Annotated in this window: 373 protein-coding genes and 5 pseudogenes (2 of these 378 running past the window's edge); 212 read left to right on the top strand and 166 right to left on the bottom strand. The window is 67.7% G+C overall.

Annotated features, from left to right (window positions below):
* The 4 genes from ACORQU_RS07225 to ACORQU_RS07210 all read left to right on the top strand — a co-directional run.
* A protein-coding gene (locus ACORQU_RS07225) for a TonB-dependent receptor (protein WP_491644202.1) crosses the window boundary here: on the top strand, window positions 1–2673 show its 3' portion. 129 nt of this gene lie to the left of the window's left edge; only the last 2673 of its 2802 coding nucleotides appear in the window; its start codon lies off the left edge, out of view; the stop codon is at window positions 2671–2673.
* A 244-nt stretch (window positions 2674–2917) separates the two neighbouring features.
* Window positions 2918–3601: a heavy metal response regulator transcription factor gene (locus tag ACORQU_RS07220; RefSeq protein WP_271648566.1), complete on the top strand. Its 684-nt coding sequence runs from the start codon at window positions 2918–2920 to the stop codon at window positions 3599–3601.
* On the top strand, window positions 3598–5049 hold the full coding sequence (locus ACORQU_RS07215; RefSeq protein ID WP_271648025.1) for a heavy metal sensor histidine kinase: 1452 nt from the start codon (window positions 3598–3600) through the stop codon (window positions 5047–5049). The genes ACORQU_RS07220 and ACORQU_RS07215 overlap by 4 nt, the downstream gene beginning before the upstream one ends.
* A gap of 92 nt (window positions 5050–5141) precedes the next feature.
* The gene (locus ACORQU_RS07210) at window positions 5142–5639 is read left to right on the top strand and encodes a hypothetical protein (RefSeq protein WP_271648026.1); all 498 of its coding nucleotides are present in this window, start codon (window positions 5142–5144) and stop codon (window positions 5637–5639) included.
* 125 nt (window positions 5640–5764) lie between these two features.
* Here ACORQU_RS07210 and ACORQU_RS07205 read toward each other — a convergent pair whose 3' ends face one another.
* A complete protein-coding gene (locus tag ACORQU_RS07205) occupies window positions 5765–6667 on the bottom strand; it encodes a LysR family transcriptional regulator (protein ID WP_491644200.1) in 903 nt (300 codons plus the stop codon).
* A gap of 98 nt (window positions 6668–6765) precedes the next feature.
* Here ACORQU_RS07205 and ACORQU_RS07200 point away from each other — a divergent pair, with 98 nt between their 5' ends.
* Together ACORQU_RS07200 and ACORQU_RS07195 are read left to right on the top strand one after the other, a co-directional pair.
* Window positions 6766–7776, top strand: coding sequence for a zinc-binding alcohol dehydrogenase family protein (locus ACORQU_RS07200; RefSeq protein ID WP_491644198.1), 1011 nt, complete (start codon window positions 6766–6768; stop codon window positions 7774–7776).
* Between the two features lie 70 nt (window positions 7777–7846).
* On the top strand, window positions 7847–8344 hold the full coding sequence (locus ACORQU_RS07195) for a hypothetical protein (protein ID WP_491644196.1): 498 nt from the start codon (window positions 7847–7849) through the stop codon (window positions 8342–8344).
* A gap of 11 nt (window positions 8345–8355) precedes the next feature.
* Here ACORQU_RS07195 and ACORQU_RS07190 read toward each other — a convergent pair whose 3' ends face one another.
* Complete coding sequence (locus tag ACORQU_RS07190; RefSeq protein WP_491644194.1) at window positions 8356–8715, bottom strand: ribonuclease E inhibitor RraB; 360 nt, start codon at window positions 8713–8715, stop codon at window positions 8356–8358.
* A 166-nt stretch (window positions 8716–8881) separates the two neighbouring features.
* Here ACORQU_RS07190 and ACORQU_RS07185 point away from each other — a divergent pair, with 166 nt between their 5' ends.
* The 3 genes from ACORQU_RS07185 (at window position 8882) to ACORQU_RS07175 (ending at window position 12078) form a co-directional block, all read left to right on the top strand.
* Window positions 8882–10468, top strand: a complete 1587-nt coding sequence (locus ACORQU_RS07185) for a DNA recombination protein RmuC (RefSeq protein WP_491644192.1) — start codon at window positions 8882–8884, stop codon at window positions 10466–10468.
* 199 nt (window positions 10469–10667) lie between these two features.
* The gene (locus ACORQU_RS07180; RefSeq protein WP_491644190.1) at window positions 10668–11414 is read left to right on the top strand and encodes a class I SAM-dependent methyltransferase; all 747 of its coding nucleotides are present in this window, start codon (window positions 10668–10670) and stop codon (window positions 11412–11414) included.
* Between the two features lie 121 nt (window positions 11415–11535).
* Window positions 11536–12078 carry a glutathione peroxidase gene (locus tag ACORQU_RS07175; RefSeq protein ID WP_491644188.1) on the top strand — a complete coding sequence of 181 codons (543 nt, stop codon included), beginning with the start codon at window positions 11536–11538 and terminating at the stop codon, window positions 12076–12078.
* A gap of 86 nt (window positions 12079–12164) precedes the next feature.
* Here ACORQU_RS07175 and ACORQU_RS07170 read toward each other — a convergent pair whose 3' ends face one another.
* The 6 genes from ACORQU_RS07170 to ACORQU_RS07145 form a co-directional block, all read right to left on the bottom strand.
* Window positions 12165–13193, bottom strand: a complete 1029-nt coding sequence (locus tag ACORQU_RS07170) for an MlaA family lipoprotein (RefSeq protein WP_491644186.1) — start codon at window positions 13191–13193, stop codon at window positions 12165–12167.
* 52 nt (window positions 13194–13245) lie between these two features.
* The gene (locus ACORQU_RS07165) at window positions 13246–13557 is read right to left on the bottom strand and encodes an STAS domain-containing protein (protein WP_491644184.1); all 312 of its coding nucleotides are present in this window, start codon (window positions 13555–13557) and stop codon (window positions 13246–13248) included.
* A 7-nt stretch (window positions 13558–13564) separates the two neighbouring features.
* Complete coding sequence (locus tag ACORQU_RS07160) at window positions 13565–14224, bottom strand: MlaC/ttg2D family ABC transporter substrate-binding protein (protein WP_271648037.1); 660 nt, start codon at window positions 14222–14224, stop codon at window positions 13565–13567.
* Complete coding sequence (gene mlaD, locus ACORQU_RS07155; RefSeq protein WP_491644182.1) at window positions 14221–14751, bottom strand: outer membrane lipid asymmetry maintenance protein MlaD; 531 nt, start codon at window positions 14749–14751, stop codon at window positions 14221–14223. The genes ACORQU_RS07160 and mlaD overlap by 4 nt, the downstream gene beginning before the upstream one ends.
* A gap of 69 nt (window positions 14752–14820) precedes the next feature.
* Window positions 14821–15570: an MlaE family lipid ABC transporter permease subunit gene (locus tag ACORQU_RS07150; RefSeq protein WP_491644180.1), complete on the bottom strand. Its 750-nt coding sequence runs from the start codon at window positions 15568–15570 to the stop codon at window positions 14821–14823.
* 12 nt (window positions 15571–15582) lie between these two features.
* Window positions 15583–16371, bottom strand: coding sequence for an ABC transporter ATP-binding protein (locus tag ACORQU_RS07145; protein ID WP_491644179.1), 789 nt, complete (start codon window positions 16369–16371; stop codon window positions 15583–15585).
* A 205-nt stretch (window positions 16372–16576) separates the two neighbouring features.
* Between ACORQU_RS07145 and recC the strand changes: the two genes are divergently transcribed.
* From recC to ACORQU_RS07115, 6 genes are all read left to right on the top strand, one after another.
* A complete protein-coding gene (gene recC, locus ACORQU_RS07140; protein WP_491644177.1) occupies window positions 16577–19987 on the top strand; it encodes an exodeoxyribonuclease V subunit gamma in 3411 nt (1136 codons plus the stop codon).
* The gene (locus ACORQU_RS07135; RefSeq protein ID WP_491644175.1) at window positions 19984–23745 is read left to right on the top strand and encodes a UvrD-helicase domain-containing protein; all 3762 of its coding nucleotides are present in this window, start codon (window positions 19984–19986) and stop codon (window positions 23743–23745) included. The genes recC and ACORQU_RS07135 overlap by 4 nt, the downstream gene beginning before the upstream one ends.
* Window positions 23742–25712, top strand: a complete 1971-nt coding sequence (gene recD, locus ACORQU_RS07130) for an exodeoxyribonuclease V subunit alpha (protein ID WP_491644174.1) — start codon at window positions 23742–23744, stop codon at window positions 25710–25712. Before ACORQU_RS07135 ends, recD begins: the two co-directional genes overlap by 4 nt.
* 174 nt (window positions 25713–25886) lie before the next feature.
* A complete protein-coding gene (locus ACORQU_RS07125) occupies window positions 25887–27395 on the top strand; it encodes a tetratricopeptide repeat-containing sulfotransferase family protein (protein ID WP_491644172.1) in 1509 nt (502 codons plus the stop codon).
* A 146-nt stretch (window positions 27396–27541) separates the two neighbouring features.
* Window positions 27542–28606: a serine hydrolase domain-containing protein gene (locus tag ACORQU_RS07120; RefSeq protein WP_491644171.1), complete on the top strand. Its 1065-nt coding sequence runs from the start codon at window positions 27542–27544 to the stop codon at window positions 28604–28606.
* Between the two features lie 32 nt (window positions 28607–28638).
* Window positions 28639–29304 (top strand): nucleoside/nucleotide kinase family protein, encoded by a 666-nt coding sequence (locus ACORQU_RS07115; protein WP_491644169.1) that lies wholly within the window; start codon window positions 28639–28641, stop codon window positions 29302–29304.
* Between the two features lie 112 nt (window positions 29305–29416).
* Here ACORQU_RS07115 and ACORQU_RS07110 read toward each other — a convergent pair whose 3' ends face one another.
* The gene (locus ACORQU_RS07110; protein WP_491644167.1) at window positions 29417–29749 is read right to left on the bottom strand and encodes a hypothetical protein; all 333 of its coding nucleotides are present in this window, start codon (window positions 29747–29749) and stop codon (window positions 29417–29419) included.
* A gap of 226 nt (window positions 29750–29975) precedes the next feature.
* Between ACORQU_RS07110 and ACORQU_RS07105 the strand changes: the two genes are divergently transcribed.
* Complete coding sequence (locus ACORQU_RS07105) at window positions 29976–31046, top strand: alpha/beta fold hydrolase (protein ID WP_491644166.1); 1071 nt, start codon at window positions 29976–29978, stop codon at window positions 31044–31046.
* A 62-nt stretch (window positions 31047–31108) separates the two neighbouring features.
* Here ACORQU_RS07105 and ACORQU_RS07100 read toward each other — a convergent pair whose 3' ends face one another.
* Window positions 31109–31849 (bottom strand): SDR family oxidoreductase, encoded by a 741-nt coding sequence (locus ACORQU_RS07100; protein ID WP_491644165.1) that lies wholly within the window; start codon window positions 31847–31849, stop codon window positions 31109–31111.
* Between ACORQU_RS07100 and ACORQU_RS07095 the strand changes: the two genes are divergently transcribed.
* Window positions 31848–33011: an AraC family transcriptional regulator gene (locus tag ACORQU_RS07095; protein ID WP_491644164.1), complete on the top strand. Its 1164-nt coding sequence runs from the start codon at window positions 31848–31850 to the stop codon at window positions 33009–33011. The genes ACORQU_RS07100 and ACORQU_RS07095 overlap by 2 nt on opposite strands.
* A gap of 110 nt (window positions 33012–33121) precedes the next feature.
* Here ACORQU_RS07095 and ACORQU_RS07090 read toward each other — a convergent pair whose 3' ends face one another.
* From ACORQU_RS07090 to ACORQU_RS07055, 8 genes are all read right to left on the bottom strand, one after another.
* Window positions 33122–33523, bottom strand: a complete 402-nt coding sequence (locus tag ACORQU_RS07090; RefSeq protein WP_491644163.1) for a hypothetical protein — start codon at window positions 33521–33523, stop codon at window positions 33122–33124.
* A 306-nt stretch (window positions 33524–33829) separates the two neighbouring features.
* Window positions 33830–34267: a DUF6393 family protein gene (locus ACORQU_RS07085; protein ID WP_491644161.1), complete on the bottom strand. Its 438-nt coding sequence runs from the start codon at window positions 34265–34267 to the stop codon at window positions 33830–33832.
* A gap of 174 nt (window positions 34268–34441) precedes the next feature.
* Window positions 34442–35584 carry an XVIPCD domain-containing protein gene (locus tag ACORQU_RS07080; RefSeq protein WP_491644160.1) on the bottom strand — a complete coding sequence of 381 codons (1143 nt, stop codon included), beginning with the start codon at window positions 35582–35584 and terminating at the stop codon, window positions 34442–34444.
* On the bottom strand, window positions 35572–35724 hold the full coding sequence (locus ACORQU_RS07075) for a hypothetical protein (RefSeq protein ID WP_491644158.1): 153 nt from the start codon (window positions 35722–35724) through the stop codon (window positions 35572–35574). The genes ACORQU_RS07080 and ACORQU_RS07075 overlap by 13 nt, the downstream gene beginning before the upstream one ends.
* Window positions 35725–35836: 112 nt before the next feature.
* Window positions 35837–36688 carry a hypothetical protein gene (locus tag ACORQU_RS07070; protein ID WP_491644156.1) on the bottom strand — a complete coding sequence of 284 codons (852 nt, stop codon included), beginning with the start codon at window positions 36686–36688 and terminating at the stop codon, window positions 35837–35839.
* Between the two features lie 195 nt (window positions 36689–36883).
* Complete coding sequence (locus tag ACORQU_RS07065; protein ID WP_491644154.1) at window positions 36884–39196, bottom strand: ATP-binding protein; 2313 nt, start codon at window positions 39194–39196, stop codon at window positions 36884–36886.
* Window positions 39197–39290: 94 nt separating this feature from the next.
* Window positions 39291–40121 carry a restriction endonuclease gene (locus ACORQU_RS07060; RefSeq protein WP_491644152.1) on the bottom strand — a complete coding sequence of 277 codons (831 nt, stop codon included), beginning with the start codon at window positions 40119–40121 and terminating at the stop codon, window positions 39291–39293.
* 167 nt (window positions 40122–40288) lie between these two features.
* A complete protein-coding gene (locus ACORQU_RS07055) occupies window positions 40289–40537 on the bottom strand; it encodes a helix-turn-helix domain-containing protein (RefSeq protein ID WP_491644150.1) in 249 nt (82 codons plus the stop codon).
* Window positions 40538–40648: 111 nt separating this feature from the next.
* Between ACORQU_RS07055 and ACORQU_RS07050 the strand changes: the two genes are divergently transcribed.
* Window positions 40649–40954: a hypothetical protein gene (locus ACORQU_RS07050; RefSeq protein ID WP_491644149.1), complete on the top strand. Its 306-nt coding sequence runs from the start codon at window positions 40649–40651 to the stop codon at window positions 40952–40954.
* A gap of 297 nt (window positions 40955–41251) precedes the next feature.
* Here ACORQU_RS07050 and ACORQU_RS07045 read toward each other — a convergent pair whose 3' ends face one another.
* Window positions 41252–42184 carry a LysR family transcriptional regulator gene (locus ACORQU_RS07045; protein WP_491644147.1) on the bottom strand — a complete coding sequence of 311 codons (933 nt, stop codon included), beginning with the start codon at window positions 42182–42184 and terminating at the stop codon, window positions 41252–41254.
* A 118-nt stretch (window positions 42185–42302) separates the two neighbouring features.
* Between ACORQU_RS07045 and ACORQU_RS07040 the strand changes: the two genes are divergently transcribed.
* The 4 genes from ACORQU_RS07040 (at window position 42303) to ACORQU_RS07025 (ending at window position 46815) form a co-directional block, all read left to right on the top strand.
* Complete coding sequence (locus ACORQU_RS07040; RefSeq protein ID WP_491644146.1) at window positions 42303–43019, top strand: SDR family oxidoreductase; 717 nt, start codon at window positions 42303–42305, stop codon at window positions 43017–43019.
* A gap of 163 nt (window positions 43020–43182) precedes the next feature.
* On the top strand, window positions 43183–44154 hold the full coding sequence (locus ACORQU_RS07035; RefSeq protein ID WP_491644144.1) for an amidohydrolase family protein: 972 nt from the start codon (window positions 43183–43185) through the stop codon (window positions 44152–44154).
* 576 nt (window positions 44155–44730) lie between these two features.
* A complete protein-coding gene (locus ACORQU_RS07030; protein WP_491644142.1) occupies window positions 44731–45573 on the top strand; it encodes an endo alpha-1,4 polygalactosaminidase in 843 nt (280 codons plus the stop codon).
* 360 nt (window positions 45574–45933) lie between these two features.
* Complete coding sequence (locus tag ACORQU_RS07025) at window positions 45934–46815, top strand: MBL fold metallo-hydrolase (RefSeq protein ID WP_491644141.1); 882 nt, start codon at window positions 45934–45936, stop codon at window positions 46813–46815.
* Window positions 46816–46957: 142 nt separating this feature from the next.
* On the opposite strand, the gene ACORQU_RS07020 is transcribed toward ACORQU_RS07025, so the two are convergent.
* Window positions 46958–47761, bottom strand: a complete 804-nt coding sequence (locus tag ACORQU_RS07020) for a DUF1206 domain-containing protein (protein WP_491644139.1) — start codon at window positions 47759–47761, stop codon at window positions 46958–46960.
* A gap of 209 nt (window positions 47762–47970) precedes the next feature.
* Window positions 47971–48729: an SDR family oxidoreductase gene (locus ACORQU_RS07015; RefSeq protein WP_491644137.1), complete on the bottom strand. Its 759-nt coding sequence runs from the start codon at window positions 48727–48729 to the stop codon at window positions 47971–47973.
* Window positions 48730–48826: 97 nt separating this feature from the next.
* Between ACORQU_RS07015 and ACORQU_RS07010 the strand changes: the two genes are divergently transcribed.
* Together ACORQU_RS07010 and ACORQU_RS07005 are read left to right on the top strand one after the other, a co-directional pair.
* Window positions 48827–49735 carry a LysR family transcriptional regulator gene (locus ACORQU_RS07010; RefSeq protein WP_491644136.1) on the top strand — a complete coding sequence of 303 codons (909 nt, stop codon included), beginning with the start codon at window positions 48827–48829 and terminating at the stop codon, window positions 49733–49735.
* A gap of 377 nt (window positions 49736–50112) precedes the next feature.
* The gene (locus ACORQU_RS07005; RefSeq protein ID WP_491644134.1) at window positions 50113–51714 is read left to right on the top strand and encodes an MFS transporter; all 1602 of its coding nucleotides are present in this window, start codon (window positions 50113–50115) and stop codon (window positions 51712–51714) included.
* Between the two features lie 636 nt (window positions 51715–52350).
* On the opposite strand, the gene ACORQU_RS07000 is transcribed toward ACORQU_RS07005, so the two are convergent.
* Window positions 52351–53409, bottom strand: coding sequence for a LysR family transcriptional regulator (locus ACORQU_RS07000; protein ID WP_491644132.1), 1059 nt, complete (start codon window positions 53407–53409; stop codon window positions 52351–52353).
* Window positions 53410–53624: 215 nt separating this feature from the next.
* Between ACORQU_RS07000 and ACORQU_RS06995 the strand changes: the two genes are divergently transcribed.
* Together ACORQU_RS06995 and ACORQU_RS06990 are read left to right on the top strand one after the other, a co-directional pair.
* Window positions 53625–54314, top strand: a complete 690-nt coding sequence (locus tag ACORQU_RS06995; RefSeq protein WP_491644130.1) for an SDR family NAD(P)-dependent oxidoreductase — start codon at window positions 53625–53627, stop codon at window positions 54312–54314.
* A 726-nt stretch (window positions 54315–55040) separates the two neighbouring features.
* Window positions 55041–55718, top strand: coding sequence for a DUF2306 domain-containing protein (locus ACORQU_RS06990; RefSeq protein ID WP_491644128.1), 678 nt, complete (start codon window positions 55041–55043; stop codon window positions 55716–55718).
* Window positions 55719–55792: 74 nt separating this feature from the next.
* On the opposite strand, the gene ACORQU_RS06985 is transcribed toward ACORQU_RS06990, so the two are convergent.
* Window positions 55793–56728: a LysR family transcriptional regulator gene (locus ACORQU_RS06985; RefSeq protein WP_491644127.1), complete on the bottom strand. Its 936-nt coding sequence runs from the start codon at window positions 56726–56728 to the stop codon at window positions 55793–55795.
* 99 nt (window positions 56729–56827) lie between these two features.
* Here ACORQU_RS06985 and ACORQU_RS06980 point away from each other — a divergent pair, with 99 nt between their 5' ends.
* Together ACORQU_RS06980 and ACORQU_RS06975 are read left to right on the top strand one after the other, a co-directional pair.
* On the top strand, window positions 56828–57154 hold the full coding sequence (locus ACORQU_RS06980) for a nuclear transport factor 2 family protein (protein WP_491644125.1): 327 nt from the start codon (window positions 56828–56830) through the stop codon (window positions 57152–57154).
* Window positions 57154–57936, top strand: a complete 783-nt coding sequence (locus tag ACORQU_RS06975) for an SDR family oxidoreductase (RefSeq protein WP_491644999.1) — start codon at window positions 57154–57156, stop codon at window positions 57934–57936. Before ACORQU_RS06980 ends, ACORQU_RS06975 begins: the two co-directional genes overlap by 1 nt.
* A 113-nt stretch (window positions 57937–58049) precedes the next feature.
* Here the strand turns inward: ACORQU_RS06975 and ACORQU_RS06970 are convergent, their stop codons facing one another.
* Window positions 58050–58661 (bottom strand): TetR/AcrR family transcriptional regulator, encoded by a 612-nt coding sequence (locus ACORQU_RS06970; protein WP_491644123.1) that lies wholly within the window; start codon window positions 58659–58661, stop codon window positions 58050–58052.
* Between the two features lie 130 nt (window positions 58662–58791).
* Here ACORQU_RS06970 and ACORQU_RS06965 point away from each other — a divergent pair, with 130 nt between their 5' ends.
* Window positions 58792–59760, top strand: a complete 969-nt coding sequence (locus ACORQU_RS06965; RefSeq protein ID WP_491644121.1) for an SDR family NAD(P)-dependent oxidoreductase — start codon at window positions 58792–58794, stop codon at window positions 59758–59760.
* A gap of 417 nt (window positions 59761–60177) precedes the next feature.
* Window positions 60178–62043: a M61 family metallopeptidase gene (locus ACORQU_RS06960; protein ID WP_491644119.1), complete on the top strand. Its 1866-nt coding sequence runs from the start codon at window positions 60178–60180 to the stop codon at window positions 62041–62043.
* A 276-nt stretch (window positions 62044–62319) separates the two neighbouring features.
* On the opposite strand, the gene ACORQU_RS06955 is transcribed toward ACORQU_RS06960, so the two are convergent.
* The 7 genes from ACORQU_RS06955 to ACORQU_RS06925 form a co-directional block, all read right to left on the bottom strand.
* Window positions 62320–62994, bottom strand: a complete 675-nt coding sequence (locus ACORQU_RS06955) for an XAC0095 family protein (RefSeq protein WP_491644117.1) — start codon at window positions 62992–62994, stop codon at window positions 62320–62322.
* Between the two features lie 499 nt (window positions 62995–63493).
* Window positions 63494–63892, bottom strand: coding sequence for a GFA family protein (locus ACORQU_RS06950; protein WP_491644115.1), 399 nt, complete (start codon window positions 63890–63892; stop codon window positions 63494–63496).
* Window positions 63893–64236: 344 nt separating this feature from the next.
* Window positions 64237–64347: a hypothetical protein gene (locus ACORQU_RS06945; RefSeq protein ID WP_491644113.1), complete on the bottom strand. Its 111-nt coding sequence runs from the start codon at window positions 64345–64347 to the stop codon at window positions 64237–64239.
* A gap of 343 nt (window positions 64348–64690) precedes the next feature.
* Window positions 64691–66181, bottom strand: coding sequence for a hypothetical protein (locus ACORQU_RS06940; protein WP_491644112.1), 1491 nt, complete (start codon window positions 66179–66181; stop codon window positions 64691–64693).
* Entirely contained in the window at window positions 66178–67488 is a 1311-nt protein-coding gene (locus ACORQU_RS06935; protein ID WP_491644110.1) for a KGGVGR-motif variant AAA ATPase, read from the bottom strand. Before ACORQU_RS06935 ends, ACORQU_RS06940 begins: the two co-directional genes overlap by 4 nt.
* A gap of 210 nt (window positions 67489–67698) precedes the next feature.
* A complete protein-coding gene (locus tag ACORQU_RS06930) occupies window positions 67699–68523 on the bottom strand; it encodes a restriction endonuclease (protein ID WP_491644997.1) in 825 nt (274 codons plus the stop codon).
* A gap of 127 nt (window positions 68524–68650) precedes the next feature.
* The gene (locus ACORQU_RS06925; protein WP_491644108.1) at window positions 68651–69157 is read right to left on the bottom strand and encodes a hypothetical protein; all 507 of its coding nucleotides are present in this window, start codon (window positions 69155–69157) and stop codon (window positions 68651–68653) included.
* 478 nt (window positions 69158–69635) lie between these two features.
* Here ACORQU_RS06925 and proB point away from each other — a divergent pair, with 478 nt between their 5' ends.
* Both proB and ACORQU_RS06915 read left to right on the top strand, forming a co-directional pair.
* On the top strand, window positions 69636–70790 hold the full coding sequence (proB, locus tag ACORQU_RS06920) for a glutamate 5-kinase (RefSeq protein WP_491644106.1): 1155 nt from the start codon (window positions 69636–69638) through the stop codon (window positions 70788–70790).
* A gap of 13 nt (window positions 70791–70803) precedes the next feature.
* On the top strand, window positions 70804–72087 hold the full coding sequence (locus tag ACORQU_RS06915) for a glutamate-5-semialdehyde dehydrogenase (protein ID WP_491644105.1): 1284 nt from the start codon (window positions 70804–70806) through the stop codon (window positions 72085–72087).
* A 58-nt stretch (window positions 72088–72145) separates the two neighbouring features.
* Here the strand turns inward: ACORQU_RS06915 and ACORQU_RS06910 are convergent, their stop codons facing one another.
* The 5 genes from ACORQU_RS06910 to ACORQU_RS06890 all read right to left on the bottom strand — a co-directional run bounded on the left by ACORQU_RS06910 (window position 72146) and on the right by ACORQU_RS06890 (window position 78291).
* Entirely contained in the window at window positions 72146–73450 is a 1305-nt protein-coding gene (locus tag ACORQU_RS06910; protein ID WP_491644103.1) for an aminotransferase class V-fold PLP-dependent enzyme, read from the bottom strand.
* Window positions 73451–73784: 334 nt separating this feature from the next.
* Window positions 73785–74678 (bottom strand): type II toxin-antitoxin system RelE/ParE family toxin, encoded by an 894-nt coding sequence (locus ACORQU_RS06905; RefSeq protein ID WP_491644101.1) that lies wholly within the window; start codon window positions 74676–74678, stop codon window positions 73785–73787.
* 201 nt (window positions 74679–74879) lie between these two features.
* Window positions 74880–75827, bottom strand: coding sequence for an XVIPCD domain-containing protein (locus ACORQU_RS06900; protein ID WP_491644099.1), 948 nt, complete (start codon window positions 75825–75827; stop codon window positions 74880–74882).
* Window positions 75828–75863: 36 nt separating this feature from the next.
* The gene (locus ACORQU_RS06895) at window positions 75864–76271 is read right to left on the bottom strand and encodes a hypothetical protein (protein ID WP_271648087.1); all 408 of its coding nucleotides are present in this window, start codon (window positions 76269–76271) and stop codon (window positions 75864–75866) included.
* A gap of 613 nt (window positions 76272–76884) precedes the next feature.
* Window positions 76885–78291, bottom strand: coding sequence for a hypothetical protein (locus tag ACORQU_RS06890; RefSeq protein ID WP_491644097.1), 1407 nt, complete (start codon window positions 78289–78291; stop codon window positions 76885–76887).
* Window positions 78292–78433: 142 nt separating this feature from the next.
* Between ACORQU_RS06890 and ACORQU_RS06885 the strand changes: the two genes are divergently transcribed.
* Window positions 78434–78985: a YdeI/OmpD-associated family protein gene (locus tag ACORQU_RS06885; RefSeq protein ID WP_491644095.1), complete on the top strand. Its 552-nt coding sequence runs from the start codon at window positions 78434–78436 to the stop codon at window positions 78983–78985.
* Window positions 78986–79036: 51 nt separating this feature from the next.
* On the opposite strand, the gene ACORQU_RS06880 is transcribed toward ACORQU_RS06885, so the two are convergent.
* On the bottom strand, window positions 79037–79648 hold the full coding sequence (locus ACORQU_RS06880) for a TetR/AcrR family transcriptional regulator (RefSeq protein ID WP_491644093.1): 612 nt from the start codon (window positions 79646–79648) through the stop codon (window positions 79037–79039).
* Window positions 79649–79983: 335 nt separating this feature from the next.
* Between ACORQU_RS06880 and ACORQU_RS06875 the strand changes: the two genes are divergently transcribed.
* On the top strand, window positions 79984–81123 hold the full coding sequence (locus tag ACORQU_RS06875; protein WP_491644091.1) for an MFS transporter: 1140 nt from the start codon (window positions 79984–79986) through the stop codon (window positions 81121–81123).
* A gap of 104 nt (window positions 81124–81227) precedes the next feature.
* On the opposite strand, the gene ACORQU_RS06870 is transcribed toward ACORQU_RS06875, so the two are convergent.
* The 3 genes from ACORQU_RS06870 to ACORQU_RS06860 form a co-directional block, all read right to left on the bottom strand.
* Window positions 81228–83282, bottom strand: coding sequence for a glycoside hydrolase domain-containing protein (locus tag ACORQU_RS06870; RefSeq protein WP_491644089.1), 2055 nt, complete (start codon window positions 83280–83282; stop codon window positions 81228–81230).
* 93 nt (window positions 83283–83375) lie between these two features.
* Entirely contained in the window at window positions 83376–85514 is a 2139-nt protein-coding gene (locus ACORQU_RS06865; protein ID WP_491644087.1) for a penicillin acylase family protein, read from the bottom strand.
* A 461-nt stretch (window positions 85515–85975) separates the two neighbouring features.
* On the bottom strand, window positions 85976–86422 hold the full coding sequence (locus ACORQU_RS06860; RefSeq protein ID WP_491644085.1) for a MarR family winged helix-turn-helix transcriptional regulator: 447 nt from the start codon (window positions 86420–86422) through the stop codon (window positions 85976–85978).
* A 100-nt stretch (window positions 86423–86522) separates the two neighbouring features.
* Between ACORQU_RS06860 and ACORQU_RS06855 the strand changes: the two genes are divergently transcribed.
* The 10 genes from ACORQU_RS06855 (at window position 86523) to ACORQU_RS06810 (ending at window position 96619) form a co-directional block, all read left to right on the top strand.
* Window positions 86523–86606, top strand: coding sequence for a hypothetical protein (locus tag ACORQU_RS06855; protein WP_491644995.1), 84 nt, complete (start codon window positions 86523–86525; stop codon window positions 86604–86606).
* Between the two features lie 99 nt (window positions 86607–86705).
* The gene (locus tag ACORQU_RS06850) at window positions 86706–87227 is read left to right on the top strand and encodes an RNA polymerase sigma factor (RefSeq protein ID WP_491644084.1); all 522 of its coding nucleotides are present in this window, start codon (window positions 86706–86708) and stop codon (window positions 87225–87227) included.
* A 5-nt stretch (window positions 87228–87232) separates the two neighbouring features.
* Window positions 87233–88285: a FecR family protein gene (locus tag ACORQU_RS06845; protein WP_491644993.1), complete on the top strand. Its 1053-nt coding sequence runs from the start codon at window positions 87233–87235 to the stop codon at window positions 88283–88285.
* Window positions 88286–88433: 148 nt separating this feature from the next.
* Window positions 88434–91472: a TonB-dependent receptor gene (locus ACORQU_RS06840; RefSeq protein WP_491644082.1), complete on the top strand. Its 3039-nt coding sequence runs from the start codon at window positions 88434–88436 to the stop codon at window positions 91470–91472.
* 116 nt (window positions 91473–91588) lie between these two features.
* Window positions 91589–92986, top strand: a complete 1398-nt coding sequence (locus ACORQU_RS06835) for a CehA/McbA family metallohydrolase domain-containing protein (protein ID WP_491644081.1) — start codon at window positions 91589–91591, stop codon at window positions 92984–92986.
* Between the two features lie 98 nt (window positions 92987–93084).
* Entirely contained in the window at window positions 93085–93687 is a 603-nt protein-coding gene (gene folE / locus ACORQU_RS06830) for a GTP cyclohydrolase I FolE (protein ID WP_271648099.1), read from the top strand.
* Between the two features lie 58 nt (window positions 93688–93745).
* A complete protein-coding gene (locus tag ACORQU_RS06825; protein WP_491644079.1) occupies window positions 93746–94282 on the top strand; it encodes a cytochrome b in 537 nt (178 codons plus the stop codon).
* A 304-nt stretch (window positions 94283–94586) separates the two neighbouring features.
* A complete protein-coding gene (locus tag ACORQU_RS06820; RefSeq protein WP_271648101.1) occupies window positions 94587–95171 on the top strand; it encodes a manganese efflux pump MntP in 585 nt (194 codons plus the stop codon).
* Window positions 95172–95175: 4 nt separating this feature from the next.
* The gene (locus ACORQU_RS06815) at window positions 95176–95577 is read left to right on the top strand and encodes a YchJ family protein (RefSeq protein WP_491644077.1); all 402 of its coding nucleotides are present in this window, start codon (window positions 95176–95178) and stop codon (window positions 95575–95577) included.
* A gap of 184 nt (window positions 95578–95761) precedes the next feature.
* Entirely contained in the window at window positions 95762–96619 is an 858-nt protein-coding gene (locus tag ACORQU_RS06810) for a D-hexose-6-phosphate mutarotase (RefSeq protein ID WP_491644075.1), read from the top strand.
* A gap of 20 nt (window positions 96620–96639) precedes the next feature.
* On the opposite strand, the gene ACORQU_RS06805 is transcribed toward ACORQU_RS06810, so the two are convergent.
* Complete coding sequence (locus ACORQU_RS06805) at window positions 96640–97248, bottom strand: hypothetical protein (RefSeq protein WP_271648104.1); 609 nt, start codon at window positions 97246–97248, stop codon at window positions 96640–96642.
* Between the two features lie 199 nt (window positions 97249–97447).
* A complete protein-coding gene (locus tag ACORQU_RS06800) occupies window positions 97448–97885 on the bottom strand; it encodes a PepSY domain-containing protein (RefSeq protein ID WP_271648105.1) in 438 nt (145 codons plus the stop codon).
* A 310-nt stretch (window positions 97886–98195) separates the two neighbouring features.
* Between ACORQU_RS06800 and ACORQU_RS06795 the strand changes: the two genes are divergently transcribed.
* Together ACORQU_RS06795 and bphP are read left to right on the top strand one after the other, a co-directional pair.
* Complete coding sequence (locus ACORQU_RS06795; protein ID WP_491644073.1) at window positions 98196–98792, top strand: biliverdin-producing heme oxygenase; 597 nt, start codon at window positions 98196–98198, stop codon at window positions 98790–98792.
* Window positions 98789–100690, top strand: a complete 1902-nt coding sequence (gene bphP, locus ACORQU_RS06790) for a bacteriophytochrome BphP (protein ID WP_491644071.1) — start codon at window positions 98789–98791, stop codon at window positions 100688–100690. The genes ACORQU_RS06795 and bphP overlap by 4 nt, the downstream gene beginning before the upstream one ends.
* 296 nt (window positions 100691–100986) lie before the next feature.
* Here the strand turns inward: bphP and ACORQU_RS06785 are convergent.
* From ACORQU_RS06785 to ACORQU_RS06745, 9 genes and pseudogenes are all read right to left on the bottom strand, one after another.
* Window positions 100987–102012, bottom strand: a pseudogene (locus ACORQU_RS06785) (glycoside hydrolase family 5 protein); the annotation flags it as partial.
* A 556-nt stretch (window positions 102013–102568) separates the two neighbouring features.
* Window positions 102569–103633: a glycoside hydrolase family 5 protein gene (locus tag ACORQU_RS06780; protein WP_491644070.1), complete on the bottom strand. Its 1065-nt coding sequence runs from the start codon at window positions 103631–103633 to the stop codon at window positions 102569–102571.
* A gap of 448 nt (window positions 103634–104081) precedes the next feature.
* The gene (locus ACORQU_RS06775; RefSeq protein WP_491644068.1) at window positions 104082–105140 is read right to left on the bottom strand and encodes a glycoside hydrolase family 5 protein; all 1059 of its coding nucleotides are present in this window, start codon (window positions 105138–105140) and stop codon (window positions 104082–104084) included.
* 186 nt (window positions 105141–105326) lie between these two features.
* Window positions 105327–106511: a benzoate/H(+) symporter BenE family transporter gene (locus ACORQU_RS06770; protein ID WP_491644066.1), complete on the bottom strand. Its 1185-nt coding sequence runs from the start codon at window positions 106509–106511 to the stop codon at window positions 105327–105329.
* Window positions 106512–106596: 85 nt separating this feature from the next.
* Window positions 106597–107646: an acyltransferase family protein gene (locus ACORQU_RS06765; RefSeq protein ID WP_491644065.1), complete on the bottom strand. Its 1050-nt coding sequence runs from the start codon at window positions 107644–107646 to the stop codon at window positions 106597–106599.
* Between the two features lie 236 nt (window positions 107647–107882).
* Complete coding sequence (locus tag ACORQU_RS06760; RefSeq protein WP_491644063.1) at window positions 107883–108935, bottom strand: acyltransferase family protein; 1053 nt, start codon at window positions 108933–108935, stop codon at window positions 107883–107885.
* A 215-nt stretch (window positions 108936–109150) separates the two neighbouring features.
* Entirely contained in the window at window positions 109151–110602 is a 1452-nt protein-coding gene (locus ACORQU_RS06755; protein WP_271648113.1) for an FAD-dependent oxidoreductase, read from the bottom strand.
* 132 nt (window positions 110603–110734) lie between these two features.
* Complete coding sequence (gene gltB / locus ACORQU_RS06750; protein WP_491644061.1) at window positions 110735–115192, bottom strand: glutamate synthase large subunit; 4458 nt, start codon at window positions 115190–115192, stop codon at window positions 110735–110737.
* A gap of 221 nt (window positions 115193–115413) precedes the next feature.
* On the bottom strand, window positions 115414–115776 hold the full coding sequence (locus tag ACORQU_RS06745) for an I78 family peptidase inhibitor (RefSeq protein ID WP_491644059.1): 363 nt from the start codon (window positions 115774–115776) through the stop codon (window positions 115414–115416).
* 102 nt (window positions 115777–115878) lie between these two features.
* Between ACORQU_RS06745 and ACORQU_RS06740 the strand changes: the two genes are divergently transcribed.
* On the top strand, window positions 115879–116982 hold the full coding sequence (locus tag ACORQU_RS06740; RefSeq protein ID WP_491644057.1) for a DNA topoisomerase IB: 1104 nt from the start codon (window positions 115879–115881) through the stop codon (window positions 116980–116982).
* A 70-nt stretch (window positions 116983–117052) separates the two neighbouring features.
* Here the strand turns inward: ACORQU_RS06740 and ACORQU_RS06735 are convergent, their stop codons facing one another.
* Complete coding sequence (locus tag ACORQU_RS06735; protein ID WP_491644055.1) at window positions 117053–117367, bottom strand: hypothetical protein; 315 nt, start codon at window positions 117365–117367, stop codon at window positions 117053–117055.
* Window positions 117368–117668: 301 nt separating this feature from the next.
* Here ACORQU_RS06735 and ACORQU_RS06730 point away from each other — a divergent pair, with 301 nt between their 5' ends.
* From ACORQU_RS06730 to ACORQU_RS06700, 7 genes are all read left to right on the top strand, one after another.
* Window positions 117669–118370, top strand: a complete 702-nt coding sequence (locus tag ACORQU_RS06730) for a TorF family putative porin (RefSeq protein WP_491644054.1) — start codon at window positions 117669–117671, stop codon at window positions 118368–118370.
* Window positions 118371–118388: 18 nt separating this feature from the next.
* Entirely contained in the window at window positions 118389–118481 is a 93-nt protein-coding gene (locus ACORQU_RS06725) for a potassium-transporting ATPase subunit F (RefSeq protein WP_093141244.1), read from the top strand.
* Between the two features lie 10 nt (window positions 118482–118491).
* Window positions 118492–120192 (top strand): potassium-transporting ATPase subunit KdpA, encoded by a 1701-nt coding sequence (gene kdpA / locus ACORQU_RS06720; protein ID WP_491644051.1) that lies wholly within the window; start codon window positions 118492–118494, stop codon window positions 120190–120192.
* A gap of 11 nt (window positions 120193–120203) precedes the next feature.
* Window positions 120204–122246 carry a potassium-transporting ATPase subunit KdpB gene (gene kdpB, locus ACORQU_RS06715; protein ID WP_491644049.1) on the top strand — a complete coding sequence of 681 codons (2043 nt, stop codon included), beginning with the start codon at window positions 120204–120206 and terminating at the stop codon, window positions 122244–122246.
* 56 nt (window positions 122247–122302) lie between these two features.
* Window positions 122303–122896, top strand: coding sequence for a potassium-transporting ATPase subunit KdpC (gene kdpC / locus ACORQU_RS06710; protein ID WP_491644048.1), 594 nt, complete (start codon window positions 122303–122305; stop codon window positions 122894–122896).
* A 623-nt stretch (window positions 122897–123519) separates the two neighbouring features.
* Window positions 123520–126183: an ATP-binding protein gene (locus ACORQU_RS06705; protein WP_491644046.1), complete on the top strand. Its 2664-nt coding sequence runs from the start codon at window positions 123520–123522 to the stop codon at window positions 126181–126183.
* Window positions 126161–126880 carry a response regulator gene (locus tag ACORQU_RS06700; RefSeq protein ID WP_491644044.1) on the top strand — a complete coding sequence of 240 codons (720 nt, stop codon included), beginning with the start codon at window positions 126161–126163 and terminating at the stop codon, window positions 126878–126880. Before ACORQU_RS06705 ends, ACORQU_RS06700 begins: the two co-directional genes overlap by 23 nt.
* A 2-nt stretch (window positions 126881–126882) precedes the next feature.
* Here the strand turns inward: ACORQU_RS06700 and ACORQU_RS06695 are convergent, their stop codons facing one another.
* The 5 genes from ACORQU_RS06695 to ACORQU_RS06675 all read right to left on the bottom strand — a co-directional run bounded on the left by ACORQU_RS06695 (window position 126883) and on the right by ACORQU_RS06675 (window position 130841).
* A complete protein-coding gene (locus ACORQU_RS06695; RefSeq protein ID WP_491644042.1) occupies window positions 126883–127431 on the bottom strand; it encodes an SH3 domain-containing protein in 549 nt (182 codons plus the stop codon).
* Between the two features lie 59 nt (window positions 127432–127490).
* On the bottom strand, window positions 127491–128291 hold the full coding sequence (locus tag ACORQU_RS06690; RefSeq protein WP_271648125.1) for a MipA/OmpV family protein: 801 nt from the start codon (window positions 128289–128291) through the stop codon (window positions 127491–127493).
* Window positions 128292–128395: 104 nt separating this feature from the next.
* A complete protein-coding gene (locus ACORQU_RS06685; RefSeq protein ID WP_491644040.1) occupies window positions 128396–128671 on the bottom strand; it encodes an EF-hand domain-containing protein in 276 nt (91 codons plus the stop codon).
* 146 nt (window positions 128672–128817) lie between these two features.
* A complete protein-coding gene (locus tag ACORQU_RS06680; RefSeq protein WP_271648127.1) occupies window positions 128818–130125 on the bottom strand; it encodes an ATP-binding protein in 1308 nt (435 codons plus the stop codon).
* The gene (locus tag ACORQU_RS06675) at window positions 130122–130841 is read right to left on the bottom strand and encodes a response regulator (protein ID WP_491644038.1); all 720 of its coding nucleotides are present in this window, start codon (window positions 130839–130841) and stop codon (window positions 130122–130124) included. Before ACORQU_RS06675 ends, ACORQU_RS06680 begins: the two co-directional genes overlap by 4 nt.
* Window positions 130842–131131: 290 nt before the next feature.
* Here ACORQU_RS06675 and ACORQU_RS06670 point away from each other — a divergent pair, with 290 nt between their 5' ends.
* The 8 genes from ACORQU_RS06670 to ACORQU_RS06635 all read left to right on the top strand — a co-directional run bounded on the left by ACORQU_RS06670 (window position 131132) and on the right by ACORQU_RS06635 (window position 144555).
* Window positions 131132–132289: an efflux RND transporter periplasmic adaptor subunit gene (locus tag ACORQU_RS06670; protein ID WP_491644037.1), complete on the top strand. Its 1158-nt coding sequence runs from the start codon at window positions 131132–131134 to the stop codon at window positions 132287–132289.
* An 11-nt stretch (window positions 132290–132300) separates the two neighbouring features.
* Window positions 132301–135342, top strand: a complete 3042-nt coding sequence (locus ACORQU_RS06665; protein ID WP_491644035.1) for an efflux RND transporter permease subunit — start codon at window positions 132301–132303, stop codon at window positions 135340–135342.
* A gap of 4 nt (window positions 135343–135346) precedes the next feature.
* The gene (locus tag ACORQU_RS06660) at window positions 135347–138415 is read left to right on the top strand and encodes an efflux RND transporter permease subunit (RefSeq protein WP_491644033.1); all 3069 of its coding nucleotides are present in this window, start codon (window positions 135347–135349) and stop codon (window positions 138413–138415) included.
* Window positions 138412–139845, top strand: a complete 1434-nt coding sequence (locus ACORQU_RS06655; RefSeq protein WP_491644031.1) for an efflux transporter outer membrane subunit — start codon at window positions 138412–138414, stop codon at window positions 139843–139845. The genes ACORQU_RS06660 and ACORQU_RS06655 overlap by 4 nt, the downstream gene beginning before the upstream one ends.
* A gap of 397 nt (window positions 139846–140242) precedes the next feature.
* On the top strand, window positions 140243–140629 hold the full coding sequence (locus ACORQU_RS06650; RefSeq protein ID WP_491644030.1) for a BlaI/MecI/CopY family transcriptional regulator: 387 nt from the start codon (window positions 140243–140245) through the stop codon (window positions 140627–140629).
* 2 nt (window positions 140630–140631) lie between these two features.
* Window positions 140632–142344: a M56 family metallopeptidase gene (locus tag ACORQU_RS06645; protein WP_491644028.1), complete on the top strand. Its 1713-nt coding sequence runs from the start codon at window positions 140632–140634 to the stop codon at window positions 142342–142344.
* Window positions 142345–142579: 235 nt separating this feature from the next.
* Window positions 142580–143227, top strand: coding sequence for a hypothetical protein (locus tag ACORQU_RS06640; RefSeq protein ID WP_491644026.1), 648 nt, complete (start codon window positions 142580–142582; stop codon window positions 143225–143227).
* A gap of 8 nt (window positions 143228–143235) precedes the next feature.
* A complete protein-coding gene (locus ACORQU_RS06635) occupies window positions 143236–144555 on the top strand; it encodes an XVIPCD domain-containing protein (protein WP_491644024.1) in 1320 nt (439 codons plus the stop codon).
* 103 nt (window positions 144556–144658) lie between these two features.
* Here the strand turns inward: ACORQU_RS06635 and ACORQU_RS06630 are convergent, their stop codons facing one another.
* The 3 genes from ACORQU_RS06630 to ACORQU_RS06620 all read right to left on the bottom strand — a co-directional run bounded on the left by ACORQU_RS06630 (window position 144659) and on the right by ACORQU_RS06620 (window position 149370).
* On the bottom strand, window positions 144659–145849 hold the full coding sequence (locus ACORQU_RS06630; protein WP_491644022.1) for a ribonuclease H-like domain-containing protein: 1191 nt from the start codon (window positions 145847–145849) through the stop codon (window positions 144659–144661).
* A gap of 112 nt (window positions 145850–145961) precedes the next feature.
* Window positions 145962–148502, bottom strand: a complete 2541-nt coding sequence (locus ACORQU_RS06625) for a DEAD/DEAH box helicase (protein WP_491644021.1) — start codon at window positions 148500–148502, stop codon at window positions 145962–145964.
* A gap of 187 nt (window positions 148503–148689) precedes the next feature.
* Entirely contained in the window at window positions 148690–149370 is a 681-nt protein-coding gene (locus ACORQU_RS06620) for an outer membrane protein (protein WP_491644019.1), read from the bottom strand.
* Window positions 149371–150505: 1135 nt separating this feature from the next.
* Between ACORQU_RS06620 and ACORQU_RS06615 the strand changes: the two genes are divergently transcribed.
* From ACORQU_RS06615 to ACORQU_RS06605, 3 genes are all read left to right on the top strand, one after another.
* Entirely contained in the window at window positions 150506–151483 is a 978-nt protein-coding gene (locus tag ACORQU_RS06615) for an AI-2E family transporter (protein ID WP_491644991.1), read from the top strand.
* Between the two features lie 184 nt (window positions 151484–151667).
* Window positions 151668–152126 carry a hypothetical protein gene (locus ACORQU_RS06610; protein ID WP_491644017.1) on the top strand — a complete coding sequence of 153 codons (459 nt, stop codon included), beginning with the start codon at window positions 151668–151670 and terminating at the stop codon, window positions 152124–152126.
* Window positions 152123–152623: a hypothetical protein gene (locus tag ACORQU_RS06605; RefSeq protein ID WP_491644015.1), complete on the top strand. Its 501-nt coding sequence runs from the start codon at window positions 152123–152125 to the stop codon at window positions 152621–152623. Before ACORQU_RS06610 ends, ACORQU_RS06605 begins: the two co-directional genes overlap by 4 nt.
* Before the next feature lie 36 nt (window positions 152624–152659).
* Here ACORQU_RS06605 and ACORQU_RS06600 read toward each other — a convergent pair whose 3' ends face one another.
* From ACORQU_RS06600 to ACORQU_RS06580, 5 genes are all read right to left on the bottom strand, one after another.
* On the bottom strand, window positions 152660–153247 hold the full coding sequence (locus tag ACORQU_RS06600) for a hypothetical protein (RefSeq protein ID WP_491644013.1): 588 nt from the start codon (window positions 153245–153247) through the stop codon (window positions 152660–152662).
* Between the two features lie 84 nt (window positions 153248–153331).
* Window positions 153332–153913: a TetR/AcrR family transcriptional regulator gene (locus tag ACORQU_RS06595; protein WP_491644012.1), complete on the bottom strand. Its 582-nt coding sequence runs from the start codon at window positions 153911–153913 to the stop codon at window positions 153332–153334.
* Between the two features lie 266 nt (window positions 153914–154179).
* Entirely contained in the window at window positions 154180–155328 is a 1149-nt protein-coding gene (locus tag ACORQU_RS06590) for a DUF6973 domain-containing protein (RefSeq protein ID WP_491644010.1), read from the bottom strand.
* Window positions 155329–155362: 34 nt separating this feature from the next.
* Window positions 155363–155650: a hypothetical protein gene (locus ACORQU_RS06585; protein ID WP_491644008.1), complete on the bottom strand. Its 288-nt coding sequence runs from the start codon at window positions 155648–155650 to the stop codon at window positions 155363–155365.
* Window positions 155651–155964: 314 nt separating this feature from the next.
* Window positions 155965–156336 carry a YciI family protein gene (locus tag ACORQU_RS06580; protein ID WP_271648147.1) on the bottom strand — a complete coding sequence of 124 codons (372 nt, stop codon included), beginning with the start codon at window positions 156334–156336 and terminating at the stop codon, window positions 155965–155967.
* Between the two features lie 305 nt (window positions 156337–156641).
* Between ACORQU_RS06580 and ACORQU_RS06575 the strand changes: the two genes are divergently transcribed.
* From ACORQU_RS06575 to ACORQU_RS06560, 4 genes are all read left to right on the top strand, one after another.
* Window positions 156642–158456, top strand: coding sequence for an amidase (locus tag ACORQU_RS06575; protein WP_491644006.1), 1815 nt, complete (start codon window positions 156642–156644; stop codon window positions 158454–158456).
* A 748-nt stretch (window positions 158457–159204) separates the two neighbouring features.
* On the top strand, window positions 159205–159678 hold the full coding sequence (locus tag ACORQU_RS06570) for an AbiV family abortive infection protein (RefSeq protein ID WP_491644004.1): 474 nt from the start codon (window positions 159205–159207) through the stop codon (window positions 159676–159678).
* Between the two features lie 69 nt (window positions 159679–159747).
* On the top strand, window positions 159748–160272 hold the full coding sequence (locus ACORQU_RS06565) for a hypothetical protein (protein WP_491644003.1): 525 nt from the start codon (window positions 159748–159750) through the stop codon (window positions 160270–160272).
* 79 nt (window positions 160273–160351) lie between these two features.
* A complete protein-coding gene (locus tag ACORQU_RS06560) occupies window positions 160352–160858 on the top strand; it encodes a DUF2199 domain-containing protein (RefSeq protein ID WP_491644002.1) in 507 nt (168 codons plus the stop codon).
* Between the two features lie 189 nt (window positions 160859–161047).
* Here ACORQU_RS06560 and ACORQU_RS06555 read toward each other — a convergent pair whose 3' ends face one another.
* Window positions 161048–161491 (bottom strand): hypothetical protein, encoded by a 444-nt coding sequence (locus tag ACORQU_RS06555; RefSeq protein ID WP_491644001.1) that lies wholly within the window; start codon window positions 161489–161491, stop codon window positions 161048–161050.
* A 157-nt stretch (window positions 161492–161648) separates the two neighbouring features.
* On the opposite strand from ACORQU_RS06555, the gene ACORQU_RS06550 reads away from it, so the two are divergent.
* The 3 genes from ACORQU_RS06550 (at window position 161649) to ACORQU_RS06540 (ending at window position 167638) form a co-directional block, all read left to right on the top strand.
* Entirely contained in the window at window positions 161649–161972 is a 324-nt protein-coding gene (locus ACORQU_RS06550) for a YdcA family protein (protein ID WP_491644000.1), read from the top strand.
* A gap of 237 nt (window positions 161973–162209) precedes the next feature.
* Window positions 162210–166706, top strand: coding sequence for a PAS domain S-box protein (locus tag ACORQU_RS06545; RefSeq protein WP_491643999.1), 4497 nt, complete (start codon window positions 162210–162212; stop codon window positions 166704–166706).
* Entirely contained in the window at window positions 166703–167638 is a 936-nt protein-coding gene (locus tag ACORQU_RS06540; protein WP_491643998.1) for a diguanylate cyclase domain-containing protein, read from the top strand. Before ACORQU_RS06545 ends, ACORQU_RS06540 begins: the two co-directional genes overlap by 4 nt.
* A gap of 158 nt (window positions 167639–167796) precedes the next feature.
* On the opposite strand, the gene ACORQU_RS06535 is transcribed toward ACORQU_RS06540, so the two are convergent.
* Window positions 167797–168711 (bottom strand): LysR family transcriptional regulator, encoded by a 915-nt coding sequence (locus tag ACORQU_RS06535; protein WP_491643997.1) that lies wholly within the window; start codon window positions 168709–168711, stop codon window positions 167797–167799.
* Window positions 168712–168808: 97 nt separating this feature from the next.
* Between ACORQU_RS06535 and ACORQU_RS06530 the strand changes: the two genes are divergently transcribed.
* A complete protein-coding gene (locus tag ACORQU_RS06530; protein WP_491643996.1) occupies window positions 168809–169633 on the top strand; it encodes an SDR family oxidoreductase in 825 nt (274 codons plus the stop codon).
* Between the two features lie 24 nt (window positions 169634–169657).
* Here the strand turns inward: ACORQU_RS06530 and ACORQU_RS06525 are convergent, their stop codons facing one another.
* Window positions 169658–170620, bottom strand: coding sequence for an AraC family transcriptional regulator (locus ACORQU_RS06525; RefSeq protein WP_491643995.1), 963 nt, complete (start codon window positions 170618–170620; stop codon window positions 169658–169660).
* A 91-nt stretch (window positions 170621–170711) separates the two neighbouring features.
* Here ACORQU_RS06525 and ACORQU_RS06520 point away from each other — a divergent pair, with 91 nt between their 5' ends.
* A complete protein-coding gene (locus tag ACORQU_RS06520) occupies window positions 170712–171554 on the top strand; it encodes an oxidoreductase (protein ID WP_491643994.1) in 843 nt (280 codons plus the stop codon).
* Window positions 171555–171572: 18 nt separating this feature from the next.
* Here ACORQU_RS06520 and ACORQU_RS06515 read toward each other — a convergent pair whose 3' ends face one another.
* Both ACORQU_RS06515 and ACORQU_RS06510 read right to left on the bottom strand, forming a co-directional pair.
* Window positions 171573–172646: an ATP-grasp fold amidoligase family protein gene (locus ACORQU_RS06515; RefSeq protein WP_491644989.1), complete on the bottom strand. Its 1074-nt coding sequence runs from the start codon at window positions 172644–172646 to the stop codon at window positions 171573–171575.
* A gap of 413 nt (window positions 172647–173059) precedes the next feature.
* Window positions 173060–174160, bottom strand: a complete 1101-nt coding sequence (locus ACORQU_RS06510; RefSeq protein ID WP_491643993.1) for an HDOD domain-containing protein — start codon at window positions 174158–174160, stop codon at window positions 173060–173062.
* 477 nt (window positions 174161–174637) lie between these two features.
* Between ACORQU_RS06510 and ACORQU_RS06505 the strand changes: the two genes are divergently transcribed.
* Window positions 174638–176779: an ADP-ribosylglycohydrolase family protein gene (locus ACORQU_RS06505; RefSeq protein WP_491643992.1), complete on the top strand. Its 2142-nt coding sequence runs from the start codon at window positions 174638–174640 to the stop codon at window positions 176777–176779.
* 138 nt (window positions 176780–176917) lie between these two features.
* A complete protein-coding gene (locus tag ACORQU_RS06500) occupies window positions 176918–177298 on the top strand; it encodes a hypothetical protein (protein WP_491643991.1) in 381 nt (126 codons plus the stop codon).
* Between the two features lie 86 nt (window positions 177299–177384).
* Here the strand turns inward: ACORQU_RS06500 and ACORQU_RS06495 are convergent, their stop codons facing one another.
* Together ACORQU_RS06495 and ACORQU_RS06490 are read right to left on the bottom strand one after the other, a co-directional pair.
* Complete coding sequence (locus ACORQU_RS06495; protein WP_491643990.1) at window positions 177385–177984, bottom strand: nitroreductase family protein; 600 nt, start codon at window positions 177982–177984, stop codon at window positions 177385–177387.
* Between the two features lie 150 nt (window positions 177985–178134).
* A complete protein-coding gene (locus ACORQU_RS06490) occupies window positions 178135–179367 on the bottom strand; it encodes a serine hydrolase domain-containing protein (RefSeq protein ID WP_491643989.1) in 1233 nt (410 codons plus the stop codon).
* A 158-nt stretch (window positions 179368–179525) separates the two neighbouring features.
* Between ACORQU_RS06490 and ACORQU_RS06485 the strand changes: the two genes are divergently transcribed.
* Both ACORQU_RS06485 and ACORQU_RS06480 read left to right on the top strand, forming a co-directional pair.
* Window positions 179526–179894, top strand: a complete 369-nt coding sequence (locus tag ACORQU_RS06485) for a DUF427 domain-containing protein (protein WP_271648172.1) — start codon at window positions 179526–179528, stop codon at window positions 179892–179894.
* Window positions 179895–180295: 401 nt separating this feature from the next.
* On the top strand, window positions 180296–180478 hold the full coding sequence (locus ACORQU_RS06480) for a hypothetical protein (protein WP_271648173.1): 183 nt from the start codon (window positions 180296–180298) through the stop codon (window positions 180476–180478).
* Between the two features lie 221 nt (window positions 180479–180699).
* Here ACORQU_RS06480 and ACORQU_RS06475 read toward each other — a convergent pair whose 3' ends face one another.
* Entirely contained in the window at window positions 180700–182493 is a 1794-nt protein-coding gene (locus tag ACORQU_RS06475; RefSeq protein WP_491643988.1) for a GGDEF domain-containing protein, read from the bottom strand.
* 139 nt (window positions 182494–182632) lie between these two features.
* Complete coding sequence (locus ACORQU_RS06470) at window positions 182633–183064, bottom strand: VOC family protein (protein WP_491643987.1); 432 nt, start codon at window positions 183062–183064, stop codon at window positions 182633–182635.
* Window positions 183065–183168: 104 nt separating this feature from the next.
* On the opposite strand from ACORQU_RS06470, the gene ACORQU_RS06465 reads away from it, so the two are divergent.
* The 5 genes from ACORQU_RS06465 (at window position 183169) to ACORQU_RS06445 (ending at window position 191392) form a co-directional block, all read left to right on the top strand.
* Window positions 183169–184059: a LysR family transcriptional regulator gene (locus ACORQU_RS06465; protein WP_491643986.1), complete on the top strand. Its 891-nt coding sequence runs from the start codon at window positions 183169–183171 to the stop codon at window positions 184057–184059.
* A 285-nt stretch (window positions 184060–184344) separates the two neighbouring features.
* Window positions 184345–185493: an efflux RND transporter periplasmic adaptor subunit gene (locus tag ACORQU_RS06460; protein WP_491643985.1), complete on the top strand. Its 1149-nt coding sequence runs from the start codon at window positions 184345–184347 to the stop codon at window positions 185491–185493.
* Window positions 185494–185496: 3 nt separating this feature from the next.
* Window positions 185497–188598, top strand: a complete 3102-nt coding sequence (locus tag ACORQU_RS06455) for an efflux RND transporter permease subunit (RefSeq protein WP_491643984.1) — start codon at window positions 185497–185499, stop codon at window positions 188596–188598.
* Between the two features lie 213 nt (window positions 188599–188811).
* Complete coding sequence (locus ACORQU_RS06450; RefSeq protein WP_491643983.1) at window positions 188812–189648, top strand: alpha/beta fold hydrolase; 837 nt, start codon at window positions 188812–188814, stop codon at window positions 189646–189648.
* Window positions 189649–189967: 319 nt separating this feature from the next.
* Entirely contained in the window at window positions 189968–191392 is a 1425-nt protein-coding gene (locus tag ACORQU_RS06445) for a carboxylesterase/lipase family protein (protein WP_491643982.1), read from the top strand.
* Window positions 191393–191409: 17 nt separating this feature from the next.
* On the opposite strand, the pseudogene ACORQU_RS06440 reads toward ACORQU_RS06445, so the two are convergent.
* A pseudogene (locus tag ACORQU_RS06440) lies at window positions 191410–192722 on the bottom strand (Nramp family divalent metal transporter).
* A 211-nt stretch (window positions 192723–192933) separates the two neighbouring features.
* On the opposite strand from ACORQU_RS06440, the gene ACORQU_RS06435 reads away from it, so the two are divergent.
* From ACORQU_RS06435 to ACORQU_RS06420, 4 genes are all read left to right on the top strand, one after another.
* Window positions 192934–193290, top strand: coding sequence for a hypothetical protein (locus ACORQU_RS06435; protein WP_491643981.1), 357 nt, complete (start codon window positions 192934–192936; stop codon window positions 193288–193290).
* 84 nt (window positions 193291–193374) lie between these two features.
* Window positions 193375–193857 carry a flavin reductase gene (locus ACORQU_RS06430; protein ID WP_491643980.1) on the top strand — a complete coding sequence of 161 codons (483 nt, stop codon included), beginning with the start codon at window positions 193375–193377 and terminating at the stop codon, window positions 193855–193857.
* Window positions 193858–194003: 146 nt separating this feature from the next.
* Window positions 194004–194732, top strand: a complete 729-nt coding sequence (locus tag ACORQU_RS06425; RefSeq protein ID WP_491643979.1) for a haloacid dehalogenase type II — start codon at window positions 194004–194006, stop codon at window positions 194730–194732.
* Between the two features lie 25 nt (window positions 194733–194757).
* The gene (locus ACORQU_RS06420) at window positions 194758–195240 is read left to right on the top strand and encodes an Lrp/AsnC family transcriptional regulator (protein WP_271648185.1); all 483 of its coding nucleotides are present in this window, start codon (window positions 194758–194760) and stop codon (window positions 195238–195240) included.
* 18 nt (window positions 195241–195258) lie between these two features.
* On the opposite strand, the gene ACORQU_RS06415 is transcribed toward ACORQU_RS06420, so the two are convergent.
* On the bottom strand, window positions 195259–197106 hold the full coding sequence (locus tag ACORQU_RS06415; RefSeq protein ID WP_491643978.1) for a family 43 glycosylhydrolase: 1848 nt from the start codon (window positions 197104–197106) through the stop codon (window positions 195259–195261).
* Window positions 197107–197553: 447 nt separating this feature from the next.
* A complete protein-coding gene (gene fabV, locus ACORQU_RS06410) occupies window positions 197554–198759 on the bottom strand; it encodes an enoyl-ACP reductase FabV (protein WP_491643977.1) in 1206 nt (401 codons plus the stop codon).
* Window positions 198760–199303: 544 nt separating this feature from the next.
* On the opposite strand from fabV, the gene ACORQU_RS06405 reads away from it, so the two are divergent.
* The 3 genes from ACORQU_RS06405 to ACORQU_RS06395 are packed head-to-tail and all read left to right on the top strand — an operon-like array spanning window position 199304 to window position 202849.
* Window positions 199304–201298, top strand: coding sequence for a bifunctional 2',3'-cyclic-nucleotide 2'-phosphodiesterase/3'-nucleotidase (locus tag ACORQU_RS06405; protein WP_491643976.1), 1995 nt, complete (start codon window positions 199304–199306; stop codon window positions 201296–201298).
* 54 nt (window positions 201299–201352) lie between these two features.
* Window positions 201353–201697, top strand: coding sequence for an antibiotic biosynthesis monooxygenase family protein (locus ACORQU_RS06400; protein WP_491643975.1), 345 nt, complete (start codon window positions 201353–201355; stop codon window positions 201695–201697).
* A gap of 39 nt (window positions 201698–201736) precedes the next feature.
* Window positions 201737–202849, top strand: a complete 1113-nt coding sequence (locus ACORQU_RS06395) for an alpha/beta hydrolase fold domain-containing protein (RefSeq protein ID WP_491643974.1) — start codon at window positions 201737–201739, stop codon at window positions 202847–202849.
* Between the two features lie 3 nt (window positions 202850–202852).
* On the opposite strand, the gene ACORQU_RS06390 is transcribed toward ACORQU_RS06395, so the two are convergent.
* Entirely contained in the window at window positions 202853–204265 is a 1413-nt protein-coding gene (locus ACORQU_RS06390) for an amino acid permease (protein ID WP_491643973.1), read from the bottom strand.
* Window positions 204266–204487: 222 nt separating this feature from the next.
* Here ACORQU_RS06390 and ACORQU_RS06385 point away from each other — a divergent pair, with 222 nt between their 5' ends.
* The 3 genes from ACORQU_RS06385 (at window position 204488) to ACORQU_RS06375 (ending at window position 207411) form a co-directional block, all read left to right on the top strand.
* Window positions 204488–204700, top strand: coding sequence for a ParD-like family protein (locus ACORQU_RS06385; protein ID WP_491643972.1), 213 nt, complete (start codon window positions 204488–204490; stop codon window positions 204698–204700).
* Entirely contained in the window at window positions 204697–205473 is a 777-nt protein-coding gene (map, locus tag ACORQU_RS06380) for a type I methionyl aminopeptidase (RefSeq protein WP_491643971.1), read from the top strand. Before ACORQU_RS06385 ends, map begins: the two co-directional genes overlap by 4 nt.
* Before the next feature lie 363 nt (window positions 205474–205836).
* Complete coding sequence (locus tag ACORQU_RS06375; RefSeq protein WP_491643970.1) at window positions 205837–207411, top strand: FMN-binding glutamate synthase family protein; 1575 nt, start codon at window positions 205837–205839, stop codon at window positions 207409–207411.
* 94 nt (window positions 207412–207505) lie between these two features.
* Here the strand turns inward: ACORQU_RS06375 and ACORQU_RS06370 are convergent, their stop codons facing one another.
* Window positions 207506–208510 carry a LacI family DNA-binding transcriptional regulator gene (locus ACORQU_RS06370; protein WP_491643969.1) on the bottom strand — a complete coding sequence of 335 codons (1005 nt, stop codon included), beginning with the start codon at window positions 208508–208510 and terminating at the stop codon, window positions 207506–207508.
* A gap of 94 nt (window positions 208511–208604) precedes the next feature.
* On the opposite strand from ACORQU_RS06370, the gene ACORQU_RS06365 reads away from it, so the two are divergent.
* From ACORQU_RS06365 to ACORQU_RS06350, 4 genes are read left to right on the top strand one after another with little or no spacing between them, the layout of a single operon-like run.
* Window positions 208605–209657 (top strand): sugar phosphate isomerase/epimerase family protein, encoded by a 1053-nt coding sequence (locus ACORQU_RS06365; RefSeq protein WP_491643968.1) that lies wholly within the window; start codon window positions 208605–208607, stop codon window positions 209655–209657.
* Window positions 209658–209690: 33 nt separating this feature from the next.
* Complete coding sequence (locus ACORQU_RS06360) at window positions 209691–210902, top strand: nucleoside permease (RefSeq protein ID WP_491643967.1); 1212 nt, start codon at window positions 209691–209693, stop codon at window positions 210900–210902.
* A gap of 11 nt (window positions 210903–210913) precedes the next feature.
* Window positions 210914–212041, top strand: a complete 1128-nt coding sequence (locus tag ACORQU_RS06355) for a Gfo/Idh/MocA family protein (RefSeq protein ID WP_491644987.1) — start codon at window positions 210914–210916, stop codon at window positions 212039–212041.
* 34 nt (window positions 212042–212075) lie between these two features.
* Window positions 212076–212933: a sugar phosphate isomerase/epimerase family protein gene (locus ACORQU_RS06350; RefSeq protein WP_491643966.1), complete on the top strand. Its 858-nt coding sequence runs from the start codon at window positions 212076–212078 to the stop codon at window positions 212931–212933.
* Between the two features lie 184 nt (window positions 212934–213117).
* Here the strand turns inward: ACORQU_RS06350 and ACORQU_RS06345 are convergent, their stop codons facing one another.
* The 6 genes from ACORQU_RS06345 to ACORQU_RS06320 form a co-directional block, all read right to left on the bottom strand.
* Complete coding sequence (locus tag ACORQU_RS06345) at window positions 213118–213852, bottom strand: 3-keto-disaccharide hydrolase (protein WP_491643965.1); 735 nt, start codon at window positions 213850–213852, stop codon at window positions 213118–213120.
* A gap of 46 nt (window positions 213853–213898) precedes the next feature.
* Window positions 213899–214483, bottom strand: coding sequence for a gluconate 2-dehydrogenase subunit 3 family protein (locus ACORQU_RS06340; RefSeq protein WP_271648200.1), 585 nt, complete (start codon window positions 214481–214483; stop codon window positions 213899–213901).
* Window positions 214483–216168 carry a GMC oxidoreductase gene (locus ACORQU_RS06335; RefSeq protein WP_271648201.1) on the bottom strand — a complete coding sequence of 562 codons (1686 nt, stop codon included), beginning with the start codon at window positions 216166–216168 and terminating at the stop codon, window positions 214483–214485. The genes ACORQU_RS06340 and ACORQU_RS06335 overlap by 1 nt, the downstream gene beginning before the upstream one ends.
* 34 nt (window positions 216169–216202) lie before the next feature.
* Window positions 216203–217075: a hydroxypyruvate isomerase family protein gene (locus ACORQU_RS06330; protein WP_491643964.1), complete on the bottom strand. Its 873-nt coding sequence runs from the start codon at window positions 217073–217075 to the stop codon at window positions 216203–216205.
* A gap of 314 nt (window positions 217076–217389) precedes the next feature.
* Window positions 217390–218052, bottom strand: coding sequence for a glutathione S-transferase family protein (locus ACORQU_RS06325; RefSeq protein WP_491643963.1), 663 nt, complete (start codon window positions 218050–218052; stop codon window positions 217390–217392).
* A gap of 85 nt (window positions 218053–218137) precedes the next feature.
* Complete coding sequence (locus tag ACORQU_RS06320; protein ID WP_271648211.1) at window positions 218138–219100, bottom strand: LysR family transcriptional regulator; 963 nt, start codon at window positions 219098–219100, stop codon at window positions 218138–218140.
* Between the two features lie 77 nt (window positions 219101–219177).
* Between ACORQU_RS06320 and ACORQU_RS06315 the strand changes: the two genes are divergently transcribed.
* The 4 genes from ACORQU_RS06315 to ACORQU_RS06300 all read left to right on the top strand — a co-directional run bounded on the left by ACORQU_RS06315 (window position 219178) and on the right by ACORQU_RS06300 (window position 223502).
* A complete protein-coding gene (locus ACORQU_RS06315) occupies window positions 219178–219783 on the top strand; it encodes an FMN-dependent NADH-azoreductase (RefSeq protein ID WP_271648212.1) in 606 nt (201 codons plus the stop codon).
* Between the two features lie 132 nt (window positions 219784–219915).
* Window positions 219916–222003 carry a pyrroloquinoline quinone-dependent dehydrogenase gene (locus ACORQU_RS06310; RefSeq protein ID WP_491643962.1) on the top strand — a complete coding sequence of 696 codons (2088 nt, stop codon included), beginning with the start codon at window positions 219916–219918 and terminating at the stop codon, window positions 222001–222003.
* Between the two features lie 319 nt (window positions 222004–222322).
* Window positions 222323–223144 carry an NYN domain-containing protein gene (locus tag ACORQU_RS06305; RefSeq protein WP_491643961.1) on the top strand — a complete coding sequence of 274 codons (822 nt, stop codon included), beginning with the start codon at window positions 222323–222325 and terminating at the stop codon, window positions 223142–223144.
* Between the two features lie 22 nt (window positions 223145–223166).
* Complete coding sequence (locus ACORQU_RS06300; protein ID WP_271648215.1) at window positions 223167–223502, top strand: thioredoxin family protein; 336 nt, start codon at window positions 223167–223169, stop codon at window positions 223500–223502.
* A 132-nt stretch (window positions 223503–223634) separates the two neighbouring features.
* On the opposite strand, the gene stpA is transcribed toward ACORQU_RS06300, so the two are convergent.
* Together stpA and ACORQU_RS06290 are read right to left on the bottom strand one after the other, a co-directional pair.
* Window positions 223635–224918: a glucosylglycerol 3-phosphatase gene (gene stpA / locus ACORQU_RS06295; protein WP_491643960.1), complete on the bottom strand. Its 1284-nt coding sequence runs from the start codon at window positions 224916–224918 to the stop codon at window positions 223635–223637.
* 312 nt (window positions 224919–225230) lie between these two features.
* A complete protein-coding gene (locus ACORQU_RS06290) occupies window positions 225231–225611 on the bottom strand; it encodes a winged helix-turn-helix transcriptional regulator (protein ID WP_491643959.1) in 381 nt (126 codons plus the stop codon).
* Between the two features lie 129 nt (window positions 225612–225740).
* Here ACORQU_RS06290 and ACORQU_RS06285 point away from each other — a divergent pair, with 129 nt between their 5' ends.
* Window positions 225741–226355: an NAD(P)-dependent oxidoreductase gene (locus ACORQU_RS06285; protein ID WP_491643958.1), complete on the top strand. Its 615-nt coding sequence runs from the start codon at window positions 225741–225743 to the stop codon at window positions 226353–226355.
* Between the two features lie 22 nt (window positions 226356–226377).
* Here the strand turns inward: ACORQU_RS06285 and ACORQU_RS06280 are convergent, their stop codons facing one another.
* The 5 genes from ACORQU_RS06280 to hemB form a co-directional block, all read right to left on the bottom strand.
* Window positions 226378–226992 (bottom strand): TetR/AcrR family transcriptional regulator, encoded by a 615-nt coding sequence (locus tag ACORQU_RS06280; RefSeq protein ID WP_491643957.1) that lies wholly within the window; start codon window positions 226990–226992, stop codon window positions 226378–226380.
* Window positions 226993–227058: 66 nt separating this feature from the next.
* Window positions 227059–229194, bottom strand: a complete 2136-nt coding sequence (gene dinG / locus ACORQU_RS06275; protein ID WP_491643956.1) for an ATP-dependent DNA helicase DinG — start codon at window positions 229192–229194, stop codon at window positions 227059–227061.
* A gap of 220 nt (window positions 229195–229414) precedes the next feature.
* On the bottom strand, window positions 229415–230254 hold the full coding sequence (gene aroE / locus ACORQU_RS06270) for a shikimate dehydrogenase (RefSeq protein ID WP_491643955.1): 840 nt from the start codon (window positions 230252–230254) through the stop codon (window positions 229415–229417).
* 67 nt (window positions 230255–230321) lie between these two features.
* Window positions 230322–230672, bottom strand: a complete 351-nt coding sequence (locus ACORQU_RS06265; protein WP_491643954.1) for a hypothetical protein — start codon at window positions 230670–230672, stop codon at window positions 230322–230324.
* 13 nt (window positions 230673–230685) lie between these two features.
* Complete coding sequence (hemB, locus tag ACORQU_RS06260; protein ID WP_491643953.1) at window positions 230686–231675, bottom strand: porphobilinogen synthase; 990 nt, start codon at window positions 231673–231675, stop codon at window positions 230686–230688.
* Between the two features lie 243 nt (window positions 231676–231918).
* On the opposite strand from hemB, the gene ACORQU_RS06255 reads away from it, so the two are divergent.
* Complete coding sequence (locus ACORQU_RS06255) at window positions 231919–232386, top strand: hypothetical protein (protein WP_491643952.1); 468 nt, start codon at window positions 231919–231921, stop codon at window positions 232384–232386.
* A 67-nt stretch (window positions 232387–232453) separates the two neighbouring features.
* Here ACORQU_RS06255 and ACORQU_RS06250 read toward each other — a convergent pair whose 3' ends face one another.
* The 4 genes from ACORQU_RS06250 to ACORQU_RS06235 all read right to left on the bottom strand — a co-directional run bounded on the left by ACORQU_RS06250 (window position 232454) and on the right by ACORQU_RS06235 (window position 237820).
* Window positions 232454–234247 (bottom strand): DUF885 domain-containing protein, encoded by a 1794-nt coding sequence (locus tag ACORQU_RS06250; protein WP_491644985.1) that lies wholly within the window; start codon window positions 234245–234247, stop codon window positions 232454–232456.
* A 260-nt stretch (window positions 234248–234507) separates the two neighbouring features.
* Window positions 234508–234687: a hypothetical protein gene (locus ACORQU_RS06245; RefSeq protein ID WP_491643951.1), complete on the bottom strand. Its 180-nt coding sequence runs from the start codon at window positions 234685–234687 to the stop codon at window positions 234508–234510.
* An 83-nt stretch (window positions 234688–234770) separates the two neighbouring features.
* On the bottom strand, window positions 234771–236984 hold the full coding sequence (locus ACORQU_RS06240; RefSeq protein WP_491643950.1) for a S9 family peptidase: 2214 nt from the start codon (window positions 236982–236984) through the stop codon (window positions 234771–234773).
* A 140-nt stretch (window positions 236985–237124) separates the two neighbouring features.
* Window positions 237125–237820, bottom strand: a complete 696-nt coding sequence (locus tag ACORQU_RS06235; protein ID WP_491643949.1) for a glutathione binding-like protein — start codon at window positions 237818–237820, stop codon at window positions 237125–237127.
* 409 nt (window positions 237821–238229) lie between these two features.
* Here ACORQU_RS06235 and ACORQU_RS06230 point away from each other — a divergent pair, with 409 nt between their 5' ends.
* The 7 genes from ACORQU_RS06230 to ACORQU_RS06200 all read left to right on the top strand — a co-directional run bounded on the left by ACORQU_RS06230 (window position 238230) and on the right by ACORQU_RS06200 (window position 249131).
* Entirely contained in the window at window positions 238230–241322 is a 3093-nt protein-coding gene (locus tag ACORQU_RS06230; protein ID WP_491643948.1) for a TonB-dependent receptor, read from the top strand.
* A 104-nt stretch (window positions 241323–241426) separates the two neighbouring features.
* Window positions 241427–242983 (top strand): tryptophan halogenase family protein, encoded by a 1557-nt coding sequence (locus ACORQU_RS06225; protein WP_491643947.1) that lies wholly within the window; start codon window positions 241427–241429, stop codon window positions 242981–242983.
* Window positions 242984–242997: 14 nt separating this feature from the next.
* Window positions 242998–243705, top strand: coding sequence for a SapC family protein (locus tag ACORQU_RS06220; RefSeq protein WP_491643946.1), 708 nt, complete (start codon window positions 242998–243000; stop codon window positions 243703–243705).
* Window positions 243689–244702 carry a cupin-like domain-containing protein gene (locus tag ACORQU_RS06215; protein ID WP_491643945.1) on the top strand — a complete coding sequence of 338 codons (1014 nt, stop codon included), beginning with the start codon at window positions 243689–243691 and terminating at the stop codon, window positions 244700–244702. The genes ACORQU_RS06220 and ACORQU_RS06215 overlap by 17 nt, the downstream gene beginning before the upstream one ends.
* Before the next feature lie 20 nt (window positions 244703–244722).
* Entirely contained in the window at window positions 244723–246231 is a 1509-nt protein-coding gene (locus ACORQU_RS06210; protein WP_491643944.1) for a tryptophan halogenase family protein, read from the top strand.
* A 58-nt stretch (window positions 246232–246289) separates the two neighbouring features.
* A complete protein-coding gene (gene uvrD / locus ACORQU_RS06205; RefSeq protein ID WP_491643943.1) occupies window positions 246290–248500 on the top strand; it encodes a DNA helicase II in 2211 nt (736 codons plus the stop codon).
* A 184-nt stretch (window positions 248501–248684) separates the two neighbouring features.
* Complete coding sequence (locus ACORQU_RS06200; RefSeq protein WP_491643942.1) at window positions 248685–249131, top strand: universal stress protein; 447 nt, start codon at window positions 248685–248687, stop codon at window positions 249129–249131.
* 38 nt (window positions 249132–249169) lie between these two features.
* Here the strand turns inward: ACORQU_RS06200 and ACORQU_RS06195 are convergent, their stop codons facing one another.
* Both ACORQU_RS06195 and dctA read right to left on the bottom strand, forming a co-directional pair.
* Entirely contained in the window at window positions 249170–250333 is a 1164-nt protein-coding gene (locus ACORQU_RS06195; RefSeq protein WP_491643941.1) for a mandelate racemase/muconate lactonizing enzyme family protein, read from the bottom strand.
* A gap of 17 nt (window positions 250334–250350) precedes the next feature.
* The gene (dctA, locus tag ACORQU_RS06190) at window positions 250351–251706 is read right to left on the bottom strand and encodes a C4-dicarboxylate transporter DctA (RefSeq protein WP_491643940.1); all 1356 of its coding nucleotides are present in this window, start codon (window positions 251704–251706) and stop codon (window positions 250351–250353) included.
* Between the two features lie 160 nt (window positions 251707–251866).
* Between dctA and ACORQU_RS06185 the strand changes: the two genes are divergently transcribed.
* A complete protein-coding gene (locus ACORQU_RS06185; protein WP_491643939.1) occupies window positions 251867–252814 on the top strand; it encodes a LysR family transcriptional regulator in 948 nt (315 codons plus the stop codon).
* Here ACORQU_RS06185 and ACORQU_RS06180 read toward each other — a convergent pair.
* The 6 genes from ACORQU_RS06180 to ACORQU_RS06155 all read right to left on the bottom strand — a co-directional run bounded on the left by ACORQU_RS06180 (window position 252811) and on the right by ACORQU_RS06155 (window position 259794).
* Window positions 252811–254115, bottom strand: a complete 1305-nt coding sequence (locus ACORQU_RS06180; protein ID WP_491643938.1) for an NAD(P)H-dependent oxidoreductase — start codon at window positions 254113–254115, stop codon at window positions 252811–252813. The genes ACORQU_RS06185 and ACORQU_RS06180 overlap by 4 nt on opposite strands.
* A 31-nt stretch (window positions 254116–254146) precedes the next feature.
* Entirely contained in the window at window positions 254147–254710 is a 564-nt protein-coding gene (gene rfbC / locus ACORQU_RS06175) for a dTDP-4-dehydrorhamnose 3,5-epimerase (protein WP_491643937.1), read from the bottom strand.
* A complete protein-coding gene (locus ACORQU_RS06170) occupies window positions 254707–255753 on the bottom strand; it encodes an NAD-dependent epimerase/dehydratase family protein (RefSeq protein WP_491643936.1) in 1047 nt (348 codons plus the stop codon). The genes rfbC and ACORQU_RS06170 overlap by 4 nt, the downstream gene beginning before the upstream one ends.
* 5 nt (window positions 255754–255758) lie before the next feature.
* Window positions 255759–256532 (bottom strand): glucose-1-phosphate cytidylyltransferase, encoded by a 774-nt coding sequence (rfbF, locus tag ACORQU_RS06165; protein WP_491643935.1) that lies wholly within the window; start codon window positions 256530–256532, stop codon window positions 255759–255761.
* A 137-nt stretch (window positions 256533–256669) separates the two neighbouring features.
* The gene (locus ACORQU_RS06160; protein ID WP_491643934.1) at window positions 256670–257854 is read right to left on the bottom strand and encodes a CgeB family protein; all 1185 of its coding nucleotides are present in this window, start codon (window positions 257852–257854) and stop codon (window positions 256670–256672) included.
* Between the two features lie 332 nt (window positions 257855–258186).
* Entirely contained in the window at window positions 258187–259794 is a 1608-nt protein-coding gene (locus tag ACORQU_RS06155) for an OpgD/OpgG family glucan biosynthesis protein (protein WP_491643933.1), read from the bottom strand.
* 266 nt (window positions 259795–260060) lie between these two features.
* Here ACORQU_RS06155 and ACORQU_RS06150 point away from each other — a divergent pair, with 266 nt between their 5' ends.
* From ACORQU_RS06150 to ACORQU_RS06115, 8 genes and pseudogenes are all read left to right on the top strand, one after another.
* Window positions 260061–261890, top strand: a complete 1830-nt coding sequence (locus tag ACORQU_RS06150) for an ATP-binding protein (RefSeq protein WP_491643932.1) — start codon at window positions 260061–260063, stop codon at window positions 261888–261890.
* On the top strand, window positions 261890–262330 hold the full coding sequence (locus ACORQU_RS06145) for a response regulator (protein WP_271648577.1): 441 nt from the start codon (window positions 261890–261892) through the stop codon (window positions 262328–262330). Before ACORQU_RS06150 ends, ACORQU_RS06145 begins: the two co-directional genes overlap by 1 nt.
* Before the next feature lie 5 nt (window positions 262331–262335).
* Window positions 262336–263847, top strand: coding sequence for a response regulator (locus tag ACORQU_RS06140; RefSeq protein ID WP_491643931.1), 1512 nt, complete (start codon window positions 262336–262338; stop codon window positions 263845–263847).
* Between the two features lie 4 nt (window positions 263848–263851).
* Window positions 263852–264448, top strand: coding sequence for a DUF938 domain-containing protein (locus tag ACORQU_RS06135; protein WP_491643930.1), 597 nt, complete (start codon window positions 263852–263854; stop codon window positions 264446–264448).
* A 401-nt stretch (window positions 264449–264849) separates the two neighbouring features.
* Window positions 264850–266049, top strand: a pseudogene (locus ACORQU_RS06130) (lytic murein transglycosylase); the annotation flags it as partial.
* Between the two features lie 5 nt (window positions 266050–266054).
* Window positions 266055–267200, top strand: coding sequence for an acyltransferase family protein (locus tag ACORQU_RS06125; RefSeq protein ID WP_491643929.1), 1146 nt, complete (start codon window positions 266055–266057; stop codon window positions 267198–267200).
* Between the two features lie 49 nt (window positions 267201–267249).
* Window positions 267250–267993: an ATP-binding cassette domain-containing protein gene (locus tag ACORQU_RS06120; RefSeq protein WP_491643928.1), complete on the top strand. Its 744-nt coding sequence runs from the start codon at window positions 267250–267252 to the stop codon at window positions 267991–267993.
* On the top strand, window positions 267990–269465 hold the full coding sequence (locus ACORQU_RS06115; protein WP_491643927.1) for an ABC transporter permease/substrate-binding protein: 1476 nt from the start codon (window positions 267990–267992) through the stop codon (window positions 269463–269465). The genes ACORQU_RS06120 and ACORQU_RS06115 overlap by 4 nt, the downstream gene beginning before the upstream one ends.
* Before the next feature lie 610 nt (window positions 269466–270075).
* Here ACORQU_RS06115 and ACORQU_RS06110 read toward each other — a convergent pair.
* Complete coding sequence (locus tag ACORQU_RS06110; protein WP_491643926.1) at window positions 270076–271257, bottom strand: aminotransferase class V-fold PLP-dependent enzyme; 1182 nt, start codon at window positions 271255–271257, stop codon at window positions 270076–270078.
* A gap of 149 nt (window positions 271258–271406) precedes the next feature.
* Between ACORQU_RS06110 and egtB the strand changes: the two are divergent.
* The 3 genes and pseudogenes from egtB to ACORQU_RS06095 all read left to right on the top strand — a co-directional run.
* Window positions 271407–272621: pseudogene (gene egtB / locus ACORQU_RS06105) on the top strand (ergothioneine biosynthesis protein EgtB); the annotation flags it as partial.
* Between the two features lies 1 nt (window position 272622).
* On the top strand, window positions 272623–273609 hold the full coding sequence (egtD, locus tag ACORQU_RS06100; RefSeq protein WP_491643925.1) for an L-histidine N(alpha)-methyltransferase: 987 nt from the start codon (window positions 272623–272625) through the stop codon (window positions 273607–273609).
* A 3-nt stretch (window positions 273610–273612) separates the two neighbouring features.
* Complete coding sequence (locus ACORQU_RS06095; protein ID WP_491643924.1) at window positions 273613–273882, top strand: DUF3253 domain-containing protein; 270 nt, start codon at window positions 273613–273615, stop codon at window positions 273880–273882.
* A gap of 6 nt (window positions 273883–273888) precedes the next feature.
* On the opposite strand, the gene ilvA is transcribed toward ACORQU_RS06095, so the two are convergent.
* Window positions 273889–275433: a threonine ammonia-lyase, biosynthetic gene (gene ilvA / locus ACORQU_RS06090; protein WP_491643923.1), complete on the bottom strand. Its 1545-nt coding sequence runs from the start codon at window positions 275431–275433 to the stop codon at window positions 273889–273891.
* Window positions 275434–275874: 441 nt separating this feature from the next.
* Window positions 275875–279588 carry an indolepyruvate ferredoxin oxidoreductase family protein gene (locus ACORQU_RS06085; protein ID WP_491643922.1) on the bottom strand — a complete coding sequence of 1238 codons (3714 nt, stop codon included), beginning with the start codon at window positions 279586–279588 and terminating at the stop codon, window positions 275875–275877.
* Between the two features lie 163 nt (window positions 279589–279751).
* Here ACORQU_RS06085 and ACORQU_RS06080 point away from each other — a divergent pair, with 163 nt between their 5' ends.
* A complete protein-coding gene (locus tag ACORQU_RS06080) occupies window positions 279752–280669 on the top strand; it encodes an AEC family transporter (RefSeq protein ID WP_491643921.1) in 918 nt (305 codons plus the stop codon).
* A gap of 24 nt (window positions 280670–280693) precedes the next feature.
* Here ACORQU_RS06080 and ACORQU_RS06075 read toward each other — a convergent pair whose 3' ends face one another.
* The 7 genes from ACORQU_RS06075 to ACORQU_RS06045 form a co-directional block, all read right to left on the bottom strand.
* A complete protein-coding gene (locus ACORQU_RS06075) occupies window positions 280694–281518 on the bottom strand; it encodes a hypothetical protein (RefSeq protein WP_491643920.1) in 825 nt (274 codons plus the stop codon).
* A 161-nt stretch (window positions 281519–281679) separates the two neighbouring features.
* A complete protein-coding gene (locus tag ACORQU_RS06070; RefSeq protein WP_271648253.1) occupies window positions 281680–282930 on the bottom strand; it encodes an ABC transporter permease in 1251 nt (416 codons plus the stop codon).
* Entirely contained in the window at window positions 282927–284168 is a 1242-nt protein-coding gene (locus ACORQU_RS06065) for an efflux RND transporter periplasmic adaptor subunit (RefSeq protein WP_491643919.1), read from the bottom strand. Before ACORQU_RS06065 ends, ACORQU_RS06070 begins: the two co-directional genes overlap by 4 nt.
* Entirely contained in the window at window positions 284165–285121 is a 957-nt protein-coding gene (locus ACORQU_RS06060) for an HlyD family secretion protein (RefSeq protein ID WP_491643918.1), read from the bottom strand. The genes ACORQU_RS06065 and ACORQU_RS06060 overlap by 4 nt, the downstream gene beginning before the upstream one ends.
* Window positions 285118–286098: an HlyD family secretion protein gene (locus tag ACORQU_RS06055; protein WP_271648256.1), complete on the bottom strand. Its 981-nt coding sequence runs from the start codon at window positions 286096–286098 to the stop codon at window positions 285118–285120. Before ACORQU_RS06055 ends, ACORQU_RS06060 begins: the two co-directional genes overlap by 4 nt.
* The gene (locus tag ACORQU_RS06050) at window positions 286082–286756 is read right to left on the bottom strand and encodes an ABC transporter ATP-binding protein (protein ID WP_491643917.1); all 675 of its coding nucleotides are present in this window, start codon (window positions 286754–286756) and stop codon (window positions 286082–286084) included. The genes ACORQU_RS06055 and ACORQU_RS06050 overlap by 17 nt, the downstream gene beginning before the upstream one ends.
* Window positions 286757–287183: 427 nt before the next feature.
* Entirely contained in the window at window positions 287184–288668 is a 1485-nt protein-coding gene (locus ACORQU_RS06045) for an AAA family ATPase (RefSeq protein ID WP_491643916.1), read from the bottom strand.
* Between the two features lie 125 nt (window positions 288669–288793).
* Between ACORQU_RS06045 and ACORQU_RS06040 the strand changes: the two genes are divergently transcribed.
* The 8 genes from ACORQU_RS06040 to ACORQU_RS06005 all read left to right on the top strand — a co-directional run bounded on the left by ACORQU_RS06040 (window position 288794) and on the right by ACORQU_RS06005 (window position 295675).
* Entirely contained in the window at window positions 288794–289423 is a 630-nt protein-coding gene (locus tag ACORQU_RS06040; RefSeq protein ID WP_491643915.1) for a nucleotide-binding protein, read from the top strand.
* Between the two features lie 18 nt (window positions 289424–289441).
* On the top strand, window positions 289442–289918 hold the full coding sequence (locus ACORQU_RS06035) for a SixA phosphatase family protein (protein WP_271648260.1): 477 nt from the start codon (window positions 289442–289444) through the stop codon (window positions 289916–289918).
* Window positions 289919–289995: 77 nt separating this feature from the next.
* Window positions 289996–290496 carry a YceI family protein gene (locus tag ACORQU_RS06030; RefSeq protein WP_491643914.1) on the top strand — a complete coding sequence of 167 codons (501 nt, stop codon included), beginning with the start codon at window positions 289996–289998 and terminating at the stop codon, window positions 290494–290496.
* A complete protein-coding gene (locus ACORQU_RS06025) occupies window positions 290493–292499 on the top strand; it encodes a phospholipase D family protein (protein ID WP_491643913.1) in 2007 nt (668 codons plus the stop codon). Before ACORQU_RS06030 ends, ACORQU_RS06025 begins: the two co-directional genes overlap by 4 nt.
* Before the next feature lie 30 nt (window positions 292500–292529).
* Entirely contained in the window at window positions 292530–292961 is a 432-nt protein-coding gene (locus ACORQU_RS06020) for a hotdog fold thioesterase (RefSeq protein ID WP_491643912.1), read from the top strand.
* Window positions 292962–293054: 93 nt separating this feature from the next.
* Window positions 293055–293846, top strand: coding sequence for a lysophospholipid acyltransferase family protein (locus tag ACORQU_RS06015; protein ID WP_271648264.1), 792 nt, complete (start codon window positions 293055–293057; stop codon window positions 293844–293846).
* A gap of 86 nt (window positions 293847–293932) precedes the next feature.
* Window positions 293933–294913, top strand: coding sequence for a YheT family hydrolase (locus ACORQU_RS06010; protein ID WP_271648579.1), 981 nt, complete (start codon window positions 293933–293935; stop codon window positions 294911–294913).
* Between the two features lie 147 nt (window positions 294914–295060).
* Window positions 295061–295675: a YbhB/YbcL family Raf kinase inhibitor-like protein gene (locus ACORQU_RS06005; protein WP_491643911.1), complete on the top strand. Its 615-nt coding sequence runs from the start codon at window positions 295061–295063 to the stop codon at window positions 295673–295675.
* A 68-nt stretch (window positions 295676–295743) separates the two neighbouring features.
* Here the strand turns inward: ACORQU_RS06005 and ACORQU_RS06000 are convergent, their stop codons facing one another.
* Window positions 295744–296583 (bottom strand): undecaprenyl-diphosphate phosphatase, encoded by an 840-nt coding sequence (locus tag ACORQU_RS06000; protein ID WP_491643910.1) that lies wholly within the window; start codon window positions 296581–296583, stop codon window positions 295744–295746.
* A gap of 238 nt (window positions 296584–296821) precedes the next feature.
* On the opposite strand from ACORQU_RS06000, the gene glnA reads away from it, so the two are divergent.
* The 7 genes from glnA to ACORQU_RS05965 all read left to right on the top strand — a co-directional run bounded on the left by glnA (window position 296822) and on the right by ACORQU_RS05965 (window position 304301).
* Window positions 296822–298231: a type I glutamate--ammonia ligase gene (gene glnA, locus ACORQU_RS05995; RefSeq protein WP_271648267.1), complete on the top strand. Its 1410-nt coding sequence runs from the start codon at window positions 296822–296824 to the stop codon at window positions 298229–298231.
* Between the two features lie 335 nt (window positions 298232–298566).
* Window positions 298567–298905, top strand: coding sequence for a P-II family nitrogen regulator (locus tag ACORQU_RS05990; protein ID WP_271648268.1), 339 nt, complete (start codon window positions 298567–298569; stop codon window positions 298903–298905).
* A gap of 22 nt (window positions 298906–298927) precedes the next feature.
* The gene (locus ACORQU_RS05985) at window positions 298928–300391 is read left to right on the top strand and encodes an ammonium transporter (RefSeq protein ID WP_491643909.1); all 1464 of its coding nucleotides are present in this window, start codon (window positions 298928–298930) and stop codon (window positions 300389–300391) included.
* 90 nt (window positions 300392–300481) lie between these two features.
* Window positions 300482–301537: a two-component system sensor histidine kinase NtrB gene (locus ACORQU_RS05980; RefSeq protein WP_491643908.1), complete on the top strand. Its 1056-nt coding sequence runs from the start codon at window positions 300482–300484 to the stop codon at window positions 301535–301537.
* Window positions 301527–302951 carry a nitrogen regulation protein NR(I) gene (gene ntrC, locus ACORQU_RS05975; protein WP_491643907.1) on the top strand — a complete coding sequence of 475 codons (1425 nt, stop codon included), beginning with the start codon at window positions 301527–301529 and terminating at the stop codon, window positions 302949–302951. Before ACORQU_RS05980 ends, ntrC begins: the two co-directional genes overlap by 11 nt.
* 90 nt (window positions 302952–303041) lie before the next feature.
* A complete protein-coding gene (locus ACORQU_RS05970; protein WP_491643906.1) occupies window positions 303042–303629 on the top strand; it encodes a superoxide dismutase family protein in 588 nt (195 codons plus the stop codon).
* Window positions 303630–303680: 51 nt separating this feature from the next.
* Entirely contained in the window at window positions 303681–304301 is a 621-nt protein-coding gene (locus tag ACORQU_RS05965) for a superoxide dismutase family protein (RefSeq protein WP_271648272.1), read from the top strand.
* Window positions 304302–304382: 81 nt separating this feature from the next.
* Here ACORQU_RS05965 and ACORQU_RS05960 read toward each other — a convergent pair whose 3' ends face one another.
* A complete protein-coding gene (locus tag ACORQU_RS05960; RefSeq protein ID WP_491643905.1) occupies window positions 304383–305270 on the bottom strand; it encodes a hypothetical protein in 888 nt (295 codons plus the stop codon).
* A gap of 221 nt (window positions 305271–305491) precedes the next feature.
* Here ACORQU_RS05960 and ACORQU_RS05955 point away from each other — a divergent pair, with 221 nt between their 5' ends.
* The 3 genes from ACORQU_RS05955 (at window position 305492) to ACORQU_RS05945 (ending at window position 308741) form a co-directional block, all read left to right on the top strand.
* A complete protein-coding gene (locus ACORQU_RS05955; RefSeq protein WP_271648274.1) occupies window positions 305492–306781 on the top strand; it encodes an acetyl-CoA C-acetyltransferase in 1290 nt (429 codons plus the stop codon).
* Window positions 306782–306916: 135 nt separating this feature from the next.
* Window positions 306917–308116, top strand: a complete 1200-nt coding sequence (locus ACORQU_RS05950) for an MFS transporter (RefSeq protein ID WP_491643904.1) — start codon at window positions 306917–306919, stop codon at window positions 308114–308116.
* A gap of 115 nt (window positions 308117–308231) precedes the next feature.
* Window positions 308232–308741, top strand: a complete 510-nt coding sequence (locus ACORQU_RS05945; protein ID WP_491643903.1) for a hypothetical protein — start codon at window positions 308232–308234, stop codon at window positions 308739–308741.
* A gap of 50 nt (window positions 308742–308791) precedes the next feature.
* Here the strand turns inward: ACORQU_RS05945 and ACORQU_RS05940 are convergent, their stop codons facing one another.
* Genes ACORQU_RS05940 through ACORQU_RS05930 form a run of 3 tightly spaced genes read right to left on the bottom strand, consistent with a single transcriptional unit; the run spans window position 308792 to window position 311901 of the window.
* A complete protein-coding gene (locus ACORQU_RS05940; protein WP_491643902.1) occupies window positions 308792–310054 on the bottom strand; it encodes a heme biosynthesis HemY N-terminal domain-containing protein in 1263 nt (420 codons plus the stop codon).
* Window positions 310051–311094, bottom strand: a complete 1044-nt coding sequence (locus ACORQU_RS05935; RefSeq protein WP_491643901.1) for a uroporphyrinogen-III C-methyltransferase — start codon at window positions 311092–311094, stop codon at window positions 310051–310053. The genes ACORQU_RS05940 and ACORQU_RS05935 overlap by 4 nt, the downstream gene beginning before the upstream one ends.
* Before the next feature lie 45 nt (window positions 311095–311139).
* Window positions 311140–311901 carry a uroporphyrinogen-III synthase gene (locus tag ACORQU_RS05930; RefSeq protein ID WP_491643900.1) on the bottom strand — a complete coding sequence of 254 codons (762 nt, stop codon included), beginning with the start codon at window positions 311899–311901 and terminating at the stop codon, window positions 311140–311142.
* 20 nt (window positions 311902–311921) lie between these two features.
* On the opposite strand from ACORQU_RS05930, the gene ACORQU_RS05925 reads away from it, so the two are divergent.
* The 5 genes from ACORQU_RS05925 to ACORQU_RS05905 all read left to right on the top strand — a co-directional run bounded on the left by ACORQU_RS05925 (window position 311922) and on the right by ACORQU_RS05905 (window position 315122).
* Window positions 311922–312380 carry a YiiD C-terminal domain-containing protein gene (locus tag ACORQU_RS05925; RefSeq protein ID WP_491643899.1) on the top strand — a complete coding sequence of 153 codons (459 nt, stop codon included), beginning with the start codon at window positions 311922–311924 and terminating at the stop codon, window positions 312378–312380.
* A 58-nt stretch (window positions 312381–312438) separates the two neighbouring features.
* Window positions 312439–312840 (top strand): hypothetical protein, encoded by a 402-nt coding sequence (locus ACORQU_RS05920; RefSeq protein WP_491643898.1) that lies wholly within the window; start codon window positions 312439–312441, stop codon window positions 312838–312840.
* Between the two features lie 115 nt (window positions 312841–312955).
* A complete protein-coding gene (locus ACORQU_RS05915; RefSeq protein WP_491643897.1) occupies window positions 312956–313390 on the top strand; it encodes a rhodanese-like domain-containing protein in 435 nt (144 codons plus the stop codon).
* A 125-nt stretch (window positions 313391–313515) separates the two neighbouring features.
* The gene (gene secB / locus ACORQU_RS05910) at window positions 313516–314034 is read left to right on the top strand and encodes a protein-export chaperone SecB (RefSeq protein ID WP_271648281.1); all 519 of its coding nucleotides are present in this window, start codon (window positions 313516–313518) and stop codon (window positions 314032–314034) included.
* A gap of 56 nt (window positions 314035–314090) precedes the next feature.
* Window positions 314091–315122, top strand: coding sequence for an NAD(P)H-dependent glycerol-3-phosphate dehydrogenase (locus ACORQU_RS05905; RefSeq protein WP_491643896.1), 1032 nt, complete (start codon window positions 314091–314093; stop codon window positions 315120–315122).
* 195 nt (window positions 315123–315317) lie between these two features.
* Here the strand turns inward: ACORQU_RS05905 and ACORQU_RS05900 are convergent, their stop codons facing one another.
* Complete coding sequence (locus ACORQU_RS05900) at window positions 315318–315692, bottom strand: helix-turn-helix transcriptional regulator (RefSeq protein WP_271648283.1); 375 nt, start codon at window positions 315690–315692, stop codon at window positions 315318–315320.
* 532 nt (window positions 315693–316224) lie between these two features.
* Here ACORQU_RS05900 and ACORQU_RS05895 point away from each other — a divergent pair.
* From ACORQU_RS05895 to ACORQU_RS05880, 4 genes are all read left to right on the top strand, one after another.
* Window positions 316225–318198, top strand: a complete 1974-nt coding sequence (locus ACORQU_RS05895) for a hypothetical protein (protein ID WP_491643895.1) — start codon at window positions 316225–316227, stop codon at window positions 318196–318198.
* Window positions 318199–318278: 80 nt separating this feature from the next.
* Window positions 318279–327923 carry an Ig-like domain-containing protein gene (locus tag ACORQU_RS05890; RefSeq protein WP_491643894.1) on the top strand — a complete coding sequence of 3215 codons (9645 nt, stop codon included), beginning with the start codon at window positions 318279–318281 and terminating at the stop codon, window positions 327921–327923.
* Entirely contained in the window at window positions 327920–331579 is a 3660-nt protein-coding gene (locus ACORQU_RS05885; RefSeq protein ID WP_491643893.1) for a hypothetical protein, read from the top strand. Before ACORQU_RS05890 ends, ACORQU_RS05885 begins: the two co-directional genes overlap by 4 nt.
* An 86-nt stretch (window positions 331580–331665) precedes the next feature.
* Window positions 331666–332880 (top strand): ISL3 family transposase, encoded by a 1215-nt coding sequence (locus tag ACORQU_RS05880; protein ID WP_491641965.1) that lies wholly within the window; start codon window positions 331666–331668, stop codon window positions 332878–332880.
* 253 nt (window positions 332881–333133) lie between these two features.
* Here ACORQU_RS05880 and putA read toward each other — a convergent pair whose 3' ends face one another.
* Window positions 333134–336082 carry a bifunctional proline dehydrogenase/L-glutamate gamma-semialdehyde dehydrogenase PutA gene (gene putA, locus ACORQU_RS05875; protein ID WP_491643892.1) on the bottom strand — a complete coding sequence of 983 codons (2949 nt, stop codon included), beginning with the start codon at window positions 336080–336082 and terminating at the stop codon, window positions 333134–333136.
* A gap of 93 nt (window positions 336083–336175) precedes the next feature.
* Between putA and ACORQU_RS05870 the strand changes: the two genes are divergently transcribed.
* Window positions 336176–336655: an Lrp/AsnC ligand binding domain-containing protein gene (locus ACORQU_RS05870; RefSeq protein ID WP_271648288.1), complete on the top strand. Its 480-nt coding sequence runs from the start codon at window positions 336176–336178 to the stop codon at window positions 336653–336655.
* A gap of 140 nt (window positions 336656–336795) precedes the next feature.
* On the opposite strand, the gene ACORQU_RS05865 is transcribed toward ACORQU_RS05870, so the two are convergent.
* The 4 genes from ACORQU_RS05865 to ACORQU_RS05850 form a co-directional block, all read right to left on the bottom strand.
* Complete coding sequence (locus ACORQU_RS05865; RefSeq protein ID WP_271648289.1) at window positions 336796–337221, bottom strand: organic hydroperoxide resistance protein; 426 nt, start codon at window positions 337219–337221, stop codon at window positions 336796–336798.
* 76 nt (window positions 337222–337297) lie between these two features.
* Window positions 337298–337762: a MarR family winged helix-turn-helix transcriptional regulator gene (locus ACORQU_RS05860; protein ID WP_491643891.1), complete on the bottom strand. Its 465-nt coding sequence runs from the start codon at window positions 337760–337762 to the stop codon at window positions 337298–337300.
* A gap of 56 nt (window positions 337763–337818) precedes the next feature.
* On the bottom strand, window positions 337819–338298 hold the full coding sequence (locus tag ACORQU_RS05855; RefSeq protein WP_491643890.1) for a tRNA (cytidine(34)-2'-O)-methyltransferase: 480 nt from the start codon (window positions 338296–338298) through the stop codon (window positions 337819–337821).
* A gap of 165 nt (window positions 338299–338463) precedes the next feature.
* A complete protein-coding gene (locus ACORQU_RS05850) occupies window positions 338464–338946 on the bottom strand; it encodes a hypothetical protein (RefSeq protein WP_491643889.1) in 483 nt (160 codons plus the stop codon).
* A 445-nt stretch (window positions 338947–339391) separates the two neighbouring features.
* Here ACORQU_RS05850 and ACORQU_RS05845 point away from each other — a divergent pair, with 445 nt between their 5' ends.
* From ACORQU_RS05845 to ACORQU_RS05835, 3 genes are all read left to right on the top strand, one after another.
* Window positions 339392–342262: a M16 family metallopeptidase gene (locus ACORQU_RS05845; protein ID WP_491643888.1), complete on the top strand. Its 2871-nt coding sequence runs from the start codon at window positions 339392–339394 to the stop codon at window positions 342260–342262.
* 215 nt (window positions 342263–342477) lie between these two features.
* The gene (locus ACORQU_RS05840) at window positions 342478–342789 is read left to right on the top strand and encodes a DUF4156 domain-containing protein (RefSeq protein ID WP_271648294.1); all 312 of its coding nucleotides are present in this window, start codon (window positions 342478–342480) and stop codon (window positions 342787–342789) included.
* A gap of 152 nt (window positions 342790–342941) precedes the next feature.
* The gene (locus ACORQU_RS05835) at window positions 342942–343958 is read left to right on the top strand and encodes a 3-oxoacyl-ACP synthase III (protein ID WP_271648295.1); all 1017 of its coding nucleotides are present in this window, start codon (window positions 342942–342944) and stop codon (window positions 343956–343958) included.
* A 257-nt stretch (window positions 343959–344215) separates the two neighbouring features.
* Here ACORQU_RS05835 and ACORQU_RS05830 read toward each other — a convergent pair whose 3' ends face one another.
* Complete coding sequence (locus tag ACORQU_RS05830; protein WP_491643887.1) at window positions 344216–344956, bottom strand: UPF0149 family protein; 741 nt, start codon at window positions 344954–344956, stop codon at window positions 344216–344218.
* Window positions 344957–345112: 156 nt separating this feature from the next.
* Here ACORQU_RS05830 and ACORQU_RS05825 point away from each other — a divergent pair, with 156 nt between their 5' ends.
* On the top strand, window positions 345113–346042 hold the full coding sequence (locus ACORQU_RS05825; protein WP_491643886.1) for an alpha/beta fold hydrolase: 930 nt from the start codon (window positions 345113–345115) through the stop codon (window positions 346040–346042).
* Window positions 346043–346229: 187 nt separating this feature from the next.
* Here the strand turns inward: ACORQU_RS05825 and ACORQU_RS05820 are convergent, their stop codons facing one another.
* The gene (locus ACORQU_RS05820; RefSeq protein WP_491643885.1) at window positions 346230–346676 is read right to left on the bottom strand and encodes a YkgJ family cysteine cluster protein; all 447 of its coding nucleotides are present in this window, start codon (window positions 346674–346676) and stop codon (window positions 346230–346232) included.
* Window positions 346677–346800: 124 nt separating this feature from the next.
* Between ACORQU_RS05820 and oleC the strand changes: the two genes are divergently transcribed.
* The 3 genes from oleC to ACORQU_RS05805 all read left to right on the top strand — a co-directional run bounded on the left by oleC (window position 346801) and on the right by ACORQU_RS05805 (window position 349688).
* Window positions 346801–348462: an olefin beta-lactone synthetase gene (oleC, locus tag ACORQU_RS05815; protein ID WP_491643884.1), complete on the top strand. Its 1662-nt coding sequence runs from the start codon at window positions 346801–346803 to the stop codon at window positions 348460–348462.
* Window positions 348459–349457, top strand: a complete 999-nt coding sequence (oleD, locus tag ACORQU_RS05810; RefSeq protein WP_491643883.1) for a 2-alkyl-3-oxoalkanoate reductase — start codon at window positions 348459–348461, stop codon at window positions 349455–349457. Before oleC ends, oleD begins: the two co-directional genes overlap by 4 nt.
* A gap of 72 nt (window positions 349458–349529) precedes the next feature.
* Window positions 349530–349688, top strand: coding sequence for a DUF1328 domain-containing protein (locus ACORQU_RS05805; RefSeq protein WP_271648302.1), 159 nt, complete (start codon window positions 349530–349532; stop codon window positions 349686–349688).
* A 16-nt stretch (window positions 349689–349704) separates the two neighbouring features.
* Here ACORQU_RS05805 and ACORQU_RS05800 read toward each other — a convergent pair whose 3' ends face one another.
* Together ACORQU_RS05800 and ddlA are read right to left on the bottom strand one after the other, a co-directional pair.
* A complete protein-coding gene (locus tag ACORQU_RS05800; protein ID WP_491643882.1) occupies window positions 349705–350190 on the bottom strand; it encodes a GNAT family N-acetyltransferase in 486 nt (161 codons plus the stop codon).
* Complete coding sequence (gene ddlA, locus ACORQU_RS05795) at window positions 350187–351293, bottom strand: D-alanine--D-alanine ligase (protein WP_491643881.1); 1107 nt, start codon at window positions 351291–351293, stop codon at window positions 350187–350189. Before ddlA ends, ACORQU_RS05800 begins: the two co-directional genes overlap by 4 nt.
* A gap of 111 nt (window positions 351294–351404) precedes the next feature.
* On the opposite strand from ddlA, the gene ACORQU_RS05790 reads away from it, so the two are divergent.
* The 3 genes from ACORQU_RS05790 to ACORQU_RS05780 are packed head-to-tail and all read left to right on the top strand — an operon-like array spanning window position 351405 to window position 354323.
* Complete coding sequence (locus ACORQU_RS05790; RefSeq protein WP_491643880.1) at window positions 351405–352034, top strand: ubiquinone biosynthesis accessory factor UbiJ; 630 nt, start codon at window positions 351405–351407, stop codon at window positions 352032–352034.
* A gap of 11 nt (window positions 352035–352045) precedes the next feature.
* The gene (gene ubiB / locus ACORQU_RS05785) at window positions 352046–353713 is read left to right on the top strand and encodes a ubiquinone biosynthesis regulatory protein kinase UbiB (protein ID WP_491643879.1); all 1668 of its coding nucleotides are present in this window, start codon (window positions 352046–352048) and stop codon (window positions 353711–353713) included.
* A gap of 13 nt (window positions 353714–353726) precedes the next feature.
* Complete coding sequence (locus ACORQU_RS05780; protein WP_491644982.1) at window positions 353727–354323, top strand: O-methyltransferase; 597 nt, start codon at window positions 353727–353729, stop codon at window positions 354321–354323.
* A 6-nt stretch (window positions 354324–354329) separates the two neighbouring features.
* On the opposite strand, the gene ACORQU_RS05775 is transcribed toward ACORQU_RS05780, so the two are convergent.
* Window positions 354330–354782: a thioredoxin family protein gene (locus tag ACORQU_RS05775; protein WP_491643878.1), complete on the bottom strand. Its 453-nt coding sequence runs from the start codon at window positions 354780–354782 to the stop codon at window positions 354330–354332.
* 141 nt (window positions 354783–354923) lie between these two features.
* On the opposite strand from ACORQU_RS05775, the gene ACORQU_RS05770 reads away from it, so the two are divergent.
* Window positions 354924–355634 (top strand): pseudouridine synthase, encoded by a 711-nt coding sequence (locus ACORQU_RS05770; RefSeq protein WP_491643877.1) that lies wholly within the window; start codon window positions 354924–354926, stop codon window positions 355632–355634.
* 21 nt (window positions 355635–355655) lie between these two features.
* On the opposite strand, the gene ACORQU_RS05765 is transcribed toward ACORQU_RS05770, so the two are convergent.
* Window positions 355656–356054, bottom strand: coding sequence for an MAPEG family protein (locus tag ACORQU_RS05765; protein WP_491643876.1), 399 nt, complete (start codon window positions 356052–356054; stop codon window positions 355656–355658).
* A 12-nt stretch (window positions 356055–356066) separates the two neighbouring features.
* Between ACORQU_RS05765 and ACORQU_RS05760 the strand changes: the two genes are divergently transcribed.
* Entirely contained in the window at window positions 356067–356978 is a 912-nt protein-coding gene (locus ACORQU_RS05760) for a nuclear transport factor 2 family protein (RefSeq protein WP_491643875.1), read from the top strand.
* Between the two features lie 121 nt (window positions 356979–357099).
* On the opposite strand, the gene ACORQU_RS05755 is transcribed toward ACORQU_RS05760, so the two are convergent.
* Both ACORQU_RS05755 and ACORQU_RS05750 read right to left on the bottom strand, forming a co-directional pair.
* Window positions 357100–358809 (bottom strand): M28 family metallopeptidase, encoded by a 1710-nt coding sequence (locus ACORQU_RS05755; RefSeq protein ID WP_491643874.1) that lies wholly within the window; start codon window positions 358807–358809, stop codon window positions 357100–357102.
* 126 nt (window positions 358810–358935) lie between these two features.
* The gene (locus tag ACORQU_RS05750; RefSeq protein WP_271648311.1) at window positions 358936–359607 is read right to left on the bottom strand and encodes a DUF4097 family beta strand repeat-containing protein; all 672 of its coding nucleotides are present in this window, start codon (window positions 359605–359607) and stop codon (window positions 358936–358938) included.
* A 60-nt stretch (window positions 359608–359667) separates the two neighbouring features.
* Between ACORQU_RS05750 and ACORQU_RS05745 the strand changes: the two genes are divergently transcribed.
* Window positions 359668–361047: a murein hydrolase activator EnvC family protein gene (locus ACORQU_RS05745; protein WP_491643873.1), complete on the top strand. Its 1380-nt coding sequence runs from the start codon at window positions 359668–359670 to the stop codon at window positions 361045–361047.
* A gap of 177 nt (window positions 361048–361224) precedes the next feature.
* Window positions 361225–362775, top strand: coding sequence for a S41 family peptidase (locus ACORQU_RS05740; RefSeq protein WP_491643872.1), 1551 nt, complete (start codon window positions 361225–361227; stop codon window positions 362773–362775).
* Between the two features lie 75 nt (window positions 362776–362850).
* Here ACORQU_RS05740 and ACORQU_RS05735 read toward each other — a convergent pair whose 3' ends face one another.
* The 3 genes from ACORQU_RS05735 to ACORQU_RS05725 form a co-directional block, all read right to left on the bottom strand.
* Complete coding sequence (locus ACORQU_RS05735) at window positions 362851–363840, bottom strand: D-2-hydroxyacid dehydrogenase family protein (protein WP_491643871.1); 990 nt, start codon at window positions 363838–363840, stop codon at window positions 362851–362853.
* Between the two features lie 5 nt (window positions 363841–363845).
* Window positions 363846–364169 carry a DUF1820 family protein gene (locus ACORQU_RS05730; protein ID WP_271648313.1) on the bottom strand — a complete coding sequence of 108 codons (324 nt, stop codon included), beginning with the start codon at window positions 364167–364169 and terminating at the stop codon, window positions 363846–363848.
* 62 nt (window positions 364170–364231) lie between these two features.
* Window positions 364232–364924: a rhomboid family intramembrane serine protease gene (locus tag ACORQU_RS05725; protein ID WP_491643870.1), complete on the bottom strand. Its 693-nt coding sequence runs from the start codon at window positions 364922–364924 to the stop codon at window positions 364232–364234.
* A gap of 221 nt (window positions 364925–365145) precedes the next feature.
* Between ACORQU_RS05725 and ACORQU_RS05720 the strand changes: the two genes are divergently transcribed.
* Window positions 365146–366495: an outer membrane protein transport protein gene (locus tag ACORQU_RS05720; protein WP_491643869.1), complete on the top strand. Its 1350-nt coding sequence runs from the start codon at window positions 365146–365148 to the stop codon at window positions 366493–366495.
* A 75-nt stretch (window positions 366496–366570) separates the two neighbouring features.
* Here the strand turns inward: ACORQU_RS05720 and ACORQU_RS05715 are convergent, their stop codons facing one another.
* On the bottom strand, window positions 366571–367722 hold the full coding sequence (locus tag ACORQU_RS05715) for a GGDEF domain-containing protein (RefSeq protein ID WP_491643868.1): 1152 nt from the start codon (window positions 367720–367722) through the stop codon (window positions 366571–366573).
* A 99-nt stretch (window positions 367723–367821) separates the two neighbouring features.
* On the opposite strand from ACORQU_RS05715, the gene ACORQU_RS05710 reads away from it, so the two are divergent.
* Entirely contained in the window at window positions 367822–371379 is a 3558-nt protein-coding gene (locus ACORQU_RS05710; protein WP_491643867.1) for a PAS domain-containing hybrid sensor histidine kinase/response regulator, read from the top strand.
* Between the two features lie 9 nt (window positions 371380–371388).
* Here the strand turns inward: ACORQU_RS05710 and ACORQU_RS05705 are convergent, their stop codons facing one another.
* Window positions 371389–372075 carry a response regulator transcription factor gene (locus tag ACORQU_RS05705; RefSeq protein ID WP_271648317.1) on the bottom strand — a complete coding sequence of 229 codons (687 nt, stop codon included), beginning with the start codon at window positions 372073–372075 and terminating at the stop codon, window positions 371389–371391.
* A 158-nt stretch (window positions 372076–372233) separates the two neighbouring features.
* Between ACORQU_RS05705 and ACORQU_RS05700 the strand changes: the two genes are divergently transcribed.
* The 10 genes from ACORQU_RS05700 to ACORQU_RS05655 all read left to right on the top strand — a co-directional run bounded on the left by ACORQU_RS05700 (window position 372234) and on the right by ACORQU_RS05655 (window position 382036).
* The gene (locus ACORQU_RS05700; protein WP_491643866.1) at window positions 372234–373610 is read left to right on the top strand and encodes a DcaP family trimeric outer membrane transporter; all 1377 of its coding nucleotides are present in this window, start codon (window positions 372234–372236) and stop codon (window positions 373608–373610) included.
* 51 nt (window positions 373611–373661) lie between these two features.
* Window positions 373662–374621, top strand: coding sequence for a TAXI family TRAP transporter solute-binding subunit (locus tag ACORQU_RS05695; protein WP_491643865.1), 960 nt, complete (start codon window positions 373662–373664; stop codon window positions 374619–374621).
* A gap of 87 nt (window positions 374622–374708) precedes the next feature.
* Window positions 374709–376751: a TRAP transporter permease gene (locus ACORQU_RS05690; RefSeq protein WP_491643864.1), complete on the top strand. Its 2043-nt coding sequence runs from the start codon at window positions 374709–374711 to the stop codon at window positions 376749–376751.
* Window positions 376748–377191 carry a DUF1850 domain-containing protein gene (locus tag ACORQU_RS05685; protein ID WP_491643863.1) on the top strand — a complete coding sequence of 148 codons (444 nt, stop codon included), beginning with the start codon at window positions 376748–376750 and terminating at the stop codon, window positions 377189–377191. The genes ACORQU_RS05690 and ACORQU_RS05685 overlap by 4 nt, the downstream gene beginning before the upstream one ends.
* 117 nt (window positions 377192–377308) lie before the next feature.
* The gene (locus ACORQU_RS05680; protein ID WP_491643862.1) at window positions 377309–377782 is read left to right on the top strand and encodes a DUF2244 domain-containing protein; all 474 of its coding nucleotides are present in this window, start codon (window positions 377309–377311) and stop codon (window positions 377780–377782) included.
* Window positions 377783–377821: 39 nt separating this feature from the next.
* Window positions 377822–378748 carry a cytochrome c oxidase subunit II gene (gene coxB, locus ACORQU_RS05675; protein WP_491643861.1) on the top strand — a complete coding sequence of 309 codons (927 nt, stop codon included), beginning with the start codon at window positions 377822–377824 and terminating at the stop codon, window positions 378746–378748.
* A gap of 36 nt (window positions 378749–378784) precedes the next feature.
* Window positions 378785–380398 carry a cytochrome c oxidase subunit I gene (gene ctaD / locus ACORQU_RS05670; protein WP_491643860.1) on the top strand — a complete coding sequence of 538 codons (1614 nt, stop codon included), beginning with the start codon at window positions 378785–378787 and terminating at the stop codon, window positions 380396–380398.
* Window positions 380398–380532, top strand: a complete 135-nt coding sequence (locus ACORQU_RS05665) for a hypothetical protein (RefSeq protein ID WP_271648324.1) — start codon at window positions 380398–380400, stop codon at window positions 380530–380532. Before ctaD ends, ACORQU_RS05665 begins: the two co-directional genes overlap by 1 nt.
* Window positions 380529–381134 carry a cytochrome c oxidase assembly protein gene (locus ACORQU_RS05660; RefSeq protein WP_271648325.1) on the top strand — a complete coding sequence of 202 codons (606 nt, stop codon included), beginning with the start codon at window positions 380529–380531 and terminating at the stop codon, window positions 381132–381134. Before ACORQU_RS05665 ends, ACORQU_RS05660 begins: the two co-directional genes overlap by 4 nt.
* 23 nt (window positions 381135–381157) lie before the next feature.
* On the top strand, window positions 381158–382036 hold the full coding sequence (locus ACORQU_RS05655) for a cytochrome c oxidase subunit 3 (RefSeq protein ID WP_491643859.1): 879 nt from the start codon (window positions 381158–381160) through the stop codon (window positions 382034–382036).
* Between the two features lie 50 nt (window positions 382037–382086).
* On the opposite strand, the gene ACORQU_RS05650 is transcribed toward ACORQU_RS05655, so the two are convergent.
* Complete coding sequence (locus ACORQU_RS05650; protein ID WP_271648327.1) at window positions 382087–382305, bottom strand: twin transmembrane helix small protein; 219 nt, start codon at window positions 382303–382305, stop codon at window positions 382087–382089.
* A gap of 62 nt (window positions 382306–382367) precedes the next feature.
* On the opposite strand from ACORQU_RS05650, the gene ACORQU_RS05645 reads away from it, so the two are divergent.
* The 5 genes from ACORQU_RS05645 to ACORQU_RS05625 all read left to right on the top strand — a co-directional run bounded on the left by ACORQU_RS05645 (window position 382368) and on the right by ACORQU_RS05625 (window position 386953).
* Window positions 382368–383117, top strand: a complete 750-nt coding sequence (locus tag ACORQU_RS05645; protein WP_491643858.1) for an SURF1 family protein — start codon at window positions 382368–382370, stop codon at window positions 383115–383117.
* Window positions 383104–383673, top strand: coding sequence for a redox-active disulfide-containing membrane protein (locus ACORQU_RS05640; protein WP_491643857.1), 570 nt, complete (start codon window positions 383104–383106; stop codon window positions 383671–383673). The genes ACORQU_RS05645 and ACORQU_RS05640 overlap by 14 nt, the downstream gene beginning before the upstream one ends.
* Window positions 383674–383689: 16 nt before the next feature.
* Window positions 383690–384871 carry a COX15/CtaA family protein gene (locus tag ACORQU_RS05635; protein WP_491643856.1) on the top strand — a complete coding sequence of 394 codons (1182 nt, stop codon included), beginning with the start codon at window positions 383690–383692 and terminating at the stop codon, window positions 384869–384871.
* The gene (cyoE, locus tag ACORQU_RS05630; RefSeq protein ID WP_271648331.1) at window positions 384868–385797 is read left to right on the top strand and encodes a heme o synthase; all 930 of its coding nucleotides are present in this window, start codon (window positions 384868–384870) and stop codon (window positions 385795–385797) included. Before ACORQU_RS05635 ends, cyoE begins: the two co-directional genes overlap by 4 nt.
* 103 nt (window positions 385798–385900) lie before the next feature.
* Window positions 385901–386953 carry a LacI family DNA-binding transcriptional regulator gene (locus tag ACORQU_RS05625; protein ID WP_491643855.1) on the top strand — a complete coding sequence of 351 codons (1053 nt, stop codon included), beginning with the start codon at window positions 385901–385903 and terminating at the stop codon, window positions 386951–386953.
* Window positions 386954–386960: 7 nt separating this feature from the next.
* Here ACORQU_RS05625 and ACORQU_RS05620 read toward each other — a convergent pair whose 3' ends face one another.
* From ACORQU_RS05620 to rpsU, 8 genes are all read right to left on the bottom strand, one after another.
* A complete protein-coding gene (locus ACORQU_RS05620; protein WP_491643854.1) occupies window positions 386961–387980 on the bottom strand; it encodes a bile acid:sodium symporter family protein in 1020 nt (339 codons plus the stop codon).
* A gap of 219 nt (window positions 387981–388199) precedes the next feature.
* A complete protein-coding gene (gene dnaG / locus ACORQU_RS05615) occupies window positions 388200–389936 on the bottom strand; it encodes a DNA primase (RefSeq protein ID WP_491643853.1) in 1737 nt (578 codons plus the stop codon).
* A 66-nt stretch (window positions 389937–390002) separates the two neighbouring features.
* Window positions 390003–391010, bottom strand: a complete 1008-nt coding sequence (locus tag ACORQU_RS05610; RefSeq protein ID WP_491643852.1) for a YihY/virulence factor BrkB family protein — start codon at window positions 391008–391010, stop codon at window positions 390003–390005.
* Between the two features lie 37 nt (window positions 391011–391047).
* A complete protein-coding gene (locus ACORQU_RS05605) occupies window positions 391048–392613 on the bottom strand; it encodes a PepSY-associated TM helix domain-containing protein (RefSeq protein ID WP_491643851.1) in 1566 nt (521 codons plus the stop codon).
* Window positions 392610–392882, bottom strand: a complete 273-nt coding sequence (locus ACORQU_RS05600; protein ID WP_491643850.1) for a hypothetical protein — start codon at window positions 392880–392882, stop codon at window positions 392610–392612. Before ACORQU_RS05600 ends, ACORQU_RS05605 begins: the two co-directional genes overlap by 4 nt.
* Complete coding sequence (locus tag ACORQU_RS05595) at window positions 392872–393150, bottom strand: hypothetical protein (protein ID WP_271648337.1); 279 nt, start codon at window positions 393148–393150, stop codon at window positions 392872–392874. The genes ACORQU_RS05600 and ACORQU_RS05595 overlap by 11 nt, the downstream gene beginning before the upstream one ends.
* 509 nt (window positions 393151–393659) lie before the next feature.
* Window positions 393660–394106, bottom strand: a complete 447-nt coding sequence (locus ACORQU_RS05590) for a GatB/YqeY domain-containing protein (protein WP_271648338.1) — start codon at window positions 394104–394106, stop codon at window positions 393660–393662.
* A gap of 154 nt (window positions 394107–394260) precedes the next feature.
* Entirely contained in the window at window positions 394261–394476 is a 216-nt protein-coding gene (rpsU, locus tag ACORQU_RS05585; protein ID WP_002808376.1) for a 30S ribosomal protein S21, read from the bottom strand.
* Window positions 394477–394601: 125 nt separating this feature from the next.
* Between rpsU and tsaD the strand changes: the two genes are divergently transcribed.
* From tsaD to ung, 3 genes are read left to right on the top strand one after another with little or no spacing between them, the layout of a single operon-like run.
* Complete coding sequence (tsaD, locus tag ACORQU_RS05580) at window positions 394602–395630, top strand: tRNA (adenosine(37)-N6)-threonylcarbamoyltransferase complex transferase subunit TsaD (protein WP_491643849.1); 1029 nt, start codon at window positions 394602–394604, stop codon at window positions 395628–395630.
* A 45-nt stretch (window positions 395631–395675) separates the two neighbouring features.
* Window positions 395676–396155: a hypothetical protein gene (locus tag ACORQU_RS05575; RefSeq protein ID WP_491643848.1), complete on the top strand. Its 480-nt coding sequence runs from the start codon at window positions 395676–395678 to the stop codon at window positions 396153–396155.
* A 21-nt stretch (window positions 396156–396176) separates the two neighbouring features.
* A complete protein-coding gene (gene ung / locus ACORQU_RS05570) occupies window positions 396177–396896 on the top strand; it encodes a uracil-DNA glycosylase (RefSeq protein ID WP_491643847.1) in 720 nt (239 codons plus the stop codon).
* A gap of 13 nt (window positions 396897–396909) precedes the next feature.
* On the opposite strand, the gene ACORQU_RS05565 is transcribed toward ung, so the two are convergent.
* Window positions 396910–397521 (bottom strand): DUF2059 domain-containing protein, encoded by a 612-nt coding sequence (locus ACORQU_RS05565; RefSeq protein WP_491643846.1) that lies wholly within the window; start codon window positions 397519–397521, stop codon window positions 396910–396912.
* A 127-nt stretch (window positions 397522–397648) separates the two neighbouring features.
* Here ACORQU_RS05565 and arfB point away from each other — a divergent pair, with 127 nt between their 5' ends.
* The 3 genes from arfB to dcp all read left to right on the top strand — a co-directional run bounded on the left by arfB (window position 397649) and on the right by dcp (window position 400952).
* Complete coding sequence (arfB, locus tag ACORQU_RS05560) at window positions 397649–398080, top strand: alternative ribosome rescue aminoacyl-tRNA hydrolase ArfB (RefSeq protein ID WP_491643845.1); 432 nt, start codon at window positions 397649–397651, stop codon at window positions 398078–398080.
* Window position 398081: 1 nt separating this feature from the next.
* Window positions 398082–398690, top strand: a complete 609-nt coding sequence (locus ACORQU_RS05555) for a lysophospholipid acyltransferase family protein (RefSeq protein ID WP_491644980.1) — start codon at window positions 398082–398084, stop codon at window positions 398688–398690.
* A gap of 102 nt (window positions 398691–398792) precedes the next feature.
* A complete protein-coding gene (dcp, locus tag ACORQU_RS05550; RefSeq protein WP_491643844.1) occupies window positions 398793–400952 on the top strand; it encodes a peptidyl-dipeptidase Dcp in 2160 nt (719 codons plus the stop codon).
* Window positions 400953–401032: 80 nt separating this feature from the next.
* Here dcp and phbB read toward each other — a convergent pair whose 3' ends face one another.
* Genes phbB through ACORQU_RS05535 form a run of 3 tightly spaced genes read right to left on the bottom strand, consistent with a single transcriptional unit; the run spans window position 401033 to window position 404384 of the window.
* On the bottom strand, window positions 401033–401773 hold the full coding sequence (phbB, locus tag ACORQU_RS05545) for an acetoacetyl-CoA reductase (RefSeq protein ID WP_491643843.1): 741 nt from the start codon (window positions 401771–401773) through the stop codon (window positions 401033–401035).
* A gap of 25 nt (window positions 401774–401798) precedes the next feature.
* Complete coding sequence (locus tag ACORQU_RS05540) at window positions 401799–403133, bottom strand: CitMHS family transporter (protein WP_491643842.1); 1335 nt, start codon at window positions 403131–403133, stop codon at window positions 401799–401801.
* A 51-nt stretch (window positions 403134–403184) separates the two neighbouring features.
* A complete protein-coding gene (locus ACORQU_RS05535; protein WP_491643841.1) occupies window positions 403185–404384 on the bottom strand; it encodes an OprO/OprP family phosphate-selective porin in 1200 nt (399 codons plus the stop codon).
* Window positions 404385–404766: 382 nt separating this feature from the next.
* On the opposite strand from ACORQU_RS05535, the gene ACORQU_RS05530 reads away from it, so the two are divergent.
* The 4 genes from ACORQU_RS05530 to ACORQU_RS05515 all read left to right on the top strand — a co-directional run bounded on the left by ACORQU_RS05530 (window position 404767) and on the right by ACORQU_RS05515 (window position 408996).
* Window positions 404767–405765, top strand: coding sequence for a quinone oxidoreductase family protein (locus ACORQU_RS05530; RefSeq protein WP_491643840.1), 999 nt, complete (start codon window positions 404767–404769; stop codon window positions 405763–405765).
* 110 nt (window positions 405766–405875) lie between these two features.
* On the top strand, window positions 405876–406550 hold the full coding sequence (locus ACORQU_RS05525) for a response regulator (protein ID WP_491643839.1): 675 nt from the start codon (window positions 405876–405878) through the stop codon (window positions 406548–406550).
* Entirely contained in the window at window positions 406547–407932 is a 1386-nt protein-coding gene (locus ACORQU_RS05520) for a sensor histidine kinase (protein ID WP_491643838.1), read from the top strand. Before ACORQU_RS05525 ends, ACORQU_RS05520 begins: the two co-directional genes overlap by 4 nt.
* 8 nt (window positions 407933–407940) lie before the next feature.
* Window positions 407941–408996, top strand: coding sequence for an ABC transporter substrate-binding protein (locus tag ACORQU_RS05515; RefSeq protein ID WP_491644978.1), 1056 nt, complete (start codon window positions 407941–407943; stop codon window positions 408994–408996).
* Between the two features lie 7 nt (window positions 408997–409003).
* Here ACORQU_RS05515 and ACORQU_RS05510 read toward each other — a convergent pair whose 3' ends face one another.
* Window positions 409004–411115, bottom strand: coding sequence for a phosphoglycerol transferase I (locus ACORQU_RS05510; RefSeq protein ID WP_491643837.1), 2112 nt, complete (start codon window positions 411113–411115; stop codon window positions 409004–409006).
* Window positions 411116–411461: 346 nt separating this feature from the next.
* On the opposite strand from ACORQU_RS05510, the gene ACORQU_RS05505 reads away from it, so the two are divergent.
* Window positions 411462–412121, top strand: a complete 660-nt coding sequence (locus tag ACORQU_RS05505; RefSeq protein ID WP_491643836.1) for a LuxR C-terminal-related transcriptional regulator — start codon at window positions 411462–411464, stop codon at window positions 412119–412121.
* 99 nt (window positions 412122–412220) lie between these two features.
* Here ACORQU_RS05505 and ACORQU_RS05500 read toward each other — a convergent pair whose 3' ends face one another.
* The gene (locus ACORQU_RS05500) at window positions 412221–414848 is read right to left on the bottom strand and encodes a PAS-domain containing protein (RefSeq protein ID WP_491643835.1); all 2628 of its coding nucleotides are present in this window, start codon (window positions 414846–414848) and stop codon (window positions 412221–412223) included.
* 271 nt (window positions 414849–415119) lie between these two features.
* Here ACORQU_RS05500 and ACORQU_RS05495 point away from each other — a divergent pair, with 271 nt between their 5' ends.
* The 6 genes from ACORQU_RS05495 to ACORQU_RS05470 all read left to right on the top strand — a co-directional run bounded on the left by ACORQU_RS05495 (window position 415120) and on the right by ACORQU_RS05470 (window position 424776).
* Window positions 415120–416442, top strand: a complete 1323-nt coding sequence (locus tag ACORQU_RS05495; protein WP_491643834.1) for a dicarboxylate/amino acid:cation symporter — start codon at window positions 415120–415122, stop codon at window positions 416440–416442.
* Between the two features lie 95 nt (window positions 416443–416537).
* On the top strand, window positions 416538–417512 hold the full coding sequence (locus ACORQU_RS05490) for an alpha/beta hydrolase (protein ID WP_491643833.1): 975 nt from the start codon (window positions 416538–416540) through the stop codon (window positions 417510–417512).
* Window positions 417513–417553: 41 nt separating this feature from the next.
* Window positions 417554–419029 (top strand): OprO/OprP family phosphate-selective porin, encoded by a 1476-nt coding sequence (locus ACORQU_RS05485; protein ID WP_491643832.1) that lies wholly within the window; start codon window positions 417554–417556, stop codon window positions 419027–419029.
* A 117-nt stretch (window positions 419030–419146) separates the two neighbouring features.
* Entirely contained in the window at window positions 419147–421441 is a 2295-nt protein-coding gene (locus ACORQU_RS05480; protein WP_271648357.1) for an NADP-dependent malic enzyme, read from the top strand.
* Between the two features lie 153 nt (window positions 421442–421594).
* The gene (locus tag ACORQU_RS05475; RefSeq protein WP_491643831.1) at window positions 421595–422911 is read left to right on the top strand and encodes an FG-GAP repeat domain-containing protein; all 1317 of its coding nucleotides are present in this window, start codon (window positions 421595–421597) and stop codon (window positions 422909–422911) included.
* A 296-nt stretch (window positions 422912–423207) separates the two neighbouring features.
* On the top strand, window positions 423208–424776 hold the full coding sequence (locus tag ACORQU_RS05470; protein ID WP_491643830.1) for a MutS-related protein: 1569 nt from the start codon (window positions 423208–423210) through the stop codon (window positions 424774–424776).
* A 184-nt stretch (window positions 424777–424960) separates the two neighbouring features.
* Here the strand turns inward: ACORQU_RS05470 and ACORQU_RS05465 are convergent, their stop codons facing one another.
* From ACORQU_RS05465 to ACORQU_RS05455, 3 genes are read right to left on the bottom strand one after another with little or no spacing between them, the layout of a single operon-like run.
* Window positions 424961–426760, bottom strand: coding sequence for a hypothetical protein (locus ACORQU_RS05465; protein ID WP_491643829.1), 1800 nt, complete (start codon window positions 426758–426760; stop codon window positions 424961–424963).
* 21 nt (window positions 426761–426781) lie between these two features.
* Window positions 426782–427723 (bottom strand): ABC transporter ATP-binding protein, encoded by a 942-nt coding sequence (locus ACORQU_RS05460; RefSeq protein ID WP_491643828.1) that lies wholly within the window; start codon window positions 427721–427723, stop codon window positions 426782–426784.
* Window positions 427723–428133, bottom strand: coding sequence for a GntR family transcriptional regulator (locus ACORQU_RS05455; protein WP_491643827.1), 411 nt, complete (start codon window positions 428131–428133; stop codon window positions 427723–427725). The genes ACORQU_RS05460 and ACORQU_RS05455 overlap by 1 nt, the downstream gene beginning before the upstream one ends.
* A gap of 161 nt (window positions 428134–428294) precedes the next feature.
* Here ACORQU_RS05455 and ACORQU_RS05450 point away from each other — a divergent pair, with 161 nt between their 5' ends.
* Window positions 428295–429794 (top strand): serine hydrolase domain-containing protein, encoded by a 1500-nt coding sequence (locus ACORQU_RS05450; protein ID WP_491643826.1) that lies wholly within the window; start codon window positions 428295–428297, stop codon window positions 429792–429794.
* Window positions 429795–429982: 188 nt separating this feature from the next.
* Here ACORQU_RS05450 and ACORQU_RS05445 read toward each other — a convergent pair whose 3' ends face one another.
* Genes ACORQU_RS05445 through ACORQU_RS05435 form a run of 3 tightly spaced genes read right to left on the bottom strand, consistent with a single transcriptional unit; the run spans window position 429983 to window position 435179 of the window.
* Complete coding sequence (locus ACORQU_RS05445) at window positions 429983–430702, bottom strand: basic secretory protein-like protein (protein ID WP_491643825.1); 720 nt, start codon at window positions 430700–430702, stop codon at window positions 429983–429985.
* Complete coding sequence (locus ACORQU_RS05440) at window positions 430702–434073, bottom strand: GH92 family glycosyl hydrolase (protein WP_491643824.1); 3372 nt, start codon at window positions 434071–434073, stop codon at window positions 430702–430704. Before ACORQU_RS05440 ends, ACORQU_RS05445 begins: the two co-directional genes overlap by 1 nt.
* Window positions 434070–435179, bottom strand: a complete 1110-nt coding sequence (locus ACORQU_RS05435; protein ID WP_271648368.1) for a LacI family DNA-binding transcriptional regulator — start codon at window positions 435177–435179, stop codon at window positions 434070–434072. The genes ACORQU_RS05440 and ACORQU_RS05435 overlap by 4 nt, the downstream gene beginning before the upstream one ends.
* A gap of 401 nt (window positions 435180–435580) precedes the next feature.
* On the opposite strand from ACORQU_RS05435, the gene ACORQU_RS05430 reads away from it, so the two are divergent.
* The 4 genes from ACORQU_RS05430 to ACORQU_RS05415 all read left to right on the top strand — a co-directional run bounded on the left by ACORQU_RS05430 (window position 435581) and on the right by ACORQU_RS05415 (window position 442483).
* The gene (locus ACORQU_RS05430) at window positions 435581–438346 is read left to right on the top strand and encodes a TonB-dependent receptor plug domain-containing protein (protein WP_491643823.1); all 2766 of its coding nucleotides are present in this window, start codon (window positions 435581–435583) and stop codon (window positions 438344–438346) included.
* Between the two features lie 121 nt (window positions 438347–438467).
* Window positions 438468–440498: a glycoside hydrolase family protein gene (locus tag ACORQU_RS05425; protein WP_491643822.1), complete on the top strand. Its 2031-nt coding sequence runs from the start codon at window positions 438468–438470 to the stop codon at window positions 440496–440498.
* On the top strand, window positions 440495–441886 hold the full coding sequence (locus ACORQU_RS05420) for a GDSL-type esterase/lipase family protein (protein ID WP_491643821.1): 1392 nt from the start codon (window positions 440495–440497) through the stop codon (window positions 441884–441886). The genes ACORQU_RS05425 and ACORQU_RS05420 overlap by 4 nt, the downstream gene beginning before the upstream one ends.
* A 108-nt stretch (window positions 441887–441994) precedes the next feature.
* Window positions 441995–442483 carry a hypothetical protein gene (locus ACORQU_RS05415; protein WP_491643820.1) on the top strand — a complete coding sequence of 163 codons (489 nt, stop codon included), beginning with the start codon at window positions 441995–441997 and terminating at the stop codon, window positions 442481–442483.
* A 719-nt stretch (window positions 442484–443202) separates the two neighbouring features.
* Here the strand turns inward: ACORQU_RS05415 and ACORQU_RS05410 are convergent.
* The 3 genes from ACORQU_RS05410 to ACORQU_RS05400 are packed head-to-tail and all read right to left on the bottom strand — an operon-like array spanning window position 443203 to window position 445086.
* Window positions 443203–443997: a siderophore-interacting protein gene (locus ACORQU_RS05410; RefSeq protein WP_491643819.1), complete on the bottom strand. Its 795-nt coding sequence runs from the start codon at window positions 443995–443997 to the stop codon at window positions 443203–443205.
* Window positions 443998–444041: 44 nt separating this feature from the next.
* Window positions 444042–444392: a transcriptional repressor gene (locus ACORQU_RS05405; protein ID WP_491643818.1), complete on the bottom strand. Its 351-nt coding sequence runs from the start codon at window positions 444390–444392 to the stop codon at window positions 444042–444044.
* Window positions 444385–445086 carry a PadR family transcriptional regulator gene (locus ACORQU_RS05400; RefSeq protein WP_491643817.1) on the bottom strand — a complete coding sequence of 234 codons (702 nt, stop codon included), beginning with the start codon at window positions 445084–445086 and terminating at the stop codon, window positions 444385–444387. The genes ACORQU_RS05405 and ACORQU_RS05400 overlap by 8 nt, the downstream gene beginning before the upstream one ends.
* A gap of 415 nt (window positions 445087–445501) precedes the next feature.
* Here ACORQU_RS05400 and aceE point away from each other — a divergent pair, with 415 nt between their 5' ends.
* Both aceE and ACORQU_RS05390 read left to right on the top strand, forming a co-directional pair.
* Complete coding sequence (aceE, locus tag ACORQU_RS05395) at window positions 445502–448198, top strand: pyruvate dehydrogenase (acetyl-transferring), homodimeric type (protein ID WP_491643816.1); 2697 nt, start codon at window positions 445502–445504, stop codon at window positions 448196–448198.
* 111 nt (window positions 448199–448309) lie between these two features.
* Window positions 448310–449569 carry a hypothetical protein gene (locus ACORQU_RS05390; RefSeq protein ID WP_491643815.1) on the top strand — a complete coding sequence of 420 codons (1260 nt, stop codon included), beginning with the start codon at window positions 448310–448312 and terminating at the stop codon, window positions 449567–449569.
* 289 nt (window positions 449570–449858) lie between these two features.
* On the opposite strand, the pseudogene ACORQU_RS05385 reads toward ACORQU_RS05390, so the two are convergent.
* Window positions 449859–450192, bottom strand: a pseudogene (locus ACORQU_RS05385) (transposase); the annotation flags it as partial.
* A 20-nt stretch (window positions 450193–450212) separates the two neighbouring features.
* Here ACORQU_RS05385 and ACORQU_RS05380 point away from each other — a divergent pair.
* Entirely contained in the window at window positions 450213–450557 is a 345-nt protein-coding gene (locus ACORQU_RS05380; protein WP_491644976.1) for a TIGR02391 family protein, read from the top strand.
* A gap of 1270 nt (window positions 450558–451827) precedes the next feature.
* On the opposite strand, the gene ACORQU_RS05375 is transcribed toward ACORQU_RS05380, so the two are convergent.
* Window positions 451828–452187: a transposase gene (locus ACORQU_RS05375; RefSeq protein ID WP_491643814.1), complete on the bottom strand. Its 360-nt coding sequence runs from the start codon at window positions 452185–452187 to the stop codon at window positions 451828–451830.
* A gap of 417 nt (window positions 452188–452604) precedes the next feature.
* Here ACORQU_RS05375 and ACORQU_RS05370 point away from each other — a divergent pair, with 417 nt between their 5' ends.
* The 3 genes from ACORQU_RS05370 (at window position 452605) to ACORQU_RS05360 (ending at window position 456065) form a co-directional block, all read left to right on the top strand.
* The gene (locus tag ACORQU_RS05370) at window positions 452605–453525 is read left to right on the top strand and encodes a DNA-processing protein DprA (RefSeq protein ID WP_491643813.1); all 921 of its coding nucleotides are present in this window, start codon (window positions 452605–452607) and stop codon (window positions 453523–453525) included.
* A gap of 3 nt (window positions 453526–453528) precedes the next feature.
* On the top strand, window positions 453529–454746 hold the full coding sequence (locus tag ACORQU_RS05365; RefSeq protein ID WP_491643812.1) for a hypothetical protein: 1218 nt from the start codon (window positions 453529–453531) through the stop codon (window positions 454744–454746).
* A gap of 704 nt (window positions 454747–455450) precedes the next feature.
* The gene (locus ACORQU_RS05360; protein WP_491643811.1) at window positions 455451–456065 is read left to right on the top strand and encodes a hypothetical protein; all 615 of its coding nucleotides are present in this window, start codon (window positions 455451–455453) and stop codon (window positions 456063–456065) included.
* An 843-nt stretch (window positions 456066–456908) separates the two neighbouring features.
* Here ACORQU_RS05360 and ACORQU_RS05355 read toward each other — a convergent pair.
* Together ACORQU_RS05355 and ACORQU_RS05350 are read right to left on the bottom strand one after the other, a co-directional pair.
* Window positions 456909–458729 (bottom strand): hypothetical protein, encoded by a 1821-nt coding sequence (locus ACORQU_RS05355; protein WP_491643810.1) that lies wholly within the window; start codon window positions 458727–458729, stop codon window positions 456909–456911.
* Between the two features lie 1037 nt (window positions 458730–459766).
* Window positions 459767–460081: a helix-turn-helix domain-containing protein gene (locus tag ACORQU_RS05350; RefSeq protein WP_491643809.1), complete on the bottom strand. Its 315-nt coding sequence runs from the start codon at window positions 460079–460081 to the stop codon at window positions 459767–459769.
* 270 nt (window positions 460082–460351) lie between these two features.
* On the opposite strand from ACORQU_RS05350, the gene ACORQU_RS05345 reads away from it, so the two are divergent.
* Both ACORQU_RS05345 and ACORQU_RS05340 read left to right on the top strand, forming a co-directional pair.
* On the top strand, window positions 460352–460594 hold the full coding sequence (locus ACORQU_RS05345; RefSeq protein ID WP_271648390.1) for a helix-turn-helix domain-containing protein: 243 nt from the start codon (window positions 460352–460354) through the stop codon (window positions 460592–460594).
* A 263-nt stretch (window positions 460595–460857) separates the two neighbouring features.
* Window positions 460858–461373 carry the 5' portion of a TonB-dependent receptor plug domain-containing protein gene (locus ACORQU_RS05340; RefSeq protein ID WP_491643808.1) on the top strand. Its footprint extends 2025 nt past the window's final position, so only the first 516 of its 2541 coding nucleotides appear in the window; it begins with the start codon at window positions 460858–460860; its stop codon lies off the right edge, out of view.

Genomic DNA, 461373 nt, shown 5'->3' with positions numbered 1-461373 from the left:
GCCCGGGCCGCCGACGACACGCAGGACCAGGCCACCACGCTGGACAGCGTCAAGGTCACCGGCATCCGCGCCGCCATCGCCAATGCGGTGGAGAAGAAGAACGAGGCGACCTCCATCGTGGAGACCATCTCGGCCGAGGACTTGGGCAAGCTGCCGGACGTGTCCATCGCCGACTCGCTCTCGCGCCTGCCGGGCCTGGCCACCCAGCGCGTGGACGGCCGCGCGCAGGTGATCAACATCCGTGGCATGTCCGAGCAGTTCGCCGGCACGCTGCTCAACGGGCGCGAGCAGGTCAGCACCGGCGACAGCCGCGGCGTGGAGTTCGACCAGTACCCGTCCGAGTTGATCAACGCGGTCACCGTGTACAAGACCCCCGATGCCGCGCTGATCGGCCAGGGCCTGTCGGGCACGGTCGACCTGCAGACCATTCGCCCGCTGGACCTGAGCGAGCGCCGCGTGGTCTTCGGCGGTCAGGGCGAATACAACTCGCTGGGCGACCTCAGCGATGACGGAAAATCACGTGGCTATCGCGCCAGCGCGTCCTACGTGGACCAGTTCGCCGACGACACCTTCGGCGTGGCGTTGGGAATCGCGCGGCTCAACTCGCCGTTCCAGGAACAGCACTACAAGTCGTGGTGGTGGGCGGACCTGGATCGCGTGGACTGGGATGGGCCGTACCAGGCCGGTCGTCCGCTCAATGCCATCGCCCTGCAGGGTGACGAAGCCTGGATCAAGTCGCGCGACCTGCAGCGCGACGGCGTGATGGCCGTGTTCGAGTTCAAGCCCAACGACCAGTTCCATTCGATCCTGGACCTGTATTACTCCAAGTTCGACCAGGACGAGGTCATGCACGGGACCATGTGGTCCAACGCCTCGGATTTCGTGGGCGAAAACGGCCTGGGCACCAGCTACACCAACGCCCAGACCACCGACAAGGACGGCTATCCGGTCGTCACCAGCGGCACGCTCAACAACGTGCAGCCGATCGTGCGCAACGACAGCAACCAGCGCCAGGACAAGCTGTTCTCGGTCGGTTGGAACAACGCCTTCAAACTGGGCGAGCGCAGTACCTTCACCGCCGATCTCAGCTACTCGCGCGCCAAGCGCAACCAGTCGGCGCTGGAGCTGTACGCCGGCCGCCTGGACGGCCAGAGCATCGACTTCGACCTGATGACCACGCCGGGCTATTCGCAGTTCGCGCTGCCGGACATGGCCGACGCCGGGGCGGTGTACCTGTGGGACCCGCAGCACTACAACCATGACGGCCGCCTGGAATACTCCCGGCAGAAGGACACCATCAAGGCCGGTCGCTTCAATTTCAGCCATGACCTGGACAACGAGGTCATCCGCAGCGTCGATGTCGGCGTGAACCTCAACAAGCGCACCAAGGAGAAGTCGGCCGACGTGTTCTTCGCCTTCCTGCCGGGCGAGACCCCGACGCTGGTCGATCCTTCGCTGCTGCAGTCGCCGGTGTCGCTGGACTTCACCGGCATGGGCGACGTGCTGGCGTTCAACCCGTGGGCGCTGCTGGACCCGTACTACGACGTGGTGCTGAGCGAATCCAACGACGACCAGCGCAAGGATTTCGTGGTCGAGGAAAAGGTCAACACGTTCTACGTGCGCGCCAACATCGACATGGACCTGACCGACCGCATCCGCGTGCGCGGCAACGCCGGCATGCAGTACATCACCACCGACCAGTCCTCGACCGGCTTCAACGCCTCCAACACCTCGGTGATCACGCCGTTGACCAATGGCGCGCAGTACAGCGACTTCCTGCCCAGTGCCAATCTGATCTTCGACTTCGGCGAGGGCTGGCTGATCCGCGCCTCGGCGGCCAAGGTGATGATGCGCCCGCCGATCAACTACCTCAGCGCCGACGCCGGCGCCGGCGTGGCCACCACCGGGCCCGAAGCGGGCCTGTGGTCGGGCAGCGGCGGCAATCCGACCCTGGAGCCGTACCGGGCCAATGCCTTCGACCTGTCCTTCGAGAAGTATTTCGGCGAAGGCAGCTACGTGGGCCTGGCGCTGTTCCGCAAGAACCTGCAGACCTACATCTATCGCCAGAACCTGCAATGGGATTTCAGTGGCTATACGCCCGACCCCGATGCGCCGACGCCGATCTCCAACATCGGCACCTTCAACACCTGGGCCAACGGCACCGGCGGCTACATGCGCGGCGCCGAGCTGTCCACCGCGCTGTCCGGCAGCCTGCTTGGCGACTGGCTCGATGGCTGGGGCACCCAGCTCAACGTCAGCTATACCGAGTCGTCGATCGATCCGGACCCCAACGATGACTCGGCAGGCACCGACACCATTCCGGGCTTGTCCAAGGTCGTGGCCAACGCGACGGTGTACTACGAGAAGCACGGCTTCTCGGCACGCCTGAGCCAGCGCTACCGCGACGGCTACCGGGGCGAATACAGCGCCCTGTTCGGCCAGCGCCAGTACCGCAACACGCTGAGCGAACGCACGCTGGATTTCCAGCTCAGCTACGCCTTCCCCGAAGGCAGCGCGTTGGCGGGCCTGACCCTGATCGGCCAGGTCAACAACCTCACCGACGAGCCGTTCCGCACCGAGGTCAGCGAGAGTACCGGCACCGGGCTGTTCTTCCCCGAGGAGTACACCAAGTACGGCCGGCAGTACCTGCTGGGCTTCCGTTACGAGCTGTAGGCGACGCGGAGGTCGTGGGAGCCGCCATGGCGGCGATGTGGCGCAACCGGGAAAGCCTCGTCGCCGCCGTGGCGGCTCCCACCCGTCCATCGGCGGCGACGCGGTTCATGCAACACTGCTTGAACCGCTGACAGAATCGTCAGCGCACTGTCAGGAAGGCGTTGGGCCCCGGTGGACACACTGGCCCGGTACCTTCCGACAGGACCGCCGCATGAGCATCGCTCCCGCCTCCTACCACGACGCCATGAAACTGCTGATCATCGAAGACGAGCCCAAGACCGCCGGCTACCTGACCCGGGGCCTGGGCGAGCAAGGTTACAGCGTCGACCACGCCGCCAACGGCGTCGATGGCCTGCACCTGGCCCTGACCGGCGACTACGACGCGATCGTGCTGGACGTGATGCTGCCGGGCATGGACGGACTGCAGGTGATGCAGTCCCTGCGTGCCCAGCGCGACACGCCGGTGATCATGCTCACCGCGCGCGACCAGGTCGACGACCGCCTGCGCGGCCTGGGCGCCGGTGCGGACGATTACCTGATCAAGCCGTTCTCCTTCCTGGAACTGCTGGCGCGCGTGCAGGCCATCACCCGTCGCGGCCGCGCCCACGAGTCCACCCAGATCCAGGTCGGCGACCTGCACATCGACCTGCTCGCGCGCCGCGCCACCCGCCGCGGCCGCCGTTTGAACCTGTCGGCCAAGGAGTTCGCGCTGCTGGCCGCGCTGGCGCGCCGCCGCTCGCAGATCCTGTCCAAGACGGTGATCACCGAGACGGTGTGGGACATCAACTTCGATACCAACACCAACGTGGTGGAAGTGGCGATCAAGCGCCTGCGCGCCAAGCTGGAATATCCGGGCGAAACCAAGCTGCTGCACACCGTGCGCGGCATGGGCTACGTGCTGGAGCAGCGCGAGGAAGACGCGGCGTGACCACCCGCTCCATCGCGGCGCGCCTGGGCCTGATGTTCGGTCTGGCCGCCACGGTGGTGCTGGCGATCCTCGCCGTCTCCCTGTTCCTGTTCCAGTCCTATGAGCTGCAGCGCCACAAGCGTGAGGAGCTCAGCGCGCGGCTGGTGATCATCGAGCGCCTGTCCCACCAGGCCAGCGACCTGAAGCACTGGGCGTACTTCCGCGACAAGCTGGCCGACTTCACCCCGGAGGACGGCAGCCTCTACTTTGCGGTCGAAAGCGCCGACCCGCGCTTCCGCGTGGGTGAGCGGTTCCTGGATCAGGCGACCTTCGACGAGCATGGCGAGGGCTTCGGCAACGCCATCCTGCCCAACGGCCAGCGCTATCTCACCGTGGCCCATGTCTTGCCGCCAGAGGGCGACCGCCCCGCGGTCCGCCTGATGGTGGCCGCCGGGCAGCGTGACATCGAATCGGCCGAATGGCTGCTGGCGGTGGGCATCGTGGTGCTCTCGCTGGTGGCCATCGCCGCGGTCTCGGCCACCGGCTGGTGGATCGCCCGTCGCGGCCTGGCCCCGGTGGACCGGCTGAGCGAGTACGCACGCCGGCTGGATGCGCGTGATCTGACCCTGCGCCTGCCGGCCGACGACCTGCCGACCGAGCTGGACGGCCTGGTGGTCTCGCTCAACGAGGCGCTGGCCCGGCTGCAGCGCGCCTACGAGCAGCTCAACGCCTTCAACGCCGATGTGGCCCACGAACTGCGCACACCGCTGGGCAACATGATCGGCGAGACCCAGGTGACCCTGTCGCGCGCGCGCTCGACCGACGCGCTGGAGTCCACGCTGCAGTCCAACCTGGAAGAACTCGAGCGCCTGCGCAACATCATCAACTCCATGCTGTTCCTGGCCCGCGCCGACCGGGGCGAAACTGCCCGCGACCTGGTCGAGGTCTCCCTGCACGAGGCCACCACCAAGTCGGCCGAATTCATGGAAATGCTCATGGAGGACGCCGGGCTGGAGCTGCGGATCGTCGGCGACGCGCGTGCCTGCGTGGAACAGTCGCTGTATGCCCGGGCGATCACCAACCTGCTGGACAACGCCCTGCGCCATGGCGCGGCGGGCAGCACCGTACACGTGGACATCGCCGACGGGCCCGACGCGGTGAGCGTCACCGTGCGCAACCAGGCCACGCCCATCCCGCCGGACAAGTTGGCGCATCTGTTCGACCGCTTCTACCGGGCCGACCCCTCGCGCACCGGCAGCGACCAGAACCACGGCCTGGGCCTGGCCATCGTCAAGGCGGTGGCGCAGCTGCACGGCGGCTCGGTCTTCGCCGAGTCGCGCCAGGGCGAGGTAGCCATCGGCCTGCGCCTGCCGCGGGTGCCACGCACCGACCCTCCGTCCCGCCCGGACAGGCCGGCTGCCCGCGCCGCCCGCGATTCAGCGCTGCCCAGCGCCCAGCCCAGCCACTGAGCCAGGCGCCGCTGGCCGCTGGGCGGCCGCCGCGTTTACAGTGCGGCCCTGCGTTGTGAATGGGCGCGCGCCGCGCCGGGATCAGGAACTCCATGCTTGCCCTGCTGCTCGCCGCCGCGACTGCCGTCGCCCCTGCGGACACCCGTGAAGTCACCGTGCAGACCGCCGTCCCGGCGCCATGCCTGGCGGTCTACCAGGGCCCGCCGCAGGGCAGCCACCTGCTGATATCCGCCCAGACCCTGGGCAAACTGGCCCATCAGGATGCCGACGGCCTGCCCCTGGACGCACGCATGGCCCGGATCATGGCCAAGCGCGCCCAGGCGCTGCTGGATGCCGCCAAGGGTGCCGCGCCCGATCCGCAGGGCTGCCAGCCGGTGTCGCTGGCCCCGCTGCACGATGCCGGCTACGTCGTCATCCCCCTGATCGAGGCCGGCCGGGTCGCGGTGTGGTCGCAGGCGCGCGGCGCCCTGGCGTCCACGATCCACACCCGGCAGAACGCCTGCACCCTGGATGCACCGGCCGGTGGCTTCAGCGCCACGATCGAAGGCGAGGCCACCGCGTTCTTCGCCATGGTCACCTGCGTGACCTGAGCGCCATGGGTGTGGGCGACGGGTGGGGTCCGGCACATTGGCGAGTGGCTTGATCGGGAAGGTCTCGTCGCCGCCGTGGCGGCTCCCCCAGCAGCGATGCCCTCAACGCTTCCTCGAAAGCGGACTCAGGGCGGGGCGAACAGCGCCTGCAGCCGCTCGGCCAGCAGGGCATGCAGCTGGCGCACCGCCGGGGAGAACTGACGCCGGTGCGGGCATGCCAGCTGGATCGGAAACGGCTCGCCGTGGTCGGGCAACAACCACTCCAGGCGACCGGCGGCGATGTCGGCCTGCACGTCCAGCCACGACTTGTAGGCGATCCCGTGCCCGGCCAGCGCCCACTGGCGGGTGATGTCGGCGTTGTTGCTCAGCAGGCTGCCACGCACGTTCACCACCTGGCGCTGGCCGTCCACCTCGAAGTTCCAGCGGTCGTAGGCGCGCGCGCCCACCATGTACAGCACCGCCTCGTGTTCGCGCAGGTCCTCCAGCCGCGTCGGCCGTCCACGCCGCGCCAGGTAGTCCGGCGCGGCGACCAGGACGTGGCGGTTGTCCGGCAGCAGCGGCAGGGTCACATAGCGCGCATCGTCGAAGCGGCCCTGGCGGATGGCCGCGTCCACCGGCTCGCGGAACACATCGGCCACCTGATCGGACAACAGCAGCTGCAGGGTCAGCTGGGGATGGGCGGCGCGGAACACGTCCAGCCACGGCAGCAGCACGTTGCGGCCAAGGTCGGACGGGGCCGACAGGCGCAGCGTGCCGGTCAGCGGCGCATCGTCGCCCCGCAGGCGTTCGCGGCCCTGGCGCAACATGTCGAGCACCTCGCGTGCGGTGTCCAGGTACTGCTCGCCCTCGGCGGTCAGGCGCAGCGCGCGGGTTGTGCGGGCGAACAGGCGCAGGCCGAGCTCGCGCTCCAGGCGCTTGATCGCTGCGCTGGCCTGGCCCGGCAGCAGGTCGGCCTCGCGCGCGGCGGCCGAAAAACTGCCCAGCGCGGCGGTGCGCACGAACAGGGCCAGGTCGTCGAAGCGGATCATTTTCCCTCTGACGGTGAAAGTGATGCTCGATTGTGCCGCTTACCGGACACAAACACCTGGCCGAAGATACTGGGCCATCCCCCTTGTGGAGTTCCCCCATGAAAGCCGTCGCCTATTCCCAGGCCGCCTTGCCGATCGAAGACCCCCAGGCCCTGGTCGACCTGGACCTGCCCCTGCCCGAGCCGGGCCCGCGCGATGTGCGGGTCAGGGTTCACGCCGTGTCGGTCAATCCGGTGGATACCAAGCTGCGCCGCCGGGCGCGGGTAAGCGAACCGCGCGTGCTGGGTTTCGATGCGGCCGGCACCGTCGATGCGGTGGGCGCGGCGGTGACCCTGTTCAAGCCGGGCGACGCGGTCTACTACGCCGGCGCCATCGACCGCGCCGGCAGCAATGCCGAGTACCAGCTGGTGGACGAGCGCATCGTCGGGCGTAAGCCGGCCAGCCTGGACGATGCCCACGCCGCGGCACTGCCGCTGACGGCCATCACTGCCTGGGAACTGCTGTTCGACCGGCTGTGCGTGCCCGAGGGCAAAGGCCAGGGACAGGTGCTGCTGGTCACCGGCGCCGCTGGCGGGGTCGGCTCGATGCTGGTCCAGCTCGCGCGCAGGCTCACCGGCCTGACCGTGGTGGGGACCGCCTCGCGCCCCGAGACCCAGGCCTGGGTGACCGAACTGGGCGCCCATCACGTCATCGACCACCATCAGCCCTTGCTGCCGCAGTTGAAAGCGGCGGGCATCGAGCAGGTCCAGCACGTCGCCAGCCTCACCCACACCGACAGCTATTTCGAGCAGTTCGTCGAACTGCTGGCGCCGCAGGGCCAGCTGGCGCTGATCGACGACCCGGCCACGCTGGACGCGCTACCGCTGAAGTCCAAGAGCATTTCGCTGCACTGGGAGCTGATGTTCACCCGCTCGCTCTACCAGACTGCGGACATGCAGGCCCAGCACGACCTGCTCACCCGCGTGGCCGACCTGATCGACGCCGGCACCCTGCGCACGACCTTCGGCGAGCACTACGGCGCGATCAACGCGGCCAACCTGCGCCGTGCCCACGCCTTCATCGAAAGCGGCAAGGCCCGCGGCAAGGTGGTGCTGGAAGGCTTCGACTGAGCCCCGCCGTGGTGCGATGCGTTGTAGGCCCCATACTGGCGCGTCGATGGGACAAAAGGACAGGGACGGCATGGCGGCGCACAGCACGCCCTCGCGCCGGTATCGCGCCGGCGCCGCCACTTGGTTGGCCACCGGCGGCCTGGCCGCGCCGCTGCTGGTCTTTGCCGGGGTGGCCGGCGTCCGGGGCAGCCTCGGGCTGGCGCTCATCGCCGTGGGCATCGCCGGTCTGCTGCTGGCGGGCACGGCGCGCGTGGAACTGGTCCTGACCCCGGCGGGTGTGCGCTACCGGACGTTGTTTAGCACCTCTGCGCTGGCCTGGCCGCAGATCGCCGGGGCCTGGCTGGCCGCGCCGCGTGGACTGTGGTCCTACGGACGCGCGCTGCCGATGCTGGGCGTGGTGCCGCGGCAGGGCCGGACCCTGGTGCTCAGCCTGCGCGCGCTGCCGCGCGAGGCGATTGTCGATTTGGCGCGCTGCCTGGCCGCGGGTGGCACGCCGGTACAGGTGGCCAATACCGGTGCGGCGCGTCGGGCGGCGGCCAAGCTGTGGGGGCCACGCCCACAGCGCTGAGGCCCATCGGCTCAGGCCGGGACGCCGGCCTGCTGGCTGCAGCCCCAACCGGTGCCATGCCCGCCGAAATGCTCGGCCACCTGCTGCAGGTACTGCTCGAAGTGCGTGATCTCGGCATGCCGCGGCAGCATGTTGGCCACCACCAGCACCGTCCACGAGCTTTCATCCTCGCCCTCTTCGGGCGCTTCCAGCTGGACCTTCAACTCGTTGCGAAACAGGAACATGCCGCAGTCCAGCGCGGCCTGCTCCTCGCTGAAATCCAGGGTGAAGTCGATCTCGCGCGGGATCGACAGGTCGTCGCCGGCCGAGGCCAGGCGCCACAGCACCTCGCCGTTCTCGTCATCGGGAAAGAGCAGGGGATTGCGCTGCATGGGCGGGTCCTTGCGCCAAGGATCGGGGCGGGCAGGATAGCGCTCCGCAGCGACGCCGCAGTACCGGATCCAGGCCGGCCGGCCGTGCAGGGGCCGGCCACGCGATGCGCGCGTCTCCAGGCCGCCCGAAGCAGGTTCTGAGATCGGCGACCGATACACTGGCTCCATGCAACCTGACACCCTGATCCTTGGCGGGCTGATCGCCGCCGTCCTGGTCCTGCAGCTGGTGCTGCTGCTCCGCCGCAACGCCAACACCGGCCTGGAGCAGGCCCTGCGCGAGGAGCAGCGTATCGGCCGTGGCGAGCTGCGCGAGCAGCTCGAAGGCCTGGGCCGCCAGCAGGAGGCGCGGCTGGACCTGTTCGCGCGCAACCTCACCGACCTGTCCACCCGCACCGACGCGCGCCTGGACCAGCTGCGCGAGGCCCTGGGCGAGGACGCGCGCAAGGCACGCGAGGAGGGCGCGCTGTCCCAGCAGCGCACCGCCGAGGCGCTCGGCGCGCGCCTGCAGGACATGCGCACCCAACTGGAGGCCTTCGGCCAGCAGCAGGAGACGCGCATCGTCGCCTTTGGCCAGCAGCTGGCCGAGCTGATTGCCCGCACCGACACGCACATGGCCGCCCTGCGCGAGCAGTTGGCCGAGGATGGCCGCAAGGCACGCGCCGAGAGCGGCGAATCGCTGGCGCGTTTCAGCGAGCAGCAGGGCCTGCGCCTGGTCGAGCTGACCCAGCGCAACGAGGCGCGCATCGCCGAGATGCGCACCACACTGGACGAGCAATTGCAGCGCCTGCAGGCCGACAACGCCGCCCGCCTGGAGCAGATGCGCGTGACCGTGGACGAGAAGCTCCAGGGCACGCTCAACGAGCGCCTGGATGCCTCCTTCAAGCTGGTCTCCGAGCGCCTGGAGCAGGTCCAGCGCGGCCTGGGCGAGATGCAGCAGCTGGCCACCGGCGTGGGCGACCTCAAGCGCGTGTTGACCAACGTCAAGTCGCGCGGCGGCTGGGGCGAGGTGCAGCTGGAGAACATCCTCGAGCAGACTCTCACCGCCGAGCAGTACGGGCGCAGCGTCAAGCTGCGCGCGGACAGCAACGAGATGGTCGACTTCGCCGTGCGCCTGCCCGGGCGCGGCGACCACGATGCGCCGGTGTGGCTGCCGATGGATTCCAAGTTCCCGCACGAGGACTACGAGCGCCTGCTCGACGCGCAGGAGGCCGGCGACCTAGAGGCCGTGCGCGCGAGCGGCACGCAGCTGGAGCGCGCCATCCGCCTGCAGGCCAAGTCCATCGGCGACAAGTACATCGCCCCGCCGCAGACCACCGACTTCGCGGTGATGTTCCTGCCCACCGAAGGGCTCTATGCAGAGGTCATCCGCCGCCCCGGGCTGGTGGACCTGCTGCAGCGCGAGCACCGCGTGGTCATCGCCGGACCGACGACGGTCACCGCGCTGCTCAACAGCCTGCAGATGGGCTTTCGCACTCTGGCCATCGAGCAGCGTTCCAGCGAGGTGTGGGCGCTGCTGGGCGCGGTGAAGGGCGAGTTTGGCAAGTTCGCCGGCATCCTGGAAAAGGCCGAGAAGCAGATCACCACCGTCGGCCGCAGCCTGGGCGAGGCCAGCCGCAAGACTCGCACGATCCAGCGCAAGCTGCGCGGCGTGGAAAGCCTCGGTGCGCCGGAGTCGCAGGCCCTGCTGGGCGATCTGGGCGGCGAGGCGCCGGACGAGGACGCCGACGGGGCCGACGAGGATCAGGCGGGCTGAAGCCGGTCGCGCGGCGACCTACAATCCAGGGCATCGCGTTGCTGCGATGATGGCTCGTCCCCGCTCAGACCTTTTGATGTTGGGGCAGGCATTTGGAATGCTCCGCATCCATCCCAGGGCGTGGACCCGGTCGGCAATTTATCGGCCTGGTGCGATCCACGCACTCCCGCTTCACGTCCCCGCCGAGGAGAGTCCACGCATGCATCGTCTCGTTTCCGCCACCTTTCTCGCCGCCAGCCTGGCGGTGACCCACCTTGCCGCTGCGCAGACCCCGGCCGATGCGGTGACCAAAGCGCTGGCCAATCCGGCGCGCGCCGACCAGCGCGATGACGATGGCCGACGCAAGGCCGAGCAGGTGCTGGTCTTCTCCGGTGTCAAACCCGGCGACACGGTGATCGACTTCGTGCCCGGCAGTGGCTACTGGACGCGCATCTTCAGCGGCATCGTCGGCCCGTCCGGCCATGTGTATGCGCTATGGCCCAAGTCCTTCGCCAAGTACGCGGCCAAGCCGCTGCCGGTGTTGCAGGCGCGCAAGCTCGACAATGTCACTGCGCAGGTGCAGGACAGCGATGCGCCCAGCGTCCCGCAGCCGGCGGACCTGTTCTGGACCGTGCAGAACTACCACGACATGGCCAACGGCGGCGGCGATGCGCAGGCCGCGCTCAAAGCCTTCAATGCGGCGGTGTTCAAGGCCCTCAAGCCCGGCGGCACCTACGTGGTGATCGACCACGCCGATGCGGCCGGGGCCGGGCTGGGTGGCACCGAGGCCCGCCATCGTATCGACGAGGCGGTGGTCATCGAACAGGTCAAGGCGGCAGGTTTCACCCTGGCCGGGGAATCGGACGTGCTGCGTAACCCGGACGATCCGCACACCGCGACCGTGTTCGATCCGTCGATCCGTGGCAGGACCGACCAGTTCGTCCTGAAGTTCACCAAGCCCAAGTGAGGGGGCGGCCTTGTCGTCGTCTCGCCGAAACACCCCGCCAACATCGCACTAACGTCCGGGTACGCACCGTCTGCTTAGGCTGTGCGACCCCTTCTTCTCCTTCCCCGTGCAAGGCCTTGCCATGACCACGCTTTACGACCTCCCCCTCAAGACCATCGAAGACCAGCCGGCGACGCTGGGCGACTACCGCGGCAAGGTTCTGCTGGTGGTCAACGTCGCCTCCAAGTGCGGCCTGACCAAGCAGTACGCCGGGCTTGAGGCGCTGTATCGCGCCAAGCAGGACGCCGGGCTGGAAGTGCTGGGTTTCCCGGCCAACAACTTCAAGGAGCAGGAGCCGGGCAGCAACGCCGAGATCGCCAACTTCTGCAGCACCGAATACGACGTGACGTTCCCGCTGTTCTCCAAGATCTCCGTGGCCGGCAACGCGGTGCACCCGCTCTACCAGGCCCTGGTCAACGCCCAGCCGGTGGCCACCGGCGAAGGCCCGATGCGCGACAGGCTCAAGAGCCTGGACATCAAGGTCAACCCGGCGCCGGGCGTGCTGTGGAACTTCGAGAAGTTCCTCATCGGCCGCGATGGCCGGGTGGTGGGCCGCTTCGCCCCGGACGTGGAGGCCGACGACCCGCGTCTGGTCGAGGCCGTGGACGCGGCGCTGGCTGGCTGAGCCTCCGGCTGGCCCGATCATGAAAAAGGCCGCCTGGACAGGCGGCCTTTTCTCTTTCCTGGAATCCGGTGGTCGCGGCGGGCAGCTCAGCCGCCGCCGGCGGGGAACACCGTCGGCATGGCGTCCATCGGAACGGTCGGGTTGCCCTCGTCTTCCAGCAGATACGGCGGCAGGTCGCTGTTCTTGTCCTTGTTGCGCTGGCCGGCGTCGTCGATCTGGTAGTTGCGGCGCTGCAGCCAGCCATCGCGGAACAGCGCGTACTCGTCCAGTGCACCGGCGCGCAGCGCGTCCAGCGACATCAGCTGGGTGCGCACGTCCACCAGCTGCAGGCCCTGCAGGAAGATGCGGGCCTTGTCGTTTTCCACCCGCTGTACCGGCGAGAACGGGGCGTCGCCCACCAGGCCGAAGGTGTCGCGCACCGTGCGCGGCCCGAACAGCGGCAGCTCCACGTAGCGCGACTGCCGCCAGCCCCAGACCGCCAGGGTCTGGCCGAAGTCTTCGCTGTCGTTGGGCACGTTGTCGCGGCTGGCCGGATCGAAGATGCCGGCCACGCCGACGGTGGTGTTGATCAAAAACCGCCCCAGCGCGTCCCAGGCTTCGCCCGGCTTGCCCTGCAGCAGGCTGTTGACCACCGTCAGCGGCTGGCCGAGGTTGTCGAAGAAGTTGGTCACTCCGTTGCGCACCGGGCGCGGCACCACCTTGACGTAGGCGGTGGCCAGCGGCTTGGCGACGAAACGGTCGACGCCGTTATTGAAGCGGTGGACCTTGCGGTTCCACTTTTCCCACGGGTCGTAGCTGGGCGGTGCGCCCGGCGCCGGCGGCGGCAGGGTGGGATCGGCCACCGGATCGTAGGGCGAGCTGCCGTAGATGGCGCCGTAGTCCTGCTCGGCGGCGGTCGGTGCGGGCGCCGGCGCGCCGGCGGTGGCGACCGCCTCCGGGGCGGAGGCCTGCGGCGCAGCCGGCGTCGGGTCGGACACGGCAGCGGCCGGTGCCGGTGCATCAGCGGGGGCCACCACCTCAGAGGCCGGTGGCGCGGAGGCGACCGGCTTGTTGGAGGCGCAGGCGCCCAGCAGGGCGCTGATCAGCAGGACGGGGACAACACGCAGCGTTTTCATTTCCAAGTTCCCTATGGGAGGCACTCCCCGGTGGGGGGACATGCAGGGCCGATCAAGCCGGCCGTAGCGCGGGCACGTAGTCCAGCGCGGGGGTCAAGCGATAGGCCGCGCACAGCTCGGCCAGTCCAGTGGGTGCGCCGTCCACCTGCACCTCGCCGGCACCGCCGGCACGCAGACGCGTGGCGGCGGCGACCAGCAGGGCCAGCCCGGCGCTGTCCACCGAGGCGACCGCGGTCAGGTCCAGCCGCCGCGCACCGTCCAGTGCGCGTTGCGTGGCCGGCCACAGGGCCTGGGCGGCGGCACGGTCCAACGCCCCGGTGAACACCAGGGCATCGCCGTCACGCTGGACCGTGGACTGGCTCATGCGCGGATCAACGGCCGCCGTTGCTGCCAGCGGCCTGCAGGCGCCCGGCGCGCAGATCGGCGGTCACCTGCTGGATGGACTTCTGCCGCAGCGGGGCGTCGAACTGGTTCTTGAAGGTCTGCACGTAGGAGATGCCCTCGACCATCACGTCGAAGATCTTCCACTGGCCGTTGACCTGGTGCAGCAGGTAGTCCACCGGCACCGGGTCGCCGGTCTCGCGCAGCATCTCGCTGGACACGCGCACGCCGCGGTTGCCCGGCAGCGGGGTCTCGGACTTGATCCGCACGCGCAGGCGGCTGTTGAAGTCCAGCAGCGACTGGCCGTAGCGCGCGGTCAGGTTGTCGGCCAGCGCGTTGGCGAAGTCATTGACCTCCGCGTCCGAGGCGCCACGGCCGTGGATGCCCAGCACCAGCCGCGCGGCGTAGTTGCCGTCGAACGCGGTGTCGAACTCGGTCTTGACGAAGGACTTCAGCGCGGCCGGGTTGGCCTTGAACTCGGCCCGGCGGTTCTCCAGCGTGGTCAGCACGCGGGTGGAGTTGCTCAGCACCAGGGCGCTGGCCGAGCCCTGCGTGGGCGCGGCGGCGGTGGTCTGTGCGGCCAGGGCCACGGTGGGGGCCGTGGCGGCCAGGACGGCGGCCAGGGCCAGGGTCATCATCGAACGTTTCATGGGGTCTCTCCCGTGGGGGCGGCGGGCGCATCGGGCGCGCTGGCCGAATCGTTGCCGGCGGGCTTGCCACCGCCGCTGAACATGTATTTGCCGACCAGCTGCAGCAGATCCACCGCCGGTTGGGTGAAGGCGATCTCGTCGCCGGGCTTGAGCGGCTGCGGGTCACCGCCCGGCGACAGGCCGATGTAGTTCTCGCCCAGCAGGCCGCTGGTGAAGATGCCCGCCGAGGTATCGCCCGGCAGGTCCTTGTACTTGCCGTCGATGCTCAGGGTCACCACCGACTCGAACTGCTTCGGGTCCAGGGTGATGTCGCTGACCTGCCCGATCACCACCCCGCCGATCTTGACCGGCGCCTGCACGCGCAGCTGGCCCAGGTTGGTGAAGCGCGCCTTCAGTTCGTAGTGGCCGCCACCGCCGAAGCCGAAGGAACGGTTGGTCGAGGCCAGCGCCAGCACCAGCAGCGAGGCCAGTGCCAGCAGCAGGAAGGCACCGACGGCGAATTCGAGTCGTGGTCCGCGTGCGGCCATGGTCATCTCACTCTTGAGTCTTCAGGTCGCGCTGCGTGGTGCGCCGCGACGGTTGGCAGGAGGCGCGCATCACTGGAACAACAGCGCCGAGAGGACGAAATTGAGCATCAGCACCAGCAGCGAGCCGTTGACCACCGCGCGGGTGGTGGCCACCGAGGTGCCCTCGATGGTCGGCTCGGCATGGAAGCCAACGTACGAGGCGACCAATGCCGCCACGCCGCCGAACACCGCCGACTTGAGCAGGGCCACGCCGAAATCGTCCCAGGCATCCACACTGCCCTGCAGCGCCGACCAGAACGTGCCGTTGTCCAGGCCCAGCACCTTGACCGCCTCGAACCAGCTGGCGCTGATCGCCAGCGAGCAGAAGAAGCCGGTCAGCAGCGGCACGGTCAGCACCGCGGCCCAGAACCGCGGCGCCACGGCCTTGGCGATCGGGTCGATGGCCATCAGCTCCAGCGCCTTGATCTGGTCGGTGGCGCGCATCAGGCCCAGCTCGGCGGCGATGGAGCTGCCGGCGCGACCGATGAACAGCAGCGCGGTCAGCACCGGACCCAGTTCGCGATACAGCGACAGGCCCAGCAACGTGGACAACGCATCGGAAGCGCCGAAGGTGGTCAGGGTGCGGTAGCCCTGCAGGGTCAGCACCAGGCCGACGAAGGCGCCGCCGACCACGATGATCGGCAACGAACGCGCGCCGATCTTGTAGATCTCGCGGGTCAGCTCGGCCCAGAAGTCGCGCGTGGGTGCCGAGGCGCGCAGCACCGACAGCGAGAACAGCCCGGCGGCACCCAGTGATCGGATGGAGGTAGCGAAGGCCATCAGGACATGCCCTTATGCGGCCCGCGCCGAGGCGGCGCTGTCGAAGGGGATCGGGCCATCGGGCGCGCCACGCAGGAACTGCACCACCAGCGGATCCTCGCTGGCTTCCAGCTGCGCCGGCGTGCCGGAGAACACCAGCCCGCCGTTGGCGATCACCAGCGCCTGGTCGCAGACCGGCAGGGTCTCGTGCACGTGGTGGCTGACGATGATGCTGGTCAGCCCCAGCGAATCGTTGAGCCGGCGGATCAGCGACATGATGACCCCCGAGGCGATCGGGTCCAGCCCGGTCAGCGGCTCGTCGTAGATCATCAGCGGCGGGTCCAGGGCCAGGGCGCGGGCCAGGGCCACGCGGCGGGCCATGCCGCCGGACAGCTCGCGCGGGTACAAGCCCTCGGCCGTGCGCAGGCCGACCGCGTTGAGCTTGAGGTCCACCAGCTGGTCGATCAGCGCCTCCGGCAGCCGGGTGTGTGCGCGCAGCGGAAGGGCGACGTTCTCGGCCACGGTCAGGTCGGTCAGCAGGCCATTGCCCTGCAGCAGTACACCGGCGTTCTTGCGCAGCTCGCGCAGGGCGCGGGTGCCGCGCGGGATCGGCTGGCCGAACAGTTCCACCGTGCCGGCGGCCGGCACCAGCTCGCCGGTCAGCGCGGCCAGCAGCGTGGACTTGCCGCTGCCCGAAGGCCCCAGCACCGCGGTGACGCTGCCGCGCGGGGCCGACAGCGTGACATCGCGCAGGATCGCGCGCCCGCCGCGCTCCAGGCGCAGATTGGCAAGACGGATGGCGATGTCGTCGGACTGGGTCATTGGGGAGCAGGTAGGGGCGGCCCACGGAAGGTGAGCAAAACGACGAAGCAGCTTCGTTGGCGCGCCCTGAATAAAACCGCACTGGTCAGTACGTTTATTGTGACAGATCGGACCGGTTGACCGGGATGGGCGGAAGTCACGGTCTGCGGGACGCGCTGTTGCGCACGTCTCGCGCGGCGCGACGGGCATGCCGCATCATGCCCGGATGCAGGACGCCCGACCGGATTTCCGCCTCTACCCTTCGAACGCGCTCGACCTGCTGGCCGGCCTGCTGGCCGCGGAACTGCGCCAGCCCGTGCCCGGACAGTCGATCCTCACCCCCGAGGTGATCCTGATCCCGCAGGTGGCCATGCGCCGCTGGCTGCAGGCCACGCTGGCCGCCGAGCACGGCGTGGCGGCCAACCTGGAGTTCCTCACCCCTGGCGAGTTCGTCGCCCGTGCCCTGGAAGCCAACCCCGAACAAGCCTCGGCGCCAGTCCTCGGCAAGGCCCAGGACGAGCTGGATGCGGCCACCCTGCATTGGCGCCTGTACGCGGCGCTGACCGACCCGGCGGTGCTGGCCGATCCGGCCCTGGCCCAGCTGGCCGCCTACCTGCATGGGGACGACGCCCTCAAGCCCTGGGCCCTGGCCGGCGAGCTGGGCGGCGTGTTCGAAAAATACCAGGCCTGGCGCCGCGACTGGCTGCTGCGCTGGGAGGCCGGCGCCGACCCGGCCGATCCGCAGGCGGTGCTGTGGCGGCAGGTCGCGGCCGGCAGCGCGTATCGGGCGCGGCGCATCCAAGCCTACCTGGACCGGTTCGAGCGCGGCGCGCTGCCGCAGGGCCTGCCCAGGCGCGTGTTCGCCTTCGCCACGCTCAATGTCTCGCCCGACGTGCTGCGCGTGCTGGCCACCCAGGCGCGCGTGGGCACGCTGCACTTCTACCTGCCCACCCCCGCGCAAGGTTACTGGGGTGACCTGCAGGCCCTGCGCCCGCGGCGGCGCGTCGATGCCGATGTCGGTGACGGGGTGATCGACGGCCTGCTCGACGCCACCGGCGGCGAGAACCCGCTGCTGCAGGCCTGGGGCGCGGCCGGGCGCGACTTCATGGCGATGCTGGGCAGCTACGAGGTGGTCCACCCCAGCGCCGAGATCGATGTCTATGCCGATCCGCTGGCCACCGGGCAGCGCCCGCTGCGCGCCGGCGGCCTGGGCGACAGCCTGCTCAAGCGAATGCAGAGCGACCTGTTCCATCGCCGCCGCCCCGCCGTGCCGGCGCCGCTGGCCGCGCTGGACCGCACCGACCCCAGCCTGCAGGTCCACGCCTGCCACACCCGCCTGCGCGAATTGCAGGTCCTGCACGACCAGCTGCGCGGCCTGCTGGAGGACCCGCGCTTCGATCCGCCGCTGCAGCCGCGGCAGATCGCCGTGCTGGCGCCGGACATCGACCCGTACATCCCGTACCTGGAAGCTGTCTTCGGCGCCAGCCAGGACGCGCCCGGCGCGCGCATTCCCTACGCGCTGGCCGATACCAGCCCGCTGGCCGGCGAGCCGCTGGCCGAGGTGTTCGTGCGCCTGCTTGGCCTGCCGGTCTCGCGCCTTGGCCTCAACGAAACCCTCGACCTGCTGGCCAGCCCGCCGCTGGCCGAGGCCGCCGGACTGGATGCGGCCGCGTTCGAGCGCCTGCACGGCTGGCTGCAGGCCGCCGGCGCGCGCTGGGGCGTGGATGCCGCCCATCGTGCCCAGCACGGCGCGCCCGCCGATGACGCCTACACCTGGACCTTCGCGCTGGACCGGCTGCTGCTCGGCCATGCCAGCGGCAGCACCGAGGACATCGCCGGGGTGGCGCCGTTCGATGCCCTGGAAGGCGGCGCCCTGGACGCGCTGGACGCCCTGGTCCGCCTGCTGCGCGTGCTCGCGCGCTACCAACGCGCCTTGAACGAGGCGCTCTCGCCTTCGGCCTGGCGCGAACGCCTGCTCGGCCTGCTCGACGCGCTGCTGCCGCAAAGCCCCAGCGCGCCGGCCACGCAGCGCGCGCTGGACCGCCTGCGCAAGCTGATCGACGACTTCGCCAAGGAGGCGGGCAAGGCGGGCTTCGACGCCGCCGTGCCGGCCGAGGTCGTGCGCGCGCATTTTGCAGGCGTGCTGGCCGAGGCTGACACCCGCGCCCCGCTGCTCACCGGCGGCCTGAGCGTGGGGCGCATGGTGCCGATGCGCCTGCTGCCGTTCCGGGTGATCTGCCTGCTGGGCATGAACGATGGCGACTTTCCGCGCCGCGACCCCGCCGCCGGCCTCAACCAGCTCACCGCGCAGTTGGGCACCGACAAGCGCCGTTACGGTGATCGCTCCACGCGCGAGGACGACCGCTTCCTGTTCCTGCAATTGTTCGCCTCGGCGCAGGACGTGTTCTATGTCAGCTACCTGGGCGCCGATGCGCGCGATGGCAGCGTGCGCGAGCCCTCGGTGCTGGTCACCGAACTGATCGGCGCGGCCGCGGACCAGCACGTCGATGCGCCCGCCGCACGCACCGCACTGACCGTGCGCCACGCGCTGCAGCCCTTCGCCCCGGCCGCGTTCGGCGCCGAGGGCGATCCGCGCCGTTTTAGCTATCGCGGCCAGTGGCAGCCGGCCTCGGCGCGCCTGGGCGGTGCGCGTGCGCCGCTGGCGCCGTGGTTCGATGCGCCGCTGCCGGCGCGTGATGGGGAAGAACGCGACCTCCCGCTCGAGGCGCTGCGCCGCTTCTTCACCGCCCCGGCCGCGCAGTTCCTGCGCCAGCGCCTGGACCTGCGCCTGCCCGAGCTGGACGAGGTGGGCCAGGACGTCGAGCCGCTGCTCACCCCCGGTGCCGGGCTGGACAAGGCGCTGCTGCAGCACCAGGTGTTCGACGCGCTGCTGACCGGGAACGACGCGGCGTTGTACGACCGGCTGCGCGCCCGCGCGCTGTTGCCCTCCGGACCGCTGGGCCGCAGCCAGCTGGCCACGTTGGTCGCGCAGCTGCGGCCGTATGCCGAGGCTTTCGCTGGCTGGGCCGGCAACGCGGAACGCCGCACGCAGGCCATCGACATCGAGTTCGACGGCCTGCGCCTGCATGGTCGCCTGGAGGGCGTCTACGACACTGGCCTGGCCCACGTGCGCCTGGGCGCCATGAACGGCCCGGCGGCGATCCGCCAGGGGCTGGACTGGCTGGCCGCCAACGCCGCGGGCCTGGCCCTGCCGCTGGTGCGCTTCCACGAGGCCGAGACCGGCGTGGGCCCGTTTGTGCGCGATCCCATCGATCCCCCCCAGGCAAGGGCCGCTCTGCAGGGCCTGCTCGCCCTGCGCGCGCGAGGCCTGCAGGCGCCGCTGCCCTTCGGCCCCTACAGCGGCTGGGACTTCTTCAACGCAGACGATCCAGACAAGGGCATCAAGGCCGCGGCGACCCGCTGGCGCGGCACCGAGCGCTCCTGGGGCGAAGGCACCGGCGAGGCCTATCGACTCGCCCTGCGCGGCCGTGATCCGTTTGCCGACGCCGCGCTGCTGCGCCAGTTCGCCGACACCAGCTACGCGATCTTCAGCGCAGTGGAACGCGGTGTGGTCCACGCAGGCTTCGATGACGACCGCGGCTTCGCCGTGGATGCCGACACGGAGGTCGAGGCATGACGCCCGCCGATCCCTTCCTCGCACTGCCCCTCACCGGCACCCACCTCATCGAAGCCAGCGCCGGGACTGGTAAGACCTTCACCCTGGCCACCCTGGTGACCCGGCTGGTGGTCGAGCAGCGCCTGCGCATCGGCCAGATCCTGGCGGTCACCTTCACCGATGCGGCGACCCAGGAGCTGCGCAAGCGCATCCGCGAGCGCCTGGTGCTGGCCGCCTCGCTGGTGCCTGACACCGCCGGCAAGGGCCCGCTCGACGTGGGAGCCGCCATGGCGGCGATGGAACCCACAAGCGACGGCGATGTCTCCCCGGCGCTGGCCGAGCCTCAAGGGACGGCTTCAGGGGAAGGCCTCTCGCCGCCATGGCGGCTCCCACGGGGACAGGCGACGCCAGACGAGGCACCGGATGCCGCGCTGAGCCGCGCCATCATCGCCGCGCACCTGCAGGCCGGCGACGAAACCCCGAGCCAGCTCAAGCGCCGCCTGCAAACCGCCGCCGACGAGATGGACCTGGCGGCGATCTTCACCATCCACGGCTTCTGCGCGCGCGTGCTGCGCGAACACGCGCTGGAAAGCGGCCAGACCTTCGCCCCACCCGAGCTGCTGGCCAACGACCGCGCTCTGCGCGCCGAGCTGGCGGCCGACCTGTGGCGCAGCACGGCCGCCGACGAAGCGCTGGCGCCGCTGCTGATGTCGCTGTGGCCAGGGGGCCCGGATCCGCTGGCCCGCGACCTGGGTGAGCTGATCCGCCAGCCCAACCTGCTGCCGCCGATGCCGGTCGAAGCCGAACGCACCGAACGTCTCGACGCCGAGCTGCAGCGTGCGGGGCAGGCGCTGGCCGATGGCTTCGCCGCGCATGGCGAGACGTTCCGCGCGGCGCTGCTGGAGGCGGTCGAGCAGAAGGTGCTCCACAACGGCAGCTACAAGGCCGACTGGATTCATGCGCTGTGGCGCGACCTGGCACAATGGTGCGCCGCGCGCGACTGGTCTGTCCTGCCGCACGCCAAGCTGCCGGCCTTGTCCCAGCAGGCGCTGGAAGCAAAGACCAGCACCAAGCACACGGGAAAGACACCGACTTCGCCGCTGTGCGCACTGATTGCGTCCTACCTGGCCGCGCTGGCCGATCTGCACGTCGCGCAGGAGCGCGCCCGTGTGCGCCTGCTGCACGCCTTGCGCGACCAGGCCCGCCTTCGACTGGTCCAGCGCAAGCAGCAGCTGCGCGTGCAGACCTATGACGACCTGATCGACGGCGTGGCCGATGCGCTCAAGGGCCCGCACGCCGACGCGCTGGTCCAGCGCCTGCGCGCGCAGTACGCCGTCGCCCTGGTGGATGAGTTCCAGGACACCGATGCGCGGCAGTGGGGCATCTTCCGCACCGTGTTCGGCGACTCGGAGGAAACGCGCAACGCATCGCTGACCCCGGCGCTGTTCCTGATCGGCGATCCCAAGCAGGCCATCTACGGCTTCCGCGGTGGCGACGTGCAGACCTATCTGCAGGCCGCCAAGCACGCGCAGGCCGCGCCGGCGCTGGAGCGCAATTTCCGCTCGCGCCCGGCCGTGCTGGCCGCGATCGAGGCCCTGTATACACAGGCCGGCGAGCGCGCCTTCCTCGATGACAGGATCCGCTTCCACCGCGTGCTGCCCGGCACCCAGCGCGCCGATGCGGATTACCAGCGCGCCGGCGCCGACGCCCCCGCGCTCACGCTGTGGCAGGCGCCTGCACCGCAGCCCGACGACAAGGGCAAGCGCAAGCCGCACAGCGCCCAGCGCGCGCGCGAACTGGCCACCCAGGCCTGCGTGGCCGCCATCCACCAGGTGCTCAGCGACGCACGCGCCGGCACCGCCACGCTCAACGGCAGGCCGGTGCAGCCGGGCGACATCGCCGTGCTGGTGCGCAAGCATGGCGAGGCCATGCGCATCCAGCAGGCGCTGGCGGCCGTCGGCATCCCGGCCGTGGCGGCGGGCAAGCAGAGCCTGTTCGCCACGCCCGAGGCGCACGAGCTGCTGACCCTGCTGCTGGCCCTGCTGCATCCCGCTGATGACGGCCGCCTGCGCGCGGCCCTGGCGACCGTGTTGCTGGGCGTGGATGCGGCCGGCATCGCCGCGCTGGAAGGCGATGGCACCACCCACGCGCAGTGGCAGGGCAAGGCGCTGGCCTGGCGCGAGCGCTGGCAGCGCGGCGGTCCGCTGGCGCTGGTGTCGGACCTGTGCGCCGACAACGCCGAGCGCCTGCTCGGCCTGCTCGATGGCGAGCGCCGCCTCACCAACTACCTGCAGCTGGGCGAACTGCTGCAGCAGGCCGATGCGCGCGCGCTGGGCCTGCAGGGCCTGGTCGACTGGCTGGGCCAGCAGCTCGCCCAGGCCGATCCCGACGACGAGACCCAGCTGCTGCGGCTGGAGTCCGACGCGCGCCGCGTGCAGATCGTCACCCTGCACAAATCCAAGGGCCTGGAATACCCGCTGGTGTTCCTGCCGTTCGTGGGCATCGGCGGCAAGGCGCCCGATCCCGGCCGTGCCTGCGTGGTCGCCGACGAGGACGGCCAGCGCTTCCTGCACTGGAAGCTGCAGCCGGAGCTGTTCGGCTGGGACGCCGCGCGGCAGCTGTGGATCGAGGCGCAGCGTGCCGAGGACGCGCGTCTGCTGTATGTCGGCCTGACCCGCGCCGAGCACGCGCTGTGGATCGCCACCGGCGACTTCTACAACGCGCAGCAGACCGCGCTCGCGCCGATGCTCGACGGCCTGCCCGAGACCGCCGGCATCGTGCGCGACAGCGCACAGCCGGGCACCCTGGCGTGGCTGCCGCCGCTGAGCGAAGGCGATGCCCCCATCGCGCGGCCCGTCACCCGCCACATCGCACCGGACTGGTGGGTCTACAGCTTCACCCAGCTGGCCAACGCCGACAGTGGCGGCACGGACCTGTCCACGCGCGCCACGGTGGCCGTGGCCGGTGGCAGCGACGAGCCGGAAGGCGAGGGCGGCGACGCCACGCCGCAGCCGGCCGAGGTGTTCGACCCGCGCTTTGCCGGCAATCGCTTCGGCGTCGTGCTGCACGAGGCGCTGGAAGAAGGCGACTTCGCCGCGTGGCGCGACTGGCAGCCCGGCGATGCCGCACCCGCCGACGAGCGCCGCACCATCGAGACCGCGCTGAAGGGCGGCGGTTATGCCGCCGACGAACTGGACGACGGTGTCGCCGTGCTCACCACACTGATCGGCCAGACGCTCACCGTCGCCCTGCCCGAAGGCGTGCGCCTGTGCGATGTGCCGGCCGAGGCCCGCCGTGCGGAAATCGAATTCCAGTTCCCCCTGCAGCCCACCGCCATCGAGGCCCTGCTGGCGTTGCTGCACGCGCACGGCGTGGTGCGCGATCGCCACGGCTTCGGCCTGCGTCGCACGCTGGAAGGCCTGATGACCGGCCTGATCGATCTCACCTACACCCATGCCGGCCGCTGGTACGTGCTGGACTACAAGTCCAACCGCCTGCCGGCCTACGACGCCGCGGCGATGCAGCGGGCCATGGCGCACAGCGAGTACGACCTGCAGGCCTTGATCTACACCCTGGCGCTGCACCGCTGGCTGCGCTTCCGCCTGGGCGACGGGTACGACTATGACCGCGACTTCGGTGGCATTCGCTACCTGTTCTGCCGCGGCCTGGACGCGACGCGTGCCGATTCGCCCGGCGTCCATGTGCAGCGCTTCGCGCCCGCGCTGATTCATGCGCTGGATGCGCTGTTTGCGGGTGCGGCGGTGGAGAAGGCGGCATGAGCCTCCTCAACGTCCTCTTCGCCGGCGGCCACCTGCGCACGCTCGACCACGCCTTCGCGCAGAGCCTGCGCCGGCTACGCCCGGACACACCGGACGAGGTGCTGGCCGCCGCCGCGTTGGCCTCGCTGGCGGTCGCCAACGGCCATGCCGGCTTCGATCCCGCGCGACCGCGCCTGCTGGTCGATGCGGACATGGCCTGGCCGCAGGCCGATGCATGGGCCGACAAGCTTCGCGCCTCGCCGTGGATCGCCCAGCCGACCGATCCGCTCATGCCGTCGGCCCCCGATGCGCCGCTCGCCTTCGAGCGTGGCCTGCTCTACCTGCGCCGCTACCGCGAGTACGAGTCGCGCCTGGCCGCCGGCCTGCAGCGCATCGCCGACCAGCCTGCGCACACCGATGACCTCAACGCCGTGCGCGAGGTCTTCAACGCTTTGTTCCCCAACGCGGCGCAGGGCGAAGACCGCCAGGCGCGCGCCGCCTCCCTGGCCCTGCGCCGCGCGCTGCTGCTGGTCACCGGCGGCCCCGGCACCGGCAAGACCACCACCATCACCCGGCTGCTGGTGCTGCGCATCGCGCTGGCGGCGGCATCCGGTCGGCCGCCGCCGCGCATCGCCCTGGCCGCGCCCACCGGCCGCGCCGCCGAGCGCATGGCCGAAAGCCTGCGCCGTGCGGTGACGGCCATCGTCGCCAGTGGCGTGGACGCCGCGCTGTGCGCCGCGCTGCCGGAGTCCGCCAGCACGTTGCATCGCCTGCTCGGCGTGATCCCCGACAGTCCCAGCTTCCGCCACACGCCGGACAATCCGTTGCCGCTGGACGTGCTGGTGGTGGACGAGGCCTCCATGGTCGACCTGCCGCTGATGTGCAAGCTGGTCGAAGCCGTGGCCGCCGGCACCCAGCTCATCCTGCTGGGCGATGCCGACCAGCTGCCCTCGGTCGAGGCCGGCGACGTGCTGGCCGCCATCCTCAGCGCCGCCGGCCCTGGCCACGCCTTACGCGCTGATGACGCCGCCGCGCTGCAGCCGCTGCTCGGCGATGCCACGCCCGTCGATGGCGCCACCGGCGGGCTGCGCGGCCACCGCGTGCAGCTGCTGCGCGGCTATCGCCAGGATGCGGACTTCGACCTGGCCCCGCTGGCCGATGCCGTGCGCGAAGGCGATGCCGACACCGCCCTGTCGCTGCTGCGAGGTGGCGCCTTGCGTGGGGTGGAATTCCACGAGGACGTGCTGGACCCGTTCGAGGTGCGCCGCGAGGCGTTGCTGGCGCACTGGCGCGCCTTGAGCGAGGCGCCCGACCCGGCCACCGCCCTGGCCATGGCCCAGCGCCTGCGCCTGCTCACCGCCGTGCGCGAAGGCCCGCAGGGCGCGCGCGGCCTCGACGCCCGCATCGAGGAACTGCTGTCCGGCCGCCGTACCGGCCCTGCGCCGGCCTACTTCCACGGCCGCCTGCTGCTGATCACAGAAAACAGCTACCGCCACCGCCTGTTCAACGGCGACATCGGAATCTGCCTGCGAAGCGCAGCGAGCCCCTTTTCGGGGCGAAGCGCAGCGAGCCCCTTTTCGGATCGAAGCGCAGCAAGCCCTTCTTCGGGAAGCGACGAAAGCGGCGCGCTGATGGCCTGGTTTGCCGGCGAGGCCTCCGGCCAGGTGCGCGCCTTCCATCCGGCCGCGCTGCCCGCGCACGAGAGCGCCTTCGCCATGACCGTACACAAGGCGCAAGGCTCCGAGTTCGACGAGGTCTGGCTGCAGCTGCCGCGCGGTGACAGCCGCGTGCTCTCGCGCGAGCTGGTCTACACCGCCATCACCCGCGCCCGCACCCGTCTGCATGTGGCCGGCAGCGCCCAGGTGCTACGCGACGCCCTGGCCCGCCACGCCGTGCGCATGTCCGGACTGGCGTGGCGGCTTGGCAATGGATCACCCGCCATCGCGGCGCGGCCGTCGCTTGCGCCTGTACAGGGCGCGCTGTTCTGATAGTCCGGCTGCCCCCGGGGCGTGATGCGCAGTAGGCCTTGATGATGTTCCCAAGCAACGTTGCTAGATCAAAGACCTGACGTGGCGGCCCATCCAGACACCAGCGCCTTCGAACTCGGCCGCCAGGCACGACATCGCTTCGGATTGGGACAGTTCGAAGCCGCATGTGCGCTGTTGTCCACCTTGGCCGACCAGGTGCCCGACAATCCCTACGTACGGATGGATCTGGCCACGGTTCTGCAGCAGAGCGGACGACTGCGTGACTCCACCCAGCATTTGCTCGAGGCTGCCCGCCTGCCTGCGCTTGATCCGGCGTTTGCCGTGCATCTGGCGCGGGGCCTGTTCCACGGCGGGGAAGCCCTGGCGGCGCGTGCGTGCCTGGATCCGATCGAGCGGATGCCCCATCTACCCGCCACGCTGCTGGCCGAGATGGCGCATCTGCACTGGACGATGCTTGACGTGCCCGCCGCACGGGTGGCCATCGACCGCGCCGTCGCCGCGGGGGCACAGTCGGCAAACGAGTTGCACCTGCAGGCCATGCTGATGCAGTTCGCTGGCGATCTGGAGCAAGCGGAGGCAGCCCTGCGACGGTGCCTACAGCGCTGGCCGGGCTTTGGCAGCGCCGCGCTCGCATTGGCCAACCTGCGCCGCCAGACGCCTGTGTCGCAACTGCTCGATGTCCTGCGCCAGCAGCTGCAGCGCCTGCCGACACACGGCGATGCGGCGTCGATCGCCAACCGCGCTGCATTCGAGGCGGCGCTGTTCAAGACGCTCGACGACCTAGGTGAAGCCGATGCGGCGTGGCAGGCACTGGTTCGGTGCAACGCCCTGATGTGTCAGGTCGTGCGCTATGACGCCGCCGCCGAGACCGCGCTGGTCGATGCGCTGCTCCAGGCAGGCACCGCGCTGGCCCAGCGGCCGCTGCCTGAAATCACCAGCCCGGACGAACCGCAGCCCATTTTCATCGTCGGCATGCCGCGTTCCGGCACCACGCTGCTGGACCGCATGCTCTCAAGCCACTCGCGCGTCGCCTCGGCCGGGGAGATCACGGACTTCATGCGCCAGCTACGTTACGTGACCGATGTCCCGCCACAGGGCGTGCAAGGCAATCGCATCGCGATCGAACGCAGCGTGCGCGCGGATCTGGCCGAGCTGGGGCGTCGCTATCTCGCCCAAACGCAGTGGCGGGCTGAAGGTCGCGCCTACTATCTCGACAAGCTGCCGGGCAATCTGCGCATGGTGGCCCACATCCGTCATGCGCTCCCACACGCGCGCATCCTGCATATAACGCGCGACCCCATGGACGCATGCTTCTCAAATCTGGCCACGATGTTCGGCAATAGCTCGCCCCACAGCTACGATCAGGCCACGCTTGCCCATCACTACGGTCAGCACGCGCGACTGGTGCGCCACTGGCGTGAGGTCATGCCTGGCGCAATGTTGGAGGTGTCGTATGGCGCGCTGGTCCAGCAGCCCGAGACGACGCTACGTGCGGTCCTGGATCACTGCGGCCTTGCGGAGGAGGACGCCTGCTTCCATCCTGAACGCAACACCGCCCCGGTGGCGACCCCGAGTGGAATGCAGGTGCGCGAGCGTATCCACACGCGCGGACTGGAGCGCTGGCGCCGTTACGCGCCTCATCTCGACATTTTGCAGCGCGCTGTTGCTGCGGCGGACGAGTGACAAGCACAGCGCGTCATGCAAGTTTAAAGACTTTGGCGGCGTCACCCCGGTATCGGCCATCAGGGGCCAGCCGGGTTGGACCGACCGGTGGCCGTGTGTACAGTCCCCCCGTGTCGAAACGCGCGGTCTGGGGAGGCCGAGACTGCATGAAGCGCAAAGCAGGACCGGCGGTGCGCGTGCTGCGCGTGGTGATGCCGCTCGTCGCGCTCGCCTGCCTGGTGGTGCTGCCGCCATGGGCCGGGATCGTGGCCTGGGTCAAGCCGCTGCCGGATACCGTGCAGCAGCAGGTCGATGACGCTGGCGCCGCAGGCCTGGAAGGGTTGACTGTCTACGTGGACCGGGCCGGTCAGCCGCCGCGCACCTATGTCGCGGCCGGCCAGCACACCGATCCGCACGCGCTGTTCAAGATCGCCAGCATCAGCAAGCTCTACATCGCCGCGGCCACCGTCAAACTCGTGGATCAGGGTGTGCTGTCACTGGACGACACCGTGGCCCAGCGCCTGCCGCAGCTGGCCGGCCACATCGCCAACGCCGACCGCATCACCGTGCGCATGCTGCTGCAGCATCGCAGCGGCATCCCCAATTTCGTCGACGCCAAAGGCTTCGACTGGGGCCAGCGCCAGCACGATCCCGACGACAACCTGGCCCTGGTGCTGGACCAGCCGGCCGACTTCGCGCCGGGCGCCGAGCAGCGCTACTCCAACACCAACTATCTGCTGCTCGGCAAGATCCTGGACCAGGCGCTGGGCCACAGCCACCGACGCTACATCCGCGAGCACCTGCTCGCCCCGCTGGGACTGACCCATACTTACGGGCAGCTGGCCGATGTGGACCCGGCCGCGCTGGCCAGCGGGCACGACCGCAGCGTGCCGGACGACCTCAAGACCCTGGACTTCAACACGCCCGGCGGCGCGATGATCGCCACCGCGCAGGATGTCGGGATCTTCGTGCGTGCGCTCAACGACGGCCGCTTGCTCACTCCGCGCCAGCAGGCGCTCTACGCCAGCGTCTCCGACACCAGCCACGACGGCTGGCTGCCCGGCTACCAGAGCATCGCCCGCTACGACGCCGGCCTGGATGCGGTGGTGGTGCAGTTTGTCGGCGTCACCGGCGGGCGCGGCGAAACCGAGCTGCTGGCCAAGGTGAACGTCCAGCGCGTGCTGCGCCTCCTGCGCGGGCAGGCCCAGGCAAGTGCCCATTCAAAGCAGTGACGCGCAGCGGTGCGCCGCACCGATCGCGTAGGGTGTCCGCCCCAGTCCATCGTCTCGAGGCACAGATGATTCCAGACCAGGCCATCGCCCGCGCCAACGCGCTACTGAGCCATGGCGGCCGCCGCATCCTGGGTATCGCGGGGCTTCCAGGGGCCGGCAAGTCCACGCTGGCCGCGCAACTGGCCGAACAGTTGGGCGCATCGGCGATGGTGGTGCCGATGGATGGCTTCCACCTGGCCAACGCCGAGTTGCAGCGCCTGGGCCGTGCCGCGCGCAAGGGCGCACCGGACACTTTCGATGCCGCCGGCTACGTGGCCCTACTGGGCCGCATCCGCCAGCAGCGGCCCGGCGAGGTGATCTACGCGCCTGCGTTCCATCGGGAGATCGAGGAGCCCATCGCCGGCGAGATCCCCATCCCCCACGACGTCCCGCTGATCATCACTGAGGGCAACTACCTGCTGATGGAAGACGGCGCCTGGGCCGGCGTGCGCGCCCAGCTGGACGAGGCCTGGTTCGTCGATATCGATGCCCAGCAGCAATATGGCCAGCTGTTGGCGCGGCACATGCGCTACGGGCGCAGCCAGGCCCAGGCCGAGGCGTGGATCGCGCAGTCCGATGCGCCCAACGCACAGCGCATCGCCGCCACCGCCCACCGCGCCGACTATCGTGTGCCGTGGGCCAGCCAGGCGATGGGCTGAATCCAGCCGCCCGGCCGTGTGGACGGCATCGCGCCATTCCACGCGGGCTTCCCCGCACGGCGCGCACAAAAAAGGCCCGCAGCGCGGGCCTTGTCGTGCCAGCGTCAGGCGCCTACTTGGTCTCCACGCGCCGGTATTGGTCGCTGCCGGTATTGAGCTGGCCGTTGGCCTCGTCGATGGCGAAGGTCACCGTCTCGCCGTCGTTGTTCACCTGCAGCGCGCCGTCCTTGTAGATGGCCGGGTAGCTGTCGGTCTTGGGCTTGCGGCTGAAGAACTTCGGCGTGGTGCTGCGGACCATGAAGGCCTCGCCGCTGCGCTCGATGTCCATCGTCTCGTCCTGCGTCTGCACGTTGACCCAGTGGCCCACGAACTTCTCGCCTTCCACCTTGGCGCAGCCGGACACCAGCAACGCCGCGGCCAGTGCGGCCCCCATCCACTTCATCATCGTATGTACTCCGTCAGTTGTGCTGGCGGCGAGGATGCGCGGCGGGGGATGTAGGGAGGGTCAAGGTGTGGCGTGAGTCAGGCGCGCCTTGCAAAGAAGCTGCATTCTGACCGTTGTCCCCGGTGGCCATCGCGTGACTTCTGGGCCTTCCAAGGATTGCGCCGGGCGGCAATGATGCAAACGCGGTGATGGACGTCCATCTGCCGCCACGATCAGGGGAATCACTTTGAAGAACGTCTTTGCCGTGCTGCTGCTGGCGCTGGCCTTTTCCGGCTGTGCGTGGGCCAATGACCTGCGACCGTCAGCGCAGGAAGCCGGCGCGTCCGCGTGCACCTCGCCCCGGCAGCCGGTGAACGAACAGGGCTTTGTCCAGATCGGTGGCATTCCGCAATGGATCACCATCAAGGGCGATGACTGCGCCAACCCGATCGTACTCCTTGTGCATGGCGGTCCCGGCAATCCGATGAGCCCGTATGCCGACACCATCTACGCCGGCTGGCAGAAGCATGTCACCCTGGTGCAATGGGATCAGCGCGGCGCTGGCATGACCTACGGCAAGAACAAGCCTTCGGAAGAAACGCCGCTGACCTTGAAGCAGATCCGCGATGACGGGATCGAAGTGGCCACCTACCTCACCCGGCAACTGGGCCAGCGCAAGGTCATCGTGATGGGCGGCTCGTGGAGTTCGATTATCGCCATCCACATGATCAAGGCACGGCCGGACCTGTTCACTGCGTATCTGGGCTGGTCGCAGATAGTCAGCTACAGGACCAATCCGCCCGACACCTATCAACGGCTGCTCACCCTGGCACGGGCCGCTGGCGATGCCGAAAGCGTAGCCAAGCTTGAGCGGCTGGGCGCGCCGCCGTGGAAGGACCCGCACAACTTCGGCATCATGCGCCGCATCGACCGCAAGTACGAAGCGATGAACACGGAAGACGCGCCCAAGGCGTGGTGGCCGCCGGCACCGCTGTACGCGACCGCGCAGGCGCAGGCCGACGCCGTCGCAGGCGACGACTATTCTTACCTGCAGTTTGTCGGGCTGCACGGCGACGGCATGTTCGCCACCGTGGACCTGCCCGCCCTGGGCACCGACTTCGATGTGCCGATCTTTCTGCTGCAGGGAGAGGAAGACCTGCTGACCTCGCCCGCCATTGCAAAGCCCTACTTCGACAGCCTGTCGGCGCCGAAGAAGGACTTCGTGCTATTGCCCCGCACCGGCCACGACCCCAACCCGATCATGGTCGATGCGCAATATCGCCTGCTGACCGAACAGATCCTGCCGTCGGCGCAGTAGCGGCCACCGCCTGCGCGATAGGGCTATCCGTGTCGTGCGGCCGTCCCTGATGGGGCATCCGGCTACCACGCGTGTCGATGCTGGGTGGCATGGCCATCGTGGAAAAATCCGCCGGTGGGCCCCAGCGGGTTGGCCTGGGCCAGCTCGACGACGACCCTGGCCGCCTCCTCGACCGAGCGAAAGCCGGCGTGTCCATTGAGATCGGTCGCGGTGTAGCCCGGATTGACCGCGTTGACCTTGATGCCCTCGGCCAGCAGTTCCTTGGCCAGCTTCACGGTCAGCATGTTCAGAGCGCTCTTGGACGCACTGTAGCCGGCGTAGCCCACGTCCCAGAACAGGCCGGCCGGGTCGTTGGTCTCCGCGATCGATCCCAGCGAACTGCTCACCATCACGATGCGCGCGCCCTTGGCCTGGCGCAGGCAGGGCAGAAAGGCCTGGGTCACGCGCATGGGGCCAAGGGTATTGACCTCGAACATGGTGCGCATGTCCTCCAGCGACTCCTGGCTGGCCTGCACCGGCGAGCCCAGGCTGATGCCGGCATTGTTGACCAGCACGTCCAGTGGGCCAGCCTCCTGCTGAAAGCGCGCGCTGGCGGCTTCCACGCTGTGGGCATCGGTGACGTCCAGCACCAGCGCATGCGCCTCGAGGCCCTCGCTGCTCAGGTCGGCGGCGGCCGCCTGGCCGCGCTGGTGATCACGACAGCCCAGCCACACGGTGTAGCCCAGGGCGCCCAGCTGACGCGCAACGGCCAGGCCAATGCCCTTGTTGGCACCGGTGATCAGGGCGGTTTGTTGACGGGACATGCAAGACCTCACGAACAGGGAAGACAGGCATCCACTATCCCCGGCCGGCGCGCGGACGGCCGCCCTCGAAGACCCATTGTCTTGCCTGATCCTTCCAATCCAGTTAGCGTCGCCGCGGTCGGTGCGGCGGCCTGCTGTGGATCCGGCGCGAGACGGCCCAGGCCATCGGCGCTTGCCGCCCGCGGCCCGTGCATTCAGCCCGCTCGCGTCGATGCAAGGCTCCCACCACCCCGCAGACGCGTGTCGCCCACATGATCCGAGGTTCCGCCAGCATGGACAGCCGCCTTTGAGCGACCCCGCCGCACTGCTTGAACCCCTGATCGCCATCGCAACCCGGCATGCCAGCACGCGCGACGCGCGCACCGCCGTGCCCGGTCTTTCGATCTGGTCGGCGCACGCGCGCAGCAAGCCGATCCCAGGCCTGTTCGAACCGGCGTTCTACCTGCTCGCCCAGGGCGCCAAGCGGCTGAGCTTCGCCGACCGGGAATACGCGTTTGGACCAGGCATGTGCGCCGTCGCGCTGGTCGGCCTGCCGTTTTCCAGTCGCGTGGTCGACGCCTCGGCCAGCAAGCCGTACCTGGGCCTTTCAGTCAGGCTTGATGCCAGCGTCATCGCCGGCTTGCTGATCGACATGTCCGATCCGCCCGCCAAGCGGCCGGACACCATCACCATCATGCAGGCCGACCAGCGGGTGCTGGAGCCCCTCGGCCGCCTGCTGGGGCTGCTGGATTCACCGGCGGATATCGCCATCCTGGCGCCGCAGTTCGAGCGGGAGTTCTGCTACCGCCTGCTGCAAGGCCCGATGGGCAGCCAGCTACGCGAGATGGGCGGCTATGGCCCGCGCTTCTGGCAGATCAGAAAGGCTGCCGAATGGATCGCGACCCACGCCGACCAGCCGATGCACATTGCGCAGCTGGCCGAGGAGATCGGCATGAGCGTCACCTCGTTCCATCGCCATTTCAAGGCCATCACCGGCCATGCGCCCCTAGCCTACCAACGCTACATCCGCCTGCTGCATGCGCGTCAGCAGCTGGCTGCCGGCACCGGCAACGTCACCTCGATCGCCTTCGCGACCGGCTATGCCAGCGCCTCGCAGTTCAGCCGCGAATACAAGAAGTGCTTTGGCGTGTCGCCAGTCAGCGATTTGCTGAAGATGGCTTGATTCAAGTGAATCGACCAATAAGGGGGAAGAACGCGATTTCATGGTGCTAAGGGTGCCAGCCACGCACTGTTGCATGCACGGGAACTGCGCTCTATCGCAGCTTTTCGCATTTAAGTCGCGCCGCGAAGCGGCGTCAGCTCGGAAGAATTGTTACGACCTGGCCGGGGCTTGCAGTATCCGCGGTAGGTCCACTCCGAGTAAAAAAACTTTTCGGTTATCTTGCCTGTGTTGGAAGAAACTTGATAAATCCTCCACGAATCATCCGTGCCGGAAATGCTGAAGACGTAATACACGGCGCTCGCGTCATCGGACGGGGTGGCGTTGAAGAACTCCAAGGACTCATTGCCTGAGTTGGCGTCCGATAAGGCCTGGGCGACAACCCTTTTATCGGCCTCGTAGGTTCTCTCGTAGAGGCGGATACAAAAATCGTCGTGTCCTATTTCCGGGATTGTAGAGACAGGCGGAGTGCTAAAAGCTGTCGCAACAAGAATGAGAAGTGAGGTCAGTCCCATTGCCTATCCCTTATTCCAAGCCCTAATGCTCACCCGCATGTCGGTGCTCGCGCCCTGCGCCCGGACAGTTAACCGAGGTCGCCCTCGAACTGATAAGCGTGGGCCTCAGGCGCGATGCGCTCGACCAGTCAACTCTATCGAAGAGCGCGCACGGCCGCAGTAGGGATCGTCGTGGGCAAGGCGGCGTTGGATGTGGCCATGGGAGAGTGAGGTCAGGGCGGCCTTATAAGAAGGTGCAGTCTGACGCCTGCTTCGATATTGCGGTGCCCACCTCGCTCTTCTCTTTCATGAAGCGCTCCGTGATACCTATTGTTTCCTGAGGTGCAGCGCTTCGATCCCGGACACCTTGCCGTCCGTATCCAGATTGAAGGTGATCACGACAGATCGCGCATCCGGGTCCAGCATGGCCTGACCATGGTTGTCGCGTACCACCAGCTTGTCCGCCGTGTCCTCGACTACCTTTGAGGTAGAGGATTTTGCGAACGCATCAATGACGGTGGCCTTGTCGGTGCCGACGGGGAAGTACCTGCGCACGATGTCGCTGACATCCAACTGCTCGAACCGGACAGGTTTCTGGGACGCGTAAATCTCTTCCAGCATGGGACCAACGCCTGATCTCACGGATGCTTCCCGTGTCGGCGCGCGATGCACCGCGTCCGTGTTGGTGCACGACGCAAGCGGCAGCGACGCCCCGGCGATCAGGACAATCGATGCAGTCCAGCCGAAAGGCGTGGCTCGCGGCATGGCGGTCTCCGTTTCCCTGTGGTCCATCGCATGAAGCGAGCGCCATGGCGCCTGACACTTCCTCACCGCGCCGGCGAAGCACGGTCGGATTTCCTCGCGGTCGCAGGCTCGGTGCGAGCGTGGAGTTAGGGTGCATCTTTTATAAGAAAGTGTGCTCTGACCCTGCTTCCCTAACTACATCGACATCCGCAACTCCTGCCCCTGCTGCTGGGTTTGCTCCATCGTCTGATGCCGGGCCTGGGTCTGCTGGAGCACTTCGGCCTGCTGGAGGTTCTGTTGAGCGGGTTCCTGTGCTGCCTGGCGCCCGTCCACGTGGGCATGGAACAGCGGGCCTTTGTCCATACCGAACGGCGCGTAGACCGCAAACACGTTCTGGGCTCCGTCCTTGCCTAACGCACCGGTCACGGCATCCACTCGCTTGATGAGAGGGTCATCGACCTGCTGCTTGTAGAGCGACGCCGTGACGTTCCGGCCCTCTTCCTCGTTCCAGTTGCCCGTTCCCTTCACCCAGGAGTGGATCTGCTGGTATGTGTTGTGGTCGGCGTGGGCGGGGTTGTCCGCAAGCACTACCGATGAGGCGCGCGACATCGCGTCGGGCGCGATATCCGGATGCCCCGTGCCCACGCGCCCGACTTGTCTGACCTCAACGAGCCGAAGCTGACCGCCGGAGGTGTCGGTGAACCCGAAGGCCCTGCCTTGACCGCCCAGATCAATGCCAGCCGCCTCGACTTGAGCAGGCGAACTGCCAAGCTCGGCCATGTTCAATCCCACGCGTGGAATCGATTGGGTGGACGATTGGTCCAAGTCCCGGGCAACGGTTGCCGCAGCCGATACCACGTAGGACAGGTAGTAATCGTTGTAGTCCGATTTCCCCAGCACTCCCAAGCCAACGCCCGACCGGTCGAACTGGCATGCGCCAACCGCGTCTACTGCCGAGCTTTGTATCTTGCCCCCAGTCAGAACAATGCCTCGATCGTCCAACGCAATGCCAGGCTCCAATCGGCCGTTGGTGACGCAGGGGGTGGTGGGGTCTAGCCGCCGCAGCAGGTAGCCATCGCTCGCGCTGGGGCTCTTGTGCTTGACGCGGCTGGACACGGCATTCATCGAAACCAGCTCCGCTAGAGCTTCATTCTGACGCGATGCCTGGACGTAATCCTTTGCCATTGGGGTGATGTCCACAGTGGCGTCCCCATAGCGTGTGCCTTCCTTGAGGGACTGCTCGACATCGTAGAAAAACTTGTAGGTGCTCATCTCATTGGAACGGGCCATCAAGGCATGTCCCGTTTCGTGTCCCAAGATGCCGGTCAGTTGGTCCACTCGCTCTTCGGTTTGGGCCTTAAGAAGACATCAGCATTGATACTGATTGATCGCGCCTCGTGGCTGTAATGCCCGCCCTCGTTCGGGGTCTTTGACACGCTGATGTGCTTCAAGTCGCCATTGTCGATGGCCTTGGTCATGACTTCGGTCAAGTAGGGCGACGACTCCACAGCTTCTCGCAGGTTCTTAGCTGCCCACGGAGGCAAGGAAGACTGTCTCTCGGCTTCCTGGAGCATGTGTTCCAGGCGAGGGTCAAGCATCGCGGCGATCCAGCTCGAAGCTCACGACCGTTACGCACGTTGGCGCGTCCCTGCTGTCCGGAGTGGCGGCGATGTAGAGGCCCAGAGAGGCCCCCACCGCCTTGTCGAACGTGATCCGCTTGTCGTCACCAAACGTGGGCACAAATACCCGGAAGCCGTCGGCCACCAGAGGAGCCTTCATTGCCTCGTAGGCCAGGCATGCGTCCGGCGTCAGGGTGAGCTCGACGATGTGGCCTGGACGCTCGGGATACGGCTTCCAAACCGCCCACGTGTAATTCCCTTTGCCCACACGCCCGGCCACCCCTTTCCGCTCGTGTTCGACATCTGCAGGCAACGCCATCCCCAGCACCTGCTCGACCTTGCTCGGATCGGAATCGCTGTAAGTGCGAACCTCTTGGGCCAATGCCTCGACTTGCTGAAGCAATCGATCAGGGGTGAGCTCGGGGCCTGGGGACAGTTGGGGGTAGCCTTTCCACGGCTCCTTCGGCGCCGACCCCCCGGATGCGGCAGCATCGACCAAGGCGGCTACGCGGTCCTGCTCGCGTTGAAGGTCCGAAGCGGTTGCGTCCTGCATCGTTTTCTCCTGGTGCGCGTTTGATGGCGCTGCGCACGCCGCTAACCCAGCGAGCATCGCTCCCGTCGCAAGGGCAACTGCGCAGCATCCTTTGCCAAAGATTTCCATGTCCCACACTCGGTGCTGGGTTGCCATCAGGTTACCCCTTGCACCGGGGGGCAAGCCAACCTCAAGCGTGAAGGGGGTTACACCCACCCCCTGGCCGCCAGGCTTTCGGCCTGCGTCCCGAAGGAAGCCGATGATCTGTCCTTCGGTGAAAAGTGTCTTCATGTCCAATCTCCTGATGGGAGGGAATTGGACTCCAAACCCTGGGGCTACTCAAAACCGGAGGGCGTTGCTTATAAGAAAGTGTACTCTGACCCCTGTTTCCCCCCTGCGTGCACTGCCTGCGGCAGTGCACGAACAGATGACGCTGGTGCTGTAAAACGTGGGGATACCTTAGAACCTGACCTCGTTAGTCACACGTCAACTCTCATCGGCGGTTGCGACAAGAACCATCTCGTCGTAGTGCTTCTTGTCTACTTCTTCGAGCCACTGAAAGATGTGGCCAATGACGCTGTGGCTCTCACCAGCCAAGCTTTCTGCCGAATCCTCGGTTATCTCAATTACATCGCTATGTGAATACTTATTGATAAAGCGGTAGATTTTTTCCTTAAGCTCTGGTGTCGTGACGGTGCAGCCTTTCAGGCCGACCTCCATTAATTGACTAATGTCGCTTCGCCGCTTTGGATATTTGAAGGTGAAGAACGATTCAACTAGCTTGCGCGCGAGGTTGGCGGTCAAGAATGCCTCATCTCGATTGAGAGTCGTATGTGCCCTGTATTCATAGAGCTTCTTGAAGATATAGTGGTACTCCGATCCGTAATTCTTCAGAGAGTCGTCGGCATCCACAAGCAGGGAGTGACGAGGGGAGCCAGGTGGCGCATCCAGGCGATAAAAGAAGCAATTCTTGGCCTTGTTTTTGTTAGTTCGGTTCCTGTTAGTGCCAGTAAACCAGTCTCTCACCAGCTTGAAGTAGGTGAAGTTGTGGGTCAGCACGAAAAGCTGCTTAGCTTCAGTGCATTGAGTTCTCAGGAACGAGTAGGCGTGGAAGAGGTGATTGGAGTCAAAACTTGAAACAGGATCGTCTACGACGACAATCGTGTCCTTGATGTTGTTTCCGTTTTCCTTGAGCTTCGTGATGAAGTAAACAAAGGCAATCGCAGTCTTCTCGCCTTCGCTCAAATTCCCATCATGCTCACCCACGCCGTTTCTAATGATCTCATAGCCTTTCTTCTTCTGATTAAAGTTCAGGCAAAGCTCGGATCGGCCGATGAAGCGATGCAAGATGTCATTGAATTCCTTTGCCCCAACCGTTTCGTTTGAGAGCAGCGCCTCTATCGCTCCGATCTCCTGACCAAGCTTTTCAATTTCCTTGTGGTCATTCTTTGCCTCAGCCTCAAGGTCATTGCACTTTTTCTCACTTCCAGCATAGTCGAATTCCTGCACCTCAGCTGCGGCAAAGTGAAGTTCCAATGCCACCTTGCTCTTTGATGTCTCAGATTTGAAGTTTGAAGTCTTATTGTTGTGCCTGCCGACGAGCGCAACAATCGACTTTAGAATGTCATTGAAATTGGTGATATCGCCTTCAAACACATCCGAGATCTGAATGTCTGTCTTCCCAGGGTCCGTGATTTTGGCCCTCAGGGCCTCCCGCCATCCGTCCATTTGCTGGTCGATCTTCTCAGCAGCAGTTGCGTAGTCCTTTTGGAGCTGCTCTGCCTCGGCCGATAGTTCTTTATAAAACTCTGTTGTAGCGGGCAACTGATTGGTTGGGGCGCCTTGAGACTCAATCCAAGTCGCCGCGCTCTGAAGTCGGCTCTGAAACTCGGTGAACTCTTTGCTGAAGTGAGCAGCAAGTGCCTCGGCACGAAGTTGGGTAAACGGAGAGCCGCAGAACTCGCAGGATTGTGAATCGTGGTTCTTATGGATTTTCAGGCCTGTTTGAACCCATTCACGGATGTCCGGGTTATCAGTCAGTCGCTGGATAGCTTGATTGACCGCCGTAGTCCCAATCAAATCTCTGATGCGACCCGCCGCCTTCTTAAAGTAGTCCGGCTCAATGGCCGTTGAGCTGAAAGCAATGCTTGGAAGCTGGTCTGGCTTGGCGGCATTCGTAAGGTCGATAACCTTGTCATCTGGAAGAACTGACTCCGCCTTCGTGATGGCAGCGCCATTATTCTGAATGAAGTTGGAGAGCTTGCGCCGGTCGTAATTCAAGTAATAGCTGTCGCTCGTATCAATCGCCTGAAGGCCAAGCTTCATCTTCTTGGCAGCATTGGTCAGAAATTTCTCCAATGCCTCACGCTGCTTCGTGATATCGCTTTGTTTGTCGTAGTGAGCCTTCTTTTTTGACTGAAGCTCTCCCTTCAGCTTCTCCAGCTTCTGCAAGTCATCAATCTTCTCTTTCGCAATAAGAAGGATGCTTTTTACGGATTTATCCCAATCAATATTCTCATGCACGAAGCGCTGATTGAAAACATGAATATTCAATTGGGACGTATGGAGTGTTGCTTCCGTGATCGTTGATCCGTCCTCTAAAGCGACTGAAAACTGCGCTCCACTAAAGCGAGGGACTATCGAGCGTAGCTCAAAGCAAGAAAATAGATTAGAAAGGGTTGACTTGCCTGTTCCGTTCCAGCCATAGATAAGATTGTATTGGCCGAACTTCTGGATTTTTGTCCCGTTAAAATCGCTGAAGATGCCGAATTGCTTTAGACGATTTATGCCCACGATCATTTTTAGTACCTCCATGCTCTTGCTTTGGCAGCGACTAAAGGGGTCCGACCAACAGGACCAATAGGGTCATGTTCACTTACCCTTACCCTTAACCTTAACCAGCCCCCCGGCACCTCGGAAACTGACTACACCCAAGAAAGCCTTCCCCAGTACGACGATTGGTCCGTCGCACCAACGCACTACCGCAACGCGGGCAGACAGGCGATGTGGTCGATGCCGGCATGACCACCGCAGGCCTAACCACCGGTTCGATCCGCGCCTGCAGTGAGGGCGATACACCACCTTCCCGCTGCACAGCCCGGATCATCTCCAGCAACCGCTCTCCACCGATCATCTCGATCGGCTTGCCCTGAGCAAACCGCTCGGCGTCCTGCGTGTACGACCCGATACAAACGATCCTCACCGCATCGGCCTGATGGTGCGCCAGCAGGCCCGCCATCTCGTGCGCCACGCTGATGCCGACCTGCTGGCGCTTCCACTGTTTGCACTGCACCAGCGTGCGTTGGCCGTTGCGGCGCAGGATCAGGTCGATGCCGCCATCGGTGCCGCCCAGGCCGGCTTCCTCCACGGCGTAGCCCTGGCGGCGGAAGGCTTCGCCCACCAGCGGCTCGAACTGGCGCCAGCCGCCTTGGCGGAGGCTTTCAAGATCGGTGCGCGCATCAAACAGCTTGCGGCGGCGGTGGGCGCAGACGAACGGCGCGGCCGCGCCGATCCAGCAGATCGTCAGCACTAACCACGCCAGCGGCGAGAGCAGGGTGCCCATGCCCTGATTGAAGCCTTGCGTGAGCAGCCCGCCCTGATGACTCATCCACCAGGTAAAGCCGTAGCGCACGCCGCGAAAGCCGATCAGGCCGGCGGCCACACCCAGCGGCCACGGCAAGGCGGCGAATACCTCGATCCCGTTCTGCTTGCGCCTGCGTCCCATGCAAGACCTCCAGTTCCCCGCGCGAACGATAGACCTCGGTGGGCCCGGCTGTCAGCGGTGAACGAGGTTGCCCAGGTGAGTAAAGGGAGCGCCTAAGGCGCTGCGGCTACAGCGAGGCTGCCGTGAGCGATCAAGTGCGGCGCCGCACCAACGAACGCCCCCTGTGGTCAGCCGGCCAGTGCTCGCTCAAACTTTGAAACGAACGCCTTGAGAGAGCTGCCACAAGCGATGCAAAAATCACGCAGTTGCAGCAGATCCATCCGCCGCCCGCCGCGTTCAACATCGCTGACGTAGGACTGGGGACGGCCCAGTGCGGCGCTCAGCCCCGCCTGCGTCAGCCCCGCAGCCAGCCGAAGATCGCGCAGCTGCTGAAGCAGAATTGCGTACTCCGCTTTATGGATCGACTTGGTGGACATGGCGGGGAACGTCGCGCGGGAGCACCGACGCTATATCCCCTTTTCAAATATCCGAAAACCAGATAAATTCGGACTGCGGACACCCCGTCCGCCATGTCGAGGAAGGATGCCGTGACGAGTCCGAAAGCCTTGAGAAAAGCCGCCAAAGCCCAGGCCACTGCCACTGCCACTGCACCGCCGAGCGCGGTCTACCCATTCGGCGCGACGCTGGCGCAGATCGACCGGTTCCATCAGCTGCTGCGCACGATCAGCGCGCATAGCGACATGGTGACCGTCTGCAGTGGCGCGCAGATGGACGATGCCAGCCTGAGCACGCTGGGCGAGAGCATCTTCAACGCGGCCCACGAGGTGCGTGTGCTGGTCGATACGATCTATACGCAGCGGCTGTGCGAGGGCAGCCCATTGGGCAATGGTTAGTGGTCGCGTCGGGCTGGTCGCTCAGGGTTGTTCGCGGGGTGGCGGTTTCGCTCCATGCCGGCTCGTTCCACCGCTGGCGCCTGGCATGGGGCCGCCACGCCTGCGCTGGTGCCAGTTGCCTGTTGCGGCCCCTTTTCCGCCCGCATGCCAGCGGCCGTCCGCCTGCTTGTTAGCGGTGAACCGCGCTGCGGATGAGCTTGGGCATCCGTCGCCGGAAGCTCGGCGCGCCCGGGCGTGGCGGAGTTGTCGTGGTGCGCGCTGGCGGATCGAGATTGCGCGTCTGCACTGATCGATTGATCAGTCGCGCAGGCGCGTCTCCTTGCAGACGGTCAGGACGGTGTCGCGCAGCCAGCGATGGGCGGGGTCTGCATGCAGGCGCGGGTGCCAGATGGCCGAGACCTTGATCGCCGGGGTGCGGACCGGCAGCTCGAAGTACTGCAGGCCCGCGTCGGTGGCGATCTCTTCGGGCGATCCGCTGCCCAGGCTCGAACGCGGAACCAGGCCAATCAGGTCCGAATTGCGCACGATCCGCATGGCGTTGGTGTAGCTGGGCACGACCATGACGACCGTTCTGCGCAGGCCCAGCCAATCCAGGGCATCGTCCACCGGACCTGAAAACTGGCGCTTGCGCGATACGACCACATGCCGATGGCTGGCGTAGCGCTTCGCGGTGATGCCAGGCCTTGCCAGGAGCGGATGTCCGGTCCGGCAGATCCCGACGAACCGGTCCTGCAGCAGCAGCCGCGTCTTCAACTCCGGCGCCTTGGTGCCGATCACCCCGATCTCCAGGTCGATCATGCCGTCGCGTAACGGCTGTGCGTCTTTGTCGAGCTTGGGAACGAAGCGCAGGCGCACGCGCGGCGCGGCCTGGGCGATCGCCGCCATCAGCGAGGCGCCGATCAGGTCGATGAACCCGTCGTTGGCCCGCAGGGTGAAGGTCCGCTCCAGAGTCTTCAGGTCGAGGTCGTTGTTCGCCGGCTGAAGCACGGCGCGTGCACTGCGCGCCAGTTCATGCACCTGCGCGGTCAATTGTTCGGCGTAGGGCGTTGGCACCAGCGTTCTGCCGGCCTGGACGAGCAGTTGATCGCCGGTGGCGAGCCGCAGCCTGGACAGCGTCCTGCTCATGGCCGAGGGGCTCAGGCCCAAACGACGCGCGGCGCGTGTCACGTTGCGCTCGGTCAGCAGCATGTCCAACGCGGTGAGGAGGTTCAGGTCGACGTGCTGGCTCATGAAGGTCCGGGATCAACTGTGCATCAGACGCATTCGATTATTGCATCCCACGCGTCTGGTGCATGCACTGATCCACCCGCAGAATCGATGGCAGACCCATCGTTGAGAGGTGTACGCCATGAACAACGCGAATCAGCTTGAATCCCGCCCGCGCGTCCTGCTCGTCGGGGCGTCGCGTGGCCTGGGCGCGGCGATGTCGGCCGAACTTCTCCGCAGGGGCTGGGACGTCACCGGCACCGTCCGCGGACATGGCAGGACCGAACTGCATGACCTGGCCGATGCCCACGCCGGCCGCGTGGAGATCGAACAGCTCGACGTCACCGATCAGGCGCAGATCGCCGCACTGTGCGAGCGCTTGTCCGGTCGCAGCTTCGACATCCTGTTCGTCAACGCCGGTACCGCGAACACCCACCAGGAAGAAACCATCGCCGAGGTCTCCACCGAGGAATTCACGCGTGTGATGGTCACCAACGCGCTCGCCCCGATGCGCGTCATCGAGGCGTTGCAGGACCTGGTGCCCACGCACGGGCTGATCGGGATCATGTCGTCCGGGCAGGGCAGCATTGCCGATAACGAGAAGGGCGGGCATGAGGTCTATCGCGGCAGCAAGTCCGCCTTGAACCAATACATGCGCAGCTACGCGGCCCGCCACGCAGGGGAATCGCGTGCCATGTTGCTGCTGGCGCCCGGCTGGATCCGGACGTCCCTGGGCGGGCCGGAGGCACCGTTCAGCGTGGAGGAAACCGTCCCCGACATCGTCGACACCCTGCTCTCCAAGCAGGGCAAACCGGGGCTGGAATACCTCGACCGCGTGGGCCGCACCGTGCGTTGGTGACACGGGCAGATGCCGCGCCTGTCAGCGCGGAACGGAGGGTGGTCGCTGGAGCCGCGGTTGCGGACCGTGATGCGCTGCACGGGGGCCGGGCGCTGGCCAAGGCGCCCGGCGCGACCTCCCGCGGCAGAGACCAGGGTGAGCTGAGTAAACGCCAGGAGGTTGTATGAAATTGATCGGCATCGAAGAACACGTGCTGACCCACGACGTCCTCAAGGCCTGGAGCGCGGCAGGCCTAGAGGCCACCGATCCAAGCGTGGCGTTCCATTCCGGCGTGATCGAGGGCCGCCTGCTGGACCTGGGCAAAGGCCGGATCGAATTGATGGATGAAACCGAGCTGGACGTGCAGGTGCTGTCCCTGACCACGCCGGCGCTGCACGATCTCGGAGCGGACAGTGTGGAGCTGGCAAAACACACCAATGACGCGCTGGCGGCGGCTGTTGCCCGTCATCCGACCCGCTTCCAGGCGATGGCGACGCTGCCGATGGCCGTCCCCGAGGCCGCGGCCCGCGAACTGGAGCGCTGCGTCAGGACGCTGGGCTTCAAGGGCGTGCTGTTGTGTGGAAAGGTCGGCGAGCGCCACCTGGACGCTCCTGCCTTCTTTCCGGTCTTCCAGACGGCGGCGGCGCTGGGCGTGCCAGTGTTCCTGCACCCCCGCGTGCCCGCCCCGTCGGTGCGGGATGCTTACTACTCGGGCTTCTCGCCGGAGGTCGATGCGGCGTTGGCCACCTACGGCCTTGGCTGGCATTACGACGCCGGCCTCCAGTTCATCCGCCTGGTCCTTGCCGGGCTGTTCGACCGCTTGCCGAGCCTGCAGGTGATCCTCGGTCATTGGGGCGAACTGGTGCTGTTCTACGCCGAACGCTTGGCCGCGATGGATCGTGTGTCCGGTCTTGAACATCCGATCGCCACGTACCTGCGCAGGAACCTCTATGTCACCGCAAGCGGCATGTTCCTCCCGCACTTCTTGGAGCGTGCCGTGGCCATCGTCGGGGCCGAGCGGCTGCTGTTCTCGACCGACTTTCCCTACCAGTACCGTCCAGGCCATGAGGCGAGGGCCTTTCTGGAGCGCTGCGGGCTCTCCGATCAATGCAAGGCCGGGTTCGCCCACGCCAATTGGACGCGGTTGACCGGCTGAAGCGTCACGCGCACGACAAGGAAGCGGACGCGCTCTTGGCCGCGGGTTGGCTTTACGCAGTGGCGCATGACCAGGCACGGAAGCGTCGCGTCCATCAAGCGACGCAGGGCAATGGTCTTGCGGTCGCTTCGCGTTTTCCGGGTGCTTTGAGCGCTTGCATCTCGGCGGCAGCATCCGGGGCGCGGCCCGAGCGGGCTGACCGGGGAGCGCGCATCGGGCGGCGGTCCGGCAAGGAGTCCCTCTCGCGTGTTCCCTCAGCCCGGGGACGGACGTCGTGATGGTCCATGCCGAGCATGGGGGCGCATGCGAGGGGACAACTGGAGACGTCAGCGCGCCATGACGATGCGTGCCCGAGGGGGTCGACCGGTCGCCTCCGCGCTGTGACAGGTTGCGCTTTCTGGTCGATCAGGCCCTTCTTTTGTCGGTTTAACGTTTCGTTACCTTGCGTGTAGTTTCGTTTTCGCTCTATGTTCGCTGCGCGCGGGCCGGTCGGCCGGCGCGCGTGGACAGGACGCAGGCGCCTTGGGTGGGCCCTGTCCGCCACGCCTTTCGCACATCCCCGGACGGAGCAGGCAGATGAAAAGACATGGCGCGGTACGCAGTTCGTTGGCAACGATGGTGGGCACGGTGGCGTTGTTCACTGCGGGCGTGGGCCTGGCGGTGACGGTGCCCCCGGCCAATGGCAAGTTCGATTACCAGCTGGGCGGGGCGTACACGCCCAAGGCCGACGTGGCCATCGTGGACCGGGACCGCACCGACGCGCCGGCCACGGGCAAGTACAACATCTGCTACATCAACGGCTTCCAGACCCAGCCCGGCGAGACCGCGTGGTGGAAAAAGAACCACCCGGACCTGCTGGTCAAGAAGAACGGCAAGTACCTGGAAGACCCCAACTGGCCGGGCGAGCTGCTGTTCGACACCTCCACGGCGGCCAAGCGCACCGCGCTGATGCAGGTGGTGGGCCCGTGGATCGACGGCTGCGCCGCGGCGGGCTTCAATGCGGTGGAGCCGGACAACCTGGATTCGTGGACGCGCTCGTCGGGTCTGTTGAAGCGGGCCAACAATGTGGCCTTCGCCACGCTGATCGCCGCACGCGCGCACCAGGCCAACCTGGCGGTGGCGCAGAAGAACGCGCCGGAGCTGTCGCTGCAGGGCTATACCAAGATCGGCTTCGACTTCGCCATTGCCGAGGAATGCCAGGTGTGGTCCGAGTGCGAGGACTACACCGATGTCTACGGCAAGCAGGTCTACGAGATCGAATACAACGACGTGACCGAGGACGCCGATGGCAACCCGGTCGATCCGATCAGCTTCTACAACGCGGCTTGCAAGGCCCGCGGCCAGAACATCTCCGTGATCTACCGCGACCGCGCGGTCACCACGAACACCGGCGCCGGCTACGTCTACAAATCCTGCTGAGGCGACGCCGGGCGCGGGGAGGCGCCCGGCCGACCGCCGCCCAGACCTGTGCGGCGGCGGCCGCGCATGCGGTTGGCTGCGCGTCCAAGAGGCGAAGGCCCAGCGCGCCATGTAACAGTTGTAAACGTCTGTGTCGGGCGCGACACCAGCGCCCCGCGCGCCGGCGCCATACTCGCCCGGCCGCCCGCGGCTGGCTGCAATGGCGCTCGGCGGTGCGTGACACCACGACCTTGTGGTGATGCGCGCGCGACCTCTGCAGCTGTGGCCAGCGGGCCGGATCGATGACCCGGTGCCACCGGGTGCGGATCCGCACGCGCCGGACCGTCGGCGCCATCCCCTTGCATGCACAGGAAAACCAACATGGACCTGAGGACCGAATCCAGGGTGTACACGGTGGGCGAGGCGAGCGTCACCCGCATCACCGACCGCGTGCTGGACACGTTGCGAGGCCCGGACATCTTTCCCGACTGGACGCACGAGGCGGTGCGGGACCACGCCCAGCCCATGCGGCCCGAGCACCTCGGCGAAGACGGCGAGCGCCTGCTGATGAGCGTGCATAGCTGGCTGGTGCGCGTGGGCGGCAAGACGGTGCTGGTCGACACCGGGATCGGCAATGGCAAGTCGCGACCGTTCAACCCGATCTTCCACCAACTCAACACCGACTACCTGCGCAGGCTGGCGCATGCCGGTGTGACGCCCGAGGCGGTGGACATGGTGCTGCTGACCCACCTGCACGTGGACCACGTGGGCTGGAACACCATCAATGTCGATGGTGCGTGGGTGCCGACCTTTCCCAACGCACGCTACGTCTATGCGCAGGCCGAAGAGGATTTCTACGCCAGCGACGAAGGCGCGTCGCGCCGAATGGTGTTTGACGACAGCGTGCTGCCGCTGATCGAGGCAGGCCTGGTCCAGCGCATCGGCGATGGCGGCGGCGCGGTCGATGCGCACTTCCACTTCCATCCAACGCCCGGGCACTGCGTGGGCCACATGTCGATCGGGCTGGCGTCGGCGGGTGCGTCGGCGCTGTTCGGCGGCGATGTCATGCACCATCCGCTGCAATTACGGCATCCGGCGTGGAACGCGGTCTTCTGCGCGGAGGCGGAGCAGGCGCGGCGCTCGCGCGCCTGGGCGCTGGCGTACGTGGCCGACACGCGTGGGCTGTATTTCAGCTCGCACTTCGCCGGGACCTCGGTGGTGCAAGCCACGGGGCCGGACCCAGCGCACTGGGCTTTTGTTTGAGCGGTTCGCCGGCTGCGTGGCGGCGCCGTCCCGGCGGGCAAGGCGCCAATGACCTGCATGGTCGTCCGCCATCGGCAGCACCAGCGGCGTGCATGTGCCAGGCCCTGACGCCCGGACGCGTATGGCCGGCTGGCCCTGCGATTCAGGCATTGGTATCGCGATACCGGGCATTGACGAAGCAGTACACGCCATAGGCCACCAGCCCCAGCGCGACCACCAGCAGCAGCCAGGGCCCAAAGGGTTGCTGGGCCAGCGTCGTGAGCGCGCCACCCAGGCCCTTGGCCTCGCTGGGGTCGGTCTGCAGCGCCGCCAGGCACAGGAATCCGCCAATCATCAGGAAGACCAGCCCACGCGCAGAGAGCCCCCAGCGGGCGATGCCCTCGGCCACCCTGAGTTGATGGGCCGGCATGTCCTCGGTATGCCAATGCGCGCGATAGCCGCGTTTGATGGCGCGGCGGAACTGGGCCACGCCCACCAGCGCGATGATGATCCCCACCAGGCCGACGGCGATCAGCCCGCCCGCGTGCTGCATGACCATGGCGGTGCGCTGCGGGGTGCTGGAGGAATCGCTGCCGCTGTGCATCAGCAGGCTGATGCAGCGCCAGGCCAGCGCCGCATAGCTCAGGCCGCTGATGACGAACCCGGCGCGCATCAGCAGGCCCTTGGCGTCGTTGCCCTTGTTTTCCGAATCGAGCACGGCCTGGATCAGCCGCCAGGCGGTGTAGCAGATCAGGCCCACCGCCAGGAACACCAGCAGCGTGGTGCCCATGGGCTGGGCGGCCATGTGGGTGATGGCCTCGGAGGCACCGCCGCGTTGACCGCCCAGGCCGAACGCCGCCATCGCCGCCAGGCCGCCGATCAGCAGGTAGACCACGCCCTTGGCGGTGTAGCCGATCCGGGCAGCCACGGTGACACCGCGCTGCGTGTTCCCACTGGGGTGTTCCATGCCGAGTCCTCTGCGTTGGGGCAGGCGATTGCGCCACTGGCCGTGCCAACGCGCATCACGCTACCGCCCGGCTCGGAAGGTGACGTGATGTGCGGGCCTCGGCACCCCGCGCCGTGCTGAAGGGGCGACATGGACTGCGTGTCCGCGTGGACCGCAGACGCGCGTTGCCGGCTCGATCCAGCCACGCGCGCCGCCGGCGATGCGCGCAGTTACACCTGCGCCTGGCCCCCATCGGCGAACAGCTCCGCACCGTTGACGAAGCTGGCATCGTCGGAGGCGAGGAACACGGCGGCGCGCGCGATCTCGATCGGCTCGCCCACGCGTCCCAACGGCACCTGGGTGGCCAGGAAGTCCAGCAGGCCCTGCTGCTGGGCGGCATCCGGGCCGGCCAGTTCCACCAGCCCGGGCGTACGCGTCGGGCCCGGCGCCAGGATGTTGAAGCGCAGCTTGCGTGCCTTGTCGACTTCGAGGATCCAGTTGCGGACCAAGGCCCGCACCGCTGCCTTGGACGCGCCATAGACGCTGAAGCCCGGCGAGCCGGTGGAACCGGCGGTCGAGCCGGTGAGGATGACCGAGGCGCCCTCGGCCAGGACCGGCAGCAGCGCCTGCACCGTAAACAAAGTGCCCTTGACGTTGCGATCGAAGGTGTCATCGAAGTGCGCTTCGGTGATTTCCCCCAAGGGGACCAGGCTGCCGCCGCCTGCGTTCACGAACAGCACGTCGAGGCGGCCGTGGTCGGCCTTGATGGTCTGCGCCAGATGCGCGAGTTCGCCGAGTTTGGCCGAATCGACCTGGATGCCTTTCGCATTGGCGCCGATCGAGGCCACCGCGGCATCGAGCTGTTCCTTGCGGCGACCGGTGATGTACACCGTGGCCCCTTCGAGGGCGAACTGGCGCGCCGCCTCCAGGCCGATGCCGGTGGTGCCGCCGGTGACCAGGGCGATCTTGTTGTTGAGCTTGAGTGACATGAGGAAAACCTCGACAAGTGGTGGGTGACCAACAAGGTATCGACCCCACACCCTCAACAAAATAGAATCATCTGAAAGCCATCGTTTCAGGAATTTCATGTCCAAGCTTCCCGACTTCGAAGGCCTCGCGCTGTTTGCCAAGGTCGCCGAATGCCGCTCCTTCGCCGCCGCGGCGCGGGAACTGGACCTCTCGGTGCCCACGGTGTCGCGCGGTATCGCCAGGCTCGAGACGCGCCTGGGCGCACGCGTGTTCAATCGGACCTCAAGGCAACTCGCACTGACCGGGTTCGGCCAGGACCTATTGGGTCGGGCGACCCAGCTGTATCGCGATGCCGAAGAGGCCGAGGCCATCGCACGCGACCAATCGGCGTCACCACGTGGCACCGTCCGCCTCGCCGTGCCCATGAGTTTCGGCGTGCGCTGGATCGCGCCCCTGCTGCCCGGCCTGCTCGAACGCTACCCGGAGCTGTCGCTGGACCTGCACCTGTCCGACGCGGTCGTGGATCTGGTCGGGGAGGGCTTCGACGCCGCCCTGCGCATCGCCTCCTTGCCGGATTCGACGCTGGCCGCGCGGCGCCTGTGTCCGGTCTCGCGCTATACGGTGGCCGCACCGAGCTATGTCGCCCGCTACGGCCAGCCCGGTCACCCGCGCGATCTGGATCCGGCGCACTGCCTTGCGTTCGCGCTGCGCGCCGGCGGCGATACCTGGCGTTTCAGCAACGGGCGCAGGAAGGAAACCGTGCATCCCCTGGGCCGCCTGCGAGTGACCAATTCGGAGGCCTTGCTGCCCGTGCTGCTGGCGGGCCAGGCCGTCGCCGCGCTCCCCGAGTTCATCGCCGCCGAATACCTGCGCGACGGGCGGCTCGTGCCACTGCTGACCCAATGGAAGCAGTCGGACGGCGGTCTGTACTTCGTCACCCCCACCACACAGAACCGCCCGGCGAAGGTGGAAGCGGTGGCCCGCTATTTCATCGAGATGTTCGCCGCGCCGCCGTGGCGGCAGTGAGGACAGCGCCAGCAGGGCCCTCGCGGTGCTGACCAGGCAGCGAGGTTCCAGGCGCGGTCTCAGATGGCGGATACGGCACCGTGCACCGGAGCAGCGGGCCGCACTCCGACGTCCATCCCCCGTCACGACTGACCGCCGTACCACAGCATCTTCGTACTCGAAGCAGCTGGGCGCTGGGAGGCCAGGCTCCAGGACAGATGTCCGGGCAGAGTGCCCGACATCCGCTCCGCACCCCCGCTTCAACCAAAGACGCAGGCGCGTTCTGATTGGAACCCGTCGGGGCGATTCCGCTCGATTGCGGGAGGCATAGCGAGCATTGCGCGGCCAAGGTCGGGCGATTCCAGGGTGCTACCATGGCCCCGCACAGGGGAGGCATCATGCGCCGAGTTGGGTCTTCGTTCCATCATCCCATTGCTTTTTGGATGGGATGCGCCTTGATCACGGCGGGTGTTCTCTCGCATGGCCCGATGTTCATGATGGGCCGATATACACATTGGCACATGGTCGGCATGCCGATGACGAGTGGGATGTTGATTGGCATGGCGATCATTCCGCTCGGGCTTGCGCTATCGGCTTACGGCATGTTGCCGCGCCCGCCCAAGGACACGCAGCTGGGCGCCGGCGCGGCGCCACTGAGCTTCCATGTAGCGGATGGGGCATCGCTCAACCGCGAGCATTGGACCCTGGTCACCGTGCTTGTCGTCGCACTTGCCATCGACGTCATGAAGCCCGCTACGCTCGGTTTCGTGATGCCGGGCATGCGCGCCGAATATGGCATGGGGACCTCAGGCGCCAGTCTGCTCGCATTGTTCGCGCTGACCGGCACAACGGTTGGCTCGGTGGTGTGGGGCCGCGTGGCAGACCGCTTTGGTCGGCGCTCCGCGATCCTCTTGTCGGCGCTCATGTTCATCGGCACCGCAATCTGCGGCGCGATGCCTTCATTCCGTTGGAATCTGGCGATGTGCTTCCTGATGGGAGCATCGGCAGGCGGATTGCTGCCCATTACCTTTACCCTCATGGCCGAAGCCGTTCCCGCCCGCCATCGCGGCTGGTTGCTCGTCGCACTGGGCGGACTGGGAACGTCAGGTGGCTACCTGCTGGCGTCCAGCGCGGCAGCGGTCCTGGAGCCGATGTTCAGCTGGCGCGTGCTGTGGCTACTGGGGCTGCCGACCGGCGCGGTAATCATCGCGCTCAATCGCTTCATTCCCGAATCGCCGCGTTTCCTTTGGAGCATGGGCATGCACGCGCAAGCGCGTGCCCTGCTCGCGCGCTTCGCAGGATCCAGCGAACAAGTCGAGCGCGACGACAGCGCACACCCGGCCCCCCCCGTCGTCGAAGAAGGGCATCCGATCGCTGGAACCCGGGATCTGATTCGCGGCCGGCATGCGCTAATTTCATGGAGCCTGTTGGTCGCAGGTACGGCATGGGGGCTGGTGAACTTCGGATTCCTGTTATGGCTTCCGACCAACCTCACCGAGTTGGGCATTGATTCGGCGGCCACCAGCGCGCTGCTCGCCAAGTCGGCGATCTACGCTCTTCCAGGCATCGCGTTGGTCATCTGGCTCTACTACCGCTGGAGCAGCTACAAATCGCTGGTGCTGTTTCTGGGACTTACGTCGGTCTCCTTGCTGGTATTCGCCGTGCTTGCCGCCATGTCCGTATATTCTGCTTTCTTGACCACGGCCGCGATCGCCGCCCTGCTGATCAGCGTGAGCGGCGTGATTGCGATGCTGATTCCCTATGCGGCCGAGATTTATCCGTTGCACCTGCGCGGAACAGGTTCGGGCGTGATTGCGGCTAGTTCCAAGTTCGGCGGTATTCTCGGCGCGGGGCTGGGAATCGTCGGATTCTTCGATCACTTTGCCCTATCAGCGGCGCTTCTCGGCCTTCCCATGGCGGCATCCGCGATCATGCTGGGGCGGAGTGGCGTGGAAACGCGCGAACAAGGGCTCGAGGAAATCCAGGCGCACTTTTCCTGATCTCGCATCGATTCGTTGGCTGGCCAACCGTCGCCCAGTCTGGCTATCCCAAGGTGCGTTGTCGCGGCTTGGCACAAGAACACCGCGCGGGTCTTGACGTTGCTCGCCCTGCCCAACCTGGGACGGCGCGCCGGCAGTTGCAGCCGGCGAAGGGACCCGTGCGCCTGTAAGGCGCAAATTCCGTCAAGGGCGTCAAATCGGGCCCCTTCATCGGCCCTGAGCCGAACCACAGCGCGATCCGGCGCAAATCGAGCATCAGGTGGTGTTGTCCAGATCCCTTTCACGGTCTCAAGCGCATGACAGCTGGTCAGCCCTTATGCCAGGCATATGAAGGTCGAGCTGGTTTTCGCGATCTCCAGTCGCATCCATTACGGTCAAGGCTTGAAAGACCGCCCGGTGCGTCATGGCGCGTGGCTATGGGTCCTGCTGGTTCGACTGCGAGGACACCAGTATCGAGCAATGGCTGCAGCCCGGGTGCGCCACGCGCAAGCCATATTCGGCGATACGGATCGGTAGCGAAGCCTTGGTCAGACCATGGCCGTTGGAGCTGGTATCGCGCCGGCTTGATGGCATGCGATCGCTGCCGCCAGTAGTCTTGGGCCGGATGACGCTGACGGCATGGGAACGTGGGAAACCCTAGAGTCCGATCCCGCTTCCCGAAGCGCGCGTGATCTGCAGGCAGAAGTCCAGGAACGCGCGCACCTTGGCCGGCGGATGCCGACGCGAGGGATAGATCGCATAGAGCGGGAACACCTCGTCCGGCCAGTCAGGGAACAACTCCACCAGCGCTCCGGACGCCAGGAGCGGCTGGAGGCCGAGCGACATCAACTGGGCAATCCCTGCCCCTGCCACGCACGCATTGATCATCGTTCCCACGTCCGTGAGCAGCAGCGTTCCGCGCGTTGCCACCGGCAGGGTCACCCGGCCTTTCTGAAATTCCCAGTCAAAGGGATGGCCGGTCTGCGGATCGCGAAATTGCAGGCAATCATGGGCTTCCAGCTCCTGCGGCGTGGCCGGCCTCCCGCAGCGCTCCAGGTAGGACGGTGCGGCGACGGTGAGGATGCGGGTTTCCAGCAGGCGTCGCGCGACCAGCGATGAACTCGGCTGGGGACCGAACCGGACCGCCACGTCCACGCCATCGGACACCAGATCGCCGATCACCTCGCGGGTCAACACCTCGATGTGCAGGTCCGGATAGCGTTGGCAGAATGCGGGCAGATGCGGCGCCATGACCAACGCCGAGAAGAACGGATCGACCTGCACGCGCAACCGCCCTTCGACACGGTGGGCGGCTCCCGAGGCACGCCCGGCGGCCATCCCGATCGCCTCCAGGTGCGGTATCACCTCCTCATAGAACCGCTGGCCTTCGGAGGTCAGCCGGAGCGAGCGCGTGTTGCGGTCGAACAGGCGGATCCCCACGCTCGCCTCCAGACGGGCGATCGCGCGGCTTACACCCGAAGGCGACATCTCCAGGCGCTCGGCCGTCCTGGCAAAACTCCCCGCTTCGACCACCGCCGCCAGCAGACTCACGCCACCCAGCAATCGACCATCGAACTGCATCACCTCTCCTGGCCAAGACACGCCCGCGGGCGCAACGGTCACGACTTCAGCGCGCTGGCCATCGGCCGACTCGTGCATTCGAGTCAAGAGTCTACTTCCCTGGATTCGCTTCAGTCCCAGGCCAGCGCCCTGCATGATGGCCGCGCCCTGTGACCGCACAGCCCGGCGTAGCGCACCGCCCCGGTGAGCCCCGTGCCGCCGGCCGCCCCTGGAGTCCGTCCCGCTCCGCGCGGGGCGTCACGCATGACACCACGCGTGCCGCGCACGGCGTCTCGGCCGTCCACCCTGGGATCCACACGGCCCTGCCTGATCGGCGCTCCAACCGGCCGCCCCAACCCCGGAGATCTTCCGTGCCCCCCAAGAACACCATCCTCATCATCGGCGCCTCGCGCGGCCTGGGCCTGGCCCTGACTGAAGCGTTCTGCCAGCGCGGCTGGCACGTCATCGCCACCACCCGGGGCCCGTCCGCGGCGCTGGATGAAGTCGCCCAGCGCTTCCCCGCCAGCCTGGAAGCCGAGCGCGTCGACCTTGCAGAGGCCACCAGCGTCCAGGCCCTGCGCGACCGCCTCTCCGGCCGTTCCCTGGACATGCTCTTCGTCAACGCCGGCATCGCCAAGTCGATCACCGCCACCGCGAGCACGGCACCCCAGCAGGACTTCCTGGACATGATGCTCGTCAACGCCTTGGGACCCATGCGCCTGATCGAGCTGTTCGAACCCTTGGTCGCGCCCCACGGGACGATTGCGGCGATGTCCTCCGAGCTTGGCAGCATCACCCAAAACAGCGGCGCCTGGGATCTCTATGCCTCGACCAAGGCCGCGCTCAACATGCTGATGAAGTGCTTCGCCGCGCGGCGCCCCCACGATGGCCGCGCGATGCTCGTGGTCGCCCCGGGCTGGATCAGGACGGACATGGGCGGTGACGAAGCGACCTATTCGATCGAGGAGGCCATTCCGCGCGTGGTCGACACGCTGGAAAAGAACCACGGCCGCCCAGGCCTGCGTTACGTCGATCGCTTCGACGCCACGCTGCCCTGGTAGCGACCGACGGGCATCGGGATCGTTGCTGGATGACCACCTGGATCCGCCGGTGACGCCCGGCGTGGACCGGCGCCATCTCCAGGATGATGCAAGTGCTCGGACGGGGCGACGTGAGATGGTTCAGTGCGCGCCACCGTCGTACCGGCGCGCCGTGCGGATTCGCGCCAACCTGCCCTCGTGATCCCGAGCCTCAGCCCGGGCAAATAAAAACGGCGCCAGGGTGTTGCCACCCGGCGCCGCCGCTGTCCCGCAAGCCGATCAGGCTGGCCGGGGAAAGCCGCTTACTTGTTCTTCTTTTCAGCCTTGGCCGCGCGCTTTTCCTTCAGCGTCTTGGTCGGCTCTTTCTTCTGGGTCTTCTTCTGGTCCATTCCCTTGCTCATGACACCCTCGCGTTCGGCGGTTGGATCGGTCTGGCATCGCCAGGGCCCTGGCGTGCGCGGCTAATGTACGCCTGGTGCGGTGCGTGGTGTCAGGGCCAACGCGGGCGCTGGATCTTCGTTGGCCATCCAGTCATGCGCGGCCTGCGCGGGGTCGCATCCCACGGTCAAAACAACGGGCTGGTACGCCTGGGTCGCCGTCCTCCGCGCGCCGCCTGAGGTCCGGGTGTGGACCATCGCGGCCGCCTTTGAACGATCTGCAAGCAAGGGCGGCAGGTCGAGCTGGCCCCCCTGCAAGGGTGCTAGCGTTGCGCCGGGCCGGCCGCGTGATGGGATGGGGGAGCGAGCAATGACATACCGAGTCGAAGCGCAGGCGCGCGGCGCACGTCGCGGGGCGAGCGTCACCGGCATGGCCGGCGTTCTGCTCTGGCTGGGCCTGGCCGTTGTCGGCGGCAGCTTCCTGCATGCGGCGTATGGGAAATACGCCTCGCCGGCGTCGCCGGCGTATGCGATGTTCGTGGCGCGGCAGGGATGGCTGTGGTGCCACCTGGCCGGGGGAAGCGTGGGCGTGTTGCTGGGACTGGTGCAGCTGCTGACCCAGCGCTGGCCGCGGCTGTGGCGTGTGCACCGCGTGTCGGGTCGCGTGTACTTCGCCGCGATGCTGGTGGCCATGGTCGGCGCGGTCGGCCTGATCGCGACCTCGCCGGCACCGATGGGCATCCGCGTGGCCTTCAGCGCAACCCAGCTGGCGTGGTTGGTCACCGGCGGTGCGGGCCTGGTGGCCATCCTGCGTCGCGACGTGGCGGCGCACCGGCGCTGGATGCTGCGCGCGTATCTGGTGACGCTGGCCCCGGCCGTGTTCCGGCTGGCGCTTGCGGCCGTGGTGGCGCAGGGTATCGCGCCATCGCCGGGCCTGATCGCGTGGATGCTGTGGGGCAGCTGGGCCGTGCCGTTGCTGGCCTATCAGGCCGGCACGTGGGCGACTGGCAGCGCTGCCCGGCGAGACGCGCGCACCGCCGCCGCCTGAGGCCGTCCGGAGCGCAGAGCTCACAAGCACCGAGGCTGAAGTGTCGAAACAGCGCGACTAGGTTGCCGAATCGATCATCGGGAAGTGCCTGGCTTCGCGGGCGCTTCATTCCCGATATCCCGATCCAGCAGGCAGTCGATAAAGGCACGCAGCGCCGGCAGCATGTAGCGCCGGCTCGAGTAGTAGAGGAACAGGCCGGGGACCGTCGGCGACCAGTCGGCCAGGACGCGCCTGAGGCGTCCGTCCTGCAGTGCTTCGGCGATGTCCGCGTCGTTGTACGCATACAGGATGCCCAGTCCCTGCAGCGCGGCGGGCACGATGATGTCCTGATGGTTGGAGATCACCTGTCCCTCGCCGAAGAACTCGATGGCCTTGTCCTTTTTCTTGAAGGGCCAGCCGGCGACCTTGCCGCTGCCGGGGAAGCGCCAGTTGATGCAGGCATGGCGGCTCAGATCCGCTGGCGTCCTGGGCTCGCCATGCCGGGCCAGGTAGTCGGGCGAAGCGACAGCGAGCAGTTCGAAGTCCGGCGTCAGCCGGACCGCCACCATGTCCTTCTGCAGTCGGCCGCCGACGCGGATGCCGGCATCGAAGCCTTCTCCGGCGATGTCGCTCAGGCCATCGTCGATGACGATGTCGAGCACGACATCGGGGTTGGCCTGCGCGAAACGCCCCAGCCGCGGCGCGAGCACGCGCTTTGCCGCCATGCTCAGCGTGTTGATGCGCAGGGTGCCTGCCACGCGTGCGCGCGTACCCACCGCCTGCGCCACGGCCTGGTCCATGTCGCGAAGCAGGGGGGCCATGCGCTCATGCAGTCGCCGGCCGGGCTCGGTCGGTGAAACGCTGCGGGTGGTGCGATTCAACAGGCGCACGCCGAGCCGGGCTTCCAGCTGGCGGATGATCTGGCTGAGCGCGGAGCGCGACAGCCCCAGGTGATCGGCGGCACGGGCGAAGCTGGCCCGGTCGACGACGGCCACGAAGGCCTTGAGTTCCGCAAACTCGGCGCCGCGCATTGTGCACTGATTCCTACATAGCCTGATCAGATCATAGGCGATTCTCTAACCTCGCCAAGCGGATCAATCTTGCGCTGCACACCCAACTGGAGCATCGCAATGAAAGACCTGGAGCTGCCCGAGCCGATCTCGGCCTACTTCGAAGCCGACCGCCAAGATGGCCAGGCGGTGGCCCACTGCTTCACCAAGACTGGCGTCGTCCTCGACGAGGGCGGCACGCACGCCGGCGCAGCCGCGATCGAAGCCTGGAAGAACGCGGCGTCCGCCAAGTACACCTACACCGCCAGGCCGCACACGCTGGAGGTCCAGGCGGGGCGCTACATCGTCACCAGCCAGGTGTCGGGAAACTTCCCGGGCAGCCCGCTGGACCTGCGCTACTCGTTCGCCCTGGAGCGCGGCAAGATCGCCTCGCTGGAGGTGGCGTGATGCACTTCGACCTCCAACTGGCAGGCAAGCGCATCGTCGTCACCGGCGGCACGCGCGGCGTCGGGGCGGCAGTGGTCGAACTGCTGTCCCAGCTCGATGCACGGGTCGTGGCGATGGCGCGCTCGACGCCGAAGACGCCTGTCGAAGGCGTCCACTACGTGGCGGCCAACCTGGCGTCGGCCGACGGCGTCCGTCAAGCGGTCGAGGCGGCACGGGAACGCCTCGGCGGCGTCGACATTCTGATCAACGTGGTGGGCGGTTCTTCGGCGCCCGCAGGAGGCTTCGCCAGGCTGGACGATGCGCAATGGGCCACGGCGCTCGACTTGAACCTGATGTCAGCCGTGCGGATGGATCGCGCCTTGCTTCCGGCGATGCTGGCGCAGGGATCCGGCGTGATCCTGCATGTGACCTCGATCCAACGCATGCTGCCGCTGCATGACGCCACGATCGCCTATGCCGCGGCGAAGGCGGCGCTGTCCACCTACAGCAAGGCGCTGTCCAAGGAAGTGACCTCCCAGGGTGTGCGCGTGGTCCGCGTCTCGCCGGGCTGGGTGGAGACGGAAGCGGCGGTCGATTTCCTCGGCGCCATCGCGGCCAATGCGGGCACCGATTACGAAGGCGCCAAGCAGAAGGTCATGGAGGCGCTGGGTGGGATTCCGTTGGGACGTCCGGCCAAGCCGAGCGAAGTGGCCGATCTCATCGCCTTCCTGGTGTCGCCCCGCGCCGAGTCCATCTCGGGGGCCGAGTACACGATCGATGGCGGGACCGTGCCGACGACGTAAACCTCCGATCGGCACTCGCGGCACCACGGCGCCGCGCGCCTCGCGGGCAGGCGCCTTGCTGGACCGCCCACCGACGGTGGGCGGCTTTCCGTTCGCAGTCGATCAGTCCGGGGTCACCGCTGATCGTCCTCGCGCACCGGTCTGTCCGAGGCATCGATGCCGGCGATCAGGAGATCGACCATGGCCCTTGCCGCCTGCTGCCCGTTCGGCCCGGCATTGACGTTGGCCACGCCGGCCAGCGCGCGGAGCAGATCCAGCGGCTCCAGGCCGAGCCGGATCGGACGGTGCTCGCCAAGTCCGTCGACCAGTCGGCGCACGGCCTGCTTGAGCTTCAGGCTCGACGAGGCGTAGACCTCGGACGCCTGGCCGCTCATGGAACCCAGCACTTCATGCATCCCGTGCTTGGCGGCGAGGTAATCCACGAACAGCAGCAACCATTCGCGCAGCGCCGTGATCGGTGGCCGACTCGCGGCCAGGCGTTCGGCCGCAGCGAGTAGCTGCGCCATCTCATTCTGGTAGACCGCCAGCACGAGCGCGTCGCGGCTGGGAAAGTGGCGGTACAGCGTTCCCGGTCCGACCCCGGCGACGCGGGCAATTTCGTCCAGGCTCGCGTTCGAACCCTTTTCGGCAAACGCCGCCTTGGCCGTTTCCAGCAGGCGAAGACGATTGCGTTCCGCGTCAGCTCGCGGTTTGCGTACCGTGGACGTCGCGCCAGTTTTGCTCATGCGGATGCCTTCCTCTTGATAAACGGAGGTTGTCTCCACATAATAAACGGAGAGCACTTCCTTTTAATTTCGTGATCAGGCTCATGGTAGCCGCGATCGCGAGCCCGCCGTCACCCACCAAGGAACCCCCATGTCGAATGTCTTCGGAGCCAAATCCACCACGGACGATGTCCTGGCCGGAAGGGATCTCAGCGGAAAGCGCGTCCTGGTCACAGGCGTGTCGGCCGGTCTGGGCGTCGAAACCGCCCGCGCCCTGGTCGCCCACGGTGCCCACGTGGTTGGCGCGGCGAGGAATCTCGCCAAGGCGAAAGAAGCCACGGCTGGCATCCACGCCCAGGCGGCGAACGGCGGGCAATTGGACTTGATCGAGCTGGACCTGGCTTCGCTGCAGAGCGTGCGGAGCTGCGCCGACGCGCTGCTGGCCGATGGCCGCCCCTTCGATGTCGTCATCGCCAACGCCGGGGTGATGCGCACGCCGTTCGGTCACACCGCCGATGGTTTCGAAACACAGTTCGGCACCAACCACCTGGGCCACTTCGTGCTGGCCAACCGGATTGCCTCGCTGATCGCGCCAGGTGGGCGCCTGATCTGCCTGTCGTCCGCCGGGCATCGCTACTCGGACGTGGATCTGGACGATCCCAACTTCGAACGGACCCCCTACGATCCGAGCGCGGCCTACGGCCGCTCCAAGACCGCGAACATCCTGTTTGCCGTCGAGTTCGATCGCCGTCACAAGGCACAAGGCGTCCGCGCAGCCGCCGTGCACCCGGGCGGCATCATGACCGAGCTCGGTCGCCACCTGGCACCCGGCGAACTTGAAGCGACGGTGGAGAAGATCAACGCGCAGTCCGCGGCCGAAGGCCATCCCCCGTTCGAGTTCAAGTCCATCCCGCAGGGGGCCGCCACCTCGGTCTGGGCCGCTTTCGTCGCCAACGCGGACGACATCGGCGGGCGATACACCGAGGACTGCCAGGTGTCGTCGGTGACCGACGGACTGATCACGCCCGGCACCCCTGGCGTCCGCTCCTACGCACTGGACCCGGAGCGTGCAAAGGCACTGTGGGCACTGAGCGAAAAGCTGGTGGGCGAACGTTTCTGACGGCTCCAAGGCGAGGGAAGCACACGGATTCATCGGCCTCGGTGCCGTCGATGACTCCAAGTCGCGGGGGCGGGTTCCATGCCCCAGCTCCCGCGCGCCCCGGGAACTGACGGCATCCCGGGAAGTCCTTCCCCACTGCCGCGACGTGATTCGCTCCCTTGAAAGTCGTTGCACGTAGGTGTGCTGAATTCACGGCTACCATGTCGCGCGTGGTCGCAATGCCCGCCGTTGCCCGGTGCGCCCTTGGCGTCTGCGCTGGCGGGTCGAGGGGGATGCCGGCATCGGCATGACCTGCGGTTTCGGCCTCACGTCGTCGTGTTTGCCTGGATGTCCGTCTTTCAGGGGTAGGTGGTGGATTCAAGAATTTGCCGGCTGTTGCGCCGGTCGATGTTGCTATGCGGGTGCTGGTTGGTCACCGTGTGCGCCGCGCACGCGCAGCTGCCGCAACCACTGCCTGATCCGCCTGCGATTCCCAGCCCGCGCGAGCAGCCGTTCGACGGCGTGATCACGCTGCAGGTCGATGCGACAGACACCGCGCACGCGCTGTTCAAGGTGCGCGAATCGATCCCGGTCTCCGCGTCCGGCCCGGCGGTGCTGCTGTATCCCCAATGGGAGCCATCGAGCCACGCGCCGAGCATCTCCGCCGCGCAGCTGGCCGGCCTGGTCGTCCGCGCCGGCCAGCAGCGGCTGGAATGGCGCCGCGATCCGCTGGATCCGCACGCGTTCCATGTGCAGGTCCCGGACCACGTCGACCGGCTGGACCTGGAGTTTGCCTACGTCACGCGCCGCAGCGATGGCCTCCTGCGCCCCGACTTCGTCAACGTGCAGTGGCAGCACATGCTGCTGTATCCGGCCGGCTGGTTTGCGCGGGACATCCCGGTGCGCGCCGGCATCACCTTGCCGCCGGGGCTGCAGGTGGTCTCCTCACTGCAGGTCGAGGGACGCAGTGGCAACGCCTACACACTGGCGCAGACCACGCTGGATCGGCTGACCGACGCGCCCCTGTTCGGCAGCCGCCAGCTGCGCACGCTCGACCTGTCCACGCCGGATTCGCCCGGGCTGCACCTGGATCTGGTGTCGCGGGACGCGGCCGCGCTGCAGGTGTCCGATGAGCAGATCGCCGCACTGCATCGACTGGTGGCGCAAACCTCGGCGGTGTTCGGCCGCGCGCCGTACCGGCACTTCGATGCGATCACTATCCTCGACGACGACGCCAGTTTCGGCGGAATCGAGCACGCCGAGTCGGCGGAGATCTACCTGCCGGCCAACTACTTTTCCGACCCGGACGCGCAGCTGGGCCTGGCCGACATGTTCGGGCATGAGCACGTGCATGCGTGGAACGGCCGTGCCCACCAGCCGGCGGACCTGTGGACGCCCACGCCCAACATGCCGATCCGCAATAGCCTGCTGTGGGTCTACGAGGGCCAGACCGAGTTCTGGGGCCGGGTCCTGGCCGCCAGAAGCGGCATGCGCAGCCGTCAGCAGGCGATCGACAACCTCGCCCTCGTGGCCGCCGAGGTCGCCGCCAGCGACGGACGGGCCTGGAAGACGCTGCGCGACACCGTCAACGATCCGCTGTATGTCACCGGCGCTTCGACGGTGTGGCCTGAGTGGCAGCGCCGCAAGGACTACTACGGCGAGGGCGTGCTGCTGTGGCTCGATGTCGAGATGACGCTGCGCGAGCGCTCGCATGGCCGCTACGGCCTCGACGACTTCGCCAGGCGCTTCTTCGCCGCTCCCCAACCCGGAAGCGGCCCGGCGACCTACACCTTCGAGGATGTCTGCGCCGCGCTCGCCGCGCTGGTGCCGATGGACTGGGCCGGCTACCTCAACGCCCGCCTGGACGCGCATGACGCCATCGTGCTGCAGGGCCTGGCGCGCGGCGGCTGGGCGCTGGTCTACGAGACGACGCCCACTGCGGCCTTCGCGCAGAGCGAGCGCGACCTGGGCGGCACCGACCTGCGCTATTCGATCGGCCTGGTCGTCGCCGATTCCGGCAAGCTGCGCTCGGTGGCGATGGACAGCCCCGGCTACAACGCCGGACTCGCCCCCGGCGCCGTGCTGACCTCGGTCAATGGCGCGACGTTCTCGCCTGCCGCACTGCGCGCGGCGGTGGCCCATTCCGCCCGACAGCCGGTTTCGCTGGGTTACACCGTCGACGGTAAAGCCCTGCAGGCCAGGCTCGACTATCACCAGGGCGCCCGCTATCCGAGCCTGGTGCGCATCCCCGGCAGCGAGGACAGGCTGTCCGCACTGCTCGCCCCGCGCCCGGCCGGCGGCTGATGCATCAAGCCTGCGCTGCGGCCGGTGATGTTGCGCGCGGCCACGCATTCGGCGGCCAACGGAGGCGCGGGTGAGGCAGAGGCGTTCACCTTTCGCCAGTGGGGTGGCTGCGCGCGCTCACTGTGGCGGGCGGGGGATTGAATTTCCTCCGTCGCCTTTGTCGCTTTGTGGCAAAACCCCGGGCCGGCTGCGAAAGCGCGGGGGCAGGTCGACGTGGCTTCAGGCCTCCCCGAAACCAGCTGACCCGCCCCCGCACCGGCGCTCGTCACAAGGCGGCTACTGATAGCTCGGCTGCGAGAGGCGCGATGCGATGCCAGCAGGCACAGGCGCCGGTGGCACCAGGTAGCTGGCAGGCACTTCGCGCACGCTGCCCAGCGGGCGCTCGGGACTGAAGCGCTGCGACGCGTAGATCTCCTCGACGATGTCATGGATCCTGCCCACATCCCGGGAGATGGCATCGCCCATCACCACCAGCGTGGCTTCTGCGTACTCGGCATGATCGGCGCAGCCGACCACGTTGCCGATGGCGCGCAGGCTTTCGAGCAGCAGATTGATCTCGTCGATCTGGTGCAGGGTGATACCGGAGAGGTAGCGCTTGCCCGTCGCCGGATGGATCAGGCCTCCCGCCTCGATGCCTGCTGCCGATGCCTCATCCGGCGCCCCGTGCGCATCGCGCTCCATCCCGGACGCGACCGCCTCCTTCCCAAGTTTGGCCGGCCAGGCAAGTGCTTCCATGACCTGGGCGATCTGTTGCTTCATCTGCCTCAGGCGCCTCGCCACCTCGCCCAGGCGCCGCGCCGCGTCTCCTTCGGCGGTGTCGTCCCTTTTTCGCGTCCGGGCCAGATTGGCCAGCTCGGCCACGTCGGTGTGCAGCTGCTTCAGCCGTCGCTGGCTGTCCTCCGGCAGGAAATAGCCGGTCGTTTCCTTATCGTGCGTATCGTGCGTCGACATGCTTGCCTCCTCGTTCCATGAAGTACCCGCACGCCGGGATGGCGACGGGAAGTCGGGAGGTTCGAAACCGCTAAGAGCCGGCGGGCGTATTCCCCCGAAGGGTGTTGTATTAGCCGCCCTCCCGACGCAGGCATCGCATCGGTTTGCACCCAGAGATCCAGGCACAAAAAACCCACCGGTTTGACGGAGGTGGGTACCGCTCTTAGAGGAGTTTCGACGCTCCTTGGTAGGAAGACTGCTACCGGTAAACGCGCGTGTCAACAGGATTCCAGCCAATCACGGTGCGCAATGTTTGAGAGGCGCGCTCGATGTAAGGGAGGCGATGCCTACGGCCCCAGCAGGCTGACTGTGGTGAGCGAAACGGCTCGCACATCAACGCATCGGCTGCTCATCTCTTTGGGTGCTGGTGCCGAGGCAGACGGCCTGCCATTCGCACCGCACCTCGCCTGCGGGAGGGATGCAGGCGCGCGCTGCGTAAATTCAGGGCAACCCGGCCGCGTTACTTCCGATCCGCTGGATGATTGACGCCGTCACTGGTGGGGACATCCGGGATGGCGAAGGGATCGATGCCCTCAAGGCACCCCACGTTGTACCCGTACAGGCCTGGGTTGGAGCGGCGCTGGTGGTGGGTGTAGATGCCGCAGTTCGAGCAGAAATAGTGCTTGGCGGTGTGCGTATTGAACTGGTAGAGCTTCAGGTGCTCGGCGCCCTTGAGGATGCGGATGCCACTCAGCGGGACCGAGGCGACAACGGCCCCTTTGCGCCTGCAAATGGAGCAATTGCAGCGGCGTGGGTCGACGATGCCGTCTGGCAGATCGAGTTCCAGCTCCACCAAGCCGCAATGACAAGAAGCCCGATGCTTGTGCTGTACCTGGACACCACCAACTTCCTTCAACACTGAGGGTCTCTCCTGTGTAGCCAATCGTCTGAACTACGCCTCGCCGCGAAGCGGGTTCGGTTTGAGTGGATGCGAGAGCCGAAGGCAGGGCGCGGGGTCTCACTTATGAAACTACACTCCGCACCTGCTTCGCTCAGTTACCGCTGTGGGTAGAAGACGCTGCATCAGCGGTCACTATAGCGGCGGTTGCAATAGCTCCGTAGGGGTTGGCCAGCACGCTCTGGCGATACTCCCTTTTCCACCGCGGCGCGCTCGGAGGTGAAGTTCTGCTCGTCCACGTTGAGGTTGGACAGGCGCTCGGCCTCAGCCCACAGCAGGGGCTGCAGTTAGTTGGCCGGGACTACTTAGAAATAGCTAGTGACATCGTCGCCGGTGGAGGCGTTGTTGGCGCCGCCCACATCCTCGGTCAGCCTATCCATCTGCTCGGCATGCATGTGTTTGGTGCTCTTGAACATCAGGTGCTCGAACGGATCCGCAGAGCCCGAGCGCCCTGCGGATCGTCCTTGGAGCCCACGTGGTACCAGACCCGCACTGTCACTGTCAGGCTGGCATGGTCCTCCACGCTGATTACCTGCAGCCCGTTGGCCAGGGGGCGCTCGTGATAGCGAACCGGCGGTACCTGCAGCTAGGCGTCACACAGCGGGGCCACCGCCAGCAAGCCGCAGAAGCCGAGCAGCGCTCTTTGTGGGAGGGGCTTCAGGAGGTTTCTGGGCGTCGCGGTGGTTCCTTTGGAAGGTTAAAGCTGAAGATTGAGTGCAGGTTTTGAGTTATGAACGTGCACCCCGGCCCCTGTTATTCTTATTTTAGTGGCTTCACGCCACCACGACGGCCCAAGCCAAATGCAATTCTATAAACATCTGGCATCTGGATTCTGCCATCGGTCAGTCGCTGAACTACGCCGAGTCCTTCTAGATCAGCCAGCACTCCTTCATAACCCTCGTCTAGCCGCTGAGGGGGGAGCTTGACGAGAGCACTGGGGTCTCCGGCCGAGTCCTGCAACTCGGACAAAACTCTAGACTTCTTCCAAATAACATTTATATCTCGCGCCGTGCATGGCACCGTTAGAACTCCCTTGAGAGGTCTCATGAGAGTATCCACCCACGGGTAATCTTCCTTTACCAGCTCATCCACCCTTACCTGTGACGCCGCTTGAACACCCACTTGGATCGCGGTGAAGTGTAGAGGAAGCTTGTGGGTTGGGAATTCGTTCTTCGTCCCGTCTGCGGCCTGCCTGAGGGCCTCCGAAAAACTTCGTGGGCTAACTTGATCTCGCCCGTCTTGTAAGTGATTTACAAGCCAAGAGTAAGGCTTGCCTCGCTTCTGACCAGTTGGTGACGCCGACATGGCTTTACCGGCGATTGCAATGAACAATTTCTCCTGCAGAATTTCATCCCCTCGCAGCACAGGGGGAATCGCCCAAAGCTTTCCAATTTTCTGATACGGAGCATTAAAACGATCCTTAACGAAAGATCGGAAGTTTGCGCCGCCACTCGGGGAATTTCCAAGGCACTGAAAAAGCAATGCGTACAAATCGACCCGCCGCCAGTTCAGTACAGTTCGCCTAGCGAGCAACTTAGATGCGTCAGGAAATCCAATAATTTCCCGATCTTCAAGCATGTCGGGCCGAACAAACATTTTAAAGCGAATCCGTCGAGTGGCACGCACGTCCAAGCCTACTTGCAACAGGCTTCGTGCCAAGGGGCGAATCTCGTCCCAAGTGTCAGCTAATCTATCCAGCGCATCAAAAAGGATCACTAAGTGCCGCCCTTTTTTCTCCAGTGCGCTGTCAATTTCCCTTAGCTGCTCGTCGAAGGTCTCTGGATTGTCGATAACCCACCTAATCTTTCCCTCCCAATTGGACTTCGAACCTGCCACGAGAGCCTTATAGGCCCCGGAAAAGCCCGCCATTTCCGCCAGTACAGCGCGCCATAACGCTCGTGGCGGCAGCTTCTTCCCGACCAGAGAAGCGATTACATCCTTGCTCGGAATTGAAGCTGACAAAGCGTCACCAAAACCGTGCTCAATTGTTACAGCATCTGACAAGTGGGCATCAGGGAAAGCTGCTGAAATGAATCCTTTATGCGTCTCAGATCCAAGCGCAGACCACCAGAAACTCTTGCCCGCGCCTCGGATTCCCTCGATCAGGGAACTGTCTGGGTCGAGCGCTTTCGCATGACTGGGCGGAACGTAGGTGTAGGCCTCATGTTGACCAACATCTAATCCCGCCCTATCAATTGAAGGGGCTGACTCCCTTATCCCAGTCCTAATTTTCTTAGCGTCAAAGTTCAAGGCTGGTCCTCGATAACGAAATCCAAAACTCGCTCAACAAAGCCACCAAACGCGAGCTTCACTTGGTGGTCAGAAAGACCTCCGCGATCATCCCGTAGCAACGGATCGTACTCTTGAAACCTTGGGTCCCAAACAATTAGTGGCGGGAAGTGGGGAGCGTACGTATCATTCAAATCAAAAGAGAACAGGCCGACTTCTGAGACAGATCCATCTACAACGTCGTATAGATGTCTACTGAAAAGATCGAAAGACTTCTCTAAGAAGCGATTGAAACCCTCTGCTCTAGCTGAATCGCCCGCCAGCGCCCTCACGATGAGCAATTTTTCGCGAACCTGCTTTAGCACCTCTGGACGAGACTGCCAATGCGCGAACAACTGACCATATCCTTCCCAGTTCTGAGGGCTGTCAATTGCGAAGAGCAGACTCACGTCTGATAAACGAGAAATAGCCACCGCGGCTACCTCGTGAAGGCCCGCCCTACTGTCAATTAGAACAAAATCAGGGCTCTCCGCGGCTTCGAGATCAGCGATCAGTCTGGATAAACGATCAGCGAATCGCTCTTCACGATCAACACCTTGGACGTCTCGATACGCACGCCCCAATTTTGCCACGTATTCGCTTTCATCCTTGCCACAAGCGGGCGCAATAAGAATTGAGCCACGCAAATCCCGTGACAGCCGACTTTCCGCAAGCATATCCCTCAAGACCAAGGATGCTTGATGGAGGCCGTCCTCGATGAGCCAATCCATGACCCCAAAGGCGGGGGCATCCCATGGATCCAACATCAAGCCAGTGACGCCAGGTGATTCCAAATCCAAATCGATAACTAAGACCTTACTTCCACGGCCTGCCAATTCGCGAGCCAGAACTGTCATTGCAGTAGAGCGACCAACCCCGCCTTTTAGTCCATGAAACACTATGCGCTTAGATGTTCGCCCGACTTTCCTAGGCTCGATGTGCAGCCAATCCCTCCCCCATGTAGGCAAATCAAGGAGCAAGAAAGGAATGTCATCTTCACATCGCGGGATATTTGTATGACACCAGCCATTGTTGAAGAATTCGTCAGGATCCGAAAAGTCGTCCCGAAACTTAATTTCTGCTCCCGAGTGGTATATGCCTATTTCTCTTTGGCAATCTCTTACAACATCCAACGCGCCATCAGGCATTTCTTCCCGTGCACAGTCCACCGCGAAAGTGATGCGGCCATCCCCCTCGCGAATTAGGCGCAAGTCCGTTGAATATTCAGCCAGTACCCTTTTAGCAGCCTCACCTGCAGTTCTAAGTGCGGGAGTAAAAAAAATAGGCATCTATTATTCCTTCTGATACCGAAAAAATGGCTTCGATCAAGATTTCATATTCTGCGGATATTTCGCACGCACTTTACACAGCGCATGACTGACCTGCCCCAAGCTAGGCATCTTCATCGCTTTCATCAGCGCCTCGAACACATCGCGTCGCTCGCGTGCCGCGCTCTGAAGATACGCGAGACCGCGGCCTTCGTGAACCGGAAAGCGGGGTTATGCGGTTCCTCTGCATCTGGGGAACTGGCTGCAGCCAAGGAAGGGTTCGCGGGTGCGGCGGTGCGTTCGCTGCACCAGCGTGCTGCCGCAGCGCGGGCAGTGTGGTTCGGTGGTGGCGATGGGCGGGGTGGCAACCAGCACCGGTTCTACGCGCAATGAAGGAGTCGGCGGAATCGCCGCGTCCTGCCGCACGGCGTGGATCATCTGCAGCAGCTGCGTGCCGCTGATCAGTTCAATTGGCTTGCCTTGGGCAAAGCGCTCGGCGTCTTGCGTGTAGGTGCCGATGCAGACGATCTTCACCGCGTGGGCCTGGTGATGGGCGAGCAGGCCGGCCATTTCGCGCACGGCGCTGACGCCGACCTGCTGGCGCTTCCATTGCTTGCATTGCACCAGGGTCCGGCGGCCGCCCTTGCGCAGGATCAGGTCGATGCCGCCATCGGCACCGCCCAGGCCGGTTTCCTCCACGGCATAGCCTTGGCGGCGGAAGGCTTCGCCCACCAGTCGCTCGAACTGGCGCCAGCCGCCTTGGCTGAGGCTTTCAAGATCGGTGCGGGTGTCGAGCAGCTTGCGGCGGTGGCGGCTACCGGCAAAGGAGGCCGCTGCGCCGATCCAGCACACGGCCAGTACCAGCCACGCCAGCGGCGCGAGCATGGCGCCCATGCCTTGATTGAAGCCTTGTGCCAGCAGCCCGCCGTGGTGACCCATCCACCAGACGAAGCCGTCGCGCACGGCGAAGAATCCGATCACGCCGAGGGCGATGCCCATCGGCCACGGCAACGCGCTGACCACCTCGATGCCGTGCTGTTTGCGTCTGCGTCCCATGCAAGAAACCCCCGTTCCCGACCGCACCATAGCCGCCGGTGACCGCGTTGTCAGCGTGCAGCACGGCACGGTGTGGCGGGGGCACGTGCGTTTGCGGTGGCCTCGCCACCGGAGGTGACGCGCTGCGTTAGCGCCCGGCGTTGTCGTCCGGCATCAGCAGCACCAGTGGGGCGCAGGCGCGGTCCGAACAGCCGAACGTGCGCACACGTTCGCCGTGGATCCAGGTGGAGGTCGCGGCCGCGTTGACCCGGTAATCCCAGGTCTGACCATCGGCGGTGAGCTGACCGCTGATGGTGCAGGGCAGTGCATAGAACGCGTCCCGGGTGCCCTCCGGATACTCGCGGCTGGCAGCGAAGAAGCGCGCCACCTCGTCGCGGTCCAGCGTCCAGGCCTTGCACGCACGCTGCAGCCCGGCATCGGTCGCGCGGCCGGGCTCGGGCGCGTAGACCGGTGCGCCGACGCTGCGCACCACGACGCTGGATCGGTTCGCGCCCGGGGCTGCCGGTGCGTCAGCGGGACGGGCCGCTGGGCTGCTGCACGCCGCCAGCAGCAGCGCCAGGCTGGCACTGCCGGCCTTCGCGTTCGCCTGCCGTGGCCTGGCAAAGCGTGTCGTCGCTGTCGAGGTGGTGGGCATTCCTGGGGTCCTGTTGTGGTCGCGCGCGGTTCCGGTGATGCGGTGGGCCGGATTGCCCTGCGAACGCGCATCGCCGTGCGCTGTGTTTCATCTTCGCTCAACGCGGTTCCCATCACCGCGCAAAGCCTTCAACCAAAGGCCTTTTGCCGCACTGCGGAAAGTCGCCGATCCCGCCGGAAACGCCTTGAAATGCCGCTTATTTCGCGATGTCGGCTTGGGTGAACAGGGCAATTCTGTTAGACTGCGCCGTCTTCGGATTCAGCCCGCGACCTTCGCTCCCATCGCCGAGCGGGTGTTCGGATCCCCACAAACCAGGCGCGCGATTGAGCCTGCTCTCGCGCCGCACTGCGCTGCTGATCTGCTTCTCCCTTCTGCCGATCGTGTGCGTACCGGGTCATCGCCCGGACACCGCAGGTCGGCTTGCGTCCGCATGTTGGGCGCGCGCATCTTTATCTTCGCAACAAAGAGGAATTGCTCGATGTCTGCTTCTGCTGTCTCCCCCCTGCCGCACCCCTTCCCCGCGCAGACCTTGGCGCCCTGGCGGCGTGCGGTGATCAAGGTGGGCAGCAGCCTGCTGACCGATGGCCGTGGCGCGCTGGGCACGCATAACGCGGCGGCGCTGGCGGCGCTGATCGCGCGCTTCCGCGCGCAGGGCCGCGAGGTGCTGCTGGTGTCCTCTGGCGCGGTGGCCGCTGGCCGCGGGCTGGTGGCGCGGCGTCGCGGCAGCCTGGTGCAGCGCCAGGCGCTGGCCTCGCTGGGGCAGACGCCGATGCTGGCGCTGTGGCAGGGCCTGGTCGACCAGCCGGTGGCGCAGGTGCTGTTGAGCCATGACGACTTGCGTAACCGCCGCCGCTACCTCAACGCGCAGGCCACGCTGCAGGAGCTGCTGCGCAGCGGCGCGCTGCCCATCGTCAACGAGAACGACACCGTGGCGGTGGACGAGCTGAAGCTGGGCGACAACGACAACCTCGCCGCGGCCGTGGCCACGCTGGTGGATGCGGACGTGCTGTTCATCGCCACCGACACCCAGGGCCTGTACACCGGCCACCCTACGCGCGATCCCAACGCGCGTCCGCTGACCCGGGTCGAGGCCATCACCCCGGAGATCATGCGCATGACCGCCGGGGGCGCAGGCGCGCTGGGCACCGGCGGCATGGCCACCAAGCTGGAAGCCGCCAGCAAGGCCGCCGCGGCCGGCATCGACACCGCGCTGTTCTGCGGCCGCGATGCCGGTGCGCTGGACGCCCTGGGCCAGGACGTGCTGCACGGCACGCTGATCCCCGCGCACGGCCCGCGCCTGCTGGCACGCAAGCTGTGGTTGCATCACCAGCCGGCCTGTCGCGGCCGCCTGCAGATCGACGCCGGCGCCTGCCGTGCCCTGGCCGAGCGTGGCGCCTCGCTGCTGCCTGGCGGCGTGGTGAACGTGGAAGGCGACTTCAGCAGCCGCGCCGTGGTGGACCTGATCGACCTGGACAACCGCCGCATCGGCCGTGGCCTGGTGCAGTACCACGCCAGCGACCTGCAGCGCATCGCCGGACGCCACAGCCAGGAGATCGAGGACGTGCTCGGCTTCCACAACGGCCGCGCCGTGGTCCGCCGCGACGACCTGGTCCTGATGGACCGCATGCACTGAACACGGAGACCCCATGACCGCACAGAACGACCGCTATATCCGCACGCTGGCCACCCGCGCCCGCGCCGCTTCCCACGCCATCGCCGCGCTGGACGCCGACCGCCGCGCCGCGCTGCTGCAGGCCATGGCCCAGGCCGTGGACGCCGGCCGCGCCGACATCCTGGCCGCCAACGCCGATGACTTGCAGCGCGCCCGCGCCGCCGGCACCACCGGTGCGATGCTCGACCGCCTGGCGCTGGACGACGCGCGCCTGGATGGCATCGTGCAGGCTATCGCCGAGGTGGCCGCGCTGCCCGATCCGGTCGGGCAGGTGACCCAGCGCCAGACCCATCCCAACGGCATGACCGTGGAGAAGGTGCGCATTCCGCTGGGGCTGATCGCGATGATCTACGAGGCGCGCCCCAACGTGACCGCCGATGCCGCCGCGCTGTGCCTGCGCGCGGGCAACGCGGTGCTGTTGCGTGGTGGCTCGGAAGCGCGCGGCAGCAACATCGCCATCGCCCGCTGCCTGCACGCGGCGCTGGCGCAGTTCGGGCTGCCGGCCGAGGCCGTGGCGCTGGTGGAAGACACCGCGCGCGAGCACGTGCTGGAACTGCTGCAGCTCACCGACCTGGTGGACCTGGCCATCCCGCGCGGTGGCGAGCGGCTGATCCGCTTCGTGGCCGAGAACGCGCGCGTGCCGGTCATCAAGCACTACAAGGGCGTGTGCCATCTGTACGTGGACGCCGCCGCCGATCCGGTCCTGGCCACGCGCCTGGCCGTGGACGGCAAGCTCTCGCGCCCGGGCGTGTGCAACGCGCTGGAGACCCTGCTGGTGCACGCGGACATCGCGCAAGACTGGTTGCCCGGCGCGCTGCAGGCGCTGGCCGCGCGCGGCGCGGAGATCCGTGGCTGCGCGCGCACTCAGGCGCTGTTCCCTGCGGCTAAGGCGGCCACCGAGGAGGACTACGACGCCGAGTACCTGGCGCCGATCCTGACGGTGCGCGTGGTCGACGCTTTGGACGACGCCATCGCCCACATCCATCGCCACACCTCCGACCACACCGAGGTGATCTGCACGCGCGACGAGGCTGCGGCCACGCGCTTCATCGGCGCCATCCGCAGCTCGGCGGTGATGGTCAACGCGTCCTCGCGCTTCAACGACGGCGGCCAGCTGGGCCTGGGCGCGGAGATCGGCATCTCCACCACCCGCCTGCACGCCTACGGCCCGATGGGCCTGGAATCGCTGACCATCGAGCGCTGGGTCGTGCGCGGACAAGGCCACGTGCGCCACGCCGAGTCCGCCGAAGCGGCGTGATCCGCAGGTCTGGTCACCGCGGCGCCTGGCGCTGACGGTGACCGGCGGCCGCCCTGGCTCACGCCGTCGCGGCGATCTTGCGCAGGGCCTCGGCCAGGGCGTGCATCTGGCTGACCGGGGTGAAGGTCTGCGGGGTCACGCGCACGTTGCAGCCGCTGGCCAGCTCCTTGCGCACCACGGTGAAGATGCCGAATTGATCCTGCAGCCGCTGCTGCAGCGCGTTCACCTGCGCCTCGCTGGTGCGCCCGCGCAGGCGCACGCCGCCCATGCCCGAGGCGTTGGCCATGCTGGCCGGGCCGAGGATTTCGATGTCGGCGTGGTCGTGGAACGCGTCCGTCCACGCCTGGCGCAGGTACTGCAGGCGCACCTGCTTGTTGGCGCCGCCCAGCGCGTGGTGGAAGGCCAACGCGTCGGGCACGGCGAGGAAGGCGGCGAAGTTGGAAGTCGCCAGGTGCACACGGTTGGCCACGTCCTCGTCACCCGCATGCTCGCCGGGGAACGGTGCCACCGCCGCGCGCGTACCCGCTCGCATGTACAGCGCGCCCACGCCGACCGGCGAGCCGATCCACTTGTGCAGGTTGAACACCGCCCAGTCCACGTCCAGGTCCGGCAGGGTGAAGTCCATCAGTCCCCAGGACTGGGCGCAGTCGCAGATCACGTGGATGCCACGCTGTCGTGCCAGCGCGGCGATGCGCTTCACCGGCAGCACCAGCCCATGCTGATTGCTGACGTGGGTCACCACCATCAGCTTGAGGTTGGGGTGCGCGTCGAAGGCGTCGCTATAGGCCTTGAGGTAGTCGGCATCGGTGCCGGTGGCCGGCAGCGCCAGGCGGTGGCCTTGCGCGCCGCGCGTGTCGGCCAGCCAGGCCATCATCTTCTGGAACTCGGGGTAGTCCACGTCGGCCCACAGCACCGCGTCGCCCTGGCCCAGACCCTGGTACTGGGTGACCAGATTGACGAAGGACTCGGTGGCGTTGCGGGTGAGCATCAGCGCGCTGGCGTCCACGCCCAGCGCCTCGGCGGTGCGCTGGCGCGCGTGCTGGAAATCGGCCGGGTAGTCGCGGCGTGCGTACCAGGACAACGCGTGGTTGACCCGATGCGTATGGCGCGCATACGCGGCCTCCACCGCGTTGGACATCTTGCCCCAGTAGCCCTGCTCGAGATTGATGATGTCCTCCTGCGCCGGATAGAGCGCGCGCACCTGCTGCCAGTGCGCCTCGTCGCGGGCCAGCACTTCGGGCGCGGCGGTGGAAGCGGGCACCTGGGCCGGCGCCGGATCGGCGCAGGTGGACAGGGCCGGGCCGGCCAGCGCGCTGCCGGCGAGCGAGGCGGAAGCCTTGAGGAAGGTCCTGCGATGGGTCATGTGGGGGAGGGCGCTGCGGGGGTTCTCGAACGTAGCAGCCGGTGGTGACCGCCGCCAGCGCGTCCGCGCCTGACGGCGCGGGGCATCGCGCATCGGCGACGCCAACGCGGGCGTTACGGACGCGAGTGCGTGGAAAAGATCGCGTGCGACAGCGGCCTTTCGCACGGTGGGCCTTCTTCATGCCCGACGTGGGTAGCGCGATCGGAGGGGCACGCCAGGTCCGCGCGGCGGCGCGGTATCGTTGTTTCGCCGCGCTTCGTGGTCGCGCCCGAACGGTGGCAGGCGCGTGGACGACTGGGCGCCGGTGACGAACTCCGCGCGCGCCGGCGTGTCGTCAGCGATACGGGCCCGGTCCCTTCCAGACCAGATCGCCATGGTGGTAAACGCGCAGCATGTTGATGATCTGCCGCGACTCGCCGATGTTCGCCAGCTCGGGGGAATCCGGCGGCAGCGCCCGGCACGCGCCCGAGCCGTGCTTGAGCACGATGTCCAGCGGGCAGACCATCAGATATTCGGTGCCGGGCAGGGGGATGGCGAACTCCTTCATGCCCTGCGCCATCCAGGCGCGCACGCGATCCTCGCTGCGCGTCTCGTAGATCGCGTGATAGCCACCGACCTGCAGGCTGGGGCCGTTGTCGCCGGTGTCGCGCCCGCTGCCCTGGCGCACCGCCGGGCTGTCGTCCCAGCCGGCGTTGACCGGCGCGCTGTCCTGGGCGATGTAGCCCGGCGGGTGACCCCAGGTGGGGGAGCGGCGCCCGGTCGGCGGCGGATTGGAAGGCGGGGTCTGTGAGGGCTGCGGTGCCTCGCGCGGCTGCTCGGGCGTGGGGGCCTGCTCGCTGGTCGCGGTGCTGGGTGGTGCGTCCTGCTGGACCAGCAGGGGATTGTCGGAGCGGTCGGTGCGCGTGGTCTGCAGGCGCGAGGCGGCCGGCGGCGTGCGTGCCACGCGCGGCTTGGCCGGGCGCGGTGTGGGGGGCGTCTTGGCGCGCGAGGGCGGTGGGCTGGGCGGGGCGGTGTCCGCCGGCGCGGTCGAGTCACCGATGAAGTCCACGCGCATGCGTCCGCCGGCCGGTGCGCCCTGGCTGGTCTCCACGGTCGGTGGGTTGGAATGCAGCAGCACCAGCAGCATCAGCAGATGCAGCAGCAGGCTCAGCAGCGCGCCGATCCACGACTGCAGGCGTTCGCTCCAGGGCTGGGCCCGCTGTTCCGCGGGGATCGACGCGTCGCTCATGCCGTCGGGGCGTCGATGGTGCGGGACTTCATGCGGGCTCTGCGGGGGTGAAGCCGGTGGGGTGTGCGCATCGTAACGCGCCCGCGGGCCGGTTCCGTTTGCAGGCGATGACAAGGCGAACCGCGCCGGCCGGGACATTCAGCCAGGACGCAGGTGGTCCGGGCAATCGTCCGGTGCGCAGGATCGCGCGAACCTCCGCGGTTACCTGCCCAGCGCGGACGGGGTCTGAAGCGACTGCGTGGGGGCCTGTGTCTCGGTCGCCAGTGCCTGGCTGCGTGCCAGTGATTCGGGCAGCGTTGGAGGCGGCTGGGTCAGGTCCGCCCTGATCCGCAGGCCCGGGTCTTGCGCGGAGTAGACCCAGGCGATGTCCTGGTGCACCGCGGCCTGTGCGTGCTCGGGCCTGAGGCCCTCGCGCTGTGCCTTCACTGCGCTGTCCAGGACATGCGCATCGGACACCGAATCAGGCAACTGTTCGCGCAGGGTCTTGAACATCGGCGCGGCCGGGTGGTCGCGGTCCAGCGGTTGGACCGGTGCGACGGGCGCGGGAATCTGCCCGGTGCTGCGCAGCCAGGGCACCACCGCCGTGTCGTAATGGCTTCCGTAGTAGTCCCGGTAGTCGCCGGCCGGGGCGACCGAAGGGTGCTCGTTGCCAAAGGCGGTGGCGATGCGCGAGAGCGCGGTCTCGCGGTCGATCGTGCCTGCGGCATGCTCCCCGGCGATGGTGGCGTAGGTGGCCGCGTTGGCGCCGGCGATGCCGATGTCGGGCCCGCCGGCAGCCCGGATCTCGTCGCGCACCACCGCGTTGCTCAGCGTGGCGGTGGCCTCGTCGCGCAGCGACCGGGTGATGTAGGCATCGCGCGAGCTGTAATCCTCCGGCTCGTTGAAGCGGTGATGCCCGCACTCATGGGACAGGGACTGGGCAATGCTGTCGCCGTGCCCCATCTGCCCGCGGTCAATGACGATGCGGGTATTGGGCGCATCGTAGTAGGTGCCGCCGCCGGCGGTGCCCCACTCCACGGTGAAGCCGTCGTGCCGCAGCTGCTGCAGTTCCTGTTGCAGCGTGGCCGACTGCTGCATCAGGGGGACCAGGCTCGGGTCCTGCAGCGGGGTCGCCGGCGCGGGCGGATTGGGAGGGGTCGGGTCGGCCATGGTGCAGGTCCTTTGCAGCCTGGGAAGCGATCGGAATCAGTGTTGGCGGATGGAGAGCTGGACCAAGTGCTGTTGCGCCGCATCCAGCCCCAGGATCACCGTGGCCTCGCCCTCATGGGCTTCCCAGTAGGCCGTGGAGCCCGGCGCGTTGGGGCGTGGCGGCTTGGGCATCGCGCCGGGCCACTGGGCTCCATCGAACGGCACCTCGCCCGCTTCGAAGGACAGCAGCAGGACGCGCGCGCCCTGGCCATCGGCGCTGGTCCGCACCGTGATGTCATGGACGGGCAGTCCCGCGAGCCGGCCCTGCGCGGCTTGTCGGATCCGCCAGCCATCCTGCTCGGAGGTGGGCCCCAGGGCGCTGCCCAGCAGGGCATCCAGGCGCTGGGCGTCGTCGAAGGGGGTGGCGATCAAGCGATCCACATCCTGTTTGATGCGTTCGATCACGGCAGTGCTCCTGCTCGAAGTGGGGGTGGCCGGGGCGGCCGGCGGTTGAACGGGCGAAGTCGCACATGCGGACACCGTGCACGCGACGGCGAGTGTCAGGGCACGGGCGGCGACGGGGAAAGCGGGGTTCATCCTGGATCCGCAGTGCTTTCGAAGGGCCCGAATCTAGAAGATTGGCTGGCCCGTGTAAAAGCCCACGCGCGGAACCGTGATGGAATGCGCAGGCGTTTGAGGCCGGGGCGCGGCGCCATTCCTATGCGCCGCCGCACTCGGCCAGCAGCGGCGCGGGCGTCGGCGCACAGGCGCCGGCACCCTCGTAACGATGCGCTCCGGCCGGCCGGTTTGGCCAAAGAGGCAAGGGCGGCCACGCGGGTGGGCGCGCCAGCAGGGCCGGATTGAACATGTCCCCGCGCGGCTTGGCCGCCCACCACGCCCACCCGCGCGCTGCTGTTGATGGCGTCGGCTCGGTGATGGCCGGCAGGGGCGGTCCAGGCGCGCGCCAGATCAGCGAGGAAAGCACCCCCGGCTGGCCGACACCGCCCGCCCAATGTGGCCGCGCTGGCCTGCAGCATCTGGACTACCCGGGGCGTTTGTTGCCGTGGCGAAGCGCGGTTCAGGCGTCTGCGACCGCCGGGGCCGGCGGGGATTGTGCCGACGCGCCAACATCCGGGTCGTACCAGAAGGGGATGGCATAGTCGCGCCTGCGCAGCACGCCACGCTCGCTGCCCTCTGAATTCCATCGCAGGTGCAGGTCGTGTCGGCCGGGTGCCTTGCCCTGCAGGTCGAGGTAACCCACCAAGCCGCGCATGCCCAGATCGCGACGCTCCATCGGCACGAAGTCTGACAGCGCGACCGGTTGGCCATCGAGCGTCACGGTCCAGATGCTCGCCATGCAGGCAACGGCCGCATCGGCCGCTGCGCGGTCGGTTGCGATGTTGTCGCCATGGTCGACGCATACGGTCTGCGCCAGTGCATTGTCCAGACGCGGACGATGTGGAATGAACAGCCGCAGCCGCGCCTGCTCGATCCGGTCGGAGGGAATCAACGGATAACGCAGCATCGCATCGTCCGGCGTGCGCATGGATTCGTAATGCGCGCTGAGCATGCCGTGGTCGACCGCTTCGCTGGTGACGACGCGATAGCGGCTGAGGAGCGAGAAGCTGGTCGAGGAGACGATCTGGAGGCCGCCGATCGTCATGGCCAAGAAGATCACCAGCAGATACACCGTATTGAAGCCGACACTGCCCATGTTGCTCTGCAGGGTGAACTGGACCGGTCCGCCCAGGCGCTGCAGGGTCACCGCTGAGAACACGCGCAGCAGGCGGTTCATCGCGAGCTCGAGCCCCTGGGCAGGTTGACGGCGCCGGGCGCGGCGCATCATCAGCTTGTCGAGCGCGAAGATCGCCATGCCGCCCACCAGGAAGGCGACGTAAGGGACCGCGAAGGCGATGAAGGTCGCACGTTCGCTGTCTTCGAACAGCAGACCGATCAGCGATGCGGGGATCAGCAGCGACAGGCCGATCACCCCGATCCACGTCAGCGTCAAGGCCAGCAGGATGGTCATGGCGAACAGCACCGAGGCGGTGCGGTCCACGCGGTCGATCGTCTCGCCCAGCTCGCCAATCATGCTGCGATAGAAGCGTTGGGAACCGGCGCCCATCGACGACAGCCGCTCCCAGCGGATGCCGGAGGGAAAGTGCGACTTCAACCCGACCAGGCCGACCCAGTAGCCGCGGATCGCCAGGTGCACCACGAAGGCCGAGCCCAGGGCATAGGACAGGCCGACGCCGATATTGAAAGCGAACTGCAGCACGTACCAGGTCGCGCCGTCGGCGTGCAGCTCGCTGCCGACCCAGGCCTGGAACAGGTGCGTCGGCAAAGTCAGCAGGGCGAAAGCGAGCAGACCGGAGATCAGTAGCTCCAATTCGTCAGTTCGCTCGCGCAGACGCTCGAAGCTGATACGGCGGCCCGCAGGCATGGCGTTTTCGCCCTGTGGCGCGGCCTGGTCGATGTCGTTCATCCTGAATGCCCCTGTCTCCCCGCGCCGGAGTGTAGGGGCACCGCCACGTCATCGCCTAGATCGGGGCGGCGGGGGACCCACATTGGCGGACGCACGACGGGCGCTGCTAACGTGTGCGCCTGTCTTCCTCAACGGGCGTGTCATGGGCCGGGCATCGGGCATGGTGAGCTTCAGGGCCAGGTTGCTGCGGCCGGCCGCACCGGACGGTGCAACGTGGTGCTTCCTGCTGGTGCCTGCGGCGGCCAGTGCGAAGCTGCCGGCGCGTGGGATGGTGACCGTGGACGGGACGCTGGCCGGTACGCCGTTCCAGGCCACGCTGCTGCCGGACGGGCAGGGCAGCCATTGGCTCAAGGTCGAGGACGCGCTGGCGCAGGACGCCGGGGTGGCGGCGGGCCAGACCGTGGCGGTGGCGATGACGCCGGTCGCCGAGGAGCCCGAGCCGGTCGTGCCCTCGGATCTGCGTGAGGCGCTGGAAGACCACGTGGTCGCACGTGCGACCTGGGACGACATCACCGCCGTGGCGCGGCGCGACTGGATCTTCTGGATCACTTCGGGCAAGCGGACCGAAACCCGCATCAAGCGCGTCGGCGTGGCGATCGACAAGCTGGCCAAGGGCAACCGCCGTGCGTGCTGCTTCGACCGCTCCGGGATGTACGACAAGAGCCAGCACGCGCCGAAGGCGGCGCTCGATTGAACGGGCGCGTCGGCGTTGCGGGCAGCATCGGCTCGCGTCGCTCGGCACCCGTTACGCGCCGCGTGACGCGTCCCAGGCCGACATGATCGCGGTGACGGCAAGATCCATGACCGGATAACGGACGCCATCGCGGGCCAGGGTCGACAGGCCCAGCAGGAAGGCGTCGAACACGCTGGCCAGGGCGCGCGCGTCGGTCCCGGCACGCAACTCGCCGCTGTCGATACCCCGCTGGACGCAGGCGGTGATGCCAGCGCGTGTCCGCGCGCGCGAGCGTGCCAACGGCGCGGTGACCGATGCGTCCTCGCTGGGCGCACTCATGACGCCCAGGCCGACCATGCAGCCCTTTGGGTGGCCGCGTTCGCACTGCATCCGGGCCGAGCTGCGCAATGCGGTCTCTAGCGCATCGCGCGGGTCCAGTCGCGTATCCCACAGGCATTCGGTGACCTGGGCGAAGGTGGCCAGGTAGCGCTGCACGCACTCCTGGAACAGCGCCTGCTTGGAGCCGAAGGCTGCGTAGAAGCTGGGCGCCGAGATACCCGCACCGATGGCGCCTTTCAGCTGGCTCAACGAGGTCGATTCGTACCCGTGCTGCCAGAAGATATGCATCGCCTGTTCGACCGCCTGGTCCCGATCGAAACCGCGCGGACGTCCCATCACTGCCATGTCACGCTCCACGAAGGCCACATTAGTTAAATACTAATCGGTACAGATCTCGTTGACAACGCGTCGAGTGCCGACTAATTTACCGTTCGATACATAAGTGCGGCTGGCCCCAGTCAGTGCGCTCCCCTCAAGCGCCAACGCATGCCGCTTTCGACCGTCCGGCGATCTGCATTGGATTCGCCAAAATATGGATCGATCGATACACATGTCGCCAGATGGCATGGCATGCACGGCTCCAAGCCCTTACGACCAGGATCTCCATGAAGACATCGGCACCGCCCCCTCCTGAACGCGCGGACGCGCCCTTGCCCCTGGGCGCCCTGCTGGCGCTGGCGATGACCGGCTTCATCTGCATCGTCACCGAGACGCTGCCGGCCGGGCTGCTGCCCCAGATGGCGGCTGGGCTCGGGATCTCCCAATCGCTGGCGGGGCAGTCGGTGACCGCTTATGCGCTGGGCTCTCTGCTGGCCGCCATCCCGTTGACCATCGCCACGCAACGCTGGAGGCGACGCAACGTGCTGCTGCTGACGATCCTTGGATTCCTCGTCTTCAACTCGATCACGGCCTGGTCCACGCACTACGGCGCGACGCTGGTGGCGCGCTTTCTGGCCGGGGTCGCGGCAGGCCTGGCATGGAGCCTGCTGGCGGGTTATGCGCGCCGCATGGTGGCGGTGCGGCAACAGGGCAAGGCCATGGCGGTGGCCATGCTGGGCACGCCCATCGCGCTCTCGCTCGGCGTGCCGCTGGGTACCTGGCTGGGCGCCGCGATTGGATGGCGATGGGCATTTGCGGCGATGTCGGGACTGACCGTGGTGCTGGTCGTCTGGGTGCTTGCCAACGTGCCGGATTATCCGGGCCAGGCTCGCGCCGAGCGCCTGTCCTTGGCCAAGGTCTTCGTCGGCCCGGGCGTGCGGCCCGTGCTCGCGGTGGTGGTGGCCTGGATGCTGGCGCACAACATCCTTTACACCTACGTGGCGCCTTTCGTCGCGCGGGCCGGGCTGGCGACGCACGTGGACGTCATCTTGCTGATCTTCGGCCTGGCGGCGCTGGTGGCGATCGCCTTCACCGGGCGTCTGGTCGACCACCATCTGCGCACCCTGGTCCTAGGGAGCCTGGCGCTCTTCGCGGTGGTCTCCCTGCTGTTCGTCTGGCTGGGACGCGTGCCGGCGGCGATCTATATCGGCGTGGCGGTATGGGGGATCACTTTCGGGGGCGCGGCGACCTTGTTGCAGACGGCGCTGGCGGACACCGCGGGCGAGGGAGCCGACGTGGCGCTGTCAATGAATGTCGTCGCGTGGAACTCGGCCATCGCCGGCGGTGGCCTTCTGGGCGGCCTGCTGCTGAAGACCTGGGGTGCAGCCGCCTTCCCACCGGCGATGCTGATGCTGCTTGTCGCCGGATGGTGCGTTGCCTGGTCGGCGCGAGCGCACGGCTTCAGGGCAGGCGCGCGTGACGTACATGCGGCCGGGCATTGAAGCCATCGCCGCACCTAGCGATCCAGCGGATAACGCAAGGATCCCGCGCTGTGCGGCATCCGGTTTCGATTCGCCCAACGCCGTGGTGAGACGGGCGGTGCGGCTCAGTTGGCGGTGTGCATTCGCAGGGTCATGCCCCGCGCCAGCGCGGCATGGTCGATCCACGGCAGCGGCGTGGCCTTGCCATCCAGCGTGGCGTGGGTGATCGCCGCACCGTGTCCCTCGCGTTCGATGGTGATGGTGCGCCCGGGCCGCGGATGCAGCTGGATGCGGGCGAAGGCCGGCACGGCGCCGATGACATAGCGCGGTTCGCCCAGGACCAAAGGGTACAGGCCCATCGAGGCCCACACGTACCAGGCCGACATGCAGCCCGCGTCGTCGTCCATGCCGTCGGCAAAGCCGACGGGATCCAGCGCGAAGCTGCGCCCATGCCAGGGCGTGCGACGCTTGCCCTCGTTGGCATAAGGATGGTCGATGGGCTGGGTGAGCAGGCGCTCGACCAGCGCCTGGCCGCGCTGCGGCGTGGCGGTCAGCGCATACAGGAACGGCGCCTGGATGTCCGGCTGATTGGTCATGTTGTAGCGGTCCTCGTCGAAGAACCGCTGCAGCTGCGCATCGAAATCCCGCGCGCCCAGCGCTGTGCCGCGCAGCCAGTCCAGGTCGAACACGCCCGCCCAGCGGTACTGCCACAAGGTGCCCTGGTACAGACCGCGCGCACGCACCGTGTCGAACTCCGGGGTGATGTCGTGGAAGACCCGCATCCACATCGGCCTGTAGGACAGCGCGCGCTGCTTGAAGTCGGCGGACAGCCGCTGGTCGCCCAGGTCGTCGGCCAGCTGCCATACCGCCCAGTCGTCGTAGGCCGCCTCGATGACCTGGTCGGGCGTTTGCCGCTGCAGCGTGGCGCTGTCGGCGGCCATGCGCGGCAGCAGGGCCTTGGCGTCGATCCCGGTGATGCCCTTGCGCAGATAGTCCAGCAGCGCGATGCCGGCGTGCTCGGTGCGCACGGTGATGAAGGGTTCGGTGCGCGTGGACCACTGCGGCTTGCCGACCGCGTACAGCTCGGCCAGCGAGGCGCCGATGTCGCCGGCGCGCTGCGGGTCCAGCAAGGCCAGCAGCGGCAGCTGGGTGCGGTAGTTGTCCCACACCGCCCAGCCGGAATAACGATGATGTCCGGCGGCCACGGTGCGCACCACGCCATCGGCCGCGCGATAGCGTCCATCCACGTCGTCGATGCGCGACGGCGACTGCATCACATGAAACAGCGCGGTGTAGAACAGCGCCCGGCGCTCGGGCGCGCCGCCCTCCAGGGTGATCCGCGAGAGCGCGACGTTCCAGGCATCACGCGTCTGTTGCTGCACGGCCTCCAGGGTGCGGTCGCCCAGTTCGGTGGCCAGCACGCGCGCGGCCGAGTCAGCATCCACGGTGGAGAACGCGCTGCGCAGTTCCAGCGTGTCGCCAGCCTGCACATCCAACCCCAGGCGCAGGCGGTTCTGGGCGTCGGGCTGCACCGTTTGCGTGACCGGATGGCCGTTGTGCAGCAGCGTGCTGGCGAACCACAGTCGGTACACGCCTTCGTCGCAGACGGTGCCGCCTTCCAGCGCGCCGCGCAGCGCGTCGAGCCGGGTCGATTCCCAGCGCGCGTCGATGCGCTTGGCATAGCTGTGCATCGGGTCCAGCGTCACCACCACGCGTCCGGCCTGCGGCACGGTGAACCGGGCGATGCCGGCGGCACTGGTCGCAGCCAGGTCGGCCACCAGGCCGGTGCGACCGTAGCGCACGTGGTAGCGGCCGGGCGCGGCGGTCTCGGTGGTCTTGTCGATGGGTGCCGGGCGGTCCTGGTCGCCTTGCGCATCCACGCGCACCAGCAGGTCACCCCCGGCGCCGCCGCAGCCCACGCCGACCGCGCGCGTATGCGAGAAGCCGCGCAACAGCCCATCGCTGTCGTCGTAGCCCATGTGGTTGCCCGGCGCGGTGTCCGGCCCCAGCAGCACCATGCCGAACGGCGCGCCCACCGCTGGCGTCAGCTGGCCATGATCCCCCTGTGTACCGACGAAGGGATCGACCGCGTCCACCGGTGCGGTGCCGGCCCAGGCGGGACAGGCGAGCAGCAAGAGGGCGGTACATAGCAGGCGCAGCGGACGGAGCGCAGGGGACATCGGCATTCGGCCTCGGAGCAGGGCGGAAACGCCACATGATTCCAGATGCGCATGGCAGACGACATCACGCGCCCTGCGGGGCCGGGCGTTGACTCAGTAGTGGTCGACCGATTCGACGTGCGCGTCGACCTGCTCGCGCGTGGTCCACAGGGTGCGGTACTCGCCCTTGGCCAGCAGGCCGAGCTGGTCGTTGTTGTGCGGAGTGCCCGGCATGGTGGAATTGCCGTAGCTCATCAGGCCGCGGGCTTTGAGCGGGGTGCTGAACTCGACCATCGACACCCAGGTCTCGCCGTGCTGCGGCAGGCGCTCGCCGTCCTTGATCGGGTCCCAGGTGATCACGCCGAACACGCCCAGGTTGCCGAAGCCGCCGCGGCCGGGCAGGTCGACCTCGCCGATGTGGAAGCGCGAGACCTCGCCATACGCAAGGTCGATGCTGCCGTAGCGCTGCTCGGTGATGCCCACGGCCTGCCTGAGCTGCTGCAGCGCCAGGGCCGGATCCTTCAGGCCGTTCGGCGTGGCCAGCGGATCGTCCAGCGTCCACGGCGTCCTGTAGCCCTGCTGGGAGGTGAACTTGTAGTCGCCGGTGAACAGGCGACCCCACTCCTCGAACAGCAGCGCCCCACGGCTGTCGGCCTCGAAGTTGCGGTCCCATCGGGACAGCACGTCGGCGGCGCGGAGGATATCCGGATCGGGGCTGCCCTTGGCCTGCGCCAGCAACGCCGGCAGCAAGCGGTCGGCGGCCAGCGAATGCACCGAGCGCTTGCGCGCGATGAAGTCATCGAAGGACAGCTTTTCATCGCCGGCCATCGACAGGACCGAGGTCTGCGAGCGCAACGACATCGGGCCGACCGGGGCGACGTAGGACGGATAGTCCTTTGGGTCCAGCACGCGCGGCCAGGTCGAGACCCACGGCGGGTCGTTGGTGTTCTGCACGAAGCCGCCGGCCGGGTTGATGACCTTGGGCAGCTCCCTGAAGGTGTGGATGTCGGCCTCGTCCCACAGCGTGTCCGAGGTATCGCCCGGCACCAGGCCCTCCCAGAACGCCAGGTCGCCGGACTTGTGGCGCGGCAAGATGCCGTTGTCCAGGTACATGACATTGCCTTCGCGATCGCCGTAGACGATGTTGAACTTCGGCACCTGGACCTGCTCCACCGCGGCCAGGAACTGTTTGAAGGTGTGCGCCATGCCCATGTCCCAGTACTGCTTGAGCATGCCGGGGCGGTCCAGCCCGGCCACGCGCAGCGCCACCAAGGTGCCGTCGTGCCGCTCGAACACCGGACCGTGCACGGTGTGCTTGACCTGGAAGCGCACGGTCTTGAGCGAGCCGTCGGGCTGGCGCACCCGCATCTGCCTGTCGCTGACCTTGAACGGCAGCACCTTGCCGTCGAACAGGTAACCCTCGCCCTTGGGCGTGAGCTTGTAGGTGGTCGACCCCAGCAGGGTGTTGACCGTGTTGGTGAAGCCCAGGTCGTTGTTGAAGGCGAAGCGAATGATCGGCAGTCCGATCTGGGTGGCGCCGTAGAGGTCGATGCCCGGCCCGTTGAGGTGCGCCTCGTAATAGGTGAAAAAGCCTGGTGCCCATGGCAGATGTGGGTTGGCCAGCAGCATGGTGTGGCCGTCTTTGGTGCGCCTGGGCATCAGGGCCCAGGCGTTGGAGCCGTCACGGCCCTTGGTGTCCGGCGGCGGGGCATCGCCCAGCACGTTCTTCTCGTTGGCGATGTAGATGTAGTTCATCAGGCGCTCGGCGTGGGCCACCACGTCCACGCCGGTGATCGGCAAGACCTGCATCAGGGAGGGATCGATGCCTTCGGGATGCGTGCGCGCGGCTTCGGTCATGCCGCGCGCGAAGGCGTCCAGGTCCTGCTTGAACTGCGGGGTCTGCTGGTCGTACCAGATCCGCGCGCGGGGGTAGACATCGTTGCTGATCATCCAGCGATCCTGGTCGGCGTACTGCGCACCCCAGTATTCGGCGGCGCGGCCGCGGGCCTCTCCGTAGAGATGCAGGACGATGTTGGCGTGGCTGCGTACCTGCGACCAGCCAAAGCCATAGAACACGTCGGCTTCGGTCATGCCGTAGATGTGCGGTACGCCGTAGGTGTCCCACAGGATTTCGCCATGCTCGCCCGCTCCGGCGGCCAGTGCGGGGGTGGCCAGGGCGAGCAGGCCGATGGCGAGCACATGGCGCAGCGCGAGCGCGCAGCGGCGCAGGCAGGACGGGCGGGCTGGATGCATGCGAGGACACCTGTGGGAGAAGGACGCCACCGCCAAACGCGATCCCGCGTGGGTGGGATTGCGGCGCGTCCCACCGTCCGCAGTCTAGGCAGGCGGCCATGGGCGCGGAAGCCGCCGCGCGGGTGGGTCGTGGCCGGGCGGGTAGGAGGTGTGCACCGTCGGAGCACTACGACCTGGCCAGAGATGGGGCGCGCGTCGGGCCAGACCCTGCAGGGCTGGCCGCTCGCCCTGATTCAGCCAGGCCTGCGCGATGGCTTTGCGCTCAAACGATTGGCCGCGGAGGTCGGCGACGATCGCGAGGCCGCGTTGTCGCGGACCTTCCGCGCCAAGGCCGGGCAGGCGCAGAGCCGAGGCAAGACGAGCGGGTCGGCGCCCGACCTCCGGAGCACGGACGAGGGTGGCGTGATGGGTGCAGGCAGAGGAAGCCCGTCAAGGCAGTCAGGCCATGCCGGGCGGGCCGATCAGGCGGATTTTGCAGCTTCTTCCACGATCCGATAGAAACGCAGGATCACCTCAATCTCCTGCGCCGACAGTTGCCCGAAGGTGGCCTTGCGCAATGCGGTCAGCTGTCGCTCCAGCTGCTCGCGCAGGGCCTCGCCCTCGGCGGTGAGCCACAGCAGGTTGGCGCGCCGGTCGCTGGCATCGCACTGGCGCTCGACCAGACCGGCGGCGGCCAGCTTGTCCAGGATCCGCACCAGCGAGGGGCCCTCCACCCCGATCAACTGGGCCAGTTCGACCTGGCGGAGGCCGCCCCCAGCGCGGCCGATCATCAGCAGCGGCGTGGTCATGGCATTGGAGATGCCCTGGCCGGCCAACGCGTTGTCCACCACCTTCTGCCACTGCCGCGCCACCGGGATCAGCCCGGCGGAAAGCTGGAAACGGAGCTGTTCGGCGCTGGAGATGGGCATGGGACAACCGGTGGTTCGTGGGGCTCCTATCTAAACACCGAAGCGATTTGCCTGGGAAACGCCTTGGCCTTAATGCGCTACGGAGCCTGCAGGCCTGGCGGTGTTCGCGATGTCCGGCGTGCTGGTGGCGGCGCGCCAGCGGGTGGATGCGGCCGGCGCGTGCGTTCTTGCCCTGGCCGCGTAGCCAGGCAATGCGGGAGGATGTGCCCCCGCCCCCACGTCATCGACGTGTCATCGCTCCGGCCTACCTTGCCCGGTTCACAGGGGCGGCAAGGGGAGCGGGTTGGGCGAGCCGGCGAAGCGGGGACTGGCGCGGATGTTCGCCGAGCAGCAACCGGTGCTGCGCGGCTTCTTCGTGCGCCGGGGTGCACATGAGGACGCCGACGACCTGGTGCAGGAAACCTACCTGCGCCTGCTGCGCGCGCACCAGCAGCCCGGGGCGGCGATCGCCAACCCGGAGGCCTATCTGTTCACCGTCGCGCTCAACCTGGCGCGCGAGCAGGCCGTGCGCCGGCGCCGGCCGCACGTGCCGATCGAGGAGTTCGAGCAGCTGTCCGGCGGTCTGGAGGGAGGGGAGGCCGTGGAAGATGCCGCCGAGCGCGCGCAGCGCCACCAACGCCTGCAGGAACTGCTTGGCACCTTGCCCGAACACACCCGTGCCGTGCTGGTCATGCAGTACCGCGACGGCCTGAGCTACAAGCAGATCGCCGAGCGGATGGGGGTGTCGGCGCACATGGTCAAGAAGCACGTGACCCGGGGGCTGTCGGTGTGTCGCCGGGCGTTGGCCGATCGGGTGCCGGCATGAGCGCGGTGCAGTCCCTGCCCGGCGCGGCCACCCGCGAAGCCGCGCACTGGCATGCCGTGCAGCGTGCCGGCGGCCTGGACCAGGCCCAGCAGGCGCGCTTCATGGACTGGCTGCTGGCCTCGCCCATGCACCTGCGCGAATACCTGGCGGTCTCGCGCGTGGCCGGTGAACTGGGCGAGGTGCTGCGCGACATGGACCTCGACCTGGATGCCCTGCTGGCTGGCGGCAGCCCGTCCGCCGGAGCCGACAACGTGGTGACGCTGCCACAGCGACGCGGACCCGCGCAGGCACGCCCTGCGCGTGGTGCGGCGCCACGCCGACGCTGGCCGCGCCTTGCCGCGGCGATGCTGGTGGTGGCATGCGCCGGCGCAGTGCTCTGGACCGCGATGCCGCGGACCACGCACTACGTCGCCGGCCATGGGGCGACACGGCGCTTCACCTTGCCCGATCACACGGTCGTGCACCTCAATGCCAGCAGCACGCTGTCCGCGCGCGTGGGTTGGTTCTCGCGTGAGGTTCGGCTCGAGCGAGGGCAGGCCAGCTTCGAAGTGGCCTCAGACCGGCGCCCGTTCACCGTCCAGGTCGATGGCATGGAGGTGCGCGACATCGGCACCACCTTCGATGTGTCGGTCCTGCCCGGGCACACGCGGGTGGACGTGATCGAGGGACGCGTGCGCGTGATCGACCATGCGGGCCATGGGCGCATGCTGGCCGACCTGGGCATGGGGCAGCGCGCACGCATTGGATTGGGCGACCGCGTGGTGAGTGTGACCCAGGAGGATGTCGACACGATGACTGCCTGGTGGCAGCGCCGCGTCGTGTTCCGCGATACGCCGCTGCGCGAGGTCATCGCGCAGTTCAACCGCCTCAACACCACGCAGCTGCAGGTGGACGATGCACGCGCCGGCGCGCTGCGCCTGACCGGCAACCTGCAGGGCGACGACCTGGCCTCGCTGCGTGCCTTCCTCAAGGACCAGCCGACGCTGCAACTGCGCCAGGCCACGGATGCCGTGCACATCGCCAGCCGCACGGCCGCACCGACGGCGACACGCCGCTGAGCATGCCCACGCGCTGGCGTGCGGCGCGTGTCAAAAAAAATTCATGGGCAAACCGGTACCCGATCCAGGTCGAAGGCCGTCGTAGTCGTGGCAGGTGCGGACACGCGGTGTCACGCACGGCCACCTCCGACCCCACCACCGGATTCCCATGATGCGTCGCACCCTGTTCCTCTCCATCGCCCTGGCCCTCAATCCCCTGGTCGCTACCGCCCAACAGGCCGCGCCTGCCACGCAGGCCATGCCCGCCCAGTCGCTGGACCATGCGCTCAATGCGCTGTCGCAGCAGACCGGGCTGCAGTTTGTCTACGACAGCGCCGCGGCGGGCAACCCACGCACCGTGGCGATCCCCGCCGGGCTCAGTGCCGAGGACGCGCTCAAGCGCCTGCTGCAGGGCACCGGGCTGCGCTACCGCTATCTCAATGCCGGGACGGTGACCATCGAGGCCAATGCCGCCGCGCCGCAGGCCGCGACCGGCATCGGCGCGGCCACTGGCGGTCCCGGCCCGCAGGAGGCCTCGCTGGTCAGCGCCCGCCTGCAGGACCTGGACGGGGTGCAGGTCACCGGCAGCTACAGCCGCAGCCTGGAACAGGCGGTGGACCTCAAGCGCGCCAACATCGGCTTCTCCGATTCGATCGTGGCCACCGACGTGGCCGACTTTCCCGAGCAGAACCTGGCCGAGGCGCTGCAGCGCATGCCTGGCGTGGCGATCGAGCGCAACAAGGGCCTGGGCACCAAGGTCAGCGTGCGCGGCCTGCCCACCGAGTACACCCACGTGTCGATCAACAACTTGGCCACCGCCTCGGGCAGCGGCGGGCGCGACGTGGAGTTCGACATGTTCGCTTCGGAGATCATCCAGCAGGTCACGGTGAAGAAGTCCCCGACCGCCGCCGACGAGGAGGGCGGCATCGCCGGCTCGGTTGACATCAGTACCGCGCGCCCGTTCGACTATCCCGACCGCAAGCTGGTGGCCTCGGCCGAGGGCGCCTACAACTCGATCTCGGAAAAGACCGATCCCAAGTTCGCCTTTCTGGCCAGCGAGACCTGGGGCGACTGGGGCGCGTTGGTGTCCTTCGCCTCGGCCAAGCGCACCAATCGCACCGACTCGACCTCGGGCATCAACTTCCGCCCGCTGACGCGCTTCCTGGGTGCGTCGGGGACACGCAGCAGCCAGGCCGTGGACGTGCTGGCGCGCGATGCCGGCATCGTGGTCAGCGACCCGAAGGACACCGACGTCACCGACCGCCTGGTGTTCCAGGACAAGGTCGGCGATCGGGTGTATCTCAACGAGCAGGACAAGTGGGGGGCCACCGCCTCGCTGCAGTACAAGCCCAGCCAGGACTTCAGCCTGACCTTCGACGCGATGCTGGGCAGCTACGACACCCACGAGGACGAGTACGACGCTGCGGCCTACTCGGCCTCCAGCAAGAGCACGCTGCAGCGGATCTACGATTACGACGCCGACACCCTGGCCGATGATGGACTGGTGGTGCTGCGCGACGTGGCCTACACCGCCACCCAGCACGAGTTCCTGAGCAAGGAGCGGACCAACAAGACCGACTACAGCCAGTACAGCCTCAACCTGGACTGGAAGGGCGACACCTGGCAGCTGGATGCCATGGCCGGCTACTCCGGCGCGGACAAGTCGCTGGACTACGCCAACCTCAAGCACGTGGCCTATGCGCCCTCGCGCACGCGCTGGACCGGCCACAGCGGCGAGACCATTCCCAGCGACGACCCCAACACCATCGACATGTACAACGCGCCGGAGCGCTACCTGTTCGAGGCCTACGAGACCTCGCTGGAGAAGATCTCCGATGACAAGTACGCCGCGCAGCTGAACTTCCGCAAGTCGCTGGACCTGGGCTTCTTCCCCGCCCTGCGCGCGCTGCAGTTTGGCGGCCGCTATACCGACAAGTCCAAGGAACGCCGCTACGGCGAACTGAAGATCACCGGCCCCACGGCCGGCAGCAGCGCGTGGGTGGGCACGCGCACCCTGGCCGACAGTCCGTTGCAGCCCATCGGCGACATCGTTCCGGGCGGCGGCTACAGCCTCAAGGGGCTGGACTGGATGATGATCTCCAATGACGATGCGCGTGACCTGTTCCGCTATGACGGCTTCTATACGCCGTTCGACGAAGGGCAGTACTACCGCGTGGACGAGACCGCCAGCGCGCTGTACGCCATGGCCGACCTGGCTTTCGACGTGGGCACGGTGCCGGTCACGATCAACGCCGGCACGCGCTACGTCGATACCCAGGTGACCTCCTACGGCTATCACCCGATCCAGAACCCGGACGGCAGCACCGGCTATTCCGATGCTCCGGTCTCCCAGGATGGCGATTACCAGCGCTGGTTGCCCAGCTTGAACGCGACCGCCGAGCTGGTGCCCGACCTGCTGCTGCGCGCGGCCGCCTCCAAGACGATGATGCGCCCGGCGCTGTCGGACATCGCCTACAAGCGCACGGCTAGCTGGAGCTCCTATCGCTTCACCGACGGCAATCCGGACCTTCAGCCGACCTATGCCAAGCAATGGGAGGTGGGCCTGGAGAAGTACCTGGACAACGGCGGCCTGCTGGCGGCCTCGTATTTCTACAAGAAGATCGACGGGGTGGTGATCAGCGCGCTGACCGGCACGGTGCCGGATGTGACCGTCTACAACGCCAACGGGACGGTCAACGGCGTGTACGACTTCGACGTCTACCAGCCGGTCAATGCCGAAGGCAGCTATGAGGTCGACGGCTGGGAGCTGGTGGCGCAGCTGCCGCTGGGCATGCTCCACCCGGCGCTGGAGGGCTTCGGCATCAATGCCAACTACACCATGCTCGACAGCTCGCTGGCCGGTGAGTCGGACCTGGGCATCAAGACGCCCATGCCGGGCCTGGCCGACAAGGTCTACAACTTCACCGCCTACTTCGAGAACGACCGCTTCGACGCGCGCGTGTCCTACAACCACAAGAGCGCCTACGTCGAGTCCATCGGCTACAACCTCTACCCGATCTGGCGCGACGCCTACGGCCAGGTGGACGTGTCCATCGGCTATCGCATCAACGATGTGGTCAAGCTGACCCTCAAGGGCATCAACCTGACCGACGAGGCGACCACCGGCTACACGATGGATCCGGCGTTCCCGACGATGTACGAGCTGTCCGGTCGGCGCATCAGCCTGGGCATCCGCGCCGACTTCTGATCGGGCGCCGTGGGCGATGCGGTGGTGCCGCGTGCGGCCATTGCATTGCCGTCCCTTATCTCCGTGCGGGGGCGCCGTGCCTTCCCGCGCGGAGGTGATGCTCAAAGGAAACGCTGATGCTCTTTTATCGACATGCGCTGCGGCCGGTGCTGCTGGGCCTGCTGTTCACCGCAGGATCGGCCCAGGCCGCGGACGACCCCGACGCCGGACGCCAGTGGCAGCCCGGCGATCACCACGTCCATAGCGAGTGGAGCGTGGACTGGGACCGCAGCACCAACCCGCCCACGCCCGTGCGTGGTGGCGACTCGCACTACACACGCACCCGCAATGCGCAGGCGGCCCATGCCTACGGGCTGACGTGGATGGTGCACACCGACCATGGCGGTCCTGGACATGCCGCGGTGGATCGCGACCAGGCCTGGCCGGCGCTGCAGCAGGCGCGCCAGGCGGTGCCGGAACTGGTCCAGTTTCATGGCATGGAGTTCAACGTGCCGGCGGGCGAGCACGCCTCGCTGATCATCGCGCCCGGCGCGGACGAACGTGGCCAGTTGTATGAGATCGAGCGGCGCTACAGCCGGGGTGACGCCTTTCCCGAAGATCCGCGTGACGACCGGCCGCAGCGCATGCTGGAGGGGTTGGCCTACATGCGCCAGCTCTCGCCCACGCCGTTGATGATCATCAACCACCCCTCACGCACCGCCACCGGCATGGGGCGCTGGGGCGATGTCACCCCGGCCGAATTGCAGGCCTGGCATGCGGCCGCGCCGCGGGTGCTGGTGGGGATGGAGGGTGCGCCTGGGCACCAGGCCTCCGCGCAGCATCGCGGGCTGTATCGCAACGCCCCGGCGCCCACGCTGGGTGGCTTCGACCAGATGGTCGCCGTGGTGGGCGGGGTGTGGGACCAGCTGCTGGCCAGCGGCACGCGCCTGTGGATCACAGCCAACTCCGACTCACACGTCAACGTGCGCGATGGCGGTGAGGAGTTCGACCCGGGCCAGTACAGCAAGACCTACGTGTGGGCGCGACACACGTCGCAGGACCTGATGGACGGCCTGCGCCAGGGACGGGTGTTCACCGTCACCGGGGATCTGGTCGATGCGCTGTCGCTGCAGGTGGGCACACCGGACGGCCGTGCCGTGGCGCAGCTGGGCGGGCAGGTGGCGCTGTCGGCCGGCGCGCCGATGCAGGTCCGCCTGCGCACGCATCGGCCCGCCGGCGTCAACGCCCATGGCCAGCGTCCGCCTTTGGATCATGTGGAGCTGATCGTGGGCACGCCCGGTGCCGAGGGGCCACGCATGCGCAGCCGCGTGTTCGGCGAGCAGGACTGGCGGCGCGAGGGCGACTGGATCGTGGCCGAGTGGACGCTACCGGTGCCGGCGGGCGGCGCCTTCGTGCGCGCCCGTGGCAGCAGCACCCCCGAACGCATACCGGCACCGGATGTGCCCGGCGAAGACCCCTGGCAGGACCTGTGGTTCTACACCAACCCGGTGTTCGTGGTCCCGGCGTCCTCCTGAAGCGGCCTGCAGTGTTCCGTACGCCCCGCGCTGACGCGCGCGGGGCAGTCCGGTACGATGCCGGCCCCTTCCAGCTGTCCCGGACAAGGTCTGCGGCCATGAGCGATTCCGACAACATCCGCGGCGGCGTCAGCCGCGACCAGGCCGAGGACGCCGTGCGCACGCTGTTGCGCTGGGCGGGCGAGGATCCCGCGCGCGAAGGCCTGCTGGACACGCCCAAGCGCGTGGCCAAGGCCTATGGGGACTGGTTCAGCGGATATCGCGAGGATCCGCACGACTATCTGGCCCGCACCTTCGAGGAAGTGGCCGGCTACGACGAGCTGATCGTGCTGCGCGACATCGAGTACGAAAGCCACTGCGAGCACCACATGGCGCCGATCATCGGCAAGGTCCACGTGGGTTACCTGCCCGATGGCAAGGTGGTGGGCATCAGCAAGCTGGCGCGCGTGGTCGATGCCTTCGCGCGGCGCTTCCAGGTGCAGGAGAAGATGACCGCGCAGATCGCCCAGTGCATCCAGGACGTCCTGGCGCCGCGCGGGGTGGGCGTGGTGGTGGAGGGCGCGCATGAGTGCATGACCACCCGTGGTGTGCACAAGCGCGGGGTCAGCATGGTCACCTCCAAGATGCTGGGCGCGTTCCGCGATGACGCACGCACCCGCGCCGAGTTCCTGCGCTTCATCGAGGTCGGCGGCAAGCGCTGACGGCACTCCGACCTTGCCCGGGCTAGGATCGCGTTTCCGCGATTGGCACAGGCTCGTCATGACCGAAGTGATCCCCGCGCGCTACAGCCGGCGCGCGCGCGTCTTCCACTGGGTGACCGCGCTGCTGATCGCCGGCGCCTACGCGACCATCAACGCCCGTGGCTTTCTGGAGCGCGGGACCCCCGAGCGCACGCTGGTGATGCAGTCGCACTTCCTGTTCGGGCTGGCGGTGCTGCTGGTGGCCCTGCCGCGGCTAGTCTCGCGCCTGGGCACGCATGCCCCGCCAATCCAGCCGCCGCCGCCCCACTGGATGCACCGCGCCAGCCAGGTCACCCACGTGCTGCTCTACGCCTTCATCATCGTCCAGCCGCTGCTGGGCCTGGTCTCGGGCATCGTCGACGGCGGGGGTGTCGGCCTGCCTGGCGGCCTGCGCATCCCGGGGCTTCCCACCGAACACAAAGCCCTGTCCGACACGCTGAAGTCGGTGCACGTCTGGCTGGGCACGGCCTTTTACTGGGTGATCGGGCTGCACATCGTGGCCGCGCTGTATCACGCGCTGTTCCGCCGCGACAACGTCCTGCGGCGCATGCTCTGAGCGCAGATGCACGGGCTGCCTGGCCCCTTGCCCGCGTGGTCGCCGGTCCAGTTGCGGACGTTGCCTGTGTATACTGCGCGCCCCGCTCGCGGCCCAGTGCCGTGTCGCGGGATCTCCTTGGGGAGTAGCCAGCTCGGCCCGCATCGCGGCCAGAGCGCAGCCGTCAACATGCTTGGCTTCAAAAGGCCATGGCGGCTGCAACCACACCAGGTTGGCAAGACCAACGAGCAGCCCGACGCGGCAGATGGCCGGCGCGTGGGGTTTGTTCGTTCGTCCACGTTTCCGGCCGTGGTGACTTCATCCGATGAATCCGATTTCCATCCTCCTGCTCGGCCTGGCCATGTCCACCGATGCGTTCGCCGCGGCCCTGGGCAAGGGCGCGGCCATGGCCAAGCCCACGCTCGCCCAGGCGCTGCGCGTGGGCCTGATCTTCGGCGTGGTCGAGGCCATCACCCCGGTCATCGGCTGGCTGATCGGCTCGGCGGCCTCCAGCTACGTCAAGGCTTACGACCACTGGATCGCCTTCGTCCTGCTGGGCGCGCTGGGCGCGCACATGATCTGGAAGGCGCTGACCGAGGACGATGAAGCCGACGAGGCCGAGGCGTCCGCCGACCGGCACGGCAACCTGGTCACCCTCGCCCTGACCGGCCTGGCCACCAGCATCGATGCGATGGCCGTCGGCGTCGGCCTGGCCTTCGTCAACGTGCCGATCTTCGTGGTGGCCGGGGTCATCGGCGCCTGCACCTTCACCATGGTCACCCTCGGGGTGATGGCCGGGCGGGCGCTCGGGGCGATGATCGGCCGCCGCGCGGAGCTGGCCGGCGGCGTGATCCTGATCCTGGTGGGCGCGGCGATCCTCTACGAACACCTCAGCGGCGCGGCGGGCTGACGCCATGCGGACATCCACTCTCCCCAAGATCTGTCCGTGCGATACGGGCCTTCCCTACGCCCGCTGCTGTGGCCCGCTGCATGCCGGTACCCCGGCGGCCGACGCCGCGGCCCTGATGCGCTCGCGCTACAGCGCTTATGTGCTGGGTGATGCCGGGTATCTGCTGGCCAGCTGGCATGCTTCCACGCGCCCGGAGACCTTGTCCCTGGACGATGCCCCCGGGCGACGCACCGCCTGGCTTGGGCTGAAGGTCGAATCGCACACCGTCACCGGGCCGGACACCGCCGAGGTGGCATTCACCGCACGCCTGCGCATCGGGGGCGGCTCTGCCCAGCGCATGCATGAGCACAGCCGCTTCGTGCGCGAGGACGGGCACTGGTTCTACCTGGACGGCGAAGTCGACTGAGTCACGGGCTGGGGCGATGAGCGCGCAGGTCAACGCGATCGACGCGCGCAGGCTCAGACGCACTGCGAAGGCCCGCCCGGTGAGGGATCCGACCAGGCTGCAGAAGGTTGGGTAAGACGCGCTCCCACGGCGACCCCACGGGCGTCTGGCTAGACTGGCGGCCCGCTTTCGTTCGCGAGCCACCATGACCCACGCCCTGACCGAGACCACGCTGCGCGGCCTGCCCGTGCTGGAGATCGAATCGCCGCTGTGCACCGCCCGGCTGTCGCTGCATGGGGGCCAGCTGCTGTCGTTCGTGCCGGCGGGGGGGCAGGAGACGTTGTGGGTCTCGCCGACGGCGGTCGGTGCGCCCAAGGCCATCCGCGGCGGTATCCCGGTGTGCTGGCCCTACTTCGCCAAGGAGAACCAGCCGGCCGACGCCGTCCAGCATGGCTTCGCCCGCACCCAACCATGGACGCTGGAGGAATCGCGCGAGGACGGCGATGGCAACGTGCATGTGCGGCTCTCGCTCCCGGCCGATCCGCGCACGCCGCTGCGGCTGGAGCAGCTGCTGGTCTTCGGTGCCGGCCTGCAACAGGCGCTGGTGACCCACAACCCCGGTGCCGAGCCCGTGCGCATCACCCAGGCGCTGCATAGCTACTTCCAGGTGGGCGATGTGCGCCAGGTCGGCGTCGAAGGCCTGGCCGGGCTGGACTACACCGACAAGTTCACCGGCCGCGTGTTCACCCAGGACGGCGACTGGACGCTGGCCGATCCGCGTGATCCCGGGCGCAGCGACCGCGTCTACCACGACGCAGGCGGACGCTACCTCATCGTCGATCCGGTGCTCGGGCGCCGCCTGCGCCTGTCCACCACCGGCAGCGCCGCGGTGGTGGTGTGGAACCCGGGGCAGGAGGGCGTGCAGGGCTTCACCGATGTTCCGCCCCAGGCCTGGCCTGATTTCCTGTGCGTGGAGGCGGCCAATGCGGGCCGTGACGTCGTGAGCGTGGCGCCCGGTGCGTCAGTAACCCTGGCGCAGACGCTGGAGGTTCTGTCGGCATAAGTAAGCCGTTCGGTGCGCGACTACAGCCGCTGGTAGGCGTAGCCCCCCAGCAGGGACAGGCGCTTGAGCGCCTCGTCGCGCTCGAACTCGTCCAGGCCGTCGGTCAGAAAGACCAGGGTCTTGCCATCGCGCGAGATCGACAGCACCGCCATGTCGGCCAGCACGCCGCGGTCCGGGTCCCGACGCTCGACCACGGCGGTGGCGTAGTGCCCCATGCCCTCGACCGGGACCAGGCGGACGCGGTCCAGGTCCGGCTCACTGCCATCGGTGAAACCCCGCGCCAGGTCACGCACTTCTTGACGCGGCGTGTGGCCCTTGGACGGCCATTGCTGCACCAACAGCCGTCCGAACTCGCCATTCCACTCGCATGACGCGATGCCGAAGGCATCGTGCTGTTCCTGCCTGGCACCTTCGGCCAGCGGGAACACCTTGCGCAGCTCGTCCCGGGTGATCAGCTCGCAGGGGGTCGAGGCGATCTGACGCGGTGCCGGTGTGCGCGCCGCCGGTGCGGTGACGGCGGCCTCGGGCTGCGAATCGGCGCAGGCCACCAGGCAAACGGCCAGCAACAGCGTGACCAGGCCGTGTCGGGCGCGCCGGCGCCTGGAGGCCGTGGTGCGGGCAATGCGCATGTCGATCCTGGACGCCTGCTGGACGGGGGAACCCAGCTTCTCCAGAACGTAACCCCATTTGCAGGATTTTTAGGACACGAAGCACGAAAAAAATGCGGGGTTAGCCGCAAAAAACCAAAAACAGAGCCGCCCAGGTGACCCGGGCGGCTCGTAAAGCAAGGCATGACAGGCCGGCGTGACGAGCGCGCCGGCCCGAGATTCAGTCGTTCTCCACGTGCAGGATGGCGCCGTCGTCCGGGCTCAGGTGGATCTCGACCTGCTTGCCGTCGGCGCGTTCGGCTTCGGCCTGCCACATGCCGTCGTCGAAATCGACGTCATGGATCTTGGCGTAACCGGCGGCGGCGAGCTTGGCCTTGATATCGTTCTCGCTGAGATTGGAGACCTGGGCATCGGCGAAGACGCGGCCACTGGCCGGGTCCACCCGCACGTCCGTGCGATTGCCGTTGGCGCTGGTGGCATCGGCCTCCCACATGCCGTCCTCGAAGTCGATATCGTCCACCTTGGTGTAGCCCTTGTCGGCCAGCAACTGGCGCACCTGGGGTTCTGTCAGGCCCTTGGTCTTGGGCGCATCGGCCGCGGCGGCGGCGCCGGCGGCGGTCAGGGCGAGCAGCAGCGTCGTGGTCTGGATGATCCGCATGGTCCTTCCTCCTCACTCTTGGGTGGGGACCACTGAGCCAGCGTGGACGTGTAGGCGGGGTCAGCAATGCGCTGCTGCCAGCTGAACGCGCCCCGCGCCGACGCGACAACGCCCGCTATCACAAGGATTGCAGCGCTGGCCGCTGGCTGAACGGTCGTGGCGACCCTGACTCGAAGTTCCGATGGTCGGGAGCCGCGTGCGAGCGCCGGCCGGGCTTTTGATTGGTCATCGGCGCGGGCGCTGTTAGGCTCGCAGCGGCTGGGGCGGTTCTCCTGGCCCTGTGCCGCTCATGCCCCACGCCTGCCATCCCATGTCCCCCGTTCCCGACCTTGCCCCACCGCCTGCCGCGCGTTTCCTGCGCGAGGCGACTGCGCAGGCACATGCTGCAGTGGAGGCACTACCGCACATGCCCGCGCTGGCGGCCGGCACCCTGGAGCCAGCCCTCTACGGCCGGGTCCTGCAGGCGCACCTGTCCATCCTGGCGCCCTGGGAGCACGCGCACGCGGCCTGGCTGGCGGCGCTGCCGGTCCATGGCTGGCGCTACCGGCCTCGCGTTCCGGCGCTGCGCCATGACCTGCATGCCCTGGGCGAGCCCCTTCCGCCGACGGCCGGATCCGCCGAGGCGTCGATCGAAGCCGCCCAGGCCTGGGGCATGCTCTACGTCGTGGAAGGCTCGATGCTGGGGGGGCGGGTGATCGCCCGACAGTTGCGGCGTCAGCAGCCCTCCTTGGAAGGGGCGCTGGCCTATTTCGACCTCGGCAGCGAGGAGCCCGCCGCCTGGCGACGGTTCCAGGACTGTCTGGAAAGGGCGCTCACCCCGCCCGGCGCGCGCGAGCAGGCGGCGGCCGGTGCGAGGGCGATGTTCGCCCGCTTTCACCAACAGCTTTGCTTCGGAAGGTCCGTATGAACGTTGTCGTCGATCCCGTGGACATGGATGCGTGCGCGCGCGAGCCCATCCACATCCCTGGCTCCATCCAGCCGTTCGGCGCGCTGCTGGTCATCGACCCGGCCACCGGATGCATCGTCCAGGCCAGTGAGACGGCCGCGGCGGTCCTGGGCGTGGACGATCCGCTGGGCCGGCGTTGGGACGCGTTGCTGGACCTGGGCAAGCGCCAACTGCCCGATCCGGCCAGCGTGACCGAGTGCGTGCACCTGTCCTACGCGGCGGTCGAGTTGCCGCTGCGTGACGCGACTCCGGAGGCGGCCTGGGTCGGCGCGTGGCATCTGTCACCCACGTACTGGCTGGTAGAACTGGAGCCGCGCGACTCGCGTGGCTCCGACGCCGGACTCAACGATGCGCTGCCGACCCTGCGGCTGCTGGAGCGCGACGGTTCGGTCGCCGAGGCCAGCCTGCGCGTCGCACGCGAGATCCATGCATTGCTCGGCTATGACCGGGTGATGGTCTACCGTTTCGACAACGACTGGAACGGCGATGTCATCGCCGAGGCGCGCGCGCCGGACCTGGAGGCCTACCTGGGCCTGCATTATCCGGCGACCGACATCCCGGCCCAGGCCCGCGCGCTGTACCTGCGCAACCGGGTGCGCCAGATCGCCCATGTCGGCTATCGCCCCTCGCCGATCACACCGGTGCTCAACCCGGCCGATGGCCAGCCGGTGGACCTGAGTGACGTGAGCCTGCGCAGCGTCTCGCCGGTGCACCTGGAGTACCTGGCCAACATGGGGGTCTCGGCGACGCTGGTGACCTCCATCGTGGTCAACGATGCGCTGTGGGGCCTGGTGGCCTGCCATCACTACAAGCCGCACTTCGCCAACCATGCCATGCGCGATGTGGCCGATGCGCTCTCTCGCGGCCTGGCCGGGCGCATCGGGGCACTGCAGGCGGTGGAGCGCGCACGTACCGAGTCGGTCCTGCTGACCGTGCGCGAGAAGCTGATCACCGCGTTCAACGACGCCGACACCATGACCCCGGACATGCTGGCCGAGATGGCGCCGGACCTGATGGACGTGGTCGATGCCGACGGCGTGGCGATCTTCCACGGAGATCATGTCACCCGCCACGGACAGCTACCGCCGGAGCGGGACCTGGCGCGGATCCGCGCCCAGATCGAGTCGGGCGATTACGAGGCGCTGCGCGAGGGCGCGGTCGGGGCCCTGCATACCGACACCATCGGGACCACCTTTCCGCCGCTGGCCGACCTGGCGCCGCTGGCGGCCGGCCTGATCTTCGTGCCGCTGATGGCGCAGGCCCGCAGTGCGTTGCTGTGGACCCGCCGCGAGCAGGTCCAGACCGTCAACTGGGCCGGCAACCCCGCGTTAGCCAAGCTGCCGGACATCCCCAACTCGCGCCTGTCTCCGCGCAAGAGTTTCGATCTGTGGCAGGAAACCGTGCGTGGCCGCGCGCGGCCGTGGTCGCAGCTGCACCTGGAGTCGGCCCGCAGCCTGCGCGTGCTGATCGAGCTGATGGAGCGCAAGCGCTACCAGCAGGATTTCACCATGCTCGAGGCCTCGTTGGCGCGCCTGCGCCAGGGCGTGGCCATCATCGAGCGCGGTCCGGCGGGCATCGTGCGTGTGGTCTTCGTCAACGGTGCCTTCGCCGATCTGGCCGACCTGGACAATTCGGACATGATCGGCCTGGACATGCGGACCCTGCTGGATCCATCAGTCCGCGCCGAAGCGCTGGCCGCCCTGGAGACCCAACTGCGCGCTTCGACACCGACCGCCGAGGTCCTGCCGCTGCGGGTGGCCAATGCCGAACCACGCCTGATGCATTTCGACTTCGAGCCGCTGCCCGCACGCGGCGGGCAGACGACCCATTGGCTGCTGCAGCTGAGCGAGCCCGACTGAAGCCCGGCAGCAGGCGGTCTGCCTCAGTCGGCCAGCACCCGCCAGCGCCCTTTGTGTTTCGCCTCGGTGAGGACCTGGCGAGGCACCAGCCTGCGGGGTGAGGAGGAAGCCGAAGCGGCGGGTGCGGTGCTCGCCGGGCGGCCCGCCGCCACGGGAGCGGCGGAGATCTTCGACTGAGACGTCGCGGCCGAGGCACCGGTTGGTCGTGAGGACTGCTTCGACCGGGACGGCTGCGAAATCATGATGTGGGGCGGTGTGGAGGTCGGTGCGACGACGGGCTTGGCGCTCGTCACGGCGCGCGCGCGATCCGCGAGGATGCTCATCTGGGGCTTGGCCGTTCCATTGCTGTTGGGTTGAACGCTGAACATGTAGTCCCCCCACCACGGGCCGCCGGCCCAATAGGACCAGCCAAGCCACACATCGGCATTGGCTTCCATGTAAGCGAGCATGTTGTCCAGCGAGACCAGGCAGGTGCTGTTGGCGGCGGCGCCGAATTCGCCCAGGAAGCCGATCTTGTGATGGGCCCTCAGCCAGTCAGTGAAGCTCTTGAGCTTTTCCGCGCCAATGCTCGTGCTCACGCAGGTGGAATGGGTACCCGAGTAATCCGAATCGAGATACTGGTGCACCTCGAACGCCACCTTGTTGGCCGGATCGGTGATCGCGAGCAGGGCATCGCCATTGGACGTGCCACCTCCGGCGCCTGCGTTGGTCCAGCTATGGGCGCCGGTCCAGGACACGCCGGGCACCAGGATCAGGTTCTTGGCGCCCGTGCTGCGAATCGCGGTGATGGCCGCCTGGGCGCTGCGGGACCAGGTGACCGCGTCGATGCCATAGGGTTCGTTCATAAGGCCAAAGACCACGGCGGGATCGTTGGCGAATTGCTTGGAGAGCTGGCGCCAGAGATCGGCGAAGACCGTGTTGGGAACCGCGCTGGTCCCGATACGGTTGCCGTAGTACTTGGCGTAGTTGTGAGGGTCCAGAATAACGGTGATGCCGTGGTTCTTCGCCCGTGTGACCGCCGTGCGGATGTAGGACAGCTGGGTGGCGTCCAGGGAAGCACCGGCGCTGGGCTGCAGACGCTCCCACAGGAAGGGAAGGCGCACGACATTCATGCCTTTGCTGGCGTAGTAGGCGAAGTCGGAATCCGAGGGATAGACGTAGTTCTGGTACAGCACGCCCGGCTTGGCCGAGGAGTTGAACTCGGCGCCGGAGAGATTGACGCCGGCGTACTTGAGCACGTTGGTGGCGCTGGCGGGATGGGCGTGGGTCAGCAGAGCGACCAGGAGGGCGGCGGAAGTGGCCAGGGACGGGAACAGACGCATATGGGCTCGGGGGACGTGGTCGCCTCGTCGTGCCGTCCGGCCGATCGAGGCGTGGGCCTCGCAGTGCCTTGGGGAGGCAGCCGCGGGCCCCTGCATCGGGAGAAGGAGGTCATGACCCCATGCGATCCTGCGCGGTCAGTCGATGGCCCCCCACGGAGTGCTGTTCTCGGCATCGCGTTGCCATGGCGTCCGCGATGCGGCAGGCCACCCCTGGCCCGCTTGCCAAACAGTTACTGAGTCCCGAGCAAAGCTCGTGCCGTTTTTGGTCGTTTTCACACACGATGTGTAGAAAGTGTGACGACCTCCGCCGTACGGCGGTCTTGTTATTTCGAGGAGGAGAGAGGTTCGGTTCTGGGGTCCGGTTGCTACGTGACCGTCATTGCAAAACCGTGCGCAGTCGCCTTGAAAGTCGGTCACCCTGGTCGCGTCGGCTTTCCGTCGCGTCAAAAGCAAGTGCCGTAGTAAGTCACTTTCTGCGGTGCCGGGCGACGTATCCGGTCCAATCAAGAGAAGACCAGGCGGGCCGGACATCGCGTCCTGCCCGCCCGGTTAGGACTTACTTGCCGCTGACCTCATGGGCGTGCGGAGCAAGGATCTTCATCTGGGGCCGGGAGGCGCCCTTGTAAGGCTGCACGTTGAACATGTAGTTCGAGGGCCACCATGCGCCTGCGGCCCAGTAGGTCCAGCCCAGCCACACGTCCTTGTTGGACTGCATGTACTCGAGCATGTTGTCCAGCGCCACCATGCAGGTGCCGTTGTTGGCCGCGCCGAACTCGCCAAGGAAGCCGACCTTGTGGTGGGCGCGCAACCAGGAGGTGAAGCTCTTGAGCGTATCCGCGCCGATGGTCTTGCTGACGCAGCTGGAGTGGGTGCCCGAATAGTCCGCATCCAGATATTGGTGGACCTCGAAGGCCAGCTTGTTGGCGGGATCCTTCAACTTGAGCAAGGCATCGCCATTGGAGGTGCCGCCGCCTGCCGAGGCGACCGTCCAGTTATGCGCCCCGGTCCAGGCGACACCCGGGACGAGGATCAGATTCTTGGCACCGGTGTTGCGGATGGCGCTGATGCCCGCCTGGGCAGCGCTGGCCCAGGTCACCGCCTTCATGTCGTTTGGCTCGTTCATCAGCCCGAACATCACCGCATCGTCGTTCTTGAAAGCAGCGGCCAACTGGCGCCACAGGTCGGCGAACACGGCGTTGGGGACGGCGCTGGTTCCGATGTACCTGCCGTAGTACTTGGCGTAGTTGTGCGGATCCAGGATGACCTTCATGCCGTGGTTCTTAGCGCGCGTGACCGCCGTGCGCAGGTAGGACAGCTGCGTCGCATCGAGCTTGCCCCCCGCACTGCGCTGCAGCCGTTCCCACAGGAAGGGAAGGCGCACCACGTTCATGCCCTGCCTGGAGAAATACGCGAAGTCCGAATCGGACGGATAGACGTAGTCGTTGTAGAGCACGCCAGGCTTGGCCGCGGAGTTGAACTCGGCGCCGGACAGGTTGACGCCGGCGTACTTGAGCACGCTGCCAGCCTTGGCGGCGGGGGCGCACGCCAAGGCTGCGGCGGCGCACGCCAAGGCTGCGGCGAGTGCGATGGACGAGACACGAAGGGTTTGGAACAGGCGCATATCGGGGGATCTCAGCGTCGTTACTCGGCAAGCGAGTGGAGGTTTCATGGGAGGTGGGTTCAGGCCGCGGCATCCAGGCAGCACCGGTCATCGGGCCAGGCGCCCGCTCGCACGGGCAGTCAGGCCGCTTTTGCATTGAGGAGGAGCCGTTACCCCGCGCGATCCGGCACGGTGCTCAATCGACCCCAAGGCGTGGTGCCACAGGCGGCCGGCCATTCGGTCCGGCGATACCTGACAATCGCGACATCACGTGGCCGATCCTAGGTGGGTTTTGCGTGCAGTTCACACCCGGCGTGTAGAAGGTGTGACGCCGTCGTGAATATCACATTCGTGAACAGGGGTCTGTGCCGTTTCGAGGACTGCGTCTCGCTCCGGTTGTTGACCCGGATAACAAAAAAGCCGTCACGTGGACGGCTCTTGTCATGTTACTGCTAAGCGCTTGCGCGAATCAGTGGGGTGAAGTCACCGCCCGGGCATGGCGAGAGAGGATGCGTATCTGCGGCTTGTCGCCGCCATCCCGGCCGGGCTGCACGCCGAACATGTAGCTCGGCGGCCACCAGGCTCCGGCCGCCCAGTAGCTCCAGCCCAGCCAGACATCGCCGTTCTTTTCCATGTAGCTCAGCATCCCATCCAGCGCGGCCATGCACTCGGGCCGCGTGCTGGCGCCGAACTCACCCAGGAAACCGGTCTTGTGGTGCTTGCGCAGCCAGCGCGTGAAGCCCTCCAGGCGCTGCACGCCGACCTGTTCATTGACGCACGTGTCCTTGGTACCGGAGGAATCCTTGTCCAGGTACTGGTGCGCCTCGAACGCCAGGTTGTGAGCCGGGTCGCGGATGGCGAGCAGGGCGTCGGCGTTGGAGCTGCCGCCCCCGGCACTCGTGCTATTCCAGCTATGCGCGCCACTCCAGGCCGTGCCCGGGACCAGGATCAGGTTCTTCGCGCCCGCCTCGCGGATGGCATCGATGGCCGCCTGGGCCGAGCGGGCCCAGGCGCGCGCGCTGATGCCGTGCGGTTCGTTCATCAGCCCGAACAGCACGTCCGGCTTGTTGGCCAAGGCCGGCTCGCGGGCCAACCGCGCCCACAGGTCGGCGAACACCGCGTCGGGTACCGCGTCGCTGCCGATCTTCTGTCCGTTGTATTGGCCATAGTTGTGGACATCCAGCAGCAGGGCGATGCCATGCCGGTGGGCGTTGTCCACGGTCTTGGTGAGCATCTCCAATTGGGTCGGGTCCAGCTCGCCCTTGGGCTCGGGCTGCAGGCGCTCCCACAGGAACGGCAGGCGCACGATGTTCATGCCCTGCGCGGCGAAGTAGGCGAAGTCCTTGTCCGACGGATAGGTGTAGTCCTTGAACACCCTGCCCGGCTTCTGGCTGGACTTGAACTCGGCCCCGGCCAGGTTCACGCCGGCGTATTCCAGCACGCGCTTGTGCTGGGCCAGGCCGGTCAGCGGCAGGGCCATGAGCAGCAGGGCCAGGAACCGGGAAGGTCGGGACGGATGCAAGCGCATGCGGAAGCTCCGGTGGGCCGTCATTGCGGCTCCTGGTCGTGGTGAGCGACGGTTTCGCCGATGCGGTCTGGGTGGGTGCGGCGGAGGGTGGGGGATGGCCGCCTCGTCGTGACGAGCCTAGGACACCTAACGCAACTGCAGCATGAAACCGGCGCTGACCATCGCGTCAGCGCTCAGGCGGCAGCGTCAGCCGCGCTTGGGCGGGCGCAGCGCCAGCATCACCACCACGCCAGCCACCAGGCCCCAGAAGGCCGAACCGATCCCCGCCAGGCTCAGCCCGGATGCGGTCACCAGAAAGGTCACCAGCGCAGCCTCGCGCCCGGTGTCGTCCTTCAGTGCGCCGTGCAAGGCGCTGCCGAGCGTGCCGAACAGAGCGATGCCGGCCACGGCCATCACCAGTTCCTTCGGAAACGCCGCCAGCAGGGCGACCACCGTGGCGCCGAACACCCCCACGATCAGATAGATCACCCCCGCCCAGGCGGCGGCCATGTAGCGTCGCGCGGGGTCTGGATGGGCTTCGGGCCCCATGCAGATCGCGGCGGTGATCGCCGCCAGGTTGAGGGAGAACGCGCCCAGCGGCGCCAGCACGACATTGAGCACGCCAGTCCAGCCGATCACCGGCGACACCGGCACCTGGTAACCGGAGGCGCGAATGACCGCGACCCCGGGCACGTTCTGCGACGCCATGGTGACCACGAACATCGGCAGGGCCAGGCCCAGCAACGCGGCCAGGGAGAAGGTCGGGCTGACCCAGACCGGCTGGGCCGGGGCGAGCGCCACGCCGTCCAGGTGCAAGAGGCCGCGCGCGCCAGCCACGACGATGCCAGCCAGCAGCGTGGCGATCACCGCATAGCGCGGCCATTGCCGGCGCATCAGCAGGTAGACCGCCAGCATGACCAGCACCAGCAGCGGCTGGCTGCGCACCGCCACGAACGTATCCAGCCCGAAGCGCAACAGCACGCCTGCCAGCATGCCGGCCGCCAGTGGCAACGGGATGCGCCCGAGCATCCGTTCGAACACCCCGGAGAACCCCGCCATCGCCACCAGGACGGCGCAGATCACGAATGCACCGATCGCATCGGACAGCGGCAGGCCGGTCGTCGTGGCCGCCAGCATCGCGGCCGCCGGTGTCGACCACGCGGTGACGACCGGGACGCGGTAACGCAAGGACAGCCCGATGCAACTCAGGCCCATGCCGAGTCCCAAGGCCAGGATCCACGAGCCGATCTGCGCCTGATTGGCGCCGACTGCCTGCGCGGCCTGGAACACGATGACCGCCGAACTGGCAAAGCCCACCAGCACGGTGACAAAGCCTGCGGCCAGCGCCGACAGCGAGGAGTCGCGCCATGGGCGCGCAAGGGACAAGCGCATCTGAGCAACCAAGGGAAGGGGGCCAAGGCCGAGCAATCGGCCTTGGGATATCTCACCTCAGGCTATCAGAACCATCTGCGTCGGATCACCGATTCGCCACCGCACGACGATCTACAGATGCAAGGGACGGCCATGAAAACAACAGATTGAGCGCGGGAAGCCTGTCCGATTTGCGGATCAAGCTGACCATCCAGGGAATGATGACACCCACCGCCAGCAGCGTCAGGAAGATCAGCGTTCCATCATCGAGCCTGCGACGTAGCAGGAAGGCCAAGCCGACGAAGATGGGGAAGTGCACCAGGTAGAACACGATGGAATGTCGTCCGACATAGCTTATCCAGGCGGATGCGGGGCGTTTGCTGGCCCACACCGAGAGCTGGACGATCAGTGGCAGACAGGCCAGTACCAGCGGCAGGTATCCGGGCCACGCCTTGGGGAACGATGCCAAGTTGGCCATCAGCACCACCGCGCATAACGCTGCTGCCGACAATCCCAGGATGGGCCGGCTGGGTGTCGCGGCGAGATCGACCCTGGTCCTGGTGATGTAGTCACCCAGGTAAAAGTAGATGTAGAAATAGAACAGCGCCGAATGATGATAGAGCTTGGCTGGCACGACAAAGGCCAGGGCCAGCGCGCTAAGGACCACCGCGAGGACGTTGAAGCGCCGCAGGTATGGCGTGACCAGATAGAACAGGAACAGGTCGTATAGAAACCACGTCAGCGCGGTATTGCCCGATAGCACGCGGCTGAGTCGCTGCCACTCGACCGGCTCGCCCTTGGCCAGGACGGACCCGCCTTGGCGCATGGCGAAAATCACCAAGGACCAGAGCAGAAACGGGTAGAGCACGTTGCGTAACTTGCCTATGAGGTAGGGCGAATGTCCTTTGGACAAGCCATGCGCGACGAAGAACCCCGACAGGAGGAACATCAATTCCATCCGGAAGGGCGCCACCGAGGTATTGATCATGTCCACAAGATCTGTCAACAAACTGCCCTGTATGGTCTGCCCGGGCGCCAGATAGGAGTTGAAGGCGAACTCGTGGGCATGCAGCAGGATCACTAGCAGCACGCTAGCCCCCCTGAGAACGTCGACCCAAGTCTGTCGTTGCGCCGAGGACGCGCTCGTTTGTGGCATATCGCATGGACTCCTGGAGAAGTGCCGGCCGCCCCATTGCTTTGGCCAGCACAACGGGCCGAGTGGCCCAGGTTGAAAGACACCTGAACCCCAGGTGTGCTCGTGTCCGCGATATTAGTGTGATGTTTGTCAAATATTCATGATCGCAACCGAGCCTGCTGCCTGCCGTCAGACGAATCCATCCGACAAAGCGCCAGGCCATGCCCCTGTCACCGCCGACGACACGCGCGGGTGCGTCAGCTTGCACGCTGAGCGAGCAAACCGCGCTCACGCCTGCGCGCCGGCCACGAGAACAGCCAGTCGACGGCCGGCGTCCCGATGCGGTCGCGCGCCAGGCAGATCAGCGCGGGAGTGCCGATCCCGGTCAGCAGCAGGACGCCCAGCGAGACCGTTCCGTCGAGGGTGACGGTATGCAGCAACCAGGCCACCACCAGGAACGGTGGGTAGTGCGCCAGGTAGAACACGATCGAGTTGCGCCCCACGTAGGTCAGCGGCGCCGACCACGGATGAGCCGCGGCATGTTCTGCGCACCACACCAGCAGCGGCAGTGTGCCCAGCACCAGGGGCAGGTAGACGGGCCAGACCTTGGGCATGCCACTGAAGTTGGCGAGCAGGACGATCGCCAGCAGACACAGGCCGGAGAAGCTCAACAGGCCCTTCGAACGATAGGCGGCCAGGTCCACGCCGCGCCGGCTGATCCAGTCGCCCAGATAGAAATAGATAAAGTAGTAGAACAGCTCCGGCTTCACATAGAGCGAGGTCGGCACCAGCCAGGCCAGCGCCAGCGCGACGGGGATCACGGCCAGCGGCGAGAAGCGCCGCAGATACGGGGTCACCAAGAAGAACAGGAACAGGTCGTAGAGGAACCAGGTCAGGGTGCTGGTGCCGGTGACGATGGCGCCGAACTCCTCCCAGGCAAACGGAACCCCCTTGGCTGCTGTCGCGCCGCCATCGCGCACCAGGATGATGACCAGCGACCACAGCAGGAACGGATACAGCACGCTACGCAGCTTGCCCGACAGGTAGGTCGCGCTGCCCTTGTCCAGGCTGCGTGCCACGAACAGGCCCGACAGCAGGAACATCAGCTGCATCCGCATGGGCGCCAGCGAGACATTCACCAGGCGCACCAGATCGGTCAGCAGGCTGCCATCGACCGTGGCGCCGTCGGGCAGGTAGCCGTGGAACGCGTACTGGCGCGCATGCAACAGGATCACCAACAGCACGCTGCCGCCGCGCAGCAGGTCGATCCAGGGTTGACGGGCGCGCGTGGCGCTGACGAGTTTGGGCATCGGGGGCTGCCTGGCTTGGCGCAACACGGCGCGACCACGAGAACAACGCACGCATCCGCACGCCCGGCCATGACGGCGCGGATCATCGTTCAACGGAAGGCTTGCGTGCCCGGGATGGTCGATCTTGGGGGACCGCGGCCCGACCAAATAGCACGTCGCGCTGCGAAGACCCCGTCAACGCGGTGCGGCGTGGTTGCGCAGATCCCGCCGTCGCTTCAGGCCAGCAGCAGCTCGGTGATGCTGGCCGCCGCGTCGCGGCCTTCGGCTACGGCGGTGACCACCAGGTCAGCCCCGCGCACAGCGTCGCCACCCGCGAACAGCCTGGGGTTGGTGGTCTGGTAGGGCAGGCGGCCGGCGTCCTCGCCCCCGGCCACGATGCGGCCGTTGTCCAAGGCTTCCACGCCGACGGCCGAAAGCCATTCGGGCAGGGTCGGGGAGAAGCCGAAGGCGATGATCACCACGTCGGCGTCCAGCACCGATTCGCTGCCTTCGATGATCACCGCGCTGCGGCGGCCGCGGGCATCGGGCTCGCCCAGCTTGGTCTCGGCCACGCGCACGCCGGCGACCTTGCCGTCGGCGCCGGCGTCGATAGCCAGCGGCTGGCGGTTGAACAAAAAGCGCACGCCTTCCTCGCGGGCGTTGGCGACCTCACGCGCGCTGCCGGGCATGTTGGCTTCGTCGCGGCGGTAGGCGCAGGTGACCTTGGCCGCGCCCAGACGAATCGCGCTACGCACGCAGTCCATGCCGGTGTCGCCTCCGCCCAGCACGACCACGCGCTTGCCGGTCAGGTCGGGCAGGGCGATCTGGTCTTCCCAACCGGCGATGGGCCGGCCCCAGGTGTCGCCGCCGGTGACGATGCGTGCGTTCTGGACCAGGAACGGCAGCGCCGGCAGCACGCCGTCCAGGTCCTGTCCGGTCAGACCGCCATCGGTATAGCGATAGGCGCCGGTGCCAAGGAACACCGCGTCGAACTCCTCCAGCAACTGCTCCATGGTCACGTCGGTGCCCACTTCCACACCCAGCCGGAATTCCACGCCCATGCCCTCGAGCACCTCGCGGCGGGTGGAGATCACCGACTTGTCCAGCTTGAAGCTGGGGATGCCGAACTGCAGCAGTCCGCCGATCTGCTCGTACCGGTCGAACACCACGGCCTGCACGCCGGCGTGGGCCAGTTTGTCTGCGCACGACAGGCCCGCCGGACCGGCGCCGATGACCGCCACGCGCTTGCCGGTGGGCGTCACGCTGCTCATATCCGGGCGCCAGCCGGTGGCCAGGGCGGTGTCGACGATGTACTTCTCCACCGCGCCGATGGTCACCGCGCCGAACTCCTCCAGCGTGCAGCTGCCTTCGCACAGGCGGTCCTGCGGACACACCCGCCCGCAGACCTCCGGCAGCGGGTTGGTGGTGTGGCACAGGGTGGCCGCTTCGTGGATGCGGTTTTCCTGGACCAGCTGCAGCCACTGCGGGATGGCGTTGTGCACCGGGCATTTCCAGCTGCAGTACGGGTTGCCGCAGTCCAGGCAGCGACCGGCCTGGTACTGGGCATCGGCCTTGTCGAACTTGCCGTACAGCTCACCCCAGTCGCCGGAGGTGCGCAGTTCCACCGGGATGCGGGTGGGCATCTGGCGGGGCAATTCGAGGAACTGGAAGGCGTGCTTGCGGCTCATGGGACTCTCGTGGTCTTCGTGCGCCCGGCGTGGCCGGGCGGTGCGTGGGTTCACCGTGGGACCGCCATGGCGGCGATGAGGCTTTGCAGGGAAAGCCCATCGCCGCCGTGGCGGCTCCCACAAGGGCGCAGGTCAGGCGGCCCTGCGCAGCGCGTCGGTCAGCGATTCGATACTGGCCGCCTTGGGCTTCACCAGCCAGAACTTGCCGATGTAGTCGCGGAACTCGTCCAGGATCTGCTGGGCCCAGATGCTGCCGGTGAGTTCGCGATGGCGCTGGATCAGCGTGTGGATGTGCTGGCGATAGTTCTCGAACCCTTCCGGACTGATCCGGTGGATGTCGATCAGCTCGTGGTTGTAGCGGTCCACGAAATCCCGGTCCAGGTCCAGCACGTAGGCCAGGCCACCGGTGAAGCCGGCACCGAAGTTCAGACCCGTCCGGCCCAGCACCATCACGATGCCATCGGTCATGTACTCGCAGCAATGGTCGCCGGCGCCTTCCACCACCGCCAGCGCGCCGGAGTTGCGCACCGCGAAGCGCTCGCCGGCGCGGCCGGCGGCGAACAGCTCGCCCCCGGTGGCGCCGTACAGGCAGGTGTTGCCCAGGATCGCGGTGTTGCGGGCCTCGAAGCGCGCCCCGCGCGGCGGACGCACCACCAGGCGGCCACCGGCCATGCCCTTGCCGACGTAGTCGTTGGCTTCGCCTTCCAGTTCCATGTTCAGGCCGCCGGCGTTGAACGCGCCGAAGCTCTGCCCGGCCGTGCCGCGGAAGCGCAGCTGGATCGGCGCATCGGCCATGCCGAGGTTGCCGTGGGCACGGGCGATGGCGCCGGACAGGCGGGTGCCGATGGAGCGGTCGGTGTTGTGGATCAGGTGACGATGCTCGCCACCGGCCTTGGTGCGGATGGCGTGGGCCAGTTCGGAGTCCAGCTGCGTGGCCAGGCTGTCCGGCGATTCGTACATGCGCTGGGCCGCGCAGGTATCGCTGTCCAGCTGGGCTCCGGCCAGCAGGCGGGAGAGATCCACGTGCACGCCTTCGCGCGGGCTGTGCACGATCTGCTCCAGCAGGTCGGTGCGGCCGACGATCTCGTCCAGCGAGCGTGCACCCAGGCGCGAGAGCCAGGTGCGCACTTCCTCGGTGAGCAGGCGGAAGAAGTGCTCCACGCGCTCGGGCAGGCCGGTGAAGTACTCGGCGCGCAGGCGCTCGTCCTGGGTGGCCACGCCGGTGGCGCAGTTGTTGAGGTGACAGATGCGCAGGTACTTGCAGCCCAGCACGATCATCGGCGCGGTGCCGAAGCCGAAACTGTCCGCGCCCAGGATGGCGGCCTTGATCACGTCCAGCCCGGTCTTCAGGCCGCCATCGGTCTGCAGGATGGCGCGGTCGCGCAGCTGGTTCTGGACCAGGGCCTGGTGGGCCTCGGCGATGCCCAGTTCCCACGGCACGCCGGCATAGCGGATCGAGCTGATCGGCGAGGCGCCGGTGCCACCGTCGTGGCCGGAGATGGTGATCAGGTCGGCGCCGGCCTTGACCACGCCGGCGGCAATCGTGCCCACGCCGGCATGGCTGACCAGCTTGACCGACACCAGCGCGGTCGGGTTGACCTGCTTGAGGTCGAAGATCAGCTGGGCCAGGTCCTCGATCGAGTAGATGTCGTGGTGCGGCGGCGGGCTGATCAGGCCGATGCCGGGCTTTGCGTAGCGCAGCCGGGCGATGGTCTCGTTGACCTTGTGGCCGGGCAGCTGGCCACCCTCGCCGGGCTTGGCGCCCTGGGCGACCTTGATCTGCAGCACTTCGGCGTTGACCAGGTACTCGGGGGTGACGCCGAAGCGGCCCGAGGCCACCTGCTTGATCTTGGAGCGCTTCTCGGTGCCGTAGCGGGCTGGGTCTTCGCCGCCCTCACCAGAGTTGGAGCGCCCGCCCAGGCGGTTCATGGCGATGGCCAGGGCCTCGTGCGCCTCGGGCGAGAGCGCGCCCAGCGAAATGGCGGCGGTGTCGAAGCGGCGCAGCACGTCGCCGGCCTCGGCGACCTCCTCCAGCGGCAGCGGCGTCTCGGCCAGCTTCAGCCGCAGCAGATCGCGCAGGGTCGAGGGCGGACGGTTGTGCACGGCCTCGGCATAGGCCTGCCAGTCCTTGGTCTGCCCGGAGCGGGTCGCGCGCTGCAGCGTCATGACCACGTCCGGATTGAACATGTGGTACTCGCCGCCGTGGACGTACTTGATCAGGCCACCGACCTCCGGCTTGCGCAGGTCGTTCCAGGCGTTGCGGCTGAGCTGGCGGGCTTCGGTATCCAGGCGGCCGAAACCCACGCCGCCCACGCGCGAGGCCGCGCCGGGGAAGCACAGCTGCGCCACCTCCGGGTCCAGACCGACGATCTCGAACAGCTGCGCGGCGCGGTAGCTGGCGATGGTGCAGATGCCCATCTTGGAGATGATCTTGGACAGGCCCTTGTAGATGCCCTTGCGATACTTGCGGCCGATCTGGGCCACCTCGCCGCCGTCCTTGAGCTTGAGGATGCCGCGCCGACCCAGGTCGAACAGGGTCTGGTAGGCGAGATACGGATACACCGCCGTGGCACCGCAGCCCAGCAGGCAGGCCATGTGGTGCGGATCGCGCGCGGTGCCGGTCTCGATGATGAGGTTGACCTCGCAGCGCAAACCGACATTGGACAGGTGGTGGTGCACCGCGCCGGTGGCCAGCAGGGCGTGGACCATCGGCCGGCCGGCCTCCGGATAGCGGTCGGACAGCAGCAGCATGACCATGCCTTCGCGCGCGGCGGCCTCGGCCTGCGCGCAGATGCGCTCGATACCGGCCTTCAGGCCTTCCTCGGGCGCGTAGGACAGGTCGATCAGGCGGTTCTTCTGCGCGTACTGGTCCATCTTCAACAGCTGGCGCAGCTTGCGCTGGGACAGCACCGGCGAGTTGAGGATGACGTGGTTCACCGTCTCGGCGGCCGCGTGGAAGATGTTGGTCTCCTTGCCCAGCTGGGTGGAGAGCGACATGGCGATGCCTTCGCGCAGCGGGTCGATCGGCGGGTTGGTCACCTGCGCGAAGGCCTGGCGGAAGTAGTCGTACAGCGGCCGGGTCTGCTGGCTGAGCACCGCCATGGGCGTGTCATCGCCCATCGAGCCGGTGGCCTCCTGCTCGGTCTCGGCCAGCGGACGCAGGATCTGCTCCACCTCCTCGGTGCTGAGCTGGAACAGCTTGTGGTAGCTGCGCAGGGTCTTGTCGTCGAACGGCTCCTCGACCAGCGACGGGTCGATCAGTTCGGTCTGCAGGTAGGTCACGCCCTGCTGCAGCCACTGCTTGTACGGGGCGCGGCCCCGGTTGATGCGGTCGATCGCCTCGGTGTCGAGCAGGTCGCCGCGCTTGAGGTCGATGGCCATCATCTCGCCCGGGCCGAGCTTGCCCTTGCGGGTGATGCGTTCGGCCGGCAGCTCCCACACGCCGGCCTCGGAGGCGACCAGGAAGTGGCGGTCGGAGGTCAGCATCCAGCGCGCCGGGCGCAGGCCGTTGCGGTCCAGCATGCACGCGGCATAGCGGCCATTGCAGGCGACGATGCCGGCCGGGCCGTCCCACGGCTCGGTGTTCAGGCCATAGAACTCGTAGAACGCGGCCAGGTCGGAGTCCTTGAACTCCAGCGCGGCGGTCGCCGGCGGCACCAGGATGCGCAGCGCCTGCAACAGGTCCATGCCGCCCGAGGTCAGCAGCTCGAGCATGTTGTCCAGGCTCTGCGAGTCCGAGCCATGCATGGAGATGACCGGGTTGAACTCGGCGATGTCGAACTTCGGCGTCTTCCACACCTTGCTGCGCGCCTGCGCCCAGGAGCGGTTGCCCTCGATCGTATTGATCTCGCCGTTGTGGGCCAGCAGGCGGAACGGATGGGCCAGCGGCCAGCGCGGCATGGTGTTGGTCGAGAAGCGCTGGTGGAAGACGATCGCGCTGGAGGTCAGGTCGCTGCGCTGCAGGTCCGGGTAGAACACCGGCAGCTTGTCCGGCAGCACCATGCCCTTGTAACCGACCACGTGCGGCGACAGGGTGACCACGTAGAAGTCGTTGGTGGCCTCGCGCAACGCCTGTTCGGTGCGGCGACGGGCCAGGAACAGCGCCAGCGCGAAGGCCTCCAGATCCTGGCCTTCGCCGGCTTCCACGAAGATCTGCTCGATCCGCGGCAGTGTGTTGCGGGCCAGCTCGCCGCAGACCGACTCATCGGTGGGCGGCACGCGCCAACCGCGGACCACCGCGCCGGCGCGGGCCAGTTCGGTTTCCAGCGCGCTGCGGCAGTCATCGGCCAGGTCGCCGCTCAACGGCAGGAACACCAGGCCCGCGGCGAAGATCGCGCCCACCTCGATGTGCGCCTCGTGCGCCAACGCACGCAGGAACGCGTCCGGTTTGCGGATCAGCAGGCCGCAGCCATCCCCGGTCAGGCCATCGGCGGCCACGCCACCACGATGGGTCATGCGCGACAGGGCGGTGATGGCGGTATCGACGAGCTGGCGCGAGGGCTGGTCGTCCAACTGGGCGACCATGCCGAAGCCGCAGGCATCGCGTTCGTCGTTGGGGTCGTAGAGCCCGTGGCGGTTGCGGGGGGCCATGGTGCTACCTCAGGAATACAGGGAGGGTGAGGCGGCACCCGTGCCCTTCCGAGGGCGGCGCAGACGTGAAGAAGGTGTCACCGGACTTGCGATAACACCACATCTTGGTGCGGCGCCGCAACGGCTGCCTCATCCGGGTGCGTAGACGGTTTCAGAGGCAACAAAAACAAGGCCTTGCGCGTCGCCCAGACACGCTGGATCCGCCGCTGTTTCGAGCGGGCTCAGCCGCAGCGCACCGCGCTGGCCGCGCCCTTGTCGTCGACCTCCACATTCAGGCGCGCGGCGTTGAATTCCATGGTCACCACCTGATTGGGCTTGAGCACACGCACGCTCTCCGCGCCCGTGTCCTGCTTGGCCTGGTCGAGGTCGGCCTGGGCCGGCGTCTTCCCGACCAGCCACTGGGCCTGGGTGGCATCGCAGGCGCTGGCATCGGCTGGCGGTGCCTGTTCGCCGGTCGCGGTGGCGGCCGCCTCGGCGCGTTGTTCGGACTGGGCCACGGCCCGCTGCTGCTCGTCCGGCTGCGGTCCGCTGCAGGCGGACAGGCCCAGGACCAGCAACGACATCGGCAGGGTGATGCGGAACATGCAGCGCTCCTCTAGGAAGAAGGACCCATGTTAACCACGTGCCGCGGCCGCAGGCGATGCGCTTGACGGCTCCTTGATGCGCCGTTGCACATCGTGCACGCCATGCCTCGCGACCCACGCCCCCAGCCCGCCGCCTCCGCCGCCGCCCTCAACGAGGCGGCCGTCATCGCCGCGCAGGCGGGCCTGATCTACGTCACCGATGCCGAGCCTGGCTACTCGCGTCGGCGCGCGGGAAAGGGGTTCGGCTACCGCGACCCACAGGGCCAGGTGGTGCGCGATGCGCTCACCCTGGGTCGCATTCGCGCCCTGGCCATCCCGCCGGCCTACACCGATGTGTGGATCTGCATGGATGACCGCGGCCACCTGCAGGCCACCGGGCGCGACGCACGGCGACGCAAGCAGTACCGCTACCACGCGCAGTGGACCGAGGTCAGCGGCGAAGGCAAGTACGACCGCATCGTGCAGTTCGGCACGCGCTTGCCCCGACTGCGCCGCCGCCTGCGCCAGGATCTCAAGCTGCGAGGCTTCCCGCGCGAGAAGGTGCTGGCCATCGTGGTGGCGGTCATGGCCGAGACCCTGGTGCGCATCGGCAACGCAACCTACGCCCGCGACAACCGCTCCTTCGGCCTGACCACGCTGCGCAACCGGCATGTCGCCTTCGCCCGCGACCGGGTGCGGCTCAAGTTCCGCGGTAAGGGCGGGCTGGAACATGACATCGGCATCGACGATGCCCGCCTGGTCAAGCTGATCCGCGCCGTGCAGCACCTGCCCGGGCAGGCGTTGTTCCAGTACCGCAATGACGAGGGCGCGCTGCAGCCGGTGGACTCCGGCGCGGTCAACGCCTACCTGCAGGAGGTGATGGGCAAGGATTTCACCGCCAAGGATTTCCGCACCTGGGGCGGCACGCTGGCGGCGTTCAAGCTCTTGGCGGCCACTCCCCTGCCGGAGCCTGCCAGCAAAGCCGCGTTGACCCGCGCGAAGAACGCGGTCATCAAGGAGGTTGCCCGCGCGCTGGGCAATACCCCGGCGGTGTGTCGCAAGGCCTACATCGACCCGTGCGTGTTCGTCGCCTGGGAGGATGGTCGCCTGCAACGCGCCGCAGGCACCGCGCGTGGCGAGCGTCAGTGGGAACAGGCCGCGCTCAAGCTGCTGGCCCGGGTGCACAAGGTCTCGCTGCGTGGCGAGCGCCGCGCGGCCAGGGGCTGAGTCCGAGCCGGTGTAAACGACAACGCCGGCGTCATGCGCCGGCGTTGTCATGCATCGTGGCCTGCGGCGATCAGTTCATCGCCATGCTGCTGCCACTGCAGCCGATCGCGGTGATGGCGTTGTTGTCGCCCACCTGCACGTGCACCGTGGAGCCGCCTTCGGTGGCGCTGGCCACATCGCCGCCGGTGGACAGTTCGGTGCTGTCGCTGTCCACACGGATGCGTTCCAGGGTCGGCTGCGCAGCGGCCAAGCCCACCGCGCCCTTGACCATGTCGGTATGGCAGGTGCCGGAGATGTTGCCGTCCAGCGGCTCGAAGGCCAGCGGCGCCGAGGCGCAGGCGGACAAGGCGAGGGACACGGCGGCGGCGGTCAGGGCAAGGCGCATGGATGGCTCTCCGGGTGGTCTGCAACGCGCGCAGCATTGCCTGTGGGATGTTGCGGCGTGATGAAGCCCCCGGACACGCCGCGCCGCGGCAGCGTGGGCAAGGCGACCGCCCACCGTGGCAGCGCAGCCTGGCGGTGCGTGCAGCGACGCGCGATCACCCCGCAGTCGATCACGGGCCGAGAATTGATGCGTTTTTTACGCGGCGGCGGCCGGGCAGGCGTGGAGCCTTTACGGGCCCGGGGCGGACGATGGCGGCCTTCCGGCGGACCTGACGTCCGTCTCCTGCGAGCCCGCATTGATCATGTTGTCGTTCCTATCCGTTCGCGCTTTGCCGGCCCTTGGCCTGGCGGCGCTGTCGCTTGTTCCCCCCGCCGCTGGCGCGTCCACGCTGGCCGGTAACGCCGCGCTGACCAGCGACTACGTTTGGCGCGGCACCACCCAGACCCAGGGCGACTTCGCAACCCAGGCGGGCCTCAAGGCGTCGGCGGCCAACGGCCTGTACGTGTCGGCCTGGGGTTCGAACGTCGAGTTCGCTCCCGAGACCCACGCCAGCAGTGAGCTGGACCTGGTGGCTGGCTGGAGCGGCGCGCTGGCGCGGGACTGGGCGCTGGACGCCAACCTGACCCATTACCGCTATCCGTCCAGCGCCGTCGACCTGGACTGGACCGAACTCGGCGCGACGCTCACCTGGACCTCCAATGTCTGGGTGCAGCTGGGCTGGTCCAGCGACGCACTGGCGACCCATCACACCGGCACCTACGCGCAACTCGGTGCGCGGATGCCGCTGGGCGAGGCGTTCCGGCTGGAGGGCGCGGTCGGGCACTACTGGCTGGACGACGCCTACGGCCAGAGCTACTCGCACATGCAGCTGGGTGGGGTGTGGGCGTTCAAGGCGCCGTTCGAACTGCGCCTCACCTGGCACGACACCGACCGCGCCGCGCGCGACCTCTTTCCCGATCTGGCCGGCTCCCGCGTGGAAGCCGCGTTCCAGGCCTTCTTCTAAACCGACCGGAGAACTGCCATGCCTGGCTGGCTTGCCTTGATCTGCGGCGCACTGGTGATCGTCGCCGGCGCCTACCTGCTGTACGTCGTGCTGCGTCCCGAAGACTTCTGAGCGCGCCGCCATGATCGAAATCCTGTTGATCCTTGGCGCCGCGATGGCGCTGGCCTGGCCGCTGGGGCTCTACCTGGCGCGGGTGATGCGCGGGGCGCCGATGTGGGGCGACGCGGTGTTCGGCCTGGTGGAAAGGCCGCTCTACACGCTGCTCGGGGTGGACCCGGTGCGCGGCATGTCCTGGCGCGGCTATGCCGGCGCCTTCGTGCTGAGCAACGCGGTGGTGGGCGTGCTGGTGTGGACGATGTTCATGACCCAGGCCTGGCTGCCGCTCAATCCCGATGCGGTGCCCAACATGCGCTGGGACCTGGCGTTGCACACGGCGGTCTCGTTCCTGACCAACACCAACCAGCAGCATTATTCCGGCCAGGCCCAGCTGTCCTACCTGTCGCAGATGGTGGCCATCACCGGTTTGCAGATCGTCACTCCGATGATGGGGTTGGGGCTGGCGGTGGCGACGTTGCGCGCGTTCTTCGGCAAGCGCCACGGCGAGGCACAGCAAGATGAGCCGCGCGCGGTGGACGTGGGCAACTACTACGCCGACGTGGTGCGCGCCTGCGTGCGCTTCATGCTGCCGCTCTGCCTGGTGTGGACCTTGCTGCTGGGCAGCCAGGGCGTGCCGTCGACCCTGCAGGCCGGTCCAAGCGCCACACCGGTCGAACACAGCGCCACCTTTACCGCCCAGAAGCTGCCGCTGGGCCCGGTCGCGGCGATGGTCGCGGCCAAGCAGCTGGGGACCAATGGCGGTGGCTGGTACGGGCCCAACAGCTCGGTGCCGCTGGAGAACCCGACGCCGCTGTCCAACGCGCTCGAATGCCTGGCGATCATCCTGGTGCCGATCGCCGTGGTGTTCATGGTCGGCGCCTTCACCGGGCGCCGGAAGCTGGCCGGGCTGATCTTCGGCAGCATGCTGCTGATGTCGGCGGCCTCCACCACCGCGCTGGTGTGGGCCGAAGGGCATGCCGCCACGTCGGCCAGCTCGATGGTGATGGAAGGCAAGGAAGTGCGCTTCGGCGCCGATGCCTCCGCGCTGTGGGCAGCGCTGACCACCCAGACCTCCAACGGCTCGGTCAACGCGATGCACGACTCGCTCAGCCCGCTGGGCGGCGGGGTGGCCATCGCCGACATGCTGGTCAACGCCATCTGGGGCGGCATCGGCTGCGGCCTGCAGGCCTTCATGGTCTATCTGTTGCTGGGGGTCTTCCTGGCCGGACTGATGACCGGGCGCACGCCGGAACTGTTCGGCCGCAAGATCGAGACCCCGCAGGTCAAGCTGCTGGCGCTGCTGATCCTGCTGCAGCCGATCGTGCTGCTGCTGTTCACCGCGATCGCGCTGGCCGTGCCATCGCTCACCGGCAACTCCAATCCCGGCTTCCACGGCATCAGCCAGGTGTTCTACGAGTACGCCTCGGCCTTCGCCAATAACGGCTCGGGCTTCGAGGGGCTGGGCGATGGTACCGCCTGGTGGAACCTGAGCTGCACGCTATTGCTGCTCCTGGGTCGCTATCCGGCGCTGATCGTGCCGTTGGTCGTGGCCGCGCAGCTGGCAGCCAAGCGGCGCACGCCCGAATCGGCCGGCAGCCTGCAGATCGAGACTCCGACCTTCGCCCTGACCCTGATCGCGGTAATCGGCGTGCTGACCGTCCTGCAGTTCATGCCGGTGCTGGTGCTGGGGCCGGTCGCCGAACACCTGGCCCTGATCGCTCATTGAAGGCGCATACGATGAATACCCAAGTCCATTCCCACCGGACCCGGCAGCGCCTGCTCGACGGCGCCGCCATCAACGCCGCCCTGCGCGATGCGGTGCGCAAGCTCAATCCCGCCACGCTGGTACGCAGCCCGGTCATGGCCGTGGTCATGGCCGGCACGCTGGTCAGCCTGCTGGTCACCCTGAGCGGCCAGGCGCCGCTGGGCTTCGGCCTGGCGGTCAGCGCGATCCTGCTGCTGACCGTGCTGTTCGGCAATTTCGCTGAAGCCATCGCCGAGGCCCGCGGCCGCGGCCAGGCCGCCTCGCTGCGCAGCGCCCGCCAGGACCTGGTCGCGCGCAAGGTCGATACCGCGCTGCCCGGCGCTGGCGAGTCCCGCCTGCCCGCGTCGGACCTCAAGCAGGGCGACTACGTGATCGTCTCGGCCGGCGAGTTCGTCCCGGCCGATGGGGAGATCGTGCGCGGCCTGGCCACCATCAACGAGGCGGCCGTCACCGGCGAATCGGCGCCGGTGCTGCGCGAGGCCGGCACCGACCGCAGCGGCGTGATCGGCGGCACCAAGGTGCTGACCGACGAAATCGTGGTCAAGATCACCGCGGAGCCCGGGCACAGCTTCCTGGACCGCATGATCGCGCTGGTCGAAGGCGCCAATCGGCAGAAGACGCCCAACGAGGTGGCCCTGACCCTGCTGCTGGCGGCCATGACGCTGACCTTCCTGATCGTGGTGGCCACGTTGCCGGTGATCGGCGCATTCGTGGGCGTGCGCGTCGATCCGCTGCTGCTGATCGCGCTGCTGGTGTGCCTGATTCCCACCACCATCGGCGGCCTGCTGCCGGCCATCGGCATTGCCGGCATGAACCGCGCGCTGGCGGCCAATGTGCTGGCCAAGTCGGGCAAGGCGGTGGAAGTGGCGGGCGATGTGGACGTGCTGCTGCTCGACAAGACCGGCACCATCACCTACGGCGATCGCCAGGCGACTGACTTCCACGCGCTGGCAGGCGTAGACGGCGCGCGACTGCGCGAGGCCGCGCTGCTGTCCTCGCTGGCCGACCCCACGCCGGAAGGCAAGTCAATCGTCGCACTGGCACGCCAGCATGGCTGCGCGACCGCCGAGCCCGACAAGGCCGAGTACCTGGCGTTCACCGCGCAAACGCGCATGTCCGGTGTGGACGTGGCCGGCCGCGCGATCCGCAAGGGGGCGGTCGATGCGATCTCGCGCTATGTCAACGAGCAGGGCGGCGGGGTGCCGACGGAACTGGCCGCGCGCGTGGAGCAGGTCGCTCGTGGCGGCGCGACCCCGCTGGTGGTGGCCGAGGGCCGCCACGTGCTGGGCGTGATCGCGCTGTCCGACGTGGTCAAGCAGGGCATCAAGGAGAAGTTCGCCCAGCTGCGCGCGATGGGTATCAAGACCGTGATGATCACCGGTGACAACCCGCTCACCGCCGCGGCCATCGCCGCCGAAGCCGGCGTGGATGACTACATCGCCGAGGCCAGGCCCGAAGACAAGCTCGCGCGCATCCGGGCCGAGCAGGCCGGCGGGCGGCTGGTGGCGATGGTCGGCGACGGCACCAACGACGCGCCCGCCCTGGCGCAGGCCGACGTCGGCCTGGCGATGAATTCCGGCACCCAGGCCGCCAAGGAGGCCGGCAACATGGTCGACCTGGACAGCGACCCGGCCAAGCTGCTGGCGGTGGTGGAAGTGGGCAAGCAACAGCTCATCACCCGCGGCGCGCTGACCACCTTCTCGCTGGCCAACGATGTGTCCAAGTACTTCGCCATCCTGCCGGCGCTGTTCGCCGCCGCCATTCCCTCCATGGCGGCCCTGAACGTCATGCACCTGTCCAGCCCGCGCAACGCGGTCCTGGCGGCGCTGATCTTCAATGCCCTGGTGATCCCCGCGCTGATCCCGCTGGCGCTGCGCGGCGTGCGCTTCCGGCCGGCCACGGCCACCGCGCTACTGCGCCGGAACATGCTGGTCTACGGCGTGGGCGGCGTGCTGCTGCCGTTCGTGGCGATCAAGCTGATCGACCTGCTGCTGGCCGCGGTGGTGGGCGCATGAGCCGCGCCGACCTTGCCCCCGCCTTGATGTCTCCCACTTGCCAAAGAGGTATCGCCATGTCGCCCCACCCCCTGCAGGACCGCGCCGCATGGCGACCGGCCCTGGTGTTCCCGTTGGTGGCCCTGCTGATCATGGGGCTGTCCTACTCGCTGCTCGGCACCGGCCTGGCGCGCGCGGCCTTTCCTGACAAGGCCACTGGTAGCCTGCTGCGCCGGGGCGACACGGTCATCGGTTCAGCACTGGTGGCGCAGCCGTTCACCGGCGATGCGTGGTTCCATCCGCGTCCGTCTGCGGCCGGGTACGACCCGATGTCGGCGGCCGGCAGCAACCAGGCGCGCAGCAACCCCGAGGCGATCAAACGCGTGGACGATGCCATCGCCGAGGTCGCCAGAGCCGAGGGCGTGCCGCCCTCGCAGGTGCCGGCGGACATGGTGACCGAGTCCGGCGGGGGGCTGGACCCGGACATTTCGCCGGCGGCGGCGCGGATCCAGGTCGCGCGGGTGGCGCGGGCGCGGGGAATGTCTTTGGAGAAGGTGACTGCGCTCGTGCAGGCCAATACGGCTGGGAAGCAGTTTGGGGTGTTTGGGCAGCCGCGGGTGAATGTGTTGAAGTTGAATCTGGCGTTGGAGGCGGAGGCATCCAAGCAGTGACCGACTGTTTCTGGCTTTCTCTTTAAGAGCAAGCGCTTTCGTGCGGCTTCGCCGCCCGACCCACTTTCTTTGCTTGTGCAAAGAAAGCTGGGCAAAGAGGTGCGTTTCAACAGACGCATGTCTGGTCAACACGCCCCGGGCGGCACGCCTGAGCTTCGCGCAGGTCCGCTACGCGACGAGGGATTTTTGGAAGGGACATCCATGTCCCTTCCAAAAACGCCGCACCTCCTTATGCGGCGCCCTACGGGTCTTGTCCTCGTCGCTTCGCCGTGCCTTACGGGGGGTCTCAAAGCAAAAGCAGAGCAACCGCCTGCTCTCGCTGTTGCGGTTACTCCTTGCTTCCCTGTCTGAGCCGTAAAGCGAGCCGAGCATCGCAGGAAAAGACGGCCGAAGAGGCGCCCTGTTTGAGCGAAGCGAGTTTGGGCGCCGTGCCGTTTTTTCCGAGAAGCGCAGGGGACCGGCGCGCAGCGCCGGATCGCGTCCCGGCGAGTAGCGGTTTTGGTGACTTTTGCCGCGACAAAAGTCACTCGCGCCCGCAGGGCGCGAAAGCACTGCTTTCATGCGATTCACAGCGCAGCAACCCAAACACCAAAACCAACAGCAACCCACGCACAATCACCCCCATGACCGACTCCCGCACCCGCCAGGCCGACGCCCTCATCGAGGGCCTCGCGCGCGAACACGGTGGCAAGCTCACGGTATTCCTGGGCGCCGCCCCCGGCGTGGGCAAGACCTACGCCATGCTCAGCCGCGCACGCGAGCAGCTCAAGCGCGGCACCGATCTGGTGGTGGGCATCGTCGAGACCCATGGCCGCAGCGAAACCGCCGCCCTAGTCCAAGGGCTTCCCCAGCAGCCGCGCAGGCACCTGGCCTACCAGGGCCACCTGCTGGAGGAGCTGGACCTGGATGGGCTGCTGGCGCGCAGGCCGGCGCTGGTGCTGGTGGACGAACTGGCCCACCGCAACGTGCCGGGTAGCCGACATGAGCGGCGCTGGCAGGACGTGGCCGAGCTGCTCGACGCCGGCATCGACGTGTGGACCACGGTCAACGTACAGCACCTGGAAAGCCTCAACGACATGGTGCTGCGCATCACCGGCGTGCGCGTGTCCGAGACCGTGCCCGATGCGGTGTTTGACCGGCTCAACGACATCGTGCTGGTCGATATCCCGCCGCGCGAACTGGTCGAGCGCCTGCAGCAGGGCAAGGTCTACCTGCCCGAACAGGCCGCCCAGGCGCTGCAGGCGTTCTTCTCGCCATCCAATCTCACGGCCTTGCGCGAGCTGGCGATGCAGACCGCGGCCGAGCATGTGGACAATGCCCTGCGCGAGGACGCGACCGCGCGCGGCCAGACCGGGGTGCCGTTGCGCCGGCGCGTGCTGGTGGCCATCGATGGCGGCGGCCAGAGCGAATACCTGGTGCGCGTGGCGCGGCGCATCGCCGAGCGCCGCGGCGCGCCGTGGACGGTGGTGACCGTGCAGCGGCGCGCCTTCGACGCCAAGACCCAGCAGGAGATCGATCGCGCCTTCGCCCTGGCCCGTCGCCTGGGCGGCGAGGCCGAGCTGCTGCATGGTCCGACCATCGCCGACGCGCTGCTGGACCACGCCGCACACAATGGGGTGTCCACCCTGGTGCTGGGGCGCACGCGCGAGCGGCCGCTCGCGCGCATGGTCAACCGCACCCTGACCCAGCAGCTGATCCAACGCGGCGCGCACCTGGAGATCAACATCGTCAGCACGCCCGCGGCGCGGGCGCGGGCGCGCCGTGGCATCCATGCGCTGCCGCAACGACTGAGCCGGCACGACCTGGGCTTTTCGCTGCTGGCGACCGTTGCGGCGGTCGGCTTGTCATGGCTGGCGCAACGCTGGATCGGGCTGGACGACCTGTCGATGGTGTTCATCGTCGCGGTGGTGGTGGTGGCCGCGCGCACACGCATGGCCGCGGCGGTGCTGACCGCGGCGCTGTCGTTCCTCTCGTACAACTTCTTCTTCATCGCTCCGCGCTACACCCTCCACATCAGTGCCCAGCAAGGCGTGGTGACGGTGTTCCTGTTCCTGGCCGCGGCGCTGGTGGCCGGTCGCCTGGCGTCGCGCCTGCGCATGCAGGTACTGGCGCTGGCCGCCGCCAATCGCCACGCCACGGCCATGCAGCAGCTCGGACGCGAGCTGGCCACCGCCGCGGACCTGGGGCAGGTGCTGCAGGCCGGTCGCCGGGCGATGGAGCGGGCGCTGGACCTGCAGGCCTGGCTGCGGGTGGGCGAGGTGGTCGAGGCCGCGCCGTCGGCGACGCTGGGCGAGATCGACCTGGCCGCCGCGGCATGGAGCCAGCGACATGGCGCGCCCAGCGGGCGCCACACCGATACGCTGGCGGGCGCCGGCTGGTGGTTCGTCCCGATGACCGCCAGTGAAAAGGCCACCATCGGCGCGGCCGGCCTGCGCCTGGAGCCAGGTCAGCCGCGCCTGGGCCTGGAGCACCGTCGCCTGGCCGAGGCCATGGTCGAGGACATCGCCCAGGCCGCGCTGCGCACGCAGCTGGTGGGCGACCTGGAGAGCGCGCGCATGACCGGCGAGACCGAGCGCCTGCGTTCGGCATTGCTCTCCTCGGTCTCGCACGATCTGCGTTCGCCACTGGCGGCGATGATCGGTTCGGCCAGCAGTCTGTCCAGCTATGCCGAAGCGATGCCGCTGGAGGACCGCCGCGCGCTGCTGGAGACCATCCTCACCGAAGGCGAGCGCCTGGACCGCTACATCCAGAACCTGCTCGACATGACCCGCCTGGGCCACAGCGGTTTGACCCTCAACCGCGACTGGATCGGCGTGGACGAGCTGGTGGGTTCGGCCGTGCGTCGTCTGCAGCGCTACCAAGCCAGCGCCAAGGTCGAGGTGTCGCTGGCGCCGGAGCTGCCGATGATGTGGGTGCATCCGGCGCTGGTCGAACAGGCCGTGTTCAACGTGCTGGAGAACGCGGCCAAGTTCTCGCCGCCAGGCGAAGCGGTGCGCGTGTCCGCGCGCCTGGCCGAAGGTGCCCTGCGCATCGATGTCGCCGACAGCGGACCGGGCATTCCCGAAGCCGAGCGCGCGCGGATCTTCGACATCTTCTACACCGTCGAACGAGGCGATCGGGGCCGCCACGGCACCGGCTTGGGGCTCACCATCTGCCAAGGCATGATCGGCGCGCATGGCGGCAGCGTGGAAGCACTGCCCGGTCAGGATGGACGCGGTACGCTGATCCGCATCACCCTGCCCCTGCTGCAGCCCCCGCCCCGCGATGACACCGACGACTCCGACTGACGCCTGCACCCCGCCCGCCCGCGTGCTGGTGATCGACGACGAAACGCAGATCCGCCGCTTTCTCGAGATTTCCCTGCGCGCGCAGGGCTACGCGGTGCTGCAGGCCCACGATGGACGATCCGGGCTGGAAACCCTGGTCATGCACGGCGCCGACCTGGTGATCCTGGACATTGGCCTGCCCGACCTGGATGGGCACGAGGTGCTGGCGCAGTTGCGGCAGTGGAGCCAGGTGCCGGTGCTGATGCTCAGCGTGCGCGCGGCCGAAAGCGAGAAGGTCGCCGCGCTCGACGCCGGCGCCAACGACTACGTCACCAAGCCGTTCGGTACCCAGGAGCTGATGGCGCGTGTGCGCGGCCTGCTGCGCCAGCAGGTGCTGGCCGATGCCAGTGCGCCGCCGGTGTACGACGATGGCCATCTGCGCGTGGACCTGATCCATCGCGAGGTGCAGCTCGATGGCGCCCCGGTGACGCTCAGCCGCAAGGAGTTCGCGCTGCTGTCGCTGCTGGTGGCCAACGCCGGCCGCGTGCTGACCCAGCCGCAGCTGTTGCGCGAGGTCTGGGGCCCCACCCATACCGAGGACACCCACTATCTCCGCGTCCTGGTGGCCAAGCTGCGCACCAAGCTGGGCGACTCGGCGCTGCAACCGCGCTACCTGGTGACCGAGCCGGGCGTGGGCCTGCGCTTTGTGGGGGGGTAGCCTCAGCGCGAGCGGTCCACCCGCACGCAGCCGTGTCCATTGCACGCGGTGGTGCTGCGGTGCGCGGGCTCGGCGGGTCTGACCACGGTTCGGCCGGTGTGGGCACAGCCCTGGTCATTGCAGGCCGTTGCGCCACGGTGGACCACGGTGACTGAGGGCTCGCTTGGCCAGTGCGGATACCAGGGACGGCCCACGTAGTGGCGCTCCCAGTAGCCATGGTCGAAATGCACGACGGTCAGGCCGATGCTGGGGGCCAGCACTGGCGTGAGGACCACCAGGCGCTGCGCCTGGACCACGCGGATGTAGGTCGCCGACACCCAGCCTCGATGACCGCCCCAGGCGACGTCGCACCAGGTGTAGCCCGGCGTGCAGCCATAGGTGACCAGGGTGACCTGGGCCGGCATGGCCACGACCAGCGGATACGTGGTGGCCGGACCGGCGCGCAGGTTGACCCGGGTGGCGGTGACCACGGTGGTGGCCTGCGCGGCGCCGGTGGTCCCCAGGACCAGACCGGCCGCGATGAGCAGGAGAACGAAACGATGGCGTTGCACGAGAAGGCTCCTTCGACGAGGCGAAAGTGCACGGGAGGTGGGCAACTCCGCGCGCGGATTCAGAACCGACGCGCGACGAACAGCGACATGCGCACCGGGGTGTCGTCTTCGACCAGGGGACTGTCGCGCGCGTGGCCATGGAGCTGCGCCAGCTGCAGGCCGGAGCCGACGATCCACTGCGGACTCAGGGCGATGCTGGCGCCCAGGTTCAGCGCGATCTCCTCCAGGCCGCCTGCCGGGTCGTAGGCCGCATAGCGGGCGCTGCCGGTGGGCACGCCATACCAAGTGCGCATGTGTTCTCCATCGGACCAGGTGGCCGACGGCCCGAGGGTCAGGCGCAGGCGTGGGTTCGGCTGAAAGGTGCGCTGCAGGCGCAGGGTGGCGGTCTTGCCCTGGTCGCTGTCACCCATCGATCGGGTGGCGGTGAGTGTGGCCGAGAACCCGTCAGCCGCCCAGCGGGCGAAGACCGAGCCCATGCCCGCGCGGTCGATGTCCTCCACGCCGGCCGCGCGCTGGGCATCGGTCGCCTCGCGCGGATCGTTGGCCTGCGCGGACAGCGCCGCGCCGAAGGTCCAGTGCGCGCCGACGGGCAGGGCCATCCCCGCCTGCAACGGCGTGCCGCCAAAGGGATTGCCCAGGTAGAAAGGGACCTGGGTGAAGCGCACGTTGAGGACCGGCAGGATGACGGTGCGTTGGTCGTCGCCGCCGGGCGTGTCGGGGATGGACGCCACACCCAGGCCGACCAGGCCGTGGGCGGCCGTGTCGTCGGCTGCCGAAGGGGGGACGTCATCGGCGGCCAGCGCCGGGGTAGCCAGGGTGACCAGCGCCAGCAGGGTGGACGAGGCAGTCAGGGAAGCCATGGCGGATCTCGCGAAAGAAGGTCCCTGCCCGCCGGTGGAGGGGGTCCGGTGGTGCCTGTTGGCCCGGCGGGCAGGGAGAAGGGAGACGTGGGGGAGGGTGCGGCTCAACGGCCGCCCATGGCCTGCTGGGAGAACGCCTTGATCTGCTCGAGGGTCACGTAGCCGTTGCCGGCCTGGTCGATCTTGGAAAAATTCTTGGCCAGGCGCGGCATGCCTCGCTCGGCTTCGGCCTGGGTCAGCTTGCCGTCGTGGTCGGCGTCGGCCTGGTTGAAGCGCGCTTCGAGCTGCTGGGCGGCCTGCTGGGCGCGGCCACCGCTTTGCGGTGCAGCCAGGGCCAGGGTGGGCAGGACCAGCAGGGCGGTCATGACGAGTGTTCGCATCGGGTTCCTCCGGGGGTTCATGAAGTCCGGCCGGTACGATTCCGGCGCGGTGAAGTCATGCTAGGAACCGCCCGGGCGCCAGGTGTTGCGCCGGGTAGGGAGGATGTTTCAAACCCTGACAGTGGGCCTGCGTCGACAGCGCCGCTTCAGCTGCCGGGCGTCTCGATGGGCAGCAGCAAGGTGGCGCGCAGCCCGCCCTCGTGCGGGCTGTCCAGGCGCAGGCGGCCGCCGTGCACGCGCGCCAGGCGATCGACGATGGCCAGCCCCAGGCCAGTGCCGCCACCGCCCGAACGCGCCGCATCGGCTCGGGTGAACGGGCGCAGCAGGTGCTCGACCTGATCGGCGGGAATGCCCGGTCCGCGATCACCCACGCAGATCGAGAGCTGCTGGCCGCGGCGCTGGGTCTCCACGGTCAGACCCTGCCTGCCGTAGCGCGCGGCGTTCTCCATCAGGTTGGCCACCGCGCGCTGCAGGGCCAGGGCGCGCATGGGCACCGTGCCCACTGCATCATCCAGGTACAGCGCGAACCAGCTGCCGCTGTCCTCGAACTCGGCGGCCAGCTGCCGGATCAGGGTGTTGACCTCTACCGGCGCGGGCGCCTCGTCGCCTTCGGTGCGGCCGAAGTCCAGGAACTTGGTGAGGATCCGGTCGATCTGCTGGATGTAGACGCCGGCGCGCTGCTCGTCGAGCCGGCCTAGCGCCAGGGCCAAGCGCAGCTTGGTCAGCGGCGTGCGGATGTCGTGCGAGATGCCGGCCAGCATCAGCGCGCGCATGCTGTCGTTGCGCTCCAGATTCTCGGCCATCCAGTTGAACTGGCGTGCCACGGCCGACAGCTCCGAGGGCCCGTCCTCGTCCAATCGCTCCGGCGCGCGCCCGCTACCGACCGCGCGCGCGGCGCGTTGCAGTTGGCGCAGCGGACGATTGATGCGGCGCTGGATCAACCAGGCGGCCAACAGGCTCAGGCCGGCGACGATGGCCGACACCGTGACCGCCACGGTCATGGCGCGGTTGCGAAGCTGCGTGTGCAGCGGCACAGTGACGTGATAGGTCCGCGCTCCCAGGCTGACGCGCATGAAGACCTGCCCGTCGGCGTTGACCATCGGCTGGCTGTCCGCCGGCAGCCGGGCCTTGAGCTCCCTCAGGAAGTCCTGCATCCATGGTCCGCCATCGAGCTGCGTGGCGGGTCCAGGCTGCGTCGGCGCCTCGGTGATGCGCAGTGGGCCCTCGGCGTTGATCCGCGCGATCGCCGCGCGCCGCGCCTCGGGCGAGAGACTGGATAGCACGATGCGCTGGGTGCTGATCTGCGAGACCACCAACTGCGCCAGCCCCTCGGCGCGCGGGCGCTGCACCAGGTGGTAGAACACCGCGAAGGTCGACACCACCAGGGTCACCGTCAGCGCCATCAGCAGCACGACGTTGCGCGCCAGCAGCGAGCGTGGCCAGAAGCGCTTCATTCGGCCGAATCGGGGACGAACATGTAGCCCACGCCCCACACCGTGCGCACGAAGCGTGGGTTGGACGGATCCACTTCGATCTTGCGGCGCAGGCGCATCACCTGCACGTCAAGGCTGCGATCCAGCGCCTCGTATTCGCGCCCGCGCAGGCGGTCCAGCAGGTGCTCGCGGCTCAGCGGCAGGCCCGGGCTAGCCGCCAGCACGCGCAACAGCTGGAACTCGGTACTCGACAGCGGCACCGACGCATCGCCGTTGAGCACTTCCATGCGGGTCAGGTTGAGGGTGTAGGGGCCAAAGCGCATGACGTTGCTGCCCGTCCAATGGCCTTCGCCGGCGCTCATCGACTGACGGCGCAGGGCCGACTTGAGCCGGGCGATGAGCTCGCGTGGATCGAACGGCTTGGCCAGGTAGTCGTCGGCGCCCATCTCCAGGCCGACGATGCGGTCCACCGCCGCCCCGCGCGCGGTCAGCATCAGGATCGGCAGGGTGCTGCCTTCGGCGCGCAGCCGGCGCAACACCGACAGCCCGTCTTCGCCGGGCATCATCAGGTCCAGCACCAGGGCATCGTAGGGCTCGCGGCGCAGGCGTTCGTCCAATTTGCTGGCCGAGGCCAGCGCCTGCACTTCGAAACCGTGCTCGGTGAGATAACGGCGCAGCATGTCGCGCAGTTCCAGGTCGTCGTCGACGATCAGGATGCGGGAGGACCTGTCTTTCACGTGAGCTCCGGCGCGTGGATTGGGCGGCATTCTTTTCGTCGCGCCGCCGCTACGCAACCGGCCCGAATGCCGGGAAAAATCCCGCGTATCGCGCAAATCCCGCCGCCACGGGGGTTTGCGCGCACGGCAGCGGCTTTTGCTGTTACCGCTTGTTACAAAGTCGGTGCAGTTTGAAGCGGACCGGCGTGCGTGCCTGCCTACCATGCGCCCGGCCTCGTCGGAACGCGAGGCCCGTCCGGCGGCGCATGAGTCGACCGGTGCCACCCTCACTGCCTCCCTCGGTGAACTTCTTGAAGACGTCCCGCTGGCGCCGCTTGGCGCTGCCTGCATTGCTCGCCGGTGTCCTGCTGATGATCGTGGTCGCCCTGACGCGCCATCACGGGCAACAGGACGACCAGGCCGCCCAGCCACGGGTGGTGCGTACCCGCACCCCGCAGGTGCGCGACATGCCGGTTTACCTCGACGCGGTGGGCACGGTGGTACCGGCGTCGATGGTCACCGTACGCACCCAGGTGCAGGGCACGCTGGCCACGGTCGAATTCCGCGAAGGCCAACCCGTGCAACGCGGCGACCTGCTGGCCACTATCGACGATCGCGAGCTGCGCGCCCAGCTGCAAGCTGCCGAAGGCGCGCTGGCACGCGATCGGGCGCAGCTGGCCAACGCGCGCCGCGAGCTGGAACGTACCCGCGCGCTGGTGGACATCGGCTCGGCCTCGCGCCAGCAGCTCGATGCGCAGGACACCGCGGTCAAGCAGGCCCAGGGCGTGGTCGAGGCCGATACCGGCAGCGCGGGCCAGCTGCGCGTGCAGCTGGGCTACACGCGTATTACCGCGCCCATCGACGGCATCGCCGGCCTGCGCCAGGTCGATGCTGGCAACCTGGTCAGCCCGGGCGATGCCGATGGCTTGGTGACCCTGGCCAGCACCACGCCGACCACGGTCAAGTTCGCCGTGCCGGTGGCGCAGCTGGCCCAGGTGGTGGCCGCGCGCAAGGCAGGCGAGGTCACCGTGGACGCCCTGGCGCGTGATGGCGGCGATGTGCTGGCCAGCGGCACGCTGCAGGCCATCGACAACCGCGTGGATGAAGCTACCGGCACGGTGATGCTGCGGGCGCGCTTCGACGATGCTGCCGGTGCGCTGTTCCCCAACCAGTTCGTCAGTGCGCGCCTGCATGCGCGGATGCTGGATGACGCGCTGGTGGTGCCGCTGCCGGCGATCCGCCAGGGCACGCAGGGCGCGTACGTGTTCACCGTGCGCGAGGGCAAGGCGCACCTGCAGCCGGTGCAGACCGGCCCCAGCCTGGATGGGGTGGGCGTGGTCAGCGGCGACGGCCTGGATGCCAAGGCACAGGTGGTCGTCGAGGGTGTCGATGCGCTTGAGGACGGTGTTGCCGTGCGCGTGGTCAGCGACGCACCGGTGGACACCGCGCCGGCCGACGCCGGGCGCTGAGCGGCCTGCCCATGAACCTGTCTCGTGTCTTCATCGGCCGACCGTTGGCGACCGCGCTGCTGATGGTCGGCGTGCTGGTCGCTGGCCTGATCGGCTACCGCAGCCTGCCCATCTCGGCCCTGCCCGAAGTGGATTACCCCACGCTGCAGGTCTACACCGAGTATCCCGGCGCCGGCCCGGACGTCACCGCCGACACCCTGACCGCGCCGCTGGAGCGCCAGCTCGGGCAGATCGCCGGCCTGGAGAAGATGCGCTCGACCAGCGCCAACGGCGCCTCGGTGATCACCCTGCAGTTCGGTCTTAGCACCTCGCTGGATGAGGTCGAGCAGGACGTGCAGGCGGCGATCAACGCGGCCAAGGCGCGGCTGCCGGACGACCTGCCGTATCCGCCGGTCTACAGCAAGGTCAATCCGGCCGACACCGCCGTGCTGACCCTGTCGATGACCTCCGACATCCTGCCGTTGACCCGGGTGCAGCAGCTGGCCGAGACCCGCATCTCGCAGAAGGTCTCGCAGATGACCGGCGTGGGCCTGGTCACCGTCAGCGGCGGCCAGCGCCCGGCGGTGCGGGTCACCGTGGATACGCGCAAGCTGGCGGCGCATGGCCTGAGCCTGGCCGATGTCGACAGCGCACTGGCCGCCGCCAACGTCAACATGCCCAAGGGCACCCTCGACGGCCCGCAGGTGGCCTATGCCATCGGCGCCAATGACCAGCTCGAGGACCCGCGCGACTACGCGGCCCTGGTGCTGGCCTGGACGCATGGCGCCCCGCTCACCCTGGGCCAGGTGGCCGATATCGTCACCGGCGCGGAGAACACGCGCCAGTCCGCCTTTGCCGGCACCACGCCGGCGATCCTGATCAGCATCCAGCGCCAGCCCGGGGCCAATGTCATCCAGACCGTGGACGGCATCCGCGCCGCGTTGCCGGCGCTGTCGGCCGCGCTGCCGGCCTCGGTCCACCTGACCGTGCTCGGCGACCGCACCGAGACCATTCGCAGCTCGGTGCACGACGTGCAGGTCGAATTGGGCATCGCCATCGTGCTGGTGGTGGCGGTGATCTGGGTGTTCCTGCGCAACTGGCCGGCCACGCTGATCCCGGGCATCGCCGTGCCACTGTCGCTGGTGGGCACCCTGGCGGTGATCTACACGCTGGGCTTCAGCCTCAACAACCTCACCCTGATGGCGCTGACGGTGGCCACCGGCTTCCTGGTCGACGACGCCATCGTGATGATCGAAAACGTCAGCCGCCACATGTCGCTGGGCAAGCCGCGCATGCAAGCCGCGCTGGAAGGCGCCGGGCAGGTAGGCTTCACCATCGTGTCGCTGTCGGCGGCGCTGATCGCGGTGATGATCCCGCTGCTGTTCATGGGTGACGTGGTCGGGCGACTGTTTCGCGAGTTCGCCGTGACCCTGTCGGTGGCGGTCGTGGTCTCGGCCGGCGTCACCCTGACCCTGGTGCCGATGCTGTGCGCGCGCCTGCTCCAGCCCGAGGCCGAGCCCGACCAGCATGCGTTCTTCGTGCGGCTTCAGCGCGGCTACGCGCGCCTGCTCGAGCGCCTGCTGCATCGGCGGGCTGCGGTGATGCTGGCGGTGGCGGTCGCCACCTTGCTGACCGCTGCGCTGTTGTGGGGGTTGCCCAAGGGGCTGTTCCCGGTACAGGACACCGGCATGCTGCAGGGCGCGGTGCAGGTCGATGCCGGCAGCGCCTTTGCGCGCATCCAGCAGCGCCAGGAGGCCGCGGCCCGGCTGGTCGCCGCCGACCCGGCCGTGGACCACGTGTCCATCAGCGCCGGGGTGGACCAGACCAACACCACGCTGGGCACCGTGCCGCTGCTGGTGGCGCTCAAGCCCGGGGGCGAGGGCAGCGCCGAGGTCATCGCGCGGCTGTCGGCCAGGGCGCGTCAGGCCGGCCTGGGGCTGCAGCTGCGTCCGGTGCAGGACCTCACCCTGGACACCCAGTCCTCCGCATTGCCCTATGCGATGGGCCTGGAATCCACCGACCGTACCGCGCTGGCGCAGTGGACGCCCAGGCTGATGGCGGCGATGCGCACCGACCCCGCCTTCGCCAGCGTCGAGAGTCAGGCCATGCGACGCGGCCTTGAAGCGCGCCTGGACGTAGACCGCGTGGCGGCCTCGCGCCTGGGCGTGAGCATGCGCAGCATCGACCAGGCGCTGTACGCGGCTTACGGGCAGAGCCAGGTCTCCACCCTCTACACCGACCTGAGCCAGTACCACGTGGTGCTGGCCGCCAGCGGCGGCCTGCGCGATGTGCAAGAGGTGCTGGACCGCATCCACGTGCCGGGCGCCAATGGCACACCCATCGTGCTGTCCACCCTGGCGACGCTACGCGTGCAGGCCGCGCCGGTGACGCTGGAACGGCAGGGCCAGTTCCCCTACGCCAATATCGGCTTCAACCTGGCCCCGGGCGTGTCCCTGGGCGATGCGGTGGACACACTGTCCCGGCTGGAACACGACATCGGACTACCGGACTCGATCACACCGCATCTTGAGGGTGCGGCGGGCAGCTTGTCCGGCGCCATGTCCGGCCAGGCGGTGCTGATGCTGGCCGCGGTGCTGGTGGTCTACCTGGTGCTGGGCATGTTGTACGAAAGCTTCATCCACCCGCTGACCATCCTGTCCACGCTGCCCTCGGCGGTGCTGGGCGCGCTGGCCGCGCTGTGGATCGGCGGTCTGCAGTTCGACGTGATCGGCACTATCGGCGTGGTGCTGCTGGTCGGCATGGTGATGAAGAACGCGATCATGATGATCGACTTCGCCCTGGAGCTGGAGCGCGAGGAGGGACTGGACGGCATCGAGGCCATCCGCCGCGCCTGTGAACAGCGCTTCCGTCCGATCCTGATGACTACCCTGGCCGCGCTGTTGGGCGCGGTGCCGCTGGCCTTCGGCAGTGGCATGGGCGCCGAGCTGCGCCACCCGCTGGGCCTGGCCATCATCGGCGGGCTGATCGTCAGCCAGCTGCTGACGCTGTTCTCCACGCCGGTCATCTACCTGCTGCTGCGCCCGGTCGAACAGGCGCTGGCCAGGCGGATCTGACGCCATGGCCCGCGACCTGTCCGGCCCGTTCGTGCGGCGCCCGGTGGCCACCACGCTGTTGGCCATCGGCATCACCCTGTTGGGGTTACTGGCATTCCGCTTGCTGCCGGTGGCCTCGTTACCGGATGTGGAATTCCCCACCGTCCAGGTGACCGCCAACCTGCCCGGCGCCGATCCGCAGACCGTGGCCACTGCGGTGGCTACGCCGCTGGAGCGCCAGTTCACTTCGATCGCCGGTATCACCGACATGACCTCGGTCAGCTACACCGGCTCGGTGCGCATCGTGATCCAGTTCGACTTGGCGCGCGACGTGGACGGCGCCGCGCGCGATGTGCAGGCCGCGATCAACGCCGCGCTCAGTCGCCTGCCCGACGACATGGATGGCGTGCCCACTTACCGCAAGGTCAACCCGGCCCAAGCCCCGGTAATGGCCCTGGCCTTGACCTCGCAGACCGAGGACACCGCCAGCCTGTACGACGCGGCCTCCACCGTACTGCAGCAGAAGCTCCTGCAGAGCGAGGGCGTGGGCGACGTGCAGGTCGGCGGCGGCGCCCTGCCGGCGGTGCGTGTGGAACTGGACGGCCAGCGCCTGAACCAGCACGGCATCGGTCTGGACCAGATCCGCCAGCTGCTGGGTGGGGCCAATGCGCGCGGCGCCAAAGGCAACGTGCAGGTGGGCGATGCCGATTACGCGCTGGCGGCCAACGATGGCCTGCAGCAGGCCGCCGCCTACCGCGATCTGGTGGTGCGCGACCACGACGGCGCGGTCACCCGCCTGTCCGAGCTGGCGGCGGTCACCGATTCGACCGAGAACACGCGCAGCTACGGTGTCATGAACGGCAAGCCCGGCGTGGCCCTGATCATCAGCAAGCGTCCCGGCGCGAACGTGGTGGACACCGTTGACCGCGTGCGCGCGCTGCTGCCCGAGCTGCGCGCCGCGCTGCCGGCGACCATGCGGCTGGAGGTGATGCTGGACCGCACCCAGACCATCCGCGCCTCGCTGCACGAGGTGGAGCTGACCCTGCTGGTGTCGGTGCTGCTGGTGATCGCAGTGACCGCGGCGTTCTTCCGCGACTGGCGCGCCACGCTGGTGCCGGCGGTGGCCGTGCCGCTGTCGCTGCTGGGCACCTTCGCGGTGATGTGGGCGCTGGGTTACAGCATGAACATCCTCTCGCTGATGGCACTGATCGTCGCGGCGGGCTTCGTGGTCGATGATGCCATCGTGGTGGTGGAGAACATCATGCGGCACCTGCAAATGGGCAAGTCGCGCGTGCAGGCCGCGCTGGATGGTGCGCGCGAGGTGGGCTTTACCGTGTTCTCCATCAGCATCTCGCTGGTGGCGGTGTTCATTCCGCTATTGCTGATGTCCGGGCTGGTGGGGCGGCTGTTCCGCGAGTTCTCGGTGACCTTGGCCGCAGCGGTGCTGGTGTCGATGGCGGTGTCGCTGACCATCACCCCGATGATGAGCCGCATGCTGCTGCGGCCCGGGGCCGGCAATGCGCACGCGGACGGCCAGGGCGCCTCGCCCGACGGCTTCTATGGGCGCACCCTGCGCTGGACGCTGCAGCGTCCATGGTCGATGGCCTGGGCCACGGCCGGGGTGGTGGTGCTGGGGCTGGCGGTATTCGCTCTGATGCCCAAGGGCTTCTTCCCCCAGCAGGACACCGGGCTGCTGCTGGGCCAGGTCTACGGGCCGCAGGACATCGCCTTCGCCCCGATGCGCCAGCGCTTCACCGGCCTGGTCCAGACCCTGCGCCGCAACCCCAACGTCGACCAGGTGATCGGTGTGATCGGTGCGACTGGCGGAACCGCCTCTAACACCGGTGCGCTGTACGTGACCCTCAAGCCGCTCGGCGATGCGCGCCAGGACAGCGCCGATGAGGTGGTCGACCAGCTGCGGCATGCCTTCGCCGACGAGGCCGGCATGCAGGTCACCCTGCAGGCGGTGCAGGACATCGGCGTGGGCGGGCGCCAGGCTGCCGGGCAGTACCAGTACACGCTGTCCGGCGACGACCGCGCCGCGCTGGAAGCTGCCGCACCGAAGGTGGAGGCCGCGATGCGCAGCGTCGGCCTGATCACCGATGTCAGCTCTGACCTCATGGACGGCGGCCTCAAGGCACAGGTGCAGGTCGACCGCGCCGGCGCCGCGCGCCTTGGCCTATCGATGCAGGCCATCGACCAGGCGCTGTACGACGCCTTCGGCCAGCGCAGGGTGTCCACCATGTACCGCGAGATGAACCAATACCACGTGGTCATGGGCCTGGACCCGGCGCAGGCCGGCAAGGCGGCCACCCTGGACCAGCTGCACGTCACCGCCGCCGATGGCGCGCTGGTGCCGCTGTCGGCCGTATCGCGCTGGGACACGCGCAGGACCAGCATCTCGCAGTCGCACCAGGGGCAGGTCCCGGCGGTGACGCTGTCTTACAACCTCAGTCCCGGCGCCTCGCTCGGCCCGGCACAGAAGGCGGTGGAGCAGGCCGTGGCCCAGCTGCACCTGCCCGCAGGGGTCACCGCCGCGCCCGCTGGCAACGCCAAGGCGTTCAAGGACACGGCCCGGACGATGCCGTTGCTGATCCTCGCCGCGCTGGTGGCGGTCTACATCGTGCTGGGCATGCTCTACGAGAGCTTGCGCCATCCGCTGACCATCCTGTCCACGCTGCCCTCGGCCGGCATCGGCGCGCTGCTGGCGCTGGCGGTGTGCGGGTTCGAGTTCAGCATCATTGCCTTGATCGGCGTGATTTTGTTGATCGGCGTCGTCAAGAAGAACGCGATCCTGATGATCGACTTCGCCCTGCAGGTGGAGCGGGCCGAACACCTCACTGCGCACCAGGCCATCCTGCGCGCCAGCCTGGTGCGCCTGCGCCCGATCATGATGACCACCCTGGCCGCGCTGCTGGGCGCAGTGCCGCTGGTGCTGGGCAGCGGCTACGGCTCCGAATTCCGGCGCCCGCTGGGCACGGCCATCATCGGCGGGCTGATGCTCAGCCAGCTGCTCACCCTGTATTCCACGCCGGCGATCTACGTGCTGATGGATCGCTTCGGCCGACACCCTCGCCATGAGGTCACGCCATGACCCGACTCCCCCGATCACGCGGGCGCCTGCTCGTCTGCGTGCTGCTCCCGCTCACGCTCGCCGGCTGCATGGCCGGCCCGGACTACGTGCGCCCCACCATGCCGGTGCCGGCGCAGTTCACCGAGGGCGACACGGTGTGGAATCGCACCCAGGCGCCTGCCGCCGATTGGTCTGGCGCCGCCTGGTGGCAGGCCTGGCACGACCCGGTGCTCGACGCCCTGCAGCAGCGGGCGCAGCAGGCGAACCTGTCCATCGCCACGGCGGACGCCGCCTGGCGTCAGGCGCAGGCGGCCATCACCCAGGCGCGCGGCGCCGCCCGGCCGCAGGCCAGCGTGGGCGTGACCCAGGGCCGCAGCGAGAACAGTGTCGCCGCCCAGGGCCTGGACGAATTGGCCGACGGCCGCCCCCGCGACACTGCCCAGGCGCAGGCGACGCTGAGCTGGGAGCTGGACCTGTGGGGCCGCACCCGGCGCGCGGTGGAAGCGCAGGGCGCCCAGGCCCAGGCCTCGGCCGAAGACCTTCGCGCGCAGTGCCTGAGCATCGCCGCCAGCGTCGCCAGTACCTATCTGTCACTGCGCCAGGCCGATGCCCAGCTTGCGCTGCTGGACGAGCAGGTCCAGGCCAACGCCGCGCTGCTTCAGATGACCGAGGCCGCGCACCGGCTGGGCGCCGCCTCGCCCGATGACATCGTCCAGGCCCGCAACAACGTCGATGCCAGCACGCTCGCGCGCGAGGCCACCCGCGCGGCGCGGGCCAAGGCGCTGCATGCGCTGGCCGTGCTGACCGGGCAGGCACCGGCCGGCTTCACCGTGGAGGCAATACAGGGCTACGTCTTCGCCGCGCCGGCTCCGCCGACGGTGCTGCCGGCGGATCTGCTGCGCCGCCGCCCGGACGTGCGCGCGGCCGAGGAGCAGGTCCGCGCCGCCAATGCGCAGATCGGCGTGGCCAGAGCGGCGTACTTTCCCAGCCTGGGACTGTCGGCGAGCGGGGGCTATGTCGGCGCCAATGTCGACGACTTGTTCGACGCGCCGCTGCGCACTTGGTCGGTCGGCGGCCAGCTGCTGGCGACACTGTTCGATGGCGGCGCACGCCGCGCCCAGGTGGCCCAGGCACAGGCCGCCTACGACGGCACCGTGGCGCGCTACCGGCAGAGTGTGCTGACCGCGTTGCAGGACACCGAGGACGCGCTGTCCGACTACCAGCACCAGGAGCGCCAGGCCCTCTGCGCGCGCCGCATGGAAGACGATCGCCGCGGCAGCTGGCAGCGCCGTCAACAGGGCCTGGCGCTGGGCACCTCGGCCAAGCGCGACGCCCTGGTGGAGACCCTCAGCCTGCTCGACGCGCGGCAAAACGCGCTGGACACCCAAGCCACGCTGTCGCAGGACGCGGTGGCGCTGTACAAGGCCATCGGTGGCGGCTGGACACCCTAAGCGCGTACCCACGGCACCCGCCTCACGCGTGTCGCCGCGTCTGCCGGCGCTACGCCAGTAGCGCGGCCATGCGCGCGGCATGATCCTGCAGGCCCGCAGCGATGACCCTGGCCTACCGCAGGTTTCACGCAGCGCGCCCTCGCTCAGAAGGCGCATGGCATTAAGCCGAGCCTAATAACGATTGGAAGGCGGTTGCTAGCGAGAAGATGGACCCTGAATTTTCGCCGCATTGATGTTGTGGGAGGCTCGCATTCCTCCGGGAAGTCGCTTCGCCTATGGCTTCTTCCCGAGCGCAGGGAGATCTCTCCACCGCTCGTCGGCAATGACCTTCGGCATGCTTGACTACAGGTGTCGTCACGACTAGCTTTGACTACAAATGTAGTCAAAGGAGACGGCCATGCGCCGCAAGAGCATCGGGGACCAGGAACTGGCCCTGCTTCAGTACATCGGGGAGCGGGGCGAGGCGACGGTGGGTGAGGTGGCGGCCGGCTTCGGCGAGGCGCGCGGGCTGGCGCGCTCGACCGTGCTGACCATGATGGAGCGCCTGCGTACCAAGGCTTACCTGAGCCGCAAGCAGGTCGGGGGCGTGTACCGCTATGTCGCCACGGCCGGTCAGGATGATGTGGTCCAGGGCGCGGTGGCCAGCTTCGTGGAAAAGACACTGCAGGGCTCGGTATCGCCCTTCGTGGCCTGGATGTCCCAGCGCAGCGAGGTCAGCGACGACGAGCTGGCCGAGCTCGAAGCCCTGGTCTCCAAGCTGCAGTCGCAGCGCAAGGAGGGCTGAGCGTGGACGCCTTCGCTTCGGAATTGATCACCCGCCTGGCCACGACCAGTGTGCAGACCGCACTGCTGGTGGCGTTGGTATGGGCGCTGTGCCGCGCGCTGCCGCGCCTGCCGGCGTCCACGCAGTGCTGGCTGTGGTGGACGGTGGCCCTGCAGGTCGTGATCGGCCTGGTCGCCGCCCCGCTGGAACTGCCGTGGCTGCCCGCCGCCGCACCCGTCGCGGAGGCGCCTGCCACCTTCGTCACCGCCACCGAAGCCGCCGCGCCGCTGGCGCTCGCATCGGGCGCCGCGCCGCTGTGGACGCTGCCGACCTGGCAGACGGCGCTGCTGGCGTTGTGGATCGCCGGGATCGGCGTGATGGCCTTGCGCACCCTGCTGGACTGGCGTGCCAGCCGCGCGCTGGTGCGGTCCTCGCGTGCGTGCGATGACGCCACGCTGGTCGGTGCATTGCGCCTGGCGGCTGAAGCACATGGCCTGCGCGAAGCCCCGCCGCTGCGCCTGTCCCATCACATCACCTCGCCGCAGCTGGTGGGCGTTTTGCGTCCCGTGCTGTTGCTGCCGGCAAGCGAAGCGGCCCGCATCGGCGACGACGACCTGGACATGGCGCTCACCCACGAACTGGTCCATCTGCGTCGTCGCGACCTGTGGTGGGGCCTGCTGCCCGCGCTGGCCCAGCACGTGGCCTGGTTCCATCCGCTGGTGCATGTCGCACTGCGCGAATACGGCGTGGCCCGCGAGGCCGCCGTCGATGCCGCGGTGGTGGCTGGCAATCGCCATTGCCGCGGCGACTACGGCCGCCTGCTGGTCCGTCTCGGTGTCGCGCCGAAGCCAGGCGTCGGCCTGGCCAGCGCCTCCCCGTCCTTCATCACCCTCAAACGGAGACTGCTCATGCTGCAGAACACCCGCACCTTCCCGCGTCTGGGCGCGGGCTTGATCCTGGCCGTGGTCGCCGTGGCGGGCGTGACCCCGCTGCGCCTGGTCGCCGCTCCGCAACAGGTCGATCCCGCACAAGCGGCCGCATCCGCACCGGATGCACCGCCCCCACCGCCTGCCGCGTTGCCGGCAAAGCCCACCTTTCCGCCACCACCGGCCAACAAGAGCAAGCGCGTCCCACCGCCGCCTCCGGCGCCGCCCGCACCTCCGGTGCCGCCGGCCGCGCCCGCGCCACCGGCCACCTCCATCACCGGCCTGCATATCCCGGACAAGGGCAGCAATACGGTGTGGTTCGAGCGCGATGGCGCGCAGTACGTCATCAAGGACGCCGCCACGGTTGACCGCCTGCGCACGCTGCACGAACCCAGCAAGCGCCTGGGCGCACAACAGGGCGAGCTCGGCCGCCAGCAGGGCGCACTGGGACGTGAGCAGGGGGAGCTGAGCCGGCAGATGGTGGCCATGGGCCGCGAGATCGCACGCAAGGCGACCGAGGAAGCGCGCATTGCGATGCAGGCCAGCCACGGCGCCGCGCAGGACGAAGCGATCGCACGCCAAGCGGCGGACGCCGCGCGCGCCGCAACAGAGCGGGCGACCGAGGCCATGCAGCGCAGCGGCTTGACGGCAAAGATCGAGGCCTTGGCGCGGGAGCAGGCCGAACTGGGCGTGCAACAGGCCGAGCTGGGCAGGCAACAGGCCGAGCTCAGCGAGCAGGCGGCCAAGGATGCCGAGGCCGTCCTCGAGCGCGCCATGCGCAGCGGCCTGGCCCAGCGCATCGACGGCTGATCTGCAGACCTCGATCGCTTTGTTTCCCCGCGCGCTTGGCGACGTGACGCGGGGATCCGGTCGCTCCGGAATCGGAGCGGACCTTTCTCGCGCGACCGTCCGCGCCCTTTGCGATGGATGACGCAGATCGGGCAGTGCCGTGCCTTGGCGCGTTGATCCCAGTCGCGAATTCGGGTTAGATCGGGGCAGGCCTGCTGGGAGCCGGCCGATCTTCTCCTCGCCAAGGACGCTGCCCATGAAATCCGCATCGGTCATCGCGCCCGGCCTCATCCTGGCGCTCGCCGCCACCGCCTGTGGATCCACGCCCATGCACAGCCAAGTCCCGCGCACCCACGTGGACGTCAAGGACAACCAGCCGCCAAAGCCGGTCATCCAGCGCAACCCCCATCCCACCGCCTATGAGGTGACCCTCGCCATCAAGGACGCGCCGGGGCCATTCGAGGTGGTCAAGGCCGCGATGCAGTACGAGGTGCTGGAGCCGAGCTGCCGTCCTGACCTCGGCGGCATGGCCGGCACCCGCGCCAGCCTGCTGGAGTGGATCCCCGTCGAGCTGCACAAGCAGGCCGACGGCACCTATCGCGGCACGATCTACGACGGCTTGTTGAAGGACGAGGACTACTACGGCCTCGGCGTCTGCCACTGGTCGCTGGTGACGGTGCAGTTCAAGCTTCTTAAGAGCCTTCAAGAGAGCGACCCAAGTTTTTCGTACCACCTTTGGCACGAAGATCTTCAGCACGCTACGCAGGTGCCCGCCTATTTCCCCCGGAGCGCCTACAACGACACGAGTTCCGAAGGCATCGCGTTCCCTGGTGTCGACTCGCCTGAGAAATTCAAGCCTGAAGCGCGCGACAAACTCTTTGTGATGAGTATTTCCATCAATTAGGAAGCATCATGACGGTCTCGACGGAAGCGAGAGCTGTACTGGCAGCGGATGCCTACGAATTCCACCCGCGCGATAAGTGGGAGGAAGGCGTTGATGCCGATGGTGTCAAGTACGTAATTGTCAACCAGGTGTCGCGCCCGAGCGGATACCAGGGAACGCTCTATAAAAATATCGACACGGGCGAGCTTGTCGTCGCGCATCGTGGGACGGAATTTGACCGACAACTGGTCAAGGATGGTGTGTTGGCGGACGGCGGCATGGTGTTGGCGGGCGTCAACAGCCAGGCAGAAGACGCAAAAGCTTTCACCGAATCGGCGATGCGTGAATATGAGCGCCTGGGCCGTCACGGCTACGAGACGTCTCCTCCCATCGTAGTTGGCCACTCCCTCGGCGGAACGCTCGCCCAGATCACTGCGTACGAGTACGGACTCAAGGGCGAAACCTTCGACGCATATGGCGCAGCTGGGCTAACCCTGCACATCCCGGAAGGCGGGCAAGACGTCATCAACCACGTGCGTGCGACCGATTTCGTGAGCGCGGCCAGCGCGCACTATGGCGATGTCAGAACCTACGCGACCGAGCAGGACATCGCCGCGCTCAAGGAGCATGGCTATGCAAATGATCATCGCGTGCTGACCGATCTGCGCAATCCCTTCGGGGTGGCGTTCGGCGTCGGAATCGCCGCGCACTACAGCAGCAACTTTTTGCCCCACAATCCCGAAGGCGGCGGTTCGATCATCAACGCCGACAACGCGGCGCGCTACGCCGAGTATCAGCCGATGGTGGACAAGTACCGCAACGACATCCATCTGGTGCATCAGGGCCTGGCGCTGCCTCGCAACGTCGTACATGGCATCGGCGATGTGTTCGGGCACGGCCGGGAGGCGTCGCAGCCGGTCGGCGGCGTGGTGCAGCCTGCTGTCGTGCCGGTGCCAGCGCACGCGGCGCTGCGCCTGGACCCGATGTTCCAGCAGATCCGGGGTCACGTGGCGCAGCTGGACGCAAGCCTGGGGCGCACCCCGGACGCGGCCAGCGAGCGCATGAGCGCCAGCCTCTACGCCAAGGCCGTCGAGTCCGGCATGACCCGGGTCGATGGCGTCCATCTCAGCGTCGAGGGCACGCAAACGCGTGCCGGCGAGCGCGTGTTCGCCGTGCAGGGCACGCCAACCGACCCCGCGCACCTGCGGACCTCCGTGTCCACGGAGGAAGCGGTCCAGGCACCGGTCGAACAGTCCTTTACCCAGGCCGCGCAGCAGCGGGCCATGCGGCAAGGCCTTGCGCAGCCGCCGCAGGTGCAGGCCGAGTCCATGGGCGCGCTGTCGCGCTGAGGAGCATCAGGCGGGCCAACGCCGTTCACGAGGCGGCGGCGTGCCGTCCAAGCTCCTGGTGCGATCCTGACGATCACTGAGGCAACCCGCCACGCGGTCTTGGCTACGGCGCTTCCTCGAACACCAGCACCTCCCGGTCGTCTTCCTCGGCCTGGACCAGGCGCTGGAGGAGCTGTGCCAGCGTGACCACGTCCTGGTGGTTGTGCTCGGCCACGCGGCGCAGGTTGCGGGCGCTGCCGCCGCGTAGGTAGGACAGCCACGCGGCAGGCGCTTCGGAACCTGGCAGGTCGTCTTCGCGCACGATGCGCAGCAGCTGGCGTTCGATGGTGGACAGCTTGCAGTTCTCCCAGGTGCCGCGATACCGGCGGCGCGTGGGGTGCAGCAGGTCCACGTGGTCCAGCGCCGACAGCGGTTCGACCTGGCGCGCCAGCCGGTAGCGGGCCTTGAGCAGCGGTGCGTCGTAGCTGCGCCCGTTGTAGCTGCACAGCACGGTCCGCGGCGACAGCCACTCGGCGAAGGTGCGCAGCATCGGGCCTTCGGCCGCCATCGTGGACATCATCAGCTGGCGGATGCGCAGGCCTTCGGCGCCGTCGGCCTGCACGTGCCAGTCGGCCGCGCCGATCATGAAGGCGCGCGTGCCGGTGCCCCCGGCCAGTCCCGTGGTCTCGGTATCGAAGAACAGCAGGTCACGCGGCGGCACCGCGTCCTCGTGGCGCCGCGCGAAGGCCAGCGACAGCGCAGCGCGCGGGATGGCCTGCGGCAGGAAGGCCTCGATCAGGTGCAGGCCCGGCGAGGTTTCGCGGCCGGGCAGCTGGCGATCCAGCGAGGCGGGTTTGCGTGCCGGGACAGACGCGGCGCCGGGCCTGCGTTCTCGTGTGGCGATCAGCTTGCGCAGCGCGTCCACGTTGCGCGGCTGCAGACTGCCACGTGGCGCTTCGTTGGCGGCGGGACCGGACGGTGCATCCATCCAGTCCAGGACCGAACGCGCGCGCTGCGGCTTGGCCACGTCCGCGCTGTGGTCGTGCGGCTCCCTCACATGCGTGGTAGCTGTGGCTGGCCGACCTGGATCGCCATCCGACAGCTGGTGGGAGAGATGTTGGTTCGTTTGGTTGAGGGCTGCCTGCTGCGGGCGCCGCGATGGCTGCACCGCCTGGGCGTTGGCAACCCCGGCAGACACCGGTGCAGCCGACGCGGCAGGTGCCTGAGTCGAAGACTGCGCCACAGGCGCCTCGCGCACGGTCCTGTCGCCCGCCTGTTTGCGCAGCGCTCGTAGCTTGTCCAGGCTCATGCTCATGGGCGCGGCCCGGTGTGGTGTGGGAGCGGCCATGGCCGCGATGGCTTGGCCGGGAAAGCCCGATCGCCGCCATGGCGGCTCCCACGCATGCAGGCTGGATCGCGTGCCGGAATCACGGCAGCGTCTCCAGCGCCGCGCGATCGTCTTCCAGCGCGTGCAGCGCCGGATCGAGCGGTGCGAACACTGGCTGGCCGTCGAAGGCCTCGCCATGCTGCACATCGGCGTCCAGGTCCGACAGCAGCGCCAGCACCTTCAGCGCCAGCGTCTTGGGCGAGGCACCCTTGGCGTCCTCGTGCGCGGCCAGCACCGGGCCGACGCAGGCCGGGCAACCGGCCTTGCAGTCGCAGCGCTGCACCAGCTCGCCCGCGCGCTGCACCAGTTCGCCCTGCCGCAGCCACAGCGGCTCGCTCAGGCCCACGCCACCGGGAAAGTTGTCATAGAGATACACGGTGGGCACGAAGGCCTGCTCCAGCTCCACCGTGCCTTCCTGCCCGTCCACGCCGCGCAGTTGCCCGCGGCCGGTCTGGTCGGCCATCGCGAACCACGCGCCATCGCCGTTGCCCACAGCCTTTTGCAGATCACGGGCATCGGCCATCACCGCCACCGTGGCGACCACGTGCAGCGCATACGAAGCCCCTAGGAACCCATCCAGCGCATCCTGCTTGCTGGCGAACGCCTTGCCCAGCGTCGCCTGCGGCAGCTGCCACCACAGCGCGGTGGTGTGCAATTCCTGGTCGGGCAGGTTGACCGGGCCGTAGCCGATGTTCTCGTGGGTGTAGTAACGGATCTTCTTGTAGCCGCTCACGCGCCGCACCACGTGCACCTCGCCGTGATGCGCATCGCCGCGTCCCGCCGGCCCGCCGTCGAAGCGCTCCAGCACTTTCAGCTTGGTATAGTCGATGCTGTCGGTGTAGTAGTCCACGTGGGTGCGGGTGACGTAGGCCTTGCGCCCGTCCCAGTCCAACCGCTCCACCTGGTAGGGCGTGGACTGGACCATGTGGATGGCGCCTTCGTACAGGGTCAGCGCCGCGGCCGAATAGTCCACCTCGGCGATGATGGTCTGCTTGCCGTCGGTCTTGTCGACCACCACGAAGTTGCCGTCGGCCACCGAGCGCAGGCTCACCGCGTTGGCCGGATAGCTGTCGGCGATCCACTCCCAGCGATCGCCTTCCTGGTGCACCACCTCGCTTTCGGCCAGGGCTTCCAGGTACACCAACGGATCGACCGGACCGAATGGCTCGCCCGCATTGAACGGCAGCTCGAACGCCGCGCAGCGGATGTGGTCGAACAGGATCAGCGGCTGGTCCGGCGCGGTGCGCGCATGCTCGGGCGGTGCATCGGCGAAGAAGTCCGGATGTCGCACCACGTACTGGTCCAGCGGCTGGCTACTGGCCACCAGTACGCCCAGCGATGGCTGCTGGCGCCGGCCGGCCCGGCCGAAGCGCTGCCACGTCGCGGCCACGCTGCCCGGATACCCATTGAGGATCACCACATCCAGGCTGCCGATATCCACGCCCAGCTCCAGCGCCGAGGTGCTGACGATGCCGTCGATGGTGCCCGCGCGCATGGCGCGCTCGGCCTCGCGGCGCTCGGTCGGCAGATAGCCGCCGCGATAGGCGCGGATGCGTGGAGCTTTGCGCGGGTCGTGGTCGAAGATGTCCTTCAGGTACTTGGTCAGCACTTCCACCATCAGCCGGCTCTGCGCGAACACCAGCGTCTTCAGGCCCGACTTGATCGCAATGCGCGCGATGCGGTTGGCCTGCGAGCGCGCCGAGGCGCGCAGGCCCAGGTCGGCATTGACCACCGGCGGGTTCCACAGCAGGACGTGCTTGTCGCCAGTGGGCGCGCCCGACTCGGTGATGGCGTGCACGCGGTCCTCGATCAGCGCCTCGGCATGCGCCTGCGGATTGCCGATGGTGGCCGAGCACAGGATGAATTGCGGGTTGGCGCCGTAGAACGCGCAGATGCGCTTGAGCCGGCGCAGCACGTTGGTGACATGGCTGCCGAACACACCGCGATAGGTGTGGATCTCGTCGATCACCACGTAGCGCAGGTTCTCGAAGAACTGCGCCCACTTGGTGTGATGCGGCAGGATCGCCTGGTGCAGCATGTCCGGATTGCTCACCACGATGTCGCCATGCAGGCGGATCGCCTGGCGCGCATCGCCTGGTGTGTCGCCGTCGAAGGTGAAGGCCTTGACCCCTAGCTCGCCGGCGCGATTGAGTTCCAGCAGCTCGGCCACCTGGTCCTGGGCCAGCGCCTTGGTCGGGAACAGATACAACGCCTTGGCCTTGGCCGTCATCGCCGCGCTCACCACGGGGAGCGTGTAGCACAGCGACTTGCCGCTGGCGGTGGGGGTGACGATGGCCACATGCGCGCCACGCTGGCTGGCCGACCACGCCTCGGCCTGGTGCGCGTAGAGCTGCTCGATGCCGCGTGCGCGCAGGGCTTGCGCCAACGCGGGCGGCACGTCCTCGGGGATCGGCGCATAGCGGCCCTCGCGCCCGGGCAGGGTGAAGCTGCCGGTGATGCGGTCGGCATAGCGGCGTTCCAGTCGCGCGGTGAGCAGCGCGCCGTCCTTCGATGGCTGCCCGTCGGTGGTGGCCAGGGCGCGCTCGGCGTCCTCGGTGCGGCGGGCCAGTGCGTGGGCCATGGCGGATCATCCCCAAAGACGCGTAGGGAAGCCCATGGTCGTCTCAGCGCGTGAGACGCCTTGCCGGCCAAGCACTTAGACGCCGGTGGGACCTTCAGGCCACCGATGCATTCGCTTGCTCGATACCGAACACGGGCACCCGAAGGTGCCCGTGCGGTGCTTTCAATGCGGCCTTGCAGGCGTTGGATCAGAACGCGTATTCAGCCGAGATGCCCAGCAGCGCGGTGGAGCGCTTGGGGCCATCGAACTTGTCGCCGGTGACCGGGTCGCGCAGTTCGCCGGACTTGGCGCGGAAGTAGTCGTAGTGCAGGCCCACGCTGAAGTTCTTGGTGGCATTCCAGCCGGTGCCCACGCCGGCATACCAGCTGTTGCGCCCGTCGTTGCCGCCGCTCTTCAAGCCCAGCTCCTGGCCTGCGGAGTTGTAGTAGTTGGCGTTGTTGTCCGAGGCGCGGAAGTAGCCACCGCGGGCGCCCAGGTACCAGGACGGGGTCAGGTTGAAGCGGGCATTGCCGCCTAGGGTCCAGCCGCGCAGCGCGTTCTCGCTGTCGTGCTCATCGACCGGGTCGTCGTTGAAGGCATTGCTGACCTTGATGTTGCCCAGGTCGGTGTATCCGCCTTCCACGCCCAGGCCCCACTGCGGGCCCAGCTTCCAGCGATAGCCACCGCCGAGCTGGTAGCCGGTACGGCGTCCGTCACGGCTGTGGAAGGTGTTGAAGTCGCCGCTACCAAAACGATCGGCCGTGCCGCCGTCGGTACGGCCCACACCGCCGGACACGAACCAGTTGCCCTGGCCAGTGGCCAGGTCCGGGCGATAGGTATCGCCACCGGCGCTCTGGGCAAAGGCGGCAGGCGCGGAAAGGGCAGCCACGATGGCTGCAGGGATCATGATTTTTTTCACTTATGACTTCCTTTAGTGCTGGGCGGTCCATGTCAAATCAAAGCGACATGCCGCAATTGGACGCCGACCGGACTGGGTGCGACGTGGGCGCCAGTAGAGACTTTTCGACCTGAAGCGCGTCGAAATATTCACGTTCTTCGAAGCTTCCTTTAACGCGTGATTCAAAGCGGGTTCAAAGGCATGAGCGTGGCGCGAAACTCAGTGCGAAAGTGAACTGCCGGACTAACATCAGCGCTAGCCGTGGCTGCTGAATACAGCGTCAAGCGGTTGCTTGACGGCTGCGCCTCGATTGCGGCGCTGCTTGCGTCGCGCGATGGAGATCGTTGCGGGCGGCGCGGTCTCGAGATGCGTTCGTGCCGAAGATTCGCGACCGCTCGCTTGGTCGTCATCCTCGATCAAGGTTGCCGAAGCCAAACGCTGCCTCATGGAGATGGGTGGCGGGCTTGTCCGGTGCGCCAACCGTGCTGGTGCTCGCGCCTGCCGATGGCATCGGTGGCACGCCCGCACGCATCCGGTTCGTTCCGTTGGCCGCATCAGCCCGCGCGTCGCGTGCGAGACATCCGCGTGGTTGGGTGAGGAATACACCGGCGTATCCGAGGCGGCGCTGAGCGGAGCATCCCCGGGAGCGATCGCAAAGCGGGCGTCTTCAACGCGGGCGCATGGTGAACGACCAACGCGCCTGGGGGACGGGCGCACTGCAACGGTGGGATGCATGCGCAGGCCGCCGCGCCACGCGACGATTCGGCGACAGCGTCGCAGACCCGCTGACGGAGGTGCACGACCCCGGTGGCCGCGGCGTGGGAACGCCACGTCTGGAGCGAGGTGCGGCCGATCTCCACCCCGGGATCGCCGTCGACACAGAGCAGCACCGGCCACCCTGTGGGTCGCAACGGCGGCGGTATCCAGTGTCGTCTCGGTCACACAGCCGGGAGAGCGAGGCCTTGCGGGACGCGGCCACGCGCTGGCGGATGGCCGCCTTCGCTCGCTGTGCACCTGCCCGCCGGCATTGTCGCGCCTTGCCCCTCCCGGATGCTCCCTGATGGAAGTCCCCGCCGCCCCCGCCCCGAGTCCCCTGCGCGCTTTCGCCGCGCGTGTGCTGGTCGTGCTGGCGTTGGGCGCGCTGGCGCTGCTAGCGTGGAAGCTGTCCGAACTGCTGCTGATCATCTTCGGCGCCGTGGTCGTGGCGGTCCTGCTGCACGGCCTGACGGCCTTGTTGCGGCGTGGCCTGCCGGTGCCGGAATGGGCGGCGCTGGGCCTGGTGATTACGTTGCTGGTCTTGCTGCTGGCCGGGGTGATGACGATGTTCGGTGCCGAGGTCGCCGGACAGATCGACGCCTTCCGCACCACGCTGCCGGCGGCCTGGAACAAATTCCACGCCTGGTTGCAGTCCGGCCCGCTGGGTCCGCAGCTGGAGGAGCTCCCCGATCAGCTGCGCCAGGGCGCCTCGACGCTGGCCACGCATGCCGGCGCGATCCTGCTCTCCGCCGGTGGTGGCATCACCGACGCGGTGCTGATGGCGGTCGGCGGCGTGTACCTGGCCGCGCAGCCGCGGCTGTATCGCCATGGCGTGTTGCGCCTGCTGCCGCTCGACCAGCGCGGCGTGGCCGACGAAGCGCTCACCGCCAGCGGCACCGCGCTGCGCGCCTGGCTGGGTGGCCAGCTGCTGGCCATGGCCGTGGTCGGCACGCTCACCGCGCTGGGCTTGTGGATGTTGGGCGTGCCGGTGGCCCTGGGCATCGGATTGTTGACCGCGCTGCTGGACTTCATTCCCATCGTGGGCCCGATCCTGGCGGCTGTCCCGGCCATCCTGCTGGGCTTTACCGTCAGCCCGCAGGTGGCGCTGGGCGCGCTGGTGCTGTTCGTGGCGCTGCAGCAGATCGAGGGCCATCTCCTGCAGCCGCTGATCCAAGCGCGCGTCGTGAACCTGCCGCCGGCGCTGCTGCTGTTTTCACTGTTCGGCATCGGTGTGTTGTTCGGGCCGATGGGCGTGGTCCTGGCGGCACCGCTGACGGTCGTGGTGTTCGTGCTGGTCCGGCATCTGTACGTGCGCCACGCGCTGGGCGATCAGGGCCAAGCCGCCTGACCTGCGCGGCAACGGAAAACAAGCCACGGCATCCCACGCGCTCGCTACAGTCCAGCCTGGCCGAGGCAAGGCAGGCGCGCGCATCCCTTGCGCACCGCCCGGCGCGCAAGGAGCGAAGCAGGTGAAGCGAGCACCACACATAGGGCGATGCATCGTCGTGATCGCCGGCTGGGTGGTCGCAGCGATGGCCCAAGCGCAGGATGTCGCCGAGGCCCCGCTCGCGGTCGCGCAGCAGGCGCCCCCCGCGACCGACGCGCCACCTTCTCGGCTCAGCGCCGGCGATGCGGTGCCCACCCTGGGCGAGGTCAAGGCGCTGCCGCCCGACGAGGAGGAGGCGCTGGATCTCTATCGCTTCCGCAATCCCATCCAGGTCGATCCCAATCCTTTTGCGAAGGGCTATCGCCCGCCACCCTCGCCGAAGGAGATCTCGGAGAACGGCGGCTATCTGGTCTACGGCCTGTCCAAGCTGATCGATGCGGCGGCCAAGGGGCTGCAGAACGTGCCGGGCGTCCGGGGCCAGATCGAGCCCGCCACCGCCAGGCCACCGCCGCTGAGCTTGGAACAGATGGACCGCGCCGCACGCGTCTGCGGCGCCGACGGTGCGGACTGCACGGCGCCAGCCGTCGTGCCCGCCTCGCCATGAGCCGCGTCGTGCATGCCTTTGGCGGTCTGGTGATCGGCGGCCTGTTCGGCGCGTCGCTGCCGTCCGCGGTGGCGCAACAAACCTCGACCCTTAGTGCGATGCAGGCCGCGCCTGCCACCACGCCCGCGGCCGAGCCAGCACCGTCCGCCGCTGTGGCCGCCGATGCCCGTGTGCCCACGCTGGGCCAGGTGCAGGCCCTGGCCCCGGAGGACACGCATGAGGCCCTGGATCTGCAGGCCTTCCGCAACCCGGTCACCGTCGACCCCAATACTTTCAGCAAGTCATACGCCCCGGGGATCAGCCCCGAGGAGATGGCGCTCAAGTACGACGGCTACGTCAATTATGGGCTCAACATGGGCTTGCTGCAGACCTGGAAAGGCATCAAGCGCATCACCGGCATGCGCCCCTACGAGCACCCCGCCAGCGCCCGCCTGCCGCCGCTGACGCAGGCGCAGATGCGCAGGGCGGCGCAAGGCTTGGAAACCGAGGACGAGTGACGCTCCGTCGCTTGTTTCAACCCTCGCGCTTCCCGCTCAGGACATGATCGATCGCCGCTTGCGGCGTTGCGCACCCACGGCCAGCCACAGTGCCGACAGCAGGAAGTAGACCGCGCCCACCGCCGCATAGCCGGCGATGCGGTCGATCGAGGGCATCTCCGGCTTCAGTGCCTGCTGCAGGAACAAGCCGCCGGCCAACGCTGACTGTGCGCCGCTGAGCATCATGGCCCACTGCCCGCCCACGGACTTGCGGCGTGCGATGGCAGCGCCAAGCTGCAGCAGGCCGGCGGCGATCGCCCAGGCGCCGTACACCTGCAGGACCGCATGCATGTCCGCGCGCAGGGCGATCAGGACGGCAATCGTGGTGGCGCCACTGACCAGCGCATTGATCGCTTGGCTGCGGTTGCGCGCCAGCCCGCCGCTGCACTTCGCATCGACCACGTTGGCCAGGGCATCCCAGGCGGGATAGATCACCAACAGGACGGCGGCCACGACAGGGACGTGCAGGCCAATGCCGAAGGCGGCCGCGACCCAGATGAGGGAGAACACGCCACGGCCGGTGTAGTAGCGGGTCAGCCAGCGCTGCGGGGCAGGTGAGGGGGAGGCATTCGAAAGCTGGTTCATGAGGAAACTCCGTTTGTTTGGGGTGCAGCGGGACGCTGGCGCACGCAGGCGTGCCCAGACCGGGGACAACCTTTGGAGGTGCGCTTAGCTGGGCGCGAGTCGCTCCAGCGCGCGCTTCATCACCACGCCGAAGACCTCCGGCTCGCCGTAGGCGCGAGCCGACAACATGGCGCCATGCACGGAGGCCATCAGGGCCTCGGCTTCCACGCCCGGCGTATCGACTAGCTGGAATTGGCCCTGCGCCGCGCCGCGCTCCAGCACGGCGGCCAGCCAGGTCGACAAGTCGCGGAAGTGCCCCTTCACCTCGGCGGCCACCTCGTCCGGCAGCTGCGGCAGTTCGCTGGCCAGCAGCGCGCAGACGCACAAGGGCGCCGTGCCGTCGGCAATGCAGCTTTCCCAATAGCCCACGTAGCGCTGCAACTGGAGCGCAGGGCTGGATGTGGTGCGCTCCAGCTCGGCCAGGCCCCAACGAGCCTCCTGCCGATAGCGTTCCAGCAGCACGTGGACCAGTTCGGCCTTGCTGGGGAAATGGTGGTGGATGCTGGGCTTGCGGATGCCGACGCGGCTGGCGATATCGGCATAGCTAAAGCCGTTATAACCGCCTGCCAAAAGCAGTGTGCGGGCCTGGAAGAGGATCTGGTCCGCGGTGGAGGGTGTCGATTGCATGCAGGCATACTACCTACTAGTAGGTAGGCATGCAAGTCTTTACCGATGCAAGGCAGCGAGGGGCTGCTCTGAAGCCCCGCTGGACCGTCGGCTCCAGCAGGTCTCGGCGTTGATCACCGGAGCGGTCAAGGTCCTGCAGGCGGGTGGCGCGATTACGTGAACTGGTTGAGACGGAAGTCGTCGCACTCGGAGTGGATCTCGTTGCGCATGCGATCACCGGAATCGCCGCGGAGGCAGCGGCCTGCGCACAGCCTGGGAGCACGCACTCAAGCCAGCGAACGCGCACCGTGGTTCGGGTCATCCTGCTGTGGCGCCAGATTCTGGCTAGCTTGAAGCGCAGTCTGACGCTGCTCGACCCGGGCAAGCTCACGAAACGAGGATTCAACCGAAGTGTTGATCGCCTGGTCGGTGGACATGTGCGCGCGCAGATGCGCGGGGTTGCTCGGATCACCCTGCACGATGAAGACTTTTTGTCCGGCCTGCACTTCAGCGGAGCGGACACTGAGCGCGAGATGGTCGACCCGCTCGAATCCGTTGGCGGCGGCGAGCGTCGTCAGACTTGCCTTCATGCATGCGCTGCCGTGGTCGGACTGACGGCCGAGTTGTTGGTCAAGCGCATCGACGTGGCATGACACCGATGCATAGAGAGCCCGGTGTGCATGATCGCTTCCGGGCTGATCGAGTCGCGTCGCACCCAGGTCGCTCGAGGTGCGCGGCTCAGGGGAGGTCGCTTGGGGCGTATCGAGTTTGGGCTCCAGCGAGTCGGTTGGCGAAAGCCCATGCTGGCCTACCTTGACCCAGTCGCTCCAGGCAAGATTTCCGTCTTTATCCACAACCATCATGCGGCCTTGGCTCACCGCATCACCGACGAATCCGGCGAGCTCCTCGGCGGACGCATCAGGGTGCTCCGCCGCGATCCTCCTGCCGACCTGATTGTTGTAGAGGTCCATCGCCTCGCGATTGGCGGGATTGTCAGGCAGTCCTTCGTGCGCCGTCCCATACGCACGCGCCCAGTCCTGACCAAATTCCTTTGCCATCAGGGCATTCCAGTAGGCGTGTCGAAATGCATCCCGATGCCCATCGTTGCCCTGCCACTCTCTGGTTCTGTCGGGTGGAACATGGGCGGGCAGCGCAGTATCTGGATAACGTCGTGCACTCTCGTCAAAAGCGCGATCGTGGATACCCTTGAAGTCCATCAAGCCATCGATGCCACGACTGGCGGTCATTGCGTTGAGGAGTTCCCCTTCGGTGCGCGTGATCCGTACCGTCGCGACGGGAATCGGAAGGACGCCGCCCAGATGCGGGTGGTACTTGATGACCTCCTCGCTGGAAACCTGATATTGCTGGCGAATCTCTTCTAAGTCTGGCCGGGGGCGCTGCTCCGAATGCGCTCCCCACTCTGGTTGATTCGACATGATCGTGTCCTTTTGATCAGAGGGTCTTTAAGCCTTACCAGCGGCTCCAGCGATGACTGACAAGCCTGTCGTCCTTGTACTCGACTCGATAGACCTCCCCGTCGATGCCGACCGACGAAACACCGAGCTCATACGTATCGATCCCCCTCTTCTGATCCGAGGCATCGGGTGGTCCGAGCAGATCAAGCACCTCTCTGCGACTCATCCCGGTGTGGAGCTTGGCTTCCAGGTCATCCACCATCGCGAGGCGCTTGTTCTCACGAAGATCGACGCCGCGCTGGGCTTTCCAAGTCGTAGAGTCGAAGTTTGCTGTGTCTTCCATGGCGCATGCCGAGAGTGAAAAGGAAAAGACGACGACAACGTATGCCGTCAGGCGCCAGAGGCGCGGTCTTATGAGCAGGGTCTCGCTGCCGCCCCGCTTTGGAGACCGAATGTAAGAAACGTGAGGCGGCTCCAGGCATTCAAGTCTGTGCGCTGATCTCATGCATCCTCCAATGATGCAGGGTCTTTCACGATCTTGATTAAAGCATAGGGCTCGTTTCCGGCTCCGACAACAAGGTCAGGTCGCCTTTCATCGAGTGGGATCCGTGTGCCGCAGCCGCATTTTGAATCTTGCATGCCGGGCGCTCATTCTCCTCACGGCACCAGATAGAAATCCAGTGGAATCAACTCCACCGCCCAATCGCCTTCCTCGCCGATCTGGGCGGCAGGATGCATGGAGGCAATGCGCAGCGCCTCGTCCTCGTTATCCGCCTCGATGATGAACAAGCCGCCGACGACCTCCTTCGATTCGGTATAGGGGCCATCGGTGATCTGGGTCTTGCCATCGCGCGGGCGCAGCGTGCGCCAGTGCTCCAGGTCGCCAAGCGAGGCCGACAACAGCAGCTTGCCGGTCGCACGCATCTTCTCGTCCAGCGCCGGGCACTGGCTCACGATGGCTTTCACCGCATCGGGGGACAGGGCCGCGAATTTCTCGGGAGTGAAGTAGGCCAGGCCGAGGTATTTCATGGGAGATCCTTGGATTGGGAAGCGCACTGACGACGAAGCAGTCGGCCGCAAATCGACAATAGCGCTGGCGGCGTGCGGGGTGGTGGCGGGCCGGGAGGTTTTCGGCCCGGGCGTGGATCACCTGTCCATCGACCTCCCGCCTGCCCGGGACAAGCGATGCCCACAAAAGCACGCCTGCCAAGCGGCAGCACGTCCGGACCGAGATGCGTTCCCAGCGCACTGGCTTTCCGCTACGTTCCGGTGGCGGGGCCACGCCCCGCATCGACAGCCACGCGCGCCTGCCTGGGCGCACATCGGAGAGCACCATGAAAACGCGTCGCGATTTCCTGACCCAGGCGCCCGTCGGCCTGCTGGGCGCCGTGGTGGCCGGCAGTGCCACCGCCCAGACCGGCGCGCAACTGCCGGCCACGCCGCCGCCACCGCCGCCGGGTTCGCCCGGAGCGTTCAATACCGCGCCGCCGGTGGGGCCCAAGCTGGAGACCGCCACCTTCGCCCAGGCGGAGAAGCTGATGCAGGTGACGATGACCGAGCCGCAGCGGGCCATGGCGGTCGCCAACTGGCCGACCTCGCTGGCCGGCTTGCTGGAGCGTCGCACCGGCCCGCGCAAGGTCGCACTGGAAGAGGGGCTGGCGCCGGCCACCACCTGGTTCCCGGCGATGGGGCGCGCGCAGGTCGGCCCGGCGCGTGATCGCTTCATGCCGTCCAAGGTTGCCGAGATGCCGCTGCCGGCGAAAGACGAGGACATCGCCTTCGCCTCGGTTGCTCAGCTGGGCGCGTGGATCCGCACGCGCCAGCTCACTTCCACCCGCCTGACCAAGCTCTACCTTGAACGTTTGAAGCGCTTCGACCCGCAGTTGCGCTGCGTGATCACCCTGTGCGAGGCACACGCGCTGGAGCAGGCCGCGCAGGCCGACCGGGAGATCGCCGCTGGCCACTATCGTGGCCCGCTGCACGGCATCCCGTGGGGCGCCAAGGACCTGCTCGATACCGCTGGCATCCCGACCACCTACGGTGCCGAGCCGTTCAAGCATCGGGTGCCAGAGGACGATGGCGCGGTGACCCGCAAGCTCAACGCGGCCGGCGCGGTGCTGGTGGCCAAGCTCAGCCTGGGTGCGCTGGCGCTCAACGACATCTGGTTCGGCGGGCAGACCATGAACCCGTGGTTGCCACAGGAGGGTGCCTCCGGCTCCAGCGCAGGGCCCGCCGCGGCCACGGCGGCGGGGCTGGCGGCCTTTGCCATCGGCAGCGAAACCCAGGGCAGCATCATCAGCCCGTGCATGCGCTGCGGCGCCACCGGGCTGCGACCCACCTATGGGCGCGTGCCGCGCACCGGCGCCATGACCCTGTGCTGGACCATGGACAAGCTGGGCCCCATCACCCGTTCGGTGGAGGACACCCTGCTGGTGCTGCAGGCCATCCACGGCACCGACCCGGGCGACACCGCCAGCGTGGCCGCGCACCTGGACTACGACGCAGGTGCCTCGATCAAGGGCCTGAAGGTCGGCTACTTCCCCGCCTGGATGCAGGAGGCGCCGGCCACGGAGCTGGACCGCGCCGCGCTCGACGACCTGCGCGCACTGGGCCTGGTCCCCACCGAGGTGTCATTGCCCGATTGGCCCTACGACGATCTCAACCTGCTGCTGTTCGCCGAGGCCGCTGCCGCCTTCGAGGAACTCACGCTTTCAGGCCAGGTTGAACAGCTGAGCGAGCAGACCCCGGACGCGTGGCCCAACCTGTTCCGCGAGGCGCGCTTCCTCTCCGCGGTGGACTTCGTGCAGGCCGACCGCCTGCGCCGCAAGGTGGCCGCGGAGATGGCGCGCGTGATGGGCGAGGTGGACCTGCTGCTGGTGCCCTCACTGCGCGACGAGATGATGGTCATCTCCAACATGACCGGCCAGCCCGCGCTCACCCTGCGCACCGGCTTTGTGGAAGTCAGCCAGGTCCGCAGCGATTGGGCACCCGATCCCAAGCACCCGCGCCCGACGCTGGCCAAGCCGCACCGCGTGCCCTACGGCGTGACCCTGGTTGGTCGATTGTTCGAGGAAGGCACGCTGGGCCGCGTCGGCCGCGCGCTGGAAGCGAAGGTGGGCGTGGCGGGGGAGCGGCCGGTGGGGTTTTGAGGGTTGGGGCGCCCGGCCTGCTGAAAGACGCTGAGGGGGGCGGATGCGAAGCGCGGTGCAGAGGGAAAGGAGGTTAAGAACTGCATTCCAACTCCAGTTCCCGTCACCGCATCCACAGTGTCGTCACGAAGGGGTGCGCGCATGCGAGGTGGCTCGCAACCATTGATAACGGGGCCGGACCGGACGCACCGAGATCATCCGGCGGAGGGCTCCTGCCCGGTTTCGATCTTCGTGGCCGCGCACTCCTTCTCGAGCTAACGCCATCCAACACCCGTAAACGTTGCGGCCCGCGACGTGGACGGAACTCCGCGCAATATCGGGGTATGCGCGCCCCGTGATGTTGTACCGGGGCCTGCCCGCCCCCTATCCGGACACGCGGCGAGCAACTCACGCGCTCAATGGCGCCGCAAGCACCTGATTACTTTCGGGAATTCTAAATTGACGCCGCCAGCGGCGACAGCACAGAATCCGGATAACGCCCCTTCGAGGGGTCTACTAGTAGTTAGGCGTGTGCCTTCTACTCTGGCTTGGTGCTCCCGGTTGCACCAGCCACCGCGCCAGCTGATAGTTGGCAGGTCATCTCAACGGACGGACAACGTGGCAAGCCCTGCATCGGACGCAGTACAAGACAATCGGCCTACCGGCCCGCACGCCCTGCCGGCCACCTGCGTTGGGCCATCCAGGCCTAACAAGTCAATCAAGCCGAAGCCGCTCCGCGGCTCGGCTTATTTCCAGCGTTAGCAGGCAGATGATCCTTTATCGCGACTGGGCGAAGAGCGCCGCAGACAACGCCACTCAACTCGTAGTTGAATCCCGGCTATTGGAGAGACACGGGCATCTGCCAAGGGCTTATTACTTGTGTCACATGTCGATTGAAGAGTCCTCAAAATCTATTCTGTTATCGGCTTCGTACCAGAATGGTGTAGAAGCATCTCAGCTCCCCAAAATCAAATCTCTCTTGCGCGACCACAAGAAGAAGATCTCCCTTGTTGTTCAGCTGGCTAGAGAGACATCACCAATTCTTGCGGAGGCGCTACAAGGCAAAGAGGCTGAGCTCGTAGATCACATCAACAGCCTCAAGAACGACACGATGTACGTTTCACTTGGGGCCGAGAAGATCACCACTCCGGAGGAGAGGATCAAGCAAGTGCAGGTAGAGGCCCACCTCCAGTTGGCGGAGCGCATGGCGCAGTGGGCTGGTGCCATGAGCTCTGCCTGCTAACAATTCATTCAAGCCGAACCCGCTTCGTGGGTCGGCTTAACTCATGTGTTAGGCGTCTTGAGCACCGCTATGACCATTCCACTGGAGACCTGGTACCTCCTGCGTGACCTCATCGACGACGGTGATGCCGTCCGCGCTCGGTTTGTTCCAGATCACTTCAACGCTGAGATCGTTGAGCCAGTCCTGGTTCTGACAGTGCATCACCCCGACGATCCTAGAGGCGCAAAAGAGAAGCTCAATCGGTTTCGCGAAGAGTGCCTCATTGAGGTCTGCATTTCGGAACAAGAGGCGGAGCTGTGGGCCGAGTACGACGATGCTGCTTCATTGATATCTGGGCAGTCGGTTACGTCGCAACGCGAGGACTATTCATCGGCAGACCTACTTCACGTAATTGCAGATCTGGCCACCCATCTAAATAGCACTCAAGCTCAAGTTGTTGCTCTTCTAAACAAGAGCCACGAAGTCAAATCCTTCATCGGAGAGTTGCTGCATCGGGCCACAACCAAGAAGAACTTGACGACGAAGCCGACGACGGCAGTTGATGCACAAATCCAAGTTCTGGAGAGAGTCCTTGAAAAATTTCGAGACGCCTAACCAGTCGCTCGAGCCGACTCGCGTCGGCAAGCCGCCGCTCGCGGCTCAGCTTCAACGTTAGGCCTGCTTTGACAGACCCATGACGATCTCACAGACCTGCTCCAGCTGCGGGCAGATCCACGCTCTCGACGACATGGAGCTGACCTTTGCTCGTCCGGAACCCATCGACCAAATACCAGAAGCTGAGCGAGCAGGTCGGGTCAAACAAACCAAGGATTTGGCGTCCATTGGAGATGACAGATTCTTTGTCAGAGCGGTTCTTCCCTTACCGGTTCAAGACCGCAAACTCCCGTACAGCCTTGGCGTATGGGCGGAGGTCACAGAGGAGGCGTTCTTTCGTATCTTGGATCTGTGGGACGATCCTCAGCAGGACAAGGAGCCCGCATTCCCTGCGACCTTACAGAACCGGTTGCCTCACCTGCCAGAGACCTGCGATTTGCCGGTAACGCTGCATTTGACTGGTCCTAAAACACGGCCACGACTTGTCGTGCCGCCGTCAGGCCACCCGCTGCATAAGCAGCAATGGCAAGGTGTGACAGCGCACGTCGCAAACCAGTACACGCTAGGCCGTGGCGCGCAGGTCTAACAATTTCTTCAAGCCGACGCCGCTTCGCGGCGCGGCTTAAGTCAGCAACTGTCTTCTGATGGGTGGTCGGGTCGCCAGGGAAGTCCTGGCCATCAGTTCATCGCGGCGCCGCGCATTTACGGTCGTTAGCAGCTTGCGCATGCAGGCGCGCCAGCGCTGAACAACCGGGGTCAGAGTGTAATTGCGCCTCTACCCACCCTCACACCGCTGCCATCCCCCTTCCGTCGCCGACACCTGCTCCCAGCCGTTGCTCAGGCGCTTGAGGGCGCGGCCGCTGACGCAGGCGTAGCCCAGCTTCTTGGCTTCGGGCGTGCCCAGTGCGGGGAGCGCGATGACCGAGCGCGAGGGGGCGGGTTTGCCCTGACGTTGTGCTTCGTTCTGGAGCAGGGTGTGCTCCAAGCCCTCGCAGTATCGGACCATGCCGGGATTGGGATGGTGGCGGTACTGCTCGCAGTGCAGCGGCGTGGCGTCCCTGGCCGTCGAGCTGTAGGGCTGGTGCGTGGGGGGAATGTAAGGGCGATGCGAGGTGCCGACCGCCGCGCGGGTCTGTGCGGTGGTGGGCGAGGCCAGGGCCATGGCCGCGGCGATCAGGCCCAGCGATGCCGTGCGGATGGCGGCCGTGATGCGTTCCATGCGATGCCCCTTTGTGCGTCCACGCCGATCGTAACTAAGCCGGAGGCTGTTGCGCGTGGGGTGATCGGGATTGGCGGGTGAGGCGATGCGCACACGCCACGTGTGGTTTAAGGTCCTTGCCTGTCGCTGCAGGGGGCCGCGGCGTCGGGGGAGTCGCATGTTCAAGCCAATCGCGCGGTTGCTGGTGCTGTTCGCGCTGACCATGGCGATGGGCGCGTTGGCCAATACGCCGTGTTCGGGTGCCAAGGGTGGGGTGCACCACTGCGCCAACGGCCGCTTCGTCTGCAACGATGGTTCGGTCAGTGCATCCAAGCGGGTGTGCGGCGGCGGCGAAGGTCCGACGAGTGCTCAGCACCTGACACCGCCGCCGGCCGCGTCCGGCAGCTGTCCCTGCAGCACGGGCACGTTCTGCACCGGGCCGCGTGGCGGCCGCTACTGCCTCACCCCATCGGGTCACAAGAGCTATATCCCGAGGGACTGACTCCCGGGCGCCCCCGCTGGTCGGCGCGTCGTTGCTCGCGGTGTATCCAGGATTTCTGCGCACAGGCGAAACGTCGTATCAGGCCAAACGTGCGCCGCGGCTCAGTTTCCACCTCTGTAATCGCTCCCTGGAGCCTGCGCCATCAAGTCCGCCTGAAGCGGGCCGATGCCCGGGGCGGGAACGTCGTCGTTGTCGGGAGTGATCCGGCATCGCGGCGTGGCGTGGGGACATCGGGGTATGGGCAAGACGCAGCGCGCAACATCCACGGAGCGACGGACCGTCTGGCAGGGCGGTCTGCTGGTGCTGTGTGCCGGGCTGCTGGTGACGGCCGGGCTGGTCCGGCGCGAGCATCTTCACGGCCAGCAGGAGTTGCAAGCCGCCGTGCGCGCCGACACCGAGCTCTACGCCAGCCAGATCAGCGGTGCGATCCATCGCTACCACGCCGGCCTGCGCGGCCTGCGCGGTGCGGTGCTGGCTTCGGAATACGGTGAGAAGCACGCCGACCTGAATGTCTACAGCAGCGCTCAGGACCTGGAGCTGGACTTCCCCGGTGCGGTGGGGCTGGGGTTCGTCCGACGCGTGCCGCCGTCGCAGCTGGAGGCGTATCTGGCCCACATGCGGCGCGAAGGCCTGACCGACATGAAGCTACGGCAGTTCGCCCCGCACGAGGGCGACCTGTACATCATCGAATCGCTGCAGCCCATCGCGCGCAACCAGGCGGTGATCGGCCTGGACCTGGCTTCGGAGACCAGCCGACGCGAGGCGGCCGACGCCGCCGCGCGCAGCGGCGAGCCGCGCCTGACCGCGCCCATCACCCTGGTCCAGCAGCCCGACCATGCGCGGCAGGGCGTGCTGCTACTGTTGCCGGTCCGTGCGCCGACAGGCGCGGCGCGCGCCGACGGTCCACAGGGCGTGATCGGCTGGGCCTATCTGCCACTGCTGCTGGACGAGGTGCTGCTGCAGCTGGAGCCGGAGCGCTGGAACCTGTCGGTGCAGATCGCCGACGTGACCGATGCGCACGACCAGACCCCGTTCTACGCGTGGGCGCCGCCACAGACGCCTGCCCTGTCCCACACGGTGGTGGACCGCCAGGTCGATGGTCGTCATTGGCGCATGACCTTCGGGGTGTTGCCCACCTTTCCGGGCGCCGATCCCACGGCGACGTTGGTGCGCCTCGTCGTGGCCGGTGTGGGGGCCAGCGTGGCGCTGGCGCTGATGACCAGCATGCTGCTGCTGCGTCGTCTGCGCCGGGCGCGCACGCGGCGTCAGCAGGAGCTGCTGGAGGCAGTGGTCCATGGGTCGGCCGACGGCATCATCGGCAAGCGCCTGGACGGGGTGGTGATGAGCTGGAACCGCGCCGCCGAGACGCTGTTCGGCTATACCGCCGAAGCGGCGATCGGGCATCGCCTGCTCGATCTGATCGTGCCCGAAGCGCTGGCCCACGAGGAAGAGGCGGTGCTCAAGCGCATCGGACGTGGCGAGGTGATTCCGAACTTCGAGACGGTACGCCGCCGCGCGGACGGGACGCAGGTGGACGTGCTGGTCAGCGTCTCGCCGATCTACGACGCGGACGGGCGCGTGGTGGGGGCGTCCAAGACCGTGCGCGACATCTCCGAACAACGCCGGGCGCGCGAGCAGATCCTGCAGCTCAATGCGCGCCTGGAAGAGCAGGTGGCTGTCCGGACCGCCGAACTCACCGCGTCGAACGCGCTGCTGCAGGGCGTGCTGCATGCGGCGTCGGAAGTGGCGGTCGTGGCGACCGATACGGCCGGCACCATCGTGCTGTTCAACTCCGGCGCCGAACGCATGCTGGGCTACCGGGCCGATGAGCTGGTTGGCAAGCACACCCCCCACGTGTTCCACGTGCAGGCCGAGATCGATGCCCGCAGCGAGGAACTCGAGCGGACGTACGGCGTCACGCTGAAGGGCTTCGATGTCCTGGTGGAGGTGGCCCTGCGTACCGGTGTCCAGACCCGCGAGTGGACCTATCTGGACAAATCCGGGCACGGTCGCCCGGTCAATCTGTCGGTCAGTACGATCCGAGACGCCGATGGCGTGCTGACCGGCTATCTGGGTGTGGCCTTCGACATGAGCGAGCAGAAGGCGGCCGAGCGCAAGCTGTCCTACGCCAACCAGCAGCTGTCCATGGCCACCGACGCGGCCCAGCTGGGGATCTGGGACCACGACCTGGACAGCGGCGCACTGGACTACAACGCACGCATGGCCGAGATCTACGGCTGGCCGTTGCCAACGCCGGGGTACACGATCACCTTCGAGGACTGGCGGCGCAGTGTCCATCCCGACGACCTGCCCTGGGTGGAGGACTTGCTGCGTCGCTCGTTGACCGATGGCAGCGAATACGCGCCGGTGTTCCGCATCATCCAGAGCGACGGCGCCATCCGCCACATCCAAGCCGCCGCCTATGCCGAGCGCGATGCCCATGGCGCGGTGGTGCGCCTGGTGGGCATCAACCGCGACATCACCGGACAGCTGGAACTGGAGCAGGCGCTGCGCGATGCCAAGGCCGCGGCCGACCACGCCAATCAGGCCAAGTCCGAGTTCCTGGCCAACATGAGCCATGAAATCCGCACCCCCATGAATGCGGTGCTGGGTATGCTGCAACTGCTGGGACGCAGCCGCCTGGCGCCCTCGCAATCCGAGTACGTGCGCAAGGCGCAACTGGCCGGCGGCATGTTGCTGCAGTTGCTCAACGACCTGCTTGACTACTCCAAGATCGAAGCGGGCAAGCTCCAGCTGGATCCGCATCCGTTCTCGCTGGACACGCTGCTGCAGGAGTTGGGCGTGGTGCTGTCCTCCACCCTGGGGGACTCGGACGTGGAGATCGTCTATCAGGCATCGCCCGAAGTTCCGCTGGAACTGGTCGGCGACAGCCTGCGGTTGCGCCAGGTGCTGATCAACCTGGCCGGCAATGCGATCAAGTTCACCCACTCGGGCAGCGTGTGCATCCGCCTGGCGCCTGCGCCGGTGGACCATACGATGGCCGAGGGCACCGCCTGGCTGCGGGTGGAGGTGGAGGACACCGGCATCGGGATCTCACCCGAGCAGTTGGCGCGGTTGTTCAAGGTGTTCACCCAGGCCGAGGCGTCGATCAGCCGGCGCTATGGCGGCACCGGGCTGGGGCTGGTGATCTGCCAGCGCCTGGTGCAACTGATGGGCGGCACGCTGCAGGTGGCCAGTCGGCCGGGCCAGGGCAGCCGGTTCTGGTTTGACATCCCCATGCAGCTGCAGCCCGGCGCGCGGCGCCTGGGCACGGCGCTGGCGTGCTGCCCGGGCGGGGGACTGCATGTGTTGGGCGGCAGTCACGCGCTCTGCGGCTTGGCAGGGGCGCTGGCCCAGGCCAGTGGCCTGGACATGCGGCATTCGGCGGTCGATGCGATCGAGCCCGCCGGGATCGCGGCGGATTGCCGGAGCGTGGTGATGGAGTGGCATCCCGAGCGCGCCGCGCAGGTGCTGGACCTGGCAAGAGCCCTGCGCGCCCGTGCCGCCCCACCGCGGCTGGTGGTGGTGTCCAGCCATGCCAGGGCCCTGCAACGCGCACAGCTGGACGATGCGGCATGGCCCTTCGACGCGACCCTGGCCAAACCGGTCACCGCCCTGCAACTGGGCGCTGCCCTGTGCGCCACGTCGACCTCGCCCGCGCTGCCGCCGATCAGCGACGACCTGCCCCTGGCCGCCGTCCACGTGCTGGTGGTCGAAGACAATGCGATCAACCGCGAGGTGGCCGCCGAGCTGCTGGTCGCCGCCGGCGCCACCGTGGAGCTAGCCGAGGGCGGGCGTGACGGCGTGGCCCGTGTGTTGGGCAAAGGCGAACCGCTGGACGCGGTGTTGATGGATATGCAGATGCCCGACCTGGATGGGCTGGAAGCCACGCGCGAGATCCGTCGTGATCCGCGCATGGCCCAGCTGCCGATCCTGGCGATGACCGCCAACGTCTCCACCGATGACATGGCCGCCTGCACCGCCGCGGGCATGAACGGCCATGTCCCCAAGCCGATCGAGTCCGCGCGCCTGGTCGCCAGCCTGCTGGCGCTGTTGCCCGCCCGGGCCGAGCGCGGCGCGCAGGTGGCGGCAACCGCCCTGGCGCAGGCCGAGGCCGATGTGGATCCCGAGGCGGATGCCATGGTCGAGCCGATCGCGCGGGTCCTGGATCGCCTGGGAGGCAATGCGGCCCTGCTCCAGCGCGTGCTGAAGCAGTTCGATGACCAGGCGCGACTGCAGCTGGACGCGGGCGAGCAGGCGCTGTCCCACGGCGACTTGGCCGAGGCGGCCGGGCGCATGCATACCTTGCGCGGCATGGCCGCCAACCTGGGTGCCGTGGCCCTGGCGCTGGCCTGCGGTGAATTGGAAGACGGGTGCAAGCGGGGCCTGGCGCCACCGGCGCAGGCAGTCCTGGCGCTGCGTGGGCTGACGGGCCGTTCGATCGAGGCGCTCCAGCACGCCCTGGCGACACGGGTGCAGGTGCAGGTCGGCGCCGCGTCCACACCCGCACCTTCCTTGCCGACCCTGGAGAACGTGAGCGATCAACTGGAGGCGCTGGCCGTGCTGGTGGGGGAGTCCAACCTGGCCGCGCTGGAGCTGTTGACCGACATGCCGGCGGCCATCGATGGACCGCAGGGCGCGCACTACGCGCAGCTCCTGGAGCTGGTGAATCTGCTGGATTTCCAGGGTGCCAGGGTGGCACTCGAGACCTTGCGTTGCGGGAGCGCGCAATGAACCAACAACCGACCTGGGGATGGCCCACGAACCGACTGCCGCGGGTGCTGGTGGTGGACGACCAGGCCATCAACATCCGCGTGGCCTTCGAGGCCCTGCGCGGGGACCACGAAGTGTTCATGGCCACTTCCGGCGAACAGGGCCTGCAAGTTTTCCGCGATGCCCGTCCGGACCTGGTGCTGCTGGACGTGGTGATGCCGGGCATGGACGGGCACGAGGTCTGCAGCCAGATCAAGGCCGGCCCCGATGGCGCGGATGTGCCGGTGATCTTCATCACCGGGCATGACAGTGACCAGGCGCAGGTGCAGGGGCTGGGCCATGGCGCGGTGGATTTCATCGCCAAGCCATTCCACCCCGAGGTCTTGCGCGCCCGCGTGCGCAACCACCTCCTGCTGAAGTTCCAGACCGACTACCTGCGCTCGGCCGCGCTGTACGACGGCTTGACCGGCCTGGCCAACCGGCGCCATTTCGAGGAGGTCTTCGCAGGCCGGTGGCGCGCGGCCGAGCGCAACGCGCAGCCCTGCGCGGTGCTGATGATCGATGTGGACCATTTCAAGCAATACAACGACTGCTACGGCCACCAGGCTGGCGACGAGTGCCTGCGCCAGGTGGCCGGGGCAATCGGCAAGGCGCTGATGCGCCCGATGGATCTGGCCGCGCGCTATGGCGGCGAGGAATTCGTCTGCCTGCTGCCCGAGACCTCGCTGCCCAACGCCGGTCCGGTGGCCGAGCGCCTGCTGTGCAACGTGCGCGAGCTGGCCGTGCCGCATGCCGCTTCCGGCGCCGCGCCGGTGGTGACGGTCAGCGTGGGCATCGCGACCGGCCTGGCCGGTTCGGGACGGGCCCCACAGGATCTGCTGGCCGATGCCGACGCCCAGCTCTACCGGGCCAAGGCCGCTGGTCGCAATCGCGCGTGTGCCGCATCTGACTGAGGCCACGTGGTGCGGGTCGCGTGCGTGGGCGATCCGGGTGTCACGCGCGATGGAGCCTCGAGGGGCTGTGGTCACCCGCAAACGGACAAGGTCAGGTTGACTGGCATCGTCTTCAGATACGGACCCATGCGGCAGCACGAAGCCGGTCTCCACCGCACCTAACTGGCGAGCCGCGCCTGTGCCTCGGTCACCTCCCGCAGCAAGGCGATGAAGGCCCGGAGCGGCGGCGGCACGTGGCGCCAGCTGGCGTAGTACAGGGACAGGCCGGGATCTGCGGGCGACCAGTCCTCCAGCAGCAGGACCAGGCGGCCGTCATCGAGCGCCGGGCGCGCGAACGGTTCGGGGACGAAGGCGATGCCCAGGCCCTGGATGGCGGCGTCGACCATCAGGTCGCTGTTGTCCAGCAGCAGCGCGCCGGGAACATCGACGGCCATCTCGCGCCGGCCCTTGGCGAATTCCCAGCGATAGCGCTTGCCGCTGGGCAGGCGCTGGCGAATGCAATGGTGGTCGTGAAGCGCTTCGGGCGTGGCGGGTCGCCCGTGCGCGGCGACATACGCGGGCGCGGCGACGGCCACAAAGCGCAGCGTGCCGCCAAAGGGGATGGACACCATGTCCTTGGGCACGGCTTCGGCCAGGCGCACGCCGGCATCGAACCCCTCGGCCACGATGTCCACCAGCCGGCCTTCGCTGACCAGCTCCAGCGCCACGCGCCGATGGCGCTGCAGGAACGCCGGCGCCACGTGTTGCAGCAGCCAGCGCGCCGCGCCGGTGCTGGCGTTGATGCGTAGGGTGCCGACGATTTCATCGGGCCCGTGGCTGATGGTGTCCAGCACGGTGTCCAACTCGTGGAGCAGGGGCGTCAGCCGCTGCAGCAGGTGTTCGCCGGATTCGGTCGGCGCCACGCTGCGCGTGGTCCGGTGCAGCAGGCGCACGCCGAGGCGCTGCTCCAGCCCGCGCAGGGCGTGGCTGAGCGAGGAGCGCGACACGCCCAGGCTGTCGGCCGCGCGCTGGAAGCTGCGATGGCGGGCCACGGCGGCAAAGGCTTTGAGATCGGAAAGGGTGACATCGGCCATTGGTGATAAATCCTCACCAGCTCGTGCGGATTGGTGAGGCTTATCCTACGCGCCGGCCGCGCCTATCTTCGTTGCAACTCAACGAAGGAGCTTGCCCATGAAGACCTGGCTGATTACCGGTGCGTCCTCCGGCCTGGGACTGGAAATGACCCGCGCGTTGCTGGCGCGTGGGGATCGGGTGGTGGCCTGCGCGCGCCGCGTGACGCCGTTCGCCGAACTCGAGCAGCAGCATGGTCAACGCCTGCGGGTGGCGCAGTTCGACCTGACCGACACCCCGGCGCTGCGGCGCGAAATCGATGCCGCGTTCGCGGCCTTCGGGCGCATCGAGGTGGTGGTCAGCAATGCCGGCTATGGCCTGTTCGGTGCGGCCGAGGAAGTCAGCGACGAACAGATCGATCGCCAGCTTTCCACCAACCTGACCGCCTCGATCCAATTGGTGCGCGCGGTGTTGCCGCACCTGCGCGCCCAGGGGGGTGGCCGGCTGCTGCAGGTGTCCTCCGAAGGCGGGCAGGTGGCCTACCCGAACTTCAGCCTGTACCACGCCAGCAAGTGGGGGATCGAGGGGTTCCTGGAAGCAATCGCGCAGGAGGTGGCACCGTTCGGCATCGAGGTACTGATCGCCGAACCCGGTCCCACCCAGACCGGCTTTGGCGCGGGGCTGGATCATGCGTCGCCGATGGAGGTCTACGAGGCGACCCCGGCCGGCGAGCTCAGGCGCGCCATTGCCGATGGCAGCCTGGCGATCAAGGGCGACGCGGCGCGCAGCGTCGCGGCGATGATCGACGCCGTCGATGCCGCACGGATGCCGAGGCGACTCGCCCTGGGCAGTACCGCCTTCGACAACATCCAGCGTGTCCTGCAGGCGCGCCTGGAGGAGCTCCTGCCGCAGCGGCAGGTGGCCTATGGCGCGGACCAGGGGTGAGTGTGGCGGATGTGCGTGGCGCGATCAGTGCGATGACACATACGCCGCCACCGCCTGCTTCGGCGGCACCGCGAAGTGTTCGCGCATGCGCTGCACTTCGCGCGCAGGCGTCAGGCCGAACAGGCGCTTGAACTCGCGGTTGAACTGCGAGGGGCTTTCGTAACCCACCGCATGACAGGCCGCGGCTGCGGTCATGCCTTCGCGCACCATCAGCAGGCGCGCCTGGTGCAGGCGCGTGGACTTGAGGTACTGCATGGGCGAGGCGCAGGTGACGGCCCTGAAGTGGCTGTGGAAGGACGGTGCGCTCATGCCGGCCTCCTGCGCGAGTTGCGCCACGGTCAGCGGTTGCGCGTAGGTCGTATGCAGGTGCTGCAGCGCCTTGCCGATCTTGCCGAAGCGGCCCTGCATGGCCAGCGCCGCGCGCAGCGTATGGCCCTGCGGCCCGGTGAGGATGCGGTAGTAAAGCTCACGCAGCAGCTGAGGCCCAAGAATGGCCGCCTCCATCGGCGCGGCCAGCGCCTGCAGCAGGCGTTGCACGGCCTGGTGCAGCGTCGGGTCGATCGGGCTGGAGACCATGCTCTGCGGCGGCGCGCTGGCTGGCACGCCGCCGTGGCGGTCGATCTGCAGCATCAGCTCGGCGGCCAAGGCAAAGTCCAGATGCAGGTACAGCGCCAGCAGCGGCTCGGCCGCGCTGGCGTCGGTTTCCATGGTGAACGGCACCGGGACCGAGACGGCCAGGTATTGATGCGCGTCGTACACATAGGTGCGCTGGCCGAAATACCCGTGCTTGCGGCCCTGGCAGACGATGACGATGCCCGGGTCGTACAGCACCGGCGTGCGCGCCAGTGGCCGGTCCGAACGCAGCAATCGCACGCCCTCCAGCGCGGTGAGGGTGTAGCCCTCATGCGGGGCCAGCGCCGCGACCATCGGGGCGAGCGGCAACAGGCCTGGCGCGTTGGGCGTGGTTGGGGATGGGATGTCGATCATAGGAATAGGCAATGATTCGAGCCGGAATGGCCTTCGAATGGCGCGCATGCCTCTCTATTGTGCACATCTCTCGCACAACAGGAGTTTCTCCATGTCGACTTCCAAACGCTTCCTGATCACGGGTGTCAGCAGCGGCTTCGGGCGCGCGCTGGCCATCGAAGCACTGGCGGCCGGGCATCACGTAGTCGGCACGGTGCGCGGCGCGCAGGCTGGCGAATCGTTCGAAGCGCTGGCGCCGGACCGGGCCGTGGCACGGGTGCTGGATGTCACCGACACCGCCGCGATCCAGCCTACCGTCGAGGCCATCGAGGCCGACATCGGTCCCATCGACGTGCTGGTCAACAACGCCGGCTACGGCCACGAGGGCGTGCTGGAGGAATCACCGCTGGATCAGATGCGTCGGCAGTTCGAGGTCAACGTGTTCGGCGCGGTGGCGATGATCCAGGCGGTGCTGCCACACATGCGCGCGCGCCGCGCCGGCCACATCCTCAACATCACCTCGATGGGCGGCTTCATCACCATGCCGGGCATCGCCTACTACTGCGGCAGCAAGTTCGCGCTGGAGGGCATTGGCGAGGTGCTGGGCAAGGAAGTGGCCGCGCTGGGCATCCGGGTGACCTCGGTGGCACCGGGCTCGTTCCGCACCGACTGGGCCGGACGCTCGATGGTGCGCACGCCGCGCAGCATCGGCGACTACGACGCGCTGTTCGACCCCATTCGCCAGCGCCGGCAGGCGGTCAGCGGCCGGCAGCTGGGCGATCCGCGCAAGGCGGCCCTGGCGATGCTGACGGCGATCGAAGCGCCCGAGCCGCCCGCGCACCTGCTGCTGGGCAGCGATGCGCTGGGCCTGGTGCGCGAGAAGCTCGACGCGCTGAAGGCCGAACTGGCGCAGTGGGAAGCCTTGACGGTCTCCACCGACGGGTCGCAGGCGTAGTGCAGCCGAGGCCGCGGGTCAGCCCAGGGGCCGGGCCTGCAGGGCGGGCGCCGGCCGGCGCGGGACCGCAAGCGCCGGCCGGACGCGCTGGACCCACATCTGCCCCATCAGGGCGTCCAGGCCCTTGTCCAGGCCGGTGACCAGTCCGGCCCCTGGGGTGAAGGTCAGCTCGCCGAAGTAGATGCGACCGGCCTGGATGTACCAGTCCACCCGGACGTAATCGAACTCCGCCGCCAGCGCCTTGCTCAGCTCCAGCGCGTGCTGCAGCTGGGCGCCCGTGCATGGCGGGCTCAGCCCCGCATCGCGGATGCCGTGGAAGGGCACGCTCAGGCTGTTGACGAAAAAGGTCATGGACAACGGTGCTCCGCTGCTGCGGTAGATCACCTGCAGCACGTACTGGAAGCGTCCATCGCGCTGGCGGAACATGTGGAACTTGTAGTCCACGGGGGGCTGCGCCCCGTCGCCAATGTACTGCTCCACCAGCAGCCGTGGCGGAATGCCGCGGTAGTGGATCTCGCGCACCGCCTTGGAAAAATCGGTGCGCAGCCAGCGTTGGCAATCGGCCACCAGCGCCTGGCGTCGTGTCTGGTCGGGCTCGTCCAGCATCAGCGCGACCATGCCCGAGCCGTGGCTGGACTTGATCACCGTGCGCTGCCACTGGGTCCGCTCCAGCAGCGAGGCCGGGTCGGTGGTGTCATGGAGCAGGGGAATCAGGTACTGCCGGCCGACGCGCGCGGCCACGTGCGCGCGCACGGCGAACTTGTCGGCCAGCCGGCGATAGGTCGGGTGGTCCCCGTAGACACGCTTGCGGTAGAGCACTTTCTCGTTGAAGGTGCGCGGCTGGCGCAGGTTGGGCCATCGCCTGAACGTCGCCAGGAAGTAGATCCGGTCCTGCAGGCCCCAGGGCAGTTGCACGACCAGGACGTGCGCCAGTTTGCGCGCCAGGCGCATCACGGTCCCACGTATCGGACTTGGCGCGGGCGTGTAGGGGCCGGTGGCCGCTTGGGCAGGTGGCTGTGCGGGAGCAGGCCGGTCAGCGTCCTGCAACGGATCCGGAAAGGACGTCTCCAAGCTTGGCCGCTCGATGGCGATCGTATGGCTGTCCAACACCAGCAGCTCCATGGCAACCGCGACACAAACTATGACTCGTGTCACTCCACAAACAGGACGTGCATAGTAAAAGAAGCGAGACTTACGTCTTTTTCACAATGTGAAACGTGCATTCTCGGCGGCAGGGTGATCGCCGAACGGGATCGCTGGGAAAGGCGGTCCCGCGGTGCGGAGAGACCTGAGCTGGCAGGGGTATCCGGCTGACCCGCGCGGCGAAGGTGCTGCTATGCCCGGCGTATGCGTCCCGATCACCGGGTGCCGGTCGGCCGTCGGCGGGCGTGCTGTGCTGGCAGGTCCCCATGCGAATGATGGGCGCTGTGAAGCCGGAATCGCGCGGGTCCTTCGGGACGCCCTGGACCGGAGCGGTCGGTGCGCCCGACCGAACGAGGCGTGGGTCAGGACGTCGCGGAGTGCGACGAGAGCCGTTCCCAGAGCTGCCGGTTGGCGTCCTCGTCCGGCTCCAGGGTGGCCAGCATCGCCAGGGCGTTGTCCTCGGTCTCATCGTCGCTGCGCACCAGCATGGTGAGCACGGCGGCCAGGCGGCCGTAGCGCAACGCCTTGCCCAGGGCCGTGGTGGGCACGGTGTGGTCGCGTTCGGCGCGCTGGTCAGTCAGGGCTTCGGCCAGGGTCGGGGGCAGTTCCCAGCCCACCGCCACGGTGCGTGCGGTCGGGGTGACGTGCCGGTCCAGCAGGGCCGCGGCCGTGACCAGCTCCTTGGGCACGCCGGGGTGGCGGGCATAGGTCTCGCTGAGCACGCGCATCACGATCACCGCGCCCAGGCCCTGCAGCAGGCCGAGCAGCTGGGCGTGCAGGGCATCGTCAAGCGTGCCGTTGCGCTGGGCGTGATGCGCGGCGGCCACCGCCGTGCGCAACGCGTAGTCCCAGATCGCGGCCGGCAGCCGCGCAAACAGCCCGCTGTCCAGGCTGAGCACAGGCTGCATCAACGCCGCCACGACGATCTGGCGGACCCCGTCGGTGCCGATCTGCGCCACGCCGCGTTCGATGCTGTCCACCGCGTGGCCGTCGCGTGGCCGGTACAGGGCGCTGTTGGCGATGCGCAGCAGGCTGGCGGCCAGGGCCGGATCCTGCGCGATCACCGCGGCGATCTGGTGGTTGGAAATGTCCGGGTCGTTCACCGCGCGCATGAGCTGGGGAAGCAGGTGCGGGCGACGCGGAATGTTCTTGGGCCGCACGTCCAACTGGGCCAGCTCGGCTGCCGCTTCGGACAGGATCTGCGCCTGGATGCCACCGATCGGCGTGGCCGGGTCGATCAGTTCCGGGGCGTGCATGACGGCCGCGTACATGCGCCGGACCAACGGGCGCAGCGCCGGCGGCGGCAGGGAACTGGGTGCCGCCGGCGTGGTCGTGTCCTGCGCGTCGGCCTGCGCCGGGGCGGCGGATGGCGGGGCGGGGCGCGTGTCGCGGCGGCGTTGCCACCACAGCGCACAGGCCACGCCCAGGACAAGCACGATCAGCAGCGGGATGGCGATATCCATGGACGGGCGGTTGGCGGGACGGCCTTACTATCAGGTGCCGCCCTGGTTCAGGCAATGGCCGCTTCCCTGGCGCAATGGTGCTGCTGCGCACCATGCAGGCATGTCCAGCCGGCGTGCCGCGTACGGCGTCGACAGCGCGGGCAGAGGGAGGGTCTTCGATGCAGCGCCCCCAAGCCGGAGTTTCTCCGGAGCGGGATGAAGCTGTCCGATGGATGGGAACCGCAGCGGCGTCGGTCACGCATGAGGATGGCGCCGACTAGACCGGTGGCCCTATCGACAGTCCACAGCGCCATGGCACCGCGGGGCCTGCAGGATTTCGGCCTCAACCCCTGGAGCTGGATTGCGCAGCGATGAAGCGGCCGTTGCACGCATCCGCCGGGCCGGTGGCGAGCCAGTGTGCGAGGTACACGGCAACTCCCGCCACGAGGACACGCCCGACGACGGCGGCGTGTAGGCGTGCGCGCGATGGGGATGGGCATGTTGATCGAACTGCAGGCCGTTCCCTCCGGTGACACCCGTGGCTTGGACAGCGAAGTCCAGGCCTGGCTACTGGCGCGCGCCACCGGGGACGGAGCCGCGCATGTGGCGCCGCGGCGGGTGGCGACCGCGTCCACCGTGGCATGCTCCTGGCCCGCCGACCAGGAGCTCGACCGCCGCATGGATCCCACACCTCGCCTGCTAGCACGCTGTTGGCTGGCTGTCCTGTTGCTGACGGTCTGGGGCCAGGCGCGCGCGCAACATCCCCTTCCCCCGGCGCCGCAGTCCGACCAGGTCATCGCCGTGCAGGACTACCAGGACCGGGTGCTGGCGTCGTGGCTGGGCCAGATCATCGGCAACACCTACGGTCTGTCCTACGAGTTCAAGTACATCGACGCACCGGGACCGGACCGGTTTCCCTACGGGTTTGGCGAATACCTGCAGCAGGTGAAGGCGGTCAACGGCGCCTTCTCCGACGACGACACCGATATCGAGGTGATGTACCTGCTGCAGATGGAGCGGCATGGGATCACGCCGAGCTATGCGCAGCTTGCGCAGGCGTGGCAGTACCACGTGCGCGAGAAAGTCTGGGTCGCCAACCGCGCGGCGGTGACCCTGATGGCGGCTGGCTATCAGCCACCGCTGACCGGTGCGCGGGCCTATAACCGGCAGTGGTTCCAGATCGACCCGCAGCTGGTCAACGAGATCTGGGCGGTCACCGCGCCGGGGATGGTTGGCTATGCGGTGGACAAGACGCGCTGGGCGGCGCGCATCACCAGCGACGACTTCGGCACCGAACCGGCGATGTTCTATGGCGCCCTGTACGCGGCGGCCTTCTTCGAACACGACATCGACCGCCTGTTGGACCGTGCCGAAGCCGCCATGCCGGCCGACAGCCGCTTCGTGCAGACCGTGCGCCACATGCGCCGTCTGCACGCGCGCTACCCCGATGACTGGCAGGCCGCACGCAAGGAAATGGCGGCCGCCTATTACCGGGACCTGGGCTACAACCACGACGCCTGGCGCGTCGTGGACGCCAACCTCAACGGCGCCTGCGCGATCCTGGCCCTGCTCTACGGAGGCGGCGAGGTCCAGGCCACGCTGGATTACGCCAGTGCGATCGGCTTCGATGCCGACAACCAGGCCGCCACCATGGTCGGCCTGCTCGGGATCATCGGCGGGACGCGCGCGCTGCCGCACGACCTGTTGTTCCCCTTGCCGGAGGCCGGCTGGCGCAAGCCCTACAACGATCGCTACATCAATGTCAGCCGCCACGATCTGCCCGATGCCTCGATCGAGGACCTGGCCCGGCGCATGGCCGTGCAGGGCGAGCGGGTGATCCTGGCCAACGGCGGGACGCGCTTTACCCGGGATGGACGCGACTACTACCGCATCCCGGCACAGGCCGCCTTCCTCGCCCCGCTGGCCTTGCCGGCGGCTCCGGCACAGGTGGCCGAGGTCGGCCGCCCGTTCTCGCTGGAAGTGCTGGTCGATGGCAGCGCGGGCGAGCGCCTGACGATGGCCGATGGCACGCTGCCGGCCGGCGTGGCCCTGGATGCCACCGGCGTGCGTGGTACGCCACGGCAGGCGGGCGAGTTCGCCTTCACCCTGCTGCGGCAACGCGGGACGGCGCAGGCGCGCCAGCACTACGTCATCCAGGTGCATTCGCCCAACCTGGCGCCAACGGCCTCTCAGTTGTTGCACGGCACCCCGGGGCGCGACCTTTCGGCGATGCGTGATGGCCGGGCCGAGCCCACCTACTACAGCCCACACACGGCCGCGCCCGGCCGTGTCGTCTACGGCTACGCCTGGGAGCGCGCGCAGGACATCTCGGTGCTGGTGTTCAATCCGGGCACGCCGGAGGAATTCGGCGGCTGGCTGACCTCGCTGGCGGTCGAATTCCAGGATGCGGACGGGCGTTGGCGGCCGGTCGACGGGCTGAAGGTGACGCCGATGATGGACCTGGAAAACAGTCAGTGGCGAAAGGGCACCGATATCGACCACACCCTGCGGTTCGCGCCGGTCAGCACCCGGGCCATCCGCCTGGTCGGGACCTCCGGGGGCGTCGAGCGCGACGCGCGGAATGGTGGTGGGCGCGTCTACTACAGCAGCCTGGGCGAGCTGGCGGTCTACGGGCAGTGATCGGCCAGGACGCAACACCGGTCACAGTGCGGAGCTGAATGGGAAGCGCGTTTTCCCCTCCTCGCACGCGTGTTTCACGCCTGCCAACCGATCCGGGGCCTAGCTTGGAGGCTCCCCCGAATGTCTGCAGGACGCACCATGTCGCTCACCGAACCTTCCGCCCGGCGCATGCCGCGCACCGCTGCGGCGGCGCTAGCCGCACCACGAGGCCCGGAAATCCGGCTGGCCGCACCGACCCGATCATCGCGCATAAAGGCCCGCTCGGCCGGGCGTCGCCCCGGCTCGCCCGCGCTTGCCGAAGCCGTCGCGGCCTTCGGCCGGGCACTGGATGCGCGGCTTCCCCTGGTCGAAAGCGATGAAGCGTGGTGGGCGGCGCTGACGCCGGTCCATGTCGCCCTGGCGTCCCGTGTGCCTCCGTGTGAGGCCGGACGCTTCGAACTGGAAGTGGACACGATGCTGGCCCGTCGCGGATCCCCGGGCTGGGCCGTGCGCCAGATGATGGCCAAACTCGGCTGCTGACAGGCCCTCAAAACGAAAACGCCCCCGACGGAGCGCGTCCGTCGGGGGCGGTGCGGGCAGTGCCGGTCGGCACCGCCAAGTGACCATCAGGCGAAGACGCGGAAGCGCTCGCTGTCGTCCATGAAGTCCTTGTCGCCGAACGGCGCTTCGTGCGAACCAAACGGCATTTGCGCGCGCAGCTTCCAGCTGGCCGGCAGATTCCACTTGGCGGCGGCCGCCTCATCGGGCAGCGGGTTGTAGTGCTGCAGGCTGGCTCCGATTCCCTCATTGGCCAGCGCCGTCCACACCGCGTACTGGGCCATGCCGCTGGACTGCTCGGACCAGATCGGGAAGTTGTCCGCGTACAGGGGGAACTTCTCCTGCAGGCCCTTCACCACGTCCTGGTCTTCATAGAACAACACCGTGCCGGCGCCGGCGGCGAAGCTGTCGATCTTCTGCTCGGTGCTGGCGAAGGCGTCGGCCGGCACGATGGCGCGCAGCGCATCCTTGACCAGGCCCCAGAACGCATCGCTCTGCGCGCCAAACAGCACTACCGCGCGCGAACTCTGCGAATTGAAGGAGGTCGGCGAGTGCTTGACGGCTTCCTGGATCAGCGAGGTCACTTCTTCCTGCGACAGCGGCAGGGACTTGCCGAGGGCGTACTGGGTGCGACGGACCTTGATCGCGTCGATGAGCTGGTTGGTCATGGGGATGGCCTGTTGGGAGAGTCGGCCTTCAGCGTAAAGACCCGACGCAAGGTCAGCCAGCACGCTTGGCGAGACAATCCGTTACTGCAATCGAAATTGCGCGCGAAGATGAAACGATGCCCCATCGCGATCCGGGTGCGCGGCGCAGGTTCATTCGGACGCGGCAGGCGCGGTCGCCCCACGCGCCAAGGTCTCCTCGATGGCGCTGAAGGCCGAGTGCCGCCCGGGCGGGCTGCCGCCCACCCCGGTGGCGAAATAGGCCACGCCCGAGCCGGCCGCGCGGTCGATCCATAGCCCGGACAGCAGTCCGTAGGCTTCGCCCGCGTGGCCCACGCGCGCCACGCCGTCGCCGAACAGGTCATCGCCACAGTCGCTGCCCGGCGTGGCCAGGGTCTGCACCGCCAGCCCGTAGCGGCAGATCATGGCCCGCCCCGGCGTGCTGCCGTCCTCCTCGTAGGCCACGCCATTGCCGGCGTGCCAGGTCCACACCGGCGTGGTCAGTGTCCGCACCGAGGCGGCGCTGAGCAGGCGCACGCCATCGACCTGGCCATCGCCCAGCAACAGGCGCCCGATGCGGGCCAGGCCGTCGGCCGAAATGCGCAGGCCGCCCTGCGGGGAGAACGTCGCGCCGTTGGTACCGGGTGTCCATACCGACAGGTCGCAACGGCCGTCCCGGGCCGGCACCACCGAGCAGGCCGGGCGCGCACCGTGGTTGTCGTCCTTCACCGGCGTGCCGTCGGCGTCGTACAGGACGACCGCGCGCGCAGCGCTTGCGGCGCTGCAGGTGTCCCAGTTGTAGCAGGCGTCCAGCTTCAACGGCGCGAGCACCAGGCGTTGCATCAGGCTGTCGAAGCGCTCGCCGGTGGCGCGCTCCATCACCGCGGCGACCAGCGGGAAGTTGAGGTTGGTGTAGCGGAAGAACGTGCCCGGCGCGTGCGCGCCATCCCAGGCGCGCGGATCGTCCAGGATCTCCTTGAGCTGGCCGTCCAGCGGGGTGGCGTAGTAGCCGGCCGCATCGGTCAGGCTGGAGCGGTGCGAAAGCAGCAGGCGCAGGGTGATCGGGGTGTCGGGGAAGGCCGGGTTGCGCAGCGGCCAGCCAAGCTGGTCGGACACATCCGCGTCCAGGTCCAGGGTGCCGGCCTCGACCAGGCGCATCACACCGATGGCCACCACCAGCTTGGAGATCGAGGCCACGCGCACCGGGTCGTCGGCGGTGACCGCACGCCCGGTGACGCGGTCGGCCACGCCATGCGCCTGGCGTGACTGGATGCCCTCGCGATCGAACGTCACCCGGACCGCCGCGACCGGTGCGCCAGCGTGGGCGGCGACGCTGAGCAGCAGCAGGACCGACAGGGACAGGCGAGGCAGGAGGGAGCGAGTCATGGTGGACCCGGGCAGTCACGATACGGAGGATGTTAGCGACCAGCGGGCGTCCGGGCAGCGTGCGCGCGATGTGACGCCTGCGGTCATCGCGCCCTCACCTGGCGCAAAGGAGCACGGTGGTTTGCTGCGGCCCTGCCCCCGCCCGAAGACGGCGCATCATGCCCAACGCAGCCATCAAGACCCCTGGCCCCGACCACCCGATCACGCTCGCGGCCCATGCTGGCCGTGTGGTGGTCACCCTGAACGGCACGACCCTGGCCGATTCGCCCCGCGCCCTGCTCCTGCAGGAGGCCGGTTACCCGCCGGTCTACTACCTGCCGCGCGCGGATGTGGACATGCGCGCCCTGGCGCGGACCCCCGAGTCGACCTACTGCCCGTACAAGGGCCATGCGGCGTACTACGCGCCGGTGGGAACGGCCGGCCCGGGGATCGCCTGGAGTTATGAGCGCCCGCATGCGGCGGTGCACGCCATCGCCGGCCACCTGGCGTTCTATCCCGATCGGGTGGACGCCATCCAGGTCGACTGAACGCGTCGGCCCAGGCCAGGGCGGCCCGAGGGTGGTCGATCGGCGGTGCCGTACGGTTGGCCAGCACCAGCGTGGTGCCTGCCGCCTGTGGGTGTCCCGGCGCGTCCGAGCCGCGTGCGTTGGTGGCGTGGGCGACGGGTGTTTGAGAGCTGGAGGCGGGCTTGCCACGGTCGACAAGCACACGCCGCGACGGGCTGCGGCCGAGCCACCGGACGTGGTCGAACACCGGCCGGATGACGGCCGGCCGGCCTGCATCGGCGCGCGGCCGACCAGGTGAAGGGCCAAGCCGGGCCGGCGCGTGCCGTGCCCGGACCGAGCGAGCGCCGGTGACCTGGATTCACCCCCGGCCACCGGTAGAATGCGCGCTGGCCCCTCAACCCACACCGGCCCGGCCTTTGTCGATGTCGAACTTTCCTTCGGTCCTGTACCTGCTCACCGTCGCCCAGAAGCGCGCGATCCTCGAGCGCCATGGCTATACCCTGCATCCGGAAGATCGCGAATCGGACCTGGACTTCACCCTGGCCGGCGATGTGGACAGTGGCGCCATCGGCCTGAAGGAACTCGAGCAGGCCATCGGCCGCTGAGTTCGGGGGTCGGAGTTTTCCTACAGCCGCCCGCGCCGATGCCCGACAGACGGCCCGGCCGGCCGGGCGCATGCTGGCTCTGCCTCCGGCGGCAACCCTCGCATCAGCATTGGATGCTGCTCGGCACGGATCCCAGGGCGCGACATTGAGCACGTCGCATCGCACGGGCCGGAGGCTACCCCTTCTATGGCCGGTCACCCCGGCCTTCTTTTTTTCCCGGCTCAGGCCGGCGCCGGCACGCCTGGCATGACATGCACGCCCCGTTTCAAGCGCTTGGCCTCGCGCTTGGCGCCGGCCGCGCAGGAGGCGATCGCCTCGGCTCCTTCGAACCGGGCCGCGTCGGACGGGACGATGCCGATGGTCAGGGTGGTCAGCGGGAAGCTGGCCTGGCGCCCGCTGCGGTCCTCGCCTTCCAGCATGCCGCGCGCGACCTCGCGTGCGTCGAACAGCGACAGCGCCCCCTGATTGAAGTCGGCCACGATGGCCTGGCAGCGTGCCAGCCAGTCCTCGCTCTGCATCAGGATGACGAAGTCGTCGCCTCCGACATGGCCGACGAAATCCCACTGCGGGTCCACATGCGAGGTGATCACCGAAGCGACCAGCTGGATCATGCGATCGCCGCGAAAGTACCCGTATTGGTCGTTGTAGGGCTTGAAGTTGTCCAGGTCGCAGTAGCAGGCCACGAACGCCCGCCCGCTCTCCAGCAGGCGGTTGATGTGCTCGGTGATGGGAATGTTGCCTGGCAGCAGGGTCAACGGGTTGGCGTAGCGCGCCGCCTCGATGCGCAGTTCGGTGACCCGGCGCACCAGCGCCTCGCCCGCGCCCACCCCGCGGTAGCGACCGTGCTCGGTGACGATGAACCCGTCATGCAGGTAGCGCTGGTCCTCGCCGAGCAGGATCTGCGACATCTCGTCGATGCTCTGGCCCACGTCGCACAGCACCGGCGAGGCATGCATGTGCACGGTGCAGGGCTTCTTGCCGATCAGTTCGCGGGCGAAGGGGATGGCCATGCGCTCGTTGAATACGCGGCGGTTGATCAGGCCCACCGGACGCTGCTGCGCGTCCAGGACCGGGATCGCGTTGAGCTCGGGATTGGCGCGGAAGATCGCTTCGGCATCGTTGTTGGTGCTGTCCACCGGGATGCTCGGCGCTTCGACCAGCATGTGCTCGGCGGTGACCCGGCGGATGCCGCTGGGGCGCCCGCTGCGCGGCCACACCGGGGTCTTGCCATGACCCAGTGCCTCCAGCTCCGCGGGCACCGTGGTGGTGGTGTGGAACGCCGGCCGTCCCAGCAGGTAACCCTGCACGTAGGGAATGCCCAGGTCCTGCAGCAGGCGCAGATCCTCGATGCGCTCCACGCCTTCGGCGATCAGCTCGGTGCCGTAGCTGTCGGCCACCTGGACCAGGGCGCGCACCACGGCCAGCTTGCCGGGGCTTTCGGACAGGCCATCCACCAGGTACCGGTCGATCTTGACGAACTCCGGCAACAGCTCGTGCCACAGCTCGAAGTTGGAATGCCCGTTGCCGAAGTCATCCAGGGCCACGCGCGCGCCAGCCGCGCGCAGGTAGCCCAGCACGTGGGCCAGGCCCTTGGCGTCCTCGACGATGTCGCGCTCGGTGATTTCCACCACGAAGCGGCTCAGGTCCTGGCCCGAGCCCTGCAGCGCGCGCAGCACCTCGCCCGAGCGCACGGCACCGCGCAGCAGCGCATTGGCACTGAGGTTGAGCAGCAGGCGGCCGCCGGTGGCGAAGTCGAACGCGCGCACGGCGGCCTCGACCGCGCGGGTCTCCAGTTCGCCCAGCGTGCGGCGTTGGCGCGCGGCCTCCAGCAGGGCCAGTGGCGAGCGCCCATCGTCCGGGCGCATCAGGGCTTCGTGCCCGGCGACGCTGCGGTCGCGCAGGCGCACGATGGGCTGGTAGGCCATGCGGAAGCCGGATCCGGATGCGGGCGTCGGCGCGGTGGCAGCGGGCGTGTCGAGGACCGCGTCGGCCGACGCGGCAGGCAGAGGGTCCATGAAGGGCGTCCGAAAAGTGGGGTCGGGCGCGCCGGGGGACGCCGCCAGCAGGACGGGCATCCAGTCACCGTCCACGGGGCGGCATTTTCGGGTCGCGGCCATGACGTGTGCATGACAGCGACCGCATTGGAGACGGGGCTTACTTGGCGAACAGGCGCGAGAGGTCGGCAAAGGCCTTCAGCTCGATCGCGTTGCCGCTGGGGTCCAGGAAGAACATGGTCGCCTGTTCCCCCGGTTCGCCCTTGAAGCGAATGTAGGGGGCGATGACGAATTCGGTACCGGCGGCGGTGAGGCGCTGGGCCATCGCCTTCCACGCCTCCATCGGCAGGACCACGCCGAAGTGCCGCACCGGCACGCCGTGGCCGTCGACCGCATTGGTCGCCGCCGCGCCGGTCTCCTGCGGGGCCAGGTGGGCCACGATCTGGTGGCCGTGGAAGTTGAAGTCCACCCATTCCGGCGAGCTGCGTCCTTCCGTGCAGCCGAGCAATCCGCCGTAGAAGCCGCGCGCAGCCTCCAGGCTGTGGACCGGAAAGGCCAGGTGGAACGGGGGCAGGGTGGCGGCGGTGTCCATCGTGCGGCTCCAGGCCTTGGGTGCGGACTCCCGTTTTACCCATCAGCAGTCGCGATGGAAAACGATATATTCGAGCCCTCAGCCCAACTTTTGGTGATGCACGCGTGATCGCGGAGCTCCGCACCCTGTTGGCCGTGGCCCGCCACGGCACCTTTGCCGCCGCCGGCGCGCGCATCGGCCTGACCCAGGCGGCGGTGAGCGGGCAGATCAAGCGGCTGGAGGCGCAGCTGGGCCTGCGTCTGTTCGACCGCACTGGACGCTCGGCCACGCTCAATGCCGACGGCCTGCGCACCCTGGCGCGGGCGCAGGAGCTGGTGGCGCGCTTCGACGCGCTGGCCGACCCGGCCACGCCCGACACCGCTCAGGCACGGCTGCGAATCGGCGCGATCGCCTCGGTGCAGGCCGACCTGCTGCCCGGCGCACTGGCGCGCTGGCGTCAGGCCCATCCGCGGCGTCCGCTTCAGGTCGTCCCGGGGATCTCCCTGCACCTGATGGATCAACTGGATGCCGGCGAGCTGGAGCTGGCGGTGATGATCCGCCCGCCTTTTGGCATCCCGGCGGGGCTGGCGTGGACCCCGCTGCGGCGCGAGCCTTACATGCTGCTGGTGCCGGCCACGCTTCGGGCGCGTGCCTGGCGCAGCGTGCTGGAGGCGCATCCCTTCATCCGCTACGAGCGCAGTTCGTTCGGCGGGCGCCAGGTGGATCGCTTCCTGCGGACCCAGCGCCTGCAGCCGCGCGAATCGATCGAGGTCGATGACCTGCCGGCCATGACCGCCCTGGTCGCCGCGGGCCTGGGCGTGGCCCTGGTGCCGTGCGCGGACGACGGGACTGCACTGCCGCCCACGGTGCGCGCCATGCGCTTGGGCGAGGCGGCCTTCCATCGCGAGATCGGCCTACTGCGGCCGAGGCAGGGCATGGACGATCCGGCGCTGGAGGAACTGGTCGCCAGTCTGCGGGCCGAGGCGGCCACGCCGGCGTCGCGTCGGTCGCGTTGACCCGGCCTGCGGGACAATCGGCGAACCTGCTGGACTTGTGCGCCGCAACCGGCACCCCGTGTCGCAGCGAGATGGCTTAGCGTGGTGGACCGCGTCGCGTCTGTCCGCGCTCTGGCCTGGGCATGACGAACCGGTCATGGACGCCATCGCGCGGCAATGCAGGAGCGAGACTGTGTCGCGACGATCCGGGTGTTTGCCCGGATCGCGTAGGATTCCGCGACTTTGCCCCCCACCGCCAAGCCCCTGCCCACGATGCGTCGAGTTGCCTGTTTCCGATCCTCTTCCATGTCAGGACGTGTCAGCGCATGGGCCGGCTTGCTGGTGATCGCGGCATTGGCGCTGGGGGGTTGCCAGGGCAAGGCCGACGCGCCGGCACGCACGACACGCCAGGTCCGGGTAATGACCCTGGCCCCGCAGTCGGTGGCCCTGGAGACCGAACTGGCCGGCCGCACCGTGGCATCGGAGGAATCCGAAGTGCGCCCGCAGGTCGGCGGCGTGCTGCGCAAGCGGCTGTTCACCGAAGGCCAGACAGTCAAGGCGGGCCAGCCGCTGTTCCAGATCGATCCCACGCTCTACCAGGCGGCCAGCAACGAGGCGCGCGCGAACCTGGCCACGGCCGAGGCCGCGCTGGCCACCGCGCGGCTGCAGGCCCAGCGCTACCAGCGACTGGGCAAGACCCAGCTGATCTCCCAGCAGGAGGTCGACGATGCGGTCGCCACCTACAAGCAGGCCGCCGCCGCCGCCGATGCCAACCGCGCGGCGCTGGAGACCGCACGTACCAACCTGCGCTTTGCCACGGTGACCGCGCCGATCGGCGGGCGCATCGGCCGCGCCCTGTTCACGCCCGGCGCCCTGGTGACCTCCGCCCAGGCCGATCCGCTGGCGCGCATCCAGCAGCTGGATCCGATGAACGTGGACATCACCCAGTCCAGCAACGAATACCTGGCCTTGCGGCGCGCGATCGCCGCCGGTGGCGTGGAAGCTTCCAGTGCGCAGGTGCACCTCACCCTGTCCGATGGCACCGGCTATCCGCTGCCCGGCACCCTGGAATTCGCCGATATCGACGTGGACCAGGCCACCGGCAGCATCACCCTGCGCGCGCGCTTTCCCAACCCGGAGGGCGAGCTGTTGCCGGGCATGTACGTGCGCGCGCGCGTCGGCCAGGGCGTGCGCCAGCAGGCGCTGCTGGTGCCGCAGGCGGCGGTGGACCGCACCCCGCGCGGCGATGCCCAGGTCTGGGTGGTCGGCCGGGATGACGTTGCCCACCTGCGCCAGTTCACCACCCTGCGCTCGGTCGGCAACCGCTGGCTGGTCGACAAGGGTCTCAAGGCGGGCGAGCGCATCGTGACCGGTGGCGGTGAGGGCCTGCGCGACGGCGAGAAGGTCGTGGTCAGCGCGGCCGCGCCGGCCGCCGCCGCTGCCGAACAGGGCTGAGCCGTGCTGCCGCGCTTCTTCATCCACCGGCCGGTGTTCGCCTGGGTGCTGGCGATCTGCATCATGGCCGCCGGTGCCATCGCCATCGCCACCCTGGCGGTGGAGCAGTACCCGGACATCGCCCCGCCGCAGGTCAACATCAGCGCCACCTACAACGGCGCCTCGGCGCAGACGGTGGAGAACAGCGTCACCCAGGTGATCGAGCAGCAGCTGACCGGCATCGACCACCTGCTGTATTTCTCATCGACCAGTTCGTCCGCGGGCCAGGCCCGCGTGAGCGTCACCTTCGACCAGTCCGCCGACCCGGACATCGCCCAGGTCCAGGTGCAGAACGCGGTCAACCAGGCACTCAACCGGTTGCCCGAGGAAGTGCAGTCGCGCGGCGTGCGGGTGTCCAAGTCGCAGGGCGACAGCCTGATGGTGGTGGCCCTGTACGACACCACCCACCAGCTCACCCGGGTGGACATCGCCGACTACATGGTCAGCTACGTGCAGGACCCGGTCAGTCGCATCAACGGGGTGGGCGAGGTCAACGTGTTCGGCGCGTCCTACGCGATGCGCATCTGGCTGGACCCGCACAAGCTGACCGCCTACCAGCTCATGCCCGGCGATGTGAGCGCGGCGATCCGCGCGCAGAACACCCAGGTCACCGCCGGCGAACTCGGCCAGCAGCCGTCCGGGCCGGAGCAGACGCTCAATGCCACGGTCACCGCACAGTCGCGCCTGCAGACCCCCGCGCAGTTCCGCGACATCATCCTGGCCACCCAGCCCAGCGGCGCCAGCGTGCGCCTGGGGGACGTGGCCCGGGTGGAGATCGGCGCGGAGTCCTACCAGGACGCCAGCTTCCTCAACAACTATCCGGCCTCCGGCTTCTCGGTCTCGCTGGCCTCCGGGGCCAATGCACTGGAGACCGCCGATGCGGTGCGCGCGGAGGTGGAGCGCCTGAAGGAGACCTTCCCGCCGGGGCTGGAAGTGGCCTATCCGCGCGACAGCACCCCGTTCGTGAAGCTCTCGATCGAAGGGGTGGTCCACACCCTGCTGGAAGCGATCGTGCTGGTGGTGCTGGTGATGTACCTGTTCCTGCAGAACGCGCGGGCCACGCTGATCCCGGCGATCACCGTGCCGGTGGTGCTGCTGGGCACCTTCGGCGTGCTGGCGGTGACCGGCTTCACCATCAACACCCTGACCCTGTTCGCCATGGTCCTGGCCATCGGCCTGCTGGTGGACGATGCCATCGTGGTGGTGGAGAACGTCGAGCGCATCATGCACGAGCAGCACCTGCCGCCGCGCGAGGCCACCGAGCAGTCGATGGGCGAGATCACCGGCGCGCTGATCGGCATCACCGTAGTGCTGGGCGCGGTGTTCCTGCCGATGGCGCTGTTCGGCGGGTCCACCGGCATCATCTACCGGCAGTTCTCCATCACCATGGTCTCGGCCATGGGCCTATCGGCGCTGGTCGCGTTGACCCTGACCCCGGCCCTGTGCGCCACGTTGCTCAAGCCGGTGGAAGCCGAGCGCAAGCCGGGGCGGTTCTTCCGCTGGTTCAACCGCAACGTCGAGCGCGCCCAGGACGGGTACCAGCGCCGCCTGGGCCGACTGCTGGCGCGGCCCTGGCGCTGGATGGCGCTGTATGTGGGCATCGCGCTGGCCGTGGGCCTGCTCTACGCGCGCATGCCCACCGGCTTTCTCCCGGTGGAGGACCAGGGTCAGATCCGCGTGCAGTTCAACGCGCCGGAAGGCACGCCGCTGCCGGCCACCGAGCAGCTGGCCAAGCGGGTGAGCGACTACTTCCTCACCCAGGAGAAGGCCTACGTCGAGTCGGTGTTTTTGGTGGTGGGTCGCAACAACGCAGGCGTGGGCCAGAACGCGGGTCAGGGCTTCCTCTCGCTCAAGCCATGGGGCGAACGCGGCAGCGAGGGCACCGCGGCGGCGATCATCGCGCGGGCCAACGCGCACTTCCGCAAGTCCACCGAGGACAAGGTCAGCGTGTTGGCGCCCGGCGCGGTGCGCGGGCTGGGTCAGTCCAGCGGCTTCGAGCTGTGGCTGCGTGACAGCAACGGGGCCGGCCGCGAGGCGCTGCTGCGCGCCCAGCAGGCCGTGCTGGACCAGGCCGGCGAGGACAGCCGCCTGACCGCTGTGCGCCTCAACGGCCTGGGCGACAAGCCTCAGCTGCACGTGGACATCGACCAGGCCCAGGCCAGTGCACTGGGCCTGGCCCAGTCGGACATCAACGCGACCCTGTCGGCCGCCTGGGGCGGCACCTACGTCAACGACTTCATCGATCGCGGCCGGGTCAAACGCGTGTACATCCAGGGCGACGCGCCGTATCGCGCGCGGCCGGAGGACATCGGCCAGTGGTATGTGCGCGGCAGCGGCGGACAGATGGTGTCCTTCGACACCTTCGCCAGCACGGGCTGGACGCGCGGCGCCCAGCTGCAGCAGCGCTACAACGGCCTGGCCGCGCTGGAGCTGCAGGGCAGCGCGGCCGACGGGGTCAGTTCTGGCAAGGCGATGGACATCATGCAGGGCCTGGTCGATGCGCAACCCGGGTTCGACCTGCAGTGGAGCGGGCTGTCCTACCAGGAGCGCATGTCCAGCAACCAGACCCTGCTGCTGTACGGCGCCTCGATCGCCTTCATCTTCCTGTGCCTGGCCGCGCTTTACGAGAGCTGGTCGATCCCCGTCGCGGTGCTGATGGTGATCCCGCTGGGCGTGCTGGGTACGGTGCTGGCCACCACGCTGGCCGGCTTCGACAACGACATCTATTTCCAGGTCGGCCTGCTGACCACCATCGGCCTGTCGGCCAAGAACGCGATCCTGATCGTCGAGTTCGCCGAAGCCCGGCGGCGGGCCGGGCGCCCGGCGCTGGAGGCGGCCCTGGCCGGTGCGCGCCTGCGCCTGCGGCCGATCGTGATGACCTCGCTGGCCTTCGTGGCCGGCGTGATCCCGCTGGCCCTGTCCACCGGCGCCGGTGCGGCCAGCCGCCGCGAGATCGGCATCAGCGTGATCGGCGGCATGGCCACCGGCACCGTGCTGGCGGTGCTGCTGGTGCCGTTGTTCTTCGTGCTGGTGCGGCGCGTGCAGGGCGCGCGCGCCGCGCACTGACCGACGCGCGCCTGAGGCCGAGCGGGAACGGCCCGCTCCAGGTGTACCCTGCGTTCGCCAGCATGGGCCCGGGCGAAAGCCTCGACAGGCCTGCTCGCATTGCCTCGCCCCATGCCTCGGTACGCACCACGCACTTCCCCCCCCGCGATGGCTGGCGTCATCTGGCCGGCCTAGCCTCAGTCGTTCCCGCCCTTCAACCCGGAGCACACGATCATGAGCACAGTCACCACCCAAGACGGCGTCGAGATCTTCTTCAAGGACTGGGGCCCCAAGACGGCCCAGCCCATCATGTTCCACCACGGTTGGCCGCTCTCGAGCGACGACTGGGATGCGCAGATGCTGTACTTCCTCGGCAAGGGCTTCCGGGTCGTCGCCCACGACCGACGCGGCCACGGCCGCTCCAGCCAGGTCAGCGAAGGCCACGACATGGACCATTACGCCGCCGACGCGGCCGCGGTGGTCGAGCATCTGGACCTGCGCGAGGCGGTGCACATCGGGCACTCCACCGGCGGTGGCGAGGTGGCCCGCTACGTGGCGCGTCACGGCCAGCCGGCCGGGCGCGTAGCCAAGGCCGTGCTGGTCAGCGCGGTGCCGCCGCTGATGGTCAAGACCCCGGACAACCCGGGCGGCACGCCGATCGAGGTGTTCGACGGCTTCCGCCAGGCCCTGGCCGGCAACCGCGCGCAGTTCTTCCTGGACGTGGCCGCCGGTCCGTTTTACGGCTTCAATCGCGAGGGCGCACAGGTCTCCCAGGGCGTGATCGAGAACTGGTGGCGGCAGGGCATGGCCGGCGGTGCCAAGGCGCACTACGAGGGCATCAAGGCGTTCTCGGAAACCGACCAGACCGAGGACCTCAAGCAGATCACCGTGCCGACCCTGGTGATGCATGGCGACGACGACCAGATCGTGCCGATCGACGATGCCTCGCGCCTGTCGGTCAAACTGCTGCAGAACGGCACGCTCAAGGTCTATCCGGGCTTCCCGCACGGCATGCTCACCACCCAAGCGCAGGTCCTCAACGACGACCTGCTGGCCTTCATCCAGGGCTGATTCGCGTTGGGTTTCCCGGTCTCGCTCCGCAGCGGAGCGTGGCCGGGAAAACCCCGCGGCTGGCCCCGCGCGCGAATATTCGCCTCCTGGCAGCGCGATCGGATGGCGCCGGGGATCGGTGCGCGATCCACGCACGCGCATCGATGGCCGGCCGTCGCCGGGTCCCTCGGCAGCGCATCGGTGATCTGAACGGCAGGGGCCTGCGACGTTCAATACGGCGGCTGCTGAACCGGGCAGGCCGCACTGCGGGATGACAAGCCGGCGCCATTGCGCGATCTTCGGCGGCGCCCGCGGCTGGCGGGCGTGATGAGGAATGCCGATGTTGCTGTCCCGCTCGCTGCTGCCCACGCTCGCGCTGTGCGCCTCGCTGGCACTGCTTTCCGCCTGCGCGACGGGATCCGATGCCACGCCGCCAGACCAGGTACGCATCGACACCGGGCGCCTGCAGGGCGCGCGCGCCGATGGTGTGACCGCGTTCAAGGGCATCCCGTTCGCCGCCCCGCCGGTGGGCGCGCTGCGCTGGCGCGCGCCGCAGCCGGCCGCGGCCTGGTCCGGCGTGCGCGATGCCAGCGCCTATGGTCCGGACTGCATGCAAAAGCCCTTCCCCAGCGACGCCGCGCCACTGGGCACCACCCCGGCCGAGGACTGTCTGTACGCCAATGTCTGGAAGCCGGCCGATGCCAAGGGCAAGCTGCCGGTGCTGGTGTGGATCTACGGCGGCGGCTTCGTCAACGGCGGGGCCTCGCCGCCGACCTATGCCGGCGCGGCGTTGGCCCGGCAGGGCATCGTGGTGGCCAGCTTCAATTACCGCGTGGGCCGCTTCGGCACTTTCGCCCATCCGCAGCTGACCGCCGCCGATGCCGACCACGGGCTGCTGGCCAACTACGGCTACATGGACCAGCTCGCGGCCTTGCGCTGGGTCCAGCGCAACATCGCGGCCTTTGGTGGCGATCCGGACCGGGTCACCATCGTCGGCGAGAGTGCAGGCGGGATGTCGGTGCACATGCTGCTGACCTCGCCGATGGCGGCCGGGCTGTTCGACCAGGCGGTGATCCAGTCCGGTGGCGACGGCATCAGCAAGGGCGACCTGGCCGGGGCCGAAGCGACCGGCGTGCGCTTCGCCCAGTCCAAGGGCATCGCCGCCGATGATCCGCAGGCGCTGGCCAAGCTGCGCGCGCTCTCGCCGCAGGCGGTCACCGACGGCTTGAACCTGGCCACCGCCTTCGCCCCCAGCGATGCGCTCACCAAGACCTTCAGCAGCCCCATCGTCGATGGCAAGGTCGCCGTGGACATGGGGACGGCGTACGCCGCGGGACGGTTCAACAAGGTCCCGGTGATGGTCGGCGCCACCAGCAACGACATCGGCGGGCGCGAGGGCTACATGGTCACCGGCGCGCGCAAGGTCGCCGGCCTGCTGGCCGACCAGGGCATCCCGACCTGGTACTACCGGTTCTCCTACGTGGCCGGTTCGGCGCGCACGCCGGACAACGCCGGCGCCAACCACGCCAGCGACATCCCGTTCTTCTTCGACACCGCCGACATCAAGTACGGCGCCGACACCACCGCGCAGGACCGCACGGCCGCGCGCCTGGCCAGCGGCTACCTGGTGAACTTCGTCAAGACCGGCGATCCCAACGGCGCGGGGCTGCCGACCTGGACGCGCTACGACAGCGCCACTCACCCGATGCTGGACCTGACCGCGCAGGGCACCGCGGTGGGTGAGCCTGACCCCTGGGCGCCCTAGGGGCGGGACGACACGCCCTAGGCGATCCAGAAATACAGCAGCGCCAGGTTCGCCAGCGAGATCACGCCGAACAACAGCCACGCCAACGCCGCCACCGGCACGCTGTTGGCAAAGCGCCCCATCAGCGTGCGGTCGGAAGTGAAGCGGATCAGCGGCCACAGCGCGAGGGGCAGCTGCAGGCTCAGCACCACCTGGCTGAGCACCAGCAGCTTGCCCACCGCGCCCTCGCCCAGCCACACAACGCCGGCCAGCGCTGGGGCCAGGGCCAGGGCGCGGGTGATCAGGCGCCGCTGCCAGCACGGGATCTTGATGTGCAGGAAGCCATCCATCACCACCTGCCCGGCGATGGTGCCGGTGAAGGTCGAGCTCTGCCCGGAGGCCAGCAGCGCCACGCCGAATAGCAGGCTGGCCACGGTGCCACCGACCAGCGGATCGAGCAGGTGGTAGGCGTCCTGGATCTCCACCACCGTCTGCCCGCTGCGATGGAACGCCGCCGCGGCCAGGATCAGGATTGCCGCGTTGACCAGCAGTGCCAGCGACAGCGAGCCAATGGTGTCCACACGGGCAAAGCGCACCGCGCTGGCCTTGGCGGCGTCATCGCGTCCACCCGCGCGGGTCTGCACCACCGAGGAGTGCAGGTACAGGTTGTGCGGCATCACCGTGGCGCCCAGGATGCCATGGCCAGATACAGCGGCTCCTGGTGGCTCAGCATCTCCCAGCTCGGGCGCAGGCCTGCGGCCACGTCCGGCCACAGGGGCTTGATCAGCAGCAGTTCCACGGCGAAGCAAACGCCGATCGTGACGATCAGGCCCAGCACGATGGCCTCCAGCCGGCGGAACTTCGCTCCCTGCAAGGCCAGCACGATCACCGTGTCGAAGGCGGTCAGCACCACGCCGGTGGTGATCGAGACCCCCAGCAGCAGGTGAAAGGCCAGCGCCGCGCCCAGCACCTCGGCCAGGTCGGTGGCCACGATGGATAGCTCGGCCAGCAGCCATTGCCCGCGCGCCACGCGCGGCGCGTAGCGCGCGCTGGACAGCTGCGCCAGGTCCTGCCCGGTGACGATGCCCAGGCGCGAGGCCAGGTTCTGCAGGACCATGCCCGACAGGCTGGCCAAGACGACCACGAACAGCAGCGCATATCCAAAGCGCGAGCCGGCTTCGATCGCCGTGGCCCAGTTGCCCGGGTCCATATAGCCCACCGAGATCAGCAGCCCGGGGCCGAGGAAAGCCAGCAGCCGGCGCGGCAGCGAGGCTCCGGCCGGCACCGCGACGCTGTCGCTGACCGCGGAAGGACAGAACGGCGCCGTGGCGGTCGTGGGGAGCTTGTACATCGATGCGGGACAGCTTGGCGGAAACGATCCCGCTAGCCTAGCCGCTGGCGAGGCGCCGCCGGCCATGCGCGACGCATGCGATCATGGGGCATGCGGTGCAGCACACGCATGCGCCCGGCCTGCCGCACCAGGACGTGTTGTTTCACGGCACTCCAACCCAGGCTCTGGGATGTTCGATCGACGGGGAAATCGGAACAAACGAGGGGTCACGATGGGGACTGCGAAGGATCCGCGCGACGCGGGTCATCAGTTGGTGTGGTGTCTGAACCGCGAAGAAGAGTACTGGCGCACGTACTGCGCCGGGCAGGGCATGTCCACGGAAGAGTTCGACGCGCGCTGGCCGGTGGTCAGCCTGGCCTACCGTATCGCGCTGGATCACCCGCGCGAGTCGGTGGAAGAGGCGCTTCGGCGCTTTCTGCGCGACACCAACGGATCGGGCCTTGACGAAGACAGCCGGCGCCAGGCGTTCGGCCGGATCTGGGGCCGGATCCTGGCCCACCAGCATGGGGATCTTCCGCCGGGCACGACGCTGGAAGCCGCCCCGCCGGGGTCTTCAGCGGTGGAATAGGTCGCCCCGCCTGCCCAGGCGATCCGCAGCGTGTCGTGCACGGGTGTGAAACCGCCCGCCACAAGCGTGGACAATAGGCGGGTCATGAATTCCGAACGTTTCCGCCACGCCATGTCACGCCTGGGCGCGGCCATCAATGTCGTCACCACCGCAGGCCCGGCCGGGCGCCACGGCCTCACGGCCTCGGCCGTGTGCAGCGTGACCGATGCGCCGCCGACCGTCCTGGTCTGCATGAACCGCCGTTCCGGCTCGCATCAGGTGTTTCGCGACAACGGCGTGCTGTGCGTCAACGTGCTGTCCCGCCACCATCGCGTCGTGGCCGGCCGCTTCGCCACGCCGGCCGATGCCGGGACCCGCTTCGAGCACGACACCTGGGAGGTGCTGGAGACCGGCGCCCCGGTGCTGGCCGATGCCAGCGCCGCGCTGGACTGCCGCATCACCGACATCAGCGAGGTGGGCACCCACAGCGTGTTCTTCTGCGAGGTGGTGGCCGTCAGCACGGCCGCGCAGGCGGGAGGATTGGTCTGGTTCGACCGCGCCTACCATCCGCTGGGCGATCCCGACTAGCGGCCGTCGGGCCGGGTCGAGCGTGCCGCGTCGCCGCGCCTGCCTTGCTTGCGTCGCGCTCGCCGCCGATGGCACCGACATCGGCCTGATCGTCCAGTGCCCTGCCAGGGCCTTGGACAAGACGCTTAACCTCAAGGATTTCCACCATGCAGTTGACCGATTTCAAGGCCCTCACCTTCGACTGCTACGGCACGTTGATCGACTGGGAATCGGGCATGATCGAAGGCCTGGCCGAGTTGACCGCCAAGGCCGCCAGGGCCGGTCTGCAGCTCGGCCGCGACCAGATCCTGCAGGCCCACGCTCGCCACGAATCCACCCTGCAGCGCGACACCCCGGCCAAGCGCTACTGCGATTTGCTGGCGGTGGTGTACAAGCGCCTGGCCGACGAATGGGGTGTTGCGGTGTCGGTGGATGCGTGCGAACACTACGGGCGCTCGGTGCGCCACTGGCCGGCGTTCCCGGATTCGGCCGAGGCTCTGCAGTATCTGAAGAAGTACTACAAGCTGGTGATCCTCTCCAACGTCGACAACCGCTCCTTCAGCCATTCCAACGAGAAGCTGCAGGTCCAATTCGATGCGATCTACACCGCCGAGGACATCGGCTCGTACAAGCCGTCTCCGCGCAATTTCGCCTACATGCTCGAAAGCCTGGCCGAGCTCGGCTTGGGCAAGCAGGACATCCTGCATACCGCCGAGAGCCTGTACCACGACCACCAGCCGGCCAACGCCCACGGGCTTGCCAGCTGTTGGATCTACCGTCGCCACGCCCAGCAGGGTTACGGGGCGACCATGGACCCGGGCACCAAGCCCAAGACCGATTTCTGCTTCCACTCCATGGCCGACCTGGTGAAGGCGCACCAGCGGGCCCTGCGGTAAGGCGCAGAAGACCAAGACAGCCGCCATGGACAAGCCACCCAAGCTCGACCGCATCGACATCAACATCCTGGCCGAACTGCAACGCAACGGGCGGGTCACCAACGCGGACCTGGCCGAGCGCGTCGGCCTGTCGGCCAGCCCGTGCCTGGCGCGGGTCAAGCGACTGGAGCGTGCTGGCTACATCGCCGGCTATGGCGCGCGCCTGGATCTGGCCAAGCTGTTCCGGGTGCAGGTGGTCTACACCTCGGTGACGCTGGTCAATCACCGGCGCGAGGATTTCGACAAGTTCGAACACGGCCTGCGCAGCATCGACGAGCTCAACGAATGCCACCTGGTCAGCGGTGGCTTCGACTATCTGCTCAAGTTCGTGGTGCGCGACGTGGCCCACTACCAAGAGCTGATCGAGACCCTCCTGGACCGCAACATCGGCATCAGCAAGTATTTTTCCTACATCGTCATCAAGTCGCCGATCGTCAAGGTCGATGTCTCGATGAAGTCGCTGGTCTGAGCGCACCTGCGTTGGCGGTCAGGGCATGGACACCACGCGCCCCAGCGGTGACACCCCGGCCTCGTTGAATGCTTCCACCGACACCGAGTACCCGGGCTGCACGTTGAGCGCGCGCAGCTCCAGCGTGGTGCCGTGGTCGGCGAAGACCTGGTAGGACAGGGTGAGCCGGTCCGGGCGCACGCCCCAGCGCACGTTGTAACCGGTCGCACCGGGCACGGGTGTCCAGGCGATCGTCGCGTCGCGGAGGTCGTCATGGCGCGTGGCGGTGATGCCGGTGGGGGCGGCCGGCGGCGGGCCGTCGGCATTGCCAAACACGCGCAGCCCGCTGATGGCCAGGTGCGCGCCGCCGATGTGGCCATGCACGTAGCGGACGTAGCGGGTACGCACCGGCGTGTCGAGCTGCAGGTAGGCGTTCGGCCGGTCGCGGCGTGTGGCCGGGTCGTCGTCGATGCGCGCCAGCGGCGCCCAGTGTGTCCCGTCGTGCGACTGCTGCAGCTCGAAGCTGGTGTAGATGTCCGGCGCATCGACATAGCGCCCGGCCCGGTAGTCGGCGAAGTTCACCTGCACTGCGCGCACCGTCATCTCCGCGCCCAGGTCCACGCGCAGGGTCTGCCCGGTCTCGGTCCTGCCCGCCACCCAGAAGGTCCGCGCATCCTCGTCCGTGGCACGACGCGCTTCGAACTCCCCGAGCGTGGAGGAGGCGAGCACGGGCTTGTGCCAGGACAGCAGCATCCAGCCGGTGAACAGCGCTTCGGGATCATCGACCCTGTTGGTGGGCATCCAGTGCGGAAAGTCGCCGAAGCGGGTGGACACCGCCATCTGGCCGTCGTCGTAGAAGCGCGCCGGATACATCCCGATGCGGCGCTCGAAAGTGCCATTGACCCCGATCCATGACGTGCCTGTGTTCCACCAGTTGCCGTGCGCATCCTCGAAGGTGGAGCCATGCCCCGCGCCCACCACGAAGCCGCCAGGCTTGTAGGCGATCGGGTTGTACTCGGCGTAGGTGAACGGCCCCAGCGGCCCGTCGCCCACATAGGTGCCATTGCCGTAGACGTTGTACTCGGTCCCCGGTGCGCCGTACTGCAGGTAGTAGCGCCCACCGTGCCGGGTCATCCAGGCGCCCTCCAGGTAGTTGCCGATCGGCTTGCCGTCGGGAAAGCGCGCGCCGTGATGATCGGGGCCGAAACGTTCCCAGCCATGTCGGTCCGGCTGCAGGGTCAGCAGCGGCTTGGGCTTGCCGCGGTAGGACCAGCGCCCCGGTGCGCGGTCCAGCGCAATGCCGTAGAGGGGATAGACATCCGACGAGCCCCAGTACAGGTACCACTGGCCGTCGTCATCGATGAACAGGTCCGGATCCCACGGACCGGACGGGATCATGCCCTTGGGCACCTGATCGTCCAGGTTGGCCTTGACCGCATCTGGCAGCGGCGGCAGCTCGCGGGTCAAAAAGTCCAGCCGCCCGCTGGCCGGATCCGTGCTTTCCAGCACCGGACGCGGCGCGTAGGCCGACTGCATCAGCACCAGGCGCTGGCCATCGGAGACCGCCGCTGGCGCAACCACCGGCTCGAAGGACCAGCGGCTGGGCGTGATGAACGTCCAGTCCAGCAGGTTGGTCGACCGCCAATAGCCCTCGGCGATGGTCAGGAACAGGTAATAGGCCCCGTCGTGGCGCACGATCACCGGGTCGGCGCCGGTGCGGTAGCTCACCGCATCATTGAGGTGCTCGAAGTTATAGCGATAGTCCACATCGACCGGATTGGCGTAACTGCGCCGCATCTCCTGCGCCTGCGCGGCACAAGCCGCCGTACAGGCCAGCAGGGCAAAGACCGCGTGCGCTGCGCGGACGAATCGGCGGGGACGGGACATGCAGCAGATCCGGGGGCGAACGGGCGCCCATGGTGCCGCCACGTTGTAACCGATGCCTTCCGCGTCGCAGCATCTGACGTCGAATCAGCCAAGCGCGCCTGCATGCGGTCCTGAGCCACTCTTCCCTGGGGCACCGCCCGTTGGCGTGGTGCCAAGCCGGGCAGGACATGCGCAGGTGCGTGCGTGGTGGTTGGAGCTGGGTGGGCCGAATGCAGCGCGTCGGCGCTGCCCGCATCCGCACCTGTTCAAAATCAGATGCCCGCGCGGAGCGGGCATCTGCCGGCGCAAAGTAGCGCGCCGAAACGTTTCGCCGCATGTCGTCACATGGCACGGCGTCGCAGCAGACTAGTGCACCCAACCCCACTGCCAGCCAAACGGGCGCTCACATCGGGCAGAAAGAAGCCCGCACGGCGGCGGGCTCTTTCAGGCTGACGCGGGCGCGGGACTTCAGAGTTCGATCACGTCGAAGCGCACGTCCGGGTTCACCTCGGCGTCGTAGTCCACGTCGTCACGCTCGAAGCCGAACAGCTTGAGGAACTCGTGCTTGTAGCTGGCGTAGTCGGTCAGCGCGAACAGGTTCTCGGTGGTGACCTGCGGCCAGATCGCTTTGGCAGGGTCCTGCACTTCGGGCTTGAGCTCCCAGTCGTCCAGGCGCAGGCGGTGCTCCTCGTCGACTTCGGCCGGGGCGCCATCGGCGCGGTACATGCGTTCGCGGAACAGGCGGTCCAGTTGCTCGATGGTGCCTTCGTGCAGGCCGAGCTCCTTCATCACCTTGAAGGCGATGGCGATGTACAGCGGCAGCACCGGGATGGCGGCGCTGGCCTGGGTCACCACCGACTTGAGCACCGCCACATTGGCGCCGCCGCCGGTGGCGGCCAACTGGGCATCCAGACGACGTGCGGTGGCGTCCAGATCGGCCTTGGCCTTGCCCAGTGCGCCGTGCCAGTAGATCGGCCAGGTGATCTCGGTGCCGATGTAGCTGAAGGCCACGGTCCTGGCGGCCGGGGCCAGCACGCCGGCCTGGCTGAGCGCGTCGATCCACAGCTGCCAGTCCTGGCCGCCCATCACGGTGACGGTGTCTTCGATTTCCTGCTCGGTGGCCGGCTCCAGCGTGGCCTGGATCACCTGGTCCTTGTTGGTGTCGATGGCGCTGGAGGTGTAGGGCGCGCCGATCGGCTTGAGCGCCGAGCGCTTGAGCTCACCGGTGGACGGCAGCTTGCGCACCGGCGAGGCCAGCGAATACACCACCAGGTCGACCTGGCCGCCCATCTCGGTCTTGATCAGCTCGATGACCTTGGCCCGCGCTTCGTCGGAGAACGCATCGCCATTGATCGAGCGGCTGTACAGCCCTTCGGCCTTGGCGAACTTGTCGAAGGCCGCGGCGTTGTACCAGCCGGCGGTGCCGGCCTTCTTCTCGCTGCCGGGCTTTTCGAAGAACACCCCGAGCGTGTCGGCGCCGAAGCCGAAGGCGGCGGAGATGCGCGCGGCCAGGCCGTAGCCGCTGGAGGCGCCGATGACCAGCACCTTCTTGGGGCCATCGGTGCGCACGCCCAGGGCGCGGGTGGCGGCGATCTGGTCGCGGACATTCAGTTCGCACCCGAGCGGATGGGTGGTGGTGCAGATGAATCCGCGGACCTTGGGATGGATGATCAAGACGATGCCTCTTGGAAGAACGTTGCGCGCGGCATCTTAATCCCCGCGCCGCCATACGACCACGTGCGCAGGCGTATGGCATCTGGCTTGGGAACGCTGCAGGCCGGCTGCCTGGCGCCGCGATGCGGTTGCCGTGCACACCGCCAGCCCGGCCAGGACGGCGCCCATGAGTCAGCGCTGCCAGGGGGGCGCTGGGCCATGAACACGGCGATGCTGCCGGCCAACATCGCGAGCACCGCGTCGAACGCCGCGCGGAGGGCGATCCGGGTCGGGCCCAGCCCCAGCGACTGGGTCAGGACCATGGCCAGGGCGATCAGGGCGAGGCGAGCAGGTGGCTGGCTTCGGGCATGGCGACATGCTCCCTGTGGAGGCGGGGAGGGCGATGGCGAAAACGGCGCGGCCATGACGCGGGGCGACCGGGATCGCCCGTGCACAGCCCAGCGTCCAACCCGGCCGCCCCGACGTGCGAAGCCAGAGGCGGCGACATCGTCGGGTCAAGCGAATCTGATACCGTCCCGCCCCTTGTTTCCAGCCTGTTTCCGCCATGCCCCTGTCGCTGCGCCGCGTCTCCGCCTTCCTTGCTGTCTCCCTGGCCCTGGCCAGCTGTGCCACCACGCCCGCCGCCCGGGCACCGCTGGCCGACGGCGCCACCGCGCAGGTGGCGATCCTGGAGACCACCGATGTGCATTCCAACGTGCTGAGCTACGACTACTACAAGGCGCGGGAAGACGATTCGGTCGGCTACGAACGCGTGGCCACGCTGATCCGCCAGGCGCGCGCCGAGTTCGCCAACAGCTTCCTGTTCGACGATGGCGACACCATCCAGGGCACGGTGCTGGCCGACTTCCAGGCCAAGGTGCAACCAGTCGGCTGCGACGAGGAACTGGGCGTCTACAAGGCCTTCGACGCGATGGGCTACGACGGCGGCACCGCGGGCAACCATGAGTTCAATTACGGCCTGCATTTTCTGTCGCAGGTGACCGGCACGCCGATGAACGTCGAGGGCGGCACCACCCAGCGCTGCAAGGGGCCGGACTATCCGCTGGTGCTGTCCAACGTGTTCAGCACCCGCGACAACCAGCCGATCTTCAAGCCCTGGGCCGTGGTGACCAAGAACATCGTCGTCACCGGGGCCGACGGCAAGCCGCAGGTGGTGCCGTTGAAGGTGGGCATCATCGGCTTCACCCCGCCGCCGATCCTGGCCTGGGACAAGCAGAACCTTGAGGGCAAGGTCACCGTCACCGGCCCGGTCGAGGCGGCCAGGCGCTATCTGCCCGAGCTTCAGGCGCAGCATCCGGACATCGTGGTCGGCATCCTGCACGGTGGGCTCAACGCCGCGCCGTATACGCCGGACATGGAGAACGGCGGCTGGCACCTGGCCGGGGTGGACGGCATCGACGTACTGCTGCTGGGCCACTCGCATACCGAATTCCCGGGGCCGCGCTACAAGGACCTGCCCGACACCGATGCCACACGCGGATTCGTGCGCGGCAAGCCGGCGGTGATGGGCGGCTTCTTCGGCAAGGACCTGGGCGTGATCGACCTGCGCCTGGTGCGCAGGGACGGCCGCTGGACCATCGACCCGGCCACCACCCACAGCGAGGTGCGGCCGATCTGCAAGGGCAAGGGTGACTGCGTGCCGGCCGACCCGGCCATCGCCCCGCTGGTGGCCCAGGCACACGCCGCCGCACAGGCTTACGTCAACACGCCCATCGGCAAGAGCGATGTGCACTTCACCAGCTACTTCGTCGACGAGGGCAACAGCTCGGCGCTGGCCGTGGTCAACGCCGCCCAGCGCGACTACGTGCAGCGCGCGCTGCCGGCGCTGCATCCGGAGCTGGCGGGCGTGCCGGTGCTGTCGGCGGCCGCGCCGTTCCGCACCGGCTTCGGCGGACCGGACGATTACACCGACGTGCCGGCCGGCACGCTGACCCTGCGCAGCGCGGCGGACCTGTACTTCTTCCCCAATACGCTGAGCGCGGTGAAGGTGGACGGCGCCGGGCTCAAGGTCTGGCTGGAGCAGTCGGCCGAGCGTTACAACCGCATCGATCCATCCAAGCCGGATCCGCAGCCGCTGATCAACGCCCGCTACGTGGCCTTCAATGCCGACCAGATCCAGGGGGATCTGTCCTACACGATCGACCTGACCCGGCCAGCCGGGCAGCGCATCACCGACCTGCGCTACCAGGGCAAGCCGGTGCGCCCGGACCAGCCCTTCATCGTGGCCACCAACAACTACCGCGCCAGCGGCGGCGGCAATTTCCCTGGCCTGGACGGCAGCAACGTGGTGCTGGCCGCGCCGGACGGCAACCGCGAGATCCTCGCCGCCTGGCTGAAGGCCAAGGGCACGGTCACCCAGGCCGACCTGGAACCGACGTCCTGGCACTTCGCCCCGATCAAGACCGCCGGCCCGCTGACCTTCGACTGCCCGGCCGGCAAGCTGGACATCGCCAAGGCCCAGCACCTGCCGCCGATCCGTATGCTCAAGGACAACGGCGACGGCACGGCGGTGTGCGCGATCGAGCTGTCTAAAAGGTGATACAAGCCGGATAGGCAACAATGCGCATCCCTCACCTGCAAAGGACATGCATGCATGATCAATGGCGTCGGCTTCTGCGTGATCTATCGGGCGCGCGTGCGTCCTGAGCTTGAATCGAGTTACATCGCTGCCTGGTCCAGGTTGACCCTGCGACTGCGCGAGCAGCGCGGGGCCCTGGGATCGCGTCTCCATCGAGGCGCCGACGGCGTCTTCTATGCCTACGCGCAATGGGAAAGCGCGCAAGCACGCGCCCATGCCTTCAGCCTGCCATCGGTGGATCCTGTTGCGAGTCAGCAGATGGCGGAGGCCATCATCGAATCGCTTCCCGAGATCGTGCTGGATCCGATCCTCGATCATTTGCTGACGCCTGGTGAGGCGTCGATGTCCGCGTCACACTGAGCGCGTCACTGGCCTTTCCACAACCCTCGGGGGAGTGTCTTGATCCATTCCCATCTCGGGCGTTATCTGTTCCTCCTCGTGCTAGCGACAACCTCTGTGGCTGTGCTCGCCCAAGATCCAGACAGCGGCGCCCGTCACGTCAAGGGGTTCGACCTCCCAGCCTCCGCATATCTGAGTGCCCAGGCCAGGAAGAAAGTCATCGCGGACGCCAACAGCGTCGACCCGCTGGCGTCCATGGACAACGCGGCGCTTGTTCGCAGTCTTCAACACCTCAGGGAGGGGACCGATGCCTGGGCGAAGGGCGAAGTGGCCAAGCTCCGGGCGCGTCATGCGGTCGGGGTTTCCCATGAGCAATGGGGCGGTGTCCCCGTGGTGCTGGTGGAGCCCAAGGGCGCGCGCGGCGAACAGCTGCTGATCGAGTTGCACGGCGGAGGGTTCGTCCTGGGCCGCGCGGAGTCGATGGGGCTGCTGGATGCGATTCCTGTCGCGGCGGCTTCCGGCATGACGGTGGCCGCCGTCGAATATCGGCAAGGCCCGGAATCCCACTTTCCCGCCGCTACCGACGATGTCCTGCGCGTCTATCGCGCGGCACTGGAACGTCTGCCGCCCAGTCGTATCGGGCTCTTCGGCTGCTCATCCGGAGGCGTGCTGACGGCCGAGGTACTGGCCCGTATCGCCGTGGAGTCGCTGCCCATGCCGGGCGCGGCAGGTGTGTTCTGCGCGGGCGGCGATGCGCGCTACGGCGGAGACTCCCAGTTCATCTCCGCCGCCATCAATGGGCTTGCGCCACCGCCATCCCAGGCCCGCACCGAGATCATGGAAGACCTTTACTACGGCGATGTCGACTTCCGGGACCCGCTGGTCTCGCCGGCCTTTTCAGACGATGTGCTTCGCCATTTTCCGCCGACGCTGTTCGTGACCGCCACGCGTGCGCCGGAGTTGAGCAGTGCGGTGTATATGCATGGGCGCCTGACGCGCCTGGGCCGCAGGCCGCAGCTGAATATCTGGGACGGACTGGGACACGCGTTCTACTTGGACGCGGACCTGCCCGAGAGCCGGGAGGCGTTCGAGGTGATCGCAGGTTTCTTCCGCGATCACCTCGTCCCGGCGACGCCAGACGCAGCGCAGCAACACCCCGTCGCTGCTTCGTAACCGTCAGTCCTTCGCCAACACCGCATTGCGCCGGCCGTACAGCACGTACGCCACCAGGCCGACGACGTTCCAGATGCCGAAGTACAGCTGGGTGCGGCTGGGCAGGCTGAAGAACAGATACAGGCAGCCGAGGATCGCAACCGGGCCGACGATCCAGGCCAGCGGGGTGCGGAAGGTGCGGGGGCGGTCGGGCTCGCGCTTGCGCAGCACCAGCATGCACGCGGCCACGGCGGTGAAGGCGGCCAGGGTGCCGGCGTTGGCCAGCGCGGCGATCTCGTCCAGGCGGGCGATGCCGGCCAGGGCGGCGACCAGCACCGCGGTGAAGGCGGTGGTGGCGATCGGGGTGCCGGTGCGCGCGCTGACCTTGGACAGCCCGCGTGGCAGCAGGCCGTCGCGCGACATCACGAAGAAGATGCGGCTCTGCCCGTACAGGAAGGCCAGTAGCACCGTGGGCAGGGCGATCACCGCCGCCGCGCCGATGGCCTTGGCCGCCGCGCCTTGGCCCAGTTCGCGCATGATCAGCGCCAGCGGCTCGGGGCTGTGGCCAAACACCGTGTAGCTCATCGCACCCACCGCGGCCAGCGCCACCAGCACGTAGATCAGGGTGCAGCCGATCATCGAGCCCACGATGCCGATGGCCAGGTCGCGCTCGGGCTTCTTGGTTTCCTCGGCGGCGGTGGAGATCGCATCGAAGCCGTAGAAGGCGAAGAAGATGATCGCCGCCGCGGCCATGACCCCGTGCTCCACGCCATCTGCGCCCACGGACTTGGCGAAGCCGTAGGGCATGAACGGCTGCATGTGCGCGCTGTTGAAATGCGGCAGGGCCACGGCCACGAAGATGCTCAGGGCGATGATCTTGACCACCACCAGGATGGCGTTGAGCGTGGCGCTCTCCTTGGTCCCGGCCATCAGCAGGCCGGCCACCACGAAGGTGATCAGCACCGCCGGCAGGTTGAGCACGCCGCCGGCATGCGGGCCGGCGGTCAGCGCATGTGGCAGGTGCACGCCCCAGCCTTCCAGGAAGCCCACCGCATAGCCCGACCAGCCCACCGCCACGGTGGAGACGACCAGCGAGTACTCCAGGATCAGGCTCCAGCCCACGATCCAGGCGATCGTCTCGCCCAGCGCGGTGTAGCTGTAGGTATAGGCGCTGCCGGCGGCCGGCATCATCGTGGACATCTCGGCGTAGGCCAGCGCCGCGCAGGCGCAGACGATGCCCGCTGCCAGGAAGGAGATCAGCACCGCCGGGCCGGCGAGGTTGGCGCCCACACCGATCAGCGTGTAGATGCCGGTGCCGACGATGGCGCCGATCCCCAGCGCGATCAGGTGCGGCCAGCTCAGGGTGCGCTTGAGCTGGCGTCCGGCCTCGTGGACGGTGACGGTGTTGATGTCTTTACGGCGCAGCCAGGCGGACATGCGGGCCCCTTTGGAAACACGGAAAGTCCCCCAGTGTGGCCGAATCGGCCGGCGGCTTGCACCCCGCCGGGCCTGCGGCCGCGCAAGCCCGGGGCGGCCGGCACGCGCGAAACGCCGCGCTCACCGCGTTCCAGCGCGTCGCGCAGCGGTGGCCGCCTCGCTTGCGCAGGGCTATACGAAACATATACGATTCATATATATCGAACGTGTGGAGGTTTGCCGATGGGCATCGTCAACATCGATGACGAATTGCACGAACAGCTGCGTCGCGCCTGCAAGGTCAGCAGCCGCTCGATCAACGCGCAGGCCAACTTCTGGATCAAGGTCGGGATGCTGTGCGAACTGCATCCGGAGCTGAGCTTCCAGCAGATCGTCGCCAGTGAGCTGCGTGCCGCCGGCGTGCAGCCACAGGCGCTGCGCAGCGGGCGCGCATGACCAAGAGCGCAGAGGAACTGGCGCTGATGGCCCGCGCCGGCGCGCTGCTGGCGCAGGTCTTCGACGCCCTGGGCCAACAGCGGCTGGAAGGCCGCAGCACGATGGAGCTCAACGAATTTGTCGAGCGCATGATCGTCGACGAACTGCACGCTCGGCCGGCCAGCAAGGGACAGTACGGGTTCCCCTACGTGCTCAATGCCTCCATCGACGATGTGGTCTGCCACGGCGTGCCCGCACACGAGGATGTGCTGCGCAGCGGGCAGATCGTCAATCTCGACATCACCCTGGAGAAGGACGGCTACATCGCCGATTCCAGCACCACCTATCTGGTGGGCGAGGTCGACTATCAGGCACGCCGCCTGGTGGCGGCCGCGTACCAGGCCATGTGGAAAGGCATCGCCGCGGTGCGGCCGGGTGCGCGGTTGGGCGACATCGGCCATGCCATCGCCCATGCAGCGCGCGGACAGGGCTACAGCGTGGTGCGCGAGTACTGCGGTCACGGCATCGGCCGGGAGATGCATGAAGATCCACAGATCCTCCACCACGGCCGTCCCGGCACCAGGCTGGTGCTGGAGGAGGGCATGACCTTCACCATCGAGCCGATGCTCAACCAGGGCAGGGCGGCGATCCGGTCCAAGCCGGATCAGTGGCCGGTGTATACGCGTGACGGCAAGCTTTCGGCGCAGTTCGAGCACACCGTGGCCGTCACCCGGACCGGCGTGGACGTGCTGACGCTGCGCCCGGGCGAGCGCCCACCGTGCACGCTGGGATGAGGCGAGCAGATCGGCCGGCGAGGCCGTAGCTCAGGCGGTTGGAGGCATCGCCTGACCCGCGTGGCACCAGGCTGAAATGCATCGGCATGTGCGACGCGGTTTCGGGCAGGCAGCTTGCATCGTGCGACAACGCCATCGAGCGCCACATCGCGCAATGGGCCTGGGCGGGGTGCGGTGCTTCATGCCGGGTCGACGTGGCCGCGCGCAGGCTTGATCACGGTCTCTCGGCTGCGCGTCCCGCGCCAGGCCCCGGGGCACTGCACCGGTCCGGTCCCTTCGCCAGTGACATGGCAGCGGATGCGGACCTCCCGATCACGCGCTGACGCAGCCGCGAAACAGCGCCTCGCCGGAGAAGTCACAAGCATGTGGCGTTACCTGTTCTATGCCCTGTCCCTGGTCGCCATCGTGCTGGTCGCGGCCCTGATCCCTTCCCATCCCGGCGCCGCCTGGGCGCTGCTGGCGATCCTGCCCCTGATCGCACTGGGCGTGTACGACATCGCCTCGCCGCGCAACGTGCTGTCGAACTACCCGGTGATCGGCCACCTGCGTTACATCATGGAGTTCATCAGTCCGGAGATTCGCCAGTACTTCCTGGAGGACGACAAGAGCGGCCGGCCGTTCAATCGCCAGCAACGCGATCTGATCAAGGCGCGCGCGGCCGGCAGCAGCGGGACCCACCCGTTCGGCACCGAATACGACGTGTTCCAGTCCGGCTTCGACTTTGCCTTGCACTCCCTCGATGTAAAGCAGGTGCCCAAGACCGCCGAGCGGATCAGCGTCGGTGGACCGCAATGCGATCACCCCTACGACAGCTCGCGCCTGAACATCTCGGCGATGAGCTTTGGCGCGCTGAGCAGCCATGCGGTGCTGGCGATGAACAAGGGCGCGGCGATGGGCGGCTTCGCCCAGGACACCGGCGAAGGCGGCCTCACGCCCTATCACCTGGAACACGGCGCGGATGTGATCTGGGAGATCGGCTCGGGTTATTTCGGCTGCCGCACCCAGGACGGTCGCTTCGACGACGAGGACTTCCGCAAGAAGGCCAGCAACCCGCTGGTGAAGATGATCGAGATCAAGCTCTCGCAGGGCGCCAAGCCCAGCCACGGCGGCATGTTGCCCGGCTCCAAGGTCAACGCTGAGATCGCGCGCATCCGCGAGGTGCCGCAGGGCGAGGATTGCCTGTCGCCGGCGTCGCACCCGGAATTCAATACCCCGCGCGGACTGCTCGACTTCGTCGCACGGCTGCGTGGCCTGTGCGGCGGCAAGCCGGTCGGCTTCAAGCTGTGCATCGGCCGGCGCAGCGAGTTCCTGGGCATCTGCAAGGCGATGCGGGCGACCGGCACCTTGCCCGACTTCATTACGGTCGACGGCGCCGAGGGCGGCACCGGTGCGGCGCCGGTGGAACTGTCCGACAGGCTCGGCCTGACCATCAACGAAGCCTTGCCCTTCGTGCATAGCGCGCTGGTCGGCTGCGGCCTGCGCGACAAGATCCGGGTGATCGCCAGCGGCAAGGTGGTGACCGGTTTCGACATGGTGCACAAGATCGCCATCGGCGCGGACATCTGTAATGTGGCCCGGCCGATGATGTTCGCGGTCGGCTGCATCCAGGCGCTGCGCTGCCACACCAACACCTGCCCCACCGGCGTGGCCACCCAGGACAAGCGACGTGCCCGCGCACTGAAGATCGACGACCGCGCCGAGCACGTGAAGCGCTATCACCGTGCCACGCTCGACAGCTTCATCGAGATCACCGGCGCGATGGGCGCGGCCGATCCGGCGCAGCTGACCCCGCAGCACATCCTGCATCGCATGCCCGATCAGCAGGCACGCGATTACGGACAGCTGCATCGCTACCTGCGTCCGGGCGAATTGCTGTCCGAGCCGGTGCCGGACCCGTTCGCCGACGATTGGGCCCGTGCCAGCGCCGAGCACTTCTAAGGCGGCCGATATCCGCGGGGCCCGTGCGCGTCTCAAGGGCAACGCAGTGTGCGCCGCGTAGCTCGAGCATGCCTTGGCGAGAGCAGACCGAGACTCAGGCGGGCGGCGGCGCCGTCGATCCACGAAGCATCAGGCTGAAATCCAGCGTCTGCTGCAGCGGCGTCTGGGTCGCGGCGATGATGGCCAACAGCAGGTTGACCGCACGCATGCCGATCTCCCGCATCGGCTGGGCGATGGTGGTCAACGGGGGGCTGAGGTAGCGCGAGGACGACAGGTCGTCGAAGCCGACGACGGAGAAGTCGTGCGGGACGCGCACGCCGTGTTCGCGGCATGCGGCCAGCACGCCCAGCGCCATTTGGTCGCTGAAACAGAAGGCCGCGGTCGGCGGCGCTGGGCGATCGAGCCAAGTGCAGGCGGCTGCGTGGCCGGACTCGACCGAGAAATCGCCGGGCACCAGCTGCAGCTGGCGCATGCGGCCCCGCGCCCTGGCCGCGACCTTGACGCCTTCCAGGCGCTGCCGGTGCAAAGGGTTGTCCGGTGGGCCGCCGACCACCGCGATGCGCTCGTGCCCCAGCGCGTAGAGATGCTCCATCGCCGCGCGTGCCGCCGCCGCGTTGTCGATGTGCACGCTGGGAATGCCGAGCGCGGGGTCGAACTCGCAGCCATTGACCACCGGTGCGGCGGCGCCGCGCTGCCTGACGATCTGGCGTGCCGTCGGCGGCAGCCGGTGGCCCAGCACGATCAGCCCATCGGCCTCGTTGCGGCGGAGCATCTGCGCATAGCGTTCCTCGCGCTCGGGCAGGTGCTGGGTATCGCCCAGCAGGACGGCGTAGTCGGCGGCCTGTGCGGCTTCTTCGGCGCCCTGCAGGATCTGTGCGAAGAAGGGATTGGCGATGTCCGGCACGGTGACCAGGATCTTGCCGCTGCGCTGGGTCTTGAGCGTCCTGGCCGCGGCATTGGGCATGTACCCCAGCGCGGTGACGGCCTGCTCGATGCGCGCGCGCGTTTCCGGCAGCACCTTTTCCGGGCGCGACAGCGCACGCGAGACCGTGCCAGCCGACACGCCTGCGTGTTTTGCGATGTCGTAGATGGTCGGCATGGCTCAGTCCGGCAACGCCCGATGCGATGCACAACGTGTGCACCGAGGGTCCCATGCTAGGATCGTGCAATCGATTGCATCAAGGCAAATCCGCATGCGAACGCTCAAGGGTCCGGCGCTGTTCCTGGCGCAGTTCATTGGGGACACATCTCCTTTCAACCGATTGGACACCCTGGCGCAATGGGCCTCGGGCCTTGGCTATTCTGGGGTACAGGTCCCGACCAGCGCGCCGCATATTTTCGATCTTGCGCAGGCGGCGGAGAGCCAGACCTACTGTGATGATGTGACCGGCATGCTGGCCGAGCACGGCATCCAGATCACCGAGCTGTCCACGCACCTGCAAGGCCAGCTGGTCGCGGTGCATCCGGCCTACGACAGCCTGTTCGACGGCTTTGCCCCGCAGGACAAGCGCGGCGATCCGGCCGCGCGCCAGGCCTGGGCGGTGGAGCAACTCACGCTGGCGGCCAAGGCCAGCCAGCGCCTGGGCCTGACCGCGCATGCCACGTTCTCCGGCGCCCTGGTCTGGCCGTACATGTATCCCTGGCCGCAGCGTCCGCCTGGCTTGGTGGACGAAGCCTTCGCCGAACTGGGCCGCCGCTGGCGCCCGATCCTGGAGGTGTTCGACCAACACGGCGTGGATCTTTGCTACGAAATCCACCCGGGCGAAGACCTGCACGATGGTGCGACGTTCGAGCGCTTTTTGGAGGTGGTCGACCACCACCCGCGCGCCAAGATCCTCTACGACCCCAGCCACCTGCTGCTGCAGCAGATGGACTACCTGGGTTTCATCGATCGCTACCACCCCCGCATCGGCATCTTCCACGTCAAGGACGCCGAGTACCGCCCCAGTGCGCGCAGCGGCGTGTACGGCGGCTACGAGAACTGGATCGATCGCCCCGGCCGCTTCCGTTCGCTCGGCGACGGCCAGGTCGACTTCAAGGCGATCTTCTCCAAGTTCGCCCAGTACGACTTCCCCGGCTGGGCGGTGCTGGAATGGGAGTGCTGCCTGAAGCATCCCGAAGATGGCGCGCGCGAGGGCGCGCGCTTCATCCGCGACCACCTGATCCGCGTGACCGAGCACGCGTTCGACGATTTCGCCGACAGCGGCGCCAGCCCGGAAGCGCTGCGCAAGATGCTGGGGCTTTGATCCAATCTTGATACTGACCTGGGAGGGGAAGTCATGACGTCCACCATGTCGCGCCTGGGCGCGATGATGTTCCTGCAGTTCTTCATCTGGGGCGCGTGGTTCGTGACCCTGGGCACCTATCTGGTGCAGGGCCCGCTACAGGCCAGTGCCGGCCAGGTCGCCACCGCGTTCCTGAGCCAGTCGATCGGTGCGATCGTCGCGCCGTTCCTGGTGGGCCTGATCGCCGACCGCTACTTCGCCGCCCAGCGCATCCTGGCGGTGCTGCACATCCTGGGCGCGGTGTTGATGTGGGGCGCCTCGTTGGCCACCAGCTTCGACACCTTCGCCGCCTGCGTGATGGGCTACATGCTGTTGTTCATGCCGACCCTGGCGCTGGCCAACAGCATCGCCATGCGCCACATGCAGGTGCCGGAAAAGCAGTTCCCGCCCGTGCGCGTGGCCGGCAGCATCGGCTGGATCATCGCCGGCGTGCTGATCGGCTGGCTGGGCTGGGAGCAGGCGCACCGCCTGGAACTGACCTTCCGCATGGCCGCCGGCGCCTCGCTGCTGCTGGGCCTCTACGCGCTGACCTTGCCGCACACCCCGCCGCTGGAGCAGCAGCGCAACGCCAAGCTCGGCCAGATCCTCGGCCTGGACGCACTGCGTCTGCTGAAGTCGCGCTCGTACCTGGTGTTCTTCCTGGCCTCGATCGCGATCTGCATCCCGCTGTCGTTCTATTACAACTTCACCAATCCCTATCTCAACGACCTGGGTGTGCGCGGCGCCGCCGGCTTGCAGTCGCTGGGCCAGGTGTCCGAAGTACTGCTGATGCTGGCCATGCCGTTCCTGTTCGCGCGGCTGGGGGTCAAGACCATGCTGGCGCTGGGCATGGCCGCCTGGGTGGTGCGCTACGGCCTGTTCGCCTACGGCGATGCGGGCGCGGGCTTCGCGCTGCTGGTGGGCGGCATCGTGCTGCACGGCATCTGCTATGACTTCTTCTTCGTCACCGGGCAGATCTACACCGACGCCCACGCCGGCCCGGCCTTCCGCAGCAGCGCGCAGGGTTTCATCACCCTGGCCACCTATGGCGTGGGCATGCTGATCGGCACCTTCCTGTCCGGTGCGGTGGTCGAGCACTACACCACCGCGGCCGGTCGCGACTGGCAGAGCATCTGGCTGTTTCCCGCCGGCGTGGCGCTGCTGGTGCTGATCGCCTTCCTGCTGCTGTTCCGCGACAAGCCGGTCGCGGCGCCCACGACGCATTGAGGAGCCGAATGATGAGCAAGCTCGGGATCGCCATTCTCGGCACCGGCATGATCGGCGCGGTGCATCGCCGCGCTGCGCTGCTGGCGGGCGCGACGCTGCGCGGGGTGATGGCCTCATCGCCTGCCCGTGGCCAGGAAGTCGCGCAGGACTGGGGCGTGCCGAAGGCGTATGCCGACCTCGATGCGGTCATGGCCGACCCGCAGGTGCAGGTGGTGCACGTGTGCACGCCCAACCACCTGCACCGGGCGATGGCGCAGGCCGCGCTGGAGGCCGGCAAGCACGTGATCTGCGAAAAGCCCCTGGCGACGACCCTGGAAGACGCGCAGGCGCTGGCCGCGCTGGCGCAGTCCACCGGCCTGGTGGCCACGGTGCCGTTCGTCTACCGCTACCACCCGGTCGTGCGCGAAGCCCGCGCGCGCATCGCCGATGGCGAGCTGGGCCCGCTGCGCCTGATCCACGGCAGCTATCTACAGGACTGGCTGCTGGATCCGGCCAGCAACAACTGGCGCGTCGATCCCACCCTGGGCGGCACCTCGCGCGTGTTCGCCGACATCGGCTCGCACTGGTGCGATCTGGTGGAATGGGTCGGCGGCGAGCGCTTTGCCGAAGTCAGCGCGGCGTTCGAAACGGTCATCGCCCAGCGCGCCGTGGCCGCGGGCAAGAGTTTCGCCACGCCCGCCGCGGGCGGGCAGACCCAGGCCGTCTCCAGCGAGGACGTGGCCGCGGCGATGTTCAAGACCGGCGCCGGCACGCTGGCCACGCTGACGGTGAGTCAGGTCTCGGCCGGGCGTCGCAACCGGCTGTGGTTCGAGATCGACGGCGCCAAGGCCAGCGTGGCCTTCGATCAGGAGGACTGCGAGCGCCTGTGGATCGGCCGGCCCGACCAGCGCGAGGAGATCTTCGTGCGCGGCCCGGGTGCGGGCAGCGCCGAACAACGTCGGCTGTCCTCGCTGCCGGCCGGCCACGCGCAGGGCTATGCCCAGTGCTTCGAGGCCTTCGTCGCCGACACCTATCGCGCCATCGCCGGGCAAACGCCTGAAGGCTTGCCGACCTTTGCCGACGGCCTGCGCTCGGCGCGCATCGTCGAGGGCGTGATCGCCTCGGCGCGCACGCGCGCCTGGACCCACATCGACGCGTGACCACGCGCCGCCATCCAATCCCCGGGAGGACACCATGACGCTCACCCTGCCTCGCCGCCTTGCGGCCACCGCCCTGCTGCTCTGCGCAGCGCTTCCCGCGCTGGCCAAAGAGCGCACCGCCGCGCAGTTGCCCATCGCCGTGCAGATGTACACGCTGCGCAACATCCCCACGCTGGAAGACCGGCTCAAGCTGGTCCACGATGCCGGCATCACCGCGGTCGAGACCGTCGGCATGCAGGACACCACCGCGCCGCAACTCAAGGCCCTGCTGGACAAGTACGGCATCGTGGTCACGTCCTCGCACGTGCAGCTGGACGATCTGCGCAAGGACCTGACCAGTGTGGTCGCCTTCAACAAGGCCGTTGGCAACCATGTGCTGGTCGTGCCCTACCTGGGCGATGCCCAGCGGCCCAAGGACGCTGCGGGCTGGACCGCGCTGGGCAAGGAACTGGGACAGCTGGCCAACACGCTCAAGGCGCAGGGCATGACCTTGGCCTATCACAACCATGATTTCGAGTTCGCCCGCTTTGGCGACAAGACCGGCCTGGAACTGCTGCTCGATGGCGCCGGCCCGGCGCTGAAGTCCGAGCTGGACCTGGCCTGGGTGGCGCGTTCGGGCAACGATCCGGTGGCCTACCTGGACAAGCTCAAGGGCCGCCTGTTCGCGGTGCACGCCAAGGACAACGCGCCGAAAGGCCAGGCCGCCGACGAAGGCGGCTTTGCCGCCGTCGGCCACGGCGTGCTGGACTGGAAGGCGATCCTGCCCGCGGCCGATCGCGACGGCGTGAAGTGGTACATCATCGAGCATGACCAACCGCGCGACCCGGCGGCCGCGGTCAAGGCCGGTGCGGCTTACCTGGTCGAACACCTGCCCGCCGATGTGAAGCGCTGAGGCCGGACGCATGACGCAAAAAAGCGGCGCCTTCGGGCGCCGCTTTTCTTTCATCAAACGATGGCTGCTTCGCTGAAGCAAGCCCGCACCTGGTAGGAGCCGCCATGGCGGCGAGTGGCTTTACCGGTGAAGCCTCATCGCCGCCATGGCGGCTCCCACAACTCCCATCGGGAATCGATTGAACCTACAGCTTCCGCACCCAGATGTTGCGGTAGCTCACCTTGGCGTTGTGGTCCTGCAGGGAAATCGGTGCGCAGCCGTGCGGTGCGTAGGACGGGGCGCCGATGTATTCGGTCTTGCCGGCGATCACCGTGTCGTTCTGCACCAGCACGCCGTTGTGCAGCACGGTGATGCGCGCCGGCGCGGTCAGCCCGCCACCCTGCGAGAAGCGCGGCGCGGTCCAGATCACATCGTAGGTCTGCCACTGGCCGGGCGCGCGCGAGGCGTTGACCAGCGGGATGGACTGTTTGTAGATCGAGCCGGCCTGGCCGTTGGAATACGTCGCGCTCTGGTAGCTGTCCAGCACCTGGAGCTCGTAGCGGTCCTGCAGGAAGATGCCGCTGTTGCCGCGGTTCTGTCCTTCCAGGCCCTGGGTCTCGGTCGGCGTGCGCCATTCCACGTGCAGCTGTATGTCGCAGAAGCTCTGCTTGCTGCGGATGCCCTTGCTGCTGGGCACCACGGTGACCGCGCCATCGGCCACGTGCCAGCCCGGCTTGCCGCCGTCCTCGCCGTCCCAGGCCGACAGGTCCTTGCCGTCGAACAGCACCACCGCATCCGAGGGCGCCGCGCCCACCGGCGTGGCCACCGCGGCGGGCACGGGCTTCCACACTTCGGTCTTGGCCGGGTCGCCCTGCGTCTGCGCGTAGGCTGGCACGGCCGCCAGCGCACAGGCCAGCATCGCGATCGCTTGCTTGCTCATCTTGGTCTCCCTTGGGCGATGCGGCTGCATCGCGTGTTGTTGGCCGTCAGGTCGCCCAGGCCGGCGTGCCGGGCTCGTAGGCCATGTCGCCGTCATAGCGTCCGGGGATGGCGACATAGCGCAGCACTTCGGTCGCGCCGACTTGCGAGGTGAAGAAGCCGAACAGCACCAGCTGCTTGAGCATGGTGAAGTAATGCGGCGGGGTGGCCGCGGTATCGGCACCCTGGTCTTCGGCCTTGTCCGGATCGGGACTGACGTTGCGGGCCTCGGCGTCCAGCGTGCGCAGCAGCTCGGTGCGCTGTGCCGGCGTGAGCGCCAAGAAGCCGCCCTTGGCCCGCTTGTCCACATCGGCCAGGCCGGCGCGGAAGATCGCCTGCTGTTTGGCGTCGTAGCAATCGGTCACGAATTGCGCCATGAACAGTCCCAGGCCCGCGTCCTTGGCGCCGGGAGTGTCGGTGCGCGGCAGGATGGTTTCGGCGATCTCGTCCATCAGCGCCACCTGCGCCTTGGAAAAGGCATTGTTGGCCGGCGGGACTGGCAGCTGGGCCTGGCCGAACACCACCGCCGGCAGGCCGATCATGGCCATGCCGGTGGTGGCGGCGATCATCTTGAGCAGTTCGCGTCGTTGCATCACAGATTCCCCGCCTTGAGTTCGCGCACGGCATGGTCGGCCGCGCGCGCGGTCAGCGCCATATAGGTCAGCGACGGATTCACGCAGGAGGCCGAGGTCATGCAGGCCCCGTCGGTCACGTACACGTTGGGCGCGTCCCAGACCTGGTTGTGCATGTTCAGCACCGAGGTCTTGCGGTCGCGTCCCATGCGCGCGGTCCCCATTTCGTGGATGCCCATGCCCGGCGCGTAGTCGCTCTCGTAGACCTGCACGTCCTTCACCCCGGCGGCCTCCAGCATCTCGCCGGCATCGGCGCCCATGTCCTTGCGCATGGCGTGCTCGTTGTCGCGCAGCGACACGTCCATCGCCAGCACCGGCAGGCCCCACTTGTCTTTAACGGCGTGGTTCAGACTGATAGTGTTGTCGTGGTAGGGCAGGATCTCGCCGAAGGCGGTCATGCCGATGCGCCACTCACCCGGCACGCTCAGCGCCTGCTTGAGGTCGGCGCCGATGTTGAGCTCGGCGATGTCGCGCGACCAGCCGGTGCGGCTGGCGCCGCCCTGATAGCCGAAGCCGCGCAGGTAGTCGCGTCGCTCGCCATTGAGGTTGCGGAAGCGCGGGATGTAGAAGCCGCACGGCCGGCGCCCGTAGTAGTACTTGTCCTCGTAGCCGTCCACGCGCCCCGACGCACCCACGCGGAAGTGGTGGTCCATGACGTTGTGGCCCAGCTCGCCGGAGGACGAACCCAGACCGCCTTCCCACACCTCGGTGGCCGAGTTCATCAGCAGCCAGGTCGAGTTGAACGCCGACGCGTTGAGGAACACCACCTTGGCGGTGAAGACGTAGGTCTGCCCGGTCTCCGCGTCGATGATCTCCACGCCCTTGGCACGCTTGCGGTCCTTGTCGTACAGGACTTCCTTGACGATGGAGAACGGGCGCAACGTGAGATTGCCGGTGGCCATCGCCGCCGGCAGCGTGGAGGACTGGGTGGAGAAGTACGCGCCGAACGGGCAGCCCAGGATGCACTTGTTGCGGTATTGGCAGTTGACCCGGCCCTGCTCGGGCTTGGGCTCGGTGATGTTGGCCGTGCGCGAGTGGATCATGTGGCGCGTGCCGCCGAAGGATTTCTTCAGGCGCGCGGCGACGTCCTTCTCGACGATGTTCAACGGGATCGGCGGCAGGAACTGCCCATCGGGCAGCACGTCCAGCCCTTCGGTGGTACCGGCGATGCCGGCGAAGCGCTCGACATGGTCGTACCACGGCGCGATGTCGGCATAGCGGATCGGCCAATCCACCGCGATGCCCTCCTTGGCATTGGCGCCAAAGTCGATGTCCGACAGGCGATAGCTCTGCCGCCCCCACATCAGCGAGCGTCCGCCCACGTGATAGCCGCGGAACCAGTCGAAGCGCTTGGTCTCGGTGTAGGGGCAGTCCTTCTCGTCGGCCCACATGCCGTTGGTGCTCTCCGACAGCGGATAATCGCGCTTGAGGACCGGATGATCGGCCTTCATCTGCTGGGTGGGCGTGTCGTGATGCGGATAGTCCCAGGCCTCCTTGCCCGCGTTGACGTAGTCCTTGATGTGCTCGATGTTGCGGCCGCGTTCGAGCATCAGGACTTTCAGGCCGCGCTCGGTCAGCTCCTTGGCTGCCCAGCCGCCGCTGATGCCGGAGCCGACGACGATCGCGTCGTAGTGGTTGTCTGCCATGGGTGACTGCTTCCCTCGGTGGATAGTGGGTCTCTCACACGTCGCACAGGGCGATGGCCTGGCGCAGCGCATCCATCGGGTCGCTGTGCTCGGCGCTGAACTCGTGCGCGACGTAGCCGCCAAAGCCGGTGTCGCGGATCGCGCGGCAGATGGCGGCGTAGTTGAGTTCCTGGGTGTCGTCCAGCTCATGCCGTCCGGGCACGCCGGCGGTATGGTAGTGGACGAAGTATTCATGGTTGCGACGAATGCTGGCGATGATGTCGCCTTCCATGATCTGCATGTGGTAGATGTCGAACAGCAGGCCGAAGTTGGGCGAGCCGATGCGCTTGCACAGCTCCACGCCCCAGGCCGAGTGGTCGCACAGATAGTCCGGGTGGTCCACGCGCGAGTTCAGCAGTTCCATGACCAGCACCACGCCGCGCTTTTCGGCGTGGCCGAGCAGGCGCTTGAGGCCGATCTCGGCGTTGTGCATGCCCTGCAGCGGATCCATGCCGTTGCGGTTGCCCGAAAAGCAGATCAGGTTGCGGTAACCCGCCTCGGCGACCAGGTCGATGTGGCGCATGTAGCGCGTGACCAGTTCGTCATGGAATTCGGTGGCCGCGAACCCCTTGGTCAGGCCGAGCTCGGCGCCGTTGCACATCGCGCTGTCGATCCCGTGGGCCTTCAGCGTCGGCCAGTCCGCCGGGCCCACCAGATCGATCGCCGACAGCCCCAGTTGCTTGACCGTACGACACAGCTGGTCGATGGACAGGTCATGCAGGATCCAGCGTGCCACCGACTGCTTGAGGTGGCCTTTGGTCGTTGGCGCGGCCTGCGCCAGCGCGGGCAGGCGGGTCGAGGCGGCCAGGCCGATCCCGCCCAGCAGCGTGCCGCGCAGCAGGTCGCGTCGGTTCAAGGAGGAGGTCATGCCCAGCGCTCCGCGCGAAGAGCCGCAGCCGCCGTCTGGAGGCATCTAAACGATTGAAAGCCGGCCCCAAAAAAAAACGGGTGGGCCGTGCGCCGACGATGTCCGCGCTCGGCATCGTTTCGTGGACGTGTCGTCGTCAACGGCGACAGACGTGGACCTGCAATGGGTTCGAGTCGTGCCATGGGCCGGCCTCCCAACCGGACGCGGACAGGCGCCGTATCGGCGCATGCAATCGATTGCACGATAGCAGCCACGTCCTTGATTGCAAGGGCCTGGTCGGCGGTCATTCGTGCTGCATAGCAGCATCCAGATGCTCATTGCGCGCGGTGCATCCGCGACTCTTCGAACACCGCGCGCTGCGCGGCGAAGGCGCGCTGGTAGGCCGCTCGCGCCGTGGCGCGCGCGACATAGGCGGTGAGGTTGGGAGATCCGTCGATCAGGCCGCTGCTGCCCAGGCGCAGTAGCACCGAGACCATCATCAGGTCGCCGCAGCTGAAGTCGCCTTCCAGCCAATCGCGTTCTCCCAGGGCGTCGGACAGCTCACCCAGGCGCTGGCGCACGCGCCCATCCAGCTGTGCCAGCCGGTGTTCGAACCACGGCTGCTCGCGCTCGAACAGCGTGCACATCGACCGCTCCACGACCGGCGGTTCGACCGTGTCGAGCGCGGCAAACAGCCAGGCGATCGCGCGTATGCGTGCCCGCGGATCGCGCGGCAACAGCCCGGGCCGCTGCTCGGCAAGGTGCAGCACGATGGCACCGGATTCGAACAGCACCAGTCCGTCCTCGGTCTCCCAGGTCGGGATCTGGCCGAAGGGTTGCAGGGCCAGGTGGCTCGGCTGCTTTATCTGGTCGAAGGACAACAGGCGCACGTCATAAGGCTGGCCGGTCTCCTCCAGGGCCCAGCGCACCCGCATGTCGCGGGCCAGGCCACGACCCCGATCGGGCGAGTTGGCAAAAGCGGTCAGGATCGGGGGCATCGACGACTCCGTTATGCAGCGGAATGGATAGATGGGCGACGAACGACAGCAGGCAAACGCGACACAGGGCGACGGCAACCAATCGCTAGGCTGCCGCGTGCTTCTGCACCCGCTGCGCCCCCGGTGTGGGCACCGCCTCGTCGACCAGCGAGCTCAGGTGGGTGGCCAACCACTGCGCGGCCGGACCCAGCCGGGCGTCGCGGCGGTACGCCACCGACATGGGCAGGGTGCGGTGCGGATCCCAGTAGGGCGAGGGCAGCTGGACCAGGCGGCCGGCGGTCAGGTCGTCGCGGACCATGTGCTCGGGCATGCCGCCCCAGCCCAGTCCGGCCAGCAGCATCGAGTGCTTGGCGCCCAGGTCGTTGAGGCGCCAGGTCTGGCTGGAGAACACGCCGCGGTCCGGCTGCGACAGGCGGGTGGCGCGGTCGGTAAGCACCAGCTGCACATGGTCGCGCAGGTCCTCGGTGAGCAGTTCGCCCTCGTGCCGGGCCAGCGGGTGATGCGGCGCGGCGACCGGGACCATGGTGATGAAGGCCGCCGGGCGCAGTTCCAGCTCAGGCGCCTGGGTCGCTACCGGATTGACCAGACCCAGGAGGGAGTGGCCGTCCAGCACCTGCTCGACTGCCGCGCCCATGTTGCCCACCAGTACGCGCGGCGAGACCGCCGGCCAGCGGTCGCGGAAGTCCAGCAGCGCCCGCAGCAGCAGGCACATGGGGTACATCGCATCGACGGTGATGCAGACCTCGGCCTCCACGCCGGCTGACAGCCCACGCGAGAGGGCGTGAAAGGCGCTGACCTCGCCGACGATGCGCCGCGCCCGTGGCAATAGGGCCTGACCGGCCTCGGTCAGGCGCGGACGATAGCCGGCGCGGTCGAACAGGACCAGGCCGACTTGTTCCTCCAGGCGCTGGACGGCATAGCTGATCAGCGACTGGGTGCGCCCGAGGGCGCGGGCGGCGGCGGAGAAGCTGCCGTGCTCGGCCGCCGCCATGAACACCTGCAGTTGGTCGATGGACAAGGTTTCTATATCAAGATCCTTGCTGGACATGATCGAATCCATCCTGGTTTTTTGAGTGGAGATGGGCGCGTACGTTACGCCATCCCTTCCCGGAACAGGCCTGCGCCATGACCCAGATCCTCGTCCTCCACAACAGCCTCAACCCGTCGGCCTCGGCCTCGCGCGCGATGACCGAGGCCTATCTGCAACGCGTTCGTGCAAGCGAACCCGATGTGCGCATCATCGAACACGATCTGGCCGCCCGGCCGCTGCCGCACCTGCCGCCGGAGATCCTGCCGTCCCTGTTCGGCCAGGTACCCCAGCCTGGCCCGGAAGCCGAGGTGGCCGCGCGCTCGGACGCCCTGATCGGCGAGCTGGAGCAGTCCGATGTGATCGTGATCGGGGCCCCGCTCTATAACTTCACTATCCCCTCCACGCTCAAGGCCTGGCTGGACCACGTGATCCGCGGCGGGCGCACCTTCTCCTACACCGAGGCCGGCCCGCAGGGCCTGCTGCCGCCGGGCAAGCGGGTGCTGGTCTTCACCGCCAGCGGCGGCGTCTACAGCGAGGGCCCGGGCGCGGCACTGGACCATCTGGTGCCCTACCTGAAATCGGTGCTGGGGCTGATCGGCCTGAGCGACATTCAGGTGGTGCGCGCCGAGGGCATGAAGCTGCCCGACGGCCCGGCTCGCCGGGAGGCGGCCATTGCCGATGCGGCGGCCCTGGCGGACTGACGGTTCGTCCCCACGTTCGTCCCTCCGATCCCACGGCTGGTCCCAGGCCGCCGTGGGGTGGTCCCTTGTGGGTGGCCGACGCCCGGTCGCGTCCTCAGACTCCGCTGCCAACGACAGGATGGGGAGCGGGACATGCGGCGATGGCAGGCGGGACTGGCGGGGGTGCTGCTGGCGGTTGGGGCGGCCAGCGGCCAAGCGGCCGAGGGCGACTGGGCGCACTACGGCGGTGCGCCGGGCGGCGGCCAGTTCTCGCCGCTGACCCAGGTCACGCCCGCAAACGTGCGGCGGCTGAAGGTCGCCTGGTCGTTCCACACCGGCGAGAAAGGTGCCGGGCTTCGCGATCCGGAGCGGATGCGGTTCGAGGCCAACCCGCTGGTCGTCGACGGGGTCATGTACCTGACCACCGGCACCGACATCGTGTTCGCGCTGGATGCGGCCACCGGCGCCAGGCACTGGTCGTTCGATCCGCAGATCGCCCGCGACAAGCATTACAGCGACCCGGCCTCGCGCGGGGTGACCTACTGGCGCGATTCGCAGGTGGCGGCCGGCGCGCCGTGCGCAGTGCGGATCGTGTTCGGCACCCTGGATGCGCGGCTGGTCGCGCTGGATGCCGGCACCGGCAAGCCGTGCGCCGGCTTCGGCGAAAGCGGCAGCATCGACCTGCATGCCGGCATCACCCGCGTCGACGACCCCGACAGTCCGTGGAGCAACTACGCGGTGACCTCGCCGCCGGTGATCGCCGGCGACGTGCTGATCAGCGGCAGCTCGATTGGCGACAACCGCGCGCACACCCAAGAGCAGGGCGTGGTACGCGGTTATGACGTGCGCAGCGGGCGCGAGCTATGGCGTTGGGACCCGGTGCCGCGTCGCGCCGACGATCCGCGCGCCGCCGGCTGGCAGGCCGGCCAGGCCAGCACGGTTGGTTCGGCCAACGCCTGGCCGCCCCTGTCGGTCGATCCCGCGCTGGGTCTGGTCTACGTGCCGACTGGTTCGGCCAGTCCCGATTACTACGGCGGCGAGCGCCTGGGCGACAACCGCGACGCCAACGCGCTGGTCGCGTTGGATGCGAAGACCGGCCGCCGGGTGTGGGCGCAGCAGCTGGTCCACCACGATCTGTGGGACTACGACCTGGCCTCGCAACCGGCATTGGCCACGGTGCAGACCGCGCAGGGCCCACGCGCGGCAGTGTTGCAGGCGACCAAGACCGGCTTCCTGTTCGCCTTCGACCGGCGCACGGGGGAACCCGTATTCCCGATCAGCGAGGTGCCGGTGCCGGCCTCCGATGTCCCGGGCGAACAGGCCTCGCCGACCCAGCCGATGCCCGAGCCGGCATTGCGCCTGGCGCGCCACGCGCCGGTGACCGCGGACGACGCCTGGGGCCCGACGCCATCGGAGAAGGCGGCCTGCGCCAAGCGCATCGGCGGCCTGCGCTCGGAGGGCATCTTCACCCCGCCTAGCGTGCGCGGGACCATCGCCTCGCCCGGCTGGGCCGGTGGCATTAACTGGGGCGGGATCGCGATCGATCAGGCACGGCAGCTGGCGATCGTGCCGGTGTTGGACCTGCCGATGCAGGTGGCGTTGATTCCGCGCGCGGACTACGACGCCCTGACGTCGGAAGAGGCCCGCACGCGTTTCCCGGGGCAGGAGTTCACCGACATGGACGGCACACCGTACGCGATGCGCCGTGGCTCGCTGCTCTCGCCCAATGGCACGCCGTGCGTCGCGCCGCCATGGGGGCGCCTGGTGGCAGTGGACCTGCGCACGCGCACCGTCGCCTGGGAGCGTCCTCTGGGCACGCTGGAAGACGTGCTGCCATGGCTGCCGCTGGAGGTGGGCATGCCGCTGCTCGGCGGCGCGGTGAGTACGAAGAGCGGGCTGACCTTCATCGCCGCGACCGCCGATTCCCGCCTGCGCGCGATCGACACGGTGACCGGCAAGACCCTGTGGAGCAGCAAGCTGCCCGCCGGTGGCCAGGCCACCCCATCGGTCTATGCGGTGAATGGCAAGGAATACATCGCCATCGCCGCTGGCGGGCGCGAAGGCCTGGGTAAGCTGGACGACGCGCTGGTGGTGTACACGTTGGACGGCACCGGCAAGGCGCTGGTGTTCCAGCATGGGATTGCGGTGCGCATGACGGTGCTGGCGCTGGTGACCATCGCGATCCTGGCGTTGCCGATGCTCTGGTGGCGCAGGCGGCGACGCGCGAAGGCACGCGCCTGACCCGCGCCCGGCCCTGCCCGATGTTGTAGCGCCGAGATCGCTCGGCTGCGCTCCGGCAGGGCTGCTCTTCGGTCAGATCGCCGTGTAGAGCCGAGCTCGCTCGGCTGCTTTCCGGCCAGGTCGTCGGGAAAGGCCCCAGCCGAGCAAGCTCGGCTCTACAGGGGGCGTCGGGAAAGGCCCCAGCCGAGCAAGCTCGGCTCTACGATCAGATCGCTGGGAAAGTCGTAGCCGAGCAAGCTCGGCGCTACGGGACGTGGCCCCGCCGACAGCCTCGTGCAGGGCATCGCAGTACGATGAGCTTCGTACTTCAGGAGCACCCATGAAATCCAAGCCGCACATCAAGCCCGACACCGACGACGAGCAGCAGCGCCTGGCGGTGCTGATCGATGCGGACAACGCGCAACCGTCGGTGATCGAGGGTTTGCTCGCCGAGGTGGCCAAGTACGGGGTGGCCAGCGTCAAGCGCATCTATGGCGATTTCACCAGCACGCGCATGACCCAGTGGAAGCAGGCCCTGCTCAAGCACTCCATCGCGCCGGTGCAGCAGTTCGCCTACACCAGCGGCAAGAATGCCACCGACAGCTCGATGATCATCGATGCGATGGACCTGCTGTACACGCATCGCTTCGATGGCTTCTGCCTGGTGTCCAGCGACAGCGACTTCACCCGTCTGGCCCAGCGCCTGCGCGAGGAGGGTCTGGCCGTCTACGGCTTTGGCGAGCGCAAGACGCCCGATGCCTTCGTCCAGGCCTGCGACAAGTTCATCTACAACGACGTGCTGCGCGCAGAGCCGACCGCGGCCACCACCGAGACGCCCAAGGCCACCGCCCCGCGCAAGCGCGCCAGCAAGAAGGCGGCCAACGCGCCGGCGCCCGAGCCAGTCGCGCCCAAGGGCAACACCCCGCCGCTGTCGCTGCTGCGCCAGGCCATCGAAGAGGCCTCCGACGAAGAAGGCTGGGCGCCGCTGGGACCGGTGGGCAGCTATCTCAACAAGATCCGCCCGGACTTCGACCCGCGTCTATACGGACACCGCAAGCTCAGCGAACTGTTCCGCAGCCAGCCACGCCATTTCAACGTGCAGGAGCGCCCGGCCAGTGGTGGCGGTAGCGGCACGCGCGTGTTCGTGCGCATCGCCGGCTGAGCCACGCAGGAGGATTTGCACCATGCCGTTCACCGCCCGCCACGCCGCGCCCGACCAGGCGCCCACGCGTGAAGAGATCGACGCCATGCCCGGCCTGGTCGCGCTGGAGTTCGGCACCAACTGGTGCCCACACTGCATCGCCGCGCAACAGCTGTTCCAGCGAGCCCTGGACGCCCGCGAGGACATTACCCATTTGAAGGTCGAGGACGGACGCGGCCGCCCGCTGGGGCGCAGCTACCGGGTCAAGCTGTGGCCGACCCTGGTCCTGCTGCGCGATGGCCAGGAGGTCGCGCGGTTGATCCGTCCGCGCACCGACGACGAACTGGCGCGCGCGCTGGCCCTGCTCGACGCGGCGTAGCCCGCGCGACCGCGCACCCGGTTGAAGGGTGCGAGCGCGGCGAGGGCGCGGTTGCAGTGCTGAGCCGCACCGGCGTGCCAGCGAACAGGTGTCGTCATCACCCGAGCGAGGTGCTGGCACGGATCGGCGCGGTCAGCGTGCGTCGGCGCGCCGCGCGGCCAGCGCCTTGAAGAAGGCCACGTACTGCGTGTGCCCGCCGGGGAACACCACGTCCAGCCGCAGCGGATCCTGCGCATCGGTGATGCCTTCGGCGGCGGGGAACGGATCCACCGCCGTGTCCCGGACCGCGCGCTGCAGGTGCGCGGCATCCAGTGCCGGACGCCGCACCTGGCCGCCGCTGCTGTCGACGAACACCACCGTGCTCGGCGTGCCCAGCGCCTGGCCAAGCTGCTGCACCAGGGTCAGGAAGCCACGATCGCTGCCGCCGCGCAGCCACACGTTCTGCCCTTCATGCTGGCGCCCCACGCTGGTGACCGTATCGCCCACGCCCACCAGGTGCGGCATCAGCGCCGGATCGAAATGCGCGCGCGCCAAGGCAAGCAGCGCGTCGTGGTCGCGCGGCGCCTGGCGTGCGTTGAAGCCCTCGCCGAGTGGCCACCGTCCGGTGCGTTGGTGGAAGTAGTGGTTGAGGATGACCAGCACGCCGACTTCCTTCACCGCACCGGTCAGCATGAACTGGAAATCGGTGGTGCCGGCGCTGTCGCCTTCGGCCGGCTTGAGCACTTCGTCGCCGTTTGCGTCGCGGCCCAGGTTGGGCGCGTAGTGGACGAAGAACGCCTGGTCCAGCCCTTCGCGCGCGGCCTCTTGCAGCAGGGCGCGCATGAAGCCGGCCACATCGTCCTGCAGCTGCGCGTACAGGCCTGGGCGGTCGACCAGATGGTGGTGCAGGACGTTGAGATTGAGCGTGGGCGAGGCCGGGTTGTCCAGCACCGCCGCGCCGCTGAGGGTGGCGATGACGTGCGGCTCCAGGTGGAACGGCGCGCCGGCCAGGTGCGCGGCCAGGAAGCGGCGCGCACGCACCGGCACCTCCCGCAGGAACGCCAGTTCCGCTTCGCTCACGCCCGGATGGCTCACCGTGCCGTACCGGTCCTGCAACTGCACGCCGCCTGCGGCCAGGCCGGGCAGATAACCGCCGTGCGTGCGCGGATGCGCCGCATCGCCGAAGGCCTGTTCGACCAGCGCATTCACGCCGCGAGGGCCGATGTGCTCGCCATTGGTGAGCACGTAGAAGGCGCCATCGAGCTGGCGCGCGGCCTGCAGATAGTCGCGCTCCAGGCGGCGAGTGAGGGGATCGTGGACCAGGTCCATGCACACGCCATCCAGGTCCTGGATGACCAGGAGGTCGCGCGCGCGGGCCAGGGTGTCGAGCAGGGCGGCGTGGTCCTGCGAAAAGCCGCGTGAGGCAGAAGACGTCATGCGCACAGGGTAACCCTCGGCCCGTGCAGGCCCTGCGTTGGTGCGCAGGGCAACCGCGTCGATGCGGCGCTGCGGCCAGGCCAGCGGTTCGGGCAGCAGGTGTGGGACATGCCTGCCCAGGCGGTCGTGGCAGGGCGGTTCGGAGTGGTCCTGCCGTGGGGCGCACTTTGGGCAGGCGTCGCGGAGCACGCTGGACACATGCGGCGGTGTGTCGAGGAGGCCTTCGAGGGGTATGGCGATGCGCGTCATGCGCGCGTTGCAACACCGGGCTGCCTCATGCCCTGGTCGCAGTTCCACTGCACTGTGCCGATGTCAGGCAGCGTTTGACTCGCTGGCACGGTAGGCGGCGCGCGCGGCGCGGATGGTGTCGTGGTGGGCAGCGGCCCATTGCACCAGTGCCTCGATCTGCGGCACGAAACTGCGGCCCAGCGACGTCAGCGCGTATTCCACCGCCGGCGGCTTGCTGGGGAACACGGTGCGGGTGACCAGCCCGTCTTCTTCCAGCGTGCGCAGGGTCTTGGCCAGCATCCGCTTGGACACGTCGTCGACCTGCCGCTGCAGGGCGGAGAAGCGCAGCGGCGCCTCCTTCAGCGCCTGCAGCACCAGGGTGCTCCAGCGATCGCCGAGGCGGTCGAGCACGTCGCGCACCGGGCATTGCGCGGCGTAGGGGGCGGGGGATCGGTGCAGGCTCATCGGGGGGCTCCGGGCTGGGGAGGTCACACGCAGGTCACCTGGACACGCGCGGCTCCCTTCTTGGCAGGGCGCATCCGGTTCCCCATGATGCCATGGTTCCTTTTCGTAACCACCATAGGAGTTCTCACCATGGCATCCATCGCCCTCATCGGCGGCACCGGCAATGTCGGCCGCCGTCTTCTTGCCGAGGCCCTGCGCCGCGGCCACACCGTCACCGTCGTCGCCCGCACCCCGGTGGCCGATCTGGGTGAAGGCGTGGCCTTTGTCCAAGGCGACATCAGCGCCGACCCGGCCGCACTGGGCGCCAAACTGACCGGTCATGACGTGCTGATCAGCGCGGCACGCTTCGCCACGGTCGACGCCGACCACGTGCTGGCCGCCGTGCGCGCGGCGAAGATTCCGCGCCTGGCGGTGGTCGGCGGCGCCGGCTCGCTGGAGGTCGCCCCCGGGGTGCGCCTGATCGATACGCCCGAGTTCCCAGAAGCCTACAAGTCCGAGGCCGTGCCGGGCGCGGCCTTCCTGGACCAGTTGCGAGGGGTGAGCGACGTGCAGTGGACCTTCCTGTCGCCGGCGGCCTTCTTCGGCCCCGGCGAGCGCACCGGCCAGTTCCGCCTGGGCGGCGATGCCTTCCTCACCGACGCGGCGGGCAAGAGCGCGATCTCCTACGAGGACTTCGCCGTGGCCCTGCTGGACGAGATCGAAAACCCCGCCCACACCGGCCGGCGTTTCAGCGTCGTCTACTGAGCCTGCGCCGCGGCCCGCCGTCTCAGGCGCGCCGGGTCGCGACTGGGCGCGAGCGCCGGCTCTTCGGCTTGGGTACGACGGGCTGGACGATGTCCATCGCAAAGCCCCACACGCGCTCGAACGGCGCCAGCGGCGCCATCATCGGCATGGCGCAGGCACTGAACAGCTTGAGCAGCAGCAGGATGTCGGTGGGCGTCAGGTCGGGACGGCAGCGGCCCTGCGCCACGGTTTGCTCCACCACCGGGGCGAACACCGTCACCAGTCGCATCATCGCCGCCTCGATCTCGGGCTTGTCACGCCCCTCGCTCTGCCAGTACTCCACCAGCGGGGCGTGGATCATCATCCGCTGCAGGACGAAGTGCAGCAACTGGACCAGGGCGTCCGGCGCCTGCTCCAGGCGCGCGGCCTCCTCGGCGATGTCGTCCAGGCCCCGGTCCAGCAGTGCCAGCACCAGCGTCTGCCGGTCAGGGAAGTTGCGGAACAGCGTGGCCCGGCCGACACCGGCGCGCCGTGACACCAGCTCCAGTGGCGCCTGCACGCCCAGCTCGGTGAAGACCGCTTCGGCCGCCTGCAGCAGCAGCGCGCGGTTGTGCTCCGCATCGGCGCGGCGCTTGGGCTGGGTGGGAATGGCACTCATCGGAAACGGCGGTGCGGTGACCCGGGGCACCTTACCGCCAAACCTCCCCATGCGCTGCCGTGTGGTTCAGCCGATCACCCGGGCGAACGGCGGCAGCGCATCGATGATCTGCCTGCCGTAGCGGCGGGTCAGCAGGCGCGAGTCCAGGATCACCACCCGGCCGGTATCGGTGGAGCTGCGGATCAGGCGTCCGGCGAACTGGGTGAGCGTGCGTAGCGCGTGGGGGATGGCAATCAGGCTGAAGGCGTTGTGGCCACGGCTTTCCAGCCATTCGCTCAAGGTCGCGGTCTGCGGATCGGTGGGCACCGCGAACGGCACCTGGGTGATGACCACCGTGGTGCAGGCCTCGCCCGGCAGGTCCAGGCCCTCGCCGAAGGAGTTCAGGCCGAACAGCACCGAGCCCTCGCCCGCGGCGATGCGGCGCAGGTGCTCGCCGATCAGCTGCGACTTGTTGCCCTCGCCCTGGACCAGCACGCGGTTGCGCTGAGTGACCGGGAGCAGGTCGGCGACCTTTTCCATCTTCCAGCGCGAGGTGAACAGCACCATCGAGCCCTTGCCCCAGTCCAGCTCGCGCACCAGGTAGCGGGCGACTTCCTTCGGGTGGCCTTCGCGGTCGTCCGGCGCGCAGGGGAACTTGGGCACCACCAGCTGCGCCTGGGTGGCCAGGTCGAAGGGCGAGGTCAGGGTGACTGCCTCGGCGTGCTCGGGCAGGCCGGTGTCGATGGACAGTGCCGTAAAGCCGTTGCCGCCGGTCAGCGTGGCCGAGGTCATCACCACCGAATCGACTTCCTTCCACAGCAGCTGGCGCAGCACCTGCGCGGCCGAGACCGGCGAGCAGTGGCAGACCAGGTCGCCGTCCTGGGCGCGGGTCAGCCAGCGCGCCATCGGCGGGGCGCCGTCCGGGTCCTCGCGGCGCCAGCCGGCCCACAGGTCGTACTGGGCCTGCACCATCTCCAGGGCCATGCCCAGGTTGCGCTGCACGCGCTCCTTGGTGGCGTCGTCCTGCTTGGCCTTGCCGACCAGGGGCGCGGCGGCGGTGACCCAGTTGAGCAGGCTGCGGGTGTCGTCGGCCAGCGCGTCGATGCTGGGCGACCACTCCGCCGGCAGGCGGCCGTTGGGCGCGCGCCACTGCGGCTCGCGCTCGGACGGGTCCGGCGTCCACGCGGCTTCCAGCACGTCGTGGAAGGCCTTGAGCTGGCGGCTGACGTTGACCGCCAGGTCGATGGCATCGTTGGGATGCAGCTGGGCGATGGTTTCCTTGTCGACCATGCGGTAGGTCGCTGCGATCAGCGTCTGCAGGCGGCTGGTGCGCCGGCTCATGTCGTCCAGCGGCAGCCGCGCGGCGCCCTGGTCGATGGCCACGCCGGCCACGTGGTGGCCTTCGTCCAGGACCAGCAGCATGTCGGCCGGTGCGGCGATCAGCGGCTGGCCGTTCTCGATGTCGCCCAGCGACAGGGTGGACAGCAGCAGCGCGTGGTTGGTGACCACGATCTGCGCCTCGCGCACGTTGTTGCGCGCCTTGAGCACCGGGCACTGGCTGGCGTAGGAACACTTGCGTCCCGCGCAGCCGGCGGCATTGGTGGTGATGCGCCCGCGCAGCGCCGGGCTGACCGGCTCCGGGGAGGCGTCCAGGTCGCCGTTCCAGTGGTTGTCGGTGAACAGCTTGGCCAGGCGGCCGGCCAGGGTGGCGTCGGCCGGGGTCAGCGGGCGGTCGTACAGCGCGCCCTCGTCGCCGAACATGGAATCCTGCGCAGGCGCGCTGCCCTGCAGTTCGGCCACATTGCGCGTGCACAGGTAGCGCGTGCGGCCCTTGGCCAGGGCCACGGTGGCCTCGATCCCGGTGGCCTTGAGGAAGGCCGGGATGTCGCGCTCGACCAACTGCGCCTGCAGGGCCACCGTACCGGTGCTGATGACCAGCTTCTTCTTGGTCGCCAGGGCGATGGGCACGCCCGCGGTGAGATAGCCCAACGATTTGCCCACGCCGGTCGGCGCCTCGACCACGCCCACCCCGCCGCTGCTGCCCAGGGCGCGCGAGGCCACGCCGATCATCTGGCTCTGCGCCCGGCGAGTGGTGAAGTTGGGGGTGTTCTCGCGCAGCGCCGCGTAGGTCTCGCGGATGCGCGTCTTCAGCGCCTCGTCGAGGTGCCGTGGCTGCCCCTCGCCCGTGTCCTTGCCTGCTGCTGGGCCGGTGCCATCGCTCATGCGGACATTTTCGCATGCGCGTGTCGCGGGGAACGAGATACCGGTTGGAACCTGGTGCTGCTCAGGATTGGACTGCTCTGGGTCTTGGTTCCCGGTTGGTCGAGGCTGGAGCAGGCGCTTTCGTGCGGCTTTTCGCCGCCCGAAAGCCCTGCCGCTAGCCCGGACCTGACCTCACGAAGCAACATTCACGGCGCAGGCTGCGCAATGCCGCCTCAAGCCCTCAAGCCGCCACGGGCTCTGGCGCTCCCTTCCTCAACTCCGCATACACCGCATCGGTCTGCGGCCGCACGCCGTGCCAGCGTTCGAAACTCTCGGCGGCCTGCTCCACCAGCATGCCCAGGCCGTCGACGATGGTGCGCAGGCGGGCGGTGCGGGCCCAGGCCAGGAAGGGGATCGCCACATCGCCGTAGTTGAGGTCCACCGCCGCGGTCATGTCGTTGCACAGCGCGAACGGCAACGACAAGGGGGCGCTGCCATGACGGCCGGCCGAGGTGGCGTTGATCACCAGTTCGAAATCGCCGATGTCGGCCAAGTCTTCCCAATAGCGGGTATGGGCACGACCAGGCTGGCCCAGGGCATCGGCCAGGGCATCGGCGCGCTCGGGGCTACGGTTGACGATGACCAGTTCGCGCACACCGGCGTCCAGCAGCGCGGGAGCTACTCCGCGCGCGGCGCCCCCGGCGCCGAGCAGCAGAGTGCGGCGTCCCCGCAGGTCCAGGCCGTGACGCCCGGTCAGGTCACGCACCAGCCCGGCGCCGTCGGTGTTGTCGCCGTACCACTGGCCTTCGTCCAAGCGCAGGGTGTTGACCGCACCGGCCAGGCGGGCGCGCTCGCTCAGCTGCGCGCAGCGGGCGAAGGCGGCTTCCTTGTGGGGTACGGTGACGTTCGCGCCGCGTCCGCCGCCGGCGACGAAGGCGTCCAACGCCGCGTCCAACGCCTCCGGCGCGACATCGATGCCGACGTACTCCATCGGGATACCGGTCTGCCTGGCGAAGGCGGTATGGATCTGGGGAGAGGGCGACTTGGCCACGGACTGGCCAAACAGGGCATAGCGACTCATGCACGAACACTCAGTGGAACACGGAGTCCTAGTGTCCCACGCCGCGCTCGCGGCGGGGTCGGCGCTTTCAGCGGGCGGGGCGAGCCCGGGCTACGGCGCGGCTCGCGCGCAGGAAACCGCCGGCCAACAGACAGATGCCGCTCACGGCGATCGCGGTCAGGCCCATCTGAGCCACGCCGAAGAGCATGGCGTTGTGCTGCAGGTTGCCCCCCGAGGCCAGGCTGCGCTGGATCAGGGTCGACTGCGCCAGCGCCAGGGCCAGTGCCCCGAGCTGCCCCAGCAGCATCAGGGCCGCGCCCCACCGCGCCAACGCGCGGCCGGGGGCTGGCGGGGCCACCAGGGCGGCGATCAGGGCAAAGCCGGTGGCGCACACCATCGGCAGGCCCATCAGGGCTTGCAGGATCAGCCCCACGTTCATGCGCGCGGTCCGGTCATGCCTGGCGCAGCACGCGTGCCGCATCCAGGGCGAAGTAGGTCAGCACGCCATCGGCGCCGGCGCGCTTGAAGGCCAGCAGCGATTCCATCATCACCGCCTCGCCGTCCAGCCAACCGTTGGCGGCGGCGGCCTTGAGCATCGCGTACTCGCCGCTGACCTGGTAGACGAAGGTCGGCCGGCGGAAGGTGTCCTTCACCCGCCGCACCACGTCCAGGTACGGCATGCCCGGCTTGACCATGACCATGTCCGCGCCCTCCTCCAGGTCCAGCGCGATCTCGTGCAGGGCCTCGTCGGTATTGGCCGGGTCCATCTGGTAGGTGTACTTGTTGCCCTTGCCCAGGTTGCCGGCACTGCCCACCGCGTTGCGGAACGGGCCGTAGAAGGCCGAGGCGTACTTGGCCGAGTAGGCCATGATCCGGGTGTGGATGAAGCCGGCATGCTCCAGCGCAGCGCGGATGGCGCCGATGCGCCCGTCCATCATGTCGCTTGGCGAGAGGATGTCCACGCCGGCCGCCGCATGCGAGAGCGACTGCTTGATCAACGCCTCGATGGTCTGATCGTTGAGGATGTAGCCGTCCTCGTCGGGCAGCCCATCCTGGCCGTGGGTGGTGTACGGATCCAGGGCCTGATCGGTCATCACGCCCAGCTCGGGAAAGCGGCTCTTGAGCGCCCGGATCGCGCGCTGGATGATGCCGTTTTCGTCCCAGGCCACGCGGCCATCGGCGGTCTTGGCGGCCGGGTCGGGCACGCCGAACAGGTCCAGCACCGGCACGCCCAGTTCCAGCGCCTGCTCGCCCACGCGCAGCAGTTCCTCGATCGACAGCCGTTCCACGCCGGGCATGGACGGCACCGGGATGCGGCCTTCGCCCTCGTGCACGAACACCGGCAGGATCAGGTCGTTGGTGGTCAGGGTGTGCTCGCGCATCAGCCGGCGCGAGAAATCGTCGTGGCGCATGCGGCGCGGACGCTGGGCGGGATAGGCCATGGGGAAACTCCGGTGGATCGCGTTCATTCTACGCCTGCCGTAGAGCAGGCCCGGATCGCGATGCCATCGGGATTGACGCGTTGTCGCCCGCGGATGCGGGGGAGCCCGACGCCGCCGGATCCATCCTCACGCTGCGCTTGCGAATGCCGGCGCACGGTAGCATCCGGCCTGGATTCAGTGCGCCGGGCCGATCATGCCGGCACCCTCCGGCATCGTGCCGACCTTCCTGCCTTTAGGTGTGCCATGCGCTTTCGTCTCTCTCTCGCCACCGTGTTGCTGTTCTCGCTGGCCGCCTGCGCCGGGACCTCCAAGGTCATGCTGTCCGATCCGCGCCCGCCGGTGGACCCGGCCAGCGTCAGGCTCTACAGCGCCGTGCCGCCGGGCGCGATCCAGATCGCCCAGCTGGAGTCCAAGAGCGCGGTGGGTTTCGGCACCCAGGGCCAGACCGACGCAGTGGTGCGCAGGCTGAAGAACGAGGCCGCCAAGCTGGGCGCCAACGGCGTGGTCCTGATCGGCGTGGGCGCAGGCGCGCGCTCGCCGGGTGGACTGTCGGTGGGCGGTGGCGGCTACGGCGGCCATGTCGGCGGCGGGATCGGCATCGGAATCCCGACCCAGCAGAAGCAGGGGGCGGGCGTGGCGATCTACGTCCCACCCGGCACCGCGATTCCCGCCCAGGACGCCGCGGAGCTCCAGCCGCCGCGCAGCGAGTAAGGACGTCAAACCACAGCCGCACGCGGCGCTAGGCCACGCCGCGTGGGGTGCGCTTGGCCCTTGCTTGCTAGGGCTTGGCCTTGGCTTGGCGTGCGGGCACGAACTCGGTCTTCACCGCCTCGGCCAGCTGATCCGGCGGCAGCAGGCCCTGGTCGAGCAGGAAGTCGTTGAAGGCCTTCCGGTCGAACTTCGGCCCCAGCGCCAGCTCGGTCTGCATGCGCAATTCCAGGATGCGGCTGTAGCCATAGAAGTAGCTGCCGGCCTGGCCAGGTGCGTTGAAGGTGTAGCGGTCCAGCTCCTGCCGGGCCATGGCCGGGGAGAGCATGACGTTGTCCTCCAGCACCTGGCGGGCCCGCTCGCGGTCGATCAGGCCCAGGTTGAGCATCGGGTCGAGCATGGCGCGGGCGGCGCGCAGCAGGCGGAACTGCAGGGCGATCATCTGCCCGTCAAGGGGTTCATAGGGGACCATCTCGGCTTCGGCGTACAGCGCCCAGCCCTCGACGTTGACCGAGTTGAAGGCGAACAGCGTGCGCGCCAGCGAGATGCCGCGCTCGACCATCGCCGCGAACTGCAGGTCGTGCCCGGGACGCCCCTCGTGCGCGGTCAGCGTCCAGGCCCCCGAGCCGAAGTTGAAGTCGTCGTACTGGCTGTCGGCCGCATCTTTGCCAGCGGAGGGGTTGCCCACCGGCAGCACGAACTGGCCCTGCTGGCCGGTGTTGCCCACCAGCGGCGGCGGCAGGTAATGCGGCGCCGGCTGGGCCGCGCTCTCGGCCGCCGAGCCCAGGCGCATCTGCAGCGGGCGCTTGGGCACGGTCACGATGTGCTCGCGCTTCATGATCCCGTCGATCTGGTCGATCACCCCGTGGTACTTGGTCTCGAGCTGTTCATTGGGAATGCTGTCGCGCTTGAGCGCCTTGATCACCGCGCGGTAATCGGTGGCGCCATTCAGCCCCTTGGCCTTGGCCACCAGCGGGGCCAACTGCTGCATGGCGGCGCGGGTTTCCATGAACTCCACCTGCGCGCGCTGCATGAGCAGCTGCGGATCGATGTCGATGCCGTACTGCTTGAGCTGGAAGGCGTAGAGCTGCGGTGGCAGGCGCGTGTCGGTGCGCGCCTTGGGCAGGACCGTGGTCCGGGTCCAGTTGTTGTAGGCTTTCAGTTCGCTGGCCATGCGCTCCAGCGCCGCATCGGCGCCGGCGAGCTTGTACTTGGCAAACAGCTCGCGGATGCCTTCGATGTAGGTGTCCACGTTGGAGACCGCGCGCTCGACTTCCAGCTTGGTCGGCTGCAGCAGCTTGGGATCGGACAGCCTTTCTTCGTAGCGCTGGCGGGCCAGGGTGGTAAATGCGGTCGTCCCCGGCGCCATGCCCACGTAGGCCTTGAGCCGGTCCAGCGCCTTGGCCCGGCGCTCGGGCGGGGTCTGGTCGGAGAGCAGGCCGTTAATCCCATCAAAGACCGCCTGCGGCGCGTCCAGCCACGGCAGCAGGAGCTGTTCGTTGAGCGTGCTGCCTTCGATGCTCTGGTCGGCGGCGTGGATCAGGATCTGCAGGTCCTGGCGGACATTGGGGTCCTGCTCGGTCGCCAGCTTGGCCTGCAGGGCGGTCTTGGCCCGCTTGAGGGCGGCGCGGTAGCGCGCCGGGTGGTCCGGGCCCAGGTCGGTGACTTTTTCGTCATAGCCCGGGACGCCGAAGAAACTGGCCATTTCCGGCTGGAACGGGGCCTGGGCATCAAGCAGGATCTGCGCGTCCTGGTTACTGCGGGCGACCCAGGCGGGCGCGGTGGCGTCGGGCTTGGCCTGCTGGGCCAGCGTCGGCAAGGGGGCCGTTAGGGCCAGGGCAAGGGCAAGCACCAGGGGTTTGATCACGGGAGCATCCAGGCAGCGGTGAAGGTGCCGCGACCCTACGCATCCGGGCTCGCGTCGGCAATGCGGCGAAGGTCATGCCCTGGCCGTTGCACCAGCCAGGCCTCGGCGGCGGACGCTTCGGCCGGGTCGAAGGCCTTGATCCGCGTGCTGGGGGCAGCAGCGCTTCCCGTTATCCCGCCTTGCCAGGGCAATACCTGTGCAGGGCGTGTGGCCGCCTGCTGGTCACAGGCACCGAGCGGCGGCTGCGCGGTGTTGACTCAATCTGTGGTCGTGAAGGCGGGTGGCGAAGGTGTCTCGCGTCGCGCGGGCACGCCAAGCGTGGTGCTCATCAGGACGCGCAAGGCTTCGAGCTGGCGCGCCTGCTGCTGCAGGTACCAGCGGCGTTGCTGTGGATCCAGCGACGCCAGGAAATCCGATTCGTGGGTGATGGGCTGCATGGAGCGTTCGCGTAGACGCCGACGCGCGGCGGGCCACGCAGGGGACCATCTGGCCGTCGCAGCGTCTGCGACTGGCGGACACCTCAGGTGTCTGGTCGCAAGCGCCGCGCCAGGAAGGCCTCGCTGCGCTTGTACCGGTACAGCAGGTCGCTGCCGGACAGCCCATGCCGCGCACCGGGGAAGGTCATCAGCTCGAAGGCCGTTCCGCGCGCCTGCAGTGCGTCCATCAGGCGCGTGGCGTTGGAAAACAGCACGTTATCGTCGGCCATGCCGTGCAGCAGGAGCAGGGCATCGTCGGTCAGCGCATCGAGATGGGTGAACACACTGGCCTGTGCGTAGCCTGCCGCGTTGGCCTGCGGATGATCCATGTAGCGCTCGGTGTAATGGGTGTCATACAGCGCCCAGTCGGTCACCGGCGCCCCGGCGATGCCAGCGGCATACAGCTCGGGCGCGCGGGCCAGCAGCATCAAGGTCAGGTAGCCGCCGTTGGACCAGCCATGTACGGCGATGCGCGCGGCGTCCACCCACGGCTGCGCCTGCAGCCAGGCCACGCCCGCGCGTTGGTCATCCACCTCCACCGTGCCTTGGCAGCGATGGATGGCGCCGCCGAAGGCGCGCCCACGGCGCGGCGTGCCGCGGTTGTCCAGGCTGAAGACCACATAGCCGCGCTGGGCCAGGTACTGGTTGAACAGCGCATCTCCGCGCGTGGGCCAGGTCTGGGTGACGGTCTGGGTCGCCGGCCCGCCGTAGACGTAGACCACCACCGGATAGCGGCGTGCGGGGTCGAAGTCCGGCGGGGTGATCAGGCTGTAGTGCAGCGGGGTGTGACCATCGGCCGCGGTCAGCGTGCCGAAGTGCACCGGCCGCTGGGCCGCGCGATATGGGGCGAAGGGATGGGTCGGGTCGTCCAGGTCGTTGTCCAACAGGCGCGCCAGCCGCTGGCCATCGGCGCGATGCAGGGCCAGCTGCGGCGGCACGGTGGGGCTGGACCAGCCATCCACGTAGACCTGCGCGTTGGCGGCGAAGCTCGCCTCGTGCATGCCCGGCGCCTGCGACAGCTGGACCGGCGCGCCGCCATGCAGCGACACGGCAAACAGCTGCGCCTGGGTGGGATCGGGCTGGCCGGCGTGCAGGCCGGCGCGGAAGTAGGCCAGGCCCGCCGCTTCGTCGACCGCGAGCAGGGCATCCACCGGCCAGGCGCCTTCGGTCAGTGCGGTGAGCTGCTGTCCATCCTCGCTCACCAGATACAGATGGGCGAAGCCGCTGCGCTCGGAGGACCACACCAGGCGCCCGTCTTGCAGGAAGCGCAGGTCGTCGTGCAGCGGCACCCAGGTCGGCGAGGTCTCGGTCAGCAGCACGCGCTGGGCCCCGGTGGGCAGGGCGTGCTCGATCAGCTCCAGCGTGCGCTGGTCGCGCGCCTGTCGCTGGAAGGTGAGCCGCCGCGGGTCGCGCCACGCCACCCGGACCAGGTAGATATCCGGGTCCGGGCCCAGGTCGATCCATCGCGGCTGTGCGCCGGCGCGCGGCGCGATCACGCCTAGCGTGACCGCTACGTTGGGCTCGCCGGCGGCCGGATAGCGCTGGGCGACCACCTCGGTGCGGTCGGCGTGGATCTCGGTACGCTGCTTGACCGGTACCGCCGATTCGTCGATCCGGGCGAAGGCGATGGCGCTGTCGTCCGGCGCCCACCAGTAGCCGGTGTGGCGTGCCATCTCCTCGTCGGCGACGAACTCGGCCACGCCGTTGCCGATGACCTCGCTGCCGTCGCAGGTCAAGCGGTGCTGGGTCCCGTCGGCCAGGTCCACCACCCACAGGTCGCGGGCGCGCACAAAGCTGACGAAACCACCACCCGGCGACACCTTGGCATCGGTGGCGAAGCCCTCGCCGTGGGTGAGCCGGCGCACGGCCAGCCCGGCCGGTGTTTCCAGTTCGTAGAGGTAGAGCTCGCCGCCCAGCGGAAACAGCAGGCGGCGCCCATCCGGGGAGAACTGGTAATCGACGATGCCGCGATAGGCGGCGATGCGCTGGCGTTCGCGGCGGGCCTGTTCCTCGGCGCTGAGCACTTCCTGGCCCGGCAGCAGCACGTCGGCATCAACCAGCAGCCGGTGCGTGCCGCTGACTACATCGTATTCCCAAAGATCCAGGCGATAGCGATCGGCCTGCTTGCCGCGCAGGTAGGTGACCCGCGTACTGTCGGGCGACACCGCCGGCTTGAGCAGTGCGGGCCCACTGAGCGGTGCCGTGCCGGTGATGGCTTCCAGCGTCAGCGGGGATGGCGTCGGATCGGCGTGGGTCATGAACATCGCAAGAGCGCAGCGGGACGCCCATCATCGGCGATCGCGCGTGGGAGCCACCATGGCGGCGAGCACGGCTTTCCGAGCGGACCCGCATCGCCGCCGCGGCGGCGCCCACTGCTGCCCCGTGCCGAGACGCGGACCTACTTTGCTGGCTGGCCGAACATGTGCCGGCGCTGTTCTTCGGTCAGCGGCTGGCCGAGGTCAGGATTGACCTGCGGCCCCAGCGCGTAGGCCTTGGCCGTGGCCGGGCGCGCGGTGATCGCATCGAACCAGCGCTGCACATTCGGGAAATCGGCCAGGTCCATTTTCTGCTTGGCGTGCGGGACGATCCACGGATAGGCGGCCATGTCGGCGATCGAGTACGCCCCGCCGGCGATGAAGTCACGCCCGTCCAGGCGCTTGTCCAGCACCCCGTACAGGCGCCGGGTCTCGTTGGTATAGCGGTCCTGCGCGTAGGGGATCTTCTCCGGCGCGTATTGGTTGAAGTGGTGGTTCTGGCCGAGCATCGGGCCCAACCCGGCGACCTGCCAGAACAGCCATTCCAGCACCTCGACCCGCGCGCGCGGCTCTGTCGGCAGGAATTGCCCGGTCTTCTCGGCCAGGTACAGCAGGATCGCGCCGGACTCGAACACCGTCTGCGGCGCCCCGCCATCGGCCGGCGCATGGTCGACCAGGGCCGGCATCTTGTTGTTGGGCGAAATGGCCAGGTAGTCGGCGGTGAACTGGTCCCCCTTGCCGATGTCCACCGGCTTGATCGTGTAGTCCAGTCCCGCTTCTTCCAGGAACAGGGTGATCTTGTGGCCGTTGGGGGTCGGCCAGTAGTAAAGGTCGAACATACGTGCTCCGGTCTGCGGAAAGGGCACGCCGGGCCAGGGCAGGCCGCGTGCGCGATTGCCCGCCAGCATACGAAGAGGTGTGCGCAGATTGCGTGCAGCCGCGGCTCCAGGGACGCGAGGGCAAGGAAAATCTCACGAAATTTTTGCGTTTATGTAACCGGTTTCTCACGTAGACCGCCTACCACGCGCGCATGCGCCAACCCGCATGGTGGCGGGCTTTGGCGCAATTGCCCCGACACACGATGAGCAAAATGCGCGGCCAGCCGCACATTTGTCCTTGTTGCAGTGCGGTGTGACAACGCTGTCATGCTCTGCAATAACTGCGCCCGCTTAAGGCTGAGGCGCTTGTGCACCGGGCCATAAGAACGACCACACCAGTTCGAAAATTTCCCTGGGGAGGGCTAGCTCGATGAATCGGAACACTCCTGTGCCGCGCAAGCGGCTGCTCGTCTCTGCCCTGCTGGTCGCGCTGTCCGCGCCGGCCGCCGCGCAGACCGCCGATACGACCAACACGCCGATCAGCGCCGCCGATCAGGCTGCACCCGGCAATGCCAGCGCCAACGCCAATACCGATCCGACCCAGCTGGACACTGTGCAGGTCGTCGGTATCCGCGGCAGCATGATGTCCTCGGCCAACCTCAAGCGTGATTCGCTGGGCGTGGTCGACGGCATCGTCGCCGAGGACATCGGCAAGTTCCCCGACACCAACCTGGCCGAGTCGCTGCAGCGCATCTCCGGTGTGTCCATCGACCGCAGCAACGGCGAGGGCTCCAAGGTCACCGTGCGCGGCGTCGGCCCGGACTTCAACCTGGTGCTGCTCAACGGCCGCCAGATGCCGACCGCCACCGGCGGCCGTGCGTTCGAGTTCTCCGACCTGGCCTCCGAGTCGGTGTCGGCGGTGGAGGTCTACAAGACCAGCCGCGCCAGCACGCCGGTCGGCGGCATCGGCGCGACCATCAACATCAAGACCGCCCGCCCGATGGACAACCCGGGCTTCCACGCCAGTGCCGGCGCCAAGGGCGTGATCGATACCTCCGACAATGATCTGCCCGGTAAGTACAAGGGCCAGAGCGTGACGCCGGAAATTTCCGGCATCTTCAGCAACACCTGGGCCGATGATCGCTTCGGCGTCTCGCTGAGCCTGAGCCGTCAGGAGCGCGAGTCCGGCTCGGCGCGCGCGGAGGTGGCCTCGGGCAACGGCTGGCAGGCCTATATCGATACGCCGCAGGCCGATGGCGTGGGCGGCCCCAACGCCGCGCTGGCCGCATCGCCCAATGTCACCAACCGGCCCGGTCCCAATGACGTGTACTCCATGCCGCAGAGCCTGGGATATTCGGTCAACGCCGTGCATCGTCAACGCACCAATGGGCAGCTGACCTTCCAGTTCGCGCCCACCGACAACCTGACCGCCACGCTCGACTACACGTACTCGGAAAACAAGATCCAGTCGATGCGCAACGACATGTCGGTGTGGTTCAACTTCACCCCCGACCAAAGCGCATGGACCGACGGTTCTGGCTCCTCGCCGCTGTCCTACCACGAGACCTACGGCTGCACACCGCGGACCTATCCGGGCGGTGAGACCGATCCGGGGTGCTCGGACCTGGCCATGGGCGCCTCCAAGACCGCCGTGGTGCACGAGAACAAGTCGCTGGGCTTCAACGTCGACTGGCAGGTCAACGATGCCTTCAGCCTGAACTTCGACTACCATGACTCCAGCGCCGAGTCGCGCCCGGACAGCCCATACGGCTCCAGCAACACCATGTCCACCGCAGGCTTCTTCCGCCAGGGCGCGGGCTTTGACATGAGCGGCGACTTCCCGATCCTCACCGTGGATCTTCCGGCCGGCATGACGGCCATCGATCCGGCGATGATGCAGGCCACCGGCTCGGTGTTCCGTAACGACTACCAGAAGGCCACCATCAAGCAGGGCCAGATTTCCGGTAAGTTCGATTTCGAGAACTACTCCACGCTGAATTTCGGCGTGGGCAGCACCGACTACAAGAACCGCTCGGCCTTCACCAACGTGCAGCTGGATACCTGGGGCGGCAACGTGCCCGCTGGTCCGGGTGCCTATGACGATGCCCTGTTCCCGTTGGCCCACATGGGCGATTACTTCGACTACAGCGGCGCCAACAGCCCCAACTTCACCGACGCGTTCTTCCTGTTCGATTTCGAAGCCATGCGCGAGGCGGCGGCCAACGCCCGGACCAACGCCGGCCTTGGCGTGCCCGAGGACTACTTGGCGTCCACCGATTACACCGGCGCCGCGGTGCCGGGCAGCTCGGCCAGCCGGACGGTCGGCGACAGTCGCGTGAGCGAGAAGTCGCATAGCGCCTATGTCGAGTGGAGCAATACCTTCGATGTCGGCCTGCCGCTGAGCGTGAATGTCGGCATGCGCTACGAGGAGACCAAGGTCACCGCATCGGCGTTGCAGCCGGCGCCGGTGGCGGTCAACTGGGCCGGTGCCAACGAGTTCAACCTGATCTATCAAGGCAACGAGTTCTACACGCTCAAGGGCGACTACAGCTACTGGCTGCCCAGCCTGGATCTGGCGCTGGACCTGACCGACGACATGAAGCTGCGTTTCAGTGCCGGCAAGACCATCGGTCGGCCGAACTGGGGCGACCTCAATGCCGCCCAGAGCCTGGGCAGCCCGGCCCGTTACGACGGCGGTAGCGGTGGCTCGGGCAACCCGGCACTCAAGCCGCTGGTGTCCAAGAACCTGGACGTGTCCTGGGAGTGGTACTACGACGAAGGCAGCTACGTGTCGGTGGGCTACTTCTACAAGAAGATCGACAACTTCATCGCGCGCCAGACCCAGCGCGAGACGCCGATCCCCGATCTCTACACCCCGGCCGGCGGCGCCTACTGGAACGAGGCTGTGGCTGCGGGCTGCGCCGAGACCGACCGTCCCTGCATCCGCGACTACATCTTCGCCAACCACGACGGCGATCCTGGCGTGGACGCGGCTGCGGGCAGCATCGTCGGCCAGCCGGGCGATCCGGTGCTGGATTTCAACCTGTCCAAGCCGGTCAACAACCGCTCGGACAAGCTGGACGGTTGGGAGCTCAGTGTCCAGCACGTGTTCGGCGAGACCGGCTTCGGTCTGGCGGCCAACTACACCAAGGTCGATTCGGGGTTGACGTACGACAACGGCGTGATCGGCACCCAGTTCGCGCTGACCGGTCTGAGCGATACGGCCAATTTCGTGGCCTTCTACGACAAGGGTCAGTGGCAGGTGCGCGCCGCGTACAACTGGCGTGACGAATTCCTCAGCGGGCTGGGCGACGGCAAGGGCAACAACCCGCTGTACGTCGAACCCTATGGTCAGCTAGACATGAACGTCAGCTACCAGGTCAACGACCACCTGTCACTGTCGCTGGAAGGCATCAACCTCACCGACCAGGACTACCGCGTGCACGGCCGCAACAGCAAGCAGCTGTATTCGCTGGAGCAGTACGGCCCGCGCTACATGTTCGGCGTGCGCTACAAGTTCTGATCCAAAGGTGGGATGGGCTGCGTCGCCTCGGTGGCGCAGCATGGGGAGGCCGCTGGCGATCAGCGGCCTTCTCGTTTGGGGCAACACGTGGATCGGGAGTCGGTGTGGCGGGTGAAACAGTGCGTGAGGTGGTGATCGTCGGCGGCGGGTCCGCCGGCTGGCTGACCGCGGGTGTGATCGCCGCCGAGCATCGCGACCGCAATGGTCCCACCCTGCGGGTGACCGTCGTCGAGTCGCCCGACGTGCCGGCCATCGGCGTGGGCGAGGGGACCTGGCCGACGATGCGTGACACCCTGCGCCGCATCGGCGTGGGCGAGGTCGAGTTCGTGCGCACCTGCGATGCCACGTTCAAGCAGGGGTCGCAGTTCATCGGTTGGGTCGATGGACGGCCGCAGGATCGCTACAGCCATCCCTTTTCCCTGCCGCAAGGCTTTGGGGAGGTCCAGCTGGGCGCATCGTGGGCCGCGCGTGGGGACGAGGCTTCGTTCGCGCACCTGGCCAGCGTGCAGCCGCATCTGTGCGACGCCGGGCGGGGGCCCAAGCAGTTCGCCACGCCCGAGTACGCGGCGGTTGCCAACTATGCCTATCACCTGGATGCCACTGCGCTTGGCGGCTTCCTGCGGGCGCACTGCATCGATCGGCTGGGGGTGCGCCACGTGGTGGGGCACATGGAGGGCATCGAGACGCACGACAACGGCGACATCGCGGCGCTGCGCGTGCGCGATCAACCCGCCATCGGCGGAGACCTGTTCGTCGACTGTACCGGGATGCGCGCGCTGTTGATCGGTGCGCATTACGGCGTTCCGACCACGCCGGTGGACGAGGTGCTCTTCAATGATCGTGCGTTGGCGCTGCAGGTCCCGTATGCGGCCGCCGACACCCCCATCGCGTGCCAGACGCGTGCCACCGCGCAGTCCGCCGGCTGGATCTGGGATATCGGCCTGTCGGCGCGACGTGGCGTGGGCCATGTCTATGCCAGTGCGTTCATCTCCGATGATCAGGCCGAGGCCGAGCTGCACGCCTACATCGCCGCCAGCGGGGGAGCGCCGGCGCACCAGCTGCCGGCAGCGCGGCGCATCGACCTGCAACCCGGCTATCGGCGCACGCCCTGGCATCGCAACTGCGTGGCCATCGGCCTGGCTGCGGGCTTCGTCGAGCCACTGGAGGCCTCGGCCCTGGTCCTGGTCGAACTGGCGGCCGCGCGCCTGGCCGAGGAGATGCCGACCGACCGTGCCGACATGGATCTGCTGGCGGCGCGCTTCAATCACACCTTTGCCGAGCGCTGGCAGCGGGTGGTCGAATTTCTCAAGCTGCACTACCTGCTCAGTCGCCGCGACACCCCGTACTGGCAGGCGCATCGGGCGCAGGACAGCGTGCCGCAGGCGCTGCGCGAGCGATTGCAGTTGTGGCGTCACCAGCCGCCATCGCGCGCGGATTTCCCGCGCAGCGAGGAGATCTTTCCCTCGGCCAGTTGGCAGTACATCCTGTACGGGATGGGCGTGCGGCCGCAGCCGCGCCCGGCGCGCCGGACCGAGGACCCCGCGCAGGCCCAGGCGCGGTTCGAGGAGGTCGCCGCACTGTCCAGGCGCATGCTGCCCGCGCTGCCGGCGCACCGCGCGCTGGTCGAACACATCAAGGCCCATGGCCTGCCCCGTCTTTAGATTCGAGAATGCCGATGTCGCAACCTGTGCTGCTCAACAACCTCGACCATCGCGACCTGCGCGTGTCCACCGCGCGTGGGCCCGGCTGGGGGGACGAGGTCATGTCGGCGCTCACCTTCCCCGGGGAGTTCCGCGCGCTGCAGGCCTACTACCCGATCGTCTTCAAGAAGGACCCGCAGGGGCGCTTCCTGCCGCTGGCGCTGCTGGGGCTGGAGCCGGGGCAGAACCTGTTCCTGCGCGAGGACGGCTGGGATGCGCACTACCTGCCGATGGCCATCGAACGCCAGCCGTTCCTGATCGGCCAGGACGCCAGCGGTGAGCCGATGCTGCACGTCGACCTGGATCATCCGCGGGTGGTGCCCTCGGGCGAGGCGTTGTTCCTTGAACATGGCGGTTACACCGCACTGCTCGAGCGCATGGCCTCGTTGCTGCGGGCCCTGCACGAAGGGATGGGTACCACCGAGGGCTTCATCGCCCTGCTGTTGCAGCACGAACTGCTGGAGCCTTTCACCCTCGATGTGCGCTTGACCGGCGGCGCGCACGTGCAGCTGACCGGCTGCTACACCATCGCAGAGGAACGCCTGCGCGCGCTGCCGTCCGAGGCCCTGCAGGCACTGGCCCAGGTCGGCGCCCTGGAGCCGATCTATATGGCGATTGCCTCGCTGTCCCATTTTCGCGACCTGATCGGCCGCCTCGAGCAGGCGCATGCTGGAGCACGCTGAAGCCATCGCCGAGCGTCGTGGCCTGCGCCCGGACACCCTGGACGCGACGCTGCTGGCGTCCACCCAGCCGGTGGTGCTGCGCGGACTGGTCGCCGACTGGCCGATGGCCCGTGCCGGCGCGGCCTCGGCGCGGGAGGCGGTGGACTACCTGCGCCGCTTCGCCCGCGCCGAGCCGGTGGTGGCCACGGTCGCCGCGCCTGAATCGCAGGGGCGGTTCTTCTATGCCGAGGGACAGCAGGGCTTCAATTTCCGGTCCGAGCGGGTGCCGCTCCCGGTGGTGCTCGACACGCTGCTGCGTTACCTGGACGAGGACGCCCCGCCCGCCATCTACGTGGGTTCGACCACCATCGACACCTGGTTGCCGGGCTTCCGTGCCGAGAACGACCTGGACCTGGGGCCCAATACCCCGCTGGCCAGCATCTGGATCGGCAACCGCACCCGCATCGCGGCTCACCAGGACGTGCCGGACAACATCGCCTGCGTCGTGGCCGGGCGGCGCAGGGTGACGCTGTTCCCGCCCGAGCAGTTGGCCAATCTGTATATCGGTCCGCTGGATCGCACACCCGCAGGCCAGGCCGTCAGCCTGGTCGACTTCGCCCACCCCGACCTGCAGGCCCATCCGCGTTTTGCCGAAGCCGCGCGTCATGCCCAGGTGGCGGTCCTGGAGCCGGGTGATGCAGTGCTGATCCCCTCGCTGTGGTGGCACCACATGGAAGGCCTGGAGCCGTTCAACGTCCTGGTCAACTACTGGTGGCGGCGCACGCCGGCGTACATGGATTCGCCGATGAACGCGCTGATGCTGGCCCTGCTGAGCATCCGCGACCTGCCGGCGCACGAGCGCGAGCACTGGCGCGAGGTGTTCCGGCACTACGTGTTCGATGCCGATGCGCAGACCGTGGCCCACATCGCCGAGGGCGCCCGCGGCGCACTGGCGCCGATGGACGAGGCGCGTGCCCGCGAGCTGCGCGCACGCTTGCTGCAGCGACTCAATCGCTAGGGCCGGGAGACCCTTTCCGCATGACCGAGACATCGATGGACCAGCCGATCAGGCGCGTGGTCATTGCCGGGGGCGGCACCGCCGGATGGATGGCCGCCGCGGCGATCTCGCGCATTCTCGGCAAGCATGTGCAGGTGACCCTGGTCGAATCCGAGGAGATCGGCACGGTCGGCGTGGGCGAGGCGACGATTCCCTCGCTGGCCACCTTCCATCGACTGCTCGATATCGATGAACGCCAGTTCATGGCCGCCGCCCAGGGCACCATCAAGCTGGGCATCTCCTTCGAGGGCTGGAAGACCGGGCAGGACCGCTACATCCATTCCTTCGGCTCCACCGGCAAGGATCACTGGAGCGCCGGTTTCCAGCACTTCTGGCTCAAGGGGTGCGAGCGGGGGCTGGCCGGTCCCTACGAGGATTACTGCATCGAGCTGAAGGCCGCGCTGGCCGACCGCTTCGCACACGTGAACGGGCAGCCGCTGAACTATGCCTACCACCTGGATGCCGGGCTTTACGCGCGTTTCCTGCGGGCGTTCAGTCAGGCCCACGGCGGCCGTCGGGTCGAAGGCAGGATCACCGAAGTGCTCACCGACCCGGACAGCGGCTTCATCACCGCGCTGCGCCTGGAGCGCGGCGAGGTGATCGAAGGCGATCTGTTCATCGATTGCACCGGCTTCCGCGCGCTGTTGATCGGGCAGACCCTGGGGGTGGGCTTCGAGGATTGGTCCCACTGGTTGCTCAACGATCGTGCCATCGCGATGCAGACCACGGCCGTGCGCGATGCGGTGCCCTACACGCGGGCCATCGCCGGCAAGGCCGGCTGGCAATGGCGCATCCCGCTGCAGCACCGGGTCGGCAACGGCATCGTGTATTCCAGCGCGCACCTGGACGATGAACAGGCCAAGGCCGAGTTCCTGGCCAGTGTCGAGGGCGAGGTGATCAAGGAGCCCTTCCCGGTGCGCTTCCGCCCCGGGCGGCGGCTGCGCTGCTGGGAGAAGAACTGCGTGGCCATCGGACTGTCCGGCAGTTTCATCGAACCCCTGGAGTCGACCACGATCCATCTGATCCAGCGCGGCATCGTCAACCTGCTGCGCTCCTTCCCGCAGGTGATCCGCCAGGTCGCCATCGACGAATACAACGCCCAGCTCGACAGCGAGCTGACCCATGTGCGGGATTTCGTCGTGCTCCACTACCACGCCACCGAGCGTCGCGACACGCCGTACTGGGACTATGTGGCCAACATGCCCTTGCCCGGCACGCTGCAGCATCGCGTCGACCTGTTTCGCGAGACCGGGACGGTCTTCCACGTCCCAGGCGAGCTGTTCGCGGAGAACTCGTGGATCCAGGTGATGCTTGGACAGGGCATCGTGCCGCGCCAGCGTCACCCGGCGCCGGACCTGATGGGCGATGCGGAACTGGGGCACTTTCTGGGCGCGATCCAGCGTCAGGTCGATGAGGTGACCGCCCGGCTGCCGGCGCACATGGACTACCTGCGGCGCTACTGTCCGGCGGCCCCACCGGTCCGGCCCTAGCGGGTCGGCGCCCCGTCAGGACGGCCGGGCTGGACAGGCCCGGTAGAATGGGTCGGCAATGGATGTCTCCCACCTGCTCGACGATCTGAACCCGGCCCAGCGCGAGGCCGTTTCCGCCCCTTCCGGGCATTACCTGGTGCTGGCCGGCGCCGGCTCGGGCAAGACGCGGGTGCTCACCCACCGCATCGCCTGGCTCAACGAGGTCCACGGGGTGCCCACGCACGGCATCCTGGCGGTGACCTTCACCAACAAGGCCGCGGCCGAAATGCGCCAGCGCACCGATGCGCAGCTGCGCAACGGCGGCCGTGGCATGTGGATCGGCACCTTCCACGGCCTGGCCCATCGCCTGCTGCGCCTGCACTTCAACGAGGCGCGCCTGCCCGAGGGCTTCCAGGTGCTGGACTCGGACGACCAGCAGCGCCTGGTCAAGCGCGTGGCCCAGGCGCTGGAGCTGGACGATGGCAAATATCCGCCGCGCCAGATCGCCTGGTGGATCAACCAGCAAAAGGACGAGGGCCGCCGTCCCGAGCACATCCAGCCAGAGGGGCGCGACGAATGGCTGAGCGCCATGGTCGCGGCCTATACCGAGTACCAGGCCCGCTGCCACCGCGCCGGGCTGGTCGATTTCGCCGAGCTGCTGCTGCGCGCGCACGAGCTGCTGCGCGACACCCCGGCGCTGCTGGCCCACTACCGGCATCGTTTCGGCGAGCTGCTGGTGGACGAATTCCAGGACACCAACGCCATCCAGTACGGCTTCATCCGCCTGCTGGCCGGCGACGCCGGGCATGTGTTCGTGGTCGGCGACGACGACCAGGCCATCTACGGCTGGCGTGGCGCGAAGGTCGAGAACGTGCAGCGCTTTCTCAAGGATTTCCCCGGCGCGCAGACCATCCGCCTGGAACAGAACTACCGCTCCACCGCCAACATCCTGGGTGCGGCCAACGCGGTGATCGCGCACAACCCCGACCGCATCGGCAAGGAGCTGTGGACCGACGCCGGCCAGGGCGATCCGATCGATGTCTATGCGGCCTACAACGAGGTCGACGAGGCGCGTTACGTGGTCGAACGCGCGCGCCAGTGGGTGCGCGAGGGCGGCAGCTACGGCGAGGTTGCGGTGCTCTACCGCAGCAACGCGCAGTCGCGCGCATTGGAAGAATCGCTGCTGGCCGAGCAGGTGCCGTACCGCGTGTATGGCGGCATGCGCTTCTTCGAGCGCGCGGAAATCAAGGACGCGCTGGCCTACCTGCGCCTGGTGTCCAATCGCGCCGACGATGCGGCCTTCGAGCGCGCGGTCAACACGCCGCCACGCGGCATCGGCGAGCGCACCCTGGACGAGGTCCGCCGCTGCGCGCGCGGCGCGGCGCTGTCGCTGTGGGACGCCGCGCGCCAATGCGCGCAGGGCGGCACCCTGGCCGGGCGCGCGCGCAATGCGCTGGCGGCGTTCGTCGAGCTCATCGATCAGCTCAATGCCGAAACGGCGGAGCTGGACCTGAAGGAGAAGATCGACCATGTGCTGGCGCGCTCTGCGCTGCGCGAGCACTGGGCCAAGGAAAGCAAGGGCGGCCTGGATTCGGATTCGCGCACCGAGAACCTGGATGAACTGGTCTCGGTGGCCTCGCGCTTCGCCCGGGCCGAGGTCAACCCGCTGGAACTGGACGACACGCCCGATGCGGCCGAGAGCATGAACGAGCTGGTCGCCTTTCTGTCCTACGCCGCGCTGGAGGCTGGCGAAGGCCAGGCCCAGGCCGGCGAGGACGGCGTGCAGCTGATGACGCTGCATTCGGCCAAGGGCCTGGAGTTCCCGCTGGTGTTCCTGGTGGGGCTGGAGGATGGCTTGTTCCCGAGTGCGCGCTCGGTCGAGGAGCCGGGCAAGCTGGAGGAAGAGCGCCGCCTGGCCTACGTGGGCATCACCCGCGCGCGGCAGAAGCTGGTGCTGGCCTACGCTGAGTCGCGCCGCATCCACGGGATGGACAACTACAACGTGCCTTCGCGATTCCTGCGCGAGATCCCGCGCGAGCTGCTCAACGAAGTGCGGCCCAAGGTGCAGGTCTCGCGCCCGGCCTCACTGGGCGCGGCGCGTGGCGGCGTGGGTCATGCGCCGATCGAAACGCCGGCCATGAAGCTCGGCGCCAATGTGTCCCATCCCAAGTTCGGCCTGGGCGTGGTCGTCGATTACGAGGGCGCCGGGGCCCATGCGCGGGTGCAGGTGCAGTTCGACGAGGGCGCCAAGTGGCTGGTGCTGGCCTACGCCAACCTCACCCCGCGATAAGCCCGACCGCCAGCGGCTTTGGCAAGGCAGTTGTGGGAGCCGCCAAGGCGGCGAAGGGCTTCATCGGTAAAGCGCCATCGCCGCCATGGCGGCTCCCACGGTACGGCAGCGGGTTTGATCAGGATCAAGGTATGTGCAGGTCCGCAGGCGTCCAATGGTGGCCTCAACGCCCTGGGAGCACACCATGTACGCACGCATCCTGATTGCCATCGATGGCTCGGAACTGTCCCTGCGGGGGCTGGAGCAGGGCCTGATGCTGGCCGCCCAGCTGGGGTCCAAGGTCGACCTCCTCACCGTCTCCGAGCCGTGGGCCAGCGGCATGGCCGATATCCAGGGCTGGGCGGTGGGCTATGAATCGGGCCCGGAGTACCGCGCCGAGCGCGAGCAGGCCGCCAACGCGATCCTTCAGCCGTGCCTGGACCGCGCCGCGGAACTGGAGGTCGAAGCCGAGCCGGTCCACGTCCTGGACCGCTTCGCCGCCGACGGCATCCTGGAGACCGCCGACGAACGCCGGGCCGAGTTGATCGTCATGGCCTCGCACGGCCGTCGCGGCCTGACCCGGGTGCTGCTGGGCAGCCAGAGTGCCGAAGTCCTGACCCGCAGCAAGATCCCGGTGCTGGTGGTGCGTTGAACGACGACGGCGCCGCATGATCCGGCGCCGCGAACGGCTTATTCGGCCAGCTCGCGCATCACCTTGATCAGGTCGGACTTGCCCTCGAAGCCGATGCCTGGCAGCTCGGGCATGACGATGTGGCCGTCCTGCACTTTCACTGTGTCCGGGAAGCCGCCGTAGGGCTGGAATAGGTCCGGATAGCTCTCGTTGCCGCCCAGGCCCAGACCCGCGGCGATGTTGAGCGACATCTGGTGCCCGCCGTGCGGGATGCAGCGTGACGGCGACCAGCCGAACTGGTCCAGCACGTCCAGCGTGCGCAGGTACTCGACCAGGCCGTAGGACAGCGCGCAGTCGAACTGCAGGTAGTCCCTATCCGGGCGCATGCCGCCGTAGCGCAGCAGGTTCCGCGCGTCCTGGTGCGAGAACAGGTTCTCTCCGGTGGCCATCGGGCCTGGGTAGAACTCGCTCAAGGCCGCCTGTAGCGCGTAGTCGAGTGGATCGCCGACTTCCTCGTACCAGAACAGCGGATAGTCGCGCAGCATCTTGGCGTAGGCGATGCCGGTTTCCAGGTCGAAGCGGCCGTTGGCGTCCACCGCCAGGCGCGCCTCGCTGCCGATTTCTTGCAGCACCGATTCGATGCGGCCGCGGTCCTCGTCGATGGATGCGCCGCCGATCTTCATCTTGACCACGTTGTAGCCGCGGTCCAGGTAGCCGCGCATTTCCTTGCGCAGCGCGCTGTTGTCCTTGCCCGGGTAGTAATAGCCGCCGGCGGCGTAGACGAACACGCGCGGGTTGGCCTCGCGGCCCTTCATCTGCGCCAAGTAGCGGAACAGCGGCATCCCGGCGGTCTTCGCCGTCGCATCCCAGATCGCCATGTCCAGGGTGCCGACCGCGACCGAACGCTCGCCGTGACCGCCGGGCTTTTCATTGGACATCATCGCCGCCCAGGCCTTGCCCGGATCGAGGTTGTCGCCGGCATCGTTGAGCAGGGAGTCGGGCTCGGCCTGCAGCAGGCGGTCGCGGAAGCGCTCGCGGATCAGGCCGCCCTGGCCGTAGCGGCCGTTGGAGTTGAAACCGTAACCAACCACGCGCCGGCCATCGCGGATCTGGTCGGTGACCACGGCGACCAGGCTGGCGGTCATCTTGGAAAAGTCGATGTAGGCGTTGCGGATCGGCGAGGCGATGGGTTGAGTGATTTCGACAACATCAAGAATGCGCATGGGGTTCTCCTTCTCTTTCAGGCGTGGGTGTCGGCCACGTCCGGGCGTGGCACGTCAGGTGAGGGGGTGGGTGCTGCCGCGACGGCCACCGGCATGGGTTCGCCGGCGTCCTGGCGGCGCATGAGTTCGCGTGCCTTGCTCGGATCGAAGGCGCCATCCCACTTGGCCACCGCGATCGTGGCCACGGCATTGCCGATCAGGTTCACCACCGCGCGCGCCTCGTTCATGAAGCGGTCTACGCCCAGCAGCAGTACCAGGCCGGCGACCGGCACGGTGTGTAGCGTCGAGAGCGTGGCGGCCAGGGCGACGAAGCCGGCGCCGGCCACGCCGGCCGAGCCCTTGGAGGTCAGCAGCAGCACGCCCATTAGCACCAGCTGCTGGTAGATCGGCAGGTCGGTATTGGTGGCCTGGGCGACGAACACCGCTGCCATCGACAGGTAGATGCTGGTGCCGTCGGCGTTGAAGGTGTAGCCGGTGGGCAGGACCAGGCCGACGGTGGATTTGCGCACGCCGGCCTGTTCCAACTTGAGCAGCATCCGCGGCAGCACCGCCTCGGTGGAGCAGGTGCCGAAGGTGACGAAGATTTCGTCCTTGATGAAGCGCAGCAGCCGCAGCAGCGGAAAGCCGGCCCAGCGGGCGATCAAGCCCAGCACCACGAACACGAACACCGCCGAGGTCACGTAGACACCCAGCATCAGCTGGCCAAGCGAGGCCAGCGTGCCGATGCCGTACTTACCGATGGTGTAAGCCACGCCCGCGCCAGCCCCGATCGGCGCCAGGCGCATGATCATGTTGATCATGCGGAACAGGCTCTGCAGGCCGGTGTCGATGATCTCCACCAGCGGCCTGGCGCGATCGCCCAGCTGCAGCAGGCCGATGGCGAACAGCACCGAAACCAGGATCACCTGCAGCATGTTGCCCTTGGCAAAGGCATCGACTAGCGTCGCCGGGATGATGCCCAGGATGAATTCGACGATGCCGCCTTCATGCGCGCGCTGCACGTACTGGCTGACTTCGGTAGCATCGATGGTGGTTGCATCAATGTTCATGCCCGCGCCGGGCTTCATGACGTTGACCACGATCAGGCCAATGGCCAATGCTGCGGTGGACACCATCTCGAAGTAGATCAGCGCCTTGACGCCGGTCCGGCCTACGTCGCGGATGCTGCCCATCTTGGCGATCCCTACCACCACGGTGGCAAAGATGATCGGCGCCAGCATCATCTTGATGAGCTTGATGAACCCTTCGGCCACCGGCTGCAGGGCCGTGCCGACGCCTGGCCAGAAGTACCCGACAAGGCCGCCGATCACGATGGCGATCAGCACCTGGATGTAAAGCTGCCGCAGCAGCCCTGTTTTCGCTTGCCCTTGCATGATCGTCCGCTCCCGTCGACATGCTGGCGTGATGCCAGAATTAGTGAATGGCCGGTGACGACGGTGCGTCCTTCCTCGCGGCGTCGCATCGGTTCTTGCTTCATCCTAGGGGTGGCCTCGGCGCTTGAGCCAATGCCAATGCACCGACACGTGATGCACAATGAGCATCATGGATCTGATCTGGCTTGAAGACTGCGTCGCCTTGGCCGACACCCTCAACTTCTCGCGGGCGGCCGAGTTGCGGCACGTGACCCAACCGGCGTTCAGCCGGCGCATCCGCGCGCTGGAGGAGTGGCTGGGCACACCGCTGTTCAAGCGTTCGCGCCAGGGCGTGCAGCTGACGCCGGCCGGCGAGCACTTCCGCACCCAGGCCACCGCGCTGGTGCGCTCGATGCATCAGCTGCGCAGCGAGACGCTGGAAGTGGCCGGGCGCAGCGCGCCGTCGCTGACCTTCGCCGCGACCCACGCGCTGTCCTTCACCTTCTTCCCGGAATGGATCCGCGGCAATCCGCAGCTGGCCGAACTGGGGACGTTCAAGCTGGTGTCGGACACCATGCGTGCCTGCGAGCGGATGATGGTGCAGGGCGGCTCGCAGTTCCTGCTGTGCCACCACCATCCGCGCATGCGGCTGATGCTAGACCCGGCGCAGTTCCGCAGCGTGCTGGTTGGCGGCGACATGCTGCTGCCGCTGTGCACGCCGCGCGAGGACGGCGGCCCTCGCTGGCCGCTGGGCGAGCGGCCGAATGCAAAGACCGCGTACCTGGGCTACAGCGCCGATTCGGGCCTGGGCCGGATCCTGTCCGGGCATGCGCCGCTGGCGCCGGTGATCGCCAAGGCCACGCCGGTGTTCACCTCGGACCTGGCCGCCACGCTGCTGGCGATGGCGCGCGCGGGCGATGGCGTGGCGTGGTTGCCGCGCTCGCTGGCGGCGCGCGACTTGGCCGATGGCCGCCTGGTGGACGCCGCGCCGGAGGCGCCGACGCTGCGGATCCCGATCGAGATCCGCCTGTTCCGTCCAGCTGCGCGCCTGCCTAAGACGGCCGAGGCGCTATGGGAATTCTTCGCGGCGGCCGCGCCAGTGCCCGGCGCGGAGCCGGTGGTTGCCTAGGCGGTGGCGGCTTCGCCCGCGTTGGCGAACAGCGCCGCCTGTTCCACCCGCAGACGGTCGATCAGGCGTCCGTGCGGCAGTTCGACATCGGCGTAGGTGAGCACCTGGTCCTTGGCTACCTCGTGCTTGAGCACGCAGCCCTCGGCCACGCCCATCGGCAGCAGCTGCTCGGCGGCGGTGACATCGGCGCGCTCGCACTGGCCGTAGGTCAGGTAGCCGCCCAGTGCATCGATGGTCTCGCCGGCGGCCAGGTCGCGCTTGGCGGTGGCCACCACTTCCACCAGCGGGCCGTTTAGGGGCTGCAGCACCGCGTCGCGCAGCAATACCACGCGCGCCACCGACAGCGGCACTTCGAAGTGGCACAGGTGGTAGGGCGTGTAGAAGCTGTACAGCGGGCCCTCGCCCAATTTGTACAGGTTGAGGTAGTGCTGCTGCTTAGGATCGTCGTGTGTGGCCAGCACGTACACGCCCGGCCCGGGCTGGGCGCCGACCACGTAGTCCACCGCGCCGCCGACGGCCTTGAGCGCGTCCATGTCGTAGACCTTGGTCAGCGTGTCCACGTGCTCGCGGTGGTCGTAGCCGGTCATGCCGCGCTTGAGGATGGACATGCCAGTGCCGTTGGCGACGATGGCCTGCTCGAAGCTGATCTTGGTGCCGTCGGCGAAGCTGGTGACCATGTACGGGTCCTGGCCCCACTTGGCGGCAAAGCCGGCCTGCGTGGTCGGCGTGCGGTACGGGTCCTGCAGGCCCTTGATGTTGCCGCACATCAGTGGCGTGAGCCCGATGGACTTGACGAAGCGGAACAGGTTCATCTGCACGCCGGGCTGGTCGCCGTCGCAGGCGGTGAAGATCACCCCGGCCGCATCGGCCTTCTTCTTCAGCAGCGGACCGACGGTGCCATCCAGCTCGGCGTTCATGGTGACCATGTCGCGGCCGTGGGCGATGGCCGCCAGCGAGATGTGGGCGCCGTACTCGACCGCGCCGGTGGCGTCGATCAGGCAGTCCAGGTCGTCGCATTCGTAGAGCAGCGCCGGGTCGTCGGTGACCGCGGCGGTGCCGCTGGCGATGGCCTGGGACAGGGCGCGACCGGTGTCGACCACCTGGGCCTGGACGCCAGCCAGGGCATAGGCCGCCATGGCCTTGTCCACGTTGCGGTTGCAGATCACCGACAGGACCATGCCGGGCACCGAGTGCACGATCTGGTTGACGATGCCCTTGGCCATGAAGCCCGCGCCATACAGCCCGACGCGGATGGGCATGCCGGCAGCCTGGCGCTCGCGGAGCAGGCGGTCGATCACCATGGGGTTGTCCTCAATGCTGGGATATGGGGGGTCACAGGCCGCGCAGCTGCTCGACGCCGTGGAAGTCCGGATCGAAGTCCGGCCACGTGGCGTCCTTGTCGGAAATGATCTTTCCTTCGGCCGGCCACTGGATGTCGAAGGTCGGATCGTTCCAGCGCAGGCCACGCTCGGCGCTCGGCTCGTAGAACGCGCTGGCCAAGTAGAACGCCTCGGTGTCCGGCGCCAGGGTCACAAAGCCATGGGCGAAGCCGCGCGGCACGTAATAGGCCAGGCGGTTCTCCGCGGTCAGTTCCACGCCGTGCCACTTGCGGTAGGTGGGCGAGTCCGGCCGTAGGTCGACGATGCAATCCCACAGCGCGCCGCGCACACAACGCACGATCTTGACCTCCGGTGCCGGTGGCAGTTGGTAATGCATGCCGCGCAGCGTGCCGGCCTCGGCGTTGTAGGAGTTGTTGACCTGGACGAAGCGATCGACCAGGCCGGCCGCGGCCATTTCCTTTTCGCAGAACACCCGGGCGAACCAGCCGCGGTCGTCGCCGCGCTTTTCCGGCTCGATGACATAGGCGCCCTTGAGCGGGGTTTCGTGGAACTTCATGCGGCGGCCCGCAGGTCGGGGGCCAGCACCCCGCTGTCGACCAGCCCTTCCAGGATGCGCAGGCGGATGAAGCCGCTCTGGCGGAAGTTGCGGTCGGAAAAGGCGGTGCGCTGCAGCTCGTCGCGCAGCTCGGCGATGGTGCCTTCCAGCGTTTCGATCGGCTGGTGCTCGGGCGCCAGCTGCTCGAACAGGGTGAAGTCCACGCGGTAGGAGCGGTTATCGGCTGGTGCGTTGGTGGAGATGGACACCTCTGCGGTCGGGATCGCCGCGCCCACGGCCTGGGCCAGGTCGCGGATCTGCACGTTCCAGCGGTCCGAGCCGGCGTTGACGAACAGGTAGCGGCCGCCATTGTCGGCCGGGCGCTGGATCGCCCACTCGATGGCGCGCGACATGTCGCGCACGTGGATCAGCGGGCGCCACGGCGTGCCATCGGAGAGCACCTCGACCTTACTGCTGGCCACCGCGCCGGCGACGAAGTCGTTGAGCACCAGGTCCAGGCGCAGGCGCGGCGAGGCGCCGCAGGCGGTGGCAAAGCGCAGCGCGGTGATCACCATGTCGGTGTCCATCGCCGCCAGGCCGGTCTCGGTATCGATCTTGGAGTGCGCGTAGGCGGTCAGCGGGGCGATGCCGCTGGTTTCCGAGCGCGGCGTGCCGTCGGCGGCGGCGCCGTAGACGCTGCAGCTGGACGCGAACACGAAGTGCTTCACCCCGGCTTCTGCGGCGGCCTGGGCCACCGACAGGCTGGCCTTGCAGTTGATCTGGTCGGTGACGATCTCGAACCGCTTGCCCATCGCGTCGTTGGACACCGCGGCCAGATGCACGACCGCGTCGAAGCCGCTCAGGTCCTTCGCGGTCAGGTCGCGCACGTCGCGGAACCACTGTTCGTCCAGGACGACCTCGGGCAGGCCGCGCTTGTCCGACAGGCAGTGCGCGAACCAGCCGCGGTCCACGCCGACCAGGTAAGCCTCGGGGAAACGCTGGCGCAGGTGGCGGGCCAGGACCGGGCCGATATAGCCCATGTTGCCGGTGATCAGGATACGCATCGTCTTCATTCCCAGACGCGCCAGGGCGCCTTGTTGGTGGTCCACAGGTCGTTGAGGTAGTTCTTGTCGCGCAAGGTGTCCATCGGCTGCCAGAAGCCGGTGTGCCGGTAGACGCTGAGCTGGCGCTGGGCGACCAGACTTTCCAGCGGGGCGTTTTCCCAGACCGAGTCGTCACCGTCGATGAAATCGACCACCTTGGGGGAGAGGACGAAGAAACCGCCGTTGATCAGGCCATCACCGTCCGCGGGCTTCTCGCGAAAGCCGGTGACCGCATCGCCTTCCACGTGCAGGGCGCCGAAGCGGCCCGGTGGCTGCACCGCGGTCACTGTCGCCAGGCGACCTTCGCGCTGGTGCAGCGCGATGCCCGCGCCGATGTCCACGTCCGACACGCCATCGCCGTAGGTCAGGCAGAACGCCTCCTCATCCTGCAGGTAAGGCATGACACGCTTGAGACGACCGCCGGTCATGGTGGCAGGACCGGTATCCACCAGCGTCACCCGCCAAGGTTCTGCGCGCGAATTGTGCAGGGTGGTGGTGTTGGTGGACAGGTCGCAGGTGATGTCCGAATGCATCAGGTGGTAATTGATGAAGAAGTCCTTGATGACCTCGCCGCGGTAGCCCAGGCACACGACGAAGTCGTTGATGCCGTGATGGCTGTAGATCTTCATGATGTGCCAGAGGACCGGCATGCCGCCGATCTCCACCATCGGCTTGGGTCTGACCGAGGTTTCCTCGGAGATCCGGGTGCCCAGGCCGCCGGCCAGGATGACGGCCTTCATGGATATGCCTTTCGCATCGCGCGCTTCGTCCTTCGCCGGAGGGCCGGCTGCATGCTTCCTGCGCGCACCGGAAACGATGCGCGCAAGGGGTGATGGCGGCCCTCCCGCCGCCGGATGGGTTGGGTCCTGCCGATCAGTCAGGCGGTGACGTCGTGCCTCCGCACCAGCGGTGCCCCGTGGGCGAGGTCCACCATCCCGGCCATGTGGGCCAGGCGATCAATGCGTTGCTGCAGGCGCGGGCCGCGCGCCAGACCGACGGTGTCGAGCAGCTGCCCCCAGCGATGGGCCCAGTCGTGCCGACGCAGGTTCTGGCTGACGTTCATGGCGCGGGCGCGCTCGAGGCGCGCGGTCTGCCCGCCCAGGTCGTTGAGGAATGCGCCGATGTCGGCCGTCTCCGGTGGCAGCTCGATGACCGCGTCGGGCCAGTCGAAGTGATGGGCGAACTCCAGGCAGTGCTGGGGGGAACCCAGGACGATGGCCCCGCCGGCGGTGCCTTCGAAGTACCGGGTGGCCAGCGCGTTCTTGCGCACGCCCTTGAACACGCCAAAGGTGTCCACCGTGAAGTCGTAGGCGATGAAGTACTTGGCGCGCTTGATCATCGCCGCGGTCTGATTGCGATGCTCGGCCCAGTCGGCGACCGACGCCGCGCGCAGGGTGTCGTGGACGTAGAAGAAGTTGCCGTCCTGGGCGGCCAGCGCGCTGAGCTTGGTGTGCAGCTCGGGAATGCGCCGGCCGATGCTCAGTACATCAATGCTGCGCGGCGGAGCCTCCGGATAGGGGCAGGCCAGCAGCGTGTCGCACGCACTGGGCAGGAAGGAGATCGGCGTGGACGTGTAGCGCTGCAGTGCCGGGATGCTTTCGGCATTGAGCACGAACACGTGGTCGAACTGATCCAGCATGCGCAGTTCGGCGGCCTGGTGGGGAAAGCGCTCGGGCCAGCCTTCCAGCAGATAGGCATAAGCCTTGTCGCAGCGCTGGCGCCAGCCGCGCAGCTTGCGCAGCGCGGTCAGCTCATTGGGGAACTGGCACGCGTAGAGGAAGACATCGTAGTCGCGCTGGACCGAGACGGCCTGCGCATTGGAGAACCCGGGTTGCCCCAGTCGCCGCCACGACTGTGACACCACCCGGTGGCGCAACTCGTTCCACAGGTAGCCCATGCTCGGGTTGACCCCGCGCCCGGCGGCATGCGCCGAAGGCTCGGGCACGAGGATGTCCGCATCCTCCACCTGGGCGATGACGTTGAGAAATGCGAATGCCTGCCCGTTGAAGGGCTCGGGCCACGCGTTGTAGTTGGAAGACAGCAAGACAGACCGGTCGGCCATATCCAAGTCCCTCGCCGGGCTGGGGATGTTTGACGTAACACGCTTCCGCATCACGGGAGTACGCGCCCGCGCACCCGGCGCGATCGATGTCGTCCCCTGTTGTGGATCACCGGCCGCGATATGCCTGCGGACGGCCCGCGATGTAGCCGATGTTACCGGTCGTCGCTGTCTTCCCCGCAAACGCAACGCTCACGCGGAAGTCGAACGCCTCGATGACCAGGAGCAATCCCCTGTCCGGCTACACCGCGTTACAACGCAACAACCGGCCCGGACAGGACGCAGGCCGTGCATGGGTCGATATCACGGTGTGGACACGCCGTCCCGAGGCGTCCTCAGTAGAGCTTGCGTTCGGCTTCCGGTGGCGGACTGAACTGATACAGCCAGGTTTCGCTCAGGGCACCCTGATCGTTCTTCAGGTACAGACGCAGGTCGATCTGGCTGCTGTCCATTTTGTCAGGCACCACGTCGAACATCACTCGGTAGCCGTGGATCTCGTGCAGCGGACGGCAGGAGACGGTCTCCAGGCGGCCGCCGCTGATCTGCAGCTCGGGGGTGACCTCGGCGTTGGCCGCCTCCAGGGCCGCCAGCTTGCCGCCCTTGAAATCCACCGCGAAGCGCTGCGACCAGGTCTTGCGCTTCTGCCCGACCACGCCGCCCAGGCCGGTCCGGCTGGCCACGCAGATCGCGTCGGTCGGGGTGCTGGGCGCCGCCGAGCCCCAGTAGAGCTTGTAGCCGTACAGCAATTCCTGGCCGGCCTGCGGTTTGTCCTTGGGGTTCCAGAACGCCACGATGTTGTCGAAGGTCTCGTCCACCGTGGGGATCTCGATCAGCTGGACCGAGCCCTCCCCCCAGCCGGCCTTGGGTTCCACCCACAGGCAGGGGCGCTTCTCGTAGAACACCCCGTCGTCTTGGTAATGGTCGAAGTCGCGGTCGCGCTGGAGCAGGCCGAAGCCCTTGGGATTGTTGTCGGCAAAGGCGTTGAAGCGCAGCTGTGGCGGATTGGTCAGCGGACGCCAGATCCATTCGCCGCTGCCGGTATGCAGGGCCAGGCCATCGGTGTCGTGGATCTCCGGGCGCCAGTCCCAGGCCATACGGCGGTCGTTCTCGCCGGCCTGGTACATGCTCGTGCACGGGCCCAGGCCCATGCGCTCGATGGTCGTGCGCGGGTACAAGGCGCAGTCGATGTCCATCAGCAGCGGCTCGCCAGGGGTCAGCGCGAAGCGATAGGCGCCGGCGACGCTGGGCGAATCCAGCAGGCCGTAGATCACCAGCGTGTCCTGGCCCGGATCGGGGCGCTCCAGGTAATAGGCCACGAAGTCCGGGAATTCCTCCGGCTTGCCCATGCCTGTGTCGATCGCCAGGCCGCGTGCGGACTGGCCGTACTGGCCCTCCTTGCCGACCGCGCGGAAGTAGCTCGCGCCCAGGAAGGCGGCGAAGTCGCGGTCCGGGTCGGCCTTGGTGTTCAGACGGAAGCCGGCGAATCCGAGCGAGTCGGGCAGCTTGGCCTTGGCCAGGCCGCTGCTGCCGTAGTCGAACATGCCGGGGTTGTACTTGATCTCCCGGGCCTGGCCATCGGCGACCTCATGCATGGTCACCGGCTTCTTAAAGTACAGGCCCATGTGGAAGAACTGGGCCAGGAACGCGTCGTCTTGGCCGGCCCACAGCGCATGGTCCTTGCGGTAACGAATCGCCTGGTACTGGTCCCAGGTCAGCCCTTCCAGCGCGGGAGGCAGCGGACCGCCATGCACGTGATAGGGCTTGGACGCCAGGGCACGCGCCTGGCCCTTGAGGCTGGCGTAGTCGAAGGGCTGGGCCGGGCCGAACACCAGATGCCGCTTGCCCGTGGCGGCCAAGGCCGATGGGGACAACAGCAAGGCAGGGGGCAGGCCGAGGGCGGCCAAGGTGCCGGCAGCGCGGGTCAGGAACTGGCGTCGGATCATGGAATAGAGACAGTGGCGGGGCTGCCAACATGCTATCGGCCGTCAGGGGTGACGTGGTGAGGGCCGTCTTCACGGTGCGTTTCACCTGTTCAGGTTCTGCTTGTGGATCCTTTTGCTCAGCGGTCCGCGCGAGCCGCATCCCTGGTCCCGACCCGCAACATGAATGACGTGAACCCGGTACGATGTGCCTCAATCTTTGGACGTTCCGCATGCCGCCCGCTACGCGCGCGGCGGGCTGACGCCGCGCCCTGCCGCCTGGGAGCCTGATGCTGTCGCAAACTTCCAGAGAACAGTGGGTGAGCTGGCGCCTGCCGTTACTCGTGCTGATCGTGCTGCTGATCGTGGTGGCACCGACCTTGCTGCGTCAGCAGCTGCAGGACGACACGCTGGACGCGGTCGACCTGGTCACGCATACCCGCGAGGTCCAGGCAGACATTTCCAGGCTGAATGTGGAGATCCGCGAGATCGAGCAGTCCGCGCTGTTGGTCAATCTGGGCGCCACGCTGCCACGGTTGCGTGAGCGCGTGCAGGACGGCCCCAACGAAATCCAGCGCCAGCTCGATCAGATCACCCAGTTGACCCGTGACAACGCACCCCAGCAGGTCCGTCTTGGCCAGCTCAAAGAGGTGCTGCAACGGCGCGCCATGCTGGCCAACGAGTTGCTCGACGCTCCGCCCGAGCGTCGCGCGGAGGTCGTGCAGTCGCTTGCCAACGACTATCCCGTCCGCCCGCTCATGATGGACATCTATCAATCCGAACAAGGGCTGGCGCAGGGGCGTATCACCCAGGCCGAGCGCTCGCGGCGGCTGGGTAACTGGGTCGGATGGGGCGGATTGGCGGTCCAGCTGCTGCTGCTGGCGGTGATCACCATGCTGCTTGGACGCCAGATCGGACAGCGGTTGAGCGCCGAGCAGGCCAGTTCACGCGCCGACGCACGCGCCTCGGCGGTGCTGCAGACCGTGCGCGAGCCGATCGTGCTGCTGGACGGCGAGCTGCGGGTCTTGATGCATAACGCCGCCTTCGCCGAACTCTATGAAGTGGAGGGCGATCTGAACCACCATCCGCGGCTCGTCGAGGTCAGCGAGGCGTGGGAAGACGAGGTCGTGCGCCAGCGTCTGATCGATGTGCTGGCCCGCGGGCGCGAACTGTGGGACTACGAGGTCCAGCAGGAGACCGCGGGCGGCGTGGCGCGCATCCTGCTGCTCAACGCCCGGCGCATGGTGCTGCCCGACCTGGAGGACGAGGCGGTGCTGATGACGGTCAGCGACGTCACCACCCAGAAGGTCAGCCAGCAGCGCATCATCGACCTCAACCGACAGCTGGAAGGCAAGATCGAGCAGGTGTCGGACGTCAATCGCGAGCTGGAGGCCTTCAGCTATTCGGTCTCCCATGACCTGCGCGCGCCGCTGCGCCACGTGTCAGGCTTCTCCGACAAGCTGCAACGCCATCTGGGAGAATCGGCAGACGAGCGCAGCCGCCATTACCTGCAGGTGATCGGCGATTCGGCCCGGCGCATGTCCTCACTGATCGACGACCTGCTGGTGTACTCGCGCCTGGGTCGCAGCGCGCTGCGTCTGCAGGCGGTGGACATGCAGTCGCTGGTGGCCGAGACCCGGGCGATGCTCGATGCCAATGTCAGCGCCGACAAGCACGCCTTGCCGTTGCGCGTGGACTGGGACATCCAGCCCCTGCCGATCCTGGTCGGCGACGAGAACATGCTGCGCCAGGTCTGGCAGAATCTGCTCGGCAACGCGGTCAAGTACAGCGGCAAGCACGAAGTCGCCCAGATCCAGGTCGGTTACGCGCTGGAAGGCGAAGGCAACCATCACTTCTGGGTCAAGGACCACGGCGCGGGCTTCGACATGGCCTATGCCGGCAAGCTGTTCGGCGTGTTCCAGCGCCTGCACAAATCCAGCGAATACGCCGGCACCGGCATCGGGCTGGCCAGCGTACGTCGGGTGGTGGCCCGCCATGGCGGCCGAGTCTGGGCCGAGGCGGAGCCCGACAAGGGCGCCACCTTTCATTTCATCATCCCCACCGGCCAGGACACCGCAAGCCTGCCGGCGGCACCTTCACCCTCAGAGCTCAACGCATGATCCCTGCCATCCGCACCATCCTCCTGGCTGAAGACAGCAGCGCCGATGCCGAAATGGCCATCGATGCCCTGCGCGAGGCCAACCTGGCCAATCCCATCGTGCACGTGGAAGACGGGGTGGAGGCGATGGACTACCTGCTGAGCCGGGGTGCCTACGCCGACCGCCCCGAGGGTCTGCCCGCGGTGCTGCTGCTGGACATCAAGATGCCGCGCATGGATGGCATGGAGGTGCTGCGCAGCATCCGCGCCGACAACAAACTCAAGACCATGCCGGTGGTCATCCTGTCCTCCTCGCGAGAGGAGAGCGACCTGGTGCGTAGCTGGGACCTGGGCGCCAATGCCTATGTGGTCAAGCCGGTGGACATCGACCAGTTCTTCACCGCGGTCAAGACCCTGGGGACCTTCTGGGCCGTCTTGAACGAAGCGCCGGGTCTGGATTGAGCCCGATGCCGCACAGCGCCGATCCCATCGGTCCGGTCCGCATCCTGCTGGTGGAGGATTCGCCGGAAGATGCCGAGCTGACCTCGATGCAGCTGCTGGATGCCGGGCTGGAGGCGCGGTTCGAGCGCGTGGATTCCGGGGCGGAACTGGCCAAGGCGCTGGTGGATTTCAATCCGGACCTGGTGCTGTCGGACTTGAGCATGCCGGGGTTTTCCGGCTACGACGCGCTCAAGCTGGTGCGCTCGCAGAACCCGCCGGTGCCCTTCATCTTCGTGTCCGGCACGATGGGTGAGGACACCGCCGTCCAGGCCCTGCGCGACGGGGCGTCCGATTACATCCTCAAGGACAAGACCGCACGGCTGCCCGCAGCGGCCGCGCGCGCCATCCGCGAGTCGCGCAGCGAGCGTGAGCGCGAGCGGGTGGAAAAAGAGCTGCTGCGCTCGCAGCGCCTGGATTCGATGGCGATGCTGGCCGCGGGCCTCAGCCACGACCTGCGCAACATCCTGCAGCCGCTGCTGATCGTGCCGGACCTGCTGGCCATCCACAGCGACAACCCCAAGATCCGCAAGCTCGGCGAGGTGATCGCCGAGTCCGGCCGACGCGGGCACGAGATGGCCGAATCAATGCTGTCCTTCGTGCGCGGCGCGCGCAAGGCGCGCGAGCCGGTGTCGGTGAGCGACCTGTTCCAGGCCGTGCAGGTGCTGTTGCAGGGCAGTCTGCCGGACAAGGTCACGCTGGACCTGCAGCCCCCGGCGCAGGCCATGGTGATCGACGCCAATTACGTCGAACTGCAACAGGTGCTCATCAACCTGTGTCTCAACGGCATCCAGGCCATGCCAGAAGGGGGCGTCCTGACGCTGTCTGCCTGCGTGTCCCCGAGTGATGCGCAAGGCATGGCCTGCCTCTGTGTGCGCGACCAGGGCATCGGCATGGACGAGAAGACCCGCAAGCAGCTGTTCACGCCCTTCTTCACCACTAAACCTGACGGCACCGGCCTGGGGCTGATGTCCTGCCTGCGCATCGTCGAGCAATACCAGGGGCGCATCGAGGTGGACAGTGCGCCGGGGCAGGGCACCACCTTTTCCATCACCCTGCCGATGACCGCGGGCCCTGCGCCGCAGCCGGCCGATGCCGCGCCAGGGCAGGGCCAGCGCATCCTGCTGGTCGACGGCGACAACACCCGCCAGTCGCTGTTGTGCAACGCGCTGGAGAGCCAGGGCTATGCGCCCAGCAATGCGCCCGATGGCGCCTATGCACTGCGGGCGTCGGTGGTCGACGGCATGCCCGACCTGTTCGTCATCGACAGCGATTTCGTGCTGCTGCCGGCCGTTGCCCTGGTCAAGGCGCTGGCCCAGCGTGGTTACCGTGGTCCGGTGATCCTGCTGCAGGATCCGGCCAAGCCGTTTGATCGCGACGAGCTGCCCGGCGGGGTCAATGCCTACCTCCTGGACAAGCCGCTGGAAATGGGCCAGGTGTTCCACGCAGTGGCCCAGGCGCTGTCCGCAGGGTCGCCATGATCCCGTGATCGACAAGCCCTTCGCCCCGGCCTGCGAACGCAATCGCGACCCCATCCTGACAGTCTTGCGCGGGGCTTTCGCTCAGGCGAGCAGCGTGCTGGAAATCGGCAGCGGCACCGGCCAGCACGCCGTGTATTTTGCTGGCGCCTTGCCGCAGCTGTGCTGGCAAACCAGCGAGCGCGCAGAACACCTGCCCGGCCTACGTACCTGGCTGGACGAGGCAGCGCTTCCCAACACGCCGGCTCCCTTGGAGCTGGACGTGGCCCAGGGGCCATGGCCGGCGACGCGCTTCGATGCGGTGTTCAGCGCCAACACGCTGCACATCATGGGCTGGCCGCAGGTGCAGGCGTTCTTTGCAGGACTCGACGCGGTGCTGGCCGCTGATGGGACCTTGGCGGTGTATGGGCCATTTAACGATGGCGGGACTTACACCAGCGACAGCAATGCACAGTTCGATCAATGGCTGAAGGCACGCGATCCGGTGAGTGGCATCCGTGATGTCGAAGCCGTGGACGCGTTGGCGCGCGGGATCGGCCTGCGCCTGGAGCACGACCACGCGCTGCCGGCCAACAACCGGCTGTTGGTCTGGCGGCGCGATTAGTTTTAGTTCTTGAAGCAAAGGCTTTCGTGCCGCGTCGCGGCCCGACCTACTTTCTTGCTCGTGCAAGAAAGGTAGGCAAAGAAGTGATCAACAGACGCATGTCTGGTCACACGCCTCCGGGCGGAGCGCCTGCGCTGCGCGCAGATTCGCTCCGCGCTGGGGGATTTTTGGAAGGGACATCCTTGTCCCTTCCAAAAACACTCCACATCCCTGTGTGGCGCCCTTCGGGTTTTTTCCTCAGCGCGACGCCGCGCCTCACGGAGGATTAAGAGCAAAGCCAAGGCCAAAACCAAGGCGCTTTTGGCCTGCGGATCTTATGCCTGCTTACAATCGGACGCTGGCAGCGAAGACGAGGGAGTGGGCGCATGTATCGCGGCGTAGTGGGCGTGTTGGCGGGAGTGATCGCGTGGGGCGCGCAGGCGCAGCAGCAGGCGGTGGAGGTCGGCGCGCCCAGCGCGGCCGAGCGGGCGGCGTACGCCAGTTGCATGGCGCGCGTGCGCGACGGCGCCACCGGGATTCAACCCGCGTCGTTCGATCGCTTCATGACCGGCATCGCGCCGGACATGAGCGTGCTGCCGCTACTGGATACGCAGCCCGAATTCTCCACCCCGATCTGGGATTACCTGGCGCCACTGGTCGATGATCAGCGCATCGCCGACGGCAAGGCGATGCTGGCCGAGCACGCCGAGACCTTCGCCCAGGTCGCCGCGCGCAGCGGCGTGGATGCCGCCACGGTGGCGGCGGTGTGGGGGGTGGAAAGCGACTATGGCCGGGTACAGGGCAAGCGCCCGCTGCTGGTCTCCCTGTCCACGCTGTCGTGCTTCGGGCGCCGCCAGGATTTCTTCCGCGGTGAATTGCTGGCCACGCTGCAGCTGCTGCAGGCAGGCGACCTGGATACCGATGGCCTGACCGGCTCGTGGGCCGGCGCGTTCGGGCAGACCCAGTTCATGCCCAGCACCTACCAGCGCATCGCCGTGGATGGCGATGGCGACGGGCGCCGCGACCTGGTGCACAGCGTGCCCGATGCCCTGTCCTCCACGGCGAACTACCTCAAGCGGGCTGGCTGGCAGAGCGGCCAGCCCTGGGGTTACGAAGTGAAGCTGCCGCCCGGCTTCGACGCCGATCGTGCCGGCCGCAAGGCACGGCGCCCGCTGCGCGCGTGGATCGCCGACGGCATCACCCGCGTCGATGGCGCGCCGATCGCGCCCAGCGACACGCGCGCGGCAGTATTGCTGCCTGCCGGTACCGCCGGGCCCGCGTTCCTCGTGTTCGCCAACTTCGATGCGATCTACAGCTACAACGCGGCCGAGAGCTATGCGCTGGCCATCGCGTTGCTCTCCGACCGCTTGCGCGGCGGTGGGCCGCTGGTCGCGCGCTGGCCTACCGACGATCCGCCCCTGGATCGCGCCCAGCGCCGGCAGCTGCAGACCCTGCTGCTGGCGCGTGGACACGCCATCGGCGAGGCCGACGGCATGATCGGCACGCTGACCCGCCAGGCGATCGCCGATGAGCAGCGCCAGCGTGGCCTGCAGCCGGTCGATGGCCGCGCTGGGCAGAAGATCCTGCAGGCGCTGCAGGCCGACGCGCCCGGTTCGTCCGCCACCCCGTGACGCCCACGGCGCGACGCAACCCGGGGATCGACGCCCTGCGTGGGGTGTCGATCCTGCTGGTGGTGTTGCACCACCTGGCGTTGCGCATCCCGCTGCGTCAGACCGCGCTGTCCGACGTGTTGCCGCAGCGCGTGCTGCGCGCGCTCAGCTACAACGGTTACGAGGCGGTGTTCGTGTTCTTCGTGATCTCCGGCTTCCTGATCACCGTGCATGCGCAGCAGCGCTGGCCGTCGCTGGCGCGGATCGAGCTGCGCGCGTTCTATGCACGTCGCCTCGCGCGCATCGGCCCGGCGCTGCTGCTGTTGCTGGCGGTGCTGTCGCTGATGCACGTGCTGAAGGTCCCGAACTATGTGATCGACAAGCCTGGCCAGTCCCTGGGCGGTGCGCTGTGGTCGGCGCTGACCCTGCAGCTGAACTGGTACGAAGGCCGCACCGGCTGGTTGCCCGGCGGCTGGGACGTGCTTTGGTCGCTGTCCATCGAGGAGGCCTTTTACCTCGGCTTTCCCCTGGTCTGCCTGGGGCTGCGCCGCGACGCGCTACTGGTGACGGCCCTGCTGCTATTGGCGCTCTCGCTGCCGTTCACCCGCGCCGCGCTGGCCGGTAACGAGATCTGGCAGGAGAAGGCGTATCTGCCCGGATTCTCCGCCATCGCCGTGGGCGTGCTCGCCGCACTGGCCGCGACGCGCTGGCAGCTCCGCGCGTCGACCGCGCGCTGGTTGCGCGTGCTGGGAAGCGTCGCCCTGATGGCCGTGCTGTTGTGCGGAGGAGCGCTATGGCGCGCGGTCGGCAACGCCAACATGCTGGTCCTGGTCAGTGGCGCCGGCGCCCTGGTGCTCGGCCTGCATGCCATGCCAGCGCACGCTCCGCTGCGCGCGCTGGCCGGCTTACGTGCCTGGGGCCGGCTCAGTTACGAGCTGTACCTGACGCACATGTTCGTGGTGTTCGCGCTGGTGGGGCTGTATCGGGCACTCGGCAGCGACGTGCGCCTGGGTGCGTGGTGGTATCTGGCCCTGCTGCCATTGTGCTGGCTGCTGGCGTGGACGTTCGCGCGCGCATGGACCGAACCGGCCGAGCGCTGGCTCAAGCGGCGCTGGCTGCACGCACCGTCCGGTGGTAGCACCGGCGTCCCCACCACGCATTGATCGTCGCCCTTCGCAGCACACGGCCGTGGGGTGTGCCAGCATCATGCCCATGTCGATCTTTTCCCTGCAGCGTGTCACGCGCCGCTACGGCAGCGCCGTGGCGCTGGACGCCGTCGATCTCGAGATCGACCAAGGCCGCACCACCGCGCTGATTGGTCCCAGTGGCGCCGGCAAGTCCAGCGTGCTGCGCATGCTGATCGGGCTGGAGTGGCCGGACGCGGGCGAGGTGCGCTTCGATGACCAGCCGCTGCGGCGCGACACCTTGCTGGCACAGCGCCGGCGCATTGGCTATGTCATCCAGGAAGGCGGGCTCTTCCCGCACCTGAGCGTGCGTGACAACGCCGCACTGCTGGCGCGCACGCTGGGCTGGTCGAAGGACCGTATCGCGCAGCGGCTGGAGGAGCTGGCCGCGCTGTGCCAGTTGCCACCCGACTTGCTGGCGCGGTTCCCGGCCGAACTGTCCGGGGGGCAGCGCCAGCGTGTCGGCCTGGTGCGCGCGCTGATGCTGGACCCGCCGGTCCTGCTGCTGGACGAGCCGCTCGGGGCGCTGGACCCCATCGTGCGCCACGAGCTGCAGACCCAGATGCGCACGCTGTTCGCACAACTGGGCAAGACCGTCGTGCTGGTCACCCATGACGTGGCCGAAGCGGCCTACCTGGCCGACACGCTGGTGCTGATGCGCGATGGGCGCGTGCTGCAGCAGGGCACGGCGCGCGACTTGGTGGATACGCCGGTGGACGAATTCGTCACTGCCTTCATGACCGCCCAGCGCACCCTGGAGGACGCAGCATGAGGCGTGTGCTGTGGGGCTGGGTGCTTTTGCTGACGGCGCTGGTCGGGCCGGCGCGTGCGGCCGAGCAGGCGACCGTGGGCTCGAAGAACTTCACCGAGGCGGTGATCCTGGGCGAGATCGCCGTGGCCCAGGGGCGCAAGGCCGGCGTGGAGGTCACCCACAAGCGCCAGCTGGGCGGCACGCGGATCCTGTGGCGCGCGTTGGAGGAAGGCGACATCGACGCCTATGCCGAATACACCGGCACGCTCAAGCAGGAACTGCTGCAGCAGCCCGACGCCAGCGATGCGCAGGTCGCCGCGGCGCTGGCCCGGCGCGGACTGGGCATCACCCGCTCACTAGGCTTCCAGAACACCTACGCCTTCGGCATGCGCCAGACGCGCGCACAGGCGCTGGGCATCCGCGCCCTGAGCGACCTGGCCGCCCACCCCTCCCTCAAGTTGGGGCTGAGCAATGAGTTCCTGCAGCGCGCGGACGGCTGGCCGGGCGTGCGCAAGGCCTATGGCCTGCCGCAGCAGGCCAATGGGCTGGACCACGATCTGGCCTACCGGGCCTTGCAGAGCGGTGCGATTGATGCGACCGACCTGTACAGCACCGATGCGGAGATTCCGTATTACCACCTGGTGGTACTCGACGATGATCGGCACTTCTTCCCCGACTACCAGGCGGTGTTCCTGTATCGGCTGGACCTGGCCCAGCGCGCGCCGGAGTTCCTGCAGGTGCTGAAGACCCTGCAGGGCCGCATCGACGCGGACACCATGCGTCACCTCAACGCGCAGGTGAAGCTGGAGCACCGCGGTGAGGCGCAGGTGGCCGCGCAGTTCGTCGGTGTCGACGCGCCGCAGGGCAGCGGCCGGGCCGCGCGCATCGTCCGGCGTACCGGCGAGCATCTGGCCCTGGTCGGCATCTCGCTGGGGTGTGCCCTGCTGGTGGCCCTGCCGCTGGGGGTCTTTGCTGCGCGTCGCCCACGCCTGGGCCAGATTGTGCTGTCGCTGACCGGCGTTCTGCAGACCTTGCCCTCGCTGGCGGTGTTCGTCTTCATGATTCCGCTGTTCGGTATCGGCGCCAGGCCCGCGATCGCCGCGCTGTTCCTGTATTCGCTGCTGCCGATCGTGCGCAACACCCATGCCGGCCTGACCGGCATTCCGCGCGATCTGCGCGAGACCGCCGCGGCCCTGGGCCTGCCGCCGCGCACGCGCCTGTGGCGGGTCGAACTGCCGCTGGCCCTGCGCACCCTCCTGGCCGGGGTCAAGACCGCCGCGGTGATCAACGTCGGCACCGCCACCCTTGGTGCACTGATTGGCGCCGGTGGTTACGGGCAGCCGATCCTGACCGGGATCCGCCTGGACAACCTCGGGATGATTCTGGAGGGCGCGGTGCCGGCGGCGGTGCTGGCTCTGGTGGTGCAAGGGGGATTTGAGGTGTTCGAGCGGATGATGACCCCGCGGGGCCTGCGGCTCGCCGCACGGGCTTAGCTCTTTTGCTTTGTCGTTGCTGTTTGCAGTTTGTCCGGCCGTTGTGTTTGCTGCTCGCTTCCATTGTCTGAGCCGTAAAGCGAGCCGAGCATCGCAGGAACGCGCGGCCGGAGAGTCGCCCTGTTTGAGCGTAGCGAGTTTGGGCGACGTGCCGCGTGTTCCGAGAAGCGCAGGGGACCGCCGCGCAGCGGCGGCGAGTGTCCGGCGAGTAGCGGTTTTGGTGACTTTTGCCGCGACAAAAGTCACTCGCGCTGCAAGCGCGAAAGCCTTGCACTTGTCGCGCTGCAGGCGCGATGCTCTGCGAAATCCAAAGTTGCGCTAGATCAAAAGCTTTCACGCCCTTTCGGGCGCGACCTTCTTTTGTCGCGGCAAAAGAAGGCAAAACCGCTTCTCGCCGGATACGCGCCGATGCTACGCATCGGTTCCCTGCGCTCCTCGCAAAGCAGGGCACGGCGCCCAAACTCGCTGCGCTCAGACAGGGCGCCTCTTCGGCCCTGCTTCGCTGCGGTGCTCGGCGCGCTTTACGGCTCGGTCAGGTGAAGCACCAGCACCAGCAACCGCAACAGCAACAGCAACAGCAACAGCGCCAGGAACAGCGAGCGTGACGCGCTTAGAGGCAGGCGTTGACCGCGACCTCAACCACCACTTCCATTTGCCCCGCCTCCACCGCCAAGCACGGCGCCAAGCGCAAACACGCCGGCTTGCGCGAACACATGATCCCGCGCTCCGCAAACGCCGCCGCGACCGCATCCAACCGATCCGCCGGCACCCGTAATCCAGTGAGATGCGGCGCGTGCCCCGCGGTCTTCCACGCAGACGGGCCCCGCGCCTCGAGCGCTGCATCCAGCGCGTTGGTCACCTCACCCAACGCGGCGGCGACGCGCGCCAATCCCCAGGCCTCAAGCTGCGCCAGTCCGCCGTAGGTCATCGCCAAGCGCAGTGGATCGGCCACACCGCCCGCATCGAAGCGACGTGCGCCGGATAGATAAGGCGGTGCGGCGTCCATCGGATAGACCCAGTCCGGACCCGGATCCCGCGCGCCCCAGTGCTGTTCCAGTGGAACGCCTTCGCACCGCCAGCGTGGCGACGCCCACAGCCATGCCAGGCCGCTGGTCCCCAGCAGCCACTTGTAGCCGACCGAGACGATGAAATCCGGCTGCCACCGGGTCAGCTGCACGGGCAGCACGCCCAGACTCTGGCTCAGGTCCAGCACCAGGGCCGCATGGCGGTCGTGGACGGCAGCGGCGATGGCATCCAGATCGAGCAGCTGCCCATCGTGCCAGTGGCAATGCGGCAGCGCGGCGATGGTCACGCGCGGCGTGTCGGCCAGCGTCCGCAGCACCGCGTCGGTGATCGATTCGCCTTCGCGTGGCTTTACGACTGCGAGGTGTGCGCCGACCTCCCCGCATCGCTGCTGCCAGGCGAGCAGGTTGGAGGGGAACTGACCGTCCAGGACCAGCACGTGCTCGCCACGTTGCAGCGGCAGGTTGCGAGCGGCCGTGGCCACGCCATGGGCCGCCGAGGGCACCATGGCCAACCCGTCGACATCGGCCTCGAACAGCAGGTTCGCCGCCAGCGTCCGGGTGGCCTCCAGATGGTGCAGGAAGGACGCATAAGGCAGCCATCGCGGATCGACCTCGGCCTCCAGCAAGGTGTGCGCGGCATCCAAGGTGTGTCGCAGGCGCGGGCTTTTTGCTGCGCCGTCCAGGTACATGACGCCGGGCGGGACGGCGAAGGCGGCGCTGCGCTGCTCCCACTGCAATGGTGGTAGCGATGGAAATGGATCGGGCATCGATGCAGCTTAGCGAGGCGTGAAAACGGTGACGTAACGAGGCGTTCACCGCCTCCGCCTAGCATATCGCCATGCATGCCATCGCCCCAGTGGACGCTTCCCCGCAACGCGACGCGCGTTCGGCCCTGCTGTTGCAGCAATTCCTCGACATGCGCGCGCTCACGCGCACGTTGGCCGCGCCGCTCAGCGCCGAGGACGCCATGGTGCAGAGCATGGATGACGCCAGTCCGGCCAAGTGGCACCTGGCGCACACGACCTGGTTCTTCGAGCGTTTCGTGCTGGCGCGCGATCCGCGGTACCAGGCCTTCGACCCGGCCTGGGACTACCTGTTCAACAGTTACTACAACAGCGCCGGCCCCATGCACGCGCGGGCGCGGCGCGGCATGCTCTCGCGGCCATCGCTGGCCCAGGTGTGGGACTACCGCGCGGCGGTCGAAGCGACAATGGCTGAGCGCCTGCGCCAGCGCGCCCTGGACGAGGAGGCGCTGGAGATCGTGCAGCTGGGCATCCAGCACGAGCAGCAGCACCAGGAACTGCTGCTCACCGACATCCGCCATGCGCTGTGGAGCAATCCGTTGCAGCCGGCCTATCGCGAGGACCTGCCCGCCGAGCGCGCTGGCGCCGCGCCCCTGCGCTGGTGCGCGCGGGACGAGCAGATCGTCGAAATCGGTGCTGCGGCGTGGCCGGCGGCCGATGCGTTTGCTTACGACAATGAATCCCCGCGGAATCGCACGCTGGTGGCCGCTCATGCATTGGCCAACCGGCCGGTGAGCAACGCCGAGTTCGCTGCCTTCGTGGAGGCTGGCGGTTATCGCGAGCCCGCGCACTGGCTCAGCGATGGCTGGGCCACGGTGCGCGCGCGCGGCTGGCAGCGACCGCTGTACTGGCATGAGGATGGCACACGCGAGTTCACCCTCGGTGGTTGGCGCGAGCGCGACCCCGATGCGCCGGTCAGCGGGCTGAGTTTGTTCGAGGCCGATGCGTTCGCGCGCTGGGCCGGCGCGCGCCTGCCGACCGAGGCCGAGTGGGAACTGGCGGCCAGCGGCGTGGCAGCGTCCGGAAACTTCGTCGAGGATGGCCTGCTGCATCCGCGTTCGCAGGCGGCGGCCGACGCCGGGATGTCGCAGCTGTTCGGCGATGTCTGGGAGTGGACCGGCAGCGCCTACCTTCCGTATCCGGGCTTCGTGCCGTGGCCCGGTACGCTGGGCGAATACAACGGCAAGTTCATGAACGCACAGTGGGTATTGCGGGGCGGAAGTTGCGCCACCTCCCGGACCCACATTCGCCCGACGTACCGCAACTTCTTTCCCTCCGACGCGCGCTGGCAGTTTGCCGGGATGCGCCTTGCCAAGGACGTGACCTGACGTGAATGCCGCTGCCTGTGCCCTGATGCGCGCCCGTGATGCGCTGACCGACCTGCGTCCCCAGCCCGACGACATCACCGCCGATGCGTTGGCCGGACTGTCGCAGACGCCCAAGACCCTGCCGTCCAAGTATTTCTACGACGCCGAGGGCTCGCGGCTGTTCGAGGCGATCACCCGCGAGCCCGAGTACTACCTCACCCGCACCGAGCTGGCGCTGCTGGAAGCGCGGTTGCCGTCCATCGCCCAGGCCATTGGACCGGGCGCGCACGTGGTCGAGTACGGCAGCGGCAGCGGTCGCAAGACCGAGTTGCTGCTCGAACGCCTGCGCGCTCCGGTGGCCTATACCCCGGTGGAGATCTCGCGCACGGCGGTGCTGGAAGCCACCGCGCGCTTGTCCCAGCAGTTCCCTGACCTGGAAATGCTGCCGGTCTGCGCCGACTTCACCCAACCGCTATCCCTGCCCGAAAGCACGCGCCCGGCGCAACGCACGGTGATGTTCTTCCCCGGCTCGACCTTGGGCAATTTCACCGACGCCGGCGCGCTGGCACTGCTGCGGGGCATGCGCCAGACGATGGGGGCCGGCGGCTGCGCCTTGGTCGGCATCGACCTGGACAAGGATCCGGCGTTGATCGAGGCCGCCTATAACGATGCCGCCGGCGTGACCGCAGCGTTCACCCTCAACCTGCTGGCGCGGCTGAACCGCGAGATCGGCAGCGACTTCGACCTGGACGCTTTCAGGCATCGGGCCGTGTATGTGCGCGAGCGCCTGCGCATCGAAACCTTTCTGGTCAGCCAGCGCCAGCAGACCGTGCACGTGGCCGGCCAGGCATTCGACTTTGCCGAAGGAGAGCCGATGCAGGTCGAATACAGCCACAAGTACACCGATGCCAGCTTCGCCGTGCTGGCAGCCAAGGCCGGGCTGAAGGTCACCCATGGCTGGAACGACGCGCACGACTGGTTCGGCCTGCGGTTGCTGCAACCCGCCTGAGGGATGGCGGTTCCTTCCCAGGCCATTGCCGACACGCTCCTGAGGTTACTGGCTCAGCGGGATCCGAACGCCTCGTTGTGCCCGTCGGAAGTGGCGCGTGCGCTTAATGACGATGAAGATGGATGGCGCGCCCTCATGCCGCAGGTCCGCGAGGTGGCCGCGCTCATGATTGCCGACGGCCGCCTCCAGGCCTGCCAGCGCGGCCGCCCCGTGGACATCCATAGCGCCGTGGGCCCGATCCGGCTACGGCGCGGGCCGCGCTTCACGGAGTGAGCGGCGTCAGTTGCGCAGGAACAGCTGGTAGACCGGGTTATTGGTCTCTTCCACGTACGGATAGCCCAGCGCATCGAGGAAGCGCTGGAACGCGGCATCGTCCTTCGCCGGGACCTGCAGGCCGATCAGGGTGCGTCCGTAGTCCGCGCCCTGGTTGCGGTAGTGGAACAGGCTGATGTTCCAGGTTGGTTTGAGCAGGTTGAGGAACTTCAGCAGCGCGCCCGGGCGTTCAGGAAAGACGAAGCGCAGTAGGCGCTCGTCCTGGGCCAGGGCCGAGTGCCCTCCCACCATGTGCCGCACGTGCTCCTTGGCCAACTCGTCATGGGTCAGGTCCAGCGTGGCAAAGCCGTGGCGGATGAAGCTGGCGGCGATCTTCTCCGATTCACCCTTGCCGTGCGTGGTTAGCCCGACGAACACGTGCGCCTGGGCCGCATCGCTGATGCGGTAGTTGAACTCGGTGACATTGCGCGGGCCGCCGGGCAGGTGATCGACCAGTTCGCAGAAGCGGCGGAACGAACCACGCTCCTCGGGGATGGTCACCGCGAACAGCGCCTCGCGCTCCTCGCCGACTTCGGCGCGTTCGGCCACGAAGCGCAGCCGGTCGAAGTTCATGTTGGCCCCGCACAGGATGGCCGCGAACGTCGCGCCCTTGACCTTGTGCGTGGCCACGTACTGCTTGATCGCCGCCACCGCCATCGCCCCGGAGGGCTCGACGATGCTGCGCGTATCGACGAAGACATCCTTGATCGCCGCGCATACCGCGTCGGTGTCGACGATGATGAAGTCATCCACCAGGTGCTTGGCGATGCGGAAGGTTTCCTCGCCCACCAGCTTCACCGCGGTGCCGTCGGCGAACAGGCCCACGTCATCCAGTGCCACGCGCTTGCGCGCGGCCACCGAGCGGGCCATCGCATCGGAATCGGCCATCTGGACGCCGATCACCTTGATCTCCGGGCGCACGGCCTTGATGTAGTTGGCCACCCCGGAGATCAGCCCGCCGCCGCCGATCGCCACGAACACCGCGTCCAGCGGCCCCTGGTGCTGGCGCAGGATCTCCATGGCGATGGTGCCTTGGCCGGCGATCACGTCCGGGTCGTCGAACGGGTGCACGAAGGTCAGGCCCTGCTTGCGCTCCAGCGTCACCGCATGCTCGTAGGCATCCGAATAGCTTTCCCCGCGCAGCACCACCTCGCCCCCCAGCGCCTTGACCGCATCGATCTTGAGCTGCGGGGTGGTCACCGGCATCACGATCACCGCGCGCGTGCCCAGCCGGTGCGCGCCCAGCGCCACGCCCTGGGCGTGGTTGCCGGCCGACGCACAGATCACCCCGCGCTTGAGCTGCTCGGGGGTCAGGTGCGCCATCTTGTTGTACGCACCGCGCAGCTTGAAGCTGAAGACCGCCTGCTGGTCCTCGCGCTTGAGCAGCACCTTGTTGTGCAGGCGCTGGCTGAGGGTGCGGGCGGGCTCGAGGGACGATTCGACCGCCACGTCGTAGACGCGCGCGGTGAGGATCTTCTTGAGGTAGTCGGCGGGTTTGAGGGGCTTGCTCATAGGGCCGCCATGCTACAGGCCAGGCGCACGCAACTGCGCCGTCGTTGCTGTTGCAACCAAGCGTGCTTGGCAGTGAGCCGTCATGTCGCCTGCGGCGGATTGCCGTGCGGTGCGGTGGGCCGCCTGCGCAGCGGTCAAGGCCGCGCGCCTGGGCGTCAGCCGCAGCCAGGCGCTGGAACGGGTGCTGGGGTCATCTTCAACCCGCTTGCTCCCGGGCCGACTGACACCGAGCTGGCTCGCGTCCATCGGCCGTCAGGCTCAGCACGGGGTAGCGCGACCCCTCCAGTGTCCCGAGGGGCTGCGTCGGGACGCCTGAAGAGATCGCTGCGACGGTGACGTTCCTGCCGAGCACGCTGGCTTACCGATCGGGCAGGTCCCCATGCCGATGGCGGGGTATCGAGCGGCAGACCGTGTCCTGGCATGGGCGGCTTGCTCCTCGGTTCAGGCCGCCTGGACGATGGGGATGGCCTTCGGATCGCGCCACTGTTGCAGCAACCGGGCTTCCTCCGCCTTGGCGGTCTGCAGATGACGCTCCTTGATGTGGCCGTAGCCGCGGATCTGCTCGGGAATGCTGGCGATGCGTACCGCCAGCGGCAGGCGCTGTGCATCGAGGGTGTCGAGCAGGCCGGTGACCGTGGCGCGGTAGTCGGCGATGAGCTGGCGTTCCATGCGGCGCTCGGCGGTGCGGCCGAAGACGTCGAACGTGCCGCCACGCAGAACCTTGAGCCTGGCCAGCAGGCCGAACGCGCGCAGCATCCACGGGCCGTAGGCGCGCTTGGTCAGCTCGCCCTTCTCGTTCTTCTTGGCCAGCAGCGGCGGGGCGAGGTGGAACTGCAGGGTGTAGTCGCCTTCGAACTGCTGCTCCAGCTGACGCTTGAACGCGCCGCTGGTGTACAGCCGCGCCACCTCGTACTCGTCCTTGTAGGCCATCAGCTTGAACAGATAGCGCGCCACCGCCTCGGTCAGCGCAGTGGCGCCGGGCGCCCGGGCGCTTTCGGCTTCGCGCACCTGGGCGACGAAGTCGGTGTAGTGCCTTGCGTAGGCGCTGTCCTGGTACTGCGCAAGGAAGGCGCTGCGTCGGGCGATGGCTTCGTCCAGCGTGCGCGACAGGCGCGCGTCGTCCAGCGGCAAGGCAGTAGCGCCGTCGACGGTGGCTGCGGTGGTGTCGGGCAGGCCGCGCACGCTGCGCGCGTTGTCCGGGTTGCGTGGCGCGCTGGTCGCGCCCCATTCGGTCCCTTCCCATTCGCCCGGCGGCAGCACGCGCAGGTTGCGTGGCAGGTGTTCCTCGCGGGTCTCGGTGTTGCGTACGATGCCGGCCGCCTGCTGTACCGCCGGCAGGTCGATGGCGGCCAGTCGGCCCCAGGCGAAGGCGGTCTTGTTCATGTCGATGGCCGCGCCGTTGAGTTCGATCGCGCGCATCAGCGCGTCGAACGAGATCGGCACCAGACCCTGCTGCCAGGCATAGCCAAGCATGAACAGATTGGTCGCGATCGCATCGCCCAGCAAGGCGGTAGCCAGCTGGGTGGCATCGAGCAGCAGCGGATCGCGTCCGCCAAGGGCGACCTTGACCCCGGCGATGATCTCGGCGGCGGGGAACTGCATGTCCGGATGGGTGGTGAAGGTGCCGGGCATGGCCTCGTAGGTGTTGAGCACCACCTGCGCGCGCTCGCCGCGCACCTTGGACAGCACCCAGTAGTCGTTGACCACGACCATGTCGCAACCGAGCACCAGGTCGGCATCACCGGCGGCGATGCGCACGGCATGGATATCCGACGGCTGGCGCGCGATGCGGATGTGCGTGGTGACCGCGCCTCCCTTCTGCGCCAAACCGGTCTGGTCGAGCACGCTGGCGCCCTTGCCTTCCAGATGCCCGGCCATGCCCAGCAGTGCGCCGATGGTGACCACGCCGGTGCCGCCGACGCCGGTAATCAAGATGTTCCAGGGCGTCTGCAGGTCTGACTTGAATTCCGGGGCCGGCAGGTCGTCCAGCAGCGTGGCCGCATCGCTCTTCTTGCCCTTGCGCGGCTTGCCCCCATGCACGGTGACGAAGCTGGGACAGAACCCATTGACGCAGGAATAGTCCTTGTTGCAGTTGGACTGGTCGATGCTGCGTTTGCGGCCGAATTCGGTCTCCTTGGGCAGCACCGAGACGCAGAAACTCTTTTCCCCACAGTCGCCGCAGCCTTCGCACACCAGCGAGTTGATCAGCACGCGCTTGGGCGGATCGATGAGCTTGCCGCGCTTGCGACGGCGGCGCTTCTCTGTGGCGCAGGTCTGGTCATAGATCAGGATCGACACGCCCTTGACCTTGCGCAGCGCGTCCTGCACGGCGTCCAGCGCGCTGCGGTCGTGGAACTCGGTGTCGGCCGGGAACAGGTCGCGCCGACGCGACCACTTGGCGATGTCATCGGACACCAGCACGATGGTGTGCACGCCTTCGGCGCGCATCTGCGCGGCGATGTCCGGGACGGTCAGCGTACCGTCCACCGGTTGCCCACCGGTCATGGCGACCGCGTCGTTGTACAGGATCTTGTAGGTGATGTTGACGCCGGTGGCGATGGACTGGCGGATCGCCAGCGAGCCACTGTGGAAATAGGTACCGTCGCCGAGGTTCTGGAACACATGCGGGGTGTCAGTAAACGGGGCCTGCCCGGACCAGGTGACGCCTTCCCCGCCCATATGGGTGAAGGTCTCGGTGTTGCGATCCATCCAGGTGACCATGTAATGGCAACCGATGCCGCCCATCGCGCGCGAACCCTCGGGCACGACGGTGGAGGTGTTGTGCGGGCAGCCGCTGCAGTAATGCGGCACGCGCGGGAAGCTGGCGCGGGGCAGGGCCATCTCCGCTTCCTTGGCCTCCATCCAGCGCAGGCGCTGCTCGATGGATTCCAGGCGCGCGAAGCGCTGGATGCGCGCGCCGATCACCCCGGCAATGGTGGCCGGGGTGAGTTCGCCGGTGGACGGCAGGATCCATTCACCGGCCTCGTCGTACTTGCCGACGATGGACGGCCGCGCGCCCGCATTGGCCGGCCAGTTGTAGAACAGCTCCTTCATCTGCCGCTCGATGAAGGCCTTCTTCTCCTCCACCACGACGATGTCGTCCAATCCCCGCGCGAAGGCGGTGATGCCCACCGGTTCCAGTGGCCAGCTCATGCCGACCTTGTAGACGCGGATGCCGATCTGCGCACAGGCCGCTTCGTCCAGGCCCAGATACTCCAGTGCCTGCAGCACGTCCAGATAGCTCTTGCCGGTGGTGACGATCCCCAGTCGCGCGCGCGGCGAATCCAGCACGATGCGGTCGATGCCGTTGGCACGGGCGAAGGCCTGCGCCGCGGCGACCGCATAGCGGTGCAGGCGCATTTCCTGCTCCAACGGCGGATCGGGCCAGCGGATGCTCAGGCCACCGGCCGGCATCATGAAGTCCTCGGGCAGCACGATCCTGCGTGCGAACGGATCGACGTTGACCGAGGCGGAAGACTCCACGGTTTCGGCGATCGTCTTGAAGCCGATCCAGCGCCCGGTGTAGCGGCTCATCGCCCAGCCCACCAGGCCCAGGTCGAGGATGTCCTGCACGCCGGCCGGATTGAGCACCGGCATCATCGCGCTGACGAATTCCTCCTCGCTGCCGTGTGGCAGGGTGGAGCTGCGGCAGGCGTGATCGTCCGCCGCCAAGGCCAGGACCCCGCCCAGCGTCGAGGTCCCGGCCGCGTTGGCGTGCTTGAACACATCGCCGCTGCGGTCCACGCCGGGTCCCTTGCCGTACCACATGCCGTACACGCCATCGACCGTGGCGCCGGGAAACAGCCCGGTCTGCTGGGTACCCCACACCATGGTCGCGCCCAGGTCCTCGTTGAGGCCGGGCTGGAAGGTCACCTTGGCCGCGTCCAGATGCCTGCGCGCGCGCCACAGCTCCAGATCAAGGCCGCCCAGCGGGCTGCCGCGATAGCCACTGATGAAGCCTGCGGTGTTCAGGCCCGCCGCATCGTCGCGCAGCCGCTGCATCAGCGGCAGCCGCACCAGGGCCTGGACCCCGGACAGGTAGATGCGCCCGTCGGTGCGCGTGTACTTGTGTTCCAGCGTGTAGTCGGCGTCGAGCGTGTCGATGGCCGGCGTGTCGGCGGAGGAAGGCGAAATCAGTTCGGCGGTGCTGGTCATGGGCGGCCCGAATTGGCGGGTGGCGAGGCATCGGCCTGAGTCTAGCAATGCATTCATCTGCAACTGTCTCGTGCGGCGCCATGTGCCGTTTGCGGCCGCGTTGACGGGCACCGACAATGTTGCAACGCGGCGCATCTGCGCAATCTCCCAATAGGAACCCGCCGTGGCCTTTGACGCCTTCGCCCTGATCCTGGCCATGCTGGCGCTTGGCATGCTGTTCGCGCGCTTGCGACTGTTTCCGGACGGGTCGGCCAATGTCCTGAATCTGGTGGTGCTCTACGTCTGTCTGCCGGCGGCGGTGCTGACCTTCGTCCCGCGCCTGCACATGGACCGTTCGCTGTTGGGGTTGAGCGTGACCCCGTGGATCCTGATGGCGGCCACCTGGGGCTTGGTCACGCTGGCCACGCGCATCTTGAAGCTGAGCCGCGGGGAGCATGCGGCGCTGCTGGTGTGCGTGGGCTTCTCCAACTCCAGCTTCATCGGCTATCCGATGGTGCGGGCATTGCTGGGCGACCACGCGCTGCCTTACGCGGTGGTGTACGACCAGTTCGGCACCTTTCTCATGCTGTCCACGCTGGGCATCGTGATCCTGGCGCGCTATTCGGGTGAGACCACGCCCAGTGCCCGCCACGTGCTGCTGCGCATCGCCAAGTTCCCGCCCCTGTGGGCACTGTTGTTTGCCCTGACCGTGATGCCGGCCGATCCGCCGAAGTGGATCGGTGGTGGCCTGCAGCGCCTGTCCGACGCGATGCTGCCACTGGTGATGCTGTCGGTGGGCCTGTCCATCCAGTTGCGCCTGCCGCGACGCGAATTCAAGCCGCTGGCGGTGGGGGTGGTGTTGCGCCTGCTGGTGATGCCGCTGCTGGCGCTGCCGCTGTCCTACGCATTGGGGATGCAGGGAGAAGTCTTGCAGGTGAACGTGCTGGAGTCGGGCATGCCGACCATGATCACGGCCGCGGCGCTGGCGATTTCACACGATCTGGCCCCGCGCCTGTGTGCGGCCATCGTGGGGTATTCCATCGTGGTCTCTCTGGCCACGCTGCCGCTGCTGGCGTGGGCGCTGCATGCCCTGGCGGGCTGACGGTGGCCGAGCGCCCTGCCGCGCTCAGGCTTCCTGGGCCAGCGCGATGGGCGGGACGATGGGAACGGGCTGCGTCGGGACGGGGCGCTCGGCGTGTGCCAGCAGGGCACGCAGCTGGTCGGTCACCGGGTCGAAAACCGCATCGGGAATGGCGAGCATCAGCAGTTCGGCGCCCAGGGTGTAGTCGGCCGGCTCAGGCCTGCGGGCGGTCGCCGTGCTCCAGGCGGCCAGGTCCGACAGCGCGATCATGTTCAGGCGCTGGCCGGCCCCGGAAGGGTTCTCCAGCTCGGGGGCGGCATACGTGCGGATCAGGCTGATCGCGCGATCGCGGAAAACGGCATCGGCCGCGAAGCGCTCGGCGAAGCAGTGCAGGTCCACCACGCGGGCGAAGCGGGCCACGGCGGCGTCCGCGGCGTGCTCGACCAGGGTGAAGGCGCGCACGCCCAGGCGGTCGTTCGCGCGCAGGCGCACCCAGGCATACCGGGAACGGCCGAGCCGGTAGCGCGACCAGCGCACCGGCAGGAGGGCGTCGAACAGGCGGTACACGCAGCTCTTACGACGCCAAGGCGCGCGCGGAGCCAGACTGGCCGGCGGGAACACCCCGGCCAGGCGACGTGCGGCGGGAGGCGGAAGCTGCGAGACCACCGCGCGCAGCAGCTCCGGCGGCTGGACGTTGCAGGCTCGCGCCGCGGTGGGCAGCTGCCGTGCCAGCCCCTGCGTGGCGACGCTGCCGTCCTGGCGCTGGTAGGTCAGGATCAGGCGCGAGGCCACCCGCCTCAGCGCTGCCGCGCCGTCGTCGGGCACGATCGCATTCGGGTTTTCCTGGAGGTGCTGCGGGGAGGTCTCCATCGCCGTCGTTCCGTTCCATCGGACCGTGTGGGAAACCCCAGCGTAAGACAGGGCGCGAACTCCCGGCAAGCGGCAAATGCTTGAAAATCCGGGGGTTTGTTGAGCATCGGTAACGCTTTTTTACGGAGTCACGGTTTCCGGCGTTTCATGGCGTCCGATGCCTACTCATGGCGCAGGGCTGCGATGGGATCCAGGCGCGCGGCCTGGCGTGCCGGATAAACGCCAAAGGCCAGGCCGACCGCGCCGCAGAACAGTGCCGATCCCAGGATGGGCAGTGGCGCCCAGGCCACCTGCCAACCGGCGAACACCGCGATCGCGTAGGCCAGGGCCGTGCCGAACAACAGCCCCAGCAGCACCCCGGCCACGCAGATCACCGTGGCCTCGCGCAGGAACTGGGCGACCACATCGCGCCGGCGCGCGCCCAGCGCACGCAGCAGGCCGATCTCGCGCCGACGCTCCAGCACGTTGGCCAGCATGATGTTCATGATGCCGATGCCGCCCACCAGCAGACTCACCCCGGCAATGGCCCCCATCACGACCTGGAAGATGCGCTGGGTCTTCTGGTGCTGCTGGAACAGCTGCTGCGGCACCACCAGCGTGTAGTCCTCCTCACCGGCGTGGCGCTGGGCCAGTACCTTGGCCATCACCTGCGCGCTGGCGGCCAGCTGGTCCGGATCGGCAATGCGCAGGGCGAAGCGGTCGACCTCGTCCTCCTGATCCTGGAACTTGAAGCGGTTCAGTGCGCTGTCCAGCGGCAGATAGATGCGGTTGCTCTCCAGGCCCAGCTGCACGCCCTCGAACGCGTTCTTACCCAAATCCCGATCGGCCAACACGCCGATCACTTCCAGCCAGACGTGGTTGACCTTGATCAGCTGGCCCAGGGCTTGGCCCTGCGGGAACAGGCTGTGCGCCGCCTGCGCGCCGAGCACCGCCACCGGCGCCAGATGGTCGTTGTCCTGCGTACTCAGGCCTCGTCCCTGGGTTACGCGCAGCGAGGACAGGGCGAAGAAGTCCGGGCTCACGCCATAGGCCTGGGCATCGCTGTGCCCGTGCTCGCCGAAGACCGAATAGGTGCGCACGGCCTTCTCTGCCGCGAAGCGCTCCGCGCCGGGGACCACGGCCTGTACGGCCTCGGCATCGGCGACCGACAGGCCCAGGCTGCGGGTGCGCGTCTCGCGCAGGGTGTCTGCGTCCTGCGACTTGGCCTGGGCGATCAGATTGTGCAGGCCCAGGCTCTCGACCAGACGCAGCGCCTCGCGGCGACTGCCTTCACCCACCGCCTGCATGGCCACGATGGCACCCACCCCGAAGATCAGGCCGAGCAAGGTCAGCAGGGTTCGCAGGCGCCGCCGCCAAAGCTCCTCGATGGCCTCGCGCCAGATGGGCGGCACGCGCCGCATCAGGCGGCTCATGGCCGGCCCCCGTCCTCGTCGGTCTGCGGTGGCTCGTCTGGCGGCGCGCCGGCCGCGCTGAGGATCACCTCATCGCCCGGCTCGAGTCCCTCGAGCACCTGGGTCCGCGCCGGGCCGCGCACGCCGAGCTTCACCGCGCGGCGGGCCTGGCCGTTGCCATTGCGGACCTGCACGTAGGACTGGCCCCTGTCCTGCGCCAGCGCGATGTTGGGGACATCGATGGCCTGGCGGGCCTGCAGCAGCACCACGCGGGCCTGCATCTGCTGGCCGGGCACCAGATCCAGGCGCTTGAGCGCCGCGTCGGGCACCGGGGCGCGCATGGCCAGATACTTGACCGGGTTCTGGCGACTGAGCGATTTGGCCGCGCTGGCGATCCACGACAGCGTGGTGGTGAAACGCTGTTCGGGATGGCCGATCGGATACAGCTCCACGGCATTGCCCTTGCGCACGCCCTGGGCCTGCTGCTGCGGCAGGGTGATCTCCACTTCCAGCGCGGCCAGGTCCGGCAGGCTGCCATAGGGCGTGCCGGCGTACAGGCTGCTGCCGACCATGGGCTTTTCCCCGGACCAGTTGGTTTCCAGCAGGACCACCCCATCAGTGGGCGCGCGCAGCTCCAAGGCATTCATGTCATGCTGGCGGGATTGCGCGGTCATGTCGAAGGTGGCGCGCTGGGCATCCAGTACGCCCAGCTCGGCCGCGCCGCGCTCACCGGACTGCGCGCGCTGCCAGCGCAGGGTGTCCTGGCGCTCGCCGAGGTAGTGCACGTCCTGCACCGCGTCGAGCACGTCATTGCGCGCCAGCGTGGACAGATCCGCATGGGCGTAGCGTTGTGCAATTCCCAACTGGGTCGCCACGTCGGACAGATCCACATCCACCCGCCCCTGGGCCGAGGCCAGTTCGGCCTGCTTGGCCAGGCGTTGCAGCGCATTGCGGCGCAGATCGATCTGCGCCTTGTCCAGTTCCTGCTCGCCCTGGGGCGAGGCGAAGCGCGCGATCAGTTCGCCCTGCTTCACCCGCGTGCCCTCCGGCAGCATCCATTCCAGTTGGCGGCTGTCCCAGTTCGATCCTGGGACCGACAGCGCGGTGGCCTGGGCCGCGCGGACCTGTCCCAGGCCGCTCACGCTGAGCGTCAGTGCGTGTCGCCGCACCGTTTCGGTGCTGACGGAGGTCTGGTCGTCGTGGCATCCCCCCAGCACCGTCGCGCAGGCGAGCAGGAGCGCAAGGCGCGCGGCGTTCATGATGACCCCTTGGCGTCGGTGTTCACCTCGACCCGCACGCTCATGCCAGGCTTGAGCCGGGCGTCGGCCTTGTCCAGCTGCAGCTCCACATCCAGGATGGGGATCGGCTGCACGCCCGACTTGCTGCGCACCGTGCGGCCAATGCCGACCACGCGGGCCGGGAACACCGCCCCGCTGCCTTCCAGCCGGATCTGCGCGGTCTGGCCGGGGTGGATCCGGCGGAAGTCGCGTTCGGGCAGTTCGGCACGCACGGCCACGGTGGACAGGTCGGGGATCTCGGCCACGCTCTGGCCTTTCCAGACCTTGGCGCCGATGTCGAACTTCTCGCCGCTGAAGGAACTCTTGTGCAGCATCAGCCCAGGGCGGGGAGCGGTCAGGGTCATCGCCGCCAATGAGGTCTTGAGTCGGGTCACATCGTTGTTGAGCTGCCGGGTCTGCGCATCCAGCACGCGGCGCTCGGCCGCGCGCGCGGTGGCCTTGGCGGCCTCGGTCTGCTCGGCCAGCGTGTAGCTGGCTTGGGCCAGGGTGCGGGCGTTGACCAGTTTCTGGTAGTCGACGCCGGCGATCAGTTCCTTGGGCTGGGCGGTCTTGCGACGCGCCTTGTCCAGCTCCGCCCGCGCCTGCTCGGTGACCAGGTGTGCGGTGCGCGCGCGTTCGGCCTGGTCGAGCGTGAGCTTGTCCAGCTCGCGCCGTTTCTCCTGCAGCTTGCTGCTCTTCTCGGCGAGCGTCTTGGCCAGCTCGCTGGTGTCGAAGGCCACCACCACCTGGCCGCGCTCGACCATGCTGCCGTCCGGCGCCAGCTGGGTGATGGTGAACTCGTAAAGCTCGTCGACCTGCGGCGGCAGCAGCTGCGCGCTGCTGCGTGCGTAGACTTCACCATCGATGCCCAGCGTGGTGGCATGCAGCGGCGTGGCCGGCAGCGCCAGGATCAGGCCGAACAGCCAAGCCCTCACTGGCGCGCCTCGGCGGCTTGGGGCGTCACGCGCACGCTCATGCCGGGCAGCAGGCTGGCCGTGTACGGCGCCGGGTCCAGGTCAATGTCGACCTGGAAGTAGCGCCCGCGGCCCCAGGCCGGGCGGGACTCCGGGGCGCCGGCGATGCGCAGGATGTGGCCGCCGCCGTGCTCGCCTGGCAGCGCGTCGAAATCCAGTCGCACCGCCTGGCCTTGGCGCAGGCCGGCCCGGTCGGCTTCCAGGACCCAGGCGCGGACCTGTCGGGTGCCGCCGGACACGACCTGGCCGGCCTCGCTGCCGACCATGGCCGAAGACCCCTCGTCGATGCGTCCACCCAGCCAGCTTGCCGTGTTGAAGCCATGGACCACGATGCCGTCGCGCTGCGCGCGCACCTCGGCATTGGCGGCCTGCCAGCGGGCAAAGTCGCGGTCGATCTCCAGCTTCTTCACTTCGAGCGCGGCGTCGCTGCGTCGCTGCTCCACCGCCGCGCGGGCCGTGGCGGCATCGCGGCGCTTGAGCTCGGCCTCCTCGGTCGCGCGCTTCAGTTCGCCCTGATAGCGGTCGTAGTCCAGTCCGGACACCAGCTCCCGGGGCAGGGCCGCATCGACCTTGGCGTCGGCCAACTTGGCGTCGGCCTTGGCCTGTTCCAGTGCGGCCTCCAGCGCCTTGACCTCCAGATCGGCGGTTTCCTTGTCGGCCTTGGCCCGGGCCTGCTCGATTTCCACGTCTTTTTCCTGGGCCTGCGTGGCCGCCGTGCCTGGATCGACGCGCAATACCACCTCGCCCTTCTTCACTGCCTGGCCTTCGGGCAAGAAGAAGCGGATCACCGTGGGCGACATGTTGGAACGGGGGACATAGATCGACTGCGCATCGACGACTCGCACCTCGCCGGTCAGGGCGATCACCGCGCCGGCCGGAGCCGCGCAGGCGGCCAGCGCCAGCAGCAGCAAGGCGGGGAGCTCAGTGCGTCGAGTCATGTTCCACCCGGCCATCGCGCAGGCTGACCTGGCGCGGTGCATGCGCGGCCACCTCCTGGTCGTGGGTGACCAGCACCACGGTCTGACCGTCGGCGTGGACCTCGTCCATCAGCGCCATCACGTCGGCCGCGCTCCTGGAATCCAGGTTGCCTGTCGGCTCGTCCGCCAGTAGCAGGGCCGGGCGCAACAGCAGGGCACGGGCGATCGCAGCGCGCTGCTGCTGTCCGCCTGAGAGCTCGTTGGGGCGATGCGTGATGCGCGAAGACAGTCCCACCCGCTCCAGCAATGCCAATGCACGCGCATGCGCATCGGCCGGTGGGGTGCGGTTGAAGCGTAGCGGCAGCAGCACGTTCTCCAGCAGAGTCAGCCGCGGCAGTAGGTGAAAGCTCTGGAAGACAAAGCCGATGCGCCGGTTGCGCATGTCGCTGCTGGCCTCGTCGTCCAAGCCGGCCACGTCGCGGCCTTCGATGAGGTAGCGGCCGCTGCTGGGCCGGTCCAGGCAGCCCAGGATGTTCAGCAGGCTCGACTTGCCCGAGCCAGACGGACCGGTGATGGCGACGAACTCGCCCGCGGCCACTTTCATGTCCACGCCGGCCAGCGCATGGACGGTCTGCCCGCCCGTCGCGTAGCGACGATGGACCGCCTGCAACTCGATCATTCCCGCACCAGCTCCGTCCCTGTCGCTCCACTCCAGGTCCCGACTCTCGCACGCGCGAGGCCGGTGGGCAACGCCAATGCCGGTCGCCCCGGATTAAAGAGGGAACGCCATCTTTTGAAGAAATGCGACTAGGTCGCGCCGGCGCGCACTGCGTTTGCGGGATCACCGGTCGACGGACCCGATGGGCTGACCTGGCCCAGGGCGGACGTGGTGGGCGTGCGTGCGCCGGACGCACACAAGGCGGCGCGCGTGATCTCCCGCCCGGCGCGGCGCTACGGGGCCATCTCGCTGTCGGGGGAGGGGGCTGCGCGTGATCGGGTTGCGGGTCGATATGGGAGGACGGGGTGACCGCGATCGCTTCGGTCACCCCGGTCGCCCGGGTCTAGTCGCTGCGGGGCCAGGGGCGTCCGCTTTCTGGGACGCCGCTTCAATGCGCCGGGACGGTGCGTCCGCGGGCCCAGTCGCGCAGTCCCTGGACCTGTTCGGCCATCAGCACCGACAGCGGCCGGGTACTGCGGATCTCGTGCATCAGGCCTTCGGTGTCCAGTGGACGCGCGCCGGCGTGGGCGGCGTACAGGCCCGAGACGATGGCCTGCTCGATCTCCGCCCCAGAGAACCCGTCGCTGGCCGCCGCCAGGGCCGGCAACGCGAAGGCCTCGGCGTGCAGCTGGCGCCGTCCCAGGTGCAGCTTGAGCAGCTCCACCCGGGTGTCTGGATCGGGCAGGTCGACGAAGAAAATCTCGTCGAAGCGGCCCTTGCGCAGCAGCTCCGGCGGCAGGTGCTCGACCTGGTTGGCAGTGGCGACCATGAACACCTGCGCCTTGCGTTCGGCCATCCAGGTCAGCAGCGTGCCCAGGACCCGGCGCGAGACCCCGCCGTCCTCGCCGCCTCCGCTGCCCAGGCCTTTTTCGATCTCGTCGATCCACAGCACGCACGGCGCCAGCTGTTCGGCGGCCGCCAGCGCCTTGCGCAGGTTCTTCTCGGTTTCGCCGTGGTACTTGTCGTACAGCGCGCCCATGTCCATGCGCAGCAGCGGCACGCCGAATCCGGCGGCGGTGGCCTTGGCCAGCATGGATTTGCCGCAACCCTGCACGCCCAGCAGCAGCATGCCCCGCGGCGGATCCAGGCCCGGCGGCGGGGTGGTGGAGGTGAACACGCTGCGACGCTGGGCGATCCAACGCTTGAGCCGGTCGGCGCCGGCGACCTCCTCCATCCGCGTGCCGTCGTACTCGTACTGCAACTGGCCACCACGGCCGAGCAGTTCGAACTTCAGTCTGGCCAGCTGCGGCAGGTCGTCGGGGCCCAGGGCGCCGTCGGCGTAGATCAGATGGCGCGCGATGCGGCGCGCATCGATCAGATCCAGGCCGGCCAGGTTGCGGATGATCTGCTGGGCGGCGTCGGTGTCGACCTCGACCCGGCGTCCGCCGTTCTCGGCCGGGTAGGCGGCGACCTCCTCGCGCAGCATCTTCAGCAGCGCGGCGGCGTCGGGCAGGCGCGGCGTGAAGCGGACCGCCAGGGGTTCCAGTTCCTCGGGCAGACTGACCCGCGCGCCGACCAGGACCACCACGTGGGCCTGGCAGTGGCGGCGCTGCAGGATGTCGCGCAGGCCGCGCTGGTGGCCGGCGTATTCCAGGTATGGGTCGAAATCCAGCAACAGGTAGATGCCGCGCTGGGTGGCTGCCTTGATCGCCTGCAGCGCCGCGCCGGCTTCCGGCGCGCCTTCCGGCGGATCCTCGCGCTCCATGTCCAGGCGCCGCAGACCCTCGGTGGACGACCAGCGGAACAGGGCGCGCCAGACCTGGGACAGGGCCTGCCGGAACAGCTCGATCACGCGGCCTTCGTCCTGGGTTTCAATCACGATCAGCGGCGTATCGGCGCGGATCAGGGCGGTCAGGTCACGCAGGTCGCTCATGGGGGCATCCGTTCGGGGCGAGCGCACGTTAGCAGACCCCGGCAAGGGGCAGGCAGGCGGCGGTTCTCGCATTCACGGCGCTCGGTGTACGCTCCAACCCCCGGATGAGTGCAAGGCGCGCGTGCATGAAGACGATCCTGGTCGCCAGTTCCAAGGGTGGTGCAGGCAAAACCACCGTGGCCACCAACCTCGCTGCCAATTTTGCGTTGCAGGGCAGCGCGACCGTGCTGGTCGATGCCGATCCACAGGGCTCTTCCACGCGCTGGGCCCAGCGTCGTGCCGATCTGGACAGCGCCGTGCTGCCAATCGACGGGACCGGCAAGAAGTGGGCCTCCAAACTGCCCTCCGGCACCGAGGCGGTGATCGTGGACGGGCGTGCGGGGGCGATGGCCGACGACCTGACCTCCTTCCTGGAAGCCGCCGATGCGGTGGTGGTACCGGTGCTGCCGTCGGGCCTGGACATCGAGGCCACCGTGGGCTTCCTCAACTCCCTGTCCAAGGTCTCACGCGTGCACAAGCGCAAGCTGCCGGTGGGATTGGTGCTCAATCGGGCCAAGCCCTGGACCAATGCCGCCCAGCAGGCTTTGGAAATGATGGGCCAATGGCCGTATCCGGTGCTGACCACGCTGCGCGATACCCAGGGCTATGTGGTCATGGCCGGGCTGGGACGCAGCCTGTTCGACTATCACTCAGCCAATGTGCGCGACCACCAGGACGACTGGCAGCCGCTGATGAAATGGCTCGCCCAGGCCTGACGGCAAGGTGGTTGTCCCATGCGTGAACTGATCCTGTTGCGCCACGCCCACGCCGAGCCGGCATTGGTCGGCCAGGCCGATTTCGATCGCCCCCTGTCGCCGCATGGCATGGCCGAGGCCGAGGCCGCCGGGCGCTGGATCGCCGAGCAGCGCCTGGTGCCCGACCGGGTACTGTATTCGCCGGCCCGACGCACGCGCGAAACCCTGGAGGCCGTGCTGGCCATCACCGGTTACGTGGAGCAGCGCCTGGAACCGAGCATCTACGAGGCCACCGCCGGCACCCTGATCGGCTTGACCGACGCCCACCGTGACGTGGACCGGCTGATGCTGGTGGGCCACAACCCGGGCCTGGAGCGCGTCGCGGCCCTGTTGCACAGCGGCCGAACCGGCGACTACCGCGGCATGCCCCCCGCCGGGGTGGCGGTGCTGACCCTGTCTGGGGAAGGTCCGGTGGAACCGGGCGTGGCGACCCTGTCGGCGTTCTGGTGGCCGTGAGGCTGGTGCGCTGGCGCCATGCGTGCGCGACCATCGCGCTGATGACATGCGCCACGGCGTCGGCGCAGTCGCGTGCCATGTCCCTGGACAAACAACACACACAGCTGGGCTTCGAGCTGTCCACCCGCTGGGGACAGAGCCTGGAAGGCTCGTTTCCCCGCTATGATGGCGTGGTCAGCGTTTTACCGGATGGGCGGCACCAGGTGTCGCTGCGCATGTATACCTCGGACGTGCAGATCGAGGACCATCCCCGCTATGCACAGTGGGCGCGTGGCAGTGCGTTCTTTGATTCGGACAAGTGGCCTGAAGTGGTCTTCATCTCCCACCCCTACGACACCGCCGTCCTGCGCGATGGTGGGCAGATCCGCGGCGAGCTGGTCATCCGCGGCATTCGCCGTCCAGAAACCCTGAGCGTGCAGCCAGCCCAGTGCCCGCAGCCGGCCGTGGACTGCGATGTGGTGCTGACCGGCGCGGTCCGCCGCAGCGACTACGAAATGGATAGCCTCAGGCTGGCGGTGAACGATCGGGTGGTGTTCGTGCTGCGCGCCCGCGTGCTGGCCCAAAGGGAGACGCCTTGAAGCACCTGATCGGGGGCCTGGCCCTGCTGCTGGCCCTGTTGGGAAGCGGATGCGCCAGCCTGTCCCAGGCCCAGCACGCCCAGGCCGTGGCGATTGCCCAGCAGGCGCGCTCGCAGGTGATCGACTGCGATGCGGCCAACGCCTGCGCGCAACCCTCGGCCCTGCGCACGCTGGCCGACACGGCCGATGCCGATTCCACGCCGCAGGTGCCGCGCCACTACGCGCTGCTGCTGGACCGCGGTGAGGACTCGCTGCTGGCGCGCCTGAACCTGATCCGCTCGGCGCGCACCAGCGTGGACGTGCAGACCTACATCTTCGATACCGACGACAGCTCCCGGATGATCCTGGACGCGCTGCTGGCGGCGGCCAGGCGCGGCGTGAAGGTGCGCCTGCTGATCGACCAGCTCTCGGCCATCTCCGATCTGGACGTGTTGGCTGCCCTGTCCGGCGTCCACCACAACTTCCAGCTGCGCATCTACAACCCGACCTTCAACCAGGCCATGCCGGGCTACCTGGACTATGCGGCCAGCGTCATCTGCTGTTTCCGCCGCTTCAACCAGCGCATGCATACCAAGCTGCTGCTGGTCGACGACGCGGTGGGCATCACCGGCGGGCGCAACTATCAGGATGACTATTACGACTGGGATGCGGAATACAACTTCCGTGACCGCGACGTGCTGGTCGCCGGCCCGGAAGGGCGCGACATGGGCCGCAGCTTCGAGCAGTTCTGGGATGCTCCGCGCAGCATCCCGGTGGAACGGCTCAACGATGTGGCCCACACGCTGCTGGACAAGGGCGTGCCGCCGATGCCGGCCGACGCGTTCAAGCGCCCCGAGCGCGTGGCGCAGATGGACCGCGACGCCAGCGACCCGGCGGTGATCCAGGACCGTCTGGTGTCGCGCGCGATGGCGGTGGGGACGGTGAGCTACATCGCCGATACCCCACGCAAGCATCGCGCAGAAGATCCCGAGGCGGCCGCGCCCTCGGACTGGGAGCTGGGCACGCTGCTGCGGCGCGCACAGCGCGAGATCCTGATGCAGACGCCGTACCTGGTGATGTCCGACCAGGCCGAGCGCTTCTTCGCCGGGCTGCGCAAGCGCGAGGACCCGCCACGGGTGGTCGTGTCGACCAACAGCCTGGCGGCGACCGACAATCCGATCGTGTATTCGGTCTCGGCCAAGTACAAGCGCATGTACCTGCGCAAGCTGGGCTTCCATCTGTACGAGTACAAGCCCTTCCCCGAAGATGCCCCGGTGGATTACGCCACCCTGCTGTCAGCGCCGCCGGTCGCCTTGCCCGGACAAGCGGTCGCCGACACGCGCGAGGACGACCGCAGCGACACGCGGATCCGCACCTCGATGCCGGGCAGCCGCCCGTTCGGGGTGGTCGATCGTGACGAACAGGCCGACCGTGCCGCGCGTCGCGCGCAGATCAACAATCGCGTGGACCGGCGCCTGCAGCGCACCGAGACCCGGCCCTCGTTCCTCAGCAAGGGTCCGGAAAGCGAGCCGGTGCCGCTGAAGCGGGCGGGCGTGCGCATGGGCCTGCATGCCAAGTCGATGGTGATCGACGGCGATATCGCGGTGATCGGGACCCACAACTTCGACCCGCGCTCGATCGATTACAACACCGAGGCGGTGGTGGTGATTCCCAACCGCGCTTTCGCCCAGGAACTGGAGGCCAGCATCCATCGCGACATCGAGCCGGAAAACTCCTGGGTCATCGCCCCGCGGGAGAAGCCGCCGATCCTCTCGGGCCTGAACTACAGCCTGGACAAGGTGTCCTCCTCGCTGCCGGTCTTCGACATCTGGCCCTGGCGTTATGCCACCAGCTACGAGTTCATGCCCAGCGAGCAGTGCCCCGAGCCGCTGCAGGTCAACGATCCGATGTTCCACACCTGCTACAAGTCGGTTGGCGACTTCCCCGAGGTCAGTATCGGTCCCAAGCGCCTGTACGCCCGCATCCTGATCGCCTTCGGCGCCGGCCTGGTGCCCATCCTCTGACCCGCTTCCCGCAAGACGCAAGGAACTCCCATGGCTTTTCGCGCCCCGGTCGATCTCGACGCCCTCAACGCCCTGTCCGCCGGTAATCTGGTCGGCCATCTGGGCATCGTGATCACCGAAGCCGGCGAGGATTGGCTGCGCGGCACCATGCCGGTGGAGCCGCGTACCCACCAGCCCTTCGGGCTGCTGCATGGTGGCGCGTCGGTGGTGCTTGCCGAGAGTCTGGGCAGTTTGGCCGGGGGACTGTCGGTGATCGACCCGGAGCGGTTCGGCGTGGTCGGCCTGGAGATCAACGCCAACCACATCCGCGGCGAGCGCACCGGCATGGTGACCGGGACGGCGCGGGCGGTCCACATCGGACGCACCACCCAGGTCTGGGACATCCGGATCGAAAACGCCCGCGGCAAGCCGGTCTGCGTCTCGCGCCTGACCCTGGCCGTGGTGCCCAAGCCTGCCGACTGAGGGCGCTGGCCGAGAAAGCTGCACGATGGGAACGCTGCTTCCGTGCTGTTCTAGTAGCAGGACACCAAGGCCATCCGGTATCGTGCCGGGATGATGTCGACCCCCTCCCCGGCGCTGCAGTCCAGCGGCCCGGGCCGCGCCTTCCGCTATTTCCTCCGTAGCCCACTGCTGGTGGTGCACCTGGTGGTCATGCTGCCGTTGCTGCTGCTGACCATGGTGCCGCTGTGGGCGGGCTTGCCGGTGGCCGGGCGCACCTTCAAGCAATTCTCCGTCGAGCACTGGTCGGCCGCGCTGATGCGCATCTTCGGCTTTCGCCTGCGGCGCTCGGGCACGCCGCTGAAGGGCGCGGTGATGTTCGTCTCCAACCACGTCAGCTGGGTGGATATCGAGATGATGCACAGCCAGCGCATGGTCGGATTCGTGGCCAAGCAGGAGATCGCCGGCTGGCCGGTGGTCGGCTGGCTGGCCCAGCGCGGCGAGACCATCTTCCACCAGCGCGGCAGTACCGAATCGCTGGGTGGGGTGATGGAGGCCATGCTCGAGCGGCTCAGGGAAGGGCGGCCGGTGGCGGTGTTTCCCGAAGGCCGTACCCGCGACGGGACCGAGGTCGGGCCGTTCCACGCACGCATCTTCCAGCCCGCGGTCGAGGCGGCCGTGCCGGTGCAGCCGGTCGCGCTGCGCTACGGCGATGGCGGTGAGGCCCAGCAGCTGGTGGCCTTTGGACCGCACGAGAGTTTCTTCGCGAACTTTCTACGGCTGCTGGGCGAGCCTTCCCGCGTGGCCGACATCTGCTTTCTCGAACCCATCTATCCCGACCAGGTGCAGGGCCGGCGGCAGATCGCCGAGACCGCCCGTGCCCGCATCGTCGCGGTGATGGGCGCCTGACGATGTTGGGGTTTGGCGGACGTCCGGACCTGATCGAGGCCTCGCCGGCCCCGGCCAAGCGCGCCAGCGCGAGCCCGGCTGGGCCCCTGCAGGCCAGTGAGTATGTCCCGCCGCGCTGGCTGCGCAACGCCCATCTGCAGTCGTTCCTGAGCTCGAGCAACCTGCGCCGACGGCGTGGCCTGCGCCGGCTGCAGGCACTGGGTACGGTCAGCACCGAGCACATCTTCGACGGCGGCGCCGGGGTGCGCCTGCAGGGCTGGCATACCGTGATCCCCGGCATGGACATCCAGGGGCTGGCGCTGCTGTTGCACGGCTGGGAGGGCAGCGCCGAGTCCAGCTATATGCGCATGACCGCCGCCAGCCTGCTCGAGCGCGGCTACGAGGTCGTGCGCCTGAACTTCCGCGACCACGGCAACACCCACCACCTCAACGAAGAGATCTTCCATTCCTGCCTGCTGCCCGAGGTACTGCACGCGGCCTGTGATGTGGCCGCGCGCTTCCCGCAGCGGCCGATGGTGGCCGCCGGATACTCGCTGGGCGGCAACTTCGCCCTGCGCCTGGCGCTGCGCGCGCCCGAGGTGGGCCTGCCACTGGCGCGGGTGGCCGCGGTCTGCCCGGTGCTGGACCCGCATTCGGCGCTGACCGGGATGGAGCAGGGCCTGCCGCTGTATCACTGGTATTTCCAGCGCAAGTGGCGCCACTCACTGGAGATCAAGCGCCAACTGTTCCCCGAGCGCCATCTGTACGACGACCAGGTCCTCTCACTGAACGTGCGCGAGCTGACCCGTTGGATGGTCGAGCACGAGACCGAGTACGGCACGCTGGAGAACTACCTGGATGGGTATTCGGTCGCTGGCGATCGCCTGGCGGGCATGCGTGTGCCGGCGCACATCCTGATGGCGCAGGACGATCCGGTGATTCCCTTCGCCGATTTCGCCCGCTGGCAGCTGCCCGATACCGCGCAGCTGGAAGTCGCGCGCTGGGGCGGCCACTGCGGCTTCATCGAGAACGCGCACGGCGATGGCTTTGGCGAACGCTGGGTGACCGATCGCCTGACCCGCGCCTGAGGTCGCCGCCAGCCGGGCCGTTAGAATCAAGGGGTTCCCACCGGCAGATGGCCACACAGGCGTCATGACCGGCCTTTCGTCTTGCGGCCGGTCGCGACCCGGCAGGGCTATCCAGCCGATTGATTTCCCCCAAAAGGAGCTTTGCGCATGCGCATTCACAGTGACAGCTTCAAACACGGCGCCCCGATCCCGGTTGAATTCGCCGGCGGCGATGCCTCCGGCTTTGCGCCCGACCGCAATCCGCATCTGGCCTGGGACCAGGTGCCTGCCGGGACCCGCTCCTTCGTGCTGGTCTGCGTTGATCCGGATGTGCCGACCGTGGCCGAGACCACCAATCGCGACGACATGGAAGTGCCCGCCGACCAGCCGCGCTGCGACTTCTTCCATTGGGTGATGGTCGACCTGCCGGCCGATCTGCGGCAGATCGACGCGGGCAGCTGCAGCGACGGCTTTGTCGCCAAGGGCAAGTCCTCGCCGCCCGGGCCGCCAGGCGCGCGCCAGGGGCTCAACAGCTACACCGGCTATTTCGCCGGCAATGCGGACCTGGGTGGCGAGTATTTCGGTTACGACGGTCCCTACCCGCCGTACAACGATGCGTTGCTGCATCACTACCACTTCCGCCTGTTCGCGCTGGACGTGGAGCAGCTGGCGGTGTCCGGCGCCTTCACCGGCGAGGAGGTGCTGGCGGCCATCGAAGGCCATGTGCTGGACCAGGCCGAATGGATGGGGACTTACACCCTCAACCCACGCCTGGCCGATTGAGCGCGATCCAGCCTCGGCAAAAAAGCCCGCGTAGAACGCGGGTTTTTTTGTATCCGTCAGCGCCGTGCTCAGGCGCCGCTGGGCAGGAACAGCAGCAAGGCCGCGCCCAGGAACATGCGGTAGACCGCGAACACGGTGAAGCGATGGCTCTGGATGTAGCCCAGCAGCCACTTGACCGCGATGAAGGCGGTGATGGCGCTGGAGACGAACGCCACGGCGAACAGCCCCCAGGGCTCATGCGCCGCCTGCCCCGAGCGCACCACGTCGATCAGTTCGTAGGCGCTGGCGGCGAACATGGTCGGGATGCCGACCAGAAAGGCGAACTCGGTGGCCGAGGACCGTTTGGTCGTGCCTGCCAGCAAGGCCACGAAGATCGTGGCAGCCGAGCGCGAGGTGCCGGGGAAGACGCCGGCCACGACCTGGGCGATGCCCACCAGGATGGCCACCGTCCAGGTGATGCGGGCGCGTTCACCCAGGGCCAGGGCGCGGCGCCCGGCGAAGTATTCGGCCGCGATCATCCAGACGCCGCCGATGATCAGCGCCCAGGCGATCGGCGTCACCGTCTCGGGCAGCTCGAAGCCGAGCTTCTTGACCACCAGGCCCAGGATCGCGGTGACCACGAAGGCGGCCGCCAGCTTGAATGCATAGACCCGCGGGGTGTCGCCGTCGACCTTGCGCAGGGAGGACTGGTCGACCTGGAGGATGCCGCGGGTGAGCTCAATCAGGCGTTCGCGATAGATCAGCACCACCGCCAGGATCGCGCCGGCCTGGATGCCGATATTGAACAGGTCGCTGCGGTGGCCGAGCCAGCGCTCGGCGATGAGCAGGTGTCCGGTGCTGGAAACAGGGAGAAATTCGGTCAGGCCTTCGAGGATGCCGAGCAGTAGCGCGGCGAACAGGTCATACATGGGCGAGCGGTTGCGACGTGGGGAGCTGCGAGCATACGGGGAATTGGGTGCTGTATCGCGTGTGCACCAAAAAAGTGCTTATTGAAGATAAATGCACCGAAATTGCGCATTTGCTTGTCAGGACGCGTGAACGCGGTGTATACAAAACAGGCACTTAGTCGTGCTCGACAGTTGGCACGTGCTTTGCGTTGCAACCGTCACATATTCCACCTCACCCCCTGAATTTCGAGGAGCAAAGATGTCCGCGGACAAAGTCGAAAAGCTGATCAAGGATTCCAAGGCCGAGTTCGTCGACCTGCGATTCGTTGACATGCGCGGCGTGCAGCAGCACGTGACCTTCCCGGCCAGCATCGTCGAGCCCGGCCTGTTCGAGGAAGGCAAGATGTTCGACGGCAGCTCGATCAGCGGCTGGAAGGGCATCAACGAGTCGGACATGGTCCTCATGCCCGACGCCGACACCGCGTACCTGGACCCGTTCTACGCCGATCCGACCATCAACCTGACCTGCGACGTGCTGGATCCGGCCACCATGACCCCGTACGCACGGTGCCCGCGCGGCGTCGCCAAGCGCGCCGAGGCCTACCTGCAGGCCTCGGGCATTGCCGACCAGGCCTTCTTCGGCCCGGAGCCCGAATTCTTCATCTTCGACTCGGTCCGCTTCGCCAATGACATGGGCAACACCTTCTTCAAGGTCGACTCCGAGGAAGCGGCCTGGAACACCGGCGCCAAGTACGAAGGCGGCAACAGCGGCTACCGCCCGGGCGTGAAGGGCGGCTACTTCCCGGTCCCGCCGACCGACTCGCTGCACGACATCCGTGCCGAGATGGTCAAGACTCTGGAGCAGGTGGGCATCGAGACCGAGGTGCACCATCACGAAGTGGCCACCGCGGGCCAGTGCGAGATCGGCACCAAGTTCAACTCGCTGGTGAAGAAGGCCGACGAACTGCTGATGATGAAGTACATCATCAAGAACGTCGCCTTCCGCAACGGCAAGACCGCCACCTTCATGCCCAAGCCGATCGTCGGCGACAACGGCAGCGGCATGCACGTGCACCAGTCGCTGGCCAAGGGCGGCACCAACCTGTTCACCGGTGACGGCTACGGTGGCCTGTCGCAGATGGCGCTGTGGTACATCGGCGGCATCTTCAAGCACGCCAAGGCCATCAACGCGTTCTCCAACTCCGGCACCAACAGCTACAAGCGCCTGGTCCCGGGCTTCGAGGCGCCGGTGATGCTGGCCTACTCGGCCCGCAACCGCTCGGCCTCCTGCCGCATCCCGTGGGTCTCCAACCCAAAGGCCCGTCGCATCGAGGTGCGCTTCCCCGATCCGCTGCAGTCCGGCTACCTGACCTTCACCGCGCTGATGATGGCCGGCCTGGACGGCATCAAGAACCAGATCGATCCGGGCGAAGCCTCGGACAAGGATCTGTACGACCTGCCGCCGGAAGAAGAGAAGAAGATCCCGCAGGTGTGCTCCAGCCTGGATCAGGCCCTGGCCGCGCTGGACGCCGACCGCGAGTTCCTCAAGGCCGGCGACGTGTTCTCCGACGACCTGATCGATGGCTACATCGACCTGAAGATGCAGGAAGTCACCAAGTTCCGCGCCGCGACCCACCCGCTGGAATACCAGCTGTACTACGCCAACTGAGCAATCGCGGCGATGGCGGTGGGCCTCCCCTCCCACCCGCCGCCATCGTCGCATCCTGATTGGCCCCGCCGTTGGCGATCGACGGCGCAGGGCGCGTACCGGGGCGATCGCAACGCTGTAACGCAACACGGGGAATCCACGGGAACACCCGGAAGGCGCACGCCCTCCCTCCCAGGCCGTACCGCCGGTCCTTGCCCGGCGCTTGTCCGGCGCGTCCTCCGGGTGTGCTCCCACATGACTGCCGCGGAACCCGTGCTCGCTGCCGGGCGCCGCCACCAAGCGCAGCAACGTCGGCCGGCCATGCCGGTCGTTCCATCCACCATCGGGGAATGTGCATGAAACTGATCACCGCCATCATCCGCCCGTTCAAACTGGACGAGGTCCGCGAGGCACTGTCGCAGACAGGCGTCTCGGGCATCACCGTCACTGAAGTCAAAGGCTTCGGGCGCCAGAAGGGACACACCGAGCTGTATCGCGGCGCCGAGTACGTCGTGGATTTCCTGCCCAAGATCAAGCTGGAAACCGTGGTCACCGAGGAGCGCCTGGATGCGGTCATCGAAGCCATCCAGCAGGCTGCCGGCACCGGCAAGATCGGCGACGGCAAGATCTTTGTGACCTCCATCGACCAGGTCATCCGCATCCGTACCGGCGAAGTCGGCGCCGACGCGCTCTAATCCAACTCGGAGAGAACCCCCCATGAAGACTCGTCTGCTCTCCGGGTTGAAGACCCGCCTGCAGGTGCTGTGCCTTGCCGCCGTGTGCGGTGTAGTGGTTGCTGGTTCCGCCTTCAGTGCCGCCGCGCAGGACACCAGCGCGCCGGCCACCACCGAGGCCGCCGCGGCCGATGCCTCGGCCGGCACCGCGCCAGAGCCGGTTGCCGCGCCGGCAGCGGAAGCTCCGGCCGAAGCCGCACCCGAGGCCGCCGCGCCGACGGTCGACAAGGGTGACGTGGCCTGGATGCTGACCTCCACCCTGCTGGTGCTGTTGATGACCGTGCCCGGTCTGGCGCTGTTCTACGGCGGCATGGTCCGCGCCAAGAACGTGCTGTCGGTGCTGATCCAGGTGATCACCGTGTTCTCGCTGATCGCGATCCTGTGGGTCGTCTATGGCTACTCGCTGGCCTTCGATGGTGGCAACGCGTGGATCGGCACGACCGGCAAGGTCTTCCTCAAGGGGGTCACCGGCGACAGCCTGGCCGATACCTTCACCGAAGCGGTCAAGCTGCCCGAATACGTGTTCATCGTGTTCCAGCTGACCTTCGCCGGCATCACCGGCGCGCTGATCGTCGGCGCCTTCGCCGAGCGGGTGAAGTTCGCCGCGGTGCTGCTGTTCTCGGTGATCTGGTTCACCTTCGGCTACATCCCGCTGGCGCACATGGTCTGGGGTGCCGGTGGCTTCCTGCTGGAAAAGGGCGCGCTGGACTTCGCCGGCGGCACGGTTGTGCACATCAATGCCGGCGTGGCCGGGCTGGTGGGCTCCTACTTCGTGGGCAAGCGCCTGGGCTTCGGCCAGAGCGCGCTGAAGCCGCACAACGTGACCCTGACCTTCGTCGGTGCCTCGCTGCTGTGGGTGGGCTGGTTCGGCTTCAACGCCGGTTCCAACCTGGAAGCGACCTCCGGCGCGGCGCTGGCCTTCCTCAACACCATGCTCGCCACCGCCGCGGCGGTCCTGGCCTGGGCGCTGGCGGAGAAGGTGCTCAAGGGCAAGTCCTCGGCCCTGGGCGTGGCCTCCGGCGCGGTGGCTGGCCTGGTCGGCATCACCCCGGCCTGCGGCACCGTCGGTCCGTTCGGCGCCATCGCCATCGGCGCGATCGCCGCGGTGATCTGCGTGTGGGGCGTGACCGGCCTGAAGAAGCTGCTGGGCGCCGATGACTCGCTGGACGTGTTCGGCGTGCACGGCATCGGCGGCATCGTCGGCGCGATCCTCACCGGCGTGTTCACCGCGCCGGGCCTGGGCGGCACCGGCGCCGCGGATTTCAGCATCGGCGGCCAGGTGGCAACCCAGGCACTGGGCGTGGGCATCACCATCGTGTGGATCGGCATCGTGTCGATCGTGGGCTTCCTGATCGCCAAGCTCGTCTTCGGGCTGCGCGTGAGCGAGGAGGCCGAGCGCGAGGGCCTGGATATCACCTCGCACGGCGAATCGGCCTACGAGGCCTGATTCGATCCCCGGAAGGCGGCATTGCACTAAAATGGTGCAATGCCGCCGCCGGATGCCGAAAGACCTGATGTCGAAGACTTCGCAGGACTCGTGACCGACGCTCCCACCCCGGACGCCCTCAGCACGCCGGTGGCCTGGGCCGACGCAACCGGCACGATTCTCGGGGCCAACGACGCGTTCGTGCGCTGGCTTGGGGTCGGTCCCCGTCGGTTGCTCGGGCGCCCGCTGGCCACACTGGAAATGGACGGCGATGCGATGGCCCGCTTTCTGGGCAACACCGATCGCGACCTGCTGCGACTGCACCGGGTCGCCCTGGGATTTCCTGGCGAGGCGCCGCGTTTTGCCGAAGGCTGGCTGTCGCGGACCGAGCAGGGCGGCTGGCTGCTGGAAGCCCAGCCGGTGGAAGACTTCCCCGCGTTGGACCCGGCCCGGGCCATGCCCAGTGCGCTCACGGCCGCCCTGCGCGGACTGGCTCATGAGTTGCGCAATCCGCTGGCCGGCCTGAAGGGCGCGGCCCAGCTACTCTCGCGGCGTGCCCAGCTGCGCAGCGACAATGACGACGAGCGTGAACTCATCGGCCTGATCGAATCGGAAGCCGAGCGCCTCAATGCCTTGCTCGACCGGCTGCTCTCGCCGACCTCGCAGCGGCCGCACGCCTCACTCAACATCCATGCCGTCCTCGAGCGCGTGCTGCGCCTGGCCGAGGCCGAGGGCAGTTGGACCGTTCGCCTGCAGCGCGACTACGACCCGAGTCTGCCGGAGATTCATGGCGATGCCGACCGGCTCACCCAGGCGGTCTGGAACCTGGTCGGCAATGCCATGCAGGCCGGCGCCAGCCTGATCACGCTGCGCACGCGCGTCGAGCACGGCCTGCGCATCCACGACCAGCTGCACGCCCGCACGCTGCGGCTGGAGATCATCGACGATGGACGCGGCGTGCCGGAGGCCCTGGCCGAGCACCTGTTCCTGCCGCTGGTCTCCGGGCGCGCCGAAGGTAGTGGGCTGGGCCTGGCCCTGGCCCAGCAGGTCGCACGCGAGCATCGCGGTTCGCTGGGCTTCCGCTCGCGGCCGGGCCACACCGTTTTCACCATGTTGCTGCCGCAATCGCGCGATGCAGGCGCGGAGGAGATCCACGATGTCCATTGAGGAAGGCCAGCGCATCTGGGTGGTCGATGACGACCGCTCGGTCCGCTTCGTGCTGGCCACCGCGCTGCGTGACGCCGGCTACGATGTCGATGGCTTCGACAGTGCTGCCTCGGCCCTGCAGGCCCTGGGAACGCGCGGCGTGCCGGACTTGCTGTTCACCGACGTGCGCATGCCGGGCGAAGACGGCCTGAAACTGCTGGACCGGCTCAAGCACGCGCATCCGCAGTTGCCGGTGATCGTGATGTCGGCCTATACCGATGTGGCAAGCACGGCCGGTGCCTTTCGCGGCGGCGCACAGGAGTTCCTGTCCAAGCCTTTCGACCTGGATGATGCGGTCGCGCTGGCCGCGCGCGCGCTGCCTAGCGTGGAGGCCAGCGACGCCGCGCTGGCCCAGGCCGCGCCGGAGCGTTCTTCCGGCACGCCGGAGCTGATCGGGGACACGCCGCCGATGCGCGCGCTGTTCCGCGCCATCGGCCGACTGGCCCAGGCGCCACTGTCGGTCCTGATCACTGGAGAAACCGGTACCGGCAAGGAATTGGTCTCGCGCGCGCTGCACGACGAATCGCCGCGTGCGCGCAAGCCGTTCGTGGCTCTCAACACGGCGGCCATCCCGGCCGAACTGCTGGAAAGCGAGCTGTTCGGCCATGAGGCCGGGGCTTTCACCGGGGCCCAGCGGCGCCATATCGGCCGCTTCGAGCAGGCCGATGGCGGCACGCTGTTCCTGGATGAGATCGGCGACATGCCGCTGCCGCTGCAGACCCGTCTGCTGCGCGTGCTGGCCGAGAACGAGTTCTTCCGGGTCGGCGGGCGCGAGTTGATCCGGGTGGACGTGCGGGTCATCGCCGCCACCCACCAGGACCTGGAAGGACTGGTCCGCCAGGGGCGTTTCCGCGCGGACCTGTTGCATCGCCTGGACGTGGTCCGGCTGCAGATGCCGCCCTTGCGCGAGCGTCGCGCCGATGTGCCGCGCCTGGCCGAGAATTTCCTCGCCCAGGCCTGCATCAAGCTCGGCACCCCGCCCAAACGCGTGGCCGCCTCCGCCCGCGAAGCCCTGCGTGCGCACGACTGGCCCGGCAACGTGCGCGAACTGGAAAACGTCTGCTGGCGCCTGGCCGCGCTGGCACCGTCGGACACGATCACCGTGGGGGATGTCGAGCAGTCCATGACCCAGACCACCGCGCCGCTGGCCCAGGGGGCGGCCGAATGGGACGTGGTCCTGGGGCAGTGGGCGCGCACGCGCTTGGCCGAAGGTGCCGAAGGCCTGCATGCCCAGGCCCGCGAGCGCATGGACCGCGCGCTGCTGGAGGCGGCCCTGCAGTTCACCAACGGGCGCCGTGCCGATGCCGCTGCCCGGTTGGGCGTGGGGCGCAATACGGTCACCCGCAAGCTGGGATCGGGGCGGCGCCGCAGCTGACCGGCGCGCCGCGGCCCCTGACCGGATGGTCAGGGGAGCAAGCAACGCTTCATTGCAAGTGAACGACACCGCCGCTAGCGTGTCCCGGTCATGTCCGTTCCATCCATCCCCCGCGCCCTGCCTCCGATGGGCCTCGTGCTCCTGGCCCTCGTCTTGACGGCATGCAGCAGCGCGCCAGCGCCCAAACCCGCGCCGCCCCCGCCGCCGCCCCAGGGCAGCACTGCGCAGGAAGCCCAGGCGATCATGATGTCCGCCTCGGCCAGCCTGGTCAGCGGCAAGCTCACGCTCACACCAGAACCCGGCGGCGTGCATCTCGCCGGTACGATCGGTGGCCTGCCGCCCTCCGGCAGGTTCGGCTTCCATGTCCACGACACCGGTGATTGCAGCGCGGTCGATGCGACCTCGGCCGGTGGCATCTTCAATCCCACCCATCAGCGCCACGGCAACGCCAAGATCGGCGCCCATCAGCTCGGTGACCTGGACAACCTGATCTCCGACCTGGAGGGCGTGGCGCATGTCGATGCCGATCTGGGCGGCGTCACCCTCGGGGGTGGCGCGCCGACGGATATCGCCGGACGCGCGTTGATCGTCCATGCAGACCCCGACGACTACGCGACCCAGCCGGATGGCAAGTCCGGCCCGCGCGTGGCCTGCGGGGTCATCAAAGTACTGCGTTAGGCCGCAAGGCCGGCGCGTTCGACCTACCCGAAGCGAAGAGAGGATCTTCCGATGCGATTGACCCGTACCCTGCTCACCGCCGCGACCGTGCTTGCCCTGGCCGCCTGCAGCAAGCCCGAGCCCGAAGCCGCGCCTGAGCCGGTCACCGAGGCCGCCGCGCCGGAGGCCGCTCCCCAGGCCACCGAGCCCGCAGCCGAGGCGGCCACTGCCACCGCCACCCTCAAGCCGACCGAAGGCAACCAGGTCGCCGGCGAGCTGACCTTCACCACGGCCGATGGCGGGGTCCATGTGACCGGCACCGTGACCGGCCTGACGCCGGACAGCCAGCACGGCTTCCACATCCACGAGACCGGCGACTGCAGCGCGCCCGACGGCACCAGCGCCGGCGGCCACTTCAATCCCGATGGTGTCGCCCACGGCCAGGTCACCGCCGACCCGCATCACGCCGGCGATACCAACAACATCACCGCCGATGCGCAGGGCACGGCCACCATCGACCAGATGCTGTCCAGCAACGTGGACATCGGCAAGGGCGACAAGTACGACATCGTCGGCAAGGGCGTGATCGTGCATGCCAAGCCGGACGACTACACCAGCCAGCCCACCGGCGAGGCGGGCGCGCGCCTGGCCTGTGGGGTCATCCAGGCGGGGCAGGCCCCGGCCTCGATGTAAGTCGAACGCAGTGCCGAGCTTGTGAACCAGGCGCCCATCGGGCGCCTGGTTCGTTTCAGGCGCGGGCGCTTTCGGCCAGGCTCAGGGCGTGCGCAGGTGGTCGCAGAGATCGCCCTCGCCCGGACAGTGGGCGAAGGTCACCGGGATGCCGTGGGCGCTGAGCACGGCCGCCAACTGGCGCTGGCGCATGAGGTAATGCTCGTAGCCCCGGCTCAGGCGCTCGGGATCATCGGTCGGTGGGGCATTGCGCGTCTGCCAGGCCATCGCATCGAGCAGCGCCATCTGCACCTCGCCGCCGCTGTAGCGCAGCAGGGGTTCGGGCGGGGCGTCCAGCCACTGCTCGTCCTCGGGGGCCAGCAGCGCGGTTTCGATCACCGGCCACAGCCCGTCCAGGTTTTGGTGCTGGTACTGCAGGGCCATCATCGCGGCCAGGTCGTGCAGGGTCATGTAGCGCACATGCTCCACTCGGGCACCCAGCCCGTCCTGCAGCTGCATCGCGGTGTCGGCGCCGGCCATGCCGCGCTCGATCAATACCTCTTCCAGCGCCTCGCCAACGGCATCGACATCCTCGGGCGTGCCGCTGAGCAGGAACGGCAGCACGCGCAGTGCGCCACCGACCAGATCCGGGTCGGCCTGGAACGGGCGGGGCACCTGGCCATCGGCCGAGGCGCCGAAGGCGATCACCCGCGGGCCCTGGTCACCGCCGGGCGCCCGCTGGCGCAGTTCGTCCAGGCGCCGATGCAGTGGCCAGCCCGGGCGCAGCGCCTCGGCCGGGTCGAAATGGGCGGCGGCGAGGGTCAGTTCCAGCGTGGCCACCTGCGGGACCAGCCCGACCAGGTCGCGCGCGACCCGACCGGCCAGCTCGCCGGCCGCGTCCTGTGCCAGGGCCGCCACGCGTGGCGGGGCGCCGCCGGCCAGTTCCAGGGCCACCAAGCCCATGACCTGGGCGGTGTGCTGTGCGTGCGTCATGCCTTGCTCATCTTGCTTGGGCGCGCCAAGGGCGCGTGTCGGACGCCATTCTAGCCAAGGCGCGTGCCGGACCCGTGACCGGCGCGCTTCGGCACGGACCATTCACGCCCGGGCGTGCAAGGTCGGCCTCGTGGTTGGCCGGTCTCCTGTTGCGCCGCTACACTTCGCCATACGCCCGCGCATGCGCGGCACTCCACCTCACCGCACACGGCCGTCCACCGATGTCCTCCACGCAAGCCGCTCGACCCGTCGCCATCCTCGGTGGCGTCCGCATTCCGTTCTGTCGCCAGAACACCGCCTATTCGGACGTCGGCAACCTGGGGATGTCGGTGCGCACGCTGGGGGCGCTGGTCGAGCGCTTCGGCCTGCATGGGCAGGTCCTGGGCGAGGTGGCCATGGGCGCGGTCATCAAGCACGCCAGCGACTGGAATCTTGGGCGCGAGGCGGCACTGTCTTCCGGCCTGTCGGCGCTGACTCCTGGCATCACCATGCAGCGGGCCTGCGGCACCAGCCTGGACACCATTGCCTACATCGGCAACAAGATCGCCCTGGGCCAGATCGAGTCGGGCATCGGCGGCGGTTCTGACACCACCTCGGACGTGCCCATCGTGTACGGCAAGCAGCTGCGCGCGCGCTTGCTGGCGGCCAACCGGGCCAAGACCCCGCGCGACAAGGCCAGGGCGCTGCTGAAGGGGTTCCGCCTGTCCGAGCTCAAGCCCGAGTTCCCCGGCGTGGGCGAGCCGCGCACCGGCAAGTCGATGGGCGAGCACTGCGAGGACATGGCCAAGGAATGGAACATCTCGCGCGATTCGCAGGACGAGTGGGCGGTGTCCTCGCACAAGAAGCTGGCCGCCGCTTACGAGCGCGGCTTCTTCGATGACCTGATCGCGCCGTTTCGCGGGGTGAGCCGCGACAACATCCTGCGTCCGGATACCTCGCTGGAAAAGCTGGCCACGCTCAAGCCGGCCTTCGACAAGACCTCCGGACGCGGCACCCTGACCGCGGCCAATTCCACGCCGCTCACCGATGGCGCCTCGGCGGTGCTGCTGGCCAGCGATGCCTGGGCCGCCGCACACGGGCACACGCCCCTGGCCTATCTGCGCGATGTACAGAGCGCGGCGGTGGACTTCGTCCATGGCGAGGGCCTGCTGATGGCGCCGACCGTGGCCGTGCCGCAGATGCTCGCCCGGCACGGGCTGACCCTGCAGGACTTCGACATCTACGAGATCCACGAAGCCTTCGCCGCCCAGGTGCTGTGCACGCTGCGCGCCTGGGAGAGCGAGGACTACTGCACCCGTCGCCTGGGCCTGCCTGGGGCCATGGGCCGCATCGACCCGACCAAGATCAACCCGAACGGGTCCTCGCTGGCGACCGGTCACCCGTTCGCCGCCACCGGCGGCCGCATCATCGCCACGGTGGCCAAGGAACTGGCCCAGCGCGGCGGTGGCCGCGCGCTGGTGTCGATCTGCACGGCTGGTGGCATGGGCGTGGTCGCCATCGTCGAGCGCTGATCCCGGCCGGGCCCGTGGCCGGGCGCGGTGAGGGGATCTCGGCAACGCCGGGGCGCCATCGCCGACGCACTGGCGCATCATGGGCCGCCCCTGGTCATCTCAGCCGCGCCCGCACCAGCGCGCTGTCTTCCGTCATTGAACGACGCGTCCTCACCCCGCCCAGCGTCCGACCCGACGCCTGTCCCCGTCATGCGCCGCGTGCTGGGCATCGTGGTGTTCAACTTCGTTGGCTATTGCTGTGTCGGACTGCCGTTGGCCGTGGTCCCCGGCTTCGTCCACGGTGCGCTCGGCTACGGCACGGTGCTGGCCGGCCTGGCGGTGAGTTTGCAGTACGTGGCCACCCTGCTCAGCCGCACCGTGGCGGGGCGTCTCTGCGACCACCGCGGGCCCAAGGTCTCGCTGCTGGTCGGCCTGTTGGCCTGTGCGTTGTCCGGTGCCTGCACGCTGGGCGCGGCACTGGCCGGCGCGTGGCCGCTGGCCAGCCTGTCGATCCTGTTCGTCGGCCGCCTGCTGCTGGGCTGCGGGGAAAGCCTGGTCACCACCGCGACCATCCTGTGGGGCATCGGCGCGGTGGGAGGCCTGCATACCGGCCGGGTCATCTCCTGGAATGGCGTGACCACCTATGGGGCGTTGGCCGTCTCCGCTCCGGTCGGCGTGTTCCTGGCGGCGCGCTTCGGGCTGGCATCCCTGGGCGTCGCGACCCTGCTGATGACGTTGGTCGCACTGGTCGGTGTGGCGGTCCGGCGGGGCGTGCCGCCCATCCATGGCGAGCGCATCCCGGCGCGCCAGGTGCTGCGCCGGATGCTGCCCTTCGGACTCTGTCTGGGCCTGGGGTCGGTGGGTTTCGGCGCGATCACCGCCTTCATCGCCCTGTACTACGCCGATCACGGCTGGCCGCATGCCGCCCTGGCCGTCACCCTGCTCGGCGTCGCTTTCGTGACCACCCGGCTCATCCTGCCCAACGCGATCAACCGGCATGGCGGCTACCGCGTGGCGATGGTGTCGCTGGGGGTTGAAGCCCTGGGACTGGTGTGCATCTGGCTGGCGCCGAGCCCATTATGGGCAGCATGCGGAGCCGGGATCACCGGCGCCGGCTTTGCCCTGGTGTTTCCCGCCCTGGGCATGGAGGCGGTGAAGCGGGTCAGTGACAGCAACCGCGGCACCGCGCTGGGCATCTACTCGCTGTTCCTGGACCTGGCGCTGGCCATCACCGGCCCTGCGGCCGGTGCGCTCGCCGTGGTCTGGAGCTACGGGGCGATCTACCTGGTGGCTGGCTTTGCCGCACTCAGCGCCGCGGCCACCTGCGTGCTGTTGGCAAGGCGCTTATTGGCCTGATCGGCTGCCTGCCGGGTCTCATGGTGAGGTTTGGATCTGCCACGTTGCGCTTGTCCGGTGGGAAACGAGGGGGCACGATTCGTGGCCTGTCCACTGCACGACGTCAAGGATGCGTATGCGCGATCTCTCTACTCCGTCGAGGTCTGACTATTGGCCTTCACCCGAGGCCTGGCGCGAAGGCGGGATACTGGTGGTTCTGCGCGATGGCACGCTTCCACGCCGCTGCGTGCGATGCAACCATCCCGCCGCTTCGACCCGTGGCATGACCTTCCACTGGCACAGTCCCTGGCTTTACTTACTGTTGCTGGTGAATCCCATTGTCTATGTGATTGCGGCACTGTCGGTGCGCCGTTCCGCGCGCTTGGAAATGAGCCTGTGCGCCGACCACGAACGCATCCGTAGTCACTTCTTCGCGCTGGGCTGCGCATCGATCCTGCCGCCCGTGATCGGTTATCTCGTGGGTAGCGGTGGTGCGCTCGCAGTTGGGCTGGGTGGCATGGTGCTAATGGGCATCGTCGGTATTTGGAGGACGCGCTCGCTCAGGCCTCTCCGAGTCGATGACGCGCAATCGCGTTTTGCCGGTGCAGGAGAAGCCTTTTTAGCTTCGCTACCGAATCGCAAGTGAATCCTGCCAACCCTGAGGGATGCACCCCTGCATTCCAAACGGCGCGCGAATCAATCGCGTAAGCGCGGCATGCCGTGTTCGTCGCGTTCCTCGCCCACGGCGTGGTCATGGATCTGCTGGCGCAGGTCGCGTTCTGGCAGCGCCGTGGCGACCTCGCCGCGGCTGGCGGCCAGGGCGTTGGCGTAGCTGCGCCGGGCCAGCAGATCCTGCCCATCGGCGGCGTAGCCATCGCCGAGTTCCTCCCATGCGTCGGCACCGGCGCCCTGGGCCAAGGCGCGGTGCAGGAAGTCCTGCGCCTGCGGCCACTGACCTTGTTGCCGGGCGAGCCGCGCCAGGGTGAGCAGCAGGGCGGGGCTGTCGGGATGCGCTTGCAGCCAGCGCTGGGCGCTGGCCCGGCGAGAATCGAGCTTGCCGACCGGGAGCTTGCCGTACAGGGCGATCAGCCCTTCGTCCCAGCGGCTGTCCAGCGCGTGTTCCAGCGCATGGGTCGCCGCATCGTCCCAGTGCAGGACGGCGGCCCGCGCGGCATAGGCGGCGACCACCGCCGGCTCCACCCGCAGCGGCTTGGGCAGGGCTTCCCAGCGCTCGGCCAGGACATTGGCATCGCCGGCCTGTTCCAGAGTGCGGGCCGCCAGGTCGCGTTCGAACCGGGCCTGTGCTTCCGGGGCCAGGGCGCGCTGCTGGCGCAGCGGGCCGAGCAGGCCCCAGGCATCGCCGGCGCGTCCGATCTCGGACAGGGCCTGGGCCCGCAGGTAAAGGCCGCGCGGAGGCAGCGGCTGGGCTGCGGGTGCATCCAGCGCGACCAGCGCCTGCGCGGGCTGCGCGCCGCGCAGGGCATCTTCGGCGACCAGCAGGGCGTGGCTGGTCGGGTTGCGTTCGGCCAGCGCCTGCAGATGGCGCTCGGTCGCGGCATGGTCCTCGCGCGCCTGGGCGCCGCGTACGGCGCCGGCGCGGGCGATCGCACCGACTTCGGCATCCTGCGCGGCGCGGTCCAGGGATTTTTCCGCGCGCTGCCAGTGGCCGTGGTGCAGTGCTTCGAGTCCTTCGATCAATTGGGCTCGCGCGCGCTTGCGCCGGTGCCGCCCCCAGGTCCGGAACGGCAAGGCCAGCAGCGACCAGACGATCCACAGCAGCAGGGCGGCGGCGACCAGGGCCAGGATGGCCCCCGGCACCGTGGCGGTGACGTCGTAACCGCCGACCCGCACGAAGACTTCGCCCCAGTCGCGAATGTCCTCGCGCGAGAGCCACTGGGCACCGATGACGCCGATGGCCACCAGGACCAGCAAAACGATGGCAAGGCGCAGGGTTTTCATGGCGTGGTGTCCTCACCGGTGGAGGGCGCGGGGTCGGCCGCCGGGGCGGCGGGCAGCGGTGGCGCGGCGGGCTTGCCACGGAAGGCCTGCAGCTGGGTCAGGGTGCTGCCCAGCTCAGGCAGCGCAGGCTGCAATGGCAGCGCGGCGATCTGGGAGAATTCCTTCTCCAGCGCATCGGCCTGTGGCGAGTTGGGCCACAGGCGCGGCAACCAGCTGGCCGCGCGCTGGACCGAGGCCTGAAAGGCCGGTCGATCGTTGCGCTCGAGCGCGGCCCGGGCCAGGGTCAGCTCCAGTTGCAGAGCGTTTTCGAAGGCCGCGCGCTGGGCCGGGGCGACTGCCACGCGGCTGCCGCTGGGCCGCACGTCGATGACCGGCGCCAGGATGCGCTGCCAGGCCGGGCGCGTGGCCGGATCATCGACCACCTTCTGCGGCAGCTTGGCCAGGGCTTCGGAGGCCCGGCTCAAACGGGCTTCGACCTGGGCATGCGGCCCGGCGCCCAGACGCAGCACCGCGGCGCGCTCCTGCTCCAGGGCCTGCTTGACGTTGAGCAGACGGGGATCGTCCACGCCCTCCAGGGTGTCGGCGGCCAGCGCGTAGGCCTCCCGCGCGCCGGCGACGTCGCCGGCGATGCTCAGGCGCTGGGCCGCCAGGTGCAGTTCCAGTTCGGTCTGGTCCAGGCGCAGGGCGGCCGCGCCCTGGCGGGTGGAATCGGCCAGCTTGGCCACGCTGTCTTCCAGCAGCGCGCCGCGCTGGCTCAGGCCCAGCACCTCGTCGCGAAGCACGCGGTTGGTGGCGGCCGCATCCTGGAGACGCTCGCCCTGGGCGCGCTGGTCCTGGCGCAGGGCTTCCAGGCGCTCTTCCAATGCACTGATCTGCTCGCGCGCCGCGTCCTGTTGTTGGGTGCGCCAGGCTTGCCAGCGCTGCCAGCCGTACCAGCCCGCTGCCGCCAATGCCACCAGGACAAGAAGCCCGAACACCCAGCCCCACGGACGGCGGCGCGGACGCGGAAGCTGCTCGCTGTCGGTCAGGGTGTCGTTCAAGGGGAGCTCCTGGGAGGTGAGGGGCCGCCACGGCGGGCCCGCATGCTAACGGAAGCGGCGTGAGAACACGGCGTGGGCGGCCTCCACCAGCTGGCCTGGCCGCGGTCCCTCAGCCCGCACCACCGTCCTGAAACCCGCCTGTCCTGCCAGGTCGGCCAGGCGGGCGCTGGCGGCGATCGCGGTCGCGCCGCGCAGGGCGGCGGCCGCGTCCGAGGGAAGCCGGTCCAGCACCTGCCCCAGGGCTTCGCCGCTGCTCAGGGCCAGGAATGTCGGTTGGTCGAGGGCTCGGAGCTTGTTCACGGCCTGCGGCGACAGGGGGATGGGCATGCGGGCATAGACGTCCGCACGGAGCACCTGCGTGCCGCGGGCGGCCAGGGCGCCTGCAAGGACGCCGCGCCCGCCTGGCGCAGTGACCAGGCCGACCGGGGAGGCCTGCAGTGCCTCCAGTTCCAGCAGGCCTTCGCTATCCATGCGCGCTGGCGCCAGCGCGCCGTCGATGCCCGCGCGCCGCAGCGCCTGGCGGGTACCCGCGCCGGTCCCGATCCAGGCCTGGCCCGCGCCCGCCCGCAGCGGAAGCAGGGCATGGGCAAAGTGCACGGCGGCAGGGCTGGTGAACACCACGGCCGGTGCCTGCAGTGCGGCGCGCAGTGCGTCACGGGTAGGCGCGTCGGCGCGTGGCGTCAGGGTCCAGGGGGAGAGCGCCAGCACGCCCGCGCCCGCCTTGGCCGCCGCATGGCGCAGGCCCGCGTGTCCGCCCTGGGGCCGGAGCGAGATGACGTACCATGCGCGCGCTTGACGTGGACCCATGACCGGCAAGAGTACCTGCGATGGATGCCCAACCCCTGCTCGATCCGCTGCGCGCGCTGTGCGCATCCATGCCTCCGGTGGCGGCGATGGCGGTGAGCCTTGACCGTTTCGATGGCACCTGCCTGCATGCCTCGGCGCCGTTGTCGGCCAACGTCAACGACAAGGGCAGCGCGTTCGGCGGCAGCCTCACCGCCTTGATGACCCTGGCCGGCTGGGCGCTGATGACACTCAGGCTCCGCCAGGCGGGGCTGGACGCGGAGGTCTATGTCGCTGACAGCAGCGTGCGCTACCGCGCGCCGCTGCTGCACGACCTGCATGCGCAGGCCTGGCTGGCGCCCGAGGCCGACTGGGACGAGGTGGTGTCGGTCTTCGCCCGACGCGGCAAGGCCCGTGCCTCGCTGCAGGCCAGGATCTGCCTGCCCGACGGGGGCGTGGCCGCCGAACTGTCCGGACGATACGTGGCGCTGTCCAAGGGTTAGGATGCAGCCGGTTCTGTCGGGGAAGTCGCACGTGGCGAGAATTCTGTGGATGGCGCTCATGGCGCTGGTCTTGGTCGGGTCGGCGCTGCCGGCGCAGGCCGTGGGCAAGCGCGCCAAGCAGCGTCAGCTGACCGAGACCCAGATGCTGTTCACCAAGGCCATGCGCTGGGGCGAGTTCGAGCAGGCCTGGAGCGTGGTGGACCCCAAGGTGCGCCAGGAGCGCATGCTCAGCGCGCTGGAGCTCTCGCGCTACGAGCAGATCGAGATCAGCGGTTACAGCGAAGTGGGCAGCATGAGCGAACCCGACGGCACGGTGGTGCGGCTCATCGACGCGCGCATGGTCAACCGCAACACCATGACCGAACGCACCGTGCGGTTGCGCGAGCGCTGGCGCTGGGACGACCAGGACGAGCAGTGGTGGCTGCAGGACGGCTTGCCGGATCTATGGAAAGGGCGCTAGTGGCGATGCCCGCGGTGGACGGCCCGGCGTCGGGTGACCTCGCTCCAGTGCCTGCGGCGGGGCGGCCTGTGCGACAATCGCCGGTCTTTTAGCGCCCTGTATCCTTCTTCCTGTCGTGAACTTCGATCAACTCAAGGCCTTCGCGGCCGACAACGCGATGCTGTCCATGGCCCTGGTGGGCCTGACCATCGCCATCATCGTCACCGAGATCATGCGCCTGTTCCGGGGCTATGCCGGCCTGCGTCCGGCCCAGCTGACCGGGCTGATGAACGCCGAGAACGCGCTGGTCTTGGACCTGTCGGCCAGCGGTGACTTCGAGAAGGGCCACATCCCCGGCAGCAAGAACCTGTCCGGCAAGTTCGACCCCAAGCACAAGCTGCTGGCCGGCGCCGGAGAGCGTCCGGTGGTGCTGGTTTGCCGCAATGGTCAGTCCTCCTCCACGGCCGCCGCGCAGCTCAAGAAGGCCGGGTTCACCAAGGTCTACGTGCTGGAGGGCGGCGTGGCGTCCTGGCAGAGCGCCGACCTGCCGCTGGTCAAGGGCCGCGCCTGATTCCCTTCGCCTGAACAGGCGGGCCGACATCCGCCGGGCTTGAACCCGGCCGGTCGCGCCGCCACCCCATGCGATAATCCCGGGTTTTCCACCCATCACTGCAACCGCACTTTCCGGAGTACATGATGTCCGACGAGACCACCAACGGCGCCGCCGAGGCCGCCAACCAGGCCACCGGCCCGAACTTCACCGTCGAAAAGATCTACGTCAAGGACGTGTCTTTCGAGGTGCCTGGCGCCCCGGGGATCTACTCGGAGAACATCTCTCCGGAGCTCAACCTCAACCTCAACCAGCGCGTCCAGCGTCTGGGCGAGAACGCCTTTGAAGTGGTCCTGGGCGTGACCCTGACCTGCAAGGCCGGCGATAAGACCGCCTACGTGGCCGAAGTGCAGCAGGCCGGCGTGTTCGGCCTGGCCGGTTTCGATGCGCAGACCATCGACGCGCTGCTGGGCACCCAGTGCCCGAGCATCCTGTTCCCCTACGTGCGTCAGCTGCTGAGCGACCTGATCCAGGCCGGTGGCTTCCCGCCGTTCTTCCTGCAGCCGATCAACTTCGACGGCCTGTACGCCGAAACGCTGCGCCAGCGCCAGCAGCAGGGCGCCACCGGCACGCTCGAGAACGATCCGCCGGTCGGCAATGCCTGATCTTGATGCGGGCTGTGGTAACACTTGGTCCCCTGTTCTCAATGCCAGGGGATGAGATGACAAGTTTGAAGGTTGCAGTGCTCGGTGCCGGTTCCTGGGGCACCGCACTGGCTGCATTGATCGCCCGGCACGGCCATCAGGCCGTGCTGTGGGGGCGAGATCCGGGCGTGGCGCAGGCCATCGACACCACGCACGAGAATCCGCGCTACCTGCCGGGCATCGCCTTGCCGGAGACGTTGCGCGCCACCACCGAGCTGGCGGCCGCCATGGCCGACGCCGACCTGATCCTGGTCGTCGTGCCGTCCCATGCCTTTACCGAGACCCTGCGCCTGCTGGCGCCGTTGCGCCCCGACGGCGTGGGCGTGAGCTGGGCGACCAAGGGGTTCGAGCCAGGGTCCAGCCGCTTCCTGCACGAAGTGGCTGAGGACGTGCTCGGACCCGAGGTGCCGTTGGCCGTGGTCACCGGGCCATCGTTCGCCAAGGAGGTCGCGCAGGGCCTGCCCACGGCTTTGACGATCCATGGCGCCGACGACGTCTTCAGCCAGCAGGTCGCCGACGTCCTGCATGGTCCGGCCTTCCGCGCCTACACCGGCAACGACATGATCGGTGCCGAACTGGGCGGGGCGATGAAGAACGTGCTGGCCGTGGCCACCGGCGTGGCCGATGGCATGGGCCTGGGGCTGAACGCGCGTGCCGGGCTGATCACCCGCGGGCTCAACGAGATGCTGCGACTGTCCGCGGCCATCGGGGCGCGCCCGGAAACGCTCATGGGCCTGGCGGGCCTGGGCGACTTGGTGCTGACCTGCACCGGCGACCTGTCGCGCAATCGCCGGCTGGGCCTGGCCCTGGGCCGTGGCCAGTCCATCGCCGAGGCGGTCAAGGAGATCGGGCAGGTGGTCGAGTCGGTGCAGACCGCCGACGAGGTCATGCGGCAGGCGCGCAAGCACGGGATCGACCTGTCGATCTCCGAGGCGGTCAGCGACGTGCTGCACGGCGACATCACTCCGCGCGACGCGCTGGAGCGCCTGCTGGCACGGGAGCAGAAGCCGGAATATCCCGAAACCCTGTTCAAGGATGCCGCGGTGTGAAGGTCGAGCCAGTCTGTCAGCAAATGTCAATTAAGAAAGAAAACCCGCCGCCGGCGGGTTTTTTCTTATCCAAACGCCGCATCGAAGCAACGCGAGTGAGAGACATAATGCGCGAATATGAATTCTTCGGGGCGCCTGCTGTAACCGGTTACAAAACAAAAATGCCGGAGACTTAATGCTTGATCAGGTTGTTCTTCAACCGACCATGGCGCGTAGCAGCTGATAGGCGGCTGAGCGCCGGCGCGGCGACAACTTGCGCATCAGTTGCAGGACATTGCTCTCGACCTCGTCTCTTGCGACGTTCTCCGCCATGTTGGCGAGTAGCTCGCTGTGCTCGGTGGGCGCACTGGCTTCCGCGCTGATCTGGCCGCGCCCGGTGGCCAGCCACTCGAACAGCACTTGCGTGGTGACTGCGATCTGCGCCAGATGCTCGACGCTGGGGTGCGTCCCGCCAGCCCGCTCCCACTGTGCGACCGCGCTGCGCTGGACGCCGACGGTCTGTGCCAGTTGTGTCTGCGAGAGACTCCTGAGCCTGCGTGCCTGCCGGATGCGATCTGCCATGACGTGCATGTGTGAACTCCCTTGGGTGATGTTGCCTGCGGCGCGAGCTGTGGCGGCGCGTGTCGGGTTTTACTAACACAGGCAAGTTTCCAAGTCATCAGAAAGCTGGATTACCCGGCGTGTTAGTGAAACTGACACCCTCCGGGCGCTCGCTGATTTGGAAAAACGCCCGATTTGAATTATCAAAAAAAAAGCGGGCGCCGCGGAGTCACCGACGCGCGGCGTCATGCCTGATCTTTCATTTCATTCGTGGGGGCGGCTTGAACAATATTGCAGACGTCCTCGCACATTCGCGTTGATGCCGGGCTGCATCCCGCGCCTGCCACGCAGGCATCGATTAGGACCCGAGGTATCGGATTCAGCGCAAGGATGGGGGGAGCCGGTGAAGACATCCCAAAATCACGGCCGGGGGCTGGGCGTGTCGATGCGCGCCTTCGCATTGGCGGTCCTGCTCGTCACATGCTGGCCTTTCGCATCCGCCCAGGCGCAGACGGGTTGTACCGCCGGCGCCTGCGTGTCGGCTGGCCCGCGGCTGGTGAGCGTGGACAGTACGCAGGGACCGCTGCTGAATCTCCTGTTCCGCCTGCTGCTGCCCGGTACCACGGTCAATGCCAGCGTCCTGGACTGGAACGCGCTGGCGCAGTCGGATGTCAATCTCAACGCACTGATCACCCAGCTTGGCGCCAACCTGGGGCTGAGCGACACCAGCCAGATCCTCAATAGCCAGTTGACCTTGGCCCAGCTGCGGCTCGCGCTGGTGCAGGTGGCCCAGGCCGATGGCAACACCGCGGCAGTCAGTGCGCTCAACGCGCTTTCGCCGGCACTCAGTGGGCTCTCGGGCACCATCCGCCTGTCGAACCTCTTGCAGGTCAGCCTGCCGCAGGGATCGCTGGCGGATATCGATCTGGATCTGCTGGATGTCGTGACAGGCAGCGTCCAGCTCTACAACTTCTCCAACGTGGCCACCACGCCGCAACCGATCACGGTAGACACCGCGGCGCTGGGTCTGTCGGGAGTCACGGCGCTGCAGCTGTGGGCTCAGGTGGTCGAGCCGCCGACGTACGTCTGCGGTGGCGCGGGAAGCGCGTTCCACACCGGCGCCATCCGGATCAAGCTCAACGCGCAGGCGATCAGCAACTTCGATCTTGCATCGCTACGCACGGCCATCAACGGGCTGGGGGTCAGCAACACCCAACTCTCGGCCAGCGTGCTGACCGTGCAGGCCTACGCCGACATCGCGCGGGCCGAGGGCACCATCACCGCCGTCGATGGGCTGGCCAATACGGTGAGCTTCACCGGGCGCCCTGGCCTGGTGAACCTGTACATCGGCAGCATCCCGGATGCGACGTTCTTCAACCGCAGCCAGGTGATCACCAGCGCGGTGGTGACACCGACCACCCTGACCACCCTCAACCTACGGTTTCAGACCAGCGTATTGGGACTGGGGCTGGTGACCGCACAGGTGCCGCTTGCCGTGCAGGCAAAGGCGGCGGCCACCGGATCGCCCGGCATGCAGTCGTTCACCGTTTCGGCGCCGTTTCCGCAGACGCGCACTGCCAGCGCGGGCACGGTCAGCGCTGGATCCCTGATCACCAGCCTGCTGCAGAACCTGACCCTCACCACGACGGCCGGCGCAGTCTCGGCCACGTTGTTGGGCTCGCCGATCACCACGCCCTCGGCCGTCACCACGCTGGTGGGTCAGGTCGTCAGCCTGACCACCAGCACGCTCTCCACCCAGGTCGTCTCCCTGCTCACGCCGATCCTCAACACGGTCCTGGGTGGACTGGTCGACAACCTGCTGGCGCTGCTGGGCATCCGGATCGGCGAGGCCGTGTTCACCGTCGAGGGCATCGCCCGCTCCTGCGCCGTGGTGCTCAGCCTGCAGAAGGTACTGGCGCCGACCAACGATGCCGGGCGCTTCGACCTCAACATCAGCACCGGCGGCAGCGTGGTCGCGTCTGCGAGCAACGTTGGCAACGGGGGAACGACCACGCCGTTCGTGACCACGCCGCAGAGCACCTACGCACTGGCCGAGGCCGCCGCCAATGGCACCATCTTGAGCCGCTACGCCACCACCTGGGCATGTGCCGACCAGGACAACAACAGCGTCGCCAGCGGCGCGGGCACCAGCTTCGAGTACGTCGCACCGGCCCTGAGCAACGTACCGACCACCGTCGTGTGCCGGATCACCAACAGTGCGCGGCTGGCCGACCTGAGTGTGACCAAGAGCGATGCCAGCAGCAGCTACACGCCGGGCGGCGGCGGCACCTATGTGATCACGGTGAGCAACGCCGGGCCAGCCGACGTCACCGGGGCCGTGGTCAACGACACGCTGCCGACCGGTGCGACGCTGTCCGGCCCCTGGGCCTGCGCCTCGACCGGCGGCGGCAGCTGCCCGGCCTCGGGCGGCAGCGCGGGGGGCACGGTGGTCGCCATCAGCGTGAACCTGCCCGCCGGTGCCCAGGCCGTCATCAACGTCCCCGTCAGCTACAGCGCTGACGCGGCGGGTTACTGAGGCGCAAGGCGACGATGCGCCGGCCTTTCCAACCGCAGCCAGCGCGCCCGAACGCGATCGCCTGGCGGCGCGTGGGCTGCATGCTGTGGCTGACAGTTCTGCTGCTGATGCCGGCCATCGCAGCCGCGCAGACCTATCCGACCACGCTGTCCAACACCGCCAGCCTGACCCTGCCGGCGGACACCGCCGACCCGAATACCAGCAACAACAGCGCCACCGACCAGAATGCGTTGGCGCTGCAGGCCGACCTGTCGCTGAGCAAGACCCTGCTGAGTGCCACGCCGGTCGCCGTGGGGGGGGTCGTCCGCTACCAGATCGCGGTGTCCAACCTCGGGCCGTCGCGCGCGCCGGGCGTGACCTTGAGCGATGCGGTCCCTGCGCAGTTGCAGAACGTCACCTGGACCTGCGCCGCCGGCAGCGTGGCATCGACTTGTGGTGCCTCCAGTGGGAGCGGCAGCGTGTCCCTGCAGTTGGATGTCGGACCGGCCGACACCGTCACCGTGGTGGTCAACGCCACGGCCCCGACCACGACGCCGGCGACCATCGGGGCTAACACGGCCAGCCTCAGCCTGCCGCCCACCATCACCGACCCCGACCCGGGCAACAACACGTCCACCTCGCCGCCCGTGCCGGTGACCCCGGCCAGCATCGTCGCCAACGACGACAGTCTCGGCCCGGTGCAGGGGCGCGCCGGCAGCGCCAACGCCGGCAACGTGCTCACCAACGACACCCTGGCCGGTGCGTCGGTCAGCCCCGGCACGGTCACGCTCAGTCTGCAGACGCCCCCGTCCACGCCCCGCATCACCCTGGACACGGCGACCGGCGTGGTGTCGGTCGCGGCAGGCACTGCGGCAGGCAGCTATCCGCTGGTCTACCAGATCTGCCAGACCAGCGACCCATCCAACTGCGACACCGCCACGGCCACCATCGTCGTGGCGGCCGCGACCCTGGTGGCGAACAATGACACCGCCGGTCCGGTCGACGCGGCCAGCGGGGCGACGGCGGTCATCAACGTGCTGGGCAACGATGCCCTGGGCGGGGCGGCGGTCAACGCCGCCGAGGTCACGTTGACGTCCACCCCGGTCGGCCCGGTCACCATCAATGCCGACGGCAGCGTCGATGTGGCGCCCGGTGCCGCGGCCAACACGTACACGCTGAGCTACCAGCTGTGCGAAGTCCTCAATCCCAGCAACTGCGCCAGCGCCAGGGTCGTGGTCACGGTCGCCGCGACCGCCCCGACGATCAACGCGGTCGATGACGGCGGTACGGTCGGCGGCGCGGCGGGCGGAACCGCGGTCGCCAACGTACTGGCCAATGACACGCTCGGCGGTGTGCCGGCCACGACGTCCAGCGTCGTGCTGACCGTGCAGGGCGGCTCGAATCCGAACGTGGTCCTCGACCCGGCCACGGGCGCGGTCACTGTCGCCGCCGGCACCGCGGCGGGCAGCTACAGCGTGCTGTATCGCATCTGCGAGGCAGGCGCGCCGACCAACTGCGACGACGCCGACGTGGTGGTGACCGTTACCGCCGCCGTGCTGGTCGCCAACGATGACGCCGCCGGTCCGGTGGATGCGGCCACCGGTGCGACGGCGTTGATCAACGTCCTGGACAACGACACCGCCGATGGCGCGGCGCTGACGCCCGGCACGGTGACGCTGACCTCCACGCCCAACGGCCCGGTCAGCATCAACGCCGATGGCACGCTGGACGTCGCCGCCGGCGCCATGCCGGGCACCTACACAGTGAGCTACGCGATCTGCGAGGTGCTCAACCCCTCCAACTGCGCCAGCGCGCAGGCGGTGGTGACCGTCGCGGCGTCGCCTTCCGCATCGGACGCGGTCGATGACGCGTTCACCGGCCTGGCCGGCAACGCGAGCGTCGGCAACGTGCTGGTGAATGACAGCCTGGCCGGCGCCACCCCCACGGCTTCCAACGCGGTTCTCACCCAGACCAGCGGCGGGCCGGCGATCACCATCGACCCCAATGGCACGGTCGGCATCGCCGCAGGCACCGCACCGGGCACATACACCGCCACGTATCAGCTGTGCGAGGCGGCGGTGCCCGCCAACTGCGATCCCGCTACGGTCACGGTGACCGTCAGCGCGCCGCCGGTCACCGTGCATGCGGTGGACGATGCGGTCTCCAGCCTGGCCGGCAACGCCAGCGCCGGCAACGTGCTGGGCAACGACAGCGTCGATGGCGTCGGCGCGACGACGGCCAATGCGACGCTCACCCAGACTGGTGGCGGGCCGGCGATCGCTATCGCGGCCGACGGCACCATCGGCGTGACTGCCGGCACCGCGGCCGGCACCTACACGGCGACCTACCAGCTGTGCGCGCAGGCCTCCCCGACCAGTTGCGACACCGCGACGGTCACGGTGACCGTCAACACCGCACCGCCGGCGGTCGATGCCGTGGACGATGCGTATGCCGTCGTCGCGGGAGGCAGTGCCAGCGGCAGCGTGCTGGACAACGACACCGTCGGCGGCGCCACCGCGACAACGGGTAACGCCTCGCTGAGCCAGACCGGCGGGCAACCGGCGATCACCCTTTCCGCGGACGGCACCGTCAGCGTGGCGCCGGGGACGGCGCCCGGCACTTACGTTGCCAGCTACAGTCTGTGCGCGCAGGCCGCGCCGACCAGCTGCGACACGGCGACTGTGACGGTCACGGTGACGGCGGCACCGGCGGTGGTGGACGCGGTGGACGATGCGTTCTCCGCCACGGCGGGGAGCAGTGCGGGCAACGTGCTGGGCAACGACACCGTCGATGGTGCCGCGGCGACCACTGCGACGGTCAGCGTGAGCCAGACTACGGGCGGGCCGGCGCTGAGCATTGGCGCCAATGGCGTAGTCTCCGTGGCGGCCGGTATGACAGCCGGCACCTATACCGCCAGTTATCAGCTGTGCGAGCTGGCGTATCCCGCCAACTGCGATACCGCTGCGGTGACCGTCACCGTCGTGGCGACGGTCACGCCGATCGACGCGGTGGATGACAGCTTCCACATTGCCGCAGGTGCGGCCAGCGCCGGCAGCGTCCTGTCCAACGACGAGGTGGGTGGAAGCCAGGCCACCTCGCTCAACGTCACCCTGAGCCAGATCAACGGTGGCCCGGTGCTGACGATCAATCCGGGCACCGGCACGGTCAGCGTCGCCGCGGGCACGGCCGCCGGGAACTACACCGCGACCTACCGGATCTGCGATATCGCCTCGCCCGGCGACTGCGACAGCGCGACGGTGACGGTCACCGTGCCGGCACCCGTGCTGGTGGTCGACGCCGTCCATGACGTGTTCTCTGCCAGCGCGGGGTCGACGGCCGGTAACGTGCTGGACAACGACACCCTGGGTGGCACGCCGGCGACACCCGGCATCGTGACCCTGACCCAGCTGGGCGGCACCCCGGCGATCGTCATCGCCGCCGACGGCACGGTCACCGTGGCGGCCGGCACGGCTGCAGGCAGCTACACGGCTAGCTACCAGCTGTGCGAGACCGCGGTGCCGACCAACTGCGACACCGCCACGATCACGGTCAACGTGAGCGCCACGGTAGCCATCGTCGCCACTGACGATAGCTATTCCAGCGCCACCACTGGCACGGTTGGCAACGTACTGGACAACGACAGCGTCGGCGGCGCGGTCGCCACAACGGCCACGGTCAGTCTGGTGCAGACCACCGGCGCGCCGGTGCTCTCCATTGCCGCCAACGGCAGTGTGAGCGTGGCTAGCGGCGCGCCCGCGGGAATCTACACCGCGACCTATCGCATCTGCGATATCGACGATCCCGGCAACTGCGACACCGCGCAGGTCAGCGTGACGCTGACGACAGTCGCAGCGGTGGTCGACGCGGTGAGCGACAGCTACTACGTGGCGGCGGGGACCGCGAGCATCGGCAATGTGCTGGACAACGACACCGTCGATGGCGTGGCAGCCAGCGCAGCCACGGTCAGCGTTACCCAACTGGCAGGAAGCCCGGATCTGGTGATCGGCAGCGACGGCGCGCTGGCGCTGTCCAACGCCGCTGCCGGGACCTACACCGCTAGCTACCGGATCTGCCTGGTCAGTGATCCGGGCCATTGCGACACGGCAAGTGTGCAGGTCACCGCGGCCGCGGCCATCGTCGCGGCTGATGATGCCTTTGCTGCGGCCGCCGGCACGGCCAATGCCGGCAATGTGCTGGACAACGACACGCTTGGCGGCGCGCCGGCGACCACCGGGACGGCCACGGTCACCCAGCTCGGCAGTGGGCCCGCCGTGCTGATCGCCCCAGACGGAACGGTCTCGGTCACGACCGGGGCGGCGGCGGGGACGTACACCGCCACCTACCAGCTGTGCGAGACCGCCGTGCCGTCGAACTGCGACACGGCCAGCGTCAGCGTGGTCGTCAGCAGCGCCAGTGTTGTCCTGGCCGTGGACGACACCTTCTCCAGCGTGGCCGGCAACGCCAGCGTCGGCAACGTGCTAGGTAACGATACGGTCGACGGCGCACTGGCGACCACGACCGAGGTCAGCGTCAGCCAGCTGAGCGGCAGCCCGCAGCTCACCATCGACAGCAGCGGCGTGGTCGGCGTCGCTGCCGGAACCGCGCCGGGCAGCTATACAGCGACCTACCGGATCTGCCTGCTGTCCGACGCCAGCGTCTGCGACACCGCCACGGTGACCGTCACCGTGACCGCTGCCGTTGTGCCGATCGATGCGGTGGACGACAGCTTCAGCGCGTCGGCGGGCACGGCCAACGTGGGCAACGTGCTGGGCAACGACACCGTGGCCGGCGCGCCGGCCACCCCGGCCAATGCCACGGTGGTCCAGCAGGCCGGATCGCCGGAACTGCTCATCGCCGCCGATGGCACCGTCTCGGTGGCCGGTGGCACGGTCACAGGCACCTACTCGGCCAGTTATCAGCTCTGCAGCATTGCGGCACCAGGCGACTGCGATACCGCCAGCGTCACCGTGTCCGTCACCGCGATCCCGGTGGTGGCCGTGGATGCGGTGGATGACAGCTACGTGGTCACCACTGGCGCGACCACGGTCGGCAATGTGCTGGTCAATGACGCCGTGGACGGCGCGGTGGCTTCGGCGTCCAGCGTCGACCTCACCCAGACCGGCGGCACACCGGCAATCAGCATCGCGGCCGATGGCACGGTCACCCTGGCACCGGCCACGCCGGCGGGTAGCTACACCGCCACTTACCGGATCTGCGAGGCGGGCGATCCGGGCAACTGCGACACCGCGACGGTGGCCGTCACGGTCAACGATGTCGCCCCGGCCATCGTGGCGGTGGACGATGGCTTCTCCCTTGCCGCAGGCGGCACCAGCGCCGGCAGCGTGCTGGGCAATGATTCGGTCGGTGGCGTGGCGGCCACGCCGACCAACGTCAGCTTCACTCAGGGCAGCGGCGGACCAACGCTGACCATCGCGGCCGACGGCACGGTGGCCGTGGCCACCGGGACCGCGCCAGGCAACTACACGGCGACCTACCAGATCTGCGCCGTCGCCAGTCCAACCAGCTGCGCCACCGCGACGGTGACCGTGACCGTGACGGCGGCGGCGAACCCGGTCCTGGCCCAGGACGATGCGTTCGCTGCCACGCCAGGCGCGCCGGATGCCGGCAACGTGCTGCCCAACGACACGCTGGGGGGCGTGCCCGCGACGCCGGCGACCGGCACGCTGACCCAGCTTGGCGGCAGCCCGGTGGTGTTGATCGCCAGCGACGGGACGGTCTCGGTCGCGGCGGGCACGGCGGCCGGATCGTATACGGCCACCTACCGGTTGTGCGAAACCGCCAGCCCATACAACTGCGACACCGCCACGGTCACGGTGACCGTCAATGCGACGGCTGCGGCCATCGGCGCGCTGGACGACAGTTTCAGCGGGTCGGCGGGCAGTCCGGCCATCGGCAATGTCCTGGGCAACGATCAGGTGGATGGCGCGGCGGCCACCACCGCCACGGTGACCCTGACCCAGCTGGGCGGCGGCCCGGCCATCGCGATCGTGACCGACGGGACGGTGTCCATCGCGGGCGGGACCAGCGCCGGGACCTACACCGCCAGTTACAGGATCTGCGTCACCGCGCAGCCCACTGTCTGCGATACCGCCAGCGTGACGGTCACGGTGACCGTGGCGCAGGCCGTGATCGTGGCGGTGCCCGACAGCTTCTCCGCCACCGCCGGCACCGCCAATGCCGGCAGCGTGCTGGTCAATGACACGGTCAACGGCGTGCCCGCATCGCCCGCCAGCGTGACGCTGGGCCAGACCGGGGGTGCGCCGGCAGTGAGCCTGGCGGCCGATGGCACCGTCTCGGTCGCGGCCGGCACCGCGCCGGGCAGCTATCCGGCCAGTTACCAGATCTGCCAGGTCGACGCGCCCACCAACTGCGCGACCACCACCGTGACTGTGGTGGTCAATGCGACCGCGCCACCAGTTGAGGCGGTGGACGATGCCTTCAGTGCCAGCGCCGGTACGGCCAATGCCGGCAACGTGCTGGTCAACGATACGGTCGCCGGCGCCACGGCCACTGCGGGCACCGTGAGCCTGAGCCAACTCGACGGCGGGCCCGCGCTGCTGGTCGCTGCCGACGGCGGGGTGGCGGTCGCTGCGGGCGTCGCGGCTGGCACCTACACGGCGCGTTACCGGATCTGCGTGACCGCCTCGCCGACCGAGTGCGCGACCGCCACCGTGATCGTGAACGTCGGTGCGACGCCGGTCGTGGTCGATGCCGGGGACGATGTGCTCACCAGCGCGCCGGGCAATCCCAATGCCGGTAACGTGCTGACCAACGACACGCTGGATGGCACGCCTGCGACGCCGGCCACCGTGACGCTGACCCAGCAGGGCGGCGGCCCGACGATCGCGCTCGGCGCCGATGGCACCATCGCCGTGGCCGCGGGCACGCCGCCCGGTACCTATACGGCCACCTACACGCTCTGCGCGGCCAGCCAGCCGGCCCGCTGCGACACCGCCAGCGTCACGGTGACGGTCACCGCCAGCCCGGTCACGGTGGCCGCGGCCGACGACAGCTTCACGGTGCCGCCCGGCAGCACCACCGCCGGCAACGTCCTGGGCAACGACACGGTGGCCGGCGCCGCAGCCAGCCCGGCCAACGCGGTGCTGTCCCAGACCGGCGGTGGCCCGGTGATCACCCTGGCGCCCGATGGCTCAGTGGGCATCGCTACCGGCACTGCGCCTGGCACCTACACGGCCAGCTACACCCTGTGCGAGGCCGCAACGCCGGCCAACTGCGATACCGCCACCGTGCAGGTCATCGTCAGCGCGGCGACGGTCGTGGCCAATGACGACACCGGCACTCCGGTCACCGGCGCCAGCGGCGGTGCCGCGGTGGCCAACGTACTGGCCAACGACACGCTCAATGGCGCCGCCGCGACGCTGGCGATGACCACGCTGACCCAGGTGTCCTCGACCAGCCCCGGCGTCACGCTGGTGCCGGCGACCGGTGCGGTGAACGTCGCGGCCGGGACCGCATCGGGCAGCTACACCCTGGTTTACCGCCTGTGCGAGACCGCGACCCCGGCCAACTGTGATACCGCACAGGTCAGCGTCGTGGTGCAGGCCGCAGCGCTGGCCGCCAACGACGACCGCGTCGGGCCGGTGAATGGCGCGGCGGGGGCTCGGGACGTGATCAACGTCTTGGCCAATGACCAGTTCAATGCCCAGCCGGCAACTACCGCGAACGTGACCCTGGCCCCCGTGTCGCAAGGGCCGCTGTCCATCGACGCGAACGGCCTGCTGGACGTAGCGGCCGGAACGGCGGCGGGCACCTATCTCATCACCTATCGGATCTGCAGCGTCACCGACCCGGCCAACTGCGACACCGCCACTGTCACCGTGACGGTGCAGCCCGCGCTGCTGCAGGCGGTCGACGACACGGCGCAAACCCCGCAGAACACCGGACAGCTGATCGCCGTCCTGGGCAACGACACGCGCGGCGGCGGCGCCCTGAATGCCAGCACGGTGAACATCACCCAGGTCACCAGGCCAGGCTTCGGTGCGGCGGCCAGCAACGGGCAGGGCGGCATCGTCTACACCCCGCAGGCCAATTACAGCGGCAACGACAGCTTCCAGTACACCGTGTGCGAGACGGCCAGTCCGACCAACTGCGCGACCGCCACGGTCACCATCACCGTGCTGGGAAACCGGATCACGCTCAATCCCGATACCGCCGAGGCGACATCGGCCGCAGCGGTGGAGAGCGCGACGTCCGAGCCGGTGCTGATCAATGTCCTGGGCAACGACACCACCACCGGCGCGCCGCTGGATCCCGTCTCGCTGTCGCTGGCCACCCCCGCACAGCACGGCGCGGTCAGCTGCGATGCGTCAGGCTGTACCTACACGGCCAACCGGGGCTTTGTCGGCACCGATCGCTTCACCTACCGCGTCTGCGATCGATCCACTCCCACGCCGCGCTGCGGGACCGCGGCGGTGACGATCGACGTGGAGAGTCCGGACTTCATCGTCCGACTGCAGCTGTCGGTTGCCGAGCGCATGGTGAGCGTGGGCGACGTGGTGCGCTACACCGCGGTGGCCGAAAACGTCGGTCGCACCCAGCATTTGGACGACGAAGTCATGATCGTTCCGCCTGCGGGCTTCACCTATGTCGAAGACACGATGCGGGTGGACGACGTTGCGCTGCCGGCTGGGCAGGGCGGGGCTCATGTGGCTTCCACCTCGCCCATCATCGTGGGCGGCATCGACTTCGACCCTGGCCAGGCGGTGACGCTGAGCTACTCCCTGCGCGCGGGCGCCGGTGTAGGCACCGGTCCACATGTCAGCCAAGGCGTGGTCCGCGAAGGACCGGATGGCGCCGAGGCCCAGATCAGCAACTGGGCCAGCGCCGAGGTCGAGATCGAAGGCGAGCCACAGCAGGAAGAGAGCCTGGTCCTGGGCTCGGTGTTCAACGATCTGGACGGTAACGGCGTGCAGAGCGCAGGCGAGCGCGGCATCGCCGGCGTGCGTATCGGGTCGGTCGAAGGCCTGGTGACCACCACCGATGGCCAGGGCCGGTTCCACATGATCGGCATCGATGCGGGCAACGCGCTGCGCGGGCGCAACTACATCCTCAAGGTCGATGCCGCCACGCTGCCGCCGGGCACCACCTTCACCACGCCCAACCCGCGCGTGCGCCGGATCACCGCTGGACTGCCGGTGCGCTTCGACTTCGGCGTCCGCGTGCCGCAGCGGACGGCGCAGCAAGACCCTGCCATGCGCCAACTCACCCTGTCGCCGGCCTTGTTCGACCCGACGGGGCAGGCCGAAGCGGCCCATGCAGCCATTTGGGCGGAGATCGCCGCGCAGCTACGGCAGTCCCCGGCCGACGTCACCGTGGTGCTGGATGCCGGCGGCGCAGCGCCTGCGGTGGCACGCGCGCTGGCGGCACAGGCCGCGCTGCGTGCGGCGGGCGCAGACAGCGATGCCGTGGTGGTGCGCGACCCGCAACGCGGTGCGCGGGTCCGGCTGACCAACGGGCAGGCGACGCTGTCGGAGACCTGCTTCGATGGCGATGCATTGGCCGATGACGCATCGGCCCTGCTGCGCGCCCTCGGCGAGGCATTGGCCGAGGGCCGGCTGACAGCCGTGCAGGCCAGCGCGGTCGACCCGGTGCACCTGCAGGCGCGACAGGCCGCGCTGGACGCCCATCTGCCGCAAGGGCCACGCGTGCTGCCGGCCGCCGGTCGCGATGTTCCGGCTGCGTCGACCACGGGGGGCACGCCATGAAGCGCCGCCGTCTCTCCGGCCCGCTGCTGGTGGTGGTCGTAACCATCGCCCCGGCGCTGCGTGCCCAGCAGGTGCAGCCGCAGGTCACCGACTGCCAGACGCCGCCGTGCCCGGCGCCCGCGCCGCTGTACACGATCAGCGAGCCCGACCGGACCATCGTGCAGCCCGGGACCGGGAGCGATCCCCTGGCGCCGACCCAAGCCACCACGCCCGAGGCCTACACCAGTAGCCCGAGCCCGGTCGCGATGCCGGTGGGCGGCGCGCTGGAACTGGCCGGCGGCGGCGTGCTGTGGGCGACAGAGGATCCTGCCCTGGCCGAGCCGGTGCTCAACGTGCAGGCCGGGTCGATGATCCCGTTCGAGGCAGGCCGCATCACCCGGGCGGTCCGCTTCCACAGCTACAGCAACTACACCGCTTTCATTGACCGGCTGCAGGTGAGTGTTTATCGCGCCAGCGACACCGACCTGGTGACGCCGCTGGCCACGGTGGACCTGCCGGTGACGCCGCTGGGCGACGCCACCTGGGATGGCACGCTGCCCGAGCGCCTCAACCTGCGCGAAGGCGATGCGCTGCTGTATGTGGCGCGAGCCTATGGCGCCGACGGCGCGTTCGACGAAACACGTGCGCAGCGCATCGCGCTGGTGACCGAGGCCGACTACGCGCGCGGCACCGAACTGGCCAGCACGACCGCGCTGCGGCAGGACGGCCAGGCGCTGGGCGGCGAGGCCGCGCTGGACCAGTCGCTCACCGACGCGGTCTACGGGGTCAACGGACTGCGCCTGCAGAACATCGCCATCCGCGGCTCGCGTGTGCGCATCCAGGGCACCGACATCCCGCGCGGCACGCGCTTGAGCATCGACGGGCGGAACTTCCCGGTGCTGCCGGACGGGCAGTTCGCCGCCGAATTCCTCGAGCCAGTGGGCGCGCATCGCTACCAGGTGCAGGCCATCGCGCCGGGCCAGGCGCCGGTGCGCGAGACGGTCGATGTGCAGGTCAGCGGCACCTATGCCTATGCGGTGGGCATCGCCGATGTGACCCTCTCGCGCAACACCTCCAGTGGCAACACCGAGCCGATGGCGGCCGACGATGGCAGCACCGGTGACGGATTCCTCAAAGAAGGCCGGCTGGCGTTCTATGCCAAGGGCAAGTGGCGCGGGAAGTATCTGATCACCGCGCATGCCGATACCCAGGAGAAGCAGCTGGAGCATCTGTTCGATGGCTTCTTTGAGGCCGAGGCCGACGACGTCTTCTGGCGACTCGACCCGGACTTGTACTACCCGACCTACGGCGACGACTCGGTGACTTATCGCGACGTGGACACGCAGGGCAAGCTCTACGTGCGCGCCGAGTGGGACCAGAGCCAGGCGCTGTGGGGCAACTTCGCCACCAACTTCTCCGAGACCGAATACGGCCAGTACAACCGCGCGCTGTACGGCGCGGCGCTGGATTGGCGCTCGCGCGCGACCACGCCGCTGGGCGAGGCGCGCAGCCAGGTCAAGGCGTTCGGCTCGCAGGCGCAGACCGCGCTGGGCCACAGCGAATTCCTCGGCACCGGCGGCAGCCTGTATTACCTGCGCCACACCGACGTGCTGCGCGGCTCCGAGCAGGTCACCATGGAGGTGCGCGATCCCACCACCGGCCTGACCGAGGCCAGCGTCGGCCTGCAGCGCGGCGTGGACTACGAGATCGACGAACTGCAGGGACGCCTGTTCCTCACCCGGCCGCTGGCGCAGATCACCCGCGAGAACGTACGCAGCCTGACCCGCGACACGCCGCTGGATGGCTATGAGCAGATCCTGCTGGTGGACTACGAGTATGTGCCAGACAACTTCGACACCGACGACCTCAGCCGGGGCGTGCGCGCCAAGCGATGGCTGGGCGATCACTTCGCGGTCGGCGGCACCTACGTCGACGAGAGCCGCGGTGGTGATGACTACACGCTGAGAGGCGCCGACGTGACGCTGCAGGCCGGGCGCGGCACGTATTTGAAGGCCGAGCTGACCCGCACCGAGGCCACGGCCGCGCCGATCTTCTATTCGGACAATGGCGGCCTGAGCTTCATCCAGCGCAATCCTGACCAGGGCGACCGCTCCGGCCAGGCGTGGGCGGTGGAAGGACGCGCCAATTTCAAGGAACTGGGCTGGACCGAGCGCGAGTGGACCGTGGGGGCCTGGTGGCATGAGGTGGACGCGGGCTTCTCGATCTCGCGCTACGACACCGGTCAGCCGGTGACCGAATACGGCGCCGAGTTTCTGGGCTATGTCACCGACGACTTCAACCTCTACGGGCGCTATACCCGGGCCGAGCTGGGCGCGCAGTCGCTGAGCCAGACCCAGCTCACCGCCGACTGGCGCCTGGGCGACAAGGCCACCGTGGGCGGCGAGCTGCGCCGGGTGGAGGAGCGCGGCACTTCCACCCCGTCAGATGCGATGCTGGGGGCGCTGAGCTATCGCTACCGGCTGACCCGCGCGCTGGAGCTGTATGGCGTGGGCCAGCTGACCCTGGACGACGATGGCGGCGCCTACGCCCGTAACAACCTGCTCACGGTCGGTGCCGAGTACCAGTTCGGTGACCGCTCCACCATCGGTGGCGAACTCAGCGGCGGCAGTCGTGGCCATGGCGCGCAGGTGCAGGCCGAGTACCGCGTCAACCGCGACCAGACCGTATACGGCGCCTACCGCTACAGCAGCCATCAACTGACCGACGCGCTCTGGTACGACAGCAGCACCACCGCGCAGAACGGCTGGACGCTGGGCCAGCGCTGGCGGGTGACCGACCGGCTCAACGTCTACAACGAGAGCCAGCAGCTCAAGGACATCGACAGCGAGACCTCCGGGCTGACCAACACCCTGGGCCTGGACTACGCGCCGGCCGATGGCTGGACGATTGGCGGCACGCTGATGGACGGGCGCCTGGACTCGGCCAGCGGGCAGGTGCGGCGCCGCGCCTACAGCGTCAGCGGCGGGCGCAATGATGCGCGTACGCAGTGGTCGAGCAAGCTGGAATACCGCCGCGACAGCGGCGCCGAGCAGCGCACCCAGTGGGTGACCACCAACCGCCTGGCGATCAAGCTCAACGAGGATTGGCGCCTGGCCGCGCGCGCCAACTACGCCGATACCGATGACAAGCTCAATCCGCAGGCCGGCGCCAAGCTGGTGGAGAGCAACGTCGGCTTCGCCTGGCGCCCGCACGACAACACGCGTTGGGCGGCCTTCGGCAAGTACACCTATCTCTACGACGTGGCCTCGCTGGGCCAGGTGGGGGGACAGACCTATGACCAGCGCTCGCACGTGCTCTCGCTGGAGGGCGTGGTCCAGCTCAACGAAGACTGGGAACTGGCCGCCAAGCTGGCCGCGCGCCGAGGCGAGCAGCGCCAGGGCCGTGGCACTGGCGACTGGCTGGACAACCGCACGCAGTTCAGCGCCCTGCAGCTGCGCTATATGTTGGTCGCCCAGTGGGAGGCCATGGCCGAATACCGCGTGCTCGACGTGCACGACGGCGGCAAGCGCATCGGCTGGCTGGTGGGACTGGATCGGCAGGTCGGCGAGAACTTCAAGATCGGGATCGGCTACAACTTCACCGAGTTCAGTGACGACCTGACCGAGCTGGAGTACGACCAGCGCGGATTCTTCCTCAACCTGGCGGGCTACTACTAAAAAAAAGGTTCTTCGCTGATTAGCGTGGAGCTTTTCCTGCCTATCGGTACCCTCGACGACTGACTTTCAGGGCTCGAGGGTGGGTCATGTTGGACCGGAAGACGATAGAGAGGCTGGGCGGCTGGGAAGGCTACCGGGTGGAGCGGATCGTCTGGCCGGAAGGCGAGAGCCGAACCGTCACCATCTACCTCAAGCCATCGGGACGCACGATGTACTGCGAGCAGTGCGGCAGCCGGTGCCGCCAGGTCCATGAGACGACCGTTCGCCGGGTTCGGGACCTGCCACTGATGGCGCTTCAGGTGAGGCTGGTGGTGCCGCGCCGGCGGGTCTGGTGCGAGCAGTGTGGCGGGCCGCGGCTGGAGAAGCTGGCCTGGCTGGGGCGTTACCAGCGGGTCACCGACCGGTTGGCCGAGGCGGTCAGCCAATTGCTTGTATCCAGCAACATCATCGCTGTGGCGCGCTTCTTCCAGCTGGGCTGGCACACGGTCAAGTCGCTGGACAAGGCTAGGCTGCGCCAGATGATCCAGGAGCCGGACTGGAGCCAGATCCACTATCTAGCGATGGACGAGTTCGCCCTGCACAAAGGCCACCGCTATGCCACGGTGGTGGTCGATCCGATCCGTCGCCAGGTCCTGTGGGTCGGCAACGGCCGATCGCGCGAGACTGCCAGGGCCTTCTTCGAGCAGCTTCCCGAGGGGGTTGCCAGGCAGATCCGGGCGGTGGCCATCGACATGACCACCGCCTACGAGCTGGAGATCCAGGCCAACTGTCCCAACGCGGAGATCGTCTATGACCTGTTCCATGTCGTGGCCAAGTACGGACGCGAGGTAATCGATCGGGTGCGGGTAGACCAGGCCAACCAGCTGCGGAGCGACAAGCCGGCCCGCCGGGTAATCAAGTCCAGCCGCTGGCTGCTGTTGCGCAACCGGGAGAACCTGGACCGACGCCAGACGGTGCAGTTGGACGAGTTGCTGGAAGCCAACCAGCCGCTACTCACCGCTTATCTGATGCGAGACGAGCTCAAGCGCCTGTGGTTCTACCGCCATCCCGGCTATGCCAGAAAGGCCTGGGATCACTGGCTGGAGCAGGCCCTGGGCAGCGGCATCGCCTCGCTATCCCTCTTTGCACAACGGCTCAGGGCCTACCTGAACGGGATCCTGTCCCGATGCCGGCACCCGCTCAATACCAGCATCGTCGAAGGCATCAACAACACCATCAAGGTCATCAAGCGCAGGGCCTACGGCTACCGCGACCAGGAGTACTTCTTCCTCAAGATCCGCTCAGCCTTCCCCGGTATTTAGCGAAGAACCAAAAAAAAGCCCGGCCTGAGAGGGCCGGGCTTCAGCGCGATGCACGATGGGAGAGAGGTCATCGCGTCGCGTGCGTTCGCCAGAGCCACCCCAGCGAGCACGGGACCAAGTTTCCTCCCCCAAAGAGAAATCAAACGTTAATTTTTGAACTTAACGGTTTATGAATTCAGGCGGCAGTTCAGGACCTCAAGAATCCGTGTCAGCCGTGCGTCGCGATGTGTCATCGGCTGTGACGCCTGCAGGCTCAATGGCTCCCCATCAGCAACTCGACATCACCCCCGGCAGCGGTGGTGTTGATCGTCACCACCGACTCGGCGCAGAAGCGCGGCAGGTAGTTGGGGCCGCCGGCCTTGGGCCCGGTGCCGGACAGGCCTTCGCCGCCGAACGGCTGCACGCCGACCACCGCGCCGACCATGTTGCGGTTGACGTAGACGTTGCCGACCTCGGCCTGCGCGGCGATGGCCTGGGCGCGGGTATCGATGCGGGTCTGCACGCCCAGGGTCAGGCCGTAGCCCAGTGCATTGATGCGTTCGACCAGGGCCTCGACATCGCCCTTCCAGCGCAGCACCTGCAGCACCGGGCCGAAGATCTCCTCGCGCACGTCCTCCAGGCGCTCGACCTCGAACGCCACCGGCGCGATCGCGGTCGCGGGCGCATCGAAGGCCAGGGGCGCCCGCGCGATCAGTCGGCCGCGTCCTTCCACTTCGGCGATCTGCCGCTGCAGCGTATCGAAGGCGTCCTGGTCGATCACCGGGCCCAGGTCGGTGGCCAGGTACGCCGGATCCCCCACGCGCAGCAGGCCGATGGCCCCGGCGAGCATGTCGATCACGCCGTCGGCGATGTCCTCCTGCACGCACAGCACGCGCAGGGCCGAGCAGCGCTGGCCGGCACTGCGGAAGCTGCTCTGCACCACTGCGTCGATGACCTGCTCGGGCAGGGCGGTGGCATCGACGATCATCGCGTTGAGGCCGCCGGTCTCGGCGATCAGCGGCACGATCGGGCCATCCTTGTCGGCCAGGGTGCGGGCGATGGCCTTGGCCACCGCGGTGGACCCGGTGAACACCACGCCGCCGGTCTTCGGGTGGGCGACCAGCGCCGCGCCGGTCTCGCCGGCGCCGTACACGCCGGCCAGCGCATCGGCCGGCACGCCGCAGCGGTGCAGCAGCTCGATCATCGCCGCGCCCACGCCCGGGGTCTGTTCGGCCGGCTTGGCGGCCACCGCATTGCCGGTCACCAGCGCGGCCACGACCTGGCCGGTGAAGATCGCCAGCGGGAAGTTCCACGGGGAGATGCAGACCCACACGCCGCGTCCGCGCAGGGCATAGGTGTTGCGCTCGCCGGTGACACCCGGGAGGACCTGCGGGGCCATCAGGGTGCGTGCCTGGGCGGCGTAATAGCGGCAGAAGTCCGCGGCCTCGCGGACCTCGGAGACCGCATCGCCCCAGGTGCGTCGGCCCTCGCGCACGATCAAGGCGCACCACTGGGCCAGATCGCGTTCCAGTACATCGGCGGCCTGCTCCAAGGCGGCGGCGCGGGTCTCCACCGGCGTGGCGTTCCAGGCCTTCTGGCCGGCGGCTAGGCGCTGCATCAGCGCGTCGATCTGGTCGATCGGGGTCAGCGCCGGCGCGGGCAGCGATGCCTGGGCGTAAGCGGCGGTCAGCGCCTGGGCCATGTCCGCATCGGCGGTGTCGGTACCGGCGGTATTGCGGCGTGCGCCCAGGATGTCCAGCGGCAGGGTCACCGCGCTGTCCGCGGTGACGTGCAGCGGCGAGGTCACCAGCGCACTGGCCGGCAGCGTGTCATCGGCCAGCTGGTGGACGAAGGAGGAATTCGCCCCGTTCTCGAGCAGGCGACGCACCAGGTAGGCCAGCAGGTCCTTGTGCGGGCCGACCGGCGCGTACACGCGCAGGCCCACGTCCGGGTATTGCCGGTGCGCGGCGTCATGCACGGCCTCGCCCATGCCGTGCAGGCGCTGCAGCTCGAACGGCACACCGGCCGCGCGCGCCAGATGCAGCACGGCGGCGATCGTCCCGGCGTTGTGGCCGGCGATCTGCGGGTAGATCGCGTCGGGCATGCCGAACATCGCCTGCGCGCAGGCCAGATAGGACAGGTCGGTGTGGTGCTTGTGGGTGAACACCGGGAAGCCGTCCAGGCCCAGTTCCTGAGCGCGCTTGATCTCGTAGTCCCAGTAGGCGCCCTTCACCAGGCGCACCATGAAGCGCAGCTTGCAGGCGCGGGCGATACGCGCGACTTCCTCGATCGTCTCCAGCGCGCGGGTCTGGTAGGCCTGTACGGCCAGGCCAAAGCCATTCCACTGCGGATACTTCGCCGACACATGCCGGGCGACGGCTTCCAGCACGTCCAGCGACAGGGCCAGGCGTTCGCTTTCTTCCGCGTCGATGGTCAGGTTGAGGTCGGCCTGGGCCGCAGCCTCGGCCAGCTCGCACACGCGGGGCACCAGGTGCGCCATGACGTGGTCGTGCTGCACGGCCTCGTAGCGCGCCTCGATGGCCGAGAGCTTGATCGAGACACCGTCTGCCTGCTCCACCGGCACGCTGCGGTCGCGCCTGGAGGCCAGCGCGGCGATGGCCGCGTGGTATTTGCGCATGTAGGTCTGCGCGTCCGCATCGGTGCGCGCGCCCTCGCCCAGCATGTCGTAGGAAAAACGCAGGCCCTTGCGCGCCTTGCGCTGCTTGCGGGCGTCATCCAGCGCCTCGTCCAGGGTCTCGCCCATGACGAACTGCTTGCCCATCAGCTGCACCGCGCGCACGGTCGCGGCGACCACCGCCTTGGCGCCCATCCTGGAGAAGAACCCCGCCTTCTGGCCGTCCTCGCCCAGCATCTTCTTGGACAGGCTGATGGCTTGGTTGGACAGCGTGGCCAGCCAGGACTGCGAGGCGCCGGAGAAATCGGCGCGGCCCAGTTGGTCGGCGGTCAGGGCCATGGCCGTGTCGGCATCGGGCACGCGCAGCAGGGCTTCGGCCAGGCGCATGAGGGCCAAGCCTTCGGCGCTGGAGAGCGGGAATTCGCGCAGCAGCGTTTCCATGGCGAAGGCCGAGGGCTTGGATGCGCGGACTTGGCCGATCCAGCCGATCGCATCGCCGCTGGCCAGGGCCCAATCCAGTCCCTGCAGGCGCTGCAGCAGCGCGGTGGTGACCTCGGCTTCAGGACGATAGGGACTAGGTAACCGCATGATTGACCACCTGTTAGCGAGGGTGCTGGAGATGTGCCATTCTCATCCCGGATTCGCCGTGCTTTGTTCGGTTGACGGGACTATGATCCGGCGATGAGCCAACTTCCTGCTGCGCTGGACCGGACCGACCGCAGAATCCTCGCCCTGCTGCAGCAGGACGGCCGGATCACCAATCTGAAGCTGGCCGAGGCGGTGCATCTGTCGCCGACCGCGACCCTGGAGCGGGTGCGGCGGCTGACCGCCGAGGGTTACATCATCGGCTACCGGGCGCGGCTGAATCCGCAGAAGCTCGGCGCCGGGATGCTGGTGTTCGTGGAGATCCTGCTGGACCGCACCACCCACAACATCCTGGAGCAGTTCCAGGCGGCGATCAAAGACCAGCCCGAGGTCATGGAATGCCATCTGGTGGCCGGCGGCTTCGATTACCTGATCAAGCTGCGCGCGGCCGACATGGCCGACTACCGCGAGCTGGCCGGCCGCGTGCTGTGGAAGCTGCCGGGCGTGCGCGAGGCCCGGACCTACGCGGTGATGGAAGAGGTCAAGAACAGCGCGGACCTGTACCTGGATATCTGACAGGTCTGCGCGTGGGAGTCGCCACGGCGGCGATGAGGCTTTACCGGTAAAGCCACTCGCCGCCATGGCGACTCCCACGTAAGAAAAGAGACGGCGCCTTGCGGCGCCGTCTCTGTCTTTCGCAATGTGCAGCGCCTGGATCAGACCAGGGTCAACACCACGTCCACGTTGCCGCGGGTGGCGTTGGAGTACGGGCAGACCTGGTGGGCGGTGTCGACCAGCTTCTGCGCCACTTCGCGCTCCATGCCCGGCAGCTCGATCTTCAGTTCGACGGCGATGGCAAACGCGCTGCCGGCCGGGCCGATGCCGACGTGGCTTTCGATGGCGACGTCGTCGGGCACCTTGATCTTCTCGCGCGCGCCCACCGCCTTCATGGCGCCGATGAAACAGGCCGCGTAGCCGATGGCGAACAGTTGCTCGGGGTTGGTGCCCGGGCCGCCGGCGCCGCCGAGTTCCTTCGGCGTGGACAGCTGCAGGTCCAGCGGACCCTCGGGGGTGATGCCGCGGCCTTCGCGGCCGCCCTTGGCGATGGCGGTGGCGGTGTAGAGGATCTTGTCGGGTTGCATGATTAACTCCTTGGTTGTATGCGATTGAATCGCGTGCGATTTGATGGGTGGAGCGAGGGAACGGGGTGGGGGTGAATCAGGGAGCGGGAGCGGCGCGACCAAGCTTGTCGCGCAGGTCTTCGAGCTGGGCCTTGAGCTGTACCAACTGGTCCGGGCTGCAATCCATGGCGCAGAACAGGCCTTCCGGGACTGCCTGCGCCTGGGTGCGCAAGGCGCGACCGGCGTCGGTCAGGTGGATCTCGACCTGGCGTTCGTCCTGCACGGCGCGGGTGCGGGTCAGCAGGCCGGCGGCCTGCAGGCGCTTGAGCAGCGGTGTCAGCGTGGCCGAGTCCAGGAATAGCTTCTCGCCGATGGCCGACACCGTCTGGCCATCGCGCTCCCACAGCACCAGCATCACCAGATACTGCGGATAGGTCAGGCCCAGCTCGGCCAGCAGGCCACGGTAGGTGCGGCTGAGCGCGAGGTTGGCCGAATACAGCGCAAAGCACAGCTGGTTGTCCAGCTGCAGCAAATCGCGGGTCGGGAGGTCCTGAGAGGCCATGGCGCGTAACTTATATCGCACGCGATTCAATTGCAAGCTATGTTGTGTGCAGGCGTTCAGCTTCCGCCAATGAAGCCCTGCTGGCGCCAGGCTTCGAACACCATGATCGCCACGGTGTTGGACAGGTTGAGGCTGCGGTTGTCCGGCCGCATCGGCAGGCGCAGGCGCTGTTCGTCCGGGACCGATTCGAGCACCTCGGCCGGTAGGCCGCGGGTCTCCGGGCCGAACAGGAATGCATCGCCCGGGCCGTACGCGACCGCGTCGTAGCGATGGCGTCCGCGGGTACTCAGGCAGAACAGGCGGCGTGGGGCGATGACCGCCAATGCCGCCGGCAGGTCGTCGTGCACCTGCAGGGCGGCGTACTCGTGGTAATCCAGCCCGGCGCGCTTGAGCTGGCGATCTTCGAGAGCGAAACCGAGCGGGCGGATCAGGTGCAGGCGCGCGCCGGTGTTGGCGCACAGCCGGATCACGTTGCCCGTGTTGGGCGGGATCTCGGGCTGGTAGAGCAGGACATCGAGCTGGAACGGGGCACTCATGCGGTGCGCACAACGGTTGCAGCGATGGCGGAACTGAAGCGTTGAATCGACATCGGGGTCACAGGTCGGAAAAGCGACCTGCGCAAGTCTAGAGGCTGGTGGCCTCCTTCACGGCAGGCGGGCGCGGCGCAGGGGGTGGCGCACGTCGTGCCCGCACTGCGGCGATCAGCGGGTGGCGACCTCGCGGGCGATGCTGCCGGCGCGAGCGATCTGGCTGTCGATCTGGCGGGTGCCGGCCTGCACGGCGCGGGCCTCGATATCGGCGACCTGGCCAGCCTGATGGGCCAGGTAATAGGCCAGATCGTCGGCCGCCGGGCGCACGGTCACCGCCGCCAGGGTCACCACGCGCTGGGCGCCGTGGGCCGCGTGGTAGTAGGCCAGGTCGGCCATGTCGGGGTGCACCGTCACCGCCGGCAGGTCGACGACGCGCTGGCTGCCAGTGGCTTCGAAATAAGCGAGGTCGGCCGGATCCGGGCGGACGCTGACGGTCGGCAGGTCGACGATGGCCGGAGCCGAGGTGCTCGCCGCGAGGGTGCTGGCGGTGCCGAGGGTCGGCTGCGAGTCGGCGCGCTGGGACAGGACCATCGAGCCGGCGCACACGGCGAACAGGGTGGCGGCGGTCAGCGGCAGCAGGACGTTGGTGTTCATGGTTGCTCTCCTATCGGTGTAGTTGCGTGGTGTGGTAGTAAGGTAGAACACCTAACCAGCAAGATCAAGCTGGGATTGAAGAAATCCCTCGTGCATTCATTTAATGTTCAGCAAATGGACTGGGCTGGCTGGGTGCGGGTTTATTGAAGCAGGCAGCGTGCCAATCACATCCTTTTGTTTTTGTTGGACTTCTTCTGAGTTGGCCGGCTGTCCGGTGTCCGCTTCGGTGTCCGCGAACACCTCGTCCGATGCGGCGTCCGCCCGCAGGGTTTGAATCGAGCGACGCGCGCCGCGGTGCTGGGCGGCGGCTTGGGATGGCTGACGGTCGTGACATCCATGGCTTAAGGCCTAGTGAAATCGCCGTCGCCGCGGCCTAGCATCGTTGGCCGATTCCCCCGTTCCGCAGGCGTCGTCTCGTCGCGGGCTTATATAGACAAGGAGTTCCATGCGCATTTCGACGCGTCCCCAGATCCGCCTGCTTTCCCTGGCCCTGTCCACCGCCCTGTTGGGGGGCGTGACCGCCACGGCGGGCGCCCAGGCGCCGACCGCCGCCACCGCGCCGGCCAAGGTCGACATCCCCTACGAGCAGTTCACCCTGCCCAACGGCCTGCGCGTGATCGTGCATACCGACCGCAAGGCGCCGATCGTGGCGGTGAACCTCTGGTACCACGTGGGCAGCAAGGACGAGCCGGCCGGGCGCAGTGGCTTTGCGCATCTGTTCGAACACCTGATGTTCAACGGCAGCGAGAACGCGCCGGGCGAGTATTTCGCCCCGTTCGAGCAGGCCGGTGCCACCGACATGAACGGCACCACCAATTCGGACCGCACCAACTACTTCGAGAACGTGCCGACCACCGCGCTGGACATGGCGCTTTGGATGGAGTCCGACCGCATGGGCCACCTGGTCGGCGCGATCGACCAGAAGACGCTCGATGAGCAGCGCGGCGTGGTCCAGAACGAAAAGCGCCAGGGCGAGAACCAGCCCTATGGCCAGCTGCGCGAAGTCGTCGCGCACACCATGTATCCGGACGGCCACCCGTACCACCACACCACGATCGGCTCGATGAACGATCTCAACGCCGCCTCGCTGGATGACGTCAAGCGTTGGTTCAAGACCTGGTACGGGCCTAACAACACCGTGCTGGTGCTGGCCGGCGACATCGACCTGGCCACGGCCAAGGAGAAGGTCGCCAAGTACTTCGGCGACATCCCCGCCACCCCGACGATGGCCCAGCCCAAGGTCGACCTGGCCGTCCTCAAGCAGTCCGGGCGCACCGTGCTGGAAGACAAGGTCCCGCAGGTGATGATCCAGCGCATCTGGAACACCCCGCAGGCCGGCACCCGCGACTCTGACTTGCTGGACCTGGTGTCCGACGTGCTGGGCGGCAGCGCCAGCTCGCGCCTGGACGCGCGCGTGGTCCACCAGGACCAGCTGGCCGACAGCATCGGCACGGCCAGCTACAGCCAGCAGCTCAGCGGCACGTTCTTCATCCGCACCATGGTCAAGCAGGGCGTGGACGAGGCGAAGGTGGAGTCGGTGATCGATGAGGAACTGCAGCGCCTGATCACAGAAGGTCCCACCGAGGAGGAGCTGGAGCGCGCAAAGACCAACTACCGTTCCGGCTTCATTCGCGGGATCGAGCGGATCGGCGGCTTCGGCGGCAAGGCCGACGCGCTGGCGTCGTGCGCGACCTTCACCGGTGACCCGGGCTGTTTCCGCGAATCGCTGGCCAACGTGCAGTCGGCCACGCGTGAGCAGGTGCGCGAGGTGGCCGCCAAGTGGCTGGGCAAGCCGAGCCACACCTTCGTGGTCGAACCGGGCGAGCGCAAGGCGCTGGACGAGGCGGATACGGTGAAGGCCGCGCCGCTGCCGTTGCCCAAGCCCGATCCGAAGTACACCACCGAGGCCACCGGCGTGGACCGCAGCAAGGGCGTGCCCAAGGTGACGAGCTTCCCGGACCTGAAGTTCCCGGCACTGCAGCACGCCACGCTGAAGAACGGCAGCACCGTGGTCCTGGCCGAGCGCCACGACATCCCGGTGGTCAACATCAGCTACGAGTTCGACGGCGGATATGCCAGCGATGCCGGTGGCAAGCTGGGCACGGCCGGCTTTGCCAACGCGATGCTCGACGAGGGCGCCGGCGACCTGGGCTCGCTGGCGTTCAAGTCGCGCGCCGAGGAACTGGGCGCCAAGCTGGGCGCCGACGCCTCGCTGGACGGCGCCAGCGCTTCGGTCTCGGCACTGAAGGAGAATCTGGACGCCTCGATCGGCCTGTTCTCGACCATGCTGCGTGACCCGCGCTTCGACCAGTCCGAGATCGACCGGGTCAAGGCCCAGTGGATCGCCGGCATCGCCCAGGAAAAGGCGCGTCCGCAGACTGCGGCCCTGCGCGTGCTGCCGCCGCTGCTCTATGGCGACGCCCATCCTTACGGCATCCCGTTCACCGGCAGCGGCACGGCCGAGGCGATCAACTCCATCGACCGCAACGACCTGCTCAACTATCAGCAGCAGTGGCTGCGCCCGGAGAAGGCCACGGTCATCGTGGTCGGCGACACCACGCTGGGCCAGATCGTGCCGATGCTGGACAAGTATTTCGGTGACTGGAAGGGCACCGGCACGGCCAAGGCCGGGGTGGCGATCCCGGAGGTCAAGCGCCCGGCCAAGCCGCGCGTGTTCCTGATCGACCAGCCCGGTGCGGTGCAGGCCAACATCTATGCTGGCGAGCTGATGCCCTCCACCAAGGATTCTGGTGCGGTGAAGCTGGAGATGAGCAACGAGGTGCTGGGCGGCTCGTTCACCTCGCGCATGAACATGAACCTGCGCGAGGACAAGCACTGGTCCTACGGGGCCCGCACCGTCCTGGTCGGCGCGCTGGGCCAGCGCCCGTTCCTCTCCGTGGCTCCGGTGCAGATCGACAAGACCGCCGAGTCGGTGGCCGAGATGCAGCGTGAGATCGCCGACTACACCACCGGCAAGGCACCGGCCACCGCGGCTGAAGTCGACAAGGTGGTGGCCAACGAGCTGCGCAGCCAGCCCGGTGCCTATGAAACCGCCTCGGCGGTGATGGGCACCATCGGCAGCATCGTGCGTTACGGGCGCCCGGACAACTGGGTGCAGGTGCGCAACGCACAGGTCGAGGCCTTCACGCCGGAACAGGCCAACGCCGCAGCCAAGGGCATCGACCCCAACGCGCTGACCTGGGTGATCGTGGGCGACCTGTCCAAGATCGAGGCGCCGGTGCGCGCGCTGAAGCTGGGGCAGGTCAGCGTCATCGACGCCGACGGCCATCCGGTGACCAAGACGCCGGCCAAGTAAGCCGACGGTTGGTGTGATCCGAAAGCCCCGGCCCGCCGCGTGCGGGCCGGGGTTTTTGCGTGTTGGTGGGAGTCGCCATGGCGGCGATGTCGCGCTTCCGCCGAGGCCTGATCGCGGCCGTGCGGCTCCCACCCCACCGGCCTTGTCTTCCCCATTCATCCTGGGTCCGGCACCATGCAGGCCTTCCTTACGTCCTGCCTTCGACCGGAGCCTCCATGCGCCTGATCGTCCTGACCGCCGCTCTGCTGCCCGTCCTGTCCGCCTGTACCTGGGTGGAGCTGACCCCGCAGGGCCAGGCGATCAAGGTCCTGCCGGCCGGCACGCCCAGCAGTTGCCCCAAGCTGGGCGAGGTGTCGGTCTCGGTGAAGGACAAGATCGCCTTCTACGACCGCAACCAGCTCAAGGTGCGCGACGAACTGGAAACCCTGGCCCGCAACGAGGCTTTGAGCCTGCAGGCCGATACCATCCAGCCGCTGACCCCGCCCACCGATGGCGAGCAGCGCTTCGCGGCCTACCGTTGCCGCTGAAACGTGACGGAGCCCCGCGAACGCACGTTGCGCGCCCGTAGCGCGACGTAGCCGGCGCCTGCGCAGACGTTGCGCATTGCGTCAAAGATGCGTGAACCCCCGGAACCGGCTACCCTTGGCGCCCCTTCGCCTCCAGCCTGGGCACCCGTCCAATGCTTTTCGAGAACGTCTCCATCGCGGGACTGGCGCACGTCGATGCGCCGCACACGCTGACCTCCAAGGAAATCAACGCCCGTCTGCAGCCGACCTTCGACCGGCTGGGCATCCGGACCGACGTGCTCAACGATGTCGCCGGCGTGCACGCCCGTCGCCTGTGGGACGACGAGACCCAGGCCTCCGATGCCGCGACGATGGCCGCCCGCAAGGCGCTGGCCGATGCCGGTATCGGCGCCGAGCGCGTGGGCCTGCTGATCAACACCTCGGTCAGCCGCGACTTCCTGGAGCCGTCCACCGCCTCGATCGTGTCGGGCAACCTGGGCGTGGGCGACCACTGCATGGCCTTCGACGTGGCCAATGCCTGCCTGGCGTTCATCAATGGCATGGACATCGCCGCGCGCATGATCGAGCGCGGCGAGATCGAATACGCGCTGGTCGTCGATGGCGAGACCGCCAACCTGGTCTACGAAAAGACCCTGGAGCGCATGACCGCTCCGGGCGTGACCGAGGCGCAGTTCCGTGACGAACTGGCCGCCCTGACCCTGGGCTGCGGCTCGGTGGCCATGGTGATGGCGCGCCGCGAGCTGGTGCCCGACGCACCGGTCTACAAGGGCGGCGTGACCCGCTCGGCGACCGAGTGGAACAAGCTGTGCCGCGGCAACCTGGACCGCATGGTCACCGACACCAAGATGCTGCTGATCGAGGGCATGAAGCTGGCCCAGAAGACCTTCGTGGCCGCACGCCAGGCGCTGGGCTGGGCGGTGGACGAGATCGACCAGTTCATCATCCACCAGGTCAGCCAGCCGCACACCGCCGCCTTCATCAAGGCCTTCGGCATCGACCCGAAGAAGGTCATGACCATCTTCGGCGAGCACGGCAACATCGGCCCGGCCTCGGTGCCGATCGTGCTGAGCAAGCTCAAGGAGCTGGGCCGCCTGAAGAAGGGCGACCGCATCGCCCTGCTGGGCATCGGCTCGGGCCTGAACTGCACGATGGCCGAAGTGGTGTGGTGATGCGCTGAGCGCACCGCTCTTAATCAGGAAAGGGCCGGCTCGTCCGGCCCTTGTCGTGTGTGTGGCGTCGCTGCCCGACGGAGGGCGGTCGAGGCCGAAGGCGCGCAAGGCATGCCAGTGAAGAGGCGACGTCGAGCCGAACGTCGCGCCCTTCTGTGAGGCTTATCTGCGGCGGCGCATAACGTCGCGGCTGCAGGTCTTCAGACGGGCCAGCTCCAAAGCCTGATCCCGGCCATCGCCTGCGCCTAGCGCGCTGCTCAGTTCGCCCCGCAGCACTTCTTGTATTTCCTCCCGCTGCCGCAGGAGCACAGGTCGTTGCGGCCGGGCGCGGCGTCGCGGCGGACCGGCTCGCGCGGGGTCTGGGCGTCCACGCGGTGGTGGTTGAGGTCGGCCAGCATGGACGGGATGCCGGAGATGATTTCCAGGCGCTCGCGGTAGCTGACCGGCGTGCCCTCGGCGGTCGGGTCGTCGGGGTTGATCGTCTCGCCACTGGCCAGGCGGTCGAGGTAGTCGAACAGTTCCTCGATCCAGTCGTTGTCATCCAGCCATTGGTCCCATTCGGCCTCGCGCAGCTCCACGGCAGTGAAGAAGCCCAGCGCCCAGTCGCCGCCGACATCGAGTTCGTCCTCGCGCAGCGCGTCCTCGCCGGTCAGCTCCGGGTCCTCGGGCAGCCACATCAAGGGCGCCAGGTGGTCGGGCAGGCTGTCGCCATCGTGGCGGACGCGGGCGGTGCACATGTTCCAGTGGCCCAGCAGCAGCTGCTGCACCTGCGCGGCTTCCTCGGGGCTGTCCCAGCGCGGCGCCTTGCCACCCCAGACCACCGGCTCCCATTCGCTGGGCGGGACCTGCGAGGGCGATACCGCGAGCGCCGACAGGAACCCGTCCAGCGCCTCCAGGTTGAAGCCCTTGAACGGCACCGCGCGTCGATCCAGCAGGTCGGACAGGCGCTCGATCTGCTGATCGTCGAGATGGGAGGGAGGCGTGGGCGAGGCAGACATGGCATTCGGCAGCGGGGAGTTGCCTACATGGTAGTCCCTGCGATGCGGTCGCACTCTGCCGGTGCGTCAACGATCCAGGAGCGGGGGCGTCCCGCCCGGCCGCGCAAACCAGTGCCCTACAATGCGCGCCCGTCCGCCATTCCCTGACGCCGCCTGATGCAGCTGCCCGGTTATCCCTTCACCCCCAAGCGCTTCGAGGTGCGGCCGGGCGTGTCCATGTCCTACCTGGACGAAGGCCCGCGCGATGGCGAGGTCGTGGTGATGCTGCACGGCAATCCGTCCTGGAGCTATTACTGGCGCAAGCTCGTCGCCGGGCTGTCGGACTGCTACCGCTGCATCGTGCCCGACCACGTGGGCATGGGGTTTTCCGACAAGCCGGACGACGGCGGCGGGCTCTCGCATCCGCATGGCAGGGGCGCGCCGGCCTACGACTACACCCTGCAATCGCGCGTGGATGACCTGCAGGCGCTGCTGCGCCACGCCGGCATCGACGATGCCACGCCGGTGACGCTGGCGGTGCACGACTGGGGCGGGATGATCGGTTTCGGCTGGGCGCTGACCCACGCCGCCCAGGTCAAGCGCCTGGTGATCACCAACACCGCAGCCTTTCCGCTGCCGGCGGCCAAGGCGATGCCGTGGCAGATCGCGCTGGGCCGCGATTCGCTGTTCGGCAGCTTCATCATCCGCGCCTTCAACGCCTTCTCCGGCGGTGCCTCGTACCTGGGGATCGAGCACAAGCTACCGGCCGACGTGCGCCACGCCTATGTGGCGCCGTACGACAGCTGGGCCAACCGGATCTCCACGGTGCGCTTCATGCAGGACATCCCGCTCTCGGCGGCCGACCGCGCCTGGCCGCTGCTGGAGGCCGCCGGCAAGGCCCTGCCGTCCTTCGCCGACCGCCCGGCCTTCATTGGCTGGGGGCTGAAGGACTTCGTGTTCGACCGGCATTTCCTGGCGGGCTTCCGCCAGGCCCTGCCGCAGGTGCAGGTCACCGCGTTCGACGATGCCGGGCACTACGTGCTGGAGGACAAGGCCGCCGAACTGGTGCCGGCGATCCGCGCGTTCCTGGACGCCCACCCGCTGTAGGACGCGTCGCGCGGAGCTTGGCTCCGCTGCTTTTTGGGCGGTCGCGCAGCGGAGCGAGCTCCGCGCTATAAGTTCTTCGGTATCCGTCCAGCGGAGCAAGCTCCGCGCGACGTGTGCGTTGCGCGATGGGGACAAGTGGCCCTGCACGGGGAATTCCCGTGGCCCCTGCAGCAGGACATCGGCTCCCTCAGGCCACGCGCAGCGGGCGCGGGCGCTCGGGATCGTCGTCGTGGTCGTGATCGATGCCCGGGTCATCGTTGGCCGGGCCGTCGTCGCGGTTGGGCACGGGCACCGCCGGCCAGTCCGCGGGGGATAGGGCCGCCATCCCGTGGGCGATGCGCGCTTTGTCGCATTGCGGGCTGGCGACGCCGTATTCCCAGGAGGCATCCACTTCGCGGCACACGCTGGGGCGGTTGGCGTGGATGGAGCAACGCGAATAGGTCCCGATCTGCGCATCCAGGGCCACGCAGCGGATCGGCGCGGCGTAGGTCCCGCGCATGCACAGGCGATGCGCATCCAGCGGCTCGGACATCGTCGCCGGGACCCCGCCGGGAGTGACGCTGTCCGACTCGAGCCAGTGGAAGGCGACGCGGTACTGGGTGCAGCAGGCGCCGCAGGTCAGGCAGGGATGCATGGCGATGTCCACCGGGCGGAGCGCGGCGCTTAGGAAGAGCGGGAATGCCGCGGATTCTGCCCGAATCCGGCGGCCGCGCAATGGGGCCTCCATCCCGGCGCCATCCAGCGGCGATAATGGCCCGATGACTGGCCCCTGCAACATCGCCGCCCGCCTGCCGGAGCTGGCCCGCGAACGTCCCGACCAGGTCGCCCTGCGCTGTCCTGGCCGGCATGGCGACTACGCCATCGCGCTGACCTATGCGCAGCTGGATGCGCGCAGCGACGCCATTGCCGCTGGCCTGGCCAGGCACGGCATCGGTCGCGGCACGCGCACGGTGGTGATGGTGCGGCCCTCGCCCGAGTTCTTCCTGCTGATGTTCGCCCTGTTCAAGGCCGGCGCAGTGCCGGTGCTGGTCGACCCGGGCATCGACCGGCGCGCGCTGAAGCAATGCCTGGACGAAGCGCAGCCGGAAGCGTTCATCGGCATCCCGCTGGCGCAGGTGGCGCGGCTGGCGCTGGGTTGGGCGCGCAGTGCGAAGAAGCTCGTCACCGCCGGCCCCAAGCTGGGCTGGGGCGGGGTGACCCTGGCCCGGGTCGAGCGTGACGGCGCCGGTGCGGGCCCGCAGCTGGCGGCGACCGATGGCGAGGACGTGGCCGGCATCCTGTTCACCAGCGGCTCGACCGGCGTGCCCAAGGGCGTGGTCTACCGGCATCGCCATTTCGTCGGTCAGGTCGACCTGCTGCGCAATGCCTTCGGCATGACGCCGGGTGGGGTGGATCTGCCGACCTTTCCACCGTTCGCCCTGTTCGATCCCGCGCTGGGGCTGACCAGCGTGATCCCGGACATGGATCCCACGCGCCCGGCCAAGGCCGACCCGGTCAAGCTGCATGCGGCCATCGCGCGCTTCGGGGTGACCCAGCTGTTCGGCTCGCCGGCGCTGATGCGGGTGCTGGCCAAATACGGCAAGCCGCTGCCCACGGTCAAGCGGGTGACCTCGGCCGGTGCGCCGGTGCCGCCGCAGATCGTGGAGCGGATCCGCGCGCTGCTGCCCGCCGACGCCCAGTTCTGGACCCCGTATGGCGCCACCGAATGCCTGCCGGTCGCGGTGATCGAGGGCCGTGAGCTGGTCGCCACCCGCGCGGCGACCGAGGCCGGCGCTGGCACCTGCGTCGGCCGCGCGGTGGCGCCCAACGTGGTGCGCATCATCGCCATCGACGATGCGCCGATCCCCGACTGGTCCGGCGTGCAAGAGGTCGCCGCAGGCACCGTCGGCGAAATCACCGTGGCCGGGCCGACCGCCACCGACAGCTACTTCAACCGCGAGGCGGCCACGCGGGCCGCCAAGATCCGCGAGACGCTGCCCGACGGCAGCACGCGTGTGGTGCACCGCATGGGCGACGTGGGTTATTTCGACGCCGAGGGTCGGCTGTGGTTCTGCGGACGCAAGACCCAGCGGGTGGAAACGGTGCATGGCCCGATGTACACCGAGCAGGTCGAGCCGATCTTCAATGCGCTCAAGCACGTCGCACGCAGCGCGCTGGTGGGTGTCGGTGCGCCAGGACGCCAGGTGCCCGTGCTGTGTTACGAGCTTGGTGCCGAGGCCTGGCAGCATGAGGAAATCGATGGCCCGCCGGTGGTCAGTCGCGAACAGCTGCGCGCGGCCGCCACCGCGCACGCACACACCGCGTCGATCGAGCATTTCCTGCCGCATCCGGGGTTTCCCGTCGATATCCGCCACAACGCCAAGATCGGCCGCGAGCAGTTGGCTCGCTGGGCCGCCGAACAGGGAGTCCCCACCGCATGAAGCTATTGGTCACCGGAGGCGGGGGATTCCTCGGCCAGGCGTTGTGTCGCGGGTTGGTCGAACGCGGGCATGAGGTCATCAGTTTTCAGCGAGGGGATTACCCGGCGCTGGCGGCGATGGGTGTGGGCCAGATCCGCGGCGACCTGGCCGACCTCCATGCCATCACCCATGCCGTGGCTGGCGTCGATGCGGTCTTCCACAACGCGGCCAAGGCCGGGGCGTGGGGCAGCTATGCCAGCTATCACCGCGCCAATGTCGTGGGCACCGACAACGTCATCGCCGCCTGTCGGGCCAATGGCGTGAGCAGGCTGGTCTATACCTCCACGCCCAGCGTGACCCATCGGGCCACTCATCCGGTGGAGGGGCTGGGCGCCGACGCGGTGCCTTACGGACAGGATTTCCAGGCGCCCTATGCGGCGACCAAGGCGATCGCCGAGCAGCAGGTCCTGGCGGCCAACGATGCGGACCTGGCGACCATCGCCCTGCGCCCACGCCTGATCTGGGGGCCGGGCGATCACCAGATCCTGCCGCGGCTGGTCGCGCGCGCGCGCAGCGGGCGGCTGCGGATCGTCGGCGATGGCATGAACAAGGTCGACACCACCTACATCGACAACGCCGCGCAGGCGCATTTCGATGCCTTCGACCACCTGGCCCCGGGCGCGGTCTGCGCCGGCAAGGCCTATTTCATCTCCAATGGCGAGCCCTGGCCGATGCGCGAGGTGTTGAACGCGCTTCTGGCCGCCACCGGCACGCCGCCGGTGGACAAGACGCTGTCGTTCAAGACCGCCTACCGCGTCGGCGCGGCCTGCGAGACGCTGTGGAAGCTGCTGCCGCTCAAGGGCGAGCCGCCGCTGACGCGCTTTTTGGCCGAACAGCTGTGCACTCCGCACTGGTACAGCATGGAGCCGGCGCAGCGCGACTTCGGCTATGTGCCGCGCGTGTCGATGCGCGAAGGCATGGCGCGCCTGAAAGCCGCGTGGAGGGAAGGCGGCTGATTCCTCACGCCGCACGCATGCCGATGGCGGGATGGTAGAGCCGCGCCGATCCGGCGCGACAGGAGCCACGCCATGCTGCATTACGCCATCGTCTTCTTCGTCATCGCGCTGATCGCCGCGTTCCTGGGCTTCAGTGGCATTGCCGGTGCGGCGTCCAGCGTCGCGTGGATCTGCTTTGTGGTGTTCCTGATCCTGGCGGTGGTGTCGCTGTTCCGCAAAGGCAAGGTATGAGGCGTGGCCAAGGCGCTCACAGCGCGCAAGTGAAGTAACCCACGCGCTTGCCGTTGGGCAGGTCGGCCTGGCCGATCTGTTCGAACCCCAGGCGTCGGTGGAACGCTACCGAGCCGGGGTTGGGCGGTGCGAGATTGATCTCACATGCGAGACGCACCTGCCCGTTCGCACGTGCCTCACGCTTGAGCATCTCGTAGAGTGCGCCGGCCAAGCCGCGTCCTTGCGCATGCACGGCCACGACCACGCGGTCGATGTAGACGAACCGCTCGAAGCGGGCGGAGAGCCAGGCGAAGTTGGGGTTGTCGTATGCCGCATCCTGATCCAGCGCGATCAGCAGCGCCTCGGCATCGCCGCTGGTCCGCGCGGAGCAGGCCTTCTCGATCAAAGAGGCAAATGACGCCGGTTCCAGCCAGGACAGCGCCGCGGCGTGTTGGTTGTTCAACGCCAGCAGCGCGGGCAGGTCGCCCGAGCGGAGCTGGCGTAGCTGTGCCGCCGACGTCATGCGTTCAGTGCCACGCTGCTGTGCAGGGCGGCGTCGGCAGCGTGGCGCTCCAGCGCCAGCTCGATCAGGCGCGTGACCAACTGCGGATAGGTCATGCCGCTGGCCTGCCATAGCTTGGGATACATGCTGATCCGGGTGAAGCCGGGCAGAGTATTGAGCTCATTGATAACCACCTCGCCCTGTGGCGTCAGGAACACATCCACCCGTGCCAGCCCGGCGCAGTCCAATGCCTGGTAGGCACGCAAGGCGATGGCCTGGATGCGGGCCTGGGTGTCGGCGTCCAATTCAGCCGGGACGACGACCTCGGCGCCATCCTCGTTGAGGTACTTGGTGTCGTAGGCGTAGAAGGCATCGTGCACGACGACCTCGCCACACACGCTGGCCTGCGGCGCATCGTTGCCCAGCACAGCACATTCGATCTCGCGCCCGGCGACGGCCGCTTCGACCAGCACCTTGTGGTCGTATCGGAAGGCCTGCGCCAGCGCCGCCGCCAGCCCGGCGGCCTCGGTGACGCGGCTGACGCCGACCGATGAGCCCTGGTTGGCCGGCTTGAAGAACAGCGGCAAGCCCAGGCGCGCGATCAGTGCCTCGGCGTCCAGCGCGGCGGCGCTGCGCCGGGTCAGGCATTCGAACGGGGCCACCTGCAGGCCGGCATCGCGCAACAAGCGCTTGGCCACATCCTTGTCCATCGCCACTGCCGAGCCAAGCACGCCGGAGCCGACGAAGGGCAGATTGGCCACGCGCAACAGGCCCTGAAACGCGCCGTCCTCGCCCAGGGTGCCGTGGACAATGTTGAACACCACGTCGACCTGGGCCAGCGCGGCGCCCGCCTCGACCGGCTGCAGCTGCAGCCGTGGGGCGCCGGGAATCAAGGCCACGCCCTGGCCGCCGGGTTGCAGCGCGATGCGCTTGGGGTCATGGGCGTGCTGCAGCCAGGCCTGCGGATCGCACAGGTGCCATTGGCCCTGTTTGTCGATGCCGATCAGCACCGGCTCGAAGCGCGTGGTGTCCAGGGCCTCGACGATGTTGCGCGCCGACTGCAGCGAGACCTCGTGTTCGGCCGATCTGCCGCCGAAGAGAATGCCCACGCGTGTCTTGCCCATCGCACCGTCCATCCACTGTTGCCCTCGAGGGCGCAAAGCATGACCCGTCACGCGGCCGCTTGCCCACCCGAAGATGCGGGCGCAGCGCATGGCCCGGTTAGAATGCCCGCCATGTCGCCGCCCCCTTTCGATGCCCTCAAGCCGCTGGCTGGCCGTGCGCTGGAAACCGCGCTCAACCGCGCCATCGCGCTGGACCCGGACACCCGCGATGCGCTGGCCCCGCTGGCCGGGCGGCGGATCGCCATCGCCCTGGCCTCGCCGCCGCTGGCGCTGGAGATCGCGGTGGAGGCCCAGCGCCTGCACGTGGGCCCGGTCGATGCCACCAGCGAGCCCGACCTGGCCGTGCGCAGCACCCTGGGCGGCCTGCTGGGACAACTGCCGTTCCTGCGTCGCGATGACGCCGCGCCGGTGGGCAAGCTGCGGGTCTCCGGCGATGCCGAACTGGCGCGCCGGCTGCAGACCCTGGCCACGCGCTTCGATCCGGACTGGGACCTGCCCTTCGTCACTGTCTTCGGCCAGGTGCTGGGCGTGCAGGTCGCCAGCGCGGTGCGCGCGACCCTGCTGAAGCTGCGCGACACCGGAGGCGAGCTGGCCACCAGCGCGGCCGAGTACGTCACCGAGGAATCGCGCGACGTGGTCGCCCGCGCCGAGCTGGAGGCCTTCTGCGACGACGTGGACATCGCGCGCGACGACGTGGAGCGACTGGCCGCGCGCGTGGCCCGACTGGCGCTGCGCGCATGATGTGGCCGGGCATGAAGAGCTGGCGCGCGGCCCTGCGCGCCAACAAGATTGGCCGCGTGCTGATCCGCTACCGCCTGGACGCGCTGCTGGACGACACCCCGGCCGGTCCGTGGCTCAAGCTGGCGCGGCCGTTCGTGCCACGCGCGCGCGACGACGTGGCCGCGATGAGCCGTGGCGCGCGCTTGCGCATGGTGCTGCAGGAGTTGGGGCCGATCTTCGTCAAGTTCGGGCAGATCCTCTCCACCCGCCGCGACCTGATCCCGCCGGACGTGGCCGAGGAACTGACCCTGCTGCAGGACCGGGTCAAGCCGTTCGACGGACTCAAGGCCCAGGCCATCGTCGAGCAGGCCCTGGGCATGCCGATCGACGCGGCGTTCGCGCACTTCGACACCACGCCGCTGGCCTCGGCCTCGATCGCCCAGGTGCACGCGGCCACGCTGCACGATGGGCGCCAGGTGGTGGTCAAGGTGCTGCGCCCGGAGATCGAGGCGCAGATCGCCGGCGACATCGCCTTGCTCAAGTCCGGCGCGGCCCTGGTCGACTACGCACACCCGTCCGCCGACAAGATCCGCCCGAAGGAGATCGTCGCCGAGATCGAGACCACCCTGGCCGCCGAGCTGGACCTGCAGCGTGAGGGCGCCAACGCCAGCGTGATGCGCCGGTTCTGGAAGGATTCGCCGGACCTGTATGTGCCGGAGATCATCTGGAGCCACACCGCCGAGCGCGCGCTGACCATGGAGCGGGTCAGCGGCATCCCCTCCGACGACATCGCCGCGCTGGACGCGGCCGGCATCGACCGCAAAGCCCTGGCGGCCAAAGGCGTGCGGGTGTTCTACACCCAGGTATTCCGCGACAACTTCTTCCACGCCGATGCGCACGCCGGCAACATCTGGGTCGATCCGGACCCGGCGCGCAAGGACAACCCGCGCTTCATCGCGCTGGATTTCGGCATCGTCGGACAGCTCTCACAGCAGGACCAGTACTACCTGGCCGAGAACTTCATGGCCATCTTCAACAAGGATTACCGGCGCATTGCCGAGCTGCACGTGGAGGCCGGCTGGATGCCCGCCACCGTGCGCATCGACGAGCTGGAGGCCGCCGCGCGCGCGGTGTGCGAGCCGTACTTCACCCGGCCGCTGAGCGAGATCTCGCTGGCCCAGGTCTTGATCAAGTTGTTCCGCACCGCGCAGAAGTACGAGTTGACCCTGCAGCCGCAGCTGATCCTGCTGCAGAAGACCCTGCTCAACATCGAGGGCGTGGGCCGCCAGCTGGACCCGCAGCTGGACATCTGGGCGGTGGCCAAGCCGGTGCTCGAGCGCATCCTGATCCGCCGCTACAGCCCCATGCGTGCGGTGCACGAGCTGCGCAAGCGTCTGCCGGAGATCATGACCCACGCCCCGGACATGCCGCGCCTGGTGCACAGCTGGCTCAGGCAGCAGGTGGAAGGCAAGCACGAGCTGGCGATGCGCTCCAAGGACCTGGCCGAACTCAACCTCACCCTGCAGCGCCTGCAACGCCGGGTGGTGACCGCCATCGGCGGCGCCGGCCTGCTGGTGGTGGCCGCGGTGCTGCACGCCTTCGGCGTGGGCGGCCCGAGCCTGTGGGGCGTGCCGCTGTGGACCTGGTTCACCGGCGCGGCCGGCACCCTGGCGCTGCTCTCAGCGTGGCTGCGGCGCTGAAAATGCAATGACGATGTCCGGCGCCGCGTCGCTGCAGGCCCTGAAGGCTGAGCTGTTCGCTCACGGCGAACGCAACGACGCCGTGCAGCAGGCGCGTGACGCACGGATGCTCAATATCACGCCTGACACCGGCGAGTTCCTGGCGGTGTTGGTACGTGCCACGGATGCGCGCCGGGTGCTGGAAATCGGCACATCCAACGGTTATTCGACGCTGTGGCTGGCCGAGGCGGCCGCTGCACTCAGCGGGCGGGTCACCACGCTGGAATTCGCGCCCGATAAATGGCAGCTGGCACAGGCCACGTTCGCGCGCAGCGGTCTGGCCAAGACGATCACCTCGGTGCAGGGCGATGCCGGTGACTGGCTGGCATCGGCGCAGGAGGCGTCGGCCGACTTGGTGTTCCTCGATGCCGACCGCAGTCGTTATCTGGCCTGGTGGTCGAACCTGCGCCGGATCTTGAGGCCCGGCGGCACGCTGGTGGTGGACAACGCGATCTCACACGCCGCCGAGCTGGCGGCGTTCGAGGCCACGCTGCGCGCGGATGCGGCCTTCACCTGCGCGCTCCTTCCGGTGGGCAAGGGCGAACTGGTCTCCGTGCGTGCGCCGGGCTGAGTGTCCTCAGCCGCCCTTGGCGACCTTGCTGAAGAAGTCGTAGATGCCTTCGTCACTCATCTTGCGCGCGTTGGCCAGTTCGCCCAGCTTGGTGGTGTAGACGACCTTGCCTTCCGGCGAGACCACCACCGCGGCGGGGATGCCCTTCTCGATCGGGTTGCCGTAGGCGTTGGCGACATCCAGGTTGTGGTCCCAGTTGCCCACGTCGACCTTGACCACCTCGAAGTGCTGCTTGACCAGCGCGGCGTTCTTCTCGCTGTGCAGGGACTTGTCCAGCGCCCGGCAGTCGCCGCACCAGTTGGCGCCGAAGATCAGCAGGGTCGGTTTGTGCGCCTGCTTGGCGGCGGCCAGCGCGTGGGCGACATCGGCCTTGGCGTTGGCCGCGGGATCGTAGGGCAGCTCGGCGGACAGCGCCGGCAGGGCAACCATCAGCAGCAACAGGGGCAGCAGTCGCTTCATCGTGGGGATCTCGTCGGGGTGAGTCCCTGATCGTCGGGACGGGGAGGGGCCGCGTCAACCTGTCGGTGTGCCGGTGGCGCAACGCCGTGTCCCGCCGCGCGAACCGCGATACTAAGCGGCCCGTCCGTCATCCATGCCGCCATGTCTGCCGCTCCGCCCATTCCCGTGCTCTACCTGGACGACCAACTGGCCGTGGTCGACAAGCCGGCCGGGCTGATGGTCCACGACAGCGGGCTGGCGCGCGGGGAGGATCAGTTCCTGGCCGATCTGCTGCGCGAGCAGCTGGGCCGGCCGATCTTCCTGATCCACCGCCTGGACCGGGCCACCAGCGGCTGCCTGCTGGTCGCCTTCGACCGTGACACGGCATCACTGCTGGGCCAGGTCTTCATGTCCCGCGAGGTGGAGAAGGACTACCTGGCCGTGTGCCGTGGCTGGCCGGAGGACCGGTTCACCATCGACCATGCCCTGGATGGCGGCCCGGGCAAACCGGCCAAGAAGCCCGCGCTCACCGACTTCGTGCGCCTGGCCACCGGGGAACTGGACGTGCCCTCAGGCGGCTTTGAGACCTCGCGGTATGCGCTGCTGCGCTGCCGGCCGCAGACCGGACGCTTCCGCCAGATCCGCCGCCACTTGAAGCACGCGTTCCATCACCTGATCGGCGACACCAGTCATGGCGAAGGGCGCCACAACCGCGCCTTCCGCATGCGCGGCGTGCATCGCATGCTGCTGCACGCGCGGCGGCTGGCGTTCCTGCATCCGGGCCGCGGCGTACGCATCGAGGCGCTGGCGCCGCTGGATGCCGAGTTCATCAAGGCCTTGGACCTGTTCGGCTGGGATCACGACCTGCGCTAGGACGCGACTGCGCTGAGCGATTCACCCCACGCGCAGCGCCGCCAGCACCATCAACGCCAGGGTGCAGCCGAGGCCGACGAACCACACCCCGCTACGCAGGCTGGCCAGGTTGGCGACGTAGGCCACGCCGTGGGCGATGCGCGACACCAGGATCAGCAGCGCCAGCGTTGCGACCGTGGCCGCACCAACGCCTGCCGAATGCGCCATCAGCACACCGGCAGCGAACAGCGGGAAGGCTTCAAAACCGTTGAGCTGAGCCGCATGCGCACGCTGCGAACGCGGGTTGACCTGCTGCGCCTGCCAGGCACGTGGATTGTGGTTGTCGTAGCGTCCGCCGGCGCTGGCCTTGGCGACCGTGGTCCAGATGTAAGGGAGTAGCGCGACGATCAGCACGCACCAGTAGGCAATCGCATAGGACATGGGAGGCGTTCCGTGGAGGAAGGCGCGCAGCTTAGCGTCTGCCGTCGCTACCGGCGCCAGGACATGACGTTTGGCCGATTCCTGGTGTGTGGATTGGGCGCAGGCTGTTCGTACGCCTTCTTTCGAGCATCGACCATGCATGTCATTGGACGCATCATGCTGCTGACGGCGTTTGCACTGTGCACGGCCTATGCACGTGCAGCCACACCGGCCAACGCGGCTGCCGACCTGGCAGCGGTCAGTCAGGCGGATGCGGCATTCTGGGAGGCTTATAACCGCTGCGATTTTGTGTCGATGGGGGCGTTGCTGACGCCTGACGTCGAGTTCTGGCACGACAAGACCGGCTTGACCCGCACACGTGAAGCAGTGGTCCAGTCCCTGGCAGCAGGGCCCTGCGGTACGCCGGGCATGCATTTGCGGCGCGAGGCGGTGGCTGGAAGTGTGCGGCTCTATCCGCTGGCAGATGTCGGCGTGCTGATCACCGGCGAGCATCATTTCCTGGTGACCCGCCCCCCGCAACCTGAGCGCCTTGATGGTTCTGCGCGGTTTTCTTCAGTGTGGACGCGCGGCCCTGACCTGCGATGGCGCATGCACCGCATCATCAGCTTTGATCATCAGGCCGCTGTATACCGGGCGACCGACCAAGCGCTGTCGTTGCAGGCTGGGCAACTGCAGCCTCTGGTGGGGCAGTACGACACCCGTACTGCAGGTCCTGTCCAGATCACGGTCGAGGAGTCGCATCTGTTGCTGACCGCGGGTGAGTTCCGTTTGCCGCTGTATGCAGCATCGCCACGGCGCTTCTTCGCACGCGAGCGGGACTTGCAGGTGGTCTTTGACGGCGTCGGCGATGCCCCGCCGTCGCATCTTGAGGTGGTCGAGGCCGGGGTGGTCAGCGACCGCGGGCCGCGCATGCCGCCACCATGATGTGGATAGCCCGCAGCCGCTGAGGCCCGGGGCTACTCGACCGGGCTTGCGATCCCCAAAAAGCACAGGCCCGCGATCTGCGAGCCTGTGCTTGAACGTATGGCAACACCGGATCAGGCGTTTACTTTCCTTTGGCCGGCGCGTTCATCATCGTGTCGCGCGCGGCCTTGAACGCATTGCCGTCATACCAGTTCGGCCATTGGCCGTCGCTGGCCAGCGTCTTGCCGACCCCGTAGAGCAGATCCAGGTCCTGCACGGTGCCGTCCAGCTTCCAGGTCGCCGGGTCGTATTGATCGGCGGGCGAGTGATAGCGATGTTCGCCGTAGTCCTTGGCATAGGCCTCGCCGGCGGCCTTGCCGCCCTCGACCAGGTCCTCGCCACCATCGGCATACAACGCCGGCACGCCGGCCTTGGCGAAGTTGAAGTGGTCCGAGCGGAAGTAGAAGCCGCTCTGCGGCGAGGACTCGGCATGCAGCGTGCGGCCTTGCGCCTCGGCCAGTGGCTTGAGCAGGTCCTCCAACTGCGAGGCGCCCATGCCGGTCACGGTCAGGTCCCGGGCCTTGCCGGCCACCGACATGGCATCGATGTTGATCACCCCTGCGATCTTGTTGAGCGGGAAGGTCGGATGGGCGACGTAATACTTGGAGCCCAGCAGGCCCGATTCCTCCAGCGTCACCGCCAGGAACACCACCGAACGCTTGGGCTTGGGGCCCTGATGGGCGAACGCATCGGCCACTTCCAGGATGCCGGCCACGCCGGTCGCGTTGTCGACCGCTCCGTTGTAGATGTTGTCGCCCGGCTCGCCCTCATGCTTGCCCAGGTGGTCCCAGTGCGCCATGTACAGCACGGCCTCGTCCGGCGTCTCGCTCCCGGGCAGCACGCCGACCACGTTGTGCGAGGTCTTGCGCGTGGTCGTGCTCTTCAGCTCGAAGGAGACGGTGGCCTTCAGCGGTGCGGGCTTGAAGCCGGGCTTGGAGGCGTCCTTGTAGGCCTGGTCCAGGTCCAGGCCGGCCTTGGCGAACAGGTCACGGGCCACGTCCTGGGTGATCCAGCCCTGCGCGGGCACGCGCGGCTCGGGGTCATCCTCGGCCGGCAGGTCGTATTGCGCGCCGGACCAGGAATGCTTGACCACATCCCAGCCGTAGCTGGCGCCGGGGGTGTCGTGGATGATGATCGCCGCGTCGGCGCCCTTGCGCGCGGCCTCCTCGAACTTGTAGGTCCAGCGCCCGTAGTAGGTCATCTTGTCGCCGTCGAACAACGCCTGGTCCTGCGTATGGAAGCCCGGGTCGTTGACGAACATCACCACGGTCTTGCCGTGCCAGTCGTCGTTGCCGGCGTAATCGTTCCACTGGCGCTCGGGCGCATCCACGCCGTAGCCGACGAACACCAGCTCGCTGTCCTTGATGCTGATGTCCTGCTTGCCGGTGCGCGTGCCGATCACCATCTGGCTGCCGAAGGCCAGGGTGCGCGTGCTGCCGTCGGCCTCGGTGATGGTCAGGGTGGTGCCCGGGTCGGCCGTGGTCTCGACCATGGGGACTTCCTGGGTCCAGCTTTCGCCGTTGCCAGGCTTCAGGCCGATGCGCTGCATCTGCTCGGTGATGTAGGCCACCGTCTTGTCTTCGCCCGGCGTGCCCGGGCCGCGGCCCTCGAAGTCATCGGAGGCCAGTGTCTTGACCAGCTCGCCAAAGTCCTCGGCGTTGATCTGCGGCGAAAACGCGTGCGCCTGGCCTTGATCCGACGGCGGCGTGGTGGTCGTTGGCTTGGGGGCGTCGGGCTTGCAGGCGCACAGGGCGCTCAGCGTGACCAGACCCAGCAACAGCTTGCGGGACATGCGGGTTCCTTGCAGGTGGCGTTAAGGAACCCGGGATTCTAGCCACGTGCCGGCGGGTGCACGCGCCGGCCGGCTGTCGGTTTGGACAGGTGCGACGGTCTGTCGCGCCTGTTCCCACGCTTGGGCTCAGTCCTCCGGCGCGGTGTTGCCACTGTAGGACTGCGCGGTAGCGCCGGTGACCTTGCCGATCCTGGCGCTGCTGTGCACGTAGAGCTTGACCGGTCGCTCGAACACCAGCGGTCCGTCGACCACCGCGTTGGGACCGATGACCACGCGCGGCTCGGAGGTGCGCTTGGACGACCAGCCGTGGTTCTTCTCGATCTTGATCCCGCCGTGCACGTGCGAGCCGACGCCGACCGTCAGGTCGCCATTGACCATCCCGATATCTTCACCGACCTCGGTGCCGACCAGCCCGATGGCGCCGTTGACGTTCTCCAGGCCCTTGCGCACCTTGCTGCCCTGGTCGAGGAAGATGCTGCCGTTGACCGTCTCGATGCCGCCTTCCACGCGCGCCTCGCGGCCCAGGCGGATGCTGCCGTTGACCGTCTCCAGGTCGGCGGTGGTGATCTTGTCGCCGCCCTTGATCGAGCCGTTGACGGTGCCGGCGTCGGCGGTGGTGGCGCCATCTTCGATGGAGATGCTGCCGTTGACGGTCTGCAAATCACCATAGGTCTGCCCGGACTGCGCGGTGATGCTGCCCATGACCTTGTCGATGGACTGCTGGGCGGTGGCGTTGCCGGTGGCCAGCAGCAAGGCCAGGGCCAAGGGGGCCAGGAGGGGGCGGAAGGCGAGGGTCATGGGACGGACTCCGTTGGGTGGATTGCCTGGTGGGATGCACGGCGGGGGCGCAGGGTTTAAATGTCTCCCCACGGGCATGCGGGCCGTTGTGTCGACGGTCGCTACAATCGGGCGCCTGTTCCGTTCGAAGACCTTGCCGTGCCCCAGTCTCCCTCTTCCGGTCCTCTTGCGCACTTGGCCTCGCTGGGACTGCTGGTCCTGGCGGCGTGCGCATGGACGCCGGCGTGGGCCCAGAGCCAGCACGAAGCGCAGAAGAAGCTCGAGACCGTGCGCAAGGAGCTCAAGTCCATCGCCGCCGAGCGACGCGACCTGGAAGGCAAGCGCGGCGCGGCCTCGCGCGAGCTGCGCGCCGCCGACGAGCAGGTCGGCAAGAGCAGCCGCGCCCTGGCCCAGACCCAGGCGGCGCTCAAGGCGCAGGCCGCCGCGCTGGCCGATCTGCAGGCCAAGCGCGCGGACATGCAGCAGCACTTGGCCGGCGAGCGCAAGGAGCTGTCCGAACTGGTCCGCGCCGCCTACATGACCGGCAGCAACGCCCCGTTGAAGGTGCTGCTGTCCCAGGACACGGTGGCCGACGCCAATCGCGCCATGGTCTACCACCGCTACGTGCAGGGCGATGTCGCCCGGCGCATCGACGGGCTGACCGGCCAACTGGACGACCTGCGCGCGCTGGAACAGGAGATCCAGGCGCGCACCGCCGAACTGGAAGCCACGCGCGCGCGCCAGCAGGGCCAGGTGGTCCAGCTCAAGCGCGATCGCGGCGAACAGGCCAAGCTGGTCGCCCAGCTGGATGCGCAATACGAAGACCGGGCAGACCGGGCCGAGGCCCTGGGCCGCGATGCCAAGTCGCTGGAAACCCTGCTCGCCAACCTGCGCGCCGCCGCCGCGCGCGCAGCGGCCGAACGGCGCGCCGCCGCAGAACGCGCCCGCCGCGAGCAGGCGGCACGCGAAGCCGCCGCCGCCAAGGCCCGCGCCGAAGCCCTGGCCGAAGGGCGACCGGCGCCGCCGCCCAAGCCCGAGCCGGCGCCCCCGCCCAAGGTGGCGACCGCACCGGCGCTCAAGGTGGGTGGCCTGGGCTGGCCGGCCTCGGGCAACCTGCTGGCGCGTTTCGGAGGGCAGCTGCCGGACGGGCGGACCAGCCAGGGCGTGCTGATCGGCGCGCCGGTGGGCAGCACGGTCACCGCCGTGGCCGATGGCACAGTGGTGTTCTCCGAGTGGATGACCGGCTACGGCTTGATCCTGATCATCGACCATGGCAACGGCTACATGAGCCTGTACGCCCACAACGAGGCGCTGCTGCGCGACGCGGGCGATGTGGTGAAGAAGGGCGATGCGGTGGCCAAGGTCGGCAGCTCGGGGGGCTGGGGCACGCCGGCGCTGTACTTCGAGCTGCGCAAGGGGGGCTCGCCGGTGGATCCGAGCAGTTGGCTGCAGCGCCGCTGATGTTTCATCGCTTGTGAAGCTGCTTCGGTGGGAGCCACCGTGGCGGCGATGGGGCTTTGCCGGTCAGGCTTTTCGCCGCCATGGCGGCTCCCACAAACGCTACACAACGGGCGCTTAGCCCGGCTTCGCGCATAATCCCATGTGTTTCGAACCCCACGATCCATCCGGAGTAACCGCATGCGCGTGTCCTTGTTGCTGACGTCCCTGCTGCTGGCCATCGCGCCGGCCCTGGCCCAGGAGGCCGCGCCCCAGGCGCAGGACACCCCGCAACAGGCGCCGGCCGCGGCCCCGGCCGACCCGCAGTCCGACACCCCGACCGACCCGGACGCCGATGCCCCGCAGGTCGGTTCCAGCGATGACCCCGATGCGGCCGAATCCACCCCGGCCGATGTGCCGCTGGATGAGATCCGTCGCTTCGTGGCGGTCTTCAACGCGGTCAAGCAGGCCTACGTGGAGCCAGTGGACGACCAGAAGCTGATGCACTCGGCCATCCGTGGTCTGCTGCTGGACCTGGACCCGCACAGCGCCTACTTGGACAAGGAGGACGCCGAGAATTTCGACGAGCAGGCCAACGGCGCCTACGACGGCATCGGTGTGGAACTGCTCGCCCAGCCCGATGGCACCCTGCAGGTGGTCTCGCCCATCGACGGCACCCCGGCCGCGCGCGCCGGCCTGCAGTCGGGAGATGTGATCATCGCCATCGACGGCAAGCCGCTGACCGGCATGGAGGATTCCATGGACCCGCTGCGCGGCAAGGTCGGCACCCAGGTCACCCTGACCATCGTGCGCGAGAAGACACCCAAGCCCTTCGACAAGACCCTGACCCGGGAAACCATCCGGGTGACCAGCGTGCGCTCGCGCCTGCTCGAGCCGGGCTATGGCTACATCCGCATCAGCGCCTTCCAGGCCGACACCGGTGCCGACTTCCAGAAGGCGGTCGACGGGCTCAAGGCCAAGGGCCCGCTCAAGGGCGTGGTGCTGGACCTGCGCAGCAATCCCGGCGGCCTGCTGACCAGCGCGGTGCAGGTGGCCGACGACCTGCTGGAGTCCGGCACCATCGTCACCACCAAGGGCCGCATCGCGGTCAGCGACGCCGAGTTCGATGCCACCCCGGGCGATCGCCTGGCCGGCGTGCCCGTCGTGGCGCTGGTGGACGCCGGATCGGCCAGCGCGGCCGAAGTGTTGGCCGGCGCGCTGCGCGACAACAAGCGCGTGCGCATCATCGGCAGCCGGACCTTTGGCAAGGGCTCGGTGCAGACCGTGCTGCCGCTGGACAACGGCGACTCGGTCAAGCTCACGACGGCGCGCTATTACACGCCCAGCGGCAAGTCGATCCAGGCCACTGGCATCGTGCCGGACGTGGTCCTGCATCCCGACGCGCCGGCCGACAAGGACCTGCCGCCGGCGTTGAGCGACTACAGCGAGGCGACGCTGCCGGGCCACCTGCGTGGCGATCAGGAAGGTGCCGAGGGCTACAGCGCCGGCGAGGTGCTCAACGGCGACAAGCCGATCGAACAGGCGCTGGCCGAGCTGAAGCATCCGGGCTCGGTTGCCGCTGCGCAGAAGGCCGCCGCCAAGGCCGCGGCGAGCCAGCCCAAGCCTGCGGCGAAGCGTGACGCCGCGACCAAGCCTGCCTCCGCGCCGGTCAAGCCTGCCGCAGCCACGCCCACCGCGCCGGCGAGCAATGCGGCCCCGGAACCGGAAGCCGCGACGCCGCCGTCCAACTGACCCGTGGGAGCCGCCATGGCGGCGATCGGGCGTTATCGGGAAAGCTTCATCGCCGCCGTGGCGGCTCCCACGCGCTCAGCGTGGCGACGGAAGTACTTCCGGATTGACCAGGTTGCGCGGGGTGCCCGCGGCGAAGGCACGGACGTTGTCCAGCGCCGTGCCCAGGTACAGCGCGTAGCTGTCCTGCTCGACATAGCCCAGGTGCGGCATCGCCAGTACGCGCGGGTGGGTGAGCAGCGGTTCGTTCGAGGGTGCGGCCGGCTCGTGTTCGAATACATCCAGCGCGGCCAGGCCGGGGCGGCCGGCGTTTAACCCGTCCAGCAGCGCACCTGGCGCCATCAGCTCAGCACGGCTGGTGTTGACCATCAGCGCATCGGGCTTCATCAACCCCAGCAGGGCGGCGTTGACTTGATGGCGCGTCGCGGCGACCAGGCGGCGATGCAGGCTGAGCACGTCGCTGCGGGCGAACAGGTCCTCCACCGAGGCGGCGACCTCGAAACCGTCGGCCCGCGCGGCAGCGCGCGCTGCTTCGCCGCCCCAGACCAGCACCTGCATGCCAAACGCGCGTCCGTAGCCGGCGACACGCTGGCCGATCTTGCCGTAGCTCCAGATGCCCAGCGTGCGGCCGTGCAGGGTGCGCCCTAGCGTGGCATCGCCGGTGTCCTGCCAGCGGCCGGCCTGCAGCGCGGCCCCATAAGCGGGCAGGCGACGCATCGCCGCCATGACCAAGGCCCAGGTCAGCTCGGCGGGCGCGATGGGTGAGCCGCTGCCTTCGACCACGGCCACGCCGCGGGCGGTGCAGGCGGCGACATCGACATGCGCCCCAATCTTGCCGGTCTGACTGACCAGGCGCAGCTGCGGCAGGCGTTCGAGCAGGGCGGCGTCGATACAGGTGCGCTCGCGGATCAACACCAGCGCCTGTGCATCACCCAGCGCTTCGACGCGGGCATCGAGGTCGTCGGGAAGGGTGCCAAACACCCGCACCTCCAGGCCCTGGTGATGGATCGCCAGCGCCGGCAGCGCGGCGCTGGCGCGCTGGTAGTCGTCGGGAATGACGACGCGCATCGGGCTCAGCGCGGCTTGGCCGGCATCGGGAAGGGGGTGACGACCTTCTCGCCGCTGGCCGCATCGCGGATGGCGCTGGTGCCCTTTTTCTCCACTTCCTCCACGCGCACGATGCTCTGCATCGGCAGGTGCAGCACGCGGGTGTTGCCGAACTCCTCACGCAGGCGCTCTTCGGTCGGGTCGACCACCAGCCCGTCATGCACGTCGAAGACCAGCTCGCCCACCTCGGTGAAGCCCCACAGCGCATTGGAGGAGGCCACCTGCCGGGCGTACAGCTCGTACACCTTGCCGTGATTGAGGAAGGTCACCTTGTAGAGCGGCTTGGACATGGGACAAAACGCAACGGAGAGAGGGAATGTGAAATGGGGGCGCGGGGCAAGGATTCCAGCGGTCAGTAGCCATGGCGTCGGCGCATGCGTCGGGCGATGGCGGTACGGACGATCAGGGCGAACACGATGCCGAACACGAACCCGGCCAGGTGCGCCGACCAGGCGACGGTGCCGAAGGCCGGCCCGATATAGGCGAACACGACCTGCAGCACGGCCCAGACCCCGATCAGCAGGGCGGCCGGCGCCTTGACGAACTGCAGGAACAGCCCCAGCGGCACCACCACGCCCAGCTTGGCGCCGGGGAACAGCGCCAAGTACGCCCCGATCACCGCCGAGACCGCGCCGCTGGCGCCGATGATCGCCCGGTCCGGGGTCCCGATCACCAGCACCGCGGCCAGGTTGGACACCGCCCCGCCCAGCAGGAACAACAGCAGGAAGCGCCACGGCCCCATCGCCCGCTCGGCCGGCAGGCCAAAGATGAGCAGGAACACCAGGTTGCCTAGCAGATGGGCCCAGTCCGCATGCAGGAACAGCGCGGTGAACAGGCGCAGCACCGAGCCGTCCAGCAGCGCCGCGTGCCATTCGTCCGGGCTGTCCAGGCCCCCGGTCAGGGCCCCCCACTGCAGCACCAGGCTGCGGTAAAGCCCCGGTGGCCGGGTGATCGCCCACAGGAAGGCCACCCACAGCAGGGCGAACAGGGTCGGCGTGGCCCAGCGCAGGGACGGCTTGCGGCGTGAGGGGGTGGCGACGAACACAGTGTGCGGCAGTGTGGCGGCGGGAGTGCGGAAACGAGATGAAACGCTCCGAATCCGACTAAAATCTAATCCTAACGTTAGGGTTCTGTTATCTCTGCCCGGTATACTGGCATACGGCGTCGTATGTCGGGAGGGCTTCCGGCGCGAAGGACGCAGCTGCGGCTGCGTCCGTCGCGACGACGTCGGCAGTTCCACTATCTGTCTTTCCGGAGATCATCCACATGCTGTCTTCCGCTTCTTTGTTCCGTTTCTCGCTGCTGGCCGCCGGCGTCGCAGGTGTCCTGTTCAGTGGCCATGCCCATGCTGCCGCGTTCCAGCTGAAGGAAAACAGCGCCAAGGCCCAGGGCCGCGCATTCGCCGGCTCGGCCAGCGCCCCCGGCGACATCGCCGTGGTGGTGAACAACCCCGCCGCGATGCGCCTGCTCGACGGCCGCCAGTTCTCGGTGGGCGTCAGCGCTATCAGCTTCTCGGCCGATTTCGACGGCGAAGGCCGCTACGTGGGCCCGACCGGCCCGGGCACCGGCGCCCAGATCAGCGGCGGCAACGGTGGTGATGCCGGCACCATCGCGGCGGTTCCGGCGCTGTACTTCGCCACTCCGCTGGGTGACAAGATGCACCTGGGTGCCTCGCTCACCGTGCCCTACGGCTTCAAGACCGAGTACGACCGTGACTGGATCGGCCGCTACCAGGGCATCAAGACCGAGCTGCAGGCGATCGACGCCGGTCTCTCGTTCTCCTATGACGTCAATCCGTGGGTGTCCTTCGGTGCGTCGGTGTTCGCCGAGCGCCTGGACGTGGACCTGAGCAATGCCATCGACTTCGGCACGGCGCTCTACGCCCAGGGCGTCCCCGGCTTCGCCCCGGGCAGCCAGGACGGCTACTCGCGCATCAAGGGCAACAACACCGAAGTGGGCTTCACCCTGGGCGGCTTGTTCAGCGTCGACGAGCACACCCACATCGGCCTGACCTACCGCTCGCAGGTCGACCACAAGATCGATGACGGCAAGGCCTACTTCGACGTGCCGGCCGCCGCCAAGGCCGTGCTGGGCGTGGCTGCGCCCGGTCAGTACGTGGACACCTCCGGCAAGGCCAAGATCATCATGCCGGCCACCGCCACGGCCAGCTTCACCCACGACATCAACGACCAGTGGACGGTGATGGCGGACGTGACGCGCACGGCGTGGAGCAAGTTCGACACGGTGACCGTCGATTTCGGCTCGGCCCAGCCGGACAGCGAGCTGGAGTTCAACTACCGCGACACCACCTTCGTCTCCATCGGTACCGACTACCGCATGAGCGATACGCTGACCCTGCGTGGCGGCCTGGCTTACGACCAGACCCCGACCACCACCCAGTATCGCGATGTGCGCGTGCCCGACCAGACCCGCAAGTGGCTCTCGCTGGGCCTGACCTGGACCCCGTCCGAGCGCACCGAGTGGAATGTGGGCTATACCCACCTGTTCGTCAGCGATGCGGACGTGTCCGGTTACTCGGTCACGGCCAGCTCGATCAACGGCTCGTTCGACGTCGGCGGCGACATCCTCGCCGGTTCGATGACCTACAAGTTCTGATCGGCCGGCTGGCCCTGCGGCCAGCCTCGTGGTTCCGAAAGACCCCGCCTCACGGCGGGGTCTTTGTTTTGGGCGTCAATCCGGCAGGCGCAGTTCGACGCGGTTGCGTCCGCCGTGCTTGGCCGCGTACATGGCCTGGTCGGCCAGGTCCATCAGGCGCGACACCGGGATCGGGCGCGCGGCGAAGGCCACGCCCACGCTGACTCCCACGTGCACGTCGTGGGGCAGGGCCAGGCGCTCGGTGGCGCGGCGGATGCGTTCGCCCAGGTCCAGCGCATCGGCCTGCTCCAGCCCGGCGGTGACCACTACGAATTCCTCCCCACCGGTGCGCGCGAACAGGTCGTCGTGGCGAATGCAATGGCGGACCGAATCGCAGAACGCCTGCAGGACCTTGTCTCCGACCTGGTGTCCGTGTGCGTCGTTGATCGCCTTGAAGCGGTCCAGGTCCAGGGCCAGCACCGCCAACCCGCCGACCTGGTGCGGCTTGCCTTGCGCGCGTCGTTCGACCAATCCCTGTTGCAGGCCGCGGCGGTTGAGCGCGCCGGTCAACGGATCGAGCAGGGCGCTGCGGCGCAGGACACTGGCGGCGTGGAAGCTGCTCAGCGTCAGCATGCAGAAGTTGAGCATGAACCACAGCGCCAGATCGCTGTCGACCCACGCCACGTCCAAACCGAACCGGCCCTGCAGCCAGCTCGGCAGGGCAGTGCTGTAGATGCCGATCAACAGGATGCAGCCGGCCATCATCAGCCGGGCCGGGACGCGGTCGGGCGCCTCGCGCAGCGTCCGCAGCTGCCAGATCATGATGCACAGCGAAACGACCTCGACCGCGCTGAGCGCGATGCCCTGGCCGTATTCGGTGCCGTCGAGCCCCCAGGCCGCCAGCGCTGGCAGCATGGCCACCGGCAGCCAGGTCAGTTCCCAACGATGGAGCGAGCGCTGCTGCACGAACATGGTCAGCGCAATGGCGATGCCGGCCATGCCCGCGCAGGCCAGGGCGGCGCCCAGATTCACCGACAGCGTCACCCCCAGGGGCGCGCCGCGCCCACGCAGGATCTCGGCCAGCACATCGATGCAGTTGGTACCCACCGTGTAGGCCAGATGGGCCGCGCCCCAGGCGCGGATGCCATGCAGGTTGCGCGAGACCCGTGAGACGTAGGCGAACAGGAACAGCAGCACCACGGCCAGGGCCGTGTCGCTGAGCAGGCTGAACTGGATCTCTCGGGTCATGCCGCCTTGCCTTGGGCCATGCGTGATGGGTCCAAAGCATGACGCAAAGAACGTGCCAGCCTGGTCATGCAGGCACCGCGCGTCGCTGGCGGGGCTACCATGCGCGGCTTGTCGGGGCGAAGGGGAAGACGGGTGCTGCTGCAGGGCTGGCTGTTGTTGCTGGTGTCGCTGGGCTATCTGGGCGTGCTGTTCTGCGTGGCCTGGTACGGCGATCGCCATGCCGTGTATCCCAGCCGCGCCTGGCTGCGGCCGGTGGTCTACAGCCTGGCGCTGGGCGTGTACTGCACGGCCTGGACCTTCTACGCCTCGGTCGGCAGCGTGGTCACCAGCGGTTGGTACTACCTGACCATCTACGTCGGGCCGATCCTGCTGCTGCTGTTCGGCCATGGCCTCTATGCGCGCCTGCTGCGTCTGGCGCGTGCCCACAACGTCACTTCCATCGCCGACTTCATCGGCGCGCGCTACAGCAAGAGTGCCGGGCTGGCGATGCTGGTGACCTTCGTGGCGCTGGTGGCGATGCTGCCCTACGTGGCCCTGCAGTACCGCGCGGTGGCCTTTTCGGTGCGTGCGCTGTTGGGACCACCGCCGGAAAACCTGCCGGCCTGGGCCGGCGATACCTCGCTGTATGCGGCCCTGGTGCTGGCGCTGTTCGCCGCGCTGTTCGGCACGCGCAAGGTCGATGCCACCGAACATCACCAGGGCCTGATGCTGGCCGTGGCACTGGAATCGCTGGTCAAGCTGGTGGCGTTCGGCGTGGTGGCTTGGCTCGCCTGGAAGGTGCTGCCGACGCTGGACCAGGCGCAGCTGCGCGCGCGCGATCTGCCGCTGGACCGGCAGCAGTGGCTGGCGCCGGAGTTCTGGCTGCAGGGGCTGCTGGCCGCACTGGGGTTCTTCTGCCTGCCGCGGCAGTTCCAGGTGGGGGTGATCGAATGCGCAGACCCGCGCGACCTGCGCTGGGGGCGTTGGGTGATGATCGCCTACCTGGCGCTGTTTGCCGTCCTGGTGCTGCCCATCGCGGTGGCCGCCACCCAGGTGCTGCGCCCGACCGCGATGCCCACCGATGCCCTGGTGCTGTGGCTGACCCAGGTCGAGGGCGGGCGCGGGATCACGCTGGTGGCCTACCTGGGCGGTCTGGCCGCGGCCAGTGGCATGGTCCTGGTGGTCAGCGTGGCCACCGCCACCATGGTCAGCAACGAGCTGGTCATGCCCCTGCTCTCGCGGGTGCGCGCGCTGGGCCTGGAGCAGCGGGAGGATCTGAGCCGCATCGTGCTGTGGATCCGGCGCATCACCATCGGCTGCATCGCCCTGGGCGCCTACGCCTATGCGCGCAGTCAGGTGGGGCAGGAAAGTCTGGCGACGCTGGGGTTCATCTCGATGGTGGCCGTGGTCCAGATCGCACCGGCCCTGCTGGGCGGCCTGTGGTCGCGCCGGCCGACCCGGCTGGCGGCCGCGGCCGGGCTGGTGGTGGGGATGGCGCTATGGGCCTACACCCTGTTCCTGCCCAGCATGGTGGCCGGCACCGGCATTGGCCAGGACTGGCTCCAGCATGGGCCGTTCGGGCTGGCGCTGCTGCGGCCGCAGGCGCTGCTGGTGGGGACCGGGCTGGACCCGATCACCCACGGATTGCTGTGGTCGCTGGGCGCCAACCTGCTGGTCTATGTGGGCCTGAGCCGGCTGCGTGCGCCGCAGCTGCACGAGCGCTTGTGGGCCGATGCGTTCTTGGCGCGTGATACGGGCGAGGCGGCCCAGCCTTCGCGCGAGCGCCTGCCGTCCTCGGTGCGGGTGGTGGACCTGGAAGCGCTGATGGCGCGCATCGTGGGCAATGAAGCCTCCACGCGCGCGCTGGACGAATACCGCCAGCGCGCCGACCAACCGCTGCCACCGGGCGCCCCGGCCGATCGTGGCCTGCTGCAGCACGTCGAACGCACCCTGGCCGGTGCGCTGGGCACGCGTACCGCGCGGGTCGTGCTGGCCAGTGCCCTGCATCGCACCGGCATGCAGATCGAGCAGGTCATGGGCCTGCTGGATGTCACCGGCCAGGAGCTGCGCGCCAGCCGCCGGCTGCTCGAAGCGATGATGGAAAACGTCAGCCATGGCATCTCGGTGGCCGATGCCGATCGCCGCCTGGCGGCATGGAACCGTCGCTACCAGGAGCTGTTCGATTACCCACCCGGCATGCTCTACGTAGGCCGCCCGATCGCCGACCTGATCCGCTACAACGTCGAGCGCGGCGAACTGGGAGCGCTGACACCCGAGCAGATCGACGCGCAGATCCGCAAGCGCGAATCACACATGGCCAGCGGCTCGGCCTATCGCGCCCAGCGCATGCGCCGCAACGGGCAGGTGCTCGAATCGCGCGGAATGCCGATGCCCGGTGGCGGCTATGTCACCACCTTCACCGACGTCACCGACTACAAGCGGGTCGAAAGCGAGCTGCGCGCGCTGACCGGCAACCTGGAAGCGCGCGTGGCCGAGCGCACCGCCGAACTGGAGCAGGCCCTGGAGGCGCAGCGCCGGGCCAAGCAGGAGGCGCAAGTGGCCAACGTCTCCAAGAACCGCCTCCTCGCCGCGGCCAGCCACGACCTGCTGCAGCCGATGAACGCCGCGCGCCTGTTCGTCTCGGCCTTGCGCGACCATCCCGGCCTGGACGCACAGGCCGCCAGCCTGGCCGAGCGCGTGGACGCCTCGTTGCGCGCGGCCGAGGACCTGCTCGACAGTCTGCTGGGCCTCTCGCGCCTGGAATCCGGTGCGCTGACCCCGGACGTGCGCGCCTTCGCCCTGCAGCCGTTCCTGGAGGCGCTGGCCGAACAGTTCGCGCCGCTGGCCGCGCGTCGCGGCCTACAGTTCCGCGTGCACGCGCCGCCGGGGCTGGTGGTGTCCAGCGACCGCAAGCTGCTCCTGCGCGTGGCCCAGAACCTGATCGGCAACGCGCTGCGCTATACCGCCCGCGGCGGCGTGCTGGTCGGCGTGCGCCGTCGCGGCGATGGCCTGCAGCTGCTGGTGGCCGACACCGGCCCGGGCATCGCCCAGGAACTGCATGCGCGGATCTTCGAGGAGTTCAGCCGGGTCGAGCAGGCCAGTCCCTGGGGCGAGAAGGGCATGGGCCTGGGCCTGAACATCTGCGTGCGCATCGCGCGGCTGCTGGAGGCGCCCTTGACCCTGCGCAGCACGCCGGGACGCGGCAGCGTGTTCGCCCTGGGCCTGCGGTTGGCCACCGTGGCGGCGCCGCGCGCCGATGCGCGCAACGAGGCGGCCCCGCGCGGGCGCCTGGCCGGTCTGCGCGTGCTGTGCCTGGACAACGATCCTGAGATCCTGCACGGCATGCAGGCGCTGCTGGAGCGCTGGGGCGTGCAGGTGCAGGTCGCGCAGGACGTGGAGCAGGCGCAAGAAGTGCTGCGGTGCGTGCAGGTCGACGCGATCCTGGCCGACTACCAGCTCGACGACGGCCAAACCTCGCTGGACGCCTTGCCCCGGCTCGCCGCCCTCAGCACCGCGCCGGTGGCGATCATCGCGGCCGATCCAGGCGAGGCGGTGGAACGCGACACCGAGCAGCGCGGCATCCCGCTGCTGCGCAAGCCGGTCAAGCCGGCGATGCTGCGCGCGTGGCTGGCCGCCTTGCCGCGCCGCGCGGGCGAGGACGCCCAGGCGCCGGCCTGAGGCGTGCGGTCAGTCCTCGTCGCCGTCCTGCGGGACGGGCGGGGGCGAGGCCGGATCGGACGCCAGGCGATGCATCAGCATCACCGCCTGGGTGCGGGTGCCGACATCGAGCTTGCGCAGGATCGCGCTGACATGGACCTTCACCGTGGTCGGCGCCAGGCCCATTTCCCAGGCGATCTGCTTGTTGAGCAGGCCCTGGCAGACCATGCCCAGCACCCGGAACTGCTGCGGGGTCAGCTCGGACACCCGACGGGCCAGCGCGGTTTCCTCCGCATCGGCGCAGGGCGCGGCGGTGATGCCCGGCGGCAGCCACTCGTCGCCGGCGAGCAAGGCGTCGAGCGCCTCGTCCAGGACCGACAGGTTGGCCGACTTGGGAATGAATCCGGCCGCGCCCAGGGCCATCGCGCGCTGGATGGTGCCCTGATCCTCGCGTGCCGACACGATCACCACCGGCAGCTGCGGGCGCACGCCGCGCAGGTGGGCCAGCGCGCTGAAGCCGTGTGCCCCGGGGATGTCCAGGTCGAGCAGCAGCAGCTCCGCACCCGGATGCGCCTCGACCAGCGCCATCAGGGTTTCCACGCTGTCGGCCTCGTCCACGCGCGCGTGCGGCATCACCCGTTCGATGGCCCGCACCAGCGCCTCGCGGAACAGCGGATGGTCGTCGGCGATCAGCAGTTGCGTGGGCGTGGGATGCATGCGAGGCGTCGGGGGCGAGCGGGCGGCACTGTAGCGCGAGTGGCGTGCAGGCGCTGCCGCGCTACTTCCAATGGCGTATGGCCTCCTCCGGCCCCGCTGCCTAGCCTCTCCCCACCGCCGCCACCGGCGGAACACCGTCATTCGGGGAGAGGAAACCGATGAATATCAAACCAGTCCGTACCCAGGGGCTGCGCCGGCAGCGCCTGGCGCTGGCCGTGTTGTCCAGCCTGGCCGTCGCGCCGATGGCCCATGCGCAGAGCAATACCGAGGCCGAGCTGCGCGCGCGCATGAGCCAGATGGAAACGATGATGCAGGAGATGAAGACCGAGCTGGACGCGCTCAAGGCCGAGAAGGCCGCCGCGGCCGCCACGCCTGCGCCGACCGCCACCGCGGCGCAGCTGGACGGCATGGGCAAGTCCAAGTCGTCCATCCAGTCCACCACCATCGTGCCCAAGGGCGACGGGGCGACCTTCAGCTATGGCGGCTTCGTGCGCGCCGAGGCCATCTACACCAAGACGCCCGATGGCGAGATCGCCGAGAACAGCCTGGGCCGCCGCCAGTACGCGCCCAGCTCCATCCCGATCGGCGGCGATGGCGAAGGCATCGATCTGAACACCACCGCGCAGCACTCGCGCTTCTGGTTCACCCTGGACAACACCACGGCCAACGGCGACAAGGTCAAGGGTCATATCGAGATGGACTTCGGCACCGATCTCAACGGCAACCAGTCCAGCACCAACAGCTACACCCCACGTCTGCGCCATGCCTACGTGAGCTGGAACAACTGGTTGGCCGGCCAGACCTGGTCCAACTTCCAGGATCCCTCGGTGCTGCCCGAAGCCGGCCCGATCCTCGGCCCGACCGAGGGCACGGTGTTCGTGCGCCAGGTCCAGTTGCGCTACACCCGCGGGCCGTGGGTCTTCAGTATCGAAAATCCGGAAACCATCCTGGGGCCCTACCAGGGCGGCAGCCGCATCAGCAGCGACGACAACAACATCCCGGACGTCACCGCGCGCTACACCGCCAAGGGGAGCGACGGTCAGTTCAGCGTTGCCGGCATCGTGCGCCAGCTGCGTTACCAGACCCTGGCCGGCAGCACCAACGCGACCGGCTACGGCGTGAGCGCCTCAGGCAAGATGGCCCTGGGCAAGAACGACGCGATCATGGGCATGCTCACCGCCGGCAAGGGCATTGGCCGCTACCTCGGCTACTCGCTCAATCCCGACGGCACCCTGGATGCCAGCGGCGACATCGACGCCCAGGGCGTGGTGGCCGGCTTCGTCGGCTGGCGGCATGGCTTCAGCCCCAAGCTGCGCAGCAACGTCTACTACTCGATGGCCAGCTACGACAACGACGTGGACATCACCGGCCTGGCAATCAACAAGTCCTCGCGCTCGGCCCACGCCAACCTAATCTATTCGCCGGTCAGCAACGTGGACATCGGCAGTGAGCTGATCTGGGGCCGGCGCGAGATCGAGTCGGGCGATTCCGGCGAGCTCTACCGCATCCACTCGTTCGTCAAATACAGCTTCTGATCGACTGCCCGCGCCGCACATGCAGCGGCGCGGGCCCACGAGGAGACCCGCATGAAATCCAGTATCCGCAATACCCTGACCGCCCTGGCCGTGGGCGCCACCCTGTTCGGCGTGGCCGCTTGTTCCAAGCCGCAGCAGAACGTCACCGTCCTGACCGGCGGCACCAGCGGCATCTACTACCCAATCGGCGTAGGCATCACCCAGATCATCGACAAGAACATGCCCGACGTGCGCAGCTCGGTGCAGGCCACCAAGGCCACCGTGGAGAACGTCAACCTGATCGAGGCCGGGCGCGGCGAAGTGGCCATCGGCCTGGCCGACACCGTCGACGATGCCTACAAGGGCAACAAGGAAATCGGCTTCGACAAGCCGCTGACCAAGCTGCGCGCCATTGCCAACGCCTACCCCAACTACGTGCAGATCGTGGCCCGCGCCGATTCGGGCATCAAGACGCTGGCCGACCTGAAGGGTAAGCGCATCTCGGTGGGCGCGCCCAAGTCCGGCACCGAAGTCAACGCACGCACCATCTTCAAGGGCGCGGGCATGAGCTATGACGACATGACCGTGGAGTTCCTGCCCTACGCCGAGTCGGTGGAGCTGATGAAGAACCGCCAGCTCGACGCCACCCTGCAGTCCTCCGGCCTGGGCATGGCCGCCTACCGCGACCTGGCCGCGACCCTGCCGATCGTGTTCGTCCCGGTGCCCGAGGACGTGGTCAAGGCGATCGGCAACACCGCTTACCAGCCGGGCACCATCCCGGCCAACACCTACGACGGCCAGACCGAAGACGTGCCCACGGTGAAGATCCCCAACCTGTTCTTCACCAGCGCCGACGTGCCCGAGGACACCGTCTACCAGATCACCAAGAACGTCTTCGAGCATCTGGACCAGCTGGTCACCGCGCACGCGGCGGCCAAGGTGATCACCCTGGAGAACGCGCCCAAGGGCTTGCCGATCCCGCTGCATCCGGGCGCGGAGAAGTACTACCGCGAGAAGGGCCTGATCAAGTAAGCCCGCCCGTACGACCGGCGCGGCGCGGAGAGGGTCCGCGCTGCGCCGCATCGCCCTGTCCGCTTGACCGATCCAAAGTGAAGTCCCATGTCCAACCAGCCCCTGCTTGCCCGCACCGAACCCACCGACTGGCCGCGCATCCTGTTCTTCATCGCGCTGGCGTTTTCGGTCTTTCAGGTCGCCACGGCGGGCTTTCACCTGGTGTCCTCGCAGGTCCTGCGTGCCATGCACGTGGGCTTCGCCCTGCTGCTGACCTTCCTGATCTTCCCGCTGCGCGGTGACGGCAAGCCCAATCCTGTCCTGGCCTGGGTGCTGGGAGCGCTGGCGATGGCCGGGGCGGCCTACCAATGGATCTTCGAGGGCGACCTGATCCAGCGTTCGGGCACGCTGACCCCGGCGGACATGGTGATCGGCGTGGTGACCATCGTGCTGGTGTTCGAGGCCGCGCGCCGGGTCATGGGCTGGGGCCTGCCGATCATCTGCCTGCTGTTCCTGCTCTATGCGATGTTCGGCGAGTACATCCCCGGCGCGATGGGGCACCGGCCGTTCGGCTTCGACCAGATCGTCAACCAGCTGTCCTTCGGCACCGAAGGGCTCTACGGCACGCCGACCTATGTTTCGGCGACCTACATCTTCCTGTTCGTGCTGTTCGGGGCCTTCCTCGAGCAGTCCGGCATGATCCAGCTGTTCACCGACTTCGCCATGGGCCTGTTTGGCCATCGTCGCGGCGGCCCGGCCAAGGTGGCCGTCGCCTCTTCGGCGTTCATGGGCACCATTTCCGGTTCAGGCGTGGCCAACGTGGTCACCACCGGCCAGTTCACCATCCCGCTGATGAAGCGCTTCGGTTACGGCTCGGCCTTCGCCGGTGGCGTGGAGGCTGCATCCAGCATGGGCAGCCAGCTGATGCCGCCGGTCATGGGCGCGGTGGCCTTCATCATGGCCGAGACCATCAACGTGGCCTATGTGGAGATCGTCAAGGCGGCGATCATCCCGGCCGCGCTGTACTTCGCGGCGATCTACTGGATGGTCCAACTGGAGGCCAACCGCTCGGATCTGCGCGGCTTGCCCAAGGACCAGTGCCCCAATCCGTGGGCTGCCATTCGCCTGCGCTGGTATCTGCTGATCCCGTTGGCGGTCCTGGTCGGCCTGCTGATGACCGGACGCACGCCGATGCTGGCCGGCACCATCGGCCTGGCGTTGACGGTGCTGGTGATCCTGGGCTCGGCCATCGCGCTGAACCTCAAGGGCATGCCGCTGCGGGTGGCCTTCTGGATCGCCCTGGGACTGATCGCCGCGCTGGCGCTCAAGCTGGGCAACGGCCCGATCTTCATCGTCCTGGCGGTGCTGGCCGTGGCCTGTTTCATGCTCAAGACCCATGGCCGCGAGACCCTGCGCCTGAGCGTGCTGGCCCTGGCCAACGGCGCGCGCCAAGCGCTGCCGGTGGCGGTGGCCTGCATCCTGGTCGGGGTGATCATCGGCGTGGTCTCGCTGACCGGCATCGCCAGCACCTTCGCCGGCTTTGTGATCGACGTGGGCCGCAACAGCCTGCTGTTGTCGCTGGTGCTGACCATGGTCACCTGCCTGGTGCTGGGCATGGGCATCCCCAGCATTCCCAACTACATCATCACCAGCTCCATCGCTGCTCCGGCACTGCTGGCCCTGGGCGTGCCGCTGCTGGTCTCGCACATGTTCGTCTTCTACTTCGGCATCCTCGCCGACCTGACCCCGCCAGTGGCGCTGGCCTGCTTCGCCGCCGCGCCGATCGCACGCGAGTCGGGGTTGAAGATCAGCTTCTGGGCGATCCGGATCGTGTTGGCCGGGTTCGTGCTGCCGTTCATGGCGGTCTACACCCCGGCGCTGATGCTGCAGGGTGGCACGGTGATCGGCACGGTGTACGTGATCTTCAAGGCAGTGGTGGCCATCGGCCTGTGGGGGATCGCCGGTATCGGCTACTGGCGCGTTGCCTCGCCCCTGTGGGAGCGCCTGCTCATGGCCGCGGCCGGAGCGCTGCTGGTGACCGCACTGCCGATCACCGATGAGCTGGGCTTTGCTGTGGCGGTGGCGGCGGTGGCCATCCACCTGGTGCGCGCGCGCCGCGCGCATGCGACCGCGGCAGCGCCCGTCGCATGAGCGCGCTGTGCCTGGGGCTGGCGGGGGTGGTGGCCGCCGCCCTGGCCGTGCCCGACAGCGGCTTCACCCTGGCGTGGATGCACAGCGTGGAGAAGATCCGCTGGGAGGAGCACTACCTCGTCCACGAGGACGGACTGGTGCTGGACCGGGCGCGGGTGCAGGGCAGCGGGGCGGGGATGGAGATCCCCGACGATGCCACGTTCGCCGACGGCTTCTGGACCTACCACCCCAAGCTGCCGTCCCTGCAGCCGTTGCGACTGACCCGCAGCGGCTATACGCGCGACTACGAGCTGTGCATCCAGGGCCGATGTGAATCGATGACCGCGCTGCTCGGGCCGCCCGACGCGCGCGGCGACAGCGCGGTCGAACTGTGGAGCTGCCGGGCGAACGGAGCGACCCTGCCGGCCAATACGCCACGGACGCCTTCGACCAAAGACTGAATCGTGCCGGGCGCCTGCGGAATTGTGCACTTGCACAATTTTGGAAAAGTTGCTTAGCGCTCCTGCGCACGGCTACCATTCAAGCGTTTTCCGCAGCACCACGGTGCAGCAGGACACATGATCGAAATCGCGCGACAGGGTCCGGAAGGACGCGGCGCGCAGCTCACGCTGCGACCCCGCCGGGCCCTGACTGCGCGCCAGTTCGTGGTGGTGTTCGCGCTGTGTTCCGGACTGATGTGGGCGGTGGCCGCGATGGGCTGGTGGGCAGGCAACGTATTCGCCCCGGTCTTCGCGCTGGCGCACAGCATTCTGGTCGCGGTGGCGTTGCGGGCGGTGTGGAAATCCGGGGAGCGCGATGAGGTCATCGCGATCGCCCCGGAGGTGGTGGAGGTGCGGCGTGATGCACAGCCGGCCCCCGCGTTCCGGGCCCATCCCTACTGGGTACGGCTGGGCGTGCGGGAGGGCGGCGAGCGGATCACCTTGTCCTCCAGCGGACGGTCGGTGGAGGTGGGAGCGCTTCTGGGGCCGGCCGAGCGACAGGAATTGGCAACACAGTTACGCGCTTTACTGGCGGCCGCGCTGCGGCCGTGACCGATGACACTGGGTGGGGTCTAGGCAATGACGCAACTGATGGCGGGATGCAAGCGCGCTGGCGTGCTGGCAGGACTGACGGCACTGCCGGGGATCGCGATGGCCCAGGCCGCCGATCCCAAGGAATGGCAGCTCAACATGGGCAAGGGCGTGACCCATACCGCCCGAATGGCCTATGAGGCGCACATGGTGGCGCTGTGGGTGTGCGTGGTCATCGGCGTCATCGTGTTTGGCGCGATGGGCTATGCGATGTTCAAGTTCCGCAAGTCCAAGGGCGCGGTGGCCGCGCAGTTCAGCCACAACACCACCGCCGAGCTGATCTGGACCATCGTGCCGGTGATCATCCTGGTGGCGATGGCGTGGCCGGCCACGGCCAAGCTGATCGCCATGTACGACACCCGCGATTCGGAAATGACCGTCAAGGTCACCGGCTACCAGTGGATGTGGAAGTACGAGTACCTGGGCCAGGGGGTGGAGTTCACCAGCCGCCTGGACCGCGCCTCGGACCAGATGCGCCAGTCCGGCAAGGTGCCGACCGCGGCCTCCAACCCGCACTATCTGCTGGACGTGGACCATCCGCTGGTGCTGCCGGTGGACACCAAGATCCGCTTCGTGATCACCGCCGATGACGTCATCCACTCGTGGTGGGTGCCGGCGCTGGGCTGGAAGCAGGACGCCATCCCGGGCCTGATCAACGAGGCCTGGACCAACATCGAGCAGCCTGGCGTGTACCGCGGCCAGTGCGCCGAGCTGTGCGGCAAGGACCATGGCTTCATGCCGATCGTGGTGCAGGCGGTGTCCAAGGCCGAGTTCCAGCGGTGGCTGGCCTCCAAGAAGCCGGCCGGCCCGGTGCCGCCGGCCCCGGCCGAAGGCTCGCCCGCCCCGGATGTCACGCCCGAGCAAGCCGCGCCGTCCGACGCTGGCGCCACGCCCACCGAAGCCACGCCTGCGCCCGCGCAGGCCTGACCTTCCGCCACATCGCTGCTTTCGAGGACACGCCCCATGGCCCATTCCGCCGCAGAGCACCACGACGACCACCACGGCTACAGGCAGGGGTTCGTCGAGCGCTGGTTCTTCTCCACGAACCACAAGGACATCGGCACGCTCTACCTGCTTTTCAGCTTCGTCATGTTCATCATCGGCGCGGCGATGAGCGTGGTGATCCGCGCCGAGTTGATGGAACCGGGGCTGCAGTTCGTCAAGCCCGAGTTCTTCAACCAGATGACCACCGTGCATGCGCTGGTGATGATCTTCGGCGGGGTGATGCCGGCCTTCGTGGGCCTGGGCAACTGGATGATCCCGCTGCAGATCGGCGCGCCGGACATGGCCTTGCCGCGCATGAACAACTGGTCGTTCTGGCTGCTGCCGGTGGCCTTCTCGATGCTGCTGCTGACCCTGTTCCTGCCCGGCGGCGCGGTCGCCGGTGGCTGGACGCTGTATCCGCCGCTGTCGCTGCAGGGCGGGGCCAACGTGGCCTTCTCCGTGTTCGCCATCCACGTGGCCGGCATCAGCTCGATCATGGGCGCGATCAACATCATCGCCACCATCCTCAACATGCGTGCGCCCGGCCTGGACCTGCTGAAGATGCCGATCTTCACCTGGACCTGGCTGATCACCGCCTTCCTGCTGATCGCGGTGATGCCGGTGCTGGCCGGGGCGGTGACCATGCTGCTGACCGACCGCTTCTTCGGCACCAGCTTCTTCAACGCGGCCGGTGGCGGCGACCCGGTGATGTACCAGCACATCTTCTGGTTCTTCGGCCATCCCGAGGTCTACATCATGATCCTGCCCGCCTTCGGCGTGGCCAGCGAGATCATCCCGACCTTCAGCCGCAAGCCGCTGTTCGGCTACCAGGCGATGGTCTACGCGACCGCCTCGATCGCCTTTTTGAGCTTCATCGTGTGGGCCCACCACATGTTCGCCGTGGGCATGCCGCTGGGCGGCGAGATCTACTTCATGTTCGCCACGATGCTCATCGCCATCCCCACCGGGGTGAAGGTGTTCAACTGGGTCTCGACCATGTGGAAGGGCTCGCTGAGCTTCGAGACGCCGATGCTGTGGGCGGTGGCCTTCGTCATCCTGTTCACCATCGGCGGGTTCTCCGGGCTGATGCTGGCCATCGTGCCGGCCGACTTCCAGTACCACGACACCTATTTCGTGGTGGCGCACTTCCACTACGTGCTGGTGACCGGCGCGGTGTTCTCGATCATCGCGGCCACCTATTACTGGTGGCCCAAGTGGACTGGGCGCATGTACAGCCAGTTCTGGAGCAAGTTCCATTTCTGGTGGACGGTGGTGTTCGTCAACGTGCTGTTCTTCCCGCAGCACTTCCTGGGCCTGGCCGGCATGCCGCGCCGCATCCCGGACTACAACGTGGTGTTTGCCGACTGGAACTTCGTCAGCTCCATCGGCGCGTTCGGCATGTTCGTGACCCCGTTCATGATGGCCGCCATCCTGGGCTGGTCGCTGCGCAAGGGTGAGCGGGCCGAGGCGCGCTCCTGGGAAGCGGCCAAGGGCCTGGAATGGACCGTGCCCTCGCCGGCACCGGCGCATACCTTCACCACCCCGCCGGTGCTCAAGCCGGGTGATCTGGCCCACGAGGACATCGGCCACTGATGACCGCGCCGCGCGCCCCCGTGGATGAGCAGCAGCGCCGCCGACGCGCCGCGCGCACGACCGCGCTGGTGGTCGGGGCGATCGCCGTGGCGATCTATGCGGCCTTCATCCTGTCCGGGGTGCTGCGGGCATGAGTGAGCACGCCACGCCCGGCGCCGACGCCAAAAGCCAGGGCCGCACCGCCGGCCTGCCACGCTTGATCGGCGTGGCCGTGGCGGTGTTCGTGCTGACCTTTTCGCTGGTGCCGCTGTATCGGCTGGCCTGCGAGAAGGTCTTCGGCGTGCGCATGGAAAAAGGCCCCACCCAGGCCGTGGGTGTTGGCCCGGCGACGCAGTCGCGCACGGTGACCGTGGAGTTCGACGGTGCGGTCAACTCCAAGCTGCCGTGGTCCTTCCATCCCGAGCAGACCCGCATGCAGGTCGTCCCCGGCGAGCTCTACGACGCGCAGTTCTTTGCCCGCAACGACGGCAAGCGCGCGATCGTGGGCAATGCGGTGCCGTCGGTGGCACCGGCGCGGGCCTCGCAGTACTTCATCAAGACCGAGTGCTTCTGCTTCACCTCGCAGGAGCTCGACGCCGGCGAGAGCCGCGACATGCCGCTGCGCTTCATGGTCGATCCGGACCTGCCGGCGGACGTCTCGACGATCACTCTGTCCTATACCTTCTTCAAGAACGATGTCCTGACCTCGCGCCTGGGCGCGGGGGCAGGCACTCCGGCGGCGCGTTCGGCGCCGTAGCCACTGACCGAAAGGAACGCGTGATGGCGCAGACCCATTCCCACGATGCCGACGTCTATTTCGTCCCGCACCAGAGCAAGTGGCCCTTCGTTGGCTCCATTGCGATGTTCGTGCTGATGATCGGCGTGGCCAGCTGGCTCAACGACGCGGCCTGGGGGCGGTGGATGTTCTTCGCCGGCATCGCGATGCTGGCCGCGACGTTGTTCATGTGGTTCGGCGACGTGATCCGCGAGTCGGTCGCCGGCCACTACAACAAGCAGGTCGATGTCTCTTTCCGCATGGGGATGGTGTGGTTCATCTTCTCGGAGGTGATGTTCTTCGCCGCGTTCTTCGGCGCGCTGTTCTACACCCGCACTTACTCGCTGCCGTGGCTGAGCGGGCAGGGCGACGGGGTGATGACCAACGCGCTGCTGTGGGAAGGCTATTCGGCCGGCTGGCCGACCAACGGCCCGGGTGAGATCGGCGGGCACTTCCAGACCATCCCGGCCTGGGGCCTGCCGCTGATCAACACCCTGATCCTGCTCAGCTCCGGTGTGACCCTGACCATTTCCCACCATGCGCTCAAGGCCGCGCACCGCGGCGCGGTGCTGGTGTGGCTGGGCATCACGGTGCTGCTGGGCAGCACCTTCCTGTACTTCCAGGCCACCGAGTACCTGCATGCCTATCACGAGCTCAATCTGACCCTGGGCTCGGGTATCTATGGCTCGACCTTCTTCATGCTCACCGGCTTCCATGGTGCGCACGTGTTCCTGGGCACCCTGATGCTGGCCATCATGTGGCTGCGCGTGCTCAAGGGGCACTTCACCAAGGACAACCACTTCGCCTTCGAAGCGGCCGCGTGGTACTGGCACTTCGTGGATGTGGTGTGGCTGGCGCTGTTCCTGTTCGTCTACGTGCTGTAAGCGGCCAGCGGCGCGCGCAGGCCCGCGTGGCTTTGGGCCTCGATCGGGCCTCAGCGCCCGATCCCGTGTGGCTGGATCACGCCACTCCAGATGCCGGCGATCACCAACAGGATCAGGGCGACCGACAGGCCGATGCGCCAGCTCAACGCACGCACGGTACGTGTGGTCTGGCCGCGGTCGATCAGCAGGTAATACAGGCCGGCGCCGAGGTTCCACACGATCATGATCAGGAACGCGACGATCAGCAGGGTCTTGAGCGAGTCGTTCATCCAGGCCTCGGTGCGGCACCGCGCCGCATGAGCGCATTATCCGCCCCCGCGCCGCGAACGGCATGAGGCGTCGCCTGCCCACACCGGTTGGTTGGCTGCTGGCCGTGGTGGTGGCCGCCGGCTTCTGCGCGCTGGGAAGCTGGCAACTGGGGCGTGCGCAGGCCAAGCGGGCGTTGCTTGATCAAGTGGCGCAGGTGCTGCGCGCGCGCCAGCCGCGACCGCTCTCCGCCGCGGCGCAGCACGATCGCGCGCAGCAGGTCGACTGGGCGGCCGGCCGCGGCCACTTCGCCCCTGGCCCGGCGGTGTTGCTGGACAACCAGTCCCATGACGGCCAGCCGGGGGTGCGGGCCTATCGTCCCTTCGTGCCGGACGACGGGGGTCCCGCGCTGCTGGTGGACCTGGGCTGGCAGCCGCTGGATGCCGCCAGGACGATGCCGGTCGTGCCGCCCTTGACGGGATCGCGTCAGATCGCGGGCCTGCTGGCGCCGCCGCCCGCGCCCGGGCTGATCCGGGGCATGCCGGCCGTGCAGGGGGATGGCGACCTGCTGGCCGTCGCGCTGGAGCCTGCCGTCCTGGCTGCACCGCTGGGCCGCAAACGCCTTGCCCCAAGGGTTTTGCGGCTGGATCCGGCGCTGCCCATCGGCTTTGCGCGGGACTTGGACGTGTTGCCCAATACCCTCCCGCCTGCACGCCATCTGGGCTACGCCGTGCAATGGTTCGGCCTGGCCCTGGCGGTGCTGGTCACCGCCGTGGTGCTCACCTGGCGGCGCCGGGGCGCCACCCGTGAGAAAATGGGGCATGACCCTGCCTGATGCCCCGCCTGGCCGCCGCCGCGGCCGGTTGATCCTGATCGCGCTGTTCGTGCTGTTCTTCGGCAGCGTAGCCGGGGCCGGCGTGCTGCGTTTTGCCGGCTGGCGCCCGGCCGGCCTGAAGAACCATGGCGAACTGCTGCAGCCGCCGCGCGACGTGCGCCAGGTGCATCCGGCGCTGGCGGGCGGCGGCACCTATGCCTGGCAGCAGCCGCAGCGCACCTGGCGCATCGTGCTGGCCCCGCCGGGCGACTGCGTGGCGTCCTGCGTGGTCCTGTCCGAGCAACTGGACACGGTGTGGCAGCTGTTCGGCCACAACGCCGACCAGGTGCACATCCTGTGGCTGGGCACGCCGCCGCCTGGCGCCGCGCACCCGGCCGCGCTGCGCGTGCTGGTACGCGACCCGGCGCTGCTGGCCGCCCTGCCCGGCGTGGACGATCCGGCCGGCGTGCCGGTCTACGTCATCGATCCCAACGGCTTTGTGATCATGCGCTTCGCCCCGGGCTTCGACCCGGCCGACCTGCGCAGCGACGTCGCCAAGCTGCTGAAACTCCTTTAGAGCGAACCCCACCGTAATGCCTGCCTCCCTACGCCTGCCGTTCCGGCACTTCCACCGCATCGCCTGGCTGGCGGCCTTCATGACCGCCAGCACGATCGTTTTCGGCGGCTTCGTGCGCCTGTCCGATGCCGGCCTGAGCTGCCCGGACTGGCCGACCTGCTATGGCCGCGCCGCATGGCCCGAAGCGCCGTCGGAGATCATCGACCACGCGCAGCTGAAGATCCGTCCGCTGGAGACCCACAAGGCCTGGCGCGAGCAGGTTCACCGCTTCCTGGCCGGCATGCTCAGCATCGAGATCTTCAGCCTGGCCCTGATGGCGGTGCGCCGGCGGCGGCTGGGGGTGAGCCAGGTGATCGCCTCGGCGGTGCTGGTGGCCGCCGCCATTCCGCTGTACATGCAGGGCCAACACGTCGCCGCCAGCGTGGTGGCGGCGCTGGGCGAAGGCATCCTGCTGCTGGCGGCCTGGCGCTGGAGCCAGGCGTCGGCGCCCGGCGGAGGCGGCGACCTGGCGCGGGTGGCGGTGCTGACCCTGGCGATGATCGTCTTCCAGGCGCTGCTGGGCATGTGGACGGTGACCTGGTTGCTCAAGCCGATCGTGGTCATGGGCCATCTGCTCGGCGGCCTGGCCACCTTCTCCCTGCTGGTGTGGATGGCCTGGCGCGCGACCGATCTGCCGATTCACCTGGGCCAGGCGCGCGCGCTCAAGCGCGTGCTGGGCGTGGGCCTGGGCCTGCTGGTGCTGCAGATCGCGCTGGGCGGTTGGGTTAGCGCCAACTACGCCGCGCTGGCCTGCGGAGGCGGCAGCTGGCGCGTGGAGAATTTTCCGCAGTGCGTGGGGCAGTGGTGGCCGCCGCACGACTTCCATGAAGGCTTCACCCTGTGGCGCGGCATCGGCGTGGACTACGAAGGTGGCGTGCTCGACGGCGCCGCTCGCATCGCCATCCAGATGACCCATCGGCTGATGGCCATCGTGGTGTTCTGCTGGCTGGCGTTCTGCAGCCTGCGCCTGTGGAAGGTGCCGGGCATGCGCGGTTGGGCCGCCGGCCTGCTGCTGGCGCTTTTCGCGCAGGTGTGCCTGGGCATCCTCAACGTCAAGCTGGCGCTGCCGCTGGCCGTGGCGGTGCTGCACAACGCCGGGGCGGTCGTGCTGCTGTTCGTGATGGTCTCGCTGCTGGCGCGGCTGAAGGTGCCGGAATGAGCGCCACACGCACCACGCTCCGCGACTACTGGGACCTGACCAAGCCGCGCGTGGTCGCGTTGATCGTGTTCACCGCGTTCGTGGGGATGATCCTGGCCATTCCAGGCCTGCCGACCTGGCGCAACGTGCGCGACGGGCTGCTGGGCTTCCTGGGCATCTGGCTGGCGGCGTCGGCCGCCGCGGCGATCAACCAGCTGCTGGATGCGCGGATCGATGCGCAGATGGCACGCACCTCGTGGCGTCCGCTGGTGGTGGGCAAGGTCCAGCCCTGGCAGGTGCTGGCCTTCGCCACGGTGCTGACCGTGATCTCGATGCTGATCCTGGTGCTGTGGGTCAACGTCATCACCGCGGTGCTGACCTTCTTCTCGCTAATCGGCTATGCGGTGATCTATACCGTCTACCTCAAGCGCGCCACGCCGCAGAACATCGTCATCGGCGGGCTGGCCGGTGCCATGCCGCCGCTGCTGGGCTGGGCCGCGGTGACCGGCATGCAGGGGCCATGGGACTGGGGTCACAGCCTGCTGCTGGTGCTGATCATCTTCGTATGGACCCCGCCGCACTTCTGGGCGCTGGCGATCTTCCGCCGCGAGGACTACGCCAAGGCGCTGATCCCGATGCTGCCGGTCACCCACGGAGTGGTCTACACGCGCTGGCAGATCCTGTTCTATACCGTGCTGCTGGTGGAAGCCACGCTGCTGCCGGTGCTGTTCGGCCTCAGTGGGCTGTTCTACCTGGCCGGTGCGCTGGTGCTGGGCGTGGGGTTCCTGTGGTACGCCTGGAGGATGCTGGACCCGCCGGACGAGTTCTTCGCCATGCGCACCTTCCGCTATTCGATTGTGTACCTGATGGCGCTGTTCGCCTTCCTGCTGGTGGATCACTGGCTCTCGCCTTGGCTGCCCGGACTGGCCGGGCGCAGCCTGGGATGAGCATGGCGACATTGCACCTGGGCCCTTGGCGGGCGAGGATGAACAGGTCGGTCCGTTCGTGTGCGGGCCGGTCGATTCCCGTTCCGCTATGTCACCTGTTCCCATGAGCGCCGAAGGCCGACGCCGCACCAAACGCGCGCCCCGTTTCACCGAGATCGCCATCGAGGCCGGGGTCAGCCCCAGCACCGTGGATCGCGTGCTCAACGAGCGCGGCAGCGTGTCCGATGCCCTGCGCCGCAAGGTGGTCGATGCCGCCAAACGGCTGGGCACCAATCGCATGCTGCCCAGCGTGCGCCATGGCGTGCTGCATTTCGACGTGATCCTGGTGCATAGCGACGTGCCGCACTTCCAGCGGATCAACCGCGCGCTGGAGCGCTACGCGAGCCTGATCGGGCCGCGGGTGACCGTACATCGCAGTGCCTGGGGCGAGCGCGACGACGAGCGCCTGGCCGCGTTCCTGGAGCATCCGCCGTACCCACGCCATGGTCTGTTGATCGTGGCACGCGACAGCGACCGCATCCGCCGCGCCCTGCAGGTGGTCAATGCCGCCGGCACGCCGGTGGTCACCCTCTCCACCGACATCACCGGCGTGCGCCGGCTGGCCTATACGGGCATCGACAACACCCTGGCCGGGCGCACGGCGGGCTATCTGATCGGGCGCTTCACCCGCCAGGCCGGCAAGGTCTGGATCCCGGTGACCTCGCTGGACTTCCGCGCGCACACCGAGCGGGTGGAGGGCTTCAACCAGATCCTGGCTGAGCAGTTCCCGCACCTGGACCCGCTGCCGCCGGTGGAGATGTTCGATGACGTCGAGCGCGCCTACGCCCAGCTGCACGACGCCTTGCGCCAGCACCACGACATCGTCGCGGTCTACAACATCGGCTCGGCCTCGGCTGGAATCAGGCGTGCGCTGCGCCGCCATCCGCTGGCGGTCGCGCCGGTCTGGGTGGGCCACGAGGCCACGCGCGAACACGCCGAGCTGCTCAACGCCGGCGACATGGCCGCCACCCTGGACCAGGATCCGGAAAGCCAGGTCCTGGCCGGCCTGCAGCACCTGATGCACGCCAACGAGGAACTCGAGCAGGCGCCGGAAGGCCTGACCCGTTTCCGCGTGGTCACCCCGGCCAACCTGGATCAGTACACGCTGGTGATCTGAGCCGGCCTCACTCGGTCGCCGCGACCGCGCGGCCGCCGGCGCGCGCGTAGCGCTGGGCCACCACCGCGCAGGTGATCAGCTGCACCTGGTGGAAGATCATCACCGGCAGCACGATGGCGCCCAGCGCGCCGCCGGCGAACATCACCTTGGCCATCGGCACACCGGTGGCCAGGCTCTTCTTGGAACCGCAGAACACGATGGCGATCTCGTCAGCGCGGCCAAAGCCCAGCCGGCGGGCCAGCAGCGTGATCAGGCCCATCACCATGCCCAGCAGCACCGCGGCGAACACCATCACGCCCAGCAGCGCCAGCACCGGCGTCTTGTGCCACAGGCCCTCGACCACCGCGGCGCTGAAGGCGGTGTAGACCACCAGCAGGATCGTACCTTGGTCGGTGTACTTCAGGACCGGTCGGTGGCGATCGACCCAGCCACCGATCAACGGCCGCAGCAGGTGACCGGCCAGGAACGGCACCAGCAGCTGCAGCAGGATCTTGCCCATGGCCGCCACCGGGTCGGCCATCTGGCCCTGGGTGCCGGCCATGAGGGCCATGATCATCGGGGTCAGGAACACGCCCAGCAGGCTGGACGCCGAGGCCGAGACCACCGCGGCCGGGACGTTGCCGCCGGCCATGGAGGTGAAGGCGATCGAGGACTGCACGGTGGAGGGCAGGGCGCACAGGAACAGCAGCCCCAGGGCCAGGCCGGGCGTGAGCAGGCGTTCGGCGACCGGGTGCACGGCCAGCCCCAGCAGCGGGAACAGCACGAAGGTGCAACACAGGATGGTCAGGTGCAGGCGCCAGTGCGTGGCCCCGGCCAGGATCGACTGGCGCGAGAGCCGCGCGCCATGCAGGAAGAACAGCGCGGCGATGGCGATGTCGGTGACCACGTCCATCCACTCGGCGGCCGTACCGCGCACCGGCAGCAGCGAGGCCAACAGGACCGTGCCCAGCAGCGTCAGGGTGAAGGGATCGATGCGCAGGCGCTTGAGCAGGTTCACGGTCAGGCAGTAGGACGTGGGGGCTGCCATTCTAGCCTCGGCGCTCGTCAGGCCTTGCCGCGTGGGCCGTGGGAGCCGCCATGGCGGCGATGGGGTTTCCCCAGGAAAGCCATTCGCCGCCATGGCGGCTCCCACGGGATGTTTCCAGCGGCGACCCAGCACCGCTTGGTGGGAGCTGCTGCTGCAGCGATGGCTTACCGGGAAAGCCGCACACTCATAAGAAGACAGTTGCTCCCACGAGGCGGGTGCTCAATGTCCGCCGGCGCGCACCTTGAGCAGCTCGCGCAGTTCGTACTTGTCGGCTTCGTCCAGGCCCTGTGCACGCTGCTTGGCCAGCAACTCGTCCAGGCGCTGCTGCAGGGTCTGCTTCTCCAGCTGCAGCACCGCGTCGTGCAGCTCCTGGCGCCAGGCGGCTTCCTCACCCGGGAGGTCCTGCACGACCAGTTTCTGCAGGGCGGGCAGTTCCTCGCGCTCGGCGAAGTGCTCCAGCAGCGCGCCCGGACTGATCTCCGGGCGGGCCTGGATGATGTCCAGCAGTTCGGTCAGCAAGGCTACCCCGGGCTGACGCAGCCCGGCGAAGGTATAGGGCATCGGCACTTCCAGGGCCAGCGAGGGGGCATGCAGCAGACGCACGATGGCGCTGCGCACCAGGCTGGGGCGCTGCTGCGGGCCGCGCGCGGGCTGCGCGCGCGCAGGTGGCCGGGACGGCACCTGGGCCTGCGGTGCATTGGCGCCCACGCCGGTGACCTGGGTCAGCTGCGCGCGCATCAGGTCGCCGAAGGCGCCATCGGGGATCTGCGCCAGTAGGGGTTTGGCCTTCTCGGCCAGGCGCGCCTTGCCGTCCAGCGTGGCCAGGTTGATGTCCCGGGACAGCTCGTCGAAGAAGAACTGCGACAGCGGCGTGGCCTGCCCCAGGCGCGTGGCGAAGCCCTCGGCGCTCTCCTTGCGCACGATGGTGTCCGGGTCCTCGCCCTGCGGCAGGAACAGGAAGAACGCCTGGCGCCCGTCCTTCATGCGCGGCAGCACCGACTCCAGTGCGCGCCAGCCCGCGCGCTGGCCGGCGGCGTCGCCGTCGAAGCAGAAATACACGTCGGCCGCGTTGCGGAACAGCAGTTCGGCGTGGTCGGACGTGGTCGCCGTGCCCAGCGTGGCCACCGCATAGGGCACGCCGAACTGGAACAGGCTCACCACGTCCATGTAGCCCTCGACCACCACCAGCTTGTCGATCTTCTGGTTGGCCTGGCGCACCTGCCACAGCCCGTACAGCTCGCGACCCTTGTGGAACAGCGTGGTCTCGGGACTGTTGAGGTATTTGGGCCCGTCGTCCTTGTCCAGCACGCGGCCGCCGAAGGCGATCGTGCGCCCGCGGCGGTCGGCGATGGGGAACATCACCCGGTCGCGGAACTTGTCATAGACGTGGCCGCGATCGTTCTTGGAGAACATGCCGCCGCGTTCGAGCAGCTGCATGCGCCGCGCATCCGTCCCCAGCGCGTCCTTCAGCGCCGAATAGCCATCGGGTGCATAGCCGATGCCGAACAGCGTGCGCGTGGCCTCGTCCACGCCGCGCCCGTCCAGATAGGCGCGGGCCTTGTCGCTGCCGGCGAGCTGGCGCTGGAAGAATTTGGCGCTGGCGTCCATGGCCGCGTACAGGTCGCGGCTATCGTCGGTGACGGCATTGCGCGCGGTCGCCTCGCGCGGGATCTCCATGCCGGCGCGCTTGGCCAGTTCGTCGACCGCGTCGAGGAATTCGAGGCGGTCGTAGTTCATCAGGAAGCTGATCGCCGTGCCGTGCGCGCCGCAGCCGAAGCAGTGATAGAACTGCTTGGTCGGCGAGACGGTGAACGAGGCCGAGCGCTCGTCGTGGAACGGGCAGCGCGCGGCGTACTCGCGGCCCTGCTTCTTCAGCGGCACGCGCGTGCCGACCACCTCGACGATATCCGTCCGGGCCAGCAGGTCGTCGATGAAGGCGTCGGGGATGCGCGGCATGGACCGCAGATTATCCCCGATCCGGCGCCCCGCACGGGGTGGCGCTGTGGGGCCGCCTGGCCGCGATCACGGCGGCGGGTTCGTTGCCTGCCCGGGCACGTCGGTCTGCGGCAGCGGGCGTGAGTCCGGATCGGCGCCCGGCGCGGCGTCGCTGACGGTCTCGTGCGCGCGCTCGGCCAGCCTGCGCGCATTGCGCGCGTCGATGCGCTCGTCGATCACCGCGGTGATCAGCGCGCCGATGAAGAACACCACGGTGGCGTAGTAGAGCCACACCAGCATGATCACCATCGCCCCCATGGTGCCGTAGGCGCTGCCCGGCTCGGTCTGGGCCAGGTACACGCCGATCCCGTAACGGCCCAGGACGAACAGCCCGGCGGTGATGATCCCGCCAAGCAGCGCCTGGCGCCATTCGACCCGGCGGTCGGGCAGGTAGTGGTAGAGGAAGGCGAATGCCGCCGCGTACAGGGCGAAGGTCATGGCGTTGCCCAGGACCGGCAGCAGCGAGGGCACGTTATTGAGCACCACCTGCAGCGCGGTGGCGGCCATCATCGACACGATCAGCAGGAAGCCCAGGCCCAGCACCACGCCGAAGGAAAACACGCGCTTCTTCAGGAATTCCTTGATGCCGCCATGCAGGTCGTTGCGGTCGGTGTAGAAGATCACGTTGAGCGCGGCCTGCAGACGCGCGAACACCGCCGTGGCGCCGACGAACAGCAGCAGCGTGCTCCACAGTCCGGCCAGCGAGCCGACGCTGGGCTCGCGATTGGCGTTGTCCAGCACCGTGCGCGCGACCGCGCCCGCCTGTGGCCCGGCCAGCCCGCCGATCTGCCGGAGCAGTTCATCCTGCGCCGGCGGATATAGCGAGGCGGTCATCCACAGCAGCAGGACCAGCAGCGGCGCCAGCGACAGCAACGCGTAGAAGGTCAGCGCCGCGGCCTGGGTCATCAGGTCGCTCTCGGCAAAGCGTCGCGCCAAGGCCACCGGCAGACTGTCCTGCAAGCGCTGGATCTGGTGCTGGAATTTGTCGGTTGGCAGGCGCACGGCGTTCCCGGTGGGGAGGATCCGTCCGAGCATGCCAAACCTGTCCGTCGCCATCGGGTGAGCGATGGGTTCAGATTTCGTGCTGCGGACGGCGTGCCCACACGCTGTTGGGGTCTCCTTCGCGCGCACGTCGCGCGGCGGCGCGGCCCATGCGCCAGTACGTCCAGGCCAGCAGCAGGGCGATCACGCCGACGCTGAAGCGCGTCCAATGCGCATTCCACAGCGCGGCAAAGAAGTGGTCACCGGTGCCGATCCAGCCAGCCACCGGCACCAGCGCGGTCAGCGCGGCGCAGGCGTAGAGCAGTTCGGCGCCTGCACGCGCCGGTACGCGCAACACGGCCCAGGCCAGCATCGCGCAGAACACCACGTAGTAGGCCAGTGAGGCCTGGGCGTCGGGCAACAGCGCGCCGGCGATGAACAGCGCCGACACCCCGCCCACGCAGCCCAGGCACACGCCCAGAGTCAGCCGCGCCATCACCTGGGTGCGCACCGGCTGTTGCGGCGTGCGCCGCTTGCGCCGGGCCTCGATCCACAGCAGGTTGCCGCTGTAAAACAGGAACGCGCCGCCCAGGCCCAGCACGAAGTACAGCCATTTCACCGGCTGGTGCCCGTAGCTGCCGAAGTGCAGTGCCTGCAGGCCGCGCAGCATGGCCGTCCCCAGCGACATCGTGCGTGGGTCGATGACCTGCTGCACCTGGCCGGTGGCGCCGTTGAGCGCCACCATGCCCAAGGTGTTGAGCCGACGCTGGTCGACCTCGCCGTACACCTCGATCTGGGCATTGGCATCGCCGGTGTCGTGGTAGGCCAGTGAGCTGACCTCCAGTCCCGGCAGGGCAACCTGCGCGCGCGCGACCAGATCGGCCACCGGCAGCGTCGGTCGGGCCACGCCTGCGGCCTCGGCGTGCGGTTTCATCCAGAAGTCCGACTCCAGCACCTGCAGCAACTTGCCGTCGAAGACCAGCGACTGGAACGGCACCAGCAACAGCAGGCCCAGCGCCAGCACCGCACCGGACCAGGCGAACACCACGTGGAAGGGCAGGGACAGCATGCCGATCACGTTGTGCGCGTCCTGCCACAGGCGCTTGATGTTGCGCCCCGCGCGCAGGGCGAACAGGTCCTTGAGCATCACCGGCGCATAGATCACCACGCCGGAGACCAGCGCCAGGCCGTACAGGATGCTCACCACCCCAAACAGATAGGTGCCCAGGGTGCGCGGAAGCCCGGCGGTGAAATGCAGGTCGTAGAGAAAATCGACGAAGCCGGTGCGCTGCGGCAGGGTCCGCACGTGGCCCTGGGCATCGAACTGGTACTGGTAGGTGTGTCGGTCGCCGGGCGGTTGATGGAAGATGCGCGGGACCGGGCCGTGCTCCCCGGCCAGCACCAGGAACATCGCCTCGCGCGTGCTCGGATGCGCGCGCGCGGTCGCGTCCACCAGTGCCTGGGCCTGGGCCATCTCGCGCGCGGGGTCGGGCGCCGAGCCGCGCAGCGCCGCCGCCGGGCGGGGCGCCCACTGGGTCAGCTCATGGGTGAACACCGTGAAGGCCCCGGCATAGAAGGCGATGAACAGCGCCATGCCAGCGATCAGCCCGACCCAGGTATGCAGCGCCAGGAAACTGCGGAGCGTGGCGGCCTTCATGCCGGCAGGCCCGTCCAGCCAAGGGCCTTGACCAGATGCAGCGCGACAAAGGCCAGGACCGTGATCCCGCCCAGCCATCCCCAGGCCCGCGCGCCACTGCGGCAGGCGAAGGCCAGCGACATCGCGCCCACCCAGCCCGGGACGGCCAGCAGCAGCCATGGCAGCGTGGTCCGTTCCACCGGGCCCGGCCACAGCAGGGCCAGCAGCCCGATCACGCCGGTCGTGGCCGGCAGGCCCAGCACGATGGCCGCTGTCCACCTAGCCCACATCGCGCGTGCCTCCCGGGCCAGGACGCCAGGCGTCCAGGTAGGGCAAGGCGACCATGCCCAGCATGAGCGCGGTCAGGGCGGAGGAGACGCCGGCCAGCGGGCCGAGCGCGGCGATTCCAGCGGCCAACGCGACGCCGCACAGGGCCGTGCCGAGCCAGCGCAGCGCGCGGGCGTGGGCGCGCAGCGAGGGGCGGAGTCGCTGGTGGGCAGTGGCGGCATAGAAGGCCAAGGCGGCCAGCAGGCTGCAGCACAGGTACAGAAGCGTCATCAAGCAGGTTCCATCAGGACGACCGGGCCATCACCGACCGGCTTGCGGCCCGTGCCGGGTGCGCGGGGCGCCACGGGCATTGCATTGGGGGTCTCGGACCCGTCGCCCATGTCGTGCCGGTGCTTGGCGAACAGGGAGGCATTCGGGCCGGGATGCGTCCGCGAACTTGTGGTTGAGCCGCGTCCGGTACGCGTCACGGTCCGCATGCCCGGCTCGATGGAAGCTTCGGCCTGGGCCGGAGGCTGCTGTGCCACGTGTGGTGAGGCAGCCAGCACGACGAGCGAAAGCGGGGGCGCCGGACGCTGTCCGACGGGGCAAGTGGGTGCAGACACGCTGAAAATGACCCCGAAATCCGGCGCACCGGACGGCTCTTGGGCGCGGCAGGTGGCGTGCGCCCAGCGTGTGTGATTCTATATGAGAATCAGTTGCATTGACAGGCGGCGCGCCCACCATGTGGGCGCGTCGGGGCGTGTGGCGCCGCCCCGGGGCCGGCGCCACACGCGGCGAAGTCAGCCGGCCAGCTTGGCCTTGACCAGCTTGGAGACCACGCCCATGTCGGCCTGACCAGCCAGCTGCGGCTTGAGCACGCCCATCAGCTTGCCCATGTCGGCCGGGCCGCTGGCGCCGGTCTGGGCGATGGCCGCGTCGATCGCGGCGCCAATCGCAGCCTCGTCCAGCTTGGCCGGCAGGTAGCCGTCGATCACGACCAACTCGGCACGCTCGATCGCGGCCAGGTCCTCGCGCCCGGCGGCCTCGTACTGGCTGACCGAATCCTTGCGCTGCTTGACCATCTTTTCCAGCACGGCCAGCACCGCGGCGTCGTCCAGTTCGATGCGCTCGTCCACTTCCCGCTGCTTGATCGCCGCGTTGATCAGGCGGATCACGCCCAGGCGGTCCTTCTCGCCGGCCTTCATGGCCGTCTTCATGTCATCGGTGAGCTGCTGCTTGAGGGTCATGGGAAAAACTCCTGGCGAACGCGCGCGGCACGGGCCGCGGGAAAAGGGAACGAAGGGACGACAAAAAGCCGGCGACGCTCACGCGTGCCGGCTCTTGGTCTGGCTTTCCGTCGATGGCCGCAAGCGGCCACCGCGCGGAACGACCTGCCGTCGCTCAGTACAGGCGCTGGCGCTTGGTGACGTCGCGCGAGGAGCGACGCAGCTGGCGCTTCACCGCGGCAGCGGCCTTGCGCTTACGCTCCTGGGTCGGCTTTTCATAAAATTCGCGCTTGCGGGTTTCGGCCAGCACGCCGGCCTTTTCGCAGGTGCGCTTGAAACGACGGAGCGCAAACTCGAAGGGCTCGTTTTCGCGGACTTTGACGCTGGGCATGGAATCTCCGGGACACAAAAGTACCGGGATCAAACCCGGTGAGCCGCGCACTATAACGGCTCGATTCGGGCCGTGCAAGTACGCTTGGCTGGAAAAGCCACCGGCCCGGGCGCATCCTTGTGCCCATGAAAGTCCTCGGCATCGAAACCTCCTGCGACGAAACCGGCGTGGCCGTCTACGACACCGCCCTGACCGGCGCGACCGGGCTGCGCGCCCACGCGGTCTACAGCCAGATCGCCCTGCATGCCCAGTACGGCGGCGTGGTCCCGGAACTGGCCAGCCGCGACCACGTGCGCAAGCTGTTGCCGCTGATCCGCCAGACCCTGGACGAAGCCGGTTTGTCCACGCGCGAGCTGGATGGCGTGGCCTATACCGCCGGCCCCGGGCTGGTCGGTGCGCTGCTGGTCGGGGCGGGCGTGGCCCGGGCGCTGGCCTGGGCCTTGGACCTGCCGGCCATCGGCGTGCATCACATGGAAGGCCACCTGCTGGCGCCGCTGATGGAGGACGATCCGCCGCAGGCGCCGTTCGTGGCGCTGCTGGTGTCCGGCGGGCATACCCAGCTGGTCGCGGTGGAGCGGATCGGGGAATACCGGCTGCTGGGCGAGACCCTGGACGATGCGGCCGGCGAGGCCTTCGACAAGACCGCCAAGCTGATGGGCCTGCCGTATCCGGGCGGTCCGCAGCTGGCCAGGCTGGCCGAAACCGGCACGCCCGGCGCCTACAGGTTCTCGCGGCCGATGACCGATCGGCCGGGCCTGGATTTCAGTTTCTCGGGACTGAAGACCCAGGTGCTGCTGGCCTGGCGCGACAGCGACCAGTCCGAGACCACGCGCGCGGACATCGCGCGTGGGTTCGAGGACGCGGTGGTGGACACCCTGGCCATCAAGTGCGAGCGCGCGCTGGATGCGGCCGGTAGCGACACCCTGGTGATCGCCGGTGGCGTCGGTGCCAACAAGCGCCTGCGCGCCAAGCTCCAGGCGATGTGTGCACAGCGCGGTGGACGCGCCTGCTTCCCGCGACCGGCGCTGTGCACCGACAACGGCGCGATGATCGCCTTCGCCGGCGCGCTGCGCCTGGAGGCCGGCCAGCGCAGCGATGCGCAGGTCCAGGTCACCCCGCGCTGGGACATGGCCACGCTGCCGTCGGTGGCTTGAAGTCGACCGCACTACACTGCAGGCTTTGAAGAAACGAGTTCCGCCATGCGCCTGGTTGTCAGTTGCCTGTTGATGCTCGCCGCCGCGACCACGACAGGGGCAACACCTGACCTGCACCAACGCGAAGTCGTGGCGAGGCTATATCACGACTTCGCCTGGGAAGCCGTGGTGGTCACGAACGAGACCGGGCTCGCCGAACAACCGAAAGACGTGCTGCTGCGCTACTTCACACCTGGCCTGGCAGGGCTGCTGGTCGAGGACGCACGTTGCAAAGCGCGCCGTCGTGAAATCTGTCGCCTCGATTTCACCCCGCTTTGGGCCTCGCAAGATCCCGCGGCGGAAGCGCTCACGATCGTGCAGGCCAGCGGCGATACCGTCGGCGTCCAGTACGTGGTGCCTTCGACGCGCGAACATGTTTCCCTGATCTTCCATGTGGTGAAGACCGCTGCCGGCTGGCGCATCGGCGACATCACCTATCCCCAAGGCTCCTCGCTTGCCGGGCTGCTCTCGGCACCGATGGACTGAATCGCGAGATCCTGTTGACTCATGACCGACGACGACGCTTCCAACGCCCGCATCCAGCTTGAGCCTTCCTGGAAGGCGCGGGTCGGCGACTATCTGGCGCGGCCAGAGATGCAGGCGCTGTCGACGTTCCTGCGCCAGCGCAAGCAGGCCGGGGCGCGCGTGTTTCCACCCGGCCCGCAGATCTTCGCCGCCTTCGATGCCACACCGTTCGATGCGGTCAAGGTGGTGATCCTGGGGCAAGACCCGTATCACGGCGCCGGCCAGGCGCACGGGCTGTGCTTTTCGGTGCAGCCGGGCACGCCGGTCCCGCCCTCGCTGCAGAACATCTACAAGGAACTGGCCAGCGATATCGGCATCACGCCGCCGGATCACGGCTGCCTGACGCCGTGGGCAGAGCATGGCGTGCTGCTGCTCAACTCGGTGCTGACTGTCGAGGAGGGCCGGGCCGGCGCGCATCAGGGCAAGGGCTGGGAAGGCTTCACCGACCACGTGATCCAGACGCTGGCGGCCGAGCGTGAGCACCTGGTCTTCCTGCTGTGGGGCAGCTACGCGCAGGCCAAGGGCAAGGTGATCGACCCGCGCACGCATCGCGTGCTCAAGGCGCCGCATCCCTCGCCGCTGTCGGCGCATCGCGGCTTCCTGGGCTGCCGGCACTTCTCCCAGGCCAACGAGTACCTGGCCCGTCACGGCCTGGGCGCGGTCGACTGGCGGCTGCCGCCGCGCGCCAGCCTGCCAGGCTGATCCGCGCGGGGGCTTACTTCTTCTTCTTGCTGGAAGCCTTCTTGGTCGACTTCTTCTTGGTGGTGCTGTGCGTGGCCGCCTTGCGCCGCTCCTGCGGCGGGGACACCGGCGGGGCCGGGATCGGTTCGGCCGACACGGTCTTGACCTCGGCCTGCAGGGCTTCGAGCTGCGGGATCATCTTCTGCTGGATGGCCACCATCAGCGTCTGCATCATTGCCGGGGTCTTGTCGAGCAGGTGCTGGCCGGCCTTGCTCTCGTAGAACTTGGTCATCGCCTTGACATCGTCGTCGTCGAAGGTTTCCCGGTAGACCTGCAGATACACCGGGCGCATCTGGTCCCAGGCCAGGGACTGGCGCACGATTTCCGAGGTGCGCGCCTGGATGTTGGCGATCTCCTGCTGCTGCTGCGGGGTGAGGGTCTTGCCTTCGGTGAGCTCGGCGAACTGCTGGCGCTGGATGGCCTCGACCTGCGGCTGGATGGCGGCCAGCATGCTTTGCGCGCGCGAAGCCGCCAGCAGGCGTTCGATCTCCTTGTCGGTCGGCTCGCGGGCCTGCGCCGCCGGCGCCAGGGCCGTCAACAGCAGGCACAGCAGCATCAGGACGGGGATGGATCGACAGCGTGGCATCGCGGCTCCGGGACGTGGGGCGGGAAGCGATGGTGCCGAGCGCGGTGGGCGCCCGTGTAAAAATTTCACTAAACCGCCGGGGATGTCATCGGCCGGTACAGCTTGGCCATCGCCTACAATGCCGCCCATGCCCGCTGGATTTCTGCAGATCTCGCCCACGCTGTCCATCCCCGACGAAGAACTCGTCGAGCGCTTCGTGCGCGCCAGCGGCGCGGGCGGCCAGAACGTGAACAAGGTCGCCACCGCGGTGGAATTGCGCTTCGATGTGGCCGGCTCGCCCTCGCTGCCCGAAGTACTGCGCAGCCGCCTGCTGGCGCGCCGCGACCGACGCCTGACCGACGCCGGGGTGCTGGTGATCGACGCCCAGCGCTTCCGCACCCAGGACCGCAACCGCCAGGACGCGCGTGAGCGCCTGGCCGGCATCATCGCTGCGGGCCTGTCGGTGCCCAAGCCGCGGCTGGCGACCCGCCCGAGCCGGGCTTCCAAGCTGCGCCGGCTGGATGCCAAGAAGTCCCGCGGCCAGATCAAACGCAACCGGAACGCCCGTGATTGGGACTGACATGACCCCGCCGCGGCCGCCGGGCGAAGTCCCGGTCGCACCGCCCGACATGCCGCGCGTGAAGCCCAACCGCTTCAACCGCTGGTGTGCACGCACGCTGCTGCGCCTGAGCGGCTGGCGCATTGCCGGCGAGCTGCCGGACATTCCCAAGCTGGTGATGATCGTGGCCCCGCATTCGTCCAACTGGGACGGCCTGTGGGGCATGGCGGTGAAGATCGCCTGCGGTTTCGAGGTCAAGGTGCTGGGCAAGGCCAGCCTGTTCTGGTGGCCGCTGGGCCCGCTCCTGCACAAGCTGGGCGTGGTGCCGGTGGACCGGGCCAATGCCGGCGGCGTGGTGCGCCAGGCGGTGGAGACCATCCACGGCTACGAGCGCATCTGGTTCGTGGTCACGCCGGAGGGCACCCGCAAGCGCGTGGACAAGTGGAAGACCGGCTTCTGGAAGATCGCCCGCGCCGCCGACGTGCCCATCCTGCTGGCCTACTTCCACTACCCCGAGAAGGTCGTCGGGGTCGGTCCGGTGTTTCATCCCACCGGCGACATGGAGGCGGACATGGCCGCCATCCGCGCGTGGTACCGCCCGTGGATGGGCAAGACCCGCGGCACGACGTGAGCGACCCAAGCAAAGCACATGCGGGCCCGGCCGGTCGGCGCTAGCGCCGGATCGACGGACCCGATTTCCCCGATGACACGATCGACGTTTCCAGGAAACATCATGACCCGAACCCTCGTCCTCGCCGCCGCCATCAGCCTGGCGCTGGCCGCCTGCCAGAGCAAACAGGAGGCAGATTCCGTGAAGACCGCCGATGCCGCACCGGCCGCCGATGCCAAGCCGCAGCGCGCCAACCCGCTGCTGAGCCAGAGCCCGCTGCCCTTCCACGCGCCGCAGTTCGACAAGATCCAGGATGCCGACTACTTGCCGGCCTTCGAGCAGGGCATGCGCGAACATTTGGAGCAGATCAATAAGATCGCCGACAACCCCGATGCGCCGACCTTCGCCAACACCATCGAGGCGATGGAGCAGACCGGGCAGACCCTGGATCGCGTCTCGCGCATCTTCTTCGGCCTGGTCCAGGCCGACACCAACGATGCACGGCAGAAGATCCAGGAGGACATCGCGCCCAAGCTGGCCGCTCACCAGGACGAGATCAGCCTCAATCCCAAACTGTTCGCGCGGATCAAGGCGGTCTACGACCAGCGCGACAGCCTGAACCTGGATCCGGTGTCCCTGCGCCTGGTGGAGCGCGATTACCAGGAATTCGTGCGCGCCGGCGCGCAGCTGTCCGATGCCGACAAGGCCACCCTGCGCAAGCTCAACGTGGAAGAGACCACCCTGTCCACGCAGTTCCACCAGCGCCTGGTCGCCGCCGCGGCCGCCGGTGCGGTGGCGGTGGACGACAAGTCCCAGCTGGCCGGCATGTCCGACGGCGCCATTGCTTCGGCCGCGCAGGACGCCAAGGCCCGCGGTGAGGACGGCAAGTACCTGCTGGCCCTGCAGAACACCACCCAGCAGCCGGAACTGGGCGCGCTGAGCGATCGCGACCTGCGCACCCGGATCCTCGAGGCTTCCGAGACCCGTACCGAGCACGGCGACGCCAACGACACCCGCCAGATCATCCAGCGCCTGGCCCAGCTGCGCGCGCAGAAGGCCAAGCTGCTGGGCTTTGACAGCTATGCCGCCTACAGCCTGGCCGACCAGATGGCCAAGACCCCCGAAGCGGCGCTCAAGCTGCTGACCGACACGGTGCCGGCGGCGACGGCCAAGGCCAAGGGCGAGGCGGCCGAGATCCAGCAGGTCATCGATGCGCAGAACGGCGGCTTCAAGCTGACCGCCGCGGACTGGGACTACTACGCCGAGCAGGTGCGCAAGCAGAAGTACGACCTGGACGAGTCGCAGATCAAGCCGTACTTCGAGCTGGACAACGTGCTCAAGAACGGCGTGTTCTACGCGGCCAACCAGCTCTACGGGGTCACCTTCAAGGAGCGCAAGGACATCCCGGTGTACAACCCGGACGTGCGCGTCTACGAGGTGTTCGACGCCGACGGCAAGTCGCTGGCGCTGTTCTACACCGACTACTTCAAGCGTGACTCCAAGTCCGGCGGCGCGTGGATGGACGTGTTCGTCGAGCAGGACGGGCTCACCGGCGACAAGCCGGTGGTCTACAACGTGTGCAACTTCACCAAGCCGGTCGATGGTCAGCCGGCGCTGCTGAGCTTCGACGACGTCACCACGATGTTCCATGAGTTCGGCCATGCGCTGCACGGCATGTTCTCCAAGGTGAAGTACCCGTCCATCGCCGGCACCAGCACCTCGCGCGACTTCGTCGAGTTCCCCTCCCAGTTCAACGAGCACTGGGCGACCGATCCGAAGGTCTTCGCCCATTACGCCAAGCACTACCAGACCGGCGAGGCGATGCCCAAGGAACTGGTGGAGAAGATCCGCAAGTCCAAGACCTTCAACACCGGCTACGCCACCACCGAGTACCTGTCGGCGGCGCTGCTGGACATGGCCTGGCACACGCTGCCGGCCGATGCGCCGTTGGAGGACGTGGACGCCTTCGAGGCCCAGTCGCTGAAGAAGTACAAGGTCGACCTGGCCGAGGTCCCACCGCGCTACCGGACCAGCTACTTCGACCACATCTGGGGCGGCGGCTATGCGGCCGGCTATTACGCCTACTTCTGGGCCGAGGTGCTCGACGACGATGCGTTCGAGTGGTTCCAGGAGCATGGCGGCCTGACCCGCAAGAACGGCGACATCTTCCGCGACAAGATCCTCTCGCGCGGCAACACCGTGGACCTGGCCACGCTGTACCGCGACTTCCGCGGCAAGGATCCCAGCGTCGATGCACTGCTGGAGAACCGTGGGCTGAAGTAAGCCGCGGTGTCGCTCCAGGAAAAACGAAGAAGGGACGGCGCAAGCCGTCCCTTCTTCGTTGCAGCGTCTGCAGGCCGCGCTCAATCCATGTGCAGGCCGCCATTGACCGCGTAGTCGGCGCCGGTGACATAGGCGGCCTCGTCCGAGACCAGCCACGCACACAGGCCAGCGACTTCCTCGGCCTTGCCCAGGCGCCGCACCGGTACGCTGGAGGCCAGCCGCTCCAGCACGTCCGGCGGGAAGCTGCTGATCGCCGCGCTGGCGATGTAGCCCGGCGAGATGGTGTTGACGGTGACGCCGCGCAGCGCGACTTCCTGCGCCAGCGCGCGGGTGAAGCCGGTCATCGCGGCCTTGGCGGTGGCGTAGTTGACCTGGCCGATCTGGCCCTTGTGCGCACTGACCGAGCCGATGTTGACGATGCGGCCCCAGCCGCGCGTGGTCATGCCGTCGATCACCTGCTTGGTGATGTTGAACAGCGCGTGCAGGTTGGAATTGATGACCGCCTGCCAGTCGGCACGCTCCATCTGCCGGAACAGCAGGTCGCGGTTGCCGCCGGCGTTGTTGACCAGCACGTCGATCTTGCCGACTTCCGCCTTGACCTCGCGGAAGGCGGCGACGGTGGAGTCCCAGTCGGCGGCGTTGCCCTCGGAGACGATGAAGTCGAAGCCGAGCGCGCGCTGCTCGCGCAGCCAGCCGGCCTTGCGTGGCGAGTCCGGGCCGCAGCCGACCACCACGGTGTGGCCGCTGCGGGCCAGTTTCTGGCAGATGGCCGTGCCGATGCTGCCCATGCCGCTGGTGACGTAGGCGATGCGCAATGTCATGTGCGTGTCCTTGGAAGAGTGAGGGTCAGCCCGCGGCCAGCGGGAACAGCGAGAACAGCAGTCCGCCCGCCATCAGCAGCAGCGAGACCAGCAGGGCCCACTTGAGCGTGAACTTCTGGTGGTCGGCGAAATCCACCTTGGCCAGGCCCACCAATAGGTAGGTCGAGGGCACCAGCGGGCTGAGCAGGTGCACCGGCTGCCCGGCCAGCGAGGCGCGCGCCATTTCCACCGGGCTGATGCCGTATTCGCCCGCCGCCTGCGACAGGATTGGCAGCACGCCGAAGTAGAAGGCGTCGTTGGACATGAAGAAGGTGAATGGCATGCTGGCCAGCGCGGTGATCACCGCCAGGTACGGGCCGCAGGCGTCGGGGATGATCGCCAGGAAGCTGCGCGACATCGCCTCGACCATGCCGGTGTTGGACAGGATGCCGGTGAAGATGCCGGCGGCGAAGATCAGCGACACCACCGACAGCACGTTGCCGGCGTGGTTGACCAGGCGGCGGCGCTGCTCGGCCAGGTCTGGATAATTGATCACCAGTGCGATGGCGAAGCCGATCATGAACAACACCGGCATCGGCAGCACGCCGATCACCAGCGCGGCCATCAGCACACAGGTCAGGGCGAAGTTCACCCACAGCAGCTTGGGTCGCTTGATGTGCTCGACGTCCTGGACCGTGGGCAACGCATCGCTGCCGTCCTCGGCGACCGAGGCATCCATCCAGTCCTGGCCGGCCGGCAGCTTGACCACCCCCAGCCGACGGCGCTCCTGCATGCCCAGCCACCACGCCAGCGCCAGGATGCCGAGCAGGGCGATGACCATCGATGGCACCATCGGCACGAACACGTCGGCCGGGTCCACGTGCAGCGCGGTGGCCGCGCGCGCGGTCGGGCCGCCCCATGGGGTCAGGTTCATCACGCCGCTGGCGAGCATGGTCAGGCAGGTCATCGCCAGGGCGTTCATGCCGAGACGGCGATACAGCGGCAGCATTGCCGAGGCGGTGATCATGTAGGTGGTCGAGCCGTCGCCATCCAGCGAGATCAGCATCGCCAGCACCGCCGTGCCCATGACGATCTTCAGCGGATCGCCCTTGACCACGCGCAGGATGCGACCGACCAGCGGGTCGAACAGGCCCGCGTCGATCATCACGCCGAAGTAGAGGATCGCGAACATCAGCATCACGCCGGTCGGCGCGATCTTCTTGATGCCTTCCAGCATCATCTCGTTGATGCCACCGCCGAAGCCGCCGATCAGCGCGAACACGATGGGCACCGTGACCAGTGCCACCAGCGGTGAGAGCCGCTTGGACATGATCAGGTACATGAAGGTGATGACCATTCCGAAGCCCAGCGCGGTCAGCATCGATGTTTCCTCGTCTTGCGTGAGGCGCCGCATGCGCGCGGCGCAGGTGGGTTAGAAGTCGTACTGGAAGCGGCCGGTGAGCGCGCGGGTGTGGTCCAGCGTGGTGGCGGTGCGGTGATCGCGATTGCGGCTGTCGATCAGGTCGAACATCAGCCGCAGATTCGGCTTGAGGTACCAGTTGGCGCCCAACGTCACCGCTTCCATCGAAGCGTCGATCGTGTCGGGCAGGCCATCGGGCCGCTGCTGGCCCCACATGCGGTCGTAACGCAGTGCCAGCTCGAACGCGCCGGTCTTGTTGCGCAGGCCCCTGATGCGCGAGAAGCGCCCTGTCTTGCGATCGTAGCCGCGCGACTCACCGGTGACGAACCAGCTGACCAAGCCGTAGGCCGCCTGGATGTCGGCGCGCTGCGCGCCATCGTCCAGCACCGCGCCGCTGTATTCGCCCTGCCACGACACCGGGCCGTGCACTTCGGCGTATTCCAGCGACCACTTGTCCACGTCGGTATCGCGCCCGGCATCGAAGCGCGCCAGCGTCAGGCGGCTGTTCTCGGCCAGGTCGTTGGCCGGACGCGGGCGTAGCACCAGCGCGGCCGCATCGCGCGTGCCGGGATGGGCGTAGGCCTCGTGCGCCAGCGACAGGCCGACGTGCCGCAGCGTGGTGCCGGCATCCAGCGGCAGCCACGTCGCGCGGCCGCCGACCGCCGCACCCTTGGTGGCACTGTTGTCGATGCTCTCCAGGCTGTAGGCGCTGGCTGCCCAGGTGCCGTGCGGCAGCGTGGCCTGCCACGACACCGCCTTTCGGTAGATGGGCGCCAGTGTGCTGGCGCCCATGCCGCGCTCCAGGAACGCGCCGTAGTTGGAGCCGGTGCGATCGTCCAGGCTGAAGTACTGCTTGAACTGGCCGACCGTCAGCGTGCCGGCGGAGAATTTCTTGGCGATGAACACATCGCGCGCCACGATGCCGGCGCTGCCCGGTTCGTCCTGCAGACCGGCCAGGTCGACCTCGGCCTTGTATTCCAAGCCGTAGAACTTGCCCGAGACATCCAGCCACACGCGGCGGAACTGGGTATCGTCCTGGTTCGGCGTGCCGCGATCGTCGTTGTCGAACGTGGCGAAGTCCCAGTGGATGCGGCCGCCGAGTGCGGCGGTGACCGGGGCATCGTCGTCGCCTTCTGCCGCGAAGGCAGGCACCGCCAGGCACAGCGACAGGCAGGCGGCGAGACGGCGGATGGTGGTGTTCGGTACTGGCACAGACCCTCCCAGGTGCTGGTGTGTCCGTGCCGTGCGGGAAGCGTGGTGCGGACCGTGGTGGCGACCTTAGGGGCGCGAAGCTGTCATCGGCCTGTCGCTGCAGCGCGGCATTTTCCCGGTGAAATCATGGGGTTAGACCTTGGTCGCAAGCGCCGCGCGATGACAGGTGCACGACAGGAAGCGGCCGCTAGCCTCGCGCGACATGCACAGCGCGATCCGCGGATCGCGTGCACCTGGGAGGGCGCCGGCATGCGGGACGGATCGACGATGGCAGCAAGCTTTCTGTTTCGATCCCGAATGCGTGATGCGCCGGACTGCACCCGGGCCTTGTCTCACGATGGGCTTGCGTCCATCGCGGCGCACCTCGGGGAGCGGGACACTCATGCGAGCAATCCGGATTGAGCAATACGGCGGGCCGGAGGTCATCCAACGCGTCGAATGCGACGTGCCCACGCCCAAGGCCGATGAGGTACTGGTGCGCGTGGCCTGCGCCGGCATCAACTTCATGGACGTGCACACGCGCCAGGGCAAGTACCGCGATTCGCGCTCGTATCCGGTACGCATCCCGCTGACGTTGGGCATGGAGGGCGCCGGCGAGGTGGTCGCGGTCGGACACGATGTCACGCGGTTCGCGCCCGGCGACCGCGTCGCCTGGTGCATCGTCTGGGGCGCGTATGCCGAGTACGCGGTGGTGCCGGCGGCGAAGCTGGTCCGGATTCCCGACGACATCGGCTTCGACCTGGCCGCCGCGGCGATTTTCCAGGGCTCGACCGCGCATTACCTGCTCGATGACGTCGCGCGCCTCAAGGCTGGTGACACGTGCCTGATCCACGCGGCGTCCGGCGGCATCGGCCAGCTGCTGGTGCAGATGGCCAAGCGGCGCGGCGTGACCGTGTTCGCCACCACCAGCACGCCGGACAAGGCGCGGGTCGCGCGCCAGCATGGCGCCGACCACGTGCTGGCGTACGACCACGGCGGTTTTGCCGATCGCATCCGCGCGCTGACCGAGGGCGTCGGCGTGGACGTGGTGTTCGACGCGGTCGGTAGGCCCACGCTGCGCGAGAGCTTCCGCGCCACGCGCACGCGCGGGCTGGTGGTGAACTACGGCGCGGTCGCCGGTTCGCTGGATGACCTGGATCCGTACGAGCTGGGCGAGGCGGGATCGCTGTTCCTGACCCGGCCGCGGCTGGCTGATCATCTGGCCGACCCGGTCGCGATCCAGCGCCGCGCGGACGAGATCTTCGCCGCGATGCGCGAAGGCGCGCTGCAGATCGAAATCGTCGGGCGCTACACCCTGGACAACTTCGAGGCTGCGCACGAGGCCCTGGAGGCGCGGCGCCAGGTCGGCAAGGCCGTGCTGGAGATCGCCCGATCCGCGTAGCGGTGGCGACGCGGTCATCGACATGTCGCTGCGCACATCCGCCTCCGGGATGGACGCGGCGGCGCCCAACTGGAATGCTGCAGCGCCTTACGCTGCCCGCGACGAGTCCCATGCGCATTTTGCTGGTGGAAGACAACGTGGACCTGGCCGATGCCATCGTGCGGCGTATGCGCCGCAGTGGGCATGCGGTCGACTGGCAGCACGACGGGGTGGGCGCGGCCAGCGTGCTGCGCTACCAGAGCTTCGACCTGGTGGTGCTGGACATCGGTCTGCCGCGCCTGGATGGGTTGTCGCTGCTGGGCGACCTGCGCGAACGCGGTGACGCCACGCCGGTGCTGATGCTGACCGCGCGCGATGGCATCGAGGACCGCGTCAACGCGCTGGATGTCGGTGCCGACGATTACCTGGCCAAGCCGTTCGACTTCCGCGAATTCGAGGCGCGCTGCCGCGTGCTGCTGCGCCGCAGCCGCGGCCAGGCCACCGCCGCGGTGCAGGTCGGCGGGCTGGTGTTCGACAGCGCCGCGCATACGGTGCAGGTCGACGGCGTGGCGCTGGAGCTGCCCAACCGAGAATTCCGCCTGCTGGAGATCCTGCTGGGCCGGCTGGACCAGGTGGTGAGCAAGGACGAGATCGCCAAGGGCCTGTTCGGCTTCGACGACGAAGCCGGGCCCAATGCGATCGAGCTGTACATCGGCCGGCTGCGCAAGAAGCTGGGCGATGCAGCGCCGCTGCGCATCATCACGGTGCGCGGCGTCGGCTACAAGGCCGAAACCGCCACGCCATGAGCGCCGCGCCGTCGACCGCGCCTTCGCTGCGCCGCACGCTGCTGCTGTATCTGGGCACGCTGTCGGTGCTGGCGATCACCGGGCTATTCTTCGCTGCGCGCGCCTACGGCAATCGTGCGGCCAACCAATCCTATGATCACCTGCTGGTGTCCTCGGCGCTGTCGATCCTGGACAGCGTGGCGCTGGCCGACGGGCAATGGCAGGTGGACCTGCCGTATGCGGCGCTGGATCTGCTGTCGATGGCACCGGAGGACCGCGTTTTTTATCGCGTGCTGGACGGGCAGGGCCGCACCATCACCGGCTATGACGACCTGCCAATGGCGCGGCGCATGCCGCAGGAAGGCAAGCCGGAACTGTTCGATGCACGCTACAGCGGCGAGCCGGTGCGCTGGGTGGTGGTGGGTCGTCACATCGCCACACCTTCGGCGCAGGCCCAGGTGCTGGTGGAGGTCGGTCAGACCAGGCGCGCGCGCGATGCGCTGGCCAGCGATTTGGTGCTGCGCGCGCTGGCCGCGCTGGCGCTGCTGTCAGTGCTCAGCGGGCTGCTGGTGTGGCTGGGCGTGCAGCGTGCGCTGCGTCCGCTGGCGCGATTGGAACGCGATCTGGCCCGGCGCGAGCCGGCCGACCTGCGTCCGCTGCCGGACGGCGCGCCGCAGGAAATGCAGCAGATGGTCGGCGCGCTCAACCACTTCATGCAGCGCCTGCAGGCCAGTAACGAGAACCTGCGCGCGTTCATGGCCGAGGCCGCGCACCAGATGCGCACGCCACTGGCGGCGCTGCGCGCGCAGGCGCAGCTGGGCCTGGACGAGGACGATCCAGCCGACATGCGGCGCAGCCTGGTCGCGGTGGAGCGCAACGCCACCCACATGAGCCGCCTGCTCAACCAGCTGCTCAGTGATGCCAGCGTGCTGCACCGGGCCAACCTGCAGGACTTTGAACGCTGCGACCTGGCCGAGGTGGTGCATCACGCGCTGCACGATGCCTTGCCCGCCGTCGGCGCGCAGCCGCACGTGCAGCGGGCGATCGACCCGACGCCGGCCCAGGTACGCGGCGATCCGCTGCTGTTGCGCGAGGCGATCAAGAACCTGATCGACAACGCGCTCAAGCACGGCGGCGCCGAAGGCCCGCTGCAAGTGACGCTCAACGTCGATGCCACCCACTGCATCCTGACCATCGCCGATCACGGCCCAGGCATCCCGGCGGCCGAGGCGAATACCGTGTTCGAACGGTTTGCCCGCGGCCAGCATGCGGTGCCCGGCGGCGCCGGGCTGGGGCTGGCCATCGTCAAGCGGGTGGCCGACAGTCACGGCGCGCGCATCGACCTGAGCAACCGGCCCGAGGGCGGCCTGGTGGTGACGCTGTGGTTTCCGAGGATCGCCTGATGTCGTGCATGCGTGTATTGATCGCCTTGCTGGTGCTGTGCCTGCCGCAGGCCGCGCTGGCCGATCCGGGCGACGTGCGGCGCTTTCCCGCGCCCTCGGGCAACGCCGCCGCGCAGCTGCGCGTGCAGGGCTCGACCGACCTGGAGGTCTTCGCCACGGTGATCGCCGATTACCAGCGCCTGCATCCGGACACCGAAGTGGTGTACGAGGACGTGATCGCCTGGGACATCGCCGCGCGCTATCTCAAGGATCCCTACGCGGCACGGCGGCCGGACATCATGATCAGCGCCAGCATGGATCTGCAGACCAAGCTGGCCAACGACGGCTACGCGCTGGCGCATCGCTCGCCGCAGACCGATGCGCTGCCGGACTGGGCGCAGTGGCGCCACGAGGTGTTCGCCATCAGCACCGAGCCAGTCGCCATCGTCTACAACACGCGCCTGCTGCCCGCCACCAAGGCGCCGCACACGCGCCGCCAGCTGCTGGACCTGCTGCGCGACCCGGCCGGTCCGCTGCGCGGGCGCGTGGGCACCTACGACGTGGAACGCAGCGGCACTGGCTATCTGTTCGCGACCCAGGATGCGCAGGTCGGCAGCGTGTCGACGGCGCTGCTGGCGGAACTGGGCCGCAATGCGGTGCAGTTGGAGGAGCGCACCGGCGTGCTGCTGGATCGCGTGGCAAGCGGCAATCTGGTGCTGGCCTACAACGTGCTGGGGTCGTACGCGAAGGCGCGCATCGATGCGGGCGCGCCGCTGGCCATCGTCCAGCCCGAGGACTACACGCTGGTCGCGCTGCGCACTGCGGTGATTTCGCGCACGGCGATGCATCCGGCCCAAGCGCGGCAGTTCCTCGATTACCTGCTGTCGCCGCGCGGCCAGCGCGTGCTGACCGAGCAGGCGCGCCTGGGACCGGTGCTGCCGGCCAACGTGACCGGAACGCCCGCGCGCACCATGCGTCCGATCGTGCTGGGGCCAGGCCTGCTGGTCTACCTGGATACGCTCAAGCGGCGGCAGTTCCTGGAGAACTGGCGCACCATCGTGCAGCCGCGGGCGGCCACACCGTAGCGTCGCGTTACGAACGGCCGTTCGGGTGGCGTGCCTTCACCAGTGCCACGTCGTCGTCCACGCTGATGTCGTCGGGCGAACCCAGCCACGCGCGGATCTGCATGTCGTCCACTTCCTTGTCCAGGTCCAGCTGCATCTCGATCTTGCCGGTCGGATCGGGCAGCGCCCAGTGCTGGGCCAGCACCTTGCCCTCGCTGTCCATCGCCTCGATCCAGAACGCATGGTTGGGGCGATGCGAGGTGCTCAACGTGATCTGGTAGCTGCCCGGCGCGGTCTGGCGCAGGGCCGAGCCGACCATCACCGGCTGGCGCGGCGCCAGGCGCGTGCCGGCCAGGCGTTGCAGCGGCGCATCCACGCGGACACCGTGGGCCAGTTCGCTGCTGCGGTACAGGCGCGCGTCGCGGGCGTTGTTGACCAGCAGCGCGCACCAGCCGCTGTCGGGTGAATCGTTGTCGAAGGCCGTGCACCGGTCAACGTAGGCCAGCGTGTTCTCCGGGCTGGACTTGCGGAAGCGGCGCGGGGTGTCCTCCAGGGTGATGTTCTTGAGGTTCCACTGCGCGTCGTAGTCCAGTAGCACCGGCGGGCGGACTTCCTGCACGCCGACCACGATGCGATCGTCATGCACGCGCAGCGTGCGGGTCTCGTGTCCGGTCCACAGCTCGCGGGCATAGGCCAGGTAGCGCGGATAGTCGCGGCCTTCGTCGCGCGCGTAGGCCGCACTGGCCCCCTGCGCATGCCTGGCCGCGTCCAGCAGCGAGCGGCCGAAGCCGATCGAGGCCATCGACGGATCCAGCAGCGACAGCAGGGTGGCGCCGGTGTCCAGGGTGCTGGCGCTGGCCACATCCACCTGGCGCGGCGCGATGCCCTTGCCGAGCATCAGCAGTAGGTTCTCCCGCTGCATCTTGGCCAGGGTATCGGTCAGGTCGTTAGGCATGGCCAGGTGGTCGGAGGACACCACGATCACGGTGTTATCGCCCCACGGGCTGCTGCGGATCTTGTCGACCAGCTCGGAGATCAGCCGGTCCGAGCAGTGCAGCGCATCGAGCATGCCGATCTGGCCGAAGTCGCCGCCGCGGTAATGCTGCCCCTGGCAGGACACCGGCAGGTGCCCGGCCGGGTGGTGGGTATCCATGGTCAGCGCGGTCAGCAGGAAGGGCTGGTCGCCGCGGGCCAGGGTCTGGAACTGGTCCCACACCTGGTCGAGCATTACATCGTCATGCACGCCCCACGCCGAGAAGTGCGAGGGATCGATCTTGCGCTGCTTGAACCAGGCCAGGTCGCGCACGTCGTCGAAGCCGTGGCTGGTCAGGAAGCTGGCCTTCCCGGCGAACGCGCCATCGGCGCCACCGACGAAATCGTTGCGATAGCCCTGGGTGCGTAAGTAATCGCCCAGGCACTGAGCCTCGGGCAGAAAGCTGCCCATGCGCCCGTAACTGTTCTCATCGCCCGGCGCGGCGGTCAGCGGCACGCCGCACTGCGAGGACACCATGCCGGCGATGGTCCAGCCGCCGCCATCGGCCGAGGTGACATGACGGAAGTCCAGGCCCTCGCTGGCCAGCTTGCGCAGGTGGGGCATCAGGCCGGGGAAGGTCTTCTGGTCGAAGTAGGTCCGCTCCAGGCTCTCGCCGTAGATCCACACGATGTTGCGGCGATTGCCCAGCGTGCCGCGCGGTGTGCGGTATTCCCCGGCGACCACGCTGCCGTCCACCGGCTGGGACAGCCGGTACAGGCGCTTGCCGTCGTGGTAGAGCGGACTGGCGATCACCGCCACCACGGCAGCGGCCATGAAGCCACCCAGCACGCTCAGCCCATGCCCTGGACGGCGGAACCGGCGCACGCGCACCAGCGCCAGTGGCAGCAGGGACAGCAGGAGCAGGCCCACGTAGACGGCGATATCACCAGAGAAGTCCGCCACGCCGGCGCCTTCCATCCCGGCCTTGAGGTGATAGAGCGTGGCGGCGTTGAGCCCGTCCCCGCTGAGCCGGTCGATGAACCACCAGCTGGACAGGGCCAGGCCCAGCACGCTCAGCACGGCCGCCTTGACCCAGGCCAGCCGGCCGGACACTAGCAGCAGGGCGATCATCGACAGCAGGGCGGCGACCAGGACGAGTGGGTGCATCGAAGTCCAGGTTTCTTGGACGGGGGAAAGTGGACGATAGGCGCCAAATGCGCGCACTTACAACTTTTACATGAACATTGAGTGACACGTGGATGTCGGCATCGAGACATCCAAGCGTTTGGTTTTACAGCTTTTTTACAAGGCGCGACACGCCCCGGAGGATTGGCTGGCAAGCCCTGGCACGCTTGCGCGTGGCGAAAAATTCGCCACCCGGCCGGACGCTGCCGGGTGCCGCTTTAACGGGGTCTTAGCGCGGCCGAAAAGCGTGGTCTGGATCACGTCAAGCGCCGCGCGGCGTCGTCGCGCCCGACATGCGGGGCTGGATGGCACGCCCTAGACTGTCGCCATGATGCCTCCCACCTTGCTGGTCGCCGACGACCATCCGCTGTTCCGTGCCGCCGTCCTGCATGCGCTGGTGACCCGTTTTCCGGGCGTGGTCACGGTGGAAGCCTCCAGCGTCTCGACCCTGGGCGTGGCCCTGGACGAACACCCGGAGGTCGCCCTGGTCCTGCTGGACCTGGCGATGCCCGGCGCGCGTGGCCTGTCGGCCCTGGCCCTGTTGCGCGGCGAGCGTCCCGACCTGCCGGTCGTGGTGATCTCCTCCAACGACGATTCGCGCGTGATCCGGCGTGCCCAGCAGTTCGGCGCGGCCGGATTCATCCCCAAATCCTCGCAGGTCGATGCCATCGGCGAGGCGGTGGCCACGGTGCTCGATGGCGGCACGTGGTTCCCGCCACTGACCGCCGAGCGCTCCGAATCCGACGCCCAGCTGGCCGCGCGCCTGGCCCAACTGACCCCGCAGCAGTTCCGGGTGCTGATGCTGCTGGCCGAGGGCCTGCTCAACAAGCAGATCGCCGCGGCGATGGGCCTGGCCGAGAACACGGTGAAGATCCACGTCGGCGCGGTGCTGTCCAAGCTCAACTGCCGCTCGCGTACCCAGGCCGCGGTGATGGTGCGTTCGCTGGAACTGGATGACGTGCCCGCGCCGGACGAAGATCCGCTTTAAGCGCTTCTTCGTGGAAGTCGCCATGGCGGCGACAGGCTTTCCCGAGAATGCTTCATCGCGCCGCCCTGGCGGCTCCCCCGAATGCAATGTGCTGACGCCTCAGCGCAGTCGCCCTGTGGCCATCAGCCGCTGGGTCACGACCGCACGCAACGCGGCCGGCGTGACCGGGCGCGCGAGGAAGCCATAGCCGTGTTCCAGCGCCTGGCCGCGTTCACCGGGTGCACCGATCAGTACCAGCGGCGGCGCGTCCTCTGGCGCCAGACGCATCAGGACAGCCGGGCCGTCGCCGCCACGCCAGCGCAGGTCCATCAGCACCAGGTCGGGCAGGGCCTGCTCGCGCGCTAAGGCCTCCAGGGTGTCGTCCGCGCCATCGCTGGCGACCTCGCAGCCCCAGCTGCGCAGTAGTGTTGCCAGCGCGGTGCCGGTTTCGACATCGTGATTGAGGCACCACACGCGCGCGCCCTGCAGCGGTAACGCGGCGGCAGGCGCGGCGGGCACCGCAGTGACGGCATTGCGCGCAGGCGGCGCATCGGTGGCCAGCGGCACGCTGATGGCGAACACGCTGCCGCGTCCGGGCCAGGAACGCAGCGACAGCGGGTGCTCCAGCAATCGCGCGGTGCGCTCGACGATCGACAGGCCCAGGCCCGCGCTGCGGCGATCGTGGCGCAGGCCGTTGTCCAGGCGCGAGAACTCCTCGAAGATCGCCGCGCGCTTGTTCTCCGGGATGCCCACGCCGGTGTCCCAGACCTCCACGCGCACGCGCCCGGGCTCGCGCCGGCAGCCCAGCAGCACCCGTCCGCGCGGCGTGTTGTGCAGGGCGTTGGACAGGAAGTTCTGCAGCACCCGACGCAGCAGGCCGGCATCGCTACGCACGATCGCGCGGGTGCTCACCGCGTGCAGGGCCAGGCCCTGCGCCTGGGCGAGGATGCCGAACTGCGCAGCAAGTTCGGCCAGCAAGGCGCCCAGGTCCATGTCCTCGATCCGCGGCTGCAGCACGCCGGCTTCCAGGCGCGAGACTTCCAGCATGCTGGCCAGCAGGTCGTCCTGGGCGCCCAGCGCGGTTTCGGCGCGTTGCAACAGGTCGGCCTCCTCGGTGCCGCCCAGGCGCGTGCGCAGCACACCCAGGAACATCCGCGCCGCGTTGAGCGGCTGCAGCAGGTCATGCACGGCCGCGGCGACGAAGCGGGCCTTGTAGCGGTTGGCGTTTTCCGCGCGCGCGGTGGCCGCGCGCAGATCGGCGGTGCTGACCTCCACCCGGCGCTCCAGCGAACTGGCCAGGGTGCGCAGGTCGCGCGCGGCGGCCACGTAGGTGGTGATGTCGGCGAAGCTGGTGACAAAGCCGCCGTCGGGCATCGGATTGCCGCGGATCTCCAGCACCGTGCCGTTGGGCAGTTCGCGCTCGTGCATGTGCGCCCCGCCGCTGCGCAGGTGGTCCAGGCGGCGCTGGATCGCTTCCTCTACCTGGCCCGGGCCGAGCCAGCCCTTGCGCGCGTTGTGGCGGAAGAAGTCCTCGATCGGGCGACCGACCTGCATCAGCTCGTTGGGGAACTGGAACATCTCTTGGTAGCGGCTGTTCCAGGCAATCAGGCGCAGCTGCGCGTCGACCACGCTCACGCCTTGCGGCAGGTGCTCCAGGCTGGACTGGCCCGAAGCCGCGGCACGCGCGGCGTCGACCAGGCCATCCTGCGCCGAGCGCAGCGCCTCGGCATGGTGGGCGACCATGCGCTCGAGCTCCTCGCGGCTGCGCCGGCGATGTTCGGACAGGCGCATGCGCTGGCGCACAAACAACCCCAGCAGGATCAGCGGCAGCCAGGAGGCCACCACCACGATCGCCGCCGTCCAGCCCACCGCGGTGCTGCGGTCGCGGCGCAGCGCATGCAGGGTCCAGTGCGGCTCGCTGAGTGGCAGCGACTTCCACAGCCACAGGCCCTGGGCCGCGGGTTCGCGCAGGCGCACGCGCTGGTCGCCGGTGGCCACGGTGTCCACTGGCTCCAGCTGGGCCAGGTGCAGGCGCTGGCCGGCGTACTGGCGGGTGGCGCGCAGGTCCTGTTCGTCGCGCGCGGTCAGCGGGCGCAGTTCGCTGTATTCCCACTTGGCCTGGCTGGAGAGGAACACGATGTCGTGCACGTCGCTGAGCAGCAGCAGATCACGGCTGTCGTGCCATTCGCTGCGCAGCGCATCCAGGGTGATCTTGACCACCACCACGCCCAGGCGCCGGCCTTGCGCGTCGTGCACCGCCTCGGAAATGAAGTAGCCGGCGACGTTGGTGGTCACGCCGATGGCGTAGAAGGTCGCCGACCCATCGCGCATGGCATTGCGGAAGTACGGCCGAAAGCCATAGTTCTGGCCGACGTTGCTGGCCGGCTCGTCCCAGTTGCTGGCGGCGATGGCATGCCCGGTGTGGTCGAGCAGGGTCAGGGTGGAGACATGGGTGGCGCCATTGGCCACCACCAGCTTGTGGTTGAGGGCCGCCACGTCGATGGCGTCCGGCGGGGCCTGCAGCGCACGCCGCAGCTCCGGGTCCAGCGCCAGCACCGTCGGCAGCACGCGGTAGCGCTCGACCAGGCGTTGCAGGGATTGGGCGCGCAGGTGCAGTTGGTCCTCCAGCGCGCGTTGCTCGCTGGCCAGGGTGGCGTTGCGCGCGATCAGGCCGCCGGCCACCGCGGTGGTGGCGATCGCCGCGACCAGCAGCGACCGGCCGGCGATGCGGATCAGGCGCGGGGACATGCGGGGGCGCGGCAGGGGGACATGGCGCGGCATGGTCGCACAGGCGCGCGGCCGGGCCGAGACCGCGGCCGGTGCACCCGCAGCCTGCCTGCGGGCGGCGCAAACGCAGGCGGGACGGGCCTTTGCGCGGTGTCGGCCGGCCTGGCGCGGGGCACCTTAGTACCAATGTGCTATCGGCGCTGACCGGGGCGCGGGCTACAAAGGCGCCCGTCCCATGGGGAAGGGCCGCCCGGCCGCCCCGTGTCCAGATCACCAGGGAGCCCTTCGTCACATGCACATCCCCAGCTCGGGCGTCGCGCCCACCAAACCGCTTCCGTTCTACCGTCACCTGTATTTCCAGGTGGTGGTGGCCATCGTCATCGGCGTGCTGGTCGGCTATTTCGACCCGCAGCTGGGTGAGTCGCTCAAGCCGTTGGGCGATGCCTTCGTCAAGCTGGTCAAGATGATCATCGGCCCGGTGATCTTCCTCACCATCGTCACCGGCATCGCCGGCATGACCCACCTCAAGAGCGTGGGCCGGGTGTTCGGCAAGGCGATGGTGTACTTCCTGTTCTTCTCCACCCTGGCGCTGATCGTCGGCATGATCGTGGCGCACGTGGTCCAGCCCGGCGCCGGGATGAACGTCAATCCGGCCGACCTGGACCACAGCAAGATCGACCAGTACGTCAGTGCCACCCACGACATGACGGTCACCGGCTTCCTGCTGGAGATCATTCCCAAGACGCTGATCAGCCCGTTTGTGGGTGACAACATCCTGCAGGTGCTGTTCGTGGCGGTGCTGTTCGGCATCGCCCTGGCGATGACCGGCGAGCGCGGCCGCCCGGTGGTGGACTTCCTCAACGCGCTGACCACGCCGGTGTTCCGCCTGGTCCACATCCTGATGAAGGCCGCCCCGATCGGTGCCTTCGGTGCGATCGCCTTCACCATCGGCAAGTACGGCCTGGGGGTGCTGGCCAACCTGGCCTGGCTGGTGGGCAGCTTCTACATCACCGCGCTGCTGTTCGTGCTGGTGATCCTGGGAATCGTCGCGCGCCTGTGCGGCTTCTCCATCGTCAAGCTGATCCTGTACCTCAAGGCCGAGCTGCTGCTGGTGCTGGGCACCTCCTCGTCCGAGTCGGCGTTGCCCTCGCTGATGGAGAAGATGGAACAGGCCGGCTGCGAGAAGTCGGTGGTGGGCCTGGTCGTGCCGACCGGCTACTCGTTCAATCTGGACGGCACCAACATCTACATGACCCTGGCGGCGCTGTTCATCGCCCAGGCCACCAACACCGAACTGACCCTGGGTCACCAGATCACCCTGCTGCTGGTGGCGATGCTCAGCTCCAAGGGCGCGGCTGGTGTGACCGGCGCGGGCTTCATCACCCTGGCCGCCACCCTGGCGGTGGTGCCGGAAGTGCCGGTGGCCGGCATGGCCCTGATCCTGGGCGTGGACCGCTTCATGTCCGAGTGCCGCTCGCTGACCAACTTCACCGGTAATGCGGTCGCCACCATCGTGGTCTCGCGCTGGGAGAACGCGCTGGATCGCGACAAGCTCAAGGCCGCCCTGGACGGCAAGCTGATCGAGGATCCGGACCGCCTGCCCACGCCGGCCTGATCGATCGCGCCACCACTTCGGAAAGTCCGCTTTACGCGTCATCGCATCACCGCGGCGCCCGTCATGGGCGCCGCCACCTGGGAGAGAACATCACCATGCAATCCACACGTAAGCTGGGCCTGGCGGCCCGGTTGGTCCTTGCTTTTGCCTGCATTCCGGGCATCGCCGCGGCGCAGGAGGCCGCGCCATCGCAGACGCTCGAACTGTGGCCGGCCGGCACGCTGCCGCAAGTCACCCACGGACCCGAGCAGGTCGGCACCGATGGCAGCGCCACCGGTTCAGTGCGCAACATCTCCAATCCGCGCATGGAGATCTACCGTGCGGCCAAGCCCAACGGCAGCGCGGTACTGGTCCTGGGCGGCGGCGGTTACTTCCGCATCCAGATCGGCACGGCCGCGCGCCCCATGGCGCAGTGGCTGGCGGCCACCGGCACCACCGCGGCGGTGCTGTACTACCGCCTGCCCAACGATGGCTGGAAGGCCGAGGCGCCGTATCAGGATGGCCAGCGCGCCATGCGCCTGCTGCGCAGCCACGCGGCCGAATGGGGCATCGACCCGCACAAGATCGGCGTGATGGGCTCCTCGGCCGGCGCCAACCTGGCCGGGATCACCGCCACCCGCTGGGATCATGATTTCTACGCGCCGGTGGACGCGGCCGACACCCTGTCCTCGCGGCCGGACTTTCTGGCCATGCTCTACCCGGTGGTGTCGGTGAAGCCGCCGCTGGACCAGACCCGCACCTCGCGCGAGGTCTCCACCCAGCCCGACTACCAGACCGCCTATTCGGTGGAAGACCACGTGCGTGCCGACATGCCGCCGGTGTTCATCGCCCAGGCGGTCAACGATCCCATCGTCGATGTCGGTCACGGCTTGCTGCTCTACCAGACCGCCCACCAGGCCAAGGTGCCGGTGGAACTGCACCTGTTCGAGACCGGCGGTCACAGCTGGGGCCTGGGCAAGCCGGGCACCGAGCCGGCGCAGTGGCCGCGCCTGTTCGCCACCTGGGCGCGGATGCACGGCTTCCTGGGCGGCACGCCCACCGCTGCGGGCGCCGACGCCGCCGGCGAATGAGCCGCGCGCTTCTTCTTTCACCCATTCACCGGGGACACCTTATGAATCCGATCCGATCCTCCGCGCTGGCCGCGGCCGTGGCCGTCGCACTGGGCGCCACCTCCCTTCCCGCCCTGGCCGCCGACGCGGCCACCGAGGCGCAACTGCGCAAGATGGTCGAGCTGCAGGCCCAGCAGATCGCCCAGCAGCAACAGCAGATCGCCGCGATGAACGCGCGCCTGTCCGCGCTTGAGCAGGGCGCGCCGGCCCCGGCCGATGCCGCCACCGGTACCCAGGCGCAGGTCGCCGCGGCCGTGGCCGACACCCGCCAGGACGATGACCTGGCCATCCTCAAGGCGCAGGTCGCGCAGATGGCGGTCAAGGGCACCGGCGGCAACGGCAACGTCAGCTGGCGCAAGGGCGGCCCGGAGTTCAAGTCGGCCGACGGCACGTTCACCTTCCATCCGCGTGGCCGCGTGCTGATGGACTTCTCCAGCACCCACGGCTCGGGTTACGACGCGCGCAACATCACCGGCACCGACTTCGCCAGTGCGCGCCTGGGCGCGGAGGGCGAGATGGGCCCGCTGGGCTACAAGATCGAAGCCGACTTCGCCGGCAACTCGGTCAGCCTCAAGGAAATCTACGCCTCTTACGACACCCGCATCGGCGGCCTGCCCACCGAGTTCTACATCGGTAACAAGCTCAAGGATCGCAGCATCGACGGCGCCACCGGTGGCACCACCACGCCGTTCATGGAGCGCAACGCGGTGGCCTCGGTCGGCGGCATGGACAGCGGCTTCTTCGGCCTGGGCCTGACCACCAAGGTCTATGGCGACAACTGGCACGCCAGCCTGGCGGTCACCGGCGATGACGCCGGCAACGACAGCGATGCCAACGACACCATCGCCTACCTGACCCGCGTCCACTGGAATCCGATCAAGCGCGCGTCGGGCTTCATGCACGTCGGCGGCTGGTACTGGTACGAGAACCTGGGCAGCGACGTCACCAGCATCAACAAGACCTCCCCGGTTGCGCTGGGCTGGAACGGCGAGGTGCGCATCTCGGCCAGTTCCATCTCCGATCCGACCAACGACCACGCCTGGGGCGCGGAGCTGGGCGGCGTGTGGCGCAGCGGCTGGGCGTTCGCCGAGACCACCGTGCGCACCATCAACTCCTCCACCGAGGCCTCGCGCGACCAGAAGGCCAGCAGCTATTCGGCCGGCTGGCTGCTCACCGGCGAGAAGCCTGGCTTTTCCGACCGCTCCGGCGTGTGGGGCACTACCAAGGTCCTCAACCCGGTCACCGACGGGGGCTGGGGCGCGTTCGAGCTGGCGGCCCGCTACGACGACTACGACTACACCGATACCGCCCGCGGCGGCGAGGGCGATGCCTGGACGGTGGGCGTGAACTGGTACCTGACCAACTGGTCGCGCCTGATGTTCAACGTCGTGCACTGGAGCACCGACAACAAGGTCGGCAGCTACCGGGGCCCGGATTCGGGCAATACCGTGGGCCTGCGCGCGCAGGTGGTGTTCTGATTCAGCTTGGGCGGTCGTGCGTCCCGGGAGACGGGACGCACGGGCCGCCGCCCTCCGGCCGCGCCGTGGCGCGGCGGTAAACTCCTGCGTCCCAGCGACCTCACTGCCCACACGCCGATGTCCAAAGAAGAATTCAAGCAAGCCGCCCTGGACTACCACAGCCAGCATCCGCCGGGAAAGATCAAGGTCACCGCGACCAAGCCGATGATCACCCAGCGCGACCTGGCCCTGGCCTATTCGCCGGGCGTGGCCTATGCGTGCGAGGAGATCGCCGCCGATCCCAAGCTGGCCAGCAAGTACACCGCGCGCGGCAACCTGGTGGCGGTGATCACCAACGGCACCGCCGTGCTGGGCCTGGGCGACATCGGCCCGCTGGCTTCCAAGCCAGTGATGGAAGGCAAGGGCGTGCTGTTCCAGAAGTTCGCCGGCATCGACGTGTTCGACATCGAGATCAACGAGAAGGACCCGCACAAGCTGGTCGAGATCATCGCCTCGTTGGAGCCGTCCTTCGGTGGCGTGAACCTGGAGGACATCAAGGCGCCGGAGTGCTTCATCGTCGAGCGCGCGCTGCGCGAGAAGATGAACATCCCAGTGTTCCATGACGACCAGCACGGCACGGCGATCATCGTCGGCGCGGCGGTGCTCAACGCCATGGTGGTCACCGGCAAGAAGATCGAAGAGGTCAAGCTGGCCACTACCGGCATGGGCGCGGCGGGCATTTCCTGCGTCAACATGCTGGTCTCGCTGGGCCTCAAGCCCGAGAACATCCTGGCCCTGGACCGCGACGGGGTGATCCACACCGGCCGTACCGACCTGGACCCGGACAAGCAGCGCTACGCGCGCGACACCGACAAGCGCACCCTGGCCGAGATCGTCGAGGGGGCCGACATCTTCCTGGGGCTCTCCGCGCCAGGCATCCTGACCCAGGACATGGTCCGCTCGATGGCGCCGCAGCCGATCATCTTCGCGCTGGCCAACCCGAACCCGGAGATCATGCCGGAGGAGGCCAAGGCCGCGCGTCCGGACGCGATCATCGGCACCGGGCGTTCGGACTACGCCAACCAGATCAACAACGTCCTGTGCTTCCCCTACCTGTTCCGCGGCGCGCTGGACGTGGGCGCCACGGGCATCAACGAGGCGATGAAGGTCGCCTGCGTCAAGGCCATCGCCGCCCTGGCACGGCGCGAGGCCTCCGACCTGGGCGCGGCCTACGGCGGCGAGACGCCGAGCTTCGGTCCTGAGTACCTGATCCCGCGCCCGCTGGACCCGCGCCTGCTGGTGGAGCTGTCCTCGGCCGTGGCCCAGGCGGCGATGGACTCGGGCATCGCCGAGCGCCCGATCGCCGACATGGAGGCTTATCGCGAGACGCTCAGCCAGTTCGTCTACCGCACCAGCCTGATGATGAAGCCGGTGTACGACCAGGCGCGCGCGGACCGCAAGCGCGTGGTCTACGCCGAGGGCGAGGAGGAAGTCGTCCTGCGCGCGGTGCAGACGGTGGTCGACGAAGGTGTGGCCTTCCCGATCCTGATCGGGCGTCCGGAGATCATCGAGCAGCGCATCGCGCGCATGGGCCTGCGCCTGACCGCGGGCCAGGATTTCGAAGTCACCAACATCAACGACGATCCGCGCTTCAACGAGTACTGGCAGACCTACCATGCGCTGACCGAGCGCAAGGGCGTCACCGTGGCGGCGGCCAAGAACCTCATGCGCTCGCGTCCGACCCTGATCGCCGCGGTCATGGTGGCCCGCGGCGAGGCCGACGCGATGGTCTCGGGCATCGTCGGCCGCTTCCACAAGAAGCTCGGCTACGCGCGCAGCGTGATCCCGCTGGAAAAGGGCGTGACCTCCACCTCGGCCATGACCGGGGTGATCAACCAGCAGGGCACGTTCTTCTTCGTCGACACCCACGTGCAGGACGATCCCACCGCCGAGCAGCTGTGCGAGGCCACCCTGCAGGCGGCCTATCGCCTCAAGCTGTTCGGCATCGAGCCCAAGATCGCGCTGCTGTCGCATTCCAATTTCGGCAGCCACGATTCCAAGGACGCGCTGAAGATGCGTGCGGTGCGCGAGTTGCTGCTCAAGCGCAAGCCCGACCTCAACGTCGATGGCGAGATGCAGGGCGACACCGCCTGGGACGAGGTGCTGCGCAAGCAGATCATGCCCAATGGGACGCTCAAGGGCCGTGCCAACCTGTTCGTGCTGCCCAACCTGGAGGCGGCCAACATCGCCTACAACCTGGTGCGCGTGTTCACCGACGGCGTGGCGATCGGGCCGATCTTGATGGGCATTTCCAAGCCGGTGCACATCCTGACCACCAGTGCCACCCCGCGTCGCGTGCTCAACATGACCGCCATCGCCGCGGTCGATGCGCAGATCCGCGAGCAACTGGCGGCCAAGAGCGAGGACGCATAGGCGCGGTTGTCACTGGTCGGACGCAGAGAGGCCCGGTACACGCCGGGCCTCTCTGCGTGGATCGGCGCAGATGGGGGACGCCGGGAAAGCGCTGACAGCGCGGTGAGGCGAGTCTGCCTAGACTGGCGCTTCCATTCGTCTAGGACATCCGACATGGCGCTTCCCAGATCGAACGACCCTGGCATCCGCCTTCGGCGCCAGGCGACGGCCGGCCTGCTGCTGGCCTGCGCGGTTTCGCAAGCCGCGCTGGCGCAACAGGCGCCCATTGACGCGCCGGGGCCGCAGGCGGTCTCACGCCACTTCGTGGATGTGACCGCGGCCCATGTGCCGATCGCGCCGGACCTCCATGCGCTGGATGCGGCCCTGTTCGATGCGGACCAGGATGGCGACCTGGACGTGGCCGTGGCGGTCGAAAACGGCGCCAATCGGCTCTATCTCAACGACGGCACCGGACACCTCAGCTGGAAGCAGGGCGCCCTGGGCCAGGTGCCGCACGACAACGAACACGTGCGCAGCGCCGACTTCAACGGCGATGGCCTGCCCGATGTGGTCTTCGTCGCCGAGGACGACCACGTCCACCAGCTGTTTTTCGGTCGCGGTGACGGCAGCTTCATCGATGCCAGCGACCGGCTTCCCGCGCGCAGCCAGGCCAATGGCCTGGCGGTAGGCGACGTCAATGGCGATGGCCTGCCGGACATCGTGGTCGGCAACTCGAAGGAGACCCGACCCGGTCAGCCCGCCGTCTCCGGACAGGATTTCCTGTGGCTCAACGATCCGGCCGCGCCCGGCCACTTCATCGATGCCACTGCGACACACCTGCCGCGCGACGATGACGGCACGCAGGGCGTCGGCCTGGCGGACCTGGATGGCGACGGCGACCTGGACATGATCCTGGCCAACGAGACGCCGCCAAGCCGGTTGCTGCTCAACGACGGCGAGGGCCGTTTCACCGATGCCTCCGGTCGGTTGCAGCTGCTGACCCCGATGGAGACCCGCGAAGTGCATCTCTTCGATGCCACCGGCGATGGCAAGCCGGACGTGGTCCTGTTCAACCTGACCAGCAACAATCAGGCATGGGACAAGGACCCGCAGGTGCGTCTGCTGGTCAACGACGGCCACGGTCGCTTCAGGGACCAGACCGCGGCCAGACTGCCGCCTAACCGGTTCTCGAGCTGGGGTGGCGCGGTGCTCGACATCGATCACGACGGCGATCTGGATCTCATCGTCGGCGCGATCCAGGTGCCCGGCTTCGAGCCGCTCCAGGCCCGCGCCTACCTCAACGACGGCAAGGGGAATTTCAGCGACCTCACGCGCGAGGCAATGCCGGCGCAGACGATCGGCCGGCACTGGAGCATGGCTGTCGGCGACCTCAACGGCGATGGACGCGATGATGTCTTCATCGGCGGCTGGGGCACGCAGGCGCGCCTGCTTTTAGGCAGGGACGACAAGCCACCGACCCGAGCCGATTAGCCTGACGGCGGGTTGGCGGCGTGCCGGGCGCCACGGCGCGCTGGGTTTGGCCCGTGCTCGCCGGCGCTGTAATCGAACCGCGCATGGGTCTTCAGGCATCGGCATCAGCCCAGTGTGCGTCGCCCCGCGCAACCTGGCGTTGAAATCCGCGGACGCGTGCCTATCTCCTCCGTGCAGCGGTTATCGGGACGTCGTCTCCGATCGGCGGCTTCAGCAGATGCGGAGAACGGACGATGCGGCGATGGGGGCATGTGACGCAGGTGGCGGGCATGTGAGCGCGCGCGCTGCTGGATCTGGTGTTCCCACAGCGGTTTGCCCATGCCGAACGCCGCGCCGCCTGGGGCCAGCCAGGCCGCAAGCACGCGGCGTTGGCCGGGCGTTGGTTCGCGCGGGTGCGCGGGCAGGGCCCGCATGTCGATGACCGGACCTGGGATGACCTGGAACTGCCGCAGGTCTTCGCCGAGTTGGACACCACGGTCACGCCCCTGGGCAGCCAGGTGTTGTATCGGCGCCTGCGGACCTTTGAGGACGACGCCGACGCGCTGGCGGCCCGCCATGCGGTGCATCTGCGCCTAGTCGATGACGCAGCATTGCGCGAGCGCCTGCAGCGCGACCTGCTGCGCATACAGGACCCGCTCCATGCGCACGTGGCCGATACCCTGCACGCCGCGTCCCTGGAACCGTCGACCCGGCGCGGCTGGATCAGCCTGTGGAGCGCGTGCCTACTGGACTGGCTGGTCACGGTGGTGGCCTGCGGCCTGCCGCTGTGGTGTTGGGCCGCGCTGATCCCGGTGAACCTGCTGATCCTCTACCGCTACAGCGGGCGCCAGCAACGCGAGGTGGCCGGACTCAATGGCTGCGTGCGCCTGATGCGCACCGCCGACGCGCTCGCGCGGCGGCCGCAGCTGCCCATGCAGCACCAGCTGCTGGCCGAGCGTCCCGCGCGCGATGGCGTGCGCCGCAAGCTGCTGCTGGCCGACATGTTCAACTGGGTTCCACCGCAGGTCACGCTGGTGTTGAACGTGTGCTTCCTGCTGGAACTGATCGTGTTCCTGTGGACCTTCGAACGCTTCGCCCGCGTGCGCCATCGGCTGCATGCCAGCTTCGCGCTGGTCGGTGGCATCGATGCCGATATCGCCTTGGCCTCGGCTCTGGTCCTGCATCCGCAGCACTGCGCCCCGACGCTGGCTGACACGCCGATGCTGGAGATCGTCGAAGGCCGCCATCCGCTGCTGCGCGAGGCGGTGCCCAACAGCGTGGCGCTGGTGCGCAGTTCGGCGCTGGTCACCGGCTCCAACATGGCCGGCAAGACCACCTTCGTGAAGATGCTGGCCATCAACGCCATCCTCGGCCGCACCGCCGGCTTCTGCCTGGCCACGCGCGCGGTGCTGCCGCGCGTGCCGGTGGTGGCCTCCATCCAGGGGCATCACGCGGTGGCCTCGGGCAAGAGCCATTACTTCGCCCAGATCGAAGCGATCCGCGGCTTCCTGGACCAGGCCGCGCGCAACGAAGGTGCCCTGATCGTGCTGGACGAGCCCTTCAGCGGCACCAACACGGTCGAGCGCGTAGCCATCGTCAAGGCCGTGCTGCAGGCGCTGGGCGAACGTGCGCTGGTGCTGGTGACCACGCACGATGTGGAACTGCAGGCGCTGCTCGGCGCGCGCTATGCGCTGTACCACTTCCAGGAGGACCCGGACGTGGACGGCTACTTCGACTACCGCCTGCGCCAGGGCCCGGCGCAGGCCCGCAACGCGATCCGGATGCTGGCGCGCTTGGGCTTCCCGCAGGACGTGGTCGCCGAGGCGATGTCGGTGGCACATGACACCGAGGCAGCACACACGCCAACGTCCAGCTACGCCTGGTGAATATCGCAAGCCACGTGGGGTCACGGCCAGGCAGCTCGCGCGCCACGGAGAACAGGCCTCAAAAGAAACCTACCTAGTGTCGTCTCAGTCGGCGAACCCTTCCGGACATTTCGAAGTCAGCGCGTCTCGGGTGACATGCGGGTCGCGGCGTGCTGCGCGGTCTGCCGTCCGCTGACCTCGCGGATCAATCGCGACGCCACGTGCGTTGCGTCATCAGCAGCATGGCCACCAGTCCCGGCAGCCCGAGGGTCGCGCAGAACAGGGTCCATGCGAGCCGCGCCGGGCCGGTCAGCCCGCCACGCTGCGCGCGATAGACCGCCATCGCAGCCGACGCCAGCATGAGACACCCGGCCAGGACCGCGATGGGCGTGGGAGTCGGAGCAGGCTTTGCAGCGGACAGCGGCGAGGGCGGCGCGAACAGTGCTTGCGCTTGCTTCACTGCAGTGTGCAGCGCTGGCGAAGGCCACCAGCTTCGATAGCGGTGCAGGGCGGGATAGTCGAACGACAGGGGGCTGGCATGCAGCACGGCCGGCCGTCCGTCGTCGAAGCCGCGCAGCAGGAACAGGGCAGGGCGCGCGCCGTCCTCGGTATGCGCCAGCTCAGAGGACACCAGGCTGACCAGGACGCCGTCGCTCAGCGCGATCATGTCGAGGTTGCTCAGTCGTGCATTGGGAATGGGCAAGGGAATGCGCGTGGGGCCCCGCGCCCCGGCCGAACCTGTGCGAAACACATACAGCGCCTTGTCGCTCATCAGTACCCAACGCCGGCCGACAGCGCCGACCCCGGCGATCAGCTCGCCCGCGCGCACGCCCAGCCAGGGCACGATGACCTGACCCGCGCTGTCGTAGCGGTACAAGGTATCGCCCGCGAGCAGCACCGCGTCGTCTTCGGGCAAACCGGGCAGGTGGCCGAGTGGCACGGCCACGTGCGGAAAGGCGGCACCGCCCGATCCAACGCCCAGCATGCCAACGGCGCGTCCATTGAGCAGGTTCTCGCCGACCAGACGCATGCGGTCGTGGCTGAAGGTCCAGCGGACGTGGCGTGCCGGATCGTCGAACTGCAAAGGCGTGAGGTTGCCCAACGCGTCGCGCTGTGGCTGTTCGCGCAGGCGGGCGGCCAGGCCCTGCGGCTTGCTCGCCTTGATTGCCGCCTCCAGTCGGTCGACATCAGCGGGCATCGCCTCGCGCAGCGCCCGGAGCATGCGCGCACGCGGCTCCATCTTCTCCACCTCGGTATGGCCCCCACGAGGCGGAACGGCCATGTTGAGCGGATGCGATCCTTGCGCGATCCACAGGAATTCCACCCCGAACAGCACCAGCATCGCGACCAGATAGGCACCCGCGCTCAAGGGCAGCGCGAGCAGTGCGTTGGCCCAAGGTCCACGCGGCGTCGCCTCGACATCGGGCTTGAACGCGCACAGCACCAGGGCGAGCAGCCAGGCCACGGCAAGCAGCTCGAGCACCAACATCGCCACGCCGGTTGCATCGGTGAACACGAGCCAGACCAACAGCGCCGCGGCCGCCAGCGCCAGCCGCATGCCGCGCAACGCCCAGAAGGCACCGGCGAGATAGCCCGCCAGCGCGACCAGCCATGCCGAGCCAGGCAGCAGCCAATGGCGAAGGTCGACCACGCGCGCGGTCGTGCCCTGCTGCCAGGCGGCAAGCAACAACGTCGGCAGCACGATCGCGACCAGCAGCACCACCCCCGCCGCAGCGCAGAGCGTGAGCGCAATCCGCGTTGGCGGCACCGGGCGATGCAGCAGCGTGACCCAGTGACTCCCGCGCCGATATCCCCCGATCTGATATAGACCCAGCAGCACACCCGCCAGCGCGTAGACGGCACCGATCCCGCGATAGATGGGCAGGGTCTGCTGTGCCAGATCCAGCATGCGGCTACCGAATCCCAGCGCGCACAGGTGCACGGCTGCGGCGATGAGGGCCCAGGTGCGGAAGCGCAGGCATTCGACCTTGAACAGGCTCCACATGGTGTTTCTCCAGGACGGGCGTCAGTGCGCGGGCGGCGCCGCGTGGCGCATGGACAGGAAGGCGTTGACCGCGCGGTCCAGGCTGACCGGCATGGCATTGATCGATCGGGCGCCCGCGGCGCGCAGGAACTCGGCGAAGGTCTCGCCCTGGTCGAGTACCAGGTAGTGGTGCAGGCCATCGAGCCTGCGCGCTTCCATCAGGCCGGGGATCGTCTCGTGCGGCGGCCCCTTGAACAGAACATCCGCGATCCAATAGGTGACCCGCTCGCAGAAGCCTTCCGGCGCCGACATATGCCTGAGCTTGCCGTCCTCGAGCAGGATCAGGTTGTCGGCGACGCGCTCGATCTCTTCCATCTGGTGCGAGCAATAGATCACCGTGCGGTCTTCCATGGCGTTGGTATGCAGCAGCGATTCCAGGAAGGCGCGCTTGGCGACCACGTCCAGGCCCAGCGTGGGCTCGTCCAGGATCAGCAGTTCCGGGCACTGGGCCAGGCTCAGGGCCAGGTTGAAGCCCGCGCGCTCGCCGCGCGAGAGCTGGGCGATCTTCTGCGTGGGCAGCAGCCGGTAATGGCCGATCACCTCGTCGAAGACCGACTGGCGCCACTGCGGATACTGGCGGCGCTGCATCGCGGTGATCTCCTCGACCCGCATCCAGCCCGGCAGCGTGTGTTCTTCGTTGACGAACCCGATCCTGGCCCGGTCGCCCGGCGTCAACCGCTGGCTGTCGCGGCCGAGGATGCGCGCTTGGCCGCCGCTGGGCGAGAGAAAGCCCAGCAGGATGCGGAACAGCGTGGACTTGCCCGCGCCATTGGCGCCCACCATGGCGTGGATCCGTCCGCGCTGGATGCGCAGCTCCAGCCCGTCCAAGGCGAACTTGTCGCCATAGCGCTTGCTCAGCTGCGTCGTTTCGATCGCCAGATCGTGTGCGCCGTCCGTGGCGTCAAAATGGTCAGAAGTCTCCATCACGCACGCTTGCGCGGCAGCGCGCGCTCGAATGCATCGGCAATGCGCTGCTGCACGGTCTTGGCCGGCAGCCCGAGCGGGACGACATCGTTGACGAACGTGGCCACCGCCTCGTCCAGCCGGCGTTCGCGCTCGGCATCGGAGAGCCGTTGCCGGGGCGGGGCGACATAGAAGCCCATGCCTTGCCTCGCATCGAGCCAGCCTTCGGACACCAGCTCGGCGTAGGCCTTGGCCACGGTGTTGGGATTGATCGTCAGTTGCTGCGCCAGCCCGCGCACGCTGGGCAGCTGCTGGCCTTGGGCCAGCTCCCCGGTCGCAATCCGCATGCGGACCGCATCGGTGATCTGGCGGACGATGGGGCGCGGGTCGCCGGTGGCGATCTGGATCATCAGCGCTGCGGTACGGGCCAAGTCGTCGCTCCTGTTGAAGTGTGCTAGTACAAATAGTACAGTTGGCTTGGACGGCTGTCCAGCATGGTTGGCCGATCGATACGGCGCCTGCATCGGCAGGCGTCTTTATTTTATCCCAGCTGTACTAATTGTAGTAGTACAGAAAAACAGAGGAAACTCCGATGGATGCTCTACGCAAGCTGGCTCAGCGCATGCCGCGCCTGGCCGTTGTCGCGCTGTCCTGTGCGGTCCTGCCCGTGTTCGCGCGCGCGCCCGACGCGGGCTCCACGCGGTCTGCCGAGGTCGCGCGCTATTTCGAGAACTGCCATGCCGTGAGGGTCTGCAATGGCAGCTTCCTGGTCACGCAGCACGGCAAGGTCGTCTATCAGGGCGCCCTGGGAGAGGCCGATGCCAGCGCGCAGGTTGCGCTGACAGTGGAGGATGCCTTCGACATCGGCTCGGTCAGCAAGCAGTTCGCGGCTGCCGCCGTGCTACGCCTGGCCGACCGCGGCCAGCTGGCGCTGGATGATCCGGCCATCAAGTACCTGCCGCAGCTACCCCATGCCGACATCACCCTGCGCCAGCTGCTGACCCACACCTCGGGGGTCCCCGATGTCTTCCCGACGTACACGCAGATGTTCAAGCGGGGCGAGGTCACCGCGCCGATGCGGGGCGATGAGGCGGTCGCGCTGCTGGTCGAACACAAGGCGCCGCTGCGGTTCGCGCCCGGCGCTGCGTTCGAGTACAGCAACACCGGCTACATCCTGCTGGCGCAGATCGTCGGCCATGTCGCGGGCATGGACTACGCCGATTTTCTGCAGCGCGAGTTCTTCGCCCCACTGGGCATGACGCATACGCGCGTGCGCCTGCCGGGCAACGAGGCGCAGATCCAGCCACGCGCGTGGGGTTTCATCGTCCGGCCGGACGGCAGTCGCAAGCCGTTCGACCAAATCCCGAACTTCTATCCCGTCGGCCCAGGCGACATCTACTCCACCACGCACGATTTGCAGCGGTGGGCCGACGCGCTCCAGCAAGGCCGGGCGATGTCCAAGGCGAACTGGGCGCTGGCCACGACACCGGCCAGGCTATCCGATGGCAGCACGGTGCCGTACGGCTTCGGCTTCAAGCTGGTGAACTCCGCGCTTGGCCAGCCCATGGTGACCCATGGCGGGGATTGGCGTGGCTTCAAGTCGGACCTGACCCTGCTGCCCGAACAGGGGATTCAGATCGTGATGCTCACCAATAATTCCCAGGACGACAGTGTCGAGGCGGCGCGCGACGCGGTGGAGGCCATCCTGGCGGGCCAGCCGCGCCCCACGCTGCGCATGTCCGTGCATTGGGACCTGTACCAGCAGGCGGAGCGCCTGGATGCGGAACAGCTCAAGCGTTGGTTCGATCAGCAGTGGGCGGCGGTTCCGCGGCGCTACGACTTTCCCGGTCAGCCGCTGGAACAGGTCGCCGGCGCGCTGCTCAAGCGCGAGGCGACGGACAAGGCGTTGACCGTGCTGGAGTTCAACGCGCGGATCCATCCCAGCTCGCTCGACGCCCTGGACAGCCTGGCCGATGTCTATCGCGAAATGGGAAACCGCCAGGCGGCCATCGAGCAGGTCCAGAAGATGATCGCGCTCAAGCCCGACTCCAGGCGCCTGCGCCAGCGGCTTGCGCAGTTGCAGGGGCAGTGAGCGGCTTGGCGTCTTCGAGGGCGCTTCTACCGCCGTCCCGGCGAACGCGAGACGCCATGGGCTGACACGCGCAAACACCAGGGCGCGGGTGCCCCTGCGCGGGGACTGCGGTTTGCCGTGGCGCGCGGTTCCAGCCTGGCGCGTGGGATCCAGGCCAGGCCGTGCGCCGATGCGCGGCCTGGGGGCTCTCAGCCCTTGGCCGGCTGCACGCCGCCGCGTGCGATGACGTATTGATCCCACAGCGTTTCGACGGTCTCGCCGGTGGCCTGCGTCCACAGCTGTGGCGAATAGGTGCCGCCGCGCAGCGCCGCGTCCAGTTGCTTGACCAGGCCCGGATGTTTGGCGTCGGCCCATTTGAGAAACGCACCGCTGACCCGGTAGCCGGTGTCGTAGTGCTGCTTGTCCTTGATCTGGGTCGGCAGCGCCCAGCCGCCGGCGGCGTTGTCGACGCCGTACCGGTCGCGCGCGTAGTCGGCGATGCCTTCCACCAGCCAGGTCGGCGCCTGGTCGTTGCCGTAGTCCGGATAGCTCTGGACGATGTGCATGGCCTCGTGGCTGACCAGGTCGGTATCGCCCGGATGCTTCACCAGCCAGGCCGGGTTGATCGTCATCTTGGCCCAGTCGTCGCTGCTCACGTAAGCGATGCCGTCGTAGGACGGATCGATGGTGATGATCGCCTTGGTCGGAGCGGCGGTGTTGAAGTCCGCCCGCTCCCGCGCATACGCATGGAAGAAGGTCTCGAGGATCTTCTCCTGCATGGCGGTGTCCAGCGCGCCGCTGGCATCGCGATAGGTGATGGTCACCCCGTCCTGGGTTCGGGTCACATCCTCGCGTGCCTGCGCAGCGCCAGACACGAGCAGGGCGGCGCAGAACAGGGCGCTGGCGAGCGGACGTGGCATAGCGGACATCAGGGCGCCTTCTTCAGCGGGACCGGGACGTGCGGGGCCAGCAACTCGACCTCGGCCAGGGCCATGCGGCCGGGCGCGGTGAAGTGCAGGCGATAGGCGGTATAGGTGCCAGGCGAGGCGATGCGGAACGGCCGGGCCTGCAGGGCCCAGCGGAAATCCTCGTCGCTGCGCGTGTCCAGGGTCTTCCAGGCCCCCTCGCCGTTGCGTGCCTGCAGGCGCCAGCTGGCGCCCTGGATCGGGCGCTGTCCACTGGTGAGCGTATAGAAGGTCGGCTGCGCGCCTCGCTCCAGCGTGATGTCCACATCGACCTGCTTGCCCATGACCGGGGCGCTGGTGTCGGCGTCGTCGTCGACCAGGGCCGGGGCGGCCTGGCCGTTGACGCTGACGCGCGCCTGCGGGCCGATGACATCGGCCAACGTGGTCGGTGCCTGGCCAGCCGGGGTCAGCGAGGGCGGCGCGTCACCCGGCGCGGAACCCCACTTGGAGGGCGCCGGTCCCATCACGAAATCCAGTGTCGCGCCCTGCGCAAGCAGCGCGTGCGGGATCCAGGTCTTGGTCCACGGCTTGCCGTTGACCTTGAGTGACTGCACGTAGACGTTCTTGGCCGAATTGTTCGGCGCGCGCACCACCAGCTTCTTGCCGCCAGGCAGGGACAGGGTGCTCTGCTTGAACAGCGGCGAGCCGATCACGTAATCCGGCGAGCCCATGCGCAGCGGGTACAGGCCCATCGAGGCCAGCACGTACCAGGCCGACATCTCGCCGTTGTCCTCATCGCCCGGATAGCCCTGGCCGATGTCGCTGCCCAGGTACAGCCGCGCGAGGATCTCGCGGGTGAGTGCCTGGGTCTTCCACGGCTGGCCGGCATAGAGGTACATCCAGGCGATGTGGTGTGCGGTCTGGTTGCTGTGCGCGTACATGCCCATGCGCACGTCGCGCGCCTCGGTCATCTCGTGGATCACGCCACCGTAGGAACCGGTGAAGTCCTCGCCGGCCGTTTCCGGCGTGGCGAAGTACTGATCGAGCTTGCGCGCCAGCGCGTCGCGCCCGCCGTACAGCGCGGCCAGGCCATTGCCGTCGTGCGCGGCGGTGAAGGCGAAGGTCCAGCCGGCCGACTCGGTGTAGTCGTGGCCCCATTCGCGCGGATCGTAGTCCTTGGCCGGCACGCGCCAGCTTCCATCGGGCTTGCGGCCCTGGAAGAAGTCGATGCTGCGGTCGAACACATTGGCGTAGTCCGCCGCGCGGTAGCGGAAGTACTCGGCCTCCTCGGCGTAGCGCTGCTTGTCCTTGCCGCTGGCCGAGCGGGCCAGCTGCGCGGCCATGTTGGCGATGCCGAAATCGTTGAGCGCGCCCTCCATGGTCCAGGACATGCCCTCGTGGGTCTCGGTGTCGGCGTAGCCGCGATACAGCGAGCGGTCCATGCCCTTGCGCCCCACGTGGCGATCGGGCGAGACCACCGTGGCGTTCTTCAGCGCGGCCTCGTAGGCCAGCTCCGGGTCGAAACCGCCGATGCCCTTGGCATACGCGTCGGCGAAGGCCACGTCCGAGCTGGTGCCGACCATCAGGTCCGCATAGCCCGGCGAGGACCAGCGCGCCACCCAGCCGCCGGCCCGGTACTGCTCCAGGAAGCCGCTGATCAGGCCGCCGGCATCCTGCGCATCGAGCAGGCCGTAGGCCGGCCACGCCGTGCGGAAGGTGTCCCACAGGCCGTTGTTGACGTAGATCTGGCCGTCGCGCACCGGGGCGAAACTGCGCACCGCGCTGCCGTCGGTGGCGTCATCGGACCAGCTGTTCTGGCTGGCGTAGCGCCAGTCCGGCCTGTCGGCGGTGCCGACGTTCTCCGAGCCGGAGTTGGGATACAGGAACAGGCGATAGAGGTTGGAGTACAGCGTGGTGCGCTGGTCGTCGCTGGCCCCGTCCACCTGCACCTTGCCCAGCACCGCATCCCACTGCGCCTGCGCGCGCGCGGCCACGGTCTCCACCGTGTCGGACGCCTGCACTTCCAGGGCCAGGTTGTGCTTGGCCTGCTCCAGCGAGATCAGCGAGGTGGCGATGCGCATGGTGACCTGGCGCGTGCCGTCTTTTGCAGGGGGTGCCGCGAACTTCACATAGCCGGTGGGCCGGCCAGTGTCGAGCTTGCCGCTGCGCTGCCACGGCGTATCGAAGGTGGCGTAGACGAACATGCGCGTGGCCCCGGTGGACAGCCCGCTGCGCACGTCGGTATAGCCGGAAAGGGTCTGGGTCTTCTCGTCCAGGGTCAGCCCGGCGCGTGCGTCGACATTGTCGAACAGCAGGTTGGCATCGCCGTGGTCGGGAAACGCGAACTGGAACACCGCCGCGTGGTCGGTCGGGGCCAGCGCGGTGGTAATGCCGTTGGCGAAGCGCACGCGGTATTCCTGCGGGCGGGCCAGTTCGTCGGCATGCGAGAACGCCAGGGCGCGCTTGTCCCGATCGGCCTGCGGCACGCCGGAATCGAGCGAAGGCATGACCTGGAAGGTCTGCCGGTCGCCCATCCACGGGCTGGGCTCGTGGCTCAGGCCGAAGGCCTGCAGACGCGGCTGGTTGTCGGCGTCGTTCTGCTCGTTCCAGCTGTACAGCCAGGACAGCGAGCTGGCGTCGGTCATCGGCGTCCAGAAATTGAAGCCGTGCGGCACCGCCGTGGCCGGGAAGTTGTTGCCACGCGAGAACGTGCTGTTGGCCTGGGTGCCGCGCGTGGTCAGCACCCAGTCGGTCGGCGCCTGGTGTGCGACCGGGGCCGTCTCGCCCAGGGCCACATCGTCGATCCAGCCACGCGCGGTCTTGCCGGCCGGCGCGGCGGTTTCAAGTTCGATCGCCACCACGCGCTTGCCGCGCAAGGCGGGCACCTCGCCCAGGCGTACGGCCTTGCGCGCCCACTGCTGTGGGTAGAGCGACTTGGAGTCGCCCTGCGCCTGCGCACCCACGCTGAAACCGTACTGGTCCAGTGCAGGCGTGGCCGACACGCGGGTGCCGTCCTCCAGCACCGCATCCAGCGAAACATAGGTGCTGGACACCGTGTCGCCGTCGACGATCTCCGGCAGCACCAGCCAGGACAGCGTGGTATCCGCATCGATGGTGGCATCGACCTTGAACAGCGTCGTGCGCCCGGCGCTGCCGTCGTAGGCCAGCGCGTGCAGGCCGCTGTAGCCGACCTTGGCCTTGGCCGCGTAGGGCGCTTGGGGTCCATCGCCCACCTTCACCGACGGCCCGCCGCCGGCGGACTGAGGAGCAGGCTGCCCGGGCTCGAACGAACTCTGGAAGTCGGCCGCCAGGGCAGCGGGGGTGCCAAGGACGAGCGCGACGGCGCACGCCAGCGAGCCGCGCAACAAGCGCGGCGTGTGTGTGATCTGGGTCAAGCGGTCGATCCTCCGGGACGGCTGCCGCGCGTGGCGCGGGCCTTGGTGGGCTTGGCCGGCGTGGGGGACTCCAGCGTGCGGGTGAAACTGAGCGAACTCTCGCGCGGCACCAATTGCACCGGCGCGATGGTATTGCGGGGCTTGGCATCGACCGGACGGCTGGCCATCACCATGCCCACGGCCTGGCGACCCAACGCGCGGGGCGCGGTGGCCAGCGTGGTCAGTGCCGGCACCGTGGCGGCGGCCTCGGGAATGTCGTCGAAGCCGGTCAGGGCGAACTCGCGACCCGGCGCGATGTTGCGCGCGCGCAGGCCCATCATCAGGCCCAGCGCCACCGCGTCGTTGTAGGTCACCGCCGCGGTCGGCGCCGGATCGCGTGCGAACAGCGCCGCGGTGGCCGTGGCCGCCTGCAGGCGGGTCGGCGCGCACTCGACGATCCAGCGCGGCTCGGGGGTGATGCCCGCGGCCTTGAGCGCGGCGGTGTAACCCTCCAGGCGCTGCCGGCAGGAGCTGGAATCGCGATGCCCGCCGAAGAAGGCGATGCGCGTATGCCCCTGCGCCAGCAGGTGTTCGGTGGCCATGCGCGCGCCGGCCACGTTGTCGGCGCCCAGGTAGTCCCAGCGCGACTGGGGCACCTGGCGGTTGAACAGCAGCAGCGGCGTGTGCAGGCCGACCACCGGGCTCAGGTCGGCCACGCTGGTGCCCTCGGCCGGGGTCAGGATCACGCCGGCCGGGTTGTGTTCCAGCAGCGAGGACAGCACCGCGCGCTGGCGCTCGATCGATTCGCCCGAGCTGCCCAGCAGCATCACGCAGCCGGCCTCGGCCAGCGCCTCGTCCACGCCGGACGCGAACTCGGCCACGAATGGGTTGGACAGGTCATTGATCACCAGGGCGACGCTGGTGGAGACCTTGCGCCGCAGGTTGGCGGCGCTGCGGTTGTAGACATAGCCTTGGCGGCGCAGCTCGGTTTCCACCAGCCGACGGGTCTTGGCCGCCACGGCCGGGTTGCCGCTGAGCACCAGGGAGACCGTGGCCGAGGACACCCCGCAGGCGCGGGCAATGTCGGCCAGCGTGACGCGCCGACGGCGCTGGTTGGAATCGGTCATGAGCCCCTGAATCGTTTGAAGCGATCAGCCGATCGTGCAGAACTTTCACGCGCATGGCAATCCGCGGCGGGGATTTGGGGCATCTTGCCCACGTTTTGATTCCTTTTAAAGTGACAGAGTGGTCGAAATCAAGTTGTCAGAACAACTTATCGTCATCCCGTTGACATACTTCATTTAAACGATTTAGAAAGCAATCGGCGCGACTTGCCCGGTCCTCGATAGTGCGGTGTCCGGGCCGCCGTTCCTGCGTCTTGCGCCATGGCAGCCACCGCCAGTGCACGACGCCGGGCCGAGCGCTGCCCGCAACAGGGCTGGGGAAATGCCCGCAGTGTCCAGCCGTGCCGCCCGCCGCCCCCGCGGCCGGCGAGCGCGGTTCCTTGCACCTCGATGGAGAGACCCGGATGAAGTTGAGACTGTTGTCGTTGATGATTTCCACCGCCCTGCTGCCGTGCGTCGCCCACGCGCAGGACGATGCGCCGCAGGCCACCGATGTCCCCACAGAAGGTGCCACCAGGAAGGCCGCCGAGCTCGATGCGGTCAAGGTCACCGGCTCGCTGATCCCCCGGGCGCAGATCGAAGGCCCCTCGCCGATCACCAGCGTGACCGCGGCGGACATGGAGAAGCAGGGCTTCACCAACGTGTTCGACGCGCTGCGCTCGCTGCCCCAGTCCAACGGCTCGGTGCAGGACTCGCAGGGCACCGGCAACTACACGCCCGGCGCCAAGACCATCAGCCTGTTCGGCCTGGACCCCAGCTACACGCTGACCCTGCTCAACGGCCGCCCGATGAGCAGCTATCCGCTGGCCTACAACGGCAACACCTCGATCGTGGACATCGCCAACATCCCCATGGGCATGGTCGAGCGCGTGGATGTGCTGACCGGCGGCCAGTCCTCGGTGTATGGCTCTTCGGCCATCGCCGGCGTGGTCAACATCATCCTGAAGGATCACGTCGAAGGCACCCACTTCAAGTACCGCGCCGGCGGTTACAGCGACGGCGGCGGTGCCAACCAGCGCTTCGAGTTCAGTACCGGCACCTCGGTCGGCGACCTGGACCTGAGCTTCGGGCTGCAGTACGACAAGCAGAAGCCGATCTACGGATTCGATCGCAGCTACCTGGACAGCGCCGCCGATGCCCATACCGGCAAGGTGGTCGATCCCTCGCGCACCTTCCTGCGGCGCGACATCACCGCGGGGGCTTCGCGTTACATCGATCCCGGCGCCGCCGCGTGCGCGCCGCTGGAATACCTCTACGGCGGTACCACCCAGTACGCCGCGCGCTCTGACGGCAGCAATGGCCGCTACTGCGGCAGCCTGGCCAATGTCGGGACCGCCTCGTTGCTCAACAAGGCCGAGAACGTCAACGGCAGCCTGTTCGCGCGCTACCACCTGACGCCGCAGACCGAGTGGTACACCGACATCCTGCTCAGCTATGGCCGCCCGACCTACACCGGCGGCAGCCCGTTCTGGAACCAGGATTTCTACAACCAGACCACCGGGACCTACGAGAGCTGGCAGCGCATCTTCGCGCCCGAGGAGGTCGGCCTGAAGTCCAAGGACCAGCGCGTGTTCACCCGCAGCTACAACATCGCCACCGGCGTGCGCGGCCCGCTGGGCGATACCGGCTTCGACTACGACATCTACATCAATCGCTCCGGTACCAGCGCCATCCGCAAGGCGACCGACTTCCTCAAGTTCAACGGCGTGGACGATTACTACCTGGGGCCGCAGCTGGGCGAGATGAACGGCTATCCGGTGTTCGCGCCCAACGAGGACCTGCTGTACCAGCCGATCACCGCCGAGCAGTACTACGCCTGGAGTGGCACCAATCGGGCCAAGTCCGCGGCCTGGACCCAGTCCGAAACCGCCACGCTGACCAACACCTCGCTGTTCGAACTGCCTGCAGGTCCGGTCGGCTTCGCCGCGATCGTCCAGGGCCAGCGCGAGTACTTCAACAACCGCTCCTCGGCGCCCAACTCGGAGAACATCTTCCGCGGCAACGGCGGGGCCACGGTCGCCCAGGGCCAGCGTGACCTGTACGCGGCGGGCATGGAATTCCAGGTGCCGGTGACCAGCACCTTCAACGCCAACCTGTCCGGTCGTTACGACAAGTATTCGCTGCAGGGCGGCGGCGGCAACGGCAAGTTCACCTACAAGGTGGGTCTGGAGTTCCGCCCCATCGACACCCTGCTGCTGCGCGGCAGCTACGCCACCGCGTTCCGTTCGCCGGACATGTATTACCTGTATTCGTCAGAGTCCAGCGGCTTCACCACCGCAACCGATTACTACCTCTGCCGCCAGGCCGGCTATACCTCCGACAACTACGACGCCTGCGCGCAATCGGACAGCTCCATCCGTTCAGTGAGCTCGGGCAATCGCAACCTCAAGGACATCACCGCCAAGACCTTCACCTATGGCGCGGTGTGGTCGACGCTGGACAATGCGCTGACGCTGTCGGTGGACTACAACCACATCGAGATCGACGACGAGGTGAACCTGCTCGGCCAGGGCGACATCCTGGAGCTGGAAGCCAACTGCCGCCTGGGTGTGTCCGAAAACGGCGCCACCGCCTATGACGTCAATTCGCCGACCTGCCAGGACGTGCTCGGCCAGGTCGCGCGCAAGCCGGCCAACGATCCGGTCAACCCCAACGGCATCAATGAGGTCCAGACCTATCCGATCAACCTGTCCAAGCAGACGCAGAGCGGCCTGCAGGCCAATATCGGATACAAGTGGAGGATGGACACCCTGGGCAACTTCGATGTCCAGGTCGGCCATTACCGCGCACTGACCCACGAGACCCAGTACAAGGAAGGCGATCCCACCTACGACCAGCTGTGCTGCGCCAACTCCAACGAACTCCACGATCGCACCAGCGCCACCATCAGCTGGTATCGCGGCCCGCTCGGCGCCACGCTCTACGGCCTGCGCAATGCGCCGACCTGGAACCAGGCCGGTGACGATCGCAACATCGGGCCGTGGACGACCTACAACGGCAGCGTCACCTACCGCTTCAACGACACGTTCGGGGTGATGCTCTCGGTCAATAACCTGACCAACAAACGTCCGCCGGTCGATGTCACCAATGGTGGCTGGCCTTTCTACGACACCGGCATCTACAACGCCTACGGGCGCTCGGCGCAGATCGAGTTCTCGGTCGACCTGTAACCAGGCGTGGTCTGCCCAGGCGCAGGGACGCGCCTGTCGTATTGTCGGACAAGTCGGTGCGATCCGGAGTAGTATGGCTCCGCGCCGCGCGAGGCGGGCATGACGTGGAGGCTTCGATTCCATGCAGCACGATCCTGTGTCCCCGAGCCGACGGCAGTGGTTGCGCGTTGCGGCCATCGGCGGCGTCGCGGCGGGCCTGCCATTGGGCGCGGCCGCGTCCGATGCAGCCGCGCCGGCCGCGGCATCGGCTACCCGGTTTCCCGTGGCGCCGCTGGCACCGCAACCCTTCCAGTTGCTGCCCACCGGCGCGATCAAGCCTGCCGGCTGGCTGCGTCGCCAGCTGGAGATCCAGGCCGCCGGCCTGGGCGGGCACCTGGACGAAACCTGGCCTGATGTCGGCCCGGACAGCGGCTGGCTCGGCGGCACGGGTGAGTCATGGGAGCGTGGTCCGTACTTCGTCGATGGCCTGCTGCCGCTGGCCTGGCAACTCGACGCGCCGGAACTGAAGGCCAAGGCACAGCGCTTCATCGACTGGACCCTGCAGAGCGGCTGGGGCGATGGGATGTTCGGCCCGCGCAGCAACGATGACTGGTGGCCGCGCATGGTCATGCTCAAGGTGCTCACCCAGTACCAGGAGCTCAGCGGCGATGCGCGCGTGGTGCCGTTCATGACGCGCTACTTCCACCACCAGCTGCAGGCGCTGCCGACACGGCCGCTGCGCGACTGGGGCCGCATGCGCTGGCAGGACGAGGTGGTCAGCGTGCTGTGGCTGCATGCGCGCACGCAGGATCCCAAGCTGCTGCAACTGGCCAGGCTGCTCAAGGCGCAGGGTTACGACTGGCAGGCGATGTTCGCCGACTTCCCGTTCAAGGAGAAGGTCGATCCGGCCAGGCTCAAGGCGCACGCACACGGTGACGACGTGTTCATGGAAGACCTCGGCCTGCAAGTGCATGGCGTCAACAACGGGCAGGCGCTCAAGGCTTCGCCGGTCTGGTCTCTGGTGTCAGGCAGCGCGGCCGACCGCTCCGCCGTCCACCACCAGCTGGCGATGCTGGACCAGTACCACGGCCTGCCCAACGGCATGTTCTCCTGCGACGAACACCTGGCCGGGCGCAGCCCCTCGCAGGGCGTGGAGCTGTGCACCGTGGTCGAGACGATGTACTCGCTGGAGCTGGCGTTGGCGATCACCGGCGATGCCGCACTCGGCGACCGGCTGGAGCGCATCGCCTTCAATGCGTTGCCCGGCACCTTCACCGACGACATGTGGGCGCACCAGTACGACCAGCAGCCCAACCAAGTCGAATGCAGCCTGCACCGCACCCCGTGGACGACCAACGGGCCGGAGTCGAACCTGTTCGGCCTCGATCCGCACTTCGGCTGCTGCACGGCCAACTTCCACCAGGGCTGGCCCAAGCTGACCGCGGCGGCGTGGATGGCCAGCGACGATGGCGGCCTGGCGGCGATGGTGTACGTGCCGTGCCGTATCGCCACGCGCATCGGCGCCACGGCGGTGGAACTGGAACAGGTCACCGACTACCCGTTCCGCGATCGCGTGCGCATCGTCGTCCGGCCCGAGGCGCCCACGCCCTTCCCCTTGCACCTGCGCATCCCCGGCTGGTCGAAGGCCACGCGCGTGCTGGTCAATGGCGAAGCGGTCACGGCAAAGGGTGGTTTCACCCGCATCGCGCGCACGTGGAAGGCTGGCGATGTGGTGGAGCTGCAGTTCAACGCACAGGTCATCGCCGAAGCCGGGCCGAACGATGCGGTGACCTTTTCGCGCGGCGCGCTGGTGTTCTCGCTGCCCATCGGGGCGGCCTGGGTGCCTTGGCGCAAACGCGGCCTGACCACCGACTGGCAGGTGTACCCGACCACGCGCTGGAACTACGCCATCACCGGCACCGCGCCTCGGCTCAGCGAGCACCCGATCGGGCCGATGCCGTTCGCCGCGCAATCCGCGCCGGTGCGCCTGCAGGTCGAAGGCCGCCCGGTGCCGGCGTGGGTGGCGATGGAAGGCGCGGCCGAGCCCGTGCCCACCAGGCCAAAGCCGGCCAGCGATGAGCCGGCCGTGCCATTGACCCTCATCCCCTATGGCGCGGCCAAGCTGCGCATCACTGCATTTCCGCGCTTGCATGGCGCCCTGGAGTCCACATGAACTCGCTCACCGACGCTCGCCGCGGGGCAACCATGAAGATCCTGCTGCTGGTCGCCAGCGCGCTGCTGTGTGTCAGCGCGCCGGCGCTGGCCGGCCCGGACGCGCATTGGGTGGTGTCCTGGGGGCAGGCGATGACCGCACAGGTCAGCGTGCCGCGCGATGCCGGGCATCAGCCGCAGCGCGACACCGGCGGCGATCCGCTCCATCGGGTGCCCACCGTGCGCCAGGTCACCGTGCGCCAGCGCGTACGCCTGAGCCTGGGCGGCAGCCAGCTGCGCGTGCGGCTGTCCAATGTGTTCGGGACCGCGCCGCTCGAGGTGGACGCGGCCAGCATCGCGCGGGCGGCGCAGGGCGCGGCCGTCGTGCCGGGCAGCAGCGTGCGCCTGACCTTCGACGGCAAGCCACGGGCGCTGGTGCCGCCCGGAGGCGAACTGCTGAGCGATCCGGTGGCCTTCGACGCCCCCGCGCTGGCGCCGCTGAGCGTGAGCCTGTACTTCGAGGGTCCGGCGGCCCTGGCCGATGCCCATCCGCTGCAGCAGGGACGGGTGACCTGGGCCGTGCAGGGGGACGCGGTGGATGCCGTCGATCTGGAAGGCCGCACGCCCGCCCAAGGCCTCAGCCCGTGGCCGGGTGACCACGTCTACGCCCTGACAGCGGTGGAAGTGGCGGCCAAGCCCGGCACGCGCAGCGTGGTGGCCTTCGGCGACTCCATCACCGATGGCTACCAGGCCACCCGGCCGGATACGCCATGGCCGGCCGTGCTCGCCACGCTGGGCAACGCGCCCGGCGCGGGCGGACTGGCCGTGGCCAACATGGGCATCAGCGCCGACGAGCTGGCCTTCGACCAGGTCGGCGAACCGGCTTCTGGCATCGCCGGCCTCAAGCGCTACTACCGCGATGTGATCGACCGTCCCGGCGTCACCGACATCGTGGTGCTGTTCGGCGCCAACGACATCAACCGCGGCCCGGATACCGCCCTGCTCACGGCCGGTGCGCAGCCACGCGAACTGATCGCCAGCTTCCGCCTGCTGGCCGACGTCGCGCACCAGCACGGGATCCGGATCTGGGCCGGCACGGTGCTGCCGTTCTCCGACGATCCCAACTGGTACTCGCCGCGCCGTGATGCCGCGCGCGTGCAGGTCAACGCCTGGCTCAAAGATTCCGGCGTGTTCGATGGCGTGGTGGATTTCGCCGATGCGGTCGAAGGCCCCTACGACACGCCGACCCCGCCGCCGGGCGCCCCGGTGCCCCAGGGCATCGCGACGGTGTGCGTGGCCGACGAAGGCGTGCACCCCAACGACCGCGGCTACGCGGCCATGGGTCATGCCGCCTTCAACGCGCTCACCGGCGCGACCACGCAGCCCCAGGCCCCCTGCCGCGCGCGGTGAAGCCGGTGATCGCGTGACAGGTTGCGCAATTGAAGGCTTTAGATGCGGCGTTGTTGCGCAGCGGGTGCGGGCTTTGCGCTCGTGTGTCGATCAGGGAAGGAGTCCGAGATGATGCGTCTGCGTTTGAAGCCCTTCGCGTGGGGCGTGATGAGCTTGTTGGTGGTGTCGGTGGCTTCGGCCGAATCGCAACGGACGGAGTCGGTGATCTATGCGGACGATGACGCAAGGCCGTATCTGCAGATGTTCAAGCCGATGTTGAGCGATCCGAAGATGCGCATGGGCGGGGACAGCAGCACGCCGGAGGTGCAGTCCAAGCGCCTTCAATCGGGCGCGTATTCGGCCTTGATGGTGCGATTCGATGTGCATCGGACAGGTGCGGCGGTGGATGCACCCGCAGTCTTGCCAGGCCGCCTGCCCGATGGCGCGGATGACATCGCAACGCTGGTGACCTGCGGCCAAGCGAAGGGCGGTGGCGACTATGTCGCGACCGTCGAGACGCAGTACAAGCGGTATCCGGAAGGCTGGCAGCCAGAAGCGTTTCGCTATCAGCAGGTCAAGGATTGTGCGGGTGCGATGCAGGCTTATGCGAAGCAGTAATTGTTCTGCTGCGATGGGTTGGTTGCCTTAAGACAACAGCTTTCGCATGACTTCGTCGTGCGACCCACTTGCTGTGCTAGTGAAAAGAGCGCTGGGCAAACAGGCGCTTTTTCAACTGACGCCTGTCTGGTCAACACGCCCCGGGCGGAACGCCCGCTTCGCGGGTCCGCTACGGGCCAAGGGATGTTTGGAAGGGACATCTATGCCTCTTCAAAAAACGCCGTGCATCCATGCGCGGCGCCCTTCGGGTCTTGTCCTCCTCCCTTCGCCGTGCCTTACGGGGATGGAAGGCAGAAGCAAAAGAAGAAGCAGAGTCACTTGTTCGCCGGAATGTTGGGTCGAAGTGTACATAACTGCCAAGCACCTGCTCCCTAACCACGCGGGCTAACCTGTTGCCGTTGCCGTTGCCGTTGCCGTTGCCTCTAGCTCTTTCTGTCTGAGCCGTAAAGCGAGCCGAGCATCGCAGGAAGTCAGGGCCGAAGAGTCGCCCTGTTTGAGCGCAGCGAGTTTGGGCGACGTGCCCCGACTTCCGAGAAGCGCAGGGGACCGCCGCGTAGCGGCGGCGAGTGTCCGGCGAGTAGCGGTTTTGCCTTCTTTTGCCGCGACAAAAGAAGGTCGCGCCCGTAGGCGCGAAAGCCCTTGCTTTTAATGCGGAGCAATCGTGCGGTCGGCGCCGCCGATAAGTAGGAGCCCGGCGGCCTCTCAGCCGCCCGGTCTGATCAATCCTCATCCTCCACGCTGTCGGCGTGCTTCCAGTACCCGGTTGAGCGGATCCATCCCTTCGGCACGGCACGGTGGCCTTCCAGGAACTTGCGCATCATCCGCGCACGACGCGACTCGCAGGCGATCCACCAGAACGCATCGCCCTGCGGCGCCAGGTCATCCAGCACCTGTTCCAGCAGCTCGCTGCGCTGCAGCGGCACGCCGTTGCGCGGCAGCCAGCGGATGTCCGCGTCGGCCTGAGTGGGCAGGGCCTGGCGGTCGGCGTCCTCGGGGATTTCGATCACCGCGGTGACCTTGCGCCCGGCCGGCATCTCGCCCAGCCAGCGGCCGATGGCCGGCAATGCGGTTTCATCGCCGATCAGCACGTAGTGGTCAAAGTCCTCGGCCACCATGAACGATCCGCGGGGCCCGCCCAGCGCCAGCGCAGCGCCGGGCTGTGCGGCCGCCGCCCAGCTGGCGGCCGGGCCATCGCCGTGCATGACGAAATCGATCGCCAGCGTGCCGGCGGCCGCGTCGTGCAGGCGCGGGGTGTAGTCGCGCATGGGCGAGGCGACCTTGCCGGCGGGATACTCCAGCCCATGCGCACCCAGGGTGGGGGTGACGAATTCGCCGTCCGGGTTGGGGAAGAACACCTTGACGTGGTCATCCGGCGCGGCGCTATGGAAGCCGGCCAACGCCGGCCCGCCGACCACGATGCGGCGCATGTGCGGGGTCAGGTCGTGGACCTCCAGCACCTGCAGCTGGCGGAAGACGACCGGGTGGCTGAGCCTGTGGCTCTCGTGCAATGTCATGGGAAGCAAGCTCCAAACAATCGAAGGGAAAGCCGGCGCCGGTTTTAGTGAAGCGGCACCAGGCGATAGCCCAGGTCGGCGGCTAGCGCGCGCAGCCAGTGGCTGGTGGCGGCCTCGTCCCCGGGCGTGGAAGGGGCTGGCTGGCACAGGCGCCACAACGTGCGGCCATGCGGGCTCGCGATCGCGACGGCGAGGTGCTGTTGTTCCAGCACATGCAGTACGCGATAGACGGTTCCCAGGCTGACGCGGTGTCCCTGCGCGCGCAGCTGGTGGTGCAGTGAAATGGCATCGCACGGCGCCGGCTGCTGTAGCAGCAGCGCCAGCAACGCGCGCCGCGGCGCGGTCATGCGCAGGCCGGTGGCCTGGAGCGCATCGGCGCCGACGGTCTCAGTCATGCGGCACCTTGGCGATGTCGGCGGCCGCCTGCAGCAGGAGTTGCGCAACGCGCTCGCCGGACTCCGGCGTCCAGTGGGCGTGGTGGCTGATCAGGGCGCGCTTGATCGCGCTCATGCCGCCGCGGACCGGGGCGGGCAGGCCGGCCTTGACCACCATCCGCGCGCTGCGCTCGGTGCGCAGGCGCGCATTGGCCAGCGTCTCGGCGTGGGCCCGGGCGAAGGCGTGGCCGGCCTCGGTCAGCGTGTGCAGGCGCCGCGCGCCATCCTCGCTGCTGGTGACCAGGCCATCGGCCTGCAACTGTGCCAGCGCCGGATACATCGCCCCGGCCGAGGGCGTGTACTGGCCCAGGAACATCTCGCCGATCAGCTGGATCAGCTCGTAGCCGTGGCGCGGCTGCGCCTCCAGCAGGCCGAGCAGCAGCAGGCGCAGGTCGCCGTGCGCCAGCATCCGCGGCGTGCGCTGGCGCTCGCCGCGTTCGCCCCGGTGTCCGCCACGCCGGCCGTGGCCGCGGCCTTCCTCGTGCGCCGGGTCGCGATGACCGGCGCGCGTATCCGTGTCCGACGAGGCGTCGTCGGGCCGGCCCACGCCATCGGCGCGGCTGCGATGCCCGTGGCCCTCGCGGTGCCCGCGCCCCGCGTGCGGGCCCTCGCCGTGATGGTGTCTGCGGCCGCGATGTCGTGCATGGGGATGCATGGGAACTCCTGGGGAATCAGTAGTGGCAGGTCTGACCGGCGGTCTGGCCCACCGAACGGCTCGCGCTGCACGCGGCCATGGCGGGGTGCGGTGGCCGGGCAGGCCGCAGGCGCCGCGTCGGCCGCCATCCATGGGGGCGCCGTGTGCCGGCGGCAAAAAGATATATCGAAGTTCTGAGAAAAGATATAGCGAAATACTGCCGCTGATCGGCACATGACATTTCTTCGTCATACGAAATCCTCACAACTGCAAGGCTCCGGCCCGGCGAAAGACGAAATTTCGTCACGAAAACCCCCGTTTGCGGCCTCCCTCAATGGTCGAACCGACGCCGGCCCCTGGCCTGGCTTACAATCACCGGCTCAGACAGATATCAGATGCCGCGATCGCGTCGCGGCTCACAGGCGAGGAGATGGCAATGAACTGGTTGAACGAGATGCTGCTCAGCGATCCGGACCCGGCAGAGACCCAGGAATGGATGGAATCGCTCAAGGCGGTCATCGATGCCGAAGGGCCGCTGCGGGCGCATCAGCTGCTGGAGGACATGGTCGAGCTGACCCGCCGCTCCGGCGCCTACCTGCCGTTCTCGCCCACCACCGAGTACGTCAACACCATCGCCCCGGCGCTGGAAGCCAAGAGCCCCGGCGACAGCGCGATGGAGTGGAAGATCCGCTCCATCATCCGCTGGAACGCCATGGCCACCGTGGTGCGCGCCAACCGCAAGCCGGGCGACCTGGGCGGACACATCGCCTCCTTCGCCTCGGCCGCCACCCTCTACGACGTGGGCTTCAACCACTTCTGGCGCGCGCCCTCGGACAACCATCCGGGCGACCTGCTCTACATCCAGGGCCACAGCGCCCCGGGCATCTACGCCCGCGCCTTTCTCGAGGGCCGCATCAGCGAGAAGCAGCTGGACCACTTCCGGATGGAAGTCGACGGCCAGGGCATCTCCTCCTACCCGCACCCGTGGCTGATGCCGGACTTCTGGCAGACCCCCACCGTGTCGATGGGCCTGGGCCCGCTGAGCGCCATCTACCAGGCGCAGTTCATGAAGTACCTGGAAAACCGCGGCCTGATCGAGAAGTCCGACCGCAAGGTGTGGTGCTTCATCGGCGACGGCGAGTCCGACGAGCCCGAGACCCTGGGCGCTATCGCCCTGGCCGGCCGCGAAGGCCTGGACAACCTGATCTTCGTGGTCAACTGCAACCTGCAGCGCCTGGACGGCCCGGTGCGCGGCAACGGCAAGATCATCCAGGAGCTGGAAGGCGTGTTCCGCGGCGGCGGCTGGAACGTCATCAAGCTGCTGTGGGGCTCGTACTGGGATCCGCTCCTGGCCCGCGACACCGACGGCGTGCTGCGCAAGCTGATGATGGAAACCGTCGACGGCGAGTACCAGAACTGCAAGGCCTTCGGCGGCGCCTACACGCGTGCCAACTTCTTCGGCAAGTACCCGGAGACCGCCGCCATGGTCGCCAACCTGTCCGACGACGACATCTGGCGCCTCAACCGCGGCGGCCACGACCCGCACAAGGTCTACGCGGCCTACGACGCGGCGGTGAAGACCCAGGGCATGCCCACCGTGATCCTGGCCAAGACGGTCAAGGGCTACGGCATGGGCTCGGCCGGCGAGTCGCTCAACCCGACCCACCAGACCAAGAAGCTCGACGACGACGCGGTGCGCACCTTCCGCGACCGCTTCAACATCCCGCTGAGCGACAAGCAGCTGGAAGAAGCCGAGCAGGTGCCCTTCTACCACCCCGGCCCGGACTCGCCGGAGGTGCAGTACCTCAAGTCGCGCCGCGAGGCCCTGGGCGGCTACCTCCCCGCACGCCGCCGCAAGGCCGACAAGTCCTTCACCGTGCCCGGCCTGGACAAGTACGAGCGCCTGCTCAAGTCCAGCGGCGAGCGCAGCTATTCGACCACCATGGCCTTCGTGCAGACGCTCAACATCGCCCTGCGCGACAAGGAGCTGGGCCCGCGCATCGTGCCCATCGTGGCCGACGAGGCCCGCACCTTCGGCATGGAGGGCATGTTCCGCCAGATCGGCATCTACGCCCCGTTCGGGCAGAAGTACAAGCCGGTCGATGCCGACCAGCTGATGTACTACCGCGAGGACCAGTCCGGCCAGGTGCTGCAGCAGGGCATCAGCGAGCCGGGCGCCATCTCCTCCTGGCTGGCCGCCGGCACCAGCTACTCGGTGTCCAACGTGCCGATGCTGCCGTTCTACATCTACTACTCGATGTTCGGCTTCCAGCGCGTGGGCGACATCGCCTGGCAGGCCGCCGACATGCGCACCCGCGGCTTCCTGCTGGGCGGCACCGCCGGGCGCACCACGCTCAACGGTGAAGGCCTGCAGCACGAGGACGGCTTCAGCCAGGTCATCGCCGGCTCCATCCCCAACGTGCGCAGCTACGACCCGACCTTCGGCTACGAGGTCACCGTCATCCTCCAGCACGGCATGAAGTCGATGATGGAAGAGCAGAAGGACGAGTACTACTACCTGACCCTGATGAACGAGAACTACGCACACCCGGAGATGCCGGCCGGTGCGGAGGAGGGGATCCTCAAGGGCATGTACCTGCTCACCGACGCCGGCAAGCCCAAGAAGGGCGAGCTGCGCGTGCAGCTGCTGGGCTCAGGCACCATCCTGCGCGAGGCCATCGCCGCGGCCGAGCTGCTGGACAAGGACTTCGGCGTCACCGCCGATATCTGGTCCTGCCCCAGCTTCAACGAGCTGCGCCGTGACGGCTTCGACGCCGAGCGCTGGAACCGCATGAACCCGGAAGCCAAGACCCCGCGCAAGGCCTACGTGACCGAGCAGCTGGAAGGCCGCCAGGGCCCGGTGATTGCCGCCACCGACTACGTGCGTGCCTTCAGCGACCAGATCCGCGCCTTCGTCCCCACCACCAACTACACCGTGCTGGGCACCGACGGCTTTGGCCGCAGCGACACCCGCGCCAACCTGCGCCGCTTCTTCGAGGTGGACCGCTACTACATCGCCCACGCCGCCATCGCCGCCCTGGCCAAGGACGGCAAGATGACTGGGAAGGACGTGGCCCGCGCGATCAAGCAGTACAAGATCGACGTGGAGAAGGTGAATCCTGACGGGGCTTGAAAATTCTGATGGGTATTGAAAGGCGGCTAAATGCCGCCTTTCTTGTTCTGAGAGAAGACAAGTTTGGATTTTGGGAGCCCTTAGATGCTTGGTAGATATAGAGCGACCTTCATGCGGCTGTCATCGGCGATTGGTGAGTTGAAGGCCAATCCAAGCGATCTGCAGAAACTTTGGGGCATGCAACGCGAGCTCATTAATTCGATCCGACGTTGCGAAATTGGGATCGGAAGGCTGCGGAGACGCTTGGATTTTCTTCGTCCAGAGTTAAGGAGCGGCCGGCTTAAAAGAGATGAGGTCGTCAAGCTTAAAAATAAAATCGAGGTATGCGTAGAGGGCATAGCTAGCTACAAGCAGATTATCTATTTTATAAAATGTTTTGGAGATGGAGTTGCTTTCATCTATCTAGACGGATTTTCTTTAAAGCATACTTTTTACAAAACATCGGACTACGCGGTTCGCGAAGAACCGGGATTTATAACGGCGAATAACGGCTTTGTAGCTGAGTGCTACGCCGCAAAGTCATATTTGCGTCAAAATATCCCCGCTTTGTTGTGTGATCTGACGAATGTGATTCGGTATGGGGATGTATGTCTGCTTATTGGTCCAGACCCTATACTTATTGAAGTAAAGTCAAGCAAAAACCAGAACAAGCGAACTGTGAGGCAGCAGAAAAATCTCGCTGAACTCGCGAGCTTCTACGCGAACGACGGCGCAGAAGAATTTAGGGGTAAGAACAAAATTGTCCGCCGCGCAGTAGGTTCTCTCCCCGTGACGCATCAGGATTTTATTAACGCCCTGATTACACGCGCCCTGGTTAATGGATGCGAATGCGAAAGCCCGGAGCATGGAATTGTTTATCTTGCTCTGAAAGTGGACGCAACCACGCCGGATGTTTGGGAAAATGCTTTGGCGGCGTATTCGAGTCGTCCGCATCTTGTGTTTCTGCTGAACGAAGCAAAAAATTCTGCCGCATGGCTTCCTCTACAGCCTTTTACGCTCTCACTATCTAAGGAGCATGTTGCGCCCTTTATACTGGGTGATATCTTTATTGCGGTATTGATTGACATGGGGGCAGTAAAGTGGCACTTCGACGAGCTTGGCGCTGCGGCAGTGCTTTTGGAAGATCCAAACTATGCGCTCCAGATAGTTTGCAATAAGAACGATCCAAGCCGAGGAGTCTTCCGAGTTTCCAGGCAAATGGTGTCGAGGTTGGCGCTGGAATTCTGGTCGCTACGATGGTTCGCAAAGGAGCAAGTCGCATTGCCTGAATCAGCAGTCGGACCTTTAGATAACTCAAAGCAAGGAACTTGGGAAATTCCTCAAGCATGGATTGAGCTTAACGACGGTGTGCCGATCTACGGACCAAAGTGAATTGCAATCAGTTCCAGGCGCAGCGCTGTCCTTGAGCGGAAAGCATGGGTCAGAGAGGTGAACGGGGTCGAGTTGACTTAATGCGATAGAGTGGGTGGCCTTCTGGGGGGCAGGAGCGTCAAACGGCGGCAGATTTTTTTGGTCTTCGGTGATGGGGTCAGATTGACTCCCCACCTAAGCCGAGTAGCGGGGTCAGGTTCACTTCTGGCCGTCTTTCGTCGATAGGGGAGTAACGGGGTCAGGTTCACTTCTCGCGGTCTTTGGTGGCCTTGCGTGGACGATGGGCGCGCCTGACCCCACTCGGGCTCCTGCTACGTTCGATCACCTGATACCTCAGGATGATCCCTTGGCAAAGAACATCGCTGTTTCGCGCAAAAAAGTCCTGCTCCTTCTTCACCCGCGCCAGCTCTCGCTTGACGCGGGCCAGCTCCTCATCCCGAGCTGTCCCGGTGCCCTCGAACGCCACCATCCCCTGACCCTGGGCCTCCCGCTTCCCGCGGATCAACAAGGTATCGCGGATCCCCAGTTCCCTTGCCACTTGGCCGCAACTGACACTGGGCTGGCTGGCCTGCTCAACCGCACCACGCTTGAACTCGGCGCTGAAACTTTCTCCGCTTCGACATGAACACTCCTCATGGCCTGAATCGGCCTTCTTGTAAGTGTCCGTGAAATCGGGGGTGAACCCCGTGCGTTCCGACGGCTCGAGGATCAGGTCAAGAACCGTTGCCAGATTTCTTTAGAAATCCACGGTGCCGATGTCTTCAAGCGCGCCTTTCGTGGAAGTGGTGCTCTCTTACATTGGGTGGGCTTACACAGGAACGAAGCTGATGGCAGGGCGCAAATGTTTGAGGCTGCGTATTCGGCATTTCGGAACGGTCGAGCCCACCGAGAGGATCAGCACGGAATTGGAAGGGCATACCGAGATTTTCTTGTGGTCAACGAGCTGTTTCTTCTCGAAGCAGAAGCTAATCCTCGATTGCCTGCCTAGCCGGAAACAGGAGGCAGAGTCTTAGGTATCTCCACGTTATTTTTAGCTAAGCACCATCTGTTGATGCACTTGTCCTGGCAATGTGCGGAGGCGGGCCAGCCATTGCCGATGGGTTCCATCGGCCAGTGTTTGATCAGGGCGTGTTAGCGCCGCAGGATGGCGCGAACGGCGGCGCCTCGTCCGGGTCTATGGCTTCCAGTACGAAGCGGCGATGCGTCGCCATGCGCACCTCGGCAGGGGCGATTACGGGCGACGGAGTCAGGGTAACCTGACGCAGTTCATCGATTATCTTGGTTCAATATCTTCGGCGCGTGCGCGAACGCTAGCTGCCAACAAGGCCGGTAAAAGCCGGCCTTGTTGGCACGATTCTGCGTCAATTTAGCGGCGTTTAAACTAGTGCCAAGTTATTGGCGTATGCAATGCGCCCGCGGATACGATGGTAGGGCGGATCGGGGGTGATGAGATGAAGCTTGTCAAACGATGATGGGAACAATTGGTGAGCAACACTGGCTTCTAAGAGGGCGGTGGACTGCCATAATTGGCGCCATACAGTTGCTTCACGATTGGTCTCTATTACATAGACCGGGCGTCGCAAATTTTCTCTGAGCAGGCCGACGCGCAAGTCCCCGCTGATCGGTCGTGGCACACGTACTTCGTGGCCATTGCTATCCCAGCCAATCCAATGGCTGTAAAATCCTACGCCAGACGGAAGCACTTGGAACTCATAGTATGTTGAGTTTAACGTAGGTGCTCTGTGAGCGCAGATTTTGCGCATAACACCTATCGAAACTACGCCAATTTCTTTGGGGCCATGGCCCACAATGCTCCGCCGAAACGCGTGATAGCTCTCGTACCCCAAGTGCTTGGCGAACTTTTCAAGTTTCTTGCAATGACTAATGTCGTCGGAAGGTGACGAACATGCACCGACTTTGAAAGCTGTTATTAAGTCTTGAGTTTGAAACATGTCATACTCCTGAATGGGCCAAAGAAGCTCAGCGCTTCTTTCAGAGCATGCTGCTTGCTTCAACGGCCACAAAGAGGGTACGGGCATAAGTTGAACCGGGCTTTTCCCGCGCAGCAGGGAGGTAGCCGAAACCTGAGTAAATCCTAGCAAGACTTTTGCCTAGAGGCCATCCCTCGAACTAACTCTCGGGAAGAGTTGCCCACGGTCCGCTTCGGCTTGGATGTAAGGCTTTGGGGCCGAGTCTGTCAGAGAAAATCGGTAGGCGACGAGCCCGATTGGTGCTTTCCATCAGTAGCGGGGCCAGGTTCACTTCTCGCCGATGGACGGCCTGACGCCAGCGAAGCGTTGGGTCTTGGCTTGGACCATGGCCTGGAAGGCGCTGCTGCCCAGGGCGCGTTGTTGTTGCAGGGTCGCGCGGATGGTAGTGAGGTCGTTGGGACCCAGGGCCGCGTCCAGCAGGGCGCGATAAGCCGCAGTACGGGTTTCCATGTCGGCGCCCAGCGCCAGAAAGCTGGCGTGAGGCTGTAGGCCCGAGTGCGGCCGCAGGCCAAGATTCGTCTGGCAGCTGGACCAGTGATAGGCGGCTGGGTCGTCGGCGATGGCCGCGCGCACCGGGTTCAGCTCGATGTAGCGATAGCGGCGCAGAAGGCGCTCGTCGTTGTCCACCAGACAGGCTTTGTGGTGCCCTTATCACAAGTTCTCTGTGCGCCCGTAGGCGGTCGCCGTCATCGAGGAAGCAGGCCAGTCAGTTATTTCCCCACTGCACCACATGATGCGGAATACCGGGAGGTGTCATGCGCGGGGGTCGAGCTGTGCCAGCCAAGATCGCCGGTCGCTACACCCGCGTGACCGTCAGCCGACCTAGCCACGCCGCGGAAAAAAGCGCCGCTAGAAGATGTAGGAAAGTGAACCTGACCCCCGATAGTTGCCTCCGCATTGCTCGCTTCCGTTGACTCGAGACGCAACGTGCTGATTCGTAAGGCGAAAAACGCAGGTATGCCTCAGACTCCACTCCGGGTTTGCCCCGACTCCGTGCAGCGCCTCGATGTTTTGATCGGGTGTAACTTCCGCTAGGATGCGGGTATGCCCAACGCTTCCCTACCCCACATCGTATTTCTTGGCCTTTGCCAGCAGCGTGGAGTGGGTTTCGAAAGCTTGCGCCGACTTGGTGGTCCGAAGGGGCTGCGCTTGATGATGGAAACCGGCGGTGGGATTTCTGAAATTCTGGGTCACCCCCTAGGCACTATCGACGGCGGTCTGATTGAGGACGGCTTCAGACTCTTCGAAGCGTTGGAGGAGCGTGGAATTGGGCTGGTTGGTGAGGACGATGAAGAGTTTCCAAAGTCGCTGGCTGCATTGCCTGACGGAACGAGGCCCAGTTGGTTCTTCTATAGGGGGGAGTGGTCCTTATTGCATTCCCCTGGAATAGCAGTTGTGGGTACGCGGTCTCCATCAGCGGTTGGTGAGTTCCTAACCAAATTCGCAGCATCAGCAGTGACCGGGCTGGGCGCTCCGCTCATCAGTGGGCTTGCAGAAGGCGTTGATGGTACTGCCCACGACTGGGCACTCCGGTCGTACACGCCAAATATCTCTGTACTCGGTACAGGCATTTTGAAGACGTACCCAGCAAAAAACGCTGGGCTGGCCGATGCAATCGTAGGCGGCGGCGGTGTACTTATTAGCGAGTACCTGCCTGATGCCGGACCGAAGGCTGACCAGTTTGTATGGCGCAATCGACTACAAGCTGCGCTGGCGTGCTGCGTGGTAGCGCCGGAGTGGAAGAGGTCATCGGGAACCGCGCATACGATGCGCTTCGCCGAACGATTCGGTAGGCCGACCGTCAATTTGTTTCTTGATGGTGTGCCGCCCCCGGATGACCATGGAGTCGCCGGAACCCAGTTTAACGTCCCCTCGGATACGGAAGCGCTGCTGTCATTTCTTGGGAGATCGCTTCACGAGAATTTTTCACCTGTCGACGTCCCACAGCGGGCGCTTTTTGGGTAACGAATGGCCTTCAAACTATTGTTAGTTGCGGTCGATGGAACGATTGTTGGGCCGAACAAGACGATCAACGTGCCATTGGCGCAGCAGTTGGGTGCGCTTGCAGCGGAATTACACGCTCGTGGTGTCGCTGTAGCGTTGTGGTCAACGCAGGGCTGGACATGCGAAGGCAAGCCGCTTCCCCAATTTAGGACGGAACATGCGGGGGTCCCAATTAACGGACATGGCTTGATATGGGACGGAAGTCCACCTCGTCGTCATGGAGGTTCCGCTACCACCATTCTTCAGAAGTACGGAGTGAAACCCTGTGAGGCGGTTTTGCTCGGCGCGACTGATGAAGACATGATTGCTGGAGTGCAGAACGGGTTTTTGCAGCTTCGCGCAGATTGGTACGGCAATCAAAGCAAGTACGGATTGGCGGTTGCGACCGTCGCCGACCTGCGTCGATTTTGTTTGGTATTTGCGCTGCGACAGCGAAGCATCTTCTGGCGCCATCAGGATGACACCTTGAACATGTCCGCTGCTGGGCCATTTTCTACAATGATTGAAGCTTACAAGCTTTTCGGTATCGATGCCCGTGACGCAGCTAAATCGGGGCTGGGTCACCCCGAGTTCTGGTTTTTGTTGGCGGCATCCTCGTTGTACTTTTCTGGCTCGCTAGTCGGAGTTAATTATATTTGCAGTTATCCCAGTCATAAGGCGGGCGCCGCTGTTCCGGGCTCGGAAAGTCAAGCGGCCATACTGTGCAGGCTCGGTCAGTGCTTCAATATAAGCTACTACCACGACCTTATCGTAAGGCACGCTAATGCCCAAAAGAGCCAGCCCTTAAAATGGAATCAGCGACTCTTCAGTAATCAAATAAATTCAATCCATCTCAACGCAAAGCCTACGAGAAATCTTTCCGGGTTACCCAATCGCTCTAAATTGAGTTTGAGGGGTAAAACGGTGTTGGTTGTGGATGATATTACTACCTCTGGTAGAAGCTTAGACACTGCTAGGGCTTACATCGAAGCTGCCGGCGGAACTGCAAGATTGTTTTCTTGGCTAAAGACCATAAGCACGCCGTATTTGAGAATGACGGCACCAGTTTTGAAGCCTTACGCTATCAACTCTGTTGCCACAGAGCCGCCACACCAGGAGTTTTCTTACACAGCAGGGATTGTTGATGCTGATGCTCCTAAGGAGCTCGCAGCCGCATTCGAATTGTATAAGGCGCTTGTTTAAGTACTTCAGTTATTGGCAGCGGATATGCTCGATCACTGTCCACCTAATTAGAGGGAATCGAAGCCACAATGCCGCGACGTGTTACATTCACGCATTAGCGGACGCGGGGCCAGGTTGGTCAGGTTTACTTCTCGCCTTGGTTAATAAGCATTCGCGGCCCATAGGCGTGCCTTACGCTGGCGACGCGCTGAATCTTGGACTGGGCTATGGCCTGTAAAGCGCTGTTGCAGAGGTCAGACTGTTGTAGAAGGGGCGCGCAGAAGCCGGCGAGGTCGTCAGGGCACAGGGCACAAGGCGGCTTCCAGCAGAGTGCTATAGGCTGCGGCAAGGGTGTCGGCGTCAGCATCGAGCTCCAGGAAGCAGGCATGCGGTTGAATGCCCGAGCGCGGCCGCAGGTCCAGGTTGGCCTGTCAGCTCGGCCAGCTATAAAAGGCTGCGTCCTCGGTGATGGTCGCATAGTTCCAACTCCGCGATTGTTGAAACGGGAGGATTAACTCGATATGTGGGGCGAATGTGGCCTAGGGAAACTCTGAACAAGCCGCATCTAGGAGAAGCCGCTTGAATCTATCGCCAGAAAGAAGAGCTAGGACAACGTAAGATTATCCTCTTACGCACCACTTCCATTTCCTTGTTAGCTGCACAAAAAGGCGTTGCTGGCTTGCTCAGAGGTTCCCCAGGATTTGGATAGTTTTCAGGAGCAATAGATGGAAAATATCGAATTTTGGAAGGTTTTGGTTTCAGCTGCAGCTGTTTTGGTCAGCTTAGTTGGTGTTGCATGGGGTGTAAAAAAGGACTTCCAGCTGCAAGTAAATAGGTTGCGGGACGATTTTAAGTTTGCGTTGGAACTAAGTGGTGAAATCAAAAGTTTAAAAATGGATGCGCTCGTTAGAGAGCGTGGTCTTCATGCGTTAATAGGAAGTTCCAGCATTCCAGCGCCAGTGGTCGAATACTTGATATCTCTGAGGGATCCGCAAAGGGCGCTTCGGCTTTATCATGGTGCAAGAAAACGGCTGGTTTTCCTTTTTAATGCAGGTAGGGCGCGCCTCGTCTACAAGGGAATTTACAGGTTTCCACAAGTTCGCGCTTTTATAAAGGTGCTAAGTTGGGCCGGGTACGGGGTATTTTATATTCTCGCAACAAGTCCGCTGTTGCTTCACATGTTGAAGTTGGTAGATGGGCGCGGTGCGCTGTGGCTTGGGCTTTATACTGTCCTAATGTTTTTTCCGATCGCTGTTATGTCGCTTCGCTATGGAGTCTCCATTCGTTCTGCGGAAGCCCTCATTGAGCTAAGGGCTGCCAAGAGTTCTCTTCGGATCTGATGGAAAATGAAAGCAAAGGAGCAAATTTGACTTCGCAGTTAAATGGAGGTGTACAGTGTGCGGTGCTTCGTACAACACTTCCAGGCAGCTTGCCGCCGTTCAGGAGATGAAATTCCAGGCGCCTTTGAGCGTTGGGCAATGGCCCGGCTTGATGTGGGAGGGAGCTTCAGCGGCAGAGAGTAGTCGGAACGTTGAAGAGTTTCATCTGAGATGATTTCCCGATCTTTGTACACAGAGAAACTGCCGCGTTTCTGGTGGTGCATAACTGTGGGGTGGCGGGATTCACAGATCGTAGCTTCTCGATGGTTTCGATCTTGTTACCTGCACCATTAAATACTTCCTCTACGGTGCCTACGTCAATCGACTCAAGTGAGACCAATGTGCGAGAGAGCATTATTGTACGTTCGGAGCTTTAATGCTTCTGCCTGCTATTTCCGATGTGGTCGGGAGGGTGAGTCTATGTAGATAGACAGGAGTCTCCGGGTGAAGATTTTTCAGGTCCACAAAGACGTGTCCATCATCAATGTGCGAGCTAGTGGCCACATTTTGCGCGTGGGCGCCAGATGTGATCATTGACAAGGACAGGGCAAAGAGTGAGCAAAGCGGTTTCCGCATAGCGAGAATCATTTTTGGCCGGAATTGTCGTTAGGAGTCGGTAGAACATGGCCGAGCTGATGCGTGTTCCCGGCAAAACGACGGTACTGGCGTGCCGGCCTTGGCCTGTTTGAGGGTGGCGATGATCTGGCTATCAGTGAAATGGGATGTCTTCATGGAACCTCCTCGGGAGAGGGCGCGAGAAAATTCTACTTCCGGCGTTAGTTAACGTGCGGAAAAATTACTGGCTTACCGCGCTCCCACAACGGTTAGAACACCGCCCAACCCGGCAATCTGATGTGATGCACTATTTAACAGCGAGCAAAGTTGATCGTGAGGCTTGGTGTTGCCGCGATTCCTGAAGGCCGAGCGCAACGTGTGGGGCTGCACGATTACCACATGGAAGTTGATTCTCCCTGCATTCCAAGTGCTGATCTCATTGACGAAGCTAGATGCCGGTGTGCTCGTAATTACGCCGTTCTGAATATTCCATGCTGGCTTATTGCTATTCGCCGGAATTCGACTTTGAAGTGCGGACACGACATTGGATTTATTTAAGCTGCTTATATTCTTTATTGCCTGATTTATGACAATGTCGTGTGCCGAAACAGAGATGAGGCGAGTGGGCCTGTCCGAGTTGGAAGCCTTGACGTGAATTAGTGTTAGATGATGATGGTTGTCGAGCGTCGTTGCGTGAATAAAGTCCGATATCTCGCCGGATCCGTCATCGCAGAGAAGCCAGTCCGATCCAGTTGCCATCCTCAGATGCGAAAGGCGCCGGGCTTTTGTTCCCCTCAGAAGAGCGCGGTACACCCAGGAAAAAAGTGAATCCTCCCCGACTACTCCGATATTCGATAGAAATGCGCCGTTTGCCGGCCTATCGGGCTTCTCCTTAAGTACATTAAATTGCGAGAAGTCAGACCAATACATTCCAGTGAAAGGAGATGTCTTGTAACTAACTTCATAGCATCCTCCGCCTGTGATGGCGTGGCCACTGTCGTACCAAACCCGAACAAGAGGTTGATGTGAGAATATTCGGGCGAACTCACTAAGTTTTCCGGACTGACCTCGTTGCACGTTTACTTTAGTAGCTTCAAATCTGAGCTGACCGCGGAGAAGAGTAGGCTCCGCATGGATCTCGCCGATGTAGGAGCGAAGACCATTTTGCTTGTGATGAATTCTAAGTCTCACCAAATTGTCTTGTGCAACCTGATGGATGGGGTCAAATTCATATTCCAGGGCAATCTTGTCGAGGAGGGCAATCCTCGCGGAACCAAAAGTAGTACCCTCGGGAGTTTCAGCATCCACAATCGAAAAATCGAAGGCGCCCTTCATGGCATTTGTGTCGCTTATCGGATGCGAGACTGTTTCTAGTGGAGTGCTTGAGGCCTTCCCATTTGCTTTACGCAATATTTCAGTGAGTGCATCGCATGCAGCTAAGAACTCCGACCAAGTTTTCATTCGATACAGCCACAAATAAGATTCTATGAGATTCACACCAAATGTGCGATCTTTTCTTAATAGTTCAACATTCCCGCGTAGCGAATTATAGGAATAGCTCTGATCTCCGCTTGGGTCGAGCGCCATTCTTAGGTTGGAGCCCGTAAGGGCCTTGCTATCTGCTTTAACTGAAGTCCTATTGTGAATGCCGTGAAGCCATAACGTCTTTACGTCGCTTTCTTCGACGAAGGCATAATTCAAGACTTCTCTAGATATCTTTCTTACCGGGAAGCTATCAGCATCGAGCAATTCGAGAAGAATTTCTTTTACGTCATTGTCGGAGCAGTGGAAAACGAAATACCCATTGGCGATTCCGGCGCTGAAGTAAGCATAATTGGTCTCGCGGACTTCTGAGTTTGGCGCCCAATGGGGAGGTCGTTGATAATAGAAAAAACAAGTTATATAGCGTGCGCCATGCGCGTAGTCGTGGTCGTGGGAGCACCATTCGGCCCCAAGTTCTTGGCTGATCCGCTTTTTTAGCGTTTGCACGACCAAGATCAGGCCGACTGGACTATCTGCACATGCAAGCACTACGCCGCAGTAAGGGACGATGTCGTCAGTGGTAAGCATGGTTTGTCCGCATGGTTGCCCCCTAGCAACGCAAGATGCTTTCCGTGCTTCCTGAAAGCGGATAGCCCGATGCTGCTCCAGAATGTGAAGGCCGTCAAGTTGTGATCCACTGTTTGAGTTGGGATGGACCTGACGTTAAGAGATGGATGTTGGTACACCTTCTCCATCTAACACGACGGCTAAGAATGAGCGATTACCGCTCCTGGGCCCAAAGGTGCGTCGAGGCTGCCGACGCGCGTACATCAAGTCACCAAGCGCTGAAGCAAGGCTCCCTACCAAAGAGCCGTCAAAGAGTCGTCTTCTTCCTAGTCAGCGCTGCGGAGATCTATAGCGTGAGACCATCTCGGATGTCACTTCATTCTCATAGCAAATTGGCGAATAGCCTCCACCTCGGCTCCATGCACCTGCGCCTACAGGTACTGCCATTGCGGGCCGAATTGTATGGGCAGGGACAGTTGCCTGAGTAGGAGTTGATAGATTCACGAATGACCGTTTTTTTTCCTGTTAGAGATTGACCCGGCCGGTCCATTGGCGAGAACGGGGCTGGTTACCGCGACAGTGAGTGCAAGCAGTGATGTTCTGAGCTTCAAGGGCCGTTCCTTAAGGCCGCGCGGAAGTGCGCATCTAAGCAGAAGGAAGCGGCATGCCACTCATCGCTTGGTCCTATGGATGCCAGTGCCGTGGCGCTTCTCAGATAAAAGGTGTCGTGCACTGGGTGCCGGCGCCGGCAAATTTTTCTAGGCGCTCTCAGTCACCGGGACAGGGGACGTTCGGGTCGGCAGACGGGTGAAACTAAGGGAAGAATTCCTACAACATATCGAGGCCTTGTCCTACAGACTCGGCCCTGGGATTGGTGCAAGATGAATGCGTCGCCCAAGCCATTACACCCGCAGGACGCGTAATCAGATGAGGTCCATTCCAACCGGTCTGGTAGCAGGTCAGGCGGAACTCTGAAGGGGGTTGGCGGAAGGGATACCCCGCCATCAAGCGCCGGAGCGACAGCCCTCCCGTCAAAGGGAGGGCTTTTTTGTGGGCGCTCAAGGCTTGAGCAGTTCGGTGATGTCGACTCCCAACGCCTGCGCCAGCCGGCCAAGACCGCTGATCGAGATGTTGGTGACACAGCGCTCAAGCTGCGACACGTAGGTGCGGTGGAATTCTGCGACTTCGGCTAGCTGCTCCTGACTCAGTCCCTTTGCCTTTCTCAAGCGGCGAAGGTTGATCGAGACGCGCTCGGCGGCGCTTGAAGGATCGCGGTGTGGCGTGTACGAGCCGGGTGGTTCCAGGACGTGCCATATCTGCGCCTGGAGGCGCAGCGGCGCATAGGCGATTTGGAGGCTTGCGTCTGCGGACATGTTGAGGATCAAGGGTGGCGGTGATGATTGGGCTATCTCTGGCCATTCGTTTGCTGAAGGGCCGATATGGCTGTGCTTGAGAATGCTAGGCGCAATCAGTGCTGCGGTCTGCTACGAATTACGTAGCGTTCTGGCTGTCGATCGCGGCGGGGCAGACATGCGGCATCGGCCGAGTGGCGGCCATGCTGATGCATCGTGGAATCAGTAGAGCAATATGCAGTAGAACAATAATCTGTAGATCAGGATCCATGGCCCAGAGATGCTGGGGGGATGAAACTCAGGTCATCACCGTCGTCTCTGCCTACGGCCCGTGAGCTGATCGCGGCCAATATTCGCCGCCTTCGCAAGGCGAAGAATTTGAGCCAGGAACAGCTGGCCGAGCTGGCGCACCTGCACCGCACCTACGTCTCCCAGCTCGAGCGGTGCGTGACCAACATTTCCATCAATCGACTCGAGCGGCTGGCCCGCGTCCTGGGTGTTGAGGTGTCGGAATTGCTGCACCCGCTCAGATGAGGGAAGCGCCCGATGGCAGATGGAAGGCCAAGCGCCATGTAGAGTCAAAGGCAGTAGAGATATAGTCTGTAGAAGTTTCGCGCAGGTCTCACCACGCTTGGAAGTGGCTGGTTTACACACACTTCTGGGGATGGAGAGGTTGCATGAAAAAGAGTTTTAGGGGGAGTTCGTTTGGGTCCGAAGCTGCTACGATCTTCGTGGCGCTGACGTTGTCCAGAGGCACGGATAAGAACCGGCCTCGCGTTGTCAGCGCGCCCGGCGCGTTGAACGGCAATGTCCCGACAGCGATAACGGTTCGGGCATGGCCGACGTTCCTCACGGGACGCGGTGCGCAGGGCCTGCCGCCTTGCCAGGGCAGCGGTGCGGCGCTGCTGCGGGCGGCAGGCCTGGCGCTTGGTCGTCGCGGGTCGGCCGACAGAGGGTGGGGTGGACGGCGGGTACTGACGCGCAGCGCCCTTGCCGCTGCCCTGGCGGCACTCCTTCCCCTCTACGGCGCAAGTGCGCAGGAAGCGCAGGCGGACGCCACGCGCGATGCCGATGCGGCCGCGGAGAACCGCGCCGCAGACGGAAAGGCCACGCAGCTGGACACCATCGTCGTCACCGGCACGCGCATCAAAGGCGGCACCACGCCCTCGCCGGTGATCACCATCGGCAGCGAGCGCATCCAGGAAGAAGGTTTCACTGACCTGGGCGAGGTCATTCGCAGCGTCTCGCAGAACTTCAGCGGCGGGCAGAACCCGGGGGTGGCGGCTGGTGCGACGGCAGGGGCCGGGGGCATC

This window comes from Pseudoxanthomonas sp. JC1303 (assembly GCF_058448525.1).
Note: the sequence above shows the minus strand (reverse complement) of the source record. Positions and strands in the feature narration are given on the sequence as shown.

What these genes read in the sequence shown, in the direction of transcription:
- gltB (WP_491644061.1), bottom strand. Translation starts at nt 115,192, where the DNA reads ATGGCCCCCCGCAACCGCCACGGGCTCTACGACCCCAACGACGAACGC.
- phbB (WP_491643843.1), bottom strand. Translation starts at nt 401,773, where the DNA reads ATGACATTGCGCATCGCCTACGTCACCAGCGGCATGGGCAGCATCGGC.
- ACORQU_RS06340 (WP_271648200.1), bottom strand. Translation starts at nt 214,483, where the DNA reads ATGCAACGACGCGAACTGCTCAAGATGATCGCCGCCACCACCGGCATG.
- ACORQU_RS05480 (WP_271648357.1), top strand. Translation starts at nt 419,147, where the DNA reads ATGTCCAAAGAAGAATTCAAGCAAGCCGCCCTGGACTACCACAGCCAG.
- ACORQU_RS05720 (WP_491643869.1), top strand. Translation starts at nt 365,146, where the DNA reads ATGCTGTCTTCCGCTTCTTTGTTCCGTTTCTCGCTGCTGGCCGCCGGC.
- folE (WP_271648099.1), top strand. Translation starts at nt 93,085, where the DNA reads ATGAGCGATTCCGACAACATCCGCGGCGGCGTCAGCCGCGACCAGGCC.
- ACORQU_RS07005 (WP_491644134.1), top strand. Translation starts at nt 50,113, where the DNA reads ATGCGCCGAGTTGGGTCTTCGTTCCATCATCCCATTGCTTTTTGGATG.
- ACORQU_RS05920 (WP_491643898.1), top strand. Translation starts at nt 312,439, where the DNA reads ATGGCGCTGGTCTTGGTCGGGTCGGCGCTGCCGGCGCAGGCCGTGGGC.
- ACORQU_RS07145 (WP_491644179.1), bottom strand. Translation starts at nt 16,371, where the DNA reads ATGACCCAGTCCGACGACATCGCCATCCGTCTTGCCAATCTGCGCCTG.
- arfB (WP_491643845.1), top strand. Translation starts at nt 397,649, where the DNA reads ATGCCCGCTGGATTTCTGCAGATCTCGCCCACGCTGTCCATCCCCGAC.
- ACORQU_RS06980 (WP_491644125.1), top strand. Translation starts at nt 56,828, where the DNA reads ATGAAAGACCTGGAGCTGCCCGAGCCGATCTCGGCCTACTTCGAAGCC.
- aroE (WP_491643955.1), bottom strand. Translation starts at nt 230,254, where the DNA reads ATGAGTCGCTATGCCCTGTTTGGCCAGTCCGTGGCCAAGTCGCCCTCT.
- ACORQU_RS06820 (WP_271648101.1), top strand. Translation starts at nt 94,587, where the DNA reads ATGAATCCGATTTCCATCCTCCTGCTCGGCCTGGCCATGTCCACCGAT.
- ACORQU_RS05960 (WP_491643905.1), bottom strand. Translation starts at nt 305,270, where the DNA reads ATGACGCACGCACAGCACACCGCCCAGGTCATGGGCTTGGTGGCCCTG.
- ACORQU_RS06630 (WP_491644022.1), bottom strand. Translation starts at nt 145,849, where the DNA reads ATGAGCATGAGCCTGGACAAGCTACGAGCGCTGCGCAAACAGGCGGGC.
- ACORQU_RS05755 (WP_491643874.1), bottom strand. Translation starts at nt 358,809, where the DNA reads ATGTCCCGCAAGCTGTTGCTGGGTCTGGTCACGCTGAGCGCCCTGTGC.
- ACORQU_RS07090 (WP_491644163.1), bottom strand. Translation starts at nt 33,523, where the DNA reads ATGGGACTGACCTCACTTCTCATTCTTGTTGCGACAGCTTTTAGCACT.
- ACORQU_RS06700 (WP_491644044.1), top strand. Translation starts at nt 126,161, where the DNA reads ATGACACCGACGACTCCGACTGACGCCTGCACCCCGCCCGCCCGCGTG.
- ACORQU_RS06095 (WP_491643924.1), top strand. Translation starts at nt 273,613, where the DNA reads ATGGCGGTTCCTTCCCAGGCCATTGCCGACACGCTCCTGAGGTTACTG.
- ACORQU_RS06445 (WP_491643982.1), top strand. Translation starts at nt 189,968, where the DNA reads ATGTTGCTGTCCCGCTCGCTGCTGCCCACGCTCGCGCTGTGCGCCTCG.
- ACORQU_RS06780 (WP_491644070.1), bottom strand. Translation starts at nt 103,633, where the DNA reads ATGCGCCTGTTCCAAACCCTTCGTGTCTCGTCCATCGCACTCGCCGCA.
- ACORQU_RS06430 (WP_491643980.1), top strand. Translation starts at nt 193,375, where the DNA reads ATGAATTCCGAACGTTTCCGCCACGCCATGTCACGCCTGGGCGCGGCC.
- ACORQU_RS05360 (WP_491643811.1), top strand. Translation starts at nt 455,451, where the DNA reads ATGGAAAATATCGAATTTTGGAAGGTTTTGGTTTCAGCTGCAGCTGTT.
- ACORQU_RS06495 (WP_491643990.1), bottom strand. Translation starts at nt 177,984, where the DNA reads ATGACCAACCAGCTCATCGACGCGATCAAGGTCCGTCGCACCCAGTAC.
- ACORQU_RS05890 (WP_491643894.1), top strand. Translation starts at nt 318,279, where the DNA reads ATGCTGTGGCTGACAGTTCTGCTGCTGATGCCGGCCATCGCAGCCGCG.
- ACORQU_RS06910 (WP_491644103.1), bottom strand. Translation starts at nt 73,450, where the DNA reads ATGACCCATCGCAGGACCTTCCTCAAGGCTTCCGCCTCGCTCGCCGGC.
- ACORQU_RS06970 (WP_491644123.1), bottom strand. Translation starts at nt 58,661, where the DNA reads ATGAGCAAAACTGGCGCGACGTCCACGGTACGCAAACCGCGAGCTGAC.
- ACORQU_RS06490 (WP_491643989.1), bottom strand. Translation starts at nt 179,367, where the DNA reads ATGACTCGCTCCCTCCTGCCTCGCCTGTCCCTGTCGGTCCTGCTGCTG.
- ACORQU_RS06470 (WP_491643987.1), bottom strand. Translation starts at nt 183,064, where the DNA reads ATGGACACCGCCGCCACCCTGCCCCCGTTCCACCTGGCCTTTCCGGTC.
- ACORQU_RS06195 (WP_491643941.1), bottom strand. Translation starts at nt 250,333, where the DNA reads ATGCGCATTCTTGATGTTGTCGAAATCACTCAACCCATCGCCTCGCCG.
- ACORQU_RS06400 (WP_491643975.1), top strand. Translation starts at nt 201,353, where the DNA reads ATGATCAATGGCGTCGGCTTCTGCGTGATCTATCGGGCGCGCGTGCGT.
- ACORQU_RS06075 (WP_491643920.1), bottom strand. Translation starts at nt 281,518, where the DNA reads ATGGAGACCTCCCCGCAGCACCTCCAGGAAAACCCGAATGCGATCGTG.
- ACORQU_RS07030 (WP_491644142.1), top strand. Translation starts at nt 44,731, where the DNA reads ATGAAAAGACATGGCGCGGTACGCAGTTCGTTGGCAACGATGGTGGGC.
- dctA (WP_491643940.1), bottom strand. Translation starts at nt 251,706, where the DNA reads ATGCAAGGGCAAGCGAAAACAGGGCTGCTGCGGCAGCTTTACATCCAG.
- dnaG (WP_491643853.1), bottom strand. Translation starts at nt 389,936, where the DNA reads ATGCCGCGCATCCCCGACGCCTTCATCGACGACCTGCTGGCCCGGACG.
- ACORQU_RS05350 (WP_491643809.1), bottom strand. Translation starts at nt 460,081, where the DNA reads ATGTCCGCAGACGCAAGCCTCCAAATCGCCTATGCGCCGCTGCGCCTC.
- ACORQU_RS05365 (WP_491643812.1), top strand. Translation starts at nt 453,529, where the DNA reads ATGGCCTTCAAACTATTGTTAGTTGCGGTCGATGGAACGATTGTTGGG.
- ACORQU_RS06115 (WP_491643927.1), top strand. Translation starts at nt 267,990, where the DNA reads ATGAGGCGTGTGCTGTGGGGCTGGGTGCTTTTGCTGACGGCGCTGGTC.
- ACORQU_RS05805 (WP_271648302.1), top strand. Translation starts at nt 349,530, where the DNA reads ATGCTGCATTACGCCATCGTCTTCTTCGTCATCGCGCTGATCGCCGCG.
- ACORQU_RS06815 (WP_491644077.1), top strand. Translation starts at nt 95,176, where the DNA reads ATGCGGACATCCACTCTCCCCAAGATCTGTCCGTGCGATACGGGCCTT.
- ACORQU_RS05990 (WP_271648268.1), top strand. Translation starts at nt 298,567, where the DNA reads ATGAAACTGATCACCGCCATCATCCGCCCGTTCAAACTGGACGAGGTC.
- rfbF (WP_491643935.1), bottom strand. Translation starts at nt 256,532, where the DNA reads ATGAAGGCCGTCATCCTGGCCGGCGGCCTGGGCACCCGGATCTCCGAG.
- ACORQU_RS05405 (WP_491643818.1), bottom strand. Translation starts at nt 444,392, where the DNA reads ATGACTGAGACCGTCGGCGCCGATGCGCTCCAGGCCACCGGCCTGCGC.
- coxB (WP_491643861.1), top strand. Translation starts at nt 377,822, where the DNA reads ATGGCGGGATGCAAGCGCGCTGGCGTGCTGGCAGGACTGACGGCACTG.
- ACORQU_RS06985 (WP_491644127.1), bottom strand. Translation starts at nt 56,728, where the DNA reads ATGCGCGGCGCCGAGTTTGCGGAACTCAAGGCCTTCGTGGCCGTCGTC.
- ACORQU_RS07190 (WP_491644194.1), bottom strand. Translation starts at nt 8,715, where the DNA reads ATGCAGCGCAATCCCCTGCTCTTTCCCGATGACGAGAACGGCGAGGTG.
- ACORQU_RS05655 (WP_491643859.1), top strand. Translation starts at nt 381,158, where the DNA reads ATGGCGCAGACCCATTCCCACGATGCCGACGTCTATTTCGTCCCGCAC.
- ACORQU_RS06215 (WP_491643945.1), top strand. Translation starts at nt 243,689, where the DNA reads ATGCTGGAGCACGCTGAAGCCATCGCCGAGCGTCGTGGCCTGCGCCCG.
- ACORQU_RS06155 (WP_491643933.1), bottom strand. Translation starts at nt 259,794, where the DNA reads ATGATCCGACGCCAGTTCCTGACCCGCGCTGCCGGCACCTTGGCCGCC.
- ACORQU_RS06680 (WP_271648127.1), bottom strand. Translation starts at nt 130,125, where the DNA reads ATGAAGCGCTTCTGGCCACGCTCGCTGCTGGCGCGCAACGTCGTGCTG.
- ACORQU_RS06545 (WP_491643999.1), top strand. Translation starts at nt 162,210, where the DNA reads ATGGGCAAGACGCAGCGCGCAACATCCACGGAGCGACGGACCGTCTGG.
- ACORQU_RS06235 (WP_491643949.1), bottom strand. Translation starts at nt 237,820, where the DNA reads ATGTTCGACCTTTACTACTGGCCGACCCCCAACGGCCACAAGATCACC.
- ACORQU_RS05840 (WP_271648294.1), top strand. Translation starts at nt 342,478, where the DNA reads ATGCGCCTGATCGTCCTGACCGCCGCTCTGCTGCCCGTCCTGTCCGCC.
- ACORQU_RS06240 (WP_491643950.1), bottom strand. Translation starts at nt 236,984, where the DNA reads ATGACCCACGCCGATCCGACGCCATCCCCGCTGACGCTGGAAGCCATC.
- ACORQU_RS05970 (WP_491643906.1), top strand. Translation starts at nt 303,042, where the DNA reads ATGTCCGTTCCATCCATCCCCCGCGCCCTGCCTCCGATGGGCCTCGTG.
- ilvA (WP_491643923.1), bottom strand. Translation starts at nt 275,433, where the DNA reads ATGAGCAAGCCCCTCAAACCCGCCGACTACCTCAAGAAGATCCTCACC.
- ACORQU_RS05945 (WP_491643903.1), top strand. Translation starts at nt 308,232, where the DNA reads ATGCGCGATCTCTCTACTCCGTCGAGGTCTGACTATTGGCCTTCACCC.
- ACORQU_RS06370 (WP_491643969.1), bottom strand. Translation starts at nt 208,510, where the DNA reads ATGCCGACCATCTACGACATCGCAAAACACGCAGGCGTGTCGGCTGGC.
- ACORQU_RS06450 (WP_491643983.1), top strand. Translation starts at nt 188,812, where the DNA reads ATGAGCACAGTCACCACCCAAGACGGCGTCGAGATCTTCTTCAAGGAC.
- ddlA (WP_491643881.1), bottom strand. Translation starts at nt 351,293, where the DNA reads ATGGGCAAGACACGCGTGGGCATTCTCTTCGGCGGCAGATCGGCCGAA.
- ACORQU_RS05870 (WP_271648288.1), top strand. Translation starts at nt 336,176, where the DNA reads ATGAGCCAACTTCCTGCTGCGCTGGACCGGACCGACCGCAGAATCCTC.
- ntrC (WP_491643907.1), top strand. Translation starts at nt 301,527, where the DNA reads ATGTCCATTGAGGAAGGCCAGCGCATCTGGGTGGTCGATGACGACCGC.
- ACORQU_RS06955 (WP_491644117.1), bottom strand. Translation starts at nt 62,994, where the DNA reads ATGTCGACGCACGATACGCACGATAAGGAAACGACCGGCTATTTCCTG.
- ACORQU_RS06385 (WP_491643972.1), top strand. Translation starts at nt 204,488, where the DNA reads ATGGGCATCGTCAACATCGATGACGAATTGCACGAACAGCTGCGTCGC.
- ACORQU_RS06425 (WP_491643979.1), top strand. Translation starts at nt 194,004, where the DNA reads ATGCAGTTGACCGATTTCAAGGCCCTCACCTTCGACTGCTACGGCACG.
- ACORQU_RS06610 (WP_491644017.1), top strand. Translation starts at nt 151,668, where the DNA reads ATGGCCCAAGCGCAGGATGTCGCCGAGGCCCCGCTCGCGGTCGCGCAG.
- ACORQU_RS06915 (WP_491644105.1), top strand. Translation starts at nt 70,804, where the DNA reads ATGACCGCACAGAACGACCGCTATATCCGCACGCTGGCCACCCGCGCC.
- ACORQU_RS05505 (WP_491643836.1), top strand. Translation starts at nt 411,462, where the DNA reads ATGATGCCTCCCACCTTGCTGGTCGCCGACGACCATCCGCTGTTCCGT.
- ACORQU_RS05845 (WP_491643888.1), top strand. Translation starts at nt 339,392, where the DNA reads ATGCGCATTTCGACGCGTCCCCAGATCCGCCTGCTTTCCCTGGCCCTG.
- ACORQU_RS06655 (WP_491644031.1), top strand. Translation starts at nt 138,412, where the DNA reads ATGACCCGACTCCCCCGATCACGCGGGCGCCTGCTCGTCTGCGTGCTG.
- ACORQU_RS06770 (WP_491644066.1), bottom strand. Translation starts at nt 106,511, where the DNA reads ATGCGCTTGTCCCTTGCGCGCCCATGGCGCGACTCCTCGCTGTCGGCG.
- ACORQU_RS06420 (WP_271648185.1), top strand. Translation starts at nt 194,758, where the DNA reads ATGGACAAGCCACCCAAGCTCGACCGCATCGACATCAACATCCTGGCC.
- ACORQU_RS06575 (WP_491644006.1), top strand. Translation starts at nt 156,642, where the DNA reads ATGAAAACGCGTCGCGATTTCCTGACCCAGGCGCCCGTCGGCCTGCTG.
- ACORQU_RS07060 (WP_491644152.1), bottom strand. Translation starts at nt 40,121, where the DNA reads ATGGGACGCAGGCGCAAGCAGAACGGGATCGAGGTATTCGCCGCCTTG.
- ACORQU_RS05500 (WP_491643835.1), bottom strand. Translation starts at nt 414,848, where the DNA reads ATGTCCCCGCGCCTGATCCGCATCGCCGGCCGGTCGCTGCTGGTCGCG.
- ACORQU_RS07110 (WP_491644167.1), bottom strand. Translation starts at nt 29,749, where the DNA reads ATGATGAAGTGGATGGGGGCCGCACTGGCCGCGGCGTTGCTGGTGTCC.
- ACORQU_RS06690 (WP_271648125.1), bottom strand. Translation starts at nt 128,291, where the DNA reads ATGGCTTCCCTGACTGCCTCGTCCACCCTGCTGGCGCTGGTCACCCTG.
- ACORQU_RS06020 (WP_491643912.1), top strand. Translation starts at nt 292,530, where the DNA reads ATGGCTTTTCGCGCCCCGGTCGATCTCGACGCCCTCAACGCCCTGTCC.
- ACORQU_RS07015 (WP_491644137.1), bottom strand. Translation starts at nt 48,729, where the DNA reads ATGTCACTCAAGCTCAACAACAAGATCGCCCTGGTCACCGGCGGCACC.
- ACORQU_RS07075 (WP_491644158.1), bottom strand. Translation starts at nt 35,724, where the DNA reads ATGACCAAGGCCATCGACAATGGCGACTTGAAGCACATCAGCGTGTCA.
- ACORQU_RS06570 (WP_491644004.1), top strand. Translation starts at nt 159,205, where the DNA reads ATGATCCTTTATCGCGACTGGGCGAAGAGCGCCGCAGACAACGCCACT.
- ACORQU_RS05595 (WP_271648337.1), bottom strand. Translation starts at nt 393,150, where the DNA reads ATGACGCTTCTGTACCTGTGCTGCAGCCTGCTGGCCGCCTTGGCCTTC.
- ACORQU_RS06730 (WP_491644054.1), top strand. Translation starts at nt 117,669, where the DNA reads ATGTTGTCGTTCCTATCCGTTCGCGCTTTGCCGGCCCTTGGCCTGGCG.
- ACORQU_RS06875 (WP_491644091.1), top strand. Translation starts at nt 79,984, where the DNA reads ATGACCGGCTTCATCTGCATCGTCACCGAGACGCTGCCGGCCGGGCTG.
- ACORQU_RS05835 (WP_271648295.1), top strand. Translation starts at nt 342,942, where the DNA reads ATGCTTTTCGAGAACGTCTCCATCGCGGGACTGGCGCACGTCGATGCG.
- ACORQU_RS06360 (WP_491643967.1), top strand. Translation starts at nt 209,691, where the DNA reads ATGACGTCCACCATGTCGCGCCTGGGCGCGATGATGTTCCTGCAGTTC.
- ACORQU_RS05800 (WP_491643882.1), bottom strand. Translation starts at nt 350,190, where the DNA reads ATGACGTCGGCGGCACAGCTACGCCAGCTCCGCTCGGGCGACCTGCCC.
- ACORQU_RS07150 (WP_491644180.1), bottom strand. Translation starts at nt 15,570, where the DNA reads ATGGCCTTCGCTACCTCCATCCGATCACTGGGTGCCGCCGGGCTGTTC.
- ACORQU_RS05730 (WP_271648313.1), bottom strand. Translation starts at nt 364,169, where the DNA reads ATGTCCAAGCCGCTCTACAAGGTGACCTTCCTCAATCACGGCAAGGTG.
- ACORQU_RS06040 (WP_491643915.1), top strand. Translation starts at nt 288,794, where the DNA reads ATGAAGACGATCCTGGTCGCCAGTTCCAAGGGTGGTGCAGGCAAAACC.
- ACORQU_RS06485 (WP_271648172.1), top strand. Translation starts at nt 179,526, where the DNA reads ATGCCCAACGCAGCCATCAAGACCCCTGGCCCCGACCACCCGATCACG.
- ACORQU_RS05865 (WP_271648289.1), bottom strand. Translation starts at nt 337,221, where the DNA reads ATGCAACCCGACAAGATCCTCTACACCGCCACCGCCATCGCCAAGGGC.
- ACORQU_RS06935 (WP_491644110.1), bottom strand. Translation starts at nt 67,488, where the DNA reads ATGCCTATTTTTTTTACTCCCGCACTTAGAACTGCAGGTGAGGCTGCT.
- ACORQU_RS05860 (WP_491643891.1), bottom strand. Translation starts at nt 337,762, where the DNA reads ATGGCCTCTCAGGACCTCCCGACCCGCGATTTGCTGCAGCTGGACAAC.
- ACORQU_RS06310 (WP_491643962.1), top strand. Translation starts at nt 219,916, where the DNA reads ATGCGGCGATGGCAGGCGGGACTGGCGGGGGTGCTGCTGGCGGTTGGG.
- ACORQU_RS06030 (WP_491643914.1), top strand. Translation starts at nt 289,996, where the DNA reads ATGTCCCTGGACAAACAACACACACAGCTGGGCTTCGAGCTGTCCACC.
- ACORQU_RS06505 (WP_491643992.1), top strand. Translation starts at nt 174,638, where the DNA reads ATGTTGATCGAACTGCAGGCCGTTCCCTCCGGTGACACCCGTGGCTTG.
- ACORQU_RS06210 (WP_491643944.1), top strand. Translation starts at nt 244,723, where the DNA reads ATGACCGAGACATCGATGGACCAGCCGATCAGGCGCGTGGTCATTGCC.
- ACORQU_RS06605 (WP_491644015.1), top strand. Translation starts at nt 152,123, where the DNA reads ATGAGCCGCGTCGTGCATGCCTTTGGCGGTCTGGTGATCGGCGGCCTG.
- ACORQU_RS06880 (WP_491644093.1), bottom strand. Translation starts at nt 79,648, where the DNA reads ATGGCAGTGATGGGACGTCCGCGCGGTTTCGATCGGGACCAGGCGGTC.
- ACORQU_RS05735 (WP_491643871.1), bottom strand. Translation starts at nt 363,840, where the DNA reads ATGCGCGTCGTCATTCCCGACGACTACCAGCGCGCCAGCGCCGCGCTG.
- ACORQU_RS06565 (WP_491644003.1), top strand. Translation starts at nt 159,748, where the DNA reads ATGACCATTCCACTGGAGACCTGGTACCTCCTGCGTGACCTCATCGAC.
- ACORQU_RS07205 (WP_491644200.1), bottom strand. Translation starts at nt 6,667, where the DNA reads ATGATCCGCTTCGACGACCTGGCCCTGTTCGTGCGCACCGCCGCGCTG.
- ACORQU_RS05775 (WP_491643878.1), bottom strand. Translation starts at nt 354,782, where the DNA reads ATGAAGCGACTGCTGCCCCTGTTGCTGCTGATGGTTGCCCTGCCGGCG.
- ACORQU_RS05610 (WP_491643852.1), bottom strand. Translation starts at nt 391,010, where the DNA reads ATGCTCGGACGGATCCTCCCCACCGGGAACGCCGTGCGCCTGCCAACC.
- ACORQU_RS05355 (WP_491643810.1), bottom strand. Translation starts at nt 458,729, where the DNA reads ATGCTTACCACTGACGACATCGTCCCTTACTGCGGCGTAGTGCTTGCA.
- ACORQU_RS06975 (WP_491644999.1), top strand. Translation starts at nt 57,154, where the DNA reads ATGCACTTCGACCTCCAACTGGCAGGCAAGCGCATCGTCGTCACCGGC.
- ACORQU_RS06355 (WP_491644987.1), top strand. Translation starts at nt 210,914, where the DNA reads ATGAGCAAGCTCGGGATCGCCATTCTCGGCACCGGCATGATCGGCGCG.
- kdpB (WP_491644049.1), top strand. Translation starts at nt 120,204, where the DNA reads ATGAATACCCAAGTCCATTCCCACCGGACCCGGCAGCGCCTGCTCGAC.
- ACORQU_RS05345 (WP_271648390.1), top strand. Translation starts at nt 460,352, where the DNA reads ATGAAACTCAGGTCATCACCGTCGTCTCTGCCTACGGCCCGTGAGCTG.
- oleC (WP_491643884.1), top strand. Translation starts at nt 346,801, where the DNA reads ATGACTGGCCCCTGCAACATCGCCGCCCGCCTGCCGGAGCTGGCCCGC.
- ACORQU_RS06755 (WP_271648113.1), bottom strand. Translation starts at nt 110,602, where the DNA reads ATGAGCCGCAAGCACGCCTTCCAGTTCCTCGAATTGCCCCGCCAGATG.
- dcp (WP_491643844.1), top strand. Translation starts at nt 398,793, where the DNA reads ATGACCCGAACCCTCGTCCTCGCCGCCGCCATCAGCCTGGCGCTGGCC.
- ACORQU_RS05425 (WP_491643822.1), top strand. Translation starts at nt 438,468, where the DNA reads ATGCAGCACGATCCTGTGTCCCCGAGCCGACGGCAGTGGTTGCGCGTT.
- ACORQU_RS05855 (WP_491643890.1), bottom strand. Translation starts at nt 338,298, where the DNA reads ATGAGTGCCCCGTTCCAGCTCGATGTCCTGCTCTACCAGCCCGAGATC.
- ACORQU_RS07170 (WP_491644186.1), bottom strand. Translation starts at nt 13,193, where the DNA reads ATGAAAACGCTGCGTGTTGTCCCCGTCCTGCTGATCAGCGCCCTGCTG.
- ACORQU_RS07020 (WP_491644139.1), bottom strand. Translation starts at nt 47,761, where the DNA reads ATGGAACACCCCAGTGGGAACACGCAGCGCGGTGTCACCGTGGCTGCC.
- kdpA (WP_491644051.1), top strand. Translation starts at nt 118,492, where the DNA reads ATGATCGAAATCCTGTTGATCCTTGGCGCCGCGATGGCGCTGGCCTGG.
- ACORQU_RS06245 (WP_491643951.1), bottom strand. Translation starts at nt 234,687, where the DNA reads ATGCAGCCCATCACCCACGAATCGGATTTCCTGGCGTCGCTGGATCCA.
- recD (WP_491644174.1), top strand. Translation starts at nt 23,742, where the DNA reads ATGAGCCTCCTCAACGTCCTCTTCGCCGGCGGCCACCTGCGCACGCTC.
- ACORQU_RS05415 (WP_491643820.1), top strand. Translation starts at nt 441,995, where the DNA reads ATGATGCGTCTGCGTTTGAAGCCCTTCGCGTGGGGCGTGATGAGCTTG.
- ACORQU_RS06590 (WP_491644010.1), bottom strand. Translation starts at nt 155,328, where the DNA reads ATGTCGAATCAACCAGAGTGGGGAGCGCATTCGGAGCAGCGCCCCCGG.
- ACORQU_RS06550 (WP_491644000.1), top strand. Translation starts at nt 161,649, where the DNA reads ATGTTCAAGCCAATCGCGCGGTTGCTGGTGCTGTTCGCGCTGACCATG.
- mlaD (WP_491644182.1), bottom strand. Translation starts at nt 14,751, where the DNA reads ATGGCCGCACGCGGACCACGACTCGAATTCGCCGTCGGTGCCTTCCTG.
- ACORQU_RS06415 (WP_491643978.1), bottom strand. Translation starts at nt 197,106, where the DNA reads ATGTCCCGTCCCCGCCGATTCGTCCGCGCAGCGCACGCGGTCTTTGCC.
- ctaD (WP_491643860.1), top strand. Translation starts at nt 378,785, where the DNA reads ATGGCCCATTCCGCCGCAGAGCACCACGACGACCACCACGGCTACAGG.
- ACORQU_RS06375 (WP_491643970.1), top strand. Translation starts at nt 205,837, where the DNA reads ATGTGGCGTTACCTGTTCTATGCCCTGTCCCTGGTCGCCATCGTGCTG.
- ACORQU_RS07185 (WP_491644192.1), top strand. Translation starts at nt 8,882, where the DNA reads ATGCAACCTGACACCCTGATCCTTGGCGGGCTGATCGCCGCCGTCCTG.
- ACORQU_RS06460 (WP_491643985.1), top strand. Translation starts at nt 184,345, where the DNA reads ATGTCAGGACGTGTCAGCGCATGGGCCGGCTTGCTGGTGATCGCGGCA.
- ACORQU_RS05780 (WP_491644982.1), top strand. Translation starts at nt 353,727, where the DNA reads ATGTCCGGCGCCGCGTCGCTGCAGGCCCTGAAGGCTGAGCTGTTCGCT.
- ACORQU_RS05985 (WP_491643909.1), top strand. Translation starts at nt 298,928, where the DNA reads ATGAAGACTCGTCTGCTCTCCGGGTTGAAGACCCGCCTGCAGGTGCTG.
- ACORQU_RS05530 (WP_491643840.1), top strand. Translation starts at nt 404,767, where the DNA reads ATGCGAGCAATCCGGATTGAGCAATACGGCGGGCCGGAGGTCATCCAA.
- ACORQU_RS06890 (WP_491644097.1), bottom strand. Translation starts at nt 78,291, where the DNA reads ATGAACGACATCGACCAGGCCGCGCCACAGGGCGAAAACGCCATGCCT.
- ACORQU_RS06150 (WP_491643932.1), top strand. Translation starts at nt 260,061, where the DNA reads ATGCTGTCGCAAACTTCCAGAGAACAGTGGGTGAGCTGGCGCCTGCCG.
- ACORQU_RS05510 (WP_491643837.1), bottom strand. Translation starts at nt 411,115, where the DNA reads ATGCACCCACTCGTCCTGGTCGCCGCCCTGCTGTCGATGATCGCCCTG.
- ACORQU_RS05590 (WP_271648338.1), bottom strand. Translation starts at nt 394,106, where the DNA reads ATGACCCTCAAGCAGCAGCTCACCGATGACATGAAGACGGCCATGAAG.
- ACORQU_RS06300 (WP_271648215.1), top strand. Translation starts at nt 223,167, where the DNA reads ATGCCGTTCACCGCCCGCCACGCCGCGCCCGACCAGGCGCCCACGCGT.
- ACORQU_RS06305 (WP_491643961.1), top strand. Translation starts at nt 222,323, where the DNA reads ATGAAATCCAAGCCGCACATCAAGCCCGACACCGACGACGAGCAGCAG.
- ACORQU_RS06015 (WP_271648264.1), top strand. Translation starts at nt 293,055, where the DNA reads ATGTCGACCCCCTCCCCGGCGCTGCAGTCCAGCGGCCCGGGCCGCGCC.
- secB (WP_271648281.1), top strand. Translation starts at nt 313,516, where the DNA reads ATGTCCGACGAGACCACCAACGGCGCCGCCGAGGCCGCCAACCAGGCC.
- ACORQU_RS06885 (WP_491644095.1), top strand. Translation starts at nt 78,434, where the DNA reads ATGGGCCGGGCATCGGGCATGGTGAGCTTCAGGGCCAGGTTGCTGCGG.
- ACORQU_RS06660 (WP_491644033.1), top strand. Translation starts at nt 135,347, where the DNA reads ATGGCCCGCGACCTGTCCGGCCCGTTCGTGCGGCGCCCGGTGGCCACC.
- ACORQU_RS05650 (WP_271648327.1), bottom strand. Translation starts at nt 382,305, where the DNA reads ATGAACGACTCGCTCAAGACCCTGCTGATCGTCGCGTTCCTGATCATG.
- ACORQU_RS06160 (WP_491643934.1), bottom strand. Translation starts at nt 257,854, where the DNA reads ATGGCCGACCGGTCTGTCTTGCTGTCTTCCAACTACAACGCGTGGCCC.
- ACORQU_RS05930 (WP_491643900.1), bottom strand. Translation starts at nt 311,901, where the DNA reads ATGGGTCCACGTCAAGCGCGCGCATGGTACGTCATCTCGCTCCGGCCC.
- ACORQU_RS06325 (WP_491643963.1), bottom strand. Translation starts at nt 218,052, where the DNA reads ATGCCCCCGATCCTGACCGCTTTTGCCAACTCGCCCGATCGGGGTCGT.
- ACORQU_RS05765 (WP_491643876.1), bottom strand. Translation starts at nt 356,054, where the DNA reads ATGTCCTATGCGATTGCCTACTGGTGCGTGCTGATCGTCGCGCTACTC.
- ACORQU_RS06560 (WP_491644002.1), top strand. Translation starts at nt 160,352, where the DNA reads ATGACGATCTCACAGACCTGCTCCAGCTGCGGGCAGATCCACGCTCTC.
- ACORQU_RS05825 (WP_491643886.1), top strand. Translation starts at nt 345,113, where the DNA reads ATGCAGCTGCCCGGTTATCCCTTCACCCCCAAGCGCTTCGAGGTGCGG.
- ACORQU_RS06990 (WP_491644128.1), top strand. Translation starts at nt 55,041, where the DNA reads ATGACATACCGAGTCGAAGCGCAGGCGCGCGGCGCACGTCGCGGGGCG.
- ACORQU_RS06480 (WP_271648173.1), top strand. Translation starts at nt 180,296, where the DNA reads ATGTCGAACTTTCCTTCGGTCCTGTACCTGCTCACCGTCGCCCAGAAG.
- ACORQU_RS05460 (WP_491643828.1), bottom strand. Translation starts at nt 427,723, where the DNA reads ATGGAGACTTCTGACCATTTTGACGCCACGGACGGCGCACACGATCTG.
- ACORQU_RS06475 (WP_491643988.1), bottom strand. Translation starts at nt 182,493, where the DNA reads ATGGACCCTCTGCCTGCCGCGTCGGCCGACGCGGTCCTCGACACGCCC.
- ACORQU_RS06725 (WP_093141244.1), top strand. Translation starts at nt 118,389, where the DNA reads ATGCCTGGCTGGCTTGCCTTGATCTGCGGCGCACTGGTGATCGTCGCC.
- ACORQU_RS05600 (WP_491643850.1), bottom strand. Translation starts at nt 392,882, where the DNA reads ATGTGGGCTAGGTGGACAGCGGCCATCGTGCTGGGCCTGCCGGCCACG.
- bphP (WP_491644071.1), top strand. Translation starts at nt 98,789, where the DNA reads ATGAACGTTGTCGTCGATCCCGTGGACATGGATGCGTGCGCGCGCGAG.
- ACORQU_RS05830 (WP_491643887.1), bottom strand. Translation starts at nt 344,956, where the DNA reads ATGTCTGCCTCGCCCACGCCTCCCTCCCATCTCGACGATCAGCAGATC.
- ACORQU_RS06735 (WP_491644055.1), bottom strand. Translation starts at nt 117,367, where the DNA reads ATGCGCCTTGCCCTGACCGCCGCCGCCGTGTCCCTCGCCTTGTCCGCC.
- ACORQU_RS07195 (WP_491644196.1), top strand. Translation starts at nt 7,847, where the DNA reads ATGGCGGCGCACAGCACGCCCTCGCGCCGGTATCGCGCCGGCGCCGCC.
- ACORQU_RS06055 (WP_271648256.1), bottom strand. Translation starts at nt 286,098, where the DNA reads ATGACTCGACGCACTGAGCTCCCCGCCTTGCTGCTGCTGGCGCTGGCC.
- ACORQU_RS05885 (WP_491643893.1), top strand. Translation starts at nt 327,920, where the DNA reads ATGAAGCGCCGCCGTCTCTCCGGCCCGCTGCTGGTGGTGGTCGTAACC.
- ACORQU_RS06525 (WP_491643995.1), bottom strand. Translation starts at nt 170,620, where the DNA reads ATGATCGACATCCCATCCCCAACCACGCCCAACGCGCCAGGCCTGTTG.
- ACORQU_RS06685 (WP_491644040.1), bottom strand. Translation starts at nt 128,671, where the DNA reads ATGCGAACACTCGTCATGACCGCCCTGCTGGTCCTGCCCACCCTGGCC.
- ACORQU_RS06665 (WP_491644035.1), top strand. Translation starts at nt 132,301, where the DNA reads ATGAACCTGTCTCGTGTCTTCATCGGCCGACCGTTGGCGACCGCGCTG.
- ACORQU_RS06625 (WP_491644021.1), bottom strand. Translation starts at nt 148,502, where the DNA reads ATGGCCCACGCACTGGCCCGCCGCACCGAGGACGCCGAGCGCGCCCTG.
- aceE (WP_491643816.1), top strand. Translation starts at nt 445,502, where the DNA reads ATGAACTGGTTGAACGAGATGCTGCTCAGCGATCCGGACCCGGCAGAG.
- ACORQU_RS05640 (WP_491643857.1), top strand. Translation starts at nt 383,104, where the DNA reads ATGACCCTGCCTGATGCCCCGCCTGGCCGCCGCCGCGGCCGGTTGATC.
- ACORQU_RS06595 (WP_491644012.1), bottom strand. Translation starts at nt 153,913, where the DNA reads ATGCAATCGACACCCTCCACCGCGGACCAGATCCTCTTCCAGGCCCGC.
- ACORQU_RS05390 (WP_491643815.1), top strand. Translation starts at nt 448,310, where the DNA reads ATGCGGCTGTCATCGGCGATTGGTGAGTTGAAGGCCAATCCAAGCGAT.
- ACORQU_RS06870 (WP_491644089.1), bottom strand. Translation starts at nt 83,282, where the DNA reads ATGTCCCCTGCGCTCCGTCCGCTGCGCCTGCTATGTACCGCCCTCTTG.
- ACORQU_RS06280 (WP_491643957.1), bottom strand. Translation starts at nt 226,992, where the DNA reads ATGAGTGCCATTCCCACCCAGCCCAAGCGCCGCGCCGATGCGGAGCAC.
- ACORQU_RS07045 (WP_491644147.1), bottom strand. Translation starts at nt 42,184, where the DNA reads ATGAGCCAGCACGTCGACCTGAACCTCCTCACCGCGTTGGACATGCTG.
- ACORQU_RS06180 (WP_491643938.1), bottom strand. Translation starts at nt 254,115, where the DNA reads ATGGTGATCGACCGCCTGCTCCGCGAGCGCCAGGCTGCCGGCATGCCC.
- ACORQU_RS06825 (WP_491644079.1), top strand. Translation starts at nt 93,746, where the DNA reads ATGACCGAAGTGATCCCCGCGCGCTACAGCCGGCGCGCGCGCGTCTTC.
- ACORQU_RS06945 (WP_491644113.1), bottom strand. Translation starts at nt 64,347, where the DNA reads ATGTTCAAGAGCACCAAACACATGCATGCCGAGCAGATGGATAGGCTG.
- ACORQU_RS05820 (WP_491643885.1), bottom strand. Translation starts at nt 346,676, where the DNA reads ATGCATCCCTGCCTGACCTGCGGCGCCTGCTGCACCCAGTACCGCGTC.
- ACORQU_RS06435 (WP_491643981.1), top strand. Translation starts at nt 192,934, where the DNA reads ATGGGGACTGCGAAGGATCCGCGCGACGCGGGTCATCAGTTGGTGTGG.
- ACORQU_RS05905 (WP_491643896.1), top strand. Translation starts at nt 314,091, where the DNA reads ATGACAAGTTTGAAGGTTGCAGTGCTCGGTGCCGGTTCCTGGGGCACC.
- ACORQU_RS05625 (WP_491643855.1), top strand. Translation starts at nt 385,901, where the DNA reads ATGAGCGCCGAAGGCCGACGCCGCACCAAACGCGCGCCCCGTTTCACC.
- ACORQU_RS05635 (WP_491643856.1), top strand. Translation starts at nt 383,690, where the DNA reads ATGCCTGCCTCCCTACGCCTGCCGTTCCGGCACTTCCACCGCATCGCC.
- stpA (WP_491643960.1), bottom strand. Translation starts at nt 224,918, where the DNA reads ATGACGTCTTCTGCCTCACGCGGCTTTTCGCAGGACCACGCCGCCCTG.
- ACORQU_RS06045 (WP_491643916.1), bottom strand. Translation starts at nt 288,668, where the DNA reads ATGAGCGACCTGCGTGACCTGACCGCCCTGATCCGCGCCGATACGCCG.
- ACORQU_RS05700 (WP_491643866.1), top strand. Translation starts at nt 372,234, where the DNA reads ATGAATATCAAACCAGTCCGTACCCAGGGGCTGCGCCGGCAGCGCCTG.
- ACORQU_RS06500 (WP_491643991.1), top strand. Translation starts at nt 176,918, where the DNA reads ATGTCGCTCACCGAACCTTCCGCCCGGCGCATGCCGCGCACCGCTGCG.
- ACORQU_RS06795 (WP_491644073.1), top strand. Translation starts at nt 98,196, where the DNA reads ATGTCCCCCGTTCCCGACCTTGCCCCACCGCCTGCCGCGCGTTTCCTG.
- ACORQU_RS05965 (WP_271648272.1), top strand. Translation starts at nt 303,681, where the DNA reads ATGCGATTGACCCGTACCCTGCTCACCGCCGCGACCGTGCTTGCCCTG.
- ACORQU_RS05475 (WP_491643831.1), top strand. Translation starts at nt 421,595, where the DNA reads ATGGCGCTTCCCAGATCGAACGACCCTGGCATCCGCCTTCGGCGCCAG.
- ACORQU_RS05665 (WP_271648324.1), top strand. Translation starts at nt 380,398, where the DNA reads ATGACCGCGCCGCGCGCCCCCGTGGATGAGCAGCAGCGCCGCCGACGC.
- ACORQU_RS06640 (WP_491644026.1), top strand. Translation starts at nt 142,580, where the DNA reads ATGAAATCCGCATCGGTCATCGCGCCCGGCCTCATCCTGGCGCTCGCC.
- ACORQU_RS05400 (WP_491643817.1), bottom strand. Translation starts at nt 445,086, where the DNA reads ATGCATCCCCATGCACGACATCGCGGCCGCAGACACCATCACGGCGAG.
- ACORQU_RS07010 (WP_491644136.1), top strand. Translation starts at nt 48,827, where the DNA reads ATGTCCAAGCTTCCCGACTTCGAAGGCCTCGCGCTGTTTGCCAAGGTC.
- putA (WP_491643892.1), bottom strand. Translation starts at nt 336,082, where the DNA reads ATGCGGTTACCTAGTCCCTATCGTCCTGAAGCCGAGGTCACCACCGCG.
- ACORQU_RS06905 (WP_491644101.1), bottom strand. Translation starts at nt 74,678, where the DNA reads ATGAGCGACGCGTCGATCCCCGCGGAACAGCGGGCCCAGCCCTGGAGC.
- ACORQU_RS07035 (WP_491644144.1), top strand. Translation starts at nt 43,183, where the DNA reads ATGAAATTGATCGGCATCGAAGAACACGTGCTGACCCACGACGTCCTC.
- ACORQU_RS06345 (WP_491643965.1), bottom strand. Translation starts at nt 213,852, where the DNA reads ATGAGCAAGCAAGCGATCGCGATGCTGGCCTGTGCGCTGGCGGCCGTG.
- cyoE (WP_271648331.1), top strand. Translation starts at nt 384,868, where the DNA reads ATGAGCGCCACACGCACCACGCTCCGCGACTACTGGGACCTGACCAAG.
- ACORQU_RS06745 (WP_491644059.1), bottom strand. Translation starts at nt 115,776, where the DNA reads ATGTTCCGCATCACCCTGCCGATGTCGTTGCTGGTCCTGGGCCTGTCC.
- ACORQU_RS07135 (WP_491644175.1), top strand. Translation starts at nt 19,984, where the DNA reads ATGACGCCCGCCGATCCCTTCCTCGCACTGCCCCTCACCGGCACCCAC.
- rfbC (WP_491643937.1), bottom strand. Translation starts at nt 254,710, where the DNA reads ATGAAGTTCCACGAAACCCCGCTCAAGGGCGCCTATGTCATCGAGCCG.
- ACORQU_RS05450 (WP_491643826.1), top strand. Translation starts at nt 428,295, where the DNA reads ATGGATGCTCTACGCAAGCTGGCTCAGCGCATGCCGCGCCTGGCCGTT.
- ACORQU_RS05485 (WP_491643832.1), top strand. Translation starts at nt 417,554, where the DNA reads ATGAATCCGATCCGATCCTCCGCGCTGGCCGCGGCCGTGGCCGTCGCA.
- ACORQU_RS05435 (WP_271648368.1), bottom strand. Translation starts at nt 435,179, where the DNA reads ATGACCGATTCCAACCAGCGCCGTCGGCGCGTCACGCTGGCCGACATT.
- tsaD (WP_491643849.1), top strand. Translation starts at nt 394,602, where the DNA reads ATGAAAGTCCTCGGCATCGAAACCTCCTGCGACGAAACCGGCGTGGCC.
- ACORQU_RS05370 (WP_491643813.1), top strand. Translation starts at nt 452,605, where the DNA reads ATGCCCAACGCTTCCCTACCCCACATCGTATTTCTTGGCCTTTGCCAG.
- ACORQU_RS05710 (WP_491643867.1), top strand. Translation starts at nt 367,822, where the DNA reads ATGCGCGGCTTGTCGGGGCGAAGGGGAAGACGGGTGCTGCTGCAGGGC.
- ACORQU_RS06805 (WP_271648104.1), bottom strand. Translation starts at nt 97,248, where the DNA reads ATGCGCATTGCCCGCACCACGGCCTCCAGGCGCCGGCGCGCCCGACAC.
- ACORQU_RS06600 (WP_491644013.1), bottom strand. Translation starts at nt 153,247, where the DNA reads ATGAACCAGCTTTCGAATGCCTCCCCCTCACCTGCCCCGCAGCGCTGG.
- recC (WP_491644177.1), top strand. Translation starts at nt 16,577, where the DNA reads ATGCAGGACGCCCGACCGGATTTCCGCCTCTACCCTTCGAACGCGCTC.
- ACORQU_RS05420 (WP_491643821.1), top strand. Translation starts at nt 440,495, where the DNA reads ATGAACTCGCTCACCGACGCTCGCCGCGGGGCAACCATGAAGATCCTG.
- ACORQU_RS05880 (WP_491641965.1), top strand. Translation starts at nt 331,666, where the DNA reads ATGTTGGACCGGAAGACGATAGAGAGGCTGGGCGGCTGGGAAGGCTAC.
- ACORQU_RS06070 (WP_271648253.1), bottom strand. Translation starts at nt 282,930, where the DNA reads ATGAGCCGCCTGATGCGGCGCGTGCCGCCCATCTGGCGCGAGGCCATC.
- ACORQU_RS06365 (WP_491643968.1), top strand. Translation starts at nt 208,605, where the DNA reads ATGCGAACGCTCAAGGGTCCGGCGCTGTTCCTGGCGCAGTTCATTGGG.
- ACORQU_RS05575 (WP_491643848.1), top strand. Translation starts at nt 395,676, where the DNA reads ATGCGCCTGGTTGTCAGTTGCCTGTTGATGCTCGCCGCCGCGACCACG.
- ACORQU_RS06120 (WP_491643928.1), top strand. Translation starts at nt 267,250, where the DNA reads ATGTCGATCTTTTCCCTGCAGCGTGTCACGCGCCGCTACGGCAGCGCC.
- ACORQU_RS06220 (WP_491643946.1), top strand. Translation starts at nt 242,998, where the DNA reads ATGTCGCAACCTGTGCTGCTCAACAACCTCGACCATCGCGACCTGCGC.
- ACORQU_RS06200 (WP_491643942.1), top strand. Translation starts at nt 248,685, where the DNA reads ATGTACGCACGCATCCTGATTGCCATCGATGGCTCGGAACTGTCCCTG.
- glnA (WP_271648267.1), top strand. Translation starts at nt 296,822, where the DNA reads ATGTCCGCGGACAAAGTCGAAAAGCTGATCAAGGATTCCAAGGCCGAG.
- ACORQU_RS05715 (WP_491643868.1), bottom strand. Translation starts at nt 367,722, where the DNA reads ATGACCCGAGAGATCCAGTTCAGCCTGCTCAGCGACACGGCCCTGGCC.
- ACORQU_RS06110 (WP_491643926.1), bottom strand. Translation starts at nt 271,257, where the DNA reads ATGCCCGATCCATTTCCATCGCTACCACCATTGCAGTGGGAGCAGCGC.
- ACORQU_RS05685 (WP_491643863.1), top strand. Translation starts at nt 376,748, where the DNA reads ATGAGCGCGCTGTGCCTGGGGCTGGCGGGGGTGGTGGCCGCCGCCCTG.
- ACORQU_RS05465 (WP_491643829.1), bottom strand. Translation starts at nt 426,760, where the DNA reads ATGTGGAGCCTGTTCAAGGTCGAATGCCTGCGCTTCCGCACCTGGGCC.
- ACORQU_RS05515 (WP_491644978.1), top strand. Translation starts at nt 407,941, where the DNA reads ATGCGTGTATTGATCGCCTTGCTGGTGCTGTGCCTGCCGCAGGCCGCG.
- ACORQU_RS07000 (WP_491644132.1), bottom strand. Translation starts at nt 53,409, where the DNA reads ATGCAGGGCGCTGGCCTGGGACTGAAGCGAATCCAGGGAAGTAGACTC.
- ACORQU_RS06390 (WP_491643973.1), bottom strand. Translation starts at nt 204,265, where the DNA reads ATGTCCGCCTGGCTGCGCCGTAAAGACATCAACACCGTCACCGTCCAC.
- ACORQU_RS07165 (WP_491644184.1), bottom strand. Translation starts at nt 13,557, where the DNA reads ATGAGCCAGTCCACGGTCCAGCGTGACGGCGATGCCCTGGTGTTCACC.
- ACORQU_RS07180 (WP_491644190.1), top strand. Translation starts at nt 10,668, where the DNA reads ATGCATCGTCTCGTTTCCGCCACCTTTCTCGCCGCCAGCCTGGCGGTG.
- ACORQU_RS06140 (WP_491643931.1), top strand. Translation starts at nt 262,336, where the DNA reads ATGCCGCACAGCGCCGATCCCATCGGTCCGGTCCGCATCCTGCTGGTG.
- uvrD (WP_491643943.1), top strand. Translation starts at nt 246,290, where the DNA reads ATGGATGTCTCCCACCTGCTCGACGATCTGAACCCGGCCCAGCGCGAG.
- ACORQU_RS05695 (WP_491643865.1), top strand. Translation starts at nt 373,662, where the DNA reads ATGAAATCCAGTATCCGCAATACCCTGACCGCCCTGGCCGTGGGCGCC.
- ACORQU_RS06000 (WP_491643910.1), bottom strand. Translation starts at nt 296,583, where the DNA reads ATGTATGACCTGTTCGCCGCGCTACTGCTCGGCATCCTCGAAGGCCTG.
- ACORQU_RS05790 (WP_491643880.1), top strand. Translation starts at nt 351,405, where the DNA reads ATGTCGCCGCCCCCTTTCGATGCCCTCAAGCCGCTGGCTGGCCGTGCG.
- ACORQU_RS05750 (WP_271648311.1), bottom strand. Translation starts at nt 359,607, where the DNA reads ATGACCCTCGCCTTCCGCCCCCTCCTGGCCCCCTTGGCCCTGGCCTTG.
- ACORQU_RS06585 (WP_491644008.1), bottom strand. Translation starts at nt 155,650, where the DNA reads ATGGAAGACACAGCAAACTTCGACTCTACGACTTGGAAAGCCCAGCGC.
- ACORQU_RS06320 (WP_271648211.1), bottom strand. Translation starts at nt 219,100, where the DNA reads ATGTCCAGCAAGGATCTTGATATAGAAACCTTGTCCATCGACCAACTG.
- ACORQU_RS06925 (WP_491644108.1), bottom strand. Translation starts at nt 69,157, where the DNA reads ATGCCCACCACCTCGACAGCGACGACACGCTTTGCCAGGCCACGGCAG.
- ACORQU_RS06350 (WP_491643966.1), top strand. Translation starts at nt 212,076, where the DNA reads ATGACGCTCACCCTGCCTCGCCGCCTTGCGGCCACCGCCCTGCTGCTC.
- ACORQU_RS06085 (WP_491643922.1), bottom strand. Translation starts at nt 279,588, where the DNA reads ATGACCAGCACCGCCGAACTGATTTCGCCTTCCTCCGCCGACACGCCG.
- ACORQU_RS06290 (WP_491643959.1), bottom strand. Translation starts at nt 225,611, where the DNA reads ATGAGCCTGCACCGATCCCCCGCCCCCTACGCCGCGCAATGCCCGGTG.
- oleD (WP_491643883.1), top strand. Translation starts at nt 348,459, where the DNA reads ATGAAGCTATTGGTCACCGGAGGCGGGGGATTCCTCGGCCAGGCGTTG.
- ung (WP_491643847.1), top strand. Translation starts at nt 396,177, where the DNA reads ATGACCGACGACGACGCTTCCAACGCCCGCATCCAGCTTGAGCCTTCC.
- ACORQU_RS06185 (WP_491643939.1), top strand. Translation starts at nt 251,867, where the DNA reads ATGAGCATCATGGATCTGATCTGGCTTGAAGACTGCGTCGCCTTGGCC.
- ACORQU_RS07160 (WP_271648037.1), bottom strand. Translation starts at nt 14,224, where the DNA reads ATGAAACGTTCGATGATGACCCTGGCCCTGGCCGCCGTCCTGGCCGCC.
- ACORQU_RS05900 (WP_271648283.1), bottom strand. Translation starts at nt 315,692, where the DNA reads ATGCACGTCATGGCAGATCGCATCCGGCAGGCACGCAGGCTCAGGAGT.
- ACORQU_RS05525 (WP_491643839.1), top strand. Translation starts at nt 405,876, where the DNA reads ATGCGCATTTTGCTGGTGGAAGACAACGTGGACCTGGCCGATGCCATC.
- ACORQU_RS05850 (WP_491643889.1), bottom strand. Translation starts at nt 338,946, where the DNA reads ATGAACACCAACGTCCTGCTGCCGCTGACCGCCGCCACCCTGTTCGCC.
- ACORQU_RS05490 (WP_491643833.1), top strand. Translation starts at nt 416,538, where the DNA reads ATGCAATCCACACGTAAGCTGGGCCTGGCGGCCCGGTTGGTCCTTGCT.
- ACORQU_RS05770 (WP_491643877.1), top strand. Translation starts at nt 354,924, where the DNA reads ATGTCTGCCGCTCCGCCCATTCCCGTGCTCTACCTGGACGACCAACTG.
- ACORQU_RS06265 (WP_491643954.1), bottom strand. Translation starts at nt 230,672, where the DNA reads ATGAACGTGGGGCTGATCCTGCAAGCCCTGATGGGCCTGCCGATGGTG.
- ACORQU_RS07095 (WP_491644164.1), top strand. Translation starts at nt 31,848, where the DNA reads ATGCAAGACCTCACGAACAGGGAAGACAGGCATCCACTATCCCCGGCC.
- ACORQU_RS07100 (WP_491644165.1), bottom strand. Translation starts at nt 31,849, where the DNA reads ATGTCCCGTCAACAAACCGCCCTGATCACCGGTGCCAACAAGGGCATT.
- ACORQU_RS05495 (WP_491643834.1), top strand. Translation starts at nt 415,120, where the DNA reads ATGCACATCCCCAGCTCGGGCGTCGCGCCCACCAAACCGCTTCCGTTC.
- ACORQU_RS06255 (WP_491643952.1), top strand. Translation starts at nt 231,919, where the DNA reads ATGCGCTTTCGTCTCTCTCTCGCCACCGTGTTGCTGTTCTCGCTGGCC.
- ACORQU_RS05555 (WP_491644980.1), top strand. Translation starts at nt 398,082, where the DNA reads ATGACCCCGCCGCGGCCGCCGGGCGAAGTCCCGGTCGCACCGCCCGAC.
- ACORQU_RS07040 (WP_491644146.1), top strand. Translation starts at nt 42,303, where the DNA reads ATGAACAACGCGAATCAGCTTGAATCCCGCCCGCGCGTCCTGCTCGTC.
- ACORQU_RS07055 (WP_491644150.1), bottom strand. Translation starts at nt 40,537, where the DNA reads ATGTCCACCAAGTCGATCCATAAAGCGGAGTACGCAATTCTGCTTCAG.
- ACORQU_RS07025 (WP_491644141.1), top strand. Translation starts at nt 45,934, where the DNA reads ATGGACCTGAGGACCGAATCCAGGGTGTACACGGTGGGCGAGGCGAGC.
- ACORQU_RS05645 (WP_491643858.1), top strand. Translation starts at nt 382,368, where the DNA reads ATGAGGCGTCGCCTGCCCACACCGGTTGGTTGGCTGCTGGCCGTGGTG.
- ACORQU_RS06580 (WP_271648147.1), bottom strand. Translation starts at nt 156,336, where the DNA reads ATGAAATACCTCGGCCTGGCCTACTTCACTCCCGAGAAATTCGCGGCC.
- ACORQU_RS07120 (WP_491644171.1), top strand. Translation starts at nt 27,542, where the DNA reads ATGAAGCGCAAAGCAGGACCGGCGGTGCGCGTGCTGCGCGTGGTGATG.
- ACORQU_RS05745 (WP_491643873.1), top strand. Translation starts at nt 359,668, where the DNA reads ATGTCTCCCCACGGGCATGCGGGCCGTTGTGTCGACGGTCGCTACAAT.
- ACORQU_RS05430 (WP_491643823.1), top strand. Translation starts at nt 435,581, where the DNA reads ATGAAGTTGAGACTGTTGTCGTTGATGATTTCCACCGCCCTGCTGCCG.
- ACORQU_RS05520 (WP_491643838.1), top strand. Translation starts at nt 406,547, where the DNA reads ATGAGCGCCGCGCCGTCGACCGCGCCTTCGCTGCGCCGCACGCTGCTG.
- ACORQU_RS06405 (WP_491643976.1), top strand. Translation starts at nt 199,304, where the DNA reads ATGCCCCTGTCGCTGCGCCGCGTCTCCGCCTTCCTTGCTGTCTCCCTG.
- ACORQU_RS06650 (WP_491644030.1), top strand. Translation starts at nt 140,243, where the DNA reads ATGCGCCGCAAGAGCATCGGGGACCAGGAACTGGCCCTGCTTCAGTAC.
- ACORQU_RS07220 (WP_271648566.1), top strand. Translation starts at nt 2,918, where the DNA reads ATGAAACTGCTGATCATCGAAGACGAGCCCAAGACCGCCGGCTACCTG.
- ACORQU_RS05705 (WP_271648317.1), bottom strand. Translation starts at nt 372,075, where the DNA reads ATGCATCCCACGCCCACGCAACTGCTGATCGCCGACGACCATCCGCTG.
- ACORQU_RS06285 (WP_491643958.1), top strand. Translation starts at nt 225,741, where the DNA reads ATGGCATCCATCGCCCTCATCGGCGGCACCGGCAATGTCGGCCGCCGT.
- dinG (WP_491643956.1), bottom strand. Translation starts at nt 229,194, where the DNA reads ATGAGCGATGGCACCGGCCCAGCAGCAGGCAAGGACACGGGCGAGGGG.
- ACORQU_RS05605 (WP_491643851.1), bottom strand. Translation starts at nt 392,613, where the DNA reads ATGAAGGCCGCCACGCTCCGCAGTTTCCTGGCGCTGCATACCTGGGTC.
- ACORQU_RS06860 (WP_491644085.1), bottom strand. Translation starts at nt 86,422, where the DNA reads ATGCCCATCTCCAGCGCCGAACAGCTCCGTTTCCAGCTTTCCGCCGGG.
- ACORQU_RS06050 (WP_491643917.1), bottom strand. Translation starts at nt 286,756, where the DNA reads ATGATCGAGTTGCAGGCGGTCCATCGTCGCTACGCGACGGGCGGGCAG.
- ACORQU_RS07065 (WP_491644154.1), bottom strand. Translation starts at nt 39,196, where the DNA reads ATGATCGTGGGCATAAATCGTCTAAAGCAATTCGGCATCTTCAGCGAT.
- ACORQU_RS05660 (WP_271648325.1), top strand. Translation starts at nt 380,529, where the DNA reads ATGAGTGAGCACGCCACGCCCGGCGCCGACGCCAAAAGCCAGGGCCGC.
- ACORQU_RS06535 (WP_491643997.1), bottom strand. Translation starts at nt 168,711, where the DNA reads ATGGCCGATGTCACCCTTTCCGATCTCAAAGCCTTTGCCGCCGTGGCC.
- ACORQU_RS07200 (WP_491644198.1), top strand. Translation starts at nt 6,766, where the DNA reads ATGAAAGCCGTCGCCTATTCCCAGGCCGCCTTGCCGATCGAAGACCCC.
- kdpC (WP_491644048.1), top strand. Translation starts at nt 122,303, where the DNA reads ATGTCGCCCCACCCCCTGCAGGACCGCGCCGCATGGCGACCGGCCCTG.
- ACORQU_RS06760 (WP_491644063.1), bottom strand. Translation starts at nt 108,935, where the DNA reads ATGCCCAAACTCGTCAGCGCCACGCGCGCCCGTCAACCCTGGATCGAC.
- proB (WP_491644106.1), top strand. Translation starts at nt 69,636, where the DNA reads ATGTCTGCTTCTGCTGTCTCCCCCCTGCCGCACCCCTTCCCCGCGCAG.
- ACORQU_RS06965 (WP_491644121.1), top strand. Translation starts at nt 58,792, where the DNA reads ATGTCGAATGTCTTCGGAGCCAAATCCACCACGGACGATGTCCTGGCC.
- ACORQU_RS06035 (WP_271648260.1), top strand. Translation starts at nt 289,442, where the DNA reads ATGCGTGAACTGATCCTGTTGCGCCACGCCCACGCCGAGCCGGCATTG.
- ACORQU_RS06315 (WP_271648212.1), top strand. Translation starts at nt 219,178, where the DNA reads ATGACCCAGATCCTCGTCCTCCACAACAGCCTCAACCCGTCGGCCTCG.
- ACORQU_RS05940 (WP_491643902.1), bottom strand. Translation starts at nt 310,054, where the DNA reads ATGAAAACCCTGCGCCTTGCCATCGTTTTGCTGGTCCTGGTGGCCATC.
- ACORQU_RS06065 (WP_491643919.1), bottom strand. Translation starts at nt 284,168, where the DNA reads ATGAACGCCGCGCGCCTTGCGCTCCTGCTCGCCTGCGCGACGGTGCTG.
- ACORQU_RS05540 (WP_491643842.1), bottom strand. Translation starts at nt 403,133, where the DNA reads ATGCTGACCGCGCTGGGCTTCGGAATGGTCATCACCTTCATGTACCTG.
- ACORQU_RS05410 (WP_491643819.1), bottom strand. Translation starts at nt 443,997, where the DNA reads ATGACATTGCACGAGAGCCACAGGCTCAGCCACCCGGTCGTCTTCCGC.
- ACORQU_RS06765 (WP_491644065.1), bottom strand. Translation starts at nt 107,646, where the DNA reads ATGCCACAAACGAGCGCGTCCTCGGCGCAACGACAGACTTGGGTCGAC.
- ACORQU_RS06330 (WP_491643964.1), bottom strand. Translation starts at nt 217,075, where the DNA reads ATGACCTCCTCCTTGAACCGACGCGACCTGCTGCGCGGCACGCTGCTG.
- ACORQU_RS06810 (WP_491644075.1), top strand. Translation starts at nt 95,762, where the DNA reads ATGACCCACGCCCTGACCGAGACCACGCTGCGCGGCCTGCCCGTGCTG.
- ACORQU_RS07210 (WP_271648026.1), top strand. Translation starts at nt 5,142, where the DNA reads ATGCTTGCCCTGCTGCTCGCCGCCGCGACTGCCGTCGCCCCTGCGGAC.
- ACORQU_RS06635 (WP_491644024.1), top strand. Translation starts at nt 143,236, where the DNA reads ATGACGGTCTCGACGGAAGCGAGAGCTGTACTGGCAGCGGATGCCTAC.
- ACORQU_RS07070 (WP_491644156.1), bottom strand. Translation starts at nt 36,688, where the DNA reads ATGAAGACACTTTTCACCGAAGGACAGATCATCGGCTTCCTTCGGGAC.
- ACORQU_RS05565 (WP_491643846.1), bottom strand. Translation starts at nt 397,521, where the DNA reads ATGCCACGCTGTCGATCCATCCCCGTCCTGATGCTGCTGTGCCTGCTG.
- ACORQU_RS06930 (WP_491644997.1), bottom strand. Translation starts at nt 68,523, where the DNA reads ATGGGACGCAGACGCAAACAGCACGGCATCGAGGTGGTCAGCGCGTTG.
- ACORQU_RS06005 (WP_491643911.1), top strand. Translation starts at nt 295,061, where the DNA reads ATGCGCATTCACAGTGACAGCTTCAAACACGGCGCCCCGATCCCGGTT.
- ACORQU_RS06335 (WP_271648201.1), bottom strand. Translation starts at nt 216,168, where the DNA reads ATGGCAGACAACCACTACGACGCGATCGTCGTCGGCTCCGGCATCAGC.
- ACORQU_RS06775 (WP_491644068.1), bottom strand. Translation starts at nt 105,140, where the DNA reads ATGCGCTTGCATCCGTCCCGACCTTCCCGGTTCCTGGCCCTGCTGCTC.
- ubiB (WP_491643879.1), top strand. Translation starts at nt 352,046, where the DNA reads ATGAAGAGCTGGCGCGCGGCCCTGCGCGCCAACAAGATTGGCCGCGTG.
- ACORQU_RS07175 (WP_491644188.1), top strand. Translation starts at nt 11,536, where the DNA reads ATGACCACGCTTTACGACCTCCCCCTCAAGACCATCGAAGACCAGCCG.
- ACORQU_RS06800 (WP_271648105.1), bottom strand. Translation starts at nt 97,885, where the DNA reads ATGCGGATCATCCAGACCACGACGCTGCTGCTCGCCCTGACCGCCGCC.
- ACORQU_RS06170 (WP_491643936.1), bottom strand. Translation starts at nt 255,753, where the DNA reads ATGCGTATCCTGATCACCGGCAACATGGGCTATATCGGCCCGGTCCTG.
- hemB (WP_491643953.1), bottom strand. Translation starts at nt 231,675, where the DNA reads ATGGCCTATCCCGCCCAGCGTCCGCGCCGCATGCGCCACGACGATTTC.
- ACORQU_RS07085 (WP_491644161.1), bottom strand. Translation starts at nt 34,267, where the DNA reads ATGCCGCGAGCCACGCCTTTCGGCTGGACTGCATCGATTGTCCTGATC.
- ACORQU_RS06510 (WP_491643993.1), bottom strand. Translation starts at nt 174,160, where the DNA reads ATGGATATCGCCATCCCGCTGCTGATCGTGCTTGTCCTGGGCGTGGCC.
- ACORQU_RS06835 (WP_491644081.1), top strand. Translation starts at nt 91,589, where the DNA reads ATGCTCTTTTATCGACATGCGCTGCGGCCGGTGCTGCTGGGCCTGCTG.
- ACORQU_RS05690 (WP_491643864.1), top strand. Translation starts at nt 374,709, where the DNA reads ATGTCCAACCAGCCCCTGCTTGCCCGCACCGAACCCACCGACTGGCCG.
- ACORQU_RS05680 (WP_491643862.1), top strand. Translation starts at nt 377,309, where the DNA reads ATGATCGAAATCGCGCGACAGGGTCCGGAAGGACGCGGCGCGCAGCTC.
- ACORQU_RS06705 (WP_491644046.1), top strand. Translation starts at nt 123,520, where the DNA reads ATGACCGACTCCCGCACCCGCCAGGCCGACGCCCTCATCGAGGGCCTC.
- ACORQU_RS05955 (WP_271648274.1), top strand. Translation starts at nt 305,492, where the DNA reads ATGTCCTCCACGCAAGCCGCTCGACCCGTCGCCATCCTCGGTGGCGTC.
- ACORQU_RS06520 (WP_491643994.1), top strand. Translation starts at nt 170,712, where the DNA reads ATGTCGACTTCCAAACGCTTCCTGATCACGGGTGTCAGCAGCGGCTTC.
- ACORQU_RS06540 (WP_491643998.1), top strand. Translation starts at nt 166,703, where the DNA reads ATGAACCAACAACCGACCTGGGGATGGCCCACGAACCGACTGCCGCGG.
- ACORQU_RS06840 (WP_491644082.1), top strand. Translation starts at nt 88,434, where the DNA reads ATGATGCGTCGCACCCTGTTCCTCTCCATCGCCCTGGCCCTCAATCCC.
- ACORQU_RS05445 (WP_491643825.1), bottom strand. Translation starts at nt 430,702, where the DNA reads ATGTCCGCTATGCCACGTCCGCTCGCCAGCGCCCTGTTCTGCGCCGCC.
- ACORQU_RS05925 (WP_491643899.1), top strand. Translation starts at nt 311,922, where the DNA reads ATGGATGCCCAACCCCTGCTCGATCCGCTGCGCGCGCTGTGCGCATCC.
- ACORQU_RS06740 (WP_491644057.1), top strand. Translation starts at nt 115,879, where the DNA reads ATGCCTCGCGACCCACGCCCCCAGCCCGCCGCCTCCGCCGCCGCCCTC.
- ACORQU_RS06530 (WP_491643996.1), top strand. Translation starts at nt 168,809, where the DNA reads ATGAAGACCTGGCTGATTACCGGTGCGTCCTCCGGCCTGGGACTGGAA.
- ACORQU_RS06865 (WP_491644087.1), bottom strand. Translation starts at nt 85,514, where the DNA reads ATGCATCCAGCCCGCCCGTCCTGCCTGCGCCGCTGCGCGCTCGCGCTG.
- ACORQU_RS06900 (WP_491644099.1), bottom strand. Translation starts at nt 75,827, where the DNA reads ATGGCCGACCCGACCCCTCCCAATCCGCCCGCGCCGGCGACCCCGCTG.
- ACORQU_RS06555 (WP_491644001.1), bottom strand. Translation starts at nt 161,491, where the DNA reads ATGGAACGCATCACGGCCGCCATCCGCACGGCATCGCTGGGCCTGATC.
- ACORQU_RS05620 (WP_491643854.1), bottom strand. Translation starts at nt 387,980, where the DNA reads ATGGCAGCCCCCACGTCCTACTGCCTGACCGTGAACCTGCTCAAGCGC.
- rpsU (WP_002808376.1), bottom strand. Translation starts at nt 394,476, where the DNA reads ATGCCCAGCGTCAAAGTCCGCGAAAACGAGCCCTTCGAGTTTGCGCTC.
- map (WP_491643971.1), top strand. Translation starts at nt 204,697, where the DNA reads ATGACCAAGAGCGCAGAGGAACTGGCGCTGATGGCCCGCGCCGGCGCG.
- ACORQU_RS05740 (WP_491643872.1), top strand. Translation starts at nt 361,225, where the DNA reads ATGCGCGTGTCCTTGTTGCTGACGTCCCTGCTGCTGGCCATCGCGCCG.
- ACORQU_RS06230 (WP_491643948.1), top strand. Translation starts at nt 238,230, where the DNA reads ATGAATCGGAACACTCCTGTGCCGCGCAAGCGGCTGCTCGTCTCTGCC.